This window comes from Lentzea jiangxiensis (assembly GCF_900104175.1).
GTDB classification, from domain to species: domain Bacteria; phylum Actinomycetota; class Actinomycetes; order Mycobacteriales; family Pseudonocardiaceae; genus Lentzea; species Lentzea jiangxiensis.
Genome location: NZ_FNIX01000004.1, coordinates 1 through 451681 on the forward strand (window position 1 = coordinate 1; position 451681 = coordinate 451681).

Below are 451681 nucleotides of genomic sequence, written 5' to 3' on the forward strand. Positions count from 1 at the left end.
GAGCACTACAACACTGAACGCAGTCACTCCGCACTCGACGGGCACCCACCCATCAGCCGCGTTCAGTCACCAACCTCATGACCAAGTACAGCTAGACCAGCCCCGCCGCCGCAGACCTCCGCAGCTTCCCGGACGGCGTCTTCGGCAGCGTCCCCGGCGCCTGCACCACCACCGCGAACGGCCGCAACCCCACGGCGTCCACCACCCGCGCGGTCACCTGCTTCACGAGGTCCTTCTCGGCCTCGGCGTCCCCGGCCAGCTTCGACTCCACCACCACGGCGAACCGCTCGCGCTTGGTCCCGGCGTCCAGCCGCACCGCGACGGCGTTGCCCGCCCGCACGCCCTCCACGGAGCAGGCCGCGCGCTCCACATCGGTCGGGTAGATGTTCCGGCCACCCATGATGATGACGTCCTTGCGGCGCCCGCAGACGACGACCTGGCCGTCCTCCACCAGGTACCCGAGGTCCCCGGTGGACAGCCAGCCCTCGGCGTCCTGAGTGGCCAGTGGGCCGTCCACGGTCAGGTAGCCGGGGGTCACCGCCTCGCCGCGGATCTGCAGCTCGCCGACGTCCCGCACGCCCAGGACGGTTCCGGTGTCCGACACGACCCGCAGTTCCAGGCCGGGCAGCGGCGGGCCGAGCAACGGGAACGCGCGACCGCCCTCGGTGGGCACCGCGCGGTGCGAGGCCTCCAGGGCGTCCGCGTCGACGACGTCCACGGACAGGCCCGTGAACAGGGGCGCGAAGGCCACGCCCAGGGTGGTCTCCGCCATGCCGTAGGCCGCGAGGATCGACTCCGGCCTCAGCCCGAACCTCGCGCCGGCGGTCACGAAGGCCTCGACGGCGGCCGGGTCGATCGGCTCCGCGCCGTTCAGGGCCAGGCGCATCGAGGACAGGTCGAACGAGTCGGACGACGAGGCCAGGCGGCGGGCGACGATGGCGTAGGCGAAGTTCGGGGCGGCGGTGATCGTGCCGCGGTGGCGGGTGATGAGGTCCGCCCACAGCGTCGGGCGGGACAGGAAGTCGACCGGGGTGACCTTCACCAGTTCCAGGCCGAACAGCATCGGCACGGTCAGGAAGCCGACCATCCCCATGTCGTGGAACAGGGGCAGCCACGACACCATGACGTCCGACTCGGGGTCGAGAGCAGCCGCGACGCGCATCCCCTCGGCGTTCGCCATGAGGTTGCGGTGGGTGATGCGAACGGCTTTCGGATCCGCTGTCGATCCGCTCGTCAACTGCAGCAGTGCCGTGGCATCCTCGGGGGTGGGAACAGGAGCGGCGATCGGCTCCGCGTCGAGCTCGGAGAGCAGCCGGTAGGGCACTCCGTGCTGGTCCAGAACGGAAGCCAGGGCGTCGAACGGGCTGCCGAGCAGGACCAGACGCGAGTCGATCATGGCGAGCACCCGCAGCGTGTCCTCGGCCCACTCGGCCAGGTCGGTGCGTGGTGTGGGTTGGTGCAACATCGTGACGCTGCCGCCGCACAGCCATGCGGCCTGCACGGCTGGGGCGATCACGGCTGGTTCGGCGGCGAGCACGGCGACCGCGGTGCCCGGCGCCACGTCGAGCGCACCGGCCATCCGCCGGGCGCGTTCGTGCACCTCGGCCCAGGTCCGGCGAACGGGCGCGGCGGGTTCACCCGTCGTCATGCCCCGGTCCCGGCCGTTGGTGGCCGTCGCCAGCATCACATCCACGAACTGACTCATGTTCGCGATCGTAGTGGCGGCCTTTGGTCCATCAGGACGAAACGTTATGCCAGGCGAAACGCGATACTCCCCAGTACAGGTACGCAGGAGGAGGTCATTGGTGGATCGGGGCGGTCCCGGAGCGCAGCATCGTCTGCCCGCGCATCCGGCTCCTCTGCTCTCGGCGCAGGACGTGGCCCTGGTCGCGTTCCACCGTCCCCCGCGAGGTCAGCGCGGGTACGACGCGGCCGAGGTGGACTCGTTTCTCGACCGGGTCGAGAACACCATGAAGAGCAAGGACATCCTCACGCGCGAAGACGTGCTCAACGTCCGGTTCAGCACGGCGACCCGCGATCCGGGCTACGACGTGAACGAGGTCAACGTCTTCATGGAGCTCGTGGCGGACACGCTGCGGTCCACTCCGCAACGCGTGCAGGCCTCCGCGCCGGCCCAGGGCGCGCACGCCACGTCGCAGGCGATGAGACCGGCCGTCCGGTTGTCCCCGGACGACGTCGCCGCCGTGCGCTTCCACAAGCCCAGACCGGGCACCCGCGGCTACCACGAGGGGCAGATCGACGCGTTCCTCGACCGCATCGAGAACACCCTGCGGGGCAGGGACAACCTGACCGCGCAACAGGTGCAGGACGCCGTGTTCGGGGAGACCGCGCCCGGCACGTTCGGCTACGACTCCGAAGACGTCGACACGTTCCTCGACCTCGTGGTCCTGATGTTCGAGACGGCCCCGCCACCCCAGGCGCCGCCGACGACGCAGCTCCCGCAGCAGCAGCAACGGCCGCAGCAGCGCCGCTCCCAGCCCGATCCGCGTCCGGGACAGCAGCCGCGCTCCCAGCAACGCGCTCAGCAGCCCTCCGCCCCGCGCCCGCCCGCCCAGCAGCCCGCTCTGCAGAAGGCCATCGACGCGCCCGGGCTCACCGCGGCGGACATCCGCAACGTCGCGTTCCACCGCCCTCCGCGCGGCCGCCGCGGCTACCAGGAGTCCCAGGTGGACGCTTTCCTCGACCGCATCGAGGCGACGCTGCTGGGCCAGGACAACCTGACCGGCAAGGACGTCCGCGACGTCCGGTTCTCCCGTCCGCTCATCGGCCGGCGCGGGTACGACGAGACCGAGGTGGACGCGTTCCTCGGCCAGATCGAGCAGCAGCTCTCCGGGCCGGTGCGCAGCATGCCGACGATCAAGTCGTGGAAGGACGTGCGCCAGCTGCGGATCCCGCAGGCGGCCCCCGGCCAGCGCGGCTACCGCACCGCGCAGGTGGACAGGATGCTGGAGGAGATCGGCGTCGCGCTCGACGGCATGCTGGGGGCGACCGCCGACGAGGTCATGAAGGCCCGCTTCAGCTACGCGCTGCTCTCCGGCCAGGGCTACGACACGTCGTTCATCGACGAGCTGCTGCCCCAGCTCGCCGACGAGCTCCGCCGCCGCGGCCGCTAGTGGTGCGGCGCGCCGCCAGTGGTGTGGCGCGCCGCCAGGAATGTGGCCCTAGCCCTCGACGACCTCGGCCGCGACCATCCAGGCCGTCTCCACCTCGGACTGCTCCGCCAGCACCGCGCGGAGCTCCGCGTCGAGCTTGAGCAGCCGGTCGGGGTTCGTGGCGGCCTCGGCCAGGGCGGCGTGCAGCTCGGCTTCCTTCTTGTGCAGCACCTCGAGGCGCCTCTCCAGCCGTGCCAGCTCCTTGCGGGCGGCACGCTGGTCGGCGGCGTTCGAGGGAGCCTTCTCCGCCGCGGGGGCCGCCGCGGACTGCCTGTCGCGCACCGAGTCGCGGCGCTGCAGGTACTCCTCGATGCCGCCGGGCAGGTCGGTCAGCCCGCCGTCGCCGAACAGCGCCACGACCTTGTCGCAGACGCGCTCGACGAGGTACCGGTCGTGCGAGATCACGACGAGCGTGCCGGGCCACGAGTCGAGCAGGTCTTCCAGCTGCTGCAACGTGTCGATGTCGAGGTCGTTGGTCGGCTCGTCGAGCAGCAGCACGTTCGGCTCGGCCATCAGCAGCCGGCACAGCTGCAACCGCCGCCGCTCGCCGCCGGACAGGTCCGACACCGGCGTCCACTGCTTCTGCGACGAGAACCCGAACCGCTCGCCGAGCTGCGACGCCGACATCTCGTACTTGCCGAGCACGACGCGGCGGGCGACCTCCTCGATCGCCTCCAGCACGCGCATCGAGCCGTCGAGGTCGAGCAGCTCCTGCGAGAGGTGCGCGATCTTGACCGTGGCGCCCTGGATCCGCTTGCCCGACTCGGCTTCCCGCTCCCCGGCCAGCAGGCGCAGCAGCGTCGTCTTGCCGGAGCCGTTGACGCCGACGAGGCCGATCCGCTCGCCGGGGCCGATGCGCCACGTCAGGTCGCGCACCAGCACGCGGTCCGGAATGGACAGCGTGACGTCCTCCAGCTCGATCACCGTGCGGCCCAGGCGCTTCTTGGCGAACGCGACCAGCTCGACGGTGTCGCGCACCGGCGGCACGTCCGCGATCAGGGCCTCGGCGGCCTCGATGCGGTAGCGCGGCTTCGAGGTCCGTGCGGGCGCGCCGCGGCGCAGCCACGCGAGTTCCTTGCGCGCCAGGTTCTGCCGCTTCTCCTCCGCGGCGTCCGCGAGCCGCTGCCGCTCGGCGCGCGCGAAGATCCAGTCGGCGTAGCCGCCCTCGTACTGCTCGACCTTGCCCTGCACCACTTCCCACGTGCGGTTGCAGACAATGTCGAGGAACCACCGGTCGTGGGTGACGACGACGAGCGCGCACTTGCGGGCCAGCAGGTGTTCGGCGAGCCAGCGCACGCCTTCGACGTCGAGGTGGTTCGTCGGCTCGTCCAGCACGAGGAGCTCGAGGTCCTGGATCAGCGCGGCGGCCAGCACGACGCGGCGCCGTTCGCCACCGGACATCCTGGAGACCACGGAGTCCAGGCCCAGCGCCGTGATCCCCAGACCATCCAAAATGGACCGCACGCGGGCGTCGGACGCCCACTCGTGCTCCGCGTCGAAGCCGAGCGGGTCGATGACCGCGTTGCGCACGGTCGACCCCTCCGGCAGCTCGGTCCGCTGCGTCACGACCGCCATCCGCAGGTCGCGCGACCGCGACACCCGCCCGTCGTCGGCGGGCTCGACCCCGGCCAGCACCTCGAGCAGCGTCGTCTTGCCGCCGCCGTTCAGGCCGACGACGCCGATCCGCTCGCCCTCGTTGACGCCGAGCGACACGCGGTCGAGCAGCGGCCGGACGCCGAACGACTTCGACACGGACTCCAGGTTGACCAGGTTGGCCATCAAAACCTCACGACTAGTAAGAAACTGCCCGTTGAAGGCTACCTACCAGGGCCAAAGCCCCTGCTCACCAGCCTCGAACAGGGACAACGCCCGTGGTGCGCCCGCCGGGTCGCCGCGGTGGCGGTAGCGGTGCCTCGACACCGACGCCCACTCCGCGTCCTGCTCGCTCAGGTCCCACACGTGCAGTGGCACGTGAACGGGCACCGCGCTGCTCAGCTCCTCGTCCAAGGGCTGCACCTCGGTGACGAGGAGAACCCTGTCGTGCCTCCGGAGGCGCTTGCGCACGACCTCCAGCAGGCGGCGCCGGCGGTCGTGGGGAAGCCCGTACCGCCGGAACCGCACGACCTCGGCCCGGTCGCACCGGCGCACGACCGACTCGACGGTCTCCTCGAACCCGTACCGCTCGACCGCGTGGAGGTCGACCAGCAGGAGCGTGTGGCCGGTGATCCGGGGCAGCGGCGCGGGTGCGGGCGGCCGGGGCACCGGCCTGCACTCCGCGGCCTTCGGGTCGTAGCGGCGGTCGAGGATCGCGCGGAACAGCGCGGACTGGCGTTCGTCGACCGGCTTCGGGTGCACGCGGTTCAGGACGTCGCCGAACCGCAGGCTGATGAAGACGTGGTCGTGGTCGCGCACCGACTCCTCGGTGTAGAGGCGGCGGACGGCGTCGCCGATCCCGCGCTTCAACGGCTTGGGCAGTGCGCGGCCGTGCTTGAAGCTCCAGTAGTTCAGCAACCAGGTGGGGTCGTTGGGTTCCGCGAGCACGGAGTCGACCACCTGGCGGGAGGTGCCGTGCAGGCCGGCGGCCAGGCGGGCCGCGAGGAACTCGGCGGCGCCCGCGTGCGCGGTGTAGGCGAGTCCGGCGTCGTGGCGGGTCCAGCGCAGCAGGGCGGCGGTCCACCCGGGGTCCTCGACCGTGCTGCGGCGGACCAGGCCGGCGTAGTGGTCGAGGCGTTCGGGGTGGAGGTTCGGATGGTTCCCGACCAGGTCCGACACGACCATCCGGAACAGCTCGCGCCGGAGCCGTCTCCCCACATCGCCTCCCCGCGACAGGGCCACGCGCGCCCCGAGAATTCGAGATCGCCCCCGTTTGGAACGGGCGCTTCGCACCGGGGCGCGCGTGGCGCCACAGGATCTTAGGCGTGCACCTCGGGCGGAGTGGGCTTCGGTTCCTCGGTCGTGATCACGCGCGCTCCGGGCACCGGGCCGTGCGCGACGCGCACCGTCCGGCACACCCCCGCGCCGGCGAGCTCGGCGGCCACGCGGACGGCCGTGTCGCCGTCCTCGCAGAGGAACGCGGTGGTGGGGCCGGAGCCGGACACGATGCCGGCCAGCGCGCCCGCGTCGACGCCCGCGCGGAGCGTGCGGCGCAGGTTGGGCCGCAACGAGACGGCGGCGGCCTGCAGGTCGTTGCCGAGCAACAGCGCGAGCTGGCGCGGGTCTCCCGAGGACAGACCCTCCAGCACGGCCTCGACCGGGCCGACGCGCGGCGGATCCCCCTCCGCGCGCAAGCGGTCCAGCTCGTCGAAGACGTCCGGAGTGGACAGTCCACGGCGGTCGAACGCCAGCACCCAGTGGAACTGGTGGCGGCCGAGCACCGGCACGATCCGCTCGCCGCGGCCGGTACCGAGCGCGGTGCCGCCGTAGAGGGCGAACGGGACGTCCGCGCCTAGCTTCCCGGCCAGTTCGGCCAGCTCGTCGCGGCTGATGTCGAGGCGCCACAACGACGACAGGCCCACGAGCGTCGCGGCGGCGTCCGCGCTGCCCCCCGCCATGCCTCCCGCGACCGGGATGGCCTTGCGGATGACCACGCGGACCTTCGGGTCGTCCGGGTCCTTGCCGACGTGCGCGGCGAGCAGCTGGACCGCGCGCCAGGCGAGGTTCGAGGCCCCGGTGGGCACCTGGTCGGCGCCCTCTCCGTGGACCTCGACGCCTGGCTCGTCGGCGACCGCGACCGTGACCTCGTCGACCAGCGACAGCGCCTGGAAGATCGTCACCAGGTCGTGGTAACCGTCCGGGCGCACGTCACCGACGGCCAGGTGCAGGTTGACCTTGGCAGGGACGCGGACCGTGACCGGGGGTGGAACGACTGCGAGCACCACGTCAGCCTACGGGCGTTCTGGGGTCTCGGACTCCTCCCCCGGTCCGCAGCACCGTCAGACCGGGATGACCGAGCCGCTGTAGGTCTGCTTGATGTAGTCCTTGACCTGCTGCGACGCCAGGAGCTCCGCCAGGTCCCTGACGCGCTTGTCGTCCTTGAGCTCGGTCCGCGTCACCAGGCCGTTGGCGTTGGGGTTGCCCTCGGCCTTCTCCAGCGCGAGCGAGTCGGTGGCGGGCTTCAGGCCCGCGTCGATGGCGTAGTTGCCGTTGATGACCGAGGCGTCGGTGTCCTCCAGCGAACGCGGCAGCTGAGCGGCCTCCAGCGGCACGAACTGCAGGTTCTTGGGGTTCTCCGCGATGTCGCGCACGGTCGGCTGGTCGACGGCCTTGAGCTTGATCAGCCCGTTCGCCTCCAGCAGCTTCAGGCCGCGGGCCTCGTTCGTGGCGTCGTTGGCGACGGCGATCTTGGCCCCGTTCTGCAGCTCGTCGAGCTTCTTGGCCTTCTTGGAGTAGAGGCCGAGCGGTTCGACGTGGACCGGCTGGACCCACTCGACCTTCGCGCCGCTCTCCTTGGTGAACGTCTCCAGGTACGGGACGGTCTGGAAGTAGTTGGCGTCGAGCGACCCGTCGACCAGCGCCGTGTTCGGCTGCACGTAGTCGGTGAACTCGACGACCTCGATCTTGAGACCCTTCGACGAGGCGAGGTTGTCGGCCACGTACTTGAGGATCTGGGCGTGCGGGACCGGCGAGACGCCGACCTTCAGCGTGTCCGAGGCGGACGAGCCACCACCGGACGAGCAAGCGGACAAAGCCGCCACACCGGACAAAGCAACTGCGATCAGGGCAGCACGAATGCGCATGACGTTCCTTTTGAGAATTGCTACGGGTCTAGACGGAGGCGTGCCGGCGCCGGTCGGACGCACGGGCGGCACGGGTGAAACCGAGCTGGATCACGGTGGTGAGCACGGCGAGCCACGCCACGGTGCTCCACAGGATCCGGTCGTTGAAGCGCTGGTAGCCCTCGCGGATCGCGAGGTCGCCGAGACCACCGCCTCCGATCACGCCCGCCATCGCCGAGTACCCGATGAGGGCGATCACGGTGACGCCGATGGCGTTGATCAGCGCGGGCATCGACTCGCGGATCAGCACGCTGCGCACGATCTTCAACGTCGAGGCGCCCGTGGTGATCGCGGCCTCGACCACGGTCACGTGCACCTCGGACAGGATGTTCTGCACCAGCCGCCCGACGAAGGGAATCGCTCCCACGGCCAGCGGCACGATGACCGCCGTGCTGCCGATGGAACCGCCGACGATCAGCCTGGTGACCGACGTGAGCGCGACGAGCAGCACGATGAACGGCATCGAGCGACCGAGGTCGGTGACGAAGCTCAGAACCCTGTGCACCGCGGCGTTCGGCCGCAGCCCGCCCTTGGCGGTGAGCTGCAGCCAGACACCCACGGGAACTCCCAGCAGTGTTGCGATGACCGTGGAGACGCCGACCATGTACAGCGTTTCCCCGGTGGCCTCGACGAGGTACGCGACGACGTCGGACCAGGGTGTTGCAGACCTCACGCAGCTACTCCCTGCGGCCCCTTCAGGGACCTCTGCACAGCGCCGCCGGCCTCGCCGATCCACTCGAGAGCGGAGTCGGAACGTTCGCCGTTCAGCCCCAGGCGGAAGCGCGCGACCGGGGTCTCCCCGAGACGCGTCAGGCCACCGCCGACGATGTTGAGCTCGACCCCGAACCGGTGCGCGGCCTCGGGCAGCAGCGCGCCGACTGCGGCGAACCCGACGAGCACGACGTCCGCGACGCGGTCGTAGCTGTTCTCGTTGATCGGGTTCAGGTCGACGGCGGGCAGCAGGGCGCTGCTCGTGCGGCTGACCGGGTTGTTGACCAGGTCGAGCACCTTGCCGTGTTCGACGACGCGGCCCTGCTCCAGCACGGCGACGTCATCGCAGATCTTCCGGACCACACCCATGTCGTGCGTGACGACGAGAACGGTCACACCGAGCTCAGCGCGCGCACGGTCGAGCACCGTCAGCACGGAACCGGTGGTCTCCGGGTCCAGGGCGGACGTGGGCTCGTCGGCGAGGAGCACGGACGGGTTGGCGGCGAGGGCGCGCGCCACGGCGATGCGCTGGCGCTGCCCGCCGGACAGCTGGTCGGGGTACGCGGTGGCCTTGTCGGTCAGCCCGACGAGGTCCAACAGCTCACCGACGCGGGTGCGCCGCTGCGGTCCGGGCACGCCGGCGGACTCGAGCGGAAGCGCGATGTTGCCGGCCGCGGTGCGCTGGCGGAGCAGCGAATCCCCCTGGGGCACAACGCCGATCTGGCGACGGGCGGCACGCAGCGCCGACCCGTCGAGGCTCGTGATGTCGGTGCCGTCGACGCGGATCGCCCCGGAGTCGGGACGCTCCAGCAGCGCGACGCAGCGGGCGAGCGTCGACTTGCCGGCACCACTGGGGCCGACGACGCCGAGCACGGTGCCGGCCTCGACGTCGAGGGTCACGCCGTTGAGGGCGTTGACACCCTGGAAGGACTTGGTGAGGTTTTCGACAGTGATCACTTCTGCTCCACGGCTGCGCGCGACGGCACCTCGTCCGCTGGTGTTCGCGGACGTGCGCGGTCGAAGTTTGCTGCTCAGGTGTGTGCGCCACTCCGCGATCGAGTGCGCGTCAGAGGACTTTGAGAAGGCGCCCTAGACGAGGTGGCGACGACATGCAGAAGCGGTGCGACGGCACTGGTCGACGACTCGACGGCGCGTCAGCATTCGCACGGTACCCATGGTGCTCCTCCATCGGTCCTGGCGTTAGCACCTGCCCGCATCCAGCGGGTGGTTGCTGCGACGTCGTAGAGCCAGGTCTCTCAGTCGCTCCGGATGGCAAGTAGCAGTCAACCGGACGGACGTTCGGTTGCGCAAGCCAGAATCCGATTCGTTCGACAGATCACACTGTTGGCCGAAGGATCCCCGGCCTACACCTCGGCGATCCGGATGAAGTCGATCACCGTCAGCTGCTCGCCCCGGAGCTGCGGGTCGACGCCGGCCTTCGCCAGCACTTCGTCGACGTTCGCGGTGTGCCCCCGGAGGGCAGCGCGGAGGGTTTTGCGCCGTTGTGCGAACGCGGCGTCGACGACCGCGAAGAGCTTCTTGCGGTCCACAGTGGACAACGGCTTTTCGTGGCGCTGGAACCACACCAGCCCGGAGTCGACGTTGGGCGCGGGCCAGAACACGTTCTTGCCGATCGCGCCGGCCTTCTTCGCCTCGGCGTACCAGGCGAGCTTCACGCTGGGGACGCCGTAGATCTTGCTCCCGGGCTTCGCGGCCATGCGGTCGGCCACCTCGGCCTGGACCATGACCAAACCCTTGCGGAGGCTCGGGAGCTCGGCCAGGAGGTGGAGGACCACCGGGACCGCGATGTTGTACGGGAGGTTGGCGACGATCGCGGTGGGCTGCACCGGCAGGTCCTCCTGGGTGACCTTCATGGCGTCCTTGAGGACGACGTGCAGCTTGCCCGCGTTCTCCGGGTCCATCTCCGCGACGGTCTGGGGAAGCCTCCGCGCCAGGGGCGGGTCGATCTCCACCGCGACGACCTGACTGGCGCTGGGGAGCAGAGCGAGGGTGAGGCTGCCCAGGCCCGGACCGACCTCGAGGACGACGTCGTCCTCGGTCAGACCGGCCGCCGCGACGATCTTGCGGACCGTGTTGGGGTCGTGCACGAAGTTCTGGCCCAGCTTCTTGGTCGGGCGGATGTCCAGTTCGGCGGCTAGACGGCGGACTTCGGCGGGTCCCAGCAGGCTCACCCGGGCATTCTCTCAGGCTCCCGGCGCGGGGCTTGGTCACCCCTTGCCGGGGCCGAGTGGGAGGTTGCTCCACGGGGACGGCTTGGCGCGATGTCACCTCGAGGCCGTCGCGCTCGGCGGAAGGCTGACTCGCCTTCGTCTTCGCCCCGCTGCCCGCCTGCCCCGCTGCCCCCGCCGTTCCACCGCCCCGGAACTGTCAGACCCGCCGAGTACGTTGGGCCGCGGGGGACACCGAATTCGAGGGGACCCTTGCGCGAGCCTGCCGCGCCAAGCCCTTCGCACCGCCTACCCCGCACCGGCACGGTGGGCGGAACCGCGAAGGCCGCCCTGGCGGACCAGGACGGCCTTCGTGCGGGGGACGGGGAGGCGACGCGGGTCTACGGCAGGCCGAGCTTGGCGCGGCAGCCCGGCCACGCCGAGTACGTGCCGCCGCGGCCGTCGCGGAGCTTGGTGGCGATGGCGATCTGCTGTTCGCGCGTCGCCTGGTGCGGGTAGGCGGCGAAGGCCGCGCCGCCGTAGGCGTCCCAGGTGCTCTTGTTGAACTGCAGGCCGCCGTAGTAGCCGTTGCCGGTGTTGATGGCCCAGTTGCCGCCCGCTTCGCACTTGGCGAGGCGGTCCCAGACTTCGCCGCCGGGGAGGGGCTTGGTGCCCACGACGATCTTCTTGGGCTTCGGCTCCTTGGTGACCTTGCTGCCCAGCTTCTCGCGGTTGATCTCCTTGCCGTTCTTCACGGTCACGCGGTACTGGGAGATCTGCTCGCCGGCGGCGCCGGGTTCGACGACCTTCTGCTCGCCCGCGTTCATGTTCGGGTCGTTGGTCTTCTCGACCGGCGCGGCGACCGGCTCGGTCACGTTGACGACCGTGACGCCGGTGCGGGAGATGTAGACCTCGGCGCCGGTGGCGAGCTTCACGTCGGCGCCGGACGAGACGGCGTCCTCGGGGCCGAGGGAGAGGTTCTCGGACTTCAGCAGCTCGTCGACGGTGAGGGCGGTGGTCTTGACCTCGCGGACCGGGTTCGCGCCGTCGAACAGCTTGATGGTCTTGCTGGTCTTGACCTCGAGGCTCATGCCCTCGAGCGGCACGTCCTGCGAGCCGGGCGCGGACATCCACGCGCCTTCGAGGTTCACGCCGAGCTGCTTGGCGGCTTCCTCGACGGTGACGGAGCGGACCCAGTCCTCGCGGGCCTGGCCGTCGACGCTCGTCTTGAGCAGGCGGCCGCGGTCGAGGCTGATCTTGCCGCCGTCGGAGATCGGGGCGTTCAGCGACGGGGACAGGGCGTCGTGCTCACCGACGACGATGCCTTCCTCCGCCAGGACCTCGCCGACCGTGCCCTCGTAGGAGTGGACGGTCTGCAGGGCGCCGTCGACCTCGACGGTCAGCGACTTGTCCATCGCCATGGCGGTCACGCCGCCGCCGGAGATCGACACGAGGACCGCGGCGACCGCGCCCTTGAGGAAGCGGCGCTTCCAGTTCGTGGCGGCCTTGACGAGCAGCTGCGGGTCGCTCTTCTCCTCTTCCTCCGACGGGAGGACGAGGGGCGGCATGATCGTCGTCTCGGCGTTGATGAGACGGATCAGCTCGTCGACGTCGACGTTGGCCGAGGCGAGCAGGTCGTCCGCGTCCGGGCCGAGCACCTCGAGCACGTCCGCGGGCGTGATGGTCAGCGCACCGGCGGGAAAGCTCGGGTGGGGGTCGACGACGCCGACCGCGGTGCTCCCGACCGGCGTGAACCAGTCGGTGTCCTCGTCGAAGTCGTAAGGAGCGGCAGTTCTGTCGCTACCGGACATCAGGGTCGATACCTCCATTGCGGAAGCTGTGAGGCCACCGCACAGTTGGCGTTGACAAGATCATTCGAGTTGGACCTCGAAGGTTCCCGGCAACTCCTCCTACGTGGTCTCGCTGCTTGTCGCTTCTGGCTTCCGTCCCGCCCCGACTGCGGGCGTGCTCCGAACCGACAACGTCGATCCAGGTGGCACGGTCACGGGACAGTAACGGGGCAAAGCACGTTGCGCAAACACTCCTACCGATGTTGTGATCTCAGTCACCCGTTGAGGTAGGAACCCTGTACTCCGTTCGCACTAAGTCACTTTTCAGTGGTCGAGCCCGAACACTCGTTGAGCAGTACGGGTGACTGCGGAGCAGAGTTCAGAAAGATCTTCGCCACGGAGGGTGGCGAGATCCCGAATTGTGTAATTCACACAATAGGGTTCGTTCGGACGGCCCCGGTACGGATGGGGCGTCAGGAACGGCGCGTCCGTCTCGACCAGCAGCTGGTCCCGCGGCACCAGCACCGCCGCTTCCCGCAGTGCGCGGGCGTTCCTGAACGTCACCGGGCCCGCGAACGACAGCACGTACCCCGCGTCGACGCACCGCCGGGCGAAGTCCGCGTCGCCGGAGAAGCAGTGGAAGACCACAGTGGACGGTGCACCCTCGGCGTCGAGGATCTTGAGGATGTCCTCGTGCGCGTCCCGGTCGTGGATCATCAACGGCTTCCCGACGCGCTTGGAAAGGTCGATGTGCCAACGGAAGGCCTCGTGCTGGGCGGCCGGCGGCGAGTAGTCCCAGTAGTAGTCGAGACCGGTCTCGCCGATCGCCACCACGCGCGGCAGGACGGCCAGTCGTTCCAGTTCCGCCTTCTCCGCGTCGCCGAACGACGAGGTGCGCGTCGGGTGCACGGCCACCGCCGCGTAGACCCGCGGGTCCCAAGTGGACGCTTCGGCGGCCCAGGAGGCGGCGGCCAGGTCGTCCGCCACGGTGATCACGTGCGAGACGCCGGCGGCGTTCGCGCGGTCGAGCAGCACCGCCACGTCCTCCGGTGAGGTGGCGCCGCACGCGTCGAGGTGAGTGTGGGCGTCGATCACCGGTGCCGGAAGGGTTTCCGGCACCGGCGGTCGTTCCCTCCGGTCCGCCACTAGCCGGTCACGATCGGAGCCCACTCGGGCCCGACCTCGCCCAGCTTCGCGTCGAGCTTCGCGAACAGCGGCGACGGCTTCTGCAGCGGGCGGCCGACCTCGATCGGCGTGGACTCCCACTTGGCCTGCTCGCCGGCGTAGTCACCGGTCAGCACCGGGTACGAGCGCTCAGGGACGTCCAGGTCGGCGACCTCGGTCATCTGCGGCTGTGCGGCCCACACGCCCGTGCCGCCCAACGCCTCGTGCACCTTCTGCGCCGAGTGCGGCAGGAACGGCGTCATGAGCGTGTTCGCGTCCTGGACCACCTGAAGCGCCGTGTGCAGCACCGAGTCGCGGCGTTCCGGATCGTCCTTGAGCTTCCACGGCTCCTGGTCGGACAGGTACTTGTTCGCCAGCGAGATCACGCGCATGGCCTCGCCGGAGGCTTGCTTGAACCGGGAGCGGCGCAGGTGCGCGCCGACCGTGTCGAACGCCGCCTTGGACTGCGCGAGCAGCTCGTGGTCGGCGGGCGTCAGGGCCGTGGCCTTCGGGATGGCGCCGACGTTCTTGTGCGCCATGGAGACCGAGCGGTTGACCAGGTTGCCCCACTCGTTCGCCAGCTCGTAGTTCGTCCGGCGGACGAACTCCTCCCAGGTGAAGTCGGTGTCCTGGTTCTCGGGACCCGCGACGGAGATGAAGTACCGCAGCGCGTCCGGCCCGAACTCCTTCAAGAAGTCGCCGACGTAGATCACGGTGCCACGCGAGGTGGAGAACTTCGAGCCGCTCATCGTCAGGTACTCCGACGACACGACCTCGGTCGGCAGGTTCAGCGTGCCGAACCGGCCGGGCTCGCCGCCCTTGTCCCCCGCGCCGTTCTGCCCGAGCAGCAGCGAAGGCCAGATCAGCGAGTGGAAGACGATGTTGTCCTTGCCCATGAAGTAGTAGCCCTGGGCGTCACCGGTCCAGAACTCCTTCCAGGCGTCGTCGTTCCCGGAACGGCGGGCCCACTCCACCGAGGCGCTCAGGTACCCGATGACCGCGTCGAACCACACGTAGAACCGCTTCATCGGCTGGTCGCTCCACCCGTCGAGCGGGATCGGCACACCCCAGTCGAGGTCGCGGGTGATGGCGCGCGGCCGCAGGTCGGAGATCAGGTTCTGCGAGAACTTGAGCACGTTCGGGCGCCACTCGGTGCGCGTGGACATCCACGAGCCGAGCGAGTCGATGAACGAGGGCAGGTCCAGGAACAGGTGCTCGGTCTCGATGAACTTCGGGACCTCGCCGTTGATCCGCGAGCGCGGGTTCTTCAGGTCGACCGGGTCGAGCTGGTTGCCGCAGTTGTCGCACTGGTCGCCGCGCGCGCCGTCGTAGCCGCAGATCGGGCAGGTGCCCTCGATGTAGCGGTCGGGCAGCGTGCGGCCGGTCGACGGGCTGATGGCGCCCATCTCCGTCTTGGGGACGACGTAGCCGTTCTTCCACAGCGCGGAGAACAGGTCCTGCACGACCTGGTAGTGGTTGCCGGTGGTCGTGCGGGTGAAGAGGTCGTAGGACAGGCCGAGGCCCTGGAGGTCGGAGGCGATGACGCGGTTGTACTTGTCGGCGAGCTCGCGGGCGGTGAGCCCTTCCTTCTCGGCCTGCACCTGGATGGGTGTGCCGTGCTCGTCCGTGCCGCTGACCATGAGCACCCGGTGTCCGGACATTCGCATGTAGCGGGAGAAGACGTCGGACGGGACACCGAAACCGGAGACGTGACCGATGTGCCTGGGGCCGTTGGCGTAAGGCCAGGCCACCGCGGTCAGTACGGAGGCACTCATGCACATAGCCTACGGAGGCGGTGCCAGCCGCTTTTCACTGCATGGGAGGTCGGTTTGTCCGCGACCAGGATGCTGGTGCTCGGCGTGGTGAAGCTCGTCGGCGAGGCGCACGGTTACGTGGTGCGGCGCGAGCTGAAGTCGTGGTCCGCGGACAGCTGGGCGAACGTGCAGCCGGGCTCGATCTACCACGCGCTGAAAGCGCTGGCCAGGGACGGACTGCTGGAACCGGTCGGCACCGAGTCCGGTGAGGGCCCCGCCCGCACGACCTACCGGATCACCGAGTCCGGCGAACACGAGCTGCGGGACCTGCTCACCCACGCGCTGGCGGACCCGGCCGCGGGCAACGACGAGGTGTCCGCGGCCGTGGCGATGCTCAACCTGCTCCCCCGCTCGCAGGCCGTCGTGCTGCTGAAGAACCGGCTGGCGGGTCTCGAAGGCCAGCTCACGCCCACCCGGCACGGCATCGGGGCGATGCCGGAGATGGGCAAGCCCGCGCACGTCAGCGAGCTCTTCCGGCTCTGGCTCGTCCACCTCGAAGGCCAGGTGCGCTGGACCCGGGAGCTGATCGAACGCCTGGAAGCCGGAGCGTACGAGCTGTCGGACTAGTCAAACTTGATTAGTTCTCGCTAGCCTCTAGTAAAAGTTGACTAGAGGGGATTCAGGCATGATCAAGGCACGCGGCCTCGCGCGCCGCTTCACCACGAGGACCGGTCCGGTGGACGCGGTCCGCGGGGTGGACATCGATGTCGCCGAGGGTGAACTGGTGGGGTTCCTCGGCCCGAACGGCGCCGGCAAGTCCACGACGCTGCGCATGCTCACCACGTTGCTGCGCCCCACCGCGGGCGAGGCGGTCATCGCCGGGCACGACCTGCTGACCGACCCGGCCGGGGTGCGCCGCAACATCGGCTACGTCGGCCAGAAGAACGGCGCCGGCCAGGATCAGGGGGTCGCCGACGAACTGGAGTTCCAGGCCCGCTTCTACGGCCTGTCCCGGCACGACGCCCGGAGGAAGGTCGCCGACCTGCTCGAGCGGTTCGACCTCCGGGGCCTGGAGAAGCGCGGCGTCGTCACGCTGTCGGGCGGCCAGCAGCGCCGGCTCGACATCGCGATGGGCGTGCTGCACGACCCGCGGCTGCTGTTCCTCGACGAGCCGTCCACGGCGCTCGACCCGCAGAGCCGCCGCAACCTGTGGGACCACGTCAAGCAGCTCAAGGCCGACGGCGTCACGGTCTTCCTGACCACGCACTACCTCGACGAGGCCGACTTCCTCAGCGACCGGCTGCTCGTCATCGACCACGGCTCGATCGTGGCCGAGGGCTCACCGGACGAGCTCAAGCACCGCGTCTCCGGCGACCTGGTCGTGCTCGGCACGCCGCAGGCCTCGATCGTCGCCTCGAAGTTCCAGAACGCCGTCGTCGAGGGCGAGCAGGTCAGCTTCCGCATCCCGAACGGCGACCGCGCGTTGCCCGGCCTCCTGCGCGACCTCGACGACATCGGCGTCGAGCTGCACTCGGTGCAGGTGCACCGGCCGACGCTCGACGACGTGTTCCTGACCATGACCGGCCGTTCCCTGCGGGAGGAAGCCCGTGCTGCCTAGGAATGTCGTGGGTGACACCTGGCTCGTGTTCTCCCGCGTGATGCTGCCGGTGCTGCGCAACCCCGTCGCCGTCGTGTTCGGGATCGCCCAGCCGTTGCTCTACCTCGGGCTCTTCGGGCCGCTGCTGGGCGACAGCGGCTGGCAGTGGTTCGTGCCGGGACTGCTGGTGCAGATGGTGTTGTTCGGCACGGCCTACGCGGGCTTCTCGCTGCTGCCGGAGGTCCGCACGGGCGTGATGGAACGGCTGCGGGTCACCCCGGTCAGCCGGGTCGCGCTGCTCGTCGGCCGGGTCGGCAAGGACGTGGTGCTGCTGGTCGTGCAGAGCCTGCTGATCGTCCTCGCCGCGATGCTCTTCGGGTTCCGCGCGACGGCCGGGCAGGTGCTGCTCGGGCTGGGGCTGGTGGCGTTGCTCGGCATCGCCATCGGCTCGGTGTCGTACGCGATCGCGTTGAAGGTGAAGCTGGAGTACGTCTTCGCGTCGGTGCTGTCCGCGTCGATCGTGCCGTTGATGCTGCTCTCCGGCGTGCTGCTGCCGATGTCGAACGGCCCGCGGTGGCTCTACTGGTTGTCGCGGATCAACCCGCTGGCGCACGTGGTCGACGCCGAGCGGTCGATCTTCGACGCCGGCTCGGCGCTGCTCGGGCTGATCTCGGTCGCGGTGCTCGTGCTGGTCGGCGTGTTCTACGGCGTCCGCACGTTCAACGAGGAGTCAGCTTGACCTGACCGCCGCGTCGTAGAGGGTCTTCTTGCTGATCCCGGCCGCCTCCGCGACCTCGGCGGCGGCCGACTTCATCCGCTCCCCGTCCGCGACGCGCTGCTTCACCTCGGCGACGAGCGCGTCGAGGTCGGGCTTCTCCTGCGCGGGCGCGGGACCGAGCACGACGGTGATCTCGCCGCGTGCGCCTTCCACGGCCCACTCGGCGAGCTCGCCCAGCGTGCCGCGGACGACCTCCTCGTACTTCTTCGTGAGCTCACGGCACACGGCGGCGCGGCGGTCGGGACCGAGCACCTCGACGGCGTCCCGGAGGGTGTCCGCGAGCCGGTGGGGGGCCTCGAAGAAGACGACGGTGCGCTGCTCGGTGGCCAGCGGGGCGAACCAGCGCCTGCGCTCGCCGGACTTGCGCGGCGGGAAGCCGTCGAACGCGAACCGGTCGCTCGGCAGGCCGGACAGGGCGAGCGCCGTCGTCACCGCGGACGGCCCCGGCAGGCACGTGACCGTGATGTCCTGCTCGACGCACGCGGCGACGAGCCGGTAGCCGGGATCGGAAACCGACGGCATCCCGGCGTCCGTCACGAGCAGCACCGTCTGGCCGCCGTGCAGCGACTCGATCAGCCCCGGAAGGCGCCCGACCTCGTTCTGGTCGTAGAAGCTGATCACCCGCCCGGACGGCTTGACCTGCAGCGCGGCGGCGAGGCTGTGCAGCCTGCGGGTGTCCTCGGCGGCGATCACGTCGGCGGTCTCGAGGGCCTCGACCAGACGTGCGGAAGCGTCGCGGATGTCCCCGAGTGGGGTAGCTGCCAGGACCAGACGGCCTGAACCGGATACAGGACTCACAGGCTTCACCCTACGATCGGCGACGTGACAGTCCTCGTGCAGCCAGGAGAGGCGCCCGTCGTCGTCGAGGAGCCGCGCACGGATCGTGCGGCCGCACTCGACCCGCCTCCGTCCGGAGACCGGATGCGCGGGTGGCTCATGACGGCCGTCGTGACGCTGATCGGTGCCGTCGTGCGCTTCTGGAACGTCGGCTACCCGACGGACAAGGGCACGCCGATCTTCGACGAGAAGCACTACGTGCCGCAGACGGCACAGGTGCTGCGCAACGGCGGCTACGAGGACAACCCGGGCTACGAGCTGATCGTGCACCCGCCGCTGTCGAAGCAGCTGATGGCGATCGGCCAGGAGCTCTTCGGCTACGACGGCCTCGGCTGGCGGTTCGCCTCCGCGCTCGCCGGTGCGATCACGATCCTGCTGATCGTCCGCATCGCGCGCCGCCTGACCCGCTCCGACCTGCTCGGCGCTCTGGCGGGCGTCCTGCTCATCGCGGACGGCGTCTCGCACGTCCAGTCGCGGATGGGCATGCTCGACATCTTCCTGGCGCTGTTCGTCGTGGCCGCGTTCGGTTGTCTGGTGGTCGACCGCGAACAGGTGCGGGCGCGGCTGGCCGTCGCCGTGCGCGAGGGCTTCGTCACCAACTCGGCGTTCGGACCGTGGATCGGCTTCCGCTGGTGGCGCTTCGGCGCGGGCGTGTGCCTCGGTCTGGCGTGCGGCATCAAGTGGTCGGGCATCTGGTACATCGCGGCCTTCGGCCTGCTGACGGTCGTCTGGAGCGCGCTGGCGCGCCGGGCCGCCGGCGTCGAGGAGCCGTGGCGGGGCGCCCTGGTCAAGGACGTGCTGCCGTCGCTCGGCGGCCTGGTCGCGATCCCGGTGCTCGTCTACGTCACGACGTGGTTCCCGTGGATGGCCAGCGAGACCGGCATCGACCGGCACGTGGTCGGCAGCAAGGTCCAGGACGTCGGCTACATCCCGGACGTCCTGCAGTCGCTCTGGTACAACGCGAAGAACGTCTACAAGTTCCACGTCGAGCTGGTCACCTCGGAGACCAACAGGCACCCGTGGGAGTCCAAGCCGTGGACGTGGCCGATGGGCCTGCGTCCGATGCTCTACTACTACGACAACACCGTCACCGGCTGCGGCGCGGCGTCGTGCCTCGGCGCGATCATGCTGATCGGCACGCCCGCCATGTGGTGGCTCGCGTTCCCGGTGATCGGCTGGGCGATCTACCGCACCGTCGGCCGGATGGACTGGCGCTACGCCGGCGTCCTGGTCGGCTACGCGGCGGGCCTGCTGCCGTGGTTCCTCAACCTCGACCGGCAGATGTACTTCTTCTACGTCACGCCGATGGCGCCGTTCCTCGTGCTGCTGATCGTGCTCGCGCTGGGCGAGGTCCTCGGCCGTTCGTCCGCGGGCGCCGAACGCCGCGGCACGGGCCTGCTGGCCGTGGCGCTGTACGTCGGCATCGTCGTGGCGAACTTCGTGTGGCTGTGGCCGATCCTGAACGGCAACCCGATCACGCCGGAGATGTGGCAGCAGCAGCTGTGGCTGCCCAGCTGGCGCTGATCCCCCGGTCAGGTCGCCCTCGCGCCAAGTGCCGTCGAGGTGTTCTTGCTGCAGCGCAAGCGGATTCGGCCATCCGGCCGAGGTGAGTGGTGAGGCGATCGGCGGAAATCGCCTCACCACTCCTCGCTGGGCATCCCGTGAGATGCCGGGGCTCTTCCGGGTGGACCACGGCTTAGGTCGTTGAGCGGTGAACCACCGTTACGGGCCGGTCCCACGTTCACCCGGTTCGCCTAGGCCCCTTGCGGAACGGGCGGCGTCACGTCGGCGGGGGCTTCCCGCGCCGGCACCAGCTCGGGCCCGTCCTGCGACGAGGGAGCCGTCGACACGAGCGCCACCGGAACGTCGGCGGGCGGCACGAACGCGGCCTCCGCCCTGATCTTCGGCGGCGTGGCGGACCACGGCTTCAGGTTCTGCACGACCTCCTCGTAGAACGCCGAGACCGCGTTCAGCACGGAGTCGATGAACGAGTTGCGCCCGGTGCCCCGCTTCGTCCCCATCGGCGCGGAGATCTCCACTCGGAACCCGCGGATCTCCTTCTGCGGGTCGGCGATCAGCAGCGCGGGGTTCGCCCGGACGGTCCCGAGCAGTTCCGACGCACCCGCGCCCCTGCCGTGCGCGACGAACGCCTCCAGGCGGACGGAGTCGGGCGCGTTCTTCAACTGCCGGAGCAGCCAGTTGACCCGCGTCGCGGGGCGTCCCTCCCTGGGCCCGTCCACGTCCACACCGCAGATCACCCTGCCCGCTCTCAGATCCGCGGTGACGTGGAGCGTCCCGACGGTGTCGGGGATGCGCACACCCCCGGACAGCCTGCCGTCGCCGACGAGCTGCGCGACCTGCCGGGAGAGGCGGACCTGCGGCTCGGCGAGCTCCTTGCGGGACAGGGCGGGCGTGACGTCGGTGCCGAGCCGCCGGCCGAGCTGAAGCCCGGCGAAGCGCAGCAGCGCCTCGAACCGGAGCACGACGTCGGGTGCGATCTTGTCGGTCGACCGCAGCGTGCGAGCCTCCACCGCGTCCCGCACCGGCACCCACGACGACCCCATGTCCTCGAACGCCATCGCGCCCGACCGGGGGTGTTCGAGGTACCGGATCAGCTCACCGAGGACCCACGCCTGCTCGGGGTCGGCCACCCCGCGGTGTTCCTTCTGCACCACGGCTTCGCAGAGCACCTCGCTCCACGACCAGTGGTGCAACGCGACCTTCTTGAGCTTCCTGCGGTCCACGGCGGCCGGGTGCTGACCCGGCATGGGCGAGATCTCGTTCGAGATCGTGATGACGGCGTCGAAGCCGAACCTCGCCGCGATGTCGAGGTAGTTCTCGAGCTGCTCCACCTGGAGCTCGTTGGAGCCGGTCTTCACCTCGACCAGCGCGGTCCACGACCGCTGCCCGCGCGTGACCCGGATCAGGCCGTCCGGGATGAGCTTGCGCCCGTCGAGCTCGAACGGGACCTCGATGAACGTCTGCACCGCGGCAGCGGGAGCACCCAGCGGCTGGGTCAGCGCACGCCCGAACTCGCGCACCGCCGACATGACCGCCAGCAACGCCGACGTCGCCCGCCGCTCCTGCTCTTCGGCACCGTTGATGCCCGAGGTCGGGATCAGGCGTGCGGCGTGCCAGCTCTCTTCAGCGGTCATCGGGTTCCCCTCGCACGGCGGCGTTGCGGTCAGGAGGCAACGCTGTCGTCGTCAACCCTTTGACGACCGTTAGCCACCGCGCGAGGCTTCACCCGTTCGCCTACATCGGCATGTGCTTCGTGGGAGGCGGTCCCGGCTTGGTGATCATCTTCGTCACCGGGCCCTCCTTGCTCATCCCCTGCTGGTCGAGGAACTGCGCGAGCTGGCCCCGCACCTGCGCGAGCGTCGGACGGCGGTTCGGTTCCGGGTCCATCGCCGCGAGGAGCAGGCGGGCGTGCGCGCTGTTCTGCGGCAGCTTGGTGATCGGCTCGCCCTGGGCCGCGGCCATCAGCGACGAGATCGGGTTCTCCCGCGAACCGCGCGGCGGGTGACCCGTCAGGGCGTAGGAGACCGTCGCGGCCAGCTGCCAGGAGTCCGAGGCCGGCGAGGCCGTCTCGCCACGCGCCGTTTCCGGGGCGAGGAAGTCCGGGGTGCCGACCATCATGCCCGTGGCCGTGAGGGTGCTGTCGCCCTTGGAGCGGGCGATGCCGAAGTCGATCAGGTGCGCCGTGCCCTGGCCGTCGACGATCACGTTGGACGGCTTCACGTCGCGGTGCAGCACGCCCCGGTCGTGGGCCGCCGCCAGCGCGTCGGCCATGTTCAGCCAGAGGCGGGCGGCGAGCTTGTCGTCGATCAGGCCGTTCTTCAGGACCGTCTCGGACAGCGAGGCGCCCTCGATGTACTCCATGACCAGGGCGAGGCCGTCCGGGTCCTGGACGATGTCGAACACGCGCACGCAGTTCGGGTGGCGGACCGCGGCGAGCGCGCGGGCCTCGCGGAGCATGCGCGCCTCGGTCTCGTTGTCCGGGGCGTGCGCGAGCTTCACCGCGACCGTGCGGTCGAGCTGCTCGTCGACTGCCAGCCAGACCGTGCCGAAGCCGCCGGAGCCGAGCTGGCGAACGCGGCGGAAGCGGCCGTTGCCGGGGTTCCAGACCTTGCCCGACTTCTGCACCGGAGCGGGCGACTCGGCGTTGGCCGCACCCGGCCCGAACGGCAGCGGTCCCGGCGTGTCCGCGAGCACCGCCGGGTTCGACGGCTGCGGCGGTCCCGGCTGCGGCAGCACCTCGGCGACGCGGGTCGGCGGGTACTGCCTGGGCGGCTGGTTCTGGGGCTGGGGCTGCGGGTGCGTCACGGGACGCATCGGCCGGTTCATCGGCGCCGGCTGGTACTTCGGCACGTTCGCCGGCTGGTACGGCGGCGGCTTCTGCGACGAGGTGTGCGGCGGCTGGTGCTGCGCGGCCGTGATCGGCTTCGTCGGCGCCTTCTTCTGCGGCTGCCCCTGCGGGAGCTGGGGCTGCGGCGTGCGCGCCACCGGCTGCGGTGGCGGCGAGCTCTGCGGGTTCCGGTCCTGCGACCGGTCGCGGCCGGGGCGGTTCAGCATGGCGGTAGTCAACCCGAAAATCCGCACGACGATTGACCCGATTACCGCAATCGGCAGAAACCCGAGGAGTACGTGCCCGACCAGCGTCACGGGGAACGCAGACGTCGTCACGAGCAGTACCAGGAACATCGGCCAGAAGACCCGGCGCGGCCAGTTCGGCCCGAGCCGGAACGCCGACCCCGACTGCAGCATGACGAACAGCAGGCACAGCAGCGCCAGCACGACGGTGATGCAGGCGGCGACCAGGAACACGGGCTCCGCCAGCGGCTGCCGCACCACACCGATGATCGACGGCGCCCCGTCCACCAGGTAGCTGCCCTGCGAGAACGTCCCGAAGCAGGTGGCCTCGTCCAGCGACGCGGACCCCTCGATGGTGCGCCCGCCCAGCCCCTGCACGGTCCCGCGCATGACGAGCCACGGCAGCACCAGGCAGCTGGCGACGCCGAGCACGGTGAAGACCGCACCCGTCAGCGGACCGTAGGAGTTGCCCACGACCCGGCGCACCGCGATGGACAGCAGCGCCCCGATCGTCGGGAACAAGCCGAGAACCGCGCCGAGCGCCGTCGTGGTCCACACCCAGTCACCGGGGCAGACACTCGCGCCCACGAAGCCGTGCAGCCACGTGAGCAAGGACTCCGCGAGCCCCACGACGTACACCACCCCTTCCGAGATCACCCCCAGCCTAGGCGCCCTGTCAGCCTACGGTGCGTGATCGGTCTGCGGTTGACGCCACAGCAACCCTTTCCCCGCTCACCGCGTTGTACCTCCGTCCCAATCGGCTCTGCCAGGCTCTGAACCCATGAGGATCCCTGTCCTGTCGTCCACTGGAACGCATTCGTACGGCGTCTCGTTGACTTCACCGATGATGTCGCTCCGCACCCGTCCGACATCGCGCAGGCAGGCTGGGGTGCACACCAATGGATGATTCCCCGGCTGACCTCGGGCGCGCCGCCTTGCGCGCGGGCAGAAGACCCCGCCCGTTCCGCCGCGGCGAACACCTGATCACGGCCGGCACACGGAGCGACGAGGTACTGCTGCTCGAATCGGGGCTGGTCAAGGTGGTACTGCCGGCCGTCGGTGGCCGAGAGCCGATAACCGGCCTCTACGGTGCGGGCACGCTGCTCGGTGAGATCGGCGTGACAAGTGGCGGCCCTCGCAGCGCACACGTGATCGTCCTGATTGCGGGAGCGGCGTGGCACGTCGCCAGCAGCCACTTCCTCGCGTTGGCGGACGACGCCGGTGTCCGGCGACTCCTCGAGGAGACGTGGCGCACCCGGCAGCGCAAGGCGGACGAGAACCAGCTGCGGCAGACGTGCACCGGAGCGGCACGGGTGGCGATGTGCCTGCTGACGTGGGCGCGCGAGTTCGGCATCGAGACCGGTTCCGGCCTCGAACTGCACGGCGTGAGCCAGCAGGACCTTGCCCACGCCGTCGCGATGTCAGTCAAGTCCATCGAACCGTTCCTCCACACGCTGCGCGGTCGCGGCCTCCTGCGGACCAGCCGGTTGTGCTTCCTGCTGCCGTCCCCGGAACGTCTTGGCCGATTCATTGCCTACGCGGATGGCATGAACTGACCACTTCTTGCCCCTGATTTCCGGGTGAGCGGCTGTTCGCGAACCGTCAGACTCGCTGTCCTGGCGAAATGGAGGCGGCGAGTGAACCAGGTTCCACAACATCGCGCGTTGCTCGGCGTTGACGTCATCGGCTCGGCGCAGCTGCCCGGCTACCTGATGAACGCCATTCCCGGCACGATCTCGAAGTTGGTCGAAGACGCGCTCGCCCGGAGCGGCGTCGGACCGGACGACGTGCTCTCGCTCGAATCCCCCGGCGACGGGGTGTTGATGGTGCTCCCGAGTGGGCAGCTGGGTGCGCTCCTGGATGCCGCCGTGCACCTCGACCAACTCGCGATCGAGCACAACCGCTGGAGCAAGCCCGAGGTGCGCCTGCGCGTGGCAGTCCATGTCGGCCCTGTGGGTGACAAGGGCTTCCACCGCGCTCGCGTCATCCACACCCGACTGCTCGATGCTCCGGAGTTCAAGGACCTCCTGAAGCACTGCCGTGAAGAGCCCTCCGAAGAAGCCGCGACCACCGCGCTGATCGTGTCGACCGAGGCTCTGGAGACGGCCTTCAGCGGTGATCACACGCAGGTGGCACGGCGCAGCGACTTCGCCTCTCTGCCCGTGATGCACAAGGAGTACCGACATGACGCGTGGGTTCGCGTCCCGGGATTCGATCCGCGCAGCCTCGCCGCGTTCGCCAAGGCCGGCAGCAACCCGAAACCCGAAGCTCGTACGTACAACGTGGTCCACGGCAACATGCACGGCATACAGGCGGGGAACGTGGGCGGGGACCTCAACTTCAACGGCGGTCGGCGCCGATGAGCGAAAACGGGGACAAGCCCGCGGAGGCAGCGCCCCTCTCACCCAACGAACCCAGATACCTGCCCAATGTCGCATACGGTGACATGGGCGGCGTGCAAGCCGGCGACGTCAATGGTGACGTCAATTTCTACGGCAACTCGAAGGCCGGTCCGGAGGCCGAGCTGCTGGCCCGGTACGCCTCACCGGAGGAAATCCTGGACGCGAAAGATCTGTTCGTGGCGCCAGGTGGGTTCGGGCCGGCGCGGGCAGCGCTCAAAGCGAACGGCGTGGTGGTTCTGTGCGGAAAAGGCACTGGTCGTACGCACGCCGCACGCCGATTGCTCACGTACGAGGCCGGGCTGACCACATTCGCCTACCTCAACCGCGCCAGGCCGCTCGTTCAGCTGCACGCCGATGAGTTGGAGAAAGGCACCGCGTACCTGCTGGACATGAGCGGCACCAACGACCGCCCGATCACGGACTGGGACTTCGAGCACGGTCTGCACATGATCCGGCAAGCCAGTTGCCTGCTCATCGTCCTGTTCGACCATCGTGACCAGACGCCGGTGACCGCAGCGCGGCACTCGTTCGACCTGGAGGCACCGCCACCCGTCGAGGTGGCTCAGGCGTCACTTCGACGGCGCGAAGACGTGGACGAAGCCATGCTGCAGGTCGTCAAGGTAGATCTCGCGTCAGCACTCGAGGGCGCCTCTCCGGACAAGGCGATGTTCGCCGCGCGCCTCGCCGTGCAGGTGCACCAGAAGGAACTCGATCTGTTCGAAGCTCTGACCAAGCTGCAGGAGGAAGCCGCCGACGCCGTTGCGCGCTGGTTCGAGAAACTCGACATCCGAGGACACGCATACTCCTTCGCGGTGGCGTTGTTGGAAAACCACCCGTACGAACACGTGCTGAGCCGCGGCTGGAACTTGGACGAGCGGATCCGCGAGGCGGCATTGCCCGTCGACAGGAACCTCAGGCCGCGAGGCGTGCTGGAGCAGCCGAAGATCAGGTTGTTGCACGACATCGCGGCTACCACGGAAATCCGCAAGCATCCCACGATCGACGGCCAGACCGAGGAGACGATTAGATTCCAGCGGCAGGATTGGGCTGCCGCGGTCTTCACGCACATGTGGCAGCAGTATCCGGCCGCGAGGGAGATCCTGCGCAACTGGATGTGCGACGACACCTCAGAAGAAGCACGTGACGCAGTGGCCCGGGCCATCTATGCAATCGTCACGACCGTGCCGGCACGAGAGCCGCTTGCACTCGTCGAACACATGGCGTCCGAGCGGGCAGTGGGCCGTCGGGCAGTAGCTGTCACCGTGCTCGTGCGGCTTACCGAGAACGACCGGATGCGAGGGCCTGCCGAACAAGCCATGCGGAACTGGATCCGCGATGGCAACGCATATCCGCTGTGGACCGTGGCAAGGGTCTACTCGACGCCGTCACCCCACCGACCGCCACGCGTCGTCTTGGAGATGTTCACCGAAATCGGGAAGTCGAGGAAGTTCACGCCTCACAACGCCGTTGTCGCGGGTGTCCTGCCGTTGCTCCTGGACGACGACACCCAGGAGATGACGCTCAACACGGTGGTGTCCTGGGCCTCCCCGAAGTACCGCAGAACCGGCCTGCCGAAGCTCTCAATCGGGATCGGGCTGTGGGTCATCGGGTTCTACAAGCAGTCTCGGCCCCTGGCCGCGGTGCTCGGCACCCGGCATCCGGACGCGGTACTGGTGCTGCTGGACCACGTGCTGGAACACGACGTCTTCGGCCCCCAACTACTTCGGCGCATGGCGGCCAACGCCAGGTCGGCGATGTGGGATGCCGACGACGCTTCCGAACTCGTGCGGCTCGCTCAATTGATCAGTCCTGACCTCGACTGGTGGCGGCGGCGAGCGGCGGTACGGCGGTTGTGCCGCCGATATCCGTACATGCGGTCGACCATTCGGCGGATCTTCCGGACCGCGCGGCGGATCCAGCGATCGCGGAGACCTCAGCCGTAGCGGACGACGTGGTCGGAGAAGGTGCGCGAACTGCCCCGCCCCACCGATCCACCGGACGACTTCACGGCCGGATCGGGTGCCACCGGCAGGTCGCCGAGGCCCGCGAGGAACTCGACGGTCCACAGGTGCTGCGCGGCCGGATCGCGCTCCGTGCGGGAGTCGCCGAGGCCGTAGGTGGCGATGCGGGTGTTCTGGTGGTCGCGCATCTCGACGGTGATCTGCGAGCCGAGCAGGCCCTTCTCACCGGGTGCGCAGGCCAGTTCCAGGCGGGTGCGGATCCACTGCGGCTCGGTGGCCGGGTCCGCTTCGAGCTCTTCGGAGACCGCGGTGCAGGCGGTGCCGTGGGCGCGCATGGTCAGGGACGCCCGGAAGACGACGAGCTCACCGGCGGTGCAGCCGGTGAGAACGCGCGCTTCCACAGCTGTCTCCGTGCTGGAGACGACAGGACGGGCGGCCGTGCACCGGGCGGCGGGGACGGCGATGGACGCCGCTGCACCGCTGGAGGTGACGGCCCAAAGTAATAACGCGGCGAGCACGGGTCTCATGAGGAGAAAACTATTTGTGGCGGCCGCGTTGTTCACCGAACTTCACCCCACAGATGGGTGAGCGCGAAATCAGTGGTCGTGTTCCGGCGCGAACGGCTGGTAGACGTAGAACATCGTCACCGGCTCGTCGCCCGCGATGGTCTCGTGGTCGACGCCCGGTGGCACGAACGCGTAAGAGCCTGCCGTCGCCTCGACGCCGCCGATGCTCACCGTGCCGTCTATGACCCACGTGTGCTGCGTCGCCGACGGGTGGTTGTGGCCGGCGTCGCGCGCGCCCGGCGCCATCTGGATCAGGCCGACGATGGTGTCGCCGTTGGGCGACTTCCACAGCAGCTTGTTCTGCAACCGTTCGTCGCCGTGCAGCGGGAACGACTTCAACTGGGCGAGGCCTTCAGCGGACAAAACTGTCACTTTGTCCTGCGGCGCGTCGCTCATGAGCACAGCCTTTCGAAGAGCCGAACGGGCTTACGGCTCCTATATAGACGAACGGACCGCCCGCATTACGGCGGGCGGTCCGGATCCTTCAGGTCAGCCGCACTTCGCGTCGGCGTTGAAGAGCAGGAACGTCACGAGCTTGCCGCCGGCGAAGTGGAAGCTCAGGACGGTACCGGGCTGGTCGGGCACCGGTACGTCCCAGGTCTTCTCGTCCCGCTGCCGCGAAGCCGGGTACGCCGCTTTGACGTCGTCGACGGTCGTCCCCGCCGCGATGCCCTTCGCAGACTTCACCTCGGGCGGCGGCACCACCAGGCGGATCCTGTCGCCCGTGAACAGCACGCCACCGTTGGCCTCGCGCGCCTCGGCCCGCTTGGCGATGCGCTGCGCGGACGCCGCCGCCAGCTCGGCGGCCTTGGCACCTGCCTCGGCGGACGCGGCCGCCTTGGCCGCGTGCGTCGCGAAGGCCGCGGCTCCCGCGTTCGCGTCCGGCATCGGACCGACCGCCGCCCCGGCCTCGTCGGCTGCCTTCTGCGCGGCCTCCAGCTGCTGCTCCGCGGCCGTTTCGTCAGCCAGTTCCCCGGCGTCGCGCGCCGGCGCGCCCTGGTACCGGTAGTCCTCGCACGTGCCGGACTTGCCCGCGCTGGTGGCGGCGAGCTCACCGGAGGCAAGTGCATCCTGTTTGGACATTCCGGGCTCCAGCTTCCCGAAGCCCGTGACGTCGAACGTCCTCTCCTGCACGACCGGTCGCTGGTCGCCCTGTCCGGTCCGGGCCCCCGGCAAGCAGCCGGCGGCGGCAAGAGCCACCGCCACGACGAACAGCGCTTTCAATCCCCCAAGGTGTTGACGCGTCAGAACGTACCGACGTGGGTGAACCGGGCGAATCGGGTTTCCCGCGCACGCGCGACCGGCGTGAGAGCGCACTGCCGCCCGGACAACGCAGAAGGCCGCCCACTCCAAAGTGGACGGCCTTCTTGCTCTGTGGACCTGATTACACAGCATGAGAACTCTTTTGCGGCTGTTCAGGGGCGTGAGCTGCTGATCCCACCGGCAGGCTCCCGCGTCAGCGGCGCATGCCACCCCGTTCCGCCCGGGACTTCGCCGTCCGAAGACGGATCGGACGGGTGATCGACGGTCAGACGACTCGAGGTGAACGGCACGCCGCCCACCTCGGGTCGCTCGTCACGGCATGGAGTTCAGCAGAACGGCGGGCAGGACCGACAGCACCACCGAGACCACCAGCATCGTCAGGCGTCCCGCGCGACCACCCAGGAACTCGACCTGGGTGTTGCCGAAGCGCATGACCGGCTCCCACCCCAGCCGCCCCCGCTCGCGTCACCGCCCCATGGTGCGGTCGGTGACCTGGTGGCGCTTGCGTCCCGCCAGGCCCGCAAGGCCCAGCAGACCGAGCAGGCCCAGCAAGCCCCAGTTGCCGCTGTCGTCGTCGCCGTTGTTGTCCTGAGCCGTGATTACCGTCGTGCCGCGCGGCGTGGCCTCGTCGGCGAGGGCCGAGGCTGCCGGAAGTCCCGCCAGCGCCGAGCCGAGAACGAGTACAGCAATGAGCCGCTTCGCGGTGTCCATGTCGTCTCCTCTGGGCGATCGATGTCCAGAGATCCCGGTTACCGCCGAAAAGATCGTCCATGCGCTGATCGGCGAAGACCACTCGTCCGAGTGGAGCGCTCGGCACCCAGCACTTCGGAACCCGCGCCCACCTCCCACACCGGATGCGGGCAGCAAGATGGCGATGACGGGTACCACCACCTCGGCACGACATACTAAGAAGCGGCACCCGATGAATCGGGTGCCGCTTCTTAGTATGTCGTGCAATTTGTGGAGCTGAGGGGAATCGAACCCCTGACCTTCTCGATGCGAACTGGCCGCACAGGGGTCTACCAGGGTCTTTGCCGAGGTCAGGCGGCCGATGATGGTCGGTCGTGGTCGGCTTTGGCCGCTCGCGTTGCTGCACTTTGCTGCTGCACCGCTATCGCTTCAAACCCCATCGCGCCGCGTTGGTAGACCGGGGCCCTCAGCTGACGGTCACCAAACAAGGCACCGTTACTCTTGGAACGAGCCCCCGCACTCCGAGCTGTTGGCAGCACCTCGGAAGGCGGGGGCGTCGTCATCTAGCTGTGGATCACTCGACGATCTGTCCGCCACCAGCCTGGTTGATGATCGTCTGGGCGGCGCTGCGGGCATCGGACTTGTTCCAGTAGGTCTCGCTGTGGGCGAGCGTGAGGCCGTTGCGCGCAACGACCCGGAAAAACCACTGCCCGTTGGAAGCCTGCAAAAGCGGGAACTTCATGGTGTGCTCATCTCACTCGGTTGTACACGCACCGTGTTCGGTGCCTGCAACAGAAGTGTGAGCATTGCCGCCAAGCGTGGCAAGTAAGTCGAACCTGTGTTCGCCACAACATGTAGCGTGTACACGGCCTGCGGACCGCATATGTGGAATCTGAACATCAACAGGACGCAAGCTTGACCTGCGTCTATACAACTAACACTCACTCGAACGACGCATAGGTCTACACCAAATCCTTGTGACACAAAACACAGTTTAATCAACTGTCAGTGGTTGTGCTGATCCATATGTGACTGGAAGGCACACGCATAGACGCCTGTACCAATGGCCAGCTCGCGGTGGTTGCTGGCACACGCGGCCACACCTCCCCCGTCCCCTCGTCCCTGCTGCGCTTAGCTCCCAGTGAGCCGTGTCCAGAGTGGCCGCAGGCCATCCCGTAGGGACGCGTAGCGCTCTGGATACGGCTCACTGGGTGTTAAACGATGGCCGGGAACAGGGTGGCGGGTGAGCCCTCCGGAGCTGTCTTGCCCGGCTGGTGCGCCGGCCGATTTCCCCTCGCGTTCGCGGACGCTGTGGGGTCGCTGGCGGGCCGCTCCTTTCCCCGCCGCGTGGTCCCGGCCCGCCGCCCCACGCGGGACCGGCCGGAGGCCGCACGCCCGCTGCTGGGGCGGCTTGGAGGGGGCCGGAAAGAGACCTGAGCGGCGGGGTAGGTGCGGCGCGGCCCGCCAGCGGCCCCGCAGGGGCCGCCTTGAACAAGTAGAGAAAATCCTCACCGTGCGCCTAGGCAGCGCAAGATCATGGGGTATCCGCCGTCTCCGCGCGGATCCAGTCGAGGTACTCGGGATTGCCGGTGATCAGCGGCGTGGCGACCACACACGGCACCCGGTACGGATGATCACGATTCGCACGCTCCACGATGGCAGGTACGAGTGTGACCCTCGTGTGCAGCATCGCTCGTGCCTCGTGACGCTCCTGAACCTCGCCCTCCCACCAGTAGGTGGAGCTGATGGGAGCAAGGTTGTGAACGGCGGCGGCCAGACGGTCCGCGACAAGACGACCTGTGAACCGCGTGAGCCATTCGGCGTCAGCGGCGGTGATCACGACTTCACACAGGTCAGAGGTCATGCGTTGGCGCCCTTCAGCTGCTCGATCAAGCCCCGCGCGTCCTCCTCGGTTCGCCCCATCGCCCCCCACCCGGTCATGATCTTGCCGTCGTAGCTGAGGCCCACCCAACGCCCGGTCATGCTCACGCCGTGAGGATGCAGCACGAAGTACATCGTCCCCTTGGAACGGACGGACCCGTCATTGGCTGCGTACCAGCCCATCAGGATCTCGTTGTCCCAGAGCCGCAACTCTCCGTGCCAGTGGTAGCCGCCGTCTTCGACCTCGATACCGCGCGTGAGCGTCTGAACGTCGATCAGATCCCCCTCCTGGGCGAATCGGACCTCTTGCGCGGTGATCACCTCCTCGCCGTCCTTGGAGGTCTGCCAGGACATCCACCACTCACCCGTGAGGTTGATGCCCTGAGGCCGCTCTCCAGTCAGCTCGCTGACGGTGATCCGCAAAGCCTTTGCAATCGCAAGGCCAACAGTGAGGCCCGGCTCCTGCTCGCCTGCCTCGTAACGCCTGATCTGCCGAACGCCAACGCCTGCCTGCTCGGCTAGGTCGGTCTGGGACATGCCTAGCTCGGCACGGCGTTGGCGCATCACCTCTGCCATCTCCATGCAGCCATGATGACCGGACTAGTTGGTCCTTGACAAGCGGACGTACTAGGCCTCACAGTAGGGGACGTAATAGTCCTCATATTGGGGACGAAAAAGCCCGGAAGGGGCGGCAACCCCAACCGGGCCGATTGGACTCATTGGGCAGTACCCCGTGAGCCCGCACACGCAAAGCTTGGCAGCAGATGCGCTCTTACAGCGTAGCGCGCGTGTTCGGCCGCAACCACTCGCCCAAGGGTCCCTGAGAGCTAGGGACATGACATGACGGTTTCTGCGCTGACGCGACTGCGTCTCGTTCAGATCGGCCTTGAGCACGGAACGAACCTGCCCAACGGTGTGGTCTACACGCCTCCGTGTGGCTGCAAGATCGCCCACCGTCGCGACTCGATGTCGTGGGCGATGGGTGTCACGGTCCTGGTCGGCGGTCAGCGGATGATCGTGGAGAACTCGGCGATCGAGGTCGCGTTGCACCTGGCGGACGTGGACCTCTCGACCCGCCCGAGTGGCGCGGTCCTGGCTGCGGCGCTGCTGGACGTGGTCGACCGGTTCGGCGTGGAACACCTGGCGCAGCTGGGCAAGCGCCACTACGCCAACGACTTGGCCGTGACGTCGGGCGAGATCACGGCGGCGCAGTGGCGCAAGACGACGAAGGAGCTGTTCGGCTCGGCACGGCGCGCGGACAAGCTGATCTTCCCCAAGGTGCGGGTCCTCGACTACGTCCGCGACGCCCTCAACGCCGCGTGCGCGTCACACATGGAGATCCCGGTTCAGCGCCGCGCGGTCTCGGCCCGTCGTGTCCCGGTGGCGGCGTGATGACGGCCTCGTTCGTAGTCGTGGACACGCTGTGCGCCTCCTGCAACGGGCGCGGCACTGACCGCAAATCCGTCAGCGGACACTGTCTGTCCTGTCGCGGCACGGGCAAGATCGCGCTGCTGAACGAGGTGGGAACCCGCGCGGTCGAGCGCGCCGAAACGCTGGCGTGGCTGTCTCGGCGTGGTGCGGGGGTGGCCGCGTGATCACCACTGCCCTGGTTTCCCGTCTGTCTACTGCGGACGAGCGTCTCTCGAATCTGGTGCGCTCCAACGGTTTCGCCGAGTGGAAGCGCCGCGTTGAGGGTGTGGGCGGCTGCGCACGTCCGGTCCGCTTGGCGGGGTCGAGTGCGGTCCAGGCTGGTGATGGGTCGGCGTTGTCGCAGTTCGAGGGCATGATCTTCACCGCCTGCGGAAACCGTCGTGAGGCCGTGTGTGCGGCGTGCTCGGCCCGCTACGCGGCGGACACGTTCCAGCTCGTCCGTGCTGGCCTCACCGGCGGCAAGAGCGTCCCGGAGACGGTCTCCGAGCACGTGCGGGTCTTCGCCACCCTCACCGCCCCGTCGTTCGGCAAGGTGCACAACCAGCCTCGTACCCGTTCGGGTAAGTACCGGCCGTGCACGGGCTGTGGGGAGTACCACCACGACGCGGACCCCCGGCTCGGTATGCCGGCCGATCCAGCCTCCTACGACTACATCGGCGCGGTGCTGTGGCAGGCGCACTGCACGGAGCTGTGGCGACGCTTCACCATCGCCGCCGCCCGCCACCTGGCCGCCGCGCTGGGCATCCCGGCCGGGCAGCTCAAGAACCACCTGCGGATCTCCTACGCCAAGGTCGCCGAGTACCAGCGGCGCGGCCTCGTGCACTTCCACGCCGTCGTGCGCGTGGACGGCCCAGACGGCCCCGACACCCGTCCTCCCTCCGGCGTGACCGAAGAGCTGCTCTGCTCGGTGGTGCGTTCCGCGGCTGCCTCTGTCCGCGTGTCCTCACCCGAGTCGGACGCGGTCGGGACGCGGGAACTCGTGTGGGGCGAGCAGGTCGACGCGGAGCCCATCGCCCCGCACGCCTCCGGTGACGTGGACGCCCTGGTGCACGACCGCAAGGTCGCCGGGTACATCGCCAAGTACGCCACGAAGGGCACAGGCGCAACCTCAGGCGTGGACTCCCGCATCCGCAACGAGGCCTCCATTGAGGACCTCGACGTCTCCGAACACCACAAGACGATGATCGCCGTGTCGTGGTGGCTCGGTGGCCTGCCCGAGTTCGAGGCGCTCAACCTGCGGCGCTGGGCGCACATGCTCGGCTTCCGGGGCCACTTCCTCACGAAGTCCCGCCGCTACTCCGTCACCTTCGGCGCGCTGCGCTCCGCCCGCACGGAGCACCGCCAGGCCGAACAGCTCGCCGCCCTCGGCATCACCGACACCGACACGGTGACCGTCGTCGCCGACTGGGCCATGACCGGCATCGGCTACCACTCCGACGCCGAACGCGAATTCGCCGCCGCGATCGCCACCCGCCATCTCACCCGGACAGCCGGGAAGGAGAACGCAGCATGAGCAACATCATCCCGTTCCCGGCCGTCCCGGACCCGTTCGACGACGACCCGTTCACCGAGGCCCAGTACGACGGCCCCGTGGTCCGCATCCGCCCCAACGCCACCCTCTACACGCTCAACGAGGTGGCCTACCTGCTCGACATCCCCTGCCGCGACCTCGAAGAGGAGTTGATCGAGGGCGTCATTCCCGGAACGCCCATCGGGGATGACTGGCTCATCGAACGCGCTCGCTACGAGGCCTGGCTGAACGGCCTCGCCAACGAGGGAGGCTCGCTGTGAGCGTCGGAACCGGGCGGATTCAGCCCAGATGGCACACGGTCCCTGAGGTCGCGCAGATGCTCGGCTACGGCCTCTCCAAGACGAAGCTCCTCGTGTCCTCCGGAAAGATCAAGTCCATCAAGGACGGCGGCAACCGGCGCGTCATGCCTGAGTGGGTTGACGAGTACATCGCGTCCCTGATTGCAGAGGTGGCCTGACATGGCGAGTAAGGCACGCGCCAACGGTGAGGGCTCGATCTACCCGCACCGCAACGGGTTCGCCGCGTACGTGTGGGTCACCACGCCATCCGGCGAGAAGAAGCGCAAGTACGTCTACGGCCCGACGCGGGAGGACGTCCACGACAAGTGGATCAAGCTTCACCAGGCGGCCAAGAACGGTCCGGTGGCGACCTCGGTCCCTCGCCTGCGGGAGTACCTGCACTACTGGCTGAACGACGTGATCAAGCCCAACCGGGCACCGCTCACGTACGTCAACTACGAGCTGTTCGTGCGGCTCTACGTCAACCCGACGCTGGGCAACGAGCGCCTAGACAAGCTCAAGCTGCGTGACGTCCAGAAGTGGATTAACGCCATCCCCACCGTGTGCCAGTGCTGCGCCCAGGGCAAGGACGAACGCCGGGACCAGAAGCGCCGGCGGTGCTGCGCCCTGGGGGCTCGCTCCTGCTGTGGCGAAGCTCCCTCGTCAAGGACCGTCGCCGACATCCGAGCGTGCCTCCGGTCGGCCCTCAATCACGCGATCCGGGAGGAGCTCATCACCCGCAACGTCGCGGAGCTGGTCACACTGCCGAAGGTCCGCAAGCGGAAGCGCAAGGCCTGGACCAGCGATGAGGCTCGAGCGTTCCTGGAGTCGGCGCGTGACGGCCGTGACGCCATGTACGCGGGGTACGTCCTCGCCGTCGTCCTCGGCCTGCGCAAGGGTGAGATCCTCGGCCTGACCTGGGGTGCGCTCGACTTCGTCAATGGCGAACTGGCCGTCAGTCACCAGCTCCAGCGGGCCAGCGGCGAACTGCTGCATCGCGAGACGAAGACGGACGCCTCGGACGACACACTGCCGCTGCCGCCCATAGTCGTTGCCGCTCTTGAGCAGCGCAGGCGGGAACAGCTCGCCGACCGCAAGGCTGCTGACATCGCCTGGCACAAGTCCGACCTGGTGTTCACCACGAAGTACGGGCTGCCGATCGACCCTCGGAACTTCAACCGGTCCTGGGATAACCGCGTCGTCCGCTCTGGTGTTCGCAAGATCACTGTCCACGACGGACGGCGCTCCTGCGGGACGCTGTTGGTCGACCTCGACGTCCACCCGCGCGTGATCATGCGCATCCTGAGGCACGCTCAGTTCTCGGTGACGATGGAGATCTACTCGCAGGCATCGTCACAGAAGACGCGGGACGCGCTCAAGCGCCTCGGCGAGAGCCTCGACCACGTCTAGCACTGCTGTACTTTGCTGCTGTACGGGCAACGCAAAAGGCCGCCCACTCCAAAGTGGACGGCCTTTGACGTGCTGTGGAGCTGAGGGGAATCGAACCCCTGACCTTCTCGATGCGAACGAGACGCGCTACCAACTGTGCTACAGCCCCTTGCGGTCTTACGGGGAGAACTATAGCAGTCCCGGAGGGGGTGTTTTCACCACCCCCTCCTAGGCGCCGACGGCACCCCGGTACCGCAGCGACTCCACGCCGTCCAGCTCGACGAAGACCGGGTCCTCGTCGTCGGAGTCGACCGGGATCGCGCCCGGACGCACGTGGTGTTCGTAGCGCGGCAACGGCGGCAAAGCGGGCTTGTCCTCGACGACCTCGACCTGGGTCGTCTCGGCCTCCCCGACGGCCTCCACGGGCTCGGCGACGGCGCCGACCCCACCGGCGGTGGCGTCGACGGCGATCGGGGCCTGCTGCTGCTGCTGCTGCTGCTGCTGCTGCGGACCCGTCGCACGGCGGCGGCGCACCTGCTGGAGGCGAGCGAGCCGGCGGGCGCGGATCTCCTCCTCGATCCGCACCTGACGGCGCAGGTAGGCCAGGTAGCCCACGAGCACCACGTCGAGCGCGGCGTGGCCGTACCAGAGCTTCGCGTGGAAGACCCCGGCGGCGATTCCGGTCGCCACGGCGGCGATCAGCAGGAACGCCACCACCCTGCGGCGGAGCGCGTACTTCGCCTGCGCCACCAGCGCGGCGGTCTCCGGGTCGTAGCTACCGCGACCGTGCCGGAACGGGCGTTCGACGTACTCCTCCTCGTCGAAGTAGGCGTCGTCGATGTCGTGGATGTCGTCGTACTCGGCGTCGGGCATGGCGTCGTACTCCTCCCCCACGCTTCGCGCACTCTCCTGGCGCTTGCGGGCCATGATGGGGACGAGGACGACCAGCCACGCCACGACCAGCGCAACGATGATCAGCGAACTCGGCATTCCCCGTCACCTCCCCCGGCCCACGCGTGGTGCTGTCACCACGCTAGTCACAACAGTCACACCTGTGTCGGAGGCACGCCGCACGCGGTGCGTACGAAAGTGTGGTGTATCACCCACTTTTGGGTGAAGTGATTACGGCGAACGGAAGCAGCTGTCAGGGAAGACGGGCCCCTCCACGTGCGACCAAACGGCGCACAAGACCTTCCGGGGCTTCTTCGACCGTCAGCGCGAAGCAGACGTGGTCACGCCACTGTCCGGCAACATCCAGATAACGCTTGAAGAGGCCTTCCTCGCGATACCCGGACTTCGTGAGCACACGGATCGAGGCCGCGTTCTCGGGGCGCACGGTCGCTTCGAGGCGGTGCAGGCCCGCACCGCGGAAGGCGTGGTCGGTGAGCAACGCCACGGCGGCCGTCGCCACGCCGCCGCCCGCCCGGTCCGCAGCCACCCAGTAGCCGATCCACGCGGACAGCAGCGAGCCGCGCACGATGTTGCCGACGGTGATCTGACCCGCGAGCTCGCCGTCGACGAGGATCATGAACGGCAGCGTGGTGCCGCGCCGGGCCATCGAGCGCAACGACGACCACTGGGCGGGCCAGGACAGCGTCGCGTTGCGCTCGTCCCAGCCCTCCTGCGCCGTGGGCTCCCACCGCTCCAGGTAGGCGCGGTCGCGGATGCGCAGCTTCGACCAGCTCGAGCCGTCGAACAACCGCGGACCGCGCAGCTCAACGGTTCCCGCGCGCACCTGGAGAGGTCCCAGCCGGGCGGGCCAACCGGGGTGCCTGCCCAGGTCCGCGAAAGCGCTCATCCACGTTGCGCCAGGAAGCTGACCAGCACCTCTTCGCCGACGGAGACCTCCGTGACGTCCTCGTCGACCATGACCAGGCAGTTGGCCTCGGCCAGTGACGCGAGCAGGTGCGACCCGGACGTGCCGAGCGGCTGCACCAGGTACTCGCCGTTGTCGGCGTCGCGCAGCAGCTGGCCGCGCAGGAAGCCCCGGCGGCCCTTCGTCGACTGCAGCGGGGACAGCAGTCGCGCGGAGACCGCGCGGCGGTACGGGTTCTTCTTGCCCAGCGCCGCCCTGATCAGCGGCCTGACCAGCACCTCGAACACCACGAGCGCGCTCATCGGGTTCGCGGGCAGCAGGAACGTCGGCACGGCGTCCGGGCCCAGCCGCCCGAAGCCCTGCGCGGAGCCGGGGTGCATGGCGACGCGGGTGACGTCCATGTCGCCGAGGTCGGCGAGCGCGGCCCTGACCTCGTCCCCGACCGTGCCGCCGACGCCGCCCGCGATCACGACGATCTCCGACAGCAGCAGCCGGCCCTCGACGACCTCGCGCAGCCGGCGCGGGTCGGCCGGCATGATGCCGACCCGGCTGACCTCGGCCCCCGCGTCCCGCGCGGCGGCGGCCAGCGCGTACGAGTTCACGTCGTAGACCTGGCCCTGTCCGGGCGTGCGGTCGACGTCGACGAGCTCCTCGCCGAGCGAGATGACCGACACGCGCGGACGGGGGTGGACGAGCACCTTGTTGCGCCCGACCGCGGCCAGCAGACCCACCTGAGCGGCACCGATGGACGCACCGCGGCGCACGGCGACGTCGCCGGTCTGCACGTCCTCGCCGGTGCGGCGGACGAACCCGGCGGACGGCACGCTGCGGTTGACCGTCACCTTGGCCTGGTGGCCGTCGGTGTACCCGAGCGGCACGACAGCGTCGGCCAGCGTCGGCAGCGGGGCGCCCGTCGCGATCCGCACCGCTTGGCCGGGCTGCAGCCTGCGCGGCTGCCGGGAGCCCGCCGGGATCTCGCCGACGACCGGCAGCTGCACGGGACTCGCGTTCGCACCGGACACGTCGACGCTGCGCACCGCGTAACCGTCCACGGCGGCCTGGTCGAAGCCGGGCAACGCGCGTTCCGCGACGACCTCCTCGGCGCAGAGCAGGCCCTGCGACTCGGAGATCGCCACTCGCACGGGTGCGGGCCGCACGGCGGCCGCGATCACCCTGGCGAGCTGCTCGTCCACTGACCTCATCTGATTTGGTCCTCGCGCTCAGGAGTTGTCGAGGCGTTCCCGCAACCACTCGCGCAGATCGGGTCCGTACTCCGGGGTGTTGAGTGCGAAGTCAACCGCAGCCCGCAGGAATCCGGCGGGATTGCCGAGGTCGTGTCGCCCGCCGCGGTGGACGACGACGTGCACGGGGTGCCCCTCGTTGATCAGCAGCGCGATGGCGTCGGTGAGCTGCAACTCGCCACCCGCGCCGGGCGTGATGCGCTTGAGGGCGTCGAAGATCGCCCGGTCGAGCAGGTACCGGCCGGCCGCGGCGAACGTCGACGGCGCCTCCTCCGGCTTCGGCTTCTCGACCATGCCGACGACCTGCTTGACGTCGTCGCTGCCGGTGTCGCGGACGTCGAACACGCCGTAGGCGGAGATCTGCTCGCGCGGGATGTCGAACGCCAGCAGGACGCTGCCGCCCTTCTCCTGGCGGACCTCGGCCATCTTCTTCAGGGCGCCGGTCGGCAGGATGATGTCGTCGGGCAGCAGCACCGCGACGGCCTCGTCCTCGCCGGACAGGTTGCCCTCGGCGCAGCCCACGGCGTGGCCGAGGCCGAGCGCCTGGTCCTGGATCGCGGTCTCGGCCTTGATCAGCCGGGGCGCGCGCTGGATCTTCTCGACCAGGTCGGACTTGCCGCGCGCGGCGAGGGTCTGCTCCAGTTCGGGGTTCTCGTCGAAGTAGCTCGCGACGGAAGCCTTCTCCGGCGACGTCACGATGACCAGCTTCGTGGCCCCTGCCTCCGCTGCTTCCCGCGCCACGTACTCGATGGCGGGGGTGTCGACCAGCGGCAGCAGTTCCTTCGGCACGGCTTTGGTCGTGGGGAGGAAACGGGTGCCCAGACCGGCCGCGGGCACGATAGCGGTGTGGAAGGCGCTGCTCATGGGCTGCGATGCTAACGACATACCGAGGGATACCCACCATGACGTCCGCTCTTCGTGACCGGAAGGCCGCGTTGCGTTCACTGTTGCTGGCCGCGCGCAGGTCGTTGCCCGCCGACGTCCGCGCCGCCGAGGCCGCCGCGCTGGCCGCCCACGTCGCCGCCCTCGACGTCGCCCCTGGTCAGACGGTGTGCGCGTTCCTGCCGGTCGGATCGGAACCGGGTGACGCCTCGTGGCTCGACGGGCTGCGGTGCCGGGTGCTGCTGCCGGTCGTCACGGGGGCCTCGCCGCTCGACTGGGCCGAGCACACCGGGGCGGCCGGGCTCGCGCCGGCGGCGTGGGGGCTGCTGGAGCCGACCGGGACCCGGCTCGGCGCCTCGGCGATCGCCGGAGCGTCGCTCGTGCTCGTGCCCGCGCTGGCCGTGTCGGTGGACGGGGTGCGGCTCGGGAAGGGGCAGGGGCACTACGACCGCTCGTTGCCGCTGGTCACAGCCCCGCTGGTGGCCGTGGTGAGGGACTGCGAGGTGCTGGACGAGGTGCCCGCGGAGCCCCACGACGTGCGGATGAACGGCGTGCTGACGCCCTCGGCGGGGCTGCGGTGGCTGTGATGTTGACCTGGGGTGTTTGCGCTCCGGGAAGGTGCTGGGCGAAAATCGTGTTGGCACTCACAACGGTCGAGTGCCAGATCTAGGAGCGAACCCAGTGCCTACGTACCAGTACGCCTGCACCGCGTGTGAGCACCGGTTCGAGGCGGTGCAGTCGTTCAGCGACGCCTCCCTCACCGAGTGCCCGGAGTGCTCGGGCAAGCTGCGCAAGCTCTTCGGAGCCGTCGGTGTCGTGTTCAAGGGCAGCGGTTTCTACCGCACGGACAGCCGTTCCGGCCCGGCCAAGAGCACGACGCCGTCCTCGACGTCCCCTTCCACGACGTCCTCCTCCACGTCGACCTCGACGTCCTCCTCGGACTCGAAGCCCTCGACGAGCGCTCCGGCGGCCGCGGCCTCCTGAAGATCGCGAGTTGTCCACAACTTGCGGCCGAGCCCGTTCGACCTGCCCCTGACCGCCCTACGGTCAGGGGCATGACCCTTTCCAGCACCGCCGTCGACCGGATCCGCTCCCTGGTACGCCGCCGTCCTCCCGCCGCGTGGCGCCGCCTGCTGGCTCTGGGGTTGGTGCTCGCAGCCCTGGTGACGGCCTTCTGGCCGGACGTGGGTCATCCCGCCGTGGTCGCCTCACGAGATCTACCCGCCGGGGCCTCGCTCACGGCCGCGGACGTCCGCGTCGTGCCGCTGGCGGAGCCGTTGCCGGGCTCGTTCACCGGTGCCGACGCCGTGGTGGGCCGCGCGTTGTCGTCACCGGCGCGGGCGGGGGTCCCGCTGACGGACTTCGACCTCGCCGACGCCGCGGGCGACCAGGCGTCGGTGGCCGTGCGCGTGGCCGACCAAGGCCTCGCCGGCGTGGTGCGGACCGGCGGCAGGGTCGACGTGGTGTCGGCGTCGGGCGAGGTGCTGGCCGAGAACGCGGCGGTGCGGGAGACGCGCGGACAGGTCGTCGTGATCACGTTGCCGAGACTTCATGCAACTCGTGTGGCCGCGATGTCACTGGACCACGCATTAGCAGTTACTCTCCGCTGATGCTGAAGGGATTCAAAGACTTCCTGATGCGCGGGAACGTCGTCGACCTGGCCGTGGCCGTGGTCATCGGCACTGCGTTCACCGCGATCGTCACCGCGTTCACCACGAGCCTCATCAAGCCGCTCATCGCCTCGCTCGGCAGCGCCGAGACGAAGGGGCTGGGCTTCTACGTCCGCTCCGGCAAGGAGGACACCTACCTCGACTTCAGCAACGTCATCAACGCCGCGATCAACTTCCTGATCGTGGCCGCGGTCGTCTACTTCGTCCTGGTGCTGCCGATCAAGAAGATCCAGGAGCGCCGCAGGAGGGGCGAGGAGGCGGGCCCGTCCGAGCCGACGAGCGTCGAGCTGCTGATCGAGATCCGCGACCTGCTGGCGAACCAGCAGGACAACCAGCCGCAGACCACCGTGGTGCAGGACCGCCGCGGCCCCGCGATCTGACCTCCGACCGTCCCCGCCGAGACGAAGCGCGCAGCCGCGGCCCGGGCTGCGGTGCCGCGCGCTTTGTCCTGGCCCGACCGGCCGCGGGTTCGTCGAGGTCTCGCCGTGGTCTGGGCCAGGCGCGTTGCCGCGAGGTGTGCGACCCGTGCCGGACGGGCCGCGAGTGGGTGGTGTGCCGCGATCGCGTGCGCTTGTCCCGCACGACGGCCAGAGGTCGGGCACGAGCCCGTCGAAGGCTTGCCGAGGCGCGAGCGAGGCGCGAGCGAGGCACGTTGCGCGGCCGCGAGCAGGCGGCGTGCGGCGACCGACAGCCCCAGGCGTCCCACAAGGTCCGGCCAACCGCTCATCAACCGCTGAGGCAGCCCCACAGAGCCGTAGGCAGCACCCGGCGTCACCGAGTCACAACCAGCCCGGCGCGACCAGCGCGCGGCAGGTCAGCCGCCGTGGTGCGGTGGTCTGTTCTCGCGGTACCAGGCTTCGCGGTCGTCCGCCGAAGCCCCGCCGCCGCGCTCGTCCGACGTCGTCTCCGGCAGCACGTCGCCGAACACCTCGGCCAGCCGGCGACGACGCGCTGCGGCGTCGTCGTCGGCCGGCTTCGGCGACTCATTCTTCGTCAAGGCCGCTCAGCTGCTCGATGACGTAGGGCACCAACGCCGACAGCGTCGCCATGCCGTCGCGGACCGCGGAGCGCGAGCCCGCGAGGTTCACGACGAGCGTGCTGCCGGAGACGCCGGCGAGGCCGCGCGAGATGCCCGCGTCGACCGCGCCCGCGGCGAGGCCGGAGGCGCGGAGTGCCTCGGCGATGCCGTGGAGCGGGCGGTCGAGCACGCCCTGCGTGGCGTCGGGGGTGACGTCGCGCGGGGACACGCCGGTGCCGCCCACGGTGACCACGAGGTCGACGCCGCCGATGACGGCCGTGTTGAGCGCGGCCCGGATGTCGACCACCTCACCCTCGACCGCGACGGTGCCGTCGACGATGAAGCCCACTTCTTCGAGAAGCTCGGTGACGAGAGGCCCGGAGTTGTCGTCCTGCTCACCGTGCGCCACCCGGTCGTCCACGATCACGACCAAAGCGCGGCCAAGGCGCTGCGCGCTGCGTTCCATACCGATCACCGTAGCGGGAGTCGGACTTCGAAGCGGCAGCCAGGACCGTGGTTCTGCGCGTGGATCCGGCCGTGGTGCGCCTCGACGAGGCCGCGCGCGATGGAAAGGCCCAGTCCGGCGCCGGACGGGTTGCGCGCGGACGAGCCGCGGAAGCCCACGTCGAACACCTGGGGCAGCACGTCTTCGGGGATTCCGCCGCACGCGTCGTCCACGCGCACCACGGCTTCCGGTCCGTCCACATCGACCTGGACGGCGATCGCGCCGCCCTCCGGTGTGTGGCGGATGGCGTTGGACACAAGGTTGCGCACGACACGCATCAGCTCCGGGTCGGAGCCCCGCACGACGGGCCACGTGCGGGCGTCCCCGCGCAGTTCGACGCCCTTCAGCCCCGCGACGGGGCGGGAGGCGGCGACCACGTCGCTGACGACGTCGGCCAGGGCGACGTCGTGCATCGGCAGGTTCAGCGCGCCGGCGGTGATCCGGGAGAGCTGGAAGAGGTCGTCCACGAGCTTCGAGAGGTGGTCGGCCTCCTGCGCGATCTGCTTGGCGTAGACGGCGACCTCGCCCGGTTCGGACACGACGCCGTCCTCCAGCGCCTCGGTCATCGCCCGGATGCCGGCCAACGGCGTCCGCAGGTCGTGCGAGATCCACGCCACCAGCTGGCGGCGGGCCGCCTCCGCCTCGCGCTCCCACATGGTGCGGCGCGCGATCGCCCGGCCCAGCATGATCGAGAACGGCACGGTGACCAGGCCGACCAGCGCGCACACGACCAGCGCGGCACCCATCATCGGCGTGAACATGAACCCGCTGACCACGAGCACGCCGGCGATGGTCGCGACCACCGGCACGATGACCATGACGGTCATCGCGGTGGTCAGCGAGACGCGGCTCAGCCTGTCGAACACGGGTCGTACCGGTAGCCGACGCCCCACACCGTGCTCAGCCGGCGCGGTTTCGCGGGGTCTTCCTCGATCTTCTCGCGCAACCGTCGCACGTGGACGGTCACGGTCGACTGGTCGCCGAACTGCCAGCCCCACACCCGTTCCAGCAGCTCCGCCCGGCCGAACGCCTTGCCGGCGTTGCCGATGAAGAACGCCAGCAGGTCGAACTCGCGGGTGGTCAGCTGCAGCGGCCGGTCGTTGACCGTGGCGGTGTGCGCGGCGACGTCCAGCACCAGGTCGCCGTCCCGCACGACCCGCGGCTCGTAGGACCGGTGGGACCGGCGCAGCACCGACGAGACGCGCAACGCGAGCTCGCGCGGGCTGAACGGCTTCGTCACGTAGTCGTCCGCGCCGATCTGCAGCCCGGCGATGCGGTCTTCCTCCTCGCCGAGCGCCGTCAGCATGACGACGGGCGTGCTGCCGCGTTCCCGGATCCGCCGGCACACCTCGAGGCCGTCGATGCCGGGCAGCATCAGGTCCAGCACCACGATGTCCGGCTCGTGCGCGGCCATCACCCGCAGCGCCTGCTCCCCGTCACCGGCGAGCTCCACCTCGTACCCGGAGTGTTCGAGGTAGCGGCGCACGACATCGCGCACCGTCGTGTCGTCCTCGACGACCAGCACCCGCTCCACCACGTCACCACGTTAACGCCAGGAACGCCGGACGGGCCCACGACGTCACGAGGACGTAAGAAGAGGCCCGGGCCTGTGTGCGGGGCAGGTGCTCACAGGTCCGGGCCTCTCCGGGGTCGTCGCGCTCGGGTTCCGGCGGGCGGCGGACGCCCCGGCCCCGAGCGTCCCCCGACCTACCCCACCTCGACGCCGTCGAGGGTGGCTTCCACCGTCCTGTTGTCGGACAGCGTGATGGTGACCTTGTCGCCGGGCGCCTTGGAACGGACGGCGGCCACGAGCGTGTCCGACTCGTCGATGCGGCGGTCGCCGAACTTGGTGATCACGTCCCCGGCCTTCAGCCCGGCCTTCTCGGCCGCGCCACCGGAGGTGATCTCGGAGATCCGGGCGCCCTGCTCGGTCGACTCGACCTTGACGCCGAGCACGGTCTGCCTGGGCTTTCCGGTCTTCACGATCTCGTCGATCGTGCGGCGCGCCTGGTCCATCGGGATGGCGAAGCCGATGCCGACGGACCCGGCCTGGCCTCCCGCGGAGTTCGGGCTGTAGATCGCCGAGTTGATGCCGACGACCTGGCCCTGCATGTTCACCAGCGGGCCGCCGGAGTTGCCGGGGTTGATCGCGGCGTCGGTCTGGATGGCGTTCAGGACGGTCGCCTGCGAGTTGCGGGCGTCGCCGCCGGCGGAGACCGGGCGGTTCAACGAGCTCACGATGCCGGAGGTGACGGTGCCGGACAGCTCGAACGGCGACCCGATCGCGACGACGCCCTGGCCGATCTTCAGGTCGGCGGAGTTGCCGAGCTGCACGACCGGCGCACCCGAGATGCCCTCGGCCTGGATGACGGCGATGTCCGAGCTGGGGTCGCGGCCGAGGATCTTCGCGGTGGCGGTCCTGCCGTCCTGGAAGACGACCTTGATCGTGCCGCCGGCCGCCGCGCCCTCGATGACGTGGTTGTTCGTCACGACCTGGCCGTTGCTGGAGATCACGAAGCCCGAGCCCTCGCCGGCGCCGGACCGCGTGACGACCTGGATCTGCACGACGGACGGCAGCAGCCTGTTCGCCACGTCCTCGACCGAACCGGCCGGGGCGTTGCTCGTCTGGGACGCCGGGCGGGGCGCGTCGAGCGAGCTGATCGCGGACGAGTCGTTCGCGAAGTTGTAGCCCAGGTAGCCGCCGAGGCCACCGGAGAGCCCGCCGACGAGCAGCACGAGGGCGGCGACACCCGCCACGACCTTCCCGCGGCCCTTGGGGCGCGGTGCGGCGGGCGGGGGCTGGAAGCCGGGCGGGAGGTAGTACTGACCCGTCTGCGGGCCCGCGAACGGGGCGGAGGGCGGTCCGGCGGGGTGCTCCGCGCCGAACTGCACGGCCGGGGCGCCGGGGCCGAGCGGGTGGGGTTGGCCGGACCCGGGAGGAGGAAGCTGCCGGCCGGGTCCGGACCCGCCGAGCTGCGTCTGACCCGCGTCAGGTGAGGGCACCTGCGGCTGGGCCGGGGTGAAGGAGGCGGGAACGTCGCCCAGGCCCGCCGGGGCGCTCTGCGCCCCGGCCTGGCCGGATCCCCCCTGCAAAGGATCCGGCCGGCCGGGACCCGGCAGCGACGGGCCCTGCTCCCGCGCGCCGGAGTCCGTCTGACCGGCGCTCGGCTGCACGGCGTCGGGCTCGTCCGGCTGCTGCGCTGGCTGGTTGCTCTCGGTCATGCCCATAGTTTCGGGTGTCGTCCTGAGAGAACCCTTAAACCAGCCTGGGAGCTACTTGTGTGTTGCCCGGAGCCGTTCCGCGATCTGCTCGGGCGTCACGTCGTTGATCCACACGGCCTCGCCGGACTCGGAGCCCGCGAGGTACTTGAGCTTGTCCTTCGTCCGCAGGACGGAGAAGACCTGCAGGTGCAGCCACATCTCCTCGCGGCCGGTGTTCACCGGCGCCTGGTGCCAGGCCGCGATGTAGGGCAGCGGCCGGTCGTAGAGCGCGTCGAGCCGGCGCAGCACCTTCAGGTAGAGCGACGCGAAGTCGTCACGCTCCACTGAGGACAGCGCGGCGATGTCGGGCACCTGGCGGCGCGGCGCCAGCAGGACCTCGACGGGCCAGCGGGCGGCCGCGGGCACGAACGCCACCCAGTGCTCGGACTGCTCCACCACGCGCGCGCCCGCGCGGAGCTCGGCCTCCAGCAGGTCGCCGAACAACGGGCGGCCGTGCTCGGCGTAGTAGTCCTCGGCGGCGGACAGCATGCGTTCGGTGCGCGGCGTCACGAACGGGTAGGCGTAGATCTGGCCGTGCGGGTGCGAGAGCGTCACGCCGATCTCTTCGCCGCGGTTCTCGAACGGGAAGACCTGCTCGACCCCTGGCAACGTTGACAAGAAGGCGACGCGGTCCGCCCAGGCGTCGACGACGGTGCGCACGCGCGACTCGGAGAGCTCGCCGAACGACTTGGTGTGGTCCGACGTGAAGCACACGACCTCGCAGCGCCCGCGGCCCGGTGCGCGCACGAACAGCTCCTCACCATCCACAGTGGACGGCACGTCCGGCACGTTCTGCGCCAGCGAGGGGAAGCGGTTCTCGAACACGACGACGTCGTAGCCGGACTCGGGAACCTCGGTGGGCCTGCCCGGTGTCGACGGGCAGAGCGGGCAGAGGTCCGCGGGCGGCTTGTAGGTCCGCGTCTGACGATGGGCCGCCATGGCGACCCACTCGCGGGTCAGCGGGTCCAGCCGCACCTCGGACATCGGCTGGGTCTCGGGGAGGTCCCGGGAGTCCACCGCCACCCGCGGCGGTGCCTCAGCGCTGTCGTCGAAGTAGATGATCTCCCGGCCGTCCGCCAGCTTTCCCGCGGTACGCCTCACGCCAACTCCTCGCCACTTCCTGGAACATGAGCCAACACCAACTCGCCGACCTGTTCGCCGAGGATCGCCCGCGCGTCGTCCGGCAAACCTTCGTCCGTCACGAGGACGTGCGCCTCGTCGAGGTCGGCGATCGTGGAAATGCCCACGGTGCCCCACTTCTCGTGGTCCGCGACCACCACCACGCGTCCGGCGGCGTCGACGAGCGCGCGGTCCGTCTCGCTCTCGTTGAGGTTCGGGGTGGTGAAGCCGGAGCGCTCGGCCATGCCGTGCACGCCCAGGAACACCACGTCGAGGTGCAGCGACCGCAACGCCTGCACGGCCACGGGGCCGACGAGCGCGTCGGACGGCGTGCGGACGCCACCGGTCAGCACGACCGTGCGGTCGGTGCGCCCGCTCTGCTGCAGCACGTCGGCGACGCGGATGGAGTTCGTGACGACGGTCAGGTCCGGGATGTCGTCGAGGAACCGCGCTAACGTCCACGTCGTCGTGCCGGCGGACAGACCGATGGCGGTGCCGGGGCGCACGAGGCCCGCGGCGGCGGCCGCGATCGCTTCCTTCTCGGGCAGCTGGCGGACCGACTTGGCCTCGAACCCGGGCTCGTCGGTCGAGCGCCCGACGACGGACGTCGCCCCGCCGTACACCTTCTCCACGAGGCCGCGCGCGGCCAGCACGTCGAGGTCGCGGCGCACGGTCATGTCCGAGACGCCGAGCCGGACGACCAGGTCGCTGACGCGCACCGCCCCCGTCCGCCGGACCTCTTCGATGATTACCGCCTGCCGCTGACGTGCCAGCACCTCACACCTCTTCCCTGAGGACGACCACGTCCCCGGCGCGCACGGTGAGGCGTCCGGAGACCTGCGTGCCGGACAACACGTCGACACCGGACGCCTCGATCTGCGCATCGGTGCCGGTGTGGTTCACGGCGAAGAGGAACGATACGTCGCCCTTGCGCCGCACGAGCTCAATCGGCGAACGCGACACCGCGACGCCCGCACCGGAGAGCGCGTTTTCCACCGTTCGGCTCAGGCCGCCCTCGTCGAGGTCGCACGCCACGTACCACGCGACACCGCCACCGAACGCGTTGCGCGTCACCGCCGGTACTCCCGGCAACGGTCCGTCCTCGTAGGAGACAACGGTGTCAGCGGTGCGGGTGTGCAGGTGCTCCGTCCACAACGACGCCGTCGAGCCGTCGGTCAGCGTGACCGTCTCGTCCTCGCGCAGCGGGTGGAACTCCTCCGACCAGACGCCGAGCACGTCGCGGAACGCGCCGGGGTAGCCGCCGAGCCGCACACGCGTGTGCTGGTCGGCGACACCGGACAGGTACGTGACGAGGACGTGCCCGCCGCCCGCCACGTAGTCCGCGACCACGGCGGCGTGCGCGTCCGACACCGCGTAGAACGCCGGCACGACCACGAGCGAGTACGCCGAGAGGTTCGTGCCCGGCGCGACGAAGTCGACGGTGACGCCCGCCTGCCACAGGGCCTTGTAGTAGCCGAGGACGTGCCGGTAGTGGTCGAAGTCGTTGGTCGGGTGCGCGTCCTGGCGCAGCGCCCACCCGGACTGGAAGTCGTAGAGCACGGCGACCGAGGCGTCCACAGTGGAGCCCACGACCTCGGTGAGCCTGCCGTACTCGGCGCCGACCTCGCAGACCTCGCGGTACACCTTGGTCTCCGTGCCGGCGTGCGGCACCATCGCCGAGTGGTAGCGCTCGCTGCCGCCGCGCGACTGGCGCCACTGGAAGAACAGCGTGCCGTCCGCGCCGCGGGCGATGTTCTGGAACGAGTGCCGCCGCATCTCCCCCGGCAGCTTCGCGATGTTGCGCCGCTGCCAGTTCACCGCGGACGTCGAGTTCTCCATGAGCAGCCACGGTTTGCCGCCCGCGAGCCCGCGCACCAGGTCGGCGGACATGGCCAGCTCGACGTGCCGGTCGGGCGACTGGGCCTCGGTGTAGTGGTCGTTCGAGACGAAGTCGACCTCGCGGGCCCACTTCCAGTAGTCGAGGTCGCCGAACGTCCAGTTCGCCATGAAGTTCGTGGTGATCGGGACGTCGGGGGTGACCATGCGCAGGACGTCGCGCTCGGCCTTGTACAGCTCGAGGATCGCGTCGTCGGAGAACCTGTCGTAGTCGAGCACGTGCGCCGGGTTCTGGAAGGTCGGCGTGACGCGCGGCGGCAGGACCTGCGCGAAGTCGGTGTAGCCCTGGCTCCAGAACGCCGTGGACCACGCGTCGTTGAGCTGGTCGAGCGTGTAGCGGCTCGCCAGCCACTCGCGGAACGAGGCGGCGCACGTGTCGCAGTAGCAGCGCTTCACGTGGCACGCGTACTCGTTGCCGACGTGCCACGCGGCGAGTGCCGGGTGGTCGCGGTAGTGCGAGGCCATCTCGGCGGCGAGCGCGGTCGCCCGGTCGCGGTAGATCGGCGACGACGGGCAGTACGCCTGCCGGGAGCCGTGCGAGAGCCGCACGCCGTCCGCGCGGACCGGCAGCATCTCGGGGTGCTCGGTGGTGAGCCACGGCGGGGGCGCGGCGGTCGCGGTCGCGAGGTCGACGCGGATGCCGCCGGCGTGCAGCAGGTCCATCACGCGGTCGAGCCAGCCGAACCGGTACTCGCCCTTGCTCACCTCGATCTTCGCCCAGCTGAAGATCCCCACGCTGACCAGGTTCACCCCGGCCCTGCGCATGAGCTCGACGTCCTCGGACCAGACGTGTTCGGGCCACTGCTCGGGGTTGTAGTCAGCACCCCAGGCGAGGCCAGGCAGGTGGGTCGGCCAAGTCGTCACGGGCGCAAGCGTGGCCGACGACAACCCCCAACGTCAACACAAGCAAACACAACTTCGTGTGGAGTCCGTGTGCGGTTGGACCGGGAAAAGTACCGGGAAACATGTAGGACGCGACTGTGCATGGGTTTAACAGCTCCGTAACGGGGCTTGACATGGTGTATGACTGCGACCACATTGTGCGCAACTTTGTTGGAGTCCTGTTCGGTTCGTATGAGCGAGCGTCACCTGTAGGAGCGATGATGGTTCTGCACACGCCTGGTTCCACTCCGTTACCGCACTTCGGTCGGCGAGCGATGCTGCGGATCATGCTGGCCGGTGCCGGCGTGGCCGCGACCGGTGGTCTCGCGGCCTGTGGCGGCGGTTCCGGCTCGGGCGGTGACTCCAAGACCGTCACGTTCGGCAACAACCTGTCCGACCAGGTGCCGAAGGACGCGATCACGGCCGCGCTCAAGGGCTTCGAGGGCCAGTCCGGCGGCCTCTCGGTCACGATCAACACCAAGCAGCACGAGCAGTACCAGGAGCAGATCAACAACTACCTGCAGGGCAAGCCGGACGACGTGCTCGCGTGGTTCGCCGGCTACCGCATGCGGTTCTTCGCCGACCAGGGCCTCACCGGCGACCTCAGCGACCTGTGGGGCAAGGTCGGCGGCAACTACTCCGACGCGCTCAAGCAGGCGTCGACGGGCTCGGACGGCAAGCAGTACTTCGTGCCGTTCACGCAGTACCCGTGGGGCATGTTCTACCGCAAGAGCGTCTGGCAGGAGCGCGGCTACGCGATTCCCAAGACCCTCGACGAGCTCGTCGCGCTCGCCACGAAGATGAAGTCCGACGGCCTGATCCCGATCGCCTTCGCGCAGAAGCAGGGCTGGCCGGGCATGGGCACGTTCGACCAGCTCAACTTCCGCATCAACGGCTACCGGTTCCACGTCGACCTGCTGGCCGGCAAGGAGGACTGGCAGGACAAGAAGGTCAAGGACGTCTTCGACACCTGGAAGCGGCTGCTGCCGTTCCACCAGGAGAACGCGCTCGGCCGCGAGTGGCAGGAAGCCGCGCAGACGTTGCAGCAGAAGAAGTCCGGCATGTACCTGCTGGGCTCGTTCCTCGGCCAGCAGTTCCCGGACGCCGAGAAGGACGACCTCGACTTCTTCCCGTTCCCGGAGATCAACCCGGAGCACGGCACCGACACGGTCGAGGCGCCGATCGACGGCTACATGATGGCGAAGAAGCCCGGCAACCCCGAGGGTGCGCTCAAGCTGCTCGAGTACCTGTCGACCGCCGAGCCGCAGCTCACCTACCTGAAGTCCGACGCGTCCGTGGTCGCGACCAACCAGAAGGCGGACACCTCCGGCTACAACTCGCTGCAGAAGAAGGCGGCCGAGGTGATCAAGAACGCCAAGCACATCACGCAGTTCCTCGACCGCGACACCGACCCCGGCTTCGCGAGCGAGGCGGCCACCAACGGCCTCATCGAGTTCATCAAGGACCCGAACAACATCGACTCCGTGCTCAAGGGCATGGCCGACCAGGCGAAGAACATCTTCAAGTGACCGCGGTGCAGGAGAAGCCGAAGGCGGTGGCCCCCTCCGGGCCGCCGCCTCGTCGGCGTGGAAAGCGTGCCACCGCTCTCGCGGGCACGGACACGCTGGTGCTCGCGCTCATGCTCGGCATCCCCACGATCGTGCACCTGCTGTTCGTGTGGATCCCGGCGCTGGGCTCGGTCGCGCTGTCGTTGAGCCGTTGGAACGGCATCGGCGGCCTCGAGGACATCGAGTGGATCGGTGTCGCCAACTACGTGGAGATCTTCACCGAGTACCCGCGGTTCTGGCCGGCGGTGCAGCACAACCTGATCTGGTTGCTGTTCCTGCTGGTCGTCCCGACCTCGGTAGGTCTGCTGCTGGCCGTGCTGCTCGACCGGGAGCTCCGGTTCAGCCGCATCTACCAGAGCGCGCTGTACCTGCCGATGGTGCTGTCGCTCGCGCTGGTCGGCTTCATCTGGCAGCTGATCTACACCCCGGACGGCGGCCTGCTGAACTCGGTGCTGGGTCTCGGCGACGACCCCGTCGACTGGATCGGCGACTCGGACGTCAACCTCTACGCGGTGCTCGTCGCGGCCGCGTGGCGCCACACCGGCTACATCATGCTGCTGTACCTGGCGGGCCTGAAGTCCGTCGACCCGGCGCTGAAGGAAGCCGCCGCGCTGGACGGGGCCTCCGCGACGCAGACGTTCTTCCGCGTCACGTTCCCGGTGATGAAGCCGGTGAACATCGTCGTCGCCGTGGTGACGGTGATCGAGGCGCTGCGCGCGTTCGACATCGTGTACGTCATCAACAAGGGGCGCAACGGCCTGGAGCTGCTGTCGGTGCTGGTGACCGACAACATCATCGGTGAGGCCTCGCGCATCGGCCGGGGCTCCGCGGTCGCGGTGATCCTGCTGACGATCTCGCTCGGCGTCATCATCCCGTACCTGTACCAGGTGTTCAGCAAGGAGAACAGGACGTGACGGCCACGCTGGAACGGCCGTCGGAGACGGTCGAGGTCAAGAAGAAGCGCCCGGTGACGCCCGCCCGCGTCGCGTTGCACGTGTTCCTCGTCCTGACGTGCCTCATGACGCTGGCCCCGCTGCTCTGGGCGGTCTACGCGTCGCTGCGGACCTACGAGGACACGTCGGTCAACGGCTACTTCTCCATCGCGAAGTCGCTGACGTTCGAGAACTTCGCGAAGGCGTGGGAGATCGGCGACCTGCCGCACTTCTACTGGAACACCTTCCTGATCACCGTGCCCGCGCTGGTCATCACGCTGGTGCTCAGCTCGATGGTGGCGTTCGGCGTCTCGCGGTTCAGCTTCAAGTTCAACATCGCGCTGCTCATGCTGTTCACCGCCGGCAACCTGCTGCCGCAGCAGGTGATCGTGACGCCGCTGTGGAGGCTGTACCGGCTGATCGAGCTGCCGGCGTGGGTGTCGGAGAGCGAGTCGCTGATCGACTCACCGCTCGGCGTGATCCTGATCCACATCGCGTTCCAGATGGGCTTCTGCACGTTCGTGCTGTCGAACTACATGAAGACCATCCCGTACGAGCTGACCGAGGCCGCCCGCGTGGACGGGGCGTCGGTGTTCCGGCAGTACTGGCAGCTCACCCTGCCGCTGTGCCGGCCGGTGCTCGCGGCGCTGGCGACGCTCGAGTTCACCTGGATCTACAACGACTTCCTGTGGGCGTTGGTGCTCATCCAGGACGGCGACAAGATGCCGGTGACCTCGGCGCTGCAGAACCTGAAGGGCACGTTCTTCACGGACAACAACCTGATCGCAGCCGGCTCTCTCCTGGTCGCGCTGCCCACCCTGGTCGTGTTCTTCGTGTTGCAGCGGCAGTTCGTGGGCGGACTGACGCTGGGATCGACGAAGGGCTGAGACCGGACGCGAAGAGGGCGGGGACCGCGTGGTCCCCGCCCTCTTCGCACGTCCTGCGACTACTTCCCGCCGGTCTGCGGGTTGTGGTCCGAGATACCACCCCACCGGCTCACCGGGATCACGATCACGCGGGCCTTGCCCACCACGTTCTCGACCGGGATCGCGCCGTCAGCGGGCGTCGGGTCGCCGTGCTTGCGCGAGTCCGACGAGTTGTTGCGGTTGTCGCCCATCACCCACAGCTTGCCCGCGGGGACGGTGACCTTCTCGAACGAGTCCTGCTGCGGCACGCCGCCGCCGAAGTTCAGGTACGGCTCGTCGAGCGGCTTGCCGTCGACGAGGACGCGGCCCTGGTCGTCGCAGCACTCGACGGTCTGGCCGCCGACCGCGATGACGCGCTTGATGAAGTCCGTGCCGCTGGGCTCGGAGAGGTTCACCATCGAGCCCAGGTCCTGCAGCGTGCCGACCACGAAGTTCGGGGGCTGCTTGCCGCCCGTCCAGTTCGGCGGCCCGCGGAAGACGACGACGTCGCCCGGCCGGGGGTCGCTGAACAGGTACGTGATCTTCTCGACCAGCACCTTGTCGTTCACGCAGCCCGTGCAGCCGTGCAGCGTCGACTCCATCGAGGCCGACGGGATGACGAACACGCGCGCGACGAACGTCTGGATGACGACGGTCAGCAGCAGCGCCACGCTGAAGATGACCAGCAGCTCTTTCCAGAACGGCTGCTTCTTCTTCGCCTTCTTCTTGGAGAACCTCGGCGCCGCGTCCTCCTCGGGCGAGGAGGACGACCGAGAAGACCGCGAACCGGACGTCTTGAAGCGCGACGTGGGCTCGGCGGGGCCGTCTCCGGCGGGAGGCGTCGTCTCCCAGGTCGACGAAGAATCGTCGTTCACGCGATGACTCACGCTCCCACCTTACGGTCGTCCGGGTAGGCGCAACGTGAACAGGGCTCCGCCCTCGGGGGCCCTGCCCGCCGTGGCCGTGCCGCCGTGCCGTTGCGCCACCTGCTTCACGATGGCGAGCCCGAGACCCGAACCCGGCAGGGTCCTCGCCTCGGTCGAACGGTAGAACCGCTCGAAAACGTGAGGTAGATCGGCATCGGCGATGCCGGGACCCGCGTCCGCGACCTCCACGACGGCGCTGCCGTCGCCCAGCTGGCGGAGGTTCAACCGCACCGTCGAGTCCGGTGGGCTGAACTTCACCGCGTTGTCGAGGAGGTTCAACACGGCCCGTTCGAGGGCGCTGGAATCACCCAGAAGTGTCCACGGCTGGAGCTGCAGGTCGAACCTGACGTTGTTCGAGGCGCGGCGGCGGGCGCGGTCGAGCGACCGTTCCACCACCTCGACGAGGTCGACCGGCTCGTGCACGACCTGCGGGGCGTCCTCGCGGGCCAGTTCGACGAGGTCGCCGATCAGCGTGGTCAGCTCGTCGAGCTGGCCGCGCACGTCCGACTGGATCTCCCGCTTGTCCTCGTCGGACAACGTGGGGGCGTCCGGGTGTTCCGACGCGAGCAGCAGCTCCAGGTTCGTGCGCATGGAGGTCAGCGGCGTGCGCAGCTCGTGGCCCGCGTCGGCGACCAGGCGGCGCTGCCGTTCCTGCGACTCCGCCACGGCGCCGAGCATCGCGTTGAAGCTGTGCGTCAGCCGGGCCAGCTCGTCGTCGCCCGACACCGGGATCGGCGTGAGGTCGCCCGTGTTCGTCACGCGTTCGGTGGCCTCGGTGAGCCGTTGCACGGGCCGCAGGCTCGTGCGCGCCACCGCCGTGCCCGCGATGGCCGCGAGCAGCACGCCGGCGCCGCCGATGAGCAGCAGGACCACGCTGAGCTTGGCCAGCGTCGTGCGCTGCGGCGTCATCGACTGGGCGATGATGATCGCCTGGCCCGGCTGGTAGCCGACCGCGATGACCCGCGTCTCGGTCTTGTGGTCGGTCCAGATGAACTCTTCGCGCTCGCCGTCCGCGACGTCCCAGGCCTCCTGGACCGTCGGCGGCGGCACGGACTCCTTGGGGTAGATGAGCTTGCCCGAGTCGGCCAGCAGCACGCCCATCTTCACGTCACCGGCCGCGAGGAACGCCGCCGGGTAGTTGGCGACCTCGTCGGGCGAGGTGACCTTCTTGCTGTTCGCCACCGTGGCGGCGCGTTGGCGCAGACCGTCGTCGAGCGCGTCGTACGTGCTCTTGCGCACGACCATGTACGCACCGAGGGACACCAACGCGACCGCACCGGCCACGCAGAACGCCGCGAGCCACGTGACCCGGGCCCGCAGCGACGCCCGCTGGAGGCGTCCTTGGGGCTCGAGCATCACGGAGGGGTCTCCCGCAGGACGTAGCCCACCCCGCGCACCGTGTGGATCAGCCTCGGCTCGCCGTCCGCCTCCGTCTTGCGGCGCAGGTACCCCACGTAGACCTCCAGCGCGTTGCCCGAGGTCGGGAAGTCGTACCCCCACACGTCCTCCAGGATGCGGCTGCGGGTGAGCACCTGGCGCGGGTGCGCCAGCAGGAGCTCGAGCAGCGCGAACTCGGTGCGGGTGAGGCTGATCGGCCGGTCACCGCGGCGGACGTCCCTGGTGGACGGGTCCAGCTCCAGGTCGGCGAACTTGAGCGCGGCCGCGGACTTCTGGGCGACGTCGTCGTCGTGGGCGGCGCGGCGCAGCAGGGCGCGCAACCGGGCCAGCAGCTCCTCCAGCGCGAACGGCTTGGGCAGGTAGTCGTCGGCACCGGCGTCCAGCCCGGACACCCGGTCGCTCACGGCGTCGCGCGCGGTCAGCACGAGGATCGGCAGGTCGTCGCCGGTGCTGCGCAGCCTGCGGCACACCTCGAGCCCGTCGAGGCGCGGCATCATCACGTCGAGCACCATCGCGTCCGGCCTGGCGGCGGTCACCGACTCCAGGGCCTGCATGCCGTCCCCGGCAGTCTCGACCTGGTAGCCGTTGAACTGGAGCGAGCGGCGGAGTGACTCCCGGACCGCCCGATCGTCATCGACAACGAGGATGCGCATGGGGGCAGTCTTGCCGAGGGATCTGAGAGCCGCCTGAGAAGGGCCCTAACTGCGGATGTGAGTACCGCGTTAGTTCCCGCTAGCCCTCCAGGCCCCGTGCGACCGGCGCGTTCCACTTCCGCCAGAGCGCGATCAGCCTGACGGTGATGATCAACGACGCGCCGGTGAGCGCGACCAGGCCTTGGGGCAGCTTCGCCCATTCGCCGACCGCGACGACGACCGCTCCGGCAAGAGCCGCAACGGCGTAGATCTCTCTCCTCAGGACCAGCGGGATCTCCCGGAGAAGAAGATCGCGGAGCGCTCCACCGCCGATGCCCGTCGTCATCCCGATCAGGCACGCCGCGTACGGAGGGGCGCCGAGGGCGAGCGCGGTCGACGTGCCGGACGTGACGAACAGGCCGAGGCCCACGGCGTCCAGCAGCAGCACGCTGCGGCGGAGCTTCGCGACCTGCGGGTGGAACCAGAAGACGACCAGACCGGTGCCGCCCGCGACCAGCAGGTACGTCCAGTTGCGCAGGCTCGTCGGCGGGTGCACGCCGAGCAGGACGTCGCGGACAATGCCACCGCCCAGCGCCGTCGTGAGGGCCAGGACGGTCACGCCGAACACGTCGAGGCGCGCGCGGACCGCGGCGACCGCCCCGGAGGCGGCGAAGACCGCGATACCGATCAGCTCCAGGACGACGAGCAGCACGAACGGAGAGCGTAGTTGGTCAGCGCGGTGGCGCAGCCCGGCGGTAACCGGCCTCCATCCGCCCTCCCGCGGACTCCAGCACGGCCTCGACGACGGCGATGAACCGCTCGGCGCCTTCACCGCGCACCAACGCCCGGTAGGCGTCCACGAGCTCGTCCTCCTTGGCGTCGCGCAGCCGCCGCAGCAGCCACTTGCCGTGCCCGAGCCACCGGTTCTGCACGACCAGGGCGAGCTCGCCCACGCAGGTCAGCAGCCTCGCCGCGACGAACAGCCGTTCGTCCTCGTCCCGTGCGCCGATCAGGTCTTCCAGCAGGTCGGTGGTGCCGTAACGGCGGTCTTCCAGCTCGGTGACCGTCGGAGGAGGCGGGCCGGCGTCCAGCAGAGCGCGCGCTTCGGCTCGCAGGCGTTGCCCGGTGCCGTCGGCGTCGAGCATGAGGAAGCCCTTGGCGCACATGTTCAGCAACGGTGGCCGTCGGCCTTCGGCGTCCCTGGCCACGAAGTCCTGGAACGACTCGAGCGTGTGGCAGAACAGCTCCACCGGCCAGCCGCGGTGCTGCAGCGTCTCGCGGAACGCGCCGGGCAGGTCGTCGACGATCACGACCATGTCCAGGTCGGAGTTCGCCGTGTAGGTCCCCGCCGCGACGCTGCCGCCGAGGAACGCCGCCCTCGCGAGCGGGTACCGGACGTCGAGCAGGTCCCGCGCCACCTGCACCGGGTCCTTGTCCCAGTCGAGCGGGTGCCCGGTGACGTAGTAGTCCTGGTCGGGGTCGAGCGGGCCGAGCACCTGCTCGACGCGCTGCCGGATGTCCGGGACCACCTCGTTCAGGTCCACCAGCCACGGGTTGTCCTCGGCGTCGAACAACGGCCGGATCCGGAGGAACTGCTCGCGCGTGATCTCCCGCGCGCTGACCGGTGCCCCGCTGCGGCGCTTCGCGTAGCCCTTGAGGCGCCACCCCATGTTGTCGCCGTAGGCATGCCTGACGTCGTCCTGGTCCCCCGCCACGACCCCATTGTTACTCGAACGAGCCGTTCGGGTGAACAGTGACGCGCGTCAGAAGAAGTCGGCGAGCCTCGGCGTCCCGGCCGATCCGGCGAGCTGGTCGAGCACCACCGCATCGGCCGGATCGCCCTCCAGCAGACCCGCGCGCCGCAGCGCGTGAGTGTTCTGAGCACCGGAGAACCACGGTCCGAGCGCCCGCGCGTGCAGCCGCACCGCCCCGCTGCCACCGGGCTCGACGCGCACGGCTCCGTCCTCCGCGACGAGGCGGTGCCGACCGGCGTGCCACGGCGCGTGCTCGTCGACGACCTCCACGTCCACCGCGGTGTTCGCGAGCCGGGGCCAGCCCCGTGCGGCCACGGCGGCGGGCAGGTCGACGACCCGCTGCATCCACGTCGAGGTCCACACCGAATGGCGCAGGGGCGTGCCACCGAGGAGGCCCACCGTCGCCGGGTCGGTGATCCGCAGGTCGACCGCTTCGAGCGTGCCCGCCCAGGAAGCCAGCGACGCCAGGAGGGTGAGCTGCGCCTCGACGTCGACGCCGATGAGGTCGAAGACCTTGAGCCGGCCCATGTCGCCGCCGGCCTCGCGGGTGGCCGTCAGGTAGCCGCGCAGGCCGTTCGGGCCGGGCAGCACGCTCACCAGGTCCATCTCGAGCACCTCGGCGAGGTCGATCCGCGGCGGGCGGCGGTCGGCCAGGCCGTCGACCGTCCGCGCCACCTCGAGGTAGCAGTCGTGCAGCGCGGCGAGGTCGCTCTCCCGCGCCGGGCGCGACGGGATCGGCTCGGACGGCCGCGGCACCGACAGCAGCCTGTCCATCGGCAGCTCGACCCACTCGAAGACGCCGGTGCGCTCCCAGCCGAACTTGCGGTACAGCGTCGGCACGGTCGGGTAGAGCGCCGAGATCGCCTGGCCGTGCTCGCGCATGGTCGTCAGGGCCTCGCGGAGCAGCGCGTTCGCCACACCGCGCCCGCGCGACGCGCCGTCGACGGCGACGCCGCCGATCCCGCCCATGGGGACCGCGGCGCCGCCGTAGAACTGCGCGTAGGCGCCGATGCCGAGCACTCCGGCGACCCGGCCGTCGATCTCGGCGACGAGTCCGTGCGACCCGGGCCGCACGATCCGCTGGGGTCGCTCGGTCGAGCCGAACGCGAGCTTGCGGAGGCGGAACACGGCGTCGAGGTCGTCCTCGGCCAGCTCACGGATGCGCACGACAGCCTGTCTACCAGGTGAAGAAGCCCTGACCCGTCTTCTTCCCGAGCTCGCCGCGGGCGACCTTGTCCCGCAGGAGCCGGGGCGGGTCGAACCGCGGCCCCAGCTCGGCCGCGAGGTGCTCGGCGATGGCCAGCCGCACGTCGAGGCCGACCAGGTCGGTCAGCTCCAGCGGCCCCATCGGCCAGCGGTAGCCGAGCTTCATGCCCGTGTCGATGTCCGCCGCGGAGGCGACGCCCTCCTCCAGCATGCGGATCGCCTCCATGCCGACGGCGACGCCGAGCCTCGACGTGGCGAACCCCGGTGAGTCGCGCACCTCGATGACGGTCTTGCCCATCTCCTCGGCCCAGGCCCGCGCCTTGGCCACGTTCGCCGGGTCGACGCCCTCGTGGTGCACGAGCTCGACGAGCTGCTGCACCGGCACGGGGTTGAAGAAGTGCATGCCGAGCACGCGTTCGCCGGGCAGTCCCGCCGCGATCTCCGCGATGGAGAGCGAGGACGTGTTGGAGGCGAGGACCGCGTTCGGGCACTTCCCGGCCGCGACACCCAGCACCTTCTGCTTGAGCGGCACGTTCTCGGGCACGGCCTCGACGACCAGCTCGGCGTCCGCGGGCAGCTCGCCCGTGCCCAGGTTCGCGAACACCGCGGCGGCGTCGGCGAGCTTGCCCTTCTCCTGCGCCCTGTCGAGCGAGCGCCTGATGGCGAGCCTGCCCTGCTCGGCGCGTTCGGCGTCGGCCTCGGACAGCGTGACCTCGTGGCCGCCCGCGAGCAGGAGGTGCGCGATGCCCGCGCCCATCGTGCCGCCACCGATGACGACGGCCTTCACCGCTCGACCACCTCGGCGCTGAACATGGCGACGAGCTCCATCCCGCCGATCTCGGCGAGGTTGGCGCCGGACGTCGCCCACTCCGGCGACTGGATGGCGGCCTTGAACGACTCCGGCGAGTCGAAGTACATCTCCGCGATGAGATGGGGTTCGGTCTCACCGAGGAAGCCGGCCAGGTACACCCGCTGCACCTTCGCGACCTCGGCGCGCACCAGTCCGGGGACCGAGCCCACGATCGGCAGGTGCGACTCGAAGTACCTCTGGTCGAAGCCCTCGGGGTCGTCGGGCCTCTTGTACAGCGCGATGTACTTGATCATGTGACACCATCCTCCTCGACTCGCCGAGCACTGTAACGCCCGGAGCACCCTCGGGGGTGGGGCACGATGGTGAGGTGCGGATCATCCTGCTGCGCCACGGCCAAAGCCTCGGCAACGTCGACGAGCTCGCCTACTGCCGCATCCCCGACCACGCGTTGCCGCTGACCGAGACGGGCGAGGAGCAGGCACGCGCCGCCGGACCGGTGATCGAGGACCTGATCGGCGACGGCCCGGTCGCGGCCTACGTCTCCCCGTACACGAGGACGAGGCGGACGTTCGACCTGCTGGGCATCTCCGCGGAGCGCGTCGTCACCGAGCCGCGGGTGCGCGAGCAGGACTGGGGCAACCTCCAGGACCCGGTGCAGCAGGAGGTGCTCAAGCACCAGAGGCACGCGTTCGGCCACTTCTTCTTCCGGCTGCCCAACGGCGAGTCCGGCGCGGACGTGGACGACCGCGTGGCGGCGTTCCTCGACGGGCTGACCGTGCGGATGCACGAGGACGAGAACCACCCGAAGACCGTGCTGGTCGTGTCGCACGGGCTGACGATCAGGTTGCTGTGCCGCCGGTTCTTCGACTGGAGCATCGACCTGTTCGAGTCGCTGTCCAATCCGGACACCTGCGAGAACCGCGTGCTCGACCACGACGGCACGGGGTGGAGGCTGGACCGCCCCTTCGACCAGTGGCGCGACTCACCGGACGGAACGGTCCAGCTCCGGCCCTAGATCAACCCGCGCTTGTAGGCGGCAACGAGACGGCGCGGCACGAGGAGCTCCTTGCCGTCCAAGGTCCGCACGCGCACCAGCTCCGGTGCCGTGGCCTTCCACTGCGAGCGGCGGTGACGGGTGTTGGACCGGGACGTCTTGCGCTTGGGAACGGCCATCAGCGCTCTCGCTTTCCGTAGCGGCGGTTGAACTTCTCGACCCGCCCGGCGGTGTCGACGAGGCGTTGCGTGCCGGTCCAGAACGGGTGCGAGTCGGCGGTGATGTCGACGACCAGCAGCGGGTAGCTGTTGCCGTCCTCCCACTCGACCGTCCTGCTCGACGTGGCGGTCGAGCGGGTCAGGAACGTCTTGCCCGTGGACGCGTCCTGGAAGACGACCGGGTGGTAGTCGGGGTGGATACCGGGCTTCATCAGATCTCCAGCTTTCGGATCGAGTCCACGAAGGACAGTTCGTCGTCGGTCAGCAGCGCTTCGGCGAACGCCGCGGTGATGGAGTCCGGTTCGCCCAGGGTGATCGCCACGATCCGGGTCGTCTTCCCCGCGCGGGGACCACCCTCGCCGACGTGCATCCCGCCGCCCGCGGACTCCAGGTGCAGCGCGACGTCCGGTTCGTCGGCGACCCACAGCCGGCCGCGCGAGCGCACGACCGTGCCGTCGAGCAACGAGTCGAGCGCGTCGTTCAGCCGCGCCGGGTGGAACGGCCGGTCAGCCGTGAAAACCGCCGTCGAGACACCGCATTCCGGCGTCAGGGGCACCATGCGAGGCCGCGTGCCCTTGCGCACGACGACCGTCTCGGGCGTGCAGCGGTGCGCGCCGGGGGCGACGCGGTCGAGCACGGCGAGAGTTCGCCCGTCCGCGTCTCCTTGCAGCACCAGCACGTCGGCGGCCTCGGCCTGCGCCACGACGACCTGCGCCACCGTGCGCTCGTCGGTGACCATCGAGGCGTCGCCCAGCGCGTCGTCGAGCCACGTCGCCGCGTCCAGCACGGTGATCACGCACTCCACCTCGACGCCGAGGTCGCGGCGCACCACGTCCGGTTCCAGCAACGGGTCCAGGTGCAGCACGACCGGGTGGCCCGCGAACGCGCCGAGCAGCTCCCGCAGGTCCTCCCGGACGGTGCAGGAGACGCAGCCGTGCAGCAGTTCCACGTCGGTCGCGATGCCGTCGACCCAGCGCCGCACGCACGTTTCCCCGGCGACGTGCCGCACGAGCACCGACCCGGGCCGGTCACGCCACACCCGCACGGCGACGTCGTGGTCGACCAGCCCCGCCACCATGACGACAACGGTTTCCATGTGAGGTACCGTAGATGAAAACGAAAGTCGTTTCAATCTGGAGGTACCAGTGCGCTGCCAGCTGACCGGCCGGGAGCCGGGCTTCGGCAACCGCGTCTCGCACTCACAGCGCAAGACCCGGCGCCGGTGGAACCCGAACGTCCAGCGCAAGCGGTACTTCGTGCCGTCGCTGAACCGCTTCGTGACGCTGACGTTGTCCGCCAAGGGCATCAAGACCGTCGACAAGGTGGGCATCGAGGCCGCCGTGGCCCGGTTGCGCGCTCAGGGGGTGAACCTCTGATGGCCAAGAGCACCGACGTCCGGCCCATCATCAAGATGAGGTCCACCGCCGGCACCGGCTACACGTACGTGACCCGCAAGAACCGCCGCAACGACCCGGACCGGCTGGTGCTGCGCAAGTACGACCCCGTAGCGCGCAAGCACGTCGAGTTCAAAGAGGAGCGCTGACGTGGCGAAGAAGTCGAAGATCGCCGCGGACCGGCGCCGCCGCGAGGTCGTGGCCCGGTACGCGGACCGCCGCGCCGAGCTCAAGGAGAAGCTGCGGCACCCCGAGACGCGCGAGGAAGCGTTGCGGGGCCTGCAGGAGCTGCCCCGGGACGCGTCGCCGACGCGGTTGCGCAACCGGGACGTCGTGGACGGACGGCCGCGCGCCTACAACCGGAAGTTCGGCCTGTCCCGCGTCCGCCTGCGGGAGATGGCCCACCGCGGTGAGCTGCCCGGCGTGTCGAAGGCGAGCTGGTGATGCGCGAGAAGAGGCCGCTCAAGCGCAGGGTGAACCTCCTCGCGAAGGAGGGCGTGACCGTCGTCGACTGGAAGGACGTCACGCTGCTGCGCAAGTTCGTCTCGGACCGGGGCAAGATCCGCTCCCGCCGGGTGACCGGCCTGACGCCGCAGCAGCAGCGCCAGGTCGCCACCGCGATCAAGAACGCACGGGAGATGGCTTTGCTGCCGTATCCGTCACAGGGACGATGACGCGGACCGCCGCGCCGGTCAGGAAGGCCAGCGCGGCGAGCTGCACCAGCAACGCGAGCACCCAGGTCGTGTGTTCGTCGACCGTCAGATCGCCGCGAACACCCACCAGGAAGGTCGCGTAGAGGCCCCAGCACTGCACCGCCGCGAACGCCGCCCCGACGACCGTGGTCCGCAGCGAGACGGCCACGACGACCGCCGCGAGCAGGACCAGGGCGAGCAGCGGCCAGGCGCCGGTGAACGCGGTCACGCCGACTCCGACGCCGAATGCGATTGCCGAGCCGAGACCACCTCTCATTCTCCGCATCCGATCGGTGTATCCCCCGGATGAGATCAGCGCCACCTCTCCGGTGTGAAGTTGGTGCTTTCGAGTGAGGCACGATCGCAGGAATGAACCTGTACGAAGTTGTGCACCGGCGCAGGGACACGCGAGCTGAGTTCTCCGGCGAAGAAATCCCGTCCGACGTGCTGCGACGGGTGCTGACCGCCGCGCACGCGGCTCCGAGCGTCGGCCTTTCCCAGCCGTGGGACTTCGTGCTCGTGCGGGATGAATCGATCCGGCGCGCATTCCGCGACCACGTCCAGGCGGAACGCAGCGTGTTCGCGGCCCAGCTCGACCCGGAACGTGCCGAGGCGTTCTCGCGCATCAAGGTCGAAGGGGTCATGGAGTCGTCCCTCGGCATCGTGGTGACGTACGACCCGGACCGGGGCTCACCCGCCGTTCTGGGCCGTCACGCGATCGCGGACGCGGGTTTGTACTCCGTGTGCCTGGCCATCCAGAACCTGTGGCTCGCCGCGACCGAAGAGGGCCTCGGTGTGGGCTGGGTGAGCTTCTACCGGGAAGATGTGCTGCGCCGCCTGCTGGACATCCCCACCAGGGTCCGTCCGGTTGCGTGGTTGTGCGTCGGTCCGGTTCGATCACTGCCCGACACTCCCGATCTGGAACGTCACGGTTGGCGCAACCGGCTGCCCCTCGACGACGTCCTGCACCACGATCGGTACGGGGCGCGACCAACCCGGTAGCCTGTGCGGGCCGCTCGGCGAGTCGGAACGGAGTCGATGATCGAGTGGAGCAGCGCGATCCGCTGGTAGCGGGCCAGATTCCGCGGCTGGACCTCGAGGTCCGCGCGTTGTACAACGCTGGCCGTGTGCCGGAGGCGAACAGCCTCTTCGACGAGGTGGTCACGAAGGTCTCCCCCGGAGCCGACCGCTGGGTGCGCTCCGCGGTGCTGGTCAACCGTGCTGTGATGGCGTGGCGCCTCGGCCGGATACCGCTGGCCCTGGAGCTGGCCGCCGAGGGGTGGACCGACCTCGACGCCGAACGTTCCGACAGCCCGGCCGTGGCCCACACGATGGGCTCCCTCGGTTATCTGATGGAGGGCATCGGCAACCGGCGCGCCGCCCTGGACATGCTGCGGCTGTCCGTCCAGGTGGCACGGCGCGCGGGCAACACCGACGTGCTGGCGCAGTGCCTGCAGCGCCTCGGCGGCTCGCTCAACTTCCGCGCCTGCTCCGGACCTCCCGCTGCGGCGCCCGCGATCTTCGAGGAAGCCCTGGCGTACCTGGACGAGGGCTTGGGCATCGTCAAGGACGAGGGCCACCGGCGCGCTCTCCTCGGTGCGTGCGGGCGGTCCCTCGCCGGCGTCGGCCAGCTGGACAAGGCCGAGGAGATGGGCGAGGAGACCCTGCGGCTGTCGTTGGACGCCGAAGACCTGTGGGGCATCTCGGTCGGCAACTGGGTGCTCTCCGTCGTGCGCCGCGAACAAGGCGATTTCGACGAGGCGCGCACACTCGCGTCTCATGCGGTGACGCACGCCGAACGCATCAACGACACGTCGCTGCTGCTGCGGTTCTCCACGGAGCTCGCGGACATCTGCCACGCGCTGGGTGACGCGCAGGGCGAAGCCGAGGCGTTGCGCCTTTCCATGCGGGCCTCCAGCACGGCCAGGGAGACGTTGCAGGAAGGCCTCGGCCAGGCGCTGGAGCAGCGCCGCGTGGCCGTGCAGGCGCAACGGCTCGCGGTGGCGGCGCAGGAGGCGGCGGCGCGCGACCCGTTGACGGGGCTCGCGAACCGGCTCGGGCTGGAACGCGCGGCGGCGGCGCTGCTGGAGTCGACGGCGGCACGCGGCCGGGTGCCGTGGCTGGTGCTGGTCGACGTCGACTGGTTCAAGAGCGTCAACGACGACGCCGGGCACGCGACGGGCGACGCGGCGCTGCGCGAGATCGCGGCGTTGCTGCGGCGCGAGTGCCGGGCGGACGACCTGGTGGCGCGCTGGGCCGGCGACGAGTTCGTGGTGCTGCTCGGCGACACCGGCCCGAACATGGACGTCGGCCCGAACGTGGCCGAGCGGATCCGCGCGGCCGTCGACGGGCACGACTGGACGATGGTGCTCGGCCCGGTCCGCCGCCCGACGGTCAGCATCGGTGTCGCGGCGGGACCGGCCAAGCTGGACCAGCTGTTCGCGGCCGCGGACATGGCGCTCTACCGCGCCAAGCGGCACGGCCGCAACAGGGTCGAGGTCGAGCCCTCGGTGGACGAGGTACCCGAGATCGTCTCCGGGAACTAGCTAGGCGATCAGGCCGCCGCGGTAGGCCACCAGCGCGGCCTGCACGCGGTTGACCGCGCCGATCTTGCCGAGCACCGACGAGACGTAGCCCTTCACCGTCGCCTCCGACAGGTGCAGCGTGCCGCCGATCTCCGCGTTGGACATGCCCTGGCCGATCAGCACGAGCACCTCGCGCTCGCGCTCGGACAGGCTCTGGAGCAGCCTCCTGGCCGGCTCCGCCATCCGTTCGCCGTCGGCCACCGCCGCGAGAACCCTCGCCGCGACGCCGGGGTCGAGAACCGCACCTCCGCGCGCAAGGTCGCGCACGGCCTTCACGAGCTGTTCCGGTTCGGTGTCCTTGAGGAGGAAGCCCGCCGCACCGAGGCGCAGTGCTTCCGACACGTACTCGTCGACGTCGAACGTGGTCAGGATGCAGACCCTCGGTGGGTCGGGCAGGGTCCGCAGCCGCCGCAGGGCCACCAGCCCGTCCGAGGTGCGCATCCGGATGTCGAGCAGGACCACGTGTGGGCGGTGCTGGCGTGCCAGGTCGGCTACCAGGTGCCCGTCATCGCATTCAGCAACTACCTCGATGTCTCCGACGCTGCTCAGGATCATGCGAAGGCCGGAACGGACGAGGTCCTCGTCGTCGGCCAGCAGAACCTTGATCACGACGCCTCCCGCATTGGCGTTCCGTGCTCCCTCATGTCGTGATCTTCGCGTACAGAAGCCGAAGGTCACGTTAATTCTCAGTTATCTCACCATGTGGTAACGGGTTTTCCAGATCACCGGCACCGTTCACAGTTACCGGAATTGAGGGACGACTTCGCTGCGTAGGCGCTTCACCTGGGATTTGGAGGGATCATCGGGACACTGAGTGACGAAACATCGAAATCCCACTGGGTGGAATGACGTACCAGAAACACGGATACGCCCCGGGTATTCCGATTCAGAAGGCGTTCGCACCCTCGTTTCTGCCCATATGTCTTTTCGATGAGTTGCCGAATCGGTACAGCACCTCCGGCTCCGGTCCGCTAAACGCGAAGCTCTTTCGCAATAGGCTTACCGGAAAGTAACGTACGTCACAATAGCCCTGCACGGAGAGGAGCTTCGCGGATGCGGAGAGCCAATCCGGTGACGTCCCTGCTGGCGACCGCCGCCGTCACCGCCTCCCTCATGATCGTCCCGTCCGCGGCCCAGGCCGAACCCCTCGCGCCCGCGTACACCGCGGACGACCACTGCCTCGGCCAGTGCGGCGACATCCTGCCGCCCGGCAACAACGGCAACGCGACGCTGGCCGAGATCCTCGGCCACAAGGCGTTCGGCACCAGGCCCGCGCACTCGGCCGACCAGCTCGCCAAGTACGACGGCCTCGTCGCCGGCCACAGCGGCCTGACCAACGCCCAGCTGTCGGACTTCTTCAACGACGGGTCGTTCGGCGTGCCGTCCGACCAGGTCGAGAGCACCGTCAAGCCGCGGTCGGACGTGACGATCGTGCGCGACAAGAAGATCGGCATGCCGCACATCACCGGCACCACGCGGTCCGGCACGATGTTCGGCGCCGGGTTCGCGGCCGCGCAGGACCGCCTGTGGCTGATGGACCTCTTCCGCCACCTCGGCCGCGGCCGGCTGACCGGGTTCGCCGGCGGCGCGCCGGGCAACCGCGTGCTGGAGCAGAGCTTCTACAACCAGATCCCGTACACCGAGGCCGATCTGCAGAAGCAGATCGACACCGCCGCGGCGAAGGGCGGGGAGCGCGGGCGCCAGGCGCTGGCCGACGTCGACGACTACATCTCCGGGATCAACGCCTACATCACGCAGTCGATCGCGGCGCGGAACTTCCCCGGCGAGTACGTCCTGACCGGGCATGCCGACGCCATCACGAACTGGAACGACATCCAGCCGTTCAAGTCGACCGACATGGTGGCGATCGCCTCGGTGGTCGGCGGCCTGTTCGGCGCGGGCGGTGGCGGTGAGGTGCAGTCGGCGCTCGTGAAGCTGGCCGCGCAGAACAGGTACGGCGCCACCACCGGCGAGCAGGTGTGGAAGGCGTTCCGGGCGCAGAACGACCCCGAGGCCGTGCTGACCCTCCACGACGGACAGTCGTTCCCCTACTCGGCCTCCCCCGCGAGCCCCGCGGGCGTGGCGCTGCCCGACTCCGGCAGCATCACCCCCGAGCGCATGGTCTACGACGAGGTGGGCGGCACGGGCACCGCGGTCGCCGTTCCCGCGTCGCCGGAACTGGAGAAGGCCCGCGGGATCTTCTCCGACGGCGTGCTGCCCGCCGACCTGCTGAACAAGAAGCACGGCATGTCGAACGCGCTGTCCGTCTCCGGCGCGCACACCGACACCGGTAACCCGATCGCCGTGTGGGGCCCGCAGACCGGGTACTTCGCACCGCAGCTGTTGCTGCTGCAGGAGCTCAACGGTCCCGGCATCCGCTCGCGCGGCGTCTCGTTCGCCGGCGTCTCGATGTACGTGCAGCTCGGCCGGGGCGTCGACTACTCGTGGAGCGCGACCTCGTCGGGCCACGACATCGTCGACACCTACGCCGTCGAACTGTGCAACCCGGACGGTTCCCCCGCCACCAAGGCCTCCTCGTCGTACCTGTACCGCGGCGCCTGCCTGCCGATGGAACGGCTGGAGCGCAAGAACGCCTGGAAGCCGACCGTCGCCGACGGCACGCCGGCCGGTTCTTACACGCTGGTGATGTACCGGACCAAGTACGGGCTGGTGACGAGCCGTGCCACCGTCGGCGGCAAGGTCGTGGCGTACACGACGCTGCGTTCGACGTACATGCACGAGGTCGACTCGATCATCGGCTTCCAGGAGCTCAACGACCCGGGCGCCATCCGTTCGGCCGCCGACTTCCAGCGCGCCGCCGACAAGATCGGCTACGCGTTCAACTGGTTCTACGTGGACTCCCGCGACACCGCGTACTTCAACTCGGGCCTGAACCCGGTGCGCCGTTCCACTGTGGACCCGAACCTGCCGACCTGGGCCCGTCCCGAGTACGAGTGGGTGGACTGGAACGGCGACGAGAACACCGCCGCGTACACGCCGTTCGCCGCGCACCCGAACTCGATCAACCAGGACTACTACATCTCCTGGAACAACAAGCAGGCCCGCGACTTCACCTTCGGCGGCTTCGGCCACAGCTCCGTGCACCGCGGCGACCTGCTCGACAAGCGGGTGCGGGCCCTGATCGCGTCGGGCCAGAAGGTGACCCGCGCGTCCCTGACCCGCGTCATGGCCGAGGCGGCCGTGGCCGACCTGCGCGCCGAACAGGTGCTGCCCGAACTGCTGCGCGTCGTCGAGTCGGCGCCGGTCGACCCGGCCCTCGCCCCGGCCGTGCAGAAGCTGAAGGACTGGCAACGCTCCGGTTCGTTGCGCAAGGAGACCTCGAAGGGCAGCAAGGCATACGGACACGCCGAAGCCATCCGGATTCTCGATGCCTGGTGGCCCCTCCTCGTCGAGGCGCAGTTCAAGACATCGCTGGGCGACGGCTTGTTCGACGCGATCGTCGGTGCCGTCCAGATCGACGAGGCCCCGTCCGACACGCACGGTGCCGCACCGCACAAGGGTTCGTCGTTCCAGTACGGCTGGTGGGGCTACGTGGACAAGGACCTGCGCAAGGTCCTCGGCGACCCGGTCCAGGGCGCGTTCCCGCAGACCTACTGCGGTGGAGGCACTCTGACCGGCTGCCGCACAGCCCTCGTGACCTCGCTGCAGGCCGCCGTCGCCAAGCCCGCCACCGGCGTCTACCCGGGCGACGCGGACTGCGCCGCGGGCGACCAGTGGTGCGCCGACACGATCATCCACCGCGCCATGGGCGGCATCACCCACGACAAGATCCACTGGCAGAACCGCCCGACCTACCAGCAGGTCGTGCAGTTCCCGTCCCGCCGCGGCCAGAACACCACCAACCTGGCAGCGGGCCGCACCGCCACCGCGTCGTCCCACGAAACGGGCTGGAACACCCTCCCGCCGTCCCACGCGGTGGACGGCAACCCCACCTCCCGGTGGGCGAGCGACTGGAGCGACGACCAGTGGATCCAGGTCGATCTCGGCGCAGTGCAACGGATCGGTCGCGCGGTGTTGCGGTGGGAGCCGGCGTTCGGCAGGAGCTACCGCATCGAGATTTCCAATGACGGAACGACCTGGAGAAACGTTTTCTCCACAAGTGCTGGCGATGGCGGCGAGGATGTCGTAGCGTTCTCACCACAGGATGCGAGATACCTCCGCATGACGGGTACCCAACGGGCCACCCGGTACGGGTACTCCCTGTACGAGCTTGAGGTCTACAGCTTGTAGGCCTTCGAGATGAGGACGCCGATCCACCCCCAGGGGTCGGCGTCCTCTACTTATGTCAGGCCTTTCGCGACATGGGCGTCGATCAGCTCGACGTGCTCCAGGTCCCGCGGCCGTCCCAGCATCGCCTTCGTGGCCCTGATGACCTCGAGCCGCACGAACCTCAAGCCGTGCAGGACGTCCGCCTCGTCGATCAGCACGTCGGTGTCCCATCCGGGGAACCAGCGGTCCAGGAACTGGATGTCTCCCAACGCGATCTCCGCTCCCTCGGCGAGCGGTGTCGGCTTCGGCTCACCGAGCCGCGCCACGCGGTCCCAGGCCTTCCCCCGCGCCAGCACGTCGAGGTCCCGCGGGTCGCCGATCACACCGTGGGCGTACAGCACAGCACTACCGGTGACCGCGAAGTCCTCGGCCGGCAGCCCGAGGGCGAGCAACGCGCGGAAGTACTCGTGCTCCCAGAACCTGTTCATCACAACCTTCAGAGCGGCGACAGCCCGATCCCGAGCCTCACGGTGATGGCCACGATCGTCGCCAGCACGACGCTGGTCAACGTACCGACCAGGTAGTACTCGGTGAAGTCTCGGCTGCGGTCCGTGCTGATCCGGAACAACGCCTTGATCGTAATGGCCAGCGCCGCCGCCTCCGCCTGCCCGCCGGCGACCAGGATGAACACCAACGCCCGTTCCATCCAGCCGATGTGCGCACTCGTCGGCGCCAGTGACGCCACGTCGACCCCTTGCTGCTTGAGCTGGCGCACCAGCGGCCGCAACACCACACGGATGAGGTCGTCACCGACGAAGACGGCCGTGATCATGCCGGACAGCACGACAGACCACCGGTGGTCCTGCAGCGCGGCGACCAGGAGGCCGGAGGCCCGTGACCCCCTGCTGCTGAGAATCGCCACGAGCACCGTGGTCACCAGGGCGAGCAGCACCGTGATCGGCCACCACCGCAGGCGAAACCATTCCCAGACCTCGCGGGGGTTCTTGCGCGCACGAACGACTACTGGGTCCTCCCCCGCCCGACGCCCGAGAACGCCGAGGATCGCCGTGGCGAGCCCCGCGCAGAGCCAGGAGGCGACGGCCGCGACCCCGTCGACCGCCGGGAACACGACATAGGCCGCGTACACCAGGCTGAGCGCGACGCAGACCCACAGACGTTGCCCCTGCCTGGCGAAGCCGACCGGGACGGTGACGGCGACGAGCAGCCCGAGGCTCAACCGAGCGATCTCCACGTTGTCCTGCACATCCGCAAGACGCGCCCCGGATCCCCGCCGTGCACTCCGATCCCGGGTTTCGCCCGGCCGGCCTAAGCCCGGAAGAGGTAGTTGCGGATCTCGCCCCCGACGGCGTCCGTGGGCACCCACTCACCGCCGTGCCACGTGCTCATCCGGTACCCGCGCTCGATCAGGAAGCCGGCGACGTCCTCGGCCCGGTACCCGAACCGTTCGACGTGCCGTTCCTCGATCTCCAGCAGGAACGCGGGCCTGAAGCGCTCGATGGTCTCCTTCGCCCCCTCGAGCACCTTGAGCTCGGCCCCCTCCACGTCCGCCTTGACGAAGTCGAGCCGCGAGATCCCCTGCTCCTGCACGAAGTGGTCGAGCGTGTCCGTCTTGACGAGCACGTCCAGGTGCTGCTCGAACTCCTCGTTGGACCCCAGCCCGTCCGCCCCCGCCGTGAGGAACGACCGCCCGGTGACGGGACTCCCGTGCCGCACCGGGACGCTCATGACCTCACGCCCCTGCTCCTCGGCACCAAGCGCCACCGAGTGCCGCTTGATGTTCCGCCCCTCCCGGGGCCGCAGGACGTACGACAGGGCGGGGTGCGCGAACACCAGCGGCTCGACGCTGTGCACAGTCCCGTGTGGACCGACCAGTCGCGAGAGCGTCACCGTGTAGAGCCCCAACGCGGCCCCGACGTCGACGCACACGTCACCGGGCTTGACGACCTTGCGGAGCCCGATGAGCTCCGCCTCGGCGTAGGGCGTGAGCCGGGCCAGGGCCCGCAACCCGGCGACAACCGCGGCACTGCGAAGTTGGGTCAGCACCTCACCGAGCCTAGACGTGTCCGTTCCGGTGCGGTTCGCCCGCGGGCAACCCGACCTGATCAGCGAACTCCGCGGCCACCCGAGCACCCCCGTAGACGCTCAGCGCCTTGACCAGGTGCAGCCGCAGGTCCTTGCGGTGCACGTCCTCGAGCTCGGGCATGGCCCGCTCGACGCTGCTCACCAGCGACTCGGCCCAGTGCGTGGCCGGCTCCCGCTGCGCGATCTTCACCAACTCGGCGAGGTGGTCGGCCAGCTTGACCGCCTCTTGCACCTGGTACCCGTTGCGCTGCAACCACCAGATCGTCGCCGTGCCGACGTCCGTCAGGACCTCGTCGCGCAGGTACCGGATCTCAGCCCGTTCCACATCCCGCTCGGCCAGCTTGAACGTCGAGTTCCTCAACAGCTCGATGTGCTTCCGAGCCATCTCGAGGTCCTCGTCCCCCACCGTGACCTTCACCTGCTCGGCCCGAGCCCACACGTGCGTACCGGGCACCTGCCGTTCGGTGGCGAGCTCGTCCCCCAACTGCACCTGCAGCGCGGCGTGGTGCACCAACATCGCCTTGCCGCTGATCTCCTTCGCCCGCTGCAGGACGTGGTGGATGGCCGCGCTCTTCGGCGAGTTGTGCCGCAGCCCGGTGGCCAGGTCGAGCCGCCAGACCACGGTCAACCGCAGCTGGAAGTCCAACCCGTACACGGCGCTGGCCAACGGAGTCTCGAACTCCTGCTGATGACTGCTGGCCGGCGGCACGAAGGTGATGTCGTCAACGCGCCGAGGCACCCGCCGACGCCACCAAGCCTTGAGGGCACCGAGCGGGCCGGGACGGAAGTCGGGCCAAGGTCTGCTCACGCACCCTCCCTACCTGACGTTTCTACTCGAAAGAAGGTGGCTTGTCTCACTTCCCCCCAACGGCCGCAACTCTCCCCTGAGGGTGTTCACGGTGCGTGAGGAACCGGCCCGTCGTGCCGTAGCCGGGGGCGCTGGTCAACTCGGTGGCGGTACCCCGCTAGACTGCTGTCGCCAGCCCTAGTAGCTCAGGGGATAGAGCATCGGTTTCCTAAACCGTGTGTCGCAGGTTCGAATCCTGCCTGGGGCACCACCTTTCGCCGGGTGAAACTAAGGGCTCTGACCAGTGAAAACAGGTCGGAGCCCTTGGTCTTTTGGTCGGGACTGAAGTGTCCGTTTCGTAGTGCCGCGCGTGATGCGAGCCGGGCGTACGGCCGCACATGACCAAGCGCAAGACAGGTCCCGAGGACCGCGAGCGCGGGCGGATCGAGGTCCTGCCGAGCGGCTCGCTGAGGGTGGTCGTCTACGCGGGCGTAGACCCGCTGACAGGTCGTCGGAACTACTGGGACGAGACGATCCCGAGAACACACCCAATCTGAGGACGAAGCCGAGAAGGCCAAGACAAGACTTCCCGACCGGCTCGCCACCACAACGCGACCTGTCGACAACGCGCCCGACGCGCGGCTGACCACGAGACACGGGGACGTGCTGACCGCCGTGGCCGCTGTCGAGACGACAGCCGCCGAGGTGCGACGTGCGCTGCTGGCGGACGGCGACGCTGAGCAGGCCGCGAGTCAGCTCACGCGTGCCGCCGCAGAACTCGCCCGACTCGTCGTGGTCGCTCCCACTGCCGAGCCGCCCGCAACGCCTGTCACGGGAAAGCAAGCCGCGAACGAGCCGAGTCAAGCAGCCGGCGCGTCCCACTCCACTGGGCCTCGACATGGTCCGGCTCGAACGCTCGGCGGACCCACTCGAACGGGGTGGCGCGTGCTGGCGGGGCGATGCGCTGGCTCACCTGGTTGACGACTACCAGCGTGCCGCAGCGCGGCCACATCGGCGCACGATCACGTAGTAACGAATTGGCCATGTGCTGCGCCCGCGCCGAGTGATCTCCTCGATCACTCGTCGGCTTGACCACACCTCTGCGGCTAGGCGGTTTCGTCGTTTCTCCACAGCTGCTGGGACTGGTCGCTGTTGCAGGTGGTCACCATCACCTGACTGCTGCCGCCAAAAGGCGGAGAGTCGATGATCAGGCAGTGCCCGGTTTCGGTGTTCTGCAGGGTCTGGCCCGCCGCAGTGGTGCTCCCGATGCGCCAGTGCAGGTTGCCGTTGCCGATAGAGCCGTCGCAGGGGTCGAGCTGGACCGCGTAGTTATTGACGGTGGGTGCTGACAGGCATTTTCCGCTCGCGCGGTTGACGAGCTCGAAGCTGTCACCGCCTGAGGGACGCAACGTCCACGCGTATGAGCGGCTGGCGCTGCATGTTCCGAAACCGGGGTAAATGGGACCTTCTCCGGATACGCACTTGCTGGTGGAGGAATTTCGGAGGCGCGCGTCGGCTCCTGCGGACAGGTTCGCAGGCCCGGGATTCGCCGGCCCGGGATTTGCCGGCTTCAGGGGCGCGACTTCGGCTGTGCTCCGCGGAGGAGGCGGCGACACCTGGGATCTGCCCGGCGAGGAACTGGTGGCTTGCGCGGTCGAGCCGGACCCGGAAGGCGAAGCCGTTGCTGCACCGGAAGACGAAGACGGCGTTGACGGAGAAGACTGGCCCTGGTCTCTTGGAACAAATCGCTCTGGATTGAGACTGACGACCATGATCGCACTGACCGCCAGGATGACGGGCAACACGACCAGGAGCACGCCATTCCGACGTGCACGCACTTCCGGCGCAGACGCTTCCCGATGGGGTGCACCAAGATTGATGTTGCCGTTGATGGTGTGCGCCTGCACCACCACACCAGACATACTGCCAGCGTCCACTTCATTAGCCACTGCAGGTTCCGGCGACTGCTTGTCCGGATGATCGGGACTGTCGTGGCCGTTCTGAACCGTCATCGACTCGATCCTGTTGGCGTCTTGCAGAATTGCGATCTTGGCATGAACATCGTAATGCGGCCAGGGGAAGTTGTACCAATATTGCAAGATTCCCGGTTCGGTGGACATCCACCAGGTGCGGGGAAGGATCATCGGCCTCGACAGCAGGGGTGCGTCCCTCTGCTCGCGCGACTCGCTGGCGACTGCCAGCGCGCCGTATCGACCACGTCGGCGGACGATCGCGTAGTGACGGTGGCCGTACGCCGCACCTGTCGAGATGGCGCGGCGCACGACCGTTTTCGCGGTCGTGTGACGGGGTCACCCGTCACCGTCACGCACGTTTCCGCTGATAGATGTACACACCGACATCTACCGCCACCCGACGCAGGTAGGCCAAGAGTTCGCTTCTACAACGGACTCGCCGCCTGTGGCCGCATACACCTGGTGGCACGACAAAACAGCTCAGGTTGCGTACCGCAACGCGGTCGGAGCTTGTCCTTTTCGCTCTCAGGACCGCTCACCGGGGACGCAGCGCCGAACAGCGTCAGCCCCCGGAGCGCACGAAACGGATGTAAGGCTCGTAGGCCGAGAGGTCGCGACCAGGTTCATAGGTGCTGAGGTAGTAGTAGTCGGCCACGATGTTCGCCTGCTGCTCGGTGTTGAAGTCCGCGAAGGTCTTGCCGCGCAGGCCTTCGACGCCGCCGTAGTCGTAGAGGCTCTTCTTGAAGAAGCCCGCGATGGCGGTGGGCAGGAGGCTGAGGACGCCGCGCCCGTGCTGGTACTGGTAGGCGTGGGTCAGTTCGTGGATCAGCCAGCGTTCGTAGCGCGCCTGGTGTTGCGGGGTGGTCAGGACTCCCCTGGGGAACGTGACCAGGCGCGGGAGGGTGCGGGCCACGCCGAAGCTGCCGAGGACACCGCCTTCGGCGAGGGTCAGGGCGCTGATGTCGAGGGCGTCGCCGAACACCTCACGGGCTATCGAGGCCTCGCAGGACTCCAGGTCGCGGCGGAAGACCGGTCGGAACACCACGGCTGCTCCCTGTGTGCGCATCGGGATGCCGATGGTAGGCAGGAAACGAACAGCGGAGCGAGCTCAGGTCACCGGGCCGGTGAGGCGGTAGCGGATCTCCTTCAGCTCCTTGCCGTCCACGGTCTCGAACTTCTCGTGGCCGTCGGCGCGGAAGCCGAGGCGCTCGTAGAACCGGCGGGCGCGCGGGTTCTCGTCGAACACCCACAGCACGACGTCTTCGTGGCCGGCGAGGGCGGTCCTGGCCAGTTCGCGGGCCAGGCCGGTGCCCTGGGCGGAGGGCAGGACGTAGATCGCGTAGAGCTGGGAGGTGGCGTCGGGTTCGCTGGACGGGCCGACGCAGGTGAAGCCGGCCACGGTGTCGTCGAGCAGGCCCACCCACACGCCGCCGCGTGGGATCGCGCGCTCCCACATCGACGTGCGGGCTTCTGCGGAGAGGCTGTCGAGCTCCGAGTCCGGGACCAGGCCGCGGTAGGCGGACTGCCAGGTGCGGACGTGCACCGACGCGATGGCCGGAGCATCCGCCGGCACGGCTGGACGGACTGTCATGGCATCCCCCAATGGCATGATCGATCGCATGCGCATCATCGTCGACGCGGATCCTGGGATCGATGACGCCCTTGCCTTGTACTACCTGCGCGATCGGCCCGACGTCGAAATAGCCGCCATCGGCACGGTCCACGGGAACGTCCCGGTGGAGCAGGCCACGGCCAACGCGTTGCGGCTCACCGAGCGCCTCGGCCTCGACGTGCCCGTGGCCACGGGGGCCGCGAAGCCGCTCGCGCAGCCGCTCATGACGGCCGAGGACGTGCACGGGGCGGACGGGCTCGGCGGGTACGCCGGTGACGAGCCCACGACCAGCCCCACCGGGCAGAGCGCCGCCGAGCAGTTGGCGGACCTGGCGCGGCGGAACCCCGGTGAGCTGAGCCTGCTCGCGATCGGGCCGCTCACCAACGTCGCGCTGGCGCTGCAGATCGAGCCACGGCTGCCGCGGCTGCTGGACAAGGTCGTGGTCATGGGTGGTGCCCTCAACGTGCCGGGCAACATCACCTCCCACGCCGAGGCCAACTTCTGGCACGACCCGGAGGCGGCGGACCTGGTCCTCGCCGCGGGCTTCGAGGACCTCACGATCGTCGGTCTCGACGTCACCATGCAGTGCCACGCGCCCGCCGAGTGGCTGGAAGCGCTGCCCGGCGACTGCTACCCGCGGCGGATCCTCGGCTTCTACGCCGACTTCTACGGCAGCTTCCTGGGCAAGCGGGGGTTCGTGCCGCACGACCCGCTCGCCGCCGCGGTCCTGCTCGAACCGGACCTGGCCACCTACCACGAGGACAGGTTCGCCATCGAGCTCACCGGGCGGTACACGCGCGGCAAGATCGTCGCCGACCAGCGGTTCCTCGCACCGGACAGCCCGTTCGGCCGTGACATCGCCACCGAACGCACGAAGGCGAAGTACGCCGTCACCGCGCGGACCGACGTCTTCCTCGACCAGCTGAGGCGCGCTGTGGCACAACCATGACGAACCGACGACGGAACCCGGACGAACAGCCGGGACCGCCGGAGGGGTGAACGTCCACTCGAAACGATGGCTCGCGGTCTCGGGGGCCGCCGCGGGTGTTGTGGGCGGGGTTCGTACTGGCGGCTCGAGAGCAATCTCGAGACCGTCGACCTCGCTCGGGAGATCACCCACCCCAGGCCCCCGTCGACGCCCGGCCGCCCTCGTCGTCCTGCTGCTCGGCAAGGACGACGACCGGTCCGGCACCGCGATGGTCGTGCGGCTCAACGCGAAGGGCGACCAGGCCCGGGTCGTCAGCATCCCGCGCGACACGATGGTGCCGAGGCCGCGGCGCGGGGCCGCTCCGCCGGCCGCGATCGCCATGTTCAACAGCGCGTTCTCCACGGGTGGTGCGGCGTGCGCGGTGGCGACGGTCGAGCAGCTGAGCGGCATCCGGATCGACCACTTCGCGCAGATCGACTTCAACGGTTTCCGCGACGTCGTCGACCGGCTCGGCGGAATCGACGTCACCCTGCCCGAGGCGATCGACGACGACAGGAGCGGGCTGCGCTTGCCTGCCGGGTCGGCGGAGCTGAACGGAACGCAGGCGCTCATATTCGTCCGGACCCGGTACGGCATCGGCGACGGAGGCGATTTGAACCGAATCAAGAACCAGCAGCTCTTCATGCGCGCGTTGAGCGAGAAAATCGTGAACGAGAACTGGCTCGCCAGTCCGCGGAAAACCTTCGAACTCGCCGACGTCATGACGAAGTCCGTCGTCACGGACACCGGCATCGGTCGATCTCGGAACTGGCCGATCTCGCGGGCGAGCTCACCGCGTTGAAGCCGGACGCGATCACCTGCGTGACGCTGCCTACCGAGACCTGTCCGCCGGACCCGAACCGGGTCCGGCGGGAGCAACCGGAGGCGGACGCCCTCTGGCGGGCCGCCTGACCTAGCAGGCCGCGCCCTGCCACTCGCGCGGTCCGGGCCACGGCTGAGGAGACCCCCAGTGCTCCTCAGCCGTGGAAGTTCTGCCCCAGTCTGCCTCTGCCACTGTGACGGTCTCCCGATCTCGTGAAGGACGTGCGGTCGAGGTTGTCAGACCACCTCGTTATGGTGGGTCCTGACAGCTCGTCCGGTGCGTGCGCCGCAGCTCAGACGGGCGGTACGCGTTTTCCGGACCGGAGGGTGGGAGGCCGCTTGGGACCCCGTGGCGTCTTCGCGGAGCGCTTCGCGCTGCTCTACGCGGAGGCGGGAGACCCTCCGCTGAAGCGGGTCACGGAGTCGGTGGCGCGCGCCCGCCGGGCGGACGAACGGGGCAGGCCGCTGCGGGTGCCCGCGCAACGGGTCAGCGACTGGCGGCGGGGGCGCAACGTGCCCGCCCGGTTCAGCGGGCTGAGCGCGGTCCTCGAGGTCCTCGTCGGCGAGGCCCGCAAGCGCAGGCCGCAGCCGGCGGTCGAGGGTCTCTACGAACTGGACGCCTGGCGCGCGCTCTGGGAAGAGGCGCTCGCGAGCCCCGCCACGGAGACGGGAACACCTGCTCAGGAAGACAGCGCGGTCTGCCCGTACATGGGCCTGAGCGCATTCGGTCCTGACGACGCGAATTGGTTCTTCGGCCGGGAAAGGGCGACGAAAGCACTTCTCGGGCGAATGGACGACAACGGCATCACAATGCTGGTCGGCGCCTCCGGGGCCGGCAAGTCGAGCCTCATGAAGGCAGGTGTCATACCGCGCCTGGACAAAGAGGTCGTCGTCATTTCACCCGGCACCGACCCGTTGAAGGAGTTCGGGCTCCGGCTGCCGGAACTGGCGCACGCGCTGGAGGCGGCGGCCGAGCAGGACCTGCCGGCCGGCTTCGCGCACGACGTGCAGGCCGCGGTCGGGGACAGGGTGGTGATCGTCGACCAGTTCGAGGAGGCGTTCACGCTCGGCGGCGACGAGGAGCGGCTGCGGGTCTTCGTGCAGGCGCTGCACGTGGCGGCGGAGAAGACGGCGGTCGTGCTGGGGGTGCGGGCCGACTTCTACGCGCGCTGCCTCGACTTCCCCGAGCTGTCCGAGGCGTTGCAGAGCAGGCAGATGGTGCTCGGCGCGATGTCGGCCGCCGAGGTGCGCGACGCGGTGACGAACCCGGCCAGGGCCGCGGGCCTGCAGCTCGAGGCCGGTCTGGTCGACCTCATGCTGCGCGACCTCGGCACGCACAACCGCCGCGGCAAGGACGCCTACGACGCGGGCGCGCTCCCCCTGCTCAGCCACGCCCTGCTCGTCACGTGGCAGCGCAGGCAGGCCGGGCGGCTCACGATCGCGGGCTACCGCGCGGCCGGCGGCATCCAGGGCGCCGTCGCCGCCACGGCCGAACGCGCCTGGGCCGACCTCGACGAACCGGCCAGGGCGGCCGCGCGGCAGCTGCTCCTGCGGCTGGTCAGGGTGGGTGACGACACGCAGGACACGCGCCGCCGGTCGAGCCGCCACAGCCTGCTGGAGGCGAGCACCAGCCTGCCCGCCGCCGAACGGGCGCTCGAGGTGCTCACCCACGCGCGCCTGATCACCGCGGACGCCGGCTCGGTGGAGATCACGCACGAGGCGCTGCTGCAGGCCTGGCCACGGTTGCGCAGCTGGATCGACGAGGACCGCGCCGGCAACCTCACCCGGCAGCGGCTGGAGGAGGACGCGGCCACCTGGGCCGCGCACGACCGCGACTCGTCGTTGCTCTACCGCGGCGCACGGCTGGAGGGCGTGCGGCAGCAGCGGGACGTCACCACGGTCGCGAAGGAGTTCGTGCGGACGTCCGAACGCCAGCACCGCAAGAGCGTCTGGCTCCGCCGCAGCGCCATCTCGCTCGTGGTGGTGTTCGCACTGATAGCGGCCAGTGCGGCGGTGATAGCCGTCCGGCAGCGCAACGACGCGGTGTTCCGGCAGGTCGTGGCCGAAGCCGACCGGCTGGCCGACACCGACCCGTCGGTGGCCGCGCAGCTGCTGCTCGCCGCCCACCGGATGCGGCCGGACGACCTCGACGTGGGCTCCAAGCTGCTCGCGAACCAGCAGACCCCGCTGGCCGTGCCGCTGCAGGGCCACACCGGCGCGGTCTACCTGACGTCGTTCACGAAGGACGGCACCGTCCTCGCGACGGCGAGCTACGACCGCACGGCCCGCCTGTGGGACGTGCGCGACCGCTCGAACCCGAAACCGCTCGCGGTGATCAACGGCCACACCGACTGGCTCACGTCCGCGGTGTTCTCGCCGGACGACCGGGTCCTCGCCACCACCGGCAACGACAGGACGATCCGCCTGTGGGACATCGGCGACAAGGCGAACCCCAGGCACGTCAAGACGATCGACACGGGCAACGGCACCAGCTACCTGCTGGAGTTCAGCCCCGACGGCAGGACGCTGGCCGCGGCGAACGAGGACAAGACCGCGCGGCTGTGGGACGTCAGCGCCCCCGCGGACCCGAAACCACTCGGCGAACCGCTGCGCGGCGCCACCGCCGCGGTCAGGACGCTCGCCTTCACCCGTGACGGCAGGACGCTCGCCACCTCGGGCGACGACCAGACCATCCGGCTCTGGGACGTCGCGACCAGGACCCCGGTCGGCAAGCCGATGTCCGGTCACACCAACGGCGTGCACTCGGTGACGTTCAGCCCGGACGGCCGCCTGCTCGCGTCCGCCGCCGACGACACGACGGTGCGGCTCTGGGACGCGGCGACGCAGGCAGCGGTCGGTGATCCGCTCGTCGGCCACACCGCCGGCGTGTGGTCGGTGAAGTTCAGGCCCGACGGGTTGGTGCTCGCCTCCGGCGCCGTGGACGGCACCGCCCGGCTGTGGAACGTCACCGACCCGGTCAACGCGAACCAGATCGGCAAGCCGCTCGCGGCGCCGAGCGGTGGCGTGTTCGCGGTCGGCTTCACCCCGGACGGCCGCACGCTCGCCACCGGCGCGGGCGAGAACTCGGTGCGGCTGTGGTCGTTGCCCGAGCACGTGGTGCCGGTCCCGGCGGGCAACGCCGGGGTGGTGTCGTTCAGCAGGGACGGCGAGCTCCTCGCGACCGCCGACGGCACCGGCGGCAAGGACGGCAAGACCGCGCGGCTGTGGGACACGACCGACCCGTTCAGGCCCCGGTTCCTCGGCTCGGCGAAGGTCAGCCCCGACCGGGGCTCCGTGCGGGTGCAGCTCAGCCCGGACGGCAAGGTGCTCGGCACGTTCGCGGGCGAGAAGACGCTGCAGCTGTGGGACACGAGCGACCCGGCTCGGATCACGCCGCTCACCGAGCCGATCGTGCTCGGCACGAGGTTCGCGAACCAGCTCGTCTTCTCCCCCGACGGCAAGCTCCTGGTGACGAGCGCCGACGACGAGTCGGTGCAACTGTGGGACGTCAGCGATCCGGCGAACCCGCTCGAGCTGGGCGAGCCGCTGCCGGGCCACGACGGCTACGTCAACGACACGGCGTTCAGCCCGGACGGCAGGACCATGGTGACGGCGAGCAGCGACCGCATGGTCCGGCTGTGGGACGTGACCGATCCGGGTGCGCCACGGCTGCTCGGCAAGCCGCTGGAAGACCACCACGAACCCGTGCAGCGCGCCGTCTTCACGCCGGACGGCGCCACGCTGGTCACCGGCGGCACCGACAAGGCGATCCGGCTCTGGGACGTGCGCGACCGGGAGGAGCCGGTGGCGATCGGCGTGCTCACCGGGCAGACCCAGCAGGTCTTCTCGCTCTCGGTGACACCGGACGGGAAGACGCTGGCGAGCGGCAGTTCGGACAAGACGTTCCGGTTGTGGGACATCTCCGATCCCGCGAGCGCGACGCCGCTCGGCCAGCCGATGGCGCTCGCGTCCGGCGCCGAGCCGAACGTCCAGTTCCGGCCGGGCACCAGCGTTCTGGTGCTGTCCGGCACGGGCGACGGCCTGTTGCGGGCGTGGGACGTCGACGTCGCGCACGAGGCGGAACGCATCTGCGCCACCACGAGAGGAGCGCTCACCGAGAAGCTGTGGCAGTCGCGCCTGCCCCAGGTGGAGTTCCAGCACCCCTGCTGACCGGCGGCAATCCGCTCAACCGGGCCTCACCGACAGCAGGTCGTCGGTTACTGTCCGCTCCATGCGTCTTCTTGCTCGGGTCGGCAGCTTACGCGCGGTCGTCGCGGTGACCGTCGGGTTCATCGCCCTCAACATGCTCCTGGTGGTTCTCGGCAACGTCACGGACTACGGCACGAACGAGGCGTTCGTGCGGCACGTCCTCGCCATGGACACCACGTTCGGCGAGGGTCTGAAGTGGAGGGCCATCACGAGCCCCGCCATCGTCACGATCGTCTACGTCGCGATCATCGTGTGGGAGGCGATCTCCGCGGTCCTGCTGACCGCCGGGACGATCGCGTACCTGCGCGACAGGGAGGACAGCGCGCGCAAGTTCGCGTCCGCGGGCCTGCTGATGGTCGTGGCGCTGTTCCTGGGCGGCTTCATCACGATCGGCGGCGAGTGGTTCGCGATGTGGCAGTCGAAGGACTGGAACGGCATCGGCGCGGCCCTGCGCATGGTGACCATCGCGGGCTTCGCGCTGGTCCTGGTGCACCTCACCCCGCGGCGGGCCACTCCGTAGTCGGTTGCCCGCAGAACACCGGCCCGACCCCGGCGTCGGCGCCGAGTGAAGCCCACCAGTCGCGCTGCTCGGCGTCCTCGACCGGATCGACCACCACGAGCCCACCGGCCTCGTGCACGAACCCGACGAGGTCGCTGAGCACGTGCGACACGAGCTCGTCCGGCTTCTGGCGGCGCCCCTTCACCCGCACGGCCGTGACGCCGAGCGAACGGACGAGCTCGATCTCCGCCGTGGACCCCTCGAAGTCCCGCGCGCCGATGCGGATCCCCATGCCGGACAACAGGTCCAGGTTGTCGGCGGCCTCGCTGTCCTGCGACGCGAGCACGTGCACGGGAAAGCCCAGCAGCAACCGGCCCGCCGGCAACCCGGTGTCCGCGAGCACCCGCCGCACGTCCCGGACGAGGTCGGGACTGTTCGCCAGGCTCTCGGTGAGGCACACCGCGAGCACCTCCTCGTGCTCGCACGCGGTCTCGGCCGCCCTGCGCACCATCCACTCGCCCAACGGCAACATCAACCCGGTGTGCTCGGCCTTCGACACGCACTTCTCGTGCGGGATGAGCCCGGCGTCGCGGTGCCGCCAGTTCAGCTCGGCCTCGACGCACACCCGTGCCGTCCCGTCGAGCTTCACGACGGGGTTGAACACGACCTCGATCTCACCGTTCTCCCACGCCCCCGGCATGACCGCGGCCAGGGCGAGCTCCTCCTGCTCGCGCTTGTCCTGCGTGGCGTCGTGCAACCCCCACTGCCGCCGCCCGCTGCGCTTGGCCCGCCGCAACGTCATGTCCGAGGCGCGCAACACCTCGGCGGGATGATCACCGGGGTGCAGCCGCGGCAGCACCCCGATCGTCGCCGACACCGCGACCCCGTGCCGACCGAAGTACGCGGGCTCGGCCAGTTCGTGCTCGATGGTCCGCACCGTCGTGTCGACGTCCGGCGTGCCGGGCCCGTTCTCCACGAGCACGGCGAACTCGTCGCCCTCGAGCCGCGCGACCATCGCCTTCTCCCCGGCGAAGACGGAGCTGAGCCGCTCGGCGACGAGCTTGAGCACCCTGTCCCCGATCTCGCGCCCGAGCCCGTCCGTGATCACCGCGAAGGCGTCGAGGTCGAGGTGGTAGAGCGTGACACCGTGCTCGATGTCGCTGTGCAGCAACGACTCCAGCCGAGTCGTCAGGTACTGCCGGTTGGGCAACCCGGTCAGCGCGTCGTGCAACGACTGGTACTGCAACCGCCCGCCGAGCAACGTGAGCTGGCTGTCGTCGTCGATCATGACGACGTAGCGCCGGGGGTTGTCCTCGGCGTCCTTCTGCACGGTGGCGGCCAGCAGGACCCGGAAGTGCTCACCGTCGTGGTCGATCAACCGCGGCCGCTCCTCGACGCGCCGCATCCGCCCGTGCCGGAGGCCGGCAAGGGCGTCGTCGACCAGGGGTAGGTCGGCGGGTGCGATCAGGTCCGTGAGCGTCATCCCGGCAACGTCCTCGCGCCGCAGGATGGTGCACAACGCCTCGTTCGCCCGCTTCAGCTCCCCGTCGAGACCGACAATCGCGATGCCGGTCGACGAGTGGGCGAAGATGTCCTCGAACCGCTCCTCGCTGGCCTGCAGATCGAGCTGCACAGCCCGGGTCGCCCGCAGCAACGCCTGGCTGACGCTCTCCTGCTGCTCCAGCACGAACGCCTGGATCGCCGCTGTGTACGCGGCGGACACGGCCCCGATCACCAACGCGGCCCGCTGCGCGTCCGCCCCTTCCTGCACGACGAACCGCGCGAGCACCTCGACGGACTTGGCCAGGCTCTCCGCACCGACGCAGTGCATCTCGACCAGGCGGGTGCCCACCAGGGAGGCGAGGGCAGGGTCCTCGGCGACCGCCTCGGCCACGACGTTGAGCAGCTCGTGCAGCTCTTCCGCCACCTTGGCGGCGGACAGGGGGATGTACGCGGTACGACTGATCTGAACAGCCCAGTCGCGCGCCAGCTCGTCACGTCCCGGCCGACGTGACGGTCCCGCGTCGTCCTGGCTCGGCAATCGATCCACCTGACCTGCTCGGCGAGCAACGGTGCGGAAGCTTACCGCCAGCAACCCACACCGTCCGATGACAAGGCGGCGTTCCCTCCGACGGGCGTATGGCGATCTCTCAGCGTTACAGGCTCGAGTCGCTCAACCGGACCAACTTCCGCGCAGGACGGCCCAACCCTCGATGCACCATCGGGTTATGCGCGCCCAGCGGGAGGAACGCACCGACGGACGTCAGCAGCGCACGACGAGCGGTGATCAGCAACGCAGGTGCGGGGTGCCGAGCGGCGAGGCGGCACACCGCCGGTGGCCCCCTCAAGCCCCCAGGATGTGCCGCAGCTGAGCCAGCAGGTCCGACCGGGAGGTGGATCCCAGCCGCTGCCGCATCCGTGCCATGTGGTGCTCGACAGTCTTGGCGGAGATGAACAACCGGTCCCCCACCTGCCGATAGGTCATACCCTCGACGACCAGCCGGGCCACCTCCCGCTCCCGGTCGCTCAGCTTCCCGGCGTCCTCGACGACGTCGACGGCCACGGCCTCGGCAGCCCGGCGAGCGGACACCGGCCGCCCCTGCAACAACCGGGCGCAGTCGAGCAGCCGGACCATCGCCTGCCGGTCGGAGGTCCGGATCGCGGCCTGACCGGCCAGCCGCGAGGCGTCCCACCAGAGCCCGACCGCGTGCAGGCTGCGCGCCGCGGCCTCGACCCGGTCCGGATCCACCTTCCCCGCCACCACGTCCAGCCAGCACTCGGCGGCGGCGGACAGGATCGAGCAGTACCTCGACCGTTCCCGGAACTCCCCCAGCGCGGCCGCGTGCTCCTCGGCGACGGCGGTGTTCTCGTCGATGATCGCCGAGTGCAGCAGGCTCCAGTGGAACTGCGCGGCCCACAACGGCGGGTTTCCCAGGGACTTCAGCAACGCGGAAGCCTGCGCCAGGTGGGGCGCCAGCCGCTCCTGGTCGCGCAACCGGGCGGCAGCCGCCGCGAACTCCCCCAGCGGCAGCAGGCTGAACAGGTCCACCGGATGCCGCAGAACAGCCTCACAAGCCTGTTCCCAGGTGCGGCGCAGGGTGGCCAGGTCGCTGTTGCGCCGAGCCACCCCGACCTCGAGCGCCACAGCGAAGATCCAGTCACGCGGCTCGAAAGCACCCCGGACGGACATCAAGGTCTCACGAGCCACAGCCAGGTTGCCGCGCGACATCTGCAACCAGGCCTGCAACAACCGGTGCCGCACGGACATCAGCACGCCACCGGTGCCGGTCTCCACAGCGCGGTCCAGCACGGACTCGGCCATGTTCGGCTCACCGCAGTGCACCGCCACCAGCGCCGCCAGCGCTGCCGGGCTGTCCGGCAGCAGCACCGCGCCGCCGGCGGGTTCGAGCATCGACGAGGCGCGGACCAAAGTGGACAGTGCGGCGGTCTCGGCCCCGACCACCGACTGCCGGACGCCCTGCAGCATCAGGGACGCCGCTCCACCGAGCATCGTCGGAGGCTGAGGTGGCGTCTCCTCGAACAGGTGCCCTGTTCCGATCAACCCGATGCCGGCGAACGCTGCCGCATAGGGAGTGGCCGCCCACCGGAACAGCTCGGTGCTGCGGGCCAACTGGCCGCGGTGCGCCAGAGCCACCGCGGCGACCTCGGCGGCGGTCCGGCGCTGCGGGGTGTCGGATGAACTGATCACCTGGTCGGCGAGGCGCAGAGCCGCGTCCAGGTCACCGGCCATCGCGGAGGCGGTGGCCCACGAGGCAGCGGTCTCGGCGGAGGGCGTTCCACCGCCGGTGGAGGCGTGGAACAGCCGAGCGGCCAGCGCGGGGTCCGACGACAGGGCCTCCCGGGCCGCGGCGGCGAACACCGGCCCGCCGATGCCGGTGTCCAGCAACGGCCGCACCAGCTCGAGAACCGGTCCGCCGCGGTCCATCTGCAGCTGGGCCAGCTTCTGACGCACGGCGATCCGCCGCTCGGCACGCGCGAGAGCACCGACAGCCCGGTGCGCGAGGGGCAGCAGGGTGCCGTCCTCGGCCAGCATGCCGGTGGCGCGGGCGGCCTCGATGATGTCGCTGACCTCGTCGAAGTCCTTGTCCAGCAACGCCGACAGCAGGTCGAGGCGCTGCGCGGCCCCGGCCTCGGCGGCCAGCAGGAACTTGTGCAGGTCGGGGTCCAGCCAGTCGAGCTCGCCGCGGAACGTGCTCAGCACCTCCGGCGAGACCTCGGTGGCGGCGCCGAGCCGTTCCACCAGCGCGGGCACGCCACCGGTCTGCGCGTGCACGAAGTCCACGACCGGCTTGGGCGCGTGCAGGAGGTCGCGGACCTGCTCGCGGGTGAACGGCGCCAGCGGCACGACCACGGCGCCGCGGGTCAGCTCGGCCAGCACGGCGCGGCGCGGCCAGGGGCGGTAGGCCACCGCCAGCAGCGGCTCGGCGGCGAGTTCGCGCAGGGTGGCGTCGTCCAGCAGGTGCGCGTCGTCGACGACGCGCACGGCGGTGTTGGTGATCTCCGACAGAAACGCTGTCTTGCCGTAACCGCCAGGCGCCGCGACGACGACGCGCAGGCGGGTGTCCGCGGTGGCGTCGTTGATCCGGTCGAGGACTCCTCGCACGGAGGTGTCCAGCACCAACCTGGCTCGCGTGGTCACGCTCAACGGCCGTCCTCATCATCGTCTCGGGATCGGGAACTGGACCGGCGTCCGGCCGGCTTCAGCACGCTCGCCACGCGCTTGACCCGGCGCGGCGGCAGCTCCAGCGGGGACACGTCCACCGGCGGGCGGGGCGGTGGCGCGGTGAACTCGTCGTCGTCCGGGGCCGGGACCTCGCCGACGGGGAAGCGCAGCGACTGTTCGCGGGTGTGCAGCAGGACCGAGGTGTCGAGCGGTTCCGGTTCGGCCTCGGGCCCCAGCAGGACCAGGCGGGCGGCGACCGCGAGGCCCTTGGCGACCGAGTGCTCCGGCGCCGCCTCGGCCAGCACCCGGCAGTCGACCGCGGCCGACAGCGCGTCGCCGACCACGGCCATCCGGCAGGCACCGCCGACGAGCAGCACCGCGTCGGGCTGCACCGGGCCGACCGCGCGGACGAAGGTGCCGACCAGGTGGTCGACGGACGGCCGGACCTCCTCGACGAACTCGTCGCGGGTGATCTCGACACCGCTCACCACCACCGACTGCCCGAACGCCCGCTTGGCCGCCTCGCACTCGACGGCCGACACGCGTCCGTCCTTGCCGAGCCTGCCGCGCACCAGCGCGCCCAGCAGGTCGTCGAAGTCGGCACCGGTGTGGTGGTCGACGCCCTCGACGTGGTTGAGCAGCTCGAACGTCCGGTTCTGCGCACGCCGGACGACCGACGCGGAGAACGCGTGGCTGCCCAGCGAGAACACCGCCAACGAAGCGTCGGGCAGCACACGGGCGCGCACGGCGTGGTTCTCGGCGGCCGCCAACGGCTCCGGCACGAGCGTCACGTCGTGCACGCCGACCGCCCGCAAAGCCCCGTGGAGCTGTCCGCGGCGATAGGGGCCCCACCCGGCGGGGTGGCTCACTGCCACGTGACGAGGCTGTTCACCCTCCCGGGCGACCACCTCGCCGATGACCCACATGATCATCAACGCGGTGAGCTCCTCGGCCGGGCACGTCTCCGGTCCCAGCGAGAACGGCACCGCGTCACCGGCCCTGCGGGCGAAGCCGAAGGCCGTCCAGCCGGGAGCGCCGAGCTCACCGACCGTGAACGTGCCCGCGTCCGTGAGCTGCAGCAACGACGGCACCACCAGCGCGATCTCGGCATCCCAGGTCCCGTCGAGGCGGCACACGGCAGCCGTCGTCCGGGTGGTCCCGACATCGACTCCGAGTACGTACGCCAAGTTTCTCCCTCACCTGTTCGCAGCAGCGACCAGTACCTACACGGGTGAAGAAGAGGCACTCAAGTGATGCCCCTAATCCCCTAGGGGGTCAACGAGCGTCACCCCATCGGGGAACGGGGATTCACTGGGCGTGATCCCCGATGCAGGGGAGGCCGGGCTCTCATAGCTTTCAGCCGCACACCCCGACCGATCCGTGCCTCAACCATGGAGTCCCTTCAGATGACCCAGCCCAGCACGCTCCACGACTTCGTGCTCAACCTGCTCAGCGACCCGGCCCTCAAGGACGCGTTCGCGAACGACGCCCAGGGCACCTTGGAGCAGGCCGGTCTGGCGGACATCACGGCCCTCGACGTGCAGGAGGTCATCCCGCTGGTGATCGACCTGCTGCCCGCCACCCCCGCTGGCCTGCCCGCCATCGACGGGGTGGACCTGGCCCTGCCCACTGACGACCTCCTCTCGGACGGTCCGCTCGGCGCCATCAGCCAGCTGCAGGCGGTCGCGTCTCAGCTGACCTCGTCGGGCCTCAGCCTGAGCGACCTGCACACCTCGTCGGCCGGCGTGCTGGCGGCGGACGCGGACGGCCTCAACCTGATCGTCGCGAACAAGACCCTGGGCGAGTACACCTCGACCAACATCGGTCTCGACGGCGACTTCTCCGCCATCGGCGACGTGACGAGCGTCCTCGACCAGACCACGTCGCCGCTCACCGGCACCGTGCTGGACGTGGCCGACACCGCCACCGCGACGGTCGACGCGCCGCTCGCGGGCGTCACCTCGACCGTTCCCGGTGTCGACGGCGCCCTCGGCCACCTCGACGGCGTGACGGGCCTCGCCCACGACGCCCTCGGCGTGCTCGGTGGCGGCGACGCCAACCTGGGCGTTCTCGACGTCTCCGGCCTGGGCGACCTGGCCGACGGCACCTTCACCGCGCAGTCCACCGAGACCGTCGCGACCGTCTCGCACACCGCGACCGGCGTGGTCGGCACGGTCACCGGAATCGGCAGCACCGCGACCGGCCTGGTCGGCGACGCGGGTGTCGGCAACGTGCTCGGCACCGTCACCGACGTGACGCACAACGTCCCGGTCGTGGGCGACGCCCTCGACCTCGGCGGCCTGCTCGGCTGAGCCACCCTCCCACCGCGGACCGGCCCTGTCCCACCTGGACAGGGCCGGTTCGGCGTCTCCGAGGCACCGTCCGACCGGCTCACGCGGTGAGGAACGTCACCGCCCCTCCGAACTGCCCGGTCCTGATAGAACAGGACCGGTCTCCCGTTCGAGGCTTTCACCCAAGGGGGTGAACACGGCACTATGAGTCAGGTGATGGCACCGCCCTGGCTCGACGTGCTCGACGAGACGATCGGGGCCTGCGTCACGCACCGGCGGCCCGATCTGGAGGCCCGGCTGCGCGAGAAGCGGGCACAGCAACTGGATCCCAAGTTGCGCGTCCTCGTCGTCGGCGAGTCCAAACAAGGCAAGAGCCAGCTCGTCAACGCGTTGCTCAACGCCCCCGTCTGCGCGGTGGGCGACGACATCACGACGACTGTGCCGACCTTCGTCCAGCACGCCGACACGCCGTCGGCGGCGCTGGTCCGCAACGCGTCCGCGGGCGGCTCGATCTTCCACACCCCGACCGAGCGCATCGCCGTGCCCATCGACCAGGTGACGAAACAGGCCAGCGCGCAGTCGAAGCACGTCGTGCGGGCCGAGATCGGCATCCCGCGGGCCCTGCTCGACAGCGGCCTGGTCCTGATCGACACCCCCGGCGTCGGCGACACCCGCTCCGCGCACACCGCCAGCACGTTCGCGACGCTGATGCAGGCCGACGCCGTGCTGCTCGTGTCCGACGCGACCGGTGAGCTGACGTCCGCGGAGATGACGCTGCTCAAGAAGGTCATGGAGGCCTGCCCGAACGTCACGGTGGTCGTCACGAAGATCGACCTCGTGCCGAGCTGGCGTGCCGTCGTCGAGCGCAACAGGGCCCTGCTCGCCCGCGCCGGCGTTCCCGCGAAGCTCATCCCCGTGTCGTCCGCGCTGCGGCTGCGCGCGGCGAAGACCGGTGACCAGCGGCTCAACGCGGAGTCCGGCTTCCCCGACCTGCTGGCGTGCGTGCAGCGCGACATCGTGGCGAGCGCCGACCTGCTGGCCCGCCGCGCCGTCGCCGTCGTCGCGTCGAGCGCGATCACGCAGCTGGTCACGCCGTTGCGCGAGGAGCTGACGGCCCACGACTCGTCGCACACCGTCGCCACGATCTCGACGCTGCAGGAGGCCCAGCGACGGGTCGACGAGCTGCGGCGCCGGTCCGCGCGCTGGCAGAACGTGCTCAACGACGAGATGGCCGACCTGATCTCCGACGTCGAGTACGACCTGCGCGACAGGACCCGCAAGATCCTGCGCGAGGTCGACAAGACCTACGACGAGGCCGACCCCGCGATCGGCTGGGACAAGTTCGAGCAGTGGCTCGAGGACAACCTCAACGAGGCCGCCACCACGAACTTCGCCTGGCTGATGGAACGCGCGGAGTGGGTGGCCGCGAAGGTCGCCAGGAACTTCCCCGTCTACCGGGAGGACCTGATCCCCGGTTCGGTGCTGCCGGACGACCTGCTCGAGCCGGCGAGCAAGCTGGAGAAGCCGAAGATCGAGCCGTTCTCGGTGCCGCAGAAGCTCTTCACGGGTCTGCGCGGCTCCTACGGCGGTGTGCTGATGTTCGGTCTGGTCACGTCGCTCGCAGGCATGCCGCTGATCAACGTGATCTCGCTCGGCGCCGGTGCCCTCTTCGGCGGGAAGTCCATTCTGGACGAGAGCGACCAACGGCTGAAGCGCCGCCAGGCGGCCGCGAAGGCCGCCGCGCAACGGCACGTGGACGACTTCTTCATGAAGTTCTCCAAGGACGTCCGCGACTCCGGCCGCCACATCCAGCGAACGCTCCGCAACCACTTCAGCACGCTCGCCGAGGAGCTGCAGGAGACGTTGCTGGAGTCGGCCCGCAGCGCCAAGCGCGCGGTGCAGGACGACCAGACCGAACGCGAGCGCAGGATGCGGGAAGGCCGCAAGGAGCTCGACAAGCTCGTCACGCTCTACAAGAGGGTGCAGGCACTCGGAGGTCCCGCGATGGAGCTCACCGCGTGACGCTGGACCGAGTCGTCTGGTCGATGCTGCAGGAAGCGATGGCGGTCTACCGGGACAGCCCGCGCGCCACGGCCTGGCTGCGCTCGCACGCCGAGCGCTACACCGAACCCGTGCGGATCGCGGTGGCCGGCCGGTCGAGGATCGGCAAGTCCACCGTGGTCAACGCGTTGATCGGCGACGAGTTCACGCCGCAGAGCTCGTTCGTCTGGTACCGGGGCGCTACCGAGCCGCGGGCGCACGTGTTCTCCGGCCCGGGCAGGCCGCACGAGGTCACGATCGGCAGGCGGGGCAGCCGCAACCACGTGGAGACCGGCCAGGTCGACCGCGCCGACCGGGTCGTCGTCGAGTGGCCTGCGCGGTCGCTGCGGGACGTCGTGCTGTTCGACACCCCGGCCGAGGCCACGCCGGAGCAGGTGCTCGGGGACGCGGACGCGTTGCTGTACCTGATGCGGCACGTGCAGGACGAGGACCTGAGGTTCCTGCGGTCCGCCAACGACCACCCCATCGCCCGCAACGCCGCCGTGCACACGGTCGCGGTGCTCGCCCGTGCCGACGAGATCGGCGCCGGGCGGATCGACGCGCTGTCGTCGGCCAAGCAGATCGCGCGCCGCTACCGCCGTGACGTGGCCGTGCAACCGTTGTGCCAGAACGTGGTCTCGGTCGCCGGGCTGTTGGCGGTGGCCGCGAGGACGGTGCGGGAGGACGAGTTCGCCGCCCTGCGGGTGCTGTCCTCGCTCGGCCGCGAGGAGCTCGAGGACCACCTGCTGTCGGCGGACAGGTTCGTCGGCGAGCAGTTCCCGCTGACGATGGAACCCGCTGTGCGCCAGGCGTTGCTGGAGCGGTTCGGGATCTTCGGCGTCCGGCTGATCACCGCGCTGATCCGGCAGGGCTTCGACTCGCAGGTGAAGCTCACCGGGCAGCTGGTGCAGCGCAGCGGGCTCGGGGAGCTGCGCGACTCGATCGCGATCCACTTCACCGAGCGCCGCGAGGTCCTCAAGGCCCGATCGGCGTTGCTCGCGCTCGACGTCCTGCTGCGGGTGGAACCGCGGCAGCAGGCCCGCAAGCTCGTGACCGACCTCGAACGGGTCGTCGCCTCCGCGCACGACTTCCGCGAGCTGCGGCTCGTCGCGGCGCTGCAGTCCGGGCGCACGAAGCTGCCCGCCGACCTGCAGGGCGAGGCGCTGCGGCTCGTCGGCGCGGAGGGCACGGCTCCGGCCGTACGGCTGGGATTCGAGTACGAGGCCGACGCCGGGGAGCTGCGGGAAGCGCTGCTCGACGCGCTGGTCCGCTGGCAGGCGCAGGCCCTCGACGTCCACGCGCCGAACGACCACCGCAGGGCCGCCCAGGTCGTGGTCCGCACGTGCGAGGGGCTACTCCCCCGGTTCGGCTGAGGCACGATGGTCCGCATGGAACTCGTGCCGTGGCAGAACGAGCACTTCGGCTACATGCTGCGGTGGGCGTCCGATCCCCGCATGACCGCCCACGTCGGCAACGGCATGCCGTGGACGCCGGACTACGTGGGCGAACGCCACGCGCAGGCGTTGAAGCACTGGGAGGAACACGGCTTCGGCTTGCACGCCGTCGTCGAGGACGGCGTGGTGATCGGGCTGGCGCAGATGCTCGACGGCGACCTGGGGCAGATCGAGATCGGCTACTGGATCGACCCGGCGCACTGGGGCCGCGGGGTCGCCACCCGCGTCGCCGCGGAGCTGCGGGACAAGGCCCTCGCCATCGCCGACCGGGTCGTCGCGGGCCACCAGGCGGACAACGTCGCGTCCGGGCGCGTGCTCGAGAAGGCCGGGCTGACCTACTTCACCAGCAGGTGCAGCGGCGGAAGAGTGGAGCACCACTACGCGTTGCAACGGGGTATGAACGACACCGGGGTACTGCGCTACAGCGCGTTCACGAAGGACCCGGCGGGCGGCAACCCGGCCGGAGTGGTGCTCGACGCGAGCGACCTCACCGACGAGGAGATGCTCGCCATCGCCGCGAAAGTGGGTTACTCGGAGACGGCGTTCGTGCTGCCGCGGTCCGAAGAGCGCGTGTTCGACGTCCGGTACTTCAGCCCGAAGGCCGAGGTGCCGTTCTGCGGGCACGCCACGATCGCCACGTCCGTCGCGCTGGCGGAGCGGATCGGGGACGGGACGCTGACGTTCCACACGCCCGCCGGTGAGATCGCCATCGAGACCTCCGGCGGCACGGCGTCGCTGACCAGCGTGCCGACCAGCACGTCCGAGGCCGCTCCGGAGCTGGTCACCGCGGCCTTGGAGGCGTTGGGGTACGAGGAGGTCGGCTCCGGGCCGGTGCACGTCGGGTTCGGCGGGGCGCGGCACCTGATCGTGCCGCTGCGGGACCGCGAGCAGCTGGCCGCCCTCGACTACGACTTCGACGCGTTGCGCGACCTGATGCTGGAGCACGACCTCACGACCGTGCACCTGTTCTGGCGCGAGCCGGCCGGCCTCGTGCACGCCCGCGACCCGTTCCCGGTCGGCGGCGTGGTCGAGGACGCGGCGACCGGGGCGGCCGCCGCGGCGTTCGGCGGCTACCTGCGCGACCTCGAGGGACCGCAGCGGTTCGTGATCAGCCAGGGCGAGGACATGGGCAGGCCGTCGCGGCTGGAGGTCGACGCCACCCGCGAGGACCGGCGGGTCACCGTCACCGGTGCCGCCGTCCTCATCCCTTGACGCGCTCCAGCACCACGATCGGGATCTCGCGGTCGGTCTTGCCCTGGTACTCGTCGTAGTCCGGCCAGACCTCGGTCATGAGCTTCCACAGCCGGTCCCGCTCGGCGGGGCCGGCGGTGCGGGCACGCGCCTGGAACTTGTCCGCCGCGACCTGCACGTGGACCACCGGGTCCTCGGTGACGTTGAGGTACCAGGACGGGTGCGCGGGCGCGCCACCGTGCGAGGCGACCACCACGTACCCGTCACCGTCGGGCTGGTAGATGAGCGCGGTGCGCCGCAGCTCGCCGCTCTTGCGCCCCTTGGTGGTCAGCAGCAGCGTGTGCACGCCGGGCCGCCACTCGTGGCCCTCCGCGCCGTCGGTCTCGACGTACTTCCGGATGTGCTCTTGCACCCAACTCGTGGGAGAGTCCTTCACCGCCATGTGTTCGACGCTACTGCCGCGGAGCGCAGGGTGCGCGGCAGCAGCGTCGAACCGAGGGGTGCACCCTCCCGCACCGGACCCGTTGGCGCTGCCGCAAGCGCCGGGCCGGAAGATCGATCGAAGTCACTATGCCCCGATCGAAGGGTGGCGGCGCATTCAGAAGGGGGATACAAGGTCTTTATGCCCGAGCTGGAGCTGCGCCACCTCCGCGCGGTACGGACCATCGCCGAAGAAGGCAGTGTCACCAGGGCCGCGACGCGCCTGGGACTCACCCAACCGGCGCTGTCGGCCCAGCTGCGCACCGTCGAGAGACTCGTCGGCGGCCAGCTGTTCGACCGGACGCGCAACGGTTGCGTCCCCACGGACCTCGGCCGCCGAGTGCTGGGCACCGCACGCCTGGTGCTCGACGAGATGGCCCAGCTGATGAGCACCACCCCCGCCGCGGACCGCCGCGGACCGCTGATCTTCGGCTGCATCCCGGTCCTGTACTTCGCCCGGCTCGTCGAAGGGCTCCGGGAGCTCAACTCCGACGTCCGCGCGGAGGTGCGGCCCTCGTCGGCGGAGATCGTGGACATGCTGGAGGCCGGACAGGTCCACGTCGCGCTGTTCGAGTTCTTCGACGGGATGCACGCCCGCGACCTCGCCGGCATCGAGCTGCGCAAGCTCGTGACCGAGCCCGCGTTCGTGGCCCTGTCGGAGACGGACCCGCTGGCGTCGCAGGAGGAAGTGGAGCTCGGACAGCTCGCGGACCGCGACTGGGTGACGCCGCCCAAACCGCACATCGGCTCGCGGACGCAGCTGTTCCAGGTCTGCGCGGACGCCGGGTTCGTGCCCCGGCTGACGCACCACACGGGTGAGGCGAGCATGGCCAGGGGGCTCGTCGCCGGCGGGTGCGTGTCGTTCGCGGCGGCGCCCTCGCGGACCGGGGAGGGCATCGTGATCCGGCGGCTGCGGGGGATGCCGTTGATGACGGACTTCTTCGTGGCCACCAGGAGGGATTCGCCGGTGGCCGGGCGGGCGCACGAGGTGTTCGCCTGTGCTGCTGAGGCTTATCGGTCCGTGTTGGACCGGAATCCGGAGTACCGCAAGTGGTGGGACGCGCATCCGGAGGCGCATCCGGAGTTCAACTGAGGGATCTGGTGGGCTTCGCCGGGGTGCGGGTTTGGGTTTGTCCGGTGCCGGTTCCAGCGGGCTGGTTGCGTTGGTTGGCCGGGTCGCGTTGCGAGGGCGTTCGCGCGGCTGGCGGCGAACTCGCCCCGGTGGTCGCCTTGCGAGGGCGACCACGGGAAGGCGCAGCGCGTGGGTCAGATCGCGATCGGCCGGGACGGGCGGCCGATCAGCTTCTCCAGGTCCGGGCGCACCTCGGCGAAGACGCCCTCGCGGATCGCCTTGAAGAAGTCGACGACGATCGGGGGCAGGCCAGCTGCGACGAGGTCGTCGTCGCTCACGTCGCGGAAGCGGTCGCCGGCCAGTTCGGGGAACGACCACGAGGTCGAGCCGGTGAGCTCGTAGGTCTGGTTCTCGTGGCCCTCGGTGGTGAGGGCGACGGCGGCGGCGAGGGCGTAGTCGTCGCGGGCCGCGCTCGCGATGCGGCCGTCCTTCGTGGAGACGGCGACGGTGTCGGCGGAGAGGGCGCCGAGGTAGTTCTCGTGGTACATGCCGTTGCGCAGGAAGGTGTACGGGATGCCGGTGGCGCGGATGGCTTCCTCGGTCGCCTTGTGGACCGCGGCCACGCCGACGGTGGAGGTGTCCGCGTCGGTCAGGCTGGTGTAGAGGATGTGGCCCACGCCGGCTTCGACGGCCTTGGCGACGGCGTTGTCGTGCTGCTGGATGCGGGTCTCGGTGTCGGGGGCCTCGCCGGACACGACCAGGAGCTTGTCCGCGCCGCGGAAGTCGAGGGTCTCGGGCTTCTCGAAGTCGCCCTGGCGGACCTCCACGCCGTCGAGCGTGAACTTCTCCGGGTCGCGCACGGAGACGATGACCTGCTCGTTCGTGCGGTCGAGGACGTAGCGGACCACTGCGTTGCCGAGCTGGCCGGTGGCGCCGGTGATGAGGATCGTCATGAGCGGAAGCATGGAGAAAGCGCTAACCTTTGGTAAGTACCCACTTTGGAGTCGGGTACTTACTCGGAGGTGAGCATGCAGGTCACCATGTGTCCGGAGCGGGCGATCATGGAGCACATCACAAGCAAGTGGGGTGTGCTGGTGCTGCAGGTGTTGTCCGACGGCGGGTCGTGGCGGTTCAGCGCGCTGCGGCGCGAGCTGGAGGACGTGGTCAGCGAGAAAATGCTCACGCAGACGTTGCGGACGCTGGAGCGGGACGGGTTCGTGCTCCGGGACGTGAAGCCGATCATCCCGCCGCACGTCGAGTACGCGTTGACGCCGCTCGGCCAGGGGGCCGCCCGTCACCTGGTGGCGCTCGCCCAGTGGATCGAGGCCAACCAGCCGGAGGTCAGCCAGGCGCAGCGGCGCTATGACGCGTCCTGAGGTTCATTGGAGAACGGCAGCTCAGACATCGGGTCGGTCACCCGTTTGCGAAGTGAACGTTCTCACACCTCCCTGGTCAGAGCAGTGGATCATCGGATGGGTCACGATCAGGGGGCGCATTCGGAGGCCTTGAACTGGCACAATGGACCAATGGCCCAACCGTTCACCGACGACAGCCATCCGGCGGAGCCCTATCCGGGCACTCGTCCAGACCACTGTTTCGTCCACGTCGATGAAACGGGCTGGCCAGTGCGACCGGACCTCACGATGGAGTCGGGATGGCGTGTGGAGCCGGAGGACATCGATCTGGACCAATGGCTCGCAAACCACGGTGAGCCCCCGCTGGCCGCCCGGATGCCGGTCCTCGGTTACGGGTCGAACGCCAATCCCAGCAAGCTCACCTGGCTCCGCGAGGAGCTCGGTCTCGAAGGCCCCGCTGTCGTGCTCCGCGCACGGTGCGAGGGCCTTTCTGCTGTCTGGGCCGCCGGGCTGCGCATGCGGGACGGGCAGCGGCCGGCCACGCTCGCCGGGGCGCCCGGCGTCACCGAGGAGCACTCCATCTGGTTCGCGACGCCCGAGCAGCTGAGGGTGCTGGACCGGTGCGAGGGGCGCGGGCTGCGGTATCGGCTCGTGCGCGTGCACACGGGGCGTGTGGTGCTTTACAACGGTGGCGTCATCGACAGCGTTCTGGCGTACACGGCGGGCTCCAAGAAGCGGATGCCCGTGCTCTTCAACGGCCGTATGGTCCGGTGCGCGGACGTCTCGCAAAGAGGCGCGCGTGTGCTGGGTGAGAGGCCCGCGATGACCGACGGCCTGGACGTGACCGAGGTGTACGGGGAGCCGTCCGCGGACGACTGGCCCGAACTGCTGTTCGTCTACGGGACGCTCCAGCCCGGCGCGAGCGCCTGGCAGCTGATGGAGCCGCACGTCGTGGAGTCCGAGGTGACCCACCTGCCCGGCACGCTGTTCGACACGGGGCTCGGTTACCCGGCCCTGCGTCCCGGCGCCGGTCTCGGCGTGCCCGGCTTCGTGCTGCGGCTGCGGTCGCCCGAGCTCGCGTTACCGCAGCTCGACGAGTACGAGGGCGACGACTACCGGCGCGTGCGGGTCGTGCTGCCGGACGGGCGGATCGCCTGGACGTACATCTGGACCGCCGCGGTGAAGGGCATGGCCGAGCTGCCCGACGGCTGGGACGTCCACCAGATCCGGTGAATTTCCGGCACGTTGTGTGGGCTTGTTGGTAATTGGGCACATCCTCCAGTGGTAGGAGGTGCAACCATGACACGACGGTTGATCGCTTGCGGACTGCTGGCGCTCGCTTCCGTTACGGCCTGTGGGACCAGAACGCCGGAAAACGCCGCGCAGACGCTGCCGACTGCGTCGTCCACGTCGTCCACGTCGTCCGCGTCGTCGTCCACGTCGTCGTCCACGCCGTCATCGACCGATCTGTCGTCCGCTCCGGCTTCGGACAGCCCGGGAGCGGCCGGCCAGGCCGTGAAGCGCTGCGACTCGACCACGCTCAAGGGCGAGGTCGCCCCGACCGACGCCGGTGCGGGCAACAGGTACGGCAGGTTCATCGTCACGAACTCCGGTACGGAGCCGTGCACGTTGAACGGCTACAGCGGTTTCCAGCTGGAGAACGCCTCCGGCGTGGTGCCGACCAAGCTGGAGCGCAAGGCCGATCCGGGGCCTTCCCCGACGACGCTCGCGCCAGGTGCCAAGGCGGCGGCGAACCTGCACTGGAACGTCGTGCCCGCGGGCGGCGAACCCCTGGAGGGCCCGTGCCAGCCCGAGCCGTCGAAGGCCTCGGCCATCCCGCCCAACGAGACGGCGCCGCTCAGCGTGGCGTGGACCCTGGGTCCGGTGTGTTCCGGTGGCCGGATCGAGATAAGCGCCTTCTACGCCGCTTAGGCGCAAGCACCCGGATGTCCTCGCCGTGCTGCCGCACGACGAGGACGTCGCCCGGTGGCACAGGCCCCGACCGGGCAGCCGATCGTCCTAAGAAGACATTTCATCGGCGCACCGGCCGGGTCCGCGGTTCCGCGTTCGGGAGGTGGCCCGCCGGGTGGCGGTGAGGCCCTCACCCAGGTGCTGGAGCACGCCGGTCGCGTCGTCTGACACCATCTCTGCTGCCATGGACGAAGACGACCTCGTGCTGCTGATCACCGTTGTGGTCGAGGCGGCGGACGAGCACCAGGCGCGCGCCGCGTGCGACGCGCTCATCAGCCGTGCGGGTGCCCAGCTCGTGGACGCCCGCGACTGCTCGGACGAGGAGCCCGGTTGCTGGGCCGTCGTCATCACCCGGCGGAGCACCGAGAAGGCCACCCACAACGTCTCGGCGGCGCTGGCGCGGGCCGTGCGGACCTTCGTGCGCGGCCTCGGCGACGGCTTCCCGACGCCGCGAGTGGCGTGCGAACCGCCCACGGCGTGGACAGTGCTGGACGATCCGGAGCTCATCAACGGCCTCGTGCCGGGCGCCGAGCGCGTTCTGGTCGAGGCGTGGGCCGGAGATGACCCCTTTGGTGCAGGCACTTTGCGTGACAACGCCCCCGCGGAGCCGTCTTGATTCACCCGGCCGGTCGGCATGAACGCTCGACAGGCTGTAGGCGCCATTGTGAGAGTTGCTACACCCGTGGACGAGGGGCCAGCCGCGCGCTCAACTGATCATTAAATCAAGGCCCGTTCGAGTGCATTCAGGCATCCACCCGGTTAGCCGATCTTCGCTCTCAACTGTGAAAATTTGGGCACAATCTCTACTGAGGGTGGTCTTCAACCACCTCTGTTCCGGAGGGTTCGGGAGCCGACATGGCCAGCATCGAAGAGGTCCGTGCCGCAATTGCCCAGGCGATCGACAAGGCGAGCCAAAGCCAGTCGGCCCTCCAGCAGGCGGCTGATCTCGCCGAGGACGCGCAGCAGCTGCTGACATCGGTCACGCAGGGCTCCGCGCAGGCGGACGTCGAGACGACGAACGCCCAGTTCGCCCAGGTCGTGTCCGGCGTGAGCGAGCTGCAGAACTACCTCGGCGCCGGCATTTCCGGGGCCGAGGGCATCAACAGCAGGCTTTGATGGCTTCCATCGCCGAGGTTCGCGCCGTGCTCGAGCAGGCGAGCGAGATCCTGCGCGAGTCGTACCGCAGTGTGCGATCAGCGCAGGAGGACCTCGACGAGGCGGTCGTCATCCTCGCCGAGTCGAGCGAGAACCACCACGAGTCGCTGCTTCCACCGGAGTTCGTGCGCGCCAAGGAAAAATTTCCTGATCAACTCGAACTGATGGTGGGAACCCTGGAGCGCATCCAACGACTCACCGTGGAGCTGTGATGAGCAGGCGCGACGACCGGCGGCGGAGGATCGAGGACGCGTTCGCGGAGTTCCAGCGCGCCGTCTCGGCCGCGCTGGGCTCGGTGGCGCGCGAGCACCGTGCGCTCGCCACCGAGCACGCCGAGGACATGTTCGAGCTGACCGTGCGCGGCATGGGCGTCGACAAGGCGGTGCAGGACGCCGCGCTGAGGAACGTCACGCCGTTCCTCACGGTCGACGAGAAGCGCACGGGGAACCCGCGCCAGGCGCCGCTGTCGATGGCGCAGTTCGCCGACCGGCTCGCGCAGATCAAGCACGACTGGCAGCAGTCGTACCGCGAGTGGACGACCTCCGGCCCCGACCAGCTGACGGCACTGGTGAACTCGGTGGCCGCCGGACCCGCCTCCTGGCCGTACGAGGCGTGGCTCGGCCATCCGGGCACCCACGACGGCAGCCAGGGCGTGCCGGAGCTGTGGCGCATCGGCACCGGCGTGGTGACGTCCGCGCCGGAGACCAGCCCGTTCCCCGTTGCGGTGCCGCTGCTCGACCAGGCGCACCTGCACATCTCGTCCACACCGGACACCCGCCAGCTCGCGGACACGCTGGTGGAAAGCCTTTTGTTGCGGGTGCTGTCGCACTTCCAGCCGGGCCTCGTGCACGTGCACGTGTGGGACGTCGGCCAGCTGACCGGGTCGCTGCCCGGCCTCTACCCGCTGACCCGCGCGAACCTGCTGACGGTGCACGACCCGGCGCGGCTGCACGAGCTGCTCGACGAGCTGTCCGAGCACATCCGCCAGGTGCACACCAAGGTCCTGGTCGACGGCCACCTGACCGTGCGCTCGGTCAGCGGCGAGGGCCGGCGCACCGAGCCGTGGCGGATCGCCGTGCTGTTCGGCAACCGCAAGGCGTTGAAGGAAGAACACCTGCAGCAGCTGCAACGCGTGGCGCGCAACGGTTTGGCGTGCGGCGTGCAGCTGTTCATCGTGGACATCCCGATCACGATCAACTCGCCGGTCGAGACGGTGTCGTTGCGCGACGACGGTTCCGCCACCTGCACGATGACCGGCAAGCACGTCGCCGTGACGCTGGATCCCGCTCTGCCTCGCACCCTCGTGCCGCGGGCGTGTGCCGCCATCGCCGAGAAGCGCGAGGAACGCCGTTCGCGCATGAGCAAGTTCGGCGACCTGCTGCCCGACAGGCCGTGGACGGAGAACTCGTCGGCCGGAGTCATCGCGCCCGTCGGCTTCGACGACGGCGAGCAGGTCTGCGTGCAGCTGGGCGACACCTCGCCGCACGCGTTGATCGGCGGGCCTTCGGGCTCCGGCAAGACGAACTTCCTCTACGCGATGCTCGGCTCGTTGTGCGCGCGGTACTCGCCGGACGAGCTGGAGCTCTACCTGCTGGACTTCAAGGAAGGCGTGTCGTTCGCGCAGTTCGCGCCGGGCCGCAAGGACCCGTCGTGGCTGCCGCACGCGCGCCTGGTCGGCGTGAACGTCAACACCGACCGCGAGTTCGGCGTGGCACTGCTGCGCTTCCTGTCCGACGAGATGCGCCGGCGTGCCGACGCGGCGAAGCAGCACGAGGTCACGAAGCTCGAGCACCTGCGCGCCGAGGACCCGTCCGGCCGCTGGCCGCGGATCGTCGCCGTGATCGACGAGTTCCAGTACCTGTTCGGCGAGCGCGACCAGGTCACCGCCGCCGCCACCCAGCTGCTGGAGGACGTGGCGCGCCGCGGCCGTTCGCAGGGCATCCACCTGGTGCTGTCGTCGCAGGACGTCTCGGGCATCGAGGGGTTCTGGGGCAAGTCGGCGATCTTCGAGCAGTTCACCGTCCGCATCGCGCTGCCCAAGGCCCGCCGCGTGCTGGCCGAGCCGCAGAACGACGCCGCCGTGGAGCTCCCCCGCTGGCACGCGGTGATCAACCACGAGTCGGGTGTGAAGCCCGGCAACGAGATCTGCCGCATCCCGGACTCGACGTCCAAGGGCACCATGGACCTGCTGCAGACCCAGCTGTGGCGGCACGAACCCGGCCAGGCGCCCGGCCTGTTCGACGGCAGCAAGATCCCGCTGCTCGACGCCCTGCCCGACTTCCTGGACCTGCGCCCCGGTGACGCGTCGCCCACCGTGCTGCTCGGACAGGTGATCGACGTCGCGGGCAGCGCGGCACGGGTGAGGTTCGCCCGCACGCCGGGCCGCAACATCGCGGTGATCGGCTCCGTGGTCCAGGACGCGGCCGCCGTGCTCGGCGGAGCGGCCGCGTCACTGGGCAGGCAGCACGAGCCGCACGAGGCGGCGTTCACGCTGGCCTGCCTGGTGGACGAGGCGATGCCCTCGGCGCTGCACCTCGCGAAGCGCCTGAGCGCCGACGGGCACGACGCGTCGGTGGTCGGCATCGACGGCATCCGCGAGCTGCTGGACAGCACGGCGGCCCGGTTGCAGGCGATCAACACCGGCACGGCCGACTCGCCGCCGTCGCCGCACTACCTGGTGCTGTACGGCGTGGACGCGGCGCAGACGTTGCTGGAGCAGAAGGACCCGGCGACCCGCTCGTCCGGTGTGGACAGCCTGCGCACCGTCCTGAAGCACGGCCCGGAGAACCGCACGCACGTGCTGGGCTGGTGGCGCGGCGTGCAGAGGCTCAAGGCGAGCCTGCCGCCCGGCGTCCACGACGACATCGGCGCCTGGGTGGCGTTCGACGTGCAGGGCAAGGAACTGCTGTCGCTCGGACCGGAGCAGGTGATGGCGTGGTCGCCGCGGCCACGGCGCGGCCTGTTCTTCGACAGGTTCGAGCACTCGCGACCCCAGGTGATCATCCCGTTCGACACCGGAGAAGCGTCTTGACCTCGTCCTCGCGCCTGACGGCAGGGGACTCCGACCCTCGCGGATCGAGTTCCCCGCCCCACGGGCAACCGCCTCGCCGACCGGTGTCGGCTCGGTCACCGTTCGCAGTGGGAATCGACACCTTCGAGATTGCCGTCCTCGCCACCGTGGGTACACGTCAATTGGAGTTTCGATGAACCCGATGACGACGATGTTCGAGCCGGTCCCGTCGCAGCGTCAGAGCGAGGAGGTGATCGAGGTGCCGGCGCTCTCCGCGGTCGAGCGCTACAAGGAGATCATCGCCATCGCCACCGACGCGGCGGCCCGCCAGCGCAAGCTGGACGAGGTGCGGTGCGCGGAGCTCGCCCGGCGGATCGCGGCGACCCAGCACGAGATCGCCGAGGTGCGCGATCGCGAGCGGGTCGTGCGGATGGGCGCCGCGCTGCACTGGGAGGCCGCTGTCGAGCAGTTGTGGAACGAGCGCTGGCTGCAGATGGTCACGTTCCCGCAGCCGGACGAGTCGGTGCCCCCGCGTCCCCAGGGCGAGTACAACCACGCGATGGACGTGGCGTACCAGGCGCTGGAGGACTCGCTCGCGAAGCGGACCCTGTTGCGCCGCAAGCAGAAGGACTGAGTGCGCCGCCTGCGCACCACCGCCGACGTGCTGGACTCCAGCGACGACCCGCTCGTCCGCTGGGCGTCCCAGGCGCTGTCGGCGGGAGGTGCCGCCTGGGAACACTGCGGCGCGGTCGCCGTGCACGCCCCCTGCCTGGCCCGGCGCCGCCGCCTGGTCCTCGCCGGCCCGGCCGAGGGCGTGGCCTCGCTGCTCGCCGCGCACGGCCGCGGCGTGGACCTGAGGCCGCTGATGGAACGCCGGCTGGCCGAGGAGGTCGAGCCGCTGATGCCGTCGCCGTGGGTCGAGGACAAACCGTTCGGCTGGATGGACCGCACGGGCACGCTCGACCTGCCCGGGGACGCCTCCTGGCTCACCGGCACGGACGACGTGACACCGCTGCTGCGCGAGGCGAACCCGGACTCGTGGGCCTGGCCGGGTGAAAAGGGCGTCCGCCGCTGGGCGGGAATCCACGACGACAGCAACACCCTCGTCGCCACCGCAGCCGAAGCGTGGTCGTCCACCGACGTCGGCTTCATGATGGGCGTGGCCGTCCACCCGTCCCGCACGAACCAGGGCCTGGGCCACCGCGTCTGCCAGTTCGTGACGTCGTCCCTGCTCACCCGCTACGGCACGTGCGCTCTGTTCGTGGAGAACCACAACGCCCCGGCCATCGCCGTGTACCGCAAGCTCGGCTTCGGATATCGCGACGTCACAACACTTCTGCCTGCGGCCTGAATCACATTCCGGAACAGTCGTCACCAGCAGGCGGTTGAAACGGATAATTGATCCACAAATCAGGATGGAGATGGTTCGACCATGACCAGCACCGCACTCGAGGTCCGGCTCGCGGCCCGCCCGACCGGCTGGCCGACCGAGGACACCTTCGAGATCGCCGAAGTCGGGATCCCGACGCCGGGCGAAGGCGAAATCCTGGTCCGCAACGTCTTCATGAGCGTCGACCCGTACATGCGCGGCCGCATGAACGACGTGAAGTCCTACGTCCCGCCGTTCCAGGTGGGTGCCCCGCTGGACGGCGGCGCGGTGGGCGAGGTGGTGGCAGTCGGCGCAGGCGTCGAGGGCTTCGCGGAGGGCGACAACGTCCTGCACGGCCTCGGCTGGCGCGACTACTCCGTCGTCAACACCAAGTACGCCGTGAAGGTCGACAGCTCCGTAGCCCCGCTCACCACGTACCTGGGCGTCCTGGGCATGCCTGGCCTCACCGCCTACGCGGGCCTCCTGGTCACCGCGGAGTTCAAGCCGGGCGACACCGTCTTCGTCTCCGGCGCGGCAGGCGCCGTGGGCCAGATCGTGGGCCAGATCGCCCGCCTGAAGGGCGCGGCCCGGGTCATCGGCTCCGCCGGCTCCGCGGAAAAGGTCAAGTACCTCACCGAAGAACTCGGCTTCGACGCGGCCTTCAACTACAAGGACGGCCCGGTGGCCGACCAGCTCGCCGCAGCCGCCCCCGACGGCATCGACGTCTACTTCGACAACGTGGGCGGCGACCACCTCGAAGCAGCGATCTCGAGCCTGAACCTCAACGGCCGAATCACCATGTGCGGCGCCATCTCGCAGTACAACGCCTCCGAGAAGCCCACCGGCCCGAGCAACATGATCCAGATCCTCGCCAAGCGCCTCACCCTGCGCGGCATGCTGGTCGGCGACCACAAGGGCCTGCAGCAGCAGTTCGTGAGCGAAGTGGCGGCGTGGATCGCCTCAGGCGAACTCAAGTACTCCGAAACGGTGGTGGAGGGCGGCGTCCGCCAGGCCCCCGCAGCCTTCCTGGGCATGCTGCGCGGCGAGAACACCGGCAAGATGCTCGTGAAGTTCTGACAGCCGTCCCGGTGGGCTGTCCTGCCACGAGTCGCACCACAGCTCTTGCCGCACGCCCAGGGGTGTCGACTCGACACGCTCTTCGTCGAGTCGACACCCTCCAGGCAGGACAGAGCCAGGGGAAGCTCACCACGAGGTGGCCGCCCGCAGAGCAACCACCGACAACCCGGACTAGATCAACTTCCCGGGGTTCAAGATCCCGGTCGGATCCACCCGCTGCTTCACCGCCCGCAGCACCGACACCCCCACGCTCCCGATCTCCCTCTCCAACCAGGGCGCATGATCAACCCCGACAGCGTGGTGATGCGTGATGGTGCCCAGAGAAGAAACAACCTCGGAAGCCACAGCCTTGGCCCGCCCCCACTGCCCCACGGGGTCCTCAAGATCCCGAGGCACCAGAACCGTGAAGTACAACGAGGCCCCGGTCTCATAGGCGTGCGAGACGTGGCACATCACCACGGGATTCCCGAGCTCGGCGACCAAAGCGGCCCGAACAGCCGAACGCACCTCGGAAACACGGGACCAGTGAGCAGCGGTCTCCAAGGTCTCGACGCAGACGCCGGCATCCAGAAGCGCATCCCGCTGCCGAGGCCCGTTGAACCGCCCGTGCAGCCACGACGCCCCCATTGACCGCCCGAGCCGGACGACCTTGTGCCCGCTCAACGAGCTCATGGTCGCGGACCGGGACCGGCACTCCCACCCCAGGATCACCAGGCAGGGCTGCGACACCCGCCGGAACCGCAGGTACTTGCGCAGCAGGGCGGCCTTCTCCCCGGCCATCTCCAACGCGACCTCGGTCTCGTCCGCATCGGACAGCCGGGTGATGTCGGCGAGGACCCCGTCCTGGGCCAGGGTCCGGACGAGCGCAACCCCGGCCTCCCACCCGTCCACCACGAAGCCCTCGTACCGGGGCCCGTACGGCCGGGGCCGGACGCGGACGGAAACCTCGGTGATGACCCCGAACACCCCTTCGCTGCCGAGGACCAGCTGCTTCAGGTCAGGTCCGGCGGCGGAAGCGGGAGCGGTCCCGGCCACCCACTCCCCCACGGGGGTGGCCACCCGGACGGACTCGACCATGTCCTCGAAACGCCCGTACCCGGACGACGCCTGACCAGCGGACCGGGTGGCGGCGAACCCACCGATGGTCGCCCGCTCGAACGACTGCGGCACGTGCCCGAGCGTGAACCCGTGCTCTTCCAACAACTTCTCGGCTTCAGGCCCGGTCAACCCGGCCTGGAGCACAGCAACCCGTGACACCGGGTCGACGGACACGAGAGAAGCAAGCCCGGAAACGTCCAGCGCCACCACAGCAGCCTTGGACCCGCGCAGAGCCTCGACCCCGCCCACGACAGAGGTGCCCCCACCGAACGGCACCACGGCGACGTCGTGCTCGACGCAGACCTTCAGCACCTCGACGACCTCGTCGGGCGAGCCGGGCGTCACGACGGCGTCCGGCACGGCCGGCTCCCCGTGCCCGCGGCGTCGCAGCAGGTCGAGGTACGACAGGCCACCGGCACGCCCCAGCCGGTCCTCGTCGTCGGCCGAGACAGCGCACACGGCTTCCAGCGCCGTGAACGCGTCAGCGGACAGGGTGGACGGCGGCGCCGACACGGACACCTCGGAGAACGGCTCGCCCAGGCCGACTCGCTGGGTCAGCCACGCCAGCGCATGCGGCGGCAGCGGCACGGTTTCGGTGGTCCATCTCGCCCTGGTCACTGCTACAGTGTGACACATGACGTCTCAACGTCACACCCACGACGCTCTGCTCGACGCGACCCGTGAGTGTGTTCTCGAGGTCGGGGTGCGCCGGACGACCCTCACCGACGTGGCGAAACGGGCCGGCGTGAGCCGCATGACGCTCTACCGCCGCTACCCCGACGTCGACCACCTCGTGCGGGCCCTGATGACGCGGGAGTTCGCCGCGCTGCTCGCCGAGGTGGAACGGTCGAGCGGCCAGGGCAACGCGCGCGAGCAGCTCGTCCAGCGGGCCGTGGACGCCATCCGGCTGCTGGACGCCAACCCGCTCATGCGCCGGGTCATGCAGCTCGACGCGGACCTGATGCTGCCGTACCTCACCGACCGGCTCGGCAGCACGCAGCGGCTGGTCGAGCAGTTCCTCGTCGCGCAGATCGAGGCGGGACACCTCGACGGGTCGATCCGGTTCGGCGACGCCAAGACGCAGGCCCGCGTGGTGCTGCTGAGCACGCAGTCGATGGTGCTCTCGACGAGGCCCGCCACGTCCGGGCTCGAGTTCACCTCGCTGCTCGACGAGCTCGCCCGGCAGCTGGACGGAGCCCTGAAGCCGTGAACACCTCCCTGAACGCCGCCAGGCGCGCCGAAGACCTCGAAGCGGCACAGCGGGAGGTCGCCGACGTCCTCGTGGTCGGCGGTGGTGTCACGGGCGCGGGCGTCGCCCTCGACGCGGCGTCCCGCGGCTTGAAGACGGTGCTGCTGGAGGCGCACGACCTGGCGTTCGGGACGTCGCGGTGGTCCAGCAAGCTCGTCCACGGAGGTCTGCGCTACCTCGCGAAGGGCGACGTGCGGCTCGCCCACGAGAGCGCCGTGGAGCGCGGGATCCTGATGACCAGGACGGCTCCGCACCTCACCCGCACGCTGCCGATGCTGTTCCCGTTGCACGCCACCGCGGGTCACTTCGTCATGTCGGGCTTCCGCGCCGGCAACGCGCTGCGCATCGCCGCCCGCACCCCCGCCGACGTGCTGCCCGGACCGCGCAGGGTGTCGAGGCACGAGGCGCTCGCGCTGGTCCCCGGCCTGGACGCGGAGAAGCTCACCGGCGGGCTGCTGAGCTACGACGGCCAGCTCGTCGACGACGCGCGGCTCGTCGTGGCTCTGGCGAGGACCGCCGCGGGCCACGGCGCGAAGATCATCACGCGCGCGAAAGTCGGGACGCTGCAAGGAGATGGAGCCGAGGCGCGGGACACGCTCACCGGAACCTCGTTCACCGTCAGGGCCAGGGCCGTGATCAACGCGACGGGCGTCTGGGCCGGCACCCTCGCACCGGTGCCCCTGCGGCCGTCGCGCGGCTCGCACCTCGTCCTCGACGCCGGGAGCGCCGGGATCACCGCGACGGCGCTGACGATCCCGGTGCCGGGCGAGCGCAACCGCTACGCGTTCCTGCTGCCCCAGGCCAACGGCCGCGCGTACCTCGGCCTCACCGACGAACCGGTCGACGAGATCCCGGACGTGCCGGTCGTTCCCGAGTCCGATGTGGACTTCCTGCTCACGACGGCTTCCCGGGTGTTGCGGCGGAGCCTGACCAGACAGGACGTCCTCGGCAGCTACGCGGGCCTGCGCCCGCTGCTGCAGGCAGAAGGCACCACCGCGGACCTCTCCCGCCACCACGCCGTGCTCAGGGCGCCGAACGGCGTCATCACGATCGTCGGCGGCAAGCTCACCACCTACCGCAAGATGGCGGCAGACGCGGTGAACGCGACGAACCTGACGCAGATCCCCTGTCGCACCAAGGACATCCGCCTCGTCGACGACAGGCCCGCTCCGACCACGCCGATCGCTCCCGGCGTCACCGAGGCCGACGTCGTCCACGCGATCCGGCACGAGGGCGCGCTCGACGTCGACGACGTCCTGGACCGGCGCACGCGGATCGGCCTGGTGCCGAGCGACCGCGAGAAGGCCGCCCCCGAGATCGCCGAACTCCTGACCAGCGCGTGAAACGGGGCGCCCCGTGAGGGACGCCCCGTTCTCAGCGCAAGGACCGCAGGATCATTCGCCGATGACCGGCTTCGCGGCCTTGGGCGGGTCGACCAGGGCCTCGCCCTCGATCCGCACCTTCCGCTTGTGCTCGCTGTTGCCGCCCTGCTGGCCACCGGCACCGGCCATGGGAGCACCACCCATCATGCCGCCCATGCCGCCGCCGGCACCCTTCCCGCCACCGCCGGCGCCGGGCGCGCCCGCTGCGGGCGCCGGGCTGCCGCTGGCCGCGGGCATGACACCGGCCGCGCCGCCGAACTGCGTGGCCGAGGTGCCACCGGCACCACCGCCACCCGCGGGGCCGCCGCCCATGCCGGCGGGGATGCCGCCGCCACCGCCGCCGCCCATGCCGCCCTTCGGGATGCCACCGCCACCGCCACCACCCGCACCGCCGCCGGACGCGGCCGTCGCGGCGTGGTCAGGGGTGGCCGGGCGGTACCAGTCGGTGTTCGGCGTCGTGGGCATGACACCGATCGACGGCGGCTTGACGCCCGTGTTGCCCCCGGCCGTCGTGGTCGTGTCAGGCTCCCAGTGACCCGGGACCCAGCGACCTCCGCCGGAGCCGGAGCCGGAACCCGTGCCCGTGCCCGTGCCGGAGCCGGAACCCGTGCCGTAGCCGGGCGGAGGGGTGTACCCGCCGTGGCTGACCTGGCCACCGGAGCCGGTCTGCGGCCGTCCGCCGGTGCCGCCGTGCTGCCCGGGAACGGGCTGGAACGGCGTCACCGCGGGACCGGTGCCGACGCCCGAGCTCCAGCCGGACGGACCGCCCGAGGCGTTGCCGGGCACCGGCTGGAAGGGCGTGACCTGGGGGCCCGCACCCGACTGGCCGAGGCCGCCGCCGCCGGAACCGCCGCCGGCGCCGCTCGTGTACGTCCCGCCCGCACCGGCGGACGCGCGGTCCTGCTGGTCGGCGCGGATGCCGTCGAAGCCGCCCTGCGTCTGCCGGGTGATGCCACCGGCGCCGCCGCCACCGCTCCTCTGCGCCATCGAGGAGATGGCGTCGATGACCTGCTCGGCGACCTTGGCGATCTGCGTGACGGACTTGATCAGGTTCATCAGCTTCTGCACGGAGCCGACGAGCTTCTGCAGGAAGTCGGCGAGCTTCTTCGCGTAGTTGACCGCGGTGGTCACGATGTCCGAGATCGCGCCCGCGATGGCCGCGCCGAAGGTGAGGAAGGAGGCCGCCAGCCACTGGATGATCTTCATGACCATGTCCGAGACGGCCTGGCTGATCAGGTCCATGATCATCTTGCGGACGGTGCCGACGAGCTGGCCCGCGCCCTCGACCGCGCCGGCGATGCCGTCGACGGACTTGGCGAGGGTCTCGAGGCCGCCCGCGTGCTTCTTGGCGGCGGTGCGGTAGCCGTCGGCCGCCCGGCCCTGCCACTCGCGGGTCTGCGAGACGCAGATCTTTTCGTACTCGGTCGCGATGCCGTGGACCTGCTTGCCCGCGGAGCGGAACGACTCGGCCATCCGCGAGATGGACTCGGGGCTGCCGAGCAGGACGTCGAACGGCTCGCGCAGGAAGTCGACGTGCTGGATGGCCCAGCTGAACCCGGCGGACAGGAAGCCGCTCAACGGGTTCGCGGACATGCCGACGATGCCCATCGCCGTGTTCGCGATGCCGAGGCCCGCGTTGACCCAGTCCCCCCGCTCGATGGCGGAGTAGGTGGTGGAGATGCTCGTGATCAGCTGCTGGGGGTCGGTGCCCTTGGCCTGCGACTGCGACGCTGGGGCGGTCATCCCCGGCCTCCCTTGAAACCGAACATGTTGTCGAGGTCGACCTGCTCGTACTGCTCGATGGTCTCGCGGAGACCGGTGCTCATGTCCATCAGCGAGTTCGCCGCCTTGCCGAGCCCGTCCTGCGACAGCCCGGCCTGCTGCAGGACGTTCTGGGCCAGGAACCCGAGGAAGACGCCGAACGCCTCGGTCGTGAGAGCCCCCGGGTCACACGTCTCGGTGGCCTTGCGCATCCGCTCCATGAGCTTGTTCACGTTGGCCGCGTGAGTTCTGAGCTCGTCCAGGTCGATGTTGAACTGCTGCTGCATGCCTAACCCCCTCCTCCTGCACTCAGGCCATGACGTCGGGCGGGTTGGTGAAGTACTCGTCGTCGGGCCGCGTGTCCTTGCGCTCCAACTCCGACTTCGGTTCTTCCTCGTCGGTTCCATCGCCCTTGTAGCCGTTCGGCATCTGGGCCTTCACGAACTCGAGAGCGGGGCTGTCACCGACGAAGTCCGTCATGATCTGCACCACACGCCCGGAGGCGTCGCGCTGGGCCTTCGCGGAGGCCGTGAGCACGGCGGAGGCGATCTCGGAGGGGTCCATGCCGCGGGCCTCGGGCTTGATCTGCAGGCCGGTCAGCACGCCCGTCGCGTTGACCGTCACCGTGATCAGGCCGTCGGGCGAGCTGGCGCTCCCGCCCACACCTCCGAGCTGGTCGCGGGCCTGCTCGGCGTTCTGCTTCGCCTGCTCGATCTTGGCCCCGTACTGCGCGAGCCACTGGTCCGGGTCAATGGGCTGCATGGTCACCCCCGTTGAGTGAATTGGTCGTTCGTTCGATTCGCCGTAGACGCCCGTATCGTTTCACCCGTTCCCTGCTCACCGATACTTTCCGTCCGATTACCGCCATCCGGGCTAACGAAGGGGTTCACCGTGCCTGAGGGAGTGCTGGAGATCGACGCGGTCTCCAAGCGCTACGGGGAGGTCGTAGCCCTGCGGGACATGTCCTTCGACGTGCGCGGGGGCGAGCTCTTCGGGTTCGTCGGCAGCAACGGCGCCGGGAAGACCACGACCATGCGCATCGCGCTGGGCGTGCTCGCGGCCGACTCCGGCGAGGTGCGGTGGAACGGCAGAACCGTCGACCTCGACACGCGGCGCCGCATCGGTTACATGCCGGAGGAGCGCGGCCTCTACCCGCGGATGAAGGTGCTCGACCAGCTGGTCTACCTGGCCGAGCTGCACGGCATGGGCACCAACGAGGCCCACACGAGCGCGGAGAACTGGATCGCGCGCCTCGGCCTGCGCGACCGCCGCTCGGACGAGGTGCAGCGCCTGAGCCTCGGCAACCAGCAGCGCGTCCAGCTCGCCGCCGCGCTGGTGCACGAACCGGACGTGCTGGTGCTCGACGAGCCGTTCTCGGGCCTCGACCCGGTCGCGGTGGACGTGATGAGCCAGGTGCTGCGCGAGAAGGCGTCCGCCGGTGTGCCCGTGGTGTTCTCGAGCCACCAGCTCGACCTCGTGGAACGGCTGTGCGACCGCGTCGGCATCGTCAGCGAGGGCTCGATGGTCGCGAGCGGCACGGTGGACGAGCTCCGGTCGGGCGGGGTGCCGCGCCTGGTCGTGGAGTCGCCGACCACCGGCTGGGCTGACACCCTGGACGGCGTGCGGGTGATCGAGAAGGAAGAGACGCGCTGCGTGCTCGAGCTCGCCGACGGCGTGGACGACCAGGCGGTGCTGCACGCGGCGCTGGCGGCCGGCCCGGTGCACGAGTTCTCGCGGCAGCGGCCCTCGCTGACCGAGCTCTTCCGCAACGTCGTGACCACCGAGGGCAGGAGCGCATGACGCCGGCCCGAGCGGTCTCGCTGGTGGCGAAGCGCGAGTTCGTCACGAAGGTGCGCACCAGGTCGTTCCTGATCGGCACAGCGGTGATCATCGCCGTGCTCGCCGGGTACGTGGTGCTGCAGTCGGTGCTCTTCGACGACCGGCAGCGCAGCGTCATCGGTCTGTCCGGGCAGGCCACCCAGCTCGCGGACCCGTTGCGGGACAAGGCGATGTCGTTCGGCATCGAGGTCGAGACGCGCGACGTCACCCCCGCGGGCGACGCCGAGCAGCAGGTCCGCGACGGCGAGCTGGACGCCCTCGTCACGGGTGCGCCGCCGGAGCTGAAGATGATCGTCAGGGGCTCCGGCGACGAGGTCCTGACGACGGTGCTGAACGACGTGCTGCGCCAGCAGGTGCTCGTCGCGCAGCTGGCCGAGGCGGGCATCACCCCGCAACAGGTCGCGCAGAACCTGGCGAACGTCAAGGTCGCCGTGACGGCGCTGGAACCCGTTGACCCGCAACACGGTCAGCGCCTCGCCATCGGGTTGGTCGTGGCCGCGCTGCTGTACTACTCGTTGCTGGTCTACGGGACGATGGTCGCGCAGGGCGTGGTGGAGGAGAAGTCCAGCCGCGTCGTGGAGATCCTGCTCGCGACCGTGCGGCCGTGGCAGTTGTTGCTGGGCAAGGTGATCGGGCTCGGCGCGGTCGGCCTGCTGCAACTGCTGGTGATCTCCACCATCGGCCTCGGGCTGTCCTCGGCGTTCGACGTCGTGGACGCCGGCTCGCTCGGCGGCGCCGCCCTGCTGACCGGCATCCTCTGGTACCTGCTCGGCTTCTTCCTGTACGCCACGGTGTTCGCGGCCGCCGCGTCGCTGGTGTCGCGGCAGGAGGAGCTGCAGTCCGTGCTGACGCCGATCAGCATGACGATCATCGTGGCGTTCGTCGCCGGCATCAACCTCATGATCGGCAGCCCGACCGGGGCGACGGTGACGGTCCTGTCGCTGCTGCCGCCGTTCGCCCCGATCCTGATGCCGGGCCGGATGGCGCTGGGCGTCGCACCGGCCTGGCAGGTCCTGCTGGCCGTGGTGCTCGCCCTGGCCGCCATCGCCGCTATCACGTGGCTGGGCGGGAAGGTCTACGCGAACGCCGTGCTGAGGACCGGCGCCCGCGTCAAGCTCCGCGAGGCGCTCAGGCTTTGATCGCCTGGTAGCGGTCGAGCGCCACCTGGCGTTCGACCGCGTGGTCCACGATCGGCGTGATGTCCGGCGAGTCGGGTGCGTACCTGCGCACGTAGGCGCCGTGCGGGTCGAACTTCTCGGCCTGCGTCGTGGGGTTGAAGACGCGGAAGAACGGCGCCGCGTCCGTGCCGCAGCCCGCCACCCACTGCCAGTTGTGCTGGTTCGAGGCGAGGTCGCCGTCGACCAGGTGCTCCATGAAGTGCCGCGCGCCCCACCACCACGGCAGGTGCAGGTCCTTGACCAGGAAGCTGGCCGTGATCATGCGCACCCGGTTGTGCATGAAGCCCTCCTGCTTGAGCTGCCGCATGCCCGCGTCCACGATCGGGAACCCGGTGCGGCCCTCCTTCCAGGCCTCGAACAGCTCCTTGTCGTCGTCGTGCACCATGCGGTCGAACTTGCGGTCGTAGTTCTCCCGCGCCGTCTCGGGCCTGTGCCACAACACGTCGGCGTAGAACTCGCGCCAGGCGAGTTCGCTGCGGAACGTCCCGTCGCAGTCCCGCAGGAGCGTGCGGGGGTGCAACACACCCCACCGCAGGAACGCGGACATCCGGCTCGTCGCGTCGAGGTCGGGCCGGTCGCGGGTCTTGTCGTAGTCAGGCAGCCGTTCATCGCGGAACTTCTCCCAGAGCGCCTGGGCGTCGGGCAGCTTCTCCTCGACGTCCGGGATCTCCTGGCCGCCGTGCGGCTCCACCCAGTCCACAGTGGAGGAGTCGCTGTCCGCGGGCCGGCGCCAGCCGTGCTCCAGCCAGGCGTTGCGGAACGGCGTGAAGACCTTGAACGAAGTCCCGTCCTGCTTGAGCACCCGGCCCGGCGCCACGGCGTAGGGCGAGCCGGTGCGCACGAGCTCGACGTCCCCCAGCGCCTCCTCGACGGCTTCGTCGCGCTTGCGCCCGTACGGCGCGTAATCCGCCGAGATGTGGACACTGCCCGCACCGATCTCCTCCGCAATGCGCGGAACGGTCGTCACCGGGTCACCGTGCACGACCATCAGGCGGCCGCCCAGTTCGTCGTTCAGGGCGTGCAGACAACGGTGCAGGAAATCAATTCGCGCCTGCCCCGACGGTTTCAGCAACCGGTCGTCGAGAACGAACAATCCGAGCGCGCGGGGAGACCTTTCCGCAGCCGCGAGAATGGCCGGATGATCGGATGTCCGCAGATCGCGGCGGAACCAGACGATCGAGGGTTCGGAGCTCACCGTTCGACGCTAAGGCGAGCCCGACGGGGCTGCACGACGAGCGGCGACTCACACGGGTGACGCGGCGAGTTCGAGGGTGATGAGCCGCATCATGCGCAGCAGTCGTCCGTAGTAGTGGGCCGCGTAGGGGCGGTAGTGCTCCGACCGCGGATCGGCGAAGACTGCCCGCGCAACCGCGCCACCTCGGCCCGCACGTCCGTCACGCACCACCCCCAGAAAACGCTGAAGGCGCGTCACCCGGTGGGTGACGCGCCTTTGGCTTACGAAAAAACCTAGCCCGTGATCAGCGGTTTTCCATCGCGACGAAGTCACGCTCCGTCGGGCCGGTGTAGATCTGCCGCGGGCGGCCGATCTTCGTGGCCGGGTCGTTGATCATCTCGCGCCAGTGCGCGATCCAGCCGGGGAGCCGGCCGAGCGCGAACAGCACGGTGAAGAACTTCGTCGGGAAGCCCATCGCCCGGTAGATCAGACCCGTGTAGAAGTCCACGTTCGGGTAGAGCTTGCGGGAGATGAAGTAGTCGTCGCTCAGGGCGGCTTCTTCGAGCTGCTTCGCGATGTCGAGCAGCTGGTCGTCGGCGCCGAGCTTGCCGAGGATCTCGTCGGCCGTCTTCTTGATGATCGCGGCGCGCGGGTCGTAGTTCTTGTAGACCCGGTGGCCGAAGCCCATCAGGCGGACGCCGTCCTCCTTGTTCTTGACCTTGTTGACGAACGACTTCACGTCGCCGCCGTCGGCCTTGATCTTCTCGAGCATCTCCAGCACCGCGCTGTTCGCGCCGCCGTGCAGCGGGCCGAACAGGGCGTTGATGCCCGCGGAGATGGACGCGAAGAGGTTCGCCTCGGAGGAGCCGACCAGGCGCACGGTCGACGTGGAGCAGTTCTGCTCGTGGTCGGCGTGCAGGATGAACAGCAGGTCGAGCGCGCGGACCAGGTCCGGGTCGAGGTCGTAGGCCTCGGCCGGGAAGCCGAAGGTCATGCGCAGGAAGTTCTCCACCAGACCGAGTGAGTTGTCCGGGTAGAGGAACGGCTGGCCGACCGACTTCTTGTACGCGTAGGCCGCGATCGTCGGCAGCTTGGCCAGCAGGCGGATCGTGGAGATCTCCACCTGGTTCGCGTCGAACGGCGACAGCGAGTCCTGGTAGAAGGTCGACAGCGCGGAGACCGCGGACGACAGCACCGGCATCGGGTGCGCGTCGCGCGGGAAGCCGTCGAAGAAGCGCTTGAGGTCCTCGTGCAGCAGGGTGTGCCTGCTGATCTTCTGCGAGAAGTCCTCGAGCTGGGCGGCGGTCGGCAGCTCGCCGTAGATCAGGAGGTAGCTGACCTCGATGAAGTTCGAACGCGCGGCCAACTGCTCGATCGGGTACCCGCGGTAACGCAGAATTCCGGCGTCACCGTCGATGTAGGTGATCTCGGAGGAGCAGGAGGCCGTGTTGACGAAACCGGTGTCCAGGGTTACCAGGCCGGTGGTCGACAGCAGCTTGCCGAGATCGATGCCGGACGCGCCTTCGGACGCCCGCACCACCTTCATCTCGAGCTCTCCGCCCTCGTGGCGCAGCGCGACGGTCTGTGGGTCGTTCGGCGCAGTCGTCGCGTCGGGCATTCAAGTCCCTCTCAACGCTCGGACGGGGTGGCGGCAGACCACGCTGGGCCTGCCGTCGTCTCGGACCACCCCGTTGGGATCTGAGTCTTCAAGTCCACTCACGCTAGTCGGCGGAAGGCCCGCCTCGCAGCAGCGGTGTGAACCGATTCTGTGAGATGGGACCGGCATCACATCCGCAATGCCGGTTTCTAGCGCGGCTCCCCCACGGTAGTCCGATCCTCCGCTTTATCCAGCCAACGCGGCGGTGAGTTCGCTCGCAAAGGGCGGCTCGGCACCCGCGCGGGAACATGTGATCGCGGCCGCGGCGCCCGCGTAGGTCAATGCGGCCGTCCATTCCTCACGTGAGAGCGCGCGCACCTTCTCGACGTCAAGGGCGTCGTGGTCGTGCAGCCACGCGAGCAGGGCACCTTGCACCGTGTCGCCCGCCCCGATCGTGTCGACGACGTCCACCTCCACCGGCGGCACGTCGACCTGGTCGGTGGCGGTGATGACGGACAGGCCGTCACCGCCCTTGGTCAGGACGACCGCGGCCGGTCCCTGTGAAATCCACGTCCTTGCGATCTCGATCACGTCGCCGTCCTCGGCGAGCCACCGGGCGTCCTCGACGGAGGCCTTCAGCAGTCCGACGTCCGGCAGCCACGACGTGAAGCGCTCGCGGTAGGCGCCCGGATCGCCGATGAGCCCTGCCCGGATGTTGGGGTCGAGCGCGGTCAGCAAGCGCTTGCTCTCACGCCGCAGCACCTTCTCGTAGACCGAGGCGCCGGGCTCCAGGACCAGGCTGAGGGTGCCGAACGACACCGCCTTCGCGTCCGCCGGCAGCGGTCCCGGGTCCTCCACGAGGCGGTCGGCGGTGCCCTCGACGTAGAACGAGTAGCGCGCGCTCCCGTCCTCCGCGAGCCCCACGACCGCAAGCGTCGTGTTCTCCGGCCCGCGCTGGACGAGGGACGTCTCGACGCCCGACTCCTCGAGCCGCTTCACGAGCTGCCCGCCGAAGTGGTCGGTCGAGACGCGCGACAGGAAGGCCGCCGGCACGCCCAGCCGCCCGAGCGCGACGGCCACGTTGTACGGCCCGCCACCGAGCTTCGGCGCGAGCGGCGTCAGCTCGTCGTCCCCGACCGGCACCATGTCGACCAGCGACTCACCAGCAACCACGATCACAGCGTTCTACTCCTTCGGGGAAGCGCCCGTCCTCTGCAGCCCATCCAACAGCAGTTCCCCCAGCGCGGTGAACGCCTCGGCGTCCGAAACACCTGCCCGTTTCGTGAGGACTCCCGTCTGGATGCCCTCGATGAGCAGCCCGGCCATCTCGGCGAACAGCGTCGCGTGCACCTCGCGGAACACGTGCAGCTCGACGCCCTCCTGGATGAACGCCTTGATGCGCTCGGCGGCGGCACGGGCGTTGCGCTCGTAGGTCGCGCGCGTGGGCGGGAAGTCCGAGACGTCCGCGATGAACGCCGCCGAGGCCTTCGTCAGCTCCTCCGCCGCGCCCGCGAGGTAGCTGCCGATGCGGTCGCGCACGTCGTCGAGGCCCGCGATGCGCTTCTCGATGCGCTCGGCCGCCCCCTTGAAGTACCGCCCGACCACCCGCACGGCCAGCTGTTCCTTGCTGCCGGCGAGCGCGTACAGCGTCGACTTGGAGCAGTGCAGCCTGCCCGCGACGTCGTCGAGCGTGAGGTGTCCGAAGCCCTCGGTGAGGAACAACGCCTCCAACCGGGTGAGCAGCTCGGCCTGCCGCTGCGTGAGAGCCCGCGTCATGGTGAGGACCCTGCCACATCCGCTGGCCGGTGTACTGCACAACGCACTAGAGTACTGCTACCAGTACACCACCGGAGGTCGACGATGCCCGCCGAGCGGCTGCTCCCCACCCAAGAGGCCGAGGACCTGATCGCGCTGGTCAGGGAGATCGCGCGGGACGAGCTCAAGCCCCACGCCGCGGACGCCGAGGAGAACGAGAAGTTCCCCCGCGACGCGTTCCGCCTGCTGGGCAGGACGGGTCTGCTCGGCCTGCCGTACCCCGAGGAGTTCGGTGGCGGCGAGCAGCCCTACGAGGTCTACCTGCAGGCGCTCGAAGAGGTCGCCTCGGCGTGGATGACGGTGGCCGTGGGCCTCTCGGTGCACGTGATGTCGTGCTACGGCCTCGCCACGTTCGGCACCCGCGAGCAGCAGGACCGCTGGCTCCCCGAGATGCTCGAGGGCGAACTGCTCGGCGGCTACGCGCTGTCCGAGGTCCAGGCGGGTTCCGACCCGGCCGCCATGTCGACCCGCGCGGTCCGCAAGGGCTCCGAGTACGTCGTGAACGGCACCAAGGCGTGGATCACGCACGCCGGCGCCGCCGACTTCTACACCCTGATGGCCCGCACGTCCCCCGACGCGGGCCGCGGCATCTCCTGCTTCCTCGCACCCGGCGAGGCCCGGGGCCTCACCGCGCTGACCCCCGAGCGGAAGATGGGCCTCACCGGCTCGATCACCGCCCAGCTCGAGTTCGCCGACGTGCACTTCGACGCCGACCGCCTGATCGGCGAGGAGGGCGACGGCCTCAAGATCGCACTGTCCGCTTTGGACTCCGGCCGCCTCGGCATCGCGGCGTGCGCCGTGGGTCTCGCGCAGGCCGCGTTGGACGAAGCGGTCGCGTACGCCAAGACCCGCACCCAGTTCGGCCGCCCGATCATCGAGTTCCAGGGCCTCGAGTTCCTCCTGGCCGACATGGCCGCGGCCGTCGAGTCGGCGCGCGCCACGTACCTGCAGGCCGCCCGCCGCCGCGACCGCGGGCTCCCGTTCCGCCAGCAGGCGTCGATCGCCAAGCTCGTCGCCACCGACGCGGCGATGAAGGTGACGACCGACGCCGTCCAGGTGCTCGGCGGCGCCGGCTACACCCGCGACTTCCCGGTGGAGCGCTACATGCGCGAGGCCAAGGTCCTGCAGATCTTCGAGGGCACCAACCAGATCCAGCGCCTCGTGATCGGCCGCGGCCTGCGCTAGCTAGCGGCGCTCGCGGTAGAAGGGGTCGGCGACGGCCCCTTCCCCCTTGCTCTCGTCCCACGTGTAGACCTCGCGCCCCTGCACGAACACGCGCAGGGCCCGGCTCATCACGTCGAGCGGGTCCCCCGACCAGATGACGACGTCACCGTCGAGCCCCGGCTTCAACGACCCGACCCGGTCGTCGAGCCCCATGATCCGCGCGGGGTTCGTCGTGATCGACCGCAGCGCCACGTCGCTGTCGAGCCCTTCCTTCACCGCCAGCGTGGCCTGGTGCACCAGGAAGTGGATGGGCACGACGGGGTGGTCCGTCGTGATCGCCAGCTCCACCCCGGCCCGCGCCAGGATGCCGGGGTTGCGCAGCCCGCGGTTGCGCAGCTCCACTTTGGACCGCGACGTGAACAGCGGCCCGATGATGACCGGGATCCCCTTGTCCGCGATGACGTCCGCGATCAGGTGGCCTTCGGTGCCGTGGTTGAGGATCAGCCGGTACCCGAACTCCTCCGACAGCCGAATGGCCGTGGCGATGTCGTCGGCCCGGTGCGCGTGCTGGCACCACGCCAGCTCCCCGGTGAGCACCTTGCCGAGGACCTCGAGCGTGGTGTTGCGGTCGAAGGGCTTCCCGTCGGCCTCCGCCTCGGCCTTCTTGGCGAGGTAGTCCTGCGCCTTGGTCAGCTCGTCGCGGATGACCGCCGCCACCCCCTGCCGCGTGGCGGGCAGCTTCCCCTTCTCGCCGTAGACCCGCTTCGGGTTCTCCCCGAGCGCGCTCTTCACGCTGACGGGCTCCCGGACGAGCATCTCGTCGACGGTCCGCCCCCAGCACTTCACCGCGACCGTCTGCCCACCGATGGGGTTGCCCGACCCGGGCTTGATCACCGCGGTCGTGACACCACCACTGAGCGCGTCGGCAAAGCCCAGGTCAGCGGGGTTGATAGCGTCGAGCGCCCGCATCCGAGCCCCGACGGGATCGGTCATCTCGTTGGTGTCCTGCCCGGCCCACCCCTCGGCCTCCTCGTGGACACCGATGTGCCCATGGGCCTCGACGAAGCCGGGCAACACCCAGGCCCCGCCCGCGTCGACGACCTCGACGCCGTCCGGAACGTCGACGTCAGCGCCGACCGCGACGATCTTCCCGTCCTGGACGAGGACGGTGCCGCCTTCGACGGGGTCGCCGTCGACGGGCACGACGTAGCCCCCGGTGATCGCGATGTTCATGGTTAGCGACGCTAACGGTTGGGCCGGCCGACGGCCACCCCTGACCGCTCACACGCGATGCCGAAGGCCAGCCGTCCGAACGCCTTCCCTGCAGACAGATGGCGCACACCCACGCCGACCCGAGCTCACGCAGGCGTCCCCCACCCTCAGGACCCCTCGCAACACAACCTCCCCAGCACCCCCGACAAGATCAGGAGCTCAACGGCCGGATCCCCCACCGAGCCCCCCAGGACTCCCCGGGAGAAACCCAGATCAGGTCCACCCCGGAGTTCAGGGCGTCCGGCGGGCACGTCATCGGCTCGACAGCCACGGCCCGCCCCCGCCCGGGGTAGGAATCGGGCGTGTAGACCTGAACCCACCGGAACGCCGGATCCGCCCAGACCTCCACCCCGCCGTTCTCGGCGACCAGGGTGTGGTGGACCAGCCCGTCCTCCGACGGCTCGCACCCGCCGAACGGCGTGTCCAGCCGAACGCCCTCGAGCGGCCGCCCGCCGCGGAAGTCGAACGACGTCCCCTCGACCGGCACGGCAGGCCCCGAGGGCACCATCCGTTCGACGTCCAGCGGCAGCACCGAGGTCGCGGCCAGCGTCAAGGTGCACGAGTCCGTGGAAGCGTTCCCAGCCCGCGGGTAGGGATGCGTCCCGACCCCGAACGGCGTGGCCGCGTCCCCGACGTTCGTGACGCCGTGCGTGACCGTGAGACCGCGATCATCCAGTGCGTAGGACACCGTGACGTCGAGAGCGACAGGCCACCCGGCCTGAGGCTCGATCAACGCGCGCAACGACACCAAAGAGCCGGTGTGCTCCAGCACGGACCAAGGACGTCGGCGCAGCAAACCGTGGGCAGCGTTTCCCCGCGCCGGCTCGGTCACCTCGAGCTGCTGCCGCACCCCGTCCAGCACCCAAGACGCGCCTGCTGTCCGGTTCGGCCACGGCACCAGGACGGCGCCCGCGCTCATCGGCGGTTTCTCGTCGGCGCCGAACGTCTCGACGTACGGGACGCCGTCCACCTCGAAGGACCGCAGGCCCGCGCCTACAGTCGTGATCACGGCGGTGGCACCCTCGTACGAGATCCCCAACATGAGGCTGAAGCCTACGGGGCCAGCGGAAGGATTCGCCCATGAAGGTTCACCATCTGAACTGCGCCACGTTCCGGCCGCCCCTGGTCGCGGGCGGGCTGGTGGCCCACTGCCTGCTGGTCGAGACCGATCAGGGGCTCGTGCTGGTCGACACCGGGTTCGGCATGAACGAGATGACGAACCCCAAGGCGACGATCGACCCGTTGAGCCGCAAGCTGCTCAAGCCGGTGCTCGACATCAACGAGACAGCGATCAGCCAGGTCGAGCGGCGCGGGTACACCGCCGACGACGTGCGGCACGTCCTGCTCACGCACCTCGACCTCGACCACGCGGGCGGGTTGCGCGACTTCCCGAAGGCCACGGTGCACGTGCTCGACTCCGAACTGGAGGCGGCGAGCGACCCGCGCAACGTCAAGGAACGGGCGCGGTACCCGAAGGCGCAGCGGGAAGGCGTCACCTTCCGCACGTACGAGGCGGAGGGCGAGGACTGGTTCGGGTTCCGGGCCGTCCGGGACGTCGCGGGGCTGCCGGACGACATCCTGCTCGTGCCTCTGGTCGGTCACACCCGCGGCCACACGGGCATCGCGGTCAAGGGGGACGACGGCTGGATGCTGCACGCCGGCGACGCGTACTTCTACCGCGGCGAGGTCGAGACGCCGCCGAGCACCACCTTCCCGCTCAAGCTCACCGCCAGGCAGACCGAGACGATCCGCGAACAGCGTCTGTCCAATGTGGAACGGCTGCGGGAGCTCAAGGCGGGGGGCGAGGTCGAGGTGTTCTGCGCCCACGACCCGGTCGAGCTGGCCAGGCTGGCGTGACGTTCATCCGCCAGATCAGGCTGGACGGGCGGCACGACACCCGCCGCTACCCGTTCACGCTGCCGGTCGTCCGGCACCTCGTGGAGAACCCGGTCGACCTCCGGACGCCGGTCACGTTCCTCGTCGGCGACAACGGCGCGGGCAAGTCGACGCTGGTCGAGGCGATCGCGGTGGCAGCGGGGTTCAACGCGGAGGGCGGCACGCAGTCGTTCCGCTTCGCGACGAAGGCGACGGAGTCCTCGCTCGGCGACCACCTGACGCTCAGCTGGGGCACCAGGAAACCCCGCACCGGGTTCTTCCTGCGGGCGGAGTCGTTCTACAACGTCATCACCGAGATCGACCGGATCGGCGGGGGGATCCACGCGTCGTACGGCGGGAAGTCGTTGCACGAGCGGTCGCACGGCGAAAGCTTCATCGACCTGATGACGCACCGGTTCGGCGGCAGGGGCCTCTACGTGCTGGACGAGCCGGAGGCCGCGCTGTCGGTCAAAGGCTGCCTCACGGTCCTGAGGCGCATGCACGAGCTCGTCGGGGAAGGGTCGCAGTTCATCATCGCCACGCACTCGCCGATCCTGCTCGCGGCGCCGGGCGCGACGATCCTGGAGATCACCGACACGATCGACGAGGTCACCTACGACACGGCGGAACCGGTCGCGCTCACCCGCAACTTCCTGGGTGGGCCCGACCGGTTCCTGAAGCACCTGCTGGACTGAGCGGCTACTTGCCGAGGTTCTCCGGGTGCGTCTCCACCTTGCCGTGCAGCACGCGGTTGATGCCCCAGAGCACCAGGCCGGCGAGCAGCAGCCAGCCCGCGATCACGTAGTCGCCCCACGGGCGGCCCGAGAGCACCGGCATCGCGAGGTACGCGCACGTGATCGCGCCGAGCACGGGAGCCCACGTCGGCGCGCGGAAGTGCTCGCGCTCCGACTTCTCGCGGCGCAGCACGAGGCAGGCGACGTTGACGATGGTGAAGACGATCAGCAGCAGCAACGACGTCGTGCCGCCGAGCTTGCCGATGTCCGCGGTGGACACCAGGATCACCGCGACGCCGGTCGTGAAGACGATCGAGATCCACGGCGTGCGGCGGAACGGGTGCACGGTGCCGAAGAACTTCGGGATGATCTTCTCGTTCGCCATGCCGTACAACAACCTCGACGCCATCAGCATGTTGATCAGCGCCGAGTTGATGACCGCCAGCAGACCGATCAACGCGAAGATCCACAGCGGGAAGCCGGGCGCACCGACGGTGACGACCCTCAGCAACGCGCTGCTGCCCGCCTTGGCGAGCTCGTCGGACGGGATCAGCAACGACGACGTGATCGCGACCAGGACGTAGATCACGGCGGCGATGCCCATGCCCCACAGCATGGCGCGCGGGAAGATCTTGGCCGGGCTCTTGCACTCCTCGGCCATGTTCACCGAGTCCTCGAAGCCGACCATCGCGAAGAACGCGAGCGCTGTGGCCGAGGTGACCGCGAGCATCACGCTGCTGTTCGACGGCACGTTGATCTCGGTGAGCCTGCCGGGCTCTCCGTCGCCGTTCACGACGGCCCAGATGCCGATCAGGATGATGATCACCAGGCCGGACAGCTCGATGCAGGTCAGCACCACGTTCGTCTTGACCGACTCGGACACGCCGCGGAAGTTGATCAGGGCGAGGCCGGCGATGAAGACGATCGCGATGCCCGTGATGACGAGCGACTCCGGGCTGAGCGCGACGTCGAAGAACTCGACGAGCAGCTGCCTCAGGTACGTGCGGCCGAACGCGAGAGCCGCCGACGACGCCGACGTGATGCCGGAGCACATGACGGCGAACGCGACCATGAACGTCAGGAAGTGGATCCCGAACGCCCTGTTCGTGTAGAGCGCCGCGCCGGCGGCTTTCGGGTACTTGCCGACCAGTTCGAGGTAGCTGAACGCGGTCAGGAACGCCACCACGAACGCGAGCAGGAAGGGCAGCCAGAGAGCGCCGCCGATCTTGCCGGCCACGTTGCCGGTGAGGGCGTAGATGCCGGTACCGAGGATGTCACCGACGACGAAGAACAGCAGCAGCTTCGGGCCGATCGCCCGGTGCAGCTCTGGTTGCTCCGTTTGCGGAGTCGCTTCAGCCATGCCCGAAGATTCTGCACGTTTGCCGGGTCACCTGCGAGAACGGACGCTGACCTCACCCGATTGGTGTAACAATCGGATGATGAGACTCGCGGCAACAGCGATCATCGCCGCCTTGGCGCTGACCGCCTGCTCCTCGTCCGAACCCGCGGGTGGGAGCGCTCCGCAGCACCGCGACGTGAAGAGCCTGGTGGCCGCGGTGGAGAAGTCCGTCGCCGAGAAGGGCGCGTACCGCTTCACGATCGCGCCGCCGGCGACCGGGGGCGGCGTGCGGTACCCGTCGAACGGCACCGTGCGGCTGGGCGGTGAGGTGCCGGGCATGGACGCGACGACCACCCGTCCCGTGCGGTCCGGCGGTGACGCGGTGGAGCTGCGGCTCGTCTCGACCGCGAAGGACGCCGCGTTCGTGAAGCTGCCGGCCGCGCTGTTCGGGCTGCCCGCCGAGAAGCCGTGGGTGCGGCTCGACCGCAGGGTCGACGACGACTTCACCACGACGCTGCTCGGGTTCCACGACGTCGTCTTCCAGCAGGCCGCCTTCACCACCTACCACCTGCCGGTGATGAAGGCCGGCGGCGAGCTGGAGCTGACGGCGCAGATCGGCGGGAACACCCGGTACTCGCTCGCCGTCGACTACCGGAAGGCCTACGACGCCCTCACCGACGAGGGCCTGCGCACCGAGCTCAAGCTCGCCCTCGACCAGCAGGTCGCGGGCTCGACCGGGGAGATCGAGCTCGACGGCGCCGGTCTGCCGGTCCGCATCGCGTTCTACACGCAGTTCCAGGGTGCGCGGATCGTCGACGAGGCCCGCTTCTCCGACTGGGGAACCGAAGCGGAGATCACCGCGCCGGGTCCGGCCGAGATCAGTCCGCGGAGTTGACGCGGTAGCGCCAGATCGCCGGCATCAGGGCGACCATGGCGACCGACGCCACGACCACCAGCAGGCCACCGACGGACACGGCCGCCGCGGTGCCGAACGCCGCGCCACCCGTGCCGTGCAGGAGGTCCGCGACGCGCGGGCCTCCCGCCACGACGACGATGAAGACGCCCTGCATCCGCCCGCGCATCTCGTCGGTCGCGGCCGACTGCAGGATCGCGCCGCGGAACGCCATCGACACCATGTCCGCCGCACCGGCGAGCGCCAGGAACGCCGCCGCGACCCACAGCGAGCCCGCGAGGCCGAAGCCGGTGATCGCGAGGCCCCAGCCCACCACGGCCAGCGTCAGCGCGACGCCGTGCCGGTTGATGTTCGAGATCCACCCGGACGTCAGCCCGCAGATCACCGCGCCGACCGGGATCGCCGCGAACAGCACGCCGAGCGCGAACCCACCGCCCGCCGGGTCGCCGAACGTGTGCTGCGCCATCTCCGGGAACAGCGCCCGCGGCATGCCGAACACCATCGCGATGATGTCGAGCAGCATGCTCGCCATCAGCACCTTCTGCGCCCACAGGTAGACGAACCCGTCGAGCACGTCCCTCAGGCCCGCGCGGCGGACCACCCCGTCCAGCGGGGGCATCGCGGGCAGCTTCCACACCGCGTAGACCGTGACGGTGAGCGCGATCGCGTCCACGAGGTAGAGCGTGGAAAGCCCGACGACCGGCATGAACGCACCCGCGAGCAACGGCCCGAGCACAGCGCCGAACTGCATGACCGTCGAGCCGAGAGCCCCTGCGGACGGCAGCAGCTCCACCGGCACGAGCCTCGCGATCGCCGCTGATCGCGCCGGGGCGTTGGCCGCGAAGAACACCTGCTGCAGGCCGAGCAACGCGATGACGAGCCACACCGAACCGACGCCCAGGGCGGCCTGGACCCAGAGCAGCACCGACGAGACGGCGATGCCGGCGTTGGTGACGAGCATCAGCTTCCGGCGGTCGACGGTGTCCGCGATCGCACCACCCCAGAGCCCGAAGACGAGCAGCGGGACGAGCGCGACACCGGCGGCGATGCCGACCCACGCCGACGAGCCGGTGAGGTCGTAGACCTGTTTGGGAACGGCGACGGCGGTGAGCTGGGAGCCCACCGCCGTCACGATCGTGGAGAGCCACAACCGCCGGTACGCGACGATCTTCAACGGACGGGTGTCGATCACGAACGTCGAGCGCGCGCTTCTCCCCACAGTGGCCACATCGTTAGCCTATGACAACTAACAACTGCTTCACGTGGGGATGTCACCAAGACCACTCGGCTAGAGGCGCACCGGGTACACCGGCTCCGGCACCTTCGGGCTGATCCGGCCCTCGACGAAGATCCCGTGCCAGATCATGAAGCACAGCAGGCTCCACAGCTGCCGGCTGCGGTCGAACTGCTCCGACCTGTGCTCGGCGAGCAGGTCGAGCACCGCGTTCTTGTCGAGCAGGTGGCCGGTCTGCGAGTCGTTGACGATCCCGCGCGCCCAGTCGTACATCTCGGCGCGCAGCCAGTGCCGGATCGGCACCGGGAAGCCGAGCTTCGGCCGGTTCAGCACGTGCGCCGGGATGATCTTCGCCAGCGCCTTGCGCAGCGCGTACTTGGTCGTGCCCTCGGTGAGCTTCTGGTCGAGCGGCACCTCGGCCGCGATCTTGAAGACCTCGGGGTCGAGGAACGGCACCCGCAGCTCGATGGAGTTGGCCATCGTCACCTTGTCGGCCTTGACGAGGATGTCGCCGCGCAGCCACGTGAAGAGGTCGATGTGCTGCATGCGCGCGACCGGGTCCCAGTCCTCCGACTCGCGGTACCAGGGCGCCGTGACGTCCTGGAAGCCGATGCCCTCCCGGTAGCCGGGGAACACCGCCCGCACCTGCGCGTCGCTGAAGTTGCGCGCGTTGCCGTAGTAGCGCTCCTCCAGCTTGAGCGAACCGCGCCGCAGCAGGTCCTTGCCGCGCACACCCTCCGGAATGGACTTCGACACCGCGCCCATCAGCTTGCGCACGCCGCCCGGCACCTTCTCGAACGGCGCCAGCGACAGCGGCTCGTGGTAGATCACGTAGCCGCCGAACAGCTCGTCCGCGCCTTCGCCCGAGAGGACCGCCTTCACGTACTTACGCGCCTCTTTGGCGATGAAGTACAACGGCACCAACGCCGGATCCGCCACCGGGTCGTCGAGGTACCAGAGGATCAGCGGCAGCTCTTCCATCATCTCTTCGGGCGACACGGTCCTCACGACGTGCCGCACCCCGATGGCCGCCGCGGTCTCCGCGGCGACGTCCACCTCCGAGTACCCCTGGCGGTCGAAACCGCTGGTGAACGCGATGAGGTTCGGGTTGTGCAACTTGGCCAGCGTCGCCGTGGCCGTCGAGTCGATGCCACCCGACAGGAACGCCCCGACCGTGACGTCCGGGTCGGAGATCATGTGCTTGGCCACCGAGTCGCGCATGACCTCGGCGATGCGCTCGTGCAGCGCCTCGGCCTCGTGCGCCCCGTTCACCGGCCGCGGCGAGAACACGGGCTTGAAGTACCGGTTGAACAGCACCTGCCCGCCCGGGCTGACCTTGAACGACGTGCCGGACTCCACCCGCCGGATCGCCTTGTGCAGCGACTCGGGCTCCGGCACGTACTGCAGCACCAGGTAGTGCTGCAAGGCCGTCTGGTCCAGCTCCTGGCTGATCCCGAGCACACCGGTCAGCTGCAGCAGGCTCTTCTTCTCCGACGAGAACGCCACCCCACCGGGACCGCTCGCCCAGTACAGCGGCTTGATCCCGAACGGGTCCCGCGCCCCGAACACCACGCGCTCCTGCGCGTCCCAGATCATGAACGCGAACATCCCGCGCAGCCGCTTGACCCAGTCGGCCCCGAGGTAGTGGTACCCGACGACGATGGCCTCACCGTCGCCCTTGGTCTTGAAGTGCGCGCCGAAGTGCATGGCCAGCTCGGCCCGCAGCTCCTTGTAGTTGTAGATCTCGCCGTTGAAGTTCAGCGTGTACCGCGTCGGGTTCTCCGGCGGCCCCCACACCAACGGCTGGTGGGAGTGCTCCAGGTCGATGAAGCCGAGCCGGTTGAACCCGTAGACGACCTCGGCATCGGCCCACGTGTCCTGCTCGTCGGGACCGCGGTGCCGCTGGCAGCGCAGTGCTGCGGCCACGGAGCCGCGCGCCGAGGCCGCGGCGGCTTCGGTGGAACAGATGAGTCCGAGCACTCCGCACACGTGAAATCGCACCTCGTAGCTAGCTGTTGCTGAAATCCCAGTATGCCGAAGCTGGGATCGGACATTCGCGCCACCCGAAGGACGCCCGGGGGCCGGGTCAGGTTCCTGAGGGGTGGCGCCGGGCACGGCTGGAGCGGCGCGGCGGGGGGATGGGCCGCGGTGGTGGCCGCGGTGGTGGGTCTGCGTGACGGGGCCGGGTGCTCGGCGGTGCGGTTCGGGCACGGGCAGTGGCTGGCGGCTGGCGGCTGGCGGTGGCTGCGGCTGCGGCTGCGGCGGCGCACGCTGACGCAGAGGTCCCCTTTGAGTTCGGGTCCCCCGCGACCGAACGTACTCAGCGGGTCTGACAGTTCCGACGCGAAGCCGAAGGCGGGCCACCTGACCGCCGACCGCGATGGCGAAGCCGAACCTGCCGAACCTGCCGAACCATACGGCTCTGACCAGGGATGATGGCGCAACCACGCGCGATGCGGAGCTCAGCGCGACTCACCCGCAGAGGTGGCATCACCAGCAGGGGTGACCCACCCCGGAGGGGACAGGAAACGGCCACCCCAAGCCGACCCGCACCACACCCGCCGGCCCCACCCGGCCGCGACAAGCACAAGGGGCGCCTCCCGCCCACAGGAAGCGCCCCATCGCAAAAGCTCCAGTCAAACCTACGGAGCGACCCGCTCCAACTGCCACCCGTCCCGCCCCAGCCGGAACCGCAGGCGGTCGTGCATCCGGTCCCGCCGTCCCTGCCAGAACTCGACCTCTTCGGGCCGGATCCGCCACCCGCCCCAGTGCGGCGGCACCGGGATCGTCTCGGTGTCCGCGAACTGGCGCTCGATCTTGTGCAGCGCGGAATCCAAAGTGGACCTGCCGGTGACCACTCGGGACTGCGGCGAGGCCCAGGCGCCGATCTGGGAGCCGCGCGGGCGCGAGTTCCAGTACTCGGCGGTCTCCACCGGGCCGACCTTCTCGACGGTGCCGCGCACGTGGGCCTGCCGCTGCATCGCGAACCACGGGAACGTGGCCGAGGCGTAGCGGGTGGCCATCAGGTCGTGCGACTTGTTGGACGTGTAGTTCGTGAAGAACACGAGTCCGCGGGCGTCGAGGCCCTTGGCCAGCACCGTGCGCGACGACGGGCGGCCCTTGGTGTCGGTGGTGGCGAGCACCATCGCGTTGGGCTCCGGCAGGCCGGCTCCCGTGGCCTGGTCGAGCCACAGCTGGAGCTGTTCGTGCCAGGTGGCGGCAAGCTCCGACTCGCTGAGCGAGCCCTGCTCGTAGGACACGCGCATCGCCGGTAGCGCGATGTTCGTGGTCTCCGTCATCGGCGAACCTCCAAGCGGCGGGCAGAACTCGTGGTCCCTGGACCCGCGACCATACGCACGGCGAACGGATCCCGAAACCGCCTGCGTGGTGATGACCACCACCCGAACGGTGACTGTCCGTGCAAAGAACAGTTCTGGATCGAGACCGTGATCGAGTCAGATGGAATCGAGCACCCGTGTGACGGTGACCACGTCTTCACCCAGTGCGGTGGCGAGGGTTCCGCCTGCTGCCAACGGAACGACGCTCCACCACTCTCCGCCGCCCGCGGCGCGCGCCTTCGTGTCCAGGAGCAGGTCGGTGCCGATCACGCGCTTGCCCGCGAGGCCGGCGGGCGATGAGTCGGCAAGGGAGTCGCCGATGACGAGCTGCTGGTGCACCAACGGCTTTCCGCACCGGGTTGCGCGCATCGACGTGGACAGCGAGCCGGCGGGTTCGCCGGCTCGGCCGAGCACCAGGACCTCGCGAGTTCGCAACTCTGCGTGACTGTCCAATTCGGCCTCCACCACTGCGGTGTGATGCGCGCGGGCCGCCACGACCGTCGGCTCCGGCCGGTACGACAACGTTCCCCCGATCAGGAAGCGCACCGAGGACGAAGACGCCGCACCGGACGTCCCGGGCAGCAACAGCGTCGCCGCAACACCTCGAAGCTCCAGCGAGGCCCCTGGACCGACTTCGACGGTCAGGGACAACGAATCGCCGCCCAGCGGTGCCGTCACCGAGGAGACCAGGTGCACCAGCGCCACCGGGCCCACGCGGCGGTGCGGCACCAATGTCAACGGTGTCATGGACCGGAGGACCCGCACGACGCTGTTGCCGTGCGAGTCCAGCGTGACGACCAGCCGTGCCGAAGCCTTCACAGCTGGGCCAGCACCCACTTCGCGACCTCGGGCGCGTCCGGTGTCTCGACGAGCGACTGCGCGATGACGGGCAGCTCCCCGCGCATCCGGTGCGCGTCGGAGATCATGACGTCCATGTCCGCGCCGACGAACGGGGCGAGGTCGGTCTTGTTGATGACCAGCAGGTCCGCGGTCGTGACGCCGGGGCCGCCCTTGCGCGGCACCTTGTCGCCGCCCGCCACGTCGACGACGAAGATCTGCCGGTCCACCAGGCCGCGCGAGAACACCGCGGTCAGGTTGTCGCCGCCGCTCTCGATGATCACCAGGTCCAGCTTGGCGAACCGGTGCTCCAGGCGCTCCACGGCGTCCAGGTTCGCGGTGATGTCGTCGCGGATCGCGGTGTGCGGGCAGCAGCCCGTCTGCACGGCCTCGATGCGAGACGGGTCGAGCACGCCGGCGCGACGCAGGAAGTCCGCGTCCTCGGTCGTGTAGATGTCGTTGGTGACGACCGCCAGCTCCAGTTGCGAGCCCAGCGCGCGGCACAGCGCCGCGGTCAGCGCGGTCTTGCCGCTGCCGACCGGGCCGCCGATGCCGATGCGCGGCGCGGCTCCGTGGTGGTGGTTGTGCGGGTCGGGCCCGTGGTCAGCTCCCAAAGAGACGCACCCCTTCTCGTCGTGCATGTGCTTCGGCCAGAAGATCCAGAGCAGGCGACCCCAGCGCGGGCAGTTCCTTGCAGGCCCGCGCAGCGACGTCCTGCACGGGCAGCGCGGCCACGATCGCGTTCACCCCGAACGGATCGAGCCCCAGCAGCCGCACCGCCGCCGACGCGGGCCCGCTCACCGCCAGGTAGGCGCACGTCAGAGCGGCTTCGAACGGCTCGCCGACCAGCACGCCGATCACCAGCGGCTGGTGCGGGTCGCGCGGCAACGCGTCCAGCCGCTCGGAGGGCCAGGCCCGGCGAGCGGCCCGCAGCATCCCGCGCCCCTGCGCCCGTGACGCCTCCCGCTGGGCGGGCGAAGGGGTGCGGGCGTCCAGTTCCGCGTCCAGCCCGGCCAGGTCCTCCCCCCGCGCCGCCGCGGCCGCGAACCCCGCCGCCAGCAGCCCCGCACCCAGCAGCCGGCCGTGCAGGAAGGACCGCAGCGACGGTTCGTCGTGCACCAGCCCGCGCACGGCGGCCTCCTCCAAGCCGCCGGAGTGCACGTGGCCTCCGCCGGGGAAGCGGGAGTCGGCGAGGATCAGCGCGGTCAGCATCAGAACAGGAAATACCGTTGGGCCATCGGCAGCTCCGCCACCGGCGACGGCTCGACCAGTGATCCGTCGACGTGCACGGCGAAGCTGTCCGGATCGACGCGGACGTCCGGCATCGCGTCGTTGAGCACCATGTCCGCCTTGGTGACCGACCGCGTCGACGACACCGGCAGGACCCGCCGCGCGTACCGGTCCGCGATCCCGGCCTCGACGGCCTCCGGTGCCACGAAGAACACCGACGAGGCCGCACCGGCCGTGGCACCGAACATCGGCCGTGCCCAGACCGGTTGGGGCGTCGGGATCGAGGCGTTCGCGTCCCCCATCGCGCCCCAGGCGATGAAGCCGCCCTTGAGCACCACCGACGGCCGCACGCCGAAGAACTTGGGCTCCCACAGCACGAGGTCGGCGAGCTTGCCGACCTCCACGGACCCGACCTCGTCCGCGATCCCGTGCGCCAGCGCGGGGTTGATCGTGTACTTGGCGACGTACCTCCGCGCCCGCAGGTTCTCGTCCAGCGACCGGCGCGACGACATCACGTGCGCGGTCTGCCAGGTCCGGATGACCACCTCGCCGACGCGGCCCATCGCCTGCGAGTCGGACGAGATCATCGAGATCGCGCCCAGGTCGTGCAGCAGGTCCTCGGCCGCGATCGTGGTCGGCCTGATCCGCGACTCCGCGAACGCCAGGTCCTCCGGCACGGACGGGTTGAGGTGGTGGCAGACCATCAGCATGTCGAGGTGTTCCTCGAGCGTGTTGACGGTGTGCGGGCGGGTCGGGTTCGTCGACGACGGCAGCACGTTGGGCAGCGAGACGACCCGGATGATGTCCGGCGCGTGCCCGCCGCCGGCACCCTCGGAGTGGTAGGCGTTGATCGACCGGCCGCCGATCGCGTCCACAGTGGACTCCAGGAAGCCCGCCTCGTTCAACGTGTCCGTGTGGATCGCGACCTGCACGCCCGAGGAGTCGGCCACGCGCAGGCAGGCGTCGATCGCGGCGGGCGTGGTGCCCCAGTCCTCGTGCAGCTTGAACCCGCCCGCGCCGCCCGCGAGCTGCTCCCGCAGCCCCTCGGTCGAGACCGTGTTGCCCTTGCCCAGCAACAGGACGTTGACCGGCATGTGGTCCATCGACGTCAGCATGCGGTCGAGGTACCAGGCTCCCGGCGTGACGGTCGTGGCCTTCGTGCCCTCCGCCGGGCCGGTACCGCCGCCGATCAGCGTCGTGAGCCCGGACGCGAGCGCCTCGTCGACGATCTGCGGGCAGATGAAGTGGACGTGGCAGTCGATGCCGCCCGCGGTGAGGATCTTCCCGTTGCCGGACAGGACCTCCGTCGACGGCCCGATCACCAGGTCCGGGTGCACCCCGTCCATCGTGTCCGGGTTCCCGGCCTTGCCGATCGCGACGATCCGCCCGTCCCGCACGCCGACGTCGGCCTTGACGACGCCCCAGTGGTCGAGGACCACCGCGCCGGTGATGACCAGGTCGGGAGCCCCTTCGGCGCGGGTCGCGATGCCCTGGCCCATCGACTCGCGGACCACCTTGCCGCCACCGAAGACCACCTCGTCGCCGGAGCCCGCGCCGCGCGAGCGGTCCTCGGTGACCTCGATGAACAGGTCGGTGTCGGCGAGCCGGATCCGGTCGCCGGTCGTCGGCCCCAGCAGGTCGGCGTAGCGCTCGCGGTCGATCATCGCCGCAACCCCCGGACGATCCGGAGCCCCGCCAGCGGAACCAGCGCGACCTCGCGCTCGACACCCGGCTCGAACCGCACGGCCGTGCCCGCGGGGATGTCGAGCCGGTAGCCGAACGCGGCCCCGCGGTCGAAGGACAGCCCCGTGTTGACCGAGGCGAAGTGGAAGTGCGACCCGACCTGGACGGGCCGGTCGGCGACGTTCACGACGACCATCGTCACGCGCGGCCGTCCGGGGTTCAGCTCGACGGGTTCGGAGCCCACGACCACCTCCCCCGGCGCCGGACCGGCGGACGGCGCGATCGGGTGGTGCACGGTGACGAGCTTCGTGCCGTCCGGGAACGTCGCCTCCACCTGCACCGAGTCGATCATCTCCGGCACGCCCCGCATGACCTGCTCCGGCGCGAGCACCGTGCGGCCGCTCTCCATCAGCTCGCTGACCGTGCGTCCGTCCCGCGCGCCCTCCAGCACGTGGTCGGTGATCAGCGCGACGGCCTCGGGGTAGTTGAGCAGCACGCCGCGTTCGAGCCGGCGGCGCGCGACGTCGGCGGCCACGTGCACGAGGAGCTTGTCGCGTTCATGCGGCGTCAGATGCACTTCGCCGTTCTAGCACGGGAAAGCGCGCTATCCCGGAGTGGAAACACGGCCGAAACACGAGCGCGTGTCCACCGACCGGTTGACAGCCGGGGTCAACGGTGCGGTCGTCCCGCGAGAGGGGTCCGCGACCGCAGGATTCACGACATGAACGCGATCCGGGTGAGGGGCCTGACGAAGGCCTACAAGGGCCACCAGGCGGTGGCGGGGGTGGATCTCGACGTCGCTCGCGGCGAGGTGTTCGCCGTGCTCGGCCCGAACGGGGCCGGCAAGACCACGAGCGTCGAGATCCTGGAGGGACACCGCGACCGCGACGGGGGCGAGGTCAGCGTGCTGGGGGTCGACCCGGCCCGGGGCGGCCGGGAGTGGCGTTCGAAGCTCGGCATCGTCCTGCAGAGCGCGACGGACGCGGCGACGCTCACGGTGCGCGAGGCCGTGCACCACTACGCCGGGTACTACGGCGACCCGCGTGACCCGGAGGAGGTCATCGACCTCGTCGGGCTCACCGAGAAGGCGAAGTCGCGGGTCGGCACGTTGTCCGGCGGGCAGCGGCGACGCCTCGACGTGGCGCTCGGCATCATCGGCCGCCCCGAGCTCGTGTTCCTCGACGAGCCGACCACGGGCTTCGACCCCGAGGCGCGCCGGCAGTTCTGGGGGCTCGTCACACGGCTGGCCGCCGAGGGCACCACGATCCTGCTGACCACGCACTACCTGGACGAGGCCGAGGCGCTCGCCGACCGCGTGGCCGTGCTCGCCGGGGGACGGATCGTCGCCGAGGGCACACCGCAGACGCTCGGCGGCCGCGCGCACGCCGACGCCACCGTCCGGTGGATGTCCGACGGCGGCTACCGCGAAGTCCTCACGCACGAGCCCACCAAGGTCATCGCCGACCTGTCCCGGCACGGCGAGCTGGCCGAGCTCACCGTCACCCGCCCGTCGCTGGAAGACGTCTACCTGGAGCTGATCAAATGACCACCGCTGTCGCGTCCGGGGCGGCCGCTCTGCCCTCGACCCTCGCCCTCGGTCTCGCGAGGGGTGGGACCGAACTGCGGGAGTTCTTCCGGCAGAAGGAAAACCTCATCTTCACGGTCTCGCTGCCCGCGGTCCTGATGCTGCTGCTCGGCACCGTGTACGTGAAGGAGGTCGCCGCCGCGCAGATGTTCGCCGCCGGCATGATCGGCGCCGGCATCATCTCGACGTCGTTCGTCGGGCTGGGCATGAGCGTCGTGGCAGACCGCGAGGACGGCACGCTCAAACGCCTGCGCGGCACGCCGATGCCGTTCACGTCCTACTTCATCGGCAAGATCGTCCTGGTCTTCGTGTCGAGCCTCTTCGAGGCCGTGCTGCTGGTCGCGGTCGGTGTGCTGCGCTTCGACCTGGAACTGCCGGCCAGCGCGGAGAAGTGGCTGACGTTCGCCTGGGTCTTCACCCTCGGCGTCGTCGCCTGCTCGCTGGTCGGTGTGGCGCTGAGCGGGATCGCGAAGTCCACCCGCAACGCCGCCGGCGTGCTGAACCTGCCGTACATCGTGCTGCAGTTCCTCAGCGGCGTGTTCATCATGCAGTCGGCTCTGCCGGAGTCGCTGCGCACGGTGGGTTCGTTCTTCCCGCTCAAGTGGGTGTGCCAGGGTTTCCGCTCGGTGTTCGCACTGGAAGAGGGCTACGCGGTCATGGAGGCGGCGGGATCATGGGAGCTGGGCAAGATCGCGCTGGTGCTCGGGGCGTGGAGCATCGCGGGCCTCGTGCTCGTCGGCAGGACCTTCAGGTGGAGCAACACCAGCCGCTGACGACCTGGTACGTGCTGTTCGGGCTCACCCAGGTCACCACCATCGCGCTGATCCTGGTGGACGCCAACCCCCTCGCCGACCGGCTGTCGGCGGTGGGGTTGCTCGTCCTGAACTCGCTGTGGTTCGTCGGGTACGGCCTGAAGCTGATGAGGAACGGCATCGAGGACCGGCGCGGCCTCGTCTACGCGGCCGGCTCGCTGGCCCTCTGGGCCCCGGCGGTCTGGCTGACCGGCAACGCCACGTTCGCTCTGTTCGGGCTCGTGCCGCAGATCTACATGATGATGCCGGTGACCTGGGCGTTCTTCCCCATGGCCGTCTTCGTCTTCACCCCGCAGCTGCTGACCTGGCTGGCCGGCGCCGACCCCGCGCTGCCGTGGCCCGGCGCACTGCTGATCGTCGGCTTCTCCCAGGCGTTCGGCTGGGCGGTGAGCCGGATAGCGCAGCAGAACGAGCAACGCGGTGAGCTGCTCGAACGCATCGAGGCGCTGACGCTCGAGACCGAACGGGCGCGCTGGGCGGCCGAGATCCACGACACGCTGGCGCAGGGCTACACGTCGATCATCACGCTGCTGCAGGGCGCGCAACCGAACGTCGAGCTGGCGTTGCGGACCGCGCGGGAGAACCTCCGCGAGGCACGGGCCCTGGTCGCGTCGAACTCACCGTCGCCTTTGGACGGTTCTTCGCTGGAGGACGCGTTGCGGCGCCTGGTGTCCGGCGTGGCGCTGCCGTCCACCTTCAGGGTGATCGGCGACGCCCGCCCGCTGGCGACCTCGGCCGAGGTGGTGTTGCTGCGGACCGTGCAGGAGGCGCTGACCAACGTCGCCCGCCACTCCGGCGCCTCGCGGGTCGACGTCGTGATGAGGTTCGACGAGGACGGCGTCTCCCTGGAGGTGCGCGACGACGGCCGCGGCTTCGGCGACGCCCCCGAGGGCTTCGGTCTGCGGGGGATGCGCGCCCGGCTCGAACAGGTGGGTGGGACGCTGTCGCTGTCCTCGGACGAGGGGGCGTCAGTGCTGGTGGAGGTACCGCTGTGATCAGGATTCTGCTGGTGGACGACCACCCGGTGGTGCGTCAGGGCCTGCGGGGGATGCTCGTCGCCGACGACCTGGAGGTGGTCGGCGACGCCGGGTCCGGGCAGGAGGCGATCTCCTCGGCGGCCGCTTTGAAGCCGGACGTCGTGCTGATGGACCTGCGGATGCCCGAAATGGACGGTGTGGCCGCGACCGCTCGGATCGTCGGAACCGGGCCGCGGGTGCTGGTGCTGACGACGTACGAGACCGATTCGGACATCCTTCGCGCGGTGGAGGCCGGTGCGTCCGGATATCTCTTGAAGGACTCGACGACCGAGGACCTGATCGCGGCCATCCGGGCCGCCGCGCGCGGCGAGACCGTGCTCGCTCCGTCGATGGTGGCGAAGGTCGTGGGTCAGGTGCGGACGCCGCCGCTGTCGGCTCGGGAGGCCGAGGTGTTGAGGCTGGTCGCGAAGGGGTTGTCCAACGTCGAGATCGGGCGGGCGCTGTTCATCTCGGAGGCGACGGTGAAGACCCACCTGCTGCGGGTGTTCAACAAGCTGGGTGTGTCGGACCGGACGGCGGCGGTGACCACGGCGATGGATCGGGGCATGCTGCAGTGACGCCCTGACGCGGCGGGTTGCTGCACTCCGGTGAAATGGCTCGCGCCCGGCACGGCCATTCGAGTGCCGCTCCCCGGCGAACTGAAGAACAACTCCACAATCTGGTCAATCGACTCTCACGGGCAGTCACCTCCACTGTTCCCAACACCAGTCGGGGGGCGGATGCTGCGGGAGCTGATTCTCTTCCTGGAGGAATTTCTCCGCGGACACGGTTCGACGGCGGTGGCCAAGGCCGCCGTCGGCCTGATGTCGTTCGCCGTGCTGATCGGTGCGGTTCTCGGCAGCACAGCGGTGAAGGCGGGCGGCCTCGTCACCGCGTTCCTCGTGATCACCGTCGCCGGGATCGCCCTGCTGACCCGCCGCCGCTCCGAACGCCGGGAGCTCGAAGTGCACAAGGACCTGGTGTCGCAGTACTGCGCGCTCCTCGACAAGATGAGGCCGTCCTACCAGGTTGTCGACTGGGACAAGACGGCCGTCATCGGCGAGCGCGGTGACACGCACGTGAAGCTCAACGTCAAGCTCAAAGCGACGCACGAAGACTTCCGGTTCGTCCGGCTGAGGTTCGGCTGCGGCTGGCCGCAGCCGCGGCGTTACCGAAACCGGATCCAGGTCACCGTGCGCAACGTGCTCGTCGACGGTTCGTCGGGAACCACGTTGCGCACTACGGTGTCCTGGCCCCGAGACGGGTCGATGGCGTTGATCGTCCATCTCCACACAGCACCGGCACTGAACTCCGAGGTGTCGTTCAGCGTTGACCTGTTCTGGCCGAAGATGTGCGCCCCGCTGCTCGAGAACAACCCTGATGAGTTCGCACTCCAGTTCTGGCAGCCAATGAGCCGCGCAACCTATCGAATCGTCCTGCCGAAGGGTTGCGAAATTTACGTGGAACCCATTGGGAACACGGCGGACTTCACCGGGTTCGACCTGCACAGAAAGATGGACGACAGCGGTCGCGAAGTAGTCGTGTGCCGACTTTCCGATCTGCCGATCCGCCACCGTGCCGGGGTGCGCTTGCAGTTGAAGGAGAAACGCCGCACGTCACCGCAGTGATGATGAGTTCCGGCTATTCGTCCTGGTCAGTGGTGCCACCGTTGCCACCGAGAACTGCGCACAACCTCGACACGAACACCCTCCGCAACCGTTTTGGGATTTTGACCGCGAAAAGATAACAGAGATCAACAACTTCAAGCCAATTTGTTGCCGCGCAGCGACGCTGAAACGCTTGTGGGTTGAGCCGCACAGGAGCGCGGCTCAGCCGCGCCGTGGTGAAGTGACCCAGGACACCCGGTTGTCACCTCCCGGCCACCGGCCTGCAACACTGTGAACTCCGGCAACGGCGCCGGTCAGGTCCCTGAAGCTCGTCAATCGCCCCGGAGGCGTGACCACATGACCCAGACCGCCGATCCGACCTCGTTGGTGCTTCCCGCCGAGCTCAAGCCGTCCGACGGCCGCTTCGGCTGCGGACCGTCCAAGGTGCGTCCCGAGGCCGTGCAGGCCCTCGCCTCCGAAGGTGCGGCGCTGCTCGGCACGTCCCACCGGCAAAAGCCCGTCAAGAACCTCGTCGGCCGCGTGCGCTCCGGCCTGCGCGAGCTGTTCCAGCTCCCCGACGGCTACGAGGTCGTGCTCGGCAACGGTGGCACCACGGCGTTCTGGGACGCGGCGTCCTTCGGGCTGGTTCGCGAGACCGCTCAGCACTTCACCAACGGTGAGTTCTCCTCCAAGTTCGCGAAGGTCACGCAGACCGCGCCGTTCCTGAAGGACTCGCTCGTCACCAAGGCCGAGCCGGGCACCGCGCCCGAGCTCTTCTACGCCGAGGGCGCCGACCTGGTCGGGTGGGCGCAGAACGAGACCTCGACCGGTGTCGCGATGCCCGTCACGCGCATCGAGGGGTCCGAGCAGGCGCTGATCGCCATCGACGCCACGTCCGGCGCGGGTGGTCTGCCGGTCGAGGCCGAGGACTTCGACGTCTACTACTTCGCGCCGCAGAAGTCGTTCGCCAGCGACGGTGGCCTGTGGCTGGCGTTGATGTCGCCGAAGGCCCTGGAGCGCGTCGAGGAGCTCAAGGACCGCTGGGTGCCGGAGTTCCTGTCGCTGCCGACGGCGCTCGACAACTCCACGAAGGACCAGACGTACAACACGCCGTCGGTCGCCACGCTCTTCCTGCTGGCGCACCAGATCGACTGGATCAACGGCAACGGTGGCCTCGACTGGTCGGTCGCGCGCACGAAGGACTCGAGCGACCGCCTCTACTCGTGGGCCGAGAAGACCGCGTACACCACGCCGTACGTGGAGAAGGCCGCTGACCGCTCGCAGGTCGTCGGCACGATCAACTTCTCCGACGACGTGGACGCCGCCACTGTCGCGAAGGTGTTGCGCGCCAACGGCGTCGTGGACGTCGAGCCGTACCGCAAGCTCGGCAAGAACCAGCTGCGCGTCGCGATGTTCCCGGCCATCGAGCCGAACGACGTCACGATCCTGACGCAGGCGATCGACTGGGTCGTCGGCCAGCTCTGACGAAAGCAGCGACCTGGGGCGCACCGAACGACTCTTCGGTGCGCCCCAGAGCTTTTCAGGCGAGTGCTTCCGTGGGCGACTGCCGTGCCGCCCGCACCGCTGGGTAGACGCCGGCGATGGCGCCGATGAGGACCGCCGACCCCACTCCCCCGAGCAGGGCGGGCCACGGCAGTGCCGCGGGCCACCGCTGGCTGATCGAGTACCCGGCCGTGACCGCGATGCCCACGATCACGCCGACCAGCCCGCCGAGGCCTGACAGCAGCACCGACTCGGTGAGGAACTGCCACCGGACCTGCCGGCGGGTCGCCCCGAGCGCCCGCCGCAGTCCGATCTCCCTGCGGCGCTCCAGCACCGAGATCACCATCGTGTTCGCCACGCCGACGCCACCCACCAGCAACGCGACTCCGCCCAGTCCCAGGAAGAGCGCGTTGTAGGAGCTCTCGGCCAGTTGCTGGGCTTCGAGAGCCTCCGACGGCCGGGAAACCTTGACCTCGTTGGACTTCTGCGGGTTCAGCGTCGGGCCGAGCAGGGTGCGGACGTTGTCCACCTGGTCGGGCGACGTGCGCACGTAGACCGTGTTCGCGTTGCCCTCGAACCCGAACGCCTCCTTCGCCGCCTCCCAGCCGACCAGCGCGGACCTGTCGATCTCCGACGAGAGCGGCAGCGGCCCGAGGATGCCGACGACGGTGAACCACTGCCCGTCGATCCACAGCTGCCCACCCGGCTCGTCGACGCCCAGGCGCGTGGCCGCGGTGCCCCCGAGCACCACCGACTTCTCCCCCGGCGACAGCCACCGGCCCGCGCGGACCTCGGCGTTCAGCACCTTCAGCAGGTCCTGCTCCGCCGCCTGCACCTGCAGCCCGAGCGTGTCGCTCGACGGCACCAGGTCGTTCTTGCGGACGCTCGCGGAGATCTTGCCGGTGGCGCTGGCGGACGACACCGCGCCGATCCGCTTGGCCATCGGCACCGCGGTCTCCGGCAGCTTCGCGTCCTGGCCGAAGAAGTCCTGGCCGGGAGCGGCGGTGAGGAGGTTGGTGCCCAGTTTGGACATCTTCTCCCGCAACGCGGCCGCGCTGGAGGCCGGGATGCCGACCACGGCGACCACCGCGGCGATGCCGATCGCGATGCCCAGGGCCGACAGCACGGCGCGGACGGGGCGGGTTCGCATGCCGAAGAACCCGAGCCGGAGGAGGTCGATCACAGCGCCCTCCTCGTGGAAGCCCGCGTCCGACCACTCATGGCGTTCCCGGTAACAGGTCGGTGGAATCCGAGGCCGCGAGGCCCGGTTCGCAGCGAAGTCAAACGATCACCCCGTCCCGCACCTCGACGCGGCGCGGCGCCCAGGCCGCGATGTCCCGGTCGTGCGTGATCATCACGATCGTCGTTCCGTCCGAGTTGAGGCTCTCCAACAGCTCCAGCACACCCGCGCCGTTCTTCGTGTCCAGGTTCCCGGTCGGTTCGTCGGCCAGCAGGATGCCCGGTGTGTTCACCACGGCCCGCGCGATCGCGACCCGCTGGCGTTCACCGCCGGAGAGCTCGTGCGGCTTGTGCAGTGCGCGGTGGATCAGGCCGACCCTGTCCAGGGCGGACATCGCCATCGACCGCCTCTTCGACCGCGGCACGCCGGCGTAGACGAGCCCGGCGGCCACGTTCTCGATCGCGGACAGGCCCTCGGTGAGGAAGAACTGCTGGAACACGAAGCCGATCGTGCGCGCCCGCAGCGCCGACAAGGCGTTGTCCGACAGCGAGGACACGTCGTGGCCGTCGATCTCGACGCGACCGGCGGTGGGCTTGTCGAGCGTGCCCATCAGGTGCAGCAGCGTCGACTTGCCGGAGCCGGACGGCCCCACGATCGCGAGCATCTCCCCGCCCCCGACGGTCAGGGAGACGTCGCGCAACGCCTGCACACCGCCGGGGTACGTCCTGCTCGCGTGGTCGACGGTGATCACTCGGTGGTCACCACCCTCATGCCTTCGCGCAGGCCTTCGCCCTGCACCTCGACCTGGCCCTTGGCGAAGATGCCGACGGTGACCGGGACGGTCTTGCCGTCGTCGGTGACGACGGCGTAGCCGCCCTCGTTCAACGCGAGCAGCGCGCCGATCGGCACAGCCAGGACGTTCTGCTTCTTCGCCACGGTGAAGAGCGCCGTGACGTTGGCGGTGTCCAGGCCGTCCGCGGCCTTGGGGTCGTCGACGGAGATCGTGAGGACGATCTTCGGCTTGGAGCCCTGGTTCGGGTCGCCCGTGGTGCGGTTGACGCCGGTGATGGTGCCGGTGGCGGGCTTGCCGCCGGTGATCGACAGCTCGACCTTCTCGCCCTGCTTGGCGAGGCGCTGCTTGGACTGCTCCAGCTCGACGGTGACCGCGCGCTCGGTGCCGGTGACCTTCATCAGGTCGCCGCCGGCGGGTGCGCCGAGCTGGCCGGTCAGGGACGCGACGCGGATCGCCCCGGGTTGGACGACGACGTCGCCGGCGGCGAGCTTCCCGGTTTGCTCGAGGCCGTTGGCCTTCTGCCACTTCTTCAGCGCGGTGGCCGTGTAGTAGGTGAACTTCTCGTCGGGGGTGCCGAAGTCCTGGAACCCCAGTGCGGCGAGGTTGTCCTCCACCACCTTGACGTCGGGTCCGTTCGGCACGCCCTGTTCGAGGTCGCGGTAGAGCGGCATCTGGCCGTAGAACAGCGGCACCGGTTCGGCGTCCGCGTGGAACACCGGTTTGCCCTGCTCGATGACGTCGCCCTGCTTCGGCAGGCCCGTGACGGTGCCGCCTTTCCGGCTGGCCAGCGCTCGTTCCGCGCCGAAGCCGAGCTGGCCGGTCACCGACTGCTGGTCGGCGAGGTCGGTCCTCTGCACCTGGGCGGTCTTCGCGGGGGCGTTCTGCAGCGGCGCGGCGTTGGCCTGGTTGGACGCGACCCTGGTCAGCACCACGACCCCACCGGTGCCGAGCACGACGGCGGCGACGAGGGCGGCGATGACGACCTTGCGGTTCACGCGGCGCTTCATCCGATGGGCCTCGTCGCGATCATGCCGCCGTCCCCGAGGCCGCACTCCTTCATGTCCTGCTTGACCTTCTCGTCCTCCATGTCGGGCAGCTCGATCGGCTCCCCCGGCTCGGCCGGGCCACCCTCGAACTTCGGCTCCGGCCAGCTGTGGCCCTTGTCCCGCATGCACTTCGCCTGCTTGCGGATCTTGTCCTGGTCCTCGGGCGACGGCGGCTTGAACTCGCCTCCGTTGGGCAGGAACTTCTTGCACGCCTCGTGCGCGGTCTTCATCTTCTCGGGGTCCAGGCCTCCCTCGCCGCCGATCGCGATGCCGACGCCTGCGTCGCTCGACTCCGGGTCCGGCATGTCGATGCCGTTCTCCCGCATGCACTTGGCGAACTGGACCGAGTCGCCCTTCTCGTCCTTCTTCGCGTCGGCCGGCTGGTCCTCCGACCCGCAGGCGGTGAGCGCCAGCAGCAGGCCGAGCAGCACTGCGATGGTGGATTTCATGGTGACAGGTCTACGGAGGCGCTCATTCGGCGGCGTTAAGCGAAAGGCCTTATCCGCCGCTTATGCCCTCCGCGCGGAAAATAGGCGCCATGCGTGTGCTGGTGGTCGAGGACGAACAGCTGCTCGCGGACACGATCGCCGAGGGGCTGCGCAGGTTCTCGATGGCGGTCGACGTCTGCTACGACGGTGAGGCGGCGTTGGAGCGCGTGGGGGTGCACGCGTACGACGTCGTGGTGCTCGACCGCGACCTGCCGCTCGTCCACGGTGACGAGGTGTGCAAGGCGGTGCACGCGACCGGCGGTGAGGCGCGGGTGCTGATGCTGACGGCGGCGGCCGAGGTGGACGACCGGGTCGCGGGGCTCGGCCTCGGCGCCGACGACTACCTGACGAAGCCGTTCGCGTTCGCCGAGCTCGTGGCGCGCGTGCAGGCGCTGGGCCGCCGGGCCCGTCCCGCGTTGCCGCCGGTGCTGGTGCGGGCGGGCGTGACGCTCGACCTGCCGCGCCACCAGGCGTCGCGGGACGGGACGTTCCTGCCGCTCTCCCCGAAGGAGTTCGCCGTGCTGGAGGTGCTGATGCGGGCGGAGGGCAACGTCGTGAGCCCCGAGGAGCTGCTGGAGAAGGCCTGGGACGAGCACGCGGACCCGTTCACCAACGCCGTGCGGGTGGCGGTGATGACGCTGCGCCGCAAGCTGGGCGCTCCGCAGGTCATCCAGACCGTGCCCGGCGCCGGCTACCGGTTCGGCTCGTGAAGCTGCGGACCAGGCTGACGGCCTGGTACGCCGGGGTGTTCCTGATCGCGGGCGTCGCGCTGATCGGGCTCAACTACTGGCTGCTCGCCGAGTGGATGCCGGTGGAGGGCATCGCCGTCTCGCGGGCCCTGCCCCCCGACGTGGGGACGGCCCACCCCGGTTTCGCGCCCGTCGAGGCCTCCCAGCTGCCCGCCGACACCCTGGTGGTGAGCGGCGCCGACTTCGCGGCGAACACGATGAACACCGTCCTGTGGCAGTCGGTCATCGCGTTGCTGGTGGCCGCGGTGATCGCGGTGTGGCTCGGCTGGGTCGTCGCCGGGCGCGTGCTGGCGCCCCTGCACGCGATCACCACGACCGCGCACCGGCTGGAAGCGGAACGCCTGGACCGGCGCATAGAGCTGGACGGGCCGCCGGACGAGCTCAAGGAGCTCGCGGACACCTTCGACGGCATGCTCGACCGGCTCGCGTCGTCGTTCGACAGCCAGAAGCGGTTCGTCGCGAACGCCTCGCACGAGCTGCGAACGCCGCTGGCCGTGCAGCGGACGTTGATCGAGGTGGCGCTGGCGGCTCCGGACGCGAACGACGACATGCGGCGTCTCGGAGCGCATCTGCTCGACACGAACGAACGGAGCGAGAAGCTCATCGACGGGCTGCTGCTGCTCGCTCGCAGTGACCGCGGCCTCGCGACGCGTGAGCTCGTGTGGCTGGACGAGGTCGTCGACGACGAAATCGAGTCCTGCGCGGCACTTGCCGCCGAGAAAAACGTCACGTTTGCCGTGCGCACTCGCAGGTATCTGGTCGACGGCGACCCGGTCTTACTCGCCCAGCTCGTCGGCAACCTGTTGCGCAACGCCGTCCTCTACAACGTGCCGGGCGGGTCCGTGACCGTCGAGCTTGATCGGGAACTCACCGTCGCCAACACCGGCTCCACCGTGCCTGCCCAGGCAGTACCCGGGTTGTTCGAGCCCTTTCGACGTCTGCGCGACCGGACGGGGACCGCCGGATCGGGCCTCGGGCTGTCGATCGTGCAGTCCGTGGCGCGGGCTCACGGGGGCTCGGCGAAAGCTCGTCCGAACGGGGGAGGAGGCCTGGTGGTCCAGGTGAACCTCCCGGAAACCGGCGTGCGGCAACCCTCGTGAACTGGCAAGATCACGTACAGATATCGGCGAGTCTCCCACTGCTGGTCGACTCGTTGTCCTAACGTTGTCTGCTGGCGAGGTGCGATTCAGGGAGGCCACGATGCGAGCGCTGCGAGTCATCGGGCTCGACGAGGACGGCAAGTCCGTCATCCTCGAGGACCCCGAAAACCGCGGCGAGCGCTTCACGCTCCCCGCGGACGAGCGTCTTCGGGCGGCCCTGCGCGGTGATCTCGCGCGCCTCGGCCAGATGCAGATCGAGTCCGGCGAGGCCCAGATGCGGCCGCGCGAGATCCAGGCGCGCATCCGCGCCGGCGAGTCGATCGAGCAGGTCGCGGCTGCCGCGGGCATGCCGGCGAACCGCATCGAGCGCTTCGCCTACCCCGTCCTGCTGGAGCGCTCGCGCACGGCCGACATGGCCCAGCGCGCGCACCCGGTCCGTGAGGACGGACCGGACGTGCAGACGCTCGGCGAGGTCGTCGCGCACTCGTTCGGCCTGCGCGGCCACGACCTGTCCGACACCAGGTGGGACTCGTGGAAGGGCGACGACGGCCGCTGGATCGTCCAGCTGCACTGGACGACCGGGCGTTCGGACAACCGCGCGCACTGGGCGTTCCACCCCGGTGCGCAGGGCGGCACGGTCACGGCGCTCGACGACGCGGCCGTCGACCTGATGGACCCGAACCCGAACCGGACGCTGCGCACGGTGCGACCGGTGACGCAGCTGGCGCGGCAGGCCCTGGAGGCGACTCCGGTCCTCCCCGTGTCCATGCCCCTCGTGGACGAGCTGGCACCCGTGCCGGTTCCCGCCCAGGCGACGGCACCCGTGGCCACCCCGGTGGTCGCGGAGAAGCCGGTCCAGGAGAAGGCGCCCGAGCCCGTTCCCGTCCCTCCCGCACCGCCGGTGGAGAACGAGCAGGAGCCCGTCGCGGAGAAGCCGGTCCGCAAGGACCCTCCTCCGAAGCGGGGGAAGAAGAACCACCCCATCGTCCCTTCGTGGGAGGACGTTTTACTGGGCGTGCGGTCGAACCGCTGAGTGAGAAGCTGACGCCGTGGGACGTCGTGTCGCGCTGGCTGCCGGAGTGGGTGCACTCCTCGGCCTGGCCTGGTGGGGAATGTTCGAGCTCCTCGTCTCGGGTGTCGTCTGCTCGAAGGACGACTGGGGCTGCCTCCAGGCGTTCGTGATCGCGGCACCGGTGTTCGCGGTGGCCGGAGCGGTCGTGGGCGGTTTCGCCCTGCGTGCGTGGAAGGTGTCGCGGGCCTGGCTGGTGGCCGTGCCCGCGACCCTCATGGCCGTGGTGGCGATGGTGCTGCTCCTGGGGATGACCCCGGTGGCCTTCGCGGTGTTCGCCGCGCTGTACGCGTTGATCGCCCTGCTCACGACGCCTCGCGGTGAAGGTGTTGTGGAGGGTGCGTGAAGATCGGCCCGGTCCGGTGCCCGGCCCGGTAGTCCTGGGCTCATGTTGCTGCGCACTGCGGTGGGGGCGGGTGCGGGAGTCCTCGCCGGCGCGGGGTTCGCGCTGACGCTCGAGGGCTTCACCCGCTACTGCCACCTCCGGCCCGGCCGCACCGGCTGCGGCGTCCCGCTCCCCGTGTTCTACCCGCCGGTCTTCGCGCTCTGGATGGTGGTCGCCGGGGTGCTGATCTGGGCGGGGTTCCGGCTGGCCCGGCAGGAACGCGGGTGGCTCGTGACCGGCATCGGCAACGTGTTGTGGGCCGTGCTGATCGTGGGCGTCGTGTGGTTCGAGTCCACCCAACTGAACCTGTACCAGGCGGAAGGGGTCCAGTTCCTCCTGGCCGCGGCGGTGGTCGTGCCCGGCGTGGCCTACGCGGTCGCCGCTTCGGCGGCGGGGCGGCCGCGGCGCTGACACGGGCGGCGCTGACACGGGCGGCGCTGGTCCCGACTTCACGTCAGCGCCGGCCGATGCGGTCACCAGCCGTTCAGCCGCTGGTGGGGTCCGGTCCGCGTCGTCATGATCTGCGGTATGAAGGTGATCGCGGCCGCGGTGGTGGGGGCGGCGTGCGGAGCCGGCTGGTACTTCTCGCTCATGGCGGCCTTGGAACTCCCGTGCAGCTACGGCCCGTTCGCGTGCAGCGTCTCCAGGCCGCTCTTGTACGTCCCGGTGCTGGTGGTCCTCTGGGGAGTGGCGGCGTGGGGGCTCCTGTGGCTCGCGCGGGTACGGCCTGCCTGGCCGGTGGCCCTGGCCGGAGTGGCGATCATGGCGGCCCTCGCTTTCGCCCTCGTCCTGGTGCTGCTGGTGCTGCTGCGGTGGTGGGCCTTGCCCGTCGTCGTCCCGTTCGCGGGCGCGGTCGGACATGGCCTGGCTGCCAAGGCGACCGCCGGCTACCGCGGGCAGCTGGGGCGACGAAGACCGGACGGGGCACCTGCTGCGTAGTTCTGCGTGATGAGGCGCACCCGCACGAGTCGTCATCATTCAGTCATGAGGGTGGCCACGGCGGCGGTGGTGGGGGCGTTGTTGGCTTGGACGCTGCTGAGGCTCGCCCGGTGGAGGCCCTTCTGGCCGACCGCCGTCCTGGGCCCGGTGGGCTCGTTCGTGCTGTGCCTGGCCGGCGGGCTGACCCTCGGGGGGACGCTCGTCCAGCCGCCGGAGGCCGTCGGCGTCCTGATCGTCACGATTCCGGCCGCGGCCGGGTACGCGTTGGCCGCCGCGGTGACCGCTGGTTACCGTGGACGGCGTGACGGAGCAGAGCACCGCGGGCAGGACGGGTAGAGCTGGACGCCGACTGCTGCTGCGGGTCGTCCTGTCGATGGCCGTGGGCGCCGGGCTGGTGCTCGGGTGGACGTGGGCGTACGAGTCGGGGTTCCTCAAGTCGTGGCTCGACAGCACGTCGATGTCGACGTTCCTGCTGCTCGTGCTGATCGGGTTGCCGCTCGCGCTGGTGTCGTCGCTGGTGCTGGCGGGTCCGGTGCTGTGGATCTTCGGGGTGCGGCCGGTGTGGCCGATCATCCTGCTCGGGCCCGTCCTGCTGGGGCTCGGGCTCTACCTCGAGGTGCACGAGCCCGTCCTCGGGTGGTTCTCCAACCGGCACCACGCCGAGGCGTTGCTCGCGGCCGTCGCCTACGGGCTGGTGGGCCTGCTCACCTTCAAGAGGTCGTAGCCGGCACCTCGTCGAGCAGGTGCGGGTCCCAGCCCTCGCGTTCGCACCAGTCCTCGGCGTCCTCGCGGGAGACGAGCACCGCGTGCCCGGGGCGCGGGCCGGCCAGGTGGTCCCAGCCGTCCGGGGCCAGCACGTAGTTCACCCCGTCGCGTGAGGCGATGAGCCGTCCGTGTGGAAACGCCATCGTCTGCTCGCTGCGCAGAAACCGCGTCATGCTGGTCATGGTGCCCTTGACCTCGACCTAAGTCGAGCCAGCAGGCTCCGGTGGGGTGAAAAACCGGATGCTGAGTGCCGGTCCTCCTTCGTAGTTTGGAGAGGACCTGGAGGGGGCTCGTCGCGTGAGCGATCAACGTAACTCGACAATCAGGACCTTGCGGAGGCTGTGGCCGTACGTGCGGCCGCACCGCGCACGGATGGCTGTCGTGCTGTCGGCGACGATGCTCGCGATGCTGTGCGGTCTCGGCATCCCGCTGCTCACGCAGCGCATCGTCGACGGTCCGATCCAGAACAAGGAGACCGGCCCGCTGCCGTGGCTGATCGCGGGCGTGCTGCTGCTAGGCCTCGGCGAGGCGATGTTGTTCTACATCCGGCGCAAGGTCGTCGCCCGGCCCGCCGCCGAGGTCGAGGCGCGCATGCGGTTCGACCTCTACCAGCACCTGCAGCGGCTGCCGGTGGCGTTCCACGACCGGTGGCAGTCCGGTCAGCTGCTCTCGCGCGCGACGAACGACCTCACGACCGTGCGGCGGTTCGTCGCGTTCGCGATCGTCTTCCTGATCGTGAACAGCCTGGTCGTGCTGATCGGGCTCGGCATCATCGCGGCGCTCTCGCCGTGGCTGCTGATCGTGTCGCTGTGCGGCGCGCTGCCGTTGGTCGTCATCTCGTACTTCTTCGAGGCGAAGTTCAAGGTCGTGGCACGCCGGGCGCAGGACCAGGCGGGCGACCTGACCACGACGGTCGAGGAGTCGGTGCTCGGCATCCGGGTGCTCAAGGCGTTCGGGCGCGGTCCGGAGCTCTCGAAGCGGTTCCTGGCGCAGGCCCGTGAGCTGCGGACCACCGAGCTGAACAAGATCTCGATCCTGGCCGCGCTGTGGTCGGTGCTGATCGTGCTGCCGGAGCTGTCGATCGCGGGCATGCTCGGCGTCGGCGCGATCGGCATCGTGAACGGCGGGATGACGGTCGGCACGCTGGTCGCGGCCGTCGCGGTGAGCGCGTACCTGCGGTGGCCGGTCGACTCGATCGGCTGGCTGCTGGCGGAGACGAACCAGGCCGCGTCGGCGCTGGAACGCTACTGGGAGGTCATCGACTCCCCCGTGACGATCACCGGCCCCGCGAAGCCCGCGCCGCTGCCCACGCCGCTGCGCGGGCACGTGCGTTTCGAGGACGTGCGGTTCGCGTTCGAGGACGGTCGCGAGGTGCTGTCGGGCATCGACCTCGACCTGCGGCCCGGCGAGACCGTGGCGCTGGTCGGCGCGACGGGCTCCGGCAAGACGACGCTGACCGCGCTGGTGCCGAGGCTCGCGGACGTGACCGGCGGGCGGATCACGATCGACGGCGTCGACGTGCGCGACCTGTCGCTGGAGGACCTGCGGACCGTCGTCGGCACGGCGTTCGAGGAACCGGTCCTGTTCTCCGCGTCGGTCACCGAGAACGTGGGGCTGGGCGTGCCGGACGTCTCCGAGGCCGCCGTGCGCGAGGCGCTGCGGGTGGCCAAGGCGGAGGAGTTCGCCGACGCGCTCCCGTGGGGTCTCGCGACGCGGATCGGTGAGCAGGGCCTGTCGCTGTCCGGTGGTCAGCGGCAACGCCTGGCGCTGGCCCGCGCGGTCGTCGGCAAGCCGGCGGTGCTGGTGCTCGACGACCCGCTGTCGGCGCTCGACGTGCACACCGAGGCCGAGGTGGAGGCCGCGCTGCGCCGCGTCCTGCGCGACACCACGGCACTGGTCGTGGCGCACCGCTCGTCGACGGTGCAGCTGGCCGACAGGGTCGCGCTGCTGTCCGACGGCAGGATCGCCGCAATCGGCGAGCACCGCGACCTGTTGGAGCACAACGAGGAGTACCGGCGACTTCTGTCCAGCATGGACGAAGATCTGCTCGAAGAGGAGGTGGCGTCGTGAGTGAAGTCGTTGCACCCGTTGCGGCTGAAGAGGAAGAGTGGCGCGGCGTCGCCGCCGAGGAGATCGAGGAGCTGTCGCACTCGACGGGCCTGCGCCTGCAGGCCCGCTCCCGCAAGCTGCTGGGGTCGTTGCTGCGCCCGCACGTCGCCCGCACGTCGCTGGCGATCGCCGCGGTGGTCGGCGGCAACCTGGCGGCCCTGGCCGGCCCGCTGCTGATCGCCGCGGCGATCGACCGCGGCATCCCGGCCGCGCTGGGCGGCAACGCGTCGATCCTGGTCTGGTGCGTCGCCGGCTACACGGTCGCCGCGCTGCTGATGACGTTCCTGCGCTGGGCGTTCCTGCGCGTCTCCGGCCGCGTCGGCCAGGACCTGCTGCTGGACCTGCGCGGCCGGATCTTCCGGCACTCGCAGCGCCTGTCGGTCGGCTTCCACGAGTCGTACACGTCCGGCAAGGTCATCTCGCGCCTGACGAGCGACGTCGACGCGTTGCAGGACCTGCTCGAGGAGGGCCTCGACAGCCTGTTCAACGCGGCCCTGTCGGTCGTCGGCATCGCGGTGATCCTGATCTGGCTCGACGCCCCGCTCGCCACGGTCGTGATCGCGGGCTTCATCCCGCTGTTCTTCCTGTGGCGCTGGTTCCGCCGCCGCTCGATGGAGGCCTACCGGGGCACGCGAGGCGCGATCGCCAAGATCATCGTGCAGTTCGTGGAGTCCATGAACGGCATCCGCGCGGTGCAGGCGTTCCGCCGCCAGCCGCGCAACGAGCAGATCATGAAGGGCTTCAACGGCCAGTTCCGCGACGCGAACACCGACGCCCTGAGCGTGATGGCCACGTTCGTCTCGACGATCCGCGCCATCGGCAACGTCTCGCTGGCCGTCATCCTCGCCTGGGGCGCCTACCGCGTCGCGGGCGGCGTGATGGAACTGGGCGTGCTGGCCGCGTTCACCCTGTACCTGCGCCGCTTCTACGACCCGTTCGACGAGCTGGCGATGTTCGCGAACTCGTACTCCTCCGCCACCGCCGCCCTGGAGAAGATCTCGGGCGTGCTGGAGGAGGAACCGTCGGTGCCGGAACCGAAGTCGCCGGCGGTCCTGCCGCACGCACGGGGCGCCGTCCGCTTCGCCGACGTGGAGTTCCAGTACCCCGGCACGTCGAGGCTGGTGCTCCCGCGCTTCTCGCTGGACGTCCCGGCGGGCCAGACCGTGGCCCTCGTCGGCGCCACCGGCGCGGGCAAGACCACGGTCGCGAAACTCGTGGCGCGCTTCTACGACCCGTCGGCCGGCTCCGTCCAGCTCGACGGCACGGACCTGCGTTCGGTGGCGGACACCGACCTGCGCAAGGCCTTGGTGATGGTGACGCAGGAGAACTTCCTGTTCTCCGGCTCCGTGGCCGACAACATCGCCCTGGGCCGCCCTTCGGCGACCCGAGCGGAAATCGAGGCAGCGGCCGCCGAAGTGGGCGCGCACGAGTTCATCGCCGCCCTCCCCGACGGCTACGACACGGACGTCCGCAAACGAGGCGGCCGCCTGTCGGCGGGCCAACGCCAGATGGTCGCGTTCGCGCGGGCGTTCCTGGCGAACCCCGCCGTGCTGGTCCTGGATGAGGCAACATCATCCCTGGACGTGCCCACCGAACGCGCGGTGCAGGCGGCCCTGGAAACAGTGCTGGCGGACCGGACGGCGTTCATCATCGCCCACCGCCTGTCCACGGTCCTGATCGCCGACCGCGTGTTGGTGCTGGATGGTGGCATTGTGGTGGAAGACGGCTCCCCGGAGGAGCTGATCGGTGAGCGGGGCCGGTTCGCCGCCCTGCACACGGCCTGGCGCGACTCGCTCGCCTAGGCCAGCAGGTCGCGTTCGCGCCAATGGGGATCTGGCGCGAACGCGACCTACCGCTTCGGGTCCTGGGGGCGGGGTGGCGGCTCAGGCTGGGTGCGGGAGTTGCTCGCTTGGAGGCTCGCGCGGGTGCCGGGGCGGCGGATGCGGCTCGGCCATCAGGCGCGGGTGACAGGTGGCACGGGCGCCGCACGGTAGGCGTGGCCGCGAAGGCTGCGGGGCAGCCGAAGAGCGGGCAGCGACGCGGATCCGGAACCAATCCGAGCCGACCGACCCCGAACAACCCCAGCCCCACATCCGTTCTCCCCTTCCCCCACGTCCGATAGGTTCCTCTCGAAGCTCCGAACCGAGGAGGATCCAGTGGAGTTGCGAGTCCGGGACGGCCGCGCCGTGCTCGCCGGAGAGGATCCCTCCGGCGACCACCAGGGTGAGCGCGAGGTCGACCCGCACAGCCTGCCGCTCGGCGCCGACCTGGCCGAGGCGTTGCACGAGTGGGCGAAGGTCGCCGACGCCGTGGTGCGCACCGAGACGCCGGCGGACGGGGTGGCCAGTGCCCTCGTCACCCGCAGGGGCAAGCAGCTCGCCGGTCGGATCGCGGCGGTCATGAACACGCCGGTCCGCTACACCGACCCCGTCAGCGGCGAACTGGTGAGCGTCGAAGCTCCCGAAGCCCACGAAGCGGTGGAGGCGGCGGACGAGCCGTCGCCGGTGCGGACGTTGGTCGAGGAGGAGCCCGAGCCGACGCCCTGGGGTACCGGGCTCACGGTCACCGTCATCACGGCGGCGATCGTCACGGTGACCGTCGTGTCGCTGTCGCTCGGGCTGGGTGAGACGAGCCTGTGGCTGGCGCTCGTCGCGAACGTGCTGGTGGTCGGCGGTCTCGCGCCGAGCGTGTGGCTGGGGCGCAACGTCCCGGTGTGGCGCTGGGTCGCGTACGGCGTGGTGACCGGGGTCCTCGTCGCCTGGTTCGCGCTCGTCCTGACGCTGCTCTGACCCCGGGCCTCACAGCAGCGCGTAGAAAGCCACCGCCCCGGCGGTGGCCACGTTGAGCGAGTCCACCCCGGACGACATCGGGATGCGCACCGCGACGTCCGCCGCCTCGATCGCCTCCTCGGTCAGGCCCGGTCCCTCGGATCCCAGCAGGACCGCGACGCGGCGGCCTCGCAGGTTCGCGTCCGCGAGATGCGGCGCAGAGGGTCGGGGCGTCAGAGCGGCAACTGTGAACCCCTTGTGCCGCAACATGTTCAGCGCCGCAGGCCACTCGTCCGCGATAGCGAACGGCACGCGCAGCACGTGGCCCATCGAGACGCGCACGCTGCGCCGGTACAGCGGATCGCTGCAGCCAGGACCCAGCACGACGCCGTCGACGCCGAGGGCCGCGGCGTTGCGGAAGATCGAGCCCAGGTTCTCGTGGTCGCCCACGCCTTCGAGCACGGCGAGGCGGGTCGAGCGGTCGGCCAGGTCCTCCAGGGGGACCGCCGGGGCGCGGTCGGCCGCGGCCAGCACACCTCGGTTCAGGTGGAACCCCACGACCGACGCCATGACCTCCGCCGACGTCACGTAGGCGGGAACGTCCAGGTCGGAGAGGTCGAGCGCCTCGATGCGCCGCCGCACCCCGAGCAGTCCGCGCACGGGATACGGCGAAGCCAGCAGGCGTTCCACGACCACGACGCCCTCGGCGATGACGAGACCTCGGCCTCCCGGCCGGTCCGGCCTGCGGTCGGCCGTCGACAGGTCGCGGAAGTCGTCCAGCCGGGGGTCACCCGGGTCGTTGATCTCGATCACCTTCGCCACGCGAGGAGTTTCGCATCCGGGCCGACGTGGAACAGGCGAGGTAGTCCGGAGGGCGGAACCGCACGCGCCCGACCAGCGGATTATCGCTGGTTGTTACATCGACGTGACAGAGAGCACCGTTTTGGGCGATGTAAAGGGGGATTCGGCTGTGTCACGTTGGGCGTTCCGCCTGGCCCGCGCCCACCGGCGCCGAGCGAAGGGGTAGCGGCATGGGAAGTGAAGTGTCCAGCCGCACTTTCACCAGAGACGACCGCCAGCGCTACCGCGAGAAGATGCAGCGGAGTCTCGACGCACTGGCCACGATGCTGGCCGAAGACACGTTTTCCTTTCCCCGCAGGCAGATGGGGCTCGAGATCGAGCTGAACCTCGTCGACGACGCGATGCGTCCGGCGATGGCGAACTCGGAGGTCCTCGAGAAGATCGACGATCCCTCCTACACCTTGGAGCTGGGCCAGCAGAACCTGGAGATCAACGTCCCGCCGCGCGAGCTCGCCGGCGGGGAGATGCTCGGCCTGGAGGAGGAACTGCGGCAGTCGCTCGACAACGCCGACTGCAAGGCCAACGACGTGGGCGCGAACCTCGCCATGATCGGCGTGCTGCCCACGTTGCGGGAGCGGCACTTCGACCGCAGGTGGCTCTCCGAGGCCCCGCGGTACGCGCTGCTCAACGACACCATCTTCCAGGCCCGCGGCGAGGAGATGGTGCTGCACATGGAAGGCCCGGCGATGCCGGGCAAGGGTCCCGAGAAGCTGCTGAGCTACGCGGAGTCCATCCTGCCGGAGGCGGCGTGCACCTCGGTGCAGCTGCACCTGCAGGTCGAGCCGACGCACTTCGCCGCGCACTGGAACGCGGCGCAGTGCCTGGCGGGCGTGCAGGTCGCGATCGCGGCGAACTCGCCTTTCCTGCTGGGCAAGGCGCTCTGGCACGAAACGCGCATCCCGTTGTTCCAGCAGGCCACCGACACCCGTCCGGACGAGCTCAAGAACCAGGGCGTCCGCCCGCGCGTGTGGTTCGGTGAACGGTGGATCACGTCGATCTTCGACCTGTTCGAGGAGAACGTGCGCTACTTCCCCAGCCTGCTGCCCGAAACCGACGACGAGGACCCGATCGAGACCCTCGAAGCCGGTGGCGCGCCTCGTCTTTCCGAGCTGCGCCTGCACAACGGCACGATCTGGCGCTGGAACCGCCCGGTGTACGACGTCGTCGACGGCGTTCCGCACCTGCGCGTGGAGAACCGCGTGCTGCCCGCGGGTCCCACGGTGCTCGACACGATGGCCAACGCGGCCTTCTTCTACGGCGCTCAGCGCGCCCTCACCTCCCAAGAGCGTCCACTGTGGACGCAGATGTCGTTCCAGGCGGCCGAGGAGAACCTCTACGCCGGCGCACGGCACGGCATGAACGCCCAGCTGTACTGGCCGGGCATCGGCTGGATCCCGCCGGACGAGCTGGTGCTGCGCCGGCTCCTGCCGATGGCGCACGAGGGCCTGCGCGACTGCGGTGTCTCCGACGAGGCGCGGGAACGCTACCTCGGCGTGATCGAGCAGCGCTGCCTCGCGCGGCGCACGGGATCGTCGTGGCAGCGGGAAACCGTCGCGCTGCTGGAAGCACGCGGTCTGTCGAGGGACGCGGCGCTGTCCGGCATGCTCAAGCGGTACATGGAGCTGATGCACGCGGGCGAGCCCGTGCACACGTGGCACGTGGGCTAGGAAGCACGCGACTCCCGGGCAGATCGGCGTCAACGGCGCCGCCGGTCCCGTCCCCGGACTCCGGCCTCACAGCGAGGCGAGGAACTCCTGCCAGACCACCCTCGTGAGGTCCGTGCCGGTCGTCTGGTCCACGAACACCGCCACCGCGAGCTGCGGCGTGTAGCCGACCGTCCACGGGTGGGCGCCGGTCACGCAGGAAGTCCCGCCGCAGCCGGGTTCCTCCTTGAGCTGCGCGGTGACCCGCTCCGCCACCTGCCGGTCGACGACGACCTCGGGGGTGCCGGTCCTGCGGTAGAGCTGTGAGCCGTCCGCGCCCGTGACCGTGGTGACGAAGTGGGGCTGCTGCCGGACGCCACCACCGGCGAGGGCCGCGTACGCCGCCGTCACCTCCAGCGGGCTCATCATCGTCCGCACCACCTCCGGCGCGCCCGCGTCGGTGAACGGGCGGACGACCTCCGGTGTCAGCTCCGCCGGTTCACCGCCGGGGTCGGAGGCCCGGCTCAGCCCCAGGTAGACCCGCACACCACCGGAAGCCGGTTCCACGGCGGTCACCGACGCGGCCCGATCACCCCGCTCCACCGCGACCAGCCTGCCGACCACCGCGGCGGCCATCGTCTGGGCCTTCGCGTCCACGGTCGTCCGCACCACGCCACCGGCGGCGCGGAGCTGGTCGAGGGACAGCCCCAGGTCGGCGAGTTCCGCGAGCACCCGGCGTTCCAGGTGCGATCTCGGCCGCCCCTCGCCGCTGTTCCACAGCTCGGACCCGTCGGCGTACTGCAGGACGACGTCCCGCACCGGTGCCGGCGCGGGCGGCGGAGGGTCGGGCCTCAACCAGACCACCGCGCCGACGAGCACCGCGACCAGCAGCAGCGCGCCGAGGTTCGGCAGAAGACGTGTCACAGCTCCCCCAAGAAACTCCCAGGGGACCGAACCTAGCGGCGGCGTCCAGCCTTCAGGGGCGCCACGTCCGCGCCGTCGTGGGAGGTGCGGCACTCGTCCGGGGTCACGGCCTCGACGGCCAGCGTGAGCTCGCCCTTCACCCCCGTGTAGATCGACTCACCGCGTGACGCCAGCGAGGCGTGCACCCGGTTCGAGTCCGTGAAGTCGCGCTCGTCCTTCACGCGCTTCTTGCCGGTCTCCTCCGGCCTGGTCGCGCTGCGGAGGTTGACCTCCAGCCACGCGGCGACCTCGGCCGGCGACGTCAGCACTTCCTCGGGGGTGCGTTCGAGCCGAACCTGCCGAGGGGAGGCGTGGTCGAGCGACGTGTGCTCCACGTAGGCGTGCCAGTGGGTGTTGCGCATCGACCAGGTCTGTTCGACCGGCCAGTCCTCCTCGGTGGTCATGACTCATATCTTCCACCCTTCACACGAGGAAACGTGAGAAGGTCGCGGACGTCGGTCTCGTGATCCACCCGCACGGCCGAAGCCAGCCGCCGGTCGTGCGTGACCAGCAGCAACGTTCCCCCGTACGTGTCGAGCGCCTGTTCCAGCTGCTCGATCGCCGGCAGGTCGAGGTGGTTCGTCGGTTCGTCGAGCACCAAGCAGGTCGTGCCGCGGGCTTGCAGCAACGCCAAGCCGGCGCGGGTGCGTTCGCCCGGGGAGAGCTCCCGAGCCGGTCTCAGCACGGCGTCCGCGCCGAGCCGGAACTTCGCGAGCAACGTGCGCACCTCGACGTCCGGCAGCCCGGTCGCGTCCGCCACGATCCGCAACGCCGGGGAGTCGCTCGCGAACTCGCTCCTGAGCTGGTCGACCTCCCCGACCACCACGCCGGGCCCGATCGAGCGGTCGCCGGAGAGCAGCGGGATCCGGCCGAGCAGCGCGCCGAGCAAAGTCGACTTGCCCGACCCGTTCGGCCCGGTGATCCGCCACCGCTCGCCCGCGCCGATCGTGAGGTCGACCGGCCCGAGCGTCACGTCGCCACGGCGGACGACCGCCTGCCGCAACGTGAACGCGGTGGAGCTGCCCCGCCCGGCCGACGGCAGGGTGAGCCGCAGCCGCCACGCCTCGCGCGGCTCCTCGACCTCCTCGAGCCTCGCCAGCCGACGGTCCACGAGGGACGACTTCGCCGCGAGGTTCTCGGCCGACCGCGTCCGGCCGGCGCGGACGTTCTTGTCCGGTTCGTCCCTGCGCGCCTTCGCGTTCGTGGCCCGCTGCACGCCCTGCCTCGACCACTCCCTGACCTGCCGGCCGCGCTGCACCAACGAGTCGCGCTTGGCCGCGTAGGAGTCGTACTCCTCCTGCGCACGCCGTTCCGCGTTCGCCTTCTCCTCGACGTAGGCGTCCCAGCCGCCGCCGAACACGGTGAGGCGGTGCGAGAACTCGTCGAGCTCGGCGATCGCGGTCGTGGTGCGCGCCAGGAACTCCCGGTCGTGGCTGACCAGCACGATCGCCCCCTGGTAGCCCCGCACGTGGGACTCCAGCAGGTCGAGACCGTCGGTGTCGAGGTCGTTGGTCGGTTCGTCGAGCAGCAGCACCTCCGCGCGCGTCAGCAGCACCGCGGCGAGCCGGAGCCGGGCCTGCTGGCCACCGGACAGCTCGTCGGGCGCGCGGCCGTCGAGGAGGTCCGCGGGCAGCCCGAGGCGATCGCAGACGGCGTTCGCGCGTTCGTCGAAGTCACCGGCACCGATGGCGGTCCAGTGGTCGAGCGCGTCCGGGTAGTCCTCACCCCCGCCGACGGCCAACGCCCCGGCTTCGCGTTGCAGCCGCTGCTCGGCCTCCGCGACGCCCGTGCGGCGGGCGAGGTGGTCGCGCAACGACTCCCCACCGACGTGGAGGGTTTCCTGCGTCAGGTGCGCGACGGTCCCGGTGGCCGAGACGGACCCGGACTCGGGTCGCAGCTCACCGGAGAGCAGACGGAGCAACGTGGACTTGCCGACGCCGTTGGGCGCGATCAGACCGACGCGGTCACCAGGCGAAACATTGAAATCGACCTCCGAGATCACGGTCCTCGGACCGAACGACAGCGAAACGCTTCTTGCTGTCAGCACGGACACGCTTACGACCGTACGGGTCTCCACAACTGGTTAACCGGCCTTGTCTCCGACAAGCCCCCTGCCGCACACGACGAGGCCCCCGCTCTGCCCAGAGCGGGGGCCTCGTCCGTTCCCGAACTGACTGACGCTCCCACCACGAAGCGACGAGACTTAGGTTAGCCTAACTTCGCCTTCTTGGGAAGGCCTCCTGATCAGCCCTCTCGCGATCAGTTCGACGACGGTCGAGACGGCGGCGGCTTCGACGGCCAGCAACGCCAAGAGCACCACGATCTGCAGGGCGCCGGCCTGCCAGACGGGCGCCCCGCCCAGCAGCATCCCGACGAACGCGCCCGGGAGGGTGACCAGGCCGACGGTCCTGGTCTGGTCGAGCGGCGGCACGAGCGCCTCGGCGGCGGGCTGCCGGACGACCAGGCGCACCGCCGTGGACTCCAGGAAGCCCAGCGCGAGCGCCGCCTCGTACTCGCCGTGCCGCTCCCGGAGGGCGTCGAGGGCCCGGCGCGCCGACAGCGTCGTGGCGGTCATGGCGCCGCCGATCAGGATGCCGCCGACCGGGATCAGCGCGATGCCCTCGACCGGCAGCAGCCCGATCGCGACGAGCAGCCCGAGCGCGGGAACGGTGCCGACGAGGATCGCCGCCGCCACCCAGACACCCCGGCGGCCGGTCCTGGTGCGGCGGGCCGACGTCGCCGTCGCCACCACCGCCATGACGACGAGGAACACCCCGGTCAGGCTCAGGTGCGCGAGGACGACGGTGATCACCGCGGAGACGGCCGCCAGCTGCAGCACGGCCCTGACGGCGGCCTTGAGGAACGGCTGGGGCTTGGTGAGACCGGTGAACCAGGCGATCGCGCACGCGGCCGTCGTGAAGACGACGCAGACGATCAGGAGCCGGACCCAGTCGGTTGCCAGGATCATGTGCGGCTACGCGCCGTCGAGACCCTGCTGGGCGGTGCGTGACCCTCGCCTCGCCGCGCGACGTTGCCAGTAGAAGACTCCGTACCCGATGATCCCGAGCAGACCGCCGGACAGCGTTGTCCAGAGCAGCGTGCTGTTCGAGCGGTCGACGACCAGGACGACCAGGAACCCGAGGAACCACAGCGCGGTTCCGCCCAGCACCACCGGCACGGGGTCTGCCAGCCTGTGCGGCAACGGCGGCGGGTGCGGCAGGGTGGAGTCGCGTTCGGACACATCGTTAGGAGACCAGATGCTGGACGGGTTCTTCAAGATTTCCGAGCGCGGGTCGACCGTGGCGCGCGAAGTCCGCGGCGGTGTCGTGACCTTCTTCACGATGGCCTACATCGTCGTGCTGAACCCGCTGATCATCGGCAGCTTCGCGCCGACGGGCCCCGGAGCGCACCCGGACGTGCTCGGCAACATCCTCCCGGTCGGTCAGGTCGCCGCCGTGACGGCGCTGGTCGCCGGCGTGATGACCATCCTCTTCGGACTGATCGCGAACTACCCGTTCGCGCTGGCCACCGGGCTCGGCATCAACTCGTTCGTCGCGGTCTCCGTGGCGGCCAAGGTCTCCTGGCCGGAGGCGATGGGCCTCGTCCTGGTCAACGGCCTCGTCGTGCTGCTGCTGGTCGTCACGGGCGTGCGGACCGCGGTGTTCAACGCCGTGCCGAACGAGCTGAAGGCGGCGATCGCCGTCGGCATCGGCCTCTTCATCACGTTCATCGGCCTGGTCGACGCCGGTTTCGTCCGCCGCCTGCCCGACGCCGCCAACACCACCGTGCCGGTCGGCCTCGGCATCAACGGCTCGATCGCGAGCTGGCCGACCCTCGTCTTCGTCGTCGGACTCGTCGTCACCGGCGTGCTGTTCGCGCGCAGGGTCAAGGGCGCGATCCTCATCGGCATCGTCGCCACGGCGATCTTCGCGATCGTCCTGGAGGCGATCGTGAAGGCGGGCCCGTCCGCCGGCGTCAACGCCAAGGGCTGGAACCTCGGCTACCCCGCGCTCCCCGACCAGGTCTTCGGCGTCCCGGACCTCTCGCTGCTCGGCGACGTGTCGTTCGGCGCCTGGACGAGGCTCCCGGCCCTGGCCGCGGCGCTGATCGTCTTCACGCTGGTGCTCACCGACTTCTTCGACACCGTCGGCACCATGACCGGCCTCGGCAAGGAAGCGGACCTGATCAAGGAGGACGGCCAGCTCCCCGACGTGAGCAAGGCCCTGTTCGTCGACGGCCTGGGCGCCGTCGCGGGCGGCGCGGCCTCCAGCTCGTCCAACACCGTCTACATCGAGTCGGCCTCCGGCATCGCCGAGGGCGCGAGGACGGGCCTCGCCAACGTCGTGACGGGCGTCCTGTTCCTGCTGGCGATGTTCTTCACCCCGCTCTACGAGGTCGTCCCGATCGAGGCCGCCGCCCCCGCACTGGTGATCGTCGGCGCGCTGATGATGATGCAGATCCGCGAGATCGACTTCACGGACTTCACCATCGCCCTGCCCGCGTTCCTGACGATCGTGGTCATGCCGTTCACCTACTCGATCGCGAACGGCATCGGCGCGGGCTTCGTCAGCTACGTGCTGCTCAAGGCCCTGACCGGCAAGGCCCGCGAAGTCCACGCGCTGATGTGGGTCGTGGCGGCCGCTTTCGTCGTCTACTTCTCGCTGGGACCGATCCAGGGCCTGCTGGCCTGACCTTTCGGCAGGAAACTATTTCGTGAGGTATGCTAACTACGTGGCGCCCGATCAGCACGGACTGGCGAGCAGGCTGAGGCTTGCCGTCGTTCGCCTCAACCGCCGCCTGCGAGCACAGCGCACCAACTCGGCGGTGTCGCTCACGCAGGTGTCAGCGCTGTCCACACTGCACAAGTGCGGCCCCCTGACCCCCGGCGAACTGGCGGCGAAGGAAGGCGTGCAACCGCCGTCCATGACGCGCGTGATAGCAGCCTTGGAGGAGTTCGGCTTCGCGACGAGGAGCCCGCACCCCACCGACGGCCGTCAAGCGATCGTCGAGCTGACCGGCGAAGGCTCGTCGTACCTGCAGGACGAGATCACGGCGCGCGAAGCGTGGCTGGACAAGAGGCTGGCCGAGCTGGACCCGGAAGAGCGGGAACTGCTCGCGCGGGCCGCCGAAATCATCGACAGGATGGCGGGGCAGTAAGGACGTGTCGGGTTACGCGGGTGGTGGAGCGGACAGTTCGCCACCTCGCCCTACCCGGATGTTCGGATCGTTGGGCATTCACAACTACCGCCTCTACGCCTCCGGTCAGATCATCTCGCTCGTCGGTGTCTGGATGCAGCGCGTGGCCCAGGACTGGCTCGTCCTGGAGCTCTCCAACGGCTCCCCCATGGCCCTGGGCATCGCCGCCTCGCTCCAGTTCCTCCCGGTCCTGCTGCTCTCGATGTGGGGCGGCGTCCTCGCCGACCGCATGGACAAGCGCAAACTCCTGCTGTGGCTGGAATCGGCCCTGGGCCTCTGCGCCCTGGCCCTCGGCCTGCTGGACGTCACCGGCGTCGTGGAGCTGTGGCACGTCTACCTGCTCTGCCTGCTGCTGGGCGCGTTCTCGGCGGTGGAAACCCCGGTGCGCCAGTCGTTCGTCGTCGAGATGGTCGGCCGCGACTCCCTGACCAACGCCGTCGCGATCAACTCGATGATGTTCAACCTGGCCCGCATCATCGGCCCGGCCATCGCGGGCGTGACCATCGTGGCCATCGGCACCGGCTGGGTCTTCCTGGCCAACGCCATCAGCTTCGTCGGCGTGGTGGGCGGCATCTGGCTGATGCGCACGTCCCAGCTGCTGCGCTCGGACCCGGTACCGCGCGAAAAGGGCCAGCTGCTCTCCGGCCTGCGCTACGTACGAAGCCGCCCGGACCTGCTGACCGTCATGCTGCTGGTGTTCTTCATCGCCACCTTCGGCATGAACTTCTACATGACCCTCGCGATCGTGGCCCGCAACGTCTTCGGCGGCGACGCGGACGCCTACGGCCTCCTCTCCACGCTGATCGCCGTGGGCACCCTCGCCGGCGCAGCGCTGGCAGCACGCCGCAAGACACCGCGCATGACCGTCTTCATCGGCTCCGGCATCGTCTTCGGCCTGCTGGAGATCATCTCCGGCCTGATGCCGACAATGCTGCTCACGGGCCTGATGATGATCCCGGTGGGCGTGGCGATGATGACGTTCACCACGACCGCCAACGCCACCATCCAGCTGGCGGTGGAACCGGAGATGCGCGGCCGGGTCATGGGCATCTACATGCTGGTCTTCCTGGGCGGCAACCCGGTGGGCGGCCCGCTGATGGGCTGGCTGGGCGAGATCAACGGCCGAGCCCCGATCATCATCGGCGGAGCGGTGTCGATGGTCGTGACGATCACCGCGTGGATCATCCTGATGAGGCGCGGAGACATCGCGAAACCCCGCCTGCGCCGCAGGAAGCAGGCCGAGGCGGGGTCGGCGCCGCAGGAACGGGCGGAGTTACCCGGCTAGCCGCGCGCAACGCCGCCTGACCTAGTGCGATGCCGAGGGCAAACCGCCCCGCACGCGATGCCGAAAGCGAGCCGTCCTGAGCAGACGCTCCCGGCGGTGGGGTCCCATCACGAGTCGCGCCACAGCTCTCGCTGCACCCACGCCGACACGCACGCCGACGCAAGCTCACGCAGTCGTCCCCCACTCTCGGGACCCCTCGCGACACAACCTGCTCAGAGGGTCTGACAGCAACCGGACCCGACGGTCACCCCAGCAGCGTCGCAGCGGTCGGATCACCGATCAAAGCCGCGAACGTGTGCCGATCCGCCCACCGCCCGCAAACCCAGGCGAGGGCCCGAGCCAGCCCCTCAGGCGTGTCGGCGGCGTGGGGGACCCCGTCAGCCATCCACCACTCGACCCGCTGCCCGTCCACGAACAACGAGTCGTGCACCACCACGACACCGTCGGGCAGCGCGACCTCGAGCAGCTCGCAGGCCATCCGGACGGCTCCGAGATCGGCCCAGGCGACCACCGACCCGACGTGGTCCGGCGATCCGTCGAACTCCTCCGACGCCAGCGCCAGGTCCAGCAGGTCCGCCAGTTCCTCGGACCCGTCGGCCAGCAACACCCGGGACGCGGGGACGACTCCCAGCAACCAGGGGTGGTCGAGCACCACGACGTCGTCCGCGGCCACGACCTCGCCGCTCAGCACGCGAACCCGCTCGGGCGGGGCGAAATCCCCCTCGGGCAGTGCCGCGTAGGCCCGCAGCACGACAGCGTCGGCGATGGCGCGCTCTGCGTCGCCGAGCCGGTCGAGCACGAACTCGGCGTCGTCGTCGTCGACGATCTCCAACGACGACCGGACGCCGGCGGCCCGCAGGACGTGCTCCGGCAGCTCGACATCGGGCACGACGTCGAACAGCCCGTCCAGCAACGAGGCATCGGGCAGCCGGAAGGAGCGCGGCGGCAGCCCGGCCAGGGACGCGTAGCGGGCGATCCACCAGCCCGTGTACCCGTCCGGCTCGGTGACGGCCCGCCAGGTGACCGGGTCGGCGGCCAGCACCCTCAGCGCGGCGGGCCAGTCGGTGACCAGGTCCAGGTCCCGGACGGCCACGACCCGCCGGGGCTCGTCGACGGAGGAGGACCACCAGGCGGACTCGTCGGCCAGGTCGTGGTCGGGTCCCGACGGCTCGTCGTCGACCACCAGCGAAAACCCGTCCACCACGCCGATCGCGACCAGCGCGGACCGCGGGTAGGCCTCGGCGACCTCCTTGGACAGCAGCGGGAACGCGTCCGGCTCCAGGACCCCGACCAGCGCGGAGTCCGGCAGCAGCAGCTCGTCGGCCCGGTGCCACTCGCCGGAGGCGTCCGGCAGCGCCAGGGCGCCGAGCCAGGGCTCCTCACCGGCTCGCACGCCGGCCAGGTCGACCAGCCGCAGCACGGTCTCGGCGAGATCGGCGCCGTCGAGCCCGGCCTCGGCGTCCTCCACGGACCGGGCCACGTTCTCGCGCAGCGAGGGATCGGCGAGCAGTTCGGAGGCCCCGGCCTCGACCGCGCCCAGCCGCACGAGCAACGGGTGCACCGCGTCCGGGTGCACGACGCGCAGGCCGGGCAGCGGCTCGTCGGCGATCAGGGTCGTGCGCGGCCCGGTGACCACACGACCGTCGGCCAGCGGCACGGGCAGCGACGCCAGCGCCTCGCGGACGTCCGGGTCCACCTCGGCCAGCGGCTCGAAAGCGGCGTAGACGTCACGCCACCAGCCGGGGTCGCCGGACACGCCGGCGAGCGCCGCGACGACCTCGGCCGTCGACACGCGCGGAACTTCCAGAGCCGCCAACGCCTTCGCGTGCGCGGGAGCCGACAGCTCGGCGTCGAGCAAGCCCGGCAGCGCGTCCTCGACGAGGTCGACCAGTTCCTCGGAGCCGACGTCGAGGACGCGGGCCCTGGCCGGCTCGATCCACTCGCCGGAAGCGAGCGGCAGCCAGGCGGAGGCGCGCAGCGAGCGCAGCACGGCGGTGCGCAGGCGGTCGTCCACTTCGGACAGCGGGAAGCCGGGCAGCGGCACCAGGGAGGTCCGCTCGACGGCGGGCACGCGGGCGACGAGGGCCGGGTAGGCGGCCGCGGCGGCGTCGAGCACCGACCACGCGGCCGGGCCGGGCAGGATGCGGCGGCGCGAGGGCTCGACCGGCAGCGTGGCGATCAGGCGGGCCGGCAGCGACAGGCGCTCGTCGGTCGGGGTCGGCGCGTGCAGCACGTCCTCGCCCAGCGGCTCGTCCAGCGGGTACGCCCACGAGACGGTCCACTGCGGACGGTGTTCGACGCCGACGACCAGCTCGTCGGGCAGTTCGCCGACGGTGCGCTCGACCAGCCAGCGCGCCGAGCCGACGGTGACCACGCCGTCCGCGGTGACGAAGCGCTCCCACGACCGGGAGCCGATCTCGACCCGGCGCAGGCCCGGCAGCGCGAGCAGGAGGTCGGGGACCTCGGCGGCGAGGTCGTCCAGGGAGAGGTCGACCTTCAGCGGCAGGCGGACCTCGGTCGTGAAACCGGAGGGCACCTCCTCGGCGCAGGGCCACACCAGGCGCAGCACCGGCACGTCGCCGCCGCGTTCGGAGGCCAGCTCCGGCACCTCGGCACGGGTCCGGTCGGCGGAGAACTCGACGCCACCGGACGTCGACACCACGCGCGGTGCGTCGGAGACGGCCAGCACGGCCGCGAAGCCGACACCGAACTGACCGACCCCGGACTCCTTCGCGGACGCCCGCAGCGACGCCAGGGCGGCGACGCCCGCGGCGGTCAGGGGCGCGCCCGTGTTCGCCGCGCGCAGCTCCCCGTCGACGAGGGTGATCCGCAGCACACCGGGCTCGGCGCCGGCCGCGTCGGCGGCGTTCTGGGCGAGCTCGACCAGCAGCCGGTCGCGGTAGCCGCCCAGGCGGAGGTCTTCCTCGGCGTTCGCGTCCTCGCGGAACCGGGTGGGCGAACCGCGCCACGCCGCGAGGACCGAGGTGCGCAGGGCCTCGGTGCCGAACGGGTCCGTCACTCCGAGACGTCCAGAACGTCGAGCTGCGCGTCGTCGTAGACCAGGTCGGCGACCGGCACCATCGGGCTGATGTCGACCTCGACCTGCGAGTGCGCGCCGCAGCCGTACTCGACGTGCACGACGTGGCCGTCCGCGGGCGCGATCTCGTTCGCGCACACGCCGAACGCCGCGCCGAACGCACCGGCCACGCGGGTGTAGAAGCCGCAGGTGCCGCAGTGCGCGGGGGCGCTGCGGGCCATGTCGGAACGCGGGCCGAAGTCCGACGTCGCCCAGCGCTCCGCGGCTTCCAGACGGCCCTCGCGGGACAGGACGCGGGCGCGGCCGAGGCCGATCTCCAGCGCCACCTCCTCGACCGCGGGGTCGTCGGACTGCACGTACGCCTCGACCAGGCGCGGGTCGTCCTCGCGGGGCGGCATCAGGTCGCCGACACCGAGGTCGCCGGCGCGGACCCGGTCGCTCCACGGCACCCACTCCGGGGCGACCAGGGCGTCCTCGCCGGGCAGCAGCACGACCTCGCTGACCGACACCGGCGTGCCCTCGCCCGCGTAGGCGACGGTCACGGCCCAGGTCCAGCCGCGGTATCCCGCGTGTTCGGCTTCGAAGAGGTGCGTCACCGAGTACTCGTCCTCGGCGGACACCCCCACATGAGCACCGACGCGGTCCAACCCGGCTTCGTCCTGCGCTGCGGCACGGGCGATGTCAACGGCGTCGGCGAGCAGTTGCGTGGCGTTCACGAGCTGAATTGTGCCGCAGGACTTCGCCGGGACGAAAACTCGTGCCACCCTGCGTTGCGTGCGCTCACCCGTCTGGCTGGTCATCGTCGCGGTCCTGGCCGCCTGCTCGACGCCTCCGGAAACAAAGCCGCAGGTAGAAGTCCTGCAAAAGATTCCGCACGACACCTCGGCGTTCACCCAGGGGTTGGAACTCGTCGACGGCGTCCTCTACGAGGGCACCGGACTCGAGGGCCAGTCGACGATGCGCGCGCTCGACCCGTCGAGCGGCAACGTCCAAAAAAAGGTCGACCTGCCGCCTGACTTCTTCGGCGAGGGCATCACCGTCGTCGGCGACACCATCTGGCAGATCACGTGGCGCAACGGCGTCGCGATCGAACGGGACCGCGGGACGCTGGACGAGCTGCGCCGCGTGAGCTACGAGGGCGAGGGCTGGGGCATCTGCGACGACGGGCAGCGGCTGGTGATGAGCGACGGCACGGCCGAGCTGACCTTCCGCGACCCGAAGACGTTCCGGGAGACCGGAGGCGTGCAGGTCACGCGGGGCGGCAAGCCGCTGTCCCAGCTCAACGAGCTGGAGTGCGTCGGCGGCGAGGTCTGGGCGAACGTCTGGAAGACCGACGAGGTCGTCCGCATCGACCCGTCCACCGGTCAGGTGACCGGCGCCTACGACCTCTCCTCGCTCAAACCGCCCGGTGACGTGGACGTCCTCAACGGCATCGCGCACGTCCCCGGAACCGACGAGTTCCTGGTCACAGGCAAGAACTGGCCGACCATCTTCCGGGTGAGGTTCACCGGGATGGGGCAGGATTGACGGTGTGACGGGCGACCGCGGGTGGAGTGACGACGAGACTCCGAAGCGCTACCCGTGGCAGGACGACGAGTACCGGCCGCGGGAACGCCGCGGGGCGCCGTCCGAGCACGGGTTCGAGCCGCCTCCGCGCGGCCCGCAGAACACCCGTCCGCTGCCGAACCAGGACCAGCAGACGACACCGACGCCCAAACCGCCGCGCAAGCTCACGGTCACGCGCGTCGCGTGGTTCCGCAGCAAGCAGCTCTCGCAGCAGGCGGTCGCGGCGTTCCGGCGCGCGGCCCGCGCCGACGGCGCCGGCAAGTCCGGCATGACGTCGGTCACCTACGCGGTGATGATGAACTACGCCGCCGACGCCGCGATGGCCGTGGCGCTGGCGAACACGCTGTTCTTCTCCGCCGCGAGCGCCGAGTCCAAGACCAAGGTCGCGCTCTACCTGCTGATCACCGTCGCGCCGTTCGCGCTGATCGCGCCGGTGATCGGCCCGCTGCTCGACCGGGTCCAGCGCGGCCGCCGGCTCGCCCTGGCCTCGTCGTGCGTGCTGCGGATCGGGCTGTCGGTCGTGATGGCGCTGAACTTCGACAACTGGCTGCTGTACCCGGCGGCGCTCGGCAGCATGGTGCTGTCCAAGTCGTTCACCGTGCTCAAGTCCGCGATCACGCCGCGCGTGCTGCCACGGGAGATCACGCTGTCCAAGACCAACGCCCGCATGACGGTGTTCGGGCTCGCCTCGGGCGCGGTGTTCGGTGCGCTGGCAGCCGGCTTCGCGAACCTGTTCGGCTCCCCCGGCGCGCTGTGGTTCACGGCCGTGCTCTGCGCCGTGAACGCGTGGCTGTGCATGAAGATCCCGTCCTGGGTCGAGGTGACCGAGGGCGAGGTCCCGGCGACGCTGACGTCCAGGCCCGCGAAGCAACGCATCTCCCGGCACGTCGCCGTCTCGTTGTGGGGCAACGGTTCCATCCGCATGCTGACCGGGTTCCTGACGCTGTTCGCGGCTTTCGTGGTGCGCGCGCAGACCGAGGGCGACGCGGTCCGGCAACTGCTGCTGCTCGGCGTCATCGCCGGCGCGGCGGGTGCCGGCAGCTTCCTCGGCAACGCGATCGGCGCGCGTCAGCACTTCGGCAAGCCCGACGAGGTGGTCATCGCCTGCGTCGCCACGGCTCTCGCCGCGACGATCGCCGCCGCCGCCCTTCCCGGCCTGGTCACCGCCGCGATCGTCGGCCTGCTGGGCGCCACGGCGTCGTCGCTGGCCAAGATCAGCCTGGACGCGGTGATCCAGGACGACCTGCCGGAGGAGTCGCGCGCGTCGGCGTTCGGGCGGTCCGAGACGATCCTGCAGCTCGCGTGGGTCTTCGGCGGTGCGCTGGGCGTGCTGCTGCCCGCGACGTTCTGGATCGGCTTCACGGTGCTGTCCGTGCTGCTCGCGCTGGGCCTGGCGCAGACGTGGATGTACCGCAACGGCACGTCGTTGCACCTGCTGCTGGGCAGGCTCGTCCGCAGGCCCTCCCCGGCGACCCCGTAGGCTGCTGACGTGCGTCGACTTGCTTCGGTAATGGCTGCCAGTGTTCTCGTGCTGTCCGGGTGCTCGTTGCAGCAGCACGCCCCGGAGGTCACGTTCTACGCGAACGGCGAGACCATTCGCATCGAGCCGACGATCTACTGCGACGTCGAGGGTGCGAACTGCGCCGAGAAGAACGCACCCGGCAGTCTGAAGGTGCCCGCGGGCAAGGTCGTCCAGATCTCCGTGGACGGCCAGCTCGCGAAGGGCCTCTGGGAGGTCGTGTGCGTGTACGAGAACGCCGCGAAGGTCCAGGAGGGCTGCACCTCGCCGTTGCTCGGCAAGGGCGAGAACTACACCTACACGCTGGCCGTGCCGGACGACTCGGACCAGCTGCTGCGCATCGAGGTGCACGAGGCGGCCGGCGCGGTGCTGGAGACCGGCCAGCCGCTCATGCGCGGCTCGTGGGTCGTCGACATCACCCGCTAGGCCCCTACCGCCTGCCGAAGGCCTCCCACCACTCGGTCGGCGCGATGCGGAGCGCGGAGTCCATCAACGCCCTGCCGGTGTCGGTGACCACCGACTCCTGCATGGTCTGGATGAAGCGCTCCATCTTGGAGATCCCCGCCGCCTGGTACTCCCTGGCCTGCACCAGCAGCTCGAGCTTGTCCGCGTCACGCGAGCAGCGCGCCTCGGGCGTGTGGTCGAGGTCCTTCGCGGCCTCGTGCTCGGCGACGAGGGCCTCGACGTGCGCGGCGAGCGGCGCGGGCAGGTGCCGGACCTGGTCGCGCGCCACGGCCTCCGGCGGCACCTTCACGTCGAGGTAGAGCTTGCCGACGTACGGGATGTCGCCGAGGCGCGTCTCGGGCACGTCGTGGAAGAGGCCCAGGGTCGCCGCCCGGTCGGGGTTCGCGCCCTCCTGCACGGCGATCGCGAACGCCAGAACGCCCACCCGGAACGAGTGGGCGGCCACCGTCTCGGGGTGCTGCACCCCGGCGAAGAGCCACCCCGCTCTGGGCAGGCGTTTGAGCTGGCCGACCTCGTAGACGAACTCGACGATCCGATCCGCGTCAGACATGACGCCGATCCTTTTACGGATCGAGGTCCCGCGCCACCGCCCGGACGACCTCGGCGACGAGCTTCATGTTCTTCTTGTCGGACGGGTAGCGGCCGCGGCGCAGGTCGGGCTGGACCTTGTTCTCCAGCAGCTTGATCATGTCCTCGATCAGGCCGTGCAGCTCCTCCGCGGGACGGCGGCGCGCCTCGACAACGGACGGCGCGGGGTCGATCAGGCGCACGGACAGTGCCTGCGGCCCGCGGCGGCCCTCCGCCATGCCGAACTCGATGCGCTGGCCGGCTTTCAGACCGGTGACACCCGGAGGCAGGGCGGCCTTGCGGACGTAGACGTCCTCGCCACCGTCCTGGGTGACGAACCCGAAGCCCTTCTCCGTGTCGTACCACTTGACCTTGCCGGTCGGCACCGCGCTCACCATTCCCAAGCTTGTCGCACAACGAACGCGCCCCGGGGCGTACCCAGGACGCGTCCCACCAGAGTAGCCAGAAGACCAGGCCGAAGGCACCTCCGTTAGCGCGACTACGCTGCCGGCATGACCGCTCCGAAGCTGATGCCGCTGGCCATCGGCCTGTTCGCCGTCGGCGTACTGGCCGTCGTCGCGGTCTTCGTGCTGTTCATCGCGGGCCACCGCGACCTGCCCGTGTGGCTGAACGTCGCCGCGACCTACCTGCCGGCGATCGGCCTGGGCCTCGGGATCATCGCGGTGGTCAGGAAGTCACGCCGGAAGAGGTCCTGAGCCAGTCCGGGAACTCGCGCAGGTCCTCCAGCACGACGGCGGCGCCCGCCCCGGTCAGCTCCGCCCGGGAGCACGGCCCGGTGACGACGCCGACGCCCAGCGCCCCGGCCGCCTCGGCTCCCCGCATGTCCCCGACGTGGTCGCCCACGTAGATCGCGGCGCCGTGCAGCTTCAGCGACTCGGCCTTGCCCGTCGACCACAGCTCGCCGTAGAGGTGGTCGACCTCCCAGCCGAGCGCTTCCAGGTGCAGCGCGGCGTTCTTGCGGTACTTGCCCGTCACGATCATCGTCCGGCCGCCGAGCTCGCGGACGACCCGCAGCGCGGCGGACGCTCCGGGCAGCGCGACCGTCGCGGGGATCACGACGTCCGGGTACAGCGCGCGGAAGAGCGTGATCATGTCCGGGATCTCCTCCTCGGGCACGCCCATGTCGCGGTAGATCATGTCGAGGGGCGGGCCGAGGTTCGCCGCGAAGTGCTCGCCGTCGAGGTCGTGGCCGGTGCGGGCGCCCACCTCGTTCAGCACGGCGGCCATGCCCGGCCGCGGGTCGATGAGGGTCATGTCCAGGTCGAAACCCACGGTGAACGGCACAGAACCCGACTCTACGTCTTTACAAAAGCCGTATTTGTGTAAAGGTGAAGGCGTGAGCGACATCACCGGGCTCCTGTTGGACGCCGCCGCGGACCTCCTGGCGGCACGAGGGTTCCACGGGCTGCGCATGATCGAGGTGGCCAGCCGCGCGGGCGTGAGCAGGCAGACCGTCTACAACGAGTTCGGCAACAAGGAAGGGCTCGTGCAGGCCGTCGCGGCTCACAAGACGCAGGAGTACCTGACCGGGATCGCCACCCGGCTCGGCGAGAACCCCGACCCGTGGGAGGCGATGCGGTCGGCGTTCCGCTTCACCTTCGAGCAGACGGAGAAGGACCGGCTCGTCTCGGCGGTGCTGACCGGCCAGAACGCCGAGGACCTCCTGCCGTTCATCACGACCCGCGGCCACCCGATCCTCTTCCACGCCACCGAGGTCGTCGAGCAGCACCTGAGCAGGCACTTCCCCGGCAGACGCGTGCGGCTCACGGCGGAGACGACCGTGCGGCTCGCCCTGAGCCACCTGCTGATGCCGAGCGGGGACCTGGACAGCGCGATGGACGCCGTGGTGCGGGTGGCGAGAGTGACGATGGACGCGTGACACCTCACCCCTTGCCGCAGTGATACGGCAACAGGGGAGGTGTCCGGTGGCCTTCGCGGTCGTCGTGCCGAACGGGGCGCTGGTCTACCCGACGGTGTCGTAGGCGACGCCGAGCTGGCGCAGCGCCTCCTCCATCGTGCGCATGATCTGCAGCGTGTTCTCCCACGTGATCGCCGGGCTCTCCGTCAGGCCGGCGGCGACGTGCTGCTCGACCGCGCGGATCTGGTGCGTGTAGCCCTCGTCCTCGATCGTGTGCTCGACACCGTTGATCGTCGCCCTGGTGGCGTTGAACATCGGGTCGGCGATCTGGATGCTGCCGCCGGTGCCGACGATCTCGGCCTCGCAGCGGAGGTTCGCGACGAGCGAGCAGCTCAGCAACGCGTGCGCGCCACCGGGGTAGCCCAGCAGCAGGCCGGCGTCCGCGTCCACATCGGACGGTGCCACGCCTCCCCAGGCGTGCACCCGCTCGGGAACGCCGAGCAGCAGGTGCGCGAGGGCGACGGGGTAGACGCCGAGGTCGAGCATCGCGCCACCGCCCGCCCCCTTCGCCCAGAGCCGGTCGTTCGCGTCGAAGGGGTGCGCGAAGCCGAAGGACGCGCGCAGCGACCGGACCTCTCCGATCTCACCGCCGCGGACGGCGTCGTGGACCCTGCGGATCAACGGGTTGAACCGCGTCCACATGGCCTCCATGAGGAAGAGACCCCGGGCGCGCGCCCGTTCGACCATCTCCTCGGCCTGCGCGACGGAGAGGCCGATGGGCTTCTCGCACAACACGTGCTTGCCCGCGTCGAGCGCGGCGAGGGTGACCTCGCGGTGCTGGCCGTGCGGGGTGGCGACGTAGACGACCTCGACGTCCGGGTCGGCGAGCAGCTCCCGGTAGTCCCCGTACGCGCGCTCGACGCCGAACCTGTCGGCGAACGCCCGCGCCTTCGCGACGTCGCGCGAGGACACCGCGAGAACAGTGACGCCCTCGACTTTCAGCATGTCGGCGGTCACGGTCTGCGCGATACCGCCGGTTGCGATCACACCCCACTTCATGAGGTGAGCTTAGATGGACGCATGCGCCTCGTCCTGAACGTGATCTGGCTGGTGCTCGCCGGTTTCTGGATGGCGGTCGGGTACGCGGTCGCCGGTCTGGTCTGCTGCATCCTGATCATCACGATCCCGTGGGGCGTCGCGTCGTTCCGGATCGCGAACTACGCGCTCTGGCCGTTCGGCCGCGAGGTCGTGGACAAGCCGGGGGCGGGCACCGGGTCGCTGCTCGGCAACGTCATCTGGATCGTCGTCGCCGGCGTCTGGCTAGCGATCGGCCACGTCGTCACCGGCATCGCGCTGTGCGTGACGATCATCGGCATCCCGCTCGGCATCGCGAACTTCAAGCTGGTGAAGGTCTCACTGGTGCCGCTGGGCAAGGAGATCGTCGAGCTCCCGTGAGGGGCACGGCTACCGGGCCTCGTCGCCCAGCATCTCGTGCAGGCAGAGGATGTTGCCCTCGGTGTCGGTGAACCACGCCGCGCGCTCGTCGCCCATCACCGCGATGTGGCCGACCGTCTTGAAGCCGGGCAGGTCGTAGTCCTCGAAGCGCACGCCCCGGCCCTCGAGCTCGCGGATCTCGCCCTCGAGGTCGGGAACCTCGAAGCTGAGCACCGTGTGCCCGGTCTGCGCACCCTTCTCCGCGGGCATCAGCCCCAGCGCGTCACCCCGGCCGAGGGCGAAGACCCGCGTGCCGTCCGGGGCCGTGGTGACGGGCTCGAGACCGAGCATGTCCGCGTAGAAGCGGCCGGCGCGCTCGGGGTCTTCGACGGGCAGCATCGTCGTGGTCCTGGTGGCGGTGAGCATGCGCGCCTCCTTCGACGGGGACCACTGATGCTGCGCTCCGGACAACCCCTTCCACCAGGGTCTTTACGCCTCATCGCCCCGTAGTCCGGCGACCACGGTCCGTCCGGTCAGGCGTGCTCCGCGCTGTCGTCCAACCCGAGCAGCTCCACCGACCTGGCCCGCATCTCCACCTTGCGGATCTTGCCGGTCACCGTCATCGGGAAGTCCTCGACCACGTGCACGTACCGCGGGATCTTGTAGTGCGCGAGCTTGCCGGCGCAGAACTCCCGCACGGCCTCGGCGGTCAGCTCCCCGGCGCCCTCGCGCAGGCGCACCCACGCCATGAGCTCCTCGCCGTACTTCGCGTCGGGCACCCCGACCACCTGGGCGTCGAGCACGTCGGGGTGCGTGTAGAGGAACTCCTCGATCTCGCGCGGGTAGATGTTCTCGCCGCCGCGGATGACCATGTCCTTGATGCGGCCGGTGATGTTCACGTACTCGTCGTCGTCCATCACCGCGAGGTCGCCGGTGTGCATCCAGCCCGCGGCGTCCACCGCCTCGGCCGTCTTCTCCGGTTCGTTCCAGTAGCCGAGCATGACCGAGTAGCCGCGCGTGCACAGCTCCCCCGGCTCGCCGCGCGGGACCGTGAGGCCGGTCCCAGGGTCGACGATCTTGACCTCCAGGTGCGGGCCGACGCGGCCGACCGTCCCGACACGGCGGTCGAGGGAGTCGTCGACGCGCGTCTGCGTCGACACCGGGGAGGTTTCGGTCATGCCGTAGCAGATCGAGACCTCGCGCATGCCCATCCGGTCGACGACCTGCTTCATCACCTCGACCGGGCACGGCGAGCCCGCCATGATGCCGGTGCGCAACGACGACAGGTCGTAGCCGTCGGCCAGGTCGAGCATGGCGATGAACATCGTCGGCACGCCGTAGAGCGACGTGCACTTCTCCTCCTGCACCGCCGCAAGGGTCTTCGCCGGGTCGAACGCCGGCGCGGGGATCACGACGCACGCGCCATGACTGGTGGCCGCGAGGTTGCCCATGACCATGCCGAAGCAGTGGTAGAACGGCGGCACCACGCAGATCCGGTCGTGCTCGGTGTAGTCGATCAGCTCGCCGACGAAGTAGCCGTTGTTGAGGATGTTGTGGTGCGACAGCGTCGCGCCCTTGGGGAAGCCCGTGGTGCCGGACGTGTACTGGATGTTGATCGGGTCGTCGCGGTCCAGCTCCACGTCCGGGAGCTCGTCGCCGGTCCACCCCGGGTCGTCGACGAAGACGACGTGCTCCAGCCCGGGGCAGCGCGGCCGGACCTCGTCGATCATGGCCGCGTAGTCCGAGGTCTTGAACGACCGCGCCGACACCAGCGTGTGGATGCCGGCCTGGTTCAGCACGTACTCCAGCTCGTGCACGCGGTACGCCGGGTTGACGTTGACCAGGATCGCGCCGATCCGGGCGGTCGCGTACTGCACGAAGACCCACTCGGCGCAGTTCGGCGCCCAGATCCCGACCCGGTCGCCCTTGCGCACGCCCAGCGAGTGCAGCCCGGCGGCGGCCTGGTCGACCTCGGCCGAGAGCTCCGCGTACGTCCACCGCCGACCTGTTGCCTTGTCGACAAGTGCCTCACGATCCCCGAACCGCGCGACCGTGGCCGCGAGGTTCGCGTGGATCGTGTCGCCCAGCAGCGGGGCGGTGGACGTGCCCGAGGAGTAGCTGAGGGTCATCCCCAGACCGTAGTCAGGTTCCCGCGTAGGGCAAGGGCACGACCAGGCACGGACCGCCGCTGTAGAGGCCCGCGTCGATCGCCAGCACCTTGTCGTCGGCGTACACGAGAGGCCCGTCGATCTGGTCCGGCGGCACGCCGAGCTGGTCGGCGATGACGCTGTGCCCGTGCACGATCCGGCTGCCGCCGAGGGTCGCGAGCAGCTCGTCCGCGATTTCCGGGCCCTGCGGACCGCGGAACGCGTAGCGGGTCGTCATCTTGCGCCAGCACTCCCACCACTCGACCAGGTCGTCGCTCTCGAGCACCTCGCGGACGGCCTCGTTGACCTCCTCGATCGAGGACCCCCATTCGAGGTAGGCCGCCGTGTCGGAGTGCATCAGCAGGTGGTCGTCGCGCAGCTTCAGCACGGGCCTCGTGGTGAGCCACTCGACGTGCTCGTCGGTCAGCCGGTCCTGGTCGCTGCGCAGGCCGCCGTTCAACAGCCAGCTCCGCGCGAACGACCGCGGGCCGAGGCTGTCCGGCACCTGCTCGTCGCCGAACCGGTGCATGCCGAGCAGCAGCACCTCGTGGTTGCCGATGAGCGAGCTGACCGTGCCGCCCGCCTCCGCGGCCTCCTCGCCCAGCCGCATGACCAGGTCGATCACGCCCACGCCGTCGGGGCCGCGGTCCACGAAGTCGCCGAGGAACCACAGCTCGGCCTCGCCGCCCGACCAGTGCCCCTCCTCGTCGCACAGCCCGGCGACGTGCAGCGCTCTGATCAGTTCGGCCAGGTGCCCGTGCACGTCACCCACGACGTGCATCGGGCGTCGATCCGTGTCCACCTCCGCGACGATAGGTGATGGATCCTCGCGCGTCAGCGGTCAGTCCAGTCGCCGAACGGGTCCGCGGAGTGACCGACGAGCTCGGCGATCGACTTCAGCACGCGCGTCGGGCGGTACGGGAACATCTCGGCCGTCTCGGCGCTGAAGACCCCGGACAGCACGAGGATGGTCGACAGGCCCGCTTCCAGGCCGGACCGCACGTCGGTGTCCATCCGGTCGCCGATCATCAGCGCCTGCTCGGAGTGCGAGCCCAGGGCGCGCAGGGCCGAGCGCATCATCAACGGGTTCGGCTTGCCGACGTAGTACGGCTCACGTCCGGTGGCACGTTCGATCAGCGCGGCCACGGCGCCGGTCGCGGGCAGCGAGCCCTCGCGCGACGGGCCGGTGGCGTCGGGGTTGGTCGCGATGAACTTCGCGCCCTCCTCGACCAGCCGGATGGCCTTCGTGATCGCGGTGAAGCTGTAGGTGCGCGTCTCGCCGAGCACGACGTAGTCCGGGTCGCGGTCGGTCAGCACGTAGCCGATCTCGTGCAGCGCGGTCGTGAGGCCGGCCTCGCCGATGACGAACGCCGAGCCGTTCGGGCGCTGCGAGTCGAGGAACCGGGCCGTGGCCAGCGCGGACGTCCAGATGGACTGCTCCGGGATGTCCAGGCCGGTGCGCTGCAGACGTGCCCGCAGGTCCCGTGGCGTGTAGATGGAGTTGTTGGTGAGCACGAGGAACGGGGTCTCGGAAGCGCGCAGCTCCGCGACGAACTCGTCGGCTCCGGGGATCAGGTGCTCCTCGTGCACGAGGACGCCGTCCATGTCCATCAAGTAGTGCCACATGGCCTAAGTATCGATCACGCGCTTGCGGAACGTCTCGGTCTGGAGCTTGAGATAACGCTCGATCACCTCGAGCTCGGCCGCGTCGAACTGCTCGAGGACCTCGACCATGCTGTCGCGGGCCTTCTCGAACGGCGCGCCGAACTTCTCCAGGTCACCGGGCGTGACCTCGACGAGGACCTTGCGGCGGTCGTGCGGGTCCCGGACACGGCGGACATAACCGGCGCGCTCCAGCCGGTCGATCACGCCCGTGACGGCACCGGTGGACAGGCCGGAGAGCTCGGCGATGCGCCCGGCGGTGAGCGGTCCGTCGGCCCGCATGGCGAGATCGAGGCACTTCTCGTCGGTCGCGGACAGACCCATCTGCTCGGCCACGCGCGCGTGGAACATGACGGTGAGCGCGCTTTGCTCCCGCATGTACCAGGTGAACCTCTCCATCACTTCCGGTTCCATGCCGAACATCTTAGCTAGTAAGACAACTGGTGGTGAGGCTGCGCCGATCGGGGCGGACCGTGAGAAATCTCTTTCGTGGAGTCACCTGCAAGGAGTTGTTCATTACGCTGAACAAGGTGACAGCAGTGGAGTTGGGACTACCCGTCGTGCGCGGCACACCCGACGCGTCCACGCGTCCGGACTCGCCCCTGCTCGTCGACAGGTTCGGCCGGGTGGCGAAGGACCTGCGGGTCTCGCTCACCGACCGCTGCAACCTGCGCTGCACCTACTGCATGCCGGCCGAGGGCCTCGACTGGCTGGCCAAGGACGAGCTGCTCACCGACGCCGAGCTGATCAGGCTCATGCGGATCGCGGTGGTCGACCTGGGTGTCACGGACATCCGGTTCACCGGCGGCGAGCCGTTGCTGCGGCGCGGCCTGGAGCAGGTCATCGCCGCGACCGCCGAGCTGGAACCGCGCCCGCGCATGTCGATGACGTCGAACGGCATCGGGCTCGCCCGCCGCGCGCGGTCGTTGAAGGACGCCGGCCTGAACCGGATCAACATCTCGCTCGACACCCTCGACCCCGCGAAGTTCGCGACGCTGACCAGGCGAGACCGCATCACGGACGTGCTGGACGGCCTCGACGCCGCTCGTGAGGCCGGCCTGGAGCCGGTGAAGGTCAACTCCGTGCTGATGCGCGGCGTGAACGAGGACGAGGCCGTCCCGCTGCTGCGGTTCTGCGTCGAGAACGGCTACCAGCTGCGGTTCATCGAACAGATGCCGCTGGACGCGCAGCACGGCTGGACGCGCACGAACATGGTCACGGCCGATGAGATCCTCACGAAGCTCTCGGCCGCCTTCACGCTGACCCCGTCGGAGGTCCCGCGCGGTGGTGCCCCGGCCGAGCGCTGGCTGGTCGACGGCGGCCCCGCGGTCGTCGGCGTCATCGCGTCGGTGACCAGGCCGTTCTGCGCCGCCTGCGACCGCACCCGGCTCACCTCGGACGGCCAGATCCGCAACTGCCTGTTCAGCAACGGCGAGACCGACCTGCGCGCACTGCTGCGCGACGGCTCCCCCGACTCCGCGATCGCCGACGCCTGGCGCGCCACGATGTGGGCCAAGGCGGCCGGTCACGGCATCAACGACGCGGGCTTCTCGCAGCCCGACCGCCCCATGAGCTCCATCGGAGGATGACAGTGAGCACCGCCGTGAACGTCCGCTACTTCGCGGGTGCGCGGGCCGCGGCCGGGGTGGCCGACGAGGACCTGCTGCTCGACGCCGCCGAGCCCACCGTGGCGCTCGTGGTGAGCACCATCGGCGAACGGCACGGCGACAAGCTCGGCAAGGTCCTCGCGGCGTCGAGCTTCCTGCTGGACGGCGTGGCGGTGCGCGACACGTCCACGCGCGTGCCCGCCGGGTCTCAGCTGGACGTGCTGCCGCCGTTCGCGGGCGGCTGAGCGGCCAGGAACGCCTCCGCACGAGCCACCACGGCGCCCTGCTCGCGTGCCTTCGCGAGGTCCAGCGCCTCCCCGGCGACTGCCCCGTCACCGGTCGCCTCGGCCAGCGCGAGCAGCGCCTGGGCCTCCAGCAGCAGGTCACCGCTGTCCCTGACGTCCCGCACCAGTTCCCGGGCAAGCGCCGGGTCGCGCCTGGCCGGCGTCAGCTGCGCCTTGTGCCGCCCCACCGGGTAGCCGATCCGGTTCGCCAGCTCGACGGCCGCGTCGAAGTCCTCCAGCACGACCAGCGCCTCCACCTGGACCCGGACGTCGTCGGTGTCCCTCGCCACCTCCAGGCTCCGCGTCGCCAGCAGCCGCGCCTGGTCGCGATCACCGGTCTCGGCGGCGATCCCGGCGAGGTTGACCAGCACGTTCGGTTCGTCCTGCGTCGACCGGGCCTCGCGGTACAGGGCGAGCGCGGCCTCCAGGTACCGGCGCGCCTCCTCGTGCTCGCCGAGCTCCCGGTGTGCCACCCCGAGGTTCTCGAGGGCCGCGGCGGTGTTGGACGGGCTGCCGCACTCCTGCAGCACCTGCCTCGCCTCCTCGAAGCAGGCGATCGCCTCGCGCAGCTCCGCTCTGGCCCCGTGGACCGTGCCCACGTTGTACAGGGCGGTCCCCAGGAAGACCTGTTCGCCGCCCCGTCCCCGCCGCACCAGCACCGACTCCTCCATCGCGGCGAGCGCGCCGGCGAGATCGCCGGTCTCGCGTTTCACGAGACCGATGTTGTTGAGCAGCGCGGCCCTCGTACGGTCGGACGTCGCGAGGCCCAGTGCGGCGCCGTAGTCCTCCAGCGCCTCGCCGTAGGCACCCCTTTGCCAGTGCAGATGCCCCCTGCCGATGAGCATCGCGGTCTGGCACGTGGCGTCCCCCGCCGCACGCGACGACCGCAGACCCGCCGCCACCACCTCGGCCAAGTCCTGCAGGTAACCGCCCTTGTTGAGGAAGCCGCGCACCGAGTCGGCCAAGTGGCTCGCGAACGGGTGCGGCGCGACGTGCACCGCCGCCACGAGCACCTGGCGTTTCGCCTCGAACCACGCCAGCGCCTCCCCGACGTCCGCGAACATCCGGCTCCCGCCCTCCGGCGGCAGCGGGTCCAACCGCTCCATCTGCGGGGTCACCCGGAGTGCGGCATGCCGTGCCGTCGCCAGATAGAAGGACAAGAGCCGCCGCACAGCGCGCGGTCCCCCCTCACCCACCTGCTCCGAGGCGAACAGCCGGATCAGGTCGTGCAGAGCGAACTGCTCCCCTGCCCGTTGCACGAGCCCGGCGCGCACCAGGACGTCGAGCAGGCGAGCAGCGTCCTCACCGGACAGATCGGCGAGCGCGGCCGTGTCCTCCACGTCGAAGTCCGCGCCGGGGTGGACGCTCAGCAGTCCGAAGAGGTGGCGTGCGTCGTCCGGCAAAGCCTTGTGGGACAACGCGAACGCCGCGCGCACCGCTGCGTCGCCCTCGATCTCCAGCGCGTCGAGCCTGCCATCGCCGCGCAGCTCGTCGAGGTAGTCGGGCAGGTGCCGGTCCGCCAGGTGGGCGCCCGCGATGCGCAGCGCCAGCGGCAGGTGCGCGCACAACCTGATCAGCTCGGCGCGGTCGTCCGGCGAGCCGTCGACCCCCATGCGGTCGAGCAGCGCACCGGCCTCGTCGTCGGCCAGCACGTCGAGACCGGTCTGACCGGGGAGCTCGGTGCGGCTGGTCACGATGGCCGTGCAACCTTCGACGCCGGGCACGAGCGGACTCAGCTCGGTCGCGTTGTCCAGCAGCACCAACACCTTCCGGCCCCGCAGCTTCGACCGGTAGAGCGCGATCTGCTCGTCGCGGTCGAGCGGGACGTTCGCGGGCGGTACGCCCAGCGCACGCAGGAAGCGGCCCAGCGCCTGGTCGAGGCCGACGGCCGGGCCCGTCGCGAAGCCGCGCAGGTCGACGTGCAGCTGGCCGTCGGGGAAGCGGTCGCGGATGCGGTGCGCGAGCTTGACCGCGAGCGCGGTCTTGCCGACGCCGGGAGGACCGGTGATCGCGAGCACGGCCGAGGTGGAGGTGGACAGCGCGGCCAGTTCGTCCTCGCGGCCGACGAAGTCCGGGAGGTCCGCGGGGAGCTGCGCCGGGCCGGGCGCGCGCACGACGAGCCGGTAGCCGGAGGCGTCCGTGACGATCTCGTCGTCGACGGACCGCCTCAGCCTGCGCACCAGGGTCCGCAGCGCGGGCAGCGGCTGCGCCGGGGCCTCGCCGCCCCAGACCGCGCGGACGAGGTCGCCGAACAGGACGGGCTGACCGGCCTTCTCCCTCAGCGCGCGGTGCAACGCCGCCTGCCGGGTCTCCTTGCTCATGCACCTGATCTTGGTGGCTCGACCCGCTCCGGTCGACCGCGTCGCGCCTCTGCCGGACGCCTCCGGCAGGCGTCGCGGGAGTCGCCACGAACGGCCGACACACGTGAGCCATGCCTCACTTTGAGTGATAGATCTCGATCGATCTCAGAAGGGAAACGGAACGATAACGACGCCCTGAGCTGCAGAGACGCGGGCTTAGCACAAGTTTCCGAGTCGTTACCGTGATGCGCGTCACAGCTCGAAACATTTGGAGACCGGCTCGCCGGTTACGTACGGTCGCTCCTCGGCTGGCCCCGACCAGTCACGAGCTAGACCGGAGGACCGTGCACCGAACCCAGTCCTAGGGTTCTCCGGAAAATCCCCGAGCGAGAGAAACCGCCGGATTGGGAGCGCAGGAACGCACCGGGCCCGAACCCGAGTTTCCTGGCAGCAGGTGTGGGTGGACCGAGAGGCACATGGCTTTCAACCGAGGCAACAAGGGCAAGCAGGGTTCCGCCGCTCGCACCATCGCCAAGGTCGCGGCTGTCGGCATCATCGCCGGCGCCCCGCTGGGCCTGGCCGTTGGCACCGCCAACGCCGCCCCCGGAATGGACTGGGACGCCCTCGCGCAGTGCGAGGCAAGTGGTAACTGGGGCGCCAACACGGGCAACGGCTACTACGGCGGCCTGCAGTTCACGCAGCAGACCTGGAACGCCTTCGGCGGCCAGGGCAACCCGGCCAACGCCTCCCGCGAGCAGCAGATCGCTGTCGCCGAGCGCGTGCTGGCCGGCCAGGGCCGCAACGCGTGGCCGGCCTGCAGCGCCAAGCTGGGCGCGGGTCAGGTCACCCAGCGCACCGCCCCGGCCCCGCAGCAGCGGAAGGCCCCGGTGCAGCAGAAGGCGCCGGTGCAGCAGAAGCAGCAGCAGCGCCAGGCTCCCGTGCAGCAGGCGCCGGTCGTGGTCCTCGACGCGTCGAAGTCGAACCCGAACGGCAACTACGAGATCAAGGCGGGCGACACCCTGTCGAAGATCGCCGAGGCCAACAAGGTCGCAGGCGGCTACCAGGCCATCGTGGAGAAGAACAAGGGCTTCGTCACGAACCCCGACCTGATCTTCCCGGGCCACAAGATCCTGATCTGAGCAGGACCAGGACAGGCCGCATGATCGCCGGCCCCGCACCCGTGGGCTGACACAGGACCAGGGACCTCACCGTTACCCCCCCCCCCCCCCGACGGTGAGGTCCCTGCCTGCGTCTCCGGGTGTCGGCCGGCGCGGAGCGGATGCCTCCGGCAGCGGGTGGACGCGGGCTGCCGGGGTGCTGGTCGAGGCGAGCCGGGCCGGGCAGGGTCCGGCACCGCCGAGGTGCGGCGAGCGGGGGCAGGCGCTGGGCGCGCCGCGGAAGGTCCCGGCTCGCCAGGGCCGGGCTCAGGGGCAGTTGACCCACTCGTCCTGCCCGTCGGAGAACACCTGCCGCTTCCACACGGGCAGCCGGGCCTTCACCTCGTCCACCAGGTCGGAACACAGGGCGAAGGCCTCCCCCCGGTGCTCGGCGGCCACCGCGCAGGCCAGGGCCACGTCACCGATCTTCAACGGCCCGACCCGGTGCGACACGGCGATCCCGTGCACGCCGGAGTACTTCGTGGCCAGCGAGGAGACCACCTCGACGACGACGTCCTCGGCCGAGGGGTGCGAGTGGTACTCGAGCTCCAGCACCGACCGCCCACCGTCGTGGTCCCGGACGACACCGGCGAAGGTCACCACCGCGCCGGCGCGTTCGGACTCGACGAGAGCGGCGTGCTCCTCCACCGACAACGGCTCCGACGTCACGACGGCCCGCAGCACCACGCTCATCGGTGGTCACCTCCACGCAGTTGGTCGAGCGCGTGCTCCACGACGGTGCCGAGCACGTCCAGCCCGTCCCGCACACCTCCGGTGGAGCCCGGCAGGTTGACGACCAGCGTCCGGCCCGCCACACCGGCCACCCCGCGCGACAGCACGGAGCCCGGGACCCGCGGCCAGCCGGACATGCGGATCGCGTCGGCCAAGCCGGGGATCTCGTAGTCCAGCACGGCCCTGGTCATCTCCGGGGTCCGGTCGGTCGGGTTGATGCCGGTGCCGCCGGTCGTCACGACCAGGTCGGCACCACCGGCCACCGCGGCGGCCAGGGCCTCGCGGACCGGCTCACCGTCCGGCACGACCACCGGCGCGGACGCCGAGAACCCGCGCTCGACGAGCCACGCCAGGATGATCTGACCGCTGCGGTCCTCGTACACACCGGCGGCGGCGCGGTTCGAGGCCGTGATCACCACTGCCTTCACGGGCGTTCCCACAGGCCGGTCTTGCCGCCTTCCTTGCGCTGCACCCGCACCGCGTCCAGCGAGGCGGCCGGGTCGACGGACTTCACCATGTCGTGCAGGGTCAGCCCCGCCACGGACACCGCGGTCAGGGCCTCCATCTCGACACCCGTGCGGTCGGTGGTGCGGACCGTGGCCGTGATCAGGACCGAGTCCTCGGCCAGGGCCAGGTCGACCACCACCGACGACAGGGCGATCGGGTGGCACAGCGGCACGAGCTCCCAGGTGCGCTTGGCCGCCATGATGCCCGCGATCCGGGCGGTGGCCAGGGCGTCGCCCTTGGGCAGGCCGTCGGCTCCCAGCAGCTCGACCACCTCGGCGGTCGTGTGCAGGATTCCGGTGGCCACGGCGGTCCGGGTGGTCTGCTCCTTGCCGGAGACGTCGACCATCCGGGCCGCGCCCTGGGAGTCCAGGTGGGTGAACTGCTTGGTCATACGGCGATCGTAGGCCTGCCCCTGACCGTTGCCCCCGGTCGAACGGCGGTCTACGAGGCCGCCGCCGCCTTGCGGACCGCCTCGGCCACGGCGGGCGCGACGGTGTTGTCGAAGACCGACGGGACGATGAACGAGGCGTTCAGGCGGTCGCCGTCCACCACGTCGGCGATCGCGGCCGCCGCGGCCAGCAGCATCGCGTCGGTGATGGTCCTGGCGTGCGCGTCCAGCAGGCCGCGGAAGACGCCGGGGAACGCCAGGACGTTGTTGATCTGGTTCGGGAAGTCCGAGCGGCCGGTCGCGACGACGGCGGCGTGCTGCTGGGCCTCCATCGGGTCGATCTCCGGATCCGGGTTGGCCAGCGCGAACACGATGGCGTCCTTCGCCATCGTGGCGACCTGCGCGGCACCGAACAGGTTCGGGGCCGAGACGCCGATGAACACGTCCGAGCCGACCAGGGCGTCGTGCAGGCGTCCGGACTGGTTGTCCCTGTTGGTCGACTCGGCGATCGACTTCAGGTTCGAGTCGAGGCCGGGGCGGTCGCGGTGCACGATGCCGTCGACGTCCACGGCGATGATGTCGCCCGGCGTCTGGGCCTGCAGCAGGCGGATGATCGCGGAACCGGCGGCGCCGACACCGCAGACCGTGATGCGGCAGTCCTTGATGTCCTTGTTCACGACCCGCAGCGCGTTGCGCAGGGCGGCGACGACGACGATGGCCGTGCCGTGCTGGTCGTCGTGGAAGACGGGGATGTCGAGCTTCTCGCGCAGGCGGGCCTCGATCTCGAAGCAGCGCGGCGCGGAGATGTCCTCGAGGTTGATGCCGCCGTACACGGGAGCGATGAGCTCCACCGCGCGGATGATCTCCTCGGTGTCCTGGGTGTCCAGGCAGACCGGCCAGGCGTCGACACCGGCGAACTTCTTGAACAGCGCGGCCTTGCCCTCCATCACGGGCAGGGCGGCGGCGGGACCGAGGTTGCCGAGACCGAGCACGGCCGAGCCGTCGGTGACCACGGCGACGGTGTTGCGCTTGATGGTCAGGCGGCGCGCGTCGTCCGGGTTCTTGGCGATGGCCTCGCAGACACGGGCGACACCCGGCGTGTACGCGCGGGAGAGGTCGTCGCGGTTGCGGAGCGGGACCTTCGACGAGATCTCGATCTTGCCGCCGAGGTGCACGAGGAACGTGCGGTCCGACACCTTGCGGACGACGATGCCGGGCAGCGTCTCCAGCGTGTCGGTGATGTCCTTGGCGTGGTTCGCCGAGAGGGCGTTGCAGGTGAGGTCGATGACGACGCGGTCGTTGTGCGACTCCACGACGTCGAACGCCGTGATCACGCCGCCCGCGCGGCCGACGGCCGAGGTGAGGTCACCCGCGGCGCTCGCTGACGGCGGCGCCTCCAGTCGAACGGTGATCGAGTAACCAGGGCCGGGGACCGGCATCGTCGTCCTCCCACGAAGTGCTGCTCAAGCGGGAAACGAGCCTATCCCCGGGCCCTTTGCGGTACGCACGCGACTCGGCAGTTTTAAGACCGCCCTGACAGTCCGATGAGGACGTTCAGGACTTGTTGATCTCGGTGACCGGGTGCGTGTAGGGCAGGTCGTCCACCGGCAGCGGGAACGTCACCGTGCCGAACGGGGAGAGCGCACCCTGCAGGTCGCTGGTCAGTTCGGTGACGGGGTGACCGCCGTCGGGGCCATCCGGCCAGTGCGGGTCGACCCGTCCAGGGCGTCCTTTCGCCACGTTCTCCTCCTCGGTGGTGCCGATGACGCCACAAGTGTGACAGAGCACGACGCGATCTCCAGCGACCCATATACCGTGGTGAGAATGTCCGGCATCACTCTCGCCGACTGGCTGCGCGCCCAGGACGACGCCTCGCTCGTGGCGCTGCTGCGCGCGCGTCCGGACCTGGCGACGCCCCCACCTGCCGATATGTCCGTGCTCGCGACACGGGTCGGCACCAGGGCGTCGATCGCGCGCGCCTGCGAGGACCTCGACACGTTCGCGCTGGCCGTGCTCGAGGGCCTGGTCGTGCAGGGCGCGGACGCCGCGCCCGTGGCGTTGCCCACACTCGCGGGGCTGCTCGGGCCGGACGTGAAGCCCAAGCCGCTCAAGCAGGCGGTCGCGCGGCTGCGGTCCCTGGCACTGGCGTGGGGCGACGACGACGCGCTGTCGGTCCCGCCCCTCACGCGCGAGGCGTTCGGCCCCCACCCAGGCGGACTGGGCCGGTCGACGGGCCGGACCTACGACCTCGACGGCATCAGCGAGGGCGAGCAGCGCGTCCTGCGGAAGCTCGCCGCCGGCCCGCCCATCGGCGACACCAAGGACGCCTCGCGGGTCGTGCCGCTGGAGAAGGCCGAGACGCCGGTGCAACGGCTCCTGGCGCGCGGTCTGCTGCTGCGGCGCGACCCCGGCACCGTGGAGCTGCCGCGGGAGATCGCCCTCGAGCTGCGCGGCGAACGCCCGCTCGGCCCGGTCCAGGTCACCGAGCCGAAGCCGAAGACCACGGCGTTGCAGCAGTCGAGCGTCGACGCGACCGGCGGTGGCGAGGCCCTGGAGCTCGTCCGGCACGTCGAGAACCTGATCGCGAGCTGGTCCGCCGAACCGCCGCCGGTGCTGCGGACGGGCGGCCTGGGCGTCCGCGACCTGCGCAAGGCCGCCAAGGACCTCGGTGTCGACGAGCAGCGCGCGGCCCTGCTGATCGAGCTCGTGGCCGGCGCTGACCTCGTCGCGAACACCGAGGCCACCGAACCGGAGTGGGTGCCGACGACCAAGGCCGACGTCTGGCTCGCCGCGACGGCCGAGGTCCGCTGGGCCACGGTCGCCCACGCGTGGCTGGAGCTGCCGAGGCTGCCCGCGCTGATCGGCCGCCGCGACGAGAAGGACAAGCTCTTCAACCCACTCGCGGACGAGATCCGCCGCGCCCAGGCCCCCCGCGACCGCCGCTGGGTCCTGGAGGCGCTCGGCGCGTTCCCCCGGGGCACCTCGATCGCGAACCCGGCCGACCTCGCCGCCCTGCTCGGCTGGCGCGCACCGCGCCGGGGCGGGCGTCAGCGCGACGAGCTGGTGCGCTGGACGGTCGAGGAGGGCACCGCGGTCGGCGTGCTGGCCCTCGGCGCGCTGACGAGCGCGGGCCGCGTGCTGCTCGACGAGGGGCCCGGCCACGCCGCCAAGTCCCTGGGCGACGCGCTGCCCGCACCGCTCGACCACGTGCTGGTGCAGGCGGACCTGACCGTCGTCGCCCCCGGCAGGCTCGAACCGGAGCTCGCCGACGAGATGGCCCTGGTCGCGGACGTCGAGTCGGCCGGCAGCGCCACCGTCTACCGGGTCAGCGAGGCCACCGTCCGCCGCGCGCTCGACGCCGGGCGCACCGCCGACGAGCTGCAGGAGCTCTTCAAGCTCCGCTCCCGCACGCCCGTCCCGCAGTCGCTGACCTACCTGATCGACGACGCCGCGCGCCGCCACGGCCGGTTGCGCGGCGCCGCCGCGGGCTCGTTCCTGCGCTGCGACGACCCGGTGCTGATCAGCGAGGTCCTCGCGCACCCGGAGGCGGGCCGGCTGGAGCTGCGCCGGATCGCGCCGACGGTCCTGGTCAGCCCGCTGCCGCTGGCCGACGTGCTGGACGGGCTGCGCTCGGCCGGGTTCGCCCCGGCGGCGGAGGGCCCCGACGGCCAGGTCCTCGACCTGCGGCCGGGCGGTCGCCGGACCACCCCGAGGCAGCGCAGCACCCGCAAGCCGGCGGCACCGGCCGTGCCCGCCGACGAGCGGCTGGGTGAGTTCGTCCGGCTGGTCCGCGCCGGTGACCGTGCCGCGGCGACGCCCCGGGGTGAACGCGTGGCCGTCCCGGGCCACCTCGGTGCCGGTCCGTCCGCGACCCTGTCCCTGCTCCAGCAGGCCGCACGGGCGCGCCGCAGGGTGCTCGTCGGGTTCGTCGACTCCCACGGCACGGCGGCACAGCGCGTGATCGAGCCCCACGTGGTGGGCGGCGGGGTGCTGGAGGGCTACGACCACAGCTACGGAGAGGTGCTGCGGTTCCCACTCCACCGCGTCACGTCCGCCGCTTTGGTGGACGAGGACTGACCGCCGGTCATCACCCGGCGGGGATGCGCGATCACCCGTACGTGGTCGTGCAGCGCTGTGGCGTCGGCTGACGGGCGCGCATCCGAAGACGCCGCGCCGAGCAGGGCACAACGACGAAACGAGCGCTCACCCGCAGGTGGCGCTCGCCTCGTTCAGTTGTCGTGCGGGTCGTACTCCGGTGGGAGGAGTTCAGCCCGCGCGGACGGACATCCACTGGCGCATCGCGTGCTCCACCAGCGTGATGAGCGTCTGCTTGGTCGACTGCCGGTTGCGCGCGTCGCACGTGACGATCGGCACCGACTCGTCGATCGTCAACGCCTCGCGCACGTCCTCCAGCCTGTGGTGCAGGAGGCCGTCGAAGCAGTTGACGCCCACGACGTACGGCAGCTGCCGGTCGTCGAAGAAGTCGATCGAGGCGAACGCGTCGGCCAGGCGGCGGGTGTCGACCAGCACGATGGCGCCGATGGCACCCCGCACGAGGTCGTCCCACATGAACCAGAACCGGTGCTGACCCGGTGTACCGAAGAGGTACAGGATCAGGTCGCTGTCGAGCGACACGCGGCCGAAGTCCATCGCGACCGTCGTGGTGACCTTGTTCGGCGTGGCGGAGAGGTCGTCCACCCCCGCGCTGGCCTCGGTCATCACCGCCTCGGTGGTCAACGGGACGATCTCGGACACCGAGCCGACGAACGTCGTCTTGCCCACACCGAAGCCACCCGCCACCACGATCTTGGCGGAGGTCGTCGGCTTCCGTGCGCCCTCGGCGCCCTGGGGACTAGAGCCTGCGAAGCCCACTGAGCACCCTCTCCAGGAATTCCATGGAAGGCCGGTCCCCCACGACCAGACCGCCCTGGTGAATCAAAACCAAACCCATGCTTGCCATGTCGCCGATCAACACCCGAACGACGCCAAGTGGCAAGCGTAGGAGTGCCGCGACCTCGGCCACCGACCGCGTGTCCACACACAGCCCGCAGATGGACCTGTGCTCGGGAAGAACTGCGGCATCCCGTTCGAGGCCCTTCTCGCTGGTGGAGATCAGCGCCTCGATCGCAAGGTCGTAGTCGGGTCGTGTGCGTCCACCGGTGCGTGTGTAAGGCCGCACCAGTGAACCCGAGTCCGCAGAAGCATTCTCCTCCGGACGCACTTGAGGCTGCGCACCGGTGCTGTACGCCGGTTGGCCGCCAGTGCTGTACACCGGATGCGGACCGGTCGTGTACGGCAGTTGCTCCGGCACCGCCTCCGGCATCTCGTGCTGGCCGAAGAGGTCCGCGCCGGGGCCACCGAACAGCCCGGAGCCGTACCCGTCTATGTCGAACCGGTTCGGCACGTCGTCGTACGGGTACGACGACGAGTCGTCCACCTCACGCTGAGACATATCGCCTAGCCCTTGCCCTGTAACTCGCTCATCGTGGGGCGCGTCCTCGGTTTCCTCTGGTTCTTGGGGTATCGCGTCAGGCTCGTCGAACTGGAACCCACCAGAAGCCCACTCCTGGTAGTTGAAGTTCCTACCGAAGCCACGGCCTCTAGCGCCAGATCTACCAGCCATTTGTTCTCACCCCTGAACTTCAGATGAGGTCTAGCGACGGACCACGCCCTGAAGCTGCGCGCGCAGCTCAGGGGTGAGTTGTTGACCGACTCTCTCCACCAACAGCGTCATCTCGTAGGCCACGAGACCGATGTCGCAGTTGGGTGCCGCCAGAACGGCGAGGCAAGAACCGTCACTGATCGACATGAGGAACAGGTAACCCCGCTCCATCTCGACGACCGTCTGGTTGACCCCGCCTGCCTCGAAGCAGCGGGCAGCACCCTGGGTGAGGCTGACCAGTCCGGACGCGACCGCGGAGAGCTGTTCCGCGCGGTCCCGGGGCAAGCCCTGGGATCCCGCGAGCAACAGCCCGTCCGCGGACACCACAACGGAATGTGCCACGCCGGGCACCCTCCGCACGAAGTCGGTGATAAGCCAACCAAAGCTGCCTGGCTGCGCTGCGGTCGTCACTCCTGCTCCTCGTTCTGCCGGCTCGACTGGTCACCAGCGTATGCCTCGATCAATGCGTGCCGGCCTCGCTTGACACCACTCTGCAGGCTCGACATCCGTCCGCGCACCACGTCAGCGGAGCGGGGCGGCAGCGGCGGGCGCTGTGCTGTCTGCGACAGGCTCTGCGGCTTGGGTGCTGCAGATCCTGGCACGAGCTGAGCCTTCGGTGTCCGTTTCGGCAATCCTGCCGTCGTCTTCGTCTCCGGCGTCTTGTTCAACAACGCCTGAGCCGCGTGCCATCCCTCGTCGGCAGGCGATTGCCAAGCCGACTCGGAAGTGAGTGCCGCCGCTGGAGTCTCCTCCACAACGGGCTCCGGTTCCACAACTCGCTCCTGCTCGGCGGGTGCGATCACTTCTTCCTCGGCCGCCTTCTGGATCTTCGCGCGCGGCTGGCGCACGGGAAGACCAGCGGCGGACGTGGTCGTGGGCGCCACAGCCGGGACGGGCTTGCGGGTTCGGGTCGGGAGCTCCGGTTCGGGCCCGTCCGAGAGCGGAGGGGTCGTCACCGGCTCGTCGATGTACTCGACCGAACCCTTGTCGGCGCCGCCGAGCCTCGGCTCGACGTGTCCGTTGGTGTCGGCGCGGCCGTCACCCTCGGCGGCCGCTGGGACCGGCTGAGCGGCCGAAGCGGACGTCTCGCTGCCCACGGCCTGGAACCACTGCGACAGGACGGCCTCGTAGATCGGCAGGCGTTCCGTCGGGGCGTCCAGGTCGTGCTCGATCTTCTTGCGCGAGGCTTCCGAGGTGCCGTTGCGGTGTGCCATCCCGATGTCGAGGCGGCCCTCGTCGACCGAGGCGCGCGAGACGCCGTTGGACGAGGCGGGCTCGTCCTCGATCGGGGGAATCGGCACGAACTGCGTGGTCTCGTAGCCCGGCTCGAAGGAGATCTCGCCGGCTTCCTCGTTGCGGTCCTCGTAGGCCGTGAAGAGCGTCGGCTCGCCGAACGACCCCTCGGGCTCCACGGCGGCCAGCTGGTCGCGGCGCCACCGCTCGGACGGCGTCACGTCCTCGATCGGCGGGTCGCTGAAGACCGGGATCGCCGTCGCGCCGGCACCGGTGTCGGTGATCGGGCTCGGGACGAAGCTGACCGGGATGCTCGGGCTCGACTCGTCGACCCGCGGCTGCACGCCGGTGGCACCGCCGAAGGCGCCCGCGATGCCGCTGGCCCTCGCCGCGGTGGAGCCGATCTCCGTCGTGTGCTCGGCCGGGGACATCGGCGCGGGCATCACCGGAGCCGGCGCGGACGGCGACATGCCGAACGCGGAGGCGAGCGACCCGGAACCGGACGGCGGGGTCGACACCGGCGTCTGGCCGGGGATCGCGATGAGCGTCTCCGGCACGATCACCAGTGCCGTCGTGCCGCCCTCGATGTCCTCGTTGCCGCGCAGGCGGACCTTGATGTCGTGGCGCTTGGCGAGCCGCGCGACCACGTACAGGCCCATCCGGCGGGAGACGGCGACGTCGACGTCCGGCGGGTCCGCCAGGCGTTCGTTCGCGTCGATGATCTCCTGGTCGCCCATGCCGACGCCGCGGTCCTGGATCTCGATCGCCAGCTCGCCCTTGCGGGTCTTCGCCGTGCGGACGGTGACCTTGGTGACCGGGTCGGAGAACGCCGTGGCGTTGTCCAGCAGCTCGGCGATGAGGTGCACGAGGTCGTTGACCGCGCGGCCCTGGACGGTGACGTCCGGGGTCTGGCCGACCTGCACGCGGGCGTACTGCTCGACCTCGGAGACCGCGGCGCCGAGGACCTCGGCGGCCGGGACGGGCCGGGTCAGGCGCCGCGAGAGGTCCGTGCCCGAGAGGACCAGCAGGTTCTCCGAGTTGCGGCGCATGCGGGTCGCGAGGTGGTCCAGCTCGAACAGCGAGGCCAGCTGGTCCGGGTCCTGCTCGTCCTGCTCCAGGCGGTCGATCAGGTTCAGCTGGCGCTCGACCAGGGCCTGAGAACGACGGGAGAGGTTGACGAACATCGCGTTGACGTTGTCGCGCAGGAGGGCCTGCTGGGCGGCCAGCCGCACCGCTTCGCCGTGCACCGCGTCGAACGCGCGCGCCACCTGGCCGATCTCTTCCCGCGTGTGCACCGGCACCGGCTCGACGGCGGTCTTGGCCGCGTTCTCCGGGTTGGGGTCCGCGAGGATCCGCTCGACCGCGTCCGGGAGACCGTGGTCGGCGACGTCGAGGGCGGTGCGGCGCAGCGTGCGCAGCGGGTTGAGGATCGAGCGGGCGACGAACAGCGCCATGAGCAGCGCGAGCGCGAGGAACGCGAGCACCAGCGCGGACGCGATGTACGCCTGGGTCCTGGTGGCGCCCGCGAGGTCGTCGGTCTTGTTCTGCAGCTGCTCGACCAGCAGGTTCTCGACGTCACGGGTCAGGTTGACCGTCAGCGTCGCCGCGATGTCCCACTTCTCGGACGTCAGCTGCGTGAAGTCCTTGCGGCCGGTCTGCTGGTTGATCGCCGATTCCTGCATGTCGTTCGCGGTGTCGACGATGAGGCCGGTGACGGTGTCGGCGTAGATCTTGGCCTGGTCGGGCGTCGCGGACTTGCGGAAGTCGTTGCGGGCCGCTTCGAGCTCGGCGTCGGCCGCCTGCAGGGCGCGCAGCTGGGCCGGCGTGAACGCCTTGCGCTGGAAGACGTCCAGGAGGATCGCCCGTTTGAGCGACTCCTGCTCCTTGATGCGCGCGATGGCGTTCGTGGTCAGGTGCAGTCGCACCAGTTCCGGGTCGTTGATCTCGGAGATCGTCTGCTCACCGAGGTTGATGAGCGTCTCGATCGACTCCGAGTAGGTGCGCTGGACGGCCTCGGCGGGGTACTGCGTGTCGCGCACCGAGTTGCGGAGGCTGTTCAGGCGGTTGAGCTGGTTGAACGCGACCTGGAAGCGCTCGACGGCCGCCGGGTTCAGGTCGGAGCTGAGTTCGGCGATCTTGTTGTTGAACGCCTCGGTGGTGTCGTTCACGCGGCGCAGCTGGCGCTCGAGGACGACCCGGTCGACCTTCTTGTTGGACGCGACGTAGCTGACCGACAGGTCCCGCTCGCGCTGGAGCTGCTGCACGAGGTCCGCGACCGCCGTCTCGAGGCGGATCTGGTTCGCGAGGTTGTTGAGCTCCGTCGCGGCCTGGAGGTCGCTGCGCACCCGCAGGCCACCCAGGACGAGCGCACAGATCGTCGGGATGAGCAGAACGGCGAGCAGCTTCGTGCGCAACCGCCAGTTGCGCAGGCGCCATCCTGCGGATCGGGCAGGTCCTGAACCGGCTCCGGGCGCGACGTCGTGTTTCACCGAGTCCGGTGTCACGTTCATCGTTCCGTCACCCAGCGCAGCCAGTCCGTCACCCGATTCGGGCCTTTCGGAGCGTGTGGTGTCACCCACGCCAAACTGGCTGGGACCTCTCTCACGTCGGGCCACTCTGGGCTTCCTCTTCCGGCAGCAGTGTCCCGGTCTCTCCCCAGGACCGAGCATGGACTCGTCAAACGGGCCGAATTGCAGCACAGAGGTGGTTCGCCCGGTGAGGCGCCCCTACCCCGTCTGAAGACACGTCGGTCGACAACAACCTGTGCCACCCGGCGGGGAGCGTAATGGTCACCCCCGGCTCTGGGGAAGTCTCCAGAAGCACTCACCGTATCGAGACGGGGTGTCGTTTCATACGTTCAGGTGGTTAACATCCCCGGTTGTCGGCACACTGCACCTCCGTCCGAACGCCCTGTTGGGGCTGTGGACGACCTGGTCTGTGGCGACCCTCACTGATCAATTCGATGCTACTCAAGGCCTACCGGCGAGAGGTGCCATGGCTACCCGAGCCAAAGCTCTGCGGCTTGCCGCAGTGCTCATCACGTGTGTTCTGACCGCGAGCTGCGGCCTGTTCGGAAGTTCGTCGAACGGCGGCACCGCGGACATGGAGCGCAACGTCCTGCGCATCGGCGTGCTGCCGGTGGTCGACGTGGCCCCGCTGCGGATCGCGCTGAACGAGAAGCTGTTCGAGAAGGCCGGCCTGCAGGTCAACCTGGTCACGCAGCCCAGCGAGACCGACGCCATCAAGCAGCTGGACACCACGCTCGACATCACGTGGGCCACGCACGTCAGCCTCTTCCGCGCCGTCGCCGAGGGCACCGAACTGCAGCTGCAGGGTGAGGCCTACCAGGCCGGTCCGAACTCGATGGCGCTGGTCACGGCCGCGACCTCGGACTACGACGACCCGGGCAAGAAGACCAGCCCGCGCATCGCCGTGAACAACGAGACCGACATCGGCGCACTGACGACGCGTGCCGTGCTGGACACCGCCGCGGTCGAGAAGCAGAAGATCAAGTTCTCCTCGATGCCGTTCGCGGACATGGAGAACGCGCTGACGTCCGGCCAGGTGGACGCGGCCTTCATGATCGAACCGTTCATCACGAAGGCGCAGCGCAAGATCGGCGCGAAGATCGTCACCGACACCGCCCGCGGCCCGACGCTGGACTTCCCGATGTCCGGCTACGCGTCGTCGAAGAAGTTCGCCGAGGCGAACCCGAAGACGATGAAGGTGTTCCGGGACGTGCTGCGCGACGCCCAGCAGCGCGCGCAGGCCAACAAGCTGGCCGTCCAGGACTCGCTGACCAGCTACGCCGACGTCGACCAGCCGACCGCGGCCCTCGTGTCCGTGGGCACGTTCCCGCTGTCGCTGAACCCGATCCGGCTCCAGCGCGTCGCCGACATGATGGACACCGAGGACGTGCTGTCGGGCCGTCTCGACGTGCAGCAGCTGCTGCCGCCGGGCACCACGAGCTAGCCCTCAGCGGAACGAGAAAAGGCGGGCCGGTACTCCGGTCCGCCTTTTCTCGTTCCGCCTTTCCCGGTCCGCCTTTTCTCGGCCTGTCACCGCGTGCCGCGCGTGAGCACTTCCGTCACGGCACGGGCACCGGCCGCAACGCTCCTGAGGTCACTGACCGCCGAGCGGCGAGACGCAGTACGTGATGCCCGGCGAAGGCTCGGTGTAGGAGACCGCCGTGGCCTCACCGCAGTCCGCGGTGGCGGCCTTCACGACCTTCTCGACCTTCATCGACTTCTGGACGGAGAACTCGTTGCCGCCCTTGGAGCAGTCGATGACCTTCATGCCCTCCATGTTGATCTTGACCATCTCCTCCTGGTAGCACTTGCCCTCTTCGAGCTTCTCCACCAGGCAGAGCTTCAACGACGACGTGCGCCGGCCGGACTCGGTGTACTCGGCGTAGTCGTCGCTCGGGCACGCCTCCGACGTCGACTTCATGGACTTGGCGATGATGTAGTTCGCCTCGGGCGCGCCGCAGTCGACCTTCTTGTACTTCGGGCTGATCGTGGTGCCCGTGACGCTCGCGCAGTCGCCCGCCTTGGCCGACGGCTCGCCGATGCCGCCGCTCAGCAGGGCCCTCACCAGCAGGACGCCGCCGACCAGCACGACGATGCCGACGAGCGAGCCGATGACCTTGCCGGCACCGCTCTTCTTCGGCGGCGGGCCGTACGGCATCGGCTGGCCCAGGGGCTGACCGGGCATGTGACCGGGCGGAGGGCCGTAGGGGTTCGGCTGGCCGTACGGGTCACCGGGCTGGCCGGGCATCGGGCCGGGCTGGCCCGGCTGGGCGTACGGGTACCCCTGCTGGGGCGGCTGCCCGTACGGGTTCGGCTGGCCGTACGGCTGCTGCGGCTGGCCACCGGGAGGCGGGCCGTAGGGCTGCCCCGGCTGCTGCGGGTGGTTGGGGTCGGTCACTGGGTTTCCTCTCCGACGGGTGGCGCGGAAGACGGCGAAACCGGAGCCGTGGATCACGACTCCGGTTTCGCCGAGGTGGTACCTGCTACGCGGGAGCGCCGACGCAGTAGTGGATCTTCGCCTCGGGGAACGACCGCGCTTCCTCGGCCTCGGGGCACTGCGGTGCGGCGGCGTCCTTGACGACCTTGGTCACCTTGAAGGCGGCCGACCCGGTGCACTCGACGACCTTGGCGCCGACGCCGCCGACGTTGTCGCCGTAGCACTTGCCCTCGAGCAGGACCGGCGCGAGGCAGAGCTTCGTCTTCGGGCCGCGGCGCTGCGTCTGGGTGTACTCGTCGTAGTCCGTGCCGCAGACCTCGCTCGTGCCACCGGCCTTGGCGACCACGTAGTTCGCCTCGGCGGCACCGCAGTCGACCGGCTTGTACTCCGGGCTGGTCGACGTGCCGGTGATGACGGCGCAGTCACCGGCCTTCGCCTGGGCGACGTCGCTGGAGAGGTAGTTGAACGCGTAGATCGCGCCAACGGCGACGAGCAGGCCGACGACGTAGGTCAGGATCCGCTTGCCGATGCTCGACTTCTTCGGCGCGGGCTCCTGGATGGGCTCCGGCGCGGTCGCGGGCGAAGCGGACTCAGTCGTGCTCATGCGGTTCTCTCATTTCCGAATTACCCCAGATGGCCCATGCCCCCCGACACAGCCGGAGCAGACAGTGCCATGTGGAGCGGGAAACCGCTCGGGCTTTACGGAAACGTTACGGCCGCTTGGATCACGTGCGTCGCAGCAGGCGCGTTCCACTTTGGAAGGTCAGTCCACCTGGCCGACGGAGATGGCTCCGCGACAAGGGTTCGCACGCCACGGCAGACACCTGCGCAACGACTGATCGGGACGCAAGCGCGCTGCACCCCCAGGGTTCACTTCGGACGGTGGCAGCGCCGATCACCTCGGCGACCTCGACCGAGTCCTCCGTCGCGCAGTCGACCGCCGCGATGCCGGTGTCGGAGTCCTGGCCGCAGCAGGAGCCCTCGGCGAAGTCCGGCATGAGGCAGAGCGAGCGCGAGGACGCCGCCGATGCCCGGGCCGACCTTCGTCATGGCCCGGGCATCGGCGTCCTACGAGTTGGCCCGGTCAGGACCCTTCGTGCACGCCCATGCAGTAGACCGACGCCGGCTCGCTGAACCGCAGCTCGCTCGACCCCTCGGGGCACACCGAGCCCTCCTCGGGCAGGCCGTCGACCTTCTTCACGATCTTCACCGGCGACTCGGTGGTGCAGGCTTCCTTCTTGAAGGCGCCGTCGTCGCTCGACGTGTAGCAGTTGCCCTCGGCGAGGTTCGGCATGAGGCACATCGACTTGCCGCCGTCGGCCTGCATCTGCTCGTAGATGCCTTCGGCCGGGCACTGGTCCTCGGCGTTGCCCAGCAGGGCGGCCACCCGGTGGGTGGCGGCGGTGTCGCCGCAGCCCTGCGACGAGATGTTCCACTCGCCGTCGGGCTTGTCGACGTCCTTCGGCGAGGCGCTGACGCAGTCGCCGACCTTGACGCCGCCCAGCGACGTGAGCGCCCACACGCCACCGCCGACCAGCACGACGGCCAGCAGGCCGACGATGGCGAACTTCAGCCAGTTCTTCTTGGGCGACTCGTCGGTCCCGGCCTCTTCGGGAGCCGGCGCCACCGCGGCCGGCGGCTCGACGGGATCAGTCGACTCGGTGCTCATGGGCCAGAACGTACGACACGTCGTGTGGGCTCGGTGTGTCGGCTCACACCTGTCGTCACCAGTTGACGCAGGTCGAGCACATTTGGCGTCGTCAGGGAGACTGGGGGGCGTGACCGATGGCCCTTTGATCGTCCAGTCGGACAAGACGCTGCTCCTCGAGGTCGACCACCCGCTCGCCGACGAAGCGCGCACGTCCATCGCGCCGTTCGCCGAGCTGGAGCGGGCACCGGAGCACGTGCACACCTACCGGGTGACGCCGCTGGCGCTGTGGAACGCGCGCGCGGCCGGGCACGACGCCGAGCAGGTGGTGGACGCGCTGGTGCGGTTCAGCCGCTACCCGGTGCCGCAGCCGCTGCTGGTGGACGTGGTCGACACCATGAGCCGCTTCGGGCGGCTCGTGCTGGCCAACAACCCCGCCCACGGGCTGGTCCTGCACTCCAACGACCGCGCGGTGCTCGAAGAGGTGCTGCGCAACAAGAAGATCGCGCCGATGTTCGGCGCGCGGATCGACGACGACACGGTCGTCGTGCACGCGAGCGAGCGCGGGCGGCTCAAGCAGCTGCTGCTCAAGGTCGGCTGGCCCGCCGAGGACGAGGCCGGGTACGTCGACGGCGAGGCGCACCCGATCGAGCTGGACGAGGCGGGCTGGAAGCTGCGCGACTACCAGCGGCTCGCGGCGCAGGCGTTCTGGGCGGGCGGCAGCGGCGTGGTCGTGCTGCCCTGCGGCGCCGGCAAGACGCTGGTCGGCGCGGCGGCGATGGCCGAGGCGCAGGCGACCACGCTGATCCTGGTCACGAACACGGTGGCCGGGCGGCAGTGGAAGCGCGAGCTGATCGCGCGCACGTCGCTCACCGAGGAGGAGATCGGCGAGTACTCGGGCGAGCGCAAGGAGATCCGGCCGGTCACGATCGCGACCTACCAGGTGATCACCCGCAAGTCGAAGGGCGAGTACAAGCACCTGGAGCTGTTCGACTCCCGCGACTGGGGCCTGATCGTCTACGACGAGGTCCACCTGCTGCCGGCGCCGGTCTTCCGGATGACGGCGGACCTGCAGAGCCGCAGGCGGCTCGGGCTGACCGCGACGCTGGTGCGCGAGGACGGCCAGGAGGGCGACGTCTTCTCGTTGATCGGGCCGAAGCGCTACGACGTGCCGTGGCGCGACATCGAGGCGCAGGGCTGGATCGCGCCCGCCGAGTGCACCGAGGTCCGCGTGACGCTGACCGACAACGAGCGGCTGCTGTACGCGACGGCCGAGCCCGAGGAGCGCTACAAGCTCTGCTCGACCGCGCGGACGAAGCTCCCGGTGGTCCGGCGGGTGCTGGAGCAGCACCCCGGCGAGCCGGCGCTGGTGATCGGCGCCTACCTGGACCAGCTCGACGAGCTGGGCGAGGAGCTGGGGGCTCCGGTGATCAAGGGGTCGACGAAGAACAAGGAGCGCGAGGAGCTCTTCGACAGGTTCCGCAGGGGCGAGCTCCGCACCCTGGTGGTCTCCAAGGTCGCGAACTTCTCCATCGACCTGCCCGAGGCGTCCGTCGCCGTGCAGGTGTCCGGCACGTTCGGGTCCCGGCAGGAGGAGGCGCAGCGCCTCGGCCGGTTGCTGCGGCCCAAGGGCGACGGCCGGCAGGCGCACTTCTACTCGGTCGTCTCGCGCGACACCCTCGACACCGAGTACGCCGCCCACCGGCAGCGGTTCCTCGCCGAGCAGGGCTACGCCTACAAGATCGTCGACGCGGACGACCTCGTCGGATGACCTCCTGGTGGATGTGGAACCCGGCCGGGACCGCGCCTTCGCGGCGGTTCCGGTCGGAGGAGTCGCTGGCCCGCTCCGCTCCGGACACCGACGTGGTCCGGTCCGACGACTTCACCTGCCCCTCGCAACGCCGCCGCGCCACGGCCGTGCGGTCCGACTTCCTGCGCGTGACCGGAGACCCGGTGCAGGTGGCGCTGGTCGGGCAACGGCTGTGGACGCTGCTCGTGGCGTTGCGCCGGGCCCAGCCGCTGCGCGACGCGCTGGCGGCCGCCGTGCCCAGGGCGGGCAGGGCGGCGCTGGTCGCGGAGCCCTCGCGCGAGCTGGCCGACTTCGACCGGCGCTTCGACCAGTTCGCGGCCGCGCTGCGCGTCCTGGTCGCGGACCCGACGCCGGAGCAGCTGCGCCACACCGCCGCTCTCGACTAGATCGCCGCCACTGCGTCCCAGCGGTCGTTACGCAACGATGACGCGGCAAGAACGTCCTCATGAGAGGAGTCGGGAAGGCTGGAGGGCATGCCGCGCGTACTGCTGATCGAGGACGACGAGGCGGTCCGCGAGGGGCTGTCGCTCGCCCTGACCTACCAGGGGCACACCGTCGAAGCGGTGCGCACGGGCGAGGAAGGGCTCGAGCTGCTGCGCACCGCCACGCCCGACGTCGTGGTGCTCGACCTGATGCTGCCGGGCGTGGACGGGTTCGAGGTGTGCCGCCGCATCCGCGCCGCCGGTGACCTGCCGATCATCATGCTGACCGCGCGCAACGACGACATCGACGTCGTGGCCGGCTTGGAGGCGGGCGCGGACGACTACGTGGCCAAGCCCGCCCAGGCCCGCGTGCTGGAGGCCCGCATCCGCGCCGTGCTGCGGCGGTCGACCGCCTCGTCCACCGAGGTCGTCGCCGAACGCCACGGCGACCTGACGATCGACCGCGACGGTCTCGTCGTGACGCGGCTCGGGCAACCGGTGTCGCTGGCGCCGACGGAACTGCGGCTGCTGCTGGAGCTGTCCTCGTCGCCGGGCCGCGTGATGTCGCGGCAACAGCTGCTGCAGTCCGTGTGGGACCAGGGCTACCTCGGCGACTCGCGGCTGGTCGACGCCTGCGTGCAGCGGCTGCGCTCGAAGCTGGAGGACGACCCGGCCGCGCCGCGCTACGTCCAGACCGTGCGGGGCTTCGGCTACCGGTTCGGACCGCTGTGACGCTCCGCCTGCGGCTGCTGCTCGCGTTCGCCTTCCTGACCGTCGTGACCTCCGCGGCCGTGGCCGGTGCCGGGTACGTGCGGGCGCGCGACGCCATCGTGCAGCGAGCTCAGGACAACGCCGTCATCGAGACCACGAACCGCGTCGAGCAGCTCTACCCGCTGCCCGCGCGACCGGTGGACGCCGCGACCCTGGAACGCGTCGCCGCACGGGTCTCCGGCCGCGAGGGCTCGGCGTTGGCGTACGGCAACGGGTTCTCCGCGGGCGGCATGGACCCGTCCGCGATCACGACCGAGCTGCGGGCCCTGGTGGCGTCCGGACGCGTCGGCTGGCAGCGCGTGTCGTACGCGGACAGCGTGTGGCTCGTCGTCGGCATGCAGCTGCGGGTGACGGGCGGCGGCACGTCGGGCATCGAGGTGTACGTGCTGAGGCCGTTCACGCCGGAGATCGCGTTCGTCGGCGAGCTGGCCCGCAACGCGTGGCTCATCGGCGGCGCCGTGCTGGTCCTGGCCCTGGCCCTGGGCCTGCTGGCGGCCCGCGGCGTCCTGCGCCCGGTGCGCGAACTGCGGCTGGCGGCGTGGAGGCTCGGCCAGGGGGAGCTGTCCGCCCGCGTGCCGGTGCGCGGCCGCGACGAGCTGGCGTCCGTGGCGTCGACCTTCAACAGCACCGCTTCCTCGCTGGAGCACCACGTCCTGGAGCTGCGGCGGATGGAGGCGGACGCACGGCGGTTCGTCGCCGACGTGTCCCACGAACTGAGGACCCCTCTCGCCGCGATGACCGCCGTGACCGACGTCCTGGACGCCGAGACGGCGTCGCTGCCGGGCGTGGCCGGCCAGGCGGCGCGGCTGGTGAACCGCGAGACGCTGAACCTGACGCGCCTGGTCAACGACCTGATCGAGGTGACGAGGTTCGACTCGGGCACGGCGGCCCTGGCGCTGGACGACGTCGACGTGGCCGAGGTCGTGCGCGCCTGCCTGCGGATGCGCGGCTTCGAGGTGAGGACGACGCTGCCCACCGGCGTGCGGGCGCGACTGGACCCGCGACGCCTCGACGTGATCGTGGCGAACCTGGTCGGCAACGCCCTGCGGCACGGCTCGCCACCGGTGTCGCTGGCGCTGTCGGTGTCGGAGTCCTCCCTGGTGATCGAGGTCGCCGACGGCGGGCCGGGGCTGCCCGCGGAGGTCCTGCCGCACGTGTTCGCGCGGTTCTTCAAGGCGGACTCGGCGCGCGGGCGGTCGGAGGGGTCGGGGCTCGGGCTGGCGATCGCCTGGGAGAACGCGCGGCTGCACGGGGGGACGCTGGAGGCGGCGAACCGGCCAGGGGGCGGGGCCTCGTTCACGTTGCGGCTGCCGCTGGGTGGTGGGTCGTGAAGCGCCGTCGGCTGCACGGACTCGGCCTGGTCGCGCTCGCCCTCCTCACCGCCTGCGGCATCCGCCCCACCGACCCCATCCCCGGCCTCCAGGCCCCGAGCGGCCCGGTCGAGAACACCACCCCGTCGCTCTACTGGGCGTCGCCCGGCGGCACGGTGGTCCCCGCCAGCCGTCCCCGGGGCAGCCTCAGCGGCTTCGACGTCATCGCCCTGCTCGCCCAGGGCCCGACAGCGGCCGAGCAGAGCCTCGGTCTCGGCACCGAGGTCCCGTTCGACGCGGCACCGGCCACCATCGACCGCATCACCAACGGGCTCGACGTGAACCTCTCGACGGACGTGTCGCAGCTCAGCGGCACCGCCGTCCAGCAGATCGTGTGCACGGTGCTGGGCCTGCAGCCGGTCGGCAGCGTCAACCTGCGCGGGGGTGGGAGTTCGCTGGAGCTGCGGAGGTGCGCTTGAATCGGGCCGTGCACGTCTACTCCGTCCCGCTGCGCGCCCGGTTCCGCGGCATCACCCGGCGCACCGGTCTGCTGTTCGAAGGTCCGGCCGGGTGGGGCGAGTTCTGCCCGTTCGAGGAGTACGGGGACGAGGAGGCTTCCGCCTGGCTCGCGTGTGCGCTGGAGGCCGCGGACGAGGGCTGGCCGGCGCCGGTGCGCGACCGCGTTCCCGTCAACTGCACCGTGCCCGTCGTCAGCCCGGAGAGGGCGCACGAGATCGTGAAGCGCTCCGGGTGCTCCACGGCCAAGGTGAAGGTCGCCGAGTCCACGCTCGCGGAGGACTGCGCTCGGCTCGAAGCGGTGCGGGACGCGCTCGGGCCGCAGGGGGCGGTCCGGGTCGACGCGAACATGATGTGGGACGTCGACACGGCCGTCACGGCGATCAAGGCCATGAACCGGGCCGCCGGAGGTCTCCAGTACGTGGAGCAGCCGTGCCGGACGCTGGACGAGCTGGCGGCGGTCCGCAGGAAGGCCGGCGTCCCGATCGCCGCCGACGAGTCGATCCGCAAGGCCGGCGACCCGCTGAAGGTGGCCGTGTCGGGAGCCGCGGACATCGCGGTGATCAAGGTGGCGCCGCTCGGCGGGGTCCGCAGGGCGCTGGAGGTGGCCGAGGCGTGCGGGCTGCCGTGCGTGGTGTCGTCGGCGCTGGAGACGTCGGTCGGCATGGCGGCGGGGGTCGCGCTGGCGGCGGCGTTGCCGGCCCTCGACTACGCGTGCGGGCTCGCGACGGTGCAACTGCTCGACGGCGACGTCACGAGCGAGTCGCTCACGCCGGTGAACGGCTTCCTGCCCGTGCTGCGCCAGGCGCCGAAGCCCGACCGGATCGCCGAGTTCGAGACGGGCGACCCGGTGTGGGTGGAGCGGTTCAACCGGGTCAGGGCTTGCGCCGGGTGAGTCCCTGGTCGTCGGCGCCCATGCTGAACACGATGCCCTCGGTCCGGTTGACCGCCTGGGTGCGCCGCTCGGTCGCGGGCACCCTGGTGAGGTCGACGAGCCGGATCGGCGGCCCCAGCTCGACCAGCGTCGGGGTGTAGGAGGCCTCGACGACGGACCAGCCCGACGGTCCCTGCTCGAACTTGAAGCGCGCGATCACGCCTTCCTCGGTCACGCCGCGGGGTTCGGCGTGCCGGGCGACCTCGTTGCCCAGGCCGTAGGCGACCCACTTGGAGCCGATCTTCTCGAACGGCTGCACGACGTGCACGTGCGTGCCGATGATCAGGTCGAGCGCGGGGTCGGCGAGCAGCTGGCGGGCCAGGGCCTTCTGGTCCGCAGTCGCCTCGTGCTGGTACTCGTTGCCCCACTGCACGGACAGCACGACGACCTCGGCGCCGGCGGCACGCGCGGCGCGGGCGTCGGCGAGGATCTTCGCGGCGTTGATCTGGTTCGCGCGCCACGGCTGGGGCAACGGGATGCCGTTGAAGCCGTAGGTGAACGACAGCTGGGCCACCTTCACGCCGCCCGCGTCGAGGATCAGCGGCGCCGTGGACTCCTCCTGCGTGCGGAACGAGCCGGTGTGCTTGAGGCCGACGGCGTCCATCGCGTCCAGGGTCGTCGTGATGGCCGCGACACCGCGGTCGAGCGTGTGGTTCGAGGCGGTCGAGCACGAGTCGTAGCCCACGTCGACCAGGCCCTTCGCCACCTCGGGCGGCGCCAGGAACGCGGGGTAGCCGAAGAACGGGCCCTCCTTGGTGCCGAGCGGCACCTCGAGGTGGCAGAGCGAGAGGTCGGCCTTCAGCGCTTCCTCGATCCCCGAGAACAACGGCAGGAAGTCGCGTCCGGCCGCGCCTCCGTCGGCGACGGCCTGCTCGGTCAGCGCCGGGTGGATGAGCACGTCACCGCCCGCGGTCAGCACGAACGACCGCGCCGGGGGCGGGCCGGAGGAGGTCGGCGACGGGGCCGGCTCGGAGGTGCCCACGACCGGGGAACCGGTGCACCCGGACAGCACGAACCCGGTGACCAGCACCAGGGCGGGCCACCGGGTCGCACGGCTCAGCGCTGCCGCCTGCGTCGCAGGACCACTAACAGCGCGACGGCCAGCACAGCGGCCGCAACGGGCAGCACGCGCTTCAACACCGGAACGCCTGCCGTGTCGATCAGGTCGATCGGCTCGTCGGGTACGACTCGGAGATGCTGCTGTTGCGCCACCTCGTCAGGATCCACGGATCCCGGCGTGCTCGCCAGGCATTCCGCGAACTGGCCGACGAGCCTGCCGCTGACCTCGGAGATCAGGCCGCGACCGAGTCGGGCCGGCCTGCCGGTGCTCGTGAGGTCTGGTGACGAGGGCCGTCCCGGCCTCCTGCCTGTTCGCGGGATCGACAACCCGATCAGCGGTGGATCGGTTCTCCCAGTTCGACCAGGCGCCTGCCGGTTCCCTTCCACCGCAAGGAGATGATCTCGGCGGCGATCGACACCGCCGTCTCCTCGGGAGTCCGCGCGCCGAGGTCCAGTCCGATCGGCGAGGCCAGCGCGGCCAGCTCCGACTCGGTCAGGCCCGCTTCCCGCAGGCGTTGCAGGCGGTCCTCGTGCGTGCGGCGCGACCCCATCGCGCCGATGTAGCCGACCTTGAGCCGCAACGCGACCTCCAGCAGCGGCACGTCGAACTTCGGGTCGTGCGTCAGCACCGCGATCACCGAGCGTTCGTCGAGCTTGGCCGCTTCGCGCCGCAGGTACCGATGTGGCCAGTCCACGACGACCTCGTCCGCCTCGGGGAAACGGCTGCGCGTCGCGAAGACCGGCCGTGCGTCGCACACCGTCACGCGGTAGCCGAGGAACGCGCCGAGCCGGGCCATCGCGGCGGCGAAGTCGATCGCTCCGAACACGAGCATGCGCGGCGGCGGTTCGAACGAGTTCACGAAGACGCTCATGCCCTCGCCACGCCGCTGGCCGTCCGGTCCGTACCGGAGCACGCCGCTGCGTCCCGAGGCCAGCATGCCGCGCGCGTCGTCGGTGACGGCGTCGTCGATCCGTGCGCTGCCGAGAGTGCCGGCACGGCGGTCCGGCCAGACGACCATGCGCCGGCCGACGCCGTCCGGGTGCTCGACCACCGTCGCCACGGCGACCGGTTCCTCGGCGCGCACCGTCTCCACGACCTCGCCCAGCTGTGGGAAGGTCTCGGCGTTGATCTTCTCGACGAAGATGTCGATGATCCCGCCACAGGTCAGCCCGACCGCGAACGCGTCGTCGTCGCTCACGCCGTACCGCTGCAGCACAGGCCCCCCGGTCGCCTGCGCGAGGTCGTAGACGGCGCCCTCGACGCAGCCGCCGGACACGCTGCCGACCACCTCGCCGTCCTGCGTCACGAGCATCGCCGCGCCCGCCGGCCGGGGCGCCGAGCTGAAGGTCGCGACCACCGTGCCGACGCCGACCGTCTCGCCGTTCGCCACCCGCTCGGCGAGGTCGTAGAGGACATCACGCACGGCGCACCTCCTTCGGCAGTTCTTCCAAGGCGTGCACGCCGTGGCCCGCGTCCATCGTGTCGACGTGCGGGAGCGCCGCCCGCACACCCCGCCGGACCGGCCGGTAGCCCTCTTTGCCCGCGTGCGGGTCGCCCCGGATGACCTCATGGCTCACGCGGCGCGGCCTCGGCCCCTCGGGGGACTCCACGAAGGTCAGGGTACGGCTAGCCTCGGGGGATGGGGTCGATCAAGAAGGTCCAAGTCACGTTCGACTGCGCGGAACCCGTGCGGGTCGCGGAGTTCTGGAGCCAGGTGCTGGGCTACGACGCTCCGCCGGAGAGCGACGGCTCGTGGTCGGCCGTCGCCGATCCGACCGGCGAGGGCCCGCGCTTCTACTTCCAGCGGGTTCCCGAGAGCAAGGTCGTGAAGAACCGGGTGCACGTCTGCGTCCGGGCGGGCACGGGGCTCGTCGGTGCGGAGCGGCTGGCGGCGTTGCAGGCCGAACGCGCCCGGCTCGAAGCGATCGGCGCGACGCTGGTGCGCGTGATGGAGGCCGACGAGCAGAACGAGTCCTGCATCGTGATGCAGGACGTCGAGGGCAACGAGTTCTGCCTCGACTGACCCCCGGTCCTCCGACCCGGGATCAGGGTCGGGTTCGGGGTGGTCACCGATGTGCCCGAGCGTGGAAATCGCGATTCTCGGTACATGACGAACAACGTGCTCAACGAAGCCAGCTACCAGGTCAAGAAGCTCCGTCGCAGTCGCAGCGACAAGATGCTCGCCGGTGTCTGCGGCGGCGTCGCCAAGATGATCGGTGTCGACGCCGCGATCCTGCGGATCGTCCTGGTGGCGGCGACGCTGCTCGGGTTCGGCACCGGAGCCGTCCTCTACGTCGCCGCCTGGATCCTCATGCCCGAGGAAGAGCCGGCCGTGTGATCAGCGCGGAAACCCGGGAACACCGGGCAGCCGTTGCCAGGGGTGGGGTCCGTCCAGGGGCCGGTACTCCACCCCCAAGGCGTCGAGACGCGGCAGGTGGTGCTCCCGCAGCCGCTGCACGAAACCGGGATCCTTCTCCGCCGGGGACCACATGACCTCGGCGAACGCGGCCAGCCTCGGGAACGCCGCGTAGTCCACCCGCCGGGCCGAGTCGAGGTGCTCGGTCCAGATGTTCGCCTGCGCGCCCAGCAGCCGTCCGGGCTCGGTTCCCGTGACCTCCGCCGGCACCGGCTCCCACGCGTGGACGTCCTCCAGCGTCGTCACCGTCCCGACCGGGATCGGCTCGTCGGACGACTCCGACTGCCGGTAGTCCAGGTAGACGTGCTGTTCGGGGCACATCACCACGTCGTGGCCCTCGCGCAGCGCCGTGACGCCGCCCTCCACACCGCGCCAGGACGCGACCACCGTGCCCTTCGGCAGCGGGCGGGCGTCCAGGACCTCGTCCCACCCGTACGGCCGCCGGCCCTTGCCCGCGATGTGCTCCGCGATGGCCCTGACCAGCACGCCGTCCTCGTGACCGGGTGCCTCGTCGCCGCCGAGCCCGATGAACTCGCCGGGGAAGACGGCCATCAGCTCGTCGAACACGTTCCGGTAGAAGTCCACTGTGGACTCTTTGGTGTTGAGCACGCGTTCGTTGACGCCCCAGTCGGTCCAGACGCCACCGCCGTGCACGCCCAGCTCCGGGTAGGCCGCGATCGCCGCCTGCGAGTGGCCGGGGACGTCGATCTCCGGCACCACCGCGACGTGCCGCGCCCGCGCGTACTCGACGATCTCCCGCAGGTCGTCCTGCGTGTAGAAACCGCCGTGCGGACGGCCTTCCAGCCCACCGGAGCGCCGGTCGCCGAACCGCGAGTCCTCCCGCCACGACCCGACCTCGGTGAGCTTCGGGTAGCGCTTGCACTCGAAGCGCCAGCCCTGGTCGTCGGTGAGGTGCAGGTGCAGGACGTTGAGCTTGTGCACGGACAGCAGCTCGACCCAGCGCAGCACCTCCCGCTTGGGCAGGAAGTGCCGCGCGACGTCGAGCATGACGCCGCGCCAGGGGAACCGCGGGTGGTCGACGACCTCGCACGCCGGGATGAACCGGGGCTTCTCCCCCGCCGCCCGGAACGCCCGGGCCCCGAGCAGCTGGCGCAGGGTCTGCAGCGCGTTCATCTCGCCGGCCGCGTCGTTGGCCTCGATGAGCACGCCTTCGTCGGACGAGAGCAGCCGGTAGCCGCCGGGCGGTCCGTCCACGAGGACGGTCTCCCAGCCCTTGTACTCGCAGAGCCGTCCACCGTCCACGTAGGACACCGGGCGTGGCAGCAGGTTCATCCCTTCACCGCCCCCGCGAGACCGGACACGAGCCGGCGTTGCACGAGCACGAAGAAGATGAGCACAGGGATGGTCATCAGGGTGGAGCCCGCCATGATCGCGCCCCAATCGTTCTGGTCGGGTTTGACGAACACCTGGAGAGCCAGCGGCAGGGTCTGGTTCTCCACGGCCGAGATGATGAACGTCTTGGCGAACAGGAAGTCGTTCCAGGCGTGGATGAACGACAGCACGCTCGTCGCCACCAGGCCGGGCGCGACGAGCGGGAACAGCACCTGCCACAGGAAGCGGAACCGCGAGGCGCCGTCCAGGGTGGCGGCCTCCTCCAGTTCCACCGGCACCGCGGCGACGAAGCCCCGCAGCATCCAGATCGCGAACGGCAGGCTGAACGCGAGGTGCACCAGCACGAGCGAGCCGAGGTGGTTCAGGCCGAAGACCGGAACGCTGTCACCCACCGACCGCATCAGGAAGAACAGCGGCACGGTCAACGCCTCGACCGGCACCATCTGCACTACCAGCAGCATGACCAGCAACGTCGTGCGGCTGCGGAACCGGAACCGGGTCAGCGCGGTCGCCGCGAGGAACGAGATCAGGATGCTCAGGGCGACCACGATCAACGCGACGATGATGCTGTTCATGAAATAGCGCCCGAAGTTCGCGACCGTGAGCGCACGGGTGAAGCTGTCGAGCGTCGGCCGCGTCGTCCACGGCACCGGGTCGGCCGAGATGATCTCGTCCTCCGGCTTGAACGCGCTCAGCACCATCCAGAACAGCGGGAACGCCACCACGGCGGCGACGACGAGGACGAACGACTCGGTGATCCAGCGCCTCACAGGACCTCCCCCGACCGCCGCAGCGCGCGGAGGTAGAACATCGTGATGCCCAGCAGCAGCACGGTCATCACGACACCGATGGCCGCGCCCAGGCCGTACTCGGACGCCGCGAACGCCTGCTGGTAGGCGTAGACGTTGAGCACGAGGTTGCGTCCGGCGATGCCGCCACCTCCTGTCATCACGTAGATCTGCGTGAAGACCTTGAAGTCCCAGATGATCGACTGGATCGTCACCACGAGGATGATCGGCCGCAGCAGCGGCAGGGTGACGCTCCACGCCGTGCGGAACGCCGAGGCGCCGTCCAGCGCCGCGGCCTCCAGCACCTCGCCCGGGATCGCCTTGATGCCCGCGTACAGCGTCACCATGACGAACGGGAACGAGCACCAGATCACCTGTGCGGCGACGAGCCCGAACGCCGTCCACTTGTCGAACGTCCAGGAGAAGCCCTGGATGCCCAGGACCTCGTTCACGAACCCGAAGTTCGCGTCGAACAGGAAGAGCCAGATCGTCGAGCCGGCGACCGCGGGCGTGGACCACGCGCCGAGAGCCGCCAGGAACAACGTCATCCGGACCCAGGTGCGGACCCTCGTCGCGAGGATCGCGAGGAACGCGCCCACCAGCAACGTGCCGACCACGCAGACCGCCGCGAAGGCGACGGTCTGCCCGAGCACACCCCAGAACTGCTGGTTCCCCAGCAGCTCCTGGTAGTTCCCGAGACCGAGGAACTCGAGCGGCGCCCCGCCGCTCACCTGTTCCTGGCCGTAGTCGTAGAGCGAGATGAGCACCAGCTGGTAGATCGGGTAGGCCAGCAGGCCTGCGAGGACCAGCAGCGCTGGAGCCAGGTAGGCGAACGCGGTCCGCCCCTGGCCTTTGGCGGTCATGCTCACGACGTGAAGGCCGCGTTCATCGTCTTGGCGGCGTCGGCGGTGGCCGTGTCGACGTTCTTCGCGCCGGTCACGACCTCTTGCAGCATCGTCGGCACCACGGCCTGCGCCTCGATCTTCGCCCACGCCGGCGTGACGGGGACGAACTTCGTGCCGGACTGCAGCGTCTTCGTGAACGGCTCCAGGAACTTGTCGGAGTCGGCGACCTGCTTCTGCACGTCGCTGAACGTCGGCAGGTTGCCCATCGCCGCGTACATCTTCTGCTGGTACTTCTTCGACGCGAGCAGCTGCGTGAACTCGGTGGCGAGCGTCTTGCGCTGCGTGCCCTTCAGGACGCCGAGCAGGTTGCCGCCGGCGAACGCGGGCGCGACCGAACCCTTGTCCTTGCCGGGCAGCGGCACGACGGCGTACTTGCCGGCCGCGCTGCTGGCGTCGACGGACTTGCGGTTGAAGTCGCCGCCGATGGTCATCGCGGCCTTGCCGGCGCGGAACGCCTCGACGCTCGCGTCACCACCGTTGCCCGCGCAGGCGGCGGGCGGGCAGATGTCGTCCTTGATCAGCTCGGCGTACTTCGCGACACCGGCCCTGGCCTGCGGGCTGTCGATCGCGGCGGTGAACTTGCCGCCGTCGGACTTGGCGAGGTCGCCGCCGTTGGCCCAGATGAACGGCAGGGCGGCGAACAGGTACTTGCCGCCGGCGGAGATGCCGATCAGCTCGGGCTTGCGCTGCCGGATCTCCCGCGCCAGCGGCGCGATCTCGTCGAGCGACGTGGGGGGTTTGAGGCCGAGCTCGGAGAACACGTCGGTGCGGTAGTAGAGCGCGCGGACGCCGACGAACCACGGCACGCCGTAGGTCTTCCCGTCGACCTTGGCCGTGTCGAGGATCGTGGGGACGAGGTCCTTCGACTCGGTCCACCCGCTCAGGTCGAGCTCGGAGAAGCCGCCCGCGGAGACGTAGCCCGCGAGGTCGGTGTTGCCGAACTCGGCGACGTCCGGCGCGCTCTTCGGGTCGCTGAAGGCCGCCTTGAAGCGCTCGGCCCTGCTCGACACCTGGATGTACTGCACGTCGACGGTCACGCCGCTGTGCTTGCCCTGGAACTCGGAGATCGCCTCCTTGACGACCGCTTCCTTGGGACCCCGGTTCACCTCGTCGAACAGCCAGACCCGCACCTGGCCGGTCTGCTCGTCGGTGCCGGAGTTCTTCGGTCCGGACTGCACCGGAGCGCAGGCGACCACCGCGCCCACGCCCAGCACGGCCACGAGTGTCTTCAGCCTCATCGCGCCCTCCGTATTGCATGTAGTGCAACAGCCATTTCACAGGAAGCAACGTGACTGTAGAACGGACGCGGTCAAGGGTCTAGACCAGACGATCGACCCATTCCCGGACGGACGCGCTGTCGACGGGCGAATCCCACCCGCGCGGACGCACCGCACTGCCGACGTGGAAGCCGTCCACGCCCGCCACCAGCAGTTCCGGGACGTGCCGGGCCTGGAGACCGCCGCCGACGAGCAGTGCCGGAGGCGCCTGCGCGACGAGGTTCTTCAGGTTCTCGATCCCGTCCTCCACGCCTTTCGCACTGCCCGCGGCGAGGACGGTGTCGCAGCCGAGCCCCCGGACGACCTCCCAGGAGCGGAAGACGTCGTTGGAGTTGTCGAGCGCGCGGTGGAACGTCCAGGCACACCCCTCCAACTCCGCGACGAGGCCGAGGGTGACGCCCTCGTCGACCTCCCCCTCGGCGTCGAGGAAGCCGAGCACGAACTCCGTCGCGCCCGCCTCGCGGAGCTCCGCCGCCCGCCGCCGCAGCTGCCCGAGGTCGCCCGGCGCGAACCCCTCGGCGTCCCTCAGCATCACGCGGACGGGGAGGTCGACGGCGCGCCGCACCTCCCGGAACGTGGCGACGGACGGCGTGAGCCCGTCTGAGGCCATGTCGGCGACCAGTTCGAGCCGGTCGGCGCCTCCGGCCTGGGCGGCCTCGGCGTCCTGCGCGTTCAGTGCGATCACTTCGAGAATCGGCATGGTCTGGACCATAACGGTGCAGCGCATGTGCTTTCGCGAATCGGGAGCGCTTTCGCCGTTCCGCGCGTCAGAGGCGTGTATCTGCTCGCCTGAGTTCCGCTCTTCTGAGTTGAGCGAGTGATCCAGGCGCGGAGCCCGCGTCGGTCGGTTCGAGGGGTGCCGGCCGGCGCGGCTTCCACACCGGCGGCCCGTGATGCGGAGGGGGAATCACGGGCCGTTGGCATGCACGGAGGAAGATGAGGCTTGTTGGGCGGTGATACTGCTCCATCCGAGTGAACTTCGTATCTACCGCCCAGTTAGCCCTTCATGAGTTGGCGGACGGCGCTGACAGGGCGGCCGATCGGAGGTGCTGCATGGACGAGCTGCACACGGCGGATGACCGTCCGCCGTGGGACGGGCTTGAAGGCACCGAACGTCATGCGGTCTGCGTGGCCGCCGCACGTGAGGGCAACCGCCACGCGCTGGACGTCCTCGTGACCGAGCTGACCCCGCTGCTCTGGCACGTCGCACGGGGCCAGGGTCTCGACAAGTCCGCCGCCGAAGACGTCGTGCAGACCGTGTGGCTCGCGTTCTTGAAGAACATCGAGAACATCAACGAGCCAAAAGCCCTGGTCGGCTACCTGGTGGTCACGACGAGGCGTGAAGCGCGCCGAACCTGGACACCCAACAAGCGTGAAACGCACCTGTCCGACGAGTACGCCGAACAGCTCGAGTCCGACACCGGCCTGCCGGAGGACGTGACGCTGATGGACGACCGCGACCGCCGCCTGTGGCTCGCGTTCGGCCGCCTGACCACGAGGTGCCAGGAACTGCTCCGGCTCACCGTGCTCGCGGGCCGCGCGGAGTACCGAGCGGTGGCCGAGGCGCTGGCCATGCCCCACGGCAGCATCGGTCCGACCAGGGGACGGTGCCTGACACTGCTGCGCAACTACCTGGAGACGGAAGGAGGATCGCGGTGAACGAGATCGACCCGCGCGACGACCGCAGGGGCCCCGAGGACACCGCAGTCCTCTCCGAACTGAACAGGCTCGTCGACGAACTGGACCCGCCACCCGCCGACCTGGTGGACCGCGTGAAGTTCGCGATCGCCCTAGAGTCGCTCGACGTCGAGGTGGCGCGCTGGGAGCGGGCCGGGTCGTTCGCCGGGGTGCGCGGGGGGCAGACCGGCACGATCACGTTCACCGTGGACAACCTGACGCTGATGGTGAACTTCACGTCCACCGGGTCGCGGCACCGGATCGACGGGTGGCTGGTGCCGGCCGGGGAGCACACGGTCGAGGTCCGGGTCGCCGATCACCAGTCGTCCTGCACCCAGGCCGATGACGGGGGGCGGTTCGTCCTGCCCGACGTCCCGGCCGGGACCACGCAGATCCTGGTGCATTTGGTGAATTCTCGCGGGGAGCCCGGGCGGACCGTTGTCACGCCCACGATCATGCTTTGAGCTTTCTGGGGTTCTGGGGATTTCATGGGTCGATGCGGCGAAAGGCGGCAGCTGAAGCCGCTGCCGCCCGTCGTGTGGCCGGCCGTCAGAAACGGCCGGTCTTGGTCGCGTTGAGGAAGAAGGCCAACGCGTTCTCTCCGAAGATCAGCACATCTCCTTCGGGATTCTTGCTGTCACGCGCGGCGCCGTGCTCACCGATTAGGGCCAGCTCGACGCACTGGCCTCCGTTGCCGCCAGAGCGACTCGACTTGCGCCAGGTCGCCGTACCCAGGTCCGGGATCATGCCCGTACCTCCTCGTCTTGCCGTCACACAGTTGCTTGGCAACAGTATCGAGCAGCTTGACGGATTCCTGCGGCGACAACGCACTGGTCATCAACGCTTGCCAGGTCAGCTCGTAGGACTCGATGCGGCCAGCCTCGGACACGAAGAGGCGGTGTAGCCGCCGTCGGCCCACACCAACGCCACCCGGCCGCCAGCGGTGGTGCGCATCCGCCGCAGCAGGCTGCGGGCGGCGACCCGGTCCTGCGTCGACGCCGGCGTCACCAGCACCGCCAGCAACAAACCCATCGTGTCCACGGCGATGTGGCGCTTGCGGCCCGCGACCTTCTTCCCGCCGTCCCAACCCCCGCGTGGCCCGGCCCACGGTCTCCGCGGCGCACACCGACTGCGAGTCCATGACTGCCGCCGACGGCGCCGCCACCCGCCCCTGCGCCAGCCGGACCCGGTCACGCAACGCGTCCGGCGGCAGCTGTGTGACGCCGACCTTCTCCCAGGCGGCGAAACGCTTGTAGACGCCGGCCAGGGTGGAAAGTCGGCCGGAAGTGCCCGCCACTTGATGCCGTTGTCGACCACGTAGAGGATCGCTTCCACGATCACCCGGCGACAGTGCTTCTCCCACCGCCCACCCGACCGGCCAGACACGCCGGATCAGGTAGCAGCGGGTCGAGCACGGCCCACTGGGCGTCGGTGACATCGGTGGGATACCGGGCCGTCCGCACGGTGGGCGGGTGGGAGACGACCAGGCGACAGCAGAGGGCTCCCGCGGTGGACCCGCCCGCGGGAATCGGGCACGATGACAACGGAACTCCTGGTGGAACGGCGCTTCGACAACGTCCGATCTACCAGGAGTTCCTCGTCTGCGCACCAAAGGCCCACACCCCGATCAAGCTCGGAAACGGACGCTGAGGCGATCACCAGGTCGTCATCGGCTGGCGTGACGCTCACGTGTCAGGCTATGCGAGTTCTTTCTGAGTCAGTTTGTAGCTGGCCAAGTACCCCTCGAGCAGCGCAATCCAGCTCTCGCAGATCTTCCTGTCCGATGGCCCCATGTCCTTGTATCGCGGGCTGTCGAGGTGCAGGTAGATGTAGTCCATCATGAAGAGGGCAATCTTTTCGACCACGTCGGGATTGAACCTCTGGATTACGCAGAAAATATCAGCGATGGCACTCAGCGTCCTGGAGTGCGGGCTCTCTGTGAGTTCCAGCGAGTTCAGCACTCCGTCTCGGCGGTCCCTGACCATCGAAGCGATGTCATTGATGTCGTCGATGAACACCACCATCTTCTCGTAGGTAGCAGCGAGAATCGGCTCGGGTTCGTCGATGTCCATCACGGCCAAGCACATCGTGTAGAAGAGTCCGGGGAACCCGGTTCGCGCCCGAACCCAATCCGCGACGTCCAGGTCCCTGGTTTTGCCGAGGGACTCAACCTCTCTGAACATCTTCCCTTCTGATCTGACCCAGAAGTTTTGGTACACGCTGGCCAGCAGCCTGTCGTTGCAGCCGAGGCCCTTCAGTTCGGTCAGTTTCTCAAGAAGCCACGAGTTGACGTGGTCCATCTTCTTGTCGGGCCCGAACACCAGCTCGTTCAGCCTGAACTCCGGCTTCCCGCAGATGAAGATCAGGGCGAGGAGCTCGCCGGTGATGATCGACTTTTCGTGGGGGTAGCGGTGACTGAGCATCCTTTCGGCTGTTTCAACCCCCTCTTTGACCGAAAATGGGTACATGGACATGTACTTCTCGATCACAACTGTCACCGCAGGGTCCTCCACGACGCGAAATCAACGACTTGCACTCAAGCAGTGTGGTGACTGCAAAACGATTCAGCAAGCGCTCGTTCCAGGTGGCGGAACGGGGTGTTCATGCTGGCCGAAAATGATTCGAGCTGCGCCTGACTGCGGACGTTGTTTGTGTCCACGACAGGACTGCGGTAGAAAATTCTGATGAATTTTACATGGTGCCGTGTTCCCGAGGTCCGGAATTCGGTGGAGCGGGAGATCGCCCTCAGTCGTGACTTCGACGCGGATTCTACCGTTACTGCGGCTTCCCTGCTCGACCTTGATCAAACACCAATGATCAGCTGTTCAGAAGGACCTGCCTTCACAGATGCGATCCGTGTCGTCCGTTCGATCGCTCGAAACCGCGGTTCCACGGTCGACCGCTGCCCAGGCGGGGTGAAAGTCCCGACATATTCGCTGAAATTCCGGATGAATACCTATTGAGCCGAAGGTGCTCGGTTGCCTGCATGATGGCGTAGCGGACGTGCGGAGCTTGAAAGTAGCTGCGGACGATGTGCGGCTGGCGTTGGCGGCGACGTAGCAAGCGTCGGGTCTCGTGGGCGAGTCGGTCGGCGTTGTGGGCGCGGGATGCGTTGACGTTGTGTTTCAGGTCGGCGCCCCGCAGCTCGCCGGGGTTGAGCTCGGGGCTGTAGCCGGGCCTCAGGTGCAACTCGACCCGGTCGGCGTTGGTCTTCAGCCAGGCACGGACCGCCTTGCTTCGACGCACCGGATGCCGGTCGGCGACGACGTGCACCTTCCGACCCGCCTGACGGGCCACACGGTCGAGAAACGCGGTGAACACGGCCGCGGTGAACCGCTCGGTGAACACGGTGAACCACAACGCGCCGCGTGAGGCGACCGCGGACATGACGTTGACCCGCAGCCGCTTACCGGTCACCCGCACGATCGGCGTACGGCCCTTCGGGGCCCACGAGCGGCCTTGCGGTGTCGGAGCGCAGCCCGCACTGGTCGACCCACGCGATCACCGCGCCCTCGGCCTTCGCCGGTGCCTCAATCGCCGGACAGTCCTCGTCCAGCCACGTGCGCACCGCGGCGGGCTGCTGTTCGCAGGCGCGGCGGGCCGGACGCTGTGGGGTGAAGCCGTGGCGCCTTGTACTCGCCGGTCGCGGCGTCCAGAGCCTCGCCAGAGGGGAGGGACTTGACGAGCTCGACCACGACGCCGCCTTCTCGGATTTTGGTGCATTCGGTGAATTCTCGCGGGGAGCCTGGGCGGACCGCTGTCACGCCCACGATCATGCTTTGAGTTTTTGGCTTCATCGGGTCCCGGGGTATTGCGGCGGGTCGGCTTGCGTTGGCCAGTTCATGTTCCAGCGGGGTGGTCGCCTGCCGTGCTTTCGGTCGCGTTGCGCAGGTGGATTGGAGGCTGTGCCGAGCCGGGTCGATTCATCGCCGCTTCGCGACGATTGCGCTTGGGGCTGTGGTCACCTCGTGACCAGTTGCCCGGCACGTCTTGGTTCACACGCCTTGGCTTCGCCATTGCCGTTGTCGTGATGGCTGGCTCGCCACTCAGGAAACGTCCGACTCCTGCCAGTCCACACAGGTCGGACGTTCTCCGGTCTGACGGAACTCCTCCAGTGCCGCGAGGATTCGGGCGATCGGCAGTGCCGAATCCGGCGGAAACGGCGTCTTCGTGTCGGTGTCGACGTACAACGTCGGCGAGTCCAACGTTGGCTGGTCCCCACGAGTGGCGTACACGCCGGTCGAGTCGTCCCCGTCTGCCGGCGGATCCCAGGACTGCGGGCTGAGGAACAGCAGTGCGCCCTGCCGCTCGGGAATCGCCACGGCGACTTTGATCAGGGTGTCCGGCTCGTCGTACGGACCGATCCTTGGACGCTCACGGGCGACGATCTGCGGCGGATGCGGTTGCTCGTGCGTCAGCAGGTACTCCAGCAGCTCCTGCAACTCGGAGCTGGAGGTGACTGCCACGGGAACGTTCGCAGGCCTGGCGACGTCGTCGTCTCGGTAGTACCAGACATCAAGTGTGTAGCTCACCGGGTGCCTTTCCCCTGGAACGTGTGGGACCTTACCGGATCGTGCACGACCAGCGTTTGCCCTGGCAGGAGCAACAAAGGCAGCAGCTCGAAGCAGGACAGCGGCCCCTCGCAGAGCCGGTTGTTCACCACCACCTCGGCGCGCCGGACACCAGATATGCGCATGCGCCACCCCACTTTGATCTCCACGTGCTGGGCCGCGGTCGGGAACGTCCGCGGGCGCACCCGGCCGATGGCGACCAGGTGCTGGGCGATGGCTCTGTCTTCACCATTGGGCTCGGCTCCGCTCTGGACGAGATCGCCGTGCCCCTCCTCGTCGCAATGGAAGCCGCTGGTGACGTAGGTCGGGAGTTGAGCTCGCTGGCGCTCGATCCACGTTGTCGGCGGGAGGCTCGAAGGCGGCCCAGCCGATGCCGTGGGACCTGTCGCGTTCGACGAAGCCCGGTCGACTTCGAGAGTCCTGCGGTAACTCTCGACGCATTGCCGGACCGCTGTGACGGCCTGGGACAACTCTGCGGCTCTCGTGGCGGCTTCTGACCACTGCTGCACTGCTCGGCCGAACTCGTCCTCGAGCTGACCCGCTCCCCGCATGACAGCCGTCAACAGCTGCACGGCCTCGTCAGCGAGCTGCCCGGCCTGTTCCAGGGCCGCTGCCACCTCTTCGGACTTGGCGACCACCCGGCTCAGCTCGGCTGACACCTCTTCGAACGACGCCATGCGCACCCCTGACCACAGCATCGCATTCGCTCACCCAAAGCCCCGGCATGCCGAAAGGCCCGGCTCGCCGAAGCGAACCGGGCCTCCTGGAGGTGGAGCGGAGCGGTAGGACTCAGAAGTCCATGCCGCCGGCGTCCGGCGCGGCCGGCGCGGCGTTCTTCTCCGGCTTGTCCGCGACGACGGCTTCCGTCGTCAGGAACAGCGCGGCGATGGACGCGGCGTTCTGCAGCGCGGAACGGGTCACCTTGGCCGGGTCGATGATGCCCGCGGCGACCAGGTCCTTGTACTCGCCGGTCGCGGCGTCCAGGCCCTCGCCCGCGGGGAGGGACTTGACGCGCTCGACCACGACGCCACCCTCGAGACCGGCGTTGATCGCGATCTGCTTGAGGGGAGCCTCGACGGCGACCTTGACGATGTTGGCACCGGTGGCCTCGTCGCCCGTGAGCTTCAGGCCCGCGAAGGCGGCCTCGGCGGCCTGGAGCAGCGCGACGCCACCACCGGCGACGATGCCCTCCTCGACGGCGGCCTTGGCGTTGCGCACCGCGTCCTCGATGCGGTGCTTGCGCTCCTTGAGCTCGACCTCGGTGGCCGCGCCCGCCTTGATGACGGCGACGCCGCCGGCGAGCTTGGCGAGGCGCTCCTGGAGCTTCTCGCGGTCGTAGTCGGAGTCCGACTTCTCGATCTCGGCGCGGATCTGGTTGACGCGACCCTGGATCTGGTCGGCGTCGCCCGAGCCCTCGACGATGGTCGTCTCGTCCTTGGTGACGACGACCTTGCGGGCCTTGCCCAGCAGCGAGATGTCGGCGTTCTCCAGCTTCAGGCCGACGTCCTCGGTGATGACCTGGCCACCGGTGAGGGTGGCGATGTCCTGGAGGATGGCCTTGCGGCGGTCACCGAAGCCCGGGGCCTTGACGGCGACGGACTTGAAGGTGCCGCGGATCTTGTTGACGACCAGCGTGGCCAGGGCCTCGCCCTCGACGTCCTCGGAGATGATCAGCAGCGGCTTGCCGCCCTGCATGACCTTCTCCAGCAGCGGGAGCAGGTCCTTGACCGTGGAGATCTTGGAACCGAACAGCAGGATGTACGGGTCCTCGAGGACCGCTTCCTGGCGCTCGGGGTCGGTCACGAAGTAACCGGAGATGTAGCCCTTGTCGAAGCGCATGCCTTCGGTGAGCTCGAGCTCGAGACCGAGGGTGTTGCTCTCCTCGACGGTGATGACGCCTTCCTTGCCGACCTTGTCCATCGCCTCGGCGATGAGCTCGCCGATCGTGGGGTCAGCGGCGGAGATGGACGCGGTAGCAGCGATCTGCTCCTTCGTCTCGATCTCCTTGGCGTTCTTCAGCAGCTGCTCGGCGATGGCCTCGACGGCCTGCTCGATGCCGCGCTTGAGGCCCAGCGGGTTGGCGCCGGCGGCCACGTTGCGCAGACCCTCGCGAACCAGGGCCTGGGCGAGGACGGTCGCGGTCGTGGTGCCGTCACCAGCGACGTCGTCCGTCTTCTTCGCAACTTCCTTGACGAGCTCGGCCCCGATCTTCTCCCACGGGTCCTCGAGCTCGATCTCCTTCGCGATGGAGACGCCGTCGTTCGTGATCGTCGGCGCACCCCACTTCTTCTCGAGCACGACGTTGCGGCCCTTCGGGCCGAGCGTCACCTTGACGGCGTCAGCGAGGGTGTTCATACCCCGCTCGAGACCGCGGCGGGCGTCCTCGTCGAACGCAATCATCTTGGCCATTGCGGTGTGTTCCTCCGCCTTTGTGGTTTCTGGGCCACTGCGAGCCGGCACAGCCCGCAGCGGAACACGGTGCGAGTGACCAGGTTGGTGCCCGCGACGGACGACCCCGGAGGGCCTCACCAGTCCCAGCCTCACTTCTTGGCACTCGACTCAGCCGAGTGCTAAGTCGTGTTTAGCACTCGGCCGGGTCGAGTGCAAGCGGCCTCAGGTGACTCTCAGCGTGACGTGCGCACCGGCACGGAGGTGGGCAGCGGCTTGCGCGAGGCCGAGCCCTCGTCGCCGATGTTAAGCGTCGGCGAGGAGTTGGTCTTGGGCTGACGCGCGGGCTCGTCGCCGGGCGACAGGACGATGACCACGACGATGATCAGCACGATGGCCACGGCGGCGGCGACGACCGGCGCGAACCACGCCGGACGCTCCTTCTTGCCGGTCGACGTGAACGCGCTCACGCCCACCTGGTTCGGCGGGCGCAGCCGGACGGGGTCGGCGAGCTGCTGCTGGTAGCCGCCCTGGAAGTGCGCGGGCACCGGACCCGACACCGGCGACTGCACGGGGATCGAGCCGGACGCGGGCCCGATCGCAGCGGGAGCCGAGCCCTGCGCGACCCCGGCGAGGGCGACGCGTGCCGCGCCGATCAGCTCGGCGCAGCTCGCGAACCGCTGCACGGGGTCCTTCGAGGTGCCCTTGCGGATCACCTCGTCGATGGCCGGCGGCAGCGCCACGAGCTGCGACAACGCCGGGACGTTCTGGCCGAGGTGGCCCGCGATGACCTCCTGCACGCCGCCCTGGAACGGCGGGCGCCCGGACAGGCAGGCGAAGAGCATGCAGGCCAGCGCGTACTGGTCGGTGCGGCCGTCGACGGGCTCGCCGCGCAGGTGCTCCGGGGCCGCGTAGGTCGGCGAGCCGAGGAAATCACCCGTCCGGGTGCGGTGCCCGGTGGCGCCGCGGCGGGTCAGGCCGAAGTCGGCGACGTAGACGTGCTCGCGCACGCCCTCCTTGGTGGTCACCAGCACGTTGGCCGGCTTGACGTCGAGGTGCACGAGCCCCTTGCCGTGCAGCATGTCGAGCGCCTCCGCCACCTGGGCGAGCAGCCTCAGCGTGCGCTCGGGGGTGAGCGGCCCCTCCTTGATGTGACCGGCCAGGTCCTGGCCGTCCACGAGCCGCATGGCGATGTAGAGCAGGCCGTCGACCTCGTCGAAGTCGTACAGCGGCACGATGTTCGCGTGGTCGATGGCGGAGGTGTTGCGCGCCTCGTCGACGAACCGCTCGCGGAACTCCGCGTCGGGAGCGAGGTGCTCACCGATGACCTTGAGCGCGACCTTCCGGCCCAGTCTCACGTCCGTGGCCCGGTACGTCACGCTCATGCCACCGCGGCCGAGCACTCCGTCGATCCGGTAGTGCGCGATCCGCCGTCCGCTCAGGTCCTCCGACACGCGAGGCAGCCTAACGTCCTGCCGGACCGGCTTGCCCGGGGTTGGTCGAAGCCGTGATCGGAGTGATCTCTAACCGGCGCGGCGCACGTCCGACGCCTGGCTGCGCCCGTCCCGCCCGGCCTGCACCTCGAACTCCACCCGGTCGCCTTCCGAGAGGGTCCGGAAGCCTTCCATCTGGATCGCCGAGTAGTGCACGAACACGTCTGGCCCGCCATCGGTCGCGATGAAGCCGTATCCCTTTTCGGAGTTGAACCACTTGACGGTACCGAGAGCCAAGACGTCCTCCTTCAGATCACGCATCTCACGCAAAGCGCAGAGAGCAACGCTAAAAGAAGAAATCTCACGCGGATACCTCCTTACGGAGTCATGAACTCCGGCTGACTCCGTTGGCGCGCAACCAGGTGGTGAGCCGCCGCGGCCCGCGCGTCTGCGTCAGCACGGCACCGGGGCCGGCGAAGTCGAACACCAGACCTTCACCCGTCTGAATGGATTGCACGCCATCGGGCACCGATGGGCGAAGACGGCATTGCACGGTGTCCGCGAACGCCACGACGTGGTCGCTGCTGATGGTCACCGCTTCACCGGCTTCCAGCGTCACGAGGTCGAGTGCGCCGCAACACGCGAGCAGCACGTCACCACGGCCCTGCGCGTAGTTCAGGAACCCCTCCGCGCCTCCGAAGAGCGCCTGCATCGGCGGCGCCTCGGGGTTCATCGCCACGGTGCTGCTCGACGCGATCCAGCTGTGCCGGGCGAGGCACCAGCCGTGCGTCCCGTCGAGCTCGACCTGCTGCAGGTCACCGGGCAGCACGGGCGCGGCGTCGAGCCAGCCGCCCTCCGCCCCCGCCGTGCACAGCGCGACCGCCTGGGCTCCCGCGCCCTTCACCTCGACGGCGAGCCCGTAGCTCGTGGCCGCGATGGTCAGGGGGTCGACCAGCACCATCTCGCCGGGCGCGAGCACGAGCCTCGCCACGCCGAACGTCGGTGTGTGCCTGGTCCGGACCTGCACGAACAACACCTCCGGGCAAATGTGGGGAATGCGATCGTCACGATCACCGCGACGTTGGCAGTATGCAGTCGTGCCCCCCACCTCTGTCGCCGAACACCGCCAGCGCGTCATGGAGCTCGTCGGCCTGATGCCGGTGCTGCGGCTTCCGCTCGACGAGTGCCTCGGGCTCGTGCTCGCCGACGACGTCGTAGCTCCTCTCGCCCTGCCGCCGTTCGACAACTCCGCGATGGACGGGTACGCCGTGCGCGCCGCCGACCTGGAGGGCGACCTGCCCGTCCGGCTGCCGGTCGCCGACGACATCCCCGCGGGCCGCACCCGGCTCACCGCGCTCGAGCCCGGCACGGTGCACCGGATCATGACCGGCGCCCCGGTGCCGCCCGGCGCGGACGCGGTGGTCCAGGTCGAGTGGACCGACGGCGGCACGCGGACCGTGACGATCGAGAAGGCCGTCTCCCCCGGCCAGAACATCCGGACCGCCGGCGACGACGTGCGGGAGGGCGACCCGGTGCTGACCGCGGGCACCGTGCTGCGCCCGTCCACGGTCGGCCTCGCCTCGGCGCTCGGGCTGCCCGTGCTGCCGGTCCGCCGCCGCCCGCGCGTGCTGGTCCTGTCGACGGGCTCCGAGCTGGTCGAACCCGGCCGGCCCCTGGAACCGGGGCAGATCTACGAGTCGAACGGCATGATGCTCGCCTCCGCCATCCGGGACGCGGGAGCCGAGGCGGTGCGGCTGCAGTTCGTGCCGGACGACGTGGAGGCGTTCCACCGCGCGCTGGCGCCCCACCTCGGTTCGGTGGACGTGGTCGTGACGTCCGGTGGGGTCAGCGCGGGCGCGTACGAGGTGGTCAAGGACGCTCTGGCGGACCACGACGTGCGGTTCACGAAGGTCGCGATGCAGCCGGGCGGGCCGCAGGGCTCGGGCCGGTACCAGGGCCTGCCGGTGCTGTCGCTGCCCGGCAACCCGGTGAGCGCGCAGGTGTCGTTCGAGGTGTTCGTGCGACCGGCGCTGCTCGCGTCGATGGGCCACCCGCAGCCGGAACGCCCCACCGCGCGGGCGAGGATCACGACGTCGCTGACGTCCCCGGCCGGCAGGACGCAGTTCCGGCGCGGCCTGCACGACCCGTCGTCCGGCCAGGTCGTGACGCCGGTCGGGGGACCCGGCTCGCACCTGCTGTCGGCGCTCGCGCTGTCGAACTGCCTGATCGAGGTTCCCGAGGACGTCACCGAACTCGCCGCGGGTTCCGAGGTCACCGTGAGATACCTGCAGTAGTTCCGGAAGACCTGGGGGAAGCAGCAGATGAGAGCCGGACTGGCACTGGCGTTGCTCGCCGGGTTCTTCGTCCTCGCGGTGACGCTGTTCGCGGGCCTGGGAGGGCTGGCGCTCACGCTGTTCCAGCGCGAGGACGTCGTGGGCGGGCTCCTGCTCGCGGGGCTGGCGGTCGTCCTGGGCGGCCCGCCGCTCGTGGCGATGGCGATCGCGGTGTGGGTGAGCCCGCGTCCCACCGGCGTCGCGCTGACCAGGGCCGCGCATCCCGAGCTCTGGCACCACGTCGACGAGCTGGCGAGGATCGCCGGCACCCGCGGACCCGACGACGTCCGGCTGGTCGGCCACGCCAACGCGAGCGTGTGGGAGCGCGACGGGACCCGGTACCTGGAGCTCGGCCTGCCGTTCGTGGCGGGGATGGGCATCGGCGAGCTCAGGTCGGTGCTCGCGCACGAGCTCGGTCACTACGGCGGCGGGCACACCAAGGTCTCCGCGCTCACGTACCGCGCGACGCTCGCCCTCAGACTCACGACGGAGCGGTTCGACACCTTCGGCGTGCTCTACGCGTGGGCCCGCCTGTACGCCCTGGTCGCCGCCGGGGAGAGCCGCAAGCACGAGCAGTTCGCCGACGAGGTCGCGGTCGCCGCCGCCGGGAGGGAGGCCGCGGCGCGGGCGATGCTGCGGATCGGCCCGGTCACCGAGGCGTGGAACGACTACCTGAAGTGGTACGTCTCGCTCGCCACCCACGTGGGCCGCACTCCGCCGCTGCTCGAGGGCTTCCGCTCCTACCTCGGCCACCCGCGGCGCGTGCACCGGCTGCGCGAGCTGGAGCCGGTGCTCGCGGAGCAGGAGCCGACGTCGGTGTTCGACAGCCATCCCCCGGTCCGCGAGCGGGTGGCCTCGATGAGGTCGTTCCGGCCGTCCTCGGGGGTGGTGGTGGACGCAGTCGACGAACGCCCCGCCCACGCGCTGCTGCACGGCACGCCACCGGAGGAGGTCGCGGACCTGGCCGGGGTGTCCGGGCCACCGGTGACGTGGGAGGAGCTGCCGGCGCTGGCGGGACCCGCCCTGCTGCGCTGGAACGCGGACAAGCTCCGGCACGCGGGCCGCGTGAGCCGGATCGGCGACACCGTCGCGGACGTCCTGACGGCGTTGGAACGGGGCAGGTTGCACGACCTCACCGGGCGTCCGGTCGACGGCTCGCTGCGGCAGGAGCAGGTGCACGAGGCCGCCGCCCGGGCCGTGACGGAACTGCTCGGGTGCATGGTGGCCGACCAGCTCGTGACGGCGGGACGCGCGACACCGGAGCTCAACTGGGGCGGGCTGTTCGTCCTGCGCATGCAGGACGGAGCTGCGATCTACCCGGACGACCTCGTCGAGCCCGCCGTGCGCGACCCCGGCCGGGTCGGTGAGGTGCGGATGAGGCTGCGGTCTCTCGGAGTCGACGGACTGTGACGGAACGCTCACCTAGCGACGTTGTTTACGCCATGTGACGGGGATTACACTGGAAGAAGGCGCCGGTCGGCCCGTGCGTTCGTCGGGGGATGCACGGGCCGACCGGCCACTTGTCCTTCCGGGCAGTCCCCATGGGCGGTTTGGCGTGTTGCCGTAGCGTGATGGCGCCCGACAATCCACGGAAGCTACGGAACCCACAGACACGATGAGCAGCGAGAAGCCCGTCTCCCACTTCCTCGAACTCGCGCGCGGCATGGTGCCGCCGATGCACCCGGCAGGGCGCCCGTTCGTCGCCGGTGCGGCGATCGCGACCCTCCTCGTCCGGCTGCGCTTCAAGCGCCTGGGCGTCGTCCTCGCCCTGGTCACGGCGTGGGTGGCGTGGTTCTTCCGCGAACCGAAGCGCGTGACGCCGACCCGTCCGAACCTCGCCGTGGCCCCGGCCGACGGCACCGTCTCGCACGTGGTCGACGCCGTCCCGCCGGCCGAGCTCGGCCTGGGCTCGCAGCCGATGACGCGCGTGAGCGTGTTCCTCTCGGTCTTCGACGTGCACGTCCAGCGCGTGCCCGCGGACGGCGAGGTCGTCCAGGTCTCGTACCACCCCGGCAAGTTCCTCTCGGCCGACCTCGACAAGGCCTCCGAGGAGAACGAGCGCAACACCGTGTGGCTGCGCACGGTCGACGGCCACGACCTCGTCGTCGTGCAGATCGCCGGCCTAGTCGCCCGCCGCATCGTGTGCGAGGTCGCCGAGGGCGAGAAGGTCACCGCCGGCCAGACGTACGGCCTCATCCGCTTCGGTTCCCGCGTGGACCTCTACGTCCCGCGCGGCAGCCGCGTCCTGGTCGAGGCCGGCCAGCGCACGATCGGCGGCGAGACCGTTCTCGCCGAACTCCCGGAGGCCTGATGGCTCCCAGCGGGCCCGGCGTTCGCCTGCTGCCGAACGCGATCACGGTCCTCGCCATGTGCTCCGGCCTGTCCGCCGTGCACTTCGCGAACGTCGGCATGTGGGGCGCGGCCATCGCCTCGATCGGGGCAGCGGCCGTCTTCGACGGCCTCGACGGCCGCATCGCCCGCCTGCTGGACGCGACGTCGAAGATGGGCGCGGAGCTGGACTCGCTGGCCGACGCCATCTCGTTCGGCGTCGCGCCCGCCCTCGCGATCTACCTGTGGAAGTTCGAGGGCAACCGCGCCGGCTGGGTCATCGCGCTGATCTTCGCGGTCTGCATGGTGGTCCGCCTGGCCCGCTTCAACACGTTGCTGGAGAAGGAACAACCGCCGTTCGCGAAGGAGTTCTTCGTCGGCGTCCCCGCTCCGGCCGGTGGGCTGTTGCTGCTGCTGCCCCTGATCGTCGAGGAGCAGGTGGGCAGCGACGGCTGGTGGAACAACTCCTACGTCGTGGCAGCGTGGACCGTCCTGGTCGCGATGCTGCTGGTGTCGCGCATCCCCACGCTGTCCGTGAAGACCGCGAAGGTGCCGCCGCGCGCGGTCGCACCTTTGCTGGTCGCCGTCGGACTGCTGGCCGCTGCTGTCATCACCTACCCGCTGGTGGCTTTGATCATCGCGATGGTCGTGTACCTCGCGCACCTGCCGTACTCGGTGCGGCGGTACATGTGGCTGTCGAAGCACCCGGAGGCGTGGACCGTCACCGGGGCTGATCGTCGCGCCATCAAGCGGGCGCACGGGGTGGCGGCTCGTCGGCTCGGGCTGCGTCAGCCTTTGCGCGGCCGTGTGGCTGGTGCGGCCATGCGAGCGGTGCGCCGGCCTCGGCGCGAGGGGTCCACTGTGGAGGGCGCTGTGCCTTCTGCCAACGGGCGCCGTCGTTCCTGGCGGCAGTTGGGGCTCCGGCGCCAGCCGAAGCAGTGAGCTGAAACCCGAACGGGCCGGACACGTCGATCGTGTCCGGCCCGTTCGCTCTTCCACGTGGATCAGGTGCGGACGGCCTGCGCCAGGATCTGCTCCTGCGAGAGCACTCCGGTGTAGACGCGCACGTCGTCGATCCCGCCCTTCCAGAACGAGCCGGCGGCGGTGCCCGGCGAGAGCCTCCCGAACTCCAGCACCGCGCCGGTCTGCGCGGAGCCGCCCGAGGTGAACGGGACCTTCGTGACGTACACGCCGCTGAAGTAGAGCCGGACCTCGGCATTGGCCTTGTCGTGCACGGCCGTCAGGTAGGTCCACTCCTGCAGGTCTACGCCGTACCTGGTCTCGACGGTGGTGCCGCCGACCACGAACTCCCAGGTCTTCGAGGTTCCGCCGTACCTCAGGTCGAGCAGCGAGGTGCCGTTGTGCACCAGGCTCACGACCGTGCGGTCCCCGTCCTCGTGCGTGGCGGTGTCCAGCCGGGCCCACGCGGAGATCGAGAAGGAGCGGTCCGTGCGGATCCCCGGTGCCGAGCCGGAGACGTAGGCCTCGCCGTCCTGCTCCTGCCCTGCCTCGTCCGGTCCGTTGAACCTCAACGACGTGTCGTCGCGGTCGAGCTCCCAGCCGGTCTTGCCGCTCAGTGGCGCGAACGCGCCGGTGACCTCGTCCCGGGTGCCGCCACCGGTGCCTTCGTTGAACCGGTGGTGGGCGCGGAGGCCGACCTGCCCGGCCAGCTTCTTGACCTCGGCCTCGTTCACCGTGCGCGCGTAGACCTTGACCTCGTCGACCGCGCCGGGCGCACCGCCGACCTCCACGCCGTTGTACCGGTGCCGTCCCACCAGCAGCTGCGACGCCTGCCAGCCCTCCACCCCGGTGACCTGGCCCTGCCCGACGCCGTCGACGTAGAGGCTGAGGATCTTGGTCGTGACCTCGTAGGTGCCGGCCAGGTGCGTCCAGACGCCGGTCTCCGCCGGGGCCTGCGAGTGGGCCACCCGCACCGCGGTCCTGTCCGCGGTCGTCATCCCGAACGCCCAGCGCCCCACCGCGGCGTCGAAGTAGAGGCCGGCGCTGAACGCGGTGCCGTCCGCGGTGGCGACCACGGCGCGGTCGGCGCTGCCGTCGTCCACCTTCACCCACGCCGACAGGCTGAAGTTCTTCGACGTGTCGGCCAGGACCGGACCGCTGAGGTGGTCCTGCGGGTCACCCAGCGCGGCACCCCTGCCGGAGTAGCCGACCGAGGCCAGGTCCGGATTTCCGTGGGACGTCAAGGCGTTGGCGCCGTTGGAGTCCGTCAGCGTGCCGTCCAACCCCCAGTGCGCCGCGGGGTGCCCGCCCGCGAGCACGTAGAACTCGTACGACGGGACCTGGGAGTAGCCCTCCGGTGTCACCGCGCTGACGAAGATCTGGTGCTGACCCGAGACGCGCGGCGTCCACTGGATCGTCGCCTTGCCGTCGGCGTCGGCGAGGACCTCCTTGTCGAGGAAGCCCGCGTCGTTGGTGAACGAGTAGACGTACTTCAGCACGTCGTAGTCCGCGTCCAGCTCGAACGTGCCCGCCACCCCGACACCACCACCCGGCTGCGACGGCCGGTACTGCTGGGAATGCACCCGGGGCGCGGGCGCGGGTTCGGCCGCGTGCGCGACAGGTGCCGTGAGACTGACCGAGACGGCCAGTGCGAGAGCGAACGCGGCCATGCGAAAGCCGCGCGCCGGTTGGTGGCGCATGAGCGGTGATCCCCCAGGTCTTGTCACGACCGGGCCCCCAGCCCGGATCATGACAACCGTAGCGTTCCGGGCTGTCCGGTGAGGGACTCCGTTCAGGGCAACTACGGGCCGCCGCGGACGCTCGTTCCCGGCTGCTCGTTCTCCAGGGAACGCGGGAGTCGGGGAGGAACTAGAGTCGTCTTCGTGATCACGCTGACGGCTCGCCTGTCCCCGTCCGCACTGGACACCCGGCGCGGTGTCGTCCGCCTCCACCCCGAGGTGCTCGACGCGCTGGGCCTGCGCGCCTGGGACGCGGTGAAGCTGACCGGTGCGCGGGTGAGCGCCGCGCTGGCCGCCTCCGGTGAGCAGCCGCCCGGCGTGGTCCTGGTCGACGACGTCACGCTCACGAACCTCGGCGTGGTCGAGGGTTCCGAGATCGTCGTCGCGCCGGTGCAGGTGGCGCCGGCCCGTTCGATCACCGTCGCGGGTTCGCGCCTCGCGACCACCGCGCTGACGCCGGAGCACGTGCGCCTGGCGTTGACGGGCAAGGTCATCACCGTCGGCGACAACGTCTCGCTGCTCCCCCAGGACCTCGCGCCGCCGCCCGGCACCAACGTCTCCGAGACGCGCCGCAAGCTGTCCAACGCCATCGGTATGACGTGGACCAACGAGCTCATCACCATCACCTCGACCGACCCGGCGGGCCCGGTGGCCGTGCAGCCGTCGAGCGTCGTCGGCTGGCGCTCGGCCTCGGCCCCCGCCGCCGAGGTGACGCCGGTGGTCGTGCAGGAGAAGCACGAGGCGCTCCCCGTCGCCGACCTGGTGGGCCAGCGCGACCAGGCCCGCCGGCTGACCGAGTGGCTGGAGCTGATGTTCCGCCAGCCCGAGCTCCTCACGAAGCTGGGCGCCTCCGCCCGCCTCGCCGCGATGCTCAGCGGTCCCGAAGGCGTCGGCAAGGCGACGCTGGTCCGCGCGGTGGCCCGGTCCGTGGACGCCACGGTCGTCGAACTCGCCTGCCCGAGCATCGCCGTCCTGGAACCGGGCGCCGTGGCGAAGCAGCTCGGCGACGCGATCGCGGGCGTCCCCGAACAGCCCACGGTCCTGCTCCTGACCGACATCGACGCCCTGCTGCCCACCGCACCCCCACCGGTCGCGACCGTCGTCCTCGACATCCTGCGCACGGCGATCTCCCGCCCGAACCTCGCCCTGGTCGTCACCTCGGCCCGCGCGGAGTCGGTCGACGCCCGCCTGCGGGCCCCGGACCTGGTGGACCGCGAACTGGCGCTGCCCCTCCCGGACGCCGCGGGCCGGACCGAGCTGCTGAGGGCCCTGCTCCGCGACGTCCCCCTGGAGTCCGATGTGGACTTCAGCGAGGTCGCCGCCCGCACCCCGGGCTTCGTGGCGGCGGACCTCTGCGCCCTGCGCCGCGAGGCAGCCGTCCGGGCGGCGCTGCGCCAACGCGAGGTGGCGGAACCGCGCGTGGGCCAGGAAGACCTGCTGGGCGCCCTGAACACGGTCCGCCCGATCTCGATGTCCGCCTCGGACACCGTCCACACCGGAGGCTTGAGCCTCGAGGACGTGGGCGACATGGTCGAGGTCAAGCAGGCCCTCACCGAAGCGGCCCTCTGGCCGCTGCGCTACCCGGACTCCTTCGCCCGCCTGGGGGTCGACCCCCCGCGAGGCGTCCTGCTCTACGGCCCACCGGGATGCGGCAAGACGTTCCTGGTCCGCGCCCTGGCAGGCTCGGGCCAGCTCAACGTCCTGACCGTCAAGGGCGCGGAACTGATGGACAAGTTCGTCGGCGAGTCGGAACGGGCGGTCCGCGAACTCTTCCGCCGGGCAGCCGACGCCGCCCCCGCCCTCATCTTCCTGGACGAGGTGGACGCCCTGGCCCCACGCCGGGGCCAGTCGTCGGACGCGGGCGTGGCCGACAGGGTGGTAGCCGCCCTCCTGACCGAGCTGGACGGCGTGGAACCCCTGCGGGACGTGGTCGTGATCGCCGCGACGAACCGCCCGGAACTGATCGACCCGGCCCTGCTCCGCCCAGGCCGCCTGGAACGCCTCGTCTACGTCCCACCACCGGACGCGGACGCGAGGACGGAAATCCTGAAGGCCGCCTCCCGCAACACCCCGCTGGCAGCGGACGTGGACCTCCACACCCTCGCGACCGAACTGGAGATGTACTCGGCAGCGGACTGCGCGGCCCTGGTCCGCGAGGCAGCGCTGACCGCTATGCGCGAATCCCTGGACGCGGCCGAGGTGACCCGGACCCACCTGGCCAAGGCCCGCGGGGTGGTGCGCCCGTCACTGGACCCGATGCAACTGGCGGCGCTGGCGATGTACGCGACAGGCCGCTGAGAGAACAGCAGGCACGCGAAGCCGAGAGCGAGGGCGAGCCCTCGCTCTCGCTTTTGGCTTTCAGGCGGCCCCGCCGGATTGCCGGGGGTCTGGGGGCAGAGCCCCCAGGGGGAAGCACGCAACGCAACAGGCCGCATGCAACCCGACCACCGACGGGCCGGAAAACCGTCACTTGTTCTTGGAAGCACCCTGGAAATCATTGGTGACGATCAGGATGATCCCCGCGGCAGCGGACTGGATCCCGTCGAACCGGGGCTCCACCCGAGCCCGCAGCAACCCGGCCAGCTCCCGGGCGGAAGCCTCTTCGTCGGTCCCGGGCCGGAAGTACACGGTCGTGGTCGGAATGGTCCCGGACGAGTAGTTGCCGGTCTCGGCGACGGTCCACCCGTTGGCCCGGACCTCGTCGGAGGCCTTCGAAGCCAGCCCGGTCACGGTCGAGTTGTTGTAGACCCGGACCGGCACCTTCGCCACGCCGGTCTGGGTGACCGGAGGCGGCGGCACCGCGGAGGTCGCGGGTGACGACGACGTCGCGGCCGGAGGAGCCGACGACGGTGTCGAGGCCGGCGCGGAGGACGCGGAGTTGGACGCGGATGTGGACGCGGGCGGCTGCTCGGAGGCGGTCGAACCGCTGGAGGTCGCCGCAGGCGGCGCGGACGTGGTCCCCTCGGCGGCCGGAGGCGCGTCGGAGTCACCGGCGAAGAGGCTGATGACACCGATCACCAACGCCACGGCGGCGACGCCGAGCAGGGCGAAGCCGGCGGCCTTGGCCGGACGGGACGGGCTTGCGGACTCGGGGGAGGTCATCAGTCCTCGGTGCTCCTGGCGCGTGCGCGAACCCTCTGACGGCCTGTCCGCACGCCGCGCAACCGCTTCACCAGCATCGGGTCGGCCGCCAGGGCGGCTTCTTTCTCAACGAGGTCGTTGAGCAGCTGGTAGTACCTGGTCGCGGACATGTCGAACAGTTCCCTGATGGCCTGTTCCTTGGACCCCGAGTACTTCCACCACTGGCTCTCGAACGCGAGCATCGTGCGTTCGCGGCTGGTCAGCCCGTCAGCGGAGGTGAGCGTCTCGGCGTGATCCATCTGGCTCCCCACGGTCGCCACACCATCTCAGGTGCGGGCAATTCAATCACGTGATCGTTCCAACCTACCGCGCGACACCGACAGTTTTGGACGGCATAAAGTTCAGCCATGGCCGTCCACCGCATCCGCATCGCCGGCGACCCCGTGCTCCACAACCCGACGCGCGAGGTCACCGAGTTCGACACCGAGCTGAAAACCCTCGTCGACGACATGTTCGAGACGATGGCGGCGGCTCGCGGAGTGGGGCTCGCGGCCAACCAGATCGGGGTCGACCTGCGGGTCTTCGTCTACGACTGCCCGGACGACGAGGGCGTGCAGCACCGCGGTGTGATCTGCAACCCCGTGCTCGAGACCGACGGGGTCCCGGAGACCATGCCGGACCCGGACGACGACTTCGAGGGCTGCCTGAGCGTCCCCGGCGAGGCGTACCCGACCGGACGCGCCCGATGGGCGAAGGTGACCGGCGTGGGCCTCGACGGGCAGCCGTTCGAGGCCGAGGGCACCGGCTTCTTCGCCCGCTGCCTGCAGCACGAGACGGACCACCTGAACGGCTACCTCTACACCGACCGCCTCGTCGGCCGGTACAAGAAGGAGGCCAAGCGGATGCTGCGCGACAACGAGTGGGGTGTGCCGGGCCTCTCGTGGGACCCGGCAGACCCCGCGAACTTCGACGACGACGAGGACTAGGACCGGGGCCGGAGCACCGACTCCACCTGCTCCAGCTCGTCCGCCGTCAACGCGCCGAACGCCAGCGCGCCCGCGTTCTCCTCGACCTGCTCCACGGTCCGCACGCCCGGGATCGGGACCAGCCGGGGAGAACGTGCCCAGAACCACGCCAGCGCGCCCTGCACCAGCGTCCTCCCGCCCGAGGTCAGCACGTCGCGCACGGCCTCCCGCGCCCGGAAGTACTCCGGTGACGGCTTCCCGTCGACGAAGAACCGCAGCCAGGCCGGGTTCGTGACGCGCACGTCGTCCTCGGGCAGCGCGGTGAACGTCTCCCGTGCCAGCAGCCCCATCGCGAGCGGGCGACGGCACAGCACCGCGAAGTCGCCCGCGTACATCTCCGGGTTGTCGAACAGCACGTTGATGTCCGCCTGCGCGGCGATGCCGTGCTCGCCCTCGCAGAAGAACCGCGCGCGCTCCGGGTCGTCGGTGCTCCAGCCGTACGCCCGGATCTTGCCCGCGGCGACCAGCGCCTCGCACTCGTCCCTCAGCAGCGCGGCGTCCTCCAGCGCCAGTTCGCCGACGTGCAGCTGGTACAGGTCGATCCGGTCGGTGCCCAGCCGCCGCAACGACCCCTCGACGGCGCGGCGCAGGTACTCGACGGACCCCTCGTCGCCGGTCATCCGGCGCGTCGCGGCGTCGAAGCCGCAGCCCCACTTCGTGGCGATCAGCACCTGGTCACGCCTGTCCGCAAACGCTTGCCCCACGAGCGTCTCCGCGTGCCCGCAGCCGTAGACGTCCGCCGTGTCGAACAGCGTCACGCCGAGCTCCACCGCGCGCCGCAGCGCCTTCACCGACTGGCCGTCGTCGGACGGTCCCCAGCCGACCTGGGCGCCGTCCGGGCCGAGGAACGGCCCACCCATCGCCCACGTGCCGAATCCCAGCTTCCCCAGTTCCAAGGTCATGGGGACACCGAACATCCTGGAGCGCGCTCCAGGTCAAGAAAGAAGTTGCGGCCACCGGCGACCATCGGGGCATGTCCCTCGACGACATCGTCGCCTTCGTCGCGGCCTCGTTCCTCATCGCACTGTCGCCCGGACCCGGCACGGCCGTGCTCCTGCGACAGTCGGTGCACGGGCGAAAAGCGGCGCTGGCGACGGTGTTCGGCATGGAGGCCGGCGTCGCCTGCTGGGCCGTCGCCGCGGCGCTGGGCGTGTCCGTGCTGCTCACGGCGTCCGAGATCGCCTACCACGGGCTCCGCATCGCCGGCGCGGTCTTCCTGGTCCACCTGGGCGTGAAGGCCCTGGTCAGCAGGAGCCTGCCGGACGCCGAGCCGCCGCCCGCGAGCCGCGCGTTCCGCAGCGGCCTGGTCGTGAACCTCGCCAACCCGAAGCTCGGCGTGTTCGCGATCTCGTTCCTACCGCAGTTCGTGCCTGCCGGGGAGGCCGGCCAGGGGGTTCTGCTCGCCCTCGCCGTCGGGTGGGTCCTGATCGACACCGTCTGGTACCTGGTCGTCGTGGCGGTCCTGCACACCGTCCGCGGCTGGCTGGGCAGGCCCCGCGTCCGTCCCGCGCTCGAGAAGCTGTCGGGCTGCGTGCTGCTGGCGCTCGGAGTCCGGCTGGTACTCGACCCTCGTTGAGATCGGGTCACCGCCCCGCCGCCAGAAGAGCTCGGGCAGCCCGGCCAGCTCGGCGAAGGTGTGGCAGGCGGCCATCGACGCGTAGCCGCCGGCCAGCACGTGCGCGCGGATCCGGTCCAGCCGCCCGAACTCGACCACCTCACCGGCGATCAGGAACGGCAGCACCAGCTGCCAGGCCTGCACCACGGCCGGACGGCGCCGGTGAGGTGCGCGCAGGGCCGCCCGAGCCACGCGCAGGAGGTGCTCGTTCGCGCTCATCGTGCTCGGGTGGGCCGTGTGGTCCCAGCTCCAGCGGCGTTCCTCGGTGACCGCGCACCGCACGCACTCGACCGGCCCGGTGCCCAGCTCGGCACCGCAGCGCGAGCACGCGAGCAGCGTCATCGCCCAGTCCACGCACGTCCAGGGGTGCTGACCGACGTCAGCCGAGGTCACCAGCTCGGCGAGCTCGCGGTCCGCGAGCTGCGACGACATCCGCAGCGCCTCCCAGTCGGCGAGCCAGAACTGGTCGAGCAGCTCCGCGCAAAAACCGCAGTCGGGATAGCCGCGACCGGCGAGCTCACCGCAGGAAGGGCATGCCGAGACGACGGCGGGGCGCTGACCGCGACGCGCGCCGGGCGGGAACGGCTGATGATCCGCCACGCGAGAAGATTAGGGGCAAACCACGCCCTTGGCAGCTGCGGCGCGCTCTGACTATGGTCGGTTCTCGACAACTCAACACAACGCGGGAGCTCGCGCCTGAGCGGGCTGAGAGGGTGACTGGCCGTAGTGCCGGTGTCACCGACCGCCTGAACCTGACCGGGTAATGCCGGCGTAGGGAGGAATGTCGTGACGGCACTTGACGACCGTTCGGTCAAGCCCAGTGTGACCACCGGCCCGATCTCGGGCTCGCGCAAGGTGTACCGCGAGGTGTCCCCGGACATCCGCGTGCCCTGCCGCAGGGTGGAGCTGACCAACGGCGAGCATGTCGATCTCTACGACACTTCCGGTCCGTATACCGACGACAACGCGACGATCGACGTCCACAGTGGACTTCCCGACCTGAGGTCGGGGTGGGTCGCCGCACGGGAACCGATCAACGGAGCTGTCAGCCAGCTCGCGTACGCGAAGGCCGGGATCATCACCCCGGAGATGCGCTACGTCGCGGCACGGGAGAACCTCGACGCGGAGTTCGTGCGCGACGAGGTCGCCATCGGACGTGCGGTGATCCCGTTGAACCGCAAGCACCCCGAGGCCGAGCCGATGATCATCGGCAAGAAGTTCCTCGTGAAGATCAACGCCAACATCGGCAACTCCGCGGTGTCGTCGTCGATCGAGGACGAGGTCGAGAAGATGGTGTGGGCGACCCGCTGGGGCGCCGACACGATCATGGACCTGTCCACCGGCAAGCGGATCCACGAGACGCGCGAGTGGATCCTGCGCAACTCCCCCGTCCCGGTCGGCACCGTGCCGATCTACCAGGCGCTGGAGAAGGTCAACGGCGATCCGGCCTCGCTGACCTGGGAGATCTACCGCGACACGGTGATCGAGCAGTGCGAGCAGGGCGTCGACTACATGACCGTGCACGCGGGCGTGCTGCTGCGATACGTGCCGCTGACGGCCAAGCGCGTCACGGGCATCGTCTCGCGCGGCGGGTCGATCATGGCCGCGTGGTGCCTCGCGCACCACAAGGAGAGCTTCCTCTACACGCACTTCGAGGAGCTGTGCGACATCCTGCGCGCCTACGACGTGACGTTCTCGCTGGGTGACGGGCTGCGGCCCGGCTCCATCGCGGACGCGAACGACGAGGCGCAGTTCGCGGAGCTGCGGACGCTGGGCGAGCTCACGCACATCGCGCGCGCCAAGGACGTCCAGGTGATGATCGAGGGCCCCGGCCACGTGCCGATGCACAAGATCGCCGAGAACGTCCGGCTGGAGGAGGAGTGGTGCGGCGAGGCGCCGTTCTACACCCTCGGGCCGCTGGCCACGGACATCGCGCCGGCGTACGACCACATCACGTCCGCGATCGGTGCGGCGCAGATCGGCTGGCTGGGCACCGCGATGCTCTGCTACGTCACGCCGAAGGAGCACCTCGGCCTGCCCAACCGCGACGACGTGAAGACCGGCGTGATCACGTACAAGATCGCCGCGCACTCCGCCGACCTCGCCAAGGGCCACCCCGGAGCCCAGGACTGGGACGACGCGCTGTCGAAGGCGCGCTTCGAGTTCCGCTGGGAGGACCAGTTCAACCTGTCGCTCGACCCGGACACCGCGCGCTCGTTCCACGACGAGACGCTCCCCGCGGAACCGGCGAAGACGGCGCACTTCTGCTCGATGTGCGGGCCGAAGTTCTGCTCCATGAAGATCACGCAGGACGTGCGGCGCTACGCCGAGGAACGCGGACTGTCCACTGTGGAGGCAATCGAGGCGGGCATGGCGGAGAAGTCCGGCGAGTTCTCCGACACGGGCAACAAGGTCTACCTGCCGGTCGTGGAGACCTCGTGACCGACGCACCTCCGAGGGTGCTCACCATCGCCGGAAGCGATTCCGGCGGTGGTGCGGGCATCCAGGCCGACCTCCGCACGCTCTTCGCGTGCGGGGTGCACGGCTGCGTCGCGCTCACGGCCGTGACGGTCCAGAACTCGCTGGGCGTCACGGGGGTCTCCGAAATCCCGGCCGACGTCGTGGCGGCGCAGGTCATCTCGGTCGCCGAGGACATCGGCGTGCAGGCCGCGAAGACCGGCATGCTCGCGTCGGCGGCGATCATCGAAGCCGTCGCCCCGGCCCTGGACCGCGTCGGCATCGGCTCGGGCAAGACCCCGTTCGTCGTCGACCCGGTCTCGGCGTCCATGCACGGCAACCAGCTGCTGGCCGACAACGCCCTGGACGCGTTGCGCGGCCTGCTGTTCCCGCGCGCGACGCTCGTGACGCCGAACCTCGACGAGGTGCGGCTGATCACCGGAATCGCGGTGGAGGACCGCGAGGACCAGCGCGTGGCGGCCAAGGCGTTGCACGCCCTGGGCCCGGAGTGGGTGCTCGTGAAGGGCGGCCACATGTGGGACGACCCGGAGTGCCTCGACCTGCTCTACGACGGCAGCGAGTTCATCGAGCTGCCCGGTCCGCGCTACGACACCGAGAACACGCACGGCAGCGGCGACACGCTCGCGTCGTCGATCAGTGCCGCGCTCGCCCACGGCGCCTCGGTGCCGGAGGCGGTGCGCTTCGGCAAGGACTTCATCATGAGGTCCGTCGAGACCGCCTACCCGCTGGGTGCCGGTGTCGGCCCGGTGTCCCCGTTCTGGAAGCTCGACAGGTAGCGGGCGTACATCGCCCTCGGGTCGGTGGTCCCGGGGTCGAGCAGCCAGACCGACAACGCGCCTTCCAGGAACGCGACCAGCTCCACCGCGGCCGCTTCGCCGAGCACTCGGGCGAAGCGGCCGCGCAGCAAGCGGTTGCGAGCTCGGAACCGGTGCGTGATCTCGTCGTCGCGCGCCAGGTGCGCGGCCTGCGGCACGGTGTGCAGCGTCGCCAGTCCGGCGGTGCTACTTCGGCTCTTCGCCGACCAGGGTCTCCAGCGCGTCCAGGGCGTTCACCAGAGCGGCGACGTGCTGCGGCGTGAGCTGCTCGATCCGGCGCTGCAGTTCGCGCACCCGCGCGGACCGCACGCCGGACACCATCGTCTCGCCCTCGGGCGTGGGGGTGGCGAGCCACGCGCGGCCGTCCTGCGGATCGGGTTCGCGCTTGACGTACCCGGCCTCGACCAGCGCGGCGACGATGCGGGACAGCGTCGGGGGCGCCACGCCCTCCTTGTTCGCCAGGTCGCCGAGGCGCATGGGGCCGCACCGGGCGAGCGTGGCCAGCGCGGAGACCGCACCGGGGCCGAGTCCGGGGGAACCGGTGCGTCGCAGCAACCGGGCCAGCCGGCCGATCGCCAGGTACAGACGCGCGGTCGCGTCCTCGACCTCGGCGTCAATGGGGGCCGTCACGGCTTGTCGTCCTCCTCGGCGGGAATTCAGGTAGTGCTCAATCTTCCCCCAACACGTGAGTACCCACGGTAGCGACTCGGAGACCCGGCGAAGACGCTTGGGCCCAAAAGCGCCGCGGAATCCTTCCGGCCAGCCGTGCCAGACGCCCGCCCTCGACCGCACAACGCATGGCAGCGCCCATGCGTTCCGGGTCCTGAGCACGGGTGACGGCCGTCGCCAGCAGCACCGCCGCGCAGCCGAGCTCCATCGCGAGCGCCGCGTCGGACGCCGTGCCGATGCCCGCGTCGAGGACGACCGGAACGCCGGCGCGCGAGGTGATCAGCTCGATGTTGTGCGGGTTGCGGATGCCGAGACCCGTTCCGATGGGCGAGCCCAGCGGCATGACCGCGGCGCAGCCGACGTCCTCCAGCTTGCGCGCCAGCACCGGGTCGTCGTTGGTGTACGGCAGGACGACGAAGCCGTCGGCCACCAGCCGCTCGGCGGCGTCCAGCAGCTCGACCGGGTCCGGCAGCAGGGTCTCCTCGTCGTGGACGACCTCGAGCTTGACCCAGTTCGTCTCCAGCGCCTCCCGCGCGAGCTGCGCGGTCAGCACGGCCTCCGCGGACGTGCGGCAGCCCGCGGTGTTGGGCAGCACCTCGATCCCCAGGCGCCGCAACAGCTCGAGCACACCGGTCCGGCTGGCCGCGTCGACCCGGCGCATCGCCACGGTCGTCAGCTCGGTGCCGGACGCGACGAGCGCCCGTTCCAGCACCGAGAGGTTCGCGGCACCGCCGGTGCCGGTGATGAGCCTCGACCGGAACTCCCGGCCCGCGATGATCAGCGGATCGTCCACGTCAGCCTCCCTGGACCGCGGTCAGCACCTCGACCACGCCGCCGTCCGGCACGATCGTGGAGCCCCACAACGCCTTCGGCACCACGGCGCCGTCGAGCGCCACGGCCACACCCTTCTCGGGCGCCCCCACCAACGCCACGACCGCGGCCACCGACGTGCCGTCGGCCAAGTCGCGGGAGGTCCCGTTCACCTGTGCCTTCACGAACTTCCTCCCTGCAGGAGCTGAACCACGAGCCGAGCGGTGTGCGGAGCGAGCAGCAGTCCGTTGCGGTGGTGGCCCGTCGCGGCGATGACACCGGGTTCGAGCCAGCGCACGACCGGCACGTTGTCCGGGCTGCCCGCGCGAAATCCCACGGCGGCTTCGGTGAGCGCGTACTCGGCGATGCCCGGCAGCACGGTTTCCGCGTCCCGCAACAGGTCCCGCACGCCCGCGACGGACACGTCGGTGTCGAACCCGGCCTCGTACTGGGTCGCGCCGACGACCAGCCCGTCGTCGCGCGGCACCAGGTACACCGGCCGGCCGGAGACGAGCGCGCGGATGGTGTGCCGAGGGGGCGGCAACGCGCCGGGACGGTGCGTGAGCCGCAGGATCTCGCCCTTGACCGGCCGGATCACGCCCTCGAGCGCGGGGTGCAGCCCGCCGCTCCACGCCCCGGCGGCGATCACCGAGACGCGTCCCTCCACATCGGACACGACACCGGCGTCGAGGCACGCCTCGCGCAGCGCGGAGAGCAGCAGGCGGTTGTCGACGGCGAGGTCGCCGGACGCGAACACGCCACCGCGCACCGCCGGTCCCAGCGAGGGTTCGAGAGCGCGGACCTCCCGCGAGGTCAGCAACTGCCCCGCGGGCCGCAGGTCGGCGAGGTCACCCGGTTGCGTGCCGACCGCCAGCGTCCCGGCGGTGAACAGCGGGACACCGATCGACGAGGCGAACCCCGGCCACATCGCGAGGGCCTCGACCCCCTGCGCCACCACGGCTTCCTCACCCGGCCACGCCTCCGTGAGAGGCGCCAGCATGCCGCCCGCGACCCGGGAACCGGCGTGCGGCGAACCGAGGTCGGACACGGAGGCGGAGAACCCGGCCCGTGCCGCGGCGAGGGCCACGGACAGACCGATGACACCGCCACCCCGGACGGCCACTTCCACACTGCTCAAGGCATTCACGCTCCCTGCGCCGGCATGACCCGGATCAGGTTCGACGGTCGGAGCGAACCACGCTCCCTCTCAGCCCGGTGTTCTCCAGGCTCCCGTGCGGACCGACTTCAACATAACGGTTAACGTGCGTGCGTGCCAGGACTCGACGGAAACCTGATCAGGCAACGACTCGCCGACGCGACGCTCTACCTCTGCACACCGGACCGGCCGGACCTGGCCGAGTTCGCGGACGCGGTCCTCGCGGGCGGCGTCGACATCATCCAGCTGCGGGACAAGTCACTGGAGGCCAAGCAGGAGATCGAGGCGATCGAGGTCCTGGCCGAGGCCACCGAGCGCCACGGGAAGCTGCTCGCGGTCAACGACCGCGCGGACATCGCGCACGCCGTCGACGCCGACGTGCTGCACCTGGGCCAGGACGACCTGCCCGTCCCGCTCGCCCGCCGGATCATCGGCGACGAGGTGGTGATCGGCCGCTCGACGCACGACGTCGAGCAGATGACCGCGGCCGCCGCGGAGTCCGGCGTGGACTACTTCTGCACCGGACCGTGCTGGCCGACCCCCACCAAGCCGGGCCGTCCGGCGCCGGGGCTCGACCTCGTCCGCGCCACGAGGACCGACCGCCCGTGGTTCGCGATCGGCGGCATCGACCTCGCCAACCTCGCCGAGGTGAAGGCCGCGGGTGCCACCAGGGTCGTCGTCGTCCGGGCCATCACCGACGCCGAGGACCCGCGCAAGGCGGCCGAGTCGTTCAAATTCGAACTTGATCGTTGAAATTTGAACAAAATGGCGTACGCTCGAGGACGTGAGCGCACCAGTGCTGTACCTGAGCCACGGGGCACCCCCGCTGGCCGATGACGAGACGTGGACCGGAGAGCTCCGTGCCTGGTCCGCCACCCTGCCGCGCCCGGAGGCCGTGCTCATGGTCTCCGCGCACTGGGAGGAGGCGCCGACGACCATCGGCGCGACCACGACCGTGCCGCTGGTGTACGACTTCTGGGGCTTCCCCCAGCGCTACTACGAGGTGACCTACGAGGCGCCGGGCGCGCCGGAGCTCGCCGAGGACGTCCGCAAGCTGCTCGGCGGCCACGTCGAGCAGGACGAGGAACGCGGTCTCGACCACGGGGCCTACGTGCCGTTGAAGGAGATGTTCCCGGACGCCGACGTGCCGGTGCTGCAGATGTCGATGCCCACGCTCGACCCGCGCGAGCTGCACGAGATCGGTCGCAGGCTCGCGCCGCTGCGGGACCGGAACGTCCTGATCGTCGGCAGCGGCTTCATGACGCACAACCTCAGCTGCGTGAACTTCCCGGCCGGACCGGACTACGAGCCGCCGTCGTGGTCGAAGGAGTTCGACGACTGGGCGCACCGGCAGCTCGCGAACGGCGACGTGGACGCGTTGCTCGACTTCCAGGTGAAGGCACCCGCCGCCGGGATCGCGCACCCGCGGACCGAGCACTTCGCACCGCTCTTCGTGGCGCTTGGTGCGGCGAGCGACGAGAAGGCGCGCACCAGCGTCGAGGGCTTCTGGTACGGCCTGTCGAAGCGGTCGGTGCAGTTCAGCTAGCCGCACCCTCCAGGAACAGGGTGGCGGGCCTTCGCGCGATGGCGGGCGTCCCGCCGCGGACGCCCCCACTGCCATCAGCACGAGCACCACGTCGTCGACGGCGAGATCGTGCTGGTCTGGAAACGCGAAAGCGCCGCGACACCGAGGTGTCGCGGCGCTCCGCACCGAGTTCTAGCCCAGCGTGAGGGTCAGGCCCCAGCGCGACAGGATCGGGTTGACCGGCTGGAAGTAGGTCGTGCCGCCGGACGAGCAGTTGCCCGAACCACCGGACGTCACGCCCTGGGCCTGGCCGAAGCCCGAGCCCGCCACCCACGAACCACCGGAGTCACCCGGCTCCGCGCAGGCGTTGGTGCGGGTCAGGCCGCGCACGGTGCCCTGCGGGTAGTTCACGGTCTGGTTGTAGGCCTGGACGGTGCCGCAGCGCCATCCGGTCGTCGAACCCGAACGGCAGATCTGCGAGCCGATCGCCGCCACGGTGGAGCCGCGGACGATCACGTTCGTGCCGTTGTAGCGGTTGACCCACGGGCGCGGGGTCCAGTTCGCGTTGGTGCGGACCCAGGCCATGTCGCTGCCGGGGAACACCGAGCCGGCGAACGAGCCGGCCGCGACGCGGTTGTAGCCGGAGACGGAGGTGCCCGTCGTGCCGCAGTGGCCCGCGGTCACGAAGCCGCCGGTCACGGAGAAGCCGAGCGAGCAACGGCCACCGCTGCCCATGTAGATGGCGTCACCACCACGCAGGTCGTAGAGCGTCGTGGGGCTCTCGGCGACCTCCTCGACCTTGACGGTCGAGCCGATGGACCTCGCGGTGGCGATGAAGCTCTCCGCCGCGGCGTCGCGGGTGTTCTTGTTGACCTCGACCACGACGGAGTTCGACTTCTCGTCGACGCGCCAGCTCGTGATCGACTTGGGGGCGTTCATGACGTCGAGGACCGACTTGGTCCCGTTGAGCTGGGTGAGCGAGTTCTTCACCACCGCGGTGTCCGCGCCGGTCACGGAGAGTCCCGGCTTGGTGACCGCGACGGTCAGTCTGCCGCTCGCCTGGTCGATCCACGCTCCGCCGAACGCGTCGCCGAGAGACGCCTTGGCGGCCTCCGCGATTTCGCTCGACTTCTGGTCAGAGGCCAACCGGACGCGGGCCTGGTCAGCGTTCAGGCCCAAATCACGTTCGACCGCTTGGAGCAATTCGGCCGGGTAGCTCTCCGTATCGGAGCCGGTTGGGGTGACTGGTGCGGCAGGGGCGCCAAACGCCGGTACGCTGAGAGCAGTCACGACTCCGGTGGCGAGCAACACGGCACCGGTAACACGGGCCGCACGCGTGCGGTTCATCAAGCGTCTCCCTCACTTTCGGGTGCAGGGGAACCCGAGAGATCGGTTGCAGGGACCTCTCTCGGGGGCTCTAGGGGGACGGGTGGTGGGGCGGCGGCAGGGGTCGCCCCACCCCTCCCATCCCTCATCGCTTCTCGAACCCGGTGTAGCAGCCGGGTCCTCCACGGCAGGCGCCGGGCTCAAGCGGACGTGCCACGAGCCTCATTGCGCCCTCCTCCCGGTCTCTTTTGGACCGAATCCTTCGCCCGTTCGAGTGAAGTTGCGGATCTCTTGGCTATGACGCCCCGCCTCGAACGTGAACGAAGTGTGTCACAGCTCACGACAGATCAACTGCGGTGCGTAGCCGTTGACAGTTAACTATCGCTCAACGTAGTGACGTGATCACCGAATGGGGTTAGTGGCGAACGACGGCGTCGTCGCGCTCCCAGCGGCTGACCGGACGCGCCGGGAGGCGCCGTCACGGCGCGGGTGCTCGTGGACGGTCCACGGTGTCGACCGTGGACGGTGTGCCGGTGGCGAACTGGACGCCCGTGACGACGAGGACGGTCGCCACGAAGACGAGCAGAACGCGACGGCTGTTGCCTGCCAACGCTTTTCGCGTTCCCCCGACCGACGGCAGAACACGGCGCCCACAGTGCTTCCCGGCCAGGACGCACGTAGGACGTTGGGCACAGTTCACCGGTTGTGGCCTGACGACGTGCATCATCGACCCATGCGCCTGGTGACTCTCGAAGACGTTCGGACGGCCGCCGCAGCGATCGCCCGGCACGTCGTCCACACGCCGTTGCTGCCGTTCGACTCCGGTTTGTGGATCAAGCCCGAGTGCCTGCAGCCGATCGGCGCCTTCAAGCAACGCGGCGCGGTGAACGCCTTGTCCCGCATACCTTCCGAGAACCGGGCGCGCGGTGTCGTGGCGTACTCGAGCGGTAACCACGCGCAAGCGGTCGCCTACGCCGCCAAGACCCTCGGCATGCCGGCCGCGATCGTCGTGCCGGAGAACACGCCGCAGCTCAAGATCGACGCGACGCGCGCGCACGGCGCCGAGGTCTTCATCGTCGGCATCACCGAACGCGAGTCGCGTGCCGCCGAGCTCGTCGAGGAGCGCGGGGCCACGCTGATCCCGCCGTTCGACCACCCGGACGTGATCGCCGGCCAGGGCACCGTCGGCCTGGAGATCGTCAACGATCTTCCCGACGTGGCAACGATCCTGGTGCCCGTGAGCGGTGGCGGGCTGATCGCCGGCGTCGCGACCGCGGTCAAGGCGCTGCGCCCGGACGTCCGCGTGATCGGCGTCGAGCCCGAGCTGGCCGGTGACGCCTCCGCCTCGTTCGCCGCGGGAGAGCGCGTGCACTGGGACGCGCACGACCGCGCCCGCACCATCGCGGACGGCCTGCGCGCCGAGCCCTCGGAGCTCACCTGGGCCCACATCAGCGAGTACGTCGACGACTTCATCACCGTCTCTGAGGACGAGATCCGCGACGCCGTGAACCAGATCGCCCGCCGCACGCGGGTCGTGTCCGAGCCGAGCGGCGCCGTGCCCGTGGCCGCGTACCTGAACCGGAAGCTGCCCGCCGGTCCGGCCGTCGCGGTGGTGTCCGGCGGCAACATCGAACCCCGGCTGCTCGCCTCGATCCTCGGATGATCGCGCTCCCGGACGTCCTCTCGGCGGCGGCGGTGATCGCACCGCACGTGGTGCGCACACCGCTGCTGCCGTTCGGCCCTGGATGGATCAAGCCGGAGAACCTGCAGCCGGTCGGCGCCTTCAAGCTGCGGGGCGCGCTGAACGCGTTGGCGCGCCTGGAAAACCGCGCGAACGGCGTGGTCGCGTACTCCAGCGGCAACCACGCCCAGGCCGTGGCGTTCGCGGCCCGGCTGCACGGCGTCCCGGCCGCGATCGTGATGCCGGACAACACCCCGGCGGTCAAGGTCGAGGCCACGAAGGCGCTGGGGGCCGAGGTCTTCATCGTCGGCATCACCGAACGCGTCGAGCGCGCCGAGGCCCTGGTCGCCGAACGCGGTGCGGCGCTGATCCCGCCGTTCGACCACCCCGACGTCATCGCCGGTCAGGGCACCATCGGTCTGGAGGTCCTCGAGGACCTGCCGGACGTCGACGCCGTCGTGGTGCCGATGTCCGGCGGCGGGCTGATCTCCGGCGTGGCGACGGCGGTCAAGGCGCTGCGCCCGGACGTCCGCGTGATCGGCGCGGAACCCGCCCTGGCCGCCGACATCGCCGAGTCGCTCGTCACGGGCGAGCTGGTGCGCTGGGACCCGTTGCGGCGCGCCCGGACGGTCGCCGACGCCCTCAGGGACGAGCCGTCGGCGCTCACCTGGGCCCACATCAGCAGGTACGTGGACGACGTGGTCACGGTGTCGGAGGACGAGATCATGGCGTCCGTGGCGGACCTGGCGCGGCGGGCGCGGCTGGTCGCCGAGCCGAGCGGTGCGGTCGCCGTGGCCGCGCAGGCCAAGCTCGGTGGCGGTGTCGCCGTCGTGTCCGGCGGCAACGTGGACCCGGAGCTACTGGCGCGCCTTCTCGCCGCCTGACCGGATGTGCGTCGGAGGGCCCTCCACCCCGCAGTGCAGGCACTCGCCGGGGTGCGGGGCCTCGTGCTGCTCCGGCGCCGCGTCCAGCACCCGGTTGTCGACGCCGATGGCCAGCACGCCGCCGATGATCGCGGCCACCGCGCACAGCACGAGCGCCATCTCCCAGCCGGCGGTCATGACCTCGGGGTTCGCGTAGTCCTCGCCCACCAGGCCGACCGCCGCGGGCAGCACGGCCATCGCGAGGAGGCTGCCGGTGCGCGCGACGGCGTTGTTCACGCCGGACGCGACGCCCGCGTGGTGATCGGGTGCCGAGGCCAGCACGGTCGCCGTCACCGGGGCGACCACGACCGCGAGCCCGATGCCGAACACCAGCACGCCGGGCAGCACGCCGAAGACGTACGAGGCGCCCGGAACGGCGTTGCGCAGCAGCAGCATGCCCAGGCCGACCAGCACCGGGCCGACGACGAGCTGCAACCGCGGGCCGTGGCGCTGCGCGAGGCGGCCGGACGTCGAGGACGCCAGCAGCATGATGACCGTGATCGGCACGCTGGCGAGCCCGGAGGCCGTCGGCGAGTACCCGAGCGAGATCTGCAGCTGGAGCACCAGCAACACCATCACGCCGCCGAGAGCCGCGTAGACGAGGAACGTGAGGACGTTCGAGACCAGGAACGTCCGGTTCCGGAAGAGCTCGGGCGGCACCAGCGGATTCGCGGACCTCTTCTGGACCACCCCGAACGCGATCATCGCGACCACCCCGGGAACCGCGAGGACGTACGACTGCTCGACGAGCCCGCCCGTCAGCAGAGCCAGTCCCACCGCTCCGACCAGCGCGGACACGTAGCCGGGGTGCCCGGCGGAGTCGTCCTTGGACTCCGGCACGAACCGCAGCGCGAGGAACACGCACAGCGCGGCGACCGGGAGGTTCACCAGGAACGCGAGGCGCCACGACCACGCCTGCACCAGCAGGCCGCCGACCAGCGGCCCGATCGCCGTGGCGACGCCGGAAAGCCCGGACCACGCGCCGATGGCCCGTGACCGGTCCTCCCGGTTGAACGACGACTGCAGGATCGCCAGCGCCCCCGGCGTGAGCAACGCGGCGCCGACGCCCTGCAGCACGCGCGCGGCCACGAGCACCGGCACGTTCCACGCGGCACCGCACAGCAGCGAGGCGACGCCGAACCACACCACGCCGACCACGTAGACCCGGCGCCGGCCGAACCGGTCGCCGAGCGACCCGGCGACCAGGATCAGCGAGGCCAGCGCCAACAGGTACCCGTTCAGGATCCACTGCAGGTCGGTGACCGACGCGGAGAGCTCCGCGCCGATCCTGGGCAGCGCCACGTTGACGATCGTGCCGTCGAGCATGGCCATGCCCGAGCCGAGGATCGTCGTCGTCAGCACCCAGCGGGCACGCGGCGTGCCCCAGGCGATCAAGACGGCCGGTTCAGCGTAGCGACGAACTTGTAGCGGTCACCGCGGTAGACCGAACGCACCCACTCGATCGGGTTGCCCTCGGTGTCGAACGAGTGCCGCGACAGCAGCAGCATGGGCAGGCCGATGTCGGCGCCGAGCAGCTCCGCCTCCTCCGGCGAGGCCAGCGCGGTCTCGATCGTCTCCTCGGCGTGGCCCATCTCGACGCCGAACCGCTCGGACAGCACCTGGTACAGCGAGGCGCCGGGCGCCAGGTACCGGCGCAGCCCGCGGAAGCGGCCGAGCGCGAGGTGGGTCGTCTCGATGGCCATCGGCTCGTTGTCGGCGAGCCGCAGGCGGTGCAGGCGCAGCACCTTGGCACCGGGACGCACGCCGAGCAGCCGCGCCAGCTCCGCCTCGGCGGGCATCTCGGAGGCCTCGATGAGCTGGGACGACGGCACGCGGCCCTGGGCGCGCATGTCCTCTGTGTACGAAGACAGCTGCAACCTCTGGGCGACCTTCGGTTCGGCCGCGAAGGTGCCCTTGCCCTGCACGCGGAGCAGTCGCCCTTCGACCGTCAACTCGGCGAGCGCCTGGCGAACGGTCGTCCTGGAGACGTCGAACTCCGCGGCCAGCGACCGTTCCGTGGGGATCGGCGAACCGGGCGGCAGCGCCCTCAACAGGTCGAGCAGGTGCCGCTTGAGACCCCAGTACTTGGGTTCGCGTTGCGCACGCGTCCTGGCGTCCACGCCTGATGCAGGCGTCGTCTCCAGCATGGCCTCCTCCTCGCACTCCATGTCACGCATCCACAAGGATGCCTTGTCCGTGCCGATTCGTGCGTCCGAACCCCCGACATCTCCCGCGAAATTGGTCGGAGGACTTCGCAACGTCTTGGCAACGCGCTTGACAGACGCGGTGACGCAGCACACGCTGTTCCGCATTGGTCTACACCACTTGGACGTTCCGGCCGAGGGCCGGGCTCGGTGAAAGGGCGCGAACTGTGAAGGGCTGGAGAGGACTCGCTGCTGGTGCCGCCGCACTGGCAGTGGCCGTGTCGGGATGTGGCACGAGCACGAACAGCGGTGGCGGCGCGGAGACCAAAGAGATCACCGTGTGGCTCATGGACGGCTCCGCGCCGACGACCCTGACCGACGCCTTGAACAAGGAGTTCGAGTCGGCGAACGGCATCAAGGTCAAGTACGAGGTCCAGAAGTGGACCGGCATCCAGGAGAAGCTGACCACCGCGCTGGCCAGCAGCACGCCGCCGGACGTCATCGAACTCGGCAACACCCAGATCGCGGGCTTCGCCGACCAGGGCACGCTGGCCGACCTGACGGCGGACGCCGGTCAGTTCAACAGCGGTGAGTGGCTCGGCGGTCTCAAGGACTCGCTGACGCTGAACGGCAAGCAGTTCGGCGTGCCGTTCTACGCCGCGAACCGCACCGTCATCTACCGCACGGACCTGTTCCAGGCGGCCGGCATCACCACGCCGCCCACCTCCCGTGCCGAGTGGATCGACGCGATCAACAAGCTCAAGGCCGCGAACGCGTCCAACCCGGACTTCCAGGCCCTGTACCTGCCGGGTCAGTCCTGGTACTTCCTGCTCTCGCTGATTTGGGACGAGGGCGGCGACATCGCCAAGCAGGACGCCGGCAAGTGGACGAGCACGCTCGACTCGGCCCAGTCCAAGGCGGGCTTCGAGGCCTACAAGGCGCTCTACGACGCGTCGGCCACCAAGAAGGCCCCGGCGGACACCGACGAGGCGAAGCCGCAGCAGTACGAGGTCTTCCAGACCGGCAACGTCGGCATGATGATCGGTCTCCCGTGGGAGCTCGGCAGCGCCGTCAAGGACAAGCCGGAGCTCAAGGAGAAGACCGCGGCGTTCCCGATCCCGTCCAAGAAGGCCGGCTCGAGCGCTCCCGTGTTCCTCGGCGGCTCGAACCTCGCCATCCCGACGGCCAGCAAGAACGCCGAAGCCGCGAAGAAGTGGCTCGCGCTGCTGTCGTCCAAGAAGTACCAGGACATGCTCGCCGAGGGCGGCGCGGTTCCCGGTACCTCGAAGGACACCTCGAAGCTCGAGACCAACGCGGTCGGCAAGGCGCTCGCCGCCTCCGCCCCGAACGGCAAGGTCACGCCGAGCTCGCCGAAGTGGGGTGCCGTCGAGGCGGGTCAGAACCCGCTGAAGGACGCGCTCACCGCGTACCTCTCCGGCGCGAAGTCGCTGGACCAGGCGACGAAGGACGCGAGCGACGCCATCACCAAGGCCTTGGGCTAGCCCGGCTGAGATGACGGCCGTCAAGACGACCGAAACGGCAGCGCCGGCAGGGGACATCCCTCCGGCGCTGCCGCCTGCCGTGACGGGTGGGGCGCGCGAGCGCCGCCGCCGGGGCAGCGCCTTCGACAGGTCGCTGCCCTACCTGCTGCTGGCTCCCGCACTCATCGCGATCCTCTGGCTGATCGGCTGGCCGGTCATCTCGGTGTTCGTGACGAGCTTCCGCCAGCTCAACCTCGGGGAACTGGTCCGCGGCGAGATCGTGTGGACCGGCTTCGACAACTACGCGACGGTGCTGCGGGACGAGCGCTTCTGGGACGTCTCGCTGCGCACCCTCGTGTTCACCGTCTCCGTCGTCGTGGCCTCGGTGGGCATGGGCCTCGGGATCGCGCTGCTGATGCGCGTGCTCACGCCGTGGGTGCGGGTCGCGCTGCAGATCGCGATGCTCTGCGCCTGGGCGATGCCGATCCTGGCGTCCACCACGGTCTACCAGTGGATGTTCGACCAGAACTACGGCATCCTGAACAAGACGCTGGTGCGGCTGGGCTTCGACTCGTTCGCCGGCTACTCGTGGTTCTCCTCCGGCACTTCGACCCTGTCCGTCGTCGGGCTGCTGATCGTGTGGCAGGCGATCCCCTTCCTCGCCTTCTCGCTCTACGCCGGTCTCGTCGGCATCCCGCGCGACCTCTACGAGGCCGCGGGCATCGACGGCGCGACGGGCTGGCAGACGTTCCGCGCGGTGACGTGGCCGGAGATCAAGTCGCTGCTGATGATGGTGACGTTCCTGTCGACGCTGTGGGACTTCAAGGTCTTCGCGCAGATCTGGGTGTTCCGCGAGGGCGGTCCCAGCGGTGAGAGCACGACGCTGCCGGTGCTGCAGTACCTGGAGGGCATCGCGAAGAGCCACTTCGGCGTCGCGGCCGCGATCTCCGTGCTGATGATGGTCATCCTCGGGCTGATCACGTTCCAGTACCTGCGCAAGCTGCTGCAGACCGAGGAGGGCAAGATCTGATGCTCAAGAAGTCTGCGGCGAACGTCGTGGGCCTCGCGCTCGCGCTGTTCTTCCTCTTCCCGACGTACTGGATGATCACGTCGGCGCTCAAGCCCAAGGGCACGACGATCACGTCGGACTACGACCTGATCCCGTTCTCCGCGACGCTCACGAACTTCGTGACGGCGTGGACGAAGCCCGGCTTCCTGTCCTCGCTCGGCAACAGCCTCCTCGTGACGCTGACCGCGGTGCTCGCCGCGATCGTCGTCGGCATCACGGCGGCGGTCGCCATGTCGCGCTTCGCCTTCCGCGGCCGCAAGAGCTTCGTGCTGCTGATGCTGGTCGCGCAGATGGCGCCGTTCGAGGCGTTGCTGATCCCGATGTTCCTGATGATGCGGGACCTCCAGCTCTACGAACACCTCTCGTCGCTGGTCCTCGTGTACTTCGCGGTGACGCTGCCGTTCTGCGCGTGGACGTTGCGCGGGTTCGTCAACGGCATCCCGATCGAGCTCGAGGAAGCCGCGATGGTCGACGGCTGCGGCCGCTGGGGCGCGTTCCAGAAGGTGACCCTGCCGCTGCTGGGACCGGGCCTCGTCGCGACGTCGGTGTTCGCGTTCATCACGGCGTGGAACGAGTTCCTGTTCGCCAAGGTGCTGATCCGCAGCCAGGACAGCGAGACGCTGCCGGTGTGGCTGTCGGGGTTCCAGACCGCCTTCGGCACGGACTGGGGTGGCGCGATGGCCGCCTCGGCCCTGTTCACCGTGCCCGCACTGGTGTTCTTCCTGATCGTGCAACGCAAGATGGTCGCCGGCGTCACCGCCGGTGCGGTGAAGGGATGACACGTGGATCAGTTGGCCGCTGCCGTTCTGCTGCCCGGTTTTCACGGAACGACCGCCCCCGACTGGCTGCTGCGGCGCGTCGCTGACGGACTCGGCGGCGTTGTGCTCTTCGGGCGCAACGTCGTCGACGACGCCCAGGTGACCGCGCTGTGCGCCGAACTGCGCTCGGCGCGCCCGGACGTGGTGATCGGCATCGACGAGGAGGGCGGCGACGTCACGCGTCTCGACGCGGGCCGCGGCTCCGAGGTCCCCGGCAACCACGCCCTGGGCCAGGCGAACGACCTCGACCTCACCCGCTCGGTGGCCGCGTCGATCGGCGCGCGCCTCGCGAAGTGCGGCATCTCGCTGAACCTCGCCCCGTCCGCCGACCTCGTGCTGACGCTGGACGACCCGATCATCGGCGTCCGCGCGTTCGGCTCGGACCCGGTGCTCGCCGCGCGGCACGTCGCCGCGTGGGTCGAGGGGTTGCAGACCGTGGGCGTCGCCGCCTGCGCCAAGCACTTCCCCGGCCACGGGGCGTCGACGGAGGACTCGCACGAGCAGCTCCCGGTGCTCCCGCGCACCGAGGAGCAGCTCCGCGCCGTCGAGCTGGTGCCGTTCCAGGCGGCGGTGAACGCGGGCGTCCGCTCGATCATGACCGGCCACCTCGTCGTCCCCGAGTGGGGCACGCAGCCGGTGACGCTGAACAAGCACGCGATCGGCCTGCTCCGCACCGAGTTGGGCTTCACCGGCGCGGTGATCACCGACGGCCTGGACATGAAGGCCGTCGGCGGCGACCTCGCCCACGGCGCCGTCCGGGCCTTGGCCGCCGGCGTGGACGCGCTCTGCCTAGGCGGCATCGCCCTCGACGACCAGGACCTCCAGTGGCTGATCGACTCGATCGTCGCCGCGGTGAAGTCCGGCGAGCTGTCCGAGGAACGCCTGGCCCAGGCCGCCCAGCGCTCGCTGGCGCTGGGCCTGCCCCCGTCGACGGTCGACGCCCACGACGCCGAGATCGGCCTCACGGCCGCTCGACGCGCTGTCGAGGTGCGCGGCCGGGTCGATGTCGGAAGCGACCCGGTCGTCGTCGACCTGGTCGTGGACCCGTCGATCGCGGTCGGTGACGTCCCGTGGGGCCTCGGCCCGTACCTGCGGGAGGTCCTCCCGGGCACCGAGGTGATCGCGGCCCGCGACATCTCCGCCGACGAAGTCGCGAAGGCGGCGGGAACCCGCACGATCGTGGTGGTGACGCGAGATGCCCACCGGCACACGAGCGCTCGACAACTGGTAACAAACTTAACTAACCTGCAGCTGGACGTGGTGCACGTCGAAACCGGCGTCCCCGGTCCAGACCTGGGCAGCGCCGCCCGCATCGACACCCACGGCGGTTCTCGGGTGAGCCTCCGAGCCGCGGCCGAGCTGATCCTGAAAGGCACGACATGACCACGCCCCAGCCAGGCCGGCACATGGCGGCGGAGATCGCCGAACAGCCGTCGATCTTCTCGGCCCTGCACTCCGCGCGCTCGACCATCGCCGAGGTGGCCGCGGTGATCCGCGAACGCGCCCCGCGCTTCGTCCTCTTCGCCGCCAGGGGCAGCAGCGACCACGCGGCGATCTACGCGAAGTACCTGACCGAGATCCTGCTCCAGCTCCCGGCAGGCCTGGTCTCCGCCTCGACGACCACCCTCTACGGCGCCGAGCCCGACCTGCGCGACGTGCTGCTCGTGACGGTCTCGCAGTCCGGTGGCTCGCCCGACCTGCTGGAGGTCACCGCCTCCTACCGCAGGCGCGGAGCGCTGACCGTGGCCGTGACCAACACCCCGAACTCCCCGCTGAACGCGGCCGCCGAGCTCTCGGTCGACGTGTCCGCGGGAGTCGAGCACGCGGTCGCCGCCACGAAGACCTACTCGGCGACGTTGCTCGCCCTGTACCTGCTGGTCGACGCGGTGCGCGGCGGCAACGGCGAGGCGGCGGCCCCGCTCGGCGACCTGGCCCAGGTGACGCTGGACCAGTCCGCTCCGACGGTCGACGAGGCCGTCCGCCGCTACCGGTTCGTGGACCGGGTCCTCACCACGGGCCGCGGCTACTCCTACGCCACGGCCCTGGAAGCGTCCCTGAAGCTCGCCGAGACCTCCTACCTGGCGGCGCGCGCGTACAGCGGGGCGGACCTGCTGCACGGCCCGGTCGCCGCCGTCGACGGCGAGACCGCGGTCCTCGCGATCACGTCGCTGGGCAAGGGCGGCGACTCGCTGCGCGACGCGCTCGACGTGGTGCACCAGCGCGGCGCGGACGTGGTGGCGGTCGGCTCGGCCTCGGAGAAGGTCGGCGCGACGCTGTCGATCGCCATCCCGGAGACGGCCGAGGAGGTGGCGCCGGTGCTGGAGATCCTCCCCGTGCAGCGCCTGGCGTACGGCCTCGCGCTGGCGCGTGGCGGTGACCCGGACAGCCCGCGGGGCCTGAACAAGGTCACCCGCACGCTCTGACCCGCACGACGGAAGAGCCCGCCTGGTCCCCCCGGGCGGGCTCTTCGCTCGTCGAGCGAGGGCGAACGTCAGGGCACGACGAAGGGCGCCTCCCCCGTCCTGCACGGGGGAGGCGCCCTTCGTCGCTCGGAGCTCTACCGGCCCGCGGTGGCGTACCCGGCCGCGACCGGCGCGACCGGCACCTCGGCGTCGAACACCACCTGACCGTCGACCCAGACCTTCCTGGGCCGCAGGTCGTCGTCCCACCACACGAGGTCGGCGACGGCACCCGGCGCGAGGCGGCCGAGACCGGACTCGCCGATGACCTCGGCGGGCACGATCGTCGCCGAAGCCAGGGCGTCGGCGACCGGAACGCCCACGGACACGATGTTCCGCACGGCGCGGTCGAGCGTGAGCGCGGAACCCGCGATCGTGCCCTCCGGCGAGCGGGGCACGCCGTCCTCGGTGAGCAGCACGTCCGCACCACCGAGGTGGTAGCGGCCGGGCGGCATCCCCGCGGCGGCGACGGCATCGGTGACCAGCGCGACTCGTGCTCCGGCGGCGTTGAACACGAGACGGCACACGTCGGGGCCGACGTGGGCGAGGTCCGCGATCAGGCCGAGGGTGAAGCGCTCGTCGACCAGAGCCACGCCGGGCACACCGGGTTCGCGGTGCCCCAACGGCCTCTGGGCGTTGAACAGGTGCGTCACCATGCGGGCACCCGCGTCCGCCGCGGCACGCGTCTGCTCACCGGTGGCGTCGGAGTGCCCCACCGCGACGAGCACACCGGCTTCGACGAGCCGGCGAACCGCCTCGAAGCCGCCGGGCTGCTCCGGGGCCATCGTCACCATCCGCAGCGCGCGGCGGATCAGATCGTCGTCGAGCAGGGCCGAGATCTGGTCGGGACCAGGCTCCACCATGAACGACGGGTCGTGCACCCCTGCCCGTTTGGGCGACAGGAAGGGGCCTTCGAGGTGCACGCCCAACGGCCGGGCACCCACTCCGTCCGGCAACGCGGCGGATGCGGCGAGCACGGCACGAGCCTGCCTGAGGACCACGTCGACCGGTGCGGTGATCAACGTGGGCAGGAACCGGGTCACACCGGTGGACGGCAAGGCCTGCGCCACGGCACGCATGCCGGCGGCGTCCACCTCGGCGAAGTCGACGCCCACGGCGCCGTTCACCTGCACGTCGACCAGGCCCGGTGTCAGCAGGCCGTCGGACAGGACCTCCGCGCCGGGTGGTGCTTCACCGGTGGTCACCTCGACGATGCGGCCGTCCCTGATCCGCACCGAGGCAGGACCGACGATCGTGCGACCGAGCAATGCGCGCGGTGCTGCGACAACGGCGTCCAAGATCCCTCCTTGAATGGTCCAGACCATTATGGCGACAACAGGGGTTCCCGTCACGTGTCGTCAAAAGATAACCATCCCACAACACAGTTTGTGAACGAAGCCCGAAACGCCGGGGGTGCCACGAAGTCGACCTTGCGTGGCGCATACTGGTCGCCAGACATCCGAGGTCTACGACGAGTTGAGGGTGCCCGTGGCAGTCACCGACGATGCGATCCTGCGCGTCAAGGAGATGATCGTTTCGGGCGAGCTCAAGCCCGGCGACCGTCTCCCGCGAGAGGCTGACCTGGCAGAACGCCTCGGACTGTCCCGGAACTCGCTGCGCGAGGCCGTGAAGGCACTGTCACTCGTCCGGGTGCTCGACGTCCGCCAGGGCGACGGCACGTACGTCTCGTCGCTCAGGGCCGACGACCTGCTCGGTGCTCTGTCGTTCGTCCTCGACCTCCACCGCGGCGAGGACTCGGTGCTCGAAGTCCTCCAGGTCCGGCGCATCCTGGAGCCCGCGGCGGCCGCGATGGCCGCCCAAAGGGTGGAACCGGACGAGGTCGTCAAGCTCCGCGCGCTCTGCGACGCCGCCGAGAGCGCCAAGTCCGTGGAGGAACTGGTCGAGCACGACCTCGAGTTCCACCGCGCCATCGCCCAGTGCTCCGGCAACGCCTACCTCGCCCAGCTCCTCGACACGCTGGCGGGTCCGACGGTCCGCGTCCGCATCTGGCGCGGCATCACCCAGTCCAACGCCGTCGACCGCACCGTCGCCGAGCACCGCGCCATCGTCGACGCGCTGGCCGCCCACCAGCCCGAGCTCGCCCGCAGCTGGTCCACGGTGCACGTGGCGGGCGTCGAGCAGTGGCTCTCAGACCTGGCGTAGCTGCTCCAGCACGGCCCGCACGGCGGGCTGCCCGTCGGCCCGGTTCCGCACGACGGCGGACACCGTCCGGAACACCTGCTGCTTCAGCGGCCGCAACGCCACGCCGGGCCGCCGCGCCACCGAAGGCACCAGCGCCACCCCGAGCCCGGCCTCGACCAGCCCGCACATGACGCCGAAGTCGTCGCAGTAGGCCTGCGCCCGCGGCACGAACCCGGCGGCGCCGCAGGCCCGCTGGGTCAGCTCGTGGCACGACGCGTCGGTGCGCGGCATGATCCACGGCCGGTCGGCCAGGACGCTCAGGTCCACGGAGTCCTGCTGCACCAGCGGATCGCTCAGCGGCAGCGCCACGTTGACCGGTTCCACGAACAGCTCGTGCGACTCGCAGGACGGCGGCAGGTCGCGCGGCATGATGTTGTACGAGTGGACGACGGCGATGTCGACGTCCCCGCGCCGCAGCGCGGGCAGCGACGCCTCGGGTTCCATCTCGTGCACGAACAGGTCCACATCGGACCCGTGCTCGGACCGCAGCACCTGGATCACCCGCGGGAGCAGGGCGGCCACCGACACGAACGCCCCGATGCGCACCACGCCGGAGACCGACGTCCGCAGCGAGGCCAGGTCCGCCTCGGCGGCCGCCAGCTGGTCCAGGACGAGCTGCGTGTGTGCGGCGAGCACGTGGCCGGCCCGGGTCAGCGCCAGCCGCCGCCCGTCCCGTTCGACCAGCGCGACCCCGGCTTCCCGCTCCAGGGCGGCGAGCTGCTGGGACACGGCGGGGGACGTCACGTGCAGGGCCTCCGCGGCGGCCGTGACCGTCCCGTGGACCGACAACGCGTGGAGCAGTCGAAGCCTTCGCACGTCCAACACAAAGCTCAGCTTAACGTTCCGAGCAGAACTTCTAACTGGAACTTCGCGAAAACTGGAGCCACGCTGGAGTCATGTTCGGACGAGTGCTGGTAGCGATGGTCACCCCGTTCACCCCCGACGGTGACCTGGACCTCAAGGGTGCGCAGGAGCTGGCGGCGCACCTCGTCGACAAGGGCGGCGCGGACGGTCTGGTCGTCAACGGCACGACCGGTGAGGCGCCCACGACCACCGACGCCGAGAAGGCTCAGGTCGTCAAGGCCGTGAAGGAGGCCGTCGGCGACCGCACGCAGGTCCTCGCGGGCGTCGGCACCAACTCCACGCGCCACACGGTCGAGCTCGCCCGCCAGGCCGAGGACAACGGCGCCGACGGCCTGCTGGTCGTGACGCCGTACTACAGCAAGCCCACGCAGGAGGGCGTCGAGAACCACTTCAGGCAGGTGGCGAACGCGTCAGGCCTCCCGGCGCTGCTCTACGACATCCCCGGCCGCACGGGCACCGCGATCGACACCGAGACGCTGCTCCGGCTCGCCGAGCACCCGCGGATCGTCGGCGTGAAGGACTGCAAGGTCGACCTGCTCGCGACCGCCCGCGTGATCGCCGAGACCGGCCTCGACTACTACTCGGGCAACGACGAGCTGATCCTGCCGCTCTACTCGATCGGCGGCGTCGGCACGGTCAGCACCGTCGGCCACGTCGTCGGCAACGAGATCAAGGCGATGCTCGACGCCTACGACGAGGGCGACAACAAGGAAGCCCTGCGCCGCCACCAGGCGCTGCTGCCGGTGATCACGGCGATCATGACCCGCGAGCCCGGCGCCGTCGCCGTCAAGGCGGCACTCACCCTGCTCGGCCTGCCGTCCGGCCCGGTCCGCGAGCCGCTGGTGGGCGCCACGCCGCAGCTGATCAACGAGCTGAAGGCCCTCTTCTAAAGGGAGTACACCCGGCGAGCGGTGCTCGAGAAGATCGCGTCCTGCTCGCCGGCGGACAGCTCCGACACCAGTTCCCGCGCAGCACCGAGCCACTCGTCGTAGGTGGCGGCCAGCAGGCACACGGGCCAGTCGGAGCCGAACATCAGCCTCTCCGGTCCGAACGCGTCGAGCACGACCTCGAAGTGCGGCCGCAGGTCGGCGACGCTCCACGACCTCCAGTCCGCCTCGGTGACCAGGCCGGACAGCTTGCACGTCACGTTCTCGTGCGCCGCCATCGACCGGATCAGCTCGGCCCACTCCCCCGGGTCCGAGCCGATCGCGGGCTTCGAGCAGTGGTCCACGACGAACGGCACGCTGGGGAGCGCCGCCACGGTGCGGCGCGCGGCCGGCAGCTGGTGCGGCAACGTCAGCAGCTCGTAGACCAGCCCGTGCGCCCCGACGTGGCGCAGGCCGTTCCGGACGTCCCCGCGGCACAACCACTCCGGGTCGGGCTCGCTCTGCACCTGGTGCCGGATCCCGCGCAGCCACGAGCCGTCCGGCCCGCCGGCCAGCTCCGCCAGGGCGTCACCGACGGCGGGCGAGGTCAGGTCGGTCCACCCCACCACCGCGCCGACGACGTCCGAGGACGCCGCCACGGCCAGGAACTCCGGCGTCTCCTCCGGCACGCACACCGTCTGCACCAGCACGGAGGCGGAGACCTCCGGCGCGGCCGCGAGGAAGTCCGGTTCCAGGAACGACCGCCGGATCGCGCCCATCGGCGGATCGGTGATCCAGTCCTGGTCGCGGGCGGACAGGTCCCACAGGTGGTGGTGCGCGTCGACGATCACGGCGTCGGAACCTCCTCGCCCAGCAGCCCCGACGACTTCAGCTCGTCCCAGAGCCCGGCCGGGATCGACGCCGAGAAGCGGGCGGCGTTCGACGTCATCTGCGCGGCCGTCCGCGACCCGATCACGACCGACACGACGGCCGGGTGCCCGAGGGCGAACTGGATCGCCACCTCCGGCAACGTCACCCCGTGCCGGTCGCAGACCGAGGCGATCGCCCGGGCCCGTGCCACCAGCTCGGGCGGCGCGTCCTCGTAGTCGTACTTCGCGTCCGGCGGCACGACCGGCTTCGACAGCAGCCCGGAGTTGAAGACACCGCAGGCCACGACCGACACGCCGCGCTCGGCGCACGCGGGCAGGAACGACGGCAGCGCGGGCTGTTCGAGCAGCGTGTACCGCCCGGCCAGCATCACCACGTCGACGTCGGTCTCGCGGACGAACCGCTCCGGCATCTCCCACTGGTTCATGCCGACGCCGATCGCGCGCACGACGCCCTGCGACCGCAGCTCTTCCAGGGCCGGGTACGCCTGCGAGAGGGCCTCGTCCCAGTGCTCGTCGGGGTCGTGGATGTAGACGACCTCCACCCGGTCCGTCCCGAGACGCTCCAAAGAGGACTCGATGGACCTGCGGACGCCGTCGGCGGAGTAGTCCCGCACGCGGCGGAAGTTCCGCGGCACCGCGAAACCCTCGTCGTCGGAGCCCTCGCCGTCGAACGGCTCCAGCAACCGGCCGACCTTCGTGGAGATCACGTACTCGTCGCGCGGGCGACCGGCCAGGGCGACGCCGAGCCGGCGCTCCGACAGCCCGAGCCCGTAGTGCGGCGCGGTGTCGAAGTACCGGACGCCGGATTGCCACGCCGCCTCGACCGCGCCGAAGGCGTCCTCGTCGGAGACCTCGCGGTACAGGTTGCCGATCGGCGCGCCGCCGAAGCCCAGACGGGAGACAGCGATCTTCACGGCAGCTCCCAGACGAGTCGCACAGCGGGTTCGGCGCCGGAGTAATCGTCGGGGACCTCCAGCAGTTCGGCCATCCGAGCCTGCCACGGAACGTTCGCCGGGTGCTCGGCCAGACAGGCCCTCATGGCGCGGTAGTCGTCGACCTCGACGAGGTGGAACAGGTCGCGGCCGGACCGCCAGATCCGCCACGAGTGCACGCCGGCCTCGCGCAACGCCCCGTCCAGCTCGGCCGGGATCGTCGCGTGGACCCGGTCGTAGTCGGCTTCGCGGCCCTCGCGGAGCCGGGTGTGCAGAGCAACGGTCTCCACGGGCTCACTCCTGCTTCTGGCCGGTCGCGAACCGCGTCACGATCAGCGCGAGGATGATCACCGCACCGTACGAGGCCTTGATGTAGAAGCCGGACACGCCCTGCAACCGCAGGATCTGCTCCACGAGCCCCAGCATCAGGACACCGGACAGCGCGCCGAACAGCGTGCCCTTGCCGCCCTGCAGCGAGATGCCGCCGATCACCGCGGCCGCGAAGACCTGGAAGATCATGCCCTCGCCCTGCGTCGCGGCGACGGACCCGAGCCGCCCGGTCATCAGGATGCCCGCGACCACCGCCAGCACCGAGCCGATGACCAGCACGGTCCACACCACCCGGTCGACCCGGATGCCCGCGGCCCGCGCGGCCTCGGAGTTGCCGCCGATCGCGTACAACGACCGCCCGGCCCGCAGGTACTTCAGCACGAAGATGCCCACGGCGTAGCAGACGACGCAGATCCACACCGCCGCCGGCAGCCCGAGCCACGTCGCGGAACCCAGGTACAGGAACGACTCCGGCACGTCGATCAGCGACTTGCCCTCGGTGATCGCGAGCTGCAGGCCGCGCAGCATCGTCAGCATGCCCAGCGTCACCATGAACCCGGACAGGCCGACCTTGAGGATCAGGAACCCGTTGAGGCCACCGATCGCCACGCCGATCAGGAGGCACAGCGGCAACGCGAGCCACGCCGCGAGCCCGACGTCCAGCCCACCGGAGGACGCGGGGATGATCAGGGCGACCGCCAGCGCGGGCGCGAGACCGACCGTCGACTCGAGCGACAGGTCCATCTTGCCGACGACGAGGATCATCGCCTGGCCCAGCACCAGCAGCGACAGCTCGCTCTGCTGGGTCAGCACGGCGACCAGGTTCGCGGGCGTCAGGAAGATCGGCGACAGGACCGCCCCGACGACCAGCAGCAGGACGATCACCGGGACCAGCGCGAGGTCCTGGTAGCGCGCCAGCCGGAACTTCTGCTTCCCGGGCGCGGGCGCCGCGACCGGCTCAGTCATGGCCTTGGTCATTCCGAGCTCATCCCTTCGATGGCCGCGATGAGTTCCTGGTCGTGCCAGCCCCGGCCGAACTCCCGCACGACCCGGCCGTGGAACAGCACCAGCACGCGGTCGCAGACCCGCAGGTCGTCGAGCTCGTCGGAGACCACGACGGCGGCCTTGCCGCGACGCGCCTGCGCGTCGACGACCCCGAGCAGCGACTCCTTGGACTTCACGTCGACCCCCGCGGTCGGGTTGATCAGCACCAGCACGGACGGGTCGCCGGCGAGAGCACGCGCCATCACGACCTTCTGCTGGTTGCCGCCGGACAGGTCGGACACCGGCTGGTCGGGTCCGGCGGCCTTGACGTCGTACGACGCGATCGCGGTGCTGCCCGCGGCGCGCTGCGCCGACGGCCACACGAACGTCCCGGCCGTGCTCATGGTCGCGTTCTCGGCGATCGACAGGTCCAGCACGAGCCCCTGGTGGTGCCGATCCCGCGGCACGCAGCCGATCCCGGCCTCCAACGCCGCCGGAACGTCACCGCCGCGCACCGGCGCGCCGTCCACCGAGATCGACCCGGCCGACGGCTTGCGCAGCCCGTAGACCGTCTCGGCGAACTCGTGCTTCCCCGACGACGCGCTGCCCGCGAGCCCGATGACCTCGCCCCGCGTCGCCGTCAGCGAGATGTCCGAGAAGTGGTCGCCGCTCAACGACGACACGGTCAGCACCTCCTCCGCCGAGGACGGCCTGTCGTCCCCGCTCGGCACGGTGAGACCGCCCACCTCACCGGTCATCGCCTCGATCAGGTCGGGCTTCGACATCTGCGAGACCGGTGCGGTGACGACGTGCCGCGCGTCGCGGTAGACCGTCACCGTCTGGCAGACCTCGTAGACCTCCTGCAGGTGGTGGGAGATGAACAGGAACGTCACCCCCTTGTCCTGCAACGACCTCATCCGGTCGAAGAGCCGCTCGATCGCCGGGCCGTCGAGCTGCGCGGTCGGTTCGTCGAGGATCACGAACCGCGAGCCGATCGACAGCGCCCGTGCGATCTCGACGAGCTGGCGCTGCTCGACGGTCAGCGCGGACACCAGCTCGTCCGGGTGCACCGCCACGTCGTAGGTCTCGAGCAGCTCGCAAGCCCGGCGCCGCAGCTTCTTCCACCGGATCAGACCGCCGCCGAGGTCCTGCCGGTTGATGAACAGGTTCTCGGCGACGGACAGCTCCGGCACGACCGTCGCCTTCTGGTAGACGCAGGCGACGTGCCGGCGCCACGCCGCGCTGTCGGCGACGGGCGGCGCCGGTTCGCCGAAGAAGGCGACCTCGCCCGCGTCCGGCGCCCGCATGCCGGTCAGGATCGAGACCAGCGTCGACTTGCCCGCGCCGTTGCGGCCGACGAGCGCGTGCGACTCACCGGCGCGGACCTCGATGCCCACGTCGTCCAGCGCGAGCGTGCGCCCGAACCTCTTCGTGACGCCGCGCGCGACAGCCGCGAACTCGCCCATCAGATCTGGTTCCCCCAGAACGCCTTGTCGTCGACGTTCTCCTTGGTGATCAGCGGCGCGGGCAGCTGGTCCTCCAGGCGTCCGCCGCCGACGTCGACGATCGTGGAGTCGTGGTCGGTCTTGCCGGGCTGGAACGTCTTGCCCTCGACAGCGGCCTTCGCGTAGAAGAGCGCCCACTGCGCGTAGAGGTCGGCCGGCTGCGAGACGGTCGCGTCGATCTCGCCCTTGCGGATGGCTTCGAGCTCCGACGGGATGCCGTCGTTGGAGACGATGAAGATGTGCTTCGGGTCGGTCGGCGGCACGATCAGGTTCTTCTGCCGCAGCACCTGCAGCGTCGGCGTGAGGAAGGCGCCGCCCGCCTGCATGTAGATGCCGCCGATGTCCGGGTGCTGGTTCAGCCTGGTCTGCAGGGCGGCGGCCGCCTTCGCGCCCTCCCAGTCGGTCGGCTCCTCGAACACCGTGATGCCGGGGTAGTTCTGCTTCATGCACGCCGCGAACGCCTCGGACCGGTCGCGCCCGTTGACCGACGCGAGCGCGCCCTGGAACTCGACGACCTTGCCCTTGCCGCCCAGCTTGTCGCCGAGGAACTTGCAGGCCTTCTCGCCGTACGCCTTGTTGTCCGCGCGCACGACCATGTAGGTCTTGCCCTTGTCCGGACGGGTGTCGACGGTGACGACGGGGATGTTCGCCTTCTCCAGCCGGTCCAGGGTGGACGCGATCGCGCCGGTGTCCTGCGGGGCCATGATGATCGCCTTGGCGCCCTGCGACTGCAGCGACTGGGCGTTCGCGACCAGGTTCTCGACCTTGTTCTGCGAGTTGGTCGGGTTCAGCAGGCCGACCCCGAGCTCCTTGGCCTTCTCGGGGAAGTACTTGATGTAGGAGTTCCAGAAGTCGGTGTCGGCGCGCGGGTGGTCGGCGCCGATCGGGCCGACGCCACCGGCGCCGGTACTCGCTGCTCCACCGCAGGCGGAGAGCGTGAGGGCACCGGCGAGGGCGAGGCACACCGCGGCGGTGAGGTTGCGACGCTTCATCGTTGAGTTGCCTTTCCTGACTGCGGGGGACGCAAGCGCAAGCCGTGCATACCGCCGTCGACGGCGAGGACCGTGCCGGCGGTGGATCCCGAAAGCGGGCTCGCCAGGTAGGCGATGGCTCCCGCGACCTCGTCGGCGGAGACGAGCCGGCCGTGCGGCTGGCGTGCCTCCAACGCGGCTCGTTCGGCGGCCGGGTCCGGCGCCGAGTCGAGCAGGCGGCCCACCCACGGGGTGTCCGCCGTGCCGGGGGCGACCGCGTTGACGCGGATGCCTTCGCGCACGTGGTCGGCGGCCATCGCGAGGGTCAGCGCGTACACCGCGCCCTTGCTGGCCGAGTAGAGGGCGCGGTTCGGCAACCCCGCCCAGGCTGCGATGGAGCAGGTGTTGACGATCGCCGCGGCCGGCGAGTTCCGCAGGTGCGGCAGGGCGGCCCGCGAGACGCGGACCATGCCCAGGACGTTGACGTCCATGACTTCGTGCCACTGGTCGTCGTCGTTGGCCGTGACGTCGCCCTGGGCACCGATGCCCGCGTTGTTCACGACGATGTCGAGGCGTCCGAACCGCTCGACGACCTCGGCGATCGCGGCCTTGACGCTGTCGTCGTCGGACACGTCCGCGCGGATGCCGGCGAGCGGGTCCGGCACGTCCGGGTTCAGGTCCAGCGCCGCGACCGTCGCTCCCCTGCCGCTCAGCAGGGTCGCGGTGGCCAGGCCGATGCCCGACGCCCCGCCCGTGACGACGGCGACGAGCCCCTCGAAGTCAGTCACCCTCACCCTCCAGCTCCGTCCACACAGGACCACCGGGGTAGACGTAGTCGGCCAGGGTCGCGTCCTTGAGCTGGGCGGAGAAACCCGGCTCGGCGGGCGCGAGGTAGCGGCCGCGTTCGACGACGGCCGGGTCGAGGAAGTGCTCGTGCAGGTGGTCGACCCACTCGATCACGCGTTCGCCGATCTCGCCGGAGATCGCGACGTAGTCGAAGAACGACAGGTGCCTGACCAGCTCGCACAGGCCGACACCACCGGCGTGCGGGCACACCGGGACGCCGAACTTCTTGGCCAGCAGGAGGATCGCGATGTTCTCGTTCACGCCCGCGACCCGGCACGCGTCGAGCTGCAGCACGTCGATCGCGCCGGCCTGCAGCAGCTGCTTGAACACCACGCGGTTCTGCACGTGCTCGCCGGTCGCGACCCGGATGGGGGCCAGCGCGTCGGCGATCGCGCGGTGGGCCAGCACGTCGTCCGGCGAGGTGGGCTCCTCGATCCAGTACGGGTCGTACGGCGCCAGTTCGCGCATCCAGCGGACCGCCGTGCCGACGTCCCAGCGCTGGTTCGCGTCGACCGCCACGCGGATGTCGTCGCCGACCACCTCGCGGGCGAGCTTCATCCGGCGCACGTCGTCGTCGAGGCTGCCGCCGACCTTGAGCTTGATCATGTCGAAGCCGTCGGTGAGCGCCTGCCGCGCGAGGCCCGCGAGCTTCTCGTCGGAGTAGCCGAGCCAGCCCGGTGACGTCGTGTAGGCCGGGTAGCCGTCGCGGGCGATCGCGTCGGCCCGTCCTGCCTTGCCCTCCTCGGCCTCGCGCAGGATCCGCAGCGCCTCCTCCGGCGTCAACGCGTCGCTGAGGTAGCGGAAGTCGACGAGGCCGACGACCTCCTCGGGCGTCATCCGGGCGAGGAACCGCCAGACCGGCAGCCCGGCGCGACGGGCCGCGAGGTCCCAGGCCGCGTTGACGACCGCGCCGATCGCCATGTGCGCAACGCCCTTCTCGGGGCCGAGCCAGCGCAGCTGCGAGTCGCCGATGAGCTCGAAGTACAGCTCCGCCAGCGCTGTCGCGTTCTCCGGCACGTCCTTGCCGACGACGTGCGGCGACAACGCCTTGATGGCGGCGGCCTGCACGTCGTTGCCGCGGCCGATGGTGAACGCGAGTCCGTGGCCCTCGGGTCCGTCGTCGGTCCGCAGCACGACGTAGGCGGCCGAGTAGTCCGGGTCCGGGTTCATGGCGTCGGAGCCGTCGAGCTCGCGGGAGGTCGGGAACCGGATGTCCAGGACGTCCAGCGCGGTGATCTTCGGCATCACGCCTGCCCGAGGGTCTGGCGTTGCTTGCCGAGGCCTTCGATCTCGAGCTCGACGACATCGCCCGCGCGCAGGTACGGCTTGGGCTCCGGCTGGCCGAGCGCCACTCCGGCGGGTGTACCCGTGTTGATGACGTCACCCGGACGAAGGACAAGGAACTGGCTGAGGTAGCGCACGACCTCCGCGATGGGGAAGATCATGTTCTTGGTGGACGAGTTTTGCCGGATCTCGCCGTTCACCCAGAGCCGCATCTCGAGGTTCTGCGGGTCGGCGATCTCGTCGGCGGGCACGAGGAAGGGGCCGAGAGGGTTGAACGTCTCGCAGTTCTTGCCCTTGTCCCACGTGCCGCCCCGCTCGATCTGGAACTCCCGCTCGGAGACGTCGTGCGACAGCACGTACCCGCCGACGCACGCCAGAGCGTCCTCTTCGGACTCCAGGTAGCGGGCGGTGCGCCCGATGACGACGCCGAGCTCGACCTCCCAGTCGGTCTTCACGGACCGGCGCGGGACGAGCACCTCGTCGTACGGGCCGACGACCGTGTCCGGCGCCTTGAGGAACACCACCGGCTCACCGGGGATGTCGGCGCCGGTCTCCTCCGCGTGGTCGCGGTAGTTGAGACCGATGCAGATGATCTTGCCGGGGTGCGCGAGCGGTGGCCCGACCCGGACGCCGCCGGTGTCCAGCACCTCCAGCTCACCGGCCTCGAGCGCGGCGCGCACGCGGTGCACGCCGTCGTTCGCGAGGAACGCCCCGTCGACGTCCGGGGTGATCGGCAGGAGGTCGTACGTGATCTCGTCGTCGGTCCTCACAGCAGGCCGTTCATCACCGACCGGTCCCAGGCGCAAGAACTGCACGGCCGCTCCTCCTCTGCTCCCACACCGCACTGATACATCGGATGTATAGCCCTGCGGAGGTGGGTTCGTCTAGGTCCCGAGGTGAAGTCGTCCGATGACTAGGAAGGTTGATCATGAACCTGGTGGCTGCGGCACTCCTGGTGGGCACCCTGCTCACACCGCCTGCCCCACCTGAACCCGTCACCGTCTTCGTGGAGCTGACCTCGACCGCGGCGGTCGACACCGGCACCGCTCCGCAGGCCCGGTCAGCGCGGAGCACGACCTCGGAGCACGTGTCCCGGGTCGTCTCCCGGTCCGGTGGCCGCGAGGTCGCCCGAACGACCAACGCGGTGCCCGGCGTCGTGTTGGCGGCCGACAGGTCCCGCCTGGCCGCCCTGTCGCGCATGCCCGAGGTGCGGGCGGTGCACCGGATGGTCCCCAAGCAGCTCACCAACTCGCACGCCGTCCGGCTCACCCGGACGTCCGAGGTGTGGAAGTCGCTCGGGCGGCTCGGCGACGGCGTGCGGATCGGCGTGGTCGACACCGGCATCGACTACCGGCACGCGGACTTCGGCGGCGGCACGTTCCCGAACGCCAAGGTCGTCGGCGGTTACGACTTCGCGGGCGACGCCTACACCGGCAAGCCCGGCGTCCTCCCCGAGCCGGACGCCGACCCGGTCGACTGCAACGGCCACGGCACGCACGTCGCCGGCACCGCGGCCGGGTACGGGGTCAACGCCGACGGCACCACCTACGGCGGTCCGTACTCCTCGATCGACCTCGACTCGCTCAAGATCGGACCGGGTACCGCACCGCGTGCGCTGCTCTACGCGCTCAAGGTGTTCGGCTGCAAGGGCGGCACGAACCTCACCGCGAAAGCCCTCGACTGGGCGCTCGACCCCAACGGCGACGGCGACTTCTCGGACAAGCTCGACGTCGTGAACCTGTCGCTGGGCAGCGACTTCGGCGCGGCCGACGACCCGGACTCGCTGTTCGTGCGCAAGCTCGTGCAGCACGGCGTCGTCGTGGTCGCGGCGGCCGGCAACGGCGGCGACTTCTACGACGTGGCCGGATCGCCCGCCAACACCCCCGAAGCTATCTCCGTGGCGAACAGCCGCGACTCGTTCTCGATGCTGGACGGGCTGGAGGTCGGCGGGAAGCGGCTGCCGGGCCAGTACAGCCAGAACCTCAAGGGCGAGTTCGACCTCACCGCGCCCGTCGTGCGGCTCGCGTCCAACGTGGACGGCTGCCAGCCGATCCCCGAGCCGCTGAACGGCAAGGTCGTCTGGCTGGAGTGGGACGACAGCGACGCCACCCGCGCGTGCGGTACCGGCGCGCGCACGGACAACGCCTGGAAGGCCGGTGCCGCCGGGGTGCTGCTGCCGACGTCCCTGCCGGTGTTCGCCGCCGCGATCGCCGGCAACGCGCACATCCCCGCGTTCCAGATGACGGCCGCGGCGTCCCGCGAGCTGCGCCCCGCGCTGGAGGCCGGGACGCTCACGGCGCACCTGACCTCGGAGATGAAGGTCGCGGTGCCATTCGTGGAGCCGTCGATCGAGGACACGATCACGCCGTCGTCGTCGCGGTCCCGTTCGTCGATCGCGGTGGCCGCACCCGGCGACACGGTCTTCTCCGCCGCCTCCGGCACCGCCTCGGACGGCGTGTCGATGGGCGGCACGTCGATGGCGGCGCCGCACGTCGCCGGGATCGCCGCGCTGCTGCGCGAGGCCCGTCCCGAGTGGACGGTCGAGGAGGTCAAGGCCGCGCTGGTGAACACGGCCTCCGGCGTCGTGCGGTCGGCTTCGGGCGTGCGGGAGGCACCGATGCGCGTCGGCGCCGGCCGGGTCGACGGCCCGGCCGCCCTCTCCACCGACGTCCTGGCCCTGGGCGACGCGTCGTTCGGCACGGTCGAGGTCGGTGACCAGGTGGTAACCAGCCGGACGATCCGTCTGGTCAACAAGAGTTCGCGGCTCGTGACGCTGAAGCCCCGCTACGAGCCGATCACCACGGTCCCCGGGGTGTCGTTCCAGGTCGGGCCGCCCCTCGTCGTGCTGCCACCGGGCGGGTCGGCCCCGGTGCCCGTGCAGCTGCGGATCTCGGGCCCCGCCGCGTTGCGCAAGACGCCCGACCCCACGGTGTCGCTGGAGGAGGGCCGCCAGTTCCTCGCGGAGGCGTCGGGCCTGCTGACGTTCACGGGCGACCGCACGCTGCGGGTCCCCGTCCACGCGGCGCCGAAGCCGGTCTCGCGGCTCACCGTGTCGGGCTCCCGCGTCACCGGCCGCGGCCTCGACCAGGAGGACTACCGCTCGCGCATGACCGTGCTGGAGCTGGGCGCGCGGTCGGACCCGCTGCCCGACTGCGGCCCCGACGTCCGATCCGACTGCGCCGTGAACCGCACGGCACGCGGCGGCGACCTGCGGTACGTCGGCGCGACGGCGACCGACTCGCTGCTGGCGTTCGGGGTCGCGACCTGGAGCACGTGGGCGAACCTCGGCGGCAACACCCGGCCCGAGGTGCGGTTCTCGGTGGGCGGCCAGAAGTTCGTGACCACCGCCGTGAAGCGGGCCAAGGGCGGCGACGTGAGCGCCGACGTCTGGCTCGCGCGGACGAAGGCCGAGGACTCGGACGAGGTGGTGGACGAGCAGCCGCTGAACGGCTTCGACGGGACGACGGACACCAACCTGTTCGACAGCGACGTCGTCGTCCTGCCGGTCGCGCGCTCGGCTCTGCCGGCCGGTCCCGTCACCTACACCGCCGGAGTGCTCAGCCGGTACACCGCACCGGACGATCCGGACGATCTGGTCGACGTCGCCCAGACGGCCGTGTTCGACTACGGCACGACCGTCCCGTCACTGTCCACAGTGGTTCGGCCGGGTGATCCGGTTCCTCCCGGTTCGCTGGTGTTCTTCCACCACAACGCGACGGGTGACCGTGCCCTGACACGGTGACACCCGGTTGGGCGTGCCTCCGGCGAGCGTCTCTCGGCATACTCGGTCGTTATGGATCTGGTCGTGGGACTCGACGCTGGCGGCACCTCCACCAGGGCTCTGGTGCTGGACCTCGACGGCGCCCGCCTGGGCCAGGGCCTGGCGGGCGGCGCGAACCCGAACGCGCACCCTCCCGCCGTCGCCGCCGCCCACATCGCGGAGGCGCTGGCGGAAGCCCTGGACGGCCTCGACTCCCGCAAGGTCCGCTCCGGCGTGCTCGGCATGGCGGGCGCCTCGAAGCTGGCCGACCCCGCGATCGCGGCCCTGTTCCACGAGGCCTGGGAACGAGCCGGCCTGCACTGCCCGCTGCGCGTGGTCACCGACTGCGAGGCCGCCTTCGCCACCGGCACCTCCTCCCCCGACGGCACGGTCCTGGTGGCGGGCACGGGTTCCATAGCGGGCCGCATCGCGGGTCACCGCATGGTCGGCCGGTCCGGCGGCTACGGCTGGCTGATCGGCGACGACGGCTCGGCGTTCTGGCTGGGCCGCGAGGCGGTGCGGGCGACGTTGCGGCTGCTCGACCTCGACGCGCCGCTGGAAGGCCTGGCCACCGCCGTCCTCACCGCCGCGGGTGCCCGAGGCCGCGACCAGCTGGTCAGCGCCGTGAACGACCAGCCCCCCGTCGCCCTGGCGAAGTTCGCACCCCTCGTCAGCTCCGCCTACCACCACGGCGACCCCGAGGCCCTGACCATCGTCTCGTCGGCGGCCCGCCTGCTCGCCGACACGGCCTCCGCCGTGCGCTCGCCGTCCGACACCAGCCCGATCGTGCTCGTCGGAAGCCTGATCAAGACCCCGGTCGGCACCCACCTGAAGCAGGAGCTGCTCACCCGCTGCAACGCCCAGGTGATCATGGCGACGGAAGGGGCCGCCGGGGCGGCGTGGCTGGCGGCGGTCGACGTGCTAGGCCCCGAGGCCCCCCGGCCCGTTTAGCCGTGGCGGGTGCGCTGCCACGCATTCCCATCGAGAAGATCATCCGAATGCCGGAGCCACCCCATGCGTCCTGCGTTTGGGCACGTCCAGCGCACCGCCGCACTGCTCCGACAGGCCGAAGGGTCCAAGCCCCGGACCGCGACCCTGACCAGCGCCGTTCTTCGACTCACGAAGAGCCGAAGCTACGTCGGGCCCACCAGGAGCCTCTCTACGAAGACAGGCACCGTGCGGGGTCTGGAACAGGAAGCGGAAGAAGCGCCGGTCTACCTCAGCAGGGCGTCGCGAAGGTCATCTCGGCGCAGGAGAGCCAGCAGATCCGGCGCATCGCTGAACACGACGTCCGCGCCAGGGCTGAACGCCTGCCGCAACATGGATTGGCACACATCAGCCATCGGCTGGTCCTGCACAGTCTTGAGGTAGTCCGCCATTTCGTCCGTGCTGTCGCGCACGCGTGCCCGATCCCATTCGCGCAAGGCGAGCACGACGACCTTGCGTGCGTGCATCCGACCTCTTGCCAGGCCAGGCCGGTTCAGGCCGCACACCTCGATGGTCGCCTGTCCTTTGGCAGTCAGGTGGCGGTAGACGCCCAGCGACAAAGTCAGGAGCAGGTGGTCGAACGGATCTTCGGCAGTCGGGTCGATCAGCAGCGGGTTGCCGACCGCGTCGACCGGGAACTGCTCTCGTTTCTCGTGACTGTTGCAGGTCGCGCAGGCCAGGAGATGATTCAGCCAGTCGAAGGTCCGCAGAGGGCTTCGGGCAACGGGCTCGAAGTGGTCGACGCTGGTGCCCCGGCTCTCTCCGCAGTACATGCACCGCTCCGAGCCGTGAGCCATTTCCCCGAGCTTCGCCCGGACGGTCGTCCGGACCGACGACTTCTGCCAAGCATCTGTGGCGTTCTTGTACCGCTCGTCCAGGCTGACAGCACGAATCTTCTCCGTCGCTCTGGCAAGGGCGGTGACTGTGCGTCGCGGAAGATCGGTCCGCGCGATCCGGATCATGCGTCGCGCAGTCGGGCGGCGACCTCGTCCACCCGCGCCGTCAGTGAACTGGTCAGCTTCTCGCGGAGTTCCTCGAACTGTCGCACTTCCTGCTCGTCGGCCGTTCCCGCGAGCACCTTGACCTCGAGATCGACGAGGCGGGCACGGAGCTGTTCCGCCCGCGCCGAGTAGGGCGAGTCGAGGCCGAACAGCTCGGTGAGCACGGCGTCGTCGCCGCTTCCGTACACGACCCGCTCGTACAGATCCTGGTCGACCACGTGTGCGGACAACGGCTCGTCGGGTCCGGGCAGCCGGATCAACCCGCCGGGATCAGCCGCCTGGCAAATGTACGGGCTGTGGGTCGTCACGATGAACTGGATGTTGGGGAAGTGCTCCTTGAGCCAGCCGCCGATGCGCTGCTGCCAGGAGACGTGGAGGTGGGCGTCGACCTCGTCGATGATCACCACACCGGGTGAGGTGACCACGTTGCCGTCAGTGTGAAGCTCCCCGTAAGCGTCGTGAACCTGTTTGAGCAGATCTACGACAAGCGCAGTCACGGTCCTGTAGCCGTCGCTTGTCTCTCGCAGCGGGAACTTGTTGTCGCCGCAGGTGACCCAAAGCCCGTCCGATGTGACGTCGTCGACCTTGTGATCATCAGGCAGCAGACCATCGCTCAACAGACGAAGCGCAGCTTGCTTCAGGTCGTTCGCACCCGGTTCGCCTTCAAGTGCTCGTAGGTGTTGCTGGATCAACCAACTGACGCCCTCAGCCAGCGAAGCATCTTCGTTGAACAAGCTGAGAACCCGCGACACCCGGCCGGATTTGTCGCGGCTGGCGCCCATCAATCGACGAAACGGCCCATACGCAGCACAAAACCACCCTGTTGACTGCCGGCGAGACAACTCTTCGAGCGGCCGCGACCTCAGGGAGACCACGCTCTGATCGATCCAGCGAAGCCCCATCTCAACGTGCTCATCCGGGTTGGCCTCGCCCACTACGACGACATCGAAGCGCGGGTCCGGGAGAACGTGCACGCTCGCGTCAGCCTGTGCTGCCCCATGCGTAGCCCAGTTCTGGAATTCCGGCATCACACCAAAAGCCGTGGGAGTGCCGCCGAAAGCGAGGACGATCGCCTTCAGCAGAGTGGACTTCCCCGCACCGTTTCGGCCCGCGATGACGGTCCACCCTGCATGTGAGCCGTCCGGACGGGTGAGCGTCAAGTCCACTTCGCGAACACCGTGGAACCCTTTGATGTTCCGCAGCTTCACCCGCGAGACGTACATGGCCACTCCGGTCGCCGAGCCGCAATAGGTTCCGCTGGCGACTCTAGTAGGCCGTAGCTGTGGTCCGTCGGTCTCATCGCTCTCACGAGAAGTCGGAGACGCGGTGACCTAAGAGGCCGGCTCCGGCACCTGCGGGTGCCGGAACCCGGGGTGCCCCGCGGGCAGCGCCTTCCGCAGCACCCACCCCGACACCAGGACGCAGACGATCTGCACCGGCCACGACAGCGCGAGACGCAGGGTGGCCAGCCAGTACACCTGCGCGTCCAGCCACAGTGGAGTGAAGACGGCGACCCGCAGCACGTACTGCCCGACCCAGGGCCAGGACGCGACGGAGTAGGCGCGCAGCAGGGCGGGATCCCGCCGCCAGCGCGCCTTCTGGCCCAGCAGGGTTCCGACGACGACGCCGAGCAGCGGCCAGCGCACCGCGATCGAGCCCGCCCAGGCCAGTGCCGAGGCCACGTTGGACAGCAGCTGGACCAGGAAGAAGTCCTCGGCGCGTCCGGTGTAGAGCGCGATCAGCGCCGCCGCCACGACGGCCAGGACCGAGAACACGACGGCTCGGGGCTTCTGGCCGCGGATGAAACGCACGACCCCGATCACCACGCCGCACACGACCGCGGCGACCGCGCCGGCGCCGATCGAGTGACCGGAGAGCAACCAGCCCGCGACGAACGCCACCGGCGGCAGGGAGGCGTCGAGGGCGCCGCCCCGGCCTCCCAGCAGTGATGCGAGCGACTCCTGGCGCACGTCCGTCATGGTTCCAGAGTGCCTTAGGTGAACCTAAGTCAGGTAACGGACCCGTATCGGGGATTGACCGCGGTGAACCAGGTCACTACCGTCTGCGAAAATCGTCTGGAAAGTTAACAGACAGGAGCGGACCCAGTGCGTGCCGGAAGCCCACGACTGCTGCGGGAGATCAACGACCGCGCAGCCGTCGAGGCTCTGCTGCGCAACGGGCCGCTGACCAGGTCGGAGTTGGAGGGCCTGATCGGTCTCTCCAAGCCGGCGACCGCACAGCTGCTCACCAGGCTCGAAACCGCCGACACCGTCGTCCGCGACGGACTGCGCGGCGGCGGGCGCGGGCCGCGGGCGCAGCTGTGGTCGGTCAACGGGGCGCTCGCGCACGTCGCCGCTGTCGACCTCACCCCCGAGACGGTCGACATCGCGATCGCGGACATCTCCGGTGCCGTGCTCACCGAGCACAAGGCACCGATGCCCGTGAAGCACGGCGTGCTGGAGGCGTTCGTGAGCGCGGTGGGCAAGGCGTGCGGTCAGGCGGGCCTGAGCCCCGACCAGCTGCTGCACGTCGTGGTGGGCTGCCCGGGGGCGGTGAACCCCGCGAACGGCGAGCTCGCCTACGCACCCCACCTGCCCGGCTGGAGCGGTTTCGACGTTCCCCGCCGGTTGCGGGAACGGCTCGCGACCTCGGTGAGCGTCGAGAACGACGTCAACCTCGTCGCGCTGGAGGAGATGGTCGCCGGGCGGGCCACGGAGGTGCGCGACTTCGTCGTCATCTGGCCCGCCGACCTCGTCGGTGCCGCCGTCGTCGTCAACGGGGTGCTGTTGCACGGCGCTTCCGGCGGCGCGGGCGAGATCGACGGGCTGATGATCCCCGACCGCGCGTGCGCCGACACCGGCACCGACCGCTCGGGCGGCACGTTCGGCGAACTGCTCAGCAACACGTCGATCTGCAAGCTCGCCAGGGTCCACGGGCTCGCCGCGCGCAACGGCCACGGTGCCGTGCGCAAGGCGTTGGCCGCGGGCCCCGCGGGCCGGGAGTTCCTGGGCGACCTCGCCCGGCGGATGGCCACCGGCGTGGCCGGCGTCGTCGCGGTGCTCGACCCGGAGCTCGTCCTCCTGTCCGGCGACATCGCCCAGGCGGGTGGAACGACGCTGAACGATCTCGTTGCCGCGGAACTGCGGCAACTGGTGGTGCCGAGGACTCCCGTCCAGCTGGCACTGGTGACCGGGAAACCGGTGCGCAGCGGCGCACTGCACTCGGCCCTGGCCTTCGCACGCGAGCAGGTGTTCGGCCTGCCGGCAGCCACCACGGCTCCATTCCGCGGCCCTGTGGTCGCCGGGTCCCCACGTTGATCGAGAAGGAGTGCACATGCGCGAGCACACCCGTGCTGCCTTGCTCTGTGTCGCCGCAGGAATGGTCGCAGCGCTGACCCTCACCGCATGTGCGGCGGGCAAGGGCGGCGGCGCGAGTTCCGACGCCGCGGCTGCTCCTGGCAAGGACGACAAGCTGACGCTCACGGTCTGGAGCAACTACTCCGACCGCGAGCTCGTCGAGGTCACCAAGGCCCTCAAGACCTTCAACGAGAAGTTCCCCAACATCGAGATCAAGCACGAGGGCTCGCAGGACGACGACAAGATCACCGCGGGCATCCGGTCGGGCAACACGCCGGACGTCGCGCTGTCGTTCACCACGGACAACATCGGCCAGTTCTGCTCCTCCGGGGCGTTCCAGCCGCTGAAGTCCTACATCGAGCGCGACAAGGTCGACCTGAACCAGATCTCCCCCGCGGTCCAGGAGTACACCGAGTACAAGGGCAACCGCTGCGCGATGCCCATGCTCACCGACGTGTACGCCATGTACTTCAACAAGGACAAGCTCGCCGAGGCCGGCATCACGGCACCGCCGAAGACGCTCGACGAGCTGTACGACGCGGCGGTGAAGGCGACCAAGAAGGCGCCGAACGGCGACATCGAGGTCGCGGGCTACCTGCCCACGATGGGCTTCTACGCCAACCGCCCGACCATCCTCGCGCCGTCGTTCGGCGCGGAGTGGGAGAAGGACGGCAAGTCCTCGCTCGCGAGCTCGCCCGGCTTCAGCGAGATGTTGAAGTTCCAGAAGAAGCTCGTCGACTTCTACGGCTACGACGCCCTCGAGCGGTTCCGCGCGGGCCTCGGCCAGGAGTACTCGGCCGACCACGCGTTCCACCAGGGCAAGATCGCGATGATGATCGACGGTGAGTACCGCACCGCGTTCCTCAAGGCGCAGGCACCGCAGATCAAGTTCGGCACCGCCCCGTTCCCGACCCTGAAGCCGGCCGACCACGGCACCGCCTTCACCACCGGCACGATCATGGGCATCCCCAAGGGCGCCAAGAACCCCGGCGCCGCGTGGGAGCTGATCAAGCACCTGTCGTTCGACACCGACACGATCGTCGACCTCTCGAACGCCATCAAGAACGTCCCGAGCACCAAGGCCGCCCTGGAGAGCCCGAAGCTCGAGGTGGACGAGCAGTTCAAGACGTTCATCGACCTCGCCAGGAGCGACAAGCTCAAGGGCAACCCCGTCACCCCCGTCGGTGACGCGCACATCAAGGCCGTCACGGACTTCTCGGTCTCCTACCTGTCGGGCAAGGTCCCCGACCTCGCAGCCGGTCTGAAGGAAGTCGACAAGAACATCGACGACCAGATCGCCAAGAGCGGCAAGTAGGGATTCGCGCGATGACCGCCTCCGTTGGCGCTCGGCCCGCCCCGCGCAGGGGGCGGGCTCGTGCCCGGCACCGCCTCGCCGTGCTCGGGTTCCTGGCCCCGGCCATCATCGGCTTCGTCCTGTTCTTCGGCTACCCGCTGGTCACCACGGTCGTCTTCAGCTTCACAAAGTACGACCTGATCAACCCGCCGGAGTTCAACGGGCTCGCGAACTACGAGTTCATGTTCAAAGATCCCCTGCTCACCAAGGCGATCGCGAACACGCTCTGGTTCGTGGTGGTGCTCACGATCGCGCGGACGGTGTTCGCGCTGGGCGTGGCATCGGTCATCGCGCGCCTCAAGTCGGGCGTCGGCCTGATCCGGACGCTCTGCTACCTGCCGTCCCTGGCACCGCCGGTGGCCGCGACGCTCGTGTTCTTCATGGTGTTGCGCCCCAACGGCGGCCCGGTCGACAGCGTCCTCGGCTGGTTCGGCGTCGACTCGCCGCTGTGGTTCTCGGACCCGGCGTGGGCCAAGCCCGGCATCACCGCGATCATGCTGTGGATCTCCGGCGACCTGATGATCATCATCCTCGCCGCGATCCTCGACGTGCCGCAGGAGCAGTACGAGGCCGCCGAGCTCGACGGCGCCGGCCCGATCCGGCGCTGGTGGCACGTCACGCTGCCGACGATCTCCCCGGTGCTGCTGTTCGGCGTCGTGAACTCGGTGATCCTCGCGCTGCAGCTCTTCACGCAGGCGGTCGTCGCGGGGTCGGCCGGCTCGGGAGCGGCGGACGCGACCGGGTCGACCAAGTACCTCGGTTTCCCGGACAACTCCACGCTGACGTTCCCGGTCTACCTGTACACGCAGGGCTTCCGCTACTTCGACATGGGCTACGCGGCCGCGATGGCCACGGTCCTGTTCGTCATCTCGTTCGCCGTGACCATCGTGCTGGTCCAGCGGATGCGCAAGAACTCCAGCGCTGAGGAAGGGGGTCCGGGAGCATGACCGCCACGCTGACCAAACCACCGGTCGACGTCCCCGCGGAACCGGAGCGGCCACGCCGCCGGCGTTCCACGGGCAGCTTCCTGAACTGGGTCGCGACGCACGCGATCGGCCTCGCCCTCGGCCTGATGTTCGCCACCCCCGTCGTGTTCGTCTTCCTCACCGCGGTGATGTCGGACGACCAGGCGTTCACCTCGAACCTGTGGCCGGCGGAGTGGCACTGGGAGAACTTCGTCGAGGTCTTCGACAAGGCGCCGCTGCTGCGGTACCTGGTCAACAGCCTCACGTACTCGCTCCTCGCGACCGCGGGCATGCTGATCTCGTCGATCCCGGCGGCCTACGCGCTCGCGAAGCTCCAGTGGCGCGGCCGGAACCTCGCGTTCCTGCTCGTCATCGGCGCGATGATGCTGCCGCCGCAGGTCGTGGCCGTGCCGCTGTACGACACCTGGTCGTCGCTGGGCCTGACGGGCACGCTGTGGCCGTTGATCGTGCCGTACTTCCTGTTCGACGCGTTCAGCATCTTCCTGCTGCGCCAGTTCATGCTCACCATCCCGCAGTCCTACGTGGACGCGGCGAGGGTGGACGGCTGCTCGGAGTTCCAGGCGCTGGTGCGGATCATCGTGCCGATGGCGAAGCCCGGCATCGCGGCCACCGCGCTGTTCTGCTTCCTCTTCACCTGGAACGACTACTTCGGCCCGCTGCTCTACACCGGCGAGGTGAAGGACCAGTGGACGTTGTCGCTGGCCCTGGCGACGTTCAAGGGCATGCACATCGTCCAGTGGAACTCGTCGATGGCGGTGACGTTCCTGACGATGGTGCCGGCCGTCGTCCTCTTCGTCTTCGCCCAGAAGTCGTTCGTCAAGGGAATCACGTTCACGGGGGTAAAAGGGTGAAACTCACCGTCGTCGGTGGCGGGTCCACCTACACACCGGAGCTGGTCGACGGCATCGCCGGCCGTCGCACCAGCCTGGCGGTGGACGAGATCGTCCTCGTCGACCCGGACCAGCACCGCCTCGGCCTCGTCGGCCCGTTCAGCCAGCGCCTGCTGGACCACGCGGGACACCCGGCGAAGGTCCGCACCACCTCGTCGCTCGAAGAAGGCGTCGAGGGCGCGTCGGCGGTCCTGCTGCAACTGCGGGTCGGCGGGCAGAAGGCGCGCGCCTCGGACGAGACGTTCCCGCTCACCTGCGGGTGCGTCGGCCAGGAGACCACCGGCGCGGGAGGCCTCGCAAAGGCCCTGCGGACCGTGCCGGTGGTCCTGGACATCGCGGACGAGGTGCGCCGCCTCGCCGGCCCCGACACGTGGATCGTGAACTTCACGAACCCGGTCGGCATCGTGACGCGCGCGTTGCTGCAGGAGGGCCACAAGGCGATCGGCCTGTGCAACGTGGCGATCACGTTCCAGCGCTGGACGGCCGCCCTGCTCGGCGTCGACCCGTCCACCGTGGAGCTGGAGCACGTCGGCCTGAACCACCTCACCTGGGAACGCGGGGTGCACGTGGACGGCGTCGACCGACTGCCGGAGCTCCTGCGGGACCACGTCGAGGGCCTGGCCGAGCACATCGGCATCGACGGCGCTCTGATGCGACGCTTGAACATGGTGCCGTCGTACTACCTGAACTACTTCTACAACCACGACGCCGTCGTGAAGAAGCAGCTGAACGAGCCGCCGCGGGCAGAGGTCGTCGCCGCCGTCGAGAAGGAGCTGCTCGACATCTACGGCGACCCGTCGGTCGTGACGAAGCCGGAGCAGCTCGGGCAGCGCGGCGGCGCGTACTACTCCGAGGCGGCCGTGCAGCTGGTGCACGCGCTGACCGGCGGCGAAGGAGCCGAGAGGCACGTCGTGAACGTGCGGAACAACGGCTCTCTGCCCTTCCTGCCCGACGACGCCGTGGTCGAGGTGTCCTCCACAGTGGACTCGAACGGCGGCACGCCGCTGCCCGTCCGTCCCGTGGAACCGTCCATTTCCGGCCTGATCTCGCACGTCACCGCGTACGAGTACCTGGCGCTGGAAGCAGCGAGGCACGGCGGCCGAGACCGGGTGGCGAACGCGCTGCTCGCCCACCCGCTGATCGGTCAGCACGCGCTCGCGGACCGGCTGGCCGACGAGCTGATCGCGCAGAACCGCGACCTGCTGCCGTGGGTGAAGGGAAACTGACAGATGACCGACCGGGTGCTCGCCATCGACGGCGGGAACAGCAAGACCGCGGTGCTCTTGGTCGACGCGGACGGCAAGGTGCTCGCGCAGGTGCGCGGCCCCGGCGCCCCGCCGCAGACCGTGGGCATGAAGCGCGGACTCGACGTGTTCGAGGCACTGGCACGCGAGGCCGCAGCTCAGGCGGGACTGTCCCCCGACGAGCCGATCGCCGCGCACACGTCCGCCTACCTCGCGGGAGCAGACCTGCCCCGCGAGGAGGAGGACCTGACGCGAGCGATCTCCGAGCGGGGCTGGTCACGCACGACGTTCGTCGGCAACGACACGTTCGCCCTGCTCCGCGCGGGCACCGCCGCCGCCGGGGGTGTGGCGGTCGTGTGCGGAGCGGGCATCAACGCGGTGGGCGTGGCCCGGGACGGCCGAACCCACCGCTTCCCGGCCCTGGGCGCCATCTCCGGCGACTGGGGAGGCGGCGGCCAACTGGGCAACGACGCCCTCTGGCACGCGGTGCGAGCGGAGGACGGCCGGGGCCGGCCCACCCTCCTCCTCCCCGCTCTCCTGGAGCACTACGGCGAGACCTCGATCCTCAACGTGGTGGAGAAGATCCACTTCGAGGAGCTCGAACTGGACCCGCACGCCCTCTGCCCGTTGGTCTTCGAGGTGGCCGCACAGGGCGATTCCGTTGCCCTGCACCAGGTCGACCGCCTGATCGAGGAGATCGTCCTCCTCGCCACCGTGTCCCTGCGCAAGCTGAACCTGGTGGACGAGCCCGTCGACGTCGTACTGGGCGGCGGAGTCCTCACGAACACCGGTGACGTGGTGGTGGGCCCGGTCAGCAGGCAGATCGCAGAAGCCGCCCCGCTGGCCCGGGTCCGCCTGGTCGACGTGCCACCGGTGGTGGGCGCGGCACTCCTGGGCCTCGACCACATCGGGGCCTCGCCGAGCGCGGAGCTGAGGCTGCGCTCGGCCTACAGCGACCACCTGCCGGCAGCCACCCTGGACGTGGCGGCCAGCGGGTAGACAGCCCCGTCTCAGGGGGCAGACCGGCGGCGGCGCCTCCTGAGACGGCCCAGCCCACTGCTCGGGGCTTTCGGCGGCGGCGCCCCGAGCAGTGGTCCCACCCCTTTCCGAGGGGGCTGTCGGCGGCGGAGCCCCCTCGGAAAGGCCCACACCCGGTGTCCGCAACGGAAACCCAAGACCACTCGCGAAGGCGAAGCCGAGCGTCTTCCCGGACGCTCCACCAACGCGACCAACTACGGAACCGGCGCCACCACGGAAGAAACCTCAGACACCAGAACTCCGGAAGACAAAGGCGCGACCCCGGACGGCAACACAGTCGTCCCCACGACGCTCTCCGCAGCCGCCCCCGAACTCTCCCGAGCCGCACCTCCCTCAGGAGTGACCACGGGGTGCGAATGAGGCGGCGGAGTGACGACAACCGCCCGGCTCCCCCGAGTGGGCCGGACCGCACCGGACGAGGGCGCGAACTCCATCGGCGGCTGGTCACCGCCGATCTGGGCCACCTCCGGCTCACCGGGCCCACCATCGCCCCCGCCACCCGGCGCGGCACCGGGCAACCCGCCGATCACCAGCCCGGCGACCACCCCGGCTGTGACGAGCGCGACACCCACGGAAAGAGACGGAAGCGGCAAACCAGATCGCACCCGGCAGAAGGTAGCGACCGACCGGGACGAATCCCCTGGAACGCTCTCCAGCTTCCCTCGAACGAGTGGTAAAAGGATCGTCGCCCGCTGCGGCGGAACCTACGATGCCGTAACCGACGGTGGCGTAACCAGGCGTTCGTTGTGCATGCTCACCAGTCGCCTGCGGATGGGAGCCCGCGAGCGACGGCCGCAACACCACCGCGGCGGTTCGGCAGCGGAGCCGGCACCGCGGCGGAGCAGGATCCGCGCAACCGCCACAGCGGCCGGACGGATCCCGCGGCCTGGCGACACCCCGTCCGGGCCGGGCAGGCCCGGCGGACGGACGCAGGACTCCGCCGGGGCAGGACAGGCCCGGCGGACAGCGAAGGGGGATGCAGTGCTGCTGCGATGGAACAGTCTCGTGGCCCTGGGGGACAGCTTCACCGAGGGCATGGACGACCCGGGGCCCGGCGACACCTACGTCGGCTGGGCCGACCGCCTGGCCGGGATGCTCGCCCGGAACGGACCCGAGTTCCGGTACGCGAACCTCGCGGTCAGGGGCAAGATGCTGCAGGAGATCATCGACGATCAGGTGCCGCTCGCGATCTCCCTCAAGCCCGACCTCGTCACGTTCTGCGGGGGCGGCAACGACATCATGCTGCCGAACAGCGATCCCGACGCGGTCGCCGAGGTCTACGAGGTGGCCGTGGCCGACCTCAGGGCCGCGGGGTCGGACGTCCTCATCTTCACCGGCTTCGACACGCGGTCCACCCCGCTGCTCAGAAGCCTGCGCGGCAAGATCGCCATCTACAACTCGCACCTGTGGTCGATCGCCGAGCGCTACCACTGCCGGATGGTCGACCTGTGGTCCATGCAGGTGCTGCACGACCGCCGGGCCTGGGGCGAGGACAGGTTGCACCTGTCGCCCGAAGGTCACCGGCGGGTCGCGCTCAAGGCCGCGGAGGTGCTCGGGTTGATCGACAGCCCCTCCTGGAACGAGCCGTGGCCCGCTCTCCAGCAGGCGGACTGGGTGACCCAGCGCAAGGCCGACCTGAAGTGGGCGCGCGAGCACGTCGTGCCGTGGATCGGCCGCACGCTCAGGGGCGAGTCGATGGGGGACGGGCTGGCGCCGAAACGGCCGGAGCTCTTGCCGTTGGCGCGGTGCACCGAGGAGAACTACGGCTAGGAGCGGAAAGCCCGACCGGCACTCTCCCCCGAATGCCGGTCGGGCTCCTTTCCGGTGCAGGCGCCTTACCCCCTCGGCAATCCCCCACTCGGCTGCCTGCACGTCCAACATCCCATGTTTTGGGACCAGATGACTAAACGCCCGCTAAACCTCGGACGACAGCGAGTCCAGAAGAGCCCGCACCTCGACCGCGCGGGCCGAGTTGACCTGGGAGTACAGGCGCAGCGCCTCCGTCAATTCCGCTGCCGCAGCAACCCATTCCGCCCGCCGGAGCAACACCGAGCCGAGGACGTGGCGGCCGAAGCCCTCCAGGTGCAGGACGTCGGCGACGGCGGCCTGGTCGACGACCTGGCGGGCCAGCAGCTCGGCCTGGTCGAGGTCTCCCGCGTCGAGGTGCAGCTCGGCGAGGTTCGCGAGGCCGCGGACCAACGCCACCTGGTCGCCCGAGCGCCGGTACACCTCGACGGCGTGGGTCTGGTGCCGCAGGGCGACGTCCACGTGGCCGCGGGCCTGCTCGACCTGCGCCACGTTGTTGAGGCCGTGGGCCTCGCCGACGGTGTCGCCGGACTGCTGGGCCAGCTGCACCGACTCCCAGAAGTGCAGCAGCGCCTCGTCGTGCAGGTGCAGGCGGAACAGGACGTCGGCGAGCTGGGCGAGCGTCAGCACCAGGTACTGGCGCTCCCCCAGCTCGGTCGCGAGCCGGTGCGCACGGCGCGCGTCCGGCAGCAGGACGGGTCGTCCCAGCCGGGCGTTCGTCGTGTAGGTCGTGTCCAGCATCAGGACCTGGCCGAGGCGGCTCCCCGTCACCTCGGCCGCGGCCAGGCCGAACCCGACCAGCGCCACCCACTCGCCGGTGAGCGCGCGCACGGTCGCGTAGTGGTGCAGCAGCCGGACGAGCTGCCACACCTGGTCGTGCAGACCCCGTTCGGCGGCCGCGTGCACGACCGCGACGATGTTGGGCCACTCCCGGTCGAACCAGCCGACCGGGTCGTCGAACGCCGGCAGGGACGTGGACCCGTTGTCCCGCAACGCGAAGTCGAGACCGTCGCGCGCCGGCCGGATGGCGCGGCGCACGTGGTCGCACACGACCAGGTAGTAGTTCACCAGGCGCCGCAACGAATCCTGGTCCGCACGGCCGACTCCGCGCACGTACAGCCGGACCAGCTCGTGCATCGTGAACCCGTCCGGCCACGGCTCGACGAGCAGGTTCACCTCGACGAGCTGCGTCAGCCGGTCGCGGGCCGACTCGACGCGGGTGCTGGTCAGCGCCGCCACGGCGTGCGACGACATCCACCGGCCGGGTGCGAGGCCGACGGACTGGAAGACCTCGCCGAGCTCGGACGGCAGGGCGCGCGTCGAGAGGTCGAGCGCGCGCGACACCCCCACCCCGGCCTCGGGCAGGTCGAGGCCGCGCAGGCGCTGACCGTCGTCGGCCAGCTCCCCCACCAGCTCCTCGACGGTCCACTCCGGACTGATCACGAGCTTCGCCGCCGCCACCCGCAGCGCGAGCGGCAGCCCGCCGCACAGCTCCGCGAGCTTCTTCGCCGCCACCGGGTCCTCCGACGACAGGGACCTGCCCAGCACGTCGTCGACCAGTTCCCGGGCGGCGTCGTCGTCCAGCGGGCCGAGCTTGCGCACGCGGGCGCTGTGGGTGACGACGAGCCGTTCGAGCTGTGACCGCGACGTCACCAGCACGACCGAGCCCGACCCCGGCGGCAGCAGCGGCTGGACCTGGTCGAAGGCCGTCGCGTCGTCCAGCACCACCAGCACGCGGCGGCGGTGCAGCAACGAGCGGTACAGGCCGACGCGGTCCTGCACCGCGACCGGCACGCCGTCCGCCGGCACGCCCAGCGCCACGAGGAACCTGGTCAGCACCTCACCGGGCTCGGTGTCGCCGAGCGACGCGAACAGCACGCCGTGCGGGAACATCGCGGAGTTCTCGTGCCCCCACGTGATCGCGAGGGCGCTCTTGCCGACGCCGGGCGCACCGGTCAGCACGGCCACGGTCGTCGCGAGCAGGTTCCTGGCCGCGCAGACGGTGTCGAGCCACGCCTTGTCGTCGTCCCGGCCGAACAGCCTCGACGCGGACGCGGGCAGCAGCGCGGGCGCCACGATCCCCGCCCGCGGTGCGACGGGACGCGACTCGACGGGACCGACCACGCTCAGCGCCGGGTCGTCGCGCAGCACCTGCTCGTGCAGCGCCCGCAGCTGCGGTCCGGGGTCGATGCCCAGCTCGTCCACGGCACGGCGCTGGAACCGCTGGTAGGCCTCCAGGGCGTCGGCGCGCTGCCCGGACCGGTAGAGCGCGCGCATGCTGTGCGCGACCAGGCGTTCCCGGAACGGGTACTCGGTGCACAGCCCGCGCAGCTCGCCCACCAGCTCCAGGTGGCGGCCCAGCTCCAGCTCGGCGTCGATGCGTTCCTCCAACGCCGACAGCCGCAGCTCCTCGAGGCCCGAGGTCATCGGGTCGCCCGGTACGTCCACGAGCACCGGGCCGCGCCACAGACCCAACGCCTCGCGCAGCAAGCCCGCCCTGATGGCGGCGGGCTTGCCGCGGGCAGACGCCACGAGCTGCCGGGCGCGGTGCAGGTCGAGACGCCACGGGTCCACGGTCAGCTGGTACCCCGTCGGCGTGGTGCGGATGGTCGCGGAGGCCGACGGGTCGGCCTCCTCCAGCACCTTGCGCAGCCGCGAGACGTAACCGTGCACGATGGTCCGCGCCGTGGCCGGAGGCGCGTCCGTCCACAGCGCGTCGACGATCCGGTCGATCGAGACGGGTCGGTTCGCCTCGACGACCAGCATGGCCAGCAGCCCGCGCATGCCGCGGCGGCCCAGCTGGACGAGCCGTCCGTCGGCGAGCACCTGGAGTGGACCGAGCACGCCGAACTCGAGTCCGGTTTTGCTCCGCATGCCCCTCCCTCTCCCGTGCCGACCTCGTCACTTCAACAGGTGGGCGGGGGGCCGTCCCAGATACAAGTGCGGCCCGAGTTCGCGGGGCGCTACTGTTCACGGGTGCCGCGAGATCGGAACTCCGTGGTTGACCGCGGCGCCGGGTGTCTCCTCGGCGGCGCTCTCGGTGATGCGCTCGGTGCTCCTGTGCAGTACCTCGGCTGGGCCGACATCCAGCGCGAACACGGCCCCGAGGGCGTCCTGGGACCTCCGAAGCCCGCGTTGTTCACCGACGACACCCAGCTGACCCTCTTCACCGCCGACGGCTACCTGCGCGCGTACGTGCGCGGCAAGCGCACCGGCGAGTGGCAACCGATGGAGATGGTCTGGCACAGCTACCGGCGGTGGCTGGTCACCCAGCAGCAACCGGCTCCCGAGCAGGGCGCGGTGGGCCTGCTCGCCGACGAACGGCTGTACGAGAGCCGCTCGCCGGGCCTGACGTGCCTGCGCGCGCTGGCTGCCGAGACACCGTCCACTCCGGAGAACCCGCACAACGAGTCGTCCGGCTGCAACGGCGTGACGCGCACCGCTCCGGCGGGTTTCGCGCCGTCCGCGGCGATCGCGTACGACCTGGGCTGCCGCTTCGCCGCGCTGACGCACGGCGGCACGGGCGGCTGGGTGTCCGGTGGCGCGCTGGCGCTGCTGGTGCACCTGCTCGCCGTGAAGGGCAGGCCGGTGCGCGAGGCCGTCGACCAGGTCATCGGCCGGGTGCTGCGCGACGACACGTACACCGCGACCGTCCTCACGCGAGCCGTGGTGCTGGCCGAGGAGCACGACGGCCAGTCACCCGTGCGCGTCGACCGGCTCGGCAGCGGCTGGACGGGTCCGGAGGCGCTGGCGATAGCGGTCTACACCGTGCTGACGCACCCGAAGCCGGCGCAGTTCGTCGACGCGATGCGCGCGGCGGCCAACCACTCCGGCGGCAGCGACGCCACGGCGGCGTTGACGGGGAACATCCTCGGCGCGCTGCACGGCGCGGACGCGTTGCCCCGCGACTGGCTGATGGGCCTCGAGATGGTGGACGTGCTCGACGCGATGGGACGCGACCTCGGCATGTCCGCGGTCAACCTCGACTTCAACGAGGACCGCTACGCCTGACACAGAAAAAGCCTGCTGGGTTGCGCTCCCGAATTCGCAACACAGCAGGCTTTCTCGCACGAGCAGTTGGTCGACAGCAGGCCGGGACTTGCCCCGAGCGCGAGCTCCGATCCAGCTCTTGATCAACGAAACGTGCCCCGGAGTCAAGGCTCCGTTGGGCGATCATGCTAACAGATGTGCACGGGAAGTCCAGGACTCGAGTGCACGCGACGATCTTCGTCGACGATGAAGACCTCGCACCCCTCCTGCGCCGCCGCCCACCCGATCCCCTCCCTGCCCAGCGCGAACGCCGCTGTGGCAGTGGTATCCGCGATCGCGAGGTCGTCGGAGAAGACCGTGACGGAGATCAACCCCGTCACGGGCTGCCCGGTGCGGCCGTCGAGGATGTGCTGACCGCGTTCGTACAACGCTGACGTGGCAACGGCTCCGTCGCGCACGCCGAGCACGACGCTCAGCCGGTCGGCGAGGTCGGGATGCCGAACACCGACGCGCCAAGGCTTTCCGGGTTCCGGTTCGCCGGCCGTCACGACGTCGCCGCCCGCGTTGACGCAGAACGACGTGGCGCCGCCCTCGCGCAGCACGTCCGCCGCGCGTTGCACGGCCCAGCCCTTCACGACCGCGCACGGGTCGAGGCCGCGTCCCGGCAGCCGCGCCGTGAACGCGCCGCCGGTCGACTGCTCGTACCAGTCGCACAGCGACAGCACCTCGACCAGGTCCGGGCTGAGCTCCTCCCCGGTGAGCTCGCCCCGGTCCAACCTGGACACCTCGCTGCCGGGCTTGAACGGCGAGAACCGGGCGTCCGCCTCGCGCAGCCAGGCGAACGCCCGCTCGGCCAGTGCGGCGTCCCCGTCACGCAGGTCCACCGAGATCGGCAGGCCCATGACGTGGTCGACGCGCCGCACGGACATCCCTACCTCGCCCCGTCGAGGGCGGCCTGCAGCGACTGCTTGTACCCCTCGGAGGTCGCGGTCGCGCCGGACACCGTGTCGATGTCCGCGCTCTGCGCCTTCAGGGCCGACTCGCGCAGCAGCGGCAGCGCCGTCCTGGTCGGGTTGCTGTTGGGCGCCCGCAACGCCTTCACGTCGACGATCTTGGTGCCCTGGAACACCACCTGCACCTGCACGGTGCCCTCGGACGTGTTCACCGCGGGCCCGGAGACGCTGCGGTTCTGCGCCTGCTGCTGGGTGGTCTGCTGCTGGGTGGTCTGCTGCTGGCGGGGTTGCGTCGTCTTCGGCGCGGCACCGGTGGACTTGGGCGCGGCCTGGGTGCTCCGGGGCGCCGTCTGCTGCTGCGCCTCCGGTGCGGCGACCTCGCTGATCTCGCCCTCGTGGCCGGAAGCCGGCGAGTAGAGCCAGACCGGGACGAGACCGGCCACGCTCAGCGCCAGAACGGGAATTGCCCTCTTCACGTCGTCGGACCCTCTCAGTCGGCCAGCGCGAAGCGCTCGGCGTGGATCTGGTTGCTGGGCACTCCCAGCTCGTCGAGGCTGGTGATCACCGCGTCGGTCATGCCGCCGGGGCCGCAGATGAACACGTCGCGGTCCTGCACGTCCGGCACGAGCGCGGCGATGTTCTCCGGGCCGAGCAGCGGGCCGTTCGGGGTGATCGTCTTCGACGAGCCGGTGACCAGGCGCAGCACCGCGCCCTTGGCCTTCGCGAGGCCCTCGATCTCGCGCAGCAGCACCGCCTCGCGCGGGTCGCCGACCCGGTACAGCACCACGACGTGGCCCTTGATCTCCTCCAGAAGCGCGCGGACCGGCGTGACGCCGACACCGCCCGCGACGAGGAGCGCGTTGGGCTTGATCTGGTGCATGGTCGTGAAGGCGCCGTACGGGCCTTCGGCGAACACGCGGGTGCCCACCTGGACGTTGCGGATGTCCGCGCTGCCGGTGCCGAGCGCCTTCGCGGTGAGCCGCAGGTACTTGCCGTTGGGCGCGGCGGACAGCGAGAACGGGTTGGCCTGCCACCAGCGGTCCTTGGTCAGGAACCGCCAGAGGAAGAACTGGCCGGCCTGGGCGCCGAGCCGGTCGAGGTCCCTGCCCTCGATGTAGACCGAGACGACGTTGTGCGCCTCGGGCACGACGGCGGCCACGTGGAACCGGTGGCGCCAGTTGCGCCACAGCGGGAGCACGACGCGTCCGATCAGGACGGAGCCCAGCGCGAACGCCCAGAGCCCCCACCAGTAGCCCGTGGCGAGCGCGGACTTGCGGAACGTGCTGCCGACCGCGACCTGGTGCGAGAACGCGAGGAAGATCGCGATGTAGGTGTAGAGGTGGATGAAGTGCCAGGTCTCGTAGGCCATCTTGCGCCGCGCGAAACGGGCCGAGACGACGCCGACGACCATGATGACCGCCCACGCCACCAGCGCGCGGAGGACGCCTTCGAGTTCGGTCGCCTGCCGGACGACCTCGGCGATCGGCCCCTCGGAGCCCGCGTTGCCGAACGCGATGAAGACCAGGTGCCCGATCAGCATCCAGAAGATCGTGAAGCCGACCCAGCGGTGCCACGAGGTGAGCTTGTCCATGCCGAGCCGCCGGTCGAGCCACGGCAGCCGCGCCACCAGCAGCAGCTGGAACGCCATCGCGAGCGCGCCGTAGAGGCCCGCGAGCCTGCCGAAGTTGACCAGCTTGTTCGAGCCGACGCCCGCCGCGTTGAACAGGTACGTCACGAACGCCGCGTTGGCCAGGAGGAACACGTAGAGGCCGGCTTTGGCCAGCACCTCGTGCGGCGTCGCCCGGCCGGCCCGCGCCGGTCGCGCGGGGTGCTGCAGGGTGGTCGTCACGGCGGGCTCCTCGGTCGGGCGGTCTCCGGCGGTCGTGGTCGATCCTCTGCGCCGCGGCTGTGGCTCTCCTTTGCCCGCGCTGTCGACTTCCTGTCGATCGAGCGGGGGAACCACCGGGTGGCGCACCATGAGCACGTGGACAAGGGCAACTCGGTTCGATTGCTCGTCGTGGACGACGAGCCGCACATCGCTGACCTCGTCGCGACCGTCGCCCGGTACGAGGGCTGGCAGGCCGCGACCGCGCTCAACGGCGAAGAGGCGTTGAGGGAGGCGGCCGAGTTCCAGCCGGACATCGTGGTGCTCGACCTCATGCTGCCCGACCTGGACGGGTTCACCGTTCTCGATCGGCTCCGGTCGGCCGGCGCGATGGTGCCCGTGGTCTTCCTGACGGCCCGTGACGGCACCGCGGACCGCGTGGCGGGTCTCACCCGAGGCGGCGACGACTACCTCGTGAAACCCTTCTCGGTCGAAGAGCTCATGGCCCGGCTGAGGGCCGTGCTGCGCCGCTCGACCGGTCCGTCGTGGAAGCGGTCCGTGCTGAAGGTCTCCGACCTGGTGATGGACGAGGACACCCGCGAGGTCCGCCGCGGCGGCAAGCTCGTGACGCTGACGCCGACCGAGTACGAGCTGCTGCGGTACCTCATGCGGCGCTCCCCGGCCGTGCTCACGAAGGCGCAGATCCTCGACCACGTGTGGGAGTACGACTTCGGCGGCCGGTCCAACGTGGTCGAGCTCGTCATCTCGCACCTGCGCCGCAAGCTCGACGACGGCCGCGAGCCGTTGATCCACACCGTGCGCGGTGTGGGGTACGTGCTCCGCCGAGCAGCCCAGTGAGCCCGCGGTGAAGCTCGCCTGGAAGCCGATGCGCGACTGGCGGCTCGGCACCCGGCTCGCGCTGGCGCTGGGCGCGCTCGCGCTCACGGTGTTCGTGATCGTCGGCTGGGTGATGGTCGCCTCGATGCAGTCGTTCCTCGACCGCCGCCTCGACGACCAGATGGTGATCAGCCAGCAGGGCGCGGCCAAGGAGGTCGAGTACTACGGCAAGGTCACCAAGATCCCGCCGGACTGGTTCGCCGTCGTCTACAAGATCGAGAACGGTGGCGTCACGGCCCTGCCCGGCGGCCAGCAGCCGCAGGACCGCGAGGAGTTCGACGCCCTCGCGAAGAAGGCGCTGACGGCCGACGGGTTCCAGACCGAGTACCTGCGCGGCGAGGGCAGGTTCCGGCTGCGCGCCTGCCAGATCGTCCAGGACGAGTTCATCGTGGTCAGCGCGGCACCGATGACCGACCGCGACGGCACGATCTCCCAGCTCGTCACCGTCAGCGTGATCGCGTTCCTGGCCGCGCTCGTCGCGCTGGTCGTGGGCGGGCAGGCGTTGATCCGCAAGGGCATGCGCCCCCTGTCGGACATGGCGGACACCGCGCACGACATCTCCTCGCACGACCTGACCGACTCCAGCGACCTCAACGCGCGCGTGGACGGACGTGGCGGCGGCGTGGAGGTCGAGGAGCTGCGCGAGGCGTTCAACAAGATGCTCGCGCACATCGACTCGTCGTTGTCCGCGCGCACGGCGGCAGAACAACGCTTGCGGCGGTTCATCGCCGACGCCTCGCACGAGCTGCGCACGCCGCTGACCTCGTTGCGCGGCTACGCCGACCTCTTCAAGTACGCGGCGGCCAACGAACCCGGCGAACGCGAGAAGCACCTGGAGAAGCTGCGCTCGGAGGCGTCGCGCATGAGCGTGCTGCTCGACGACCTGCTGCTGCTCGCCCGCCTGGACTCCGCGGAGTCGGAACCGCCGCTGCGCCCGGAGGAGGTGGACCTGTCCGTGGTCGCCGAGGCGGCCGCCGACGCGTTCCGCACGGCTCGGCAGACCCACGAGCTGTCGCTGGACGCCGACACGGTGACCATGACCGCCGATCCGGCGCGCCTGCGGCAGGTGCTCGACAACCTGCTGACCAACGCGGCCGTGCACACCCCCGCCGGCACCGCCGTGTCGGTGGAGGTGACGGCCGAGAACGGCTGGGCGGTGATCCGCGTGGCCGACACCGGTCCCGGCATCCCGGAGGACGACCAGGCGCGGATCTTCGACCGGTTCTACCGCGTGGACGACTCCCGGACCCGCCAGCGCGGCGGCAGCGGCCTCGGGCTCGCCGTCGTCCAGTCGCTGGTCGAGGCGCACGGCGGCACGATCGCGCTGACCAGCAGGCCGGGGTCGACGGTCTTCACGATCCGCCTCCCCCGGCACGCGGGCTAGCTCATTCCGCCTGCGAGGACGTGGCCCACAGGTCGATGCCCGACTCGACGGCGTGCTCGTCGATCTGGGCGAGCTCGTCGTCGGTCAGCGGCGGCGCCTGCAGGGCCGCGAGGTTCTGCTCCAGCTGCCCGACCGAGGACGCGCCGATCAACGCCGACGTGACGCGCGGGTCGCGGATCGTCCAGGTCAGCGCGAGCTGCGCCAGCGACTGCCCGCGCGACTTCGCGATCTCGTCGAGCGCCCGGATGCGGCCGAGGTTCTGCTCGCTCAGCAGGTCCGTCGACAGCGACTTGCCCTGCGTGGCACGCGATCCCTCGGGAATGCCGTTCAGGTAGCGGTCGGTCAGCATGCCCTGCGCGAGCGGCGAGAACGCGATGCAGCCCGCGCCGACCTCCTCCAGCGTGTCCAGCAGCTCCGGCTCGATCCAGCGGTTGAGCATCGAGTAGGACGGCTGGTGGATCAGCAACGGCACCCCGGCGCTCTTGAGCAGCTGCGCGGCCTCGCGGGTCTTCGCGGGCGAGTACGACGAGATGCCGACGTAGAGCGCCTTGCCCTGCTGCACGGCGCTGACCAGGGCGCCCATCGTCTCTTCCAGCGGCGTCTCCGGGTCGAACCGGTGCGAGTAGAAGATGTCGACGTAGTCGAGACCCATCCGCGTCAGCGACTGGTCGAGCGAGCTCAGCAGGTACTTGCGGCTGCCCCACTCCCCGTACGGCCCGTCCCACATGTCGTAGCCGGCCTTGGTGGAAATCACGAGCTCGTCGCGGTACGGCCTGAGATCATCCTTCAGGATCTGCCCGAACGTGATCTCCGCCGAACCGTAGGGCGGACCGTAGTTGTTGGCGAGGTCGAAGTGCGTGACACCGAGGTCGAACGCCCTCCGCGCGATGCCCCGGCCCAACTCGTACGGCCGGTCACCGCCGAAGTTGTGCCACAGACCGAGGGAGATGGCGGGCAGCTTGAGACCGCTGCGCCCCGTCCGCCGGTAGGTCATCTGGTCGTAGCGCGCGCTATCCGCGAGGTAGGACATGGGACCAACAATGTCACGTCCTAGTGGGACAGAGCAGGACATGATCCGCGCGGCCGGGGCGGGTGCGGTGCTCGACCTCTCACGCCGTGGGAACAACGTGGTGCGCGCCACGGCGATCCGGGACCTGGTGCGGTCGGGCGAGGTGGATCCGCGCGGTCTCCTGCTGGTGGGCGTCCGCGTCACCGGCGTGCTGGACCTGAGCTTCATCAGCACCTCGACAGCCCTGCAGCTGGACGATTGCGTCTTCGAAGAACACGTGCTGATGCACGACACCGAACTGCCCGCGCTGTCGCTCGAGGGGTCCACGCTGCCGGAGTTGCGCGCGGAGAACCTGCGCACCCGCTACCTGAACCTGGAGCGCGCACGCTGCAGCGGAACGGTGGACCTCGAAAACGCGCGCATCGACGGCTCCTTGTTGATGTCCGGGGCCAGCACGACGAGGTTGTTCGCGTCCGGCCTGCACGTCAGCCGGAGCATGACCGCCACCGGCCTGTACGCCCGCAAGGTCGTGCTCGACGTCTGCGACATCGGTGGTGAGCTGAACCTCCGCGAGGCCGTGGTCGTCAGCGAGTCGGGCGTCGCGCTCATCGCGCACAACGCGAAGGTGGGAGCGGACGTCGAACTCACCGGAGCCTTCGTCAGGTCGAAGGACGCGCTCGCCGTGCAGCTGTTCGACGCCAAGGCCTCCAGTTTGCGGATGAACGGCGCCGTGCTGCGAGGTGCCAAGGCGCTGTGCCTCGACGGAGCGGCATTCTCGCAGGACGTGTTGCTGGAAGGCGGTTTCGACGCTCGTTCGGACGCCGACACCATCTCCATGATCGACACCCGCGTCGGCTCCACGCTCGTCCTCGGCGGCTCGGTGCGGAGTCGCCTCGGCCAAGCCGTGGTGCTGCACCGGACCGAGGTGGGCGCGAGCATCGCGATCACCGACGCCGAGATCAGCACAGCCGGCAGGTTCGCGGCCCTCGACCTCACCGGCACCGCCGTGAACGGCGATCTCGTCATCGAGTCCACGAAGTTGACCAATCGAGGCCGGGGCTGCGAACTCGAACTCGCCGGCACGAAGGTGGGCGGCCAGCTCCACCTCAGCGAGTCGGAGTGGATGAAAGCCGAAGGCTTCACCGTGGCGCTGGACGGTCTCACCTATGCGAACCAGCCGGACGACATCGACGTGTGGCTCACGATGCTGCGTGACCACACCCGCCACTACGAAGCCCAGCCGTACCAGCAGCTCGCTGCCGTTCACCGCGCCGCGGGCCACGAGCACAAGGCCCGGCGCGCGCTGATCGCGCAGCAGGAGGACCTCCGCCGTCACGGCGACCCCGGCAACAAGCTGTGGCACTGGTTCCTGGGCGTCACTCTCGGCTACGGCTACCGGCCGTCACGAGCGGTGGCCGGACTTCTGGTGACGTTCCTGCTGGCGATGGGTCTCGTGTGGACAGCAGGGCAGTTCAACGGCCTCACACCGGCCAAGGACCGCCCAGCCGACGCCTGTTCACCGGTGAACAGGATCAGTCTTGCGGCGGATCTCGCGATCCCGCTCGTGAAGCTCGGTGGCACACCGAGGTGCGAACTGGCGAACGGTCCAGCCGGGCAGTGGGCGACCGGAGCAGGCTGGGCCGTGCAGGTCCTGGGTTGGTCGTTCGCCACGCTGAGCGTCGCGGGGTTCACCGGGCTCGTCCGCAAGAACTGAACGACGGCGCGGAGTGAATGCGAAGAGGGCCCGCCAACCTGGGCGAACCCTCTTCTCCGGTGGAGCCGGCGAGGGGAATCGAACCCCTAACCTTTCGCTTACAAGGCGAGTGCTCTGCCAATTGAGCTACGCCGGCCGGTCGGTGTTCGCGAACATCGTAAGCGCCCGTTGCGGGTGCTACCTGCGGCGAACGGTCTGCTCTCAGTGTGATCGGATTGCTCCGACCGGAGTCGGGCCAACCAACCGAGTGGCCCAAAGCGTCGTGACGACCGCCTTGACCAGGTCAGGAGGGTAACCAACGGACAGTGATCATGTCCTCTTTTTCGGGTCGCCCGATCGGAGGTGGCCGATGACACAGCAACAGCCGAAGTGCCCGTCACGATCCACGACGGAGGTGCGCAACATTTCCACGAACAGCCTGCACGGCCCTGCTCTGCCCGATGACACCACGGTTCACCTGGTACTCGATCTCGCATTGAAGATCGGTGAGGTCCAAATGGCCAGTGGAGCCGGTGCGGCCGATGTGACAGCGACGATTCTCTCCGTCACAGAGAGCTATGGGTTGCCGCACACGGAAGTCGACGTGATCTACACCTCCATCAGCGTGTCGTGCCACCGCGGCACGGAGGCACTGCCGATCACCTCGATCCGCGTCGTCCGGCAGCGCGGTCTCGACTACACCCGGCTGGCGGACGTGGAGCAGCTCGTGCGCAACCCGGGGCCGATCGAGGAGGCGCACGCACGGCTCGAGGACATCGTCAACGCCAAGCACCCGTACCCGCGCTGGGTGGCGACCGCCGCGTGGGGCGGGATGGCCGCCTCCGTGGCGTTCCTCGTGGGCGGCGGGCTGGTGCTCGCGCTCACCGCCGCGGCCATCACCGCGGTGGTCGACCGGGTCGGCCGGTTGCTGAACCGCCGTGCGCTGCCGTTCTTCTTCCAGCAGCTGGTCGGCGGTGCGCTCGGCACGGGTGCCGCGCTCGCCGTCTACGCGACCGGGTTGCTGCCGGTGCGGCCGAGCCTGCTCGTCGCCGTCGGGATCGTCGTGCTGCTGTCCGGGCTCGCGCTGGTCAGCACCGTGCAGGACGCGATCTCCGGCTACAACGTGACCGCCGCGGGCCGCACGGTCGAGACGGTGCTGCTCAGCGCGGGCCTGATCGCGGGCGTCGCGCTGGCGATCCGCGCCGCCGTCCAGTTCGGGCTCGACATCAAGCTCAGCGACCCCCTGCCGGCCCTGATCTCCGCGGTGCCGATGCAGTTCGCGGCCGGTGCGGCGACGAGTGCGTTCTTCGCGCTCGCCAGCTACGCCCGGCCCCGCGCGCTCGTCGCCGCCGCCCTCTCCGGTGGGATCGGCACCGCCGCCTACGGCCTCGTGACGAGCGCCGGGCTGGACGCGCTGCTCGCGTCGGCCGTGGCCGCCGCCATCACCGGGTTCGGCGGCGCGACGCTGACCCGCCGGTTGCGCATCCCGACGCTGGTCGTCGTGCAGGCGGGCGTGGTGCCGCTGCTGCCCGGCTGGACGACCTACCGGGGCCTGTTCCAGCTCACGGCGGAAGGGGATCCGGCCGGCCTGAGCACCCTCGTCTTCGCCAGCGGCATCGCCCTCGCCCTGGCCGGGGGTGTCGTGTTCGGCGAGTACCTGGCGCAGCCCGTGCGCACCGGGCTGGGCCGCCTGGAGCGCAAGTTCGCCGGGCCGCGCCTGTCCGGGCCTCTCAAGCCCACGAAGCGTCGGTTGGAGTGAACCTCCTTGTGACGGCCGTTACACGACACGCGACACGTTCGCATCAGCACTAACGTGGGCATTTGTGAGCATGGACATTGGCGAGAACGGGGCGGAATTCGTAGTCGTGGCCAACAGGCTCCCGGTCGACCTGGAGCGCTTGCCCGACGGAACGGAGCGCTGGAAGCACAGCCCCGGCGGACTGGTGAGCGCGCTCGAACCGTTCCTCCGCTCACACAGCGGCGCCTGGGTCGGCTGGCCCGGCATCGCCGACGCCGAGGTGGCGCCGTTCGAGGACGACGGCCTGCTGCTGCACCCCGTCGAGCTCTCGGCCCGGGAGGTCGAGGACTACTACGAGGGCTTCTCCAACGGCACGCTCTGGCCGCTCTACCACGACGTCGTGGCCCAGCCGGCGTTCCACCGGCACTGGTGGAACACCTACGTGAGGGTCAACCAGCGCTTCGCCGACGCGACGGCGAAGGTGGCCGCGCAGGGCGCGACGGTGTGGGTGCAGGACTACCAGCTGCAGCTGGTGCCGGCGATGCTGCGCGAGCAGCGGCCCGACCTCAAGATCGGCTTCTTCCTGCACATCCCGTTCCCGCCGGTCGAGCTGTTCATGCAGCTCCCGTGGCGCACGGAGATCATCCGCGGCCTGCTCGGCGCCGACCTGGTGGGCTTCCACCGGCCCGGCGGCGCGCAGAACTTCCTCTGGCTGGCCCGCCGCCTCGTCGGCCTGGAGCCGAGCCGCGGCACCGTCGGCGTGCGCACCCGGCCCGGTGTCGTGCAGGTCGGTGACCGCACGGTGCGGGTCGGCGCGTTCCCGATCTCGATCGACAGCGCGGGACTCGACGCCGTCGCCCGGCGCAAGGAGACGCAGGCCCGCGCGAGGCAGATTCGAGAGGACCTCGGCAACCCGAAGCGCATCCTTCTCGGTGTGGACCGCCTCGACTACACGAAGGGCATCGACGTCCGCATCCGCGCTCTGTACGAGCTGATCGCGGACGGCCGCGTGGATCCCGAGGACGTCACGATGATCCAGCTCGCGACGCCGAGCCGGGAGCGCGTCGACCACTACAAGACGATGCGGCAGGACATCGAGCAGTCCGTCGGCCGGATCAACGGCGAGTTCGGCCGCGTGGGCAAGCCCGTCGTGCACTACCTGCACCAGTCGGTGAACCGAGAGGAGCTCGTCGCGTTCATGAGCGCGGCGGACGTCATGGTCGTCACGCCCGTTCGGGACGGAATGAACCTCGTGTGCAAGGAGTACGTGGCCTGCCGATATGATCTTGGTGGAGCTCTGGTGCTCAGCGAGTTCGCCGGCGCCGCCGCAGAACTGACCAGCGCGTTCCTGGTGAACCCCCATGATCTGGACGGTGTCAAGAACGCGTTGCAGGCCGCCCTCGACATCGATCCAGCCGAAGGCCGCCGTAGGATGCGCGCGCTGCGCCGCCAAGTCCTCACCCACGACGTTGACCGTTGGGCGAGGTCGTTCCTGGAGGCGTTGGGCACGCAGACCTCGGTCTGAATCCTTTCAGATCCCCTGACCCATCGAGTGCTCCAGGAGGGGCGTTGACCGCCGAGGCCCTCCCCGCCGAACTGCGCCGAGCGATCTGCCAGCTCGCGCGGACCCCGCGACTACTTGTAGCCAGCGACTACGACGGAACACTCGCTCCGATCGTGGCCGACCCCGAGCAGGCCCGCCCGCTCCCGGAGTCGGTGAACGCCCTGCGTTCGCTGGCTTCACTGCACGAGACCACCTCAGCCGTGATCTCCGGACGCGCGCTGCGCGACCTGGCCACGCTGTCCCGTCTGCCCGGCGAGGTCCACCTCGTCGGGTCGCACGGCTCCGAGTTCGACGTCGGCTTCGTCCACGCGCTGGACGGCGACGCCAAGGCGTTGCTGCGCCGGCTCGAAGCCGAACTGGAAGAGATCGCCGACGGCCAGGAAGGCGTCCAGCTCGAGGTCAAGCCCGCCTCGGTCGCCGTGCATGTGCGCCGTGCCGCCACCGAGGCCATCGGTGAGGCGGTGCTCTCCGCCGTCCGCTCCGGCCCGTGCACGTGGGACGGCGTGCAGGTCACCGAGGGCAAGGCCGTCATCGAGCTCGCCGTCGTCGAGACCAACAAGGGGCAGGCGCTCGACATCCTGCGCCACCAGGTCGGCGCCACCGCGGCGATCTTCCTGGGCGACGACGTGACGGACGAGAAGGCGTTCGCGCGCCTGCACGGCCCCGACCTGGGCATCCGGGTCGGCGCGGGCGACTCGCTCGCCCAGCACTACGTGAACGACCCTGCCGACGTGGCCACCGTGCTCGCGTTCCTGCTGGAGGAGCGCCGGGCGTGGCTGCACGGCGACCAGGCCGTGCCGATCGAGCGCCTGACCATGCTCGCCAACGAGCGGTCCGTGGCACTCGTGACGCCCGACGCCAAGGTCAACTGGCTGTGCCACCCCGAGCCGGACTCCGCGGCGATCTTCGCGGACCTGCTCGGCGGACCGGCCGCCGGCCACTTCTCGATCAAGCCGGAGCACGGGTCGCTGCCGCTGGGCCAGCGCTACCTGCCGGGCACGATGATCGTCGAGACGCGCTGGTCGCGGCTCCTGGTGACCGACTACCTGGAGCACAACCTCGCGTCGCACCGCACGGACCTCGTCCGGCGGATCTCCGGCTCCACCAACGCGGTGATCACGTTCGCGCCGCGCCCCGAGTTCGGGCAGGTGCCGGTCCGGTTCCTGCGCGAGCGCGACGGCCTGCGCGTCGTCGGCACGTCGGACCCGATGGTGCTGCGGTCCCCCGGCGTCGACTGGGAGATCACCTCGGACGGCATCCAGGAGACGGCCCGCGCCGTCGTCCGGCCGCGCGAGGGCGCACCGGTGCTGCTGGAGCTGCGCTGCGGCACCGACGACATCTCCGAGCACCCGCTGAACGAGTCGGTGCGCCGCGACCTCGCGGCCGGCTACTGGTCGGACTGGGCGGCGGGGCTGAAGCTCCCGACCGTGCAGACGGACCTGGTGCTGCGCTCGGCGCTGACGCTGCGCGGCCTGGTGCACAAGGACTCCGGCTCGATCATGGCCGCGGCCACCACGTCGCTGCCCGAGGAGCTCGGCGGCATCCGCAACTGGGACTACCGCTACTGCTGGCTGCGCGACGGCGCCATGACCGCCTCCGCGCTGGTGTCGGTCGGCTCGTACGCCGAGGCGGACGGCTTCCTGGCGTGGCTGCACCGCGTCCTGGAGACCATCCCCGGCCCGGAGCGCCTGCACCCGCTCTACACGCTGCACGGCACGCAGCTGGGCGCCGAGGCCGTCATCGACACGCTGCCCGGCTACGCGGGCTCGCGCCCGGTGCGCGTCGGCAACCTCGCGAACCAGCAGGTGCAGCTCGACGTGTTCGGCCCGGTCGTCGACCTGGTCGTGTCCCTGGCCACCGCGCGCGGTTCGTTGTCGGACAACGACTGGTCGATGGTCCAGGCGATGGCCGAGGCCGTGTCGCGCCGCTGGCACGAGCCCGACCACGGCATCTGGGAGGAGCGGCACGCGCCGCGCCACCACGTGTACTCGAAGGTCATGTGCTGGCTGACCATCGACCGCGCGATCAAGCTCGGCGAGCAGTTCGGCCGCGAGCTGGACCCGTCCTGGGTGCCGCTGCGCGACACGATCGCCACGGACGTGCTCAAGAACGGCTGGAACGACGAGGTCCAGTCGTTCACCACGGCCTACGACGGCGACGACCTCGACGCCGCCTCGCTGTTCGTCGGCCTGGCGGGCCTGATCGACCCGGCGGACGAGCGCTTCCAGTCCACGGTGACCGCCATCGAGGCCGAGCTGCGCTCCGGCAGCACCGTCTACCGCTACCACCGCGACGACGGTCTGCCGGGCGACGAGGGCGGCTTCCACCTGTGCGCGGCGTGGATGATCGAGGCCTACCTGCTCACCGGCCGGCGCACCGAGGCCGAGGAGCTGTTCGCGCAGATGGTGGACGCGGCCGGCCCCACCGGCCTGCTGCCCGAGGAGTACGACCCGGTCGCCGAGCGCTCGCTGGGCAACCACCCGCAGGCGTACTCGCACCTGGGCCTGATCCGCTGCGCCCAGCTGCTGTCGCAGTAGCTGTCGCAATAGCAGCTCGTCCGTGCCGCCGCGGTCCGCTCAGGGCCGCGGCGGCACTTTTTCGATGATCCGCGCCGTCCCGGGCGAACTGCCGTGCAACGTGATGACGTCGCCCCGGATGAGATGCGTCCACGCCGGCGGCACCAACGGCCTCAGCCTGGCCGTCGCGCGTTCCCCAGGACCCAGCTGGGGCTTGGACTCGATCCACAGCGCCGCCACGCGCTGCGCCCGGCCCGTGACGTCCCATAACGGACGTTCTCCTCTGGCCTGCAGGGGTTCCGCGTCGACGGAGAGCGTCAGCTCGACCCGCAACAGGCCTTGGATCGACTCCACGCAGCGCCACTGGAACCAGGCGTCGTCCTGGTCCATCTGGACGGCCGCCTCGGCGAGCAGGGCCCAGTAGCGCGGCGTCTGCCACGTGTGGCCGTCGAACTCCCCCAGCAGGTCGAGGACCAGCTCCCACTCCTCGAGGTCCAGGTAGTCGAGCAGGTCCGCGCTCCGGACTTCCCGGGGCATCATGGACGTCGCGAACCGCAACAACTCACCGATCTCGCTGTCGTGTCTCCCCAACACGCGCGTATTCGATCATGGCTGCGGATTCCGCTTCGGAGCGCCCGGTACGGCCGCAGTGCGCGCGGTGAGCGCATCAGCGCCACGCAGCTGTCGCGGGTCCTGCCACCTGGACGCGCACGTTGCCCTGGCCGCATGCCGGACAGGGCGCACGCTCCTGGGCGCGACACCGCCGATCCCGATCACGTCGGCTGGGCACGGCTGAGGCGGGGCGGAAGGCGGGGCGGTCTCCATCAGCTGAGGCGCCCGCTGCCGCACCTCACGACTCACTCGTCGTCGTTCGTGCTCTCACCCTTGCCACCGCTGCGCCGCCGGTTCAGGCCCAGCACGTCCAGCGCCGACACCAGGTCGTTCGCCACCAGCGCCCTCACACCGTCCGGCAGCGGCCCGTGGTCCGGCGGCACCAGGGCCTTCTTGAAGCCGAGCCGTGCGGCCTCCTGGAGGCGCTTGCCGACGCCGTTGACGCGCCGGATCTCGCCGGCCAGGCCCACCTCGCCGAGCACCACCAGGTCGGCGGGCAGTGCGATCTCGCGTTCGGCGGAGGCGACGGCCAGCACCACGGCGAGGTCGGCCGCCGGTTCGACCAGGCGCATGCCGCCGACGGTCGCGGTGAAGACGTCCTTCTGGAACAGGTTGACCTTGCCGCGCTTCTCCAGGACGGCCAGGGCCATCGAGATCCGGGCCGAGTCGAGCCCGCTCACCGCGCGGCGGGGGGCGGGGAGGTTCGTCTTGGCGACCAGCGCCTGCACCTCGCCGAGCATGGGGCGCTTGCCCTCGACGATCACCGTGACGCAGGTGCCCTCGACGGCCTTCTCGCGGCGCGTGAGGAAGAGGCCCGACGGGTCCGGCACGCCGACGATGCCGTCGTCGCGGAGCTCGAAGCAGCCGACCTCGTCGGCGGCGCCGTAGCGGTTCTTGATGCCCCGCAGGAGGCGGAGGCTGGAGTGGCGGTCGCCCTCGAACTGCAGCACCACGTCGACGAGGTGTTCCAGAACCCTCGGCCCCGCAACGGATCCGTCCTTCGTGACGTGTCCCACCAGGACGACCGGGAGGCCTCGTTCCTTGGCCATCGCGATCAGTCCCGACGCGACGGTGCGCACCTGCGTGACGCCGCCGGGCACGCCCTCGACGCTCACCGTCGACATGGTCTGCACGGAGTCGACGATCAGCATCGACGGCTTCACCTGGTCGACCTGGCCGAGCAACGCGCTCAGCTCGCTCTCGGCAGCCAGGTACATCTCGGCGTGCAGGTTGCCGGTGCGTTCGGCGCGCAGCCTCACCTGGCCCGCGGACTCCTCGCCCGTGACGTAGAGGCAGCGGCCGTGCGACTCGGCCCAGCGGTGCGCGGTTTCGAGCAGCAGCGTCGACTTGCCCACGCCGGGCTCGCCCGCCAGCAGCACGACGGCGCCCGGCACCAGGCCGCCGCCCAGCACCCTGTCGAACTCGCTGACGCCCGTGGAGAGCGCCCGGGCCGACTCGATGTCGACCTCGCCGATCGGCCTGGCCTTCGACGTCGGCGCGCCCGCCACGACACGCGTCACCGACGCCGTGCCGCGTTCCTCGATGCTGCCCCACGCCTGGCACTCGGGGCAGCGGCCGAACCACTTCGCCACCTCGTGCCCGCACTCGGCACAACGGAAGATCGGCCGCGCTGTCTTCGCCACGGGACGAACGTTAGAGCACAGGTCTGACACTCCTGATCGCCGCAGGTCAGGGGCGAGGCAGAAAAACTTCGGAGATTTTCCGGCGGGTGTGTCGATCCGCTGGGAGGCCCGTTCGACGCATCAGTGGAAGGACACGACAGCCTGGAGGACACAGTGACCACCGCCACCGCCACCGCGACCCGCAAGTTCGCCCTCGGCCGCTACGCCACCGTCGTCACCCGCGTGCTGACCGGCCTGCTGTTCGCCACGACCGGCCTGAACGGCTTCCTGATGTTCATGCCCGCCCCGGACCCCGCCTCGATGGCCGCGGAGGGCGTGGCGTTCAGCGCGGCCCTCCACGCGACCGGCTACATGCTGCAGCTGACGTCCGGTGTCCAGCTGCTCGCGGGCGTCCTGCTCGTCGTCGGCCGGTTCGTGCCGCTGGCGCTCGCGCTGCTGGCCCCGGTGGTCGTGAACATCTTCCTGTTCCACGTCTTCCTGGAGCCGAGTGGCATGGTGGTGGCGGTGCTCGTCGTCGCCGCCGAGATCGGCCTGGCGTGGGCGTACCGCGACAGGTTCCGCCCGATGCTGCAGGCCCGCTAGACCCCCGGCACGCGAAACGCCGCGCCTCCCACGATCGTGGGAGGCGCGGCGTTTCGCACATCTCGCGAGTTCGCGTCGGCTTCCCGGCGAACTCGCCGCCGCTGCGGAGCAGCGGCGGACGGTTCAGTGGCCGCCGGCCTCGTGGCCCTCGCTGACGCGCTTGTGGTCGGACGGCGCCACCGGCACCTCCAGCGTCAGGGAGCCGGCCTTCTCGAAGAGGAACGTGACCTTGACCGTCTGAGCGGCCACCACGTCGCGGTTCAGCTTCTTCAGGGTGCAGCGGATCTGCAGGACCTCGAGCTCCTGGTCCTTCGCGGCCGACGCCGAGGTCGGCGCGACCGACGAGCCGGACGGGCGGCCGGAGGACGACGCGGCGCTCGACGACGGCGACACCGAGCCCGACGTGGGCGCGACCGACGAGGACGACGGGGCGCCCGAGGTCGGCGAGACGGACGACGACGGCGCGTTCGAGGACGAAGGCGCGCTCGACGAGGCCGAGGCGGAGGACGAGGGCGCGGAGCTCTTCGCCGGCGCCTTGGAGGCGTCGTACTCGGCCCGCAGCGCGTAGCCCGACGGGATGTCCTTCGAGCCGGCGACCTCGAGCTCGGCCCCGGAGGCCTCGGACTTGATCGACAGCAGCTTGTCCGGGTCGGTGCCCGTGTTCGCGATGACGAACGTCAGCGGGACGTCCTCGCCCTCGTGGTACCGGTTGCCCTCCGCCGGGAAGGCGAGCATGGCGTTGCGGACCGCGATGGGCCCCGCGTTGCCGCTCGCACCGTCGACGGCGGCGACCTGGGTGTCGGTCTGGGTGACCTGACCGGCGCTGCAGCCGACCGCCACCAGGCCGAGGCCAGCGGCCAGCGCTGCCGTCACGATAAACCGGCGAGACACTCCTGAGTTCACGGCTCCAGCGTCCTTCCTAGGGAACAACCACCAGGCAAGGAGCCTAACCGGGACCCGAATCGAGGACGCGTTGGGCTGCCAGTCGATCTTCGGTGAGACGTACCTTGCACGCGAACAGGTGTTTTGTCAACCCCCCGCATGGCCCTGACCAGCACTAACGGATCATCGAGCAGCAATCGGAGGGTTGCCGGACGTGTTAGGATGGAGGCATCGAAAGGGGCAGAGGACACATGGTTTTCAAGGTCGGAGAGACCGTCGTCTACCCGCACCACGGTGCCGCTCTCATCGAAGCGATCGAGACCCGCGTGATCAAGGGCGAGGAGAAGAAGTACCTCGTTCTCAAGGTTGCGCAGGGCGATCTCACCGTTCGGGTTCCCGCTGACAACGCCGAAATCGTAGGCGTGCGCGACGTTGTCGGCCAGGAAGGGCTCGACCGGGTTTTCGAGGTCTTGCGCGCTCCCCACACGGAGGAGCCGACCAACTGGTCTCGGCGGTACAAGGCCAACCTTGAGAAGCTCGCCTCCGGCGACGTGAACAAGGTTGCGGAAGTGGTGCGCGACCTCTGGCGGCGCGAGAAGGATCGTGGGCTTTCCGCCGGCGAGAAGCGGATGCTGGCGAAGGCGCGGCAGATACTGGTCAGCGAGCTGGCGCTGGCCGAGGGCACCGACGAGGACAAGGCCGAGGTCCTCCTCGACGAAGTTCTCGCCACGGCCTCGTAGTTCCACCGGAACACCTGAAGAGCATCGGATTCAGTCGCGAACATGAGTGTCGTCGCGCTCGTGCCCGCGGCAGGGCGAGGTGAGCGCCTGGGCTACGGGATGCCCAAGGCGCTTGTGCCGGTCAACGGGGTACCGCTGTTGACCCGTGCCGTTCTGGGCCTGTTCGAGTCAGGCCAGGTGCAGCACGTCGTCATCGCCGCGCCACCGTCCGATGTGGACCAAGTGCACTCCGCAACCGCCTCGCTGGCCCCGGCCGGCGGGGCGGTACATGTGCTTCCAGGGGGCGCCGAGCGCACCGACTCGGTGCGGCTCGCCCTCGACCACGCGCTCCGCGTGATCCCGGACACGTCGATCGTGCTGGTCCACGACGCTGCCCGCGCCTTCACCCCTCCCGAGGTCATCGCCGGTGTCGTGGCCGCGGTGCGCGACGGGTACGACGCCGTCATCCCGGTGTTGCCGGTCGCCGACACGATCAAGCAGGTGAACGAGGTCGGAGTGGTCGTCTCCACACCTGATCGAGCGGCCCTGCGGGTCGTGCAGACCCCGCAGGGTTTCCGCGCCGAGACTCTCAAAGCCGCCTACAGCTCCGGTGTCGCCGCGACTGATGACGCTGCCCTCGTGGAGAAGAACGGTGTCGCGGTCCACACGGTTCCCGGACACGCCCACGCCATGAAGATCACCACCCCGTTCGACCTCGCGGTCGCGGAAGCACTGTTCAGCGGAGGTCAGGAGTGAGGATCGGCCAGGGCGTCGACGTCCACCCGGTCGAGGCAGGTCGTGAGTGCTGGGTCGCCGGCCTGCTGTGGGAGGGCGTCGACGGGTGCGCGGGCCACTCCGACGGCGACGTGGCCTCGCACGCGCTGTGCGACGCGCTGCTCTCCGCGGCGGGCCTCGGCGACTTGGGCGCCGTCTTCGGCACGTCGGACCCGCGCTGGTCGGGCGCGCACGGCGTGGTCCTGCTCGCTGAGGTGCGCCGCCTCGTCGAAGAGGCCGGATACCGTGTGGGAAATGCCACAGTGCAGGTCATCGGCAACGAGCCGCGCATCGGCAAGCGCCGCGACGAGGCGCAGGAAACGCTTTCCGCGGCCGTCGGCGGCCCGGTCTCGGTCGCCGGCACCACCACGGACGGCCTCGGCCTGACCGGTCGCGGCGAGGGCATCGCGGCCATCGCGACCGCCCTGCTGATCCCCACCGCCTAGCTGGGCCGCCGCTGAGCGGGCACGTCCAGCACCGCGGTACCGCCGTCGAGGTCCACCCGGCTCCGCGGCGGTGCGGCGTCGCCCTCCTCGTCGCGCAGCTGCCGCTCCTCCTTGCGGTACTCGAGCTCGTCGCGCTTGCCCGTCTCGAACGTCGCCCCCAGCTCGCCGATGCCCGCGGTGGCCATCGGTGTGCCCTTCTTCTTCCTCCGCACGAACCGCTCGACGACGGCGAGCAGGAACAGCGCCGCCACCAACGCGGGCAGCGACATCGCGAACAGGAACCCCAGGCTCATACCGGGACAACTCCCCCGCCGTCGGTGTGGTTCCCGCCACTACGATGCGCGTCGTGCCCAAGTACGACGTGTGCCTCTCCTTCGCCGGTGAAGACCGCCCCTACGTCGACGAGGTGGCACGCCACCTCACGGAACTGGGCGTGTCCCGCTTCTACGACACCGACGAGCAAGCCGACCTCTGGGGCAAGAACCTGGTCGAGCACCTCGACCAGATCTACCGCCACGACTCGCGCTTCTGCGTGATGTTCATTTCGGAGGCGTACGCCAGGAAGATGTGGACGAAGCACGAGCGGCAGGCGGCGTTCGACCGCGCGCTCGTCTCCGACACCGAGTACGTGCTGCCGGTCCGGTTCGACGACACGGAGATCCCCGCGCTGCGCGTCGGCACCGGCTACCTCGACCTGCGCGACCGCACCCCGCGCGAGCTGGCCAGGATGATCGCGGAGAAGGTCGGTGCGGCCGCCGGCGCGCCGGCGGCCGGCTGGGAGTACCAGCTGTTCGCGGACACCGTGGCGCTGCACATGCGCAAGCTCAAGGACAAGCAGATCAACCACGAGATGGGGTACGCGGCGCCCGGACGCGAGATCACGACGGACACCGACGCGCTGGACAACCTCACGGCGAAGTCCCGGACGTTCGACGGCATCCTCAACGGCTTCGGGGACCTCCTCTCGCCCGGCCGGCAGCAGTGGGCCTTCGGCCCGGCGGGCAAGCCGGGGGACAGCGACAAGATCCGCCACCTCGCGAACCGGTTCGTCGAGGCGTACGAGAACCTGCTCGACTGGTCCGCCGACCTGCGCGGCACGACGACCCCGGACCGCTTCACCGCGCTCTACCGGACCGCGGCGCACCTCGCCGACGAGCCGTTGCGGCAGATCAAGCGGTTCGTCGAGGAGTTCATCACCGCCAGCGAACGCGGAGCGGGCGACCTGCAGCTGACCCTGTCCTACGACGACTCGGTGTTCAGGACTGAGCTCCAAAAGGTCCAGACCACGTAGCCGTCCGGCACGTAGAGTCGGGGGCGTGACGATCCGCGCCGCGCTCTTCGACTTCTCCGGCACGCTGTTCCGGCTCGAGCACCCCGAGCTCGAGTCCAACGGCGACCTGCTGCGTGCCCTCACCTCCCCGGTCGGCATCGCCGACGGCGTGGACCCCGAGCTGGCCGACGCCTGGTACCGCCGCGACCTCGACCCGGACGTGCACCGCTGGGTCCACGTGCGCGTCCTGAACGACTCGCTGGTGCCGGACGCCGAGGCGTTCTACGACCAGCTGCTGCACCCCGGCTCGTGGGTGCCGTACCCGGACACCAGGGCGGCGCTGGAGCACCTGCGGGACGTGCCCGTCGCGGTCGTCAGCAACATCGGGTGGGACATCCGCACGGTCTTCGAGCACCACGGCCTCACCCACCTCGTGGACGAGTTCGTGCTCTCGTACGAGGAAGGCGTCGTCAAGCCGGACCCGAAGATCTTCACGACCGCGTGCGAACGGCTTGGCGTCGATCCCCGCGACGCCGTGATGGTCGGCGACAGCCAGGAGGCGGACGGAGGAGCCGAGGCCGTCGGTTGCTCCTTCCGGCTCGTCAACCCGGTTCCGACGAGTGACCGCCCGGACGCACTGGTGGATGTGGCCCGTACCATTCCCGTGTGAGCCTCCACATCTACGACACGGCGAGCCGGTCCCTGCGGGAGTTCCACCCGCAGGTCAACGGAACGGCGTCGATCTACGTGTGTGGGGCGACCGTGCAGGGCGTGCCGCACATCGGCCACGTCCGCAGCGGCCTGAACTTCGACGTCCTGCGGCGCTGGCTCGCCCGTGACGGCGCCGCCGTCACGCTGGTCCGCAACGTCACCGACATCGACGACAAGATCCTCGCCAAGGCCGCCGACCACGGCCGGCCGTGGTGGGAGTGGGCGTACAAGCACGAGCGTGCGTTCGAGGACGCGTACGACGCGCTGGGCTGCTTGCCGCCGTCGTACGCGCCGCGCGCGACCGGCCACGTCACCCAGATGGTCGAGCTCATGCAGCGCCTGATCGACAAGGGCCACGCGTACGACGTCGACGGCGACGTCTACTTCGACGTGCGCTCGTTCCCCGAGTACGGCGCCCTGTCCGGGCAGCGGCTCGACTCCGTCGAACAGGGCGAGGCGGCGGTGCGCGGCAAGCGCGACCCGCGCGACTTCACGCTGTGGAAGGCCGCGAAGCCCGGTGAGCCGTCCTGGCCGACGCCGTGGGGCGAAGGCAGGCCCGGCTGGCACCTCGAGTGCTCGGCGATGGCCACGACGTACCTGGGCGGCACGTTCGACATCCACGGCGGCGGCCTCGACCTGATCTTCCCGCACCACGAGAACGAGCAGGCGCAGTCGCGCGCGGCCGGTGACGGCTTCGCGAACTACTGGATGCACAACTACTGGGTGACGCTGTCGGGCGAGAAGATGGCGAAGTCGCTCGGCAACACCGTGTCCATCCCCGCGATGCTCGACAAGGTGCGTGCGCAGGAGCTGCGGTACTACCTGGTGGCGCCGCACTACCGGTCGCACATCGAGTACTCCGAGGACGCGTTGCAGGAGGCGGTCACGGCGTACGGCCGTGTCGAGTCCTTCCTGCGCCGTGCCGTCGAGCGCCTCGGCCCCGTCGAGCTGCGCGGCGACATGTGCCCGGACTTCGTGGTCGCGATGGACAACGACCTGAACACGCCCCAAGCCGTGGCCGCCCTGCACAACAAGGTGCGCCAGGGCAACACGGCGCTCGCCGACGGCGACGACGACACGGCCCGTTCCGCGGCCGAGTGCGTGCGCCGGATGGCTGACATCCTCGGCGTCGACCCGTTGTCGCCGAAGTGGAACGACGCGTCGTCTGCCGACCTCGGCATGCGGCAGGCGTTGACCACGCTGGTGGATCGGCTGCTCGCCGAACGCCAGGAAGCCCGCAAGAGCAGGGACTTCGCGCGCTCCGACGCGTTGAGGGACCAGCTGCACGACGCGGGCATCGCCGTCGAGGACACCCCCGGCGGTCCGCAGTGGACCTTGAAGGACGACTGACTTCCGTGGCTGGCAATTCCAAGCGCAAGGGCGCGATGCGCAATCCGGGCTCGAAGAAGGGCGCGGTCGTCGGTTCCGGCGGGCAGAAGTCCAAGGGCCTGCAGGGCAAGGGGCCGACGCCCAAGGCGTCGGACCGCCCCAACCACCCCGCGTACAAGCGGGCCAAGGTGGTGGCGAAGACCGAGGCCGTGAAGACCCAGCGGCGCCAGAAGACGGAGAAGGCCCAGGCCGAGACCGTCGCGGGCCGCAACCCCGTCGTCGAGTGCCTGCGCGCAGGCACGCCTGCGACGGCGCTGTACGTGGCGCTGGGCATCGACGCGGACGACCGCGTGCAGGAGGCCGTGCGCCTCGCCGCCGACCGGGGCATCTCCGTGCTGGAGGTCGCCCGCGGCGAGCTCGACCGCATCACCGGTGGCGCGATGCACCAGGGCCTCGGCCTGCAGGTGCCACCGTTCGAGTACGCGACGCCGAACGAGCTCCTCGAGCTGGCCCAGCGCTCGTCCACGCCGCCGCTGCTGGTGGCGCTGGACGGCGTGACGGACCCGCGCAACCTCGGCGCCGTCGTGCGCTCCGCCGCCGCGTTCGGCGCTCAGGGCGTCGTGCTGCCGCAGCGGCGCAGCGCGTCGATGACGGCGGTCGCCTGGCGCACCAGCGCGGGCACCGCGGCGAAGCTGCCGATCGCGATGGCCACGAACCTGACGCGCACGCTGCGCGACTGGGCCGAGGCCGGTCTGATGATCGTGGGCCTCGACGCGGACGGTGACGTGGACGTCGACGGCCTCGACCTCGCGACGAGCCCGCTCGTCGTCGTGGTGGGCTCCGAGGGCCGCGGTCTCGGCCGCCTGGTCAAGGAGACGTGCGACCAGACCGTGTCGATCCCGATGGCCACGGGCGTCGAGTCGCTCAACGCCTCCGTCGCCGCCGGTGTCGTGCTGGCCGAGGTCGCTCGCCGCCGCCGGGTCGCCGCGAAGGGCTGAACGTCCTGACGTAATCGGCTAGTTCGTGACGCTAAGCGCCTCGATTCGCCGACGTTAGTGATCGTTTTCCTGCCCGCGAAACCGGTTCAGGTTCGCGGGCGGGAAAGTCGACTTTCCACACTTGCCAGAACTGCGCATCCGTTCGCATGACAAACGGCGTGGCCTATTACGCGCCACTCCCGGGCGCGGGTACCGTCGTCTCGTTCGCCATTAACGAGGTCTGCCGGGCAGGAGTCGGAGCAGTGTTGCACCGGTTGGTCGAGCCGAGGACGCCCGTTCGGCACCAGCTGACACACAACGTGACCATTTGGGGTCCAATCAGGCGAACCCGAGGTCAACTGTGAAGAAGATCAGCTCTACGTTTCGGTATTGTAACTACTTTAGGTAACCGGTCTGCTCCGTTTAGGTACACACTGTGGTAGGACAGACGTTGAACGGTCAGGCAGCTTCTACCGTGATTGTCGATAGAAATTGATTACCACCGGCGGGGGCGACGTGACTCGGCGCAGGACGAATCGGGACGTGCCGATTCGCCGCGCGCGGGCAACGGCCCCGCGAGGTCGCGCATGACGACCCGCGGCGCCCTCCGCGAGCTCCTCGGTTTGCGCGAGTTCCGCGCCATGTGGATCGGCTCGACCGCCTCCACCGCCGGTGACCAACTAGCCGCGGTGGCATTGTCACTGCTCGTATTCGAGCGGACACAATCCGCAGCGTGGACTGCTCTCACGTGGTCGCTGACGCTCTTCCCGCCGCTGATTTCCGGGCCCTTGCTGGGATGGGTCGCCGACCGCTTCCCGCGACGCACGGTAATGGTGACGACGGCGTGGTCGCAGGCCGTGCTGATGGCCGTGATGGCCATTCCCGGCATGCCCCTGTGGGCCATGATCGTGCTGCTCGTCGTGGTGCTGGCGATCTCCTCGCCGTACCTGGCGGCGCAGGAGGCGAGCTTGCCCCACGTCCTCCCACCGAAGCGCTACGACGACGGCGTGGCCCTTTTCGGCACATCCGTCGACATCGCCCAGATGGCGGGCCTCGCCGCCGCGGGCTTCCTCGTCGCCCACACGAGCCCTGGCCTCGCACTCGCGGTCAACGCGGCCACGTTCGCCGCCCTGGCGATCCTGGTGCAGACGTCGGTGAAGCACCGCCCGGCAGCAGACCCGCTGGGCCGCAAGAAGAAGGACGACGAAGAACCACGCGGCGTGCTGACGCTGATGGTGGCCGAACCGCGGCTGAGGACGCTGCTGGGCGTCCGTCTCCTCGCGGGCCTCGCGATGGTGCCCGAGGGGCTGGCGGTGCCGCTGGCGGCGAGCCTGAACGCCGTCTGGGCGGTCGGCCTGATCCTCGCGATCGAGCCCGCGGCGAACGTGCTGGGAGTGGCGCTGCTGTTCCGCCTGGTGCGCGATCCGGCGAAGCGGGAACGGCTGATCGGCCCGCTGGCGATCCTGTCGCTGGGGCCGTTGATCATGTTCGCTTTCCACCCGAACCTGACCTGGACGATCGTTTTGCTCGTGATCGCCGGTATAGGCGGGGCTTATCACACGCCCGCTCGTGCGGCGTGGATGAGGCTGCTACCCGATCAGTACCGTGGACGCGCTTATGGCATCGGTCGCGCAGCGCTGCGTTCGAGCCAGGGCGGAGGAATGGCCCTGGCCGGCGTGGTGGCCCATTCGATCGGATCGGTGACGGCCACGATCGCGGGAGCGGGCGGTGTCGGACTGCTGCTGGCGACGCACGCCACCTTCGCCTTGAGACGCGCCAGAGGTCGCAACGACTCGAAGGCGGTGGCAATCTGAAACAGAACGGTCACCAATAGCGATATCCGTCTCAGAGGCACCAGGATGATCCGGATGCATGATTGAAGTCCAGCCGAGGAGAGGTGGGGTTCAGAAGTCACGGTTGCGCATGGAAGGACACCTCCTCGTTGCGACGAGCAGCAGCGCAGGTAGGTCTACGACCTGGTCAGCGGCGGCTTTGCTCATGACGTTCCATGAGCGTAGGGGGTCGTGGTGAAGAACAGTTTGACTGATCGCAGGCGATCGCGGGCACTCGGCTTGGCTCCGATTCGCAACTGGGACCTCTGGACCGTTGCGCCCAGTGCGATCGCGTACTTTTTCGTGCTCGAAGCGGCCGTGGCAGTGGCCTCCATCTGGCTCCTGACGAAGCTCACCGCGGTGTCCCCCACGGACTGGCTCCGCTTCGGCGCGCTCATCGCCGCGATCACGATCCACCTGACCGTCGTCCGCAGAGCGGAAGAGGCCCGCCGCAACGAGGCCTCCGGTCCCCACATCGACCTGACCTCGGTCTGGACCTTCGCGGCGGCCGTCGCGCTACCCGGTGGCCTGGCGGTGATCGCCACCATCTGGATGCGCATCCTGATACAGCCCATCGCCCGCCGCCAGCCCTACAGATTCGTCTTCGGCACCGCCTCCATGCTCGCCTCGACGCTGCTCTCGTGGGCCCTCGTCCACCTCACCGGCGTTTCCCTGGCGGCCACCGGGAACATCCCGACGGACCTGAGCCTGGTATTGGTTCTCGCAATAGCAGCGGTCCTATACTGGTTCGTCCAGGTGATGACCGTCGCCGCGGCGTTCAAGATCGTCACCCCGAACTCGAAGGTCCTCGACTTCCTGGGTTCCAAGGTCGACAACATGCTCGAGATGAGCACCCTCGGCGCCGGCGCGATGCTCGGCATGCTCATGACGAGCCACTGGGTCGGCCCGCTGCTGCTGGTCGTCCCGGTCATCCTCGTGAACGCCCTGCTCTCCCGAGCGGGCGAACGAAGGACACACCTCGAACGCCTGCTGCGCGAGCAGGAGCAGCTCCACCAGCGCCTGGCGGCCGACGCCCACACCGACTACCGGACGGGACTGCTCAACACCAACGGCCTGGCCGAGTACGCGGGCCGCCTGGCGGAGCGCTGCCGCCTGGACGGCGAACCGATGACCGTCCTGGTCATCGACCTCGACCACTTCAAACGCATCAACGACACCTGGGGCCACCCGGCGGGCAACGCGGTCCTGGCCGAGGTGGGCAGGATCCTCCGCGAGAAGCTCCGCCCGGGCGACGTGGCGGGCCGGGACGGCGGCGAGGAGTTCGTGGTGGCCCTGAAGGCCACCCCGGTCGCCCAGGGCGTCACGATCGCCGAACGCATCCGCGAGGCCATCGGCTCCCTGGCCGTCCCGACGACCGACAAGCACCGCAACGTGGTGACGCTCTACGGCCGCGAGATCCAGCCCCCGGAACCGGAGGGCGAGTCGCTGCAGGCGATCTCGGCCTCCATCGGCGTGGCCGTGATCCCGGACAACGGCCCGGACGTGGCCACGGCCCAGCACTCGGCGGACGCCGCGCTCTACAAGGCGAAGGAGAACGGCCGCAACCAGGTCCGGGTGGCAGGCCTCGACATCCCGCCACGCCTGATGCCCGCCCCGCGCCAGGACGACGTGACGAAGCCGATCACGTCCCGCACGGCCTGACGCGGGCTCGTGCGCGGCCTGACGCAGGCTTGCGCAGGGGTCCCCCTCGATCGGGGATCCCCCGCGACCCAACGTGCTCAGCGGGTCTGACAGCGGGTTGACCAGCGACAACGGGTCGCAGCCGCGGAGTGATGCTCGCCAGGTCGCAGGCGAGCCGTCTTGCTCATGCGCTCCGGGTGGGGTGGCTTCGTCACGAGTCGTGCCTCAGCTCTCGCCGCGCCACCCACCAACGGCGCCGGTCAGGGCTTTCCACCAGATCGGCGGGGTCCGGGGCAATGGGCCAAGCGGCACCTCAGGCAGCCCGCCGCTGCAAAGCCCCGATCCCGCGACAAACCAGGTAAATCACAAAACTGACCCCGGTGACCAATGCGGACACCGGCAACCCGGGCTGCAGTGACAAAAGAATTCCACCCACTGCGGCAATCTCGGCGAAAACCACCGACAACACGGTGGCCCGCAACGGCGAAGCCGTCACCCGCATCGCGGCAGCGGCCGGTGTGATCATCAAAGCCAGCACCAGCAACGCCCCGACGACCTGCACCGACAATGCCGTGGCCACACCGACCAGCACGGCGAACACAATGGACAACCCGCGCACCGGCACCCCGCGCGAGACCGCCACGTCGGGATCGACGGAGGCGAAGAACAACGGCCGCCAGATCAACGCCAGCACGGCCAGCACGGCGACGGACGACACGACCAGCAGGTCCAGGTCCGTCGAGTCCACACCGACGATCTGTCCCGTCAGCAGTCCGAACTTGTTGGCGGAGCGTCCCTTGTAGAGCGCGAGCATCAGGATGCCCATGCCGAGCCCGAACGCGAGGATCGCCCCGATCACCGAGTCCCGGTCGCTCTCCCGCCGGGACAGCACGCCGAGCAGCACCGCGGCGATGATCGACCCGGCGAGCGCGCCATAGCCGACACCGATGCCGAGCAGGAGCGCCGCCGCGCCGCCGGTGAAGGCGAGCTCGCTGGTGCCGTGCACCGCGAAGGCCATCTTGCGGGTCACGATGAACGGGCCCAGCACGCCGGCGACGAGGCCCAGCACGGCGGCCGCGATCAGGGCGGTCTGCACGAACTCCAGCTCGAGGAGGTCGAAGAGCGTCACGAAGCGGCCTCCGCCGACAGGTGGTGCGTCTGCTCCTCGCAGGCGCCGGCGCCGACGACCAGGATCTGGTCGCGCACCCGCACGACCTCGACCGGCGTGCGGTACAGCTCGGACAGCGTCCGCGAGTTCATGACCTCTTCCGGCGTGCCCACTCGGAACCGGCCGCCCACGAGGTACAGGACGCGGTCCACGAGGGGCAGCACGGGGTTCAGCTCGTGCGTCACGAAGAGCACGGCCGTGTCGGCCTCACGGCGGCGCTTGTCGATCAGCTCCGAGACCACCCGCTGGTTCGCGAGGTCGAGCGAGAGCAGCGGTTCGTCGCACAGCATCACCGTCGGGTCGCCGACGAGGGCCTGGGCGACGCGCAGCCGTTGCTGCTCGCCGCCGGACAGCAGGCCGATCGGCGAGTCGGCGTACCGCTCGGCGTCGACGGACGCGATGGCCGCGTCGACGCGGATGCGGCGCTCACGGCGGTTGCGCAGGCCGAGACCCCACCGATGGCCGTCGAGGCCGAGGCCGACGAGGTCGCGGCCGCGCAGCGTCATGGACTGGTCGAGCGCTCGCTGCTGCGGGATGTACCCGATGGCGTTGTTGCCCCCGGCGATCGAGACCGAGCCCGACGACAGCGGCTGCAGGCCGAGCAGCACCCGCATCAGGCTCGTCTTGCCGGAGCCGTTCGGCCCGAGGACCGCGAGGAACTCACCGGGCTCGACGTCGAGGTCGAGCCCGTCCCACAACACCCTGTCCCCGTAGGACAGCCGGGCCCCGCGCAGCGAGATGGCTGTCATGCCTTGAGCGCCTGCGACAGCGCGTCCACCTGCTTGCTCATCCAGTCAAGGTAGCCGGTCACGCCTTCGGGCAGCGTCTCGGTGACCACGACGACCGGGATGCCCGCCGCCTTGGCCTTCTCCACGACCTGCTTGGTGACCTGGTTCTCGGTCTGGGTGTTCTCCAGCAGCACGTTGACCTGCTTGCCGTCGACGAGCTGGTTCATCTCGGCGAGGGCCGCGGCCGGGACGTCCGACTCCTCCTCGATGGCCTTGCTGAACGCCTCGGGCGTCACGTCCTGCGCACCGGACGCGTCGACCAGGTAGTGCGCGATCGGCTCGGTCGCGGCGATCTTCTTGCCGGCGCCGACGCCCTCGACCTTCTTCTCCAGCTCCTCGAGCTTCGCGGCGAAGTCGGCGGCGTTCTTCTCGAACGCGGCCTTCTTGTCCGGCGCGATCGCGGCCAGCTCGGTCGCGGCCGCCTCGGCCACCGCACCGACGGTGTGCAGGTCGTACCAGACGTGCTCGTTCTCGCCGTGCTCGTGGTCGTGGCCGTCGCCGGCCGGGGCCTCGCTGGTGGGCGCCTGGCTCGCGGGGGCCGCGCTGCTGCTCGGCTCGGCGTGGCCGTGGTCGCGCAGCGGGAACGCCTCGACCTTCTTCGTGGCGTCGCTGGTGATCAGCTTCGCGAAGAAGTCGTCGTAGCCGCCGCCGTTGAACACGACCAGCTTGGCGTCCTTGACCAGCGCGGCGTCGGCGGGCTTGCTCTCGTAGGAGTGCGGGTCGGCGCTCGGGTCGTCCAGCAGCGACTTGACCTCGACGTCGTCGCCGCCGACGGCCTTGACGACGCTGCCCCACACGTTGGTGGAGGCGACGACCTGGATCTTGCCGCTGTCGGAAGACGGTGTGGAGGTGCCGCAGGCGGCCAGGCTCACGACGGCGAGAGTGCCGACCAGAGCGTTGCGGAGAGTCATCACGCCGTCCCTCGATCAGGTAATGGAAACCGTTGTCGAGTTCAGTTTACGACACGAAAAAGCCCCCGGCGGTCACGCCGGGGGCTTTCGCCTGTGACTCACGCCTCCAGGCGCTCGCCCGTTTCGGGGTGGAACAGGTGGATCTCGCTGTGGTCGCGGACGGCGACCTTGACGTGCTGGCCCAGGGTCGGCGGCGTGCGGCCGTCGACGCGGACGACGAAGCGCTGCGACGCGTCACCGATCTTCACCGCGCCGTGCACGAGCGCGTCGGCGCCGAGCTCCTCGACCAGCTCGACGGTCATCTCCATGCCCTCCTCGCCCGACGGCACGATGCCGAGCGCCTCGGGGCGGATGCCGAAGGTGACCTCGTCCAGGCCCCCCGCGGCGGCGATCGCGTCACGCGAGAGCGGCACGATGACGCCGTCGAGCTTCGCGCCCTCCGACGTGATCGGCACGGTCTTGAGGTTCATGGCCGGCGAGCCGATGAAGCCCGCGACGAACGCGTTCGCCGGGCGGTCGTACAGCGCGCGAGGCGTGTCGCACTGCTGCAGCAGGCCGTCCTTGAGCACCGCGACGCGGTGGCCCATCGTCATGGCCTCGACCTGGTCGTGCGTGACGTAGATCGTGGTGGTGCCGAGGCGCTGCTGGAGGGCGGCGATGTTCGCGCGCGTCTCGACGCGCAGCTTGGCGTCCAGGTTGGACAGCGGCTCGTCCATGAGGAACACGGAGGGCTCGCGGACGATGGCGCGGCCCATCGCGACGCGCTGGCGCTGACCACCGGAGAGCGCCTTCGGCTTGCGCTCCAGGTACTTGGTGAGGTCGAGCATCTTGGCGGCCTCTTCGACCTTCGCCTTGATCTCGGTCTTCGCCACACCGCGCAGCTTGAGCGCGAAGCCCATGTTCTCCGCGACGGTCATGTGCGGGTAGAGCGCGTAGGACTGGAACACCATGGCGATGTCCCGGCCCTTCGGCGGCACGTTCGTGACGTCCTTGCCACCGATGTGGATGGCGCCCTCGTCGATGTCCTCGAGGCCCGCGAGCATGCGCAGCGCGGTCGACTTGCCCGAACCGGACGGACCGACCAGCACCAGGAACTCGCCGTCCGCGACCTCCAGGGACAGCTCGTCGACAGCGCGGACCGGCGGGTTGCCGGAGAACACGCGCGAAGCCTTGACGTAGGACACCTCTGCCATGTGACGCACCTTTCACCTTGTCTGGGCGCGACGTTATGTGTTGCAAGCGCTTACGTGAACAGACGAAAGCGCTTACGTTCCACGGATTCGCACGTAAGCGCTTTCGTCCGGCCGCATGGGCGGGAGCGCTCCCACGCGTCGAGGCCGCCCCGCGGAGCGGAACGGCCTCGTGACGGGGCCCGCGGACTACCCCTTGACGGCGCCGGACGCGAGTCCCTGCACCAGGAACCGCTGCACCAGGTAGAACACCACGATCGCGGGGATCGCGACCAGGATGGACGCGGCGGCGAGGTGCCCCCACTCCGTCCGGTTCTGCTGCACGAACACCTGCAGTCCGACGGCCAGCGTCTTCGACTCGTCCGCGGCGGACAGGAAGGCCGACGCGAACGCCACCTCGCCCCAGGCCGTCAGGAACGCGTAGAAGGCCGTGACCGCGAGACCCGGCTTGGCCAGCGGCATGATCAGCCGCCAGAACACGCCGAACGGCGACAGCCCGTCCACGCGGCCGGCCTCGTCGATGTCGGCCGGGACCGTGTCGAAGTAGCCCTTGAGCATGTAGGTGCAGAACGGCACCGCGGTCGTGCAGTAGACGAGCACCAGCCCGATCGACGTGCCGTTCAGGCCGAGCGCGATCAGGATGTTGTAGAGCGGCACGATGAGCACCGCGAACGGGAACATCTGCACCAGCAGGAACGACATCATCAGCCCGCGCTTGCCGGGGAACCGGAACCGCGAGGCCGCGTACCCGGCGGTGGCCGAGATGAAGACGCCGATCACGGTCGTCATCAGCGCGATCAGCACCGAGTTGCCGAACCAGGCGAGGAAGTCGCCCTTCTCGCCGGACAGCACGCGGGTGTAGTTGTCCAAAGAGGACTCGTTGAACAGCTTCGGCGTCGGCTCGACGGCCCGCGCGTCCGGCTTCAGGGACGTGATGAACACCCAGAAGACCGGGAACACCGCGATGGCCGACGCGCCGATCAGCGCGGCGTGCAGGGCGATCGACGCGCCCTTGGACCGGTCCGTGCGGCGCAACCGGCGGTCGGTGGCCTTGACCACCTGGAGAGACGAAGCATCGAGCGTCACGTCACCACACCTCGCCCTGCTTGCGCAGCGCCCGCCGGTAGATCGTGGCGAACACCAACAACACCGAAAGGATCAGCACGCCGTAGGTCGACGCGATGGCGTAGTCGCGGGACGCGCCGGAGAAGAAGCGCTCGAACGCGTAGGTGACCAGGATCCGGGCGTTCGGGTTCGGGCCCGCGATCAGGTAGATCACCGGGAACATGTTGAACGTCCAGATGATGCCCAGCAGGACCACGGTCGACGACACGGAGCGCAGGCCCGGCAGCGTCACGTGCCGGAACCGCTGCCACGGCGTGGCGCCGTCCACCTCGGCCGCCTCGTAGAGGTCGCCGGGGATCGACTGCAGGCCGCCGAGGAGCGCCACCATCATGAACGGCACGCCGAGCCAGGTGTTCACGATGATCACCGACACCAGCGCCCAGTTCGACTGGCCGAGCCACACCGGGTCCGGCAGGCCGGCCGAGCGCAGCAACTGGTTGATGATCCCGTACTGCGCGTTGAACATGTACTTCCACGCGAACGCGCTGATGAACGCGGGCACCGCCCACGGCAGGATCAGCAGCACGCGGTAGAGCGTGCGGCCGCGCACCTGGCGGTTGAGCAGCATCGCCAGCCCGAGACCGATGGTGTAGTGGAAGAACACGCACGAGAAGGTCCAGATCAGCGTGCGGACCAGCGTGCCCCAGAACGCGCCGAACGAGTCTCCGCCGGACAGCACGTTGAGGTAGTTCTTGAAGCCCACGAAGTCGAAGGTCGCGGGCCGTTCGAGGACGGGGTTGGCGATGTTGCCCTCGTTGATGTTCGTGAAGGTGAAGTACACGCCCTGGGCGAGCGGGTAGAGCACCAACACCGCGATGACCACCACGACCGGCAGCACCATCGCGTACGCGTACCAGTACCGGTCCAGGAACCGACGCACCGAGATCTCCCCTCAGGCGGACGGCCGGGGCGCGAACCCCGGCCGTCCGGCACGATCAGCCGATGGAGTACTCGGTGACGACCTTGGCCTTGTACTCGTTCGCGACGTCGTCGAGCGCGGTCTTGGCGTCCTTCTTGCCGGCCAGGAAGTCGGCGTAACCGATCTTCAGCGGGTCGAAGAGCTCGCCGCCCTCGGCGATCCACGGACGCTCGTGCGCGGTCTTGGTGACCGGCTCGAACGCGGTGACGACCTCGTTGGCCTTCACGTCGGCGTTCTGGTAGGCCGACTTGCGGGTCGGCAGCAGGCCCAGCTCCTTGGCGATGGCCGCCTGCGACTCGACCGACGCCATGCACTGGATGAACTTGATCGACGACTGCTTCGCCTTGGTGGCCTTGCGGACCACGTAGTCGTGACCGCCGACCGGCGCGCTGCCCTTGCCCGCGGACGGGCCGGGGACCGGCGCGATGCCGAGGTTCGCCTTGTCGGTGAACGCGGCGCCCTTGAGGTAGTCGGCGACGGCCCACGGACCGTTGATGACCATGGCGGCCTCACCGGACGAGAACGCGGCCTGCATGTTCGAGTACGAGTTCGTCGCGTCGAGCGCCGTGGTCGCCGCCTTGGCGTCGAGCAGGCCCTTCGCGGTCTCCAGCGCCTTCACGTTCTGCGGGGAGTTCACGACGATCTTCTTGGCGGACGCGTCGACCAGGTCGCCGCCCTCGCCGTAGATGAACGGCAGCGCGTAGTAGGCGTCGTTGTTGAGGAAGAACGCCTTCTCACCGCCCAGCTTGGCGGCGGCGGCCTTGAGCTCGTCCCAGGTCTTGGGCGGCTCGACACCGGCGTCGGCGAGCTTCTTCTTGTTGTAGAGCAGCGCGAGGGAGTCGGTCACCTGCGGCACCGCGTAGCTCTTGCCCTCGTACTTCGTGGAGCCGAGCGCGGCCTCCAGGAAGTCGGAGGTGTCCTTCGCGAGGTCGGTGTCGGACAGGTCCTCGACCAGGCCCAGCTTCGCGAGCTGCGGCACCCACGCGACCTCGGAGCGGAAGACGTCGGGGCCCTGACCGCCCTGAGCAGCGGTCTTGTAGTTGTTGAGCGCGCCGTCGAACGCCTGCGTCTCGACCTTGACCTTGTAGCCGCCCTTGGTGGCGCAGTCTTCCGCGATCTTCTTGAACACGGGGCCTTCGTTGGGACCGCTGGTGTCCCAGAAGGTCACCTCGCCCGAGTCGGATCCGCTGTTGCTGCCCGATCCACCGCTTCCGCAGGCGGTGAGCACGAGGGCGACACCCGTCGCCATGGCGGTCACGAGGGTTGTCCGTCGCATCGTTGCTGCCGTTCCCTCCAGCTGTGCCCCATCTCCCGGTGAGATGAGGGGTGTTGCAAGTTTTTGCGAGAATGTTGCGGGCGATTTCACTACTCGAAGCATGGTCAGGTCAAGACGCCGACCGTAACCAAGCCGTAACGGCGCCGTCCCGCACACCCTCGTTGCAAAATTTTTCCGAACGCGGCAGGCTTGCGCCGAACCTGACGTGACCTGGGAGGCAACGTGTCCGGACTGTCCGAGATCGCCAGGGCAGCCGGGGTGTCCATCTCCACCGTGAGCCGTGTTCTCAACAGGCGCGCGGGTGTGAACGAAGAGACCAGGCAGCGGGTGCTGTCGGTGCTCGCGGAGATGCCGTACACCCCGCGCGGCCTCGGTGCGCTGCAACGCACCGGCGTGATCGGCCTGCTCGTGCCGGAGCTGTCGAACCCGGTCTTCCCCGCGTTCGCCGAAGCACTGGAGACGCGGGCCGCGCGCCTCGGCTACTCGTCGCTGCTGTGCAACACGCGCAGCGGCGCCCCGATGGGCGAGGAGGAGTACGTCCGGATGCTCCTGGCCCGCGGCGTCGAGGGCATGGTGTTCGTGTCGCCGGAGATCACCAACGTCGAGGTGCCGCTCGGCCAGGCGCCGCGCCCGAGCTACTACGCGAAGCTCGTGGCGGACGGCGTCCACATGGTCTTCCTCAACGGCGCCACGCCCGCGCTGGACGTGCCCGACGTGACCGTGGACGAGCAGCTCGCGGGCTACATGGCCACCAAGCACCTGATCGAACTGGGCCACGAGCGGATCGGGTTCGTCTCGGGTCCCGCGCGGTCGCTGCCGTCGCGCCTGAAGCGCGCCGGGTGGGCCGCCGCGCTGGAGGAGAACCACCTGCCGGCGGGCTCGGAGTACGTCGCACATGCGCCGTTCAGCGCGGAGGGCGGCGGCCAGGCCGTCGCCCAGCTGCTCGACACGGTGACGCCGACCGCGGTGATCTGCTCGTCGGACCACATGGCGCTCGGCGTCATGCGCGAAGCCCACCAGCGGGGGATCTCGATACCCGACGAGCTGTCCGTCGTCGGGTTCGACGACATCCCCCTGGCCGCCTACTCCTCGCCCGCTTTGACGACTCTCGCGCAGCCGATCGAGGAGATGGCGGCGGCCGCGATCGACGAGCTCGTGCTGCGCCTGGACCCGGATCGCCGCAGGCAGGGCACCGACAACTACACGCGCGTCTTCCGGCCGCGGCTCGTCGTGAGGGAATCGTCCGCGCCGTCGAAGTGAGAAACCCGTTCCTCTAATTGGCCTGGACCAAATTCTGAACAAGGCAGATGGGTCAACCTGCGCGGATGCGTCATTGGAGGGACACAGGTCACCCTGACTTCACGAATTGGTTCTGAACCGTTACGGTCCTTTCATGGCGCGGTCGATGCATGTGCGACGTCCGGCGACGCTGGCCTCTCTGGCCGCTGAGCTGGGCGTTTCCCGGACAACGGTGTCCAACGCGTACAACCGGCCCGACCAGCTCTCGCCCGAGCTGCGTCGGCGGGTGTTGGACACGGCCCGAAGGCTGGGTTATCCCGGCCCGGATCCTGTGGCGCGCTCGTTGCGCACGCGCAAGGCTGGGGCGGTGGGCCTGTTGCTCACCGAGAACCTCTCCTACGCGTTCCGCGACCCGGCCGCGATCGGGTTCCTGGAGGGCCTCGCGCTGGCGTGCGAGGACGCCGGGACCGGTCTGCTGCTGGTGCCCGCGAACCCCGAGCGCGAGGACGTCGCGTCCGTGCACCGCGCCGGCGTCGACGGCTTCGTCGTCTACTCGGTCCCGGACGACGACCCGCACCTCGCCGCCGTGCTGGAGCGCCCGGTGCCGACCGTCGTCTGCGACCAGCCGGACCTCGGCACCGTGGACCGCGTCGGCATCGACGACCGCGGGGCGATGTACGAGCTCGCCCAGCACCTGATCGGTTTGGGCCACCGCCGCATCGGCGTCGTGTGCATGCGCCTTGCGCGTGACCGCAACGACGGCTTCGTGACGCCGGACCGCCAGCACGCCGCGCACTTCCACGTGCAGCGCAACCGCCTGTCCGGCCTCGCCGAGGCGTTCAGCGAGGCGGGCGTCGACTGGTCCCAGGTGCCCGTGGTCGAGCGCTTCGACCACAACACGGCCTCCGGCGCGTCCGGCGCGGCCCAGGTCCTCGACCGCGACCCGCAGATCACAGCTCTGATCTGCACCTCGGACGTGCTCGCCCTGGGCGCCATGACCGAGGCGGCCCGCCGTGGTCTGCGCGTGCCGCACGACATCAGCGTGACCGGGTTCGACGGCATCCGCGCCGGCGAGGAGGCCGGGCTCACGACGGTCCGCCAGCCGGTGCTCGAGAAGGGCCGGGCGGCGGGCAAGCTGCTGCTCGACGCGAACGAGCGCTCGCGGCCGCGGTCGGTGAACCTCGCGACGGAGCTGATCATCGGCAAGACGTCGGCGGGTCCGCGCGGCGGCGCCGAGGAGCGCTGGTTCGGTCCGTGATCAGTTCTGGAGCCTGAACACCACGGGTGAGCTGGCCTTCCCGGCCAGCTTCGCCACCAGCAGGTAGTCGCCGGGCCCCACTCGCGTGTGGGCCCCGCACCCCGGCCGCGAGGTGGAGCCCGCCCACTTCGTGCCGTAGTTGAAGAGCTCCTTCGGCCGCAGGACGCGCACCTCGGTGCCGACCGCCGACAGGCAGTGGTTGCTCGACCACAGCACCGTCGCGCCGTCCGCGGTGAGCACCGTCAGCTCGCGGTGCTGGCGCCCGATGTCCCTGATGCACGGCACCGGCCCGTTGTTGGCGATGTCCATGGACAGTTCCGGCTGGTCACCGACGGTGTGGAGCGGCTTGTCGACCTTCGCGACGATCCCGATCACGTCGTCCGGGCACGGTCCGGGAGGCGAGGGCGCAGGCGTGGTGGACGAGGACGCGGCCGGGCTCTCGGACGAGCTCGGCGGCGGGTTCGAGGACGACGCCGCGGCCGCGTTCGTCGGCTGCGCCGTCCCGCCGTCGGAGCCGAACATCGCGATGACCCAGATGACGAGCACGAGTGTGACCAGGGCCGCCCCGGTCGCGGCGATGCGGCGGCGCCGGTACACCGTGGAGGACAGCGGGCCTGTGGGCTCGATCACGGCCCGAACGTAGCTCGACCGGCTCGCATCCAGTCGGAGGCGAGCATCGCTCGATCCGGTGAACGTGACATTGGGCGGAACCCCTTGTGAACGTGCGCCAGCTCCGGTTCCAATCGACGCGGGGGTCCGCCGGTAGGCCATGGAGGTGTGTCACATGACCGCGATCGACGAACTGCTCAAGCGGAACTACGAGCTCGGGAACGTGGTTCCCGGAGATCGTTCGTCCGCGAAGCCGTCCCTGCAGGTGGCAATCCTGACCTGCATGGACTCGCGCATCCGGGTGTTCGAGATCTTCGGTTTGAAGCAGGGTGAGGCGCACGTGCTGCGCAACGCGGGTGGTGTCGTCACCGACGACATGATCCGGTCGCTGGCGCTCAGCCAGCGCAAGCTGGGCACGCGCGAGGTCCTCCTCGTGCACCACACCAACTGCGGCCTCGAGATGGTCACCGAGGACGACTTCAAGGACGAGCTGGAAACCGAGACCGGCCTGCGCCCGACCTGGGCCGTCGAGGCGTTCAAGGTCGTGGAGCAGAGCGTGCGCGGGTCGATGGCGCGGCTGCGGCGCAGCCCGTTCATCCCCCACACCGACAAGGTCCGCGGGTTCGTCTACGACGTGCACACCGGGGAGCTGCGCGAGGTCGACGCGGCGGAGACCGCGGCCGCTTAGCCCTGACGCTTCGAGGGCCCCCTTCGGGGGGCCTTTTCGTTGCGCGACAATGGTGGCGATGAATCACGAGTTGCTGCTGGGCTGGTGGGACACCGCGGCCCGCGACCTGCCGTGGCGCCGTCCCGACTGCACCGCCTGGGGTGTGCTGGTCAGCGAGATCATGCTGCAGCAGACGCCCGTCTCCCGCGTGGAGCCCATCTGGCACGAGTGGCTGGCGCGCTGGCCCGTGCCGTCCGCGATGGCCGCCTCCTCGCAGGGCGAGGTCCTGCGCATGTGGGGCAAGCTCGGCTACCCGCGCCGCGCCATGCGGCTGCACGAGGCCGCCACCGCGATCGCCCGCGACCACGGCGACGTGGTGCCGTCCGACGTGGAGACCCTGGAGTCGCTGCCGGGCATCGGCAGCTACACGGCTCGTGCGGTGGCCACGTTCGCGTACGGCCAGAAGTGCGCCGTCGTAGACACGAACGTCCGCCGCGTCGTAGCGCGCGCTGTGCATGGCGCCGGTGACGCCGGTCCGCCGTCGACCAAGCGCGACCTGCGTGACGTCGAGGCGATCCTGCCCTCGTCGCAGCAGGACGCGGCGGTGTTCTCGGCGGCGTTGATGGAGCTCGGCGCGTTGATCTGCACGGCCAGGAACCAGAAGTGCGCCGACTGCCCGCTGTTCGCCGAGTGCGCGTGGCAGCTGGCCGGCCGTCCCGCCTACGCGGGGCCGGAGAAGAAGGCGCAGAAGTTCGCCGGCACCGACCGCCAGGTGCGCGGCAAGCTGCTGGACGTGCTGCGGGGTGCCCCCGGACCGGTGCCGAAGATGCAGCTCGACGTCGTGTGGAACGACATCACGCAGCGGGAGAAGTGCCTGGTCTCGTTGCTCGACGACGGGCTGGTCGAGGTGACGCGGGACGGACTGTTCGCGCTACCCGGGGAGCACTGAGTGCACGCGCTGGTGGCGTTCTTCGACGACGAGGCGGACAAACGCGTCCGCGAGCTGCAGCAACGCGTCGGCGCGAAGCACAGGTACCCGCCGCACCTCACCTACGCCGTAGCGGGCACGATCGGCCCCAAGATCCGCAAGGAGCTGCGCGAAGACCTCGAACGGCTGTGGCTGCCGGACCTCTACCTGCACACGCTCAGCACGTTCTCCACCTCCGAGAACGTGCTGATGCTCGGCGCCGTCGTCGACACCGAACTGCTGGCGGTCCACTCGGCCATCCACGACGTGCTGGCGAGCAAGGTCAAGAACCCGAGCGCCTACTACCTGCCGGGCAACTGGGTCCCCCACTGCACGCTCGTCCACGACGTCGACGACGAGGCCGTGAAGGCCGCGTTCGCCGCCGTCTTCCCGGTCGAGCCGATCCGCGCGAAGGTCCGCGAGGTGTCGATCGTCGACACTCAGACCGGCGAGATCGACGTGCTCAAGAAAGCCTCCACGGCGCCGCGGTAGACCCACGGCGCGCTGTCGTGCACGACGTGACCGGCCTCCTCGACGTAGAGGTACTGGCCTCCGGAACGTCGTGCCGCCTCGGCCATCTGTCCTGGTAGCTGCCCGCCGCGACCGGCCTCGACCACGAGCGACGGGCACCGCACGGCGTCGATGAAGTCCCAGTACGCCCGCGTGCCCCAGTGCGCCGCGATCTCGTAGAGGTCGTCCATCTCGGCGATCAGGTGCCAGCCGTCGGAGCGTTCCTCGAAGTAGTCGCAGAACAGCTCGGCGCCGAAGTACGACCGGATGTGGCCCAGCGACTCGAAGGGCACCGGCCAGGCGTCGAAGAGCCACTTCCACTCGTCGGTGGTCCGGCCCCTGTTGTCCGGGGCGAAGTCCTCGACCACAATCGCGCTGACCAGGTCCGGCCGGGTCGCCGCGAGACACCACGCGTGCAGCCCGCCCATGGAGTGCCCCACCACCACGGCGGGTCCGAGACCGAGCTCCTCGATCGCCCGCGCGGCGTCGGCGACGAAGTCCTCGGTGCGGAACGGCCCCCGCCGCGGGTTCCGGCCGTGCCCGCGCTGGTCGACCGCGACCACGCGGCCGAACGGCCTGAGCCACTGCGCGACCGGCCACCACGCGGTGGCCCTGCTCATCAGGCCGTGCAGGAGCAGCACGCCCTGACCCGTTCCGCCGAACTCGACCACCGACACGGGGATGATTAAACGCATGAAGGCCCGCCCGTACCTGATCGCCCTGGTCCTGATCGTGCTCGTCGCAGGTCTGCTCGTGGTGTTCAGAACGCCGGGCAACGACCCCGCGAGGCAGCGGGAGACGTCGCCGCAGGCGGCGGTGGAGGCCGGGGCGGGTGCGGGTGACGCGTACTACCCGACGGACGGCAACAGCGGCTACGACGTCACGCTCTACGACCTCAAGATCAGCTACGACCCCGGGTCCAAGCGGCTCGACGGCGTCGCCTCGATCACCGCGACCGCCTCGGAGGACCTCTCGCGCTTCAACCTCGACCTCAAAGGCCTGGAGGTCAGCGAGGTGGAGGTCGGCGACCGGCCCGCGAAGTTCGCGCAGGAGGGCGACCACGAGCTGGTGATCACGCCGGCCGCGCCCCTCGCGAAGGACAGGCCGTTCACCACCGTCGTCACCTACGGCGGTGAGCCGACGACGATCGACGACGCCTCGCTGGGCCGCAGCGGCTGGCAGATCTCGTCGACCGGCGGAGCGTTCGCCGCAGGTCAGCCGCACTCCGCGACGACGTGGTTCCCGGCCAACGACACCCCGCGCGACAAGGCAGCGCTGAAGGTCGCGGCCCGCGTCCCCGACGGCTGGACGGCGATCTCGAACGGCCTGGAGGGTCCCGTCGCGCGCGACGGCGGCTGGACGACCTTCACCTGGTCCGAGGAGACGCCGCTCGCGACGTACCTGGCCACCGTCGCCATCGACAAGTTCGAGGTCGTGCGCTCGAAGCTGCCGAACGGCACGCCCGTGGTCGACGCGTACGCACCTGGCACGTCCGGTGCGAAGAAGCCGATCCAGTCGCAGGGGCCGGAGGTCCTCGCCTTCCTGGAGACGAAGTTCGGTCCGTACCCGCAGCGCGCGGCCGGCAGCATCTGGGTGGCCGACCAGATCGGGTTCTCGCTCGAGACCCAGACCCGGCCGATCTACGCGGCGTGGGCGGACCTGGAGACGGTCGTGCACGAGAACGCCCACCAGTGGTTCGGCGACTCGGTGTCGATCGAGAACTGGGCGGACATCTGCCTGAACGAGTGCCTCGCGTCCTACGCGCAGTGGCTGTGGCTGGAGAAGGAGGGCACGGACCTCGACCAGCGCTACCGCGACAGCGTCGAGCAGCGGCGCGGCAGGGCGTCGTTCTGGGCGCCGAAGCTCTACGACATGGGCAAGGGCAACGAGTTCCGCGGCGTCTACGACAAGGGCCTGATGGGCATGCACGCGCTGCGCAAGCAGGTCGGTGACGACGTCTTCTTCAAGGCCCTGCGGTCGTGGGCCTCCCGGCACCGCGACGGCAACGCCTCGTGGCCGGAGTTCGAGGAGCACTTCGAGCAGGCCTCCGGGCAGCCGCTGGACGGGTTCTTCAAGGCGTGGTTCCGCGACTCGGGCATCCCGGAGGACCAGTACCTGCTGCCTGCCGGAGTGCGCCGCTAGTGTGGGTGGCATGGCAGTCGTGAAGATCAACGCGATCAAGGTCCCCGAGGGCAGCGGCCCCGAGCTCGAGAAGCGGTTCGCCGCCCGTCTCGGCGCCGTCGACGACCAGCCGGGCTTCCTCGGCTTCGAGCTCCTGCGCCCCGTGTCCGGCGACGACCGCTACTTCGTCGTCACGCACTGGGAGACGCACGAGGACTTCGTCGCGTGGCGCGACGGCCAGGCCGGTGCCGCGGCGCACGCCGGTGAGCGGGCCAAGCCCGTCGCCTCGGGCGCCGACCTGCTGGAGTTCGAGGTCGTGCTGGGGAGCAAGCCCAAGCAGTGATCGACGAGGCCTACGACAGAGCCGCCGAGCTGATCACCGGTGCGGACGCCGTCCTCGTCTGCGCCGGTGCCGGCATCGGCGTCGACTCCGGGCTGCCCGACTTCCGCGGCACCGAGGGCTTCTGGCGGGCGTACCCGCCGTACGAGCGGCTCGGGCTGAGGTTCGAGGAGATCGCCGACCCGGCGCACTTCACCGACGACCCGGCGCTGGCGTGGGGTTTCTACGGCCACCGGCTCGCCCTGTACCGCGCGACGGTGCCGCACGAGGGTTTCGCGGTGCTGCGGTCGTGGGGCGCGCGGGTGTTCACGTCCAACGTGGACGGCCAGTTCCAGAAGGCCGGTTTCGCGGACGTCGCCGAGGTCCACGGGTCGATCCACCACGCCCAGTGCGTGGAGCCGTGCACGGACGAGATCTGGGAGTGCTCGTTCGACGTGGAGGTCGACCCGGTCTCGATGCGTGCTGTCGGCGAGCTGCCGTCGTGCCCGTCGTGCGGCGGCCTGGCCAGGCCCAACATCCTGATGTTCGGCGACTGGGGCTGGGTGCCGCACCGCAGCCAGGCGCAGCTGGACGCAGTGGCGCAATGGCGTCGTGCGCACCGCGACCTGGTGGTGGTCGAGATCGGTGCCGGCACCGCCGTGCCGACCGTGCGGCGTCAGGCCGAGCTGGCGAGCGCGGCTTCCGGGGCGTTGATCCGCATCAACACGCGCGAACCCGCCGTCCGGCACGGCCGGGGCGTGTCGCTGCCGGTGGGGGCGCTGGAGGCGCTCACAGCCCTGGCACGACGAACTGCGTGACCACGGCCCGGTGGTCGCTGCCGGGCACGTCGAACACGTCCACGGTGTCGACGAGGACCTTCGAGTCCACCAGCACGTGGTCGATGGTGACCGGCGGCGGCCAGAACCCGCTGTCGCTCGGCCAGGTGTGGATCAGCCCTTTGCCCACCTGGTCGGCCGCGTCCACGTAGCCCTTGTTCAGCAGCCGCGTCATGCCGACGTGGTCGAGGGTCGCGTTGAAGTCGCCGGCGAGCACCCTGATCGCCCCGGTCGAGTCGGGTGAGGGCAGCCCGGCCAACTCCCGCTGCCACGCCTCCGGCCCGGCGGTGACCACGGGCGGCAACGGGTGCACCGAGACGACCTCGATGTCCTTGCCCGGCAGATCCACGAGAGCGCCGGCCTGCTGCAACGTGCCCGGTGGCGTCAGGTTCCGCTGCGAGAGCGGGAACCGCGACGCGATGCCGCTGCCCGACCCGCCCGGTTCGTCGAGGAACACCCGGTTCGGCAGCACCCGGTCCAACCCGGCGCGTTCGAGGTCGCGCACCATCTCCGGCGTCAGCTCCTGCAACGCCAGGATGTCGATGTCGCGCGCCCGGACCTGCCGCACGATGAACTCCGCGTCCGCGATCCCGGTCAGCAGGTTCGAGCTCATCAGCCTCACCTGCTGCCCCACCCCGTTGGGCCGCGCGTCCGGGAACGCCCGCGGCGCCACGTTGGCGACGAGCACGACGCCCACCAGCGTCATGGTCAGCCCGACGGCCCACCGCCGGCGCGACAGCGCGAACAACCCGACCAGCAGGCCCGCGACCGTGATGTACGGGGTCAACGACGTCGTCGCGATCATGTACCGCGTCCCGTCGATGCCGAGCAGTCTGACCAGCGCCGCCGTGACGAACGCCATCGCGCACACGACCAGCAGGAACGTGGCGAGCCCGCTCCGCGGCGGCTTCACCTCGGTGGTCACCACGCCGTGCAGTGTCGCCGAACCGTCGTCAGTCTCCCGTGTGGTCCCCACGATCAGGGGACGGTCGACGAGGGTGCTCCATTGCCCGCCGAAACTGTCAGACCCCTCCGCCACACTGGACCCGACCGACCTCAGGGGGACCGCAGTGGGTGCCAAGGACTGGATGCTCTTCTACGCGTCGGACGACGTCGGCAAGGTGCTGCGCTCGTCACCGCAGATCGACCGGGAGGCCACAGCGGCCTTCGTGCAGCGCCTCCACCCGTCGCACGACATCCGCCCGATCGCCGACGGCAGCCTCGACTGCGCCAACCCGCCGGACGGCGAGGTCTACGCCGCCGTCCACCCGGGCCTGTCGATCATCTGCACCGCCGACGCCGCCCTGGACGACCCCAGAGGCCTGGACGAGCGCTTCCACCTCGAAGCCGCCGGCCGAACCCTCTACTCCCACGCCATGCACAGCGTCATCGACTTCTTCGCCTACGCCATCTGGGAGCCCAACGGCACCCTGCGCCGGGCGTTCAGCCTTTCCCCGGACAGCGGCGTGATCGCCGACGTGGGCACGCCCCTGCCGTTCGAGGAGAAGTACCTCGCGGGCGACCCCGAGTTCCTCGCGTACCTCGGCGAGGACGACGACTACCCGTTCCGGTTCCACCCGCTGTCGCTGGCGGAGGCAGCCTTGCGCGCGTTGTTCGGCTTCAACTACGAGGGCGAGTGGCACGACGACGACCCGGACCTGGAGGAGATCGTGCTGGCGGGCTACGCCGTGACGCCGCGCTGACTCAGACGGCCGCCGCCGGGTGCCTGGGCCGGGCACCCGGCATCCGGTCGAGCAACCCGCAGATCATGTCGACCACGGCCATCAGGCCTGCTTGGTCGATGTGGTGGTCCATGACGATGTACACGACCCCCGCCTCGAACGTCAGGCGCATCGAGTGGGCCTGCGGCGGCAAGTGCTCCTCGTGGTCGATCAGCCAGTGCAGCGCGGTGAAGTTCAGATCCCTGACCACCGCGGAGGGGTCACTTCCCCAGACGAAGAACTCCTGGTCCATGGGCGACGGGAGCTGCACGCGCTGCCACGCCGCCTGACGGCTCCGCACCGTCGCGGGCGGCTCGGACAGCCAGCTGTCCCACAGCTTCTCGAAGTCCGCGAGCGGAATCGGCCGGCCGTCGGCGGTGTACTTCTTCGGCCGGGCCATCCGCATCGGCGCCATGGGCGCGGTGGCCACCTCGACGCGGTGCTCCTGCTCCCAGCGCACGCCGTAGCCGGTGTACGCCGCGATCCGCACCGCCGCCTCGGTCACGCGGACGTGCCAGTCACCCCGCCGGAAGTCCATGGCGAGGTCCCACTGGGGCTTGGACCGCCGGAGCCACTTCCCTTTCAGCACCGTGTCGTAGGCGCTGCCGTCGCTCTTCACCGGCTCCAGGAAGCCGGCCGACCAGGCCGCGGTGTCACCCTGCTCAGCGCTGATCACCGTTCCACCGAGCCTGGCGGCCAACGGGTTCAGCGCGCTGATCTGCTCGGCTCGCGCGGCCCGGTGGGAGCGGAACTGCCACCAGCGTCGTACGAGGGCGGCCACGACGGCACCGGCGATCATGGTCAGGAAGATCGGGTCGGTCAGCAGGTCCAGCAGACCCTTGATGAGCTTGTCCATGATCAGATGTCCAGGTATCCCTTGATCTGGTGCTTCGAGTAGTCGGTCCCGGTCTCGCGCGCCGCGGCCGCCTGCTCCTGGAGGGACCGGTTGCGCAGCCCCTTCTCGTTCCGGGCGTCGACCTGCGCGGCCGCCTCGAGGCCGACCGCTTCGCCCATCGACTTCCAGAAGCCCTGGTTCATGCGCTCGCCGACGATGCCCTGCGAGCCGTTCTTCTTGTCCCCCCAGCTCTTGAACAGACCCTTGTTCTCCGGCAGTGCGCGCCGGCGGTCCGCCTCAGCGACGTTGGCCCTCTTGTCCGCCATGGCCTTCTTCATGCCGGCGCCGAGGTTCTTCGTGCGGGTCATCAGGTTGCGCAGGAACTGCAGGATCTTGCCGAGGAAGGCCTTGAGCCTCGCGATGATGCGCGACACCCGGCTCGCGGTGGTGGCGGCCCGCACACCGGTCACGGCGCCTGCCGCCGCGGTCGACGAGCCGCAGCTCGGCACGGCGGCCGCGAGGGCCGGGATCCAGATCATCGCCAGCCAGATGATGAACTCGGTCAGGATCGCCTTGAGGAGGTCCTCGATGACCTGCATGATCATCGAGGACATCAGGAGCAGTTCGGAGAGCTCACCGGCCTGGCCGATGACACCGTCGATGCCGCTGGCGAACTCACCGAGCTTCGTGGCCGCCGCGTCCGCTGTCTCGCCACCCCAGCTCTGCACCGAGCTCGACAGGTCGCTCGTGAACCCTTCCTTCAGCTTGGTGAGGCCCTCGGCGAGCTTGCCGAAGTTCTCCCCGGCCTGCTGCAGGGCGGGGCCGTCGCCGCTGACGAAGTGGATCGCGTCTTCCAGCGGTTCGCAGATGCTCATGAGGAAGCTCAAGCCCTGGTTGACGAGCCAGCCGATCGGGTCCGTCGCGATCTGGGCGGCCTCGCTGAACGAGGTGATGAGCGCACTGCCTTCGGAAGCCAGCGCGGTGATTCCGCCGGGGTCTCCGACGTTTCCCGCCGCCTCCATGGCCTTCATGAAGCTGCCGACGAACGGCGCGGCTTCGAGCGCCTTCTCCCCGGTGGACTTCTCCTCGACCTCGAGCGTGCCCTCTTTGCCGCTCAGGCCCGGAACGGTGAGATTCGGTTCGGTCACGGCTCCGCTACCCCCGCTCGACGTGGATGCCGTCGAGGATCTGCTTCAGCGCCTCTTCCTGCTGCGCATAACCCTCGGCGGTGTCGCGGAACTTGTCGGCACCCGACTTCAGGCCGTTCTGCATGGCCTGCATCGTCTCCTTGAGGTCTCCGAGCATCTGCGTGTACTGGTCCTTGACGAAGATCCCGATCACGCCCCAGGACTTGTCGCCGACGTCGGCCAGGGCGACCAGCTCGGCGATCCCGCTCGCCGTGCTGTGGTGGCCGTCGAGCTTGCCGGCGAACGTCCGCAGCTCCTCGGGGCTGACGCTGAACCCGCTCACCGGCCGTCCTCGTCGTCGTAGAGGTTCAGGAACTTGCCGTCCTGCTTGGGCGGAGCGGCGGGCGGCTGCGGCGACCTGTCGTTCCAGCTGGTGCCGCGCATGATGTTCTGGTCGCCGAAGTCGTCCGGCTGCTCGGGAGCGGGCTTGCGCGGCGGGGCCGGCGGACGGGCCTGCTGCGGACCGGGTTGGGGCACGGGCGGCGCGGGCGGCATCGGCTGGCGCGGGGCCGCCGGGGGTGGCGTGGGTGCGGTCTCGTCGGACCTGACGGCGCGGAGTTCCTCTTCGGACATGCCGAAGAGCTGCGCCTGGGTTTCGAGGACCTGGTCGGAGAGCTTCATGCCGTCGCCGATCGCGCCCTCGACGATGCCCGCCTGGCGGCGGGCGGCTTCGGCGACGGCCTGCTGCAGGACCGTCATCAGCTCGGCGGCCAGCGCGGGGGCCGGCCTGCGCATGGCGAGGTCGGTGAGCCTGATGGCCTTGATGCTGCCGGACGGGCCTGCCACGACGGTCACGGCGCGGTCGGCCGAGGTGGCCACCGCTTCCATCTCGGACAGCTGTTGCTGCATCTCGCCGATGTTGGCGAACTGCTGGTCAACGCGCTGCATCCGTGACTGGAACTGCTCGAACTGAGCTACCAGTTGTTCGAACGCGGCCGACGGCACTGGGACCTCCTCCTGGGACAACCCGTCCGCGCAAGATCACGCGGAGCGGGCGCCATAGTGGCAGGTCGGGTTTCACGTGCGCCGCGGAACGGGCGAATCGGTGTGGCCGAGTGACCCGTGCAACTCCTCGCTCGCGACGCGCTTCCGCTGGTGCGCACGAGAACGGCCCCCGGGCCGGAGCCTGGGGGCCGTTCTCGGTACTGCCTAGCTCACTCGGACTCGGTGGCCGGAGCGTCCTGCTGCTCGGCGGCCGCGGAGGCGGTGAGGTCGACCGGCGGGGCGTCCGGCACGCGGTTCGGCTTGGCCTCGCCGCGGAACACGAACTTCGCCTTGTCGTGCTGCTCGGACTCGCCGTCCCAGCCCTCGACGTCGGTGAGGATGATCTGGCCCGGCTGGATCTCGCCGAACAGGATCTTCTCCGACAGGGTGTCCTCGATCTCGCGCTGGATCGTGCGGCGCAGCGGGCGGGCGCCCAGCACCGGGTCGAAGCCGCGCTTGGCCAGCAGGGACTTGGCCCTGTCGGTCAGCTCGAGGGCCATGTCCTTGTTCTTCAGCTGCGTCTCGACGCGGGCGATCATCAGGTCCACCATCTTGATGATCTCGTCCTGGGTCAGCTGGTGGAAGACGATGATGTCGTCGATGCGGTTGAGGAACTCGGGGCGGAAGTGCTTCTTCAGCTCGTCGTTGACCTTGTTCTTCATGCGCTCGTAGTTGGACGCGGTGTCCTGACCCGAGGTGAAGCCGAGGCCGACGGCCTTGCTGATGTCCGACGTGCCCAGGTTCGACGTGAAGATGATGACGGTGTTCTTGAAGTCCACCGTCCGGCCCTGACCGTCGGTCAGGCGGCCGTCCTCCAGCACCTGGAGCAGCGTGTTGTAGACCTCGTTGTGCGCCTTCTCGATCTCGTCGAAGAGCACGACGGAGAACGGCTTGCGGCGCACCTTCTCGGTGAGCTGGCCGCCCTCTTCGTACCCGACGTAACCGGGAGGGGCACCGAAGAGCCGCGACGCCGTGTAGCGGTCGTGGAACTCGCCCATGTCGATCTGGATGAGCGCGTCGTCCTCGCCGAACAGGAAGTTCGCGAGCGCCTTCGAGAGCTCGGTCTTACCGACACCGGACGGGCCGGCGAAGATGAACGAACCGGAGGGGCGCTTCGGGTCCTTCAGGCCGGCGCGGGTGCGGCGGATCGCCTGCGACACGGCCTTGACCGCGTCGACCTGGCCGATGATCCGCTTGTGCAGCTCGTCCTCCATGCGGAGCAGACGCGAGGTCTCCTCCTCGGTGAGCTTGAACACCGGGATGCCGGTCCAGTTGGCGAGGACCTCGGCGATCTGCTCGTCGTCGACCTCCGCGACGACGTCCAGGTCACCGTCCTTCCACTGCTTCTCCCGCTCGGCCTTCTGGCCCAGGAGCTGCTTCTCCGCGTCACGCAGCTTCGCCGCGCGCTCGAAGTCCTGCGCGTCGATCGCGGACTCCTTGTCGCGACGCACGTCCGCGATCTTCTCGTCGAACTCGCGCAGGTCCGGCGGCGCGGTCATCCGGCGGATGCGCATGCGCGCACCGGCCTCGTCGATGAGGTCGATCGCCTTGTCCGGCAGGAACCGGTCGTTGATGTACCGGTCGGCCAGCGTGGCGGCGGCGACCAGCGCGGAGTCGGTGATCGAGACGCGGTGGTGCGCCTCGTACCGGTCGCGCAGGCCCTTGAGGATCTCGATGGTGTGCTCGAGCGACGGCTCGCCCACCTGGATCGGCTGGAAGCGGCGCTCCAGCGCGGGGTCCTTCTCGACGTGCTTGCGGTACTCGTCGAGCGTGGTGGCACCGATCGTCTGCAGCTCGCCACGAGCCAGCATCGGCTTGAGGATCGACGCGGCGTCGATCGCGCCCTCGGCGGCACCCGCGCCGACGAGCGTGTGGATCTCGTCGATGAACAGGATGATGTCGCCGCGCGTGCGGATCTCCTTGAGGACCTTCTTCAGGCGCTCTTCGAAGTCACCGCGGTAGCGCGAGCCCGCGACCAGCGAGCCGAGGTCGAGCGTGTAGAGCTGCTTGTCCTTGAGCGTCTCGGGCACCTCGCCCTTGACGACCATCTGCGCCAGGCCCTCGACGACGGCGGTCTTGCCGACGCCGGGCTCGCCGATGAGGACCGGGTTGTTCTTGGTGCGGCGGGACAGCACCTGCATGACCCGCTCGATCTCCTTGGTGCGCCCGATCACCGGGTCGAGCTTGCCCTCGCGGGCCGAGGCCGTGAGGTTGCGCCCGAACTGGTCGAGCACCAAGGAGGAGGACGGCGTGCCCTCGCCACGACCCGGGGACTCCGACGCGCCCTTCTCCGTCGAGTAGCCGGACAGCAGCTGCAGCACCTGCTGCCGCACCCTGTTCAGGTCGGCGCCGAGCTTCACGAGGACCTGGGCCGCGACGCCCTCGCCCTCGCGGATCAGGCCGAGCAGGATGTGCTCGGTGCCGATGTAGTTGTGGCCGAGCTGAAGCGCCTCGCGCAGCGAGAGCTCCAGGACCTTCTTCGCACGTGGGGTGAAGGGGATGTGTCCGCTGGGGGCCTGCTGGCCCTGGCCGATGATCTCCTCGACCTGCTGGCGGACGCCTTCCAGCGCAATCCCCAACGACTCGAGCGCCTTGGCGGCGACACCTTCACCCTCGTGGATCAGACCCAGGAGGATGTGCTCGGTGCCGATGTAGTTGTGGTTGAGCATCCTCGCCTCTTCTTGGGCAAGAACAACCACCCGCCTCGCGCGGTCGGTGAACCTTTCGAACATTCGCACTCCCTGACTGCTGCGTCGGCGGTCCTCGGCTCCACCGATCTACCCCGGTGAGCGCGGCACCGTGACTCCACTGTAGTGGGCGGTACCGAGGCCTGTGGTTCCCGTCAGCGGACAGTCGCGTTCGGGGAACATTGACATCAGCATCAACGCAGGTCGGGAGCAACGGATTCCACAGATCGGGCGATGTCCGCTGAGCGCGAACAACCCACCGTCGAGCGACACCGCTGTGACCGGGGCCACCTGAAGAGGCGTAGATCCGGTGATCGTGGGTAAGGTTAGGCAAGCCTCATGCGCCCATGAGATTGGACTTGTGCGTTGACCGTACCTGCGAGGGTCTCACAGCAGCACCCGAGTGCGCTCACGCCGCTGGCCGAGTCCATCGCCCGCCTGCGGGTCGGCTCCGAGATCAGGTTCGGGATGCCGTCCGAGGACTGGACGATCTGCTCGGACCTGCTGGCGGAGCCCTCGCGCTTCGACCTGTGGCGCAAGGACCTGGCCGAGTGGATGGTCGAGCAGTACGGCGAGTCCGACGACAGGGCGACCGCCGGCTACGTCATGGGCTGGTACCTCCACCAGCCCGGCTACCTGGCAGGCCTGCTCTTCCACACCGCCCGCCGCGTCCCGTCCCTGAAGCCGAGCGACATGGCGTTCCGCATCAGCACCGAGGGCCGCCCCCACCCGGACGGCATCGCGCTGTTCTGCGACGAGTTCGCCTGCCTCCCGGACGACCCGGCCTCGAACCACCCGGCAGCCACGGTCGTAACCGACGAGGCAGCCCTGGCCGCCGTCCTGCGAGCCCGCTACGCGGCCCACGCCGCCCAGTTCGTGGCTTCCTTCGGCCAGGTGGTCCGCTTCGGCCGCCGCACCCTCTGGGCAGCAGCCACCGACATGCTGGAATACGGCCCCTGGGCAGCAGGCCGCATGTTCGGCGACGAGAACGCAGGCGTCACCGACGCGGCGATGATCCTCCCCGAGAAGCTGGCCCCGTTCGTGGCCGCTTCCTCGCTGCACTTCACCGACGAGGGCTGGAAGCGCAAGCGCAACAGCTGCTGCTTCCACTACGTCCTGCCGAACGCGGAGCCGTGCACGGCCTGCCCGCGCACCTGCGGCTGACCGCAGGCTGACGCAGGGGTCCCCTCGATTTCAGCGCCCCCCGCGACCCAACGTACCGAGCAGGTCTGACACCGCCGCGCGACCGCGAGGACAGCCGACGCGAGGGCGAACCGACGCGAGGCCGAAGGCGAGCCGCACTCCAGCGGGAGGCCGAAGCCGAGCCGTCCCGGCTTTTCGCCGGCCCCCGCCGGTGGGGTGTCCCGTCACGAGTCGCGCCACAGCTCTCGCTGCATGCCTGGAGGGGTGTCAACGCAACCGCAACCGGGCCGCACGCAGATGAACCCACCGACCAAGGCCGCTTACGGCAACCGATGCCGAGACCCCACGGGAACAACCAGCGGAGTGCCGGCGACCGGGTCCTCCACGACCCGGGCGTCCAACCCGAACACGTCCAGCAACATCCGCTCGGTCAACACCTCCCCGGGCGTCCCCTGGGCAACGATCCGCCCACCCCGCATGGCGACGATGTGATCCGCGTACCGAGCCGCGAGGTTCAGGTCGTGCAGCACCATCACGATCGTCCGCCCCATGGAGGCGTGCAGCTCCTGCACCAGGTCCAGCACGTCGATCTGATGAGCGAGGTCCAGGTAGGTGGTGGGCTCGTCCAGCAGCAGCAGGTCCGTGCCCTGCGCGAGAGCCATCGAGATCCAGGCCCGCTGCCGCTGCCCACCGGACAGCTCGTCCACGGTCCGGTCGGCCAGGTCGGAGATCCCGGTCATCTCCAGCGCAGCGTCAACGGCAGCCGCGTCGTCGGAGGACCACTGCCGGTACCAGGCCTGGTGCGGGTGCCGCCCCCGAGCCACCAGATCGGCGACGGTCAGCCCTTCGGGAGCGGACGGGGCCTGAGGCAGCATCCCCAGCACACGAGCGACATCCCGCGTGGCCATCCGGTCGATCTGCTTGCCGTCGAGCAGCACCGCCCCGGACCGGGCGGGCAGCAACCGCCCCAGGGCCTTCAGCAGGGTGGACTTGCCGCACCCGTTCGGCCCGATCACCGCGGTCACGGTGCCGCCGATGACCGACAGGTCCAGGCTGTCGACGACCAGCCGCTCCCCGTAGCCGATGGACAGCGACGACGCTTCGAGACGCACACTCATACCCGCGCCTCCCGGCGGCTCCGAACCAACAGGTACATCAGGTAGGGCGCACCGAGCACGGCGGTCACGACGCCGACGGGCAGTTCGGTGCGGTAGATCGTCCGCGCGACCAGGTCCGACAGCATGACCAGCACGCCGCCGACCACCACCGAGCCGAACAGCGGGGGCTGGGCGGTTCCGGCCAGGCGCAGGGCGATCTGAGGGGTGGCCAGGGCGACGAACGCGATCGGGCCCGCCGCGGCGGTGGCCACGGAGGCCAGGACGATCGCGACGACGATGAGCAGCGAGCGGGCCGCGTTGACGCGGATGCCGAGGCCCCGCGAGGTCTGGTCGTCGAACTGCAGGGCGCCGAGGACGTGGCCGCCGACCAGGGCGACCGGGACCAGGACGACCAGGGCCAGCGCGACCGGGACGACGTGTTCCCAGCCGCGGCCGTTCAGGGAGCCGGCGATCCACACCATCGCCCTGCCCGCGTCCTGCACGTCGCCGACGGTCAGCAGGTAGTGCGTGAAGTTGCCGGCCACGGCGGTGATGCCGATGCCGACCAGCACCATCCGGAAGCCCTCGATGCCCTGCCGCCACGCCAGCGCGTAGACCAGCAGGCCCGCGACCAGGCCTCCGGCGAGACCGGCGAGCGGGACGCCGATGGACGCGGCGGTGCCGGTCACCACCCCCAGCGAGCCGGAGAAGGTGATCACGGAGACCGCGCCGGCGCCCGCTCCCCAGGTCACGCCCAGGATGTCGGGCGAGGCCAGCGGGTTGCGGACGATCGCCTGGAAGATCGCGCCGGACAGGCCCAGCGCGCCGCCGACCAGCAGGCCGGTCAGCGCGCGCGGCAGGCGCAGCTCCGTCACGACGAACTGGTCGCGGCGCGTGCCCCCGCCGAGCAGCGTGTCGACGACCTGCACGGCCGTCAGCGGGAAGTCGCCGACCATGATGCCGACGACCAGGACGGCGGCCAGCAGCACCAGCGCGACCGCCACGACCGTCATCGGCCGGCGGCGCAGCCGGAACGAGACCGCGCCGACCCTGAGTGCCGTCCTCGCGGTGGTCAAATCCTCACCAGCTTCTTGCGGCGCACGAGGTAGATGAAGAACGGCGCGCCGAACAGCGCGATCATCACGCCGACCTCCACTTCCGACGGACGGGCGACCACGCGGCCGAGGATGTCGGCGATGAGGAGCAGGATCGCGCCGACGAGCGCCGAGAACGGCAGCAGCCAGCGGTAGTCCGGGCCGGTGAACGCACGTGCCACGTGCGGCACCACGAGCCCGATGAACCCGATGGGTCCGCACGCCGCGACGGCGCTGCCCACCAGCAGCGTGATCGCGAGGATGCCCAACGACCGCGTCGCCCCGACCTTCACGCCGAGCGACCTGGCCACGTCCTCGCCCAGCGAGAGGGCGTTGAGGCCCGGCGCGTTGAACGCCGCCAGGCCGAGACCGATGAGCAGGAACGGCAGCACCTGGGTCAGCACCGGCAGGTCGCGGCCGGCGATGCCGCCGACCTGCCAGAACCGGAAGGCGTCGAGCGACTGCTGGTCGAGCAGCACGACGGCCGACACGAGGCCGTTCATCAGCGCCGACACCGCGGCTCCGGCCAGTGCGAGCGTCACCGGCGACGGCCCTCCCCGCCCGGCCGAGCCGAGCAGGAACACCACCACGCTCGCGATCATCGCCCCGGCGAACGCGAACCAGATGTAGCCGTACAGCGAGGTGACGCCGAGCAGGAAGATCGAGAGCACGACCGCCAGCGCCGCGCCGTGCGTGACGCCGAGGATGCCGGGGTCCGCGAGCGGGTTGCGCGTGTGGCCCTGCATGAGGGCGCCACCGACGCCGAGAGCGACGCCCACCGCGATGCCGATCAACGTCCGCGGGATCCGCAGCTCGCGGATCACGACGTCGTCCTCGGCGCCGGTCGGCGTGAAGAGACCGTGCCACACCCCGGACAGCGGGATCTCCTTCGACCCGATCGCGATGCTCGCCAGGCAGACGGCGACCAGCACGACCAGGAGGAAGAGCAGGCCCAACGACCTACGACCCAAAGCCCACCCTCCAAGTCCGCACAGGAGAGGTAAGCCTAACCGAACTACCTGCGAAGACCGACGTCCGGCAGCTTGGTTCTGGTCACATCGAGCCGCGGGGAACGACCGGTCGAAGATCGCCGAACAATGGTCGCGGACACGTCATCCGCTCAACCAAAAGGTCCGGAGCAAGCGAGAACGCGATTTCGTTTGGATCGCATCGTTGCGCCCACAGTGGCTGAGCAGTCACCCGAATAACACGAAGGGGTTCCGAGGAATCATCCTCGGAACCCCTTCGTGCTTTGCCGAATTTCAGCCCTGCTGGTGGTACGCGTCGAGCACCTCGGCCGGGATGCGGCCGCGGTCCGACACCTTCATGCCCTGCTTGCGCGCCCACTCGCGAATGGCCTGGTTCTGCTCACGATCCGCCGACGCCGGACGGGCCTTCACAGCGCCGGCCGGACGACCCGGACCAACGCGCTTGCGGCCACCGGCACGTCGTGCGCTTCCCACGAAGTCGGCAAGAGCGTCCCGCAGTTTGCCCGCATTGCCCGAGGAAAGGTCGATCGTGTAGCTGACACCATCCAGCCCGAACTCGACGGTCTCCTCCGCGGTGGAACCGTCCAGATCGTCGACGAGGGTCACCGTGACCTTCTGCGCCATGCGTATCCTCCTGGACCCCGAATGCGCGGTCACCCGCGTCGCCAACTAAAGCCTTCTGCGAGGCAGGTTAGCGCACGGGTGCCGCATTGCACCTATCGACATCCGGAAAGTTACTCATTCAGGGCGAACGAGCGGGAACAAGATGGTCTCCCGGATACCCAGACCCGTGAGGGCCATCAGCAGCCGATCGATACCCATTCCGACACCACCACTCGGTGGCATTCCGTACTCCAGTGATCGCAGAAAGTCTTCGTCGATCGGCATCGCCTCGTGGTCACCGGCGGCCGCGAGGCGCGCCTGCGCTTCGAGGCGTTCCCGCTCGATCACCGGGTCCACCAGTTCGGAGTAACCCGTTCCCAGTTCGAATCCGCGGACGTAGAGATCCCACTTTTCGGCGACACCCGGCTTGGTGCGGTGCTGCCTGGTCAGGGGGGACGTCTCGACCGGGTAGTCGCGCACGAACGTCGGCGCGTAGAGCGAGTCGCACACCAGGTGCTCCCACAGCTCCTCGACCAGCTTGCCGTGGCCGAACTTCGGGTTGACCTCGAGTTCGTGGCGGTCGCAGAGCTTGCGCAGGGTCTCGGCCGGCGTCTCGGGGGTGATTTCCTCACCGACCGCGTCCGACAACGACTCGTAGATGCTGAGCGTCGTCCATTCACCCGAGAGGTCGTACTCGGTGCCGTCCGCCAGCGTGACGACCTGAGAACCGGTCACGGCTTCCGCCGCTTCCTGGATCAGCTCGCGCGTCAGTACCGCGTTCGAGTCGTACGTGGCGTACGCCTCGTAGTACTCGAGCATCGAAAACTCGGGCGAATGCGACGAGTCAACACCCTCGTTGCGGAAGTTGCGGTTGATCTCGAAGACCTTCTCGATGCCGCCGACGACGCAGCGCTTCAAGTACAGCTCCGGCGCGATGCGCAGGAACAGGTCGATGTCGAGCGCGTTCGAGTGCGTGATGAACGGCCGCGCGCTGGCACCTCCCTGCAGCGTCTGCAACATCGGCGTCTCGACTTCGAGGAATCCGCGCCGGTGGAACGAGTCGCGCAGAGAACGAACGACGTTCGCACGGGTCCGAACAGTGTCGCGAGCGGTCGGCCGCAGGATCAGGTCGACGTATCGCTGGCGAATGCGGGTTTCCTCGCCGAGTTCCTTGTGCGCGACCGGCAACGGGCGCAGCGACTTCGACGTCAGCTGCCACGCGTCGGCCATCACGGAAAGCTCGCCGCGGCGCGAGCTGATGACCTCGCCGTGCACGAAAACGTGGTCGCCGAGGTCGACGTCGGACTTCCACTCGGAAAGCGCTTCTTCACCCACACCGGCGAGGCTGAGCATCGCCTGGAGTTCGGTGCCGTCGCCTTCGCGCAACGTCGCGAAGCACAGCTTTCCGGTGTTGCGCAGGAACATCACCCGACCGGTGACGCCGACCTGCTGACCGGTCTGGGTGTCGGGTTCGAGATCGGGGTGCGCGTCGCGAATCTCGCGCAACGTGTGCGTGCGCGCGACTTCGACGGGATAGGGCTCCTTGCCGGAAGCGAGCAGCCGCGCACGCTTCTCCCGGCGCACGCGCATCTGCTCTGGCAGGTCTTCTTCGCTGGTCACGAGGTTTTGCTTCGGCTGCTCACTCACGCGGAGAAGGGTACGGACACGCGCGAACTCAAAGCGAACCGGATACCACTAAATCGTTGGAAGATCCGCGTCCGACACCGACCAGGCCAGCCCGTGCGCCGGCCCACTCACTAAGTTGGGGTGATGGATCTACACGCGAGGCGAGCGGACTCGTTCGGCGCACAGGCGGAGGCCTACGCCGAACACCGGCCTGACTATCCCGTGGCGGCGATCCGGTGGGCTCTGGAGCCACTGGGCACGGACGAGCGACTGGACGTGCTCGACCTGGCCGCCGGCACCGGCAAGCTGACCGCGGGCCTGTCTGCGGAAGGCCACCGCGTGACAGCCGTGGAGCCCAACGAGCAGATGCTGTCCGAGCTGGTGCGCCGCGTTCACGGCGTGCGCGCGCTACCGGGCCACGCCGAGCACATCCCCGTTCCCGACCAGACCGTCGACGCCGTCTTCGTCGGCACCGCGTTCCACTGGTTCGACCAGGAGAAGGCCCTCCCGGAGATCGCGCGCGTGCTGCGGCCCGGCGGCGTGCTGGCGGTCATGTGGGTCGAGCCGGTCACGGACGTCGAGTGGGTGCGCGACCTGGAGCGGATGTCGGCGACCAGCGTCGAGTCCGAGCGGCACGACCCCGTCTCGATCATGGCGCACCCGTCGTTCGCGCCGGAGGAGCGCACCACGTTCCCGCACAGCCACCACCGGGACTCCCCCGAGGCCGCCATCGCCTGGATCAACACCCACTCGCGCATGATCGTCATCGACGAGCAGGAGCGCGCCGCGATCAACGACAAGATGCTCACCTACCTGCGTGAACGCCCGGAGACGTCGAACGGGCCGTTCGACGTCCCCCTGCTCGCCGAGGTCTTCCGGACGGTGCGGGTCAGCGAGTAGGCGACAGGTTGCGCTCGAACACGAGCCGCAGCCCCAGCAGGGTCAGGTCGGGCACGTGGTGCGCGATCGTCGAGGACTCGGAGACGACCAGCGGGGCGAGCCCGCCCGTGGCGATCACCGTCACGGGGCCGGGGTCGGTCTGCTGGAGCTCCTCGGTGATCCTGCGCACCAGCCCGTCCACCTGGCCGACGAACCCGTAGACGATGCCCGACTGCAGGCACTCGACGGTGTTCTTGCCGATGACGCTGCGCGGCCGGACCAGCTCGACCTTGCGGAGCTGGGCGGCGCGCGCGGCCAGCGCGTCGACCGAGATCTCGATGCCCGGAGCCAGCGCCCCGCCGAGGAACTCGCCGCGCGACGAGATCACGTCGAGGTTCGTGGACGTGCCGAAGTCGACCACGACGCATGAGGTCGAGTAGAGGTGGTGCGCGGCCAGCGTGTTGATCACGCGGTCCGAGCCCACCTCCTTCGGGTTGTCGACGAGCAGCGGCACGCCGGTCTTCACGCCCGGCTCGACCAGCACCTTCGGCACGGCGTCGTAGTAGCGGCCGAGCATCACCCGCAGCTCGCGCAGCACCGCGGGCACGGTGGACAGCGCGGCGATGCCGGTGATCTTGTCGGCGTACTCGCCGAGCAGGCCGCGCATGGTCAGCGCGAGCTCGTCGGCGGTCATCCTGGCGTCGGTGCGCATGCGCCAGTCGCGCACGAGCGGGGCCGAGTCGCCGACCCCGTCGTACAGACCGAGCACGATGTTGGTGTTGCCGACGTCGATGGCGAGCAGCACGGTGTGTTCCTCAGTTCTCGGTCTTGATCAACGCGTCCAGCGCGGTCGCCTCGACGGTCTCCGAAGACGGTGCGCTCGTCGAGCCGTTCACCAGTCCGGAGCCCTCGGGGGCGTGGGCGGGGTCCGAGCCGAGGTCGACGACCTTGTTGTCGGCGTCCACGAACACGACGCGCGGCTGGTAGGTGCGCGACTCGGCGTCGTCCATCTGCCCGTACGCGATCAGGATCACGATGTCGCCGGGGTGCACGAGGTGCGCCGCGGCGCCGTTGATGCCGAGCACGCCGGTGCCGCGCTCGCCGGGGATGACGTAGGTCTCCAGCCGGGCGCCGTTGGTGACGTCGACGATGGCGACCTGCTCGCCCGCCAGCAGGTCGGCGGCCTCCATCAGGTCCTCGTCCACGGTCACCGAACCGACGTAGTGCAGGTCGGCCTGCGTCACGGTCGCGCGGTGGATCTTGGACTTCAGCATCGTGCGGAACATGTCATTCCCCCTACTCGTCGCCTTCGCCGAGCAACACCGCGATGTTGTCGATCAGGCGGGTGGAACCGACGCGGGCCGCCACCAGCAGCCGGGCGTCGCCGTTCTCCGGCGCGGGACCGAGGTCCGGCCCGCGCAGCTCCAGGTAGTCGAGCTCGACCTCGGGCGTCTGCGCCAGCACGTCGTGCGCGGCCTTCAGCACCGCGTCCGCGCCCTGGGCCGACACGTGCGCACCGGCGGTGAGCGCGGCCGACAGCGTCACGGCGTGGTGGCGCTCCTCCTCGCCCAGGTAGGCGTTGCGCGACGACAGCGCGAGGCCGTCGTACTCGCGGACGGTCGGCACGCCGACGACGTTCAGCGGGAAGTTCAGGTCGCGCGCCATCTTGTGGATGAGCTGCAGCTGCTGGTAGTCCTTCTGCCCGAACACCGCGTACGTGGGCTGCACGATGTTGAACAGCTTCGACACCACCGTGAGCACGCCCGCGAAGTGGCCGGGGCGGACGGCGCCCTCGAGCTCGTCGCCCAGCGGCCCGGGGTGGACGGTGACCTGCGCCCCTTCGGGGTACATGTCCTCGGCGGACGGCGCGAAGACCAGGCCCACGCCCTCCTCGCGGCAGATGTCCACGTCGGCCTCGAACTGCCGCGGGTACTCGGCGAGGTCCTCGTTCGGCCCGAACTGCAGCGGGTTCACGAAGATCGAGACCACGACCACCGTGTTCTGCATGACCTTCGCCTCGCGGATCAGCTGCCGGTGGCCCGCGTGCAGGGCGCCCATCGTGGGCACGAGCGCGACGTTGCGGCCGGCGCCGCGCAGTGCCCGCACCACGCGGTTGAGCCGCGCGGGGTCGCGGTGCACCGTGACGTCGTCCGGGCGGTAGTCGTCCTTGGTCAGTGGCTTCGTCACGTCAGTCCTCGAGAGTGGTGCGAACGTCGTTGGCCGCGTCGGGCTTGAGCAGCCCGGAGCGCTCGGCCCGGTCGGCGGTGCGCCGGGCGAGCACGCGGTAGCTGGGCAGGGTCTCGGGTGCCTGCTGCGCGAGCACGCCGAGGTGCTTGCGCAAGGTACCCGTGTCGCCTCGGGCGACGGGACCGGTGAGGGCCCGGTCGCCGTGGCGCAGCGCGTTGTCGAGCGCGGCGGACAGCAGCGGGCCGAGCAGTCGCTCGGCGTCGGCGACGCCGGCGTTCGTGAGCAGGTCCGCGGCGTCGCGGACCAGCGTGATCAGGTGGTTCGCGCCGTGGGCCAGCGCGGAGTGGTAGAGCGGGCGGACGGACTCGGGCACCCTGACCGGCTCCGCGTCCATCTCGACGACCAGCGCCTCGCCGACGCTCCAGGCCACCTCGTCGCCGTCCGCGGCCGTCACGCCGACGCACGCGGCGCTCATCCGCTGCAGGTCCTCGGGACGACCGGTGAAGGTCATGACGGGGTGCAGCGCGATCGTGAGGGCGCCCAGCTCGGCGGCGGGTTCGAGGACCTTCACGCCCTGCGCGCCGCTCGTGTGCGCGACGATCTGGCCCGCCCGCAGCGAGCCGGTGGCGACCAGGCCCTTGACCAGGCCCTCCAGCTCGTCGTCCGGCACGGCCAGCAGCACCAGGTCGGCGCGCTGGGCGACCTCGGTGGGGTCGGCGACCGGAACGCCGGGTAGCAGCTCGTCCGCGCGGTCGCGGGAGGCACGGGAGACGGCGGAGACGCCGGTCACCACGTGGCCCGTCCTGGCGAGCGCGGCACCCAGCACGGAACCGACGCGGCCTGCCGAGATGACACCGACGGCGAGCCTCGCCGGACGTGGGGTCGCGTCCATGCGACCAACTCCTTCTGACGTTCCAGTCCCGGTGCGGGTACCAGACGACGCCGCCGAGGGTAGTACCGCCGATCCCCGGCCGAGGGGATCGGTGACGGGACTCACCGGCGGGCGGCCGCCCTGGCGGCGTGCAGCGCGTCGAGCAGCACGCTGTGCCGTTGCTCGGCGCTCTGGCCCGCCGTTCCCTGCTCGATGCGGTGCCGCAGGAACGCGAGCTCGGTGACCGCGATCTGGTAGGCGCGCACGGACTTGACCGCCGAGTCACCGGACTTGCGCTTGACCGCCCTCAGCCAGTTCCGGCGGCCGTTGAGGCTCGCCAGCAGGGCCACCTCGCTGTTGGCGATCCACCGGTTCTGCGCCATCGCGGCGAGCTGGCCCGCGACGATCCGCTGCTCCCTGCGCCGCTGCCACACCACGATCGTGACGGCGCCCGCGAACACCGGCACCATGATCAGGAAGTACAGGTTGATGAAGTCGGACCCGGTGCCGACGGTGGTCGAGAAGTTCCACAGCGAGTGCAGCCCGACGGCCACGAGGTAGCCGACAACCGGCGCGACGACGCGGACCTTGGCGTTGCTCGTGGTGGCCGCGATGCCGACACCGATGCCGGTCATGGCCGTGAACAGCGGGTGGGCGAACGGCGACAGCACCCCGCGCAGGACGAACAGCGCGACCACGCCGCCACCCATGTCGCCGAGCCCGTCCTCCAGGAAGACCCGGCCGAAGTACCAGATGTTCTCGGTGAACGCGAAGCCCGCGGCCGTGATGCCCGCGTAGACCATGCCGTCCACGACGCCGTCGAACTCGTGGCGGCGCCGCGCGAACACCGCGATGAGGAAGACGGCCTTCGTCGCCTCCTCCACGATCGGCGCGCCGACCACGGCGGTGAACGTCGTGCCGTCGTTGGTGAGCAGGTTGCCGAGCACCCTGGACGTCTGGTTGAACGCGAGCGAGCTGATCGTCGCGCCGCAGGAACCCCACACGAACGCGAAGAGCAGCATCTTCGCCGGTTCCGGCTCCCACCTGTCGATCCACAGGAAGGCGCTCACGACGAACGCGACGGGGATCAGCGCGGCGGCGGCGCCGACCAGCAGCGGCTCGATGCCGATGCTCGACGTGCCGAGCGCGAACAGCACGAGCCCCGCCGCGGCCAGCGCGATGAGCGCCACGACGGGGAACAGAACGGTCCAGCGGCGCTGCTCGATGCGCTTCTTCGGCGTCGGCGTCGGCGTCAGGTCGGCGTCGGTCACGAAAATGACCTTAGATGCACACTTGTCCGATGTTCGACTGGGAAGCCGCTTGGCACGCCGCGCTGTACGGGCCGGGCGGCTTCTTCGCGCGCGGCGAGAAGCCCTCCTCGCACTTCCGCACGTCTGTCCTGGTCGGCACGGAGCTGGCGGAGGCGATGCTGGCGCTGCTCTCCCGCGTGGACGCCGCGCTCGGATTTCCCCCGGTCGTGGACTTCGTGGACGTCGGCGCGGGCGGCGGTGAGCTGGCGTCCGCGGTGCGTTCCCTGGCGTCGGGACCGCTCGGCGAACGACTGCGGGTGACCGCCGTGGAGGTCGGTCCCCCCGTCGAACTGGCCGGGGTCCGGTGGGTGCGCGAGATCCCGTCCTGCACGGGGCTGCTGGTCGGCCACGAGTGGCTCGACGCGATCCCCTGCCCCGTGGTGACGGGGCCGTCCTCCGATCCGTGGATCACCCGGTGGTGGCCTTCGCTGCGGGACGGCGAGCAGGCCGAGGTGGGAGCGCCCAGGGACGCCGCCTGGGCCGCCGCCGTGGCCTCCGTGCGCGGTGCCGCCCTCGCGGTCGACTACGGGCACCTGGTGTCGTCGCGGCACTTCTCGCTGACCGGGTACCGGGCCGGACGCCAGGTGCCCGTGGTGTTCGACGGGTCCTGCGACATCACCGCGCACGTCGCCCTGGACGCCTGCGCCGCCGCCGCGGGCGGGGAGCACGTGCTGGTGTCGCAGCGGGACGCGCTGGCGGCCCTGGGGTTGTCCGGCTCGGTGTCCGGCTCCGGGTGGGACTGGCTCGAGTCGGCGTCGCGGGCCGGCCGGATCGCCGAGCTGCGGGACCCGTCCGGGCTGGGCGGGTTCGGGTGGCTGCTGCACGGGTGCGGGGTGGCCGTGGCGGACCTGCTGCCCCCGCTGCCGCCCTGGCGTCCGAATCCCGCCAGAAATCCGTTCCCGTGACCGCGATCGTGGATCCCATGCGAATCCACACCGTGCCGTCGTCCGCCCCGTTCGCCGACCCCGGCCGCGAGTACCGCGAGTCCGAGCCCGGGGTGCCGGTGCGCTGCTGCCTGCGGAAGTCGCTGCCGGGTGAGCCGGTCTGGCTGTTGCGCTACTCGCCCCCGTTCGGCAAGGGGCCCTACGCCGAGGTGGGACCGATCTTCCTGCACGTGGAGTGCTCGGACTCCCCCGCGCCGGACCGGTTGCCGGAGGAGTTGCTGGCCGGCTCGCGGATCCTGCGGTCCTACAACGCCGCCGGGCAGATCCACGACGGCGAGGTGGTGGAGCCGGGCTCGTTCGACCGCGTGGTGGAACGGCTGTTCGACGACCCGGAGGTCGACGCCGTGCAGGTCCGCAGCGTGTCGCACGGGTGCTTCCTCTTCGCGGTCACCAGGGCCTGAGCCGCACGTCCCGGCTCGTGAAACCATGCTCGGGTGAGCGAGCAGATCACCGTCGGCGTCGGTGCGGGGGCCCAGTACCTGGGCGTGGACCGCGTGATCGACCTGGGTCCCCTGCACCCGTCGGCCCACGGCGCCTACCGCCTGCGCCTCACCGTCACGCCCGAGCTCGTGATCACCGCCGCCGAACCGCTCGTCGGCCACCTGCACCGCGGCGCCGAGAAGCTCTTCGAGGTCCGCGACTACCGGCAGGTGCTGACGCTCGCGAACCGCCACGACTGGCTCTCGGCGTTCTGCAACGAGCTCGCGGTCGCACTGGCCGTCGAACGCATGACGGGCATGGACGTGCCGGCCCGCGCCCAATGGCTGCGCGCGCTGCTGTGCGAGCTGAACCGGGTGATGGCGCACATGGTGTTCCTGACCCCGTTGTCCCCCAACGCCGCCACGTACCGCGAAGGCGTGCAGGCGTTGATGGAGGAGGCGTCGGGCGGGCGCATCCACTTCATGTTCAACCGGATCGGCGGCCTGCGCGAGGACGTCCCGGCGGGCTGGACGGGCAGGGTCCGGGAGTTCCTGTCCTCTGTGGACGTCTCGACGCTGGAGATCGACTTCGACGGGCTCGAAGGGCTCGGTGTCCTGCCGCACGAGGACGCGCTGGCGTACGGCGTCACCGGACCGATCGGCCGGGCCAGCGGAGTGGACTTCGACCTGCGGCGCGACGACCCGTTGCCCGCGTACGCGCAGCTCGGTTTCACGCCGGTCGTCCGGACCTCGGGCGACGCCGCGGCACGGGTGCGGTGCCTGGTCGACGAGGTCACCAGGTCGGTCGAGCTCGCCTCGGCGTGCCTCGAGCGGTTGCCGCAGGGGGCGGTGAACCTCCGGCTGCCCAAGGCCGTCAAGGCGCCGGAAGGGTCGGTCTACACCCGCGTCGAGGCGCCGCTCGGCACCTCGGGCGTGCACCTGTCGTCGCGCGGCGAGAAGACGCCGTGGCGCCTCAAGCTCCGCACGCCGTCGTTCAACAACGTCCAGGCGCTGTCGGCGTTGCTGCCCGGCACGCGGGTCGACGACCTGCCCGCGGTGCTGAGCTCGTTCGCCGTCGTCGTCGGCGACATCGACAAGTGACGGCTAGTCGTCGCGACGGCGCCGGCGACGGGGTGCGTCGCCCCCGCCCAGGGACGCCAGCAGTTCGCTGACGGACTTGCCGTCCGCGTGCGCACCCGACGGGTCTTCCGGCGCCGCGCGGCGTCCGGTCGAGACCGCGGGCAGGCGCGTCGACGAGTCCTCGGCCACGCGGCGGCCCGACACGGACGGCTCGTCGGCCGCGGAGCGACGGCCGGTGTTCACGACCGGCAGCCTGGCGGACGACTGCTCCGAGGCGCGGCGGCTCACCGGGGGCAGCGACACGAGCGAGTCCTCGGACGCGGTGCGGCGAGGCGGGACGTCGTCGGCGCGGCGGCGGCCACCCGCGCCGGAGCTCGACGGGGTGTCCGGCTTCAACGTCTCCCACGAACCGCTGTCCTGCGCGGGCGCCGGGCGGTCCTCGGTGCGGCGGCCACCGGCGGCCTGCAGGGACTTCGGGTCGATCATCTCCGTGCGCTCGGCGACGCGGGAGCGGGTCTCGGCCTTGCGGGGTTCCACGGGCTTGGCGACGGGCTTCGCGACGGGCGCCTTCGGCGGCTGCTCCGGACGCGGCAACGCCTCGGTGCGGGCCGGCGGCTGCGGCGGCCGCTGCACGCGCTCGGTGCGGTGCGCCTGCGCCTGCACGGGCTTCGCCTTCACCGTCGGGGCCGGCGGCTGGACCTTCTGCTGCGCGGCGGCGGCACCGAGGCGAGCGGACACGGGGGCAGCAGCGGCACCGGGGCGCTGCTGCGGCCTTGCCGGTTCCTGCTTCGCGGCCTTCACGGGCTCGCGGCGGGCGACGGCGGGCTGCGGGCGCGGCGAGTTCCTGGCCGGGTCCGGGCGCGCGGGCTCGGGCCTCGCCTGTTCGCGGCGCGACTGCTGCACCTTGGCGGCCTCGTGGGCGATGCGCTCGATCAGCTCGGTGCGCTCGGAGGGCTTCTCCGGCACGACGGACGCGCTGGCGGTGATCGCGGGCTTGGCGTTGATGATGCGGTTCTCGGCGCCCGAGGTCAGCCGGGACGCCTCCGAGCCGAGCGAGCGCAGGCGGGTCGACTCCGCGCGCAACGCCACCCGTTCGACCAGCACGTCGCCGCCCAGCAACGCCTGGAGGTTGTCGCGCAGGGCGTGGAGGTCGGCGCGCAGGGCCTCGATGTCCGCGCGCGACTCCTCCTCGATGCGCTTGCGGGTCTCCGACTCGATCTCGAGCTCGTACTCGCGCCGGGCCGCGACCTCGCGCTCCAGCTCGAGTTCGTAGACCGACTGGAGATCGGCCACCTCGTCGTCGCGCTCCGTGACCTGTTTGCGGTACTTGGCGGCGAGGAAGGCGCCCACCAGGGCCGCCCACAACGCGGCCACCACGGCCAGGCGCAGCATGCGGGCACTGTCGCTCAGCACGAGCACCGCCGCGGCCACCAGGGCGAGCGCCAATGCCGCTACCAACAGCAATCGCCCGGAGCCACGACCGTGATCTTCTTGATCGCCGTCGGTCGACGCGCCTCGCCCGGTCATGGGCACACGGTACCGCGTAGTTATCCGACTGAGACCTACGGCCGGGTACCTATTCGTTCCCGGAACTCTCCGTCGGCGTCCGGCAGCAGTGCTCGAGCCACAGCGCCGCGGCCGTCAGCGCGAGCGCCGCGACCACCCCGACAATGCCTGCCACCAGGTCGTTCGAGGCCGCCGGGAACGAGTCGCGGACGGGCAGGACGAAGATCAGCAGCCCGGCCCAGGCACCGAACATCAAAGCGCCCAGAACGGATGAAGCCTTCGCGAGTGCGACGGCACGGGCGGCCGTCAGCGGCTGCACCGGACGCGCTCCCGGACGACGCCGGATCCTGGCGCGCAACGAGAACGCGAACACGACCTCCGCGACCGCGACGACGAACAGCGTCGACCCGGCGAGCACGGGCAGTGGCGGCAGCGAGTCGTACGCGAGCCGCAGCAGCAGGTGGGCCAGCAGCGCGGCGATGATCGCGACGGCCGCCAGGTCGCGGGGGCGGGTGAACCTCACGAGTCCATCCAACCGGAAAGCACGAGGTCGTCGCGCCGCCGCACGCCCTCGGCCGAGAACTCCAGCGCCGCAACGGGTCCGCGGCCCGGCAGGACGGCGTCCGGCTCGACGTCGAGCCACGGGATCAGGACCGTTGCGCGCTCGAACGCCCCGGGGTGCGGCAGGAGCAGCTCGGGGTGGTCCGAGGTCACCCCGTCCACCGAAACGACGTCCACGTCCAACGTGCGCGGTCCCCAGCGCTTCTCCCGCACACGTCCGGCGGCGTTCTCCAGCGCCTGGCCGCGCCGCAGCCAGCCCCACTCGTCGACGTCGTCCGCGGCGACGACCACGACGGCGTTCAGGAAGTCCGGCTGGTCCTCGACTCCCCACGCCGCCGTCTCGTACACCGGCGACACGGCGACCACGTGCGGGCGCAACCCGTCCACGGCGGACTGCAGGAAGGCGAACCGGTCGCCGAGGTTCGAGCCGATCGAGAGGACCGCGCGGCTCAAGGCTTGCCCTTGGGCAGCGGGGCGGCGAGCCGGCGCGAACGGCGGATCGTCACCGACACGTCGTCGAACGTCAGCGGGATCGGCGCGGACGGCTTGTGCACCGTCACCTCGACCGCGTGCAGCCGTGAGTCGGTCATCGCGGCGTCGGCGATCTTGCCCGCCACCGTCTCGATCAGGTCGTACGGCTCGCCACCGACGATCGCCGCGGCCATCTCCGCGAGCTCGCCGTAGTGGTAGGTCTCCTTCAGGTCGTCCGTGCGGGACGCGGCACCCAGGTCGAGCCACAGCGTGATGTCGACGACGAACTCCTGCCCGTCGCGCTTCTCGTGCTCGAACACCCCGTGGTGCCCGCGCACCCGCAGACCCGTCAACGCGATCCGGTCAGCCACGTCCCCGCCTCCACGCACCGGCGACGGCGACCGCGTCCAGCGTCCGGTCGACGTCGTGCACCCGCACACCCCAAGCTCCGTTGAACGCGGCCAGAGCGGACACCGCCGCGGTCGCGTCCTCCCTGCCGTCCGGTGGACGGCCGCCGAGCAACGTGCCGAGGAAGCGTTTGCGCGACGCCCCCACCAGCACCGGGAAGCCCAGCTCGACCAGTTCGTCCAGGCGCTGCAACAACTCCCAGTTGTGGTCGCCGAGCTTCGCGAAGCCCAGACCGGGGTCCAGCACGATCGACGACTCCGCGACGCCCGCGGCCAGAGCGGACTCGACCCGCTCCAGCAGTTCGGCGCGCACGTCGGTCACCACGTCGTCGTAGCTCGCCAACGAGTCCATCTCCGTGCTGTGGCCGCGCCAGTGCATCAGCACGTACGGCACACCCGCGGCGGCGACGACCGAAGCCATCTCCGGGTCGGCGAGGCCGCCCGAGACGTCGTTCACGATCGACGCGCCCGCCTCCAGCGCCGCCGAGGCGACGGAGGCGCGCATGGTGTCGACGCTGACCGGCACCTGCTCGGCGGCCAGCGCGCGGATCACCGGCACGATCCTGGCGATCTCCTCGGCCGGGTCGACGCGCTCGGCACCGGGCCTGGTCGACTCGCCGCCCACGTCGACGACGTCGGCACCGCGCTTGAACATCTCGACGCCGTGCGCCACCGCGTCGCGGCGGTCGACGTAGCGGCCGCCGTCGGAGAACGAATCGGGCGTCACGTTCAGCACGCCCATCACGACGCAGCGGCCGGGACGGGGCAGTCCGGTCACCGCGTCCGGCCCCTGATCAGCTCGATCGCCTCCGCCCTCGACGAGGCGGAGGTGCGCAGCAGCCCGCGCACCGCGGACGTCGTGGTGCGGGAGCCGGGCTTGCGCACGCCGCGCATGCCCATGCACAGGTGCTCGGCCTCGACGACCACGATCACGCCGCGCGGCTCCAGCTTGCGCACCAGCGCGTCGGCGACCTGCGACGTCAGCCGCTCCTGCACCTGCGGCCGCTTCGAGTAGAGGTCGACGAGCCGGGCGAGCTTCGACAGCCCCGTGACCCTGCCGTGCTCGTTCGGGATGTACCCGACGTGCGCGACGCCGTGGAACGGCAGCAGGTGGTGCTCGCAGAAGCTGAACATGGGGATGTCCGTGACGAGGACGAGCTCCTCGTGGCTCTCGTCGAACGTCTTCGCGAGCACGCTGTCCGCGTCGGTGTAGAGACCGGCGAACAACTCGCGGTAGGCGCGCGCCACTCGCGCGGGTGTCTCGCGGAGGCCTTCGCGCTCCGGGTCCTCACCGCACGCGACCAGCAGCTCGCGCACCGCAGCCTCGGCGCGGGCCTGGTCGAAGACCCGCCGCGCGGAGACGCCGGCCTCCCCGTTGCGGGTGAGGCCGGCGTCTCCGTCGAGCTGGTGTTGCTCGGTCACTGCCGCTCGTCCTGGTCCGGCTGCGGCTTCTTCGGCTCCCAGACGTTGTGCGGCTTGCCGCCGGGCACGGTCGCCGGGGTCCACCCGGGAGGGGCGCCGTAGTTCGGCGGGCCCGACTGGGCGCCGGGCTGCCCCGGCTGGTGGGCGCCGTTCGAGCCGTTCGTGGACGCCGGCTGCTCGGTGGGCTGCTCACCGGGAGCGGGCTCGGGCAGCGGCTCCGGCTCTTCGTCGAGGGTGTCCTCGACGACCGGGGGCCACGGCTCGCCGCGCTCCTTGGCGAGCTCACCGGGCGTCTTGACCGGCGGGATGTCGGACGGCGTGCGGTCACCGAAGTCGTTGAACTGGGTGATGCGCGGCCGCTTCTCGACGCGGGCGAAGATCCGCTCCAGGTCCTTCTGGTGCAGGGTCTCCTTCTCGAACAGCTCGAGCGTGAGGTCGTCGAGGACGTCGCGGTAGGTGTTGAGCACCTCGTACGCCTCGGTGTGCGCGGCCTCGATGAGCTTGCGCACCTCCTCGTCGATCTCGTGCGCGACCTCCAGCGAGTAGTCCGCCTGGCGGCCGGCCGAGCGACCGAGGAACGGCTCGCCCTGCTCCTGCCCGTACTTCACGGCGCCGAGCTTCGCGCTCATGCCGTACTCGGTGACCATCGCGCGGGCGATCTTCGTCGCCTGCTCGATGTCGTTGGACGCACCCGTCGTGGGCTCGTGGAAGACGAGCTCCTCGGCGGAACGGCCACCCAGTGCGAACACCAGCCGCGCGATCATCTCGGACCTGGTCATCAGGTCCTTGTCCTCTTCCGGCACCGACAGGGTGTGACCACCCGTGCGGCCGCGGGCGAGGATCGTGACCTTGTAGACCGGGTCGATGTCCGGCATCGCCCACGCGGCCAGGGCGTGCCCTGCCTCGTGGTACGCGGTGATCTTCTTCTCCTTCTCGGAGATGATCCGGCTCTTGCGGGCCGGACCGCCGATCACGCGGTCCACCGCCTCCTCGAGAGCGGCGCCGGTGATGACGGTGCCGTTCTGTCGCGCGGTGAGCAGGGCGGCCTCGTTGATGACGTTCGCGAGGTCGGCGCCGGAGAACCCGACGGTGCGCTTCGCGAGGCCGTCGATCTCGGCGTCCGCGGCCAGCGGCTTGCCCTTGGAGTGCACCCGGAGGATCTGCTTGCGACCCTTCAGGTCCGGTGCGGACACCGGGATCTGGCGGTCGAAGCGGCCGGGGCGCAGCAGAGCCGGGTCGAGGATGTCGGGGCGGTTCGTCGCCGCGATCAGGATGATCCCGCCGCGCGAGTCGAAGCCGTCCATCTCGACGAGCAGCTGGTTCAGCGTCTGCTCGCGCTCGTCGTGACCGCCGCCGAGACCGGCGCCGCGGTGGCGGCCCACCGCGTCGATCTCGTCGACGAAGATGATGCACGGCGCGTTCTGCTTGGCCTGCTCGAACAGGTCGCGCACACGCGAGGCGCCGACACCGACGAACATCTCGACGAAGTCCGAGCCGGAGATCGAGTAGAACGGCACCCCGGCCTCACCGGCGACGGCCCTCGCGAGCAGCGTCTTGCCGGTTCCCGGCGGGCCGTAGAGCAGCACGCCCTTGGGGATCTTGGCGCCGAGCGCCTGGTAGCGGCCGGGGTTCTGGAGGAAGTCCTTGATCTCCTCGAGCTCCTCGACGGCCTCCTCGGCACCCGCGACGTCGGCGAACGTCGTCTTGGGCATGTCCTTGGAGAGCTGCTTGGCCTTGGACTTGCCGAAGTTCAGGACGCGGTTGCCACCGCCCTGGGCGTTGTTCATCATCCACATGAGCAGCAGCAACAACAGGCCCAGAGGCACGAGGTAGATCAAGATCTGCATCAGGATGGACTCCTGGCTGACCTTGGTCTCCACCGTCGGCTTGTTGCCGGCCTGGTCGAGGACGGTGAAGATCTCGTCCGTCGAGCTGGCCGGGAACTGCGTGATCAGGCGGTTGCTGCCCTCGAACGTGGTGCCGTCGGTGAGGGTGAGGCGGAGACGCTGCTCCTTGTCCTCGATCGTGGCTTCCTTGACCTTGCCGTCCCGCACCTGTTGCAGTGCCTGGGACGTCTTCACGGGGTGGTAGCCCCGCGAGTCGTCAAAGAGAACGGTGAAGACGAAGTACAGCAGCAACACCGCAGCGATCCACAGCAGCGGGTTGCGAAGCAGGCGCTTGCGGTCCATGCACTTACGGCCGGCGGGCGGCCTCGACCCTCCCTGACTTGCGCGTCGGGCAGTGGAAGACCCACATACCGCGTCCGACCAGCCTACCGCCCGCTGGCCGGGTACTGAGCAACCAACGGGCGGGGGCGCTTCCGGGTTCCCGCGGGTGACCCCTGCCACGCATGTTCACGCACTTTGGTTCATCCGGAACAAATGCGGCCGGACAGACCAGTGACGCAGGTCACGCCATCTCATTACGTTTGAGGGTCACATGTCATCCTCATTCGTCCCCCCGAGTGTTTCCCCGCCACTCGAAAGAGTGAACACGTGACCGAAGGTAAGTAACTGTATGTCAGCACGTCACACGTCCCCCGGACTGTTCCGGCGGGTGGCACTGCCCGTGGCCGCCCTGCTCGGGGTGGTCGCGGCGGCGGGCGTCACGGTCGTGGCCCTGCGGGTCACCAGCGGCGCCGACTGCTCGGGCGCACTGCCGTTGAAGGTCGCCGTCACCCCTGCCGCCCTCGATGTCGTGAACGCGGCCGCACAGGACTACCAGCGGTCGCAACCGGTCGTGCGCGGCCGGTGCGTGCAGGTCCAGGTCGAGTCGCGCAACGCGGCCGACGTGGCCAACGAACTGCCCACCGCGCAGATCAACCCGCACTCCCTCTGGATCCCCGACTCCTCGATGTGGGCGGCGGAGGCCCAGCGCCAGGCCGCGGAGACCGGCCCGGAGGCCCCGAAGCTGGACATCAAGCCCTCGCTGGCGTCCAGCCCGCTCGTCATGGCGGGCTCGCAGCAGGCGATGTCGAAGATCGGCTTCCCGGTCCAGCCCGTCTCGTGGGCGAAGGTCGTGGACCCGAAGGTCCAGATCTCCATGAGCGACCCGACGATGACCTCCGAGGGCCTCGCCTCGCTGTTCGTGATCCGCACCCTGCTCGGCAACGCGGACGGCACCCCGAAGCCCGAACTGGTCAGCACGCTGCTGCGCGTGGGCCGCAGCGCCGTTCCGTCGGTCCGCGACGCCTTCGGCAAGGTCACCACCGACGCCGGCAAGGCCCCGCTCTTCGCCGCCACCGAGCAGTCCGTCGTGGCGAACAACCGCGCGGTGAAGGACAACGCCGTCCTCGGCGCCCCGCCGAAGGAGGGCACGCTCTCGTTCGACTACCCGCTGGTCCGCGTCTCCCGCCCGAACGAGCAGGAGGGCGTCGGCGAGGCCGCGGCGGAGTTCGAGAAGGCCCTGCGCTCCGCCGACACCTCGAAGCGCTTCGGCGAAGCGGGCTTCCGCACGGTCCAGGGAGCCGCCCCGGCCAAGTGGTCGGCCGACGTCGAGGGCGTCCAGGCGGGCGACGTCAAGCTGATCGAGACCCCGAACGCCGACCAGGTCTCCGAGCTCCTCAGGACCTGGGGCGCCATCAGCCTCGACATGCGCATGCTGACCGTCATCGACGTCTCCGGCTCCATGATCGAGAAGAGCGGCAACGGCAAGACCAGGGTGGAAGCCGCCACCACGGCGTCGATGACCGCCCTCTCGATGCTCCCGGACACCACCGCCATCGGCCTCTGGGCGTTCTCGACCGACAAGAAGCCGCCGAACGACTGGATCGAACTGGTCCCGATAGGGCCTCTCGGCGAACCGCTGGCCGGCGTCACCCGCCGCAAGCGCCTGGAAGCAGGAGCGTCGCAGCTCCCCGGCCTGGTCGGCGGCGGCACAGCGCTGAACGACACGACCCTGGCCGCCTACCGCCACGTCCTGTCGGGCTACGACGCCTCGAAGGTGAACTCCGTCGTCCTCATGACCGACGGCCGCAACGACGACATCTCGTCCATGGACACCGCCGCGCTGATCGAGACCCTGAAGCGGGAGTCCGACCCCGCCAAGCCGGTCCCGATCATCATGGTGGGCCTCGGCGACGAGGTGGACATGGACGCTCTGCGGTCGATTGCCGCGGCCACGGGCGGCAAGGCGTACCAGGCGCCGAACCCGGAGGACATCCGCGGCGTGCTCCTCGACGCGGTTTCCCAGCGCCGCTGCCGTCCGAACTGCTGATTCCGCTTCAACGCGACGCCGGGTTTCCCACGGGAAGCCCGGCGTTTTCCTCCTGCGCTCCGGGTGGCGGTTGGCACCCGGGCAGGCCAGCACCGACCAACGCAACCCGGGCAACAACAAGCCACGCACAAAACGGGGGCGCAGCCACATCGGCTACGCCCCCGCCACGAACTGAACTCTCAGCTCGAGTAGACCTTCGGGTCCAACGTCCCGATGTACGGCAGATCCCGGTACCGCTCCGCGTAGTCCAGCCCGTACCCGACGACGAACTCGTTCGGGATGTCGAACCCGACGTACTTCACCGGGACCTCGACCTTCACCGCGTCCGGCTTGCGCAGCAGCGTGCACACCTCCAGCGAGCGGGGCTTGCGGGACTGCAGGTTCTTCAACAGCCAGGACAGCGTGAGCCCGGAGTCGATGATGTCTTCCACGATCACCACGTTCCGGTCCGCGATGTCGCGGTCCAGGTCCTTCAGGATCCGCACCACGCCGGAGGACGACGTGGAGGAGCCGTAGGACGAAACGGCCATGAACTCGAGCTGCACCGGAACGGGCAGCGCGCGGGCGAGGTCGGCCATGAACATCACGGCGCCCTTGAGCACGGTGATCAGCACGAGGTCGGAGTCACCTTCTGGGTGATCATCCGCGACCTGCTTGGCGAGTTCGGTGACCTTGTCGCTGATCTCCTGCTCGGTGATGAGCACGGATGCGATGTCGCCGTCGTACACGGACAGGTCCCCTCTGCTTAAGACTGTGGTTCCACAACGAGCCTGCCATGCGCGCGCCGCACGACAAAGCCGCCGGGTAGCCAGACACCGCCCTGACCGCGCCATTCACTCACCAGTGCGTCGACTCGGCGCAGGTGCGAATCGGACAGTTCGGGCACGCCTTCGTCGATGAGCCACGACCTGACCACTCTGCGTCGCAGTGCCGCGGGCAACTCCGTGATGTCGTCAACGGCACAGCAGTCGCCGGCGAAGGCGGCCGCGAGGGAGTCGAGTGCGTCACAGTCCTCGCGCAGCTGGGCCGCCGTGCGCGCCAGCGATGACGCGACGCCGCCCTGCAGCACGGATTCGAGCAACGGCAGCACCTCGGTCCGCAGGCGCACACGCGTGAACGACGGGTCGGCGTTGTGCGGGTCGTCCCACGGTTCGAGGCCCTGCTCCGCGCACGCGGCACGGGTGACCTCCCGCGACACGCCGAGAAGCGGACGTCCCCACGGTGCGTCGAAGGCGCGCATGCCGGCGATCGAGCGCGGGCCGGACCCCCGGCCGAGGCCCAGCAGCACCGTCTCGGCCTGGTCGTCGAGGGTGTGCCCGAGCAGCACCACGCCGGACGACGGCCTCAGGGCCGCGTAGCGGGCGTTGCGGGCCGCCGCCTCGGGTCCGCCGGGACCCGACACCACAACGGGCTCCACGCGCGGCACGAGACCCAGGTCGGCGCACTGCCGGGCCGCCTTCGACGCCACGTCCGCCGACCCCGGCTGGAGCTGGTGGTCGACCACGACGGCCGAGGCGCCGGGCACCAGCCCGGACACGGCGGCGGCCAGCGCGAGCGAGTCGGCGCCGCCCGAGACCGCGACGGTCACCGCCTCCGGTCGCACGGCGCCGAGGAAGCGGCGGACCGCCGTCCGGACCTCGGCGACCGGTCCGTTCACGGTGCCACGCGGCGCAGCCAGCCCATCGGCTCGGCGATCTCCGCCCTGGTCGGCAGGGTGTCGGCGGAGGTCCAGATCGCGTTGAAGCCGTCCATGCCGACGCGTTCGACGACGTATTCGGTGAACCGGGCGCCTTCCTCGTACTGGCGCACCTTCGCCTCGACGCCGAGCACCGTGCGCAGGATCCGGTCGAGCAGGCCGCCGCCCTTGCGCCGCGCGCTGAAGCGGCTGCGGATCGTCGACACCGACGGCACGACGGACGGCCCGACGGCGTCCATCACGTGGTCGGCGTGGCCTTCGAGCAAAGTGGACAGAGCGATCAACCGGTCCAGCACGGCCTTCTGCTGCGGCGACTGGACCAGCTCGATCAGCCCCATCGGACCGTCGCCCTCGCGCAGCTTCTGCCGGAAGTCGCGGATCACGTCGGACAGCGGCGCGCGTTCCTCGTCCATCGAGGACAGCAGCGTGGTGACCTGGTCGGAGAAGTACCGGCGCAGCCACGGCACGCCGGTGAACTGCAGGCGGTGCGTGCACTCGTGCAGGCACACCCACATGCGGAAGTCGTCGTCCGGGACGTCCAGGGCCTGTTGCGCGCCAACGATGTTCGGCGCGACGAGCAGCAGCCGCCCGGCCAGCTGGTCCTGGGGGCTGAACGGGTCGTACTGGCCGAGCACGCGCGAGGACAGGAACGCCATCACGACGCCCGCCTGCACACCGGCCGTCCCGGCGAGGATGCCCGCCATCGGACCCGTCTGGCGCGGCAGGGCGGGACCGGTCAGCGCGGCGAGGCCCTGCGCGGCGGCCGCCACCCACGCCGGGCGGTCCACGACCTCGCCCGGCAGCAGCGGCAGGCCCTGGCCGAGCCCTGTCAGCTCGCGGACGTGCACCTCCGCCTGCGGAGCGAGCTCCCGCAGTCTGCCGACGACGTGCTCGGCCTCCTCCTTGCCGATCACCGGACCTGGTCGCACGAGTCGCACGGCGGTCGAAACCGCCAGGTCCCAGTCCACCGGGCCGAGCTCTGCCTCCGTCGCGCCGTTCACGCTTGCGACGCTACCTGCGCACGGCCCGCTACGAACAGCCACAACCCCGCAACGCAGCGGCCATCACGTCCAGCGCGGGCCGGACCTCGGTCTCCGGGTCGCGGTTGCTCGCGGACATGAACGAGAACACGAGCAGCCGCCCGTCCACGTCGACGACCACGCCGGCGAGCGCGTTCACGCCGGTGAGCGTGCCGGTCTTGGCCCGCACCCAGCCCTTGCCCCGCGCGGCGGTCCCGCCGTAGCGACCGGCGAGGGTGCCGCTGCCGCCCGCGACCGGCAGCGCCGTCAGCAACGGCCGCAGCTTCGCGGTGCGCGGGTCGTCCGGCGCGGGCTTGGCCGCCGCGGTCAGCACGTCGGTGAGCAGCTTGGCCGGGATCTTGTTCGACGCGGACAGCCCGCTGCCGTCCACGAAGCTCGCCCCGGTGAGGTCGAACCCGTTCTTGGTGAGCACGTCCCGCACGGCCTTGACCCCGCCCGCGAACGACGGCTCGTTGCCGGTCTTGATCGCGATCTCGCGGGCGATCGCCTCGGTGAGGACGTTGTCGGAGATCTGCATCATGTTGTCGACGAGCTGCTCGACCGGCGCCGACTTGACCTCGCCGAGCACCGGCGCGCCCTGCGGGGCCGTGCCCGCCGACGCCGCGGGAGCCCCGACGCGCTGGGCGAACGCGTCCGCCGCCGCCTGACCGGGGCTGCCGGTGCGCACGCCGTTGACGTTGGACTGGTCGACCCGGCCGCCGTCGAGCATGAACGGCACGATCGGCGCCACCGAGCCGCCCGCGATGTCCGCCGACTCCCACTGCGGCCCGAGCGCCTCGCCCGCGTACCGGCTCAGGTCGAACTGGACCTTGGTGACCTGGCCCTTCTGCTTCACCTGGTTGACCAGGTCGTCGAGGGTCGCGGCACCGGGGTAGACCGACCTGCCGGGCACGCCGGAGATCGTCGGGTCGCCCCCGCCCACGATCACGACGGTGCCGGGTTCGGCGCCCTGGACGACCTTGGTGGACAGCTGGTCGGTCTTCTCGAGGCTGAGCAGCGCCGCGGCGGCCGTGAGGACCTTGAGGCTGGACGCCGGGGTCGCGGCCGTGGTGTCGCCCTGCTGCCACAGCGCCGCGCCGCTGGCGGGGTCGACGACGCTGCCGGTGAGCGTGCCCAGCGCGCTGTTGCCCGCCGGACCCGCGAGGGCCTGCTTCACGCCGGCCGGGCTCGGTGCCGGTCCGCCCGCCGTGACGGCCTTGACGAGCGGCTGGACGACCGCGGGCGCCGCCGGGGGCTTGGTCTCGACGGCCGTGGCGCCGCCGAACTCGTCGACCGCGTACACGGTGGCGCCGGCCAGGGCCGCCACGACCAGCAGGCTCAGGACGACGACCAGCGGCTTGCGGCTCTTCCGGGGCTCGTCGGTGGCGAGTCGGTCCTCCGGCTCCTCGTCGTAGCCGGTGACGGGCAGTTCCCGGGGCTCCTGGCGCGGGGGCGGCACCGGACGGGGCTGCTCGGAGCGCGCCGACTCCTGCCGCGCGGGCGCCTGGGCCTGGAGCTGGTCGACGCGCTTGGTCTGCACCGGGCGCTGCGGTTCGGGGCGCGGGGACTGCTGGGACTGCTGCTGGGACTGCTGCTGTGGCCGGCGCTGCTGCTCGGTCCTGGCGGCCTGGTCGAACCACGACGGCTCGGAGTTCGGCAGCTGGTCGACGCGCGCCGTCTTGGCGTTCGGCACTGAAAGCTCGGTCGTCCTCTGGTCGCCCTTCGGTTCGACGCGCACCGGGACGGCCCGGGGTTGGCCGCCTTCCGGACCAACCGCCCCGTGAGACTTCCCACCGGCTTTTTCCGCGGAGGGCGTGCCGGAACCGCCCGAACCGGCCGTTGGCACAGCGGAACCACCCGAACCGGACACGGGCCCGTTCGCGGCGACGCGCACCGGCGACGACCGCGGCGGTTCCTGAGTGGACGGTGCCGCGAGGACGGAGGCCAGCGGGAACCGCATCGTCGGCTGGTCGACTGTCGGGCGGCTGACCTGCACCGTCTGCTCGGAACGCCCGGCATCTGAATCGATGTCGTCGTCCTCGGTCGGCCACTGGGGGGCGTCCGGCAAAGCGGCCTCCGTCAGCTCGGTACGGGCAATCTCACACCCACCAACCACCGCTCCGATGAGGGTTGACAAGGCGTCGTGGTCCACACTAGTGGGCATCACGAATGGGCTACATGAGCGAGGACCAGTGGAATTCGACGTCCTGATCGAGATCCCCAAGGGCGTGCGCAACAAGTACGAGGTGGACCACAAGAGTGGCCGCATCCGCCTCGACCGCACGTTGTTCACGTCGACGCAGTACCCCGCCGACTACGGGTTCATCGAGAACACCCTGGGTGAGGACGGCGACCCGTTGGACGCCCTCGTCCTCGTCCAGGAGCCGACGTTCCCCGGCTGCCTGATCGCCGCCCGCGCCATCGGCATGTTCCGCATGACCGACGAGAAGGGCGGCGACGACAAGGTCCTGTGCGTCCCGGCCTACGACCCGCGGCACGAGCACCTGCGCGACATCCACCACCTGGCGGAGTTCGACCGCCTGGAGATCCAGCACTTCTTCGAGGTCTACAAGGACCTCGAGCCCGGCAAGAGCGTCGAGGGCGCCACCTGGGTGGGCCGCACCGAGGCCGAGGCCGAGATCAAGCGCTCCTACCAGCGCCTGAAGGACGCCGAGGCCAGGGGCGAGACGTTCCACTAGGCACACGCGCGAAAGAAGAGGGGCCGCTCGCGAGCGGCCCCTCTTCTTCGTTGCGGTGAGACCTAGACGGCGACGGTCTCGGCGTCGGCCACCCGCTCCAGACCGGACCTGGTCGACAGCGGCTTCTCGCGCAGGAACCACACGAGGACGAACGCCGCGATCATCACGATGCCGCCGGTCAGGAAGACCGTGTCGATCGCGCTGGAGAACCCGTCGAGGAACGGCTTCGCGAGCACCGGGTCCAAGTCCTTGAGGAACTCGGTGTTGTTGATGTCCACACCGGTCCCGCCCTGCAGCGTCTTCGCGAACTCCGGGTTCTGCCGCAGCGCCGCGTTGAACGCGTCGGTCTGCAGCGCGGCCCGGATGCCGGACGCGATCTTGTCGCCGACCGTGCTGAACAGGATCGACAGGAACACCGCGGTGCCGACGGTGCCACCGATCTGGCGGAAGAACGTCGCCGACGCGGTCGCCACGCCCATGTCCCGCGGCTCGGCGTCGTTCTGGATCGCCAGCAGCAGCGTCTGCATGCACTGGCCGAGGCCCGCGCCCATGACGAACATGTAGACCATGACCAGCCAGCTCGGCGTGTCCGTGCCGATGGAGCTGAGCAGGAACAGAGCGGCCGCCATCAGGCCGGCGCCGATGATCGGGAACATCTTGTAGCGCCCGGTCTTCGACGTGACCCTGCCCGCGATCGCGGTGGCCGACATGATGCCGAACGTCATCGGCAGCAGCATCAGCCCGGCCGTGGTGGGCGAGACGCCCTTCACGATCTGCAGGTACAGCGGGATGGAGACCATGCCGCCGAACATGCCGACGCCGAGCACGAAGTTGATCGCGTTGCCGAGCGCGAACGTGTGGTTGCGGAACATCCGCATCGGCAGCAGCGCCTCGTCGCCCGCGCGGAACTCGGCCCACACGAACGCGACCAGGCCGAGCACGCCGATCACGTACATGGCGATCGCGGTGCCGGACGCCCAGCCCCACTCGCGGCCCTGCTCGGCGACGATCAGCAGCGGCACCAGGCCGACGGTCAGCGTCAGCGCGCCCAGCCAGTCGACGCGGTGGTTCACCCGCTGGTGCGGGATGTTCAGCACGCGCGCCACGACGAACAGCGCGAGCAGCGCGATCGGGACGTTCACGAGGAACACCCAGCGCCAGCCGGTGACACCGACGAACGAGTCGAGGCCGGCGAAGACGCCGCCGATGACCGGGCCGAGCACGCTGGCCGAACCGAACACGGCCATGAAGTAGGCGGAGTACTTGCTGCGCTCCCGCGGCGAGATGATGTCCGCCATGATCGCGAAGGCCAGCGACATGAGGCCACCGGCGCCGAGTCCCTGCACCGCGCGGAACGCGGCCAGCTCGTACATCGTCGTCGCGAGGCCCGAGAGCAGCGAGCCGAGCAGGAACAGCGAGATCGCCGCGAGGTACATCGGCTTGCGCCCGTAGATGTCGGACAGCTTGCCGTACAACGGGGTCGTGATGGTCGCGGTGATCAGGTAGGCGGTGGTCGCCCACGCCTGCAGCGTCTGCCCGTGCAGCTGGTCGGCGATGGTCTTCATGGCGCTGGTGACGATCATCTGGTCCAGCGCCGCGAGGAACATGCCCAGCAGCAGGCCGGACAGCACCGTCATGATCTGGCGATGCGTCAGGGAAACCCCTGGCGTGGGTGTCGCATCGGTTGTTGATGACATTTCTAGTCGTTCCCTCCTGCGCGGGTCCCCGTCCCGCGTTCGTTCAAAAGCGACGGAATCGTGCGCTCGTAGTCGTGGACGAAGCGTTCGAACAGGTCCGCGAAGCCCTTGAGGTCCTCGTCGGTCCAGTCCGCGAACATCTGCTGGATCGCCTCGTTGCGCTGCCGGCGTCGCTCGTGGATCAGCTCGCGGCCCGCTTCGGTGACCGCGAGGACGCTGGCCCGGCCGTCCGCCGGGTCGGCACGCCTCTCGACGAGCCCGTCCTTCACCAGTCCGGCCACCTGCCGGCTGATCGTGGACGGGTCGGAGAGCACCGCCTCCGCGAGCGCGCTCGAACGGCACTCCCCGAGCCCGGAGAGGGTCGCGAGGAGCACGAAGGCGGACTTGTCCATGCCCTGCTTGGCCATCTGGTGCGCGACCTGGGCGTGCATCTTGTTCAGCCGCACCATCGCCATGCCGACCCGGTCCGCGAGCTCGTGCTCGGGATCGAAGCCGGGGCTGGGGCACCTGCCCGGATCGACCATCTGACACCTCGTTGCTTGTATCATCCAACTAGTTGCTCGGTACAAGCATCCATCTCGGTCGAGCAGATAGCAAGTGAGTTCCAGGTCTCACTCCACCGCGGAGCGGTACGGGTGCGGAGAGTGTGGTTACCGGCGGGTAGCCACGTGGGTTACCGGTCGGTAGCATCTGTTTCATGAGCCAAGACGTGTCGTTCATCGCCGATGCCATGAAGCAGGCCGTGCCGTACGTGAAGACGACCGGCATCGAGTTCGAAGAGGTCTCGGCGAGCCGTATCGTCGCGTCGCTGCCGGACGAGCCGTCGCTGCACAACCACATCGGCGGGCCGCATGCGGCGATGATGTTCGGCCTCGGCGAGTCCGCCTCGGGCGCCGTCGTGATGGCCGCGTTCGCCGCGCACCTCGGCAAGGCGACGCCGCTCGCCGTCCGCGCCGACATCTCGTACAAGAAGATCGCGATGGGCGTCCTGCGCGCGGAGGCCGTTCTCGGCCGGTCGGCGGAGGACGTCCTGGCCGAGCTGGAGTCCGGCACGCGGCCCGAGTTCCCGGTCACCATCACGATCACCAACGCCGAGGGCGTCGTCACCGGCGAGATGACCGTCGTCTGGACGCTCAAGCCCGCACGCTGAACCGGGCGTATCCGCATTTCGGTTCGGACTACCGGTGAACCGATCCGGACCAAATACGTAACCTTGGCCACACCGCGCCGACCAGGCATTGTGCGGGTCATGTCGGGGTGGAGAACTGCGGGCGGGGTCCTGCTGGCCGTGCTCACCGCGGGATGTGCCGCGCAGGTGCAGCAGTCGAGGCCCGTGGCCGTGGAGGAGCCGGCGCAGGACGCGCCGGTCACCGCGTCGCCGACGACGTCGGTGCCGGTCCCGCCCGCCCAGCCGGCGATCAGCGTGGCGTCGATCGTCGACGGCCGCTCCGTGATGCTCGCCGACGGCTCGAAAGCCGAGGTCAGCGGCCTCGCCCAGCCCGGTCCGTGCTGGGCGGACGCCGCCACGGGCTTCGCCAGGAGCATGCTGCTGAACCAGCAGGTCCGCTACGACCGGGCCACCGGCGCCCTCAGCCTCACCGACGGCACGGACTACGCGTTGCTCGCCCTGGGCAACGGCGCCGGGCGCACCACGGGCACCCCGTCGCCCGCCCAGAAGGAGGCCGAGGCGGCCGCGCAACGCGTCCCGATGGGCCTGTGGGGTCCGCCGTGCGGCGGCAAGGACGCCACCGAGACCCCCGCTCCCCCGCCCCCGCCGCCCGCACCCGCGCCGACCACGACGACGAAGCCGCCGGCACCGCCCAGGCCGAAGCCGGTCTTCTACGCCAACTGCGACGAGGCGCGGCGCGCCGGTGCGGCACCGCTGCACTGGGGCCAGCCCGGTTACCGGATCGAGCTCGACCCGAACCGCAACGGCATCGCCTGCGAGTCCCGGTACCGCTAATAGCCTCTCCGGCATGAAGCTGGACAGCAGTGCCGTCGAGTACACCCCCGCGGACGCCGGGGCCATCGCGAAGCGGGCGGAGGACCAGGGCTACGACGGGTTCTGGCTCGCCGAGACCAAGCACGACCCGTTCCTCGCGCTGTCCGGCGCCGCCGCGGCGACGGAGCGGATCGAGCTGGGCACGGCGATCGCGGTGGCGTTCGCGCGCAACCCGATGACCGTCGCGACCACGGCGAACGACCTGCGGCTGTTGTCGGGCGGCAGGTTCAACCTCGGACTGGGCTCGCAGGTCGAAGCCCACATCACCAAGCGCTTCTCCATGCCGTGGAGCAAACCGGCCGCGCGCATGCGGGAGTTCGTGCTGGCGATCCGCGCGATCTGGCACGCGTGGGAGACCGGCGAGCGGCTGGCGTTCCGCGGCGAGTTCTACCGGCACACGCTCATGACGCCGTTCTTCGACCCAGGCCCGAACCCGCACGGCACGGCGCCGATCTACCTCGCCGGCGTCGGCGAGCTGATGACCGAGGTGGCGGGCGAGGTCGCGGACGGCTTCCTGTGCCACAACTTCACGACCGAGCGGTACCTGCGCGAGGTGACGCTGCCGGCGCTCGGACGAGGTCGCGCGAAGGCCGGGAAGACGCTGGAGGGCTTCGAGATCAGCGGCCCGGTGTTCACCGCGACCAGCGACGAGGAGGTCGCCGGGGTCAAGCGGCAGATCGCGTTCTACGGGTCGACGCCCGCGTACCGGCCGGTGCTGGACCTGCACGGCTGGGGCGCGCTGCACGAGGAGCTGCACCGCATGTCACGGCGGCAGCAGTGGGCGCGGATGAGCGAGCTGATCACGGACGAGGTGCTGTCCGAGTTCTGCGTCCTGGGGACCCCGGAGACCGTCACGGCCGCGCTGCTGGACCGCTACGGCGACGTCGTGACCAGGGTTTCGCCGTCGTCGGGCGCGGTTCAGCGCCCGGAGAAGTGACTCAGCCCGCACCGTGCCAGCTCGGCGTGGAAGGTGTCGAGCCCGGCGCGCACTCTGGCGACGCCGCGCTTGCGGATCCACCTGCGTCTTCCGACGTTCGCGGCGGTCAGGGCGAACGGTAGCGCCAGCAGGGTCAGGAACAGCATCGTGAGCATGTCGTCTCCTCAGGGGTTGCGAACGTGCAACGACCAATCGAGACACCGCTTACGTTACCGGGTCCAAAGCCACCCGGGTGGAGCAAAGTCACCGACAGCAACTCGGTTCTTGACTAATTTTGTTTTCGGTGTGACGCTGGCGGCATGTTCGAAGTGGCGGTGATCGAGGACCCGTCCGCGGCCGAGGTGTCGCTGGACCCCGTGCGGGCGAGACTGCTCGCGGAGCTGGTGGAGCCCGGATCGGCGACGATGCTCGCCGCGAGGGTCGGCCTGCCCAGGCAGAAGGTGAACTACCACCTGCGCACCCTGGAGCAGCACGGCCTGGTGGAGCTCGTCGAGGAACGGCGCAAGGGCAACGTCAACGAGCGCCTGCTGCAGGCGACCGCGGCGTCCTACGTGATCTCCCCGGCCGCGCTCGCGGCCGTGCAGCCCGACCCGGCGCGGTCACCCGACCGGTTGTCCGCGCGGTGGCTGCTGGCCGTCTCGGCGAGGCTGGTGCGCGACGTCGGCACGTTGATCACGGGCGCGACCAGGGCGAAGAAGCGGCTGGCGACGTTCGCGCTTGACGGCGAGGTCCGGTTCGCGAGCGCCGCGGACCGCGCGGCCTTCGCCGAGGAACTGGCCGGCTTCATGGCCCAGCTGGTCGCGAAGTACCACGACGAGCAGACAGAAGGAGGGCGTCCGCACCGAGTCGTCGTCGCCCTGCACCCGAGCGTGAACGCTGCCAAGGAGGACGAGTCGTGACCCGCGAGTTCGAGATCCAGAAGGAAGTCGAGGTCGCCGGAACCCCGGAGCAGGTGTGGGACGCCATCGCGACCGGACCGGGCATCGACTCGTGGTTCATGGGTCCGCACACCGTCGACGGACGGCTGGGCGGCCGCATGTCGCTCGACATGGGCTTCTTCCAGGAGGCCTCGACGATCACCGCCTGGGAGCCGGGCAAGCACCTCGCCCACGAAAGCGCCAAGGGCGAGGACGGCACGTTCCACGCCATGGAGTTCCTGGTCGAGGGCCGCGACCAGGGCACGACCGTCCTGCGGTTCGTGCACAGCGGGATCCTGGCGGACGGCTGGGGCGACGAGTTCGTCGACCAGCAGTCGAAGGGCTGGGACATGTACCTCTTCACGCTGGGCCAGTACGTCGAGCACTTCGCGGGCCGGCCCGGCGCGTACGTCTTCGCGCAGTGGCCGGAGCAGCCGGAGGGCGCCGACAACTGGCCGGTGCTGCTCGACGCGCTCGGCGTCCCGCGCGACGCCGAGGTCGGCGACGAGGTGACGCTGAAGCCGTTCGGCGTCAACGGGGTCGTCGACTACCTCGTCCGCCACGACGCGCACAACTTCCTCGGCGTGCGCGGCCCCGACGGTCTTTATCGCTTCCACGGCACCAACGCCGTCGGCCACCACGTCTTCGGCGACGCCACCGGCGAGGCCGCGAGGTGGCAGGCGTTCCTGGCTCAGATCGTGGGCGGGCAGACCTCGTAGACGTAGTCGTCGTGCCCGTACGGCACCACGTTCCTGTCGCGGCGGATGATCGAGACCCGTCCGCCGCGATCGGCGCACGACTTCCTGAAGCCCTCGTCGGTGTACTCGATCTGGAAGAAGGCGTCGCCGAACGCCTCGGCGTAGGCCCCGCACTCACCGAGGGCCTGGCAGTCCTCGGTGATCGCGAAGTCGAAGCCGATCTCCTGCTTGCCGGCGGTGCCGAGCTCGGCGACGTTCTTCTGCGCCACGGCAAGCCCCTGCTCGTGCGCGTACCGCACGAAGTCCTTCATGAAAGCCTTGGTGGCGTTGAGGTCGAACGCCCCTTCGGAGCGCTGGTAGGAGTCGAGGTTGTCCGGCTCCACGCCCTTGAACATGGCCGTCTTGCAACCCTTGATCCACTTCTTCTGGATCTCCAGGATCCTGCGGCGCTTGTCGTCGGTGGAGATGTCGAGGACGCCCTCCTGCCACTCCGGGTCGATCACCACCTCGCCGTCGGCCTTCTTCACCAGCAGGTCGGCGTGGTGCTGCCGCCACCAGTCGAGGCCGCCCTCCATCTTCTCGGGCTGCGTCTGCAAAGCGTTGAGGTAGCAGATGTTGTAGCGCTTGCCGTCCGCGAACGTGGTGCGGTCGCGCACGACGATCTTGACCGGCACGTCCGGCTGGTAGGTGCCGCCGAGCTGGTAGTCGAGCTGCCCGCCGGCGGGCGGCAGCTCCCTGGGTGGCGGCTCGGGCTCACCCGAGCAGGCGGTGACGAGCAGGACCGCAACGGCCACAACGACTTTCACGCACGACGACCTGCGAGCCACCCGTCGACGACCTCCTCCAGCAACGCGAGCGTCAGCCTGCCCTGGCTGAGCACGACCTCGTGGAAGTCGCGGACGTCCTCGCCCGCGGCTTCTGCTTTCCTGCGCAACTCCTGGAACTTGAGGCGCCCCACCGCGTACGCGAGCGCCTGCCCCGGTTCACCGAGGTAGCGGTCCACCTCGGACTCGATCTGCGCGAGCCCGACGGGGGTGTTCTCGACCAGGTAGCCGACGGCGTGCCGGCGACTCCACCCCAGGGCGTGCAGGCCGGTGTCGACGACGAGCCGACCGGCGCGCATCGCGTCCATGGTAAGCATGCCGAGCCTCGACTCGTCGCTGCCGTACAGGCCCATTTCGTCGGCCAGGCGTTCGCAGTACAGCGCCCAGCCCTCGCCGAACACGCTGATCGGCGCCTTCCGCCGCACGAAGGGAACCCCTTCGAGCAGCGCGGCCTTGGAGTGTTCGAAGTGGTGCCCCGGCACGGCCTCGTGGTACGCCGTGGCCTCGTCCTTGATGCGGAGCCGGCTGCCGGGTTCCTTGGTGTTGACGAAGTAGGTGCCGGGCCTGCTGCCGTCCTCCGCGGCCGGGAAGTAGTGCGGCGGCACGTGCGCGGGCACCGCAGGCGGAGCCTCCCTGATCGCGCACGCCGCAGCGGGTGTGGTGCGGAACCATTGCGGCGCAACGGCTTCCGCCTTCGCGACGGCCCTGCGTGCGGCGTCGAGCACGTCCGCGCCGCTGGTGTGCCGGAACGCGGGATCGGTGCGGATGCGGTCGAACACGTCGTCGCCGTACCGCGCGAACTCCTTATTGAGGTCCTCGACCATCCCGAGGCCGATCGCGTGCAGTTCGCCGGGATCCAGGTCTTCGGTCGTGTGCGCGCGGATCGCCTTGCGGTAGACGTCGCCGCCGTTCGGCAACCAGCACAGCCCGGCACGTTCGGTACCCCGCCCGCACGGCAGCGCCTCTTCCAGCAAGAAGTCCCGGTAGCGCTCGAGGGCCGGCCTGGCGATCTCACCGCCACCGCCGACCACGTCGAAGGCACCGAGGTTGCCGAGATGGCCGTCCAGCAGCTCGACCGCCTGCTCCACCAGGTGCCTCACCGGTGTGAGGCCGTCCGCGAACCCCTGCCGGTGACGTTCGGCCATCGTGTCGAAGAACGCGCCGAGCCCGCGCATCCGCTGCAGGTACCCGGCTCGCCGTTCGGGCGTGTCGACGGGCAGCCTCGGCAGGAAGGCCAGCGTGGAGGGAACGGCGGTGCGGATGTTCGCGCTGATCCCGAACTCGAGCTGCCTGCTCTCGACGGCGTCGGTCTGCGTGCGCACCTCGTGAAGCACGATCCCCAGGGTGAGCCGGTCGGACAACGTCTCCGGGTCGGTGCTGCGCGCCGCCGCGGCGATTTCCCGCAGCCGGCCGAGGTAGATGCGCTCCCCCTCGGTGCTGTGGTCCACCAACAACCCGTCGTCGCGGCCGAAGCCCATGAGGCTCGCGTCGACCGGGTAGCGGTCGAGGATCGCGTCGAAAAGGCGGTCAGCCAACGCGTTGACGTCCGACATCCGTCCCCCAGGAGTTACGCCGTTGAGCGGCCATCACGACCTTTGTAGCGGGTATGCCACCGGCATGCGCTGGTTGCTGCTGATCGTCCTGTTGACCGGCTGTTCCGCGTTGCCCCTGCCGTCGGCCTCCGCCCCGCAGGTCGACAGGGTGCCCGCAGGAACCCTGGACGCCGTGACTGCCCGCACTTCTCTCGCGGCACTGCCGGTGGCCACACCTGGCCGCCTCGACGGCTACGTCCGCGACTGCGACAACGGCAAGGCGTGCGTCTTCGGGCAGCCGTGGTTCGACACCGACGGCGACGGCTGCGACCAGCGGAGCCAGGTGCTGGCCCGCGACCTGACCGGCGTGGAGCGCAAACCGGGCCGCTGCGGCGTCCAGTCCGGCACCCTCGACGACCCGTACACCGGCACGCAGGTCACCGGCACCTCGAAGATCCAGATCGACCACGTGGTGCCGCTGGCCGAGATGTGGCGCAGCGGTGCCGCCAGGTGGGCGCCCGAACAGCGCCTCGCCGCGGCCAACGACCTGCGCAACCTCATGGCGGTGTCGGGAAAGGTCAACCAGTCCAAAGGCGACAAGACGCCCGACGAGTGGATGCCGCCCAACGCCGGGTACGCGTGCTCGTACGGGCGGATCTACGTGACGGTGAAGGCCGCCTACGGCCTCTCGGTCGCGCCGGCTGAGCGTTCCGCCCTGGAGCAGGCACTCACGACGTGCGGTTGAGCTCCTCCTCCGCCGCGACCCGCCGAGCCGTCCACTTCCGGTCGATTTCTTCGGGCCGCTTGTGCCCGCACTCCACGAAGTTGCCATCTTCGTCGGTGACGTCGACGTCGTACGAGCAGTTCTCGACGTAGATCGTCAGGTTCTCGATCCCGTCGGCACGCTCCTCGTCGTTCGCGTGGTACTCGACGTCGAAACCGAGGCTCTCGCCGTTGTTGTCCGTGCGGATGCACAACATGTCACCACGTTCGAGCCAGCGGTCCTCACCCCGGGGCTCCAGCCAGACGACGAGCCACCTCGAAGAACCGTTCCTCACGTGCATCACAGCCATGGCGCCAGCGTAAGCGCCGGACAAAGCAGAAGGGCCAGGTCACCGGAGTGACCTGGCCCTTCCGTCTCACCGAGCCGCCTATCGGAATCGAACCGATGACCTGCTCATTACGAGTGAGCCGCTCTGGCCGACTGAGCTAAGGCGGCGAGACGCGATAACTATAACCGACCCGCAAGCGCGTTACTCACGGGGGCCCTGTTCGTTGTACGGACCGTGATCGACGTCACCACCTCCTAGGTCCGAGGAGAGGTCCATGCGCCGTTCGTTGTCCGTGCCGTTGGCCGGCTTGGTGCTCGCGCTCGCCACGGCGCCCGCCCTCGCCCAGCCTCCGACCACACCGGTGCCGGGACCTCGGGATCCGAACCAGCCGCCGGCGTCCGCGCCGAACGGGCCCCAGCCGCTCGCGCACGCCGTCGGTGACGCGGGAACCGGGCTGAGCGTCGTGCGGCTCGGGCCGCAGGGGGTGCCGACGAGCACGATCCTCCCCGGGTTCGGGGACCAGCTGCCCAGGCAGTCGGTGACGGAGTTCGGGCTGGGGCTGGCGAGCGCGCAGGTCAACACCGAGGCGTTCCTGGCCACCGAGAAGGTCGTGACGCAGGCGAACCCGTTCGGCTTCGCGGTGGCGGGGCGGTCGCCGCAGTCGCCGGGCACGCTCGTGCAGACGGCGATCCCGGACAACCCGCGGCCCACGACCGGAGGGTTGCCGATCCCGGAGACGCCGCTCGGCAGGGTGCGGGTGCTCAACGGCAGCGTGCACGCGCGGTGGGACGAGAAGCTCGGGCCGTGCGTCACCCCGCTGGCCACGGCCAGGACGTCGCTGGCGGGGCTCGAGGTCCTCAGCGCGCTGCCGGCCGAGGTGCCACTTCCCGCGAAGGCGAGCCTGGTGAGCGTCCAGGACACGTTCGAGGCGACCTCGCAGGTCCGGCTGGTCGACCTGCCCGGCAGCGCGACCAAGGCGGTCGAGTCGACGTCGACGATGCGGGCGGTCAGCGTGGAGCTGGCGGGCGGCATCGAGATCGACGTGGTCAGCCCGCCGACGCTCACGGCCACGGCGACCGGGGACGAGAAGACCTCGAAGATCACCTACACGGCACCGGTGCTGAAGGTCAGCCGGAACGGCGAGGACCTCGGCACGCTCGACGCCGCGCACCCCGCGCTCGACGTCCCGCTGCTGCTGGACCTGGTCGTGGTCAAGCTGCGGATCGCGGGCCTCAACGAGAAGAAGGAAAGCTTCTCGGGCAACGGCTTCAGCGGCTTCCAGCTCGGCGCGACGGCCAGGATGCTCGACGTCCAACTCCTGCCGACGGACAAGCTGAAGCTGCCGAACCTGCCCTCGGCGCTCGCGCAGATCTCGCTGGGCGAGCAGATCGTGCGGGCAGCGGCGCCACAGGGCGGCGTGATCTGCGGAACGTCGCAACCACCGCAGACGACCGTGCCCGCGCCACCCGGCGCACCGGCCGCGCCACCCAAGGGAGCACCGCCGCTGGCCTACACGAACGCCGCGTACCAGTCGATCCCGCTGTTCTGGACCGGCACCGGACTCCTGCTGGCCGGCGTCGTCATCTTCGCGGCGCTACCCGCCAGGCGTCGTCCCCGGGCCAAAGCACCCGAGGTCGAGTAGCGACCACCTACGGCCCAAGGCAGACCTCACCCACGGTGCAACGTGGTCACCATCGCCTCCACGGCGATCCGAGGCTTGACGTTGACCTCGATGGCCTCCCGGCAAGCCAGGACCGCCTCCAGCCGCCGCAGTATCGACTCCGAGGACCACTGAGCGGCAGCGGTCCGGGAGTCCCCGGCCCGGTCCGGGTGCATCAACGCGGCCTCGGACCCGGTCTTCACCACCAGGGCGTCCCGGTAGAACCCGGCCAGGTCGACCAGAGCCATGTCCAGCGAGTCGCGCTGAGTCCGGGTGGCCCGGGACTTCTGGCGCTTCTCCAGGTCCTTCAACGCTCCCTTGGCCCCACGAGTGGCGGCAGCGGTCCCCTTGCCGGTGCCACCGGCCCCCATCGCGGTCTCCAACGCCTCCCGCTCCGCCTCGTCGCGAGTCTCGTTGGCAGTGGACGCGTCCTCCTCGGCAGCCTTGATCAACTCATCGGCGCAGGTGAAGACGTCCCCAGGACGCCGCAGCGCCAAGGGAATCCGCAGCACGGCCTCACGCCGGGCCCGGGACTGCTCGTCCGCGGCCAGCCGCCGAGCCCGCCCCACGTGCCCGCCGCACACCGAAGCAGCCCACTGGGCCATCTCCGGTGAAACCCCGTCCACGGCTTCCAGCGCCGAGGCGATGGCCGCGGGCCGAGGGGATCCCAAGGACACCAGCCGACAGCGGGACCGGATGGTCACCGACACGTCGTCGGGGTGGTCCGACGGCGCGCACAGCAGGAACACCGTCCGCTCCGGCGGCTCCTCGACTGCCTTCAGCAGGGCGTTGGCGGCACCTTCGGTCAACCGGTCGGCGTCCTCGATGATCACGACCTGCCACCGCCCCGACGTGGGCCGGCGGGCGGAGATCTGGACCAGGGACCGCATCTCGGCCACCGAGATCGACAACCCCTCGGGCGCCACCACGCGCACGTCGGCGTGGGTGCCGTGCAACGTCGTCCGGCAGCCGGTGCACTCGCCGCAGCCGGGGCGGTCGTCGTTCACCACGCACTCCAGGGCCCCGGCGAAGGCGCGGGCGGTGGACGAGCGGCCGGAGCCGGGCGGGCCGGTGAAGAGCCAGGCGTGCGTCATCACGCCGGGTGCCGGAGTGCCGCCCGCGACGATCGCGGCGGCGGCTTCGGCGGCCGCGGACAGCGTTGCCACCGCGTCGGGCTGGCCGACCACCTCGTCCCACACGCTCATGGGTGCAGTCTTCCAGCGGTGGGTCAGACCGCGGCTTCGGGGACCGCGCGCTTGCGGGTCGCGAGCAGCGGCACGACGGCGGAACGGACCCGGTCGGCCACCTCGTCGGCGTCGCCGTCGGCCTCGACCACGACGTAGCGGTCCGGGTCGGAGGCGGCCATCTCGCTCAGCAGCCGCTGGACGCGCCAGTGGTGCTCCGGGCCGAGCCTCTTGCCGTCGGAGACCGGGCGGTCCAGCAGGATCGTCAGGTCGGGGCGCAGGCGGCCCGTCGCCCAGTCCACCAGGCCTTCGAGCTCCTGGTGCTCCAGCGAGCTCGTGGCGGTGAAGTGGGCCAGCGGCGAGTCGACGTAGCGCTCCATCACGACGACGGAGCCTTCTTCCAACGCCGGGCGCACCTGCCGTTCGACGACATCGGCGCGGACGGCGGCGGCTACGAGCGCTTGGGCTCGCACGCCTGCCAGCTCCGCGGAGGACAGCATCGTGCGCAGGCGGCGTTCGTCGTGTTCGGGGTCGGCGGCCAGCAGGACGTCGAGGCCCTCGGCGCGCAACACGGCGGCCAGGCGGCGGGCCTGCACCGACGTGTCCTCGCGGGTGTCGCCCTCGACGGCGATCAGCAGGCCCTTGGTGTGCCGGCGGCCGCGGATGGCCGCGAACAGCGACGACAGCACCCGCTCCTCGCGGCGGTCGTCCATCTGCCGGTACGCGACGAGACCCAGCACGATGGCGATCACGGCACCGCCGAGCATCACCGGACGGCTCGCGTCGACCTCCATCGGGTGGCCGAACACGCTGATCTGCCGCTTCTGCAGCAACGTGAGCAGCAGCGGCGCGCCGCCCGACGCACCGAACAGCACGACCTTCAGCAACGTCTGGATCAGCGCGACCGTGCGGCCGCGCATGTCGTCCTGCACCTGCGAGCCCACGATCGTGAGGCCCGTCAGGAACGCAACGCCCGCGCACGCGCCGACCAGCGCCACCGTCAGCAGCGCGATCCACAGGTGCGGAGCCAGCGCGACCAGCGCGAGCGAGATGCCGGCGAGCACGATCGTGACGCCGAACAGGCGGTTGTAGGCGAGGCGCTGGGCCAGCCGCGGTGCCGTCGCCATGCCGACCGCGAGTCCGAGGAACACGGCCACGAACAGCAGCCCGAACGTCGAGGCGCCGCCGAGCAGCGACAACGCGTACAGCTTGGCCGTGCCGATCACGGCACCGGCCGCGGCGAACGCGCCGATCATGCCGATGAGCAGGCCGCGGACCAGTGGCGTCTTGCCGGCGAACTTCAGGCCTTCGCGGAACATCGCGATGAACCCGGGCTTGTCCTCGTCCTTCCTGCGGTTCGCCGAGATGCGGCCGGACAGCTCCGGCAGGCGGGTCGCGACCAGGACCGCCGAGGTGAAGTACAGCAGGCCGTTGATCACCACCGCGATCGTCGCGACGGTGAACTCCAGGTTCCCGCCCTGCAGGTTCAGGTAGCCGGGGATGCCCGAGATCAGCGAGTACAGGCCGAAGCCGCTGATCGTGGAGATGCCGTAGGTCATCACCAGGCCGAGCTGGTTCGCCGACTCCACCTGGTCCGGGCGGCGCAGCAGGTTCGGCACCGCCGACTCCTTGGCCGGGATCCACAGCATCGCGCAGCAGCCGACCAGGAAGTTCGCGACGAAGAGCCAGATCGGCGAGCCGACCAGCGCGATCGAGATGAACAGCGAGCCGCGCAGGACGTCGCAGACCACCATGACCTTGCGGCGGTCGAACTTGTCCGCGAGCACGCCGCCGATGGGCGCGAAGAGGATACCGGGCAGCAGCTGGGTGAGCACGACCAGCGGCAGCGCGAACGACTGCCACTCGTAGCTCTTCATCATCGTGGAGACCAGACCGGTCAACGCGAGCAGTGACAGCCAGTCACCAACACTGCACAAATAGGTGACGAGCCACAGTCGCCGGAACGGGCGAATGGCGAGCACCGATCGAAGCCGGTGGACCGTGGACACGCTGGACTGGGCCTGCCCTGCCTGGCCTGCCTCGGTCACCGGTGTGTCCGCGTCCTGAATTTCAGTCACCCCTAATCGCCCACTCCCGTGCGATCAGCGTAACCGGATGTGGTGAGTCAGGATGCCGGACTCACAGCACTACTAGCTGAAGATCGCTCCGAGGACGCCGAGCAGGACGAGCACGAAGAACCCGATCACGACCAGGCAGCCGAGGAACGTGGCCACGCCGCTGGCCTGCTGAGTGGGCTGCTGTTGGTGCGGCGCAGGTGTTTGCGCCGCCTGGAGGTACTGCTGGGGCACGAACTGCTGCTGCTGTTCCCGCGGCTGCGGACGCGGGGCGCGCGGCCGGCGCTGTTCCTGCCGCATCTGGGCGTGCAGGGCCTCCCGCACCGCCTCGGCGGGCGCGGGAGGTGTCGGCACCACCACACGTGAGCTGGGAGACGTCCACTGCGGAGCGACCCGGCCGCCCGCCGTCACGAGCCCGGCCAGCGGGTCGGGGAACAGCCGGGGAGGCGGCGGGGCCTGCGTCCCGTCGGGACCGAAGTCGGAACTCGGCACCGCCACCTCCGTCAGCTCAGCTCTTGGACTTCGCCGGCGCCTTCTTGGCCGCGGGCTTCTTCGCCGCGGTGGCCTTCTTGGCCGGGGCCTTCTTCTTGACCGGCCCCTTGGCGCGCTTCTCGGCCAGCAGCTCGGCCGCGCGCTCGTCGGTGATCGTCTCGACGCTGTCCGACTTGCGCAGCGACGCGTTCGCCTCGCCGTCGGTGACGTACGGGCCGAAGCGGCCCTCCTTGATCACCATCGGCTTGCCGGACACCGGGTCGTTGCCCAGCTCGCGCAACGGCGGCGCGGCGGCCGCCCGGCCGCGCTTCTTCGGCTCGGCGTAGATCTTCAACGCCTCTTCGAGCGTGACGGTGAAGATCTGGGCCTCGTCGGCCAGCGACCGCGAGTCCGTGCCCTTCTTCAGGTACGGGCCGTAGCGGCCGTTCTGCGCGGTGATCTCGGCACCCGTCTCCGGGTCCTTGCCGACCACGCGCGGCAGCGAGAGCAGCTTGAGCGCGTCGTCCAGCGTCACCGTGTCCAGCGACATCGACTTGAACAGCGAGCCGGTGCGCGGCTTCGGCGCCTTCGCCTTCGACGTGCCGTTCTCGGCCGGCTCGGGCAGCACTTCGGTCACGTACGGGCCGAAGCGGCCCTCCTTGGCCACGATCTCGTTGCCCGAGACCGGGTCGGTGCCGAGCGAACGACCCTCCTGCGGCGTCGAGAAGAGCTTCTCGGCGATCTCCGCGGACAGCTCGTCCGGCGCCAGGTCGTCCTGCACGTTCGCGCGCTGGGCGGTGCCGTCGACCTCGCGCTCCAGGTACGGCCCGAAGCGGCCGACGCGCACGACGACCGTGCGGCCCTCGGAGTCGCTGAACAGCGGGATCGAGTTGATCTCGCGCGGGTCGATGTCCTCGACACCCGTGCCGACCAGCTTCTTCAGGCCACCGGAGCGGCCGATCGAGCCGTCGGGACCGATGCTGCCGCCGAAGTAGAACCCGGACAGCCACGTCGTGCGGCCCTGACGACCCGCGGCGATGCCGTCCAGCTCGTCCTCGAGGGCGGCGGTGAAGTCGTAGTCGACCAGGCGGCCGAAGTGCTGCTCCAGCAGCCCGACCACGGCGAACGCCACCCAGGACGGGACCAGCGCGGCGCCCTTCTTCCACACGTAGCCGCGGTCCTGGATGGTGCTGATGATCGACGAGTACGTGGAGGGACGGCCGATGCCGAGCTCCTCCATCGTCTTGATCAGCGACGGCTCGGTGTAGCGCGAGGGCGGCGAGGTGGTGTGACCGTCCGCGGACAGCTCCGCGATCGTCAGGTCCTGGTCCTTGACCAGCAGCGGGAGGCGCGACTCGGCGTCGTCGGACTCGCCGCCGGCCTCCGCGTCGACCGTCTCGACGTAGGCCTTGAGGAAGCCGGCGAACGTGATCGTGCGGCCGGACGCGGCGAACGTGACCTCCTGGCCCGTCGCGGCACGCCCCTGGATGCGGATGCTGGTCGTGTTGCCCCGCGCGTCGGCCATCTGGGACGCGATCGTGCGCTGCCAGACCATCTCGTAGAGCTTGAACTCGTCGGAGTCGAGCTCGGAGGCCACCTGACCGGGCGTGCGGAAGACCTCTCCGGCCGGCCGGATCGCCTCGTGCGCCTCCTGCGCGTTCTTGACCTTGCGCGTGTACTGGCGCGGCTTGTCCGCGACGTACTGCGCGCCGTACAGGTCCGTGGCCTGCGTGCGGGCCGCGTTGATCGCCGTCTCCGACAGCGTCGTGCTGTCGGTGCGCATGTAGGTGATGTAGCCGTTCTCGTACAGCTTCTGCGCCGTGCGCATCGTGCGGTCGGCGGAGAACCGCAGCTTGCGGCCCGCCTCCTGCTGCAGCGTCGAGGTCATGAACGGCGCGTACGGCTTGCGCGTGTACGGCTTCTCCTCGACGGAGGAGACCTTGACCGGCGCGTTCTCCAGCCCGGTCGCGATGGCCCTGGCCTGCGCCTCGTCCAGCACGACCACGTCGGTCCTGCCGGTCAGCTTGCCGTCGGAGCCGAAGTCGCGGCCCGTGGCGAGACGGGTGCCGTCGACGGCCACGAGCCGTGCGCCGAACTGGCGCGGCGTGGCGTCCTCACCGGCGTCCATCTGCGCGGAGATGTCCCAGTAGCTCGCCGAGACGAACTTCATCCGCTCTCGTTCGCGCTCCACGACCAGACGCGTCGCCACGGACTGCACACGGCCTGCCGAGAGCTTCGGCATGACCTTCTTCCACAGCACCGGGCTGACCTCGTAGCCGTAGAGGCGGTCGAGGATGCGACGGGTCTCCTGGGCGTCGACCAGGTCCTGGTCGAGGTCGCGGGGGTTGGCTGCGGCGGCCTGGATCGCGGACTCGGTGATCTCGTGGAACACCATCCGGCGGACCGGGACCTTGGGCTTGAGCGTCTCGAGGAGGTGCCAGGCGATGGCCTCGCCCTCGCGGTCACCGTCTGTCGCGAGGTAGAGCTCGTCGACGTCCTTCAACGCTTCCTTGAGCTCGGTGACCAGCGACTTCTTGTCGGCGGAGACCACGTAGAGGGGCTCGAAGTCGTGGTCGACGTCCACGCCGAGCCTGGCCCAGGCCTGGCCCTTGTACTTCGCGGGGACGTCGGCGGCACCGCGCGGCAGGTCCCGGATGTGTCCCCTGGAGGACTCCACGACGAAGTTGCTGCCGAGGTACGAGGCGATCTTGCGCGCCTTCGTGGGCGACTCGACGATCACCAGTCGTCGGGTGCTGCCCCCGCCTCCGCTGCTCTTTTTCGTCCGTGTCGATCCAGCCACTCGCCGTCCCGCTCTCTTCCAAACCCGGTTCCCAGGCCCGCCAGTGTTGCCCAGCGCCGGCCGAAAAGCACACCATCCGTCGTGTGTCCGCGACGCCTGTACGACGTGACAGAGTGACACAACCTTGCCGGACCGCCCGCCTCAGGCCGCCGGCCAGGTGCTCATCGCCACTCCCTGCGGAGGGCTTCCGACCAGCTCAGCGAGCCGCGCCAGCCGTCGCCGGCCGGTCACCCGCAACGCGGGTGCCCCTACCAGGGTGCACGGAAGTCCGGACGCGAGCAGCGCATTTTGCAACGGTAGGTGTGTCTGGGGTGCGTTGGGGTCCAAACCGAGCAGGTAGGCGGATTCCACCCAGCAGCCCGCGGCGAGCGCCCAGACGCGGAGCACCGCGCCGTTGAGCTCGAAGTCGGCGGGCACCTGCTTGACGGAGCCGTCCAGCCAGCGGGCGGCCAGTCCGGTGAGGTCGGTGCGGAACGGGGTGCGGACGAACCGCGTGCCCTCCTCGTTGACGCACAGCTCCGTGGTGACGTCGCGCTCGGCGCACGCCTGCTTGAGCGGCCCGTGGCGCCACTCGTCGCGCAGCTCCACGTACACGCGGGCCGCCGTGCCGCGCGCGAAGCTGACGGCCTGCCCCGGCCCGCAGAGGAAGCCGGCGAGGTCCGCCTTGGCCGGGGTGCGTGCCTCGGCCGAGAAGAAGGACAGCTGCCCAACCACGGCCCACAGGGTAGAACAGACGTTCGACTGTGACCAGTGGTGCGCTTGGGACTACGCCGGTCGAGCGATCACCGCTGCCCGGAGTCCTTCAGCTCGCCGCACGGTGCGGATTTGCTCACCGCCGCCGAGTACTTGGGCGACTTCTCCAACGTGTCGAAGGTCGCCCGCAGCTCTTCCGGACTGCTGACCTGGGAGGTGTCCGCGAGCACCTTCTCGGCGCCTTCCCAGAACCGCGCGTCCGGCTCCAGGGCCGTCACCGGCGCTTTCGCCGCCTCGTAGGACCGCGCCGACTCGCTGAAGTACTTCGTCAGCCGTTCGTGGACGGCCTTCAGCTCGTCCGAGGGCGGCCCGAGCTCGCCGAGCCGCTTCTCGGCCGCGGCGAGCGCGGTGGCGTTCTCGGTGATGAGCTCCAGGTAGGCCGCCTTGACCGCCGCCGGGTCGGCCGGGTCCTGCGCCTGCAGCTCCCTGCCCGCCCTGATGCCGGGCAGCAGGCCGCCGCAGAAGGTGTCGACCCACCGGCCCTGGGCCTCGGTGAGCGGCTTGTCCTCGTCGGAACCGCAGGCGCCGGTCAGCACGGCTGTGCCGACCAGCGCGGCTGCGATCAGGCGCGTCCTCATGAGGCCTATTTTGCTCGGGCCAGGCCCTGCCAGTTCGAGCACACCTCGTTCGCGCGGAACGCCTCGGCGTACTTCGGGGTGGTCGCGATCTGCTCGAACAACGCGGTGACCTGTTCGCCCGCGTTGCCCATCTCCACGGCGACGGACTGTTCGTAGCGCTCCAGGAACGCGCCGTCCGCCGGGAGGGCCGCCAGCCGCGCGGCCACCCGGCCGAAGCCGTCCGCGTCGGTGTTCAGCTCCCGGACCAGCCTGTCCTGCAGGCTCTGCACGTCGGAGCCCAGGGCACCCAGCCCCTGGATGTCGGTCGCGATCTTGCGGTGCGTCGTCGACGCCAGCGAGACCCACCGCACCACGGCGTCCTTGGCCGCGGCCGGACCGGCTCCGGCGATGCCCCGCAGCTCGCGCGACGCGGCCGCGGAGACGCCCATCGGACCGCAGTAGGCCTCGAACCACGCCTTCAGTCGGCGCCGGGAACGTCCGGCGTCGTCGTGGTCGCGGGTGCTGCCTGCTGGACCGGGGCGGGCGGCGACGTGCCGCAGGAAGCGAGGGCGGCCGTGCTCAGCACGGCCGCCACCAGCGAGAACGGTCTCACTGACCGATGATCTTCCCGAGCTTGGTGCGCATCTCGGTGCACTCCGGCGCGTTCTTGACGGCGTCCTTGAGCTTCGGGTCGGCGTCGAGCTTCTTGATCTGGTCCGAGAGCTTCGACGGGTCCGCGGAGTCGCCACCGATCTTCTCGACCTGGGCCATGAAGTCGGGCGCGTTGGCGTCGATCTTGCTGATCTGCTCGCGGACGGTCACGTACTCCTTGGAGCCTTCGCCGAACATCTTGACCAGCTCGTCGTGCATGGCCTGGTGCTCCGGGCCGGGCGCTCCGACGTCCTTGAGCTTCTTCTCCGTGTCGGCCATGGCCTTGCCGCCGGTGTCGAGCAGCTTGAGCATGCCCTCCTTGATCGCCGGCGGGTTCTCGGCGTTGGCGGCGACGACGGTGATGAGCTCGACCGCGCCCGTCAGCACCGGCGTGGTGCCGCTGCAGAACGCGCCGGCCCACTTGACCGGGTCGGCGGCCGACTGGGTCGTCGTCGTGGTGGTCGCGGGCGCGCTGCTGCCCTGCGACGCCGGAGCCGCGCCGCCACCGCACCCGGTGACGACCAGGGCGACGCCCGCGCAGGCGGTGACGAGCGACAAACGTGCGTTCATGGTGGAAAACCCCCAGAAAAAGCTGATCGGACGCCGAACAGTACACGTTCGGGCGATCCGATCAGCCGGGGTTTCCGCTTGTCAGGGGGTGGGCGGGGAGGCCTGCAGGCCCTTGCAGCCGGGAGCCTTCCGCGCGGCCGTGGCGAGGCCCGTCTCGTCGAACTTCCTCTGCACGCCGGCACCCGCCTTCTCGAGCTCACCGGCCTTCGAGGCCATCTCGGTGAAGGCGGTCACGGCCTGGGTCTCGTCGGTGGCCGAGTCGAGCTTCGACTTCGTGTCCGCGAGCAGGACCTTGATCTGGCCCATGCCCTCCTGGGCGGCGGTCGCCAGCTCCTTCGACCTCGGATGCGGGCCGTTCTCCAGCCCCTTGAGGTCCGAGATCGACCTGTCGACCGCGGCGACCTTCGTGCCGAGCCACTCCGACATGCCCGTCTTGAGCTTCGACGGGTCGCTCATGTCGATCGGGGGCTCGTCGGACAGGGACTTCACGGTGCCGTCGACGGCACCGCAGACCTTGTCCATCCACGCGACCACGTCCGCCTCGCTGGCGGTCGGTGCGGAAGACGTGGACGAACCTCCGGTGCTGCACGCGGTGACCGCGAGCAGGCAGCCGGTGAGAAGTGCGATGACTCTGCGACGCATGGGGCGGAAGTTACTCCGAACGGCCTTGCTCAACTCGTCGGCGTGAGGTTGAGGCGCTGCATCTCCTGGCACTTCGGCGCCGTCTGCGTGGCCTTCTGCAGCTCGGGGACGCCCTGGAGGTCGCGCAGCGGGTCGGCGAGCTCGGAGAGCTTGGCGATGGCCTCTCCCGCGGCCTGGAGGCCTCCGGTGGCGTTGTTGGCGTCGGCCTGCTCGACCTTGGTCTTGGCGTCGGTGAAGACGGCGCCGAGCGAGGTGAAGGTCTCCGACATCTTGGTGACGGCCTCGTCGCCGCCCGCGACGGGCGACGGGCCGACGTTCTTCAGGCCCTCCGCGGACTTGGTGAAGGCGTCGGCGAGCTGGCCCATGTAGGCGGCCATCTCGGCCTTGAGCTTGGCGGAGTCGCCGCCGTCGAGCTTGGGGGCGGTCTTCTCCACCTTGGCGAACTCGGACGCGGCGCCGCAGACCTTGTCCATGTAGGCGACTGTCTCGGGGCTGACCGCGCCGCTGGTGGGCGTCGTTGTGGTGCCGGAGTTGCCGCCGTTGGTGCACCCGGCCAGCGCGAGGGCGGCAACAGCGGCAGTGGCGACGAGGCTGCGCCTCATGTCGTGACTCCTCGGTCGGGGTACGTCGGGGAATACCCGAACGTACCCCGGCCGGGGGTGATGGGCCTATGCGGCGCCGTTGCGCACGGTCTCCGCGGGGGTGTCCGTGATCACCGTGCCACGGCGCTTCGACACGACCACCGCACCGACGATGATCAGTGCCGCGACGACGGCGATCGCGATGCGGATCGGGTCGGACGCGTCGTCACCGATGGAGAAGGTGACGATGGCGGGCGCGATCAGCACCGAGACCAGGTTCATGACCTTGATCAGCGGGTTGATGGCCGGGCCCGCGGTGTCCTTGAACGGGTCGCCGACGGTGTCGCCGATGACCGTCGCGGCGTGGGCCTCGGAGCCCTTGCCGCCGTGGTTGCCGTCCTCGACCAGCTTCTTGGCGTTGTCCCAGGCACCACCGGAGTTGGCCAGGAAGACCGCCATGAGCGTGCCGGTCGCGATCGCACCGGCGAGGTACCCGGCCAGCGGGCCGACACCGAGGCCGAAGCCGACGGCGACCGGGGCGAGCACGGCCATCAGACCGGGGGTCGCGAGCTCGCGCAGCGAGTCCCTGGTGCAGATGTCGACGACGCGGCCGTACTCCGGCTTCACCGAGTAGTCCATGATGCCGGGGTTGTCGCGGAACTGGCGGCGCACCTCGAACACGATGGCACCGGCGGCGCGCGTCACGGCGTTGATCGCGAGGCCCGAGAACATGAAGACGACGGCCGCGCCGATGACGACGCCGACGAGCACGTTCGGGCTGAACACCAGGTTGCTGAACGACACGGGCAGGTCGCCCGTGAGGTTGCCGACCTTGGCGATCGCCTGGGTGATCGCGTCCTGGTACGAGCCGAACAGCGCCGTCGCGGCGAGCACGGCCGTGGCGATCGCGATGCCCTTGGTGATGGCCTTGGTGGTGTTGCCGACCGCGTCGAGCTCGGTGAGGATCTGCGCGCCCTCGCCGTGCACGTCACCGGACATCTCGGCGATGCCCTGCGCGTTGTCGGAGACCGGGCCGAAGGTGTCCATCGCGACGATGACGCCGACGGTCGTGAGCAGACCACAACCGGCGAGCGCGATCGCGAACAGCGCGACGATGACCGAACCGGACAGCAGGAACGCGCCGTACACGGCGGCACCGATGACCAGCGCGGTGTAGACGGCCGACTCGAAACCGACCGAGATGCCGGACAGGATGACCGTGGCCGCACCGGTCAGCGAGGTCTCGCCGACCTCCTTGACCGGCTTGTGGTCGGTGCCCGTGTAGTAGCCGGTCAGCCAGAGGATGACGCCCGCCAGCACGATGCCGATGATCACCGCGACGGACGCGATCAGCGCCGGGTTGCCGCTGGTGGCCTTGACCGCGTCGCTGATGCCGTTGAGGTCAGCGAAGGAGCTCGGCAGGTAGGCGAACGCCGCGATGGTGCACAGCACCGCGGAGATGACCGCGGAGATGTAGAAGGAGCGGTTGATGGCCGCCAGGCCGCTCTCGCCCGCCTTCGCCCTCGTCGTGTACACGCCGATGACCGCGGTGAGCACACCGATCGCGGGCACGATCAGCGGGAACAGCAGGCCCTGCACGCCGAACGCCGCGGTGCCGAGGATCAGCGACGCGACCAGCGTCACGGCGTAGGACTCGAAGAGGTCGGCGGCCATGCCGGCGCAGTCACCGACGTTGTCGCCCACGTTGTCCGCGATGGTGGCGGCGTTGCGGGGGTCGTCCTCGGGGATGCCCTGTTCGACCTTGCCGACCAGGTCGGCGCCGACGTCGGCGGCCTTGGTGAAGATGCCACCGCCGACGCGCATGAACATCGCGAGCAGTGCCGCACCGAAACCGAAGCCCTCGAGGACCTTCGGGGCCTGGCCCGCGTAGACGAGCACGACGAGCGCCGCACCGAAGAGACCGAGGCCGACCGTGGTCATGCCGACCACGCCGCCGGTGCGGAACGCGATGCGCGTCGCCTTTTCGCGACCGCCTTCTTCGTTCGCGGCGGCGGCGACACGCACGTTGGCGCGCGTGGACAACCACATGCCCAGGTAGCCGATGGTCGCCGAGAACGCGGCACCGACGATGAAGAACAATGATCGGCCGATTCGTTCGCCCAAATCATCCGCCGGTAGCGCGAACAGCAGCACGAACACGATCACGACAAAGATGCCGAGCGTGCGGAACTGCCGGTTGAGGTAAGCCGCTGCGCCCTCCTGAACCGCCTTGGCGATGTCCTGCATCTTGTCGGTGCCCTGGCCCGCGGCCAGCACCTCCTTGAGCAGCACGTACCCGACGGCGAGAGCAGCCAGGGCGACCACGGCGACCACGGCTACGACGCCGCGATCACCCCCGGAGAGCTCTAGGCCCTCCGCGAGGAAATGCCGGGACATCCGTCCTCCTGGTGAGTTGCCATGTGCAGCGCCGAGGCAGACCGGCCGCCCAGCGCGATGTGACGCATCCCTCATTGGATGCGATGAGCGGGGAGTCTAGGGGGTGGTCGCAACGAGGCGACGAAACGTCCCGATCCGTGCACACACCGTTATCCGCGCAGGAAGTCGAGCTCTGCCCGGCCGGGACTGTCGGTGGTGTGTGCGAAGCTCGGCCTCGTGGTGGATCAGGGACGCCGGTTGCTGGACCGCGTGCTGGCGGGAGTGCCCGCCGGGGAGTCACCCCTCACGCACGCGCGGGATCTGCCGTTGCGGCAGGCAGACCACGTCGAGTGGCCTGCGTGGACAGCTCCCCCGGTCGTCGAGGCGTTCGTCGGGACGGGGGTGCGGGAGCCGTGGCGGCACCAGGTGGAGGCCGCGTCGCTGGCGTGGTCGGGGCAGCACGTGGTGCTCGCGACGGGCACGGCGTCGGGCAAGTCGCTCGCCTACCAGTTGCCCGTGCTTTCCACTCTTTTGGCGGACACGAGGGCCACCGCGCTGTACCTGTCGCCGACCAAAGCCCTTGGCGCGGACCAGCTCCGGTCGCTGGGCGAGCTGGGGATCGAGGGCGTGCGCGCGTCGGCCTACGACGGCGACACCCCGATGGCCGAACGCGACTGGGTCAAGGCGCACGCCAACTGGGTCTTCACCAACCCGGACATGCTGCACCGCGGAATCCTCCCGCAGCACCCGAAATGGTTGCGCTTCTTCCGCCGGCTGAAGTACGTGGTGATCGACGAGTGCCATTCCTACCGAGGTGTTTTCGGTTCGCACGTGGCGTTGTTGATGCGGCGGTTGCGGAGGGTCGCGCGGAAATACGGCGCGGATCCGGTGTTCGTTCTCGCATCGGCCACTGTGGCTGATCCTTCCGGGTCCGCCGAACGATTGCTGGGCGTGCCGGTTTCCGCTGTCGTAAACGACTTTTCGCCCCGCGCGTCGCGCACGGTCGCGTTGTGGGAACCCCCGCTGACCTCTTTGGAAGGTGAGAACGGTGCTCCCGTCCGGCGGTCGGCGGGCGCGGAGACGTCGCGGATCCTCGCGGACCTGGTGGTGGAGGGCGCGCGGTCGCTCGCGTTCGTGCGCTCGCGCCGCGGTGCGGAGCTGACCGCGATCGGCACCCGGCGGATCCTGTCCGAAGTGGACAGCGAGCTGCCGTCGCGGGTGGCCGCGTACCGGGGCGGGTTCCTGCCGGAGGAGCGGCGGGCGCTCGAGAAAGCCCTGACCACGGGCGATCTGCTCGGCGTCGCGACCACGAACGCGCTGGAGCTCGGCGTCGACATCGCCGGGCTGGACGCGGTGGTGGTGGCCGGTTTCCCCGGCACGCTGGCGTCGTTCTGGCAGCAGGCGGGCCGGGCCGGCAGGTCGGGGGACAGCGCGCTGGTGGTGTTCGTCGCGCGCGACGACCCGTTGGACACGTACCTGGTGCACAACCCGTCCGCGGTGCTCGACAGGCCGGTCGAGGCGACGGTCCTGGACCCGCTGAACCCGTACGTGCTGGGCCCGCAGCTGGCGTGCGCCGCGTCGGAGATGCCGCTGACGCAGTCCTGCCTGGACGACTTCGGCGGACCGCTCGCGCAGTCCGTCCTCGAGGAGCTGGTGGCGGAGAAACTGCTGCGCAAGCGCCCTGCGGGCTGGTACTGGGCGTCGCACGACCGCCCGCACGCCGGGGTGGACATCCGCGGCTCCGGCGGCGAGCAGGTGGCCGTCGTGGAGGCCGACTCCGGCCGGATGCTCGGCACGGTCGACCCCGGATCGGCCTGCTGGCAGGTGCATCCCGGTGCGGTCTACCTGCACCAGGGGCGCGCGTACGTGGTCGACGAGCTCGACCTGGACAGCGGCCTCGCGATGGTCCACCGCGAAGACCCGGAGTGGACGACGCAGCCGCGCGACTGCGTGGACATCACCGTGGTGCGCGAGGTCGAACGCGCCGAGTTCGACGGGGTGTCGGTGTCGCTCGGCGAGGTGGAGGTGACGACCCAGGTCGTCGGCTACCTGCGGCGGCTGCCGTCCGGGGTGGTGCTCGACCAGATCCCGCTCAACCTGCCGGAGCAGACGCTGCGGACCCGCGCTGTCTGGTACTCCGTCGACGAGTCGCTCCTGTTCGACGCCGGTGTGGAGGCCAAGCGGATCCCCGGCGCCCTGCACGCCGCCGAGCACGCGGCGATCGGTCTGCTGCCGCTGTTCGCGACGTGCGACAGGTGGGACATCGGCGGCGTGTCGACGGCGGCGCACCCGGACACGGGGATGCCGACGGTGTTCGTGCACGACGGCCACCCCGGTGGCGCGGGCTTCGCGGACCGCGGGCACTCGGCGTTGCGGGCCTGGCTGACGGCGACGAGAGCGGCGATCAGCGCGTGCTCGTGCCCGATGGGCTGCCCGTCGTGCGTGCAGTCGCCGAAGTGCGGCAACGGCAACGACCCGCTGGACAAGGCCGGCGCCGTGCTGGTGCTGGACGTGGTGCTGGGCAAAATCGCCTGACCGGGTGGCCGTTGCCCGGCTACCGTGGCCCGGTGAACGCCTGCGGCTGCAACGCCACCGACCGGACCCGTCGCGCTTAGGCGCGGCTGAGCCCGGCGCACCTGCCCCGACCGGGGTGGTCGCCCCGCCGCACCCCGGTGCAGCGAGCCGCCCCCTGTGTCCTGGGCCGCCTCCTCCGCCGCGCCCGTTCCCCCTCCGCCGGCCACGGGTTCACGGGAGTCTGCCTTGTTCACACCCTTTTCCGACCTGAACGCCCTGCTCGCCGACCTGGTCTCCGCGGTCCGCGAGATCCTCGGCCCCACCTACGTCGGCACGTACGTCCAGGGTTCGTTCGCCCTGGGTGCCGGTGACGTCCACAGCGACTGCGACTTCATCGTCGCCTGCACCGAGCCGCCGTCCGGTGACCGCGAAACCGGGTTGCGGCGGTTGCACGACGAGATCCCCCAGCGTCCGGGCCGCTGGTCGACGGAGATCGAGGGCTCGTACGCCGACGTCGAGTCGTTGCGCTCCATCGCCGGCCTAGGGGTGCCGTGGCTGTTCAACGACCACGGCACGCGGACGTTGGAGTGGGATCTGCACTGCAACAACCCGCACGCCCGCTGGATCCTGCGCCACCACGGCATCGTGCTCGACGGCCCGCCGATCACATCGCTGGTCGACGAGGTGCCTGCTTCCGCCCTGCGCTCGTCGATGCGGGCCGAGTTGCCGCACGTGCTGACCGGCATCCGGGAGTGGGCGCCGATGGGGAACGCCTGGACGCAGCGCTACATCGTCTCGACGTACTGCCGCACGCTCTACACCATCCGGACCGGAGAGGTGGAGTCGAAGCGCGGCGCCCTGCTGTGGGCGTTGAAAGTGCTCGATCAGCGGTGGCACCCGCTGATCGAGCAAGTCCTGCGGGACCGGGACCTCGGCTGGGACGCCGACGCGGTACCGCGGCCCGGATCCGTGGAGGAGACCTTCGCCTTCGCGGCGTACGCGGAGGGGCTCCACTTCTAGCTTTTCGTGGGCGCGGCGGGGGCTCACGGGTACCCCCGCCGCGCTCTCCACGTGCCGAACACCGTGTTCCCGCCTGCTACCGCTTCGTGACCGGATCCCTTGGAACATCGGTGGAATCTGGTTCGTTCGTCTCGACAGGACACGCGGGAGGCGACGGTGTCGACTGTCTTCTGACGAACTCCGGGGAGGAGCCGGCTTCACCGACCGCGGCAGAGCGGGGGCTCTGCCACTACCGTCCTCGGTCCGGTCACTGTTGCGGGAGGCTGTCCTTCGGGGTGCGTGTTCGGCTTTTCGCCCGTTCCTTCGCCGGCCCCCGACGTGCGGGGTGCGGAGGCCGGTCATCGGACCGGGCTTGGTGGAACGGCCGTGCAGGGCATCGCCTTCGGGGTTGTCGGGGAGAGTCCACGACGACACCCAGCACGGCCGGGCTCTTCGGTTGTGTCAGGCGGTTTGGAGCTGGTAGCCCGCCGGGGTGCGGACCGCCTCGACGAGTGCGTCCTGCACGACGTGCGCGTCCGGCAGGTTCCAGCCGCAGACCTGCGGCTTGACCCGCCAGTGCACGACACCGTGCGCCATGGTGGTGGGGGGAAGCGGGATGTACTCGCCCTTGGCGTAGTGGTGCACGTCCGAGTTGCCGGCCAGCTCGGAGTTGAGCGTCGAGCCGGACTTCACGAGGAACATCCAGCGGCCGGACGGGGTCGCGGCGATCGGCACGGGAACACCGATCGACCGCAGGGCGACGGCCGCGCGGCGGCCGAGGGCGGTGCCGACCTCGATCGCGTCCACCACGTGGCCGGTGGCGACGAGAAGGCTGTAGGAACGGCCGGCCCACCAGGTGGCGACCTGGTCGGGGCTCGTCCCGATCCGGTCGACCCAGTCGCGGTGCACCGGGATCGGGCCGTGGAGCTCGAGGCCGCTACGGCCCGCCCACTGCGTGACGCCGTTCTCGGTGGCGGTCGGGTAGGTGCCGGGCAGGACAGGCCAACCGCGGTACGCGAGGCTCACGGCCTCGGCACGCAGTTCGATGCGGAAGGCCCCGCGCCAGCTGTCCGACCAATCCATCTTCCGTCGCCTTCTTCCTAGGCTCTGACTCGACATCGACGTGGTGCCGGTTCCTGTGGAGCACCGCGTCGGTGCCGCCACTACAACTAACGACACCGGCCCGGGCCGCCGTAACCCCCTCTCGACAACTGGTAGCTACGGAACGGCGAACGTCCTCCGGCTGACCGGAGCGCCGAACGTCGGGCGTGTCGTTCGACCACCGCTTAGCATGTTCGGGCGCGGGTGTGAGTCCGCTCACCGCTGCGAGTCGACCGCTCGTCGCTCTCCAAACGCTTCGATCTTCAGCCGGGCCTGCCCTCGCCCGTGCGTTCACCGGACCGAACGGCGTAGCAGCGGACACCTCGACCACCACCTCCCACCCGTTCACCGTGCAGCCCGTCAACTCTGCCCTGTTCTCCAGCGACACTCGTTTTGCCTGCTCACAAGCGCTTTCATCACCGTCGGCGAGCCGAGCGGCAGCCGCGAGCGCCGCCAGATCGGCCGCGCCGGTCACCCGGTGCCGCGCGACGACCGCCGAACCGATCCGCGCACCGCCCGCCGCGACGATGATCAGCAGCAACATCGCCACCACCCCGCTCACCGCCGCCGAACCGCGCTCGCGACCAGCCCGTTCGCCGTTCATCGCGGCTCCGGCACGGCGAACGCCCGCGCGCTGAGCGGTAAGCCGAGCGGACCTCTCTTGCTGACGACCACCTGCACCGCGTCCGGGTCGAGGTGGATGACGACGGTCGCACCGGGCGCGATCTCCGCGACCGCCGCCTCACCGCGCTGCCGTTCACCGCGCGCCGCCAGCCGCGCCGCCTCTCTCGCAGCGTCGGTGCACCGCATCTGCTCGATGACCGCCGTCAGCCCGTTCGCCGCCAGCCACATGGCCACCAGCAACGCACTCACCGCGATCGCCGCCTCGACCGTGACCATGCCGCGGTCGTCAGACCGTCGACAGCGCACGCTGTATCAGCCCTTGCAACAGGTTCTGCACGAAGTCGCTGGTCACGACCACGTACAGCACCGCGGCCAGCGCGGCCGCCACCAACGTCCCGATCGCGTACTCCACGGTGCTCATGCCGCTGTCGTCGTCGAGCAGGTCCATCTCTCCTCCAAGTCAGGAAACACAGGTCAGGTGATCGGTCAGGTGAGCAACTGATCGGCCAGCCCCAGCACCACCGGCACGACGCCGAGGCACAGGAACGCCGGCAGGAAGCACAGTGCGAGGGGTGCGGCCACCGCGACCGCGGCCCTCTGCGCCTTCGCTTCGGCCTGGTCGGTCGCCTCGGTCCTGGTCCGCGCGGCGAGCTCGGCGGTCTGCCGGGCGAGCGCCGCCCCGGACCGCGCGGTCCGCCTGGCGGCCCTGGCGAGCCGCTGCGTGGCCGGGTGCTCCAGCGCGGGCGCCCACGCCGTGACCGGGTCGGCACCGAGCCTGAGCAGGTCGGCGACCTGCGCCAGCTCTCCGATCCCGGCGGCCTGGATCGCCGTCGGCACCGGCAGCCCGGCCTTCAGGCACGCGGCCAGCAGATCCCAGGCCGCCGCCCTCTCGAACGGCCCTTCCGCTCTCCGTTCGACAGGCGGAGCGTGAGCCCGGGGCTTGAGGCGATCGGCGGATCGTGGCGGGCTCGGCAGCACGAGCGATGCCAGCGCGAGGAGGAGGAACGTCACGGCTCCACCTCCGTGATGCGCTTCGTCCACCACAGCCCGGCCGCCAGGAACACCGCGCCCAGCACCAGCAGGCACTGCCCGGCGGTGGTGCCGGTGAGGACGTGGAACGGCTTGGCGCCGCTGATCTCGCCCAGCAGCACCCCGAACACCGGCAGCACCGCCAGCACCGCCGCGCTGGCCCGCGGCCCCGCCATCCGCGCGTGCACCTGCCGGGCGAACGCCGCCCGTTGGTCGAGGTCGCGTCTCGTGGCGTCCAGGACGTCCGCCAGCGCCACGCCGTGCTTCGCCGACACGTGCCACGCCTTCGCCAGTTGCGCCACGGCGGGCTTGAGCAAGGGCTGGTCCAGCTCTGTCAGCGTTCTGGTGATGTCACCACCCAGCCGTGACGTCGCCGCCGCGGCTTTCAGCACTTCGCCGGCCGGCGCGGGGGTGTCCTGGGCCGCGCCCTCCGCCGCCTGGGCCGGGTGGGCGCCTGCCCGCAGCTCGTCGATCACGCCGCCCAAGCCGTCGCTGAGCGCTTCGGTGGCGGCGGTGCGGGCCTTGTTCTCCTTGTGCTGCTTCAGAACGGCTCTCGCCGTTGCGGCGAGGACCGCTGCCGCCACGAGTCCGCCGATGCCCGTCGTCAGGTAGGCGACCGCCGCCGCGGCCACGAGCCAGAGGTACTTCGGCACCACGACTTCTCGTTTGCCCCGCGGCCGGAGCCGCCGGATCGGCTCGAGGTGCGGCCACGTGATCAGGGCTGCCGCCAGCAGCAGAAGGGTCAGCACAGCAACCCCTTGTCGTGCCAGCCTTTCGCACGCGTCCAGACCGGACGGACCACGAGCCCGTCGCCGGTGCGCTCGAAGGCCCCGATCTCGTTGAGGTAGCGGACGCCGTTGTCCCGCCGCATGTGCAGGACGATCCGCAACGCCGCCGCCACCTGGCTGTGCAGGGCGTGCGGTGCGAGCCCGCCCAACGCCCCCAGCGCCTCGAGCCGGGCGGGCACCTCGGCCGGCGAGTTGGCGTGCAACGTCCCGGCACCCCCTTCGTGCCCGGTGTTCAACGAGGTCAGCAGCTCACGGACCTCGGCCCCGCGCACCTCCCCCACCACGATCCGGTCGGGCCGCATCCGCAACGCCTCCCGCACCAGCTCCCGCGCCGTCACCTCGCCCGCACCCTCGACGTTCGCGGGCCGCGCGGTGAGCCGCACGAACTGCGGGTGGCCGGGACTGAGCTCGCTGGCGTCCTCGACGCACACGATGCGTTCGGTGGCCGGCACGCACCCCAGCAACGCGGACAGCAGCGACGTCTTGCCCGACCCCGTTCCGCCGATCACCAGGAACGCGAGTCTCTTCCGGACGATCGAGCGCAACGCCAGCCCGATGTCGTCGTCGAACGTGCCGAGCCGTTGCAACGCTTCGAGGTCGTGCGTCGCCGGCCGCAGAACCCGCAGCGACAGGCAGGTGCGCTCCGCGATCGGTGGCAACACCGCGTGCAGCCGCACACCGCTGCCCGGCAACCACCCGTCGACGCACGGCGAGGCGTCGTCGAGGCGCCGGCCCGCCGCCACCGCCAGCCGCTGGGCGAGCCGGCGGACCGCGTCTTCGTCGGGGAACGTGACGGTGGTGCGGCGCAGGCCCGCCCCGCCGTCCACCCACACCTGGTCCGGCGCGGTGACGAGGACGTCGGTGGTGCCGGGGTCCGCCAGCAGCGGGTCGAGGGGGCCGGTACCGCTGAACTCCTGGCGGAGGACCCGGAGGGCTTCGAGGACGTCGGAGTCCGCCAGGACGCCGCCGGCTTCGGAGCGGACGGCGTCGGCGACCACCGCCGCGGTCAGCTCGATGTCGGTGCCGGCCAGGCGGTGGCGGACGCGGTCGACGAGGGCGGCGGTCATGCCGCCGTTCCCGGGCGGCGGGCGTGGCGGCCGTAGGTGATCTCACCGCCGGTGAGGCGGAGCCAGATCTCGGTGCACCAGATGAGGAAGCGGTTCATCGCGGGGGCTCCTCCTTGAAGACGAAGCGGGGTGGGAAGGGGCGGCGGTAGACGACGAGGTTGCGCAGCATCCGGCCCAAGATGCGCAGGCAGAGGCGGAGCACGGTGGTCCTTCCGGACGAGAAGGGCAGGGCTGGAACCGTTGGTGGCTAACGGGAAACGGGTCGGCACGGCTCGGCGACGTCCCTTGCAGCGGGGAGCACTTGGACGTCGGCGCCTTCGGCACGAAGCGGATCAGGAGCGCACTCCTCCACGACCTCGCGGGCCGCTGACGCGAGCGAACCATTGGCGTTGCGCGGAAACCGGCCCGGCGCGGCCCGGCGACGTTCCTTGCGGCCAGGAGCGCCTGGACCGCAGCGCCTCCGGCGCGAACAGGTCAGGGGCGCAGCTCTTTCAGGACCTGACGGGCCGCTGACGCGAGCGGGCCCTTGGCGTTGCGTGGGAAGCGGCCTCGTTCCAGCACCTCCGGCAGGCCCGGTTCCGGGCGCATCGAGGTGAGCAGGGGGACGCCGATGACCTCGGCCATCTCCGCCGGGCGCAGGTTGCCCGGTGAGGGGCCGCGGACCACCAGGCGGAGGTTGCGGCCGTTCGTCAGCAGGCGGGTGGCCACCCTGCCGGCGGCCGCGGTGGCTCTCACCTCGGCCGGTACGACCAGGACCGTCAGGTCGGTGCGGTCGAGGGCTGCCGAGGCTGCTGACGTGGGGAACCTCGGGAGGTCGCAGACCACCGTGCAGCCCGCTCTGCGGCCGGCGTCGAGGACTGCCGCCACGGCGGCCGGTTCCGGATCCGGGCCGGTGCGGTCGCAGGCGAGGACGCTCAGGTTGCCCGAGGTGGGCAGGGCGGCGCGGAGGGCGGACATCGGGACCTTGCCGCCGCTGCAGTGGACACCGGGCCAGCGGGCGCCCTCGTCGGACTCCGCGCCCAGGGCCAGGTCGATGCCGCCGCCGAGGGGGTCGCAGTCGACGAGCATCGCCTCGCCGCCTTGGGCGACGGCTTCGCGGCCGACGGCGACGGCGAGGACCGAGGCCCCGGCGCCGCCCCGGCCGCCCAGGAAGGACACCACCCGGCCCCGGTCGGAGGGCGGACCCTCGCCGAGGTCGGTCAGGGCGTTCACCAGGGCGCGGTCCTCCGCGGGCAGTTCCAGGACGCCGTCGGCTCCCAGGGCCACGGCCGGGGCCCACGGCGGATCGCCTCCGTGGACGACCAGGACGCCGGAGCGGCGCGGGAAGCCCGCGTCGAGGCAGGCGGAGACCGCGTGCGGGTCGAGCAGGACCAGTGGGGCCGAGTGCCACTGCGAGCGCAGCGACGTGACGTCCGGGGTGCAGGCGAGCGGGCAGTCGGCCGCGGCGGCGACGCGGAGGACCTCGTCGAGGAGGTCTTGGTCGGTGAGCAGGGCGATGGGGCGGGTCATGGGGTTCACGCTGCTGGGTCGTGATGAACGACACAACGGGTGAAGATCGAGATGTGGACAGATCAGCGGGTGTGGACAAGTCGCGATCTTCGAGGCCTTGGGGCGCAGGAAGTGTCGGGGCTGTGTGCCACGCTGAGAGGTTGGGCTGCGCGACGCCGGGCACAGGCGGCCGAGGTCCAGTCGCGGCCTGCGGGAAACGGCCTGCGGATATGGGACGACCCCCGCCAGGGGGGAGGGACGGGGGTCGTCAACGGTTCAGTCCCGGGGGGTCGGACTGAACCTGTCCGTCGAACCGGACTCTCCTACTGTATCCCCCTGCGCCAGTGCCGCGCGCAACTTCCGCAACAGCCGCCGGGCAAGTTTCGGTAACCGTGCGGCACAACGGTTTCGTACATGAGCGAAATGCCGCCCGAACGGCCTACCGACCAGTACGCCTAAGCTGCGCTACATGAGTCGGATCGCCGCCTTCTTCGACCTCGACAAGACCGTGATCGCGAAGTCGAGCACGCTGGCGTTCAGCCGTCCCTTCTTCCAGGAAGGGCTGATCAACCGCCGCGCGGTGCTGAAAAGCGCGTATGCGCAGTTCGTGTTCATGCTGGCAGGCGCGGACGCGGACCAGATGGAGCGCATGCGCGCGCACATCACGGCACTCGCCGCCGGGTGGGACGTCGAGCAGATCCGCAGCATCGTCAGCGAAACGCTGCACGACATCGTCGACCCGCTCGTCTACAAAGAAGCGACACAGTTGATCGCCGACCACAAGGCCGAGGGCCACGACGTCGTCATCGTGAGCGCCTCGGGTGAGGAACTCGTCGCGCCCATTGCCCAGATGATCGGCGCCGACCACAGCGTCGGGACGAGAATGGTCGTCCTGGACGGCCGCTACACCGGCGACATCGACTTCTACTGCGCGGCCGACAACAAAGCCATCGCCATCAAGCAGCTCGCCGCCGAGCACGGCTACGACCTCGCGCAGAGCTACGCCTACTCGGACAGCGTCACGGACCTGCCGATGCTCGAGGTCGTCGGCCACCCGACGGCCGTGAACCCGGACCGGGGGCTGCGCCGCGTCGCCGTCGACAAGGACTGGCCGGTGCAGCAGTTCGTCGACCCGGTGAGCCTGCGGGGCCGCATCCCCACGCCGTCCGGCAGGGCGGTCGCGGTCACCGCCATCGGCCTCAGTGCCGCCGCGGCGGCCGGCGCCGCCTGGTACGGCCTGCGGCGCAAGCGGAACCGCGACTAGTCAAGTCCTCGAGCGACGTTCGCACCTTCGGGACCGGTACCGGCGAGTAGCGGCAACGCGCCGCGCACGTGGTGCCCGCGTGAGTGCACAGCGCCGCCCCCGTCAGCGGTACCCGAACGCGAATCACCGCTCACAAATCCAGAAACCCCAGTACTTTCACTACTGAACGTGGCTTGAACGGTGCACCCGTCCGAGCCCTTGCTGTGACCGGGCACACGCACTTAAATGGGTGGTGCGGACCTCGGGTCGGCCAGGGAACTGGCGAAGAGAAGCCAGACTCCACCCCGGCGGAGCTCCGTGCGCGGACTTCGAGTACCCACGCGCAGCACGCCGCGGGAGGCTTGTCGTCTAGGGCCTGCGTATCGGGACGCCGGACGCCGAGGCCAGGGTTGTACGACACGAGTTGCACGCTTGGTAACTCGCAAGCCCGCGCTGAAGACGGGGCACCCTTCCGAGGGTGCCCCGTCTGCTTGTGCGGTGAAGAATTGCCACCGAACGGCACAATGTGCCCCCGTTGACCCACCACACAGCCGTGAGTAACTTGCGAACTGCGCCAGTTACCTGTGGGAACATTACCGGGAGGCACGGACAAGTGCGGAAGTTCGCCGCGTTGACGCTGGTCACAGCCATGGTCGCTCTCACGCCGGTGGCGAGAGCGGACGCCGCCGTGACCACCCTGCGCGGGATGTCGCTGGAACAGAAGGTCGGCCAGCTCTTCGTCACGTACGTCAACGGCCAGGCCGCCGACGTCCCGCACCCCAAGAACCAGACCGACTTCGGAGTGACGACGGCCGCGGAGATGGTGCGCAAGTACCAGCCGGGCGGTGTCATCTACTTCAACAACTCGAGCCGCGACAACATCGACACGCCCAAGCAGATCGCGCAGCTGTCCAACGGCCTGCAGAAGGCCAGCCGCGTTCCGCTGCTCATCTCGATCGACCAGGAGATGGGCGTCGTCACGCGCATCGGCCCGCCCGCCACGCAACTGCCGGGCAACATGGCCCTCGGCGCCGGCCGCAGCACGCGGGACGCGGAGGAGGCCGCGCGCATCACCGGCTCGGAGCTCCGCGCGATGGGCATCAACCAGAACTTCGCGCCGGACGCCGACGTCAACTCCAACCCGGTGAACCCCATCATCGGCGTGCGCAGCTTCTCGAGCGACCCGAAGCTCGCCGCCGAGATGACGGCCGCGCAGGTCAGGGGCTACGAGGGCCGCCGCCTGCTCGACCCGGCGTCGGTGACCTCGACCGCCAAGCACTTCCCCGGCCACGGCGACACGTCCGAGGACAGCCACACCGCCCTGCCGGTCTCGAACCGGAGCCTGGAGCAGTGGCGCCAGATCGACTCGCCGCCGTTCAAGGCCGCCATCGACGCCAAGATCGACTCGATCATGACCGCGCACATCCAGGTGCCGCAGATCGACCCGTCGGGCAACCCGGCGACGCTCAGCCCGAAGATCATCACCGGTCTGCTGCGCGAGGAGCTGGGGTACGACGGCGTGGTCGTCACCGACTCGCTGGAGATGGCGGGCGTGCGCAAGCTGCACTCCGACGCCGAGATCCCGGTGCTGGCCGTCAAGGCGGGCGTCGACCAGCTGCTGATGCCGCCGAACCTCGGTCTCGCGATCGACAGCGTCCTCAAGGCCGTCCGCAGCGGCGAGATCTCCGAGAAGCGCATCGACGAGAGCGTCCTGCGCATCCTCAAGATGAAGCTCCTGCGCGGCGTCATGGTCACCGCCCAGGTCGACGAGAACAAAGCCGACCAGGTCGTCGGCTCCAACACCCAGCAGGCCCAGGCCATCGCCGACCGCACCATCACTGCCGTGCGCAACGACGGCCAGGCGATCCCGCTGAACGCCACCGCTCCCCTGGTCGTCGGCACGAGCGACGCCACGGTCTCGGCACTGGCCACGCGCCTCAAGGGCACCAAGGTCGTCACGGCGGCGAGCCCCACGGCGGCGCAGGTCCAGCAGGCGCTGGCAGCGGCGGCCAACGCCGACAAGATCGTGGTGCTGACCAACAACCTGAGCACCAGGCCGGCCCAGCTCGACCTGCTCAACCAGCTCGTCGCCACCGGCAAGCCGGTCGTCGCGGCCGCCACCGCCAACCCGTACGACGTGGCCCACGGCAACGCCAAGACGTGGCTCGCGACGTACTCGACCACGACCGTGTCGATGGAGGCGCTGGCCAAGGTCCTGCTCGGCGAGACCACGCCGCAGGGCAAGCTCCCGGTCGACGTCCCCGGTCCGACGCCCTACCCGTTCGGGCACGGGGTGACCTGGTGAGGCGGCGGAGCTTCCTCACCGCAGGCGCCCTGTCCGTCCCCCTCGTCACCGCTCCGGCCGCCCGGGCGGTCCCGAAGCTCACCACCGCCGCGGAGCAGCTCGCGAGCGACGGCTGGCGCAAGCTCCGGGGCCGCAAGGTCGGCGTGCTGACGAACCCCACGGGCATCTTGAGGGACCAGACGCACATCGTCGACTCGATGGTCGCCCACGGCGCCAAGCCGACGGCCGTGTTCGGCCCCGAACACGGTTTCCGCGGCACGGCGCAGGCGGGCGGCTCCGAGGGCGACTACGCGGACCCGCGCACCGGCGTTCCCGTGTACGACACGTACGGCGCCAACCCCGCGAAGATCCAGGCGATGTTCGCGAAGGCCGGCATCGACACCGTCGTGTTCGACATCGCGGACGTGGGCGCGCGCTTCTACACCTACATCTGGTCGATGTACCAGGCGATGGAGGCCGCGGCGAACCTCGGCTTCATCGTGCTGGACCGCCCGAACCCCATCGGCGGCAGGGCGAACGGCCCGCAGCTCGACCCGGCCCACGCCACGTTCGTGGGCCTCAAGCCCATCGTCCAGCAGCACGGCATGACGGTCGGCGAGCTCGCCCGCTTCTTCGTGGGCGAGTTCGGCCTCAAGACCGCCCTGGAGGTCGTGGACGTCCGGGGCTGGCGGCGCGACCAGCTCGACACCGGCCTGCCGTGGGTGCCGCCGAGTCCGAACATGCCCACCCCGGACACCGCGCTGGTCTACCCCGGCACGTGCCTGTTCGAGGGCACGGTGCTGTCCGAGGGCCGCGGCACCACCCGTCCGTTCGAGACCGTCGGCGCACCCGGCATCGACTGGCGCTGGGCGGAGCGGCTGAACGCCTTGGGCCTCAGCGGAGTCCGGTTCCGCGAGACCTACTTCTCGCCGACGTTCAACAAGTTCCAGGGCAAGGCCTGCGGCGGTGTCACCCTGCACGTCACCGACCCGCACGAGTTCGACGCCATCAGGACCGCCGTAGCGATGATCATCACCGTGAAGTCGCTGTACCCGGCCGTCTTCGCGTGGCGGCCCGACAACTGGATCGACAAGCTCAGCGGCTCCGGCCGGCTGCGCGGGATGATCGACGCCCAGGCTCCGCTGGACGAGGTCGTCGGCGCGTGGCAGCAGGAGCTGCAGCAGTTCCGCCGCACCCGCCTGCCCTACCTGCGCTACCGGTGAGGACGCCATGCTCATCCCTGCCCTGGCCGTCGCGCTCGTGACGACGGCGGTCCCCGGCCACTTCGACCAGCCCCAGGACGGCTTCGCGCACGAACGGACGACGTTGCGCCAGTCCAACCCGTACTGGGCGGGCCTCGACCCCGAGCCGATCAACGCGGCCCTGCGCCGGCTCCACGACTTCACGAAATCGCAGGCGAACGGCAAACCGCTCTACGCGGGCGCCGTCACGCTGTACGTGCACGACGGCAAGATCGTCACGCACGACCGCACGGGTTACGCGGTGCTCTACGAGGACGCGCAAACCCAGCTGCCGGAGGAAGAACGCGTCCCGATGAGCAAGGACACGATCTTCGACCTCGCCTCCATCTCCAAGCTCTTCACGTCGATCGCGGTGATGCAGCAGGTCGAGCAGGGGCGCGTCGGCATCGACGAACGCGTCGCCACCTACCTGCCCGAGTTCGGCGTGAACGGCAAGGAGAACATCACCGTCAAGCAGCTCCTCACACACACGAGCGGCCTCGAACCGTTCATCCCGTTGTGGAAGCTGTACCCGGACGTCCCGTCGCGCATCAAAGCCGTGATGGACGTGAAGCCGAAGTCCACGCCCGGCACCACGTACGTCTACTCGGACCTGAACCTGATCACGCTCGGCGAGATCGTCCTCGAGGTGAGCGGCAAGAGGCTCGACCAGGCCGTGCGGGACGGCATCACCGGGCCGCTCGGCATGAAGGACACCGGCTACAACCCGAAGGCGAAGGACCGCACGGCGGCGACGGAGTTCCAGTCCTCCCCGCCACGCGGCATCGTCCGCGGCGAGGTGCACGACGAGAACGCCTGGTCCCTCGGAGGAGTCGCCGGCCACGCGGGCGTCTTCGGCACGGCCAGGGACCTCGCGGTCCTCGGCCAGACGATCCTCAACGGCGGCACCTACAACGGCCGCCGGATCCTGACCGAGCACTCCGTCGAGCTGATGCTCACGAACTTCAACCAGCAGTTCCCCGACAACGCCCACGGTCTCGGCTTCGAGCTCGACCAGCGCTGGTACATGGGCGCGCTGAGCGGACCCGGAACCGCCGGACACACCGGCTACACCGGCACGTCGTTCGTGGTCGACAAGGCCTCGCGGTCGATCGCGGTCCTGCTGACCAACCGCGTGCACCCGAGCCGGGACTGGGGCAGCGTGAACCCGGCCCGCCGCGTCGCCGCCGACGGCCTGGCGAACGCTCTCGCCGTCAAGGCGCACGGAAGGCAATGGCGTGCGACGACTTCCGGCGGCACGCTGGTCGCGGAACGCCCGGTCGAGGTCTTCGTCGACGTCGACAAGGGCGACAAGCTCACCGTGCAGCACTGGAACGGCACCGATTGGCAGGACGCGCGGACGATCACGACGACCGGCCGTCGCTGGGTGGCGGTGGAACCGGTGAAGTCCCGGTTCGTCCACACCAAGGCGGGCCAGTACAACGGCCGTGGCGTCTACGTGCACGCCCGCGGCGAAGTCACGGCCGACGGCTGGTCAGCAGCACGCCGCTAGCACCTCGGCGAAGCTTTGGAGCGCCCGGGGGAACGCGGGCGCTCCGAAGCTCACGACCACTCCGGACCGGTCGTCGTCGCTCTGCTCGTGCCGGAACCACGACAGCGGGCTGAGCTCGATCCCACGTTCGCGCGCGGTCTCCACGACCGCCGTTTCGTGAGGCGTCTCCAGCACTGCGTGCATCCCGGCGGCGATGCCCGAGACGGTCACGTACGGCGAGACAGTCTCCACGAGCCGGTCACGCCGCCGTTGGTACTTCAGCCGCATCCGCCGCACGTGGCTGTCGTAGGCGCCGGACGACAGGAAGTCGGCCAACGTCAACTGGTCGAGCATGCTGACGTGCTGCTCGCGGTCGGTCTTCAACTCCAGCACCGGGTCCACGAACCGGTCCGGCAGCACCATCCACGCGATCCGCAACGCCGGCGACAGCGCCTTGCTGGACGTCCCGAGGTAGACGACGTGCTCGGGGTCCAGCCCCTGCACGGCTCCCACCGGCTGCCGGTCGTAGCGGAACTCCCCGTCGTAGTCGTCTTCCAGCACAAGCCCGTCCACGCGCCGTGCCCACTCCACGGCCGATGCGCGCCGCCGTGGGTGCAGCGGACCGCCCAGCGGGAACTGGTGCGCTGGCGTCAACACGCACGCACGCAGGTCGTCGGGCAACTGCTCGGTGTTCGCGCCGTGGTCGTCCACCGCCAACGGCACCGTCGACGTCCACAGCGACCGGTGGAAGTGCAGCCCGTACTCCTCGACGACGACGGGTGGCTCGAGCAGCCGGTCGAACATCCGGACAGCGCCCCCGAACCCCGAGCACACCACGATCCGCTCGGGGTCGGCCCGCACGCCCCGCGCCCGTGCGAGGTACTCGGCCAGCGCGGTGCGCAACTCGATGCGCCCCTGCGGGTCCCCCGGACCGAACGCCTCCGACGGTGCCGCCGTCAGCGCCCGCCGCGTCGAGCGGATCCACTCCGCGCGCGGGAACTCGGTGACGTCCGGCGTCGACACGGTCAGGTCGAACAGCGCTTCCGGCCCTTCGGCCCTGCGGGTGACGGGGGCAGGCGGCGAAACCCGGTGCGCGACAACGGTTCCGGATCCCTGACGAGCGGTCAGCCAGCCTTCGGCCACCAGTTCCGCGTAGGCCTCGGCGACGGTGTTGCGCGCGATCCCGAGGTCGGCGGCGAGCGACCGCGAGGCGGGCAGCCGGGTGCCGGGAGGCAGCCTCGCCGACCGGACCGCGTCCCGCAGCGACGCCGTCAACCGGTGCCGCAGCCCACCCGAACCGGACAGGTCCAGGTGGAAGTCGAGATTGGCCCACGATTCCACGATCAGATTGCACCACGGCCAGGGCCGTTGCGCGGCCTAGTTTCAAGTCATGACGAACCGCATCGACATCGCCAAGAAGGCCCCGAAGGTCTACCGCGCCATGATCGCCCTCGACGCCGCCGCCCGCGAGGGGCTCGACGAGCAGCTCGCCGAGCTCGTCCGCATCCGCGCCTCGCAGCTCAACCACTGCGCGTACTGCCTCAACATGCACACGGTCGACGCGCGGAAGGGAGGCGAGACCGAGGCCCGCATCTACCTGCTCAACGCGTGGGAGGAAGCGGGCGACCTCTACACCGAGAAGGAGCAGGCCGCACTGCGCCTCACCGAGGCCATCACGGTCCTCAGCAGCCACGAGTACGTCAGCGACGAGGTCTACGAGCGGGCTGCGGAACACTTCGGCGAGGAGGAGCTGGCGCAGCTCATCGCGTTGATCTTCACGATCAACTCCTGGAACCGGATCGCCGTGTCCACGCGGAAGAAGCCCGACGTCCGCTGACCGGCGAACCTGCCGACGGAGTGACTTTCGGACACACTCCGTTGACCGTTGGTGTGGCGGTTAGTAAGTTTCCCACGTGTCCACTGAGAGCAGTGCCGAGTCCAGCCCGCTGGTGAAGATCCGGTCGTTGCTGCCGGGTCTCGCGCGCGCCGAGCAGCGCGTCGCGAAGGTGGTGCTGGAGAACCCGGGGACGGTCGCGCACCGCAGCATCACCGAGGTCGCCGAGCAGGCGGGCACCAGCGAGACGACGGTGACGCGGTTCTGCAAGGCCATCGGCGTCGGTGGGTACCCCGAGCTGCGCATCTCGCTGGCCGCCGACACCGCTCGCAGCGCCGCCCGTGCCAACCACGACATGGGCGGCGACATCGGCCCCGGCGACGACCTGCGGCAGGTCGTCGGCAAGGTCGCGTTCGCCGACGCCCGCGCCGTCGAGGAGACCGCCGAGCAGCTCGACGTCGAGGCGCTCGACAAGGTCGTGCAGGCCGTCGCGGGCGCACGCCGCGTGGACGTCTACGGCTTCGGCGCGAGCGCGTTCGTCGCGTTCGACCTGCAGCAGAAGCTGCACCGCATAGGGCTCACGTGCTTCGCGTGGAACGACACGCACATCGCGCTGACGTCGGCCGCCGTGCTGACCGAGGCGGACGTCGCCGTGGGCATCTCGCACACCGGCTCCACCTCGGAGACCGTCGAGGCCCTGCGCGTCGCCCGCGAGACCGGCGCCACCACGGTCGCCCTCACGAACTTCCCGCGCTCGCCGATCACCGAGGTCTCCGACCACGTGCTGACCACGGCCGCGCGCGAGACCACGTTCCGCTCCGGTGCGATGGCGAGCCGGATCGCCCAGCTCACGGTGATCGACTGCCTGTTCATCGGCGTCGCCCAGCACCACGTGGACTCGGCGAAGACGGCGCTGGAGGCGACCTACGAGGCCGTCTCCGGCCACCGGCTGGGAGCGAGACCGGACGGTCGCAGGCGGCCGCGGGAGACGACTAAATGACGTCCCCCCGGAACGGTGTGGTGGTGCGCGTGGAGTCTCCGACCGAGCAGCGGAACCCCCGCACGACCGACATCGACCGGGTCCCCACGGTCGACGTGCTCCGCATGATCAACGACGAGGACAGCACGGTCCCGTCGGCCGTCGCCGCGGCGCTGCCGGAGCTGGCGGAAGCGGTCGACCTCGGCGTCGCCGCGATCATGTCCGGCGGCCGCGTGCACTACGTCGGCGCCGGCACGTCCGGCCGGCTCGCGACGCTGGACGCCGCGGAGCTGGTGCCGACGTTCAACGCGCCGGCCGACTGGTTCGTCGCCCACCACGCGGGCGGCTCCGAGGCGCTGGTCCGCGCGGTCGAGGAGGTCGAGGACTCCTCCGGCGCCGCCCAGATCCGCCGCCACGCCACGGCGAAGGACCTGGTCGTGGGCGTGACGGCGTCCGGGCGCACGCCGTTCGTGATCGGCGCGCTGGAAGAGGCGCGGGCGCTGGGCGCTCGCACCGTGCTCGTGTCGAACAACGCCTCGGTGCCGTTCACCCCGGACGTCCTGGTCGCCCTGGACACCGGTCCCGAAGCCATCGCCGGCTCCACGCGGATGAAGGCGGGATCGGCCCAGAAGCTCGTCCTCACATCGTTTTCCACCGCGGTGATGGTCAAGCTCGGCCGCACCTACTCGAACCTGATGGTCAGCATGCGCGCGACGAACGCGAAGCTGCGCGGCCGGACGATCCGGATCCTGCACGAGGCCACCGGCCTGCCGGTGGACGACTGCGAGCAGGCGCTGGCGGACGCGTCCGGCGACCTCAAGGTGGCGCTGGTGCACCTGCTGTCGGGCGAACCGACCGAGCGTGCGGCCGCGGCTCTGGAGGACACCAAGGGCCACGTCCGCAACGCCCTGGACCGGCTAGCCGGCTGACACGACGACGTCCGGGCCGAACACCTCGTAGTGGATGTCGGTGACCCCGGCTTCGAGCAGCTGGGCCCGCACCGCGCGCAGGAACGGCACCGGCCCGCACAGGTAGGCGGTCGTGCCGGCCGGGACCGGCACCGACGAGAGGTCGACGAACCCGGTGCGCTCGGCCGGCCACTGCCCGACGGGTTCCTCGTAGAAGACGTGCGCCTGCCCGTCCTCGAGCTTCGCCACGAGCTGGCCGAGCTCGGCGCGGAACGGGTGGCTGAACTGGTCGCGGTCGCCGTGCACGGCGATGACCTTCCGCTGCGACCCGGTGGCGGCGAGGTCGGCGAGCATCGCGATCATCGGTGTGCAGCCGATCCCCGCCGACGCGAGCAGCACCGGACCGTCACCGGGCTGCAGGGTCACGTCCCCGGCCGGCCGGCTGAGCCGCACGGTGCTGCCCACCGGCGCGTGGTCGTGCAGGTGGTTCGACACCTCTCCGTCGCGCTTCACCGAGAACTGCAACGCGTCGTCGGTCCGCCCGGAGAGGCTGTACTGGCGGATCTGCCGGATGCCGCCGGGCAGCGGGACGTGCACCGACACGTACTGGCCCGGCTTGGTCGGCGGCACCGGGCCGTTCACCGGCCGCACGACGAACGTCACCACGTCGTCGGTCTCCTGGAACCGGGCGATCACGCGGTGGTCCTCCTGCCCGCGCGGCAGGAACCGCTCCAGGCCGATCAGCGTGTCGGCCATCAGCCAGTAGACCTCGCTCCAGGCCGCCGCGATCTCCGGCGTGACGTCGAGGACCTCGGCGATCGCGCCCATCAGGTGCTTGTGCACGACCGCGTACTGGCCGGACGTGACGCCGACGGAAACGTGCTTGTGCGCGATGCGGCGCAGCATCGCGTCGGGCTGCTTGCCCTCGAGCAGGCCCGACGCGAAGACGGCGACCGACCCGGCCAGCGCCTGGGCCTGGGTGCCGTTGGCCTGGTTGCCCCGGTTGAACAGGTGCCGCAGCAGGATCGGGTGCTCGTCGAACATGCGGGTGTAGAACAGCTCGCTGATCTCGCCGATCGCCGCCCCGACGGCGGGCAGCGTGGCTTCGACCAGTTCAGCGGACTTCGGGGACAGCATCGGCGAACTCCTCACTTGAGCTGCAGGCTCAGCAGCACGGGACCGGTGGGATCAGCGACGAGGTCCTCGACGCGCAGTGGATCGAGCGAGGCGTAGAAGGCTTCCTGGGCCTGGCGCAACGCGCGGCGCAGCCGGCAGGCGGAACTCAGCGGGCACGACACTTCGCCTTCGCAGTCGACGACGTCGCCGACGCCCTCCAGTTCGCGCACGAGCCACCCGACCGAGGTGGACCGGCCCGTTCCGGCGAGCGCCAGACCACCGCCCCGGCCGCGCCGCGCCACCACCACACCGAGGTGCTGGAGCTGGGACACGACCTTGGCCGCATGGGTGTACTGCACACCCATGACTTCGGCGACTTCGCGTGTCGTCGGGTTGGCCGGTTCGGCGGAAACGGCCAGCCGCATCACGATCCGCAGCGCGATGTCCGTGCTCTTGGTCAGCCTCACGAGATCGGAGGCTAACCTAACTGGAATCTGAGATTCGTGTTATCCGGGCAACACCGGGCGCCACGGGATCGGCGTCGACAGCACCATCGCGCTGGACGTCTCCCCGTGCGCCGCCAGCCGGACCAGCAGCCGTTCCAGCTCCACGATGGACGTGGTCACGACCTTCACCACCGAGCAGATGTCCCCGGTCAGCCGCACGACCTCGACGACCTCGGGCAGGTCGTCGAGCAGCTCCGGGTGGACCGTGATGCACCTCGGGCCGTAGCACTTCATGCGCACCAACGCGACGACCGGACGTCCGACGACGGTGGGGTCGACCACGGCGCGATAGCCGGTGATGGCACCCATGTTCTCCAGGCGCCGGACCCGTTGCGCGACCGTCGGCGGCGAGACGTGCACCCGGCGGGCCAGTTCGTTGTACGACAGGCGCGCATCCTCTTGGAGCGCCTCCAACAGGGCCTTGTCCACGTCGTCCAACATGAACGCAAAGCTACTCGGTGATCTGTTTTGCGTTCGGAAGAACTTCGGCACGAATGCCTTTCGTCGTCCATTCAGGTGACGAGCCGTTCCGGCGACGATTGAAGGCATGAGCTGCCCCGTTTCTCCGAAGCTGGATTTCGGCGGCACCACGCCGTACGAGGACTACGTGCACGCGTCGGTGCTGCACACCCTTCAACAGCAGTGGTCCAAAGATCCGCGTGAGATGTCGTTCCTGGTCATCACGCAGGTGATGGAGCTGTACTTCGGCCTGCTCTGCTTCGAGTGGCGGCAGGCCCAGGCCGAGCTGCGCGCCGACGACCTGCGCGCCGCCGTCCGCACGCTCCGCCGGTCCGACCTGCACCTGCAGGCGCTGTCGGCGGCGTGGCGGCCGATCGCGCGCATGACGCCGACCGAGTTCAACTCCTTCCGCGACGCGCTCGGCGAGGGCTCGGGTTTCCAGAGCGGCATGTACCGCGAGATGGAGTTCCTGCTCGGCGAGAAGTCGCGGTCGATGCTCGTGCCGCACCGGGCCGTGCCGGCGATGCACGACCAGCTGGAGAAGTCGCTCGGAGAGCCCTCGCTCTACGACGACGTGCTGGCCGCGTTGCGGCGCAAGGGTTTCGCCATCCCGCAGGCCGTGCTGGACCGCGACCTCACCCAGGCCTACGAGCCGTCGCCCGACGTCGAGCAGGTGTGGGCGGCGATCTACCGCGGCCACGACCGCGACCTGCTCGAGCTCGGCGAGGCGCTGACCGACATCGCCGAGGAGTTCGCGCGCTGGCGCTACGACCACCTGCTCGCGACCCGCCGCTCGATGGGCTCGAAGGTCGGCACGGGTGGCTCCGCCGGTGTCGCATGGCTGGAGAAGCGCACCCAGCGCGCGGTGTTCCCCGAGTTGTGGACCGCCAGGAGCCACGTGTGAGGCGCGAGCTGTTCGACATCCCCGAAGGTGTCATCTACCTCGACGGCAACTCCCTCGGCGCGCTGCCGAAGCACGTCGCCGGGCGCATGCGGGAGGTCGTGGAGCACCAGTGGGGCCGGCGGCTGATCCGGTCGTGGTCCGAGGGCTGGTGGGAGACGCCGCAACGGGTCGGCGACCGCGTCGGGCGGCTGGTCGGGGCGGCACGGGGCCAGGTCGTCGTCGGCGACTCCACGTCGGTCAACGTCTTCAAGGCGCTGATGGGCGCGGTCAGGGGCACCGACCGCACCGAGATCGTGTGCGACGAGTCGACGTTCCCGACCGACGGCTACATCGCGCAGTCCGTCGCCTCCCTGAGCGGCATGAAGATCCGCGCCGCGCATCCGTCCTCTTTGGACCTCACCGGGGACACCGCGGTGGTGCTGCTCAACCAGGTCGACTACCGGACCGGCGAGCTGCACGACATGAAGGCGCTCACCGAGCAGGTCCACGGTGCCGGCGCGCAGGTGGTCTGGGACCTCTGCCACAGCGCGGGTGTGCTGCCGATCGAGCTGGACGCCCTCGGGGTCGACTACGCGATCGGCTGCACGTACAAGTTCCTCAACGGCGGGCCGGGCGCGCCGGCGTTCATCTACGTGCCGAAGCACAAGCAGGCGAGCTTCGAGAACCCGTTGTCGGGCTGGAACGGGCACCGCGAGCCGTTCGGCATGAAGTCCTCCTACGAACCGGATCCCGGCATCGCGCGCGCACGCGTCGGCACGCCGGACATCCTGTCGATGCTGGCCCTCGACGCCGCCCTGGACGTGTGGGACGACGTCGACCTCGCCGAACTGCGGCAGCGCGGTCTCGCGCTGACCGCGTTGTTCCGCGAGCACGTCGAGAAGCTCACGACCCTCGAAGTGATCACCCCGGAGAACCGCGGCAACCAGATCTCGGTGCGCTGCCGGGACGCCAGGGCGGTGATGGACGAGCTGGTCGCACGGGGTGTCATCGGCGACCACCGGCCGCCGGACGTCCTGCGGTTCGGGTTCGCCCCGCTCTACGTGACCGACGAGGACGCGGTCAGGGCCGCCGAGGTGCTGGCGGAAGTCACCCGGTGAGTGCGGCGTCCGCGATGCTCTTGGCCTCGCGGGCGCCCGCCTCCAGCGACGAGCAGACGAACAGGATCCACTGAACCAGGCCCTCCGGCGTCCCCGACGCGAACGCCACGGAAGCGGCCTCGTACTCGGCCGGCCGGCGCAGGCACGCCACCTCCGGCACGCCGAGCCCCTTGGGGTCGAGGCCGGTCGAGATCGACGTCATCCGCGCCGCGGCACGGGCCACCACGCCGTTGGCGACGTCGAACGGCGCCAGGCCTAGCAGTTCGCCGTGCACCACGGCGACGACGACGGGCGACGGCACGGACGTCCCGCCGGTGACGAGGGAGCCGAGCAGGTCGAGCCGCTGCGACACGTGTTCGGAGACGCGCGGCCGTCCGACGTCGGAGCTCAGGTCTGCGGCGGCGAGGACGTGCAGCCGCGCGAGAGCTTGCAAGGGCGCGCGCTGCCAGACGGCCACGAGGCCGCCCAGGGCCTCGGCGACCCGCAGCGAGCCGGCCAGCACGGGGTCGGAGACCTCACCGGACTCGGGGATCTCGGTCGGGCCGCCCTCCAGCGCCGCCGACGCGCGGGCGGCGCGGACGGACGCCTCCGCCGCGGTCGTGGCCCAGCCGCGCAGGTTCACCCGATGGCGGTGCACCTGGAAGACGGCGTCCTTGGCGGCGTTCGCGGCGTCTGCCACACCGGGCAAGGAAAGCAGCGGGGCGAGAGGATCGGTCACGGTCGCGCAGAGTACCTGACCAGGTGAAACGCGTGACCCAGCTCACTGAGTGGACCGTTGAGCGCGCAACTTCGTCCGTTCAACGCGCTACACGTGCCCGGACCAGACGAAACGGGTTACACAGTGACAGCCGTGTAACCGACTCCCCAGATTGGTCTGAACCTTTTTGGGGAGGAACCTGTTGGAAGTGAGCTGGCTCGCACTACGGTCAGTACCCGCATCCCCAACCGGTCTGGACTTTCCAGGAGGTCTCGCACCATGACGCAGTCGCCAGGCCAGGGCAACGCCCTGGACAACCTGCTCACGGAGAGCAGGACGTTCCCGCCTTCCGACGAGTTCGCGGCACAGGCGAACGCACAGCCCGCGCTGTACGAGGAGGCGAAGGCCGACCGCGAGGCGTTCTGGGCGAAGCAGGCGGAACGGCTGCACTGGGAGACCAGGTGGGACCAGGTGCTCGACTGGTCGGGCGCGCCGTTCGCGAAGTGGTTCGTCGGCGGCAGGCTCAACGTCGCCTACAACTGCGTCGACCGGCACGTCGAGTCCGGCCACGGCGAGCAGGTCGCGATCCACTGGGAGGGCGAGCCCGGCGACTCCCGCGCCATCACCTACGCCGAGCTGCAGCGCGAGGTCTCCAAGGCCGCGAACGCGTTGACGTCGCTGGGGATCGGCGCCGAGGACCGCGTCGCGATCTACATGCCGATGGTGCCCGAGGCGATCTTCGCGATGCTGGCCTGCGCCCGCGTCGGCGCGATGCACAGCGTCGTGTTCGGCGGCTTCTCCGCCGAGGCGCTGCGCACCCGCATCCAGGACTCCGAGTGCCGGCTCGTGATCACGACCGACGGCCAGTACCGCCGCGGCAACCCGGCTCCGCTCAAGCCCGCCGTGGACGAGGCCGTCGCCGGCGCGCCGTCGGTGGAGAAGGTCATCGTCGTGAAGCGCACCGACACCGAGGTCGCGTGGACCGACAAGGACGTGTGGTGGCACGAGCTGGTGGACTCGCAGTCCGACCAGCACACCCCCGAGGCGTTCGACTCGGAGCACCCGCTCTTCATCCTCTACACCTCGGGCACCACGGGGAAGCCCAAGGGCATCCTGCACACGTCCGGCGGCTACCTCACGCAGGCGTCGTACACGCACAACTACGTGTTCGACCTCAAGCCGGACACCGACGTGTACTGGTGCACCGCGGACATCGGCTGGGTCACCGGCCACAGCTACATCGTCTACGGCCCGCTGTCGAACCGCGTGACGCAGGTCGTCTACGAGGGCACGCCGAACACCCCGCACGAGGGCCGCCACTGGGAGATCGTGCAGAAGTACGGCGTCTCGATCTACTACACGGCGCCGACGCTGATCCGCACCTTCATGAAGTGGGGCGCGGACATCCCGGCCAAGTACGACCTGAGCAGCCTGCGCGTCCTGGGTTCGGTCGGCGAGCCGATCAACCCCGAGGCGTGGATCTGGTACCGCGAGAACGTCGGCGGCGGCAAGGCCCCGATCGTCGACACGTGGTGGCAGACCGAGACCGGCGCGATCATGATCTCGCCGCTGCCCGGCGTGATCTCGACCAAGCCCGGTTCGGCGCAGCGCCCGCTGCCTGGCATCAGCGCGATGGTGGTCAACGACGAGGGCGTCGAGGTGCCGCATGGAGGCGGCGGCTACCTTGTGCTGAACGAGCCGTGGCCCTCGATGCTGCGCGGCATCTGGGGCGACGACGAGCGCTACCGCGAGACGTACTGGTCGCGGTTCAGCGAGGATCGCAACTACTTTGCCGGTGACGGCGCGAAGTACGACGGCGACGGCGACATCTGGCTGCTCGGCCGCGTCGACGACGTGATGAACGTGTCCGGTCACCGCATCTCGACCACCGAGGTCGAGTCGGCGCTCGTGTCGCACCCGACCGTGGCCGAGGCCGCCGTCGTCGGCGCGTCCGACGAGACGACCGGCCAGGGCATCGTCGCGTTCGTGATCCTGCGCGGTGGCGCGGGTGCGGACGCCGGTGGCGCCGACGCGATCAAGGCGCTGCGCGACCACGTGGCGAAGGAGATCGGCCCGATCGCGAAGCCGCGGCAGATCATGGTCGTGCCGGAGCTGCCGAAGACGCGCTCGGGCAAGATCATGCGCCGCCTGCTGCGCGACGTGGCGGAGAACCGCGCCGTCGGCGACGTGACGACGCTGGCGGACTCGTCGGTCATGAACCTGATCTCGGCGGGCCTGCAGTCGGGCAAGTCCGAGGACTGATCCTCCGCTCGAAACGTGACGGGCGTCCTCTGAGGAGGGCGCCCGTTCGCGTTAAGGTTGCACCAGGGTGAGCCGGGAAGTCTGGTCGGCACGAGGATTTGTCGTGCCCGCTGACTGCCCAGGGAGACCCGTGCCGCCCAAGATCGCCGACTTCGCCCGCTACCTCCGCACCGAGACCGTCGGGGGCATGGTGCTGCTCGGCGCCACCGCCGTCGCGTTGATCTGGGCCAACTCGCCCCTCGCCCCCGCGTACTTCACGCTGCGCGATCTCCACCTCGGACCGCTGAGCGTCGGCGACTGGGCCAAGGACGGGCTGCTCGCGATCTTCTTCTTCGTCGCCGGTCTGGAGCTCAAGCGCGAGCTCGTCGTCGGGGAGCTGTCGAACTTCAAGGCGGCCGTCCTGCCGATCGTCGCCGCGATCGGCGGGATGATCGTGCCCGCGCTGGTCGCGCTCGGGATCGGCTGGGGACAGCCCGGGATCGAGAAGGCGTGGGCGATCCCCGTCGCGACGGACATCGCGTTCGCGCTCGGCGTGCTGGCCCTCACGGCGTCCGGGTTGCCGTCGAGCCTGCGGGTCTTCCTGCTGTCGCTGGCCGTCGTGGACGACCTGGGGGCGATCATCGTGATCGCGGTCCTGTTCACGGCGAAGTTCAACCTGCTCGCCGCCGGGGCGGTCGTGCTGCTGCTGGCGCTGTACTGGTTCCTGCAGCACAAGCGGATCACCAGTCCGTGGCTCTACGTGCCGATCGCGCTCGGCACCTGGTGGTTCATGCACGAGTCGGGCATCCACGCCACGATCGCGGGTGTCGCGCTCGCCCTGCTGACGCGGGTGAGGCGCGACCCGTACGAGGCCGAGGCGCCGGCGGTCCGGCTGGAGCACCGGCTGCAGCCGTTCTCGGCCGGGGTGGCCGTGCCGGTGTTCGCGCTGTTCGCGGCGGGTGTGCCGGTGGGCGCGGAGGCGCTCGGGAAGCTCTTCTCGGACAAGATCGCGATCGGGGTGATGGCGGGGCTGGTCATCGGCAAGGTGATCGGCATCGTGGGCGCCTCGGCGCTCGCGGTGTGGCTCAAGGCCGCCGTCTGGCCGTCCGGCGCGGGACCGCGCGACATCGTGGCGGTGGCGACGCTGGGCGGCGTCGGGTTCACCGTCAGCCTGCTGATCGCGGACCTCTCGCTCGACCAGCCGGAGACCGCGAAGGCCGCCGTCCTGCTCGCTTCGATGATCGCGTCGCTGCTCGCCTCGGTGTTGCTCATTCGCCGCAGCCGGGCGCATGGCACGATGTCCGGGTGACCACCAGGGAGCACATCGCGTCGATTCCGCTGACCGCAGACGACCCGACTGCCGAGGCATCGATCGGCGGTCTCGTTCGTGATGCGACCGCCCACGTGTCGACTCTGGTCAGAGCAGAGGTCGAACTCGCCAAGGGCGAGATCACCAAGGAGATCAAGAAGGGCGTCAAGGGCAGCGTCTTCTTCATCGTCGCGCTGACCGTGCTGTGCTTCAGCCTGTTCTTCCTGTTCATGGCCCTCGGCTTCGGTTTCGCGGAGTGGTTCGGCTGGGGCTACTGGGCGGGCTTCGGACTGGTCTTCGCGGTGATGCTGCTGACCGCCGGCGCCTGCGCCTTCCTCGGCTACCGCAAGGTGAAGAAGATCAGGGCGCCGGAGAGGTCGATCGCGGCCGCGAAGGACACCGTCGCGGCACTGACGCACCGCGACTCCCAGAGCAGGGGCGCCGTCAACTGAGCCGCAAACCCGACCCGTCCGTCGTGCGGGTCGCGGGTCCGTGGACGCACCGCGACGTCTCGGCCAACGGCATCCGCCTGCACGTCGCCGAACTCGGCGAGGGACCTCTCGTGCTGCTGCTGCACGGGTTCCCCGAGTTCTGGTGGTCGTGGCGGCACCAGCTGACCGCGCTGGCCGAGGCCGGGTACCGCGCGGTCGCCGTCGACCTGCGCGGCTACGGCGACTCGGACAAACCACCCCGCGGCTACGACGGCTTCACGCTCGCCGGTGACGTCGCGGGTCTGGTCAAGGCGCTCGGCGCCCAACGCGCGCACCTGGTGGGCCACGCGTGGGGCGGCTCCATCGCCTGGACGGTGGGCGCCCTGCACCCGCGCGTCGTCTCGTCGGTCTCCGTGCTGTCCGCGCCGCACCCGCTGGTGACGCGCCGGGCGTTCCGCACGCACCCCCGCGTGAACTCCCACGTGCTGCGCTTCCAGCTCCCGATCCACCCCGAGCGCTGGCTGACCCGCGAGAACGCCCTGCAGGTCGCCAAGCTGCTCTCGGCGTGGTCCGGTCCGAAGTGGCGGTCGGCGCCCGAGTTCGACGAGGTCATCCGCCGCTGCCGGCAGGCGATGACGGTGCCGGGCGTCGCCCACAGCGCGCTCGAGTACTACCGCTGGGCGGTGCGCTCGCAGCTGCGCAGCGACGGCCGCCGGTTCGCCGAGGCCGTCGACAAGCCGGTGCAGGTGCCCGTGCTGCAGCTCCACGGCGCCCTGGACCCGGTCGTCCTCGAGTCCTCGGCGCGCGACTCGCTGCCGTGGCTCGGTCCCGAGTCGGAGTTCCGCTACCTGCCCGAGGTGGGGCACTTCCCGAACCAGGAGGCGCCCCACACCACGAGCAGGCTGATCACCGAGTTCCTGCGGAAGCTGACCTGAACGCGGCCTCCAGGGCGGCGGCCGGGTCGTCCGGCAGGTCGATCGACCGCCACGCGACGTAGCCGTCCGGCCTGACCAGCGAAGCGCCCTTCGCGGACAGCCCGAACGCGTCCAGCTGCTCGACGCGTTCGCACCGGACGCCGAGCGGTGCGGCGGCCTCCTCCCACTGCGGGTGGTCGGCGACGAGCACCCAGCCGCGCCCGAAGAGGTCCACAGTGGACCTTCCCGGCTCCGTCCACACGTGCGGGGCGCGCGTGCCGGGCTGGCCGTTCCACTGCTCGGGGAGCTGAGCGGGCGGCAGCTCGGGACCCGCACCGAGCACGGCCGCCGACCGGTAGAGGACGCCGAAGTGCATGGCGTTGTTGTCGTACAACGGCGCCTCGTCCGGCTCGCCGTCGCGGTTGTGGCCGTCGTTGCGCGCGAAGATCTGCTGGTGGCAGAGGAGGGCGACCGGCCGCCGCTCGGCGTCGTAGGTGTCCAACAGGGACGGTCGTGACCCGCCGTCCAGCACGGCGGCGAGCTTCCAGGCGAGGTTGTGCGCGTCCTCGATGCCGACGTTCGCCCCGAACCCGCCGCGGCTCGGCGGCAGCGTGTGCGCGGCGTCGCCCGCCAGGAAGACCCTGCCGTCGGAGAACCGGTCCGCCACCGACGCGCTGATCGTCCACCGGCCGGTCGTGACGATCTCGACGTCCAGGTCGTCGCGGCCGATGGCCTGGAAGATCTTCCGCCGCAGCTCGGGCTCGTCGTACTCGCCGTCGTCGAGCATCAGGACCCAGCGCCCGTCGCCGTAGGTGGTCAGGAACCCGACGTCATCGATGACGAACTGGCCGATCCCGTCCTGCAAGTACTCCTCGAGCGGCGCGCGGAACAGCACGCTGCGGGAGGTGTGCAGGTACCCGCGGCCGGTGCGGGTGATGCCGAGCTGTTCGCGGACCGGGCTGCGGTGGCCGTCCGCCGCGACGAGGTAGTCGGCGCGGATCTCGTACGGTGCGCCGTCGCCCTGGACGACCGCCGTGACACCGTCGTCGTCCTGGGCGAACTCCAGCATCCGCGTGCTCATCCGGATGTCCGCGCCGAGCTCGCGGGCCTTGTCGCGCAGGATCGGCTCCATCCGGTCCTGCGCCACGCCGATGCCCGCGACCGGTGAGTGCTCGACGTCGGACAGCTCGGCCGGTGGCGTCCAGAACGTCTCCTCGTACTTCTTCCCGACGAGGCTCTCCGCCCTGACCCGCCGGACGCCGAAACCCTTCGCCATCCGGCTCTCCGGCAGCTCGTCCTCCAGCCCGACCCCGCGCAGCAGCTCACCCACCCTGGCGTTGAACCCGACCGCGCGCGGGTGCGCCGAGCTGCCCGGATGCTTCTCCACCAGCGTCACGGGCACGCCGTGCCACGCCAGGAACAGCGCGGCCGACGTTCCCGCGAGGCCTCCCCCGACGACCAACACCGAAGTCCTCATGACATCCCCCTCAATACGCCGTATCGATCGATACACTGTATCGCTATAAGACGGTGTATTGTCCAGCGCGATGTCGAACGAGACCGTGTGGGACCGCCCCGAGCCGCCCGCCAAGCCGTCGCCGACCCCGCTGAGCAGGGAGCTGGTCGTGGGCGCCGCGATCAGGCTCGCCGACGCGGGCGGGCTCGACGAGGTGTCCTTCCGCAAGGTCGCCGCCGCCCTCGGCGCGGGCCCGATGCGCCTGTACGGGTACGTGGAGACCAAGGACGAGCTGCTCGACCTCATGGTCGACGAGGTCTACGGCGAGATCACGCCGCCGTCGCCCTCAGCCGGCTGGCGCGAGGGACTCCGGCACGTCGCGCACGGCGTCCGGGCCGCGGCGAAGCGGCACGAGTGGTTCGTCGACCTGGTCGGCAACCGCCCGCACCAGGGCCCGAACGCGCTCACGCACCTGGAGACGACGCTCGCCACCGTCCGGTTCGAGGACATCGACCAGGTGCTCGACGTGGTCGGCGCGGTGATGGCCTACGTGTTCGGGGCCGTCCGCGGCGAGATCACCGAGCTCCGCGCGGAGCGGTCGAGCGGCATGACCGAGGAGCAGTGGCAACGGGCGTCCGGCCCCTACATGCAGCGCGTGCTCGCCACCGGCCGGTTCCCGACGCTCGCCAGGGTGGTGCACGAGTCGAGCGACCGCGACGCCGCGGAGAGGTTCGAGACGGGCCTCGGCTACGTCCTGGACGGCGTCGCGGCCCGCCACTCGCCCTAGGAGGCGCAGCCCTGGGTCGAGGCGCGGCGGGTGAGCGTCGGCGCCTTCTGCACCGTCTGCTGCACCTGCTGGGCTGTGAGCACGAAGCCGGTCTCCGGGTCGTCGACGGCCGCGCCGAACACCACGCCCATCACCCGGCCGTTCGGGTCGACCAGCGGGCCGCCCGAGTTGCCGGAGCGGACCTCCGCGCGCACCGTGTAGACGTCCCGCGTGACCGTCTGGGCGTCGTAGATGTCCGGGCCGCGCAGCAGCGGGATGCGCTCCCGCACGCGGGCCGGCGAGGCCTTGTACGGGCCGTCGAGCGGGTAGCCGAGCACGATGCCGTCCTCGCCCGGCTGCACCTCGTCCGAGCGGAACTGCAGCGGCGTGGCCTCCAGGTCCGGCACCGCGAGCACGGCGATGTCGGTCTTCGGGTCGTACGCCACGACCGTCGCGTCGAACTGGCCGCGGCCGACCTCGACCGTCACCTCGTTCGTGCCGGCGACGACGTGGGCGTTCGTCATGACCCGCTCCGGGGCGATCACGAAGCCGGTGCCCTCCAGCGCGCGCGAGCACGACGGGGCGCGCCCGCGGACCTTGAGCACCGAGGACTTCAGCCGGCCGGCGACCGGGGAGTTCGCGAGCTGGCCGTCCGGCGGCTCGACCGCCTTGAGCGGCGTCCGGTTGAACGGGTCCATCGCCTGCGGGAAGCCCGAGACGTCGAAGAGCTTCTGCAGATCGCCCGACAGCACGCGGGCGGCGGGCGGCATGGCCTGGTCGACCTTGCCGAGGATCACCGACTGCTTGAGCGACGAGGTGAGGTCCGGCAGGCCGACGACCGAGGTGAGCGGCAGCGCGATCATCCACGCCACCACGAACACGACCAAGCCCTGCACGATCGCGCCCAGGGCGTTGTCCGCGCCGCGCAGCGGCGACGCGTTGACCCGCGCCTTGATAGTCCGTCCGATGTAGACGCCGATCGTCTCGCCGAGCGCCACGAGCAGCACGACGATGCCGACCGCGAACACGACCTTGGTGACGACGTTCTCGAACTGGGACACCAGCAGCGGCGCGATCTGCGTGCCGAGGATCAGGCCGACGAGCACACCGACGAACGCGGGCAGCGCGACGACCATGCCCTGCCTGGCCCCGGACACCGCGGCTATCGCGGCGAGGCCCAGCACGAGCAGGTCAACCCAGTTCACCCCAGAACCTCCGCCTCACTGTGTAGCGCGCAACGCTAGTTCAAGGTCGCGCACATCCGTCGCATCCCACGGCTGTTCCCAGCCGCCGAGTGCGATCAGGCCGTTGATCAACCCCGCGGTGAAGCCCCACACCAGCATGCCCGGCGCGGAGAAGGCCGCTCCGACGTAGCCCGCGGGGTGGCGCACCCGGAACCTGTTGGCAGGGTCGGCGAGGTGCGACACGGGCACCCGCGCGACGGCGGCGGTCTCCGCCGGGTCGACGGGTGCGACGGGGCTCGGCTGTTCCCAGTAGGCGAGCACGGGCGTGACCACGAACCCGGACACCGGCACGTGCAGCTCCGGCAGCAGGGTGAGTGGTCTCACTCCTGACGCAAGTACACCGGTCTCCTCGTAAGCCTCGCGTAATGCGGTGGCGACCGGCCCGTCGTCGGTGTCGTCCATCGCCCCGCCCGGGAACGCGACCTGGCCGGGGTGCGAACCCAACGTGTCCGACCGGCGCAGCAGCAAGACGTCCGGCCCGTGCTCCTCGGACTCGCCGAACAGCATGAGCACGGCCGCCTTGCGGTAGGCCCTCGTCGGAGTGCGCGGGTCCCGCATGAACGTTCGCCCGTCGATCTCCTCGGTGGCCTTGGCCAGGCGCTGCATCCAGTCGGGTGGCTCTACCGCCTCCGTCATCGAACCGCCTTCTCCACCTGGTCCGGAGCGGTGAAGGTCGGCGGATCGGTGATCAGCCGGACCTGACCGTCCGCTGTTACGTAATACGTGGCGGGGAGCGAGTTCGGCGCCTTCACCCGCTTGCGGAGTTCGTCGGCGCCGTCGTGGACGGACGGCAGCCGCACCCCGAGCCGGGTGAGCAACTCCAGGCCGTCCGCTTCCCTGCTCTCCACGAGAACTGGGACGACCGGCACGGCGCCCGGTTGCTTCGCGTACGCGTCCAGCACCGGCAGCTCCTCCTGGCACGGCTGGCACCAGGTCGCCCAGAAGTTGATCAGGAGCGGGCCTTTCAGCGCGAGGGCCGTCCGGGTGCCGTCACCGAGGCACGTGACGTCCACGCCGCCCCCTGAGCCCGGCACGCACGGCCTGAGCTGGGCCTGCGCGCGCAGGGCGGACACGTCCTGCGTCGGGCGGGACGGCGTGGGCGGCGGCCCCGGCTCGTCGTCACGGGGCCAGAGGGCCACGACACCCGCCAGGCCGAGGACGAGCACCACGACGAGCCAGCGCGTGCGGTTGTTCACCCCACCAGCTTCTCACCAGCCCTGACCCGCTCCGCCAGCTCGATCAGGTGTGGCTTCTCATCGCCCTTGACGAGCTTCGCCGCCTTGTCCGGGTCCTCGGGGCCGAGGCCGTACGACGGGCAGTCCTTCATCAGCAGGCAGGCACCGCAAGCAGGGGTTTTGGCGTGGCAGACGCGCCGGCCGTGGAACACGATCCAGTGCGAGGCCATGGTCCAGTCGCGCTTCTCGACCAGCTCGCCGACGGCGTGCTCGACCTTGACGGCGTCCTCCAGGTCGGTCCAGCCCCAGCGGCGCACGAGGCGGCCGAAGTGGGTGTCGACTGTGAGCCCGGGCACATCGAAGGCGTTGCCGAGAACCACGTTGGCCGTCTTGCGTCCTACACCGGGGAGCTTGACCAGCTCCTCCATCGTGCCCGGCACCACACCGTCGTGCTGCTCCACGAGAGCGGCACCGAGACCCAGCAGAGACGTCGCCTTGTTCCGGAAGAAACCGGTGGGGCGGAGCATCTCTTCGAGTTCCGCCCGGTCGGCGCCGGCGTAGTCGGCGGCCGTCGGGTACTTCGCGAAGAGGGCGGGAGTGACCTCGTTGACCTTCTTGTCGGTGCACTGCGCGGAGAGGATCACCGCCACGACGAGCTCGAGCGGCGTGGTGAAGTCCAGCTCGCAGTGCGCGTCGGGGTATCCCTCGGCCAGCACGCGGACCATCCGGCGGGCCCTTCGGGTCAGGCCGAGCTTGGTTTCCGTTTTCTTGGTTGCGGGCACTGATCCAGAGTAGTCAACACGCCGGAACAGACCCCTAGATCCGTACTCGAATCCCTCATGCGCCAGACTGCGGAGCATCATGACTGCCTGGTTTGTGATCGTCGTCCCCATCGTGATCATGTTCTTCGCGCTCTTCATGGAGCGCGTCGAAGCGAAGCTCCGGCACGTCGCCGTGCAGGAGAACGAGGTCGAGGAGTTCCTGGAGTCGGCGCGACCCGATGAGGTCAAGGCGCTCTACGGACACGGCATCGGTCGCGCGCTGGAACTGTTCCGCCTCCGTCGTCGTGGTCGTGGCGTGCGCCAGAAGCGCGTCCGCTGACGGCCCCGCTCTGACGCACACCCGAATGGCGTAGACTGGTTCGTTGGGCTCTGGATCGAGTCAGTCTTGTTGTTCACGCTGAGACGGCGAGCCGAGCGGCGATCCACAAGAGAGCCCTTAGACTGCAACGCAGTGATCGGCGGCACGGCGCTGACTCCACCAAAGAAGGTGGTAGGCGTGCCGTCGCGTCGATTAGGAGGGACGAGGTGGACGAGACCCTGGCGCGAGCGGGCATCTTCCAGGGGGTGGACCCGGCGGCCGCAGAGGCGCTGGCGACGACCCTGGAGACGGTGGAGTTCCCGCGTGGCCACGTGATCTTCGCGGAGGGTGAGCCGGGCGATCGCCTGTACATCATCCAGTCCGGCAAGGTGAAGATCGGCCGCAAGTCGCCGGACGGCCGCGAGAACCTGTTGGGGATCTTCGGACCCTCCGACATGTTCGGCGAACTGTCCATTTTCGATCCAGGCCCCCGCACGTCCACTGCGACGACGGTGACCGAGGTCCGCGCGGTGTCGATGGACCGCCCCGCGCTGCGCCAGTGGATCACCAACCGGCCGGAGATCGCCGAGCAGCTGCTGAGGGCCTTGGCCCGCAGGCTGCGCCGGACGAACTCCATGCTGGCCGACCTGATCTTCACGGACGTGCCCGGCCGCGTCGCCAAGGCGTTGCTGCAGCTCGCGCAGCGCTTCGGCTCGCAGGAGGCCGGCCTGCTCCGCGTCACGCACGACCTGACGCAGGAGGAGATCGCCCAGTTCGTCGGCGCGTCCCGCGAGACCGTGAACAAGGCGCTGGCCGACTTCGCGCACCGCGGCTGGCTGCGCCTCGAGGGCAAGAGCGTGCTGATCCTGGACCCGGAGCGCCTCGCGCGCCGCGCCCGCTAGCGAGATCCCCGGGCACGCGACGGAGTTCGCGCTGGTCGTCCCTCTTCGGACGGACGACCGGCACCGCTCGCCGCCTGCGGAGAACGGCCGATGCGCACGACCGAACACAAAGGACCGGGCGCCACCCCCGACGTGGCGCACCGGTCCTTTGCGTTGCACGGCCCATCCCCCGACGAACCGTGCTTTCCACCCTCCGGCGCGCAGGCCCCGACCCTCAGGCCAGAGGTTGGTCTCGATCGGCGAGTCAACTTTCGCACGTCGGCACCCCGACCGCTCAAGCCCTTTCACCCTCAAGGACCTCGTGTGTGGCCGATTCGTTGCAGGTTTCACCCGGTCATCCCATTCCCGTGACCCAATCGCAACCGTGGTGACTCCGCGCACCTGAACTGGTACGCGCGTACCAGGTCTGGCACACTGGTACGCATGTCCCACTCCGCCCGTCTCTCCGACTACCGTGCTGCCCTGACGACTCCCGGCATGCGCGGCGCCGTGGTCGCGTCGCTGCTCGCCCGCCTGCCCATCGCGATGGTCGGGCTCTCGCTGCTGCTCTACGTGGAGCGCGTGACGGGCTCGTTCGCGGTCGCCGGCATGGTCTCGGCGGCGGCTCTGGTGGGCGTGGCGCTCGGATCCGTCGTCCAGGGCCGGCTGATGGACCGCTTCGGTCCCACCCGCCCGCTGCTCTTCACGACCGGGCTGTTCGCCTTCTTCGTGACCGTCTCCGTGCTCGCCGTCGAGGTGGGTGCGTCGGTGTTCCTGCTGGTCCCGCTGGCTTTCGGGGTCGGCGCCACGGAGCCGATGGTGGGCTCCGCGTCGCGGGCGCTGTGGGAGCGGATGGTCCCGGCCGGGCCCACGCGGATGGCGGGCTACGCCTACGAGGCGATCAGCATGGAGGTCTTCTTCATCCTCGGGCCGGGTCTCGCCGGTCTGCTGCTGGCCGCGCCGTGGGCGGGCACCGGTGTCGTCGTGGGTGCCGTGCTGATGGTCGTGGGCGCGCTGTGGTTCGCGTTCAACGCGGTCGTCCGCGCCTGGGGGCCGGTCGAGCAGGCCCCTCGCCCGTTGCTCGGCGCGTTCGCCTACCCCGGCATGCGCACGGTCGCCCTGGCCGCGCTCGGCTTCGGTGTGACCATCGGCTTCGTCGAGGTGGCCGTGCCGGCGTTCGCGAAGGCCGCCGGTCAGGCCTCGATGGGTGGCCTGATGCTGTCGCTGTGGTCGATCAGCTCGGTGGTCTTCGGCGTGCTCTACGGCATGCGCCCGTGGCCGCGCCCGATGCACCTGCGCCTGCCGGTGCTGCTGGGCGGCTTCGCGCTGCTGTCGTTCCTGCTCGCCGTCCCGGCCACGCTGGTCGGCCTCGCCGTGGCGCTGTTCCTGGTCGGCACGCTGATCACGCCGCAGTCGACCGCGCACTCCGCCGCGATCGAGCAGGTCACGCCGAACGGCATGGCCGCGGAGGCGTTCGGCTGGGTGATCACCTCGGTGACCGTCGGCCTCGCCCTCGGCCAGGGCCTGTCCGGCCAGTTGATCGAGCACTTCGGCACGCGCCCGGCGTTCGCCGCGGCCGGTGTCGCGGGTCTGCTGATCGCACTGGCGGTCTGGCTGCTGCGCGGCACCGTCAGCCGCGGCGTGCCCGCCGAGGCGCCGGCGCGGTCCGAGATGGAACTCGCCTCGCGCTAGGTCCCCTCGAAGTAGGCCCCGAGCCGGGCGCTCAGCTCCACCGCGTCCCCTCGTGGCGCTCCCGGCCAGTCGGTCTCGGTCCACGGCAGTTCGTCCGGCGTCCCCCGGTGCCGGACGAACACGTGCTGGTGGAAGTGGGCCGCGGACCGCCCGACCACGGCCGAGAAGACGAACTCGGGATCCAGTTCCGCCCGCAACCCGACGGCCGTCAGCCTCGCCGCCCGCGCCACCGCCTCCGCTTCGGCGACCGTGAGCAGGTCGAGCGAGGCGACGTGCCTGCGCGTCTCGACGAAGAGGTGGCCGAGAACCCCTCGCGGCTGGTGCGACACGACGACCAGGTCGCCGGCGAACACCACGGGTCCGGCCAGCGGCCCCTCACCGCGGTGCTTGGCGCAGACCGGGCAGTCGCCCGCCGGCTGGAACGCCCCGTTTCCGCTCTTCTCCGCCACAGGACCACCTTGCCGGGGACCGCGTGATCGGGCGAGCCTTTCGAGGCACCCGGAATTGTCGGGGGTGCCCGCTACCGTCCGGATCATGGACCTCACCGCCACGACAGCCGACCTGGCCGGTGCCGCCGCCGAGGTGGCGCGGCTGCTGCCCACCCGCGTGCTCGACCCGGTGCTGGCCGGGCTGCGGCTGCGAGCGGGCACGGACGTCGAGATCGCGGGCAGCGACCAGGAGCACGGCGTGCGCCTGACCGTCGACGCGACCGTCCACACCGAAGGCGAGGTGCTCGTGCCCGCGAAGCCGCTGGCGGCGACCCTCCAGGCGCTGGACGAACCGCAGGTGAGGCTCAAGGTCGAGGGCCGGCGGCTGGCCGTCCGCACACCGACGTCCCGGTTCGCGCTCCCGCTCCTCGAACTGCACGACCACCCCGGCGTCCCCGAGCTCCCGCCCCGGCAGGGCCACGTCGACGCCGAGAAGCTCAAGGCCGTCGCGGCCGTCGCGGGCGCGGCGTCGAAGGACGACGCGTTGCCGATCTTCACCGGCATCCGCATCCAGTCGGACGCCCACAGGCTGCACGTCATGGCGACCGACCGCTACCGCATGGCGTACGCCACTCTCCCGTGGGAACAAGAAGGTCAACTCGACCTGTTGGTACCTGCGAAGGCCGTCGTCGAAGCGGCGAGGCAGGCCACCGGTCAGGTGGCCCTGCACGCGAACGCCGACCGCATCGGCCTCGCCTGGGGCAACAACTCGATCTCCACCGCGCTCCTGGCCGCTCCGTTCCCGGACGACCGTGCGCGCCGACTCCTGGAGGCAGTCATCGACAGCACGGTGCTCGTGGACGCGGACGCGCTCGCCCGCGCCGTCCGCAGAGCAACCCCCTACGGCGGACCTCACCAGGCGGTGACGATCCAGGTGGAGGACGCCGAGCTCCGCGTCAAGGGCAGCGACCCGCAGCAGGGCGAGTCCGAGGAGTTCGTCAAGGCGGACGTCGAGGGCGACCGCCTGACCAAGACCTTCCAGGCCCGCTACCTGGCCGACGCGCTGAAGGCGTTCGCCGGCCGCCGGATCGAGCTGAAGATCCAGGGCGGGCTGCGGTCGACGGTGCTGACGTCGACGCCGGATGAGGACGGGGTGGAGCTCACCTACCTCGTGGTGCCGATGCGCTCGGTGGCCTGACGGCAGGCCGCGTCCGGGGACGCGATGGCTCCGCGGCGCCGAGAAGGACCGTCGCGACAGCTGCCGCGACGCTCGGCGGACGCATGGGATTGCTGCGCCGGTGATCACGAGGCGCGTGTCGCCCTCCGCCGCGAGGGTGGGTGCACCTGACGGGGTCGGTCCGGCCACGACCACCGGGCGACCCGGCCCGGTGGTGCGCTGCTCAGCCGGTACTCCGCGCCTCTGCCGCGCTGAGCGCGATCCGCGTCGACTCGACCAACGCGGGGTCGCCGCCCCGACGCAGGTCCAGGGCTCGCTGGAAGTGCGCGCGGGCCTCGTCGAACCGTCCCTCGTCGAAGTAGCACTTCCCCCAGTGCTGGTGCACGAAGCCGGCGATCTCGCCGCTGTCCGCGCACCGGGCGAACTCCGCGTGCGCCTCAGCGAACCTGCCCTGCCACTGGTACACGTGCGCGAGCCTCAGCCGTGCCGCCGTTGACGGGCGCAGCTCGAACGCCTTCGTCAGCGCCTGCTCGGCCAGATCGAGCAGGCCGAGCATCCGCGCCGCCACCCCGATCTGCGTCCACGCGTCGTGCTCGTCGGGGACCTCGCGCAGCGTCCCGGGGTCGATCGTGAACTTCACGCCCCGGCCTTGCTCCTCGCCAGGTCGATGATCCGCTGCAGGTGCAGCCCGCGCCGCACGTCGCACTCGTGCGCGGTCGTTCCGCTGTGCACCATCGCCACGAAGTCGTCGAGCAGGTTCGTGAAGCACTCCAACGCGGGCGTGTCGCGGTTCGTCAGAGTGCGCGCGCCGTTGACCCCGAAGACCGTCAGGTCGGCGAAAGCGGGTTGCAGCGGCAGGGACAGGCAAAGCGAGACGGTACTGGTGGCGCCGCCCTCGTGCCGCAGGATCAGTTGCCACAGGCCCGTGTCGGAGACGGTGGCGGCCACGACGTCGGTGATCTCGCCGAGGGCCGCGTCCAGCAGGTCGAAGGCGTGCGGGCCGACGTCGTCGAGCGCGCCCTTGTCGTGGCGCCACGGGGAGTTCGAGAACGGGCCGTCGAGCAGCGCGCCCGAGATCCAGCGGCTGTCGGCACCGGTCCAGCCGCCCGTGCGGTGCAGCTGGGCCAGCATCTGCTTGGTCTCCGGGGCGTAGCGGCGGGTCAGCACGACGAGCGACGCGACGCCGGCCTCGGCCACCGCGTCGGCCAGGGTGGAGGCGACCTCGGCGTTCTCGGCGATCGGCTTCTCCAGCACCAGGTGCTTGCCGGCGCGGGCGGCCTCGATCGCCATCGGGCCCTGCACGCCCGGCGGCACGCAGAACGCCACGGCGTCCACTGTGGACAGCATTGCGCCGTAGTCGGAGAACGGCTCGGCGCCGAAGGAGGCGGCGAGTTCCGCGGCCGCCTCCTCGCGGCGCGCCCACACGCCGGTCAGCGTGGTGCCGGGGTGGTTCGCGATGCCGGGGGCGTGGATCATCCGGGCCCACGGGCCCGCACCGACAAGTCCTACGCGCAGCTGTTCGTCCACTCGCACATCCTGCCTCAGGAGTAGCTCGCCTTGGGGACGAAGATCTCGCCGCCGTTGCCGAACTTCAGGCGCAGTCCGTCCGGGGAGGGCTCGCGCCGCGGGTCGTGGTCCCAGCCGGCGGGCACCGTCACGACGTGGCCGCGGTCCGGGGACGGGCCCAGCCAGATCTCGTAGTGGGTGCCGCCGACGAGCTGCTCGACCTTCTTCACGTACACGCCCGGTGTCGTGGAGGTCGGGTCGACGCTGATCACGGTCGTGCGGTCCGGCACGAACATCACCACGCCCGCCACCGCCGTGAGACCTGTCGCCAGCACGGCTCCGAGCAGGAACAGCAGCACCTGCACCAGACAACCGGAGACCTTCGTCGCCATCACACCATCCTCGGGTAAGCGCGGTCGTACGCTCGGAGGATGCCCGACGACATGACCTTGCCGGGAAACCTGGTACCCGCGAAGCCCGTCTCCGAACCCGCCGAGCCCCGCGACGCCGTCACCGTGGTCCTGCTCCGCGACGGCGTGCGGGGCCTGGAGGCCTTCCTGCTGCGCCGCGTGAAGGGCATGGCGTTCGCCGGTGGCATGACGGTCTTCCCCGGCGGCGGTGTCGACCGGCGCGACGCGGACACGTCCGTCGCGTGGACCGGTCCGGAACCGCGGTGGTGGGGCGAGGTGTTCGGAGTGGACGCCTCGACGGCCCGTGCGTTCGTGTGCGCGGCCGTGCGCGAGACGTTCGAGGAGTCCGGCGTGCTGCTCGCGGGTCCTGACGCCACCTCGGTCGTCGCGGACACCTCGGCGTACTCGAAGGCCCGGCGGCAACTGGTCGACCGCGAGATCTCGCTGGCGCAGTTCCTCACCTCGGAGGGCCTCGTGCTGCGGGCGGACCTCCTGCGGCCGTGGGCGAACTGGATGACCCCGCGGGAGGAGCCCCGCCGCTACGACACCCGGTTCTTCGTCGCCGCGCTGCCGTCCGGCCAGAAGGCCGACGGGGAGACGACCGAGGCGTCGGACGCGTCGTGGCAAACGCCCGAGGACGCCGTCCAGGACGCGCAGGAGGGTCGTCGGATGCTCATGCCGCCGACCTGGCGCACCCTCGAGGAGGTCGGCGCGCTCGGCAGCGTCGAGAAGGTGATGGCCGAGGAGCGCAGCGTCGAGAAGATCATCCCCAAGCTGATCCGCGACGGCGACGTCATCCGGGTGGTGCTGCCGTGAGCGGGTCCCCGCTGATCGGCGCCCGCGCCGCGCACCCGCTGTACGGCGAGCTGCGCCAGGTCACGCCGCACGCGGCCGTGCTGCTCGCGGACAACCCGTCACCGATGACGCTCGACGGCACGAACACGTGGCTGCTCAAGGCCTTGGACGCCGAGTCGTACGTCGTGGTCGACCCCGGCCCGCTCGACGGCGCTCACCTCGAGCGCATCGCGTCGTTCGGCCCGGTCTCCGAGATCCTGCTGACCCACGGCCACCCGGACCACTCCGACGGCGCTCGTGAGTTCGCGGAACTGGTCAAGGCTCCGGTGCGCGCGCTCGACCCGACGTTCACCTACGGCTCGGAAGGTCTCCGCGACGGCGACGTGATCACCAGCTCCGGCCTGGAGCTGCGGGTCCTCGGCACGCCCGGCCACACCAGCGACTCGCTGTGCTTCGTGATCGACGGCGAGGCCGTGCTGACCGGCGACACGGTCCTCGGCCGCGGCACGACGATCGTGGCCCACCCGGACGGCAGGCTGGGCGACTACTTCGAGTCGCTGAAGCTGCTCGCCGACCTGCCGGAGCACACGGCGGTGCTGCCCGGCCACGGCCCCGAACTGGCGGACGCGGGCGAGGCCGCACGGATGTACCTCGCGCACCGCACACAACGGCTGGAGCAGGTTCGCAACGCCGTGGAAGCTCTCGGCGGCGCCCCGACCCCGCGTGAGGTCGTCGAGGTCGTCTACGCGGACGTGGACAGGGTGCTGTGGCCCGCAGCCGAGTGGTCGGTGCGGGCCCAGCTCGAGTACCTGCGCGGCGGCTACTGAGACTGGTGGCCGTTGTTCGTCGCGCCGAAAGCGGACTGGCGCGACGAGGAGCGGTCGATCTGCCAGCGGCCGCTGTCCGAGGCCGGCGCACCGGTCTGCTCCCGCTGCGCCAGCTCCTCGTGCAGCTGCTGCAGCAGGGCCCGTTCGCGCTCGCTGAGGTTCGCGTCCACGGAGGACGGCTCGGCGGGCTCGGCGAGGGCGGCCTGCAGGGCCGCCAGCTCGTCGGCCTTGAGCTCCGTGGTGACCTCGGCCCTGTTGATCGGCACCGGCTCGGGCAGCGGCTCCGGGAGCGGCTCCGCCTGCGGTTCGACGGTCGCCATCGGAATGCGCTTCACGGGCTTGGGCGGGAACGGCTGCGAGCCCTCCAGCGCCGGTGTGGAACGCGTGCGTCGTGAGCCGGTCTCTTCCTGTGGCTCCGGCGCCGGTGTCGGCTCGGCCACCGGCGCCGGAGCGGGAGGCTCTTCCGGCTGGTCGAACCACGCACCCTGCGGGGAGACGGGCTCGGCGACCGGGGCCGGGGACCCGGACATCGGCACCGCGCGCGAGGACGTCACGGCGGACGCGTGGTACTCGCCGAGCTGCATGCCGGTCGTGAGGACCTCGACGGCGGCGCGGACGCCGGCCTTGCGCAGCACGGAGTCGATCCGGTACGCGGTCGCGGGCGCGAAGCCCTGCGGGCCGATGTCCACCAGCACCACCCGCTGCGGCAGCGGGCCGGGCGTGGAGCCCGTCGGCGAGGAACGCCAGACGCACCGCACCGAGCGGATGTCGGGCAGCACCGACACCGCGCGGACCAGGTGCGCGGCGATGTCCGCGCCGGGGTCGGTCTCGGAGGTGAAGCGGTGCCGGATGAACGGCAGCATCTCGACCACCGGCAGGCGGTCGGTGAGCGAGGCGTCCGAGCGGACCTCGTGCAGGACCCACGTGATGGTCGCTCGCTCGTCCGGCAGCACCGGGATGCCGCCGGCGACGAGAGCGCCGACGAGCAGTTCGATCGAGCGGTCCAGTTCTCCGACCGCGAGGAACTCGCGCGCCAGCGACAGGGCGTCGTCGTCGACCCGCCCGGCCATCGACAGCAGGAGGTCGTGCAGACGGACCGGCAGGCCGACACCGTCGTTCGTCACGTCAACTCTCCTTAGCTGAGCACGAGGTGCTCATCGGACTCGGCGCCGGCGCACACCAGCTCTGATGCCGCCAACGCCGCCCGGTGGTAGGGCGGAAGGTCCATGCCGGACGGAACGACCTCGACGCACGGGTCGTGCTCGCCCAACGCCCGCAGCACGCGCTGCAACTCTCCGGTCAGCCGGGCGTGACCGGTGGTGGCCGCCACCAGCAGGACGCGGTTGATCCCCGTGGGACCGATGCGCCAGCAGGAGCGAACCTCACCGACCCCGTTGCGGCCTCGCAGCGTGGCACCGAGAACGACGGTCGCGGAATCCCCCATCGGCACCCGATCGGGTGATTCTGGAGAAAAGGTGTAGTCGGTGGGGGGCAGTTCGTCCAGCCCTTTGATCGAACTGACGGCACCGGGTTCCGCCCCGTAGGGCACCAGCGCGTCCTGCAAAAGGCGCAGCTCGTGGTCGGTCAGGGGGATGCGCCCGTGCAGCAGGGTGCGCGGCAGTGACCTGGCCAGCACCGCGTACGCGTCCGAGGCCGCCCAGTCGCGGTACCGCCACAGCAGCTCGTCCGGCAGGCGTCCGGCGAGCCTCAGGAGCAGCTCGTGGCACGTGTCCGACATGTCACACCCTTCAGCGGAACCCGGTACGCGAACCGGGAACTCAGACCTCGACGATCAGTTCGATCTCCACGGGAGCGCCGATCGGCAGCTCGCTCACGCCCACGGCGGACCGGGCGTGCCTGCCCGCGTCGCCGAAGATTTCGCCGAGCAGTTCCGACGCGCCGTTGATGACACCCGGCTGCCCCGTGAAGCCCTCGGCGGAGGCCACGAACCCGACAACTTTCACGACTCGCTTGATCGAGTCAATCCCCACGAGCGCGTCGACGGCCGCGAGGGCGTTGAGGATGCACGTCGCCGAGTACTCCTTGGCCTCCTCCGGCGAGACCTCCGCGCCCACCTTGCCGGTGGCGGGGAGCTTGCCGTCGACGAACGGCAGCTGGCCGGAGGTGAAGACCCACGAACCGCTCTGCGTGGCGGGCACGTAGGCCGCCAGCGGCGCCGCGACGCCGGGGAGCTCGATGCCGAGCTCCTCCAGCCGCGCACTCCAGGTGCTCACGCCTTCACCCGCTTCAGGTACGCGACGTGCTGCTCACCGGTCGGGTTGGTCAGCACGGTGACCAGCTCCCAGCCGTCCTCGCCCCACTGGTCGAGGATCTGCTTCGTGGCGTGGATCAACAACGGCACGGTCGCGTACTCCCACTTCGTCATGCGCCGAGCCTAACTTGCCACCCGATCGAAGCCTGCGGGGTTCACGCACTTCGGGCTACCTTGATCACGTGGAGACCTGGAGGATCATCGCCACCAGCCTGTTCGCGCTGGGTGGGCTCGTGATGGTGCTCGTCGCCATGGCCCAGGTCCGCGACCGCAAGCACAGCAACCGCCCCCAGGTCGTGCAGGCGGGGCTGATCGGTCTGGTCGTCGTGGTCGTCGTCACGGCGAGCATCGCGCTGTGGCTGCCGTCCGTCGTGGCCTGGGCGCTGGTCGCCGCCACCGCCATGGCAGTTCTCTTCCTCACCATGGTTGATTGACCGCCAGGCCCACACCTGACCGATTTCACACATAGTCTGGACGTGTGACGTCGTGGACCGAGGAGCTGACCCGAGCCCGCCTGCACGTGGTCTCCGGCAAGGGCGGCACCGGGAAGACCACGGTCGCGGCCGCGCTGGCGCTCGCGCTCGCCACCGGTGGCCGCCGGGTGCTGCTGGTGGAGGTCGAGGGCAGGCAGGGCATCGCCCAGCTCTTCGACCGGGCCCCGCTGCCGTACTCCGAGGAGCGGATCGCGTCCGCGCCGGGCAGCGGTGAGGTGCACGCGCTCGCGGTCGACGCGGAGGCGGCGCTGCTCGAGTACCTGGCGATGTTCTACAACCTCGGCTTCGCCGGCCGGACGCTGCGCAAGATGGGCGCGATCGAGTTCGCGACCACGCTCGCGCCCGGCCTGCGGGACGTGCTGCTGACCGGCAAGGTCAAGGAATGCGTCAACCGCACCGGGCCGGACGGCCGCCACGTCTACGACGCCGTCGTGCTGGACGCGCCGCCGACGGGACGTGTGGTCAAGTTCCTCGACGTCACCAAGGCCATGGCCGACCTGGCGAAGGTCGGGCCGATCAAGGGGCAGAGCGAGGGCGTCGTGCGGCTGCTGCACTCCGGTGACACGGCGGTGCACCTGGTCGCACTGCTGGAGGAGATGCCGGTGCGCGAGACCCTGGACGCCGTCGCCGAACTGGACGGCGCCGACCTGCGGCCGGGCGCGGTGCTGGTGAACCGGGTGCAGCCGACGCGGCTGCCCGCGCGGTCCGTGCCGGTCGCCGCCGAGGGCAGGGTGGACGAGTCGCGCGTGCTCGCCGGGCTGAGGTCCGCCGGGCTCGACCTCGACGAGTTCACGCTCGAAGGCCTCGTCGACGAGACCGTGGAGCACGCCGTCCGGGTGCAGTCGCAGCAGGAGGCCAAGGAGCTGCTCGGCGAGTCGGACCTGCCGACGCTCGAGCTGCCCGACCTGACGGACGGGGTGGACGTGGCCGCGCTGTACGAGCTGGCCGAGGTGCTGGTCGCGGCGGGAGTCCGATGAACAGGCTTGACTTCGACCCGTTGCTCGACGACCTCGAGACGCGCGTCCTCGTGTGCTGCGGCTCCGGCGGCGTGGGCAAGACGACGACCGCGGCGGCGCTGGCGCTGCGCGCGGCCGAACGCGGCAGGCGCGTGGTCGTGCTGACGATCGACCCGGCCCGGCGCCTCGCGCAGTCGCTGGGCCTGCGGGAGCTCGACAACAACCCGCGCGCGGTCACCGTCGACGGCTTCGAGCCCAAGGGCGAGCTGTTCGCGATGATGCTCGACATGCGTCGCACGTTCGACGACATGGTGCTGACCCACGCCGGTCGCGACCGGGCCGACCAGATCCTGTCGAACCCCTTCTACCAGACCATTTCCTCGTCGTTCTCCGGCACGCAGGAGTACATGGCGATGGAGAAGCTGGGCCAGCTGGTCGCGCAGGACGAGTGGGACCTGATCATCGTCGACACCCCGCCGAGCCGGTCGGCGCTCGACTTCCTGGACGCGCCGCAGCGGCTTTCGACGGTCCTCGACGGCAAGTTCATCCGGATGCTCTCGGCACCGGCCCGCGCGAGCGGCCGGGGGTTGCTCAAGATCGTCGGAACCGGGTTCAGCCTTTTCACGCGGGCCGTGTCCACGATCGTCGGTGGCCAGCTGTTGCAGGACGCGTCGACGTTCGTCCAGGCCTTCGACAGCATGTTCGGCGGATTCCGCGAGCGTGCGCAGCGCACGTACGAACTGCTCCGGTCGCCCGGAACCGGTTTCGTGGTGGTGGCGGCGGCCGAACCCGACGCGTTGCGCGAGGCGAGCTACTTCGTGGAACGGCTCAGCGCCGAGAACATGCCGTTGTGCGGCCTCGTCGCGAACAGGACCCACCCGGTGCTCGCGGCGGACCTGCCCGCGGCGAAGGCGCTGGCCGCGGCGGACGGCCTCGACCGCTCCGGTGACGCGCCGCTCGCCGCGGCAGTGCTCCGGCTGCACGCGGACCGGGTCGCAGTGGCCGATCGTGAGAAGCGGCTGCTGGCCCGGTTCACGCGTGCTCATCCCGGTGTCGCGCTGGTCGGCGTGCCGGCGTTGCCCGCGGACGTGCACGACCTCGACGGCCTGCGGGAGATAGGTCGCCGGCTCGCCGGGGAGTAGCCCCTAGCCGACCCTCGTGTCCTCGACGTGCTCTTGACGTGCGTTGTCGAGCAGCTCGAACCACGACTCGACGTCCGGGCGGCGGCGCAGCAGAGCGCGGCGTTCGCGCTCGGTCATGCCTCCCCAGACCCCGAACTCGATCTTGTTGTCCAGCGCTTCGGCCAGGCATTCCATGCGCACCGGGCAACCCAGGCACACGAGCTTCGCCTTGCGCTGCTCCGCACCTCGGACGAAGAGCTGATCCGGCTCTTCGTCTCGGCACGAAGCGTTGATACGCCAATCCCCCTGGTTCATATCCCCCACTCCTCAGTGCTGTCCAAATGTGGAAATCCGCCACACCCCTGCCACGGATGCCGTAGCGTTCGAGCTACGGCTGCATTCCTTGGACGTTGACGGACTGTAGTGCCGTTCGGTTCCCTGTCCAACCCTGGGTCACCCGACTGTTACCTGTCTTGCGTATGTCTACTCATGCTGAGTAACGGCACTTACTGATCACCTTCACCCGTTCGTGTACGGCGTACGCTGACCTGCGTGCGAGTCAGGAATGGCGTGCTCAAGATGCTCGGCCTGTGCCTGCTGGCTGGGGTTCTCCTCGCCGGCATGCTGTTCCCCGTCGTGGGCGCGACAGGTCTCGTCTCGAACAGGGCCAGCGACACCGTGGACAGCATCTCCGCCGACCTCGTGACGACGGATCCTCCGTTGATCACCACGGTCACGGACAAGGAAGGCGCCCCGATCGCCTACCTGTTCGACCAGTACAGGGTGCTGACACCGCCCGAGAAGATCTCGCCGACCATGAAGGCCGCGCTGATCTCGGTCGAGGACCGCCGGTTCTACGAGCACCAGGGCGTGGACTGGAAGGGCACCATCCGCGCGGGCCTGACGAACCAGGTCAGCGGCTCGGTGTCGCAGGGCGCGTCCACGCTGACCCAGCAGTACGTCAAGAACTACCTGGTCCACGTCGTGGCGCGGAACAACAAGCTGGAGCAGGCCAAGGCCCAGGAGCAGACCATCGCGCGCAAGATGCGCGAAGCCCGGATCTCGCTGCAGCTGGAGCGCAAGCTCGGCAAGGAGGAGATCCTCGCCCGGTACCTCAACGTCGTTCCTTTCGGCTCGACCATTTACGGCATCGCGGCGGCGGCGCAGGCTTACTTCAACACGACGCCGGACAAGTTGACCGTTCCCCAGTCCGCGATGCTCGCGGGAATGGTGAACAGTCCGTCAGCGCTCGACCCCGAAGCGTATCCGGACAAAGCTTTGGACCGGCGCAACAAAGTGATCGACAGGATGGTCGAGAACGACAAGCTGTCGCGCGACGCGGGTGAGGCGGCGAAGCAGGAAGGACTGGGACTCGCGACTCCGGTCCGCACCCCGCCGAACGGCTGTGTCGGCGCCGGCCCGGAAAACGGTTTCTTCTGTTCGTACGTCGTGAACTACCTGCAACGCGCGGGCTTCAGCGAGGAGCAGCTGCGCACCGGCGGCTACACCATCCAGACCACTTTGGACAGGACGGTCACCCAGCAGGCCAAGGCGTCGGCCGAGGCGGGCGTCGCCAAGACCACCGAGGGCATCGCGAACACGATGGCCGTCGTCAAGCCCGGCAAGGAACGCCACGAGGTGCTGGCGCTGGTCGCGAACCGCGACTACGGCCTGAAGTCGGACCTGCGGCAGACGACGTACGACCTGCCCAGCGGCGTGGAGAACAAGTTCGGCGCGGGCTCGGTCTACAAGGTCTTCACCGCGGCGGCGGCGCTGGAGAAGGGCCTCGGCATCGAGAACGTCATCCCGACGCCGAACTCGCACGTGTCGCGGGTGTTCAAGGGTGGCGCCCAGCGCTGCCCGAGCACCGGTGAGCCCGGCACCCGCTGGTACTGCCTGTCGAACTTCGACTCGAGCTACCCGTCGTCCATGTCGCTGCAGCAGGCCCTCGCGACGTCGCCGAACACCGGCTTCGTCATCCTCGAGGAGCAGACCGGCATGGACGCGGTCGTCGACATGGCGTCGCGCCTCGGCATGCGCGAGACGATGGCGACGAACCTGCAGGGCACCCGGCCCGATCCGAAGGCCAAGGACAAGCAGAACCGCATCTCGCAGACGGAGTTCTACAAGCAGAACGGCGGCAACGCGTCGTTCACGCTGTCGCCGGCGCCGGTGTCCACGCTGGAGCTGGCGAACGTCGCCGCGACCATCGTGAGCGGCGGCAAGTGGTGCCCGCCCACCCCGATCGCGAGGGTGCTGGACCGCAACGGCCAGGGCGTCCAGGTCAACGAGGCGCAGTGCGAGCAGGTGGTCGCCGAGGGCCTCGCGAACGGCCTCGCGACCGGCATGAGCAAGGACGACGTCGGCGGCGGCACCGCGGCGGCGGCCGCCCGCAACGCCAAGTGGACCCGCCCGATGATCGGCAAGACGGGCACCACCGAGGAGTACAAGTCGGCGGCGTTCATCGGCGCGACCCCGGACTTCGCGGGCGCCGTGCAGACGTTCAACGACGGCATCACCCCGCGCCCGATCTGCGTGACCGGCGCACCCCGGTTGTGCGGCAACGGCAACATCTTCGGCGGCACCATCCCGGCCAGGACGTGGTTCGAGACGATGACGAAGGTGCACGCGAACGTGCCGGTCTCGGCGCTGCCGCAGGTGGAGCAGCGCTACCTCAAGGGCGGCCGCGAGATCCAGATCCCGGACGTCGTGGGCAGGCAGGTCAACGACGCCGTGCGGGTCCTCGAGCAGGCCGGCTACAAGTCGAGCCAGCAGACCGTGAACTCCGACCGGCCGAAGGGGACGGTCGTGAGCCAGACGCCGCGCGGCAACGCGTTGCGCGGCACGGTGATCACGCTGTCGGTGAGTTCGGGCTACGTGCCGCCGCCGGTGCAGACGGAGCCGTCGAGCGCCCCGCCACCGCCGGGCGACCCGGGCAACGGCAACGGCCCGCCGATCACCCTGCCGACCGAGCCGGGCAGGCCGACCCGTTAAGGCCTCAGCATCGCCTTGAGGCGTTCCACGCTCACGTCGACGTGGGCGCGGATCTCGGCGACCGCTCTGTCGCGGTCGCCGCACCGGAGGGCGTCGAGGATGGCCTCGTGCTCCGCGACGACCTGCTCCGGTGTCTCGGACTTGCTCAGGACCGTGAGGTAGAAGCGCAGCTCCTTGGTCAGGCCGGCGTAGAACTCGTCGAGCCTCGTGCTGTCGAGCAGCGCCACGATCGCCTGGTGGAAGGCGAGGTCGCGTCCGACGATCTCGCGGGTGTCGCCCTGCTCCGCGGCCGCGCGCAGCTCCTCGAACCTCTGCGTGATCGCCTCGAGCTGCTCCGGGCGCGGGACGCGGGCCAGCGCGGCGGTCTCCAGGCGTTCGCGGGCGGTGTAGAGGGCCTCGACGTTCTCCGGCGTGGGCGCGATGACCACGGCCCCGCGGTTGACCTCGTAGCGCACCAGCCCGGTCAGCTCCAAGATCCGGACGGCCTCGCGGATGGTGTTGCGCGCGACGCCGAGCTCGGCCGCGATCGCGCTCTCCCGGAGCCGGTCACCGGGGCCGAAGGCGCCCGCCATGATCCGTTCGGACAGGCCGTCGGCGAGCTGCTGGGCCGTGGTGGTGCGGCGCACTTCGAGGCCGTCGAGGGCAGACATGGGGCCAGCCTAACGTGTTGCCCTACAGTTGAACTGTATTACAGTTTGCGTCATGGACCTGACTGCGTACAAGGCGCTCAGCTTCGACTGCTACGGCACGCTCATCGACTGGGAGACCGGGATCGCCGCGGTGCTGTCGCCGTGGGCGCGCTCGGCGAGCCTGTCGCTGCCGGACGAGGAACTGCTGCTCGCGTACGGCGAGCAGGAGGCCGTCGTGGCGGCCGAGACGCCGTTCCGGCTCTACCCGGAGGTGCTCGCGGAGTCGTTCCGCCGCACCGGCGCCGCACTGGGGCACGAGGTGAGCGACGAGTGGGCTCGACGGCTGGGGTCGTCCGTGCCGGACTGGCCCGCGTTCCCGGACTCCGCGGACGCCCTGGCGAGGCTGGCGGCGCACTACGAGCTGATCATCGTGTCGAACGTGCACCGCGCGGGGTTCGAGGGCAGCAACCGGCACCTGCGCGGGGACTTCGCGGCGATCATCACCGCCGAGGACGTCGGCGCGTACAAGCCCGCCGAGAACCACTTCCGCGCGTTGGACACCACGCTCGGTTCACTGGGGGTGGAGCGATCGGAGCTGCTGCACGTGGCGCAGAGCCTGTTCCACGACCACGTTCCCGCCAAGCGGGAGGGGCTGCCGTCGGTGTGGATCAACCGGCGGCACGACAGGCCGGGCTGGGGCGCGACGCCGCAGCCGTCCGGCGACTACCGCTACGACCTCGAGTTCGGGTCGATGGGCGAGTTCGCGGACGCGGTCGACAAGGCGTTCTGAGGTGGGCGTGCCGCAGCGGCTCCGGCCGCTGCGGCACGTCGGTTCAGCTGGTGAGCTTGGCCTTCACGGCGGCGGCGACACGGCCGCCGTCGGCACGGCCGGCGACCTCGGCGTTGACGGCCTTCATGACCTGGCCCATCTGCTTGGGCCCCGGCGCCTCGCCGAGCTGCGCGGCGACGGCGTCGTACGCCTTGTCCACGATGGACGCCAGCTCCGCGTCGTCGAGCTGCTTGGGCAGGTAGGTCTCCAGCACGGCGAGCTCCTGGCGCTCCAGCTCCGCCTTCTCGGCCCGGCCGGCACCGTCGAAGGCCTCCGCGGCCTCCTTGCGCTTCTTCGCCTCGCGTGCGAGGACCTTCACGACCTCGTCGTCGGAGAGCTCACGGGCCTGCTTGCCCGAGACCTCCTCGTTCGTGACAGCCGTGAGCGCCATCCGCAGCGCACCGGCCGTGACGGTCTCCCGAGCCTTCATCGCCACAGTCAGGTCGTTCTGCAGCCGCGTCTTCAACTCCGCCATGGCGCAGAACGGTACCGCCCGCCGGATGCCGCGCCGATCGAGTTAACCGCCTTCCGTACCCTTGACGCGTGAACAAGCTCGGCCGAGCACTCCTCGCCACGACCGCAGTAGGCGCCGCGACCATCGCGTACGCGGCGGGAATCGAGAGGAGGCACTGGACCCTGCGCACGGCGACAGTGCCGGTGCTGTCCCCCGGCGCGAAGCCGATCCGCGTGTTGCACATCTCAGACCTGCACATGACGCCGAACCAGGTGTCGAAGCAGCGCTGGGTGGCCGCGCTGGCCGACCTCGACCCGGACTTCGTCGTGAACACGGGCGACAACCTCGCGCACAAGGACGCCGTCCCCGGAACGCTGCGCGCGCTCGGCCCGTTGCTCGACAAGCCGGGCGTGTTCGTCTTCGGCAGCAACGACTACTTCGCCCCGAAGCTCAAGAACCCGGTGCGCTACCTCCTGCCGTCGTCGAAGATCAAGCGCATCCACGGCGTGACGCTGCCGTGGCGCGACCTCCGCGCGGGCATGATCGAGCGGGGCTGGGAAGACCTCACGCACGTCCGCAAGACCGTGATGGTCAACGGCCAGGCCATCTTCTGCGCGGGCCTCGACGACCCGCACCTCAAGCGCGACCGCTACGCCGACATCGCGGGCACCCCCGATCCCGGCGCCGCCCTGCGGCTGGGCGTCACGCACTCCCCCGAACCCCGCGTGCTCGACCCGTTCGCCGCCGACGGCTACGACTTCGTGATGGCCGGCCACACGCACGGCGGCCAGCTCCGCATCCCGTTCTACGGCGCGGTCGTCACGAACTGCGAACTGGACCGCGGCCGCGCCCGCGGAGTCTCGCGCTGGGGCTCGCACATGTGGATGAACGTGTCCGCCGGCATGGGCACTTCCCCGTACGCGCCGGTGCGGTTCTGCTGCCCTCCGGAGGCGTCCTTGCTGACCCTCGTCCCGAGGCCCGTCACGCCTGGTCAGGGCCGAAATGAGGGGGTCCGATTCGGAGCTGGGGCGGACATGATGTAGAGTTCTACTCGTTCCCAGCCGGGGTGTGGCGCAGCTTGGTAGCGCGCTTCGTTCGGGACGAAGAGGTCGCAGGTTCAAATCCTGTCACCCCGATTGAAATACAAATCAGCTCCTGTTCCGCAGCAATGCGGACAGGGGCTTTTTTGTTTTCCGAGGGAACGGTCGGGGTTGAGTGACCTAGAACACTCAACTGGCGGCCGCGAGTGGGCGAAGGCCGGGCGGCGGTGCGGGCCGACAACGGCCTCGCAGGCGGTCGCCAAGTTCGGTGGCGGCCGGACGTGGTGGCAGCCAGGTTCGGTGGCGGCCAGGTTTGGTGGCGGCCAGGTTTGGTGGCCAGACTCGGCGGCAGCGGACGCAGGCGGCGGGCGCAGCGGACAGGGCCGTCGTCCGAGGCGGGGGGCAGTCCCACCGCTCGTCTCGCGCCCCCAACGAGCCGAATCACCTCCCGACCTCAAAATGCAATTCCACATCAGCACGATTCGTATTGCCATTTGTTTGCCGACAAGCCGGCGACCAGAGCCCGACAACACAGGGTCGAAGGTCCCGGCTCCGCACCGCAGAAGGGCATCAACGTTCTTCATAAGCCACCCGATCGTGTGACACGACTCGACACGCGCGGCCGCAGACGTCAGCGTGTCCTTATGACAGACAGCCATCGTTCCGCACCAAATCTTGCGGAACGACCACGTAACGTTAACCCTTACGAGTGAAGGTTGACGATTCAACTCACGTTGCGTAACGGGTGCCTTGATCCAGACGACGAAGGCAGTGGCTCGGCCCTCGTTGCACAAAATCGGGAGATGTTCTGATGAACTCCGCCTCCGCCGCCAATCCCGGTCATCGCTCTTGGATCGTCATCGCGGCCAAGGCAATTGTGGTGTTGCAGTCACTGGGGATCGTTTACATGCTCACGTCGGTCTGGGTGACGGTTGCGGTCGCCGCCGTGATCGCGATCGTCGTCTTCTCGGTCAAGGTGCTTTCGCGCGCGTCACGCCAGGTCGACCGGATCTTCGAGGAGGAGCTGGGCCGCCAGTAGGCCGGCCGAGACCTGCGACGGGCTCGGGAAGCGGCCTTCGCCCCTGCGGCACCGCGCGAGCATCACCTGCTGAGGAAGCCCCGCGCGGGCAGGCCCTCCGGAAAGCGTTCCAGCGCCTCGCCGGCGGAGATCGCCAGCGCTTCCAGCGTCCGCACCTCGGCAGGGGTCGCGGAGTGCGGGACGGCCCAGTAGCACCCGATCGCGCCGATGGGGTCCGGGCGCAGGATCGGTGAGATCACCAGGCTTCGCACGAATGTCGGCCGATACGCTTCCTGGGGAATCCTCGAATCGAGGCGGATGTCGCGGATCGCGACGGTCTGACGATTTCTCATCGCCCAGCCGCTGATGCAGTTCACCGCGGGGAAGCGCTGGCCCTTCCACAGCGGGCTCATGGAGTCCTCGTCGGCGTAGTAGCAGAGGTCGCCGTCGAGGAGCACCACCGTCGCACCGTGCGCTGCCAGCGACGACCTGGCCGTCGTGCGCACGATGCGCTGCACTTCCTCCACCGTGGCAGCCCCCGCGAGGCGCTCCATCGTTTCGGACATGCGCCAACGTTAACCGTCGACAGGTCTCACACCCAGGTATTCCTCCGGCGGATGGAACTGTTTCGATCAATTGAACCGATCACCCGGCTTCGGCTCCTGTCACGCGCGAAAGCCGGGTGCGTCAGAACGAAAGCCGCGAGCGGGGCGGGCGGTCCCGCACGAGGTCGAAGCCGATCGTCGCCTCCCCCCGGCCTGGGGCGGACTCTAGTGTTGAAGCGTGACGACGCACCCTTCTCCCGCCATTCCGGACCAGCTCTTCGAGGATCCCGCCGCCGAGGCCCGGTGGCGCGAACGGTTCACCGCTCCCCGGATGAGCCTGCCCGGCTGGGCCGACGACGCACCGGACCGCACCCTCTACGTCTCCAACGCGAGCGGCGTGTGGGAGATCTACGCCTGGGACCGCGCGACCGACGAGCACCGCAAGGTCACCGACCGCCCGAACGGCACGTCGCACGCCACGCTGAACCCGGACGGCACCGAGATCTGGTGGTTCGACGACCACGACGGCGACGAGTTCGGCGTGTGGGTGCGCGAGCCTTTCGAGGCGGACGGCAGCAAGGCCGAGCCCGCGGTCGCCGGTGTCACGCCCGGCTACCCGGCGGGATTGGAGATCGGCCGCACGGTGACGGCCGTGGCCGCGTCGACCGATGACGGCACCACGGTGTGGCTGTCGCGCGACGGCCGGAGCGAGGTGCTCTACCAGCACGTCAACGACGCCGGTGTCAGCGCGCTGGCCAAGGACGAGTCGCTCGTCGTGATCGCGCACTCCGAGCACGGCGACAACCGGCACATGGCGTTGCGCGCCCTGAACGCCGAGACCGGTGAGGCGGTCGCCGAGAAGTGGGACGGCAAGGGCAAGGGCCTCGACGCCATCTCGTTCAGCCCGGTGCGCGGCGACCAGCGGCTGCTGGTGCTGCACGAGCGCCGCGGCCGCGAGGAGCTGCTGATCTGGGACGTCGCCGCTGACACCGAGCGCGAGATCGTCCTCGACCTGCCGGGCGAGGTCGCCGCCGACTGGTACCCGGACGCCTCCGCGCTGCTGATCGTCCACACGCACCACGCCCGCAACACCGTGCACCGCTACGACCTCACGACCGGTGAGCTGTCCGCTCTGGACACCGCACCCGGCGTGATCGGCTCCGCCGGGGTGCGCCCGGACGGCACGGTCGAGTACTCGTGGTCGTCCGCCGAGAAGTCCACGGTCATCCGCGCGCTCGCCACGGACGGCACCGAGCGCGTGCTCGTCGAGCCGGCCGGCGCCAAGCCCGCGACGTCCGCGCCGCTGGAGGACGTCTTCGTCGGCGACGTGCACGCCCTGGTGTCGAAGCCGGAGGGCGAGGGCCCGTTCCCGACGGTCTTCCTGGTCCACGGCGGTCCGCACTCCTCCGACGAGGACCGCTTCTCCGCGTACCGCGCGGTGTGGCTCGACGCCGGTTTCGCCACCGTGCACGTGAACTACCGCGGTTCGAGCGGCTACGGCTCGAAGTGGCGCGACGCCATCGAGGGCCGGCCCGGCATCACCGAGCTCGAGGACATCGCCGCCGTGCACGACTGGGCGGTCGAGTCCGGGCTCACCGACCCGGCGCGGTCGGTGCTGAACGGCGCCTCGTGGGGTGGCTACCTGACCCTGCTCGGCGTCGGCACGCAGCCGGAGCGCTGGGCCGTCGGCATCGCGGGCGTTCCCGTCGCCGACTACCTCGCCGCCTACGAGGACGAGATGGAGCCCCTGCGGGCGTTCGACCGGGCGCTGTTCGGCGGCTCCCCGGAGGAGCTTCCCGAGCTCTACCGGGAGTGCTCGCCGCTCACGTACGTCGACCGGGTCACCGCGCCGGTGCTGATCCTCGCGGGCGAGAACGACCCGCGCTGCCCGATCCGGCAGATCGACAACTACCTCGACGCGCTCGCGGCCCGCGGGCACACCTACGAGATGTACCGCTACGACGCGGGCCACGGCTCGCTGGTCGTCGCCGAGACCATGCGGCAGACGGCGGCCGAGGTGGACTTCGCGCGCAGGCACCTCGCGAAGTAACGCCGGACACGACGAAGGCCCGCTCCACCGCGGAGCGGGCCTTCCGTTCGCCGCGGGTCAGGCCGACTGGGCCTGCCACATCCAGTGCGCCTGCTCCAGCCCCTGCGTGATGCCGATCAGCAGGTCCTGGCTGACGAGGTCGTGCTTGTCGGACTCCTCGATGCGCGTGCGCATGCGGGCGATCAACGACCCCAGTGAAGCCGTGATCGACGAGACGACCTGCTCCTCCTTCAGCCAGCCGGTCTCGATCTCCTGCACGCCGGACGACGCGGCGATGGTCTTCGCCGTGCCGTTCGGCGTGACACCGAGAGCGGCCGCTCGTTCGGCGACCTGGTCGGCGGCGTTGCGCGCGAGGACGACCAGTTCGTCGAGCTGCAGGTGGACGCTGCGGAAGTTCTTGCCGATCACGTTCCAGTGGGCCTGCTTCCCGATCAGGGAGAGGTCGACGAGGTCGACCAGCGTCGCCTGCAGGATGGCGCCGACAGCGTCGCGGTCAGCGTCAGCGAGAGGGCTGGTGATCGGGTTCTTGGCCATGGTGGAACGAGCCTCCTCAGACGGTGACGGTGAGCGCCACCTCGATGTTGCCGCGCGTCGCGTTGGAGTACGGGCAGACCTGGTGGGCCTGCTCGACGAGCTTCTCCGCGACCGCCTGGTCGAGTCCGGGGATCTTCACGGCCAGTTCGACGGCCAACTGGAAGCCGCCCGTGCCGTTGGATCCGATACCCACCTTGGCGGTTACCTCGGAAGACGCAACTTGAACCTTCCCGGCACGCGCGACGGCTGCGATGGCGGAGTTGAAGCACGCCGAGTACCCGGCTGCGAAGAGCTGCTCGGGGTTGGTCGCGTCGCCGCCGGGGCCGCCCATCTCCTTCGGGACCGACAGCACCTCGTCGATCACACCGTCGGAGGAACGCACCTCGCCGTTGCGGCCTTCGCCGTAAGCAGTCGCCTCAGCCGTGTACAGCGCTTCCATTCCGCTCTCCCTCGAGTCAGTGGGTGGTGCCCTTCACCCGGGAGAACGCATCGTGCGCGACCTAAATGCCCGATCGTGTCTCAGTTCACGTCCGGGCGGGGCGCCTGGCGCAGCGCGAACTCGGCGACCTGACGGCCGATGACCCGCAGGTTGCGGTCCACGTCGACGTCCGAGCAGGAGCCGTCGCCGTCGAACTTGACCTGCGCGGAGTTGATCGCGGAGCCGAGCGGAGTCGGCCAGCCGCGCAGCGCGTGCACGATCGAGCGCACCGCCGCGAGGGTGTTCACCGCGGCCTGCCAGCCGTGCGCGGCGGTGATGGTGCCGACCGCGCGGCCGTCGAGGTACGGGCGCTCGTCGTCGCGCAGGTCCTCGATGTAGTCCAGCGCGTTCTTGACCAGGCCGGACACGGTGCCGTGGTAGCCGGGCGACACGACGATCACGCCGTCGCAGCGGCGCAGGTCCGCGACCATTCTCGTCGCGATGTCGGTGCGGTCCGGCACCGACGGGTCGTAGAACGGGAGCACCAGGTCGGGACCGCTGTACTGGATCGTCTCCGCACCGAGTTCGCGAGCACCCTCCAGGGCCACCCGCAGCGCCCGTTCGGACTGCGAGTCGGACCTGATCGAGCCTCCGATGCCCACCACCGTCACCGTCATGACGACGATCCTTGCACCTCCAGATACCTGGAGATCCAGCACTACTCATGAGTAACCTGCACCACATGTCGAACTTCCAGGCGGCCGCGCTGGCCCGTGCTCTCCGCTTCGCGTTCGGTCTCCCCGGTCCCGTGCGCCGGCTCATCGCCGGGACCCCGATCCGCCTGGACGGCCAGGACCTGCACCCCGAGGCGCAGCTGCTGCTGAGGTTGCAGCAGCTGTCCGGGACGGGGTGGCGCACGAGGACGGCATCCGAGAGCCGACTGGACCTGGAGCTGAGCTCGAAGCTCGTGGCCGGTCCGAAGATCACCGGTGTGGGTGCGCGCGAGCTCACGATCGGGGAGTTCGCCGGCCGCCTCTACACGCCGGACGGCCTCGCCGCCGGCTCGCCGTTGCTGATCTTCTACCACGGTGGTGGCTGGGTGACCGGCAGCTTGGAAAGCCACGACAACCTGTGCCGGTTCCTCGCGGCGCAGGCCGGTGTCCGGGTGCTCGCGGCCGACTACCGGCTCGCCCCGGAGGCGCCGTTCCCCGCCGCGGCGGACGACGCCGCCGAGGTGCTGCGCTACGCCGTCGCGAAGGCCGGGGACCTGGGCGTCGACGCGAAGCGGATCGCGCTCGGCGGGGACAGCGCGGGCGGCAACCTGGCCGCGGTGACCGCGCACGGCGCCGAGGTCGACATCGCGTTCCTGCTGCTCCTCTACCCCGGCGTGGACGCCTCGGTGCGCCGCCGCTCGCGCGAGATCTTCGGCAACGGCTTCTTCCTCACCGACGAGAAGGTGGACTGGTTCCTCGACCAGTACGCGCCCGGCGGCGAGGACCGCCACGACCCCCGCTTGTCGATCATGCTGGCCGAGGACCTGTCGAAGATGCCGCCCACCTACATCGCGACCGCGGGCTACGACCCGTTGCGCGACGAGGGCGAGGCCTTCGCGGAACGGCTGGCGGCGGAGGGCGTGCCGGTCGTGCTGCGGCGGCACGAGGGCCTCTTCCACGGCTTCGCGAACGTGCTCGGCGTCGGCGGGATCTTCCGCGAGGCCGTGTCCGAGGCCGTGGGCGCGCTGCGGACCGGCTTCGCGCTGGCCAACTCCGCTCAGGACGTGACCGAGGCCGCCTGACGCCGGCGGGAGAACGCCCAGCCGAGGCCCGCCACCACCAGCCCGGCCAGCCCGGCGACGACGAAGCCGAGCGGGGGTCCGCCGTGGTCCACGGCGATCCCCGCGAGCGGCTGGCCGGCGGCGACGCCGAACGTGAACGCCGATCCCTGCAGGCCGAGCGCGAGACCGCGGGCGGAGGCGGGCGCGTGCCGGCTGATCAGCTCGGTCGACGCGGTGATCGTCGGCGCGCACACGAGGTTCATCGGGATGAGCGCGATCGCGAGCAACGCCACGCTGCCGTCGCCCAGGCCGACCGGGATCTCCAGCAACGCCATGCAGGCCAGCAGCACCACCCCGCCCGGCACCCGTCTGAGGCTGCCGTAGACGAGGCCGCCGACGGCCGACGCCGCGCACATCACGACGAAGACGAGCGCGAGCCAGCTCTGC

At 70.1% G+C, this 451681-nt stretch carries 455 protein-coding genes, 5 tRNA genes, 1 pseudogene and 3 riboswitches (1 of these 464 cut by a window edge); of the genes and pseudogenes, 202 read left to right on the forward strand and 259 right to left on the reverse strand.

Features of this window, described 5'->3' with window-relative positions:
• Positions 1 to 91: 91 nt before the first annotated feature.
• The gene (locus tag BLQ91_RS13905; RefSeq protein ID WP_090097270.1) at positions 92 to 1705 is read right to left on the reverse strand and encodes a fatty acyl-AMP ligase; all 1614 of its coding nucleotides are present in this window, start codon (positions 1703 to 1705) and stop codon (positions 92 to 94) included.
• Between the two features lie 100 nt (positions 1706 to 1805).
• Here BLQ91_RS13905 and BLQ91_RS43340 point away from each other — a divergent pair, with 100 nt between their 5' ends.
• Positions 1806 to 3134, forward strand: coding sequence for a DivIVA domain-containing protein (locus BLQ91_RS43340; protein WP_281199438.1), 1329 nt, complete (start codon positions 1806 to 1808; stop codon positions 3132 to 3134).
• A 48-nt stretch (positions 3135 to 3182) separates the two neighbouring features.
• Here BLQ91_RS43340 and BLQ91_RS13925 read toward each other — a convergent pair whose 3' ends face one another.
• The 10 genes from BLQ91_RS13925 to metG all read right to left on the reverse strand — a co-directional run bounded on the left by BLQ91_RS13925 (position 3183) and on the right by metG (position 15556).
• Entirely contained in the window at positions 3183 to 4952 is a 1770-nt protein-coding gene (locus BLQ91_RS13925; RefSeq protein ID WP_090097271.1) for an ABC-F family ATP-binding cassette domain-containing protein, read from the reverse strand.
• A 42-nt stretch (positions 4953 to 4994) separates the two neighbouring features.
• A complete protein-coding gene (locus tag BLQ91_RS13930) occupies positions 4995 to 5984 on the reverse strand; it encodes a hypothetical protein (protein WP_143022641.1) in 990 nt (329 codons plus the stop codon).
• A 101-nt stretch (positions 5985 to 6085) separates the two neighbouring features.
• Positions 6086 to 7048: a 4-(cytidine 5'-diphospho)-2-C-methyl-D-erythritol kinase gene (locus BLQ91_RS13935; protein WP_090097713.1), complete on the reverse strand. Its 963-nt coding sequence runs from the start codon at positions 7046 to 7048 to the stop codon at positions 6086 to 6088.
• 57 nt (positions 7049 to 7105) lie between these two features.
• Positions 7106 to 7909 carry a MetQ/NlpA family ABC transporter substrate-binding protein gene (locus BLQ91_RS13940; RefSeq protein WP_090097273.1) on the reverse strand — a complete coding sequence of 268 codons (804 nt, stop codon included), beginning with the start codon at positions 7907 to 7909 and terminating at the stop codon, positions 7106 to 7108.
• Between the two features lie 28 nt (positions 7910 to 7937).
• Positions 7938 to 8621 (reverse strand): methionine ABC transporter permease, encoded by a 684-nt coding sequence (locus BLQ91_RS13945; protein WP_090097274.1) that lies wholly within the window; start codon positions 8619 to 8621, stop codon positions 7938 to 7940.
• Complete coding sequence (locus BLQ91_RS13950; protein WP_090097275.1) at positions 8618 to 9616, reverse strand: methionine ABC transporter ATP-binding protein; 999 nt, start codon at positions 9614 to 9616, stop codon at positions 8618 to 8620. The genes BLQ91_RS13945 and BLQ91_RS13950 overlap by 4 nt, the downstream gene beginning before the upstream one ends.
• A gap of 225 nt (positions 9617 to 9841) precedes the next feature.
• Positions 9842 to 9935, reverse strand: a riboswitch (SAM riboswitch).
• An 88-nt stretch (positions 9936 to 10023) separates the two neighbouring features.
• Entirely contained in the window at positions 10024 to 10845 is an 822-nt protein-coding gene (gene rsmA / locus BLQ91_RS13955; RefSeq protein ID WP_218130286.1) for a 16S rRNA (adenine(1518)-N(6)/adenine(1519)-N(6))-dimethyltransferase RsmA, read from the reverse strand.
• Between the two features lie 383 nt (positions 10846 to 11228).
• Positions 11229 to 12638 carry a resuscitation-promoting factor gene (locus BLQ91_RS43345; protein ID WP_090097714.1) on the reverse strand — a complete coding sequence of 470 codons (1410 nt, stop codon included), beginning with the start codon at positions 12636 to 12638 and terminating at the stop codon, positions 11229 to 11231.
• A gap of 303 nt (positions 12639 to 12941) precedes the next feature.
• Positions 12942 to 13736: a TatD family hydrolase gene (locus tag BLQ91_RS13965; protein ID WP_245733409.1), complete on the reverse strand. Its 795-nt coding sequence runs from the start codon at positions 13734 to 13736 to the stop codon at positions 12942 to 12944.
• Between the two features lie 26 nt (positions 13737 to 13762).
• The gene (gene metG / locus BLQ91_RS13970; protein WP_090097278.1) at positions 13763 to 15556 is read right to left on the reverse strand and encodes a methionine--tRNA ligase; all 1794 of its coding nucleotides are present in this window, start codon (positions 15554 to 15556) and stop codon (positions 13763 to 13765) included.
• Positions 15557 to 15610: 54 nt separating this feature from the next.
• Here metG and BLQ91_RS13975 point away from each other — a divergent pair, with 54 nt between their 5' ends.
• Genes BLQ91_RS13975 through BLQ91_RS13985 form a run of 3 tightly spaced genes read left to right on the forward strand, consistent with a single transcriptional unit; the run spans position 15611 to position 17871 of the window.
• Positions 15611 to 16162: a PadR family transcriptional regulator gene (locus tag BLQ91_RS13975; protein ID WP_090097279.1), complete on the forward strand. Its 552-nt coding sequence runs from the start codon at positions 15611 to 15613 to the stop codon at positions 16160 to 16162.
• A gap of 58 nt (positions 16163 to 16220) precedes the next feature.
• The gene (locus BLQ91_RS13980; RefSeq protein WP_090097280.1) at positions 16221 to 17153 is read left to right on the forward strand and encodes an ATP-binding cassette domain-containing protein; all 933 of its coding nucleotides are present in this window, start codon (positions 16221 to 16223) and stop codon (positions 17151 to 17153) included.
• A 7-nt stretch (positions 17154 to 17160) separates the two neighbouring features.
• The gene (locus tag BLQ91_RS13985; protein WP_245733410.1) at positions 17161 to 17871 is read left to right on the forward strand and encodes an ABC transporter permease; all 711 of its coding nucleotides are present in this window, start codon (positions 17161 to 17163) and stop codon (positions 17869 to 17871) included.
• Here the strand turns inward: BLQ91_RS13985 and rsmI are convergent.
• Positions 17863 to 18708 carry a 16S rRNA (cytidine(1402)-2'-O)-methyltransferase gene (rsmI, locus tag BLQ91_RS13990; protein ID WP_090097281.1) on the reverse strand — a complete coding sequence of 282 codons (846 nt, stop codon included), beginning with the start codon at positions 18706 to 18708 and terminating at the stop codon, positions 17863 to 17865. The two genes, BLQ91_RS13985 and rsmI, sit on opposite strands and share 9 nt — an antisense overlap.
• A 24-nt stretch (positions 18709 to 18732) precedes the next feature.
• Between rsmI and BLQ91_RS13995 the strand changes: the two genes are divergently transcribed.
• Positions 18733 to 20271, forward strand: coding sequence for a dolichyl-phosphate-mannose--protein mannosyltransferase (locus BLQ91_RS13995; protein ID WP_245733411.1), 1539 nt, complete (start codon positions 18733 to 18735; stop codon positions 20269 to 20271).
• 230 nt (positions 20272 to 20501) lie between these two features.
• On the opposite strand, the gene BLQ91_RS14000 is transcribed toward BLQ91_RS13995, so the two are convergent.
• Both BLQ91_RS14000 and BLQ91_RS14005 read right to left on the reverse strand, forming a co-directional pair.
• Positions 20502 to 21902 (reverse strand): stress response protein, encoded by a 1401-nt coding sequence (locus BLQ91_RS14000; RefSeq protein WP_090097282.1) that lies wholly within the window; start codon positions 21900 to 21902, stop codon positions 20502 to 20504.
• Positions 21903 to 22002: 100 nt separating this feature from the next.
• Positions 22003 to 23970, reverse strand: coding sequence for a serine/threonine-protein kinase (locus BLQ91_RS14005; RefSeq protein ID WP_245733412.1), 1968 nt, complete (start codon positions 23968 to 23970; stop codon positions 22003 to 22005).
• A 269-nt stretch (positions 23971 to 24239) separates the two neighbouring features.
• Here BLQ91_RS14005 and BLQ91_RS14010 point away from each other — a divergent pair, with 269 nt between their 5' ends.
• The 3 genes from BLQ91_RS14010 to BLQ91_RS14020 all read left to right on the forward strand — a co-directional run bounded on the left by BLQ91_RS14010 (position 24240) and on the right by BLQ91_RS14020 (position 27685).
• The gene (locus BLQ91_RS14010) at positions 24240 to 24896 is read left to right on the forward strand and encodes a Crp/Fnr family transcriptional regulator (RefSeq protein ID WP_090097283.1); all 657 of its coding nucleotides are present in this window, start codon (positions 24240 to 24242) and stop codon (positions 24894 to 24896) included.
• Positions 24897 to 25082: 186 nt separating this feature from the next.
• Entirely contained in the window at positions 25083 to 25703 is a 621-nt protein-coding gene (locus BLQ91_RS14015; protein WP_143022642.1) for a nucleotidyl cyclase domain-containing protein, read from the forward strand.
• Positions 25700 to 27685, forward strand: a complete 1986-nt coding sequence (locus tag BLQ91_RS14020; RefSeq protein WP_143022643.1) for a hypothetical protein — start codon at positions 25700 to 25702, stop codon at positions 27683 to 27685. The genes BLQ91_RS14015 and BLQ91_RS14020 overlap by 4 nt, the downstream gene beginning before the upstream one ends.
• Here the strand turns inward: BLQ91_RS14020 and BLQ91_RS14025 are convergent.
• The 7 genes from BLQ91_RS14025 to BLQ91_RS14055 all read right to left on the reverse strand — a co-directional run bounded on the left by BLQ91_RS14025 (position 27676) and on the right by BLQ91_RS14055 (position 32685).
• Positions 27676 to 28104 (reverse strand): hypothetical protein, encoded by a 429-nt coding sequence (locus tag BLQ91_RS14025; RefSeq protein ID WP_090097286.1) that lies wholly within the window; start codon positions 28102 to 28104, stop codon positions 27676 to 27678. The genes BLQ91_RS14020 and BLQ91_RS14025 overlap by 10 nt on opposite strands.
• A gap of 195 nt (positions 28105 to 28299) precedes the next feature.
• Entirely contained in the window at positions 28300 to 28665 is a 366-nt protein-coding gene (locus BLQ91_RS14030; protein WP_143022644.1) for a cupin domain-containing protein, read from the reverse strand.
• Positions 28666 to 28758: 93 nt separating this feature from the next.
• Positions 28759 to 29493, reverse strand: a complete 735-nt coding sequence (locus BLQ91_RS14035; protein WP_090097288.1) for a hypothetical protein — start codon at positions 29491 to 29493, stop codon at positions 28759 to 28761.
• Between the two features lie 504 nt (positions 29494 to 29997).
• A complete protein-coding gene (locus BLQ91_RS14040) occupies positions 29998 to 30243 on the reverse strand; it encodes a WGxxGxxG family protein (RefSeq protein ID WP_090097289.1) in 246 nt (81 codons plus the stop codon).
• A 553-nt stretch (positions 30244 to 30796) separates the two neighbouring features.
• A complete protein-coding gene (locus BLQ91_RS14045; protein WP_090097290.1) occupies positions 30797 to 30964 on the reverse strand; it encodes a YegP family protein in 168 nt (55 codons plus the stop codon).
• A 792-nt stretch (positions 30965 to 31756) separates the two neighbouring features.
• Positions 31757 to 32086 (reverse strand): divalent-cation tolerance protein CutA, encoded by a 330-nt coding sequence (cutA, locus tag BLQ91_RS14050; RefSeq protein ID WP_090097291.1) that lies wholly within the window; start codon positions 32084 to 32086, stop codon positions 31757 to 31759.
• Positions 32083 to 32685 (reverse strand): helix-turn-helix transcriptional regulator, encoded by a 603-nt coding sequence (locus tag BLQ91_RS14055; RefSeq protein ID WP_218130275.1) that lies wholly within the window; start codon positions 32683 to 32685, stop codon positions 32083 to 32085. The genes cutA and BLQ91_RS14055 overlap by 4 nt, the downstream gene beginning before the upstream one ends.
• Before the next feature lie 258 nt (positions 32686 to 32943).
• Here BLQ91_RS14055 and BLQ91_RS14060 point away from each other — a divergent pair, with 258 nt between their 5' ends.
• From BLQ91_RS14060 to BLQ91_RS14085, 6 genes are read left to right on the forward strand one after another with little or no spacing between them, the layout of a single operon-like run.
• Positions 32944 to 33495, forward strand: a complete 552-nt coding sequence (locus tag BLQ91_RS14060) for a hypothetical protein (protein ID WP_090097292.1) — start codon at positions 32944 to 32946, stop codon at positions 33493 to 33495.
• Positions 33495 to 33698 (forward strand): hypothetical protein, encoded by a 204-nt coding sequence (locus BLQ91_RS14065; protein WP_143022645.1) that lies wholly within the window; start codon positions 33495 to 33497, stop codon positions 33696 to 33698. Before BLQ91_RS14060 ends, BLQ91_RS14065 begins: the two co-directional genes overlap by 1 nt.
• 56 nt (positions 33699 to 33754) lie before the next feature.
• Complete coding sequence (locus BLQ91_RS14070; RefSeq protein WP_342670638.1) at positions 33755 to 35047, forward strand: replication initiator; 1293 nt, start codon at positions 33755 to 33757, stop codon at positions 35045 to 35047.
• A complete protein-coding gene (locus tag BLQ91_RS14075; RefSeq protein WP_090097294.1) occupies positions 35044 to 35325 on the forward strand; it encodes a MerR family transcriptional regulator in 282 nt (93 codons plus the stop codon). Before BLQ91_RS14070 ends, BLQ91_RS14075 begins: the two co-directional genes overlap by 4 nt.
• Positions 35322 to 35522: a helix-turn-helix domain-containing protein gene (locus BLQ91_RS14080; RefSeq protein WP_090097295.1), complete on the forward strand. Its 201-nt coding sequence runs from the start codon at positions 35322 to 35324 to the stop codon at positions 35520 to 35522. The genes BLQ91_RS14075 and BLQ91_RS14080 overlap by 4 nt, the downstream gene beginning before the upstream one ends.
• Position 35523: 1 nt before the next feature.
• Positions 35524 to 36753, forward strand: a complete 1230-nt coding sequence (locus tag BLQ91_RS14085; RefSeq protein ID WP_090097296.1) for a site-specific integrase — start codon at positions 35524 to 35526, stop codon at positions 36751 to 36753.
• A gap of 75 nt (positions 36754 to 36828) precedes the next feature.
• Here the strand turns inward: BLQ91_RS14085 and BLQ91_RS14090 are convergent.
• The 5 genes from BLQ91_RS14090 to BLQ91_RS14110 all read right to left on the reverse strand — a co-directional run bounded on the left by BLQ91_RS14090 (position 36829) and on the right by BLQ91_RS14110 (position 40653).
• A tRNA-Ala gene (locus tag BLQ91_RS14090) sits at positions 36829 to 36901 on the reverse strand.
• 59 nt (positions 36902 to 36960) lie between these two features.
• Positions 36961 to 37722, reverse strand: a complete 762-nt coding sequence (locus BLQ91_RS14095) for a gephyrin-like molybdotransferase receptor GlpR (RefSeq protein WP_090097297.1) — start codon at positions 37720 to 37722, stop codon at positions 36961 to 36963.
• A 154-nt stretch (positions 37723 to 37876) separates the two neighbouring features.
• A complete protein-coding gene (locus tag BLQ91_RS14100) occupies positions 37877 to 38530 on the reverse strand; it encodes a GNAT family N-acetyltransferase (protein WP_090097298.1) in 654 nt (217 codons plus the stop codon).
• The gene (gene glp, locus BLQ91_RS14105) at positions 38527 to 39750 is read right to left on the reverse strand and encodes a molybdotransferase-like divisome protein Glp (RefSeq protein ID WP_090097299.1); all 1224 of its coding nucleotides are present in this window, start codon (positions 39748 to 39750) and stop codon (positions 38527 to 38529) included. The genes BLQ91_RS14100 and glp overlap by 4 nt, the downstream gene beginning before the upstream one ends.
• A gap of 18 nt (positions 39751 to 39768) precedes the next feature.
• Positions 39769 to 40653: a UTP--glucose-1-phosphate uridylyltransferase gene (locus BLQ91_RS14110; RefSeq protein WP_090097300.1), complete on the reverse strand. Its 885-nt coding sequence runs from the start codon at positions 40651 to 40653 to the stop codon at positions 39769 to 39771.
• Positions 40654 to 40691: 38 nt separating this feature from the next.
• Between BLQ91_RS14110 and BLQ91_RS14115 the strand changes: the two genes are divergently transcribed.
• The 4 genes from BLQ91_RS14115 (at position 40692) to mscL (ending at position 42721) form a co-directional block, all read left to right on the forward strand.
• The gene (locus BLQ91_RS14115; RefSeq protein WP_090097301.1) at positions 40692 to 41258 is read left to right on the forward strand and encodes a 5-formyltetrahydrofolate cyclo-ligase; all 567 of its coding nucleotides are present in this window, start codon (positions 40692 to 40694) and stop codon (positions 41256 to 41258) included.
• 94 nt (positions 41259 to 41352) lie between these two features.
• Positions 41353 to 41655, forward strand: a complete 303-nt coding sequence (locus tag BLQ91_RS14120) for an FmdB family zinc ribbon protein (protein ID WP_090097302.1) — start codon at positions 41353 to 41355, stop codon at positions 41653 to 41655.
• 71 nt (positions 41656 to 41726) lie between these two features.
• On the forward strand, positions 41727 to 42281 hold the full coding sequence (locus tag BLQ91_RS14125) for an SAF domain-containing protein (protein WP_090097303.1): 555 nt from the start codon (positions 41727 to 41729) through the stop codon (positions 42279 to 42281).
• Positions 42281 to 42721 carry a large-conductance mechanosensitive channel protein MscL gene (gene mscL, locus BLQ91_RS14130; protein WP_090097304.1) on the forward strand — a complete coding sequence of 147 codons (441 nt, stop codon included), beginning with the start codon at positions 42281 to 42283 and terminating at the stop codon, positions 42719 to 42721. The genes BLQ91_RS14125 and mscL overlap by 1 nt, the downstream gene beginning before the upstream one ends.
• A 434-nt stretch (positions 42722 to 43155) precedes the next feature.
• Here mscL and BLQ91_RS14135 read toward each other — a convergent pair whose 3' ends face one another.
• From BLQ91_RS14135 to BLQ91_RS14170, 8 genes are all read right to left on the reverse strand, one after another.
• The gene (locus BLQ91_RS14135; RefSeq protein ID WP_090097305.1) at positions 43156 to 43338 is read right to left on the reverse strand and encodes a hypothetical protein; all 183 of its coding nucleotides are present in this window, start codon (positions 43336 to 43338) and stop codon (positions 43156 to 43158) included.
• Positions 43325 to 43825, reverse strand: a complete 501-nt coding sequence (locus BLQ91_RS14140) for a MogA/MoaB family molybdenum cofactor biosynthesis protein (RefSeq protein ID WP_090097306.1) — start codon at positions 43823 to 43825, stop codon at positions 43325 to 43327. Before BLQ91_RS14140 ends, BLQ91_RS14135 begins: the two co-directional genes overlap by 14 nt.
• 5 nt (positions 43826 to 43830) lie before the next feature.
• Complete coding sequence (locus tag BLQ91_RS14145) at positions 43831 to 44691, reverse strand: sensor histidine kinase (RefSeq protein WP_090097720.1); 861 nt, start codon at positions 44689 to 44691, stop codon at positions 43831 to 43833.
• Positions 44692 to 44714: 23 nt separating this feature from the next.
• Positions 44715 to 45401 (reverse strand): response regulator transcription factor, encoded by a 687-nt coding sequence (locus tag BLQ91_RS14150; RefSeq protein ID WP_218130276.1) that lies wholly within the window; start codon positions 45399 to 45401, stop codon positions 44715 to 44717.
• A gap of 170 nt (positions 45402 to 45571) precedes the next feature.
• Positions 45572 to 47086, reverse strand: coding sequence for a S1C family serine protease (locus BLQ91_RS14155; protein ID WP_090097722.1), 1515 nt, complete (start codon positions 47084 to 47086; stop codon positions 45572 to 45574).
• Positions 47087 to 47137: 51 nt separating this feature from the next.
• Positions 47138 to 48226, reverse strand: coding sequence for a galactose-1-phosphate uridylyltransferase (galT, locus tag BLQ91_RS14160; RefSeq protein ID WP_090097307.1), 1089 nt, complete (start codon positions 48224 to 48226; stop codon positions 47138 to 47140).
• Positions 48223 to 49020 (reverse strand): DeoR/GlpR family DNA-binding transcription regulator, encoded by a 798-nt coding sequence (locus BLQ91_RS14165; RefSeq protein WP_090097308.1) that lies wholly within the window; start codon positions 49018 to 49020, stop codon positions 48223 to 48225. The genes galT and BLQ91_RS14165 overlap by 4 nt, the downstream gene beginning before the upstream one ends.
• 1 nt (position 49021) lies before the next feature.
• Positions 49022 to 51004: a beta-galactosidase gene (locus tag BLQ91_RS14170; protein WP_090097309.1), complete on the reverse strand. Its 1983-nt coding sequence runs from the start codon at positions 51002 to 51004 to the stop codon at positions 49022 to 49024.
• Positions 51005 to 51309: 305 nt separating this feature from the next.
• On the opposite strand from BLQ91_RS14170, the gene BLQ91_RS14175 reads away from it, so the two are divergent.
• Genes BLQ91_RS14175 through BLQ91_RS14185 form a run of 3 tightly spaced genes read left to right on the forward strand, consistent with a single transcriptional unit; the run spans position 51310 to position 54409 of the window.
• Positions 51310 to 52551: an ABC transporter substrate-binding protein gene (locus tag BLQ91_RS14175; protein ID WP_245733414.1), complete on the forward strand. Its 1242-nt coding sequence runs from the start codon at positions 51310 to 51312 to the stop codon at positions 52549 to 52551.
• Positions 52548 to 53504, forward strand: a complete 957-nt coding sequence (locus BLQ91_RS14180; RefSeq protein ID WP_245733415.1) for a carbohydrate ABC transporter permease — start codon at positions 52548 to 52550, stop codon at positions 53502 to 53504. Before BLQ91_RS14175 ends, BLQ91_RS14180 begins: the two co-directional genes overlap by 4 nt.
• Positions 53501 to 54409 carry a carbohydrate ABC transporter permease gene (locus BLQ91_RS14185; protein WP_245733416.1) on the forward strand — a complete coding sequence of 303 codons (909 nt, stop codon included), beginning with the start codon at positions 53501 to 53503 and terminating at the stop codon, positions 54407 to 54409. Before BLQ91_RS14180 ends, BLQ91_RS14185 begins: the two co-directional genes overlap by 4 nt.
• Before the next feature lie 59 nt (positions 54410 to 54468).
• Here BLQ91_RS14185 and lepB read toward each other — a convergent pair whose 3' ends face one another.
• The 8 genes from lepB to BLQ91_RS14225 form a co-directional block, all read right to left on the reverse strand.
• Positions 54469 to 55314: a signal peptidase I gene (lepB, locus tag BLQ91_RS14190; RefSeq protein ID WP_245733417.1), complete on the reverse strand. Its 846-nt coding sequence runs from the start codon at positions 55312 to 55314 to the stop codon at positions 54469 to 54471.
• 9 nt (positions 55315 to 55323) lie between these two features.
• Complete coding sequence (locus BLQ91_RS14195; protein ID WP_090097726.1) at positions 55324 to 56709, reverse strand: sensor histidine kinase; 1386 nt, start codon at positions 56707 to 56709, stop codon at positions 55324 to 55326.
• The gene (locus BLQ91_RS14200) at positions 56709 to 57404 is read right to left on the reverse strand and encodes a response regulator transcription factor (RefSeq protein ID WP_090097311.1); all 696 of its coding nucleotides are present in this window, start codon (positions 57402 to 57404) and stop codon (positions 56709 to 56711) included. Before BLQ91_RS14200 ends, BLQ91_RS14195 begins: the two co-directional genes overlap by 1 nt.
• 79 nt (positions 57405 to 57483) lie before the next feature.
• On the reverse strand, positions 57484 to 58095 hold the full coding sequence (locus tag BLQ91_RS14205; protein WP_090097312.1) for a trimeric intracellular cation channel family protein: 612 nt from the start codon (positions 58093 to 58095) through the stop codon (positions 57484 to 57486).
• Positions 58096 to 58114: 19 nt separating this feature from the next.
• Positions 58115 to 59098 carry a nucleotidyltransferase domain-containing protein gene (locus BLQ91_RS14210; protein ID WP_245733418.1) on the reverse strand — a complete coding sequence of 328 codons (984 nt, stop codon included), beginning with the start codon at positions 59096 to 59098 and terminating at the stop codon, positions 58115 to 58117.
• 48 nt (positions 59099 to 59146) lie between these two features.
• Positions 59147 to 60304 carry a GNAT family N-acetyltransferase gene (locus BLQ91_RS14215; RefSeq protein WP_090097313.1) on the reverse strand — a complete coding sequence of 386 codons (1158 nt, stop codon included), beginning with the start codon at positions 60302 to 60304 and terminating at the stop codon, positions 59147 to 59149.
• Between the two features lie 10 nt (positions 60305 to 60314).
• Positions 60315 to 61130 (reverse strand): 3-hydroxyacyl-CoA dehydrogenase family protein, encoded by an 816-nt coding sequence (locus BLQ91_RS14220; RefSeq protein ID WP_090097314.1) that lies wholly within the window; start codon positions 61128 to 61130, stop codon positions 60315 to 60317.
• Entirely contained in the window at positions 61127 to 61447 is a 321-nt protein-coding gene (locus BLQ91_RS14225; RefSeq protein WP_090097315.1) for an EthD family reductase, read from the reverse strand. The genes BLQ91_RS14220 and BLQ91_RS14225 overlap by 4 nt, the downstream gene beginning before the upstream one ends.
• Before the next feature lie 74 nt (positions 61448 to 61521).
• Here BLQ91_RS14225 and BLQ91_RS14230 point away from each other — a divergent pair, with 74 nt between their 5' ends.
• Positions 61522 to 62169, forward strand: a complete 648-nt coding sequence (locus BLQ91_RS14230) for a histidine phosphatase family protein (protein ID WP_090097728.1) — start codon at positions 61522 to 61524, stop codon at positions 62167 to 62169.
• On the opposite strand, the gene rpmF is transcribed toward BLQ91_RS14230, so the two are convergent.
• Genes rpmF through BLQ91_RS14245 form a run of 3 tightly spaced genes read right to left on the reverse strand, consistent with a single transcriptional unit; the run spans position 62166 to position 63462 of the window.
• Positions 62166 to 62327, reverse strand: coding sequence for a 50S ribosomal protein L32 (gene rpmF, locus BLQ91_RS14235; protein ID WP_090097316.1), 162 nt, complete (start codon positions 62325 to 62327; stop codon positions 62166 to 62168). The genes BLQ91_RS14230 and rpmF overlap by 4 nt on opposite strands.
• Positions 62327 to 62578, reverse strand: coding sequence for a type B 50S ribosomal protein L31 (locus BLQ91_RS14240; RefSeq protein ID WP_089949824.1), 252 nt, complete (start codon positions 62576 to 62578; stop codon positions 62327 to 62329). Before BLQ91_RS14240 ends, rpmF begins: the two co-directional genes overlap by 1 nt.
• Positions 62578 to 63462: a GTP-binding protein gene (locus BLQ91_RS14245; RefSeq protein ID WP_090097317.1), complete on the reverse strand. Its 885-nt coding sequence runs from the start codon at positions 63460 to 63462 to the stop codon at positions 62578 to 62580. The genes BLQ91_RS14240 and BLQ91_RS14245 overlap by 1 nt, the downstream gene beginning before the upstream one ends.
• Before the next feature lie 49 nt (positions 63463 to 63511).
• On the opposite strand from BLQ91_RS14245, the gene rpmB reads away from it, so the two are divergent.
• From rpmB to rpsR, 4 genes are read left to right on the forward strand one after another with little or no spacing between them, the layout of a single operon-like run.
• Positions 63512 to 63742: a 50S ribosomal protein L28 gene (rpmB, locus tag BLQ91_RS14250; RefSeq protein WP_245733419.1), complete on the forward strand. Its 231-nt coding sequence runs from the start codon at positions 63512 to 63514 to the stop codon at positions 63740 to 63742.
• Positions 63742 to 63909: a 50S ribosomal protein L33 gene (rpmG, locus tag BLQ91_RS14255; RefSeq protein ID WP_090097319.1), complete on the forward strand. Its 168-nt coding sequence runs from the start codon at positions 63742 to 63744 to the stop codon at positions 63907 to 63909. Before rpmB ends, rpmG begins: the two co-directional genes overlap by 1 nt.
• Before the next feature lies 1 nt (position 63910).
• Positions 63911 to 64204: a 30S ribosomal protein S14 gene (gene rpsN / locus BLQ91_RS14260; protein ID WP_090097320.1), complete on the forward strand. Its 294-nt coding sequence runs from the start codon at positions 63911 to 63913 to the stop codon at positions 64202 to 64204.
• Entirely contained in the window at positions 64204 to 64434 is a 231-nt protein-coding gene (gene rpsR, locus BLQ91_RS14265) for a 30S ribosomal protein S18 (protein WP_090097729.1), read from the forward strand. Before rpsN ends, rpsR begins: the two co-directional genes overlap by 1 nt.
• Here rpsR and BLQ91_RS14270 read toward each other — a convergent pair.
• Complete coding sequence (locus tag BLQ91_RS14270; protein WP_143022646.1) at positions 64382 to 64681, reverse strand: hypothetical protein; 300 nt, start codon at positions 64679 to 64681, stop codon at positions 64382 to 64384. The genes rpsR and BLQ91_RS14270 overlap by 53 nt on opposite strands.
• A 140-nt stretch (positions 64682 to 64821) precedes the next feature.
• Here BLQ91_RS14270 and bluB point away from each other — a divergent pair, with 140 nt between their 5' ends.
• Together bluB and BLQ91_RS14280 are read left to right on the forward strand one after the other, a co-directional pair.
• Positions 64822 to 65454, forward strand: a complete 633-nt coding sequence (bluB, locus tag BLQ91_RS14275) for a 5,6-dimethylbenzimidazole synthase (RefSeq protein WP_090097322.1) — start codon at positions 64822 to 64824, stop codon at positions 65452 to 65454.
• A 44-nt stretch (positions 65455 to 65498) separates the two neighbouring features.
• Positions 65499 to 66998, forward strand: coding sequence for a GGDEF domain-containing protein (locus BLQ91_RS14280; RefSeq protein WP_090097323.1), 1500 nt, complete (start codon positions 65499 to 65501; stop codon positions 66996 to 66998).
• Here the strand turns inward: BLQ91_RS14280 and BLQ91_RS14285 are convergent, their stop codons facing one another.
• The gene (locus BLQ91_RS14285; RefSeq protein WP_236221104.1) at positions 66999 to 67592 is read right to left on the reverse strand and encodes a response regulator; all 594 of its coding nucleotides are present in this window, start codon (positions 67590 to 67592) and stop codon (positions 66999 to 67001) included.
• Here BLQ91_RS14285 and BLQ91_RS42655 point away from each other — a divergent pair.
• Both BLQ91_RS42655 and BLQ91_RS14290 read left to right on the forward strand, forming a co-directional pair.
• Positions 67500 to 67688 (forward strand): hypothetical protein, encoded by a 189-nt coding sequence (locus BLQ91_RS42655; protein WP_245733523.1) that lies wholly within the window; start codon positions 67500 to 67502, stop codon positions 67686 to 67688. The two genes, BLQ91_RS14285 and BLQ91_RS42655, sit on opposite strands and share 93 nt — an antisense overlap.
• A gap of 402 nt (positions 67689 to 68090) precedes the next feature.
• Positions 68091 to 71288 carry a penicillin acylase family protein gene (locus BLQ91_RS14290; RefSeq protein WP_090097324.1) on the forward strand — a complete coding sequence of 1066 codons (3198 nt, stop codon included), beginning with the start codon at positions 68091 to 68093 and terminating at the stop codon, positions 71286 to 71288.
• Positions 71289 to 71338: 50 nt separating this feature from the next.
• On the opposite strand, the gene BLQ91_RS14295 is transcribed toward BLQ91_RS14290, so the two are convergent.
• From BLQ91_RS14295 to BLQ91_RS14310, 4 genes are all read right to left on the reverse strand, one after another.
• Entirely contained in the window at positions 71339 to 71755 is a 417-nt protein-coding gene (locus BLQ91_RS14295; RefSeq protein WP_090097325.1) for a hypothetical protein, read from the reverse strand.
• An 8-nt stretch (positions 71756 to 71763) separates the two neighbouring features.
• Complete coding sequence (locus BLQ91_RS14300) at positions 71764 to 72519, reverse strand: hypothetical protein (RefSeq protein WP_143022647.1); 756 nt, start codon at positions 72517 to 72519, stop codon at positions 71764 to 71766.
• A 74-nt stretch (positions 72520 to 72593) separates the two neighbouring features.
• Complete coding sequence (locus BLQ91_RS14305) at positions 72594 to 73331, reverse strand: FkbM family methyltransferase (protein WP_176959747.1); 738 nt, start codon at positions 73329 to 73331, stop codon at positions 72594 to 72596.
• A gap of 10 nt (positions 73332 to 73341) precedes the next feature.
• Positions 73342 to 74109, reverse strand: coding sequence for a hypothetical protein (locus BLQ91_RS14310; protein ID WP_218130277.1), 768 nt, complete (start codon positions 74107 to 74109; stop codon positions 73342 to 73344).
• A 243-nt stretch (positions 74110 to 74352) separates the two neighbouring features.
• On the opposite strand from BLQ91_RS14310, the gene BLQ91_RS14315 reads away from it, so the two are divergent.
• Both BLQ91_RS14315 and BLQ91_RS41320 read left to right on the forward strand, forming a co-directional pair.
• A tRNA-Arg gene (locus BLQ91_RS14315) sits at positions 74353 to 74428 on the forward strand.
• A gap of 127 nt (positions 74429 to 74555) precedes the next feature.
• Entirely contained in the window at positions 74556 to 74714 is a 159-nt protein-coding gene (locus BLQ91_RS41320) for a hypothetical protein (RefSeq protein ID WP_176959745.1), read from the forward strand.
• 549 nt (positions 74715 to 75263) lie between these two features.
• Here BLQ91_RS41320 and BLQ91_RS14320 read toward each other — a convergent pair.
• The 3 genes from BLQ91_RS14320 to BLQ91_RS14330 form a co-directional block, all read right to left on the reverse strand.
• Positions 75264 to 76439 (reverse strand): RICIN domain-containing protein, encoded by a 1176-nt coding sequence (locus BLQ91_RS14320; RefSeq protein WP_090097329.1) that lies wholly within the window; start codon positions 76437 to 76439, stop codon positions 75264 to 75266.
• Between the two features lie 253 nt (positions 76440 to 76692).
• Complete coding sequence (locus BLQ91_RS14325; RefSeq protein ID WP_090097330.1) at positions 76693 to 77175, reverse strand: hypothetical protein; 483 nt, start codon at positions 77173 to 77175, stop codon at positions 76693 to 76695.
• A gap of 63 nt (positions 77176 to 77238) precedes the next feature.
• Positions 77239 to 77721, reverse strand: a complete 483-nt coding sequence (locus BLQ91_RS14330; protein ID WP_090097331.1) for a GNAT family N-acetyltransferase — start codon at positions 77719 to 77721, stop codon at positions 77239 to 77241.
• Between the two features lie 28 nt (positions 77722 to 77749).
• Here BLQ91_RS14330 and BLQ91_RS14335 point away from each other — a divergent pair, with 28 nt between their 5' ends.
• From BLQ91_RS14335 to BLQ91_RS14350, 4 genes are all read left to right on the forward strand, one after another.
• Positions 77750 to 78691 carry a nucleoside hydrolase gene (locus tag BLQ91_RS14335; RefSeq protein WP_090097730.1) on the forward strand — a complete coding sequence of 314 codons (942 nt, stop codon included), beginning with the start codon at positions 77750 to 77752 and terminating at the stop codon, positions 78689 to 78691.
• Positions 78692 to 78791: 100 nt separating this feature from the next.
• Complete coding sequence (locus BLQ91_RS14340) at positions 78792 to 79511, forward strand: LCP family protein (protein WP_281199495.1); 720 nt, start codon at positions 78792 to 78794, stop codon at positions 79509 to 79511.
• Between the two features lie 359 nt (positions 79512 to 79870).
• Complete coding sequence (locus BLQ91_RS14345; protein ID WP_245733420.1) at positions 79871 to 83701, forward strand: nSTAND1 domain-containing NTPase; 3831 nt, start codon at positions 79871 to 79873, stop codon at positions 83699 to 83701.
• Between the two features lie 61 nt (positions 83702 to 83762).
• The gene (locus BLQ91_RS14350) at positions 83763 to 84260 is read left to right on the forward strand and encodes a DUF2165 domain-containing protein (RefSeq protein WP_090097334.1); all 498 of its coding nucleotides are present in this window, start codon (positions 83763 to 83765) and stop codon (positions 84258 to 84260) included.
• Here the strand turns inward: BLQ91_RS14350 and BLQ91_RS14355 are convergent.
• The 3 genes from BLQ91_RS14355 to BLQ91_RS14365 all read right to left on the reverse strand — a co-directional run bounded on the left by BLQ91_RS14355 (position 84235) and on the right by BLQ91_RS14365 (position 90110).
• Positions 84235 to 86289: a bifunctional diguanylate cyclase/phosphodiesterase gene (locus BLQ91_RS14355; RefSeq protein ID WP_143022649.1), complete on the reverse strand. Its 2055-nt coding sequence runs from the start codon at positions 86287 to 86289 to the stop codon at positions 84235 to 84237. The two genes, BLQ91_RS14350 and BLQ91_RS14355, sit on opposite strands and share 26 nt — an antisense overlap.
• Positions 86290 to 86583: 294 nt before the next feature.
• Positions 86584 to 88899 carry a helix-turn-helix transcriptional regulator gene (locus BLQ91_RS14360; RefSeq protein ID WP_090097336.1) on the reverse strand — a complete coding sequence of 772 codons (2316 nt, stop codon included), beginning with the start codon at positions 88897 to 88899 and terminating at the stop codon, positions 86584 to 86586.
• 2 nt (positions 88900 to 88901) lie between these two features.
• Positions 88902 to 90110, reverse strand: a complete 1209-nt coding sequence (locus tag BLQ91_RS14365) for an Hsp70 family protein (RefSeq protein WP_143022650.1) — start codon at positions 90108 to 90110, stop codon at positions 88902 to 88904.
• Between the two features lie 219 nt (positions 90111 to 90329).
• On the opposite strand from BLQ91_RS14365, the gene BLQ91_RS14370 reads away from it, so the two are divergent.
• The 4 genes from BLQ91_RS14370 (at position 90330) to BLQ91_RS43610 (ending at position 95920) form a co-directional block, all read left to right on the forward strand.
• Complete coding sequence (locus tag BLQ91_RS14370; protein ID WP_090097338.1) at positions 90330 to 91235, forward strand: IniB N-terminal domain-containing protein; 906 nt, start codon at positions 90330 to 90332, stop codon at positions 91233 to 91235.
• Between the two features lie 195 nt (positions 91236 to 91430).
• On the forward strand, positions 91431 to 93236 hold the full coding sequence (locus BLQ91_RS14375) for a dynamin family protein (protein ID WP_090097339.1): 1806 nt from the start codon (positions 91431 to 91433) through the stop codon (positions 93234 to 93236).
• Complete coding sequence (locus BLQ91_RS14380; RefSeq protein ID WP_090097340.1) at positions 93233 to 94627, forward strand: P-loop NTPase family protein; 1395 nt, start codon at positions 93233 to 93235, stop codon at positions 94625 to 94627. The genes BLQ91_RS14375 and BLQ91_RS14380 overlap by 4 nt, the downstream gene beginning before the upstream one ends.
• 15 nt (positions 94628 to 94642) lie before the next feature.
• Entirely contained in the window at positions 94643 to 95920 is a 1278-nt protein-coding gene (locus BLQ91_RS43610; protein ID WP_176959749.1) for a PhzF family phenazine biosynthesis isomerase, read from the forward strand.
• Here the strand turns inward: BLQ91_RS43610 and BLQ91_RS14390 are convergent.
• Entirely contained in the window at positions 95910 to 96341 is a 432-nt protein-coding gene (locus BLQ91_RS14390) for a nitroreductase family deazaflavin-dependent oxidoreductase (RefSeq protein ID WP_090097342.1), read from the reverse strand. The genes BLQ91_RS43610 and BLQ91_RS14390 overlap by 11 nt on opposite strands.
• A gap of 180 nt (positions 96342 to 96521) precedes the next feature.
• On the opposite strand from BLQ91_RS14390, the gene BLQ91_RS14395 reads away from it, so the two are divergent.
• Positions 96522 to 97472 carry a LysR family transcriptional regulator gene (locus BLQ91_RS14395; RefSeq protein ID WP_090097343.1) on the forward strand — a complete coding sequence of 317 codons (951 nt, stop codon included), beginning with the start codon at positions 96522 to 96524 and terminating at the stop codon, positions 97470 to 97472.
• A 173-nt stretch (positions 97473 to 97645) separates the two neighbouring features.
• Here BLQ91_RS14395 and BLQ91_RS14400 read toward each other — a convergent pair whose 3' ends face one another.
• Complete coding sequence (locus BLQ91_RS14400) at positions 97646 to 98404, reverse strand: SDR family oxidoreductase (RefSeq protein ID WP_090097344.1); 759 nt, start codon at positions 98402 to 98404, stop codon at positions 97646 to 97648.
• A 108-nt stretch (positions 98405 to 98512) separates the two neighbouring features.
• On the opposite strand from BLQ91_RS14400, the gene BLQ91_RS14405 reads away from it, so the two are divergent.
• From BLQ91_RS14405 to BLQ91_RS14450, 10 genes are all read left to right on the forward strand, one after another.
• Positions 98513 to 98827, forward strand: a complete 315-nt coding sequence (locus BLQ91_RS14405; RefSeq protein WP_245733421.1) for a winged helix-turn-helix transcriptional regulator — start codon at positions 98513 to 98515, stop codon at positions 98825 to 98827.
• Positions 98828 to 99094: 267 nt separating this feature from the next.
• On the forward strand, positions 99095 to 100039 hold the full coding sequence (locus BLQ91_RS14410) for a gamma-glutamylcyclotransferase (protein WP_245733422.1): 945 nt from the start codon (positions 99095 to 99097) through the stop codon (positions 100037 to 100039).
• Positions 100040 to 100105: 66 nt separating this feature from the next.
• Entirely contained in the window at positions 100106 to 100738 is a 633-nt protein-coding gene (locus tag BLQ91_RS14415; protein ID WP_090097346.1) for a DUF4232 domain-containing protein, read from the forward strand.
• 223 nt (positions 100739 to 100961) lie between these two features.
• Positions 100962 to 101393: a hypothetical protein gene (locus tag BLQ91_RS14420; protein ID WP_090097347.1), complete on the forward strand. Its 432-nt coding sequence runs from the start codon at positions 100962 to 100964 to the stop codon at positions 101391 to 101393.
• A 239-nt stretch (positions 101394 to 101632) separates the two neighbouring features.
• On the forward strand, positions 101633 to 101893 hold the full coding sequence (locus BLQ91_RS14425; RefSeq protein ID WP_090097348.1) for a hypothetical protein: 261 nt from the start codon (positions 101633 to 101635) through the stop codon (positions 101891 to 101893).
• Positions 101893 to 102144, forward strand: a complete 252-nt coding sequence (locus tag BLQ91_RS14430) for a hypothetical protein (RefSeq protein WP_090097349.1) — start codon at positions 101893 to 101895, stop codon at positions 102142 to 102144. Before BLQ91_RS14425 ends, BLQ91_RS14430 begins: the two co-directional genes overlap by 1 nt.
• Positions 102144 to 104963 (forward strand): FtsK/SpoIIIE domain-containing protein, encoded by a 2820-nt coding sequence (locus BLQ91_RS14435; RefSeq protein ID WP_090097350.1) that lies wholly within the window; start codon positions 102144 to 102146, stop codon positions 104961 to 104963. The genes BLQ91_RS14430 and BLQ91_RS14435 overlap by 1 nt, the downstream gene beginning before the upstream one ends.
• A gap of 181 nt (positions 104964 to 105144) precedes the next feature.
• Entirely contained in the window at positions 105145 to 105576 is a 432-nt protein-coding gene (locus BLQ91_RS14440) for a hypothetical protein (RefSeq protein ID WP_090097351.1), read from the forward strand.
• Complete coding sequence (locus BLQ91_RS14445; protein WP_090097352.1) at positions 105577 to 106293, forward strand: GNAT family N-acetyltransferase; 717 nt, start codon at positions 105577 to 105579, stop codon at positions 106291 to 106293. It abuts the gene before it with no gap.
• An 81-nt stretch (positions 106294 to 106374) separates the two neighbouring features.
• Positions 106375 to 107388 (forward strand): NADP-dependent oxidoreductase, encoded by a 1014-nt coding sequence (locus tag BLQ91_RS14450; RefSeq protein ID WP_090097353.1) that lies wholly within the window; start codon positions 106375 to 106377, stop codon positions 107386 to 107388.
• 171 nt (positions 107389 to 107559) lie between these two features.
• Here BLQ91_RS14450 and BLQ91_RS14455 read toward each other — a convergent pair whose 3' ends face one another.
• The gene (locus BLQ91_RS14455) at positions 107560 to 109122 is read right to left on the reverse strand and encodes an FAD-binding oxidoreductase (protein ID WP_090097354.1); all 1563 of its coding nucleotides are present in this window, start codon (positions 109120 to 109122) and stop codon (positions 107560 to 107562) included.
• On the opposite strand from BLQ91_RS14455, the gene BLQ91_RS14460 reads away from it, so the two are divergent.
• Positions 109121 to 109696 carry a TetR/AcrR family transcriptional regulator gene (locus tag BLQ91_RS14460; RefSeq protein WP_090097355.1) on the forward strand — a complete coding sequence of 192 codons (576 nt, stop codon included), beginning with the start codon at positions 109121 to 109123 and terminating at the stop codon, positions 109694 to 109696. The two genes, BLQ91_RS14455 and BLQ91_RS14460, sit on opposite strands and share 2 nt — an antisense overlap.
• On the forward strand, positions 109693 to 111078 hold the full coding sequence (locus BLQ91_RS14465; protein ID WP_090097356.1) for a glycerol-3-phosphate dehydrogenase/oxidase: 1386 nt from the start codon (positions 109693 to 109695) through the stop codon (positions 111076 to 111078). The genes BLQ91_RS14460 and BLQ91_RS14465 overlap by 4 nt, the downstream gene beginning before the upstream one ends.
• 51 nt (positions 111079 to 111129) lie before the next feature.
• Here BLQ91_RS14465 and BLQ91_RS14470 read toward each other — a convergent pair whose 3' ends face one another.
• Genes BLQ91_RS14470 through BLQ91_RS14480 form a run of 3 tightly spaced genes read right to left on the reverse strand, consistent with a single transcriptional unit; the run spans position 111130 to position 113640 of the window.
• Entirely contained in the window at positions 111130 to 112860 is a 1731-nt protein-coding gene (locus BLQ91_RS14470; protein WP_090097357.1) for a WXG100 family type VII secretion target, read from the reverse strand.
• Positions 112857 to 113165 (reverse strand): hypothetical protein, encoded by a 309-nt coding sequence (locus tag BLQ91_RS14475; protein ID WP_090097358.1) that lies wholly within the window; start codon positions 113163 to 113165, stop codon positions 112857 to 112859. The genes BLQ91_RS14470 and BLQ91_RS14475 overlap by 4 nt, the downstream gene beginning before the upstream one ends.
• Positions 113166 to 113187: 22 nt before the next feature.
• Positions 113188 to 113640, reverse strand: coding sequence for a YbaB/EbfC family nucleoid-associated protein (locus tag BLQ91_RS14480; RefSeq protein WP_090097732.1), 453 nt, complete (start codon positions 113638 to 113640; stop codon positions 113188 to 113190).
• 129 nt (positions 113641 to 113769) lie between these two features.
• Between BLQ91_RS14480 and BLQ91_RS14485 the strand changes: the two genes are divergently transcribed.
• A complete protein-coding gene (locus BLQ91_RS14485; protein WP_090097359.1) occupies positions 113770 to 114678 on the forward strand; it encodes an ABC transporter ATP-binding protein in 909 nt (302 codons plus the stop codon).
• Positions 114675 to 115856, forward strand: coding sequence for an ABC transporter permease (locus BLQ91_RS14490; protein WP_090097360.1), 1182 nt, complete (start codon positions 114675 to 114677; stop codon positions 115854 to 115856). The genes BLQ91_RS14485 and BLQ91_RS14490 overlap by 4 nt, the downstream gene beginning before the upstream one ends.
• On the opposite strand, the gene BLQ91_RS14495 is transcribed toward BLQ91_RS14490, so the two are convergent.
• From BLQ91_RS14495 to BLQ91_RS14510, 5 genes are all read right to left on the reverse strand, one after another.
• Complete coding sequence (locus BLQ91_RS14495) at positions 115846 to 117090, reverse strand: cryptochrome/photolyase family protein (RefSeq protein ID WP_245733423.1); 1245 nt, start codon at positions 117088 to 117090, stop codon at positions 115846 to 115848. The two genes, BLQ91_RS14490 and BLQ91_RS14495, sit on opposite strands and share 11 nt — an antisense overlap.
• Before the next feature lie 48 nt (positions 117091 to 117138).
• Positions 117139 to 117297, reverse strand: a complete 159-nt coding sequence (locus tag BLQ91_RS41325; RefSeq protein WP_176959750.1) for a hypothetical protein — start codon at positions 117295 to 117297, stop codon at positions 117139 to 117141.
• Between the two features lie 76 nt (positions 117298 to 117373).
• On the reverse strand, positions 117374 to 118687 hold the full coding sequence (locus tag BLQ91_RS14500; RefSeq protein WP_090097361.1) for a citrate synthase: 1314 nt from the start codon (positions 118685 to 118687) through the stop codon (positions 117374 to 117376).
• A 225-nt stretch (positions 118688 to 118912) separates the two neighbouring features.
• Positions 118913 to 119845: a carbohydrate kinase family protein gene (locus tag BLQ91_RS14505; protein WP_090097362.1), complete on the reverse strand. Its 933-nt coding sequence runs from the start codon at positions 119843 to 119845 to the stop codon at positions 118913 to 118915.
• Positions 119846 to 119851: 6 nt separating this feature from the next.
• Entirely contained in the window at positions 119852 to 120442 is a 591-nt protein-coding gene (locus tag BLQ91_RS14510) for a TetR/AcrR family transcriptional regulator (RefSeq protein WP_090097363.1), read from the reverse strand.
• Between the two features lie 84 nt (positions 120443 to 120526).
• On the opposite strand from BLQ91_RS14510, the gene BLQ91_RS14515 reads away from it, so the two are divergent.
• Positions 120527 to 121666 carry an acyl-CoA dehydrogenase family protein gene (locus BLQ91_RS14515; RefSeq protein WP_090097364.1) on the forward strand — a complete coding sequence of 380 codons (1140 nt, stop codon included), beginning with the start codon at positions 120527 to 120529 and terminating at the stop codon, positions 121664 to 121666.
• Here BLQ91_RS14515 and BLQ91_RS14520 read toward each other — a convergent pair whose 3' ends face one another.
• A complete protein-coding gene (locus BLQ91_RS14520; RefSeq protein ID WP_090097365.1) occupies positions 121667 to 122878 on the reverse strand; it encodes an amidohydrolase in 1212 nt (403 codons plus the stop codon). It lies immediately after the preceding gene.
• A 190-nt stretch (positions 122879 to 123068) separates the two neighbouring features.
• The gene (locus tag BLQ91_RS14525) at positions 123069 to 123959 is read right to left on the reverse strand and encodes an aldose 1-epimerase family protein (protein WP_090097366.1); all 891 of its coding nucleotides are present in this window, start codon (positions 123957 to 123959) and stop codon (positions 123069 to 123071) included.
• 38 nt (positions 123960 to 123997) lie between these two features.
• Between BLQ91_RS14525 and BLQ91_RS42075 the strand changes: the two genes are divergently transcribed.
• Together BLQ91_RS42075 and BLQ91_RS42080 are read left to right on the forward strand one after the other, a co-directional pair.
• Positions 123998 to 124774 carry an MBL fold metallo-hydrolase gene (locus tag BLQ91_RS42075; RefSeq protein ID WP_090097367.1) on the forward strand — a complete coding sequence of 259 codons (777 nt, stop codon included), beginning with the start codon at positions 123998 to 124000 and terminating at the stop codon, positions 124772 to 124774.
• On the forward strand, positions 124771 to 125487 hold the full coding sequence (locus tag BLQ91_RS42080; RefSeq protein WP_090097368.1) for an AAA family ATPase: 717 nt from the start codon (positions 124771 to 124773) through the stop codon (positions 125485 to 125487). The genes BLQ91_RS42075 and BLQ91_RS42080 overlap by 4 nt, the downstream gene beginning before the upstream one ends.
• Before the next feature lie 4 nt (positions 125488 to 125491).
• Here BLQ91_RS42080 and BLQ91_RS14540 read toward each other — a convergent pair whose 3' ends face one another.
• On the reverse strand, positions 125492 to 126886 hold the full coding sequence (locus BLQ91_RS14540; RefSeq protein WP_090097369.1) for an APC family permease: 1395 nt from the start codon (positions 126884 to 126886) through the stop codon (positions 125492 to 125494).
• Positions 126887 to 126965: 79 nt separating this feature from the next.
• Here BLQ91_RS14540 and BLQ91_RS14545 point away from each other — a divergent pair, with 79 nt between their 5' ends.
• On the forward strand, positions 126966 to 127760 hold the full coding sequence (locus BLQ91_RS14545) for a hypothetical protein (protein WP_143022651.1): 795 nt from the start codon (positions 126966 to 126968) through the stop codon (positions 127758 to 127760).
• Here the strand turns inward: BLQ91_RS14545 and BLQ91_RS14550 are convergent.
• The 8 genes from BLQ91_RS14550 to BLQ91_RS14585 form a co-directional block, all read right to left on the reverse strand.
• Positions 127744 to 128997 carry an MFS transporter gene (locus tag BLQ91_RS14550; RefSeq protein WP_245733424.1) on the reverse strand — a complete coding sequence of 418 codons (1254 nt, stop codon included), beginning with the start codon at positions 128995 to 128997 and terminating at the stop codon, positions 127744 to 127746. The two genes, BLQ91_RS14545 and BLQ91_RS14550, sit on opposite strands and share 17 nt — an antisense overlap.
• 69 nt (positions 128998 to 129066) lie before the next feature.
• Positions 129067 to 131001, reverse strand: coding sequence for an asparagine synthase (glutamine-hydrolyzing) (gene asnB, locus BLQ91_RS14555; RefSeq protein ID WP_090097371.1), 1935 nt, complete (start codon positions 130999 to 131001; stop codon positions 129067 to 129069).
• 653 nt (positions 131002 to 131654) lie between these two features.
• Positions 131655 to 132311 carry a pyridoxamine 5'-phosphate oxidase gene (pdxH, locus tag BLQ91_RS14560; protein WP_090097372.1) on the reverse strand — a complete coding sequence of 219 codons (657 nt, stop codon included), beginning with the start codon at positions 132309 to 132311 and terminating at the stop codon, positions 131655 to 131657.
• 156 nt (positions 132312 to 132467) lie between these two features.
• Complete coding sequence (locus BLQ91_RS14565; RefSeq protein WP_218130278.1) at positions 132468 to 133169, reverse strand: urease accessory protein UreD; 702 nt, start codon at positions 133167 to 133169, stop codon at positions 132468 to 132470.
• Positions 133166 to 133828 (reverse strand): urease accessory protein UreG, encoded by a 663-nt coding sequence (ureG, locus tag BLQ91_RS14570; protein ID WP_090097373.1) that lies wholly within the window; start codon positions 133826 to 133828, stop codon positions 133166 to 133168. The genes BLQ91_RS14565 and ureG overlap by 4 nt, the downstream gene beginning before the upstream one ends.
• Positions 133791 to 134399 (reverse strand): urease accessory protein UreF, encoded by a 609-nt coding sequence (locus BLQ91_RS14575; protein WP_425412480.1) that lies wholly within the window; start codon positions 134397 to 134399, stop codon positions 133791 to 133793. The genes ureG and BLQ91_RS14575 overlap by 38 nt, the downstream gene beginning before the upstream one ends.
• On the reverse strand, positions 134399 to 136081 hold the full coding sequence (locus tag BLQ91_RS14580) for an urease subunit alpha (RefSeq protein ID WP_090097374.1): 1683 nt from the start codon (positions 136079 to 136081) through the stop codon (positions 134399 to 134401). Before BLQ91_RS14580 ends, BLQ91_RS14575 begins: the two co-directional genes overlap by 1 nt.
• A complete protein-coding gene (locus BLQ91_RS14585; protein WP_090097375.1) occupies positions 136078 to 136677 on the reverse strand; it encodes an urease subunit gamma in 600 nt (199 codons plus the stop codon). Before BLQ91_RS14585 ends, BLQ91_RS14580 begins: the two co-directional genes overlap by 4 nt.
• 144 nt (positions 136678 to 136821) lie before the next feature.
• Here BLQ91_RS14585 and BLQ91_RS14590 point away from each other — a divergent pair, with 144 nt between their 5' ends.
• From BLQ91_RS14590 to serC, 6 genes are all read left to right on the forward strand, one after another.
• Positions 136822 to 137646, forward strand: coding sequence for an ABC transporter ATP-binding protein (locus tag BLQ91_RS14590; RefSeq protein WP_090097376.1), 825 nt, complete (start codon positions 136822 to 136824; stop codon positions 137644 to 137646).
• Positions 137643 to 138458, forward strand: coding sequence for an ABC transporter permease (locus BLQ91_RS14595; RefSeq protein ID WP_090097377.1), 816 nt, complete (start codon positions 137643 to 137645; stop codon positions 138456 to 138458). The genes BLQ91_RS14590 and BLQ91_RS14595 overlap by 4 nt, the downstream gene beginning before the upstream one ends.
• Positions 138437 to 139492 carry a sensor histidine kinase gene (locus tag BLQ91_RS14600; RefSeq protein WP_176959751.1) on the forward strand — a complete coding sequence of 352 codons (1056 nt, stop codon included), beginning with the start codon at positions 138437 to 138439 and terminating at the stop codon, positions 139490 to 139492. The genes BLQ91_RS14595 and BLQ91_RS14600 overlap by 22 nt, the downstream gene beginning before the upstream one ends.
• The gene (locus BLQ91_RS14605; protein ID WP_090097379.1) at positions 139489 to 140091 is read left to right on the forward strand and encodes a response regulator transcription factor; all 603 of its coding nucleotides are present in this window, start codon (positions 139489 to 139491) and stop codon (positions 140089 to 140091) included. The genes BLQ91_RS14600 and BLQ91_RS14605 overlap by 4 nt, the downstream gene beginning before the upstream one ends.
• 162 nt (positions 140092 to 140253) lie before the next feature.
• Positions 140254 to 141141, forward strand: a complete 888-nt coding sequence (locus BLQ91_RS14610) for a hypothetical protein (protein ID WP_090097380.1) — start codon at positions 140254 to 140256, stop codon at positions 141139 to 141141.
• Between the two features lie 336 nt (positions 141142 to 141477).
• Positions 141478 to 142605 (forward strand): phosphoserine transaminase, encoded by a 1128-nt coding sequence (serC, locus tag BLQ91_RS14615; protein ID WP_090097381.1) that lies wholly within the window; start codon positions 141478 to 141480, stop codon positions 142603 to 142605.
• Positions 142606 to 142660: 55 nt separating this feature from the next.
• Here serC and BLQ91_RS14620 read toward each other — a convergent pair whose 3' ends face one another.
• The 4 genes from BLQ91_RS14620 to BLQ91_RS14635 all read right to left on the reverse strand — a co-directional run bounded on the left by BLQ91_RS14620 (position 142661) and on the right by BLQ91_RS14635 (position 146091).
• Positions 142661 to 143773, reverse strand: a complete 1113-nt coding sequence (locus BLQ91_RS14620) for an ABC transporter permease (protein ID WP_090097737.1) — start codon at positions 143771 to 143773, stop codon at positions 142661 to 142663.
• A 130-nt stretch (positions 143774 to 143903) separates the two neighbouring features.
• Positions 143904 to 144554: an ABC transporter ATP-binding protein gene (locus tag BLQ91_RS14625; protein ID WP_090097382.1), complete on the reverse strand. Its 651-nt coding sequence runs from the start codon at positions 144552 to 144554 to the stop codon at positions 143904 to 143906.
• Positions 144551 to 145603: a peptidoglycan-binding protein gene (locus BLQ91_RS14630; protein ID WP_090097383.1), complete on the reverse strand. Its 1053-nt coding sequence runs from the start codon at positions 145601 to 145603 to the stop codon at positions 144551 to 144553. The genes BLQ91_RS14625 and BLQ91_RS14630 overlap by 4 nt, the downstream gene beginning before the upstream one ends.
• Complete coding sequence (locus tag BLQ91_RS14635; RefSeq protein WP_143022652.1) at positions 145600 to 146091, reverse strand: hypothetical protein; 492 nt, start codon at positions 146089 to 146091, stop codon at positions 145600 to 145602. Before BLQ91_RS14635 ends, BLQ91_RS14630 begins: the two co-directional genes overlap by 4 nt.
• Positions 146092 to 146180: 89 nt before the next feature.
• Between BLQ91_RS14635 and BLQ91_RS14640 the strand changes: the two genes are divergently transcribed.
• The 8 genes from BLQ91_RS14640 to BLQ91_RS14675 all read left to right on the forward strand — a co-directional run bounded on the left by BLQ91_RS14640 (position 146181) and on the right by BLQ91_RS14675 (position 151096).
• Entirely contained in the window at positions 146181 to 146840 is a 660-nt protein-coding gene (locus BLQ91_RS14640) for a response regulator transcription factor (RefSeq protein ID WP_090097384.1), read from the forward strand.
• Positions 146837 to 147979: a sensor histidine kinase gene (locus BLQ91_RS14645; protein ID WP_090097385.1), complete on the forward strand. Its 1143-nt coding sequence runs from the start codon at positions 146837 to 146839 to the stop codon at positions 147977 to 147979. Before BLQ91_RS14640 ends, BLQ91_RS14645 begins: the two co-directional genes overlap by 4 nt.
• A 100-nt stretch (positions 147980 to 148079) precedes the next feature.
• Positions 148080 to 149012 (forward strand): septation protein SepH, encoded by a 933-nt coding sequence (gene sepH / locus BLQ91_RS14650; protein WP_090097739.1) that lies wholly within the window; start codon positions 148080 to 148082, stop codon positions 149010 to 149012.
• A 16-nt stretch (positions 149013 to 149028) separates the two neighbouring features.
• Positions 149029 to 149394 (forward strand): hypothetical protein, encoded by a 366-nt coding sequence (locus tag BLQ91_RS14655; RefSeq protein WP_143022653.1) that lies wholly within the window; start codon positions 149029 to 149031, stop codon positions 149392 to 149394.
• Positions 149395 to 149436: 42 nt separating this feature from the next.
• Positions 149437 to 149844 (forward strand): hypothetical protein, encoded by a 408-nt coding sequence (locus BLQ91_RS14660; protein ID WP_090097387.1) that lies wholly within the window; start codon positions 149437 to 149439, stop codon positions 149842 to 149844.
• A 117-nt stretch (positions 149845 to 149961) separates the two neighbouring features.
• Positions 149962 to 150372, forward strand: coding sequence for a hypothetical protein (locus tag BLQ91_RS14665; protein WP_143022654.1), 411 nt, complete (start codon positions 149962 to 149964; stop codon positions 150370 to 150372).
• A 45-nt stretch (positions 150373 to 150417) separates the two neighbouring features.
• Complete coding sequence (locus BLQ91_RS14670) at positions 150418 to 150708, forward strand: hypothetical protein (protein ID WP_090097389.1); 291 nt, start codon at positions 150418 to 150420, stop codon at positions 150706 to 150708.
• On the forward strand, positions 150674 to 151096 hold the full coding sequence (locus BLQ91_RS14675) for a hypothetical protein (protein WP_090097390.1): 423 nt from the start codon (positions 150674 to 150676) through the stop codon (positions 151094 to 151096). Before BLQ91_RS14670 ends, BLQ91_RS14675 begins: the two co-directional genes overlap by 35 nt.
• On the opposite strand, the gene BLQ91_RS14680 is transcribed toward BLQ91_RS14675, so the two are convergent.
• Complete coding sequence (locus tag BLQ91_RS14680; RefSeq protein WP_245733425.1) at positions 151083 to 151310, reverse strand: hypothetical protein; 228 nt, start codon at positions 151308 to 151310, stop codon at positions 151083 to 151085. The two genes, BLQ91_RS14675 and BLQ91_RS14680, sit on opposite strands and share 14 nt — an antisense overlap.
• A gap of 157 nt (positions 151311 to 151467) precedes the next feature.
• On the opposite strand from BLQ91_RS14680, the gene BLQ91_RS14685 reads away from it, so the two are divergent.
• The 3 genes from BLQ91_RS14685 to BLQ91_RS14695 all read left to right on the forward strand — a co-directional run bounded on the left by BLQ91_RS14685 (position 151468) and on the right by BLQ91_RS14695 (position 156035).
• Positions 151468 to 153207: an ABC transporter ATP-binding protein gene (locus BLQ91_RS14685; RefSeq protein ID WP_245733426.1), complete on the forward strand. Its 1740-nt coding sequence runs from the start codon at positions 151468 to 151470 to the stop codon at positions 153205 to 153207.
• Positions 153204 to 155048: an ABC transporter ATP-binding protein gene (locus BLQ91_RS14690; RefSeq protein ID WP_090097391.1), complete on the forward strand. Its 1845-nt coding sequence runs from the start codon at positions 153204 to 153206 to the stop codon at positions 155046 to 155048. Before BLQ91_RS14685 ends, BLQ91_RS14690 begins: the two co-directional genes overlap by 4 nt.
• 354 nt (positions 155049 to 155402) lie before the next feature.
• Complete coding sequence (locus tag BLQ91_RS14695) at positions 155403 to 156035, forward strand: DUF2537 domain-containing protein (RefSeq protein WP_090097392.1); 633 nt, start codon at positions 155403 to 155405, stop codon at positions 156033 to 156035.
• 9 nt (positions 156036 to 156044) lie between these two features.
• Here BLQ91_RS14695 and BLQ91_RS14700 read toward each other — a convergent pair whose 3' ends face one another.
• Positions 156045 to 156836 carry a TrmH family RNA methyltransferase gene (locus BLQ91_RS14700; protein ID WP_090097393.1) on the reverse strand — a complete coding sequence of 264 codons (792 nt, stop codon included), beginning with the start codon at positions 156834 to 156836 and terminating at the stop codon, positions 156045 to 156047.
• Between the two features lie 209 nt (positions 156837 to 157045).
• On the opposite strand from BLQ91_RS14700, the gene BLQ91_RS14705 reads away from it, so the two are divergent.
• On the forward strand, positions 157046 to 158542 hold the full coding sequence (locus tag BLQ91_RS14705; protein WP_090097394.1) for a glutamate-cysteine ligase family protein: 1497 nt from the start codon (positions 157046 to 157048) through the stop codon (positions 158540 to 158542).
• Between the two features lie 66 nt (positions 158543 to 158608).
• On the opposite strand, the gene BLQ91_RS14710 is transcribed toward BLQ91_RS14705, so the two are convergent.
• The 5 genes from BLQ91_RS14710 to BLQ91_RS14730 all read right to left on the reverse strand — a co-directional run bounded on the left by BLQ91_RS14710 (position 158609) and on the right by BLQ91_RS14730 (position 162722).
• A complete protein-coding gene (locus tag BLQ91_RS14710) occupies positions 158609 to 159442 on the reverse strand; it encodes a penicillin-binding transpeptidase domain-containing protein (protein ID WP_090097395.1) in 834 nt (277 codons plus the stop codon).
• 32 nt (positions 159443 to 159474) lie between these two features.
• Positions 159475 to 159885 carry a hypothetical protein gene (locus tag BLQ91_RS14715; protein WP_030480709.1) on the reverse strand — a complete coding sequence of 137 codons (411 nt, stop codon included), beginning with the start codon at positions 159883 to 159885 and terminating at the stop codon, positions 159475 to 159477.
• Positions 159882 to 161534, reverse strand: a complete 1653-nt coding sequence (locus BLQ91_RS14720) for an ABC-F family ATP-binding cassette domain-containing protein (RefSeq protein ID WP_090097396.1) — start codon at positions 161532 to 161534, stop codon at positions 159882 to 159884. The genes BLQ91_RS14715 and BLQ91_RS14720 overlap by 4 nt, the downstream gene beginning before the upstream one ends.
• A 150-nt stretch (positions 161535 to 161684) precedes the next feature.
• Complete coding sequence (locus BLQ91_RS14725; RefSeq protein WP_090097397.1) at positions 161685 to 162449, reverse strand: ABC transporter permease; 765 nt, start codon at positions 162447 to 162449, stop codon at positions 161685 to 161687.
• A gap of 6 nt (positions 162450 to 162455) precedes the next feature.
• Positions 162456 to 162722, reverse strand: coding sequence for a DUF2530 domain-containing protein (locus BLQ91_RS14730; RefSeq protein WP_176959752.1), 267 nt, complete (start codon positions 162720 to 162722; stop codon positions 162456 to 162458).
• 16 nt (positions 162723 to 162738) lie between these two features.
• On the opposite strand from BLQ91_RS14730, the gene BLQ91_RS14735 reads away from it, so the two are divergent.
• The 3 genes from BLQ91_RS14735 to BLQ91_RS14745 are packed head-to-tail and all read left to right on the forward strand — an operon-like array spanning position 162739 to position 165962.
• Positions 162739 to 164172 carry an NCS2 family permease gene (locus BLQ91_RS14735; protein WP_090097398.1) on the forward strand — a complete coding sequence of 478 codons (1434 nt, stop codon included), beginning with the start codon at positions 162739 to 162741 and terminating at the stop codon, positions 164170 to 164172.
• Between the two features lie 40 nt (positions 164173 to 164212).
• Positions 164213 to 164638, forward strand: a complete 426-nt coding sequence (locus BLQ91_RS14740; protein ID WP_090097399.1) for a MarR family winged helix-turn-helix transcriptional regulator — start codon at positions 164213 to 164215, stop codon at positions 164636 to 164638.
• Between the two features lie 58 nt (positions 164639 to 164696).
• Positions 164697 to 165962, forward strand: coding sequence for an MFS transporter (locus tag BLQ91_RS14745; protein ID WP_090097400.1), 1266 nt, complete (start codon positions 164697 to 164699; stop codon positions 165960 to 165962).
• 244 nt (positions 165963 to 166206) lie between these two features.
• Here BLQ91_RS14745 and BLQ91_RS14750 read toward each other — a convergent pair whose 3' ends face one another.
• Together BLQ91_RS14750 and BLQ91_RS14755 are read right to left on the reverse strand one after the other, a co-directional pair.
• Positions 166207 to 168981 carry a sacsin N-terminal ATP-binding-like domain-containing protein gene (locus BLQ91_RS14750; RefSeq protein ID WP_090097401.1) on the reverse strand — a complete coding sequence of 925 codons (2775 nt, stop codon included), beginning with the start codon at positions 168979 to 168981 and terminating at the stop codon, positions 166207 to 166209.
• A complete protein-coding gene (locus BLQ91_RS14755) occupies positions 168978 to 169715 on the reverse strand; it encodes a DUF3027 domain-containing protein (protein ID WP_245733427.1) in 738 nt (245 codons plus the stop codon). Before BLQ91_RS14755 ends, BLQ91_RS14750 begins: the two co-directional genes overlap by 4 nt.
• A gap of 58 nt (positions 169716 to 169773) precedes the next feature.
• Here BLQ91_RS14755 and BLQ91_RS14760 point away from each other — a divergent pair, with 58 nt between their 5' ends.
• The 3 genes from BLQ91_RS14760 to BLQ91_RS14770 are packed head-to-tail and all read left to right on the forward strand — an operon-like array spanning position 169774 to position 172510.
• Positions 169774 to 170526, forward strand: coding sequence for a glutaminyl-peptide cyclotransferase (locus BLQ91_RS14760; protein WP_090097403.1), 753 nt, complete (start codon positions 169774 to 169776; stop codon positions 170524 to 170526).
• A gap of 4 nt (positions 170527 to 170530) precedes the next feature.
• The gene (locus BLQ91_RS14765; protein ID WP_245733428.1) at positions 170531 to 172045 is read left to right on the forward strand and encodes an MFS transporter; all 1515 of its coding nucleotides are present in this window, start codon (positions 170531 to 170533) and stop codon (positions 172043 to 172045) included.
• A gap of 30 nt (positions 172046 to 172075) precedes the next feature.
• Entirely contained in the window at positions 172076 to 172510 is a 435-nt protein-coding gene (locus BLQ91_RS14770) for a DUF2771 family protein (RefSeq protein WP_090097405.1), read from the forward strand.
• 4 nt (positions 172511 to 172514) lie between these two features.
• Here BLQ91_RS14770 and BLQ91_RS14775 read toward each other — a convergent pair whose 3' ends face one another.
• Both BLQ91_RS14775 and BLQ91_RS14780 read right to left on the reverse strand, forming a co-directional pair.
• Positions 172515 to 173099 carry an HD domain-containing protein gene (locus tag BLQ91_RS14775; protein WP_090097406.1) on the reverse strand — a complete coding sequence of 195 codons (585 nt, stop codon included), beginning with the start codon at positions 173097 to 173099 and terminating at the stop codon, positions 172515 to 172517.
• Between the two features lie 13 nt (positions 173100 to 173112).
• Positions 173113 to 173502 (reverse strand): cold-shock protein, encoded by a 390-nt coding sequence (locus BLQ91_RS14780; RefSeq protein WP_090097743.1) that lies wholly within the window; start codon positions 173500 to 173502, stop codon positions 173113 to 173115.
• A 126-nt stretch (positions 173503 to 173628) separates the two neighbouring features.
• Here BLQ91_RS14780 and BLQ91_RS14785 point away from each other — a divergent pair, with 126 nt between their 5' ends.
• Positions 173629 to 173832, forward strand: coding sequence for a hypothetical protein (locus BLQ91_RS14785; protein WP_090097407.1), 204 nt, complete (start codon positions 173629 to 173631; stop codon positions 173830 to 173832).
• Here the strand turns inward: BLQ91_RS14785 and BLQ91_RS14790 are convergent.
• Positions 173804 to 174421, reverse strand: coding sequence for an HAD family hydrolase (locus BLQ91_RS14790; protein WP_090097408.1), 618 nt, complete (start codon positions 174419 to 174421; stop codon positions 173804 to 173806). The two genes, BLQ91_RS14785 and BLQ91_RS14790, sit on opposite strands and share 29 nt — an antisense overlap.
• 52 nt (positions 174422 to 174473) lie before the next feature.
• On the opposite strand from BLQ91_RS14790, the gene BLQ91_RS14795 reads away from it, so the two are divergent.
• A complete protein-coding gene (locus BLQ91_RS14795; protein ID WP_176959754.1) occupies positions 174474 to 175016 on the forward strand; it encodes a TetR/AcrR family transcriptional regulator in 543 nt (180 codons plus the stop codon).
• 84 nt (positions 175017 to 175100) lie between these two features.
• On the opposite strand, the gene BLQ91_RS14800 is transcribed toward BLQ91_RS14795, so the two are convergent.
• Complete coding sequence (locus tag BLQ91_RS14800; protein WP_176959755.1) at positions 175101 to 176054, reverse strand: Gfo/Idh/MocA family protein; 954 nt, start codon at positions 176052 to 176054, stop codon at positions 175101 to 175103.
• Positions 176055 to 176075: 21 nt separating this feature from the next.
• Between BLQ91_RS14800 and BLQ91_RS14805 the strand changes: the two genes are divergently transcribed.
• Positions 176076 to 176450, forward strand: a complete 375-nt coding sequence (locus tag BLQ91_RS14805) for a YccF domain-containing protein (RefSeq protein ID WP_090097410.1) — start codon at positions 176076 to 176078, stop codon at positions 176448 to 176450.
• 9 nt (positions 176451 to 176459) lie between these two features.
• Here the strand turns inward: BLQ91_RS14805 and BLQ91_RS14810 are convergent, their stop codons facing one another.
• From BLQ91_RS14810 to BLQ91_RS14830, 5 genes are all read right to left on the reverse strand, one after another.
• The gene (locus BLQ91_RS14810) at positions 176460 to 176855 is read right to left on the reverse strand and encodes a VOC family protein (protein ID WP_090097745.1); all 396 of its coding nucleotides are present in this window, start codon (positions 176853 to 176855) and stop codon (positions 176460 to 176462) included.
• A 107-nt stretch (positions 176856 to 176962) separates the two neighbouring features.
• Positions 176963 to 178558, reverse strand: coding sequence for an AMP-binding protein (locus BLQ91_RS14815; protein ID WP_090097411.1), 1596 nt, complete (start codon positions 178556 to 178558; stop codon positions 176963 to 176965).
• A 13-nt stretch (positions 178559 to 178571) separates the two neighbouring features.
• Positions 178572 to 179357: a metallophosphoesterase gene (locus BLQ91_RS14820; protein ID WP_090097412.1), complete on the reverse strand. Its 786-nt coding sequence runs from the start codon at positions 179355 to 179357 to the stop codon at positions 178572 to 178574.
• 53 nt (positions 179358 to 179410) lie between these two features.
• Positions 179411 to 180202 (reverse strand): HAD-IIA family hydrolase, encoded by a 792-nt coding sequence (locus BLQ91_RS14825; protein ID WP_245733429.1) that lies wholly within the window; start codon positions 180200 to 180202, stop codon positions 179411 to 179413.
• Between the two features lie 3 nt (positions 180203 to 180205).
• On the reverse strand, positions 180206 to 180652 hold the full coding sequence (locus tag BLQ91_RS14830; RefSeq protein WP_090097747.1) for a MarR family winged helix-turn-helix transcriptional regulator: 447 nt from the start codon (positions 180650 to 180652) through the stop codon (positions 180206 to 180208).
• Between the two features lie 116 nt (positions 180653 to 180768).
• Between BLQ91_RS14830 and moaA the strand changes: the two genes are divergently transcribed.
• A complete protein-coding gene (moaA, locus tag BLQ91_RS14835) occupies positions 180769 to 181827 on the forward strand; it encodes a GTP 3',8-cyclase MoaA (protein WP_176959756.1) in 1059 nt (352 codons plus the stop codon).
• Positions 181824 to 182090, forward strand: coding sequence for a MoaD/ThiS family protein (locus tag BLQ91_RS14840; RefSeq protein WP_090097414.1), 267 nt, complete (start codon positions 181824 to 181826; stop codon positions 182088 to 182090). Before moaA ends, BLQ91_RS14840 begins: the two co-directional genes overlap by 4 nt.
• Here the strand turns inward: BLQ91_RS14840 and BLQ91_RS14845 are convergent.
• A complete protein-coding gene (locus BLQ91_RS14845; protein ID WP_090097415.1) occupies positions 182054 to 184450 on the reverse strand; it encodes an ATP-binding protein in 2397 nt (798 codons plus the stop codon). The genes BLQ91_RS14840 and BLQ91_RS14845 overlap by 37 nt on opposite strands.
• A gap of 455 nt (positions 184451 to 184905) precedes the next feature.
• Here BLQ91_RS14845 and BLQ91_RS14850 point away from each other — a divergent pair, with 455 nt between their 5' ends.
• Positions 184906 to 185568 carry a transglycosylase family protein gene (locus tag BLQ91_RS14850; RefSeq protein WP_090097416.1) on the forward strand — a complete coding sequence of 221 codons (663 nt, stop codon included), beginning with the start codon at positions 184906 to 184908 and terminating at the stop codon, positions 185566 to 185568.
• 285 nt (positions 185569 to 185853) lie between these two features.
• Here BLQ91_RS14850 and BLQ91_RS14855 read toward each other — a convergent pair whose 3' ends face one another.
• The 5 genes from BLQ91_RS14855 to BLQ91_RS14875 all read right to left on the reverse strand — a co-directional run bounded on the left by BLQ91_RS14855 (position 185854) and on the right by BLQ91_RS14875 (position 188953).
• Positions 185854 to 186279: a molybdenum cofactor biosynthesis protein MoaE gene (locus tag BLQ91_RS14855; RefSeq protein ID WP_090097417.1), complete on the reverse strand. Its 426-nt coding sequence runs from the start codon at positions 186277 to 186279 to the stop codon at positions 185854 to 185856.
• Entirely contained in the window at positions 186276 to 186746 is a 471-nt protein-coding gene (locus BLQ91_RS14860) for a MogA/MoaB family molybdenum cofactor biosynthesis protein (protein WP_090097418.1), read from the reverse strand. The genes BLQ91_RS14855 and BLQ91_RS14860 overlap by 4 nt, the downstream gene beginning before the upstream one ends.
• Complete coding sequence (gene moaC, locus BLQ91_RS14865) at positions 186743 to 187216, reverse strand: cyclic pyranopterin monophosphate synthase MoaC (RefSeq protein ID WP_090097419.1); 474 nt, start codon at positions 187214 to 187216, stop codon at positions 186743 to 186745. The genes BLQ91_RS14860 and moaC overlap by 4 nt, the downstream gene beginning before the upstream one ends.
• 50 nt (positions 187217 to 187266) lie before the next feature.
• The gene (locus BLQ91_RS14870) at positions 187267 to 188652 is read right to left on the reverse strand and encodes an NAD-dependent malic enzyme (RefSeq protein ID WP_090097420.1); all 1386 of its coding nucleotides are present in this window, start codon (positions 188650 to 188652) and stop codon (positions 187267 to 187269) included.
• 115 nt (positions 188653 to 188767) lie between these two features.
• Positions 188768 to 188953 (reverse strand): hypothetical protein, encoded by a 186-nt coding sequence (locus BLQ91_RS14875; protein ID WP_090097748.1) that lies wholly within the window; start codon positions 188951 to 188953, stop codon positions 188768 to 188770.
• Between the two features lie 84 nt (positions 188954 to 189037).
• On the opposite strand from BLQ91_RS14875, the gene BLQ91_RS14880 reads away from it, so the two are divergent.
• Positions 189038 to 191290, forward strand: a complete 2253-nt coding sequence (locus tag BLQ91_RS14880; protein WP_090097421.1) for a helicase-associated domain-containing protein — start codon at positions 189038 to 189040, stop codon at positions 191288 to 191290.
• Positions 191291 to 191479: 189 nt separating this feature from the next.
• Here BLQ91_RS14880 and BLQ91_RS14885 read toward each other — a convergent pair whose 3' ends face one another.
• The 4 genes from BLQ91_RS14885 to BLQ91_RS14900 form a co-directional block, all read right to left on the reverse strand.
• Positions 191480 to 192085, reverse strand: coding sequence for a GTP-binding protein (locus tag BLQ91_RS14885; RefSeq protein ID WP_030470877.1), 606 nt, complete (start codon positions 192083 to 192085; stop codon positions 191480 to 191482).
• The gene (locus tag BLQ91_RS14890) at positions 192066 to 192650 is read right to left on the reverse strand and encodes a DUF742 domain-containing protein (protein WP_245733430.1); all 585 of its coding nucleotides are present in this window, start codon (positions 192648 to 192650) and stop codon (positions 192066 to 192068) included. Before BLQ91_RS14890 ends, BLQ91_RS14885 begins: the two co-directional genes overlap by 20 nt.
• 216 nt (positions 192651 to 192866) lie before the next feature.
• Complete coding sequence (locus BLQ91_RS14895; RefSeq protein ID WP_030470879.1) at positions 192867 to 193286, reverse strand: roadblock/LC7 domain-containing protein; 420 nt, start codon at positions 193284 to 193286, stop codon at positions 192867 to 192869.
• Entirely contained in the window at positions 193283 to 196618 is a 3336-nt protein-coding gene (locus BLQ91_RS14900) for a sensor histidine kinase (RefSeq protein WP_245733431.1), read from the reverse strand. The genes BLQ91_RS14895 and BLQ91_RS14900 overlap by 4 nt, the downstream gene beginning before the upstream one ends.
• Positions 196619 to 197102: 484 nt before the next feature.
• Between BLQ91_RS14900 and BLQ91_RS14905 the strand changes: the two genes are divergently transcribed.
• Complete coding sequence (locus tag BLQ91_RS14905; RefSeq protein WP_090097424.1) at positions 197103 to 198080, forward strand: ABC transporter substrate-binding protein; 978 nt, start codon at positions 197103 to 197105, stop codon at positions 198078 to 198080.
• A gap of 150 nt (positions 198081 to 198230) precedes the next feature.
• Here the strand turns inward: BLQ91_RS14905 and BLQ91_RS14910 are convergent, their stop codons facing one another.
• The 3 genes from BLQ91_RS14910 to BLQ91_RS14920 all read right to left on the reverse strand — a co-directional run bounded on the left by BLQ91_RS14910 (position 198231) and on the right by BLQ91_RS14920 (position 200742).
• Positions 198231 to 199034, reverse strand: coding sequence for an LppU/SCO3897 family protein (locus tag BLQ91_RS14910; RefSeq protein WP_090097425.1), 804 nt, complete (start codon positions 199032 to 199034; stop codon positions 198231 to 198233).
• Between the two features lie 85 nt (positions 199035 to 199119).
• Positions 199120 to 199677, reverse strand: a complete 558-nt coding sequence (locus BLQ91_RS14915) for an LppU/SCO3897 family protein (protein ID WP_090097426.1) — start codon at positions 199675 to 199677, stop codon at positions 199120 to 199122.
• Between the two features lie 480 nt (positions 199678 to 200157).
• Positions 200158 to 200742, reverse strand: a complete 585-nt coding sequence (locus BLQ91_RS14920) for a hypothetical protein (protein ID WP_090097427.1) — start codon at positions 200740 to 200742, stop codon at positions 200158 to 200160.
• 109 nt (positions 200743 to 200851) lie between these two features.
• Between BLQ91_RS14920 and BLQ91_RS14925 the strand changes: the two genes are divergently transcribed.
• From BLQ91_RS14925 to BLQ91_RS14950, 6 genes are all read left to right on the forward strand, one after another.
• A complete protein-coding gene (locus tag BLQ91_RS14925) occupies positions 200852 to 202492 on the forward strand; it encodes a DNA repair helicase XPB (RefSeq protein ID WP_090097428.1) in 1641 nt (546 codons plus the stop codon).
• Positions 202489 to 202917: a hypothetical protein gene (locus tag BLQ91_RS14930; protein WP_090097429.1), complete on the forward strand. Its 429-nt coding sequence runs from the start codon at positions 202489 to 202491 to the stop codon at positions 202915 to 202917. The genes BLQ91_RS14925 and BLQ91_RS14930 overlap by 4 nt, the downstream gene beginning before the upstream one ends.
• 87 nt (positions 202918 to 203004) lie before the next feature.
• Positions 203005 to 203685 carry a response regulator transcription factor gene (locus BLQ91_RS14935; RefSeq protein ID WP_090097430.1) on the forward strand — a complete coding sequence of 227 codons (681 nt, stop codon included), beginning with the start codon at positions 203005 to 203007 and terminating at the stop codon, positions 203683 to 203685.
• A complete protein-coding gene (locus BLQ91_RS14940; protein ID WP_176959757.1) occupies positions 203682 to 205055 on the forward strand; it encodes a sensor histidine kinase in 1374 nt (457 codons plus the stop codon). The genes BLQ91_RS14935 and BLQ91_RS14940 overlap by 4 nt, the downstream gene beginning before the upstream one ends.
• Positions 205052 to 205513, forward strand: coding sequence for a GerMN domain-containing protein (locus BLQ91_RS14945; RefSeq protein ID WP_090097431.1), 462 nt, complete (start codon positions 205052 to 205054; stop codon positions 205511 to 205513). The genes BLQ91_RS14940 and BLQ91_RS14945 overlap by 4 nt, the downstream gene beginning before the upstream one ends.
• A gap of 8 nt (positions 205514 to 205521) precedes the next feature.
• Positions 205522 to 206445 carry an o-succinylbenzoate synthase gene (locus BLQ91_RS14950; protein ID WP_090097432.1) on the forward strand — a complete coding sequence of 308 codons (924 nt, stop codon included), beginning with the start codon at positions 205522 to 205524 and terminating at the stop codon, positions 206443 to 206445.
• Here the strand turns inward: BLQ91_RS14950 and BLQ91_RS14955 are convergent.
• The 4 genes from BLQ91_RS14955 to BLQ91_RS40290 all read right to left on the reverse strand — a co-directional run bounded on the left by BLQ91_RS14955 (position 206426) and on the right by BLQ91_RS40290 (position 209154).
• On the reverse strand, positions 206426 to 207514 hold the full coding sequence (locus BLQ91_RS14955; RefSeq protein WP_342670640.1) for a CapA family protein: 1089 nt from the start codon (positions 207512 to 207514) through the stop codon (positions 206426 to 206428). The genes BLQ91_RS14950 and BLQ91_RS14955 overlap by 20 nt on opposite strands.
• 26 nt (positions 207515 to 207540) lie before the next feature.
• Positions 207541 to 207696: a hypothetical protein gene (locus tag BLQ91_RS41330; RefSeq protein ID WP_176959758.1), complete on the reverse strand. Its 156-nt coding sequence runs from the start codon at positions 207694 to 207696 to the stop codon at positions 207541 to 207543.
• A 179-nt stretch (positions 207697 to 207875) separates the two neighbouring features.
• Positions 207876 to 208967, reverse strand: a complete 1092-nt coding sequence (locus BLQ91_RS14960) for an XdhC family protein (protein ID WP_090097434.1) — start codon at positions 208965 to 208967, stop codon at positions 207876 to 207878.
• Positions 208960 to 209154, reverse strand: a complete 195-nt coding sequence (locus BLQ91_RS40290) for a hypothetical protein (RefSeq protein ID WP_143022656.1) — start codon at positions 209152 to 209154, stop codon at positions 208960 to 208962. Before BLQ91_RS40290 ends, BLQ91_RS14960 begins: the two co-directional genes overlap by 8 nt.
• A 29-nt stretch (positions 209155 to 209183) precedes the next feature.
• Between BLQ91_RS40290 and BLQ91_RS14965 the strand changes: the two genes are divergently transcribed.
• Together BLQ91_RS14965 and BLQ91_RS14970 are read left to right on the forward strand one after the other, a co-directional pair.
• Positions 209184 to 209567, forward strand: a complete 384-nt coding sequence (locus BLQ91_RS14965) for a VOC family protein (RefSeq protein WP_090097435.1) — start codon at positions 209184 to 209186, stop codon at positions 209565 to 209567.
• Positions 209568 to 209651: 84 nt separating this feature from the next.
• Positions 209652 to 209882 carry a PspC domain-containing protein gene (locus BLQ91_RS14970; RefSeq protein WP_090097436.1) on the forward strand — a complete coding sequence of 77 codons (231 nt, stop codon included), beginning with the start codon at positions 209652 to 209654 and terminating at the stop codon, positions 209880 to 209882.
• On the opposite strand, the gene BLQ91_RS14975 is transcribed toward BLQ91_RS14970, so the two are convergent.
• From BLQ91_RS14975 to BLQ91_RS14995, 5 genes are all read right to left on the reverse strand, one after another.
• Positions 209883 to 211253: a beta-N-acetylhexosaminidase gene (locus BLQ91_RS14975; protein WP_090097437.1), complete on the reverse strand. Its 1371-nt coding sequence runs from the start codon at positions 211251 to 211253 to the stop codon at positions 209883 to 209885.
• Positions 211250 to 212083, reverse strand: a complete 834-nt coding sequence (locus tag BLQ91_RS14980) for a carbohydrate ABC transporter permease (RefSeq protein ID WP_245733432.1) — start codon at positions 212081 to 212083, stop codon at positions 211250 to 211252. Before BLQ91_RS14980 ends, BLQ91_RS14975 begins: the two co-directional genes overlap by 4 nt.
• Positions 212080 to 212964, reverse strand: coding sequence for a carbohydrate ABC transporter permease (locus BLQ91_RS14985; protein WP_090097438.1), 885 nt, complete (start codon positions 212962 to 212964; stop codon positions 212080 to 212082). The genes BLQ91_RS14980 and BLQ91_RS14985 overlap by 4 nt, the downstream gene beginning before the upstream one ends.
• Positions 212965 to 212966: 2 nt before the next feature.
• Complete coding sequence (locus tag BLQ91_RS14990; protein ID WP_090097439.1) at positions 212967 to 214244, reverse strand: extracellular solute-binding protein; 1278 nt, start codon at positions 214242 to 214244, stop codon at positions 212967 to 212969.
• Between the two features lie 79 nt (positions 214245 to 214323).
• Positions 214324 to 214995 carry a copper homeostasis protein CutC gene (locus BLQ91_RS14995; RefSeq protein WP_090097440.1) on the reverse strand — a complete coding sequence of 224 codons (672 nt, stop codon included), beginning with the start codon at positions 214993 to 214995 and terminating at the stop codon, positions 214324 to 214326.
• 341 nt (positions 214996 to 215336) lie between these two features.
• Between BLQ91_RS14995 and BLQ91_RS15000 the strand changes: the two genes are divergently transcribed.
• Positions 215337 to 215942 carry an RNA polymerase sigma factor gene (locus BLQ91_RS15000; protein ID WP_090097441.1) on the forward strand — a complete coding sequence of 202 codons (606 nt, stop codon included), beginning with the start codon at positions 215337 to 215339 and terminating at the stop codon, positions 215940 to 215942.
• Between the two features lie 5 nt (positions 215943 to 215947).
• Entirely contained in the window at positions 215948 to 216424 is a 477-nt protein-coding gene (locus tag BLQ91_RS15005) for a carboxypeptidase regulatory-like domain-containing protein (protein WP_374237089.1), read from the forward strand.
• 85 nt (positions 216425 to 216509) lie between these two features.
• Here the strand turns inward: BLQ91_RS15005 and BLQ91_RS15010 are convergent, their stop codons facing one another.
• From BLQ91_RS15010 to BLQ91_RS15060, 11 genes and pseudogenes are all read right to left on the reverse strand, one after another.
• Positions 216510 to 216707: a DUF397 domain-containing protein gene (locus BLQ91_RS15010; RefSeq protein ID WP_090097443.1), complete on the reverse strand. Its 198-nt coding sequence runs from the start codon at positions 216705 to 216707 to the stop codon at positions 216510 to 216512.
• A gap of 105 nt (positions 216708 to 216812) precedes the next feature.
• On the reverse strand, positions 216813 to 217346 hold the full coding sequence (locus tag BLQ91_RS43615; protein WP_090097444.1) for a transposase: 534 nt from the start codon (positions 217344 to 217346) through the stop codon (positions 216813 to 216815).
• Positions 217347 to 217657: 311 nt separating this feature from the next.
• Positions 217658 to 218458 carry a hypothetical protein gene (locus BLQ91_RS15020; RefSeq protein ID WP_143022657.1) on the reverse strand — a complete coding sequence of 267 codons (801 nt, stop codon included), beginning with the start codon at positions 218456 to 218458 and terminating at the stop codon, positions 217658 to 217660.
• Between the two features lie 343 nt (positions 218459 to 218801).
• A pseudogene (locus tag BLQ91_RS15025) lies at positions 218802 to 219416 on the reverse strand (IS630 family transposase); the annotation flags it as partial.
• A complete protein-coding gene (locus BLQ91_RS43765) occupies positions 219367 to 219627 on the reverse strand; it encodes a winged helix-turn-helix domain-containing protein (protein ID WP_090097447.1) in 261 nt (86 codons plus the stop codon). The pseudogene BLQ91_RS15025 and the gene BLQ91_RS43765, both read right to left, overlap by 50 nt.
• Positions 219628 to 220006: 379 nt before the next feature.
• On the reverse strand, positions 220007 to 220492 hold the full coding sequence (locus BLQ91_RS41340) for an Imm1 family immunity protein (protein WP_342670641.1): 486 nt from the start codon (positions 220490 to 220492) through the stop codon (positions 220007 to 220009).
• Positions 220489 to 221208, reverse strand: a complete 720-nt coding sequence (locus BLQ91_RS15040; protein ID WP_176959761.1) for a DddA-like double-stranded DNA deaminase toxin — start codon at positions 221206 to 221208, stop codon at positions 220489 to 220491. The genes BLQ91_RS41340 and BLQ91_RS15040 overlap by 4 nt, the downstream gene beginning before the upstream one ends.
• Positions 221209 to 221320: 112 nt before the next feature.
• Positions 221321 to 222940, reverse strand: a complete 1620-nt coding sequence (gene groL / locus BLQ91_RS15045) for a chaperonin GroEL (protein ID WP_090097450.1) — start codon at positions 222938 to 222940, stop codon at positions 221321 to 221323.
• A 215-nt stretch (positions 222941 to 223155) separates the two neighbouring features.
• On the reverse strand, positions 223156 to 224373 hold the full coding sequence (locus BLQ91_RS15050) for a serine/threonine-protein kinase (protein ID WP_090097451.1): 1218 nt from the start codon (positions 224371 to 224373) through the stop codon (positions 223156 to 223158).
• A 69-nt stretch (positions 224374 to 224442) separates the two neighbouring features.
• Positions 224443 to 224649 carry a cold-shock protein gene (locus tag BLQ91_RS15055; protein WP_030470913.1) on the reverse strand — a complete coding sequence of 69 codons (207 nt, stop codon included), beginning with the start codon at positions 224647 to 224649 and terminating at the stop codon, positions 224443 to 224445.
• An 88-nt stretch (positions 224650 to 224737) separates the two neighbouring features.
• Positions 224738 to 225379: an AIM24 family protein gene (locus tag BLQ91_RS15060; protein WP_090097751.1), complete on the reverse strand. Its 642-nt coding sequence runs from the start codon at positions 225377 to 225379 to the stop codon at positions 224738 to 224740.
• A gap of 28 nt (positions 225380 to 225407) precedes the next feature.
• Here BLQ91_RS15060 and moeA point away from each other — a divergent pair, with 28 nt between their 5' ends.
• The 4 genes from moeA to pssA all read left to right on the forward strand — a co-directional run bounded on the left by moeA (position 225408) and on the right by pssA (position 229955).
• A complete protein-coding gene (gene moeA, locus BLQ91_RS15065; protein ID WP_090097452.1) occupies positions 225408 to 226646 on the forward strand; it encodes a molybdopterin molybdotransferase MoeA in 1239 nt (412 codons plus the stop codon).
• A 27-nt stretch (positions 226647 to 226673) separates the two neighbouring features.
• Complete coding sequence (locus tag BLQ91_RS15070) at positions 226674 to 228095, forward strand: M48 family metallopeptidase (protein ID WP_090097453.1); 1422 nt, start codon at positions 226674 to 226676, stop codon at positions 228093 to 228095.
• Positions 228096 to 228300: 205 nt separating this feature from the next.
• Positions 228301 to 228996 carry a phosphatidylserine decarboxylase gene (locus tag BLQ91_RS15075; protein ID WP_089908648.1) on the forward strand — a complete coding sequence of 232 codons (696 nt, stop codon included), beginning with the start codon at positions 228301 to 228303 and terminating at the stop codon, positions 228994 to 228996.
• A complete protein-coding gene (pssA, locus tag BLQ91_RS15080) occupies positions 228996 to 229955 on the forward strand; it encodes a CDP-diacylglycerol--serine O-phosphatidyltransferase (RefSeq protein ID WP_090097454.1) in 960 nt (319 codons plus the stop codon). The genes BLQ91_RS15075 and pssA overlap by 1 nt, the downstream gene beginning before the upstream one ends.
• A gap of 62 nt (positions 229956 to 230017) precedes the next feature.
• Here the strand turns inward: pssA and BLQ91_RS15085 are convergent, their stop codons facing one another.
• Complete coding sequence (locus BLQ91_RS15085; RefSeq protein WP_176959762.1) at positions 230018 to 231673, reverse strand: LamG domain-containing protein; 1656 nt, start codon at positions 231671 to 231673, stop codon at positions 230018 to 230020.
• 183 nt (positions 231674 to 231856) lie between these two features.
• Between BLQ91_RS15085 and BLQ91_RS15090 the strand changes: the two genes are divergently transcribed.
• Positions 231857 to 234010 (forward strand): AAA family ATPase, encoded by a 2154-nt coding sequence (locus tag BLQ91_RS15090; protein ID WP_090097456.1) that lies wholly within the window; start codon positions 231857 to 231859, stop codon positions 234008 to 234010.
• Positions 234011 to 234178: 168 nt separating this feature from the next.
• Here BLQ91_RS15090 and BLQ91_RS15095 read toward each other — a convergent pair whose 3' ends face one another.
• Both BLQ91_RS15095 and BLQ91_RS15100 read right to left on the reverse strand, forming a co-directional pair.
• The gene (locus BLQ91_RS15095; RefSeq protein WP_090097457.1) at positions 234179 to 234814 is read right to left on the reverse strand and encodes a LytR C-terminal domain-containing protein; all 636 of its coding nucleotides are present in this window, start codon (positions 234812 to 234814) and stop codon (positions 234179 to 234181) included.
• Positions 234814 to 235092: a DUF3263 domain-containing protein gene (locus BLQ91_RS15100; RefSeq protein ID WP_090097752.1), complete on the reverse strand. Its 279-nt coding sequence runs from the start codon at positions 235090 to 235092 to the stop codon at positions 234814 to 234816. Before BLQ91_RS15100 ends, BLQ91_RS15095 begins: the two co-directional genes overlap by 1 nt.
• 108 nt (positions 235093 to 235200) lie before the next feature.
• Between BLQ91_RS15100 and BLQ91_RS15105 the strand changes: the two genes are divergently transcribed.
• Complete coding sequence (locus BLQ91_RS15105) at positions 235201 to 235779, forward strand: peptide deformylase (RefSeq protein ID WP_090097458.1); 579 nt, start codon at positions 235201 to 235203, stop codon at positions 235777 to 235779.
• Here the strand turns inward: BLQ91_RS15105 and BLQ91_RS15110 are convergent.
• Complete coding sequence (locus BLQ91_RS15110; RefSeq protein WP_218130279.1) at positions 235776 to 236720, reverse strand: aldo/keto reductase; 945 nt, start codon at positions 236718 to 236720, stop codon at positions 235776 to 235778. The genes BLQ91_RS15105 and BLQ91_RS15110 overlap by 4 nt on opposite strands.
• Positions 236721 to 236791: 71 nt before the next feature.
• Between BLQ91_RS15110 and BLQ91_RS15115 the strand changes: the two genes are divergently transcribed.
• The 3 genes from BLQ91_RS15115 to thiD all read left to right on the forward strand — a co-directional run bounded on the left by BLQ91_RS15115 (position 236792) and on the right by thiD (position 240687).
• Complete coding sequence (locus BLQ91_RS15115; RefSeq protein WP_090097460.1) at positions 236792 to 237394, forward strand: LysE family translocator; 603 nt, start codon at positions 236792 to 236794, stop codon at positions 237392 to 237394.
• A gap of 711 nt (positions 237395 to 238105) precedes the next feature.
• Positions 238106 to 238230: riboswitch (TPP riboswitch) on the forward strand.
• Entirely contained in the window at positions 238220 to 239875 is a 1656-nt protein-coding gene (gene thiC / locus BLQ91_RS15120; protein ID WP_090097461.1) for a phosphomethylpyrimidine synthase ThiC, read from the forward strand. Its footprint overlaps the riboswitch before it by 11 nt.
• Positions 239872 to 240687 carry a bifunctional hydroxymethylpyrimidine kinase/phosphomethylpyrimidine kinase gene (thiD, locus tag BLQ91_RS15125; protein ID WP_090097462.1) on the forward strand — a complete coding sequence of 272 codons (816 nt, stop codon included), beginning with the start codon at positions 239872 to 239874 and terminating at the stop codon, positions 240685 to 240687. Before thiC ends, thiD begins: the two co-directional genes overlap by 4 nt.
• On the opposite strand, the gene BLQ91_RS15130 is transcribed toward thiD, so the two are convergent.
• From BLQ91_RS15130 to BLQ91_RS15150, 5 genes are all read right to left on the reverse strand, one after another.
• A complete protein-coding gene (locus tag BLQ91_RS15130; protein ID WP_090097463.1) occupies positions 240630 to 240884 on the reverse strand; it encodes a hypothetical protein in 255 nt (84 codons plus the stop codon). The genes thiD and BLQ91_RS15130 overlap by 58 nt on opposite strands.
• Positions 240885 to 240912: 28 nt before the next feature.
• A complete protein-coding gene (locus BLQ91_RS15135; RefSeq protein ID WP_245733435.1) occupies positions 240913 to 241356 on the reverse strand; it encodes a MarR family winged helix-turn-helix transcriptional regulator in 444 nt (147 codons plus the stop codon).
• Between the two features lie 37 nt (positions 241357 to 241393).
• The gene (gene thiG, locus BLQ91_RS15140; protein ID WP_090097464.1) at positions 241394 to 242188 is read right to left on the reverse strand and encodes a thiazole synthase; all 795 of its coding nucleotides are present in this window, start codon (positions 242186 to 242188) and stop codon (positions 241394 to 241396) included.
• A gap of 1 nt (position 242189) precedes the next feature.
• Positions 242190 to 242390 (reverse strand): sulfur carrier protein ThiS, encoded by a 201-nt coding sequence (gene thiS, locus BLQ91_RS15145; protein WP_090097465.1) that lies wholly within the window; start codon positions 242388 to 242390, stop codon positions 242190 to 242192.
• On the reverse strand, positions 242387 to 243343 hold the full coding sequence (locus BLQ91_RS15150; RefSeq protein ID WP_090097466.1) for an FAD-dependent oxidoreductase: 957 nt from the start codon (positions 243341 to 243343) through the stop codon (positions 242387 to 242389). The genes thiS and BLQ91_RS15150 overlap by 4 nt, the downstream gene beginning before the upstream one ends.
• A riboswitch (TPP riboswitch) is annotated at positions 243338 to 243449 on the reverse strand. (Overlaps the previous gene by 6 nt.)
• A gap of 26 nt (positions 243450 to 243475) precedes the next feature.
• Between BLQ91_RS15150 and thiE the strand changes: the two genes are divergently transcribed.
• Positions 243476 to 244114 (forward strand): thiamine phosphate synthase, encoded by a 639-nt coding sequence (gene thiE / locus BLQ91_RS15155; RefSeq protein ID WP_090097467.1) that lies wholly within the window; start codon positions 243476 to 243478, stop codon positions 244112 to 244114.
• A gap of 31 nt (positions 244115 to 244145) precedes the next feature.
• A complete protein-coding gene (locus BLQ91_RS15160; protein ID WP_090097468.1) occupies positions 244146 to 244907 on the forward strand; it encodes a dioxygenase family protein in 762 nt (253 codons plus the stop codon).
• 171 nt (positions 244908 to 245078) lie between these two features.
• Here BLQ91_RS15160 and BLQ91_RS15165 read toward each other — a convergent pair whose 3' ends face one another.
• Positions 245079 to 246065, reverse strand: coding sequence for a S1 family peptidase (locus BLQ91_RS15165; protein WP_342670642.1), 987 nt, complete (start codon positions 246063 to 246065; stop codon positions 245079 to 245081).
• Positions 246066 to 246945: 880 nt separating this feature from the next.
• On the opposite strand from BLQ91_RS15165, the gene BLQ91_RS15170 reads away from it, so the two are divergent.
• Both BLQ91_RS15170 and BLQ91_RS15175 read left to right on the forward strand, forming a co-directional pair.
• Entirely contained in the window at positions 246946 to 247875 is a 930-nt protein-coding gene (locus BLQ91_RS15170) for a threonine ammonia-lyase (RefSeq protein ID WP_090097470.1), read from the forward strand.
• Positions 247872 to 248777 carry a threonine ammonia-lyase gene (locus tag BLQ91_RS15175; protein ID WP_090097471.1) on the forward strand — a complete coding sequence of 302 codons (906 nt, stop codon included), beginning with the start codon at positions 247872 to 247874 and terminating at the stop codon, positions 248775 to 248777. Before BLQ91_RS15170 ends, BLQ91_RS15175 begins: the two co-directional genes overlap by 4 nt.
• Here the strand turns inward: BLQ91_RS15175 and BLQ91_RS15180 are convergent.
• Complete coding sequence (locus tag BLQ91_RS15180) at positions 248751 to 250211, reverse strand: MFS transporter (protein ID WP_281199480.1); 1461 nt, start codon at positions 250209 to 250211, stop codon at positions 248751 to 248753. The genes BLQ91_RS15175 and BLQ91_RS15180 overlap by 27 nt on opposite strands.
• The gene (locus tag BLQ91_RS15185; RefSeq protein ID WP_090097755.1) at positions 250208 to 250963 is read right to left on the reverse strand and encodes a GntR family transcriptional regulator; all 756 of its coding nucleotides are present in this window, start codon (positions 250961 to 250963) and stop codon (positions 250208 to 250210) included. The genes BLQ91_RS15180 and BLQ91_RS15185 overlap by 4 nt, the downstream gene beginning before the upstream one ends.
• Before the next feature lie 224 nt (positions 250964 to 251187).
• Between BLQ91_RS15185 and BLQ91_RS15190 the strand changes: the two genes are divergently transcribed.
• The 5 genes from BLQ91_RS15190 to BLQ91_RS15210 are packed head-to-tail and all read left to right on the forward strand — an operon-like array spanning position 251188 to position 256751.
• Complete coding sequence (locus tag BLQ91_RS15190; protein ID WP_090097472.1) at positions 251188 to 252462, forward strand: sugar ABC transporter substrate-binding protein; 1275 nt, start codon at positions 251188 to 251190, stop codon at positions 252460 to 252462.
• Between the two features lie 10 nt (positions 252463 to 252472).
• A complete protein-coding gene (locus BLQ91_RS15195; RefSeq protein ID WP_090097473.1) occupies positions 252473 to 253471 on the forward strand; it encodes a carbohydrate ABC transporter permease in 999 nt (332 codons plus the stop codon).
• The gene (locus BLQ91_RS15200) at positions 253471 to 254289 is read left to right on the forward strand and encodes a carbohydrate ABC transporter permease (protein ID WP_090097474.1); all 819 of its coding nucleotides are present in this window, start codon (positions 253471 to 253473) and stop codon (positions 254287 to 254289) included. Before BLQ91_RS15195 ends, BLQ91_RS15200 begins: the two co-directional genes overlap by 1 nt.
• A 3-nt stretch (positions 254290 to 254292) precedes the next feature.
• Positions 254293 to 255711: a glycoside hydrolase family 3 protein gene (locus BLQ91_RS15205; RefSeq protein WP_090097475.1), complete on the forward strand. Its 1419-nt coding sequence runs from the start codon at positions 254293 to 254295 to the stop codon at positions 255709 to 255711.
• Complete coding sequence (locus BLQ91_RS15210) at positions 255708 to 256751, forward strand: SIS domain-containing protein (protein ID WP_090097476.1); 1044 nt, start codon at positions 255708 to 255710, stop codon at positions 256749 to 256751. Before BLQ91_RS15205 ends, BLQ91_RS15210 begins: the two co-directional genes overlap by 4 nt.
• A 134-nt stretch (positions 256752 to 256885) precedes the next feature.
• Here BLQ91_RS15210 and nagA read toward each other — a convergent pair whose 3' ends face one another.
• Complete coding sequence (gene nagA / locus BLQ91_RS15215) at positions 256886 to 258085, reverse strand: N-acetylglucosamine-6-phosphate deacetylase (RefSeq protein ID WP_090097477.1); 1200 nt, start codon at positions 258083 to 258085, stop codon at positions 256886 to 256888.
• A 190-nt stretch (positions 258086 to 258275) separates the two neighbouring features.
• On the opposite strand from nagA, the gene BLQ91_RS15220 reads away from it, so the two are divergent.
• On the forward strand, positions 258276 to 258950 hold the full coding sequence (locus BLQ91_RS15220; RefSeq protein ID WP_090097478.1) for a FadR/GntR family transcriptional regulator: 675 nt from the start codon (positions 258276 to 258278) through the stop codon (positions 258948 to 258950).
• Here BLQ91_RS15220 and BLQ91_RS15225 read toward each other — a convergent pair.
• Entirely contained in the window at positions 258936 to 259814 is an 879-nt protein-coding gene (locus BLQ91_RS15225) for a LysR family transcriptional regulator (protein ID WP_090097479.1), read from the reverse strand. The genes BLQ91_RS15220 and BLQ91_RS15225 overlap by 15 nt on opposite strands.
• A 71-nt stretch (positions 259815 to 259885) precedes the next feature.
• Between BLQ91_RS15225 and dapA the strand changes: the two genes are divergently transcribed.
• The gene (dapA, locus tag BLQ91_RS15230; protein ID WP_090097480.1) at positions 259886 to 260743 is read left to right on the forward strand and encodes a 4-hydroxy-tetrahydrodipicolinate synthase; all 858 of its coding nucleotides are present in this window, start codon (positions 259886 to 259888) and stop codon (positions 260741 to 260743) included.
• Here the strand turns inward: dapA and BLQ91_RS15235 are convergent.
• From BLQ91_RS15235 to BLQ91_RS15275, 9 genes are read right to left on the reverse strand one after another with little or no spacing between them, the layout of a single operon-like run.
• Entirely contained in the window at positions 260740 to 261570 is an 831-nt protein-coding gene (locus BLQ91_RS15235; RefSeq protein ID WP_090097481.1) for an amidohydrolase family protein, read from the reverse strand. The two genes, dapA and BLQ91_RS15235, sit on opposite strands and share 4 nt — an antisense overlap.
• Complete coding sequence (locus BLQ91_RS15240; protein WP_090097482.1) at positions 261567 to 262523, reverse strand: aldo/keto reductase; 957 nt, start codon at positions 262521 to 262523, stop codon at positions 261567 to 261569. The genes BLQ91_RS15235 and BLQ91_RS15240 overlap by 4 nt, the downstream gene beginning before the upstream one ends.
• Positions 262520 to 262831 carry an L-rhamnose mutarotase gene (locus tag BLQ91_RS15245; protein WP_090097483.1) on the reverse strand — a complete coding sequence of 104 codons (312 nt, stop codon included), beginning with the start codon at positions 262829 to 262831 and terminating at the stop codon, positions 262520 to 262522. Before BLQ91_RS15245 ends, BLQ91_RS15240 begins: the two co-directional genes overlap by 4 nt.
• Before the next feature lie 4 nt (positions 262832 to 262835).
• Entirely contained in the window at positions 262836 to 263837 is a 1002-nt protein-coding gene (locus BLQ91_RS15250) for an ABC transporter permease (RefSeq protein WP_245733436.1), read from the reverse strand.
• Positions 263838 to 263845: 8 nt separating this feature from the next.
• Positions 263846 to 265321: a sugar ABC transporter ATP-binding protein gene (locus BLQ91_RS15255; RefSeq protein ID WP_090097485.1), complete on the reverse strand. Its 1476-nt coding sequence runs from the start codon at positions 265319 to 265321 to the stop codon at positions 263846 to 263848.
• Complete coding sequence (locus BLQ91_RS15260) at positions 265321 to 266352, reverse strand: sugar ABC transporter substrate-binding protein (RefSeq protein ID WP_090097486.1); 1032 nt, start codon at positions 266350 to 266352, stop codon at positions 265321 to 265323. The genes BLQ91_RS15255 and BLQ91_RS15260 overlap by 1 nt, the downstream gene beginning before the upstream one ends.
• Positions 266349 to 267119: an SDR family NAD(P)-dependent oxidoreductase gene (locus BLQ91_RS15265; RefSeq protein WP_090097487.1), complete on the reverse strand. Its 771-nt coding sequence runs from the start codon at positions 267117 to 267119 to the stop codon at positions 266349 to 266351. The genes BLQ91_RS15260 and BLQ91_RS15265 overlap by 4 nt, the downstream gene beginning before the upstream one ends.
• A complete protein-coding gene (locus tag BLQ91_RS15270) occupies positions 267112 to 268422 on the reverse strand; it encodes an enolase C-terminal domain-like protein (protein WP_090097756.1) in 1311 nt (436 codons plus the stop codon). Before BLQ91_RS15270 ends, BLQ91_RS15265 begins: the two co-directional genes overlap by 8 nt.
• The gene (locus tag BLQ91_RS15275; RefSeq protein WP_090097488.1) at positions 268422 to 269276 is read right to left on the reverse strand and encodes a fumarylacetoacetate hydrolase family protein; all 855 of its coding nucleotides are present in this window, start codon (positions 269274 to 269276) and stop codon (positions 268422 to 268424) included. The genes BLQ91_RS15270 and BLQ91_RS15275 overlap by 1 nt, the downstream gene beginning before the upstream one ends.
• Positions 269277 to 269389: 113 nt before the next feature.
• Between BLQ91_RS15275 and BLQ91_RS15280 the strand changes: the two genes are divergently transcribed.
• A complete protein-coding gene (locus BLQ91_RS15280; protein ID WP_090097489.1) occupies positions 269390 to 272203 on the forward strand; it encodes a S8 family peptidase in 2814 nt (937 codons plus the stop codon).
• Between the two features lie 51 nt (positions 272204 to 272254).
• Positions 272255 to 273172, forward strand: a complete 918-nt coding sequence (locus tag BLQ91_RS15285; protein ID WP_090097490.1) for an N-acetylglucosamine kinase — start codon at positions 272255 to 272257, stop codon at positions 273170 to 273172.
• A gap of 263 nt (positions 273173 to 273435) precedes the next feature.
• Here BLQ91_RS15285 and BLQ91_RS15290 read toward each other — a convergent pair whose 3' ends face one another.
• The 3 genes from BLQ91_RS15290 to BLQ91_RS15300 all read right to left on the reverse strand — a co-directional run bounded on the left by BLQ91_RS15290 (position 273436) and on the right by BLQ91_RS15300 (position 276188).
• A complete protein-coding gene (locus BLQ91_RS15290; protein ID WP_090097491.1) occupies positions 273436 to 274170 on the reverse strand; it encodes an HNH endonuclease in 735 nt (244 codons plus the stop codon).
• A complete protein-coding gene (locus tag BLQ91_RS15295) occupies positions 274167 to 275432 on the reverse strand; it encodes an AAA family ATPase (RefSeq protein ID WP_090097757.1) in 1266 nt (421 codons plus the stop codon). The genes BLQ91_RS15290 and BLQ91_RS15295 overlap by 4 nt, the downstream gene beginning before the upstream one ends.
• A gap of 108 nt (positions 275433 to 275540) precedes the next feature.
• Complete coding sequence (locus tag BLQ91_RS15300) at positions 275541 to 276188, reverse strand: DUF3159 domain-containing protein (RefSeq protein ID WP_090097492.1); 648 nt, start codon at positions 276186 to 276188, stop codon at positions 275541 to 275543.
• Positions 276189 to 276314: 126 nt separating this feature from the next.
• On the opposite strand from BLQ91_RS15300, the gene BLQ91_RS15305 reads away from it, so the two are divergent.
• The 7 genes from BLQ91_RS15305 (at position 276315) to BLQ91_RS15335 (ending at position 284847) form a co-directional block, all read left to right on the forward strand.
• Positions 276315 to 277526 carry an ROK family protein gene (locus tag BLQ91_RS15305; protein ID WP_090097493.1) on the forward strand — a complete coding sequence of 404 codons (1212 nt, stop codon included), beginning with the start codon at positions 276315 to 276317 and terminating at the stop codon, positions 277524 to 277526.
• A gap of 16 nt (positions 277527 to 277542) precedes the next feature.
• Positions 277543 to 278880 (forward strand): ABC transporter substrate-binding protein, encoded by a 1338-nt coding sequence (locus tag BLQ91_RS15310; protein WP_090097494.1) that lies wholly within the window; start codon positions 277543 to 277545, stop codon positions 278878 to 278880.
• An 11-nt stretch (positions 278881 to 278891) separates the two neighbouring features.
• Positions 278892 to 279866 carry a carbohydrate ABC transporter permease gene (locus BLQ91_RS15315; protein WP_090097495.1) on the forward strand — a complete coding sequence of 325 codons (975 nt, stop codon included), beginning with the start codon at positions 278892 to 278894 and terminating at the stop codon, positions 279864 to 279866.
• Positions 279863 to 280756, forward strand: coding sequence for a carbohydrate ABC transporter permease (locus tag BLQ91_RS15320; protein ID WP_090097496.1), 894 nt, complete (start codon positions 279863 to 279865; stop codon positions 280754 to 280756). The genes BLQ91_RS15315 and BLQ91_RS15320 overlap by 4 nt, the downstream gene beginning before the upstream one ends.
• Positions 280753 to 282021 carry a 6-phospho-beta-glucosidase gene (locus tag BLQ91_RS15325; RefSeq protein WP_090097497.1) on the forward strand — a complete coding sequence of 423 codons (1269 nt, stop codon included), beginning with the start codon at positions 280753 to 280755 and terminating at the stop codon, positions 282019 to 282021. The genes BLQ91_RS15320 and BLQ91_RS15325 overlap by 4 nt, the downstream gene beginning before the upstream one ends.
• A gap of 3 nt (positions 282022 to 282024) precedes the next feature.
• Positions 282025 to 283038 (forward strand): N-acetylglucosamine kinase, encoded by a 1014-nt coding sequence (locus BLQ91_RS15330; protein WP_090097498.1) that lies wholly within the window; start codon positions 282025 to 282027, stop codon positions 283036 to 283038.
• A 1020-nt stretch (positions 283039 to 284058) separates the two neighbouring features.
• Positions 284059 to 284847 carry an SGNH/GDSL hydrolase family protein gene (locus BLQ91_RS15335; protein ID WP_342670643.1) on the forward strand — a complete coding sequence of 263 codons (789 nt, stop codon included), beginning with the start codon at positions 284059 to 284061 and terminating at the stop codon, positions 284845 to 284847.
• A 144-nt stretch (positions 284848 to 284991) separates the two neighbouring features.
• Here the strand turns inward: BLQ91_RS15335 and BLQ91_RS15340 are convergent, their stop codons facing one another.
• A complete protein-coding gene (locus tag BLQ91_RS15340; RefSeq protein WP_090097500.1) occupies positions 284992 to 287757 on the reverse strand; it encodes an AfsR/SARP family transcriptional regulator in 2766 nt (921 codons plus the stop codon).
• Between the two features lie 102 nt (positions 287758 to 287859).
• Between BLQ91_RS15340 and BLQ91_RS15345 the strand changes: the two genes are divergently transcribed.
• A complete protein-coding gene (locus tag BLQ91_RS15345; RefSeq protein ID WP_090097501.1) occupies positions 287860 to 288894 on the forward strand; it encodes an ADP-ribosylglycohydrolase family protein in 1035 nt (344 codons plus the stop codon).
• A 167-nt stretch (positions 288895 to 289061) separates the two neighbouring features.
• Here BLQ91_RS15345 and BLQ91_RS15350 read toward each other — a convergent pair whose 3' ends face one another.
• Genes BLQ91_RS15350 through BLQ91_RS15360 form a run of 3 tightly spaced genes read right to left on the reverse strand, consistent with a single transcriptional unit; the run spans position 289062 to position 291675 of the window.
• The gene (locus BLQ91_RS15350; RefSeq protein ID WP_245733438.1) at positions 289062 to 289802 is read right to left on the reverse strand and encodes an FAD:protein FMN transferase; all 741 of its coding nucleotides are present in this window, start codon (positions 289800 to 289802) and stop codon (positions 289062 to 289064) included.
• A gap of 2 nt (positions 289803 to 289804) precedes the next feature.
• Positions 289805 to 290302, reverse strand: a complete 498-nt coding sequence (locus tag BLQ91_RS15355) for an FMN-binding protein (RefSeq protein WP_090097502.1) — start codon at positions 290300 to 290302, stop codon at positions 289805 to 289807.
• Positions 290303 to 290316: 14 nt separating this feature from the next.
• Entirely contained in the window at positions 290317 to 291675 is a 1359-nt protein-coding gene (locus tag BLQ91_RS15360) for a ferredoxin reductase family protein (protein WP_425412482.1), read from the reverse strand.
• Between the two features lie 117 nt (positions 291676 to 291792).
• Between BLQ91_RS15360 and BLQ91_RS15365 the strand changes: the two genes are divergently transcribed.
• A complete protein-coding gene (locus BLQ91_RS15365) occupies positions 291793 to 292509 on the forward strand; it encodes a response regulator transcription factor (protein WP_090097504.1) in 717 nt (238 codons plus the stop codon).
• A 28-nt stretch (positions 292510 to 292537) separates the two neighbouring features.
• Entirely contained in the window at positions 292538 to 293932 is a 1395-nt protein-coding gene (locus BLQ91_RS15370; protein ID WP_090097759.1) for a sensor histidine kinase, read from the forward strand.
• 1 nt (position 293933) lies between these two features.
• Here the strand turns inward: BLQ91_RS15370 and mgrA are convergent, their stop codons facing one another.
• The gene (mgrA, locus tag BLQ91_RS15375) at positions 293934 to 294962 is read right to left on the reverse strand and encodes an L-glyceraldehyde 3-phosphate reductase (RefSeq protein WP_090097505.1); all 1029 of its coding nucleotides are present in this window, start codon (positions 294960 to 294962) and stop codon (positions 293934 to 293936) included.
• A 40-nt stretch (positions 294963 to 295002) separates the two neighbouring features.
• Here mgrA and BLQ91_RS15380 point away from each other — a divergent pair, with 40 nt between their 5' ends.
• Complete coding sequence (locus tag BLQ91_RS15380) at positions 295003 to 296655, forward strand: hypothetical protein (protein ID WP_090097506.1); 1653 nt, start codon at positions 295003 to 295005, stop codon at positions 296653 to 296655.
• A 60-nt stretch (positions 296656 to 296715) separates the two neighbouring features.
• On the opposite strand, the gene BLQ91_RS15385 is transcribed toward BLQ91_RS15380, so the two are convergent.
• Positions 296716 to 296791 (reverse strand) — tRNA-Thr (locus BLQ91_RS15385).
• A gap of 213 nt (positions 296792 to 297004) precedes the next feature.
• On the opposite strand from BLQ91_RS15385, the gene BLQ91_RS15390 reads away from it, so the two are divergent.
• The 3 genes from BLQ91_RS15390 (at position 297005) to otsB (ending at position 302473) form a co-directional block, all read left to right on the forward strand.
• Entirely contained in the window at positions 297005 to 298393 is a 1389-nt protein-coding gene (locus BLQ91_RS15390) for a threonine/serine exporter family protein (RefSeq protein ID WP_090097507.1), read from the forward strand.
• 70 nt (positions 298394 to 298463) lie between these two features.
• Positions 298464 to 299897 (forward strand): alpha,alpha-trehalose-phosphate synthase (UDP-forming), encoded by a 1434-nt coding sequence (locus tag BLQ91_RS15395; RefSeq protein ID WP_090097508.1) that lies wholly within the window; start codon positions 298464 to 298466, stop codon positions 299895 to 299897.
• Positions 299898 to 299941: 44 nt separating this feature from the next.
• Complete coding sequence (gene otsB, locus BLQ91_RS15400; RefSeq protein ID WP_090097509.1) at positions 299942 to 302473, forward strand: trehalose-phosphatase; 2532 nt, start codon at positions 299942 to 299944, stop codon at positions 302471 to 302473.
• Between the two features lie 39 nt (positions 302474 to 302512).
• On the opposite strand, the gene BLQ91_RS15405 is transcribed toward otsB, so the two are convergent.
• Both BLQ91_RS15405 and radA read right to left on the reverse strand, forming a co-directional pair.
• The gene (locus tag BLQ91_RS15405; protein ID WP_090097510.1) at positions 302513 to 303046 is read right to left on the reverse strand and encodes a hypothetical protein; all 534 of its coding nucleotides are present in this window, start codon (positions 303044 to 303046) and stop codon (positions 302513 to 302515) included.
• A 263-nt stretch (positions 303047 to 303309) separates the two neighbouring features.
• Complete coding sequence (gene radA, locus BLQ91_RS15410) at positions 303310 to 304707, reverse strand: DNA repair protein RadA (RefSeq protein ID WP_090097511.1); 1398 nt, start codon at positions 304705 to 304707, stop codon at positions 303310 to 303312.
• 153 nt (positions 304708 to 304860) lie between these two features.
• Here radA and BLQ91_RS15415 point away from each other — a divergent pair, with 153 nt between their 5' ends.
• Positions 304861 to 305289 (forward strand): hypothetical protein, encoded by a 429-nt coding sequence (locus tag BLQ91_RS15415; protein WP_090097760.1) that lies wholly within the window; start codon positions 304861 to 304863, stop codon positions 305287 to 305289.
• A gap of 123 nt (positions 305290 to 305412) precedes the next feature.
• Here the strand turns inward: BLQ91_RS15415 and BLQ91_RS15420 are convergent, their stop codons facing one another.
• Positions 305413 to 306162 (reverse strand): copper chaperone PCu(A)C, encoded by a 750-nt coding sequence (locus BLQ91_RS15420; protein ID WP_143022658.1) that lies wholly within the window; start codon positions 306160 to 306162, stop codon positions 305413 to 305415.
• A 260-nt stretch (positions 306163 to 306422) separates the two neighbouring features.
• Between BLQ91_RS15420 and BLQ91_RS15425 the strand changes: the two genes are divergently transcribed.
• From BLQ91_RS15425 to ispF, 3 genes are read left to right on the forward strand one after another with little or no spacing between them, the layout of a single operon-like run.
• Positions 306423 to 306911 carry a CarD family transcriptional regulator gene (locus BLQ91_RS15425; protein ID WP_065915127.1) on the forward strand — a complete coding sequence of 163 codons (489 nt, stop codon included), beginning with the start codon at positions 306423 to 306425 and terminating at the stop codon, positions 306909 to 306911.
• A gap of 42 nt (positions 306912 to 306953) precedes the next feature.
• Entirely contained in the window at positions 306954 to 307646 is a 693-nt protein-coding gene (gene ispD / locus BLQ91_RS15430) for a 2-C-methyl-D-erythritol 4-phosphate cytidylyltransferase (RefSeq protein ID WP_090097513.1), read from the forward strand.
• On the forward strand, positions 307643 to 308110 hold the full coding sequence (gene ispF / locus BLQ91_RS15435; protein WP_090097514.1) for a 2-C-methyl-D-erythritol 2,4-cyclodiphosphate synthase: 468 nt from the start codon (positions 307643 to 307645) through the stop codon (positions 308108 to 308110). The genes ispD and ispF overlap by 4 nt, the downstream gene beginning before the upstream one ends.
• Here the strand turns inward: ispF and BLQ91_RS15440 are convergent.
• The gene (locus BLQ91_RS15440) at positions 308107 to 308403 is read right to left on the reverse strand and encodes a DUF6191 domain-containing protein (protein WP_090097515.1); all 297 of its coding nucleotides are present in this window, start codon (positions 308401 to 308403) and stop codon (positions 308107 to 308109) included. The two genes, ispF and BLQ91_RS15440, sit on opposite strands and share 4 nt — an antisense overlap.
• A 53-nt stretch (positions 308404 to 308456) precedes the next feature.
• Between BLQ91_RS15440 and BLQ91_RS15445 the strand changes: the two genes are divergently transcribed.
• From BLQ91_RS15445 to BLQ91_RS15470, 6 genes are all read left to right on the forward strand, one after another.
• Positions 308457 to 309401 (forward strand): toll/interleukin-1 receptor domain-containing protein, encoded by a 945-nt coding sequence (locus tag BLQ91_RS15445; protein WP_176959763.1) that lies wholly within the window; start codon positions 308457 to 308459, stop codon positions 309399 to 309401.
• 25 nt (positions 309402 to 309426) lie between these two features.
• Positions 309427 to 310050 (forward strand): HAD family hydrolase, encoded by a 624-nt coding sequence (locus BLQ91_RS15450; protein ID WP_090097517.1) that lies wholly within the window; start codon positions 309427 to 309429, stop codon positions 310048 to 310050.
• Entirely contained in the window at positions 310047 to 311441 is a 1395-nt protein-coding gene (cysS, locus tag BLQ91_RS15455) for a cysteine--tRNA ligase (protein WP_090097518.1), read from the forward strand. Before BLQ91_RS15450 ends, cysS begins: the two co-directional genes overlap by 4 nt.
• A gap of 5 nt (positions 311442 to 311446) precedes the next feature.
• Positions 311447 to 312418, forward strand: a complete 972-nt coding sequence (rlmB, locus tag BLQ91_RS15460) for a 23S rRNA (guanosine(2251)-2'-O)-methyltransferase RlmB (RefSeq protein ID WP_090097519.1) — start codon at positions 311447 to 311449, stop codon at positions 312416 to 312418.
• A gap of 602 nt (positions 312419 to 313020) precedes the next feature.
• Positions 313021 to 314211, forward strand: coding sequence for an MFS transporter (locus BLQ91_RS15465; protein WP_245733440.1), 1191 nt, complete (start codon positions 313021 to 313023; stop codon positions 314209 to 314211).
• A 336-nt stretch (positions 314212 to 314547) separates the two neighbouring features.
• Entirely contained in the window at positions 314548 to 315891 is a 1344-nt protein-coding gene (locus BLQ91_RS15470; protein ID WP_236220717.1) for a GGDEF domain-containing protein, read from the forward strand.
• A gap of 292 nt (positions 315892 to 316183) precedes the next feature.
• Here BLQ91_RS15470 and BLQ91_RS15475 read toward each other — a convergent pair whose 3' ends face one another.
• The 7 genes from BLQ91_RS15475 to BLQ91_RS15505 form a co-directional block, all read right to left on the reverse strand.
• A complete protein-coding gene (locus tag BLQ91_RS15475) occupies positions 316184 to 316999 on the reverse strand; it encodes a metal ABC transporter permease (RefSeq protein ID WP_090097521.1) in 816 nt (271 codons plus the stop codon).
• Complete coding sequence (locus tag BLQ91_RS15480) at positions 316996 to 317787, reverse strand: metal ABC transporter ATP-binding protein (protein WP_090097522.1); 792 nt, start codon at positions 317785 to 317787, stop codon at positions 316996 to 316998. The genes BLQ91_RS15475 and BLQ91_RS15480 overlap by 4 nt, the downstream gene beginning before the upstream one ends.
• Positions 317784 to 318737 (reverse strand): metal ABC transporter solute-binding protein, Zn/Mn family, encoded by a 954-nt coding sequence (locus tag BLQ91_RS15485; protein ID WP_090097523.1) that lies wholly within the window; start codon positions 318735 to 318737, stop codon positions 317784 to 317786. Before BLQ91_RS15485 ends, BLQ91_RS15480 begins: the two co-directional genes overlap by 4 nt.
• A gap of 98 nt (positions 318738 to 318835) precedes the next feature.
• Positions 318836 to 319930 carry an ABC transporter ATP-binding protein gene (locus BLQ91_RS15490; protein ID WP_090097524.1) on the reverse strand — a complete coding sequence of 365 codons (1095 nt, stop codon included), beginning with the start codon at positions 319928 to 319930 and terminating at the stop codon, positions 318836 to 318838.
• A 186-nt stretch (positions 319931 to 320116) separates the two neighbouring features.
• Positions 320117 to 321013, reverse strand: coding sequence for a sugar ABC transporter permease (locus BLQ91_RS15495; RefSeq protein WP_090097525.1), 897 nt, complete (start codon positions 321011 to 321013; stop codon positions 320117 to 320119).
• A gap of 1 nt (position 321014) precedes the next feature.
• Positions 321015 to 321893 (reverse strand): carbohydrate ABC transporter permease, encoded by an 879-nt coding sequence (locus BLQ91_RS15500; protein ID WP_090097762.1) that lies wholly within the window; start codon positions 321891 to 321893, stop codon positions 321015 to 321017.
• 94 nt (positions 321894 to 321987) lie between these two features.
• Positions 321988 to 323247 carry an extracellular solute-binding protein gene (locus BLQ91_RS15505; RefSeq protein ID WP_090097526.1) on the reverse strand — a complete coding sequence of 420 codons (1260 nt, stop codon included), beginning with the start codon at positions 323245 to 323247 and terminating at the stop codon, positions 321988 to 321990.
• Positions 323248 to 323469: 222 nt separating this feature from the next.
• On the opposite strand from BLQ91_RS15505, the gene BLQ91_RS15510 reads away from it, so the two are divergent.
• Both BLQ91_RS15510 and BLQ91_RS15515 read left to right on the forward strand, forming a co-directional pair.
• Positions 323470 to 324507: a LacI family DNA-binding transcriptional regulator gene (locus BLQ91_RS15510; protein ID WP_090097527.1), complete on the forward strand. Its 1038-nt coding sequence runs from the start codon at positions 323470 to 323472 to the stop codon at positions 324505 to 324507.
• Positions 324508 to 324640: 133 nt separating this feature from the next.
• Positions 324641 to 325744: a LacI family DNA-binding transcriptional regulator gene (locus tag BLQ91_RS15515; RefSeq protein ID WP_090097528.1), complete on the forward strand. Its 1104-nt coding sequence runs from the start codon at positions 324641 to 324643 to the stop codon at positions 325742 to 325744.
• Here the strand turns inward: BLQ91_RS15515 and BLQ91_RS41345 are convergent, their stop codons facing one another.
• Entirely contained in the window at positions 325745 to 326374 is a 630-nt protein-coding gene (locus tag BLQ91_RS41345; protein ID WP_176959764.1) for a hypothetical protein, read from the reverse strand. It lies immediately after the preceding gene.
• Between the two features lie 154 nt (positions 326375 to 326528).
• Here BLQ91_RS41345 and BLQ91_RS15530 point away from each other — a divergent pair, with 154 nt between their 5' ends.
• Genes BLQ91_RS15530 through BLQ91_RS15540 form a run of 3 tightly spaced genes read left to right on the forward strand, consistent with a single transcriptional unit; the run spans position 326529 to position 328479 of the window.
• On the forward strand, positions 326529 to 327041 hold the full coding sequence (locus BLQ91_RS15530; protein ID WP_090097531.1) for a beta-class carbonic anhydrase: 513 nt from the start codon (positions 326529 to 326531) through the stop codon (positions 327039 to 327041).
• A 58-nt stretch (positions 327042 to 327099) separates the two neighbouring features.
• Positions 327100 to 327969: an HhH-GPD family protein gene (locus BLQ91_RS15535; protein WP_425412484.1), complete on the forward strand. Its 870-nt coding sequence runs from the start codon at positions 327100 to 327102 to the stop codon at positions 327967 to 327969.
• Positions 327970 to 328479, forward strand: a complete 510-nt coding sequence (locus tag BLQ91_RS15540; RefSeq protein WP_090097532.1) for a 2'-5' RNA ligase family protein — start codon at positions 327970 to 327972, stop codon at positions 328477 to 328479.
• Here the strand turns inward: BLQ91_RS15540 and BLQ91_RS15545 are convergent.
• A complete protein-coding gene (locus tag BLQ91_RS15545; protein WP_176959765.1) occupies positions 328428 to 329192 on the reverse strand; it encodes an alpha/beta fold hydrolase in 765 nt (254 codons plus the stop codon). The two genes, BLQ91_RS15540 and BLQ91_RS15545, sit on opposite strands and share 52 nt — an antisense overlap.
• On the opposite strand from BLQ91_RS15545, the gene BLQ91_RS15550 reads away from it, so the two are divergent.
• From BLQ91_RS15550 to BLQ91_RS15560, 3 genes are read left to right on the forward strand one after another with little or no spacing between them, the layout of a single operon-like run.
• Complete coding sequence (locus BLQ91_RS15550) at positions 329191 to 330639, forward strand: M1 family metallopeptidase (protein WP_090097533.1); 1449 nt, start codon at positions 329191 to 329193, stop codon at positions 330637 to 330639. The genes BLQ91_RS15545 and BLQ91_RS15550 overlap by 2 nt on opposite strands.
• Positions 330640 to 330649: 10 nt before the next feature.
• Complete coding sequence (locus BLQ91_RS15555; protein WP_090097765.1) at positions 330650 to 330961, forward strand: antibiotic biosynthesis monooxygenase family protein; 312 nt, start codon at positions 330650 to 330652, stop codon at positions 330959 to 330961.
• Positions 330961 to 331755, forward strand: a complete 795-nt coding sequence (locus tag BLQ91_RS15560) for an SIR2 family NAD-dependent protein deacylase (RefSeq protein ID WP_090097766.1) — start codon at positions 330961 to 330963, stop codon at positions 331753 to 331755. Before BLQ91_RS15555 ends, BLQ91_RS15560 begins: the two co-directional genes overlap by 1 nt.
• Here BLQ91_RS15560 and BLQ91_RS15565 read toward each other — a convergent pair.
• A complete protein-coding gene (locus BLQ91_RS15565) occupies positions 331727 to 332701 on the reverse strand; it encodes an endonuclease/exonuclease/phosphatase family protein (protein WP_090097534.1) in 975 nt (324 codons plus the stop codon). The genes BLQ91_RS15560 and BLQ91_RS15565 overlap by 29 nt on opposite strands.
• A gap of 142 nt (positions 332702 to 332843) precedes the next feature.
• Here BLQ91_RS15565 and BLQ91_RS15570 point away from each other — a divergent pair, with 142 nt between their 5' ends.
• Positions 332844 to 333476, forward strand: a complete 633-nt coding sequence (locus BLQ91_RS15570) for a DUF6928 family protein (protein ID WP_143022659.1) — start codon at positions 332844 to 332846, stop codon at positions 333474 to 333476.
• Between the two features lies 1 nt (position 333477).
• Here the strand turns inward: BLQ91_RS15570 and BLQ91_RS15575 are convergent, their stop codons facing one another.
• The 5 genes from BLQ91_RS15575 to BLQ91_RS15595 all read right to left on the reverse strand — a co-directional run bounded on the left by BLQ91_RS15575 (position 333478) and on the right by BLQ91_RS15595 (position 339232).
• Complete coding sequence (locus tag BLQ91_RS15575; protein ID WP_090097536.1) at positions 333478 to 334350, reverse strand: hypothetical protein; 873 nt, start codon at positions 334348 to 334350, stop codon at positions 333478 to 333480.
• A 2-nt stretch (positions 334351 to 334352) separates the two neighbouring features.
• Entirely contained in the window at positions 334353 to 335477 is a 1125-nt protein-coding gene (locus BLQ91_RS15580) for a WXG100 family type VII secretion target (protein ID WP_245733441.1), read from the reverse strand.
• Positions 335478 to 335484: 7 nt separating this feature from the next.
• On the reverse strand, positions 335485 to 335799 hold the full coding sequence (locus BLQ91_RS15585; protein WP_090097537.1) for a type VII secretion target: 315 nt from the start codon (positions 335797 to 335799) through the stop codon (positions 335485 to 335487).
• Entirely contained in the window at positions 335796 to 336461 is a 666-nt protein-coding gene (locus BLQ91_RS15590; protein ID WP_245733443.1) for a YbaB/EbfC family nucleoid-associated protein, read from the reverse strand. Before BLQ91_RS15590 ends, BLQ91_RS15585 begins: the two co-directional genes overlap by 4 nt.
• Before the next feature lie 209 nt (positions 336462 to 336670).
• The gene (locus tag BLQ91_RS15595) at positions 336671 to 339232 is read right to left on the reverse strand and encodes an ATP-dependent Clp protease ATP-binding subunit (RefSeq protein ID WP_090097538.1); all 2562 of its coding nucleotides are present in this window, start codon (positions 339230 to 339232) and stop codon (positions 336671 to 336673) included.
• A 321-nt stretch (positions 339233 to 339553) separates the two neighbouring features.
• Between BLQ91_RS15595 and BLQ91_RS15600 the strand changes: the two genes are divergently transcribed.
• On the forward strand, positions 339554 to 340351 hold the full coding sequence (locus BLQ91_RS15600; RefSeq protein ID WP_245733444.1) for a (2Fe-2S)-binding protein: 798 nt from the start codon (positions 339554 to 339556) through the stop codon (positions 340349 to 340351).
• A gap of 299 nt (positions 340352 to 340650) precedes the next feature.
• On the opposite strand, the gene BLQ91_RS15605 is transcribed toward BLQ91_RS15600, so the two are convergent.
• From BLQ91_RS15605 to lysS, 5 genes are all read right to left on the reverse strand, one after another.
• Positions 340651 to 341448, reverse strand: coding sequence for an ABC transporter ATP-binding protein (locus tag BLQ91_RS15605; protein WP_090097539.1), 798 nt, complete (start codon positions 341446 to 341448; stop codon positions 340651 to 340653).
• Positions 341445 to 342503 (reverse strand): FecCD family ABC transporter permease, encoded by a 1059-nt coding sequence (locus BLQ91_RS15610; RefSeq protein ID WP_245733446.1) that lies wholly within the window; start codon positions 342501 to 342503, stop codon positions 341445 to 341447. The genes BLQ91_RS15605 and BLQ91_RS15610 overlap by 4 nt, the downstream gene beginning before the upstream one ends.
• A complete protein-coding gene (locus tag BLQ91_RS15615; RefSeq protein ID WP_245733448.1) occupies positions 342500 to 343492 on the reverse strand; it encodes a FecCD family ABC transporter permease in 993 nt (330 codons plus the stop codon). The genes BLQ91_RS15610 and BLQ91_RS15615 overlap by 4 nt, the downstream gene beginning before the upstream one ends.
• Positions 343493 to 343783: 291 nt before the next feature.
• Complete coding sequence (locus tag BLQ91_RS15620) at positions 343784 to 344134, reverse strand: histone-like nucleoid-structuring protein Lsr2 (RefSeq protein WP_090097541.1); 351 nt, start codon at positions 344132 to 344134, stop codon at positions 343784 to 343786.
• A 114-nt stretch (positions 344135 to 344248) separates the two neighbouring features.
• A complete protein-coding gene (gene lysS, locus BLQ91_RS15625; protein ID WP_090097771.1) occupies positions 344249 to 345703 on the reverse strand; it encodes a lysine--tRNA ligase in 1455 nt (484 codons plus the stop codon).
• Positions 345704 to 345883: 180 nt separating this feature from the next.
• Between lysS and BLQ91_RS15630 the strand changes: the two genes are divergently transcribed.
• Positions 345884 to 346639, forward strand: a complete 756-nt coding sequence (locus tag BLQ91_RS15630) for a class I SAM-dependent methyltransferase (protein ID WP_090097542.1) — start codon at positions 345884 to 345886, stop codon at positions 346637 to 346639.
• Here the strand turns inward: BLQ91_RS15630 and BLQ91_RS15635 are convergent.
• From BLQ91_RS15635 to BLQ91_RS15655, 5 genes are all read right to left on the reverse strand, one after another.
• Complete coding sequence (locus tag BLQ91_RS15635) at positions 346629 to 347423, reverse strand: type III pantothenate kinase (protein WP_090097543.1); 795 nt, start codon at positions 347421 to 347423, stop codon at positions 346629 to 346631. The genes BLQ91_RS15630 and BLQ91_RS15635 overlap by 11 nt on opposite strands.
• Before the next feature lie 10 nt (positions 347424 to 347433).
• Positions 347434 to 347904: an aspartate 1-decarboxylase gene (gene panD, locus BLQ91_RS15640; protein WP_065915165.1), complete on the reverse strand. Its 471-nt coding sequence runs from the start codon at positions 347902 to 347904 to the stop codon at positions 347434 to 347436.
• A 10-nt stretch (positions 347905 to 347914) separates the two neighbouring features.
• Positions 347915 to 348805, reverse strand: a complete 891-nt coding sequence (panC, locus tag BLQ91_RS15645) for a pantoate--beta-alanine ligase (protein WP_090097544.1) — start codon at positions 348803 to 348805, stop codon at positions 347915 to 347917.
• 1 nt (position 348806) lies between these two features.
• Positions 348807 to 349697: a Rossmann-like and DUF2520 domain-containing protein gene (locus BLQ91_RS15650; protein ID WP_090097545.1), complete on the reverse strand. Its 891-nt coding sequence runs from the start codon at positions 349695 to 349697 to the stop codon at positions 348807 to 348809.
• A gap of 101 nt (positions 349698 to 349798) precedes the next feature.
• Positions 349799 to 350947, reverse strand: a complete 1149-nt coding sequence (locus BLQ91_RS15655; RefSeq protein ID WP_245733450.1) for a PrsW family intramembrane metalloprotease — start codon at positions 350945 to 350947, stop codon at positions 349799 to 349801.
• A 29-nt stretch (positions 350948 to 350976) separates the two neighbouring features.
• Here BLQ91_RS15655 and BLQ91_RS15660 point away from each other — a divergent pair, with 29 nt between their 5' ends.
• The 3 genes from BLQ91_RS15660 to BLQ91_RS15670 are packed head-to-tail and all read left to right on the forward strand — an operon-like array spanning position 350977 to position 353450.
• On the forward strand, positions 350977 to 351891 hold the full coding sequence (locus BLQ91_RS15660) for an SAM-dependent methyltransferase (protein ID WP_090097546.1): 915 nt from the start codon (positions 350977 to 350979) through the stop codon (positions 351889 to 351891).
• Positions 351892 to 351908: 17 nt separating this feature from the next.
• Positions 351909 to 352331, forward strand: coding sequence for a DUF1203 domain-containing protein (locus BLQ91_RS15665; RefSeq protein WP_143022660.1), 423 nt, complete (start codon positions 351909 to 351911; stop codon positions 352329 to 352331).
• Positions 352332 to 352364: 33 nt separating this feature from the next.
• Positions 352365 to 353450 carry an NADH-quinone oxidoreductase subunit D gene (locus BLQ91_RS15670; RefSeq protein ID WP_090097548.1) on the forward strand — a complete coding sequence of 362 codons (1086 nt, stop codon included), beginning with the start codon at positions 352365 to 352367 and terminating at the stop codon, positions 353448 to 353450.
• A gap of 3 nt (positions 353451 to 353453) precedes the next feature.
• Here BLQ91_RS15670 and BLQ91_RS15675 read toward each other — a convergent pair whose 3' ends face one another.
• Genes BLQ91_RS15675 through ftsH form a run of 7 tightly spaced genes read right to left on the reverse strand, consistent with a single transcriptional unit; the run spans position 353454 to position 359985 of the window.
• The gene (locus BLQ91_RS15675; protein WP_143022661.1) at positions 353454 to 354956 is read right to left on the reverse strand and encodes a DUF6779 domain-containing protein; all 1503 of its coding nucleotides are present in this window, start codon (positions 354954 to 354956) and stop codon (positions 353454 to 353456) included.
• 49 nt (positions 354957 to 355005) lie between these two features.
• The gene (locus BLQ91_RS15680; protein WP_090097550.1) at positions 355006 to 355458 is read right to left on the reverse strand and encodes a DUF3180 domain-containing protein; all 453 of its coding nucleotides are present in this window, start codon (positions 355456 to 355458) and stop codon (positions 355006 to 355008) included.
• Complete coding sequence (gene folK / locus BLQ91_RS15685; protein ID WP_090097551.1) at positions 355455 to 355949, reverse strand: 2-amino-4-hydroxy-6-hydroxymethyldihydropteridine diphosphokinase; 495 nt, start codon at positions 355947 to 355949, stop codon at positions 355455 to 355457. Before folK ends, BLQ91_RS15680 begins: the two co-directional genes overlap by 4 nt.
• Positions 355946 to 356338 (reverse strand): dihydroneopterin aldolase, encoded by a 393-nt coding sequence (gene folB / locus BLQ91_RS15690; RefSeq protein WP_090097552.1) that lies wholly within the window; start codon positions 356336 to 356338, stop codon positions 355946 to 355948. The genes folK and folB overlap by 4 nt, the downstream gene beginning before the upstream one ends.
• Positions 356331 to 357152 carry a dihydropteroate synthase gene (gene folP / locus BLQ91_RS15695; RefSeq protein ID WP_483810788.1) on the reverse strand — a complete coding sequence of 274 codons (822 nt, stop codon included), beginning with the start codon at positions 357150 to 357152 and terminating at the stop codon, positions 356331 to 356333. Before folP ends, folB begins: the two co-directional genes overlap by 8 nt.
• Complete coding sequence (folE, locus tag BLQ91_RS15700; protein WP_090097553.1) at positions 357149 to 357796, reverse strand: GTP cyclohydrolase I FolE; 648 nt, start codon at positions 357794 to 357796, stop codon at positions 357149 to 357151. The genes folP and folE overlap by 4 nt, the downstream gene beginning before the upstream one ends.
• A complete protein-coding gene (ftsH, locus tag BLQ91_RS15705; RefSeq protein WP_090097554.1) occupies positions 357793 to 359985 on the reverse strand; it encodes an ATP-dependent zinc metalloprotease FtsH in 2193 nt (730 codons plus the stop codon). Before ftsH ends, folE begins: the two co-directional genes overlap by 4 nt.
• Positions 359986 to 360313: 328 nt before the next feature.
• On the opposite strand from ftsH, the gene BLQ91_RS15710 reads away from it, so the two are divergent.
• Positions 360314 to 362011, forward strand: a complete 1698-nt coding sequence (locus tag BLQ91_RS15710) for a substrate-binding domain-containing protein (protein WP_090097555.1) — start codon at positions 360314 to 360316, stop codon at positions 362009 to 362011.
• 179 nt (positions 362012 to 362190) lie between these two features.
• Here BLQ91_RS15710 and hpt read toward each other — a convergent pair whose 3' ends face one another.
• The 4 genes from hpt to dacB are packed head-to-tail and all read right to left on the reverse strand — an operon-like array spanning position 362191 to position 366419.
• On the reverse strand, positions 362191 to 362739 hold the full coding sequence (gene hpt / locus BLQ91_RS15715) for a hypoxanthine phosphoribosyltransferase (RefSeq protein ID WP_045317223.1): 549 nt from the start codon (positions 362737 to 362739) through the stop codon (positions 362191 to 362193).
• Between the two features lie 17 nt (positions 362740 to 362756).
• Positions 362757 to 363668: a tRNA lysidine(34) synthetase TilS gene (gene tilS, locus BLQ91_RS15720; RefSeq protein ID WP_090097556.1), complete on the reverse strand. Its 912-nt coding sequence runs from the start codon at positions 363666 to 363668 to the stop codon at positions 362757 to 362759.
• Positions 363665 to 364708 carry a zinc-dependent metalloprotease gene (locus BLQ91_RS15725; protein ID WP_090097557.1) on the reverse strand — a complete coding sequence of 348 codons (1044 nt, stop codon included), beginning with the start codon at positions 364706 to 364708 and terminating at the stop codon, positions 363665 to 363667. Before BLQ91_RS15725 ends, tilS begins: the two co-directional genes overlap by 4 nt.
• A gap of 28 nt (positions 364709 to 364736) precedes the next feature.
• On the reverse strand, positions 364737 to 366419 hold the full coding sequence (gene dacB / locus BLQ91_RS15730) for a D-alanyl-D-alanine carboxypeptidase/D-alanyl-D-alanine endopeptidase (RefSeq protein ID WP_176959766.1): 1683 nt from the start codon (positions 366417 to 366419) through the stop codon (positions 364737 to 364739).
• Positions 366420 to 366918: 499 nt separating this feature from the next.
• On the opposite strand from dacB, the gene BLQ91_RS15735 reads away from it, so the two are divergent.
• Positions 366919 to 367425 (forward strand): inorganic diphosphatase, encoded by a 507-nt coding sequence (locus BLQ91_RS15735; RefSeq protein ID WP_090097559.1) that lies wholly within the window; start codon positions 366919 to 366921, stop codon positions 367423 to 367425.
• Positions 367426 to 367487: 62 nt separating this feature from the next.
• Here the strand turns inward: BLQ91_RS15735 and BLQ91_RS15740 are convergent, their stop codons facing one another.
• Together BLQ91_RS15740 and BLQ91_RS15745 are read right to left on the reverse strand one after the other, a co-directional pair.
• Positions 367488 to 369122 (reverse strand): MDR family MFS transporter, encoded by a 1635-nt coding sequence (locus BLQ91_RS15740; protein WP_090097560.1) that lies wholly within the window; start codon positions 369120 to 369122, stop codon positions 367488 to 367490.
• A gap of 2 nt (positions 369123 to 369124) precedes the next feature.
• Positions 369125 to 369646 carry a MarR family winged helix-turn-helix transcriptional regulator gene (locus tag BLQ91_RS15745; RefSeq protein WP_090097561.1) on the reverse strand — a complete coding sequence of 174 codons (522 nt, stop codon included), beginning with the start codon at positions 369644 to 369646 and terminating at the stop codon, positions 369125 to 369127.
• Between the two features lie 173 nt (positions 369647 to 369819).
• Between BLQ91_RS15745 and BLQ91_RS15750 the strand changes: the two genes are divergently transcribed.
• The 3 genes from BLQ91_RS15750 (at position 369820) to BLQ91_RS15760 (ending at position 372061) form a co-directional block, all read left to right on the forward strand.
• Positions 369820 to 370272: a DUF4442 domain-containing protein gene (locus tag BLQ91_RS15750; RefSeq protein ID WP_090097562.1), complete on the forward strand. Its 453-nt coding sequence runs from the start codon at positions 369820 to 369822 to the stop codon at positions 370270 to 370272.
• Positions 370273 to 370371: 99 nt separating this feature from the next.
• Positions 370372 to 371085, forward strand: a complete 714-nt coding sequence (locus tag BLQ91_RS15755) for an excalibur calcium-binding domain-containing protein (RefSeq protein ID WP_143022663.1) — start codon at positions 370372 to 370374, stop codon at positions 371083 to 371085.
• A 13-nt stretch (positions 371086 to 371098) separates the two neighbouring features.
• Positions 371099 to 372061 carry a TIGR03617 family F420-dependent LLM class oxidoreductase gene (locus BLQ91_RS15760; RefSeq protein ID WP_090097563.1) on the forward strand — a complete coding sequence of 321 codons (963 nt, stop codon included), beginning with the start codon at positions 371099 to 371101 and terminating at the stop codon, positions 372059 to 372061.
• On the opposite strand, the gene BLQ91_RS41350 is transcribed toward BLQ91_RS15760, so the two are convergent.
• Positions 372043 to 372216, reverse strand: a complete 174-nt coding sequence (locus tag BLQ91_RS41350) for a hypothetical protein (RefSeq protein ID WP_176959767.1) — start codon at positions 372214 to 372216, stop codon at positions 372043 to 372045. The genes BLQ91_RS15760 and BLQ91_RS41350 overlap by 19 nt on opposite strands.
• 144 nt (positions 372217 to 372360) lie before the next feature.
• Here BLQ91_RS41350 and BLQ91_RS15765 point away from each other — a divergent pair, with 144 nt between their 5' ends.
• Together BLQ91_RS15765 and BLQ91_RS15770 are read left to right on the forward strand one after the other, a co-directional pair.
• A complete protein-coding gene (locus BLQ91_RS15765; RefSeq protein ID WP_090097564.1) occupies positions 372361 to 372960 on the forward strand; it encodes an ArsR/SmtB family transcription factor in 600 nt (199 codons plus the stop codon).
• Entirely contained in the window at positions 372957 to 373697 is a 741-nt protein-coding gene (locus BLQ91_RS15770) for an SRPBCC family protein (RefSeq protein ID WP_090097565.1), read from the forward strand. The genes BLQ91_RS15765 and BLQ91_RS15770 overlap by 4 nt, the downstream gene beginning before the upstream one ends.
• On the opposite strand, the gene BLQ91_RS15775 is transcribed toward BLQ91_RS15770, so the two are convergent.
• Together BLQ91_RS15775 and BLQ91_RS15780 are read right to left on the reverse strand one after the other, a co-directional pair.
• Positions 373670 to 374482 carry an endo alpha-1,4 polygalactosaminidase gene (locus BLQ91_RS15775; protein ID WP_176959768.1) on the reverse strand — a complete coding sequence of 271 codons (813 nt, stop codon included), beginning with the start codon at positions 374480 to 374482 and terminating at the stop codon, positions 373670 to 373672. The genes BLQ91_RS15770 and BLQ91_RS15775 overlap by 28 nt on opposite strands.
• Complete coding sequence (locus BLQ91_RS15780) at positions 374479 to 376053, reverse strand: DUF885 domain-containing protein (RefSeq protein WP_090097567.1); 1575 nt, start codon at positions 376051 to 376053, stop codon at positions 374479 to 374481. The genes BLQ91_RS15775 and BLQ91_RS15780 overlap by 4 nt, the downstream gene beginning before the upstream one ends.
• Positions 376054 to 376117: 64 nt before the next feature.
• Between BLQ91_RS15780 and BLQ91_RS15785 the strand changes: the two genes are divergently transcribed.
• Positions 376118 to 376777: an HNH endonuclease family protein gene (locus BLQ91_RS15785; protein WP_090097568.1), complete on the forward strand. Its 660-nt coding sequence runs from the start codon at positions 376118 to 376120 to the stop codon at positions 376775 to 376777.
• Here the strand turns inward: BLQ91_RS15785 and BLQ91_RS15790 are convergent.
• Together BLQ91_RS15790 and BLQ91_RS15795 are read right to left on the reverse strand one after the other, a co-directional pair.
• On the reverse strand, positions 376761 to 377105 hold the full coding sequence (locus BLQ91_RS15790) for a hypothetical protein (protein WP_090097569.1): 345 nt from the start codon (positions 377103 to 377105) through the stop codon (positions 376761 to 376763). The genes BLQ91_RS15785 and BLQ91_RS15790 overlap by 17 nt on opposite strands.
• A gap of 72 nt (positions 377106 to 377177) precedes the next feature.
• Positions 377178 to 377251, reverse strand: a tRNA-Thr gene (locus BLQ91_RS15795).
• A 107-nt stretch (positions 377252 to 377358) separates the two neighbouring features.
• On the opposite strand from BLQ91_RS15795, the gene BLQ91_RS15800 reads away from it, so the two are divergent.
• Positions 377359 to 378726 (forward strand): hypothetical protein, encoded by a 1368-nt coding sequence (locus BLQ91_RS15800; RefSeq protein WP_090097570.1) that lies wholly within the window; start codon positions 377359 to 377361, stop codon positions 378724 to 378726.
• 26 nt (positions 378727 to 378752) lie between these two features.
• On the opposite strand, the gene BLQ91_RS15805 is transcribed toward BLQ91_RS15800, so the two are convergent.
• The 12 genes from BLQ91_RS15805 to BLQ91_RS15855 form a co-directional block, all read right to left on the reverse strand.
• The gene (locus tag BLQ91_RS15805) at positions 378753 to 379949 is read right to left on the reverse strand and encodes a DNA polymerase III subunit delta' (protein ID WP_090097571.1); all 1197 of its coding nucleotides are present in this window, start codon (positions 379947 to 379949) and stop codon (positions 378753 to 378755) included.
• A 23-nt stretch (positions 379950 to 379972) separates the two neighbouring features.
• The gene (locus BLQ91_RS15810) at positions 379973 to 382006 is read right to left on the reverse strand and encodes a bifunctional MFS transporter/dTMP kinase (RefSeq protein ID WP_090097572.1); all 2034 of its coding nucleotides are present in this window, start codon (positions 382004 to 382006) and stop codon (positions 379973 to 379975) included.
• Positions 382007 to 382078: 72 nt separating this feature from the next.
• On the reverse strand, positions 382079 to 382495 hold the full coding sequence (locus BLQ91_RS15815; RefSeq protein WP_143022664.1) for a hypothetical protein: 417 nt from the start codon (positions 382493 to 382495) through the stop codon (positions 382079 to 382081).
• A 16-nt stretch (positions 382496 to 382511) separates the two neighbouring features.
• A complete protein-coding gene (topA, locus tag BLQ91_RS15820; RefSeq protein ID WP_090097574.1) occupies positions 382512 to 385274 on the reverse strand; it encodes a type I DNA topoisomerase in 2763 nt (920 codons plus the stop codon).
• Between the two features lie 141 nt (positions 385275 to 385415).
• Complete coding sequence (locus BLQ91_RS15825; RefSeq protein WP_090097575.1) at positions 385416 to 385988, reverse strand: hypothetical protein; 573 nt, start codon at positions 385986 to 385988, stop codon at positions 385416 to 385418.
• A 68-nt stretch (positions 385989 to 386056) separates the two neighbouring features.
• Positions 386057 to 386605, reverse strand: a complete 549-nt coding sequence (locus BLQ91_RS15830; protein ID WP_090097576.1) for a hypothetical protein — start codon at positions 386603 to 386605, stop codon at positions 386057 to 386059.
• A 5-nt stretch (positions 386606 to 386610) separates the two neighbouring features.
• Entirely contained in the window at positions 386611 to 387033 is a 423-nt protein-coding gene (locus BLQ91_RS15835; protein ID WP_090097577.1) for a hypothetical protein, read from the reverse strand.
• 29 nt (positions 387034 to 387062) lie between these two features.
• On the reverse strand, positions 387063 to 387197 hold the full coding sequence (locus tag BLQ91_RS43350; protein ID WP_281199485.1) for a hypothetical protein: 135 nt from the start codon (positions 387195 to 387197) through the stop codon (positions 387063 to 387065).
• A complete protein-coding gene (locus BLQ91_RS15840; protein ID WP_090097578.1) occupies positions 387194 to 387805 on the reverse strand; it encodes a hypothetical protein in 612 nt (203 codons plus the stop codon). Before BLQ91_RS15840 ends, BLQ91_RS43350 begins: the two co-directional genes overlap by 4 nt.
• 81 nt (positions 387806 to 387886) lie before the next feature.
• Positions 387887 to 388447, reverse strand: a complete 561-nt coding sequence (locus tag BLQ91_RS15845; protein ID WP_090097579.1) for a hypothetical protein — start codon at positions 388445 to 388447, stop codon at positions 387887 to 387889.
• A 29-nt stretch (positions 388448 to 388476) separates the two neighbouring features.
• Positions 388477 to 389049 (reverse strand): hypothetical protein, encoded by a 573-nt coding sequence (locus tag BLQ91_RS15850; protein ID WP_090097580.1) that lies wholly within the window; start codon positions 389047 to 389049, stop codon positions 388477 to 388479.
• Between the two features lie 66 nt (positions 389050 to 389115).
• Positions 389116 to 391425 (reverse strand): sodium-translocating pyrophosphatase, encoded by a 2310-nt coding sequence (locus tag BLQ91_RS15855; protein ID WP_090097581.1) that lies wholly within the window; start codon positions 391423 to 391425, stop codon positions 389116 to 389118.
• A gap of 216 nt (positions 391426 to 391641) precedes the next feature.
• Between BLQ91_RS15855 and BLQ91_RS15860 the strand changes: the two genes are divergently transcribed.
• Both BLQ91_RS15860 and BLQ91_RS15865 read left to right on the forward strand, forming a co-directional pair.
• Complete coding sequence (locus tag BLQ91_RS15860) at positions 391642 to 393939, forward strand: DEAD/DEAH box helicase (protein WP_245733452.1); 2298 nt, start codon at positions 391642 to 391644, stop codon at positions 393937 to 393939.
• Positions 393940 to 394164: 225 nt separating this feature from the next.
• Complete coding sequence (locus BLQ91_RS15865; protein ID WP_090097583.1) at positions 394165 to 394938, forward strand: aminoglycoside adenylyltransferase domain-containing protein; 774 nt, start codon at positions 394165 to 394167, stop codon at positions 394936 to 394938.
• A gap of 441 nt (positions 394939 to 395379) precedes the next feature.
• Here BLQ91_RS15865 and BLQ91_RS15870 read toward each other — a convergent pair whose 3' ends face one another.
• From BLQ91_RS15870 to ssd, 8 genes are all read right to left on the reverse strand, one after another.
• Positions 395380 to 395943 carry a bifunctional DNA primase/polymerase gene (locus tag BLQ91_RS15870; RefSeq protein WP_425412485.1) on the reverse strand — a complete coding sequence of 188 codons (564 nt, stop codon included), beginning with the start codon at positions 395941 to 395943 and terminating at the stop codon, positions 395380 to 395382.
• Positions 395855 to 396622, reverse strand: coding sequence for an Rv3654c family TadE-like protein (locus BLQ91_RS43770; RefSeq protein WP_425412486.1), 768 nt, complete (start codon positions 396620 to 396622; stop codon positions 395855 to 395857). Before BLQ91_RS43770 ends, BLQ91_RS15870 begins: the two co-directional genes overlap by 89 nt.
• On the reverse strand, positions 396619 to 396918 hold the full coding sequence (locus tag BLQ91_RS15880) for a TadE family type IV pilus minor pilin (RefSeq protein ID WP_090097585.1): 300 nt from the start codon (positions 396916 to 396918) through the stop codon (positions 396619 to 396621). Before BLQ91_RS15880 ends, BLQ91_RS43770 begins: the two co-directional genes overlap by 4 nt.
• Before the next feature lie 10 nt (positions 396919 to 396928).
• The gene (locus BLQ91_RS15885) at positions 396929 to 397090 is read right to left on the reverse strand and encodes a DUF4244 domain-containing protein (RefSeq protein WP_090097586.1); all 162 of its coding nucleotides are present in this window, start codon (positions 397088 to 397090) and stop codon (positions 396929 to 396931) included.
• Between the two features lie 38 nt (positions 397091 to 397128).
• The gene (locus BLQ91_RS15890; RefSeq protein ID WP_090097587.1) at positions 397129 to 397653 is read right to left on the reverse strand and encodes a type II secretion system F family protein; all 525 of its coding nucleotides are present in this window, start codon (positions 397651 to 397653) and stop codon (positions 397129 to 397131) included.
• Positions 397650 to 398420 carry a type II secretion system F family protein gene (locus tag BLQ91_RS15895; RefSeq protein WP_176959769.1) on the reverse strand — a complete coding sequence of 257 codons (771 nt, stop codon included), beginning with the start codon at positions 398418 to 398420 and terminating at the stop codon, positions 397650 to 397652. Before BLQ91_RS15895 ends, BLQ91_RS15890 begins: the two co-directional genes overlap by 4 nt.
• Positions 398414 to 399526: a TadA family conjugal transfer-associated ATPase gene (locus tag BLQ91_RS15900; RefSeq protein WP_090097589.1), complete on the reverse strand. Its 1113-nt coding sequence runs from the start codon at positions 399524 to 399526 to the stop codon at positions 398414 to 398416. The genes BLQ91_RS15895 and BLQ91_RS15900 overlap by 7 nt, the downstream gene beginning before the upstream one ends.
• A 474-nt stretch (positions 399527 to 400000) precedes the next feature.
• Positions 400001 to 401035 (reverse strand): septum site-determining protein Ssd, encoded by a 1035-nt coding sequence (gene ssd / locus BLQ91_RS15905; protein ID WP_090097590.1) that lies wholly within the window; start codon positions 401033 to 401035, stop codon positions 400001 to 400003.
• A 448-nt stretch (positions 401036 to 401483) separates the two neighbouring features.
• Between ssd and BLQ91_RS15910 the strand changes: the two genes are divergently transcribed.
• From BLQ91_RS15910 to BLQ91_RS15925, 4 genes are all read left to right on the forward strand, one after another.
• Positions 401484 to 402278 (forward strand): HAD-IB family hydrolase, encoded by a 795-nt coding sequence (locus BLQ91_RS15910; protein ID WP_090097591.1) that lies wholly within the window; start codon positions 401484 to 401486, stop codon positions 402276 to 402278.
• A gap of 628 nt (positions 402279 to 402906) precedes the next feature.
• On the forward strand, positions 402907 to 404562 hold the full coding sequence (locus BLQ91_RS15915; protein ID WP_090097775.1) for a glycoside hydrolase family 3 protein: 1656 nt from the start codon (positions 402907 to 402909) through the stop codon (positions 404560 to 404562).
• A complete protein-coding gene (locus tag BLQ91_RS15920) occupies positions 404559 to 405764 on the forward strand; it encodes an exo-beta-N-acetylmuramidase NamZ family protein (protein WP_090097592.1) in 1206 nt (401 codons plus the stop codon). Before BLQ91_RS15915 ends, BLQ91_RS15920 begins: the two co-directional genes overlap by 4 nt.
• A 7-nt stretch (positions 405765 to 405771) precedes the next feature.
• A complete protein-coding gene (locus BLQ91_RS15925; protein WP_090097593.1) occupies positions 405772 to 407295 on the forward strand; it encodes a serine hydrolase domain-containing protein in 1524 nt (507 codons plus the stop codon).
• On the opposite strand, the gene pdxR is transcribed toward BLQ91_RS15925, so the two are convergent.
• Complete coding sequence (pdxR, locus tag BLQ91_RS15930) at positions 407278 to 408615, reverse strand: MocR-like pyridoxine biosynthesis transcription factor PdxR (RefSeq protein WP_245733453.1); 1338 nt, start codon at positions 408613 to 408615, stop codon at positions 407278 to 407280. The genes BLQ91_RS15925 and pdxR overlap by 18 nt on opposite strands.
• Before the next feature lie 49 nt (positions 408616 to 408664).
• Between pdxR and BLQ91_RS15935 the strand changes: the two genes are divergently transcribed.
• The 3 genes from BLQ91_RS15935 (at position 408665) to BLQ91_RS15945 (ending at position 411016) form a co-directional block, all read left to right on the forward strand.
• Positions 408665 to 409111 carry a carboxymuconolactone decarboxylase family protein gene (locus BLQ91_RS15935; RefSeq protein WP_090097595.1) on the forward strand — a complete coding sequence of 149 codons (447 nt, stop codon included), beginning with the start codon at positions 408665 to 408667 and terminating at the stop codon, positions 409109 to 409111.
• Positions 409112 to 409187: 76 nt separating this feature from the next.
• On the forward strand, positions 409188 to 410108 hold the full coding sequence (locus BLQ91_RS15940; RefSeq protein WP_176959770.1) for a MurR/RpiR family transcriptional regulator: 921 nt from the start codon (positions 409188 to 409190) through the stop codon (positions 410106 to 410108).
• The gene (locus tag BLQ91_RS15945; RefSeq protein ID WP_090097597.1) at positions 410105 to 411016 is read left to right on the forward strand and encodes an N-acetylmuramic acid 6-phosphate etherase; all 912 of its coding nucleotides are present in this window, start codon (positions 410105 to 410107) and stop codon (positions 411014 to 411016) included. The genes BLQ91_RS15940 and BLQ91_RS15945 overlap by 4 nt, the downstream gene beginning before the upstream one ends.
• Here the strand turns inward: BLQ91_RS15945 and BLQ91_RS15950 are convergent.
• The 3 genes from BLQ91_RS15950 to BLQ91_RS15960 are packed head-to-tail and all read right to left on the reverse strand — an operon-like array spanning position 411005 to position 413058.
• Positions 411005 to 412132, reverse strand: a complete 1128-nt coding sequence (locus BLQ91_RS15950; protein WP_090097598.1) for a globin domain-containing protein — start codon at positions 412130 to 412132, stop codon at positions 411005 to 411007. The two genes, BLQ91_RS15945 and BLQ91_RS15950, sit on opposite strands and share 12 nt — an antisense overlap.
• 11 nt (positions 412133 to 412143) lie before the next feature.
• A complete protein-coding gene (locus tag BLQ91_RS15955; RefSeq protein ID WP_090097599.1) occupies positions 412144 to 412578 on the reverse strand; it encodes an Rrf2 family transcriptional regulator in 435 nt (144 codons plus the stop codon).
• Between the two features lie 39 nt (positions 412579 to 412617).
• Positions 412618 to 413058, reverse strand: a complete 441-nt coding sequence (locus BLQ91_RS15960) for an Lrp/AsnC family transcriptional regulator (RefSeq protein WP_218130281.1) — start codon at positions 413056 to 413058, stop codon at positions 412618 to 412620.
• Between the two features lie 106 nt (positions 413059 to 413164).
• Between BLQ91_RS15960 and BLQ91_RS15965 the strand changes: the two genes are divergently transcribed.
• Positions 413165 to 413980 carry a tryptophan 2,3-dioxygenase gene (locus tag BLQ91_RS15965; protein WP_090097600.1) on the forward strand — a complete coding sequence of 272 codons (816 nt, stop codon included), beginning with the start codon at positions 413165 to 413167 and terminating at the stop codon, positions 413978 to 413980.
• A complete protein-coding gene (kynU, locus tag BLQ91_RS15970; RefSeq protein WP_245733458.1) occupies positions 413977 to 415077 on the forward strand; it encodes a kynureninase in 1101 nt (366 codons plus the stop codon). Before BLQ91_RS15965 ends, kynU begins: the two co-directional genes overlap by 4 nt.
• Here the strand turns inward: kynU and BLQ91_RS15975 are convergent.
• On the reverse strand, positions 415067 to 415795 hold the full coding sequence (locus BLQ91_RS15975) for an oxidoreductase (protein WP_090097602.1): 729 nt from the start codon (positions 415793 to 415795) through the stop codon (positions 415067 to 415069). The genes kynU and BLQ91_RS15975 overlap by 11 nt on opposite strands.
• 258 nt (positions 415796 to 416053) lie before the next feature.
• Between BLQ91_RS15975 and acs the strand changes: the two genes are divergently transcribed.
• The 4 genes from acs (at position 416054) to BLQ91_RS15995 (ending at position 420690) form a co-directional block, all read left to right on the forward strand.
• Positions 416054 to 418036: an acetate--CoA ligase gene (gene acs, locus BLQ91_RS15980; protein ID WP_090097603.1), complete on the forward strand. Its 1983-nt coding sequence runs from the start codon at positions 416054 to 416056 to the stop codon at positions 418034 to 418036.
• A 130-nt stretch (positions 418037 to 418166) separates the two neighbouring features.
• Positions 418167 to 419324, forward strand: a complete 1158-nt coding sequence (gene nhaA, locus BLQ91_RS15985; RefSeq protein ID WP_281199486.1) for a Na+/H+ antiporter NhaA — start codon at positions 418167 to 418169, stop codon at positions 419322 to 419324.
• Entirely contained in the window at positions 419321 to 419776 is a 456-nt protein-coding gene (locus BLQ91_RS15990; RefSeq protein ID WP_090097604.1) for a phage holin family protein, read from the forward strand. The genes nhaA and BLQ91_RS15990 overlap by 4 nt, the downstream gene beginning before the upstream one ends.
• A complete protein-coding gene (locus BLQ91_RS15995; RefSeq protein ID WP_090097778.1) occupies positions 419773 to 420690 on the forward strand; it encodes an alpha/beta fold hydrolase in 918 nt (305 codons plus the stop codon). Before BLQ91_RS15990 ends, BLQ91_RS15995 begins: the two co-directional genes overlap by 4 nt.
• Here BLQ91_RS15995 and BLQ91_RS16000 read toward each other — a convergent pair.
• Positions 420662 to 422146, reverse strand: a complete 1485-nt coding sequence (locus BLQ91_RS16000) for an FAD-dependent monooxygenase (protein WP_090097605.1) — start codon at positions 422144 to 422146, stop codon at positions 420662 to 420664. The genes BLQ91_RS15995 and BLQ91_RS16000 overlap by 29 nt on opposite strands.
• Positions 422147 to 422216: 70 nt before the next feature.
• On the opposite strand from BLQ91_RS16000, the gene BLQ91_RS16005 reads away from it, so the two are divergent.
• Positions 422217 to 422912 (forward strand): TetR/AcrR family transcriptional regulator, encoded by a 696-nt coding sequence (locus tag BLQ91_RS16005; RefSeq protein WP_090097606.1) that lies wholly within the window; start codon positions 422217 to 422219, stop codon positions 422910 to 422912.
• Here the strand turns inward: BLQ91_RS16005 and BLQ91_RS16010 are convergent.
• From BLQ91_RS16010 to nth, 4 genes are read right to left on the reverse strand one after another with little or no spacing between them, the layout of a single operon-like run.
• Entirely contained in the window at positions 422909 to 424096 is a 1188-nt protein-coding gene (locus BLQ91_RS16010) for a MarP family serine protease (protein WP_090097607.1), read from the reverse strand. The genes BLQ91_RS16005 and BLQ91_RS16010 overlap by 4 nt on opposite strands.
• Before the next feature lie 15 nt (positions 424097 to 424111).
• Entirely contained in the window at positions 424112 to 424771 is a 660-nt protein-coding gene (locus BLQ91_RS16015) for an NUDIX hydrolase (RefSeq protein WP_090097608.1), read from the reverse strand.
• On the reverse strand, positions 424768 to 425331 hold the full coding sequence (locus tag BLQ91_RS16020) for a TlpA family protein disulfide reductase (protein ID WP_090097609.1): 564 nt from the start codon (positions 425329 to 425331) through the stop codon (positions 424768 to 424770). Before BLQ91_RS16020 ends, BLQ91_RS16015 begins: the two co-directional genes overlap by 4 nt.
• Positions 425328 to 426035 (reverse strand): endonuclease III, encoded by a 708-nt coding sequence (gene nth / locus BLQ91_RS16025; protein ID WP_245733512.1) that lies wholly within the window; start codon positions 426033 to 426035, stop codon positions 425328 to 425330. The genes BLQ91_RS16020 and nth overlap by 4 nt, the downstream gene beginning before the upstream one ends.
• 136 nt (positions 426036 to 426171) lie before the next feature.
• Between nth and BLQ91_RS16030 the strand changes: the two genes are divergently transcribed.
• The 3 genes from BLQ91_RS16030 (at position 426172) to BLQ91_RS16040 (ending at position 428963) form a co-directional block, all read left to right on the forward strand.
• Positions 426172 to 426411 carry a hypothetical protein gene (locus BLQ91_RS16030; protein ID WP_090097610.1) on the forward strand — a complete coding sequence of 80 codons (240 nt, stop codon included), beginning with the start codon at positions 426172 to 426174 and terminating at the stop codon, positions 426409 to 426411.
• A 206-nt stretch (positions 426412 to 426617) separates the two neighbouring features.
• Positions 426618 to 427292: a Crp/Fnr family transcriptional regulator gene (locus BLQ91_RS16035; protein ID WP_030477589.1), complete on the forward strand. Its 675-nt coding sequence runs from the start codon at positions 426618 to 426620 to the stop codon at positions 427290 to 427292.
• Between the two features lie 423 nt (positions 427293 to 427715).
• Positions 427716 to 428963 carry an MFS transporter gene (locus BLQ91_RS16040; RefSeq protein ID WP_090097611.1) on the forward strand — a complete coding sequence of 416 codons (1248 nt, stop codon included), beginning with the start codon at positions 427716 to 427718 and terminating at the stop codon, positions 428961 to 428963.
• Here BLQ91_RS16040 and BLQ91_RS16045 read toward each other — a convergent pair.
• Positions 428960 to 429412, reverse strand: a complete 453-nt coding sequence (locus BLQ91_RS16045) for an HIT family protein (RefSeq protein ID WP_245733460.1) — start codon at positions 429410 to 429412, stop codon at positions 428960 to 428962. The genes BLQ91_RS16040 and BLQ91_RS16045 overlap by 4 nt on opposite strands.
• An 85-nt stretch (positions 429413 to 429497) precedes the next feature.
• Here BLQ91_RS16045 and dnaN point away from each other — a divergent pair, with 85 nt between their 5' ends.
• Positions 429498 to 430589 (forward strand): DNA polymerase III subunit beta, encoded by a 1092-nt coding sequence (gene dnaN, locus BLQ91_RS16050; protein WP_090097781.1) that lies wholly within the window; start codon positions 429498 to 429500, stop codon positions 430587 to 430589.
• 202 nt (positions 430590 to 430791) lie between these two features.
• Here dnaN and BLQ91_RS16055 read toward each other — a convergent pair whose 3' ends face one another.
• From BLQ91_RS16055 to BLQ91_RS16065, 3 genes are read right to left on the reverse strand one after another with little or no spacing between them, the layout of a single operon-like run.
• A complete protein-coding gene (locus BLQ91_RS16055) occupies positions 430792 to 431208 on the reverse strand; it encodes a tetratricopeptide repeat protein (RefSeq protein ID WP_090097612.1) in 417 nt (138 codons plus the stop codon).
• Positions 431205 to 432095, reverse strand: coding sequence for a Gfo/Idh/MocA family protein (locus BLQ91_RS16060; protein WP_090097613.1), 891 nt, complete (start codon positions 432093 to 432095; stop codon positions 431205 to 431207). Before BLQ91_RS16060 ends, BLQ91_RS16055 begins: the two co-directional genes overlap by 4 nt.
• Positions 432096 to 432109: 14 nt before the next feature.
• Positions 432110 to 432466, reverse strand: coding sequence for a hypothetical protein (locus BLQ91_RS16065; protein ID WP_090097614.1), 357 nt, complete (start codon positions 432464 to 432466; stop codon positions 432110 to 432112).
• A gap of 39 nt (positions 432467 to 432505) precedes the next feature.
• Here BLQ91_RS16065 and BLQ91_RS16070 point away from each other — a divergent pair, with 39 nt between their 5' ends.
• Together BLQ91_RS16070 and BLQ91_RS16075 are read left to right on the forward strand one after the other, a co-directional pair.
• Positions 432506 to 433300, forward strand: a complete 795-nt coding sequence (locus BLQ91_RS16070) for an NUDIX hydrolase (RefSeq protein ID WP_090097615.1) — start codon at positions 432506 to 432508, stop codon at positions 433298 to 433300.
• Entirely contained in the window at positions 433297 to 434106 is an 810-nt protein-coding gene (locus BLQ91_RS16075; protein WP_245733462.1) for an MBL fold metallo-hydrolase, read from the forward strand. The genes BLQ91_RS16070 and BLQ91_RS16075 overlap by 4 nt, the downstream gene beginning before the upstream one ends.
• Here BLQ91_RS16075 and BLQ91_RS16080 read toward each other — a convergent pair.
• From BLQ91_RS16080 to sp36, 4 genes are read right to left on the reverse strand one after another with little or no spacing between them, the layout of a single operon-like run.
• On the reverse strand, positions 434100 to 435230 hold the full coding sequence (locus BLQ91_RS16080) for a hypothetical protein (protein WP_090097616.1): 1131 nt from the start codon (positions 435228 to 435230) through the stop codon (positions 434100 to 434102). The genes BLQ91_RS16075 and BLQ91_RS16080 overlap by 7 nt on opposite strands.
• Positions 435231 to 435241: 11 nt before the next feature.
• Positions 435242 to 435844, reverse strand: a complete 603-nt coding sequence (locus BLQ91_RS16085; RefSeq protein WP_090097617.1) for a hypothetical protein — start codon at positions 435842 to 435844, stop codon at positions 435242 to 435244.
• Between the two features lie 40 nt (positions 435845 to 435884).
• Positions 435885 to 436340 (reverse strand): RidA family protein, encoded by a 456-nt coding sequence (locus tag BLQ91_RS16090; protein ID WP_090097618.1) that lies wholly within the window; start codon positions 436338 to 436340, stop codon positions 435885 to 435887.
• Positions 436337 to 436492, reverse strand: a complete 156-nt coding sequence (sp36, locus tag BLQ91_RS16095) for a Sp36 family protein (RefSeq protein ID WP_086668176.1) — start codon at positions 436490 to 436492, stop codon at positions 436337 to 436339. Before sp36 ends, BLQ91_RS16090 begins: the two co-directional genes overlap by 4 nt.
• Positions 436493 to 436560: 68 nt before the next feature.
• On the opposite strand from sp36, the gene BLQ91_RS16100 reads away from it, so the two are divergent.
• The 3 genes from BLQ91_RS16100 to bagB are packed head-to-tail and all read left to right on the forward strand — an operon-like array spanning position 436561 to position 438970.
• Positions 436561 to 436812: a hypothetical protein gene (locus BLQ91_RS16100; protein ID WP_090097619.1), complete on the forward strand. Its 252-nt coding sequence runs from the start codon at positions 436561 to 436563 to the stop codon at positions 436810 to 436812.
• Between the two features lie 44 nt (positions 436813 to 436856).
• Positions 436857 to 437849 (forward strand): ATPase BagA, encoded by a 993-nt coding sequence (bagA, locus tag BLQ91_RS16105; RefSeq protein ID WP_090097620.1) that lies wholly within the window; start codon positions 436857 to 436859, stop codon positions 437847 to 437849.
• Complete coding sequence (bagB, locus tag BLQ91_RS16110) at positions 437846 to 438970, forward strand: ATPase BagB (RefSeq protein ID WP_090097621.1); 1125 nt, start codon at positions 437846 to 437848, stop codon at positions 438968 to 438970. Before bagA ends, bagB begins: the two co-directional genes overlap by 4 nt.
• A 3-nt stretch (positions 438971 to 438973) precedes the next feature.
• Here bagB and BLQ91_RS16115 read toward each other — a convergent pair whose 3' ends face one another.
• Positions 438974 to 439264, reverse strand: a complete 291-nt coding sequence (locus tag BLQ91_RS16115) for a WhiB family transcriptional regulator (protein WP_090097622.1) — start codon at positions 439262 to 439264, stop codon at positions 438974 to 438976.
• A gap of 237 nt (positions 439265 to 439501) precedes the next feature.
• On the opposite strand from BLQ91_RS16115, the gene BLQ91_RS16120 reads away from it, so the two are divergent.
• Positions 439502 to 441943 carry a penicillin-binding protein gene (locus BLQ91_RS16120; RefSeq protein WP_090097623.1) on the forward strand — a complete coding sequence of 814 codons (2442 nt, stop codon included), beginning with the start codon at positions 439502 to 439504 and terminating at the stop codon, positions 441941 to 441943.
• On the opposite strand, the gene BLQ91_RS16125 is transcribed toward BLQ91_RS16120, so the two are convergent.
• On the reverse strand, positions 441940 to 442593 hold the full coding sequence (locus BLQ91_RS16125) for a GntR family transcriptional regulator (RefSeq protein ID WP_090097624.1): 654 nt from the start codon (positions 442591 to 442593) through the stop codon (positions 441940 to 441942). The two genes, BLQ91_RS16120 and BLQ91_RS16125, sit on opposite strands and share 4 nt — an antisense overlap.
• 52 nt (positions 442594 to 442645) lie before the next feature.
• Between BLQ91_RS16125 and BLQ91_RS16130 the strand changes: the two genes are divergently transcribed.
• Positions 442646 to 443362 (forward strand): haloacid dehalogenase type II, encoded by a 717-nt coding sequence (locus BLQ91_RS16130; RefSeq protein WP_090097625.1) that lies wholly within the window; start codon positions 442646 to 442648, stop codon positions 443360 to 443362.
• Positions 443363 to 443405: 43 nt separating this feature from the next.
• Here the strand turns inward: BLQ91_RS16130 and BLQ91_RS16135 are convergent, their stop codons facing one another.
• Positions 443406 to 443876, reverse strand: a complete 471-nt coding sequence (locus tag BLQ91_RS16135; RefSeq protein ID WP_090097626.1) for a GatB/YqeY domain-containing protein — start codon at positions 443874 to 443876, stop codon at positions 443406 to 443408.
• A 68-nt stretch (positions 443877 to 443944) separates the two neighbouring features.
• Here BLQ91_RS16135 and BLQ91_RS16140 point away from each other — a divergent pair, with 68 nt between their 5' ends.
• The 3 genes from BLQ91_RS16140 to BLQ91_RS40305 all read left to right on the forward strand — a co-directional run bounded on the left by BLQ91_RS16140 (position 443945) and on the right by BLQ91_RS40305 (position 445934).
• Positions 443945 to 444898 (forward strand): metallophosphoesterase, encoded by a 954-nt coding sequence (locus BLQ91_RS16140; protein ID WP_090097627.1) that lies wholly within the window; start codon positions 443945 to 443947, stop codon positions 444896 to 444898.
• A 19-nt stretch (positions 444899 to 444917) separates the two neighbouring features.
• Positions 444918 to 444991, forward strand: a tRNA-Pro gene (locus BLQ91_RS16145).
• A 715-nt stretch (positions 444992 to 445706) separates the two neighbouring features.
• The gene (locus BLQ91_RS40305; RefSeq protein ID WP_143022666.1) at positions 445707 to 445934 is read left to right on the forward strand and encodes a hypothetical protein; all 228 of its coding nucleotides are present in this window, start codon (positions 445707 to 445709) and stop codon (positions 445932 to 445934) included.
• A 62-nt stretch (positions 445935 to 445996) separates the two neighbouring features.
• Here the strand turns inward: BLQ91_RS40305 and BLQ91_RS16150 are convergent, their stop codons facing one another.
• Positions 445997 to 446479 carry a GAF domain-containing protein gene (locus BLQ91_RS16150; RefSeq protein ID WP_090097628.1) on the reverse strand — a complete coding sequence of 161 codons (483 nt, stop codon included), beginning with the start codon at positions 446477 to 446479 and terminating at the stop codon, positions 445997 to 445999.
• A 217-nt stretch (positions 446480 to 446696) separates the two neighbouring features.
• Between BLQ91_RS16150 and BLQ91_RS16155 the strand changes: the two genes are divergently transcribed.
• Entirely contained in the window at positions 446697 to 448508 is a 1812-nt protein-coding gene (locus BLQ91_RS16155) for a S9 family peptidase (protein ID WP_245733463.1), read from the forward strand.
• 57 nt (positions 448509 to 448565) lie between these two features.
• Here the strand turns inward: BLQ91_RS16155 and BLQ91_RS16160 are convergent, their stop codons facing one another.
• The 3 genes from BLQ91_RS16160 to BLQ91_RS16170 all read right to left on the reverse strand — a co-directional run bounded on the left by BLQ91_RS16160 (position 448566) and on the right by BLQ91_RS16170 (position 450137).
• Positions 448566 to 449042: a Dps family protein gene (locus BLQ91_RS16160; protein WP_090097629.1), complete on the reverse strand. Its 477-nt coding sequence runs from the start codon at positions 449040 to 449042 to the stop codon at positions 448566 to 448568.
• 16 nt (positions 449043 to 449058) lie between these two features.
• Positions 449059 to 449481 carry an organic hydroperoxide resistance protein gene (locus BLQ91_RS16165; protein ID WP_090097630.1) on the reverse strand — a complete coding sequence of 141 codons (423 nt, stop codon included), beginning with the start codon at positions 449479 to 449481 and terminating at the stop codon, positions 449059 to 449061.
• An 80-nt stretch (positions 449482 to 449561) separates the two neighbouring features.
• Entirely contained in the window at positions 449562 to 450137 is a 576-nt protein-coding gene (locus BLQ91_RS16170; protein WP_090097631.1) for an NADPH-dependent FMN reductase, read from the reverse strand.
• 65 nt (positions 450138 to 450202) lie between these two features.
• Here BLQ91_RS16170 and BLQ91_RS16175 point away from each other — a divergent pair, with 65 nt between their 5' ends.
• A complete protein-coding gene (locus BLQ91_RS16175; protein WP_090097632.1) occupies positions 450203 to 451255 on the forward strand; it encodes an alpha/beta hydrolase in 1053 nt (350 codons plus the stop codon).
• On the opposite strand, the gene BLQ91_RS16180 is transcribed toward BLQ91_RS16175, so the two are convergent.
• Positions 451231 to 451681: the 3' portion of an MFS transporter gene (locus BLQ91_RS16180; RefSeq protein WP_090097633.1), read on the reverse strand. It continues 725 nt past the right edge of the window; 451 of the gene's 1176 nt are visible here — the last part of the coding sequence; its start codon lies beyond the right edge, outside the window; it ends in the stop codon at positions 451231 to 451233. The two genes, BLQ91_RS16175 and BLQ91_RS16180, sit on opposite strands and share 25 nt — an antisense overlap.

Excerpts from the sequence above, each read along its gene's own strand:
- serC (WP_090097381.1), top strand. The coding sequence starts at position 141,478 with ATGACCCAGACCGCCGATCCGACCTCGTTGGTGCTTCCCGCCGAGCTC.
- pssA (WP_090097454.1), top strand. The coding sequence starts at position 228,996 with ATGGCTCCCAGCGGGCCCGGCGTTCGCCTGCTGCCGAACGCGATCACG.
- BLQ91_RS15710 (WP_090097555.1), top strand. The coding sequence starts at position 360,314 with ATGTCAGCACGTCACACGTCCCCCGGACTGTTCCGGCGGGTGGCACTG.
- BLQ91_RS14525 (WP_090097366.1), bottom strand. The coding sequence starts at position 123,959 with ATGTTGGGGATCTCGTACGAGGGTGCCACCGCCGTGATCACGACTGTA.
- BLQ91_RS14660 (WP_090097387.1), top strand. The coding sequence starts at position 149,437 with ATGTTGCTGCGCACTGCGGTGGGGGCGGGTGCGGGAGTCCTCGCCGGC.
- BLQ91_RS14975 (WP_090097437.1), bottom strand. The coding sequence starts at position 211,253 with ATGAACCTGCTGCCACGCCCGGTGTCCTACGTGGACGGTGGACGGCTC.
- BLQ91_RS14800 (WP_176959755.1), bottom strand. The coding sequence starts at position 176,054 with ATGAAGTGGGGTGTGATCGCAACCGGCGGTATCGCGCAGACCGTGACC.
- BLQ91_RS15575 (WP_090097536.1), bottom strand. The coding sequence starts at position 334,350 with ATGGACAAGCTCATCAAGGGTCTGCTGGACCTGCTGACCGACCCGATC.
- BLQ91_RS15070 (WP_090097453.1), top strand. The coding sequence starts at position 226,674 with ATGAGAGCCGGACTGGCACTGGCGTTGCTCGCCGGGTTCTTCGTCCTC.
- BLQ91_RS13905 (WP_090097270.1), bottom strand. The coding sequence starts at position 1,705 with ATGAGTCAGTTCGTGGATGTGATGCTGGCGACGGCCACCAACGGCCGG.
- BLQ91_RS13940 (WP_090097273.1), bottom strand. The coding sequence starts at position 7,909 with ATGCGCATTCGTGCTGCCCTGATCGCAGTTGCTTTGTCCGGTGTGGCG.
- BLQ91_RS15965 (WP_090097600.1), top strand. The coding sequence starts at position 413,165 with ATGAGCTGCCCCGTTTCTCCGAAGCTGGATTTCGGCGGCACCACGCCG.
- BLQ91_RS15950 (WP_090097598.1), bottom strand. The coding sequence starts at position 412,132 with ATGCTGTCCCCGAAGTCCGCTGAACTGGTCGAAGCCACGCTGCCCGCC.
- BLQ91_RS14140 (WP_090097306.1), bottom strand. The coding sequence starts at position 43,825 with ATGGAACGCAGCGCGCAGCGCCTTGGCCGCGCTTTGGTCGTGATCGTG.
- BLQ91_RS15935 (WP_090097595.1), top strand. The coding sequence starts at position 408,665 with ATGACGAACCGCATCGACATCGCCAAGAAGGCCCCGAAGGTCTACCGC.
- BLQ91_RS15175 (WP_090097471.1), top strand. The coding sequence starts at position 247,872 with ATGATCGCGCTCCCGGACGTCCTCTCGGCGGCGGCGGTGATCGCACCG.
- BLQ91_RS14735 (WP_090097398.1), top strand. The coding sequence starts at position 162,739 with ATGCTGGACGGGTTCTTCAAGATTTCCGAGCGCGGGTCGACCGTGGCG.
- groL (WP_090097450.1), bottom strand. The coding sequence starts at position 222,940 with ATGGCCAAGATGATTGCGTTCGACGAGGACGCCCGCCGCGGTCTCGAG.
- BLQ91_RS14145 (WP_090097720.1), bottom strand. The coding sequence starts at position 44,691 with ATGACCGTCATGGTCATCGTGCCGGTGGTCGCGACCATCGCCGGCGTG.
- BLQ91_RS15915 (WP_090097775.1), top strand. The coding sequence starts at position 402,907 with ATGGTCGCTCTCACGCCGGTGGCGAGAGCGGACGCCGCCGTGACCACC.
- BLQ91_RS14510 (WP_090097363.1), bottom strand. The coding sequence starts at position 120,442 with ATGACGCGGGCTCTCACGCAGCGGCAGGCCGAGCTGCTCACCCGGTTG.
- BLQ91_RS15105 (WP_090097458.1), top strand. The coding sequence starts at position 235,201 with ATGGCCGTCCACCGCATCCGCATCGCCGGCGACCCCGTGCTCCACAAC.
- BLQ91_RS14915 (WP_090097426.1), bottom strand. The coding sequence starts at position 199,677 with ATGAGCACGACTGAGTCCGCTTCGCCCGCGACCGCGCCGGAGCCCATC.
- BLQ91_RS42075 (WP_090097367.1), top strand. The coding sequence starts at position 123,998 with ATGAAGGTTCACCATCTGAACTGCGCCACGTTCCGGCCGCCCCTGGTC.
- BLQ91_RS14935 (WP_090097430.1), top strand. The coding sequence starts at position 203,005 with ATGCCGCGCGTACTGCTGATCGAGGACGACGAGGCGGTCCGCGAGGGG.
- BLQ91_RS15850 (WP_090097580.1), bottom strand. The coding sequence starts at position 389,049 with ATGAGGCGCAGCCTCGTCGCCACTGCCGCTGTTGCCGCCCTCGCGCTG.
- BLQ91_RS16170 (WP_090097631.1), bottom strand. The coding sequence starts at position 450,137 with ATGACGGTGACGGTGGTGGGCATCGGAGGCTCGATCAGGTCCGACTCG.
- BLQ91_RS15010 (WP_090097443.1), bottom strand. The coding sequence starts at position 216,707 with ATGATCCCGGACCTGGGTACGGCGACCTGGCGCAAGTCGAGTCGCTCT.
- BLQ91_RS14715 (WP_030480709.1), bottom strand. The coding sequence starts at position 159,885 with ATGACCACCGAGGAGGACTGGCCGGTCGAACAGACCTGGTCGATGCGC.
- bagB (WP_090097621.1), top strand. The coding sequence starts at position 437,846 with ATGAACAGGCTTGACTTCGACCCGTTGCTCGACGACCTCGAGACGCGC.
- BLQ91_RS15210 (WP_090097476.1), top strand. The coding sequence starts at position 255,708 with ATGACCACGCCCCAGCCAGGCCGGCACATGGCGGCGGAGATCGCCGAA.
- BLQ91_RS14010 (WP_090097283.1), top strand. The coding sequence starts at position 24,240 with ATGGATGATTCCCCGGCTGACCTCGGGCGCGCCGCCTTGCGCGCGGGC.
- BLQ91_RS15605 (WP_090097539.1), bottom strand. The coding sequence starts at position 341,448 with ATGAGTGTGCGTCTCGAAGCGTCGTCGCTGTCCATCGGCTACGGGGAG.
- rpmG (WP_090097319.1), top strand. The coding sequence starts at position 63,742 with ATGGCCAAGAGCACCGACGTCCGGCCCATCATCAAGATGAGGTCCACC.
- BLQ91_RS16135 (WP_090097626.1), bottom strand. The coding sequence starts at position 443,876 with ATGGCGGAGTTGAAGACGCGGCTGCAGAACGACCTGACTGTGGCGATG.
- BLQ91_RS14435 (WP_090097350.1), top strand. The coding sequence starts at position 102,144 with ATGAGCAGGCGCGACGACCGGCGGCGGAGGATCGAGGACGCGTTCGCG.
- BLQ91_RS15490 (WP_090097524.1), bottom strand. The coding sequence starts at position 319,930 with ATGGCAGAGGTGTCCTACGTCAAGGCTTCGCGCGTGTTCTCCGGCAAC.
- BLQ91_RS15785 (WP_090097568.1), top strand. The coding sequence starts at position 376,118 with ATGCGCTGGTTGCTGCTGATCGTCCTGTTGACCGGCTGTTCCGCGTTG.
- BLQ91_RS14870 (WP_090097420.1), bottom strand. The coding sequence starts at position 188,652 with ATGCCGGTCCCCGGCCCTGGTTACTCGATCACCGTTCGACTGGAGGCG.
- BLQ91_RS16125 (WP_090097624.1), bottom strand. The coding sequence starts at position 442,593 with ATGTCTGCCCTCGACGGCCTCGAAGTGCGCCGCACCACCACGGCCCAG.
- BLQ91_RS14475 (WP_090097358.1), bottom strand. The coding sequence starts at position 113,165 with ATGCAGCAGCAGTTCAACATCGACCTGGACGAGCTCAGAACTCACGCG.
- BLQ91_RS14515 (WP_090097364.1), top strand. The coding sequence starts at position 120,527 with ATGCCCGCCGAGCGGCTGCTCCCCACCCAAGAGGCCGAGGACCTGATC.
- BLQ91_RS15840 (WP_090097578.1), bottom strand. The coding sequence starts at position 387,805 with ATGAACGCACGTTTGTCGCTCGTCACCGCCTGCGCGGGCGTCGCCCTG.
- BLQ91_RS16065 (WP_090097614.1), bottom strand. The coding sequence starts at position 432,466 with ATGGCGACGAAGGTCTCCGGTTGTCTGGTGCAGGTGCTGCTGTTCCTG.
- BLQ91_RS15550 (WP_090097533.1), top strand. The coding sequence starts at position 329,191 with ATGAAGGCCCGCCCGTACCTGATCGCCCTGGTCCTGATCGTGCTCGTC.
- BLQ91_RS14030 (WP_143022644.1), bottom strand. The coding sequence starts at position 28,665 with ATGAGCGACGCGCCGCAGGACAAAGTGACAGTTTTGTCCGCTGAAGGC.
- BLQ91_RS14370 (WP_090097338.1), top strand. The coding sequence starts at position 90,330 with ATGACCCAGCCCAGCACGCTCCACGACTTCGTGCTCAACCTGCTCAGC.
- BLQ91_RS16085 (WP_090097617.1), bottom strand. The coding sequence starts at position 435,844 with ATGTCGGACACGTGCCACGAGCTGCTCCTGAGGCTCGCCGGACGCCTG.
- BLQ91_RS14905 (WP_090097424.1), top strand. The coding sequence starts at position 197,103 with ATGGCTACCCGAGCCAAAGCTCTGCGGCTTGCCGCAGTGCTCATCACG.
- BLQ91_RS14115 (WP_090097301.1), top strand. The coding sequence starts at position 40,692 with ATGACGTCCGCTCTTCGTGACCGGAAGGCCGCGTTGCGTTCACTGTTG.
- BLQ91_RS16150 (WP_090097628.1), bottom strand. The coding sequence starts at position 446,479 with ATGTCCGAAACGATGGAGCGCCTCGCGGGGGCTGCCACGGTGGAGGAA.
- BLQ91_RS14705 (WP_090097394.1), top strand. The coding sequence starts at position 157,046 with ATGGGAAGTGAAGTGTCCAGCCGCACTTTCACCAGAGACGACCGCCAG.
- BLQ91_RS14670 (WP_090097389.1), top strand. The coding sequence starts at position 150,418 with ATGAGGGTGGCCACGGCGGCGGTGGTGGGGGCGTTGTTGGCTTGGACG.
- BLQ91_RS15925 (WP_090097593.1), top strand. The coding sequence starts at position 405,772 with ATGCTCATCCCTGCCCTGGCCGTCGCGCTCGTGACGACGGCGGTCCCC.
- BLQ91_RS15000 (WP_090097441.1), top strand. The coding sequence starts at position 215,337 with ATGGACGAGCTGCACACGGCGGATGACCGTCCGCCGTGGGACGGGCTT.
- BLQ91_RS14820 (WP_090097412.1), bottom strand. The coding sequence starts at position 179,357 with ATGCACGTCGTGGGTGACGTGCACGGGCACCTGGCCGAACTGATCAGA.
- BLQ91_RS15545 (WP_176959765.1), bottom strand. The coding sequence starts at position 329,192 with ATGCGTTTAATCATCCCCGTGTCGGTGGTCGAGTTCGGCGGAACGGGT.
- BLQ91_RS14200 (WP_090097311.1), bottom strand. The coding sequence starts at position 57,404 with ATGCGCATCCTCGTTGTCGATGACGATCGGGCGGTCCGGGAGTCACTC.
- BLQ91_RS14040 (WP_090097289.1), bottom strand. The coding sequence starts at position 30,243 with ATGGACACCGCGAAGCGGCTCATTGCTGTACTCGTTCTCGGCTCGGCG.
- lysS (WP_090097771.1), bottom strand. The coding sequence starts at position 345,703 with ATGCGCGTGCGCCGGGAGAAGCGTGCGCGGCTGCTCGCTTCCGGCAAG.
- BLQ91_RS15300 (WP_090097492.1), bottom strand. The coding sequence starts at position 276,188 with ATGACGGACGTGCGCCAGGAGTCGCTCGCATCACTGCTGGGAGGCCGG.
- BLQ91_RS14610 (WP_090097380.1), top strand. The coding sequence starts at position 140,254 with ATGCTGCGGGAGCTGATTCTCTTCCTGGAGGAATTTCTCCGCGGACAC.
- BLQ91_RS43610 (WP_176959749.1), top strand. The coding sequence starts at position 94,643 with ATGGAACTCGTGCCGTGGCAGAACGAGCACTTCGGCTACATGCTGCGG.
- BLQ91_RS16070 (WP_090097615.1), top strand. The coding sequence starts at position 432,506 with ATGCCCGACGACATGACCTTGCCGGGAAACCTGGTACCCGCGAAGCCC.
- BLQ91_RS14335 (WP_090097730.1), top strand. The coding sequence starts at position 77,750 with ATGCGCATCATCGTCGACGCGGATCCTGGGATCGATGACGCCCTTGCC.
- BLQ91_RS14480 (WP_090097732.1), bottom strand. The coding sequence starts at position 113,640 with ATGCAGCCCATTGACCCGGACCAGTGGCTCGCGCAGTACGGGGCCAAG.
- BLQ91_RS14075 (WP_090097294.1), top strand. The coding sequence starts at position 35,044 with ATGAGCAACATCATCCCGTTCCCGGCCGTCCCGGACCCGTTCGACGAC.
- BLQ91_RS14805 (WP_090097410.1), top strand. The coding sequence starts at position 176,076 with ATGCGCCTCGTCCTGAACGTGATCTGGCTGGTGCTCGCCGGTTTCTGG.
- BLQ91_RS13925 (WP_090097271.1), bottom strand. The coding sequence starts at position 4,952 with ATGGCCAACCTGGTCAACCTGGAGTCCGTGTCGAAGTCGTTCGGCGTC.
- BLQ91_RS15675 (WP_143022661.1), bottom strand. The coding sequence starts at position 354,956 with ATGACCGGGCGAGGCGCGTCGACCGACGGCGATCAAGAAGATCACGGT.
- BLQ91_RS15665 (WP_143022660.1), top strand. The coding sequence starts at position 351,909 with ATGCGAATCCACACCGTGCCGTCGTCCGCCCCGTTCGCCGACCCCGGC.
- metG (WP_090097278.1), bottom strand. The coding sequence starts at position 15,556 with ATGAGTGCCTCCGTACTGACCGCGGTGGCCTGGCCTTACGCCAACGGC.
- BLQ91_RS13980 (WP_090097280.1), top strand. The coding sequence starts at position 16,221 with ATGATCAAGGCACGCGGCCTCGCGCGCCGCTTCACCACGAGGACCGGT.
- BLQ91_RS14125 (WP_090097303.1), top strand. The coding sequence starts at position 41,727 with ATGACCCTTTCCAGCACCGCCGTCGACCGGATCCGCTCCCTGGTACGC.
- BLQ91_RS14415 (WP_090097346.1), top strand. The coding sequence starts at position 100,106 with ATGACACGACGGTTGATCGCTTGCGGACTGCTGGCGCTCGCTTCCGTT.
- BLQ91_RS14965 (WP_090097435.1), top strand. The coding sequence starts at position 209,184 with ATGGGGTCGATCAAGAAGGTCCAAGTCACGTTCGACTGCGCGGAACCC.
- BLQ91_RS15040 (WP_176959761.1), bottom strand. The coding sequence starts at position 221,208 with ATGGCGTCGTTCGAAGAGGTGTCAGCCGAGCTGAGCCGGGTGGTCGCC.
- BLQ91_RS14045 (WP_090097290.1), bottom strand. The coding sequence starts at position 30,964 with ATGAAGTTCCCGCTTTTGCAGGCTTCCAACGGGCAGTGGTTTTTCCGG.
- BLQ91_RS14900 (WP_245733431.1), bottom strand. The coding sequence starts at position 196,618 with ATGAACGTGACACCGGACTCGGTGAAACACGACGTCGCGCCCGGAGCC.
- BLQ91_RS14085 (WP_090097296.1), top strand. The coding sequence starts at position 35,524 with ATGGCGAGTAAGGCACGCGCCAACGGTGAGGGCTCGATCTACCCGCAC.
- BLQ91_RS14500 (WP_090097361.1), bottom strand. The coding sequence starts at position 118,687 with ATGCCCGACGCGACGACTGCGCCGAACGACCCACAGACCGTCGCGCTG.
- BLQ91_RS16115 (WP_090097622.1), bottom strand. The coding sequence starts at position 439,264 with ATGAACCAGGGGGATTGGCGTATCAACGCTTCGTGCCGAGACGAAGAG.
- BLQ91_RS41350 (WP_176959767.1), bottom strand. The coding sequence starts at position 372,216 with ATGCTCACGATGCTGTTCCTGACCCTGCTGGCGCTACCGTTCGCCCTG.
- BLQ91_RS15380 (WP_090097506.1), top strand. The coding sequence starts at position 295,003 with ATGATCCGCGCGGCCGGGGCGGGTGCGGTGCTCGACCTCTCACGCCGT.
- sepH (WP_090097739.1), top strand. The coding sequence starts at position 148,080 with ATGCGAGCGCTGCGAGTCATCGGGCTCGACGAGGACGGCAAGTCCGTC.
- BLQ91_RS14375 (WP_090097339.1), top strand. The coding sequence starts at position 91,431 with ATGGCACCGCCCTGGCTCGACGTGCTCGACGAGACGATCGGGGCCTGC.
- BLQ91_RS14285 (WP_236221104.1), bottom strand. The coding sequence starts at position 67,592 with ATGATCCTGAGCAGCGTCGGAGACATCGAGGTAGTTGCTGAATGCGAT.
- ftsH (WP_090097554.1), bottom strand. The coding sequence starts at position 359,985 with ATGGACCGCAAGCGCCTGCTTCGCAACCCGCTGCTGTGGATCGCTGCG.
- BLQ91_RS15480 (WP_090097522.1), bottom strand. The coding sequence starts at position 317,787 with ATGACAGCCATCTCGCTGCGCGGGGCCCGGCTGTCCTACGGGGACAGG.
- glp (WP_090097299.1), bottom strand. The coding sequence starts at position 39,750 with ATGAGGTCAGTGGACGAGCAGCTCGCCAGGGTGATCGCGGCCGCCGTG.
- BLQ91_RS14430 (WP_090097349.1), top strand. The coding sequence starts at position 101,893 with ATGGCTTCCATCGCCGAGGTTCGCGCCGTGCTCGAGCAGGCGAGCGAG.
- BLQ91_RS14825 (WP_245733429.1), bottom strand. The coding sequence starts at position 180,202 with ATGTGGCACTACTTGATGGACATGGACGGCGTCCTCGTGCACGAGGAG.
- BLQ91_RS14770 (WP_090097405.1), top strand. The coding sequence starts at position 172,076 with ATGGCTGCCAGTGTTCTCGTGCTGTCCGGGTGCTCGTTGCAGCAGCAC.
- BLQ91_RS14450 (WP_090097353.1), top strand. The coding sequence starts at position 106,375 with ATGACCAGCACCGCACTCGAGGTCCGGCTCGCGGCCCGCCCGACCGGC.
- BLQ91_RS15370 (WP_090097759.1), top strand. The coding sequence starts at position 292,538 with ATGCGCGACTGGCGGCTCGGCACCCGGCTCGCGCTGGCGCTGGGCGCG.
- BLQ91_RS15805 (WP_090097571.1), bottom strand. The coding sequence starts at position 379,949 with ATGAGCGTGTGGGACGAGGTGGTCGGCCAGCCCGACGCGGTGGCAACG.
- BLQ91_RS15170 (WP_090097470.1), top strand. The coding sequence starts at position 246,946 with ATGCGCCTGGTGACTCTCGAAGACGTTCGGACGGCCGCCGCAGCGATC.
- BLQ91_RS14460 (WP_090097355.1), top strand. The coding sequence starts at position 109,121 with ATGACGTCTCAACGTCACACCCACGACGCTCTGCTCGACGCGACCCGT.
- mscL (WP_090097304.1), top strand. The coding sequence starts at position 42,281 with ATGCTGAAGGGATTCAAAGACTTCCTGATGCGCGGGAACGTCGTCGAC.
- pdxH (WP_090097372.1), bottom strand. The coding sequence starts at position 132,311 with ATGACGGAGACCACGAACATCGCGCTACCGGCGATGCGCGTGTCCTAC.
- BLQ91_RS14785 (WP_090097407.1), top strand. The coding sequence starts at position 173,629 with ATGACCGCTCCGAAGCTGATGCCGCTGGCCATCGGCCTGTTCGCCGTC.
- BLQ91_RS14350 (WP_090097334.1), top strand. The coding sequence starts at position 83,763 with ATGCGTCTTCTTGCTCGGGTCGGCAGCTTACGCGCGGTCGTCGCGGTG.
- BLQ91_RS14930 (WP_090097429.1), top strand. The coding sequence starts at position 202,489 with ATGACCTCCTGGTGGATGTGGAACCCGGCCGGGACCGCGCCTTCGCGG.
- BLQ91_RS15500 (WP_090097762.1), bottom strand. The coding sequence starts at position 321,893 with ATGGTGCTGCCGGTCGTGGTGGTCATCGCGGTGTTGGTGCTCTACCCG.
- BLQ91_RS16000 (WP_090097605.1), bottom strand. The coding sequence starts at position 422,146 with ATGAGGACTTCGGTGTTGGTCGTCGGGGGAGGCCTCGCGGGAACGTCG.
- BLQ91_RS15900 (WP_090097589.1), bottom strand. The coding sequence starts at position 399,526 with ATGACCGCCGCCCTCGTCGACCGCGTCCGCCACCGCCTGGCCGGCACC.
- BLQ91_RS15830 (WP_090097576.1), bottom strand. The coding sequence starts at position 386,605 with ATGAGGACGCGCCTGATCGCAGCCGCGCTGGTCGGCACAGCCGTGCTG.
- BLQ91_RS41320 (WP_176959745.1), top strand. The coding sequence starts at position 74,556 with ATGACCAAGCGCAAGACAGGTCCCGAGGACCGCGAGCGCGGGCGGATC.
- BLQ91_RS15195 (WP_090097473.1), top strand. The coding sequence starts at position 252,473 with ATGACGGCCGTCAAGACGACCGAAACGGCAGCGCCGGCAGGGGACATC.
- BLQ91_RS14970 (WP_090097436.1), top strand. The coding sequence starts at position 209,652 with ATGACGAACAACGTGCTCAACGAAGCCAGCTACCAGGTCAAGAAGCTC.
- BLQ91_RS16130 (WP_090097625.1), top strand. The coding sequence starts at position 442,646 with ATGGACCTGACTGCGTACAAGGCGCTCAGCTTCGACTGCTACGGCACG.
- BLQ91_RS14680 (WP_245733425.1), bottom strand. The coding sequence starts at position 151,310 with ATGACGCGGTTTCTGCGCAGCGAGCAGACGATGGCGTTTCCACACGGA.
- BLQ91_RS14775 (WP_090097406.1), bottom strand. The coding sequence starts at position 173,099 with ATGTCTGACGCGGATCGGATCGTCGAGTTCGTCTACGAGGTCGGCCAG.
- BLQ91_RS14920 (WP_090097427.1), bottom strand. The coding sequence starts at position 200,742 with ATGAGCACCGAGTCGACTGATCCCGTCGAGCCGCCGGCCGCGGTGGCG.
- BLQ91_RS15100 (WP_090097752.1), bottom strand. The coding sequence starts at position 235,092 with ATGGATCACGCCGAGACGCTCACCTCCGCTGACGGGCTGACCAGCCGC.
- BLQ91_RS14855 (WP_090097417.1), bottom strand. The coding sequence starts at position 186,279 with ATGAGCGTGGTGCTGCGGGCCGTCGTGACGTCGGAGCCGTTGTCGGTG.
- panD (WP_065915165.1), bottom strand. The coding sequence starts at position 347,904 with ATGTTCCGCACGATGCTGAAGTCCAAGATCCACCGCGCGACCGTGACG.
- BLQ91_RS15505 (WP_090097526.1), bottom strand. The coding sequence starts at position 323,247 with ATGCGACGGACAACCCTCGTGACCGCCATGGCGACGGGTGTCGCCCTC.
- BLQ91_RS15110 (WP_218130279.1), bottom strand. The coding sequence starts at position 236,720 with ATGACCTTGGAACTGGGGAAGCTGGGATTCGGCACGTGGGCGATGGGT.
- BLQ91_RS14425 (WP_090097348.1), top strand. The coding sequence starts at position 101,633 with ATGGCCAGCATCGAAGAGGTCCGTGCCGCAATTGCCCAGGCGATCGAC.
- BLQ91_RS14520 (WP_090097365.1), bottom strand. The coding sequence starts at position 122,878 with ATGAACATCGCGATCACCGGGGGCTACGTCGTGCCCGTCGACGGCGAC.
- BLQ91_RS14490 (WP_090097360.1), top strand. The coding sequence starts at position 114,675 with ATGACGCCGGCCCGAGCGGTCTCGCTGGTGGCGAAGCGCGAGTTCGTC.
- BLQ91_RS14595 (WP_090097377.1), top strand. The coding sequence starts at position 137,643 with ATGACCACCGCTGTCGCGTCCGGGGCGGCCGCTCTGCCCTCGACCCTC.
- BLQ91_RS15765 (WP_090097564.1), top strand. The coding sequence starts at position 372,361 with ATGTTCGAAGTGGCGGTGATCGAGGACCCGTCCGCGGCCGAGGTGTCG.
- BLQ91_RS15095 (WP_090097457.1), bottom strand. The coding sequence starts at position 234,814 with ATGACCTCCCCCGAGTCCGCAAGCCCGTCCCGTCCGGCCAAGGCCGCC.
- BLQ91_RS15745 (WP_090097561.1), bottom strand. The coding sequence starts at position 369,646 with ATGGTCGATCCGGGCAGGTGCCCCAGCCCCGGCTTCGATCCCGAGCAC.
- BLQ91_RS16005 (WP_090097606.1), top strand. The coding sequence starts at position 422,217 with ATGTCGAACGAGACCGTGTGGGACCGCCCCGAGCCGCCCGCCAAGCCG.
- BLQ91_RS43345 (WP_090097714.1), bottom strand. The coding sequence starts at position 12,638 with ATGTCCGGTAGCGACAGAACTGCCGCTCCTTACGACTTCGACGAGGAC.
- moaC (WP_090097419.1), bottom strand. The coding sequence starts at position 187,216 with ATGACCAAGCAGTTCACCCACCTGGACTCCCAGGGCGCGGCCCGGATG.
- BLQ91_RS15390 (WP_090097507.1), top strand. The coding sequence starts at position 297,005 with ATGACACAGCAACAGCCGAAGTGCCCGTCACGATCCACGACGGAGGTG.
- BLQ91_RS15255 (WP_090097485.1), bottom strand. The coding sequence starts at position 265,321 with ATGGGCGAGTTCGCGGCTGTCGCGCGCGGCGTCACGAAGAGGTTCGGG.
- BLQ91_RS15845 (WP_090097579.1), bottom strand. The coding sequence starts at position 388,447 with ATGCGTCGCAGAGTCATCGCACTTCTCACCGGCTGCCTGCTCGCGGTC.
- BLQ91_RS14095 (WP_090097297.1), bottom strand. The coding sequence starts at position 37,722 with ATGCCGAGTTCGCTGATCATCGTTGCGCTGGTCGTGGCGTGGCTGGTC.
- ispD (WP_090097513.1), top strand. The coding sequence starts at position 306,954 with ATGAGTGTCGTCGCGCTCGTGCCCGCGGCAGGGCGAGGTGAGCGCCTG.
- BLQ91_RS15660 (WP_090097546.1), top strand. The coding sequence starts at position 350,977 with ATGTTCGACTGGGAAGCCGCTTGGCACGCCGCGCTGTACGGGCCGGGC.
- BLQ91_RS15085 (WP_176959762.1), bottom strand. The coding sequence starts at position 231,673 with ATGCGCCACCAACCGGCGCGCGGCTTTCGCATGGCCGCGTTCGCTCTC.
- BLQ91_RS15755 (WP_143022663.1), top strand. The coding sequence starts at position 370,372 with ATGTCGGGGTGGAGAACTGCGGGCGGGGTCCTGCTGGCCGTGCTCACC.
- BLQ91_RS15200 (WP_090097474.1), top strand. The coding sequence starts at position 253,471 with ATGCTCAAGAAGTCTGCGGCGAACGTCGTGGGCCTCGCGCTCGCGCTG.
- BLQ91_RS15960 (WP_218130281.1), bottom strand. The coding sequence starts at position 413,058 with ATGTTGGACGACGTGGACAAGGCCCTGTTGGAGGCGCTCCAAGAGGAT.
- moeA (WP_090097452.1), top strand. The coding sequence starts at position 225,408 with ATGCGATCGTCACGATCACCGCGACGTTGGCAGTATGCAGTCGTGCCC.
- BLQ91_RS15290 (WP_090097491.1), bottom strand. The coding sequence starts at position 274,170 with ATGATCCGGATCGCGCGGACCGATCTTCCGCGACGCACAGTCACCGCC.
- BLQ91_RS15295 (WP_090097757.1), bottom strand. The coding sequence starts at position 275,432 with ATGTACGTCTCGCGGGTGAAGCTGCGGAACATCAAAGGGTTCCACGGT.
- ssd (WP_090097590.1), bottom strand. The coding sequence starts at position 401,035 with ATGACCCGCCCCATCGCCCTGCTCACCGACCAAGACCTCCTCGACGAG.
- BLQ91_RS14155 (WP_090097722.1), bottom strand. The coding sequence starts at position 47,086 with ATGACCGAGAGCAACCAGCCAGCGCAGCAGCCGGACGAGCCCGACGCC.
- BLQ91_RS14635 (WP_143022652.1), bottom strand. The coding sequence starts at position 146,091 with ATGAAATCCACCATCGCAGTGCTGCTCGGCCTGCTGCTGGCGCTCACC.
- BLQ91_RS15835 (WP_090097577.1), bottom strand. The coding sequence starts at position 387,033 with ATGGGCGTCTCCGCGGCCGCGTCGCGCGAGCTGCGGGGCATCGCCGGA.
- rpmF (WP_090097316.1), bottom strand. The coding sequence starts at position 62,327 with ATGGCCGTTCCCAAGCGCAAGACGTCCCGGTCCAACACCCGTCACCGC.
- BLQ91_RS15620 (WP_090097541.1), bottom strand. The coding sequence starts at position 344,134 with ATGGCGCAGAAGGTCACGGTGACCCTCGTCGACGATCTGGACGGTTCC.
- BLQ91_RS14840 (WP_090097414.1), top strand. The coding sequence starts at position 181,824 with ATGACAGTGAGCACCGCCGTGAACGTCCGCTACTTCGCGGGTGCGCGG.
- BLQ91_RS14440 (WP_090097351.1), top strand. The coding sequence starts at position 105,145 with ATGACGACGATGTTCGAGCCGGTCCCGTCGCAGCGTCAGAGCGAGGAG.
- BLQ91_RS15340 (WP_090097500.1), bottom strand. The coding sequence starts at position 287,757 with ATGCGGAGCAAAACCGGACTCGAGTTCGGCGTGCTCGGTCCACTCCAG.
- BLQ91_RS14420 (WP_090097347.1), top strand. The coding sequence starts at position 100,962 with ATGGACGAAGACGACCTCGTGCTGCTGATCACCGTTGTGGTCGAGGCG.
- BLQ91_RS15250 (WP_245733436.1), bottom strand. The coding sequence starts at position 263,837 with ATGACTGAGCCGGTCGCGGCGCCCGCGCCCGGGAAGCAGAAGTTCCGG.
- BLQ91_RS16040 (WP_090097611.1), top strand. The coding sequence starts at position 427,716 with ATGTCCCACTCCGCCCGTCTCTCCGACTACCGTGCTGCCCTGACGACT.
- BLQ91_RS15945 (WP_090097597.1), top strand. The coding sequence starts at position 410,105 with ATGACGTCCCCCCGGAACGGTGTGGTGGTGCGCGTGGAGTCTCCGACC.
- acs (WP_090097603.1), top strand. The coding sequence starts at position 416,054 with ATGACGCAGTCGCCAGGCCAGGGCAACGCCCTGGACAACCTGCTCACG.
- BLQ91_RS15855 (WP_090097581.1), bottom strand. The coding sequence starts at position 391,425 with ATGTCCCGGCATTTCCTCGCGGAGGGCCTAGAGCTCTCCGGGGGTGAT.
- BLQ91_RS15880 (WP_090097585.1), bottom strand. The coding sequence starts at position 396,918 with ATGGTCACGGTCGAGGCGGCGATCGCGGTGAGTGCGTTGCTGGTGGCC.
- nth (WP_245733512.1), bottom strand. The coding sequence starts at position 426,035 with ATGGTCCGCGTGCTGGCCGAGGGATACCCCGACGCGCACTGCGAGCTG.
- BLQ91_RS15760 (WP_090097563.1), top strand. The coding sequence starts at position 371,099 with ATGAAGCTGGACAGCAGTGCCGTCGAGTACACCCCCGCGGACGCCGGG.
- BLQ91_RS40305 (WP_143022666.1), top strand. The coding sequence starts at position 445,707 with ATGAACTCCGCCTCCGCCGCCAATCCCGGTCATCGCTCTTGGATCGTC.
- rpsR (WP_090097729.1), top strand. The coding sequence starts at position 64,204 with ATGCGCGAGAAGAGGCCGCTCAAGCGCAGGGTGAACCTCCTCGCGAAG.
- BLQ91_RS14060 (WP_090097292.1), top strand. The coding sequence starts at position 32,944 with ATGACGGTTTCTGCGCTGACGCGACTGCGTCTCGTTCAGATCGGCCTT.
- BLQ91_RS14630 (WP_090097383.1), bottom strand. The coding sequence starts at position 145,603 with ATGAAGCGCCGCGTGAACCGCAAGGTCGTCATCGCCGCCCTCGTCGCC.
- BLQ91_RS14065 (WP_143022645.1), top strand. The coding sequence starts at position 33,495 with ATGACGGCCTCGTTCGTAGTCGTGGACACGCTGTGCGCCTCCTGCAAC.
- BLQ91_RS15320 (WP_090097496.1), top strand. The coding sequence starts at position 279,863 with ATGACCGCCACGCTGACCAAACCACCGGTCGACGTCCCCGCGGAACCG.
- BLQ91_RS14405 (WP_245733421.1), top strand. The coding sequence starts at position 98,513 with ATGGAGCACATCACAAGCAAGTGGGGTGTGCTGGTGCTGCAGGTGTTG.
- BLQ91_RS15440 (WP_090097515.1), bottom strand. The coding sequence starts at position 308,403 with ATGAGCCTGGGGTTCCTGTTCGCGATGTCGCTGCCCGCGTTGGTGGCG.
- dapA (WP_090097480.1), top strand. The coding sequence starts at position 259,886 with ATGTTCGGACGAGTGCTGGTAGCGATGGTCACCCCGTTCACCCCCGAC.
- BLQ91_RS14725 (WP_090097397.1), bottom strand. The coding sequence starts at position 162,449 with ATGATCCTGGCAACCGACTGGGTCCGGCTCCTGATCGTCTGCGTCGTC.
- BLQ91_RS15315 (WP_090097495.1), top strand. The coding sequence starts at position 278,892 with ATGACCGCCTCCGTTGGCGCTCGGCCCGCCCCGCGCAGGGGGCGGGCT.
- BLQ91_RS14880 (WP_090097421.1), top strand. The coding sequence starts at position 189,038 with ATGTCCGGCATCACTCTCGCCGACTGGCTGCGCGCCCAGGACGACGCC.
- BLQ91_RS15485 (WP_090097523.1), bottom strand. The coding sequence starts at position 318,737 with ATGACTCTCCGCAACGCTCTGGTCGGCACTCTCGCCGTCGTGAGCCTG.
- mgrA (WP_090097505.1), bottom strand. The coding sequence starts at position 294,962 with ATGTCCTACCTCGCGGATAGCGCGCGCTACGACCAGATGACCTACCGG.
- BLQ91_RS43770 (WP_425412486.1), bottom strand. The coding sequence starts at position 396,622 with ATGAACGGCGAACGGGCTGGTCGCGAGCGCGGTTCGGCGGCGGTGAGC.
- BLQ91_RS14410 (WP_245733422.1), top strand. The coding sequence starts at position 99,095 with ATGGAGTCGGGATGGCGTGTGGAGCCGGAGGACATCGATCTGGACCAA.
- BLQ91_RS14470 (WP_090097357.1), bottom strand. The coding sequence starts at position 112,860 with ATGACCGCCCCAGCGTCGCAGTCGCAGGCCAAGGGCACCGACCCCCAG.
- BLQ91_RS15515 (WP_090097528.1), top strand. The coding sequence starts at position 324,641 with ATGGCGCGGTCGATGCATGTGCGACGTCCGGCGACGCTGGCCTCTCTG.
- BLQ91_RS14330 (WP_090097331.1), bottom strand. The coding sequence starts at position 77,721 with ATGACAGTCCGTCCAGCCGTGCCGGCGGATGCTCCGGCCATCGCGTCG.
- BLQ91_RS14390 (WP_090097342.1), bottom strand. The coding sequence starts at position 96,341 with ATGGCGGTGAAGGACTCTCCCACGAGTTGGGTGCAAGAGCACATCCGG.
- dnaN (WP_090097781.1), top strand. The coding sequence starts at position 429,498 with ATGGACCTCACCGCCACGACAGCCGACCTGGCCGGTGCCGCCGCCGAG.
- BLQ91_RS15530 (WP_090097531.1), top strand. The coding sequence starts at position 326,529 with ATGACCGCGATCGACGAACTGCTCAAGCGGAACTACGAGCTCGGGAAC.
- BLQ91_RS14810 (WP_090097745.1), bottom strand. The coding sequence starts at position 176,855 with ATGCTCACCGCCACCAGGACCACGACGATGCTGCCCGTCGAAGACCCC.
- BLQ91_RS14540 (WP_090097369.1), bottom strand. The coding sequence starts at position 126,886 with ATGGCTGAAGCGACTCCGCAAACGGAGCAACCAGAGCTGCACCGGGCG.
- BLQ91_RS14290 (WP_090097324.1), top strand. The coding sequence starts at position 68,091 with ATGCGGAGAGCCAATCCGGTGACGTCCCTGCTGGCGACCGCCGCCGTC.
- BLQ91_RS14175 (WP_245733414.1), top strand. The coding sequence starts at position 51,310 with ATGCTGGCCGGTGCCGGCGTGGCCGCGACCGGTGGTCTCGCGGCCTGT.
- BLQ91_RS14100 (WP_090097298.1), bottom strand. The coding sequence starts at position 38,530 with ATGAGCGCTTTCGCGGACCTGGGCAGGCACCCCGGTTGGCCCGCCCGG.
- BLQ91_RS15285 (WP_090097490.1), top strand. The coding sequence starts at position 272,255 with ATGGATCTGGTCGTGGGACTCGACGCTGGCGGCACCTCCACCAGGGCT.
- BLQ91_RS14020 (WP_143022643.1), top strand. The coding sequence starts at position 25,700 with ATGAGCGAAAACGGGGACAAGCCCGCGGAGGCAGCGCCCCTCTCACCC.
- BLQ91_RS16015 (WP_090097608.1), bottom strand. The coding sequence starts at position 424,771 with ATGACGGAGGCGGTAGAGCCACCCGACTGGATGCAGCGCCTGGCCAAG.
- BLQ91_RS14640 (WP_090097384.1), top strand. The coding sequence starts at position 146,181 with ATGCGTGTGCTGGTGGTCGAGGACGAACAGCTGCTCGCGGACACGATC.
- BLQ91_RS14990 (WP_090097439.1), bottom strand. The coding sequence starts at position 214,244 with ATGAGGCTGAAGACACTCGTGGCCGTGCTGGGCGTGGGCGCGGTGGTC.
- BLQ91_RS15075 (WP_089908648.1), top strand. The coding sequence starts at position 228,301 with ATGAGCAGCGAGAAGCCCGTCTCCCACTTCCTCGAACTCGCGCGCGGC.
- sp36 (WP_086668176.1), bottom strand. The coding sequence starts at position 436,492 with ATGACGAAGTGGGAGTACGCGACCGTGCCGTTGTTGATCCACGCCACG.
- BLQ91_RS16175 (WP_090097632.1), top strand. The coding sequence starts at position 450,203 with ATGTCGAACTTCCAGGCGGCCGCGCTGGCCCGTGCTCTCCGCTTCGCG.
- BLQ91_RS15750 (WP_090097562.1), top strand. The coding sequence starts at position 369,820 with ATGAGCCAAGACGTGTCGTTCATCGCCGATGCCATGAAGCAGGCCGTG.
- BLQ91_RS14110 (WP_090097300.1), bottom strand. The coding sequence starts at position 40,653 with ATGAGCAGCGCCTTCCACACCGCTATCGTGCCCGCGGCCGGTCTGGGC.
- BLQ91_RS14985 (WP_090097438.1), bottom strand. The coding sequence starts at position 212,964 with ATGACCGCCAAAGGCCAGGGGCGGACCGCGTTCGCCTACCTGGCTCCA.
- BLQ91_RS15330 (WP_090097498.1), top strand. The coding sequence starts at position 282,025 with ATGACCGACCGGGTGCTCGCCATCGACGGCGGGAACAGCAAGACCGCG.
- BLQ91_RS14400 (WP_090097344.1), bottom strand. The coding sequence starts at position 98,404 with ATGACGATCCTCATCACCGGCGCCACCGGCCAGCTCGGCAACGCAGTG.
- BLQ91_RS14225 (WP_090097315.1), bottom strand. The coding sequence starts at position 61,447 with ATGATCAAGTACATCGCGCTGTACAAGAGGCCCGACGACCCCGAGGGC.
- BLQ91_RS14580 (WP_090097374.1), bottom strand. The coding sequence starts at position 136,081 with ATGATCGACCGCGAGCGCTACGCCGACCTGCTGGGGCCGACGACCGGC.
- BLQ91_RS14575 (WP_425412480.1), bottom strand. The coding sequence starts at position 134,399 with ATGCTGACCGCGCTGATCCTCGCCGACTCCCGCTTCCCCGGCGGAGGC.
- BLQ91_RS14845 (WP_090097415.1), bottom strand. The coding sequence starts at position 184,450 with ATGAGCAAGGAGACCCGGCAGGCGGCGTTGCACCGCGCGCTGAGGGAG.
- BLQ91_RS14000 (WP_090097282.1), bottom strand. The coding sequence starts at position 21,902 with ATGACCGCTGAAGAGAGCTGGCACGCCGCACGCCTGATCCCGACCTCG.
- BLQ91_RS15555 (WP_090097765.1), top strand. The coding sequence starts at position 330,650 with ATGGCAGTCGTGAAGATCAACGCGATCAAGGTCCCCGAGGGCAGCGGC.
- BLQ91_RS15740 (WP_090097560.1), bottom strand. The coding sequence starts at position 369,122 with ATGTCATCAACAACCGATGCGACACCCACGCCAGGGGTTTCCCTGACG.
- BLQ91_RS16165 (WP_090097630.1), bottom strand. The coding sequence starts at position 449,481 with ATGGAAGCGCTGTACACGGCTGAGGCGACTGCTTACGGCGAAGGCCGC.
- BLQ91_RS14745 (WP_090097400.1), top strand. The coding sequence starts at position 164,697 with ATGTTCGGATCGTTGGGCATTCACAACTACCGCCTCTACGCCTCCGGT.
- BLQ91_RS15790 (WP_090097569.1), bottom strand. The coding sequence starts at position 377,105 with ATGGCTGTGATGCACGTGAGGAACGGTTCTTCGAGGTGGCTCGTCGTC.
- BLQ91_RS14245 (WP_090097317.1), bottom strand. The coding sequence starts at position 63,462 with ATGGAAACCGTTGTCGTCATGGTGGCGGGGCTGGTCGACCACGACGTC.
- BLQ91_RS15185 (WP_090097755.1), bottom strand. The coding sequence starts at position 250,963 with ATGCTGGAGACGACGCCTGCATCAGGCGTGGACGCCAGGACGCGTGCG.
- BLQ91_RS14850 (WP_090097416.1), top strand. The coding sequence starts at position 184,906 with ATGGCTTTCAACCGAGGCAACAAGGGCAAGCAGGGTTCCGCCGCTCGC.
- BLQ91_RS15595 (WP_090097538.1), bottom strand. The coding sequence starts at position 339,232 with ATGTTCGAAAGGTTCACCGACCGCGCGAGGCGGGTGGTTGTTCTTGCC.
- BLQ91_RS14055 (WP_218130275.1), bottom strand. The coding sequence starts at position 32,685 with ATGGAGATGGCAGAGGTGATGCGCCAACGCCGTGCCGAGCTAGGCATG.
- cutA (WP_090097291.1), bottom strand. The coding sequence starts at position 32,086 with ATGACCTCTGACCTGTGTGAAGTCGTGATCACCGCCGCTGACGCCGAA.
- BLQ91_RS14665 (WP_143022654.1), top strand. The coding sequence starts at position 149,962 with ATGAAGGTGATCGCGGCCGCGGTGGTGGGGGCGGCGTGCGGAGCCGGC.
- ureG (WP_090097373.1), bottom strand. The coding sequence starts at position 133,828 with ATGCACGACGAGAAGGGGTGCGTCTCTTTGGGAGCTGACCACGGGCCC.
- BLQ91_RS14590 (WP_090097376.1), top strand. The coding sequence starts at position 136,822 with ATGAACGCGATCCGGGTGAGGGGCCTGACGAAGGCCTACAAGGGCCAC.
- BLQ91_RS14815 (WP_090097411.1), bottom strand. The coding sequence starts at position 178,558 with ATGACCCTCAGCTACTCCTCGGGCACGTCCACCGCCCCGCTGCTGGGC.
- bluB (WP_090097322.1), top strand. The coding sequence starts at position 64,822 with ATGAACCTGTACGAAGTTGTGCACCGGCGCAGGGACACGCGAGCTGAG.
- BLQ91_RS15650 (WP_090097545.1), bottom strand. The coding sequence starts at position 349,697 with ATGGACGCGACCCCACGTCCGGCGAGGCTCGCCGTCGGTGTCATCTCG.
- BLQ91_RS16030 (WP_090097610.1), top strand. The coding sequence starts at position 426,172 with ATGACTGCCTGGTTTGTGATCGTCGTCCCCATCGTGATCATGTTCTTC.
- BLQ91_RS15115 (WP_090097460.1), top strand. The coding sequence starts at position 236,792 with ATGTCCCTCGACGACATCGTCGCCTTCGTCGCGGCCTCGTTCCTCATC.
- BLQ91_RS15395 (WP_090097508.1), top strand. The coding sequence starts at position 298,464 with ATGGACATTGGCGAGAACGGGGCGGAATTCGTAGTCGTGGCCAACAGG.
- BLQ91_RS15425 (WP_065915127.1), top strand. The coding sequence starts at position 306,423 with ATGGTTTTCAAGGTCGGAGAGACCGTCGTCTACCCGCACCACGGTGCC.
- BLQ91_RS15350 (WP_245733438.1), bottom strand. The coding sequence starts at position 289,802 with ATGTCCGTGCGGCGCGTCGACCACGTCATGGGCCTGCCGATCTCGGTG.
- BLQ91_RS14295 (WP_090097325.1), bottom strand. The coding sequence starts at position 71,755 with ATGAACAGGTTCTGGGAGCACGAGTACTTCCGCGCGTTGCTCGCCCTC.
- BLQ91_RS15885 (WP_090097586.1), bottom strand. The coding sequence starts at position 397,090 with ATGGACCTGCTCGACGACGACAGCGGCATGAGCACCGTGGAGTACGCG.
- BLQ91_RS15310 (WP_090097494.1), top strand. The coding sequence starts at position 277,543 with ATGCGCGAGCACACCCGTGCTGCCTTGCTCTGTGTCGCCGCAGGAATG.
- BLQ91_RS14830 (WP_090097747.1), bottom strand. The coding sequence starts at position 180,652 with ATGGAACCGGAAGTGATGGAGAGGTTCACCTGGTACATGCGGGAGCAA.
- BLQ91_RS14395 (WP_090097343.1), top strand. The coding sequence starts at position 96,522 with ATGCCCGAGCTGGAGCTGCGCCACCTCCGCGCGGTACGGACCATCGCC.
- BLQ91_RS16160 (WP_090097629.1), bottom strand. The coding sequence starts at position 449,042 with ATGGCCAAGAACCCGATCACCAGCCCTCTCGCTGACGCTGACCGCGAC.
- BLQ91_RS14455 (WP_090097354.1), bottom strand. The coding sequence starts at position 109,122 with ATGTGTCACACTGTAGCAGTGACCAGGGCGAGATGGACCACCGAAACC.
- BLQ91_RS15260 (WP_090097486.1), bottom strand. The coding sequence starts at position 266,352 with ATGAAGCGTCGCAACCTCACCGCCGCGGTGTGCCTCGCCCTCGCCGGT.
- BLQ91_RS15270 (WP_090097756.1), bottom strand. The coding sequence starts at position 268,422 with ATGCCGAAGATCACCGCGCTGGACGTCCTGGACATCCGGTTCCCGACC.
- BLQ91_RS14620 (WP_090097737.1), bottom strand. The coding sequence starts at position 143,773 with ATGCGAACCCGCCCCGTCCGCGCCGTGCTGTCGGCCCTGGGCATCGCG.
- BLQ91_RS15630 (WP_090097542.1), top strand. The coding sequence starts at position 345,884 with ATGGATCTACACGCGAGGCGAGCGGACTCGTTCGGCGCACAGGCGGAG.
- BLQ91_RS14195 (WP_090097726.1), bottom strand. The coding sequence starts at position 56,709 with ATGCTCGAGCCCCAAGGACGCCTCCAGCGGGCGTCGCTGCGGGCCCGG.
- BLQ91_RS15535 (WP_425412484.1), top strand. The coding sequence starts at position 327,100 with ATGAATCACGAGTTGCTGCTGGGCTGGTGGGACACCGCGGCCCGCGAC.
- BLQ91_RS15910 (WP_090097591.1), top strand. The coding sequence starts at position 401,484 with ATGAGTCGGATCGCCGCCTTCTTCGACCTCGACAAGACCGTGATCGCG.
- BLQ91_RS14240 (WP_089949824.1), bottom strand. The coding sequence starts at position 62,578 with ATGAAGCCCGGTATCCACCCCGACTACCACCCGGTCGTCTTCCAGGAC.
- BLQ91_RS15780 (WP_090097567.1), bottom strand. The coding sequence starts at position 376,053 with ATGTCGGACGTCAACGCGTTGGCTGACCGCCTTTTCGACGCGATCCTC.
- BLQ91_RS15280 (WP_090097489.1), top strand. The coding sequence starts at position 269,390 with ATGAACCTGGTGGCTGCGGCACTCCTGGTGGGCACCCTGCTCACACCG.
- BLQ91_RS15800 (WP_090097570.1), top strand. The coding sequence starts at position 377,359 with ATGCGCCGTTCGTTGTCCGTGCCGTTGGCCGGCTTGGTGCTCGCGCTC.
- BLQ91_RS14995 (WP_090097440.1), bottom strand. The coding sequence starts at position 214,995 with ATGGTCCAGACCATGCCGATTCTCGAAGTGATCGCACTGAACGCGCAG.
- BLQ91_RS14545 (WP_143022651.1), top strand. The coding sequence starts at position 126,966 with ATGAGACTCGCGGCAACAGCGATCATCGCCGCCTTGGCGCTGACCGCC.